This is a genomic window from Vibrio chemaguriensis (assembly GCF_012275705.1).
GTDB classification, from domain to species: domain Bacteria; phylum Pseudomonadota; class Gammaproteobacteria; order Enterobacterales; family Vibrionaceae; genus Vibrio; species Vibrio diabolicus.
Genome location: NZ_SHOE01000001.1, coordinates 1 through 461,373 on the forward strand (window position 1 = coordinate 1; position 461,373 = coordinate 461,373).

417 protein-coding genes, 4 tRNA genes, 3 pseudogenes and 1 riboswitch (1 of these 425 only partly in view) are annotated in these 461,373 nt (G+C 45.1%); of the genes and pseudogenes, 273 read left to right on the plus strand and 151 right to left on the minus strand.

Translation table 11 applies throughout. From position 1 onward, the window contains the following. Positions 1-507: 507 nt before the first annotated feature. The 4 genes from EX191_RS00010 to hemL form a co-directional block, all read right to left on the minus strand. The gene (locus tag EX191_RS00010; protein WP_048625952.1) at positions 508-3,894 is read right to left on the minus strand and encodes a hybrid sensor histidine kinase/response regulator; all 3,387 of its coding nucleotides are present in this window, start codon (positions 3,892-3,894) and stop codon (positions 508-510) included. 225 nt (positions 3,895-4,119) lie between these two features. Further along, the gene (gene rsmC, locus EX191_RS00015; protein ID WP_193446940.1) at positions 4,120-5,145 is read right to left on the minus strand and encodes a 16S rRNA (guanine(1207)-N(2))-methyltransferase RsmC; all 1,026 of its coding nucleotides are present in this window, start codon (positions 5,143-5,145) and stop codon (positions 4,120-4,122) included. A 75-nt stretch (positions 5,146-5,220) separates the two neighbouring features. Continuing rightward, positions 5,221-6,306 carry an AI-2E family transporter gene (locus EX191_RS00020; RefSeq protein WP_048625951.1) on the minus strand — a complete coding sequence of 362 codons (1,086 nt, stop codon included), beginning with the start codon at positions 6,304-6,306 and terminating at the stop codon, positions 5,221-5,223. A gap of 346 nt (positions 6,307-6,652) precedes the next feature. Further along, positions 6,653-7,948, minus strand: coding sequence for a glutamate-1-semialdehyde 2,1-aminomutase (gene hemL, locus EX191_RS00025; RefSeq protein WP_012841437.1), 1,296 nt, complete (start codon positions 7,946-7,948; stop codon positions 6,653-6,655). 371 nt (positions 7,949-8,319) lie between these two features. On the opposite strand from hemL, the gene erpA reads away from it, so the two are divergent. From erpA to vmeK, 3 genes are all read left to right on the plus strand, one after another. After that, positions 8,320-8,661: an iron-sulfur cluster insertion protein ErpA gene (gene erpA / locus EX191_RS00030; RefSeq protein WP_005380031.1), complete on the plus strand. Its 342-nt coding sequence runs from the start codon at positions 8,320-8,322 to the stop codon at positions 8,659-8,661. 105 nt (positions 8,662-8,766) lie between these two features. Further along, a complete protein-coding gene (locus EX191_RS00035; RefSeq protein WP_193446941.1) occupies positions 8,767-9,885 on the plus strand; it encodes an efflux RND transporter periplasmic adaptor subunit in 1,119 nt (372 codons plus the stop codon). 9 nt (positions 9,886-9,894) lie between these two features. Beyond that, positions 9,895-12,999 carry a multidrug efflux RND transporter permease subunit VmeK gene (vmeK, locus tag EX191_RS00040; RefSeq protein ID WP_193446942.1) on the plus strand — a complete coding sequence of 1,035 codons (3,105 nt, stop codon included), beginning with the start codon at positions 9,895-9,897 and terminating at the stop codon, positions 12,997-12,999. Between the two features lie 65 nt (positions 13,000-13,064). On the opposite strand, the gene EX191_RS00045 is transcribed toward vmeK, so the two are convergent. Next, complete coding sequence (locus EX191_RS00045) at positions 13,065-14,357, minus strand: peptidoglycan DD-endopeptidase ShyC (RefSeq protein ID WP_065645536.1); 1,293 nt, start codon at positions 14,355-14,357, stop codon at positions 13,065-13,067. A 130-nt stretch (positions 14,358-14,487) separates the two neighbouring features. Here EX191_RS00045 and tyrS point away from each other — a divergent pair, with 130 nt between their 5' ends. Both tyrS and EX191_RS00055 read left to right on the plus strand, forming a co-directional pair. Continuing rightward, positions 14,488-15,675, plus strand: coding sequence for a tyrosine--tRNA ligase (gene tyrS / locus EX191_RS00050; RefSeq protein ID WP_193446943.1), 1,188 nt, complete (start codon positions 14,488-14,490; stop codon positions 15,673-15,675). 418 nt (positions 15,676-16,093) lie between these two features. Continuing rightward, on the plus strand, positions 16,094-16,939 hold the full coding sequence (locus tag EX191_RS00055) for a magnesium transporter (protein ID WP_012841442.1): 846 nt from the start codon (positions 16,094-16,096) through the stop codon (positions 16,937-16,939). Here the strand turns inward: EX191_RS00055 and dacB are convergent. Continuing rightward, positions 16,918-18,339, minus strand: a complete 1,422-nt coding sequence (gene dacB, locus EX191_RS00060; RefSeq protein ID WP_005394673.1) for a serine-type D-Ala-D-Ala carboxypeptidase — start codon at positions 18,337-18,339, stop codon at positions 16,918-16,920. The two genes, EX191_RS00055 and dacB, sit on opposite strands and share 22 nt — an antisense overlap. Before the next feature lie 186 nt (positions 18,340-18,525). After that, entirely contained in the window at positions 18,526-19,548 is a 1,023-nt protein-coding gene (locus EX191_RS00065) for a porin (protein WP_046875051.1), read from the minus strand. A gap of 545 nt (positions 19,549-20,093) precedes the next feature. Here EX191_RS00065 and greA point away from each other — a divergent pair. Continuing rightward, a complete protein-coding gene (gene greA, locus EX191_RS00070; protein WP_005380065.1) occupies positions 20,094-20,567 on the plus strand; it encodes a transcription elongation factor GreA in 474 nt (157 codons plus the stop codon). An 83-nt stretch (positions 20,568-20,650) separates the two neighbouring features. Here the strand turns inward: greA and yhbY are convergent, their stop codons facing one another. Then, positions 20,651-20,947, minus strand: coding sequence for a ribosome assembly RNA-binding protein YhbY (yhbY, locus tag EX191_RS00075; RefSeq protein ID WP_005380066.1), 297 nt, complete (start codon positions 20,945-20,947; stop codon positions 20,651-20,653). A gap of 138 nt (positions 20,948-21,085) precedes the next feature. On the opposite strand from yhbY, the gene rlmE reads away from it, so the two are divergent. The 17 genes from rlmE to EX191_RS00160 all read left to right on the plus strand — a co-directional run bounded on the left by rlmE (position 21,086) and on the right by EX191_RS00160 (position 39,163). After that, positions 21,086-21,715, plus strand: coding sequence for a 23S rRNA (uridine(2552)-2'-O)-methyltransferase RlmE (gene rlmE, locus EX191_RS00080; RefSeq protein WP_005388985.1), 630 nt, complete (start codon positions 21,086-21,088; stop codon positions 21,713-21,715). A gap of 108 nt (positions 21,716-21,823) precedes the next feature. Further along, positions 21,824-23,797, plus strand: coding sequence for an ATP-dependent zinc metalloprotease FtsH (gene ftsH, locus EX191_RS00085; RefSeq protein WP_164666318.1), 1,974 nt, complete (start codon positions 21,824-21,826; stop codon positions 23,795-23,797). Positions 23,798-23,849: 52 nt separating this feature from the next. Beyond that, positions 23,850-24,680: a dihydropteroate synthase gene (folP, locus tag EX191_RS00090; protein ID WP_031780413.1), complete on the plus strand. Its 831-nt coding sequence runs from the start codon at positions 23,850-23,852 to the stop codon at positions 24,678-24,680. A gap of 19 nt (positions 24,681-24,699) precedes the next feature. Then, on the plus strand, positions 24,700-26,040 hold the full coding sequence (gene glmM, locus EX191_RS00095) for a phosphoglucosamine mutase (RefSeq protein WP_005394663.1): 1,341 nt from the start codon (positions 24,700-24,702) through the stop codon (positions 26,038-26,040). A gap of 221 nt (positions 26,041-26,261) precedes the next feature. Next, on the plus strand, positions 26,262-26,600 hold the full coding sequence (gene secG / locus EX191_RS00100) for a preprotein translocase subunit SecG (protein ID WP_005380080.1): 339 nt from the start codon (positions 26,262-26,264) through the stop codon (positions 26,598-26,600). Positions 26,601-26,616: 16 nt separating this feature from the next. Further along, positions 26,617-26,700: transfer RNA gene (locus tag EX191_RS00105), tRNA-Leu, on the plus strand. Positions 26,701-26,756: 56 nt separating this feature from the next. Further along, positions 26,757-26,833 (plus strand) — tRNA-Met (locus tag EX191_RS00110). 225 nt (positions 26,834-27,058) lie between these two features. Beyond that, entirely contained in the window at positions 27,059-27,514 is a 456-nt protein-coding gene (gene rimP / locus EX191_RS00115) for a ribosome maturation factor RimP (protein WP_005394659.1), read from the plus strand. Positions 27,515-27,550: 36 nt separating this feature from the next. Continuing rightward, positions 27,551-29,038 (plus strand): transcription termination factor NusA, encoded by a 1,488-nt coding sequence (nusA, locus tag EX191_RS00120; RefSeq protein ID WP_005380084.1) that lies wholly within the window; start codon positions 27,551-27,553, stop codon positions 29,036-29,038. Positions 29,039-29,060: 22 nt separating this feature from the next. After that, the gene (gene infB, locus EX191_RS00125; protein ID WP_012841448.1) at positions 29,061-31,769 is read left to right on the plus strand and encodes a translation initiation factor IF-2; all 2,709 of its coding nucleotides are present in this window, start codon (positions 29,061-29,063) and stop codon (positions 31,767-31,769) included. A 114-nt stretch (positions 31,770-31,883) separates the two neighbouring features. Further along, on the plus strand, positions 31,884-32,279 hold the full coding sequence (gene rbfA, locus EX191_RS00130; RefSeq protein ID WP_005394657.1) for a 30S ribosome-binding factor RbfA: 396 nt from the start codon (positions 31,884-31,886) through the stop codon (positions 32,277-32,279). Then, positions 32,279-33,232 carry a tRNA pseudouridine(55) synthase TruB gene (gene truB, locus EX191_RS00135; RefSeq protein WP_053809233.1) on the plus strand — a complete coding sequence of 318 codons (954 nt, stop codon included), beginning with the start codon at positions 32,279-32,281 and terminating at the stop codon, positions 33,230-33,232. Before rbfA ends, truB begins: the two co-directional genes overlap by 1 nt. 141 nt (positions 33,233-33,373) lie before the next feature. Continuing rightward, a complete protein-coding gene (rpsO, locus tag EX191_RS00140; protein WP_005380094.1) occupies positions 33,374-33,643 on the plus strand; it encodes a 30S ribosomal protein S15 in 270 nt (89 codons plus the stop codon). Positions 33,644-33,935: 292 nt separating this feature from the next. After that, the gene (gene pnp / locus EX191_RS00145; RefSeq protein WP_005394655.1) at positions 33,936-36,071 is read left to right on the plus strand and encodes a polyribonucleotide nucleotidyltransferase; all 2,136 of its coding nucleotides are present in this window, start codon (positions 33,936-33,938) and stop codon (positions 36,069-36,071) included. A gap of 179 nt (positions 36,072-36,250) precedes the next feature. Then, the gene (nlpI, locus tag EX191_RS00150) at positions 36,251-37,171 is read left to right on the plus strand and encodes a lipoprotein NlpI (protein WP_012841449.1); all 921 of its coding nucleotides are present in this window, start codon (positions 36,251-36,253) and stop codon (positions 37,169-37,171) included. 98 nt (positions 37,172-37,269) lie between these two features. Then, positions 37,270-37,692 carry a MarR family winged helix-turn-helix transcriptional regulator gene (locus tag EX191_RS00155; RefSeq protein WP_005394653.1) on the plus strand — a complete coding sequence of 141 codons (423 nt, stop codon included), beginning with the start codon at positions 37,270-37,272 and terminating at the stop codon, positions 37,690-37,692. A 124-nt stretch (positions 37,693-37,816) separates the two neighbouring features. Further along, positions 37,817-39,163: an MATE family efflux transporter gene (locus tag EX191_RS00160; protein WP_193446944.1), complete on the plus strand. Its 1,347-nt coding sequence runs from the start codon at positions 37,817-37,819 to the stop codon at positions 39,161-39,163. A gap of 53 nt (positions 39,164-39,216) precedes the next feature. On the opposite strand, the gene EX191_RS00165 is transcribed toward EX191_RS00160, so the two are convergent. From EX191_RS00165 to EX191_RS00175, 3 genes are all read right to left on the minus strand, one after another. Beyond that, the gene (locus EX191_RS00165) at positions 39,217-40,095 is read right to left on the minus strand and encodes a U32 family peptidase (protein WP_193446945.1); all 879 of its coding nucleotides are present in this window, start codon (positions 40,093-40,095) and stop codon (positions 39,217-39,219) included. Positions 40,096-40,115: 20 nt separating this feature from the next. Further along, positions 40,116-41,129, minus strand: coding sequence for a ubiquinone anaerobic biosynthesis protein UbiU (gene ubiU, locus EX191_RS00170; RefSeq protein ID WP_047008948.1), 1,014 nt, complete (start codon positions 41,127-41,129; stop codon positions 40,116-40,118). 133 nt (positions 41,130-41,262) lie between these two features. Next, positions 41,263-43,302 carry a sensor domain-containing protein gene (locus EX191_RS00175; protein ID WP_152811654.1) on the minus strand — a complete coding sequence of 680 codons (2,040 nt, stop codon included), beginning with the start codon at positions 43,300-43,302 and terminating at the stop codon, positions 41,263-41,265. A gap of 363 nt (positions 43,303-43,665) precedes the next feature. Between EX191_RS00175 and ubiT the strand changes: the two genes are divergently transcribed. Further along, positions 43,666-44,193, plus strand: coding sequence for a ubiquinone anaerobic biosynthesis accessory factor UbiT (ubiT, locus tag EX191_RS00180; RefSeq protein ID WP_170891674.1), 528 nt, complete (start codon positions 43,666-43,668; stop codon positions 44,191-44,193). After that, positions 44,177-44,680, plus strand: coding sequence for a GNAT family N-acetyltransferase (locus tag EX191_RS00185; RefSeq protein WP_104970909.1), 504 nt, complete (start codon positions 44,177-44,179; stop codon positions 44,678-44,680). Before ubiT ends, EX191_RS00185 begins: the two co-directional genes overlap by 17 nt. A gap of 64 nt (positions 44,681-44,744) precedes the next feature. Here the strand turns inward: EX191_RS00185 and EX191_RS00190 are convergent, their stop codons facing one another. After that, on the minus strand, positions 44,745-45,191 hold the full coding sequence (locus tag EX191_RS00190) for a hypothetical protein (protein ID WP_012841451.1): 447 nt from the start codon (positions 45,189-45,191) through the stop codon (positions 44,745-44,747). A gap of 150 nt (positions 45,192-45,341) precedes the next feature. On the opposite strand from EX191_RS00190, the gene EX191_RS00195 reads away from it, so the two are divergent. The 10 genes from EX191_RS00195 to deoD all read left to right on the plus strand — a co-directional run bounded on the left by EX191_RS00195 (position 45,342) and on the right by deoD (position 55,471). After that, positions 45,342-45,752 (plus strand): DNA polymerase III subunit psi, encoded by a 411-nt coding sequence (locus EX191_RS00195; protein ID WP_182032748.1) that lies wholly within the window; start codon positions 45,342-45,344, stop codon positions 45,750-45,752. Between the two features lie 55 nt (positions 45,753-45,807). Beyond that, positions 45,808-46,263, plus strand: a complete 456-nt coding sequence (gene rimI / locus EX191_RS00200) for a ribosomal protein S18-alanine N-acetyltransferase (protein WP_005394641.1) — start codon at positions 45,808-45,810, stop codon at positions 46,261-46,263. A gap of 146 nt (positions 46,264-46,409) precedes the next feature. Next, positions 46,410-47,999, plus strand: coding sequence for a peptide chain release factor 3 (prfC, locus tag EX191_RS00205; RefSeq protein WP_012841453.1), 1,590 nt, complete (start codon positions 46,410-46,412; stop codon positions 47,997-47,999). 95 nt (positions 48,000-48,094) lie between these two features. Then, positions 48,095-48,292: a DUF5363 family protein gene (locus tag EX191_RS00210; RefSeq protein WP_182032747.1), complete on the plus strand. Its 198-nt coding sequence runs from the start codon at positions 48,095-48,097 to the stop codon at positions 48,290-48,292. Continuing rightward, the gene (locus tag EX191_RS00215) at positions 48,279-49,052 is read left to right on the plus strand and encodes a TatD family hydrolase (RefSeq protein ID WP_182032746.1); all 774 of its coding nucleotides are present in this window, start codon (positions 48,279-48,281) and stop codon (positions 49,050-49,052) included. Before EX191_RS00210 ends, EX191_RS00215 begins: the two co-directional genes overlap by 14 nt. A 204-nt stretch (positions 49,053-49,256) precedes the next feature. Continuing rightward, the gene (locus EX191_RS00220; RefSeq protein ID WP_006742377.1) at positions 49,257-50,540 is read left to right on the plus strand and encodes a NupC/NupG family nucleoside CNT transporter; all 1,284 of its coding nucleotides are present in this window, start codon (positions 49,257-49,259) and stop codon (positions 50,538-50,540) included. A gap of 581 nt (positions 50,541-51,121) precedes the next feature. Next, positions 51,122-51,898 (plus strand): deoxyribose-phosphate aldolase, encoded by a 777-nt coding sequence (deoC, locus tag EX191_RS00225; protein WP_006742378.1) that lies wholly within the window; start codon positions 51,122-51,124, stop codon positions 51,896-51,898. Between the two features lie 97 nt (positions 51,899-51,995). Next, on the plus strand, positions 51,996-53,324 hold the full coding sequence (gene deoA, locus EX191_RS00230) for a thymidine phosphorylase (RefSeq protein WP_193446946.1): 1,329 nt from the start codon (positions 51,996-51,998) through the stop codon (positions 53,322-53,324). Between the two features lie 68 nt (positions 53,325-53,392). Continuing rightward, a complete protein-coding gene (locus EX191_RS00235; protein ID WP_193446947.1) occupies positions 53,393-54,613 on the plus strand; it encodes a phosphopentomutase in 1,221 nt (406 codons plus the stop codon). A 138-nt stretch (positions 54,614-54,751) separates the two neighbouring features. Further along, the gene (gene deoD, locus EX191_RS00240) at positions 54,752-55,471 is read left to right on the plus strand and encodes a purine-nucleoside phosphorylase (RefSeq protein WP_006742381.1); all 720 of its coding nucleotides are present in this window, start codon (positions 54,752-54,754) and stop codon (positions 55,469-55,471) included. 97 nt (positions 55,472-55,568) lie between these two features. Here deoD and EX191_RS00245 read toward each other — a convergent pair whose 3' ends face one another. Continuing rightward, entirely contained in the window at positions 55,569-56,174 is a 606-nt protein-coding gene (locus EX191_RS00245) for a YtjB family periplasmic protein (RefSeq protein WP_041852892.1), read from the minus strand. A gap of 91 nt (positions 56,175-56,265) precedes the next feature. Here EX191_RS00245 and serB point away from each other — a divergent pair, with 91 nt between their 5' ends. Next, positions 56,266-57,246, plus strand: a complete 981-nt coding sequence (gene serB / locus EX191_RS00250; RefSeq protein ID WP_006742382.1) for a phosphoserine phosphatase — start codon at positions 56,266-56,268, stop codon at positions 57,244-57,246. 66 nt (positions 57,247-57,312) lie between these two features. Here serB and EX191_RS00255 read toward each other — a convergent pair whose 3' ends face one another. Continuing rightward, positions 57,313-59,661: a PilZ domain-containing protein gene (locus EX191_RS00255; protein WP_182032744.1), complete on the minus strand. Its 2,349-nt coding sequence runs from the start codon at positions 59,659-59,661 to the stop codon at positions 57,313-57,315. Between the two features lie 136 nt (positions 59,662-59,797). Here EX191_RS00255 and radA point away from each other — a divergent pair, with 136 nt between their 5' ends. Beyond that, a complete protein-coding gene (gene radA / locus EX191_RS00260) occupies positions 59,798-61,177 on the plus strand; it encodes a DNA repair protein RadA (protein WP_046875036.1) in 1,380 nt (459 codons plus the stop codon). Positions 61,178-61,392: 215 nt separating this feature from the next. Beyond that, on the plus strand, positions 61,393-63,483 hold the full coding sequence (gene fusA / locus EX191_RS00265) for an elongation factor G (protein ID WP_012841459.1): 2,091 nt from the start codon (positions 61,393-61,395) through the stop codon (positions 63,481-63,483). Between the two features lie 118 nt (positions 63,484-63,601). Here the strand turns inward: fusA and EX191_RS00270 are convergent, their stop codons facing one another. Next, a complete protein-coding gene (locus EX191_RS00270) occupies positions 63,602-64,552 on the minus strand; it encodes a LysR substrate-binding domain-containing protein (protein ID WP_065645470.1) in 951 nt (316 codons plus the stop codon). A gap of 98 nt (positions 64,553-64,650) precedes the next feature. Between EX191_RS00270 and EX191_RS00275 the strand changes: the two genes are divergently transcribed. Further along, the gene (locus EX191_RS00275; protein ID WP_041852893.1) at positions 64,651-64,860 is read left to right on the plus strand and encodes a DUF1127 domain-containing protein; all 210 of its coding nucleotides are present in this window, start codon (positions 64,651-64,653) and stop codon (positions 64,858-64,860) included. A gap of 68 nt (positions 64,861-64,928) precedes the next feature. Here EX191_RS00275 and EX191_RS00280 read toward each other — a convergent pair whose 3' ends face one another. Together EX191_RS00280 and EX191_RS00285 are read right to left on the minus strand one after the other, a co-directional pair. Next, positions 64,929-66,620, minus strand: coding sequence for an AMP-binding protein (locus tag EX191_RS00280; RefSeq protein ID WP_193446948.1), 1,692 nt, complete (start codon positions 66,618-66,620; stop codon positions 64,929-64,931). Between the two features lie 148 nt (positions 66,621-66,768). Beyond that, on the minus strand, positions 66,769-67,494 hold the full coding sequence (locus EX191_RS00285; RefSeq protein ID WP_006742387.1) for a helix-turn-helix domain-containing protein: 726 nt from the start codon (positions 67,492-67,494) through the stop codon (positions 66,769-66,771). Between the two features lie 330 nt (positions 67,495-67,824). Between EX191_RS00285 and EX191_RS00290 the strand changes: the two genes are divergently transcribed. From EX191_RS00290 to EX191_RS00355, 14 genes are all read left to right on the plus strand, one after another. Then, on the plus strand, positions 67,825-67,998 hold the full coding sequence (locus EX191_RS00290) for a Flp family type IVb pilin (protein WP_031781043.1): 174 nt from the start codon (positions 67,825-67,827) through the stop codon (positions 67,996-67,998). Further along, a complete protein-coding gene (locus EX191_RS00295; RefSeq protein WP_041852894.1) occupies positions 67,998-68,486 on the plus strand; it encodes an A24 family peptidase in 489 nt (162 codons plus the stop codon). The genes EX191_RS00290 and EX191_RS00295 overlap by 1 nt, the downstream gene beginning before the upstream one ends. 61 nt (positions 68,487-68,547) lie before the next feature. Then, positions 68,548-69,861 carry an AAA family ATPase gene (locus EX191_RS00300; protein ID WP_193446949.1) on the plus strand — a complete coding sequence of 438 codons (1,314 nt, stop codon included), beginning with the start codon at positions 68,548-68,550 and terminating at the stop codon, positions 69,859-69,861. A gap of 13 nt (positions 69,862-69,874) precedes the next feature. Then, positions 69,875-70,630 carry a Flp pilus assembly protein CpaB gene (cpaB, locus tag EX191_RS00305; protein ID WP_193446950.1) on the plus strand — a complete coding sequence of 252 codons (756 nt, stop codon included), beginning with the start codon at positions 69,875-69,877 and terminating at the stop codon, positions 70,628-70,630. A gap of 7 nt (positions 70,631-70,637) precedes the next feature. Continuing rightward, a complete protein-coding gene (locus tag EX191_RS00310) occupies positions 70,638-72,101 on the plus strand; it encodes a type II and III secretion system protein family protein (RefSeq protein WP_006742390.1) in 1,464 nt (487 codons plus the stop codon). 13 nt (positions 72,102-72,114) lie between these two features. After that, a complete protein-coding gene (locus tag EX191_RS00315; RefSeq protein WP_012841463.1) occupies positions 72,115-72,339 on the plus strand; it encodes a hypothetical protein in 225 nt (74 codons plus the stop codon). A gap of 25 nt (positions 72,340-72,364) precedes the next feature. Beyond that, positions 72,365-73,633: a pilus assembly protein TadG-related protein gene (locus EX191_RS00320; protein WP_048625933.1), complete on the plus strand. Its 1,269-nt coding sequence runs from the start codon at positions 72,365-72,367 to the stop codon at positions 73,631-73,633. Position 73,634: 1 nt separating this feature from the next. Next, positions 73,635-74,099 (plus strand): TadE/TadG family type IV pilus assembly protein, encoded by a 465-nt coding sequence (locus EX191_RS00325; protein WP_012841464.1) that lies wholly within the window; start codon positions 73,635-73,637, stop codon positions 74,097-74,099. Then, entirely contained in the window at positions 74,096-74,614 is a 519-nt protein-coding gene (locus tag EX191_RS00330; protein ID WP_041852895.1) for a TadE/TadG family type IV pilus assembly protein, read from the plus strand. The genes EX191_RS00325 and EX191_RS00330 overlap by 4 nt, the downstream gene beginning before the upstream one ends. 12 nt (positions 74,615-74,626) lie before the next feature. Continuing rightward, on the plus strand, positions 74,627-75,835 hold the full coding sequence (locus tag EX191_RS00335) for an AAA family ATPase (protein ID WP_006742392.1): 1,209 nt from the start codon (positions 74,627-74,629) through the stop codon (positions 75,833-75,835). 12 nt (positions 75,836-75,847) lie between these two features. After that, on the plus strand, positions 75,848-77,293 hold the full coding sequence (locus EX191_RS00340) for a TadA family conjugal transfer-associated ATPase (RefSeq protein WP_193446951.1): 1,446 nt from the start codon (positions 75,848-75,850) through the stop codon (positions 77,291-77,293). Positions 77,294-77,302: 9 nt separating this feature from the next. Further along, positions 77,303-78,271 (plus strand): type II secretion system F family protein, encoded by a 969-nt coding sequence (locus tag EX191_RS00345; protein WP_006742394.1) that lies wholly within the window; start codon positions 77,303-77,305, stop codon positions 78,269-78,271. A 2-nt stretch (positions 78,272-78,273) separates the two neighbouring features. After that, positions 78,274-79,215, plus strand: a complete 942-nt coding sequence (locus EX191_RS00350; protein ID WP_164666308.1) for a type II secretion system F family protein — start codon at positions 78,274-78,276, stop codon at positions 79,213-79,215. A 20-nt stretch (positions 79,216-79,235) separates the two neighbouring features. Then, complete coding sequence (locus tag EX191_RS00355) at positions 79,236-80,249, plus strand: tetratricopeptide repeat protein (protein WP_006742396.1); 1,014 nt, start codon at positions 79,236-79,238, stop codon at positions 80,247-80,249. 118 nt (positions 80,250-80,367) lie between these two features. On the opposite strand, the gene EX191_RS00360 is transcribed toward EX191_RS00355, so the two are convergent. Next, on the minus strand, positions 80,368-81,483 hold the full coding sequence (locus EX191_RS00360; protein WP_114323583.1) for a phosphatase PAP2 family protein: 1,116 nt from the start codon (positions 81,481-81,483) through the stop codon (positions 80,368-80,370). A 100-nt stretch (positions 81,484-81,583) separates the two neighbouring features. Further along, positions 81,584-82,723, minus strand: a complete 1,140-nt coding sequence (chrA, locus tag EX191_RS00365; RefSeq protein WP_193446952.1) for a chromate efflux transporter — start codon at positions 82,721-82,723, stop codon at positions 81,584-81,586. Positions 82,724-82,835: 112 nt separating this feature from the next. On the opposite strand from chrA, the gene EX191_RS00370 reads away from it, so the two are divergent. Then, on the plus strand, positions 82,836-83,756 hold the full coding sequence (locus EX191_RS00370) for a LysR family transcriptional regulator (RefSeq protein ID WP_414718276.1): 921 nt from the start codon (positions 82,836-82,838) through the stop codon (positions 83,754-83,756). A gap of 47 nt (positions 83,757-83,803) precedes the next feature. On the opposite strand, the gene EX191_RS00375 is transcribed toward EX191_RS00370, so the two are convergent. The 4 genes from EX191_RS00375 to ebgR all read right to left on the minus strand — a co-directional run bounded on the left by EX191_RS00375 (position 83,804) and on the right by ebgR (position 90,193). Then, on the minus strand, positions 83,804-85,228 hold the full coding sequence (locus tag EX191_RS00375; RefSeq protein WP_193446954.1) for an amino acid permease: 1,425 nt from the start codon (positions 85,226-85,228) through the stop codon (positions 83,804-83,806). A 78-nt stretch (positions 85,229-85,306) separates the two neighbouring features. Continuing rightward, a complete protein-coding gene (locus tag EX191_RS00380; RefSeq protein ID WP_080534883.1) occupies positions 85,307-85,759 on the minus strand; it encodes a beta-galactosidase subunit beta in 453 nt (150 codons plus the stop codon). A 3-nt stretch (positions 85,760-85,762) separates the two neighbouring features. Continuing rightward, a complete protein-coding gene (ebgA, locus tag EX191_RS00385; protein WP_193446955.1) occupies positions 85,763-88,861 on the minus strand; it encodes a beta-galactosidase subunit alpha in 3,099 nt (1,032 codons plus the stop codon). A 345-nt stretch (positions 88,862-89,206) separates the two neighbouring features. Continuing rightward, complete coding sequence (ebgR, locus tag EX191_RS00390) at positions 89,207-90,193, minus strand: transcriptional regulator EbgR (protein ID WP_140070140.1); 987 nt, start codon at positions 90,191-90,193, stop codon at positions 89,207-89,209. Positions 90,194-90,572: 379 nt separating this feature from the next. On the opposite strand from ebgR, the gene galE reads away from it, so the two are divergent. The 7 genes and pseudogenes from galE to EX191_RS00425 all read left to right on the plus strand — a co-directional run bounded on the left by galE (position 90,573) and on the right by EX191_RS00425 (position 99,631). Next, a complete protein-coding gene (galE, locus tag EX191_RS00395; protein WP_053809250.1) occupies positions 90,573-91,592 on the plus strand; it encodes a UDP-glucose 4-epimerase GalE in 1,020 nt (339 codons plus the stop codon). An 84-nt stretch (positions 91,593-91,676) separates the two neighbouring features. Then, a pseudogene (locus EX191_RS00400) lies at positions 91,677-92,701 on the plus strand (UDP-glucose--hexose-1-phosphate uridylyltransferase). Between the two features lie 109 nt (positions 92,702-92,810). Next, positions 92,811-93,915, plus strand: a pseudogene (gene galK / locus EX191_RS00405) (galactokinase). Positions 93,916-93,924: 9 nt separating this feature from the next. Continuing rightward, positions 93,925-94,989 carry a galactose-1-epimerase gene (gene galM, locus EX191_RS00410; protein ID WP_193446956.1) on the plus strand — a complete coding sequence of 355 codons (1,065 nt, stop codon included), beginning with the start codon at positions 93,925-93,927 and terminating at the stop codon, positions 94,987-94,989. 399 nt (positions 94,990-95,388) lie between these two features. Beyond that, complete coding sequence (locus EX191_RS00415; protein ID WP_193446957.1) at positions 95,389-97,020, plus strand: sodium/sugar symporter; 1,632 nt, start codon at positions 95,389-95,391, stop codon at positions 97,018-97,020. Between the two features lie 63 nt (positions 97,021-97,083). Further along, complete coding sequence (locus EX191_RS00420) at positions 97,084-98,925, plus strand: DUF294 nucleotidyltransferase-like domain-containing protein (RefSeq protein WP_152811687.1); 1,842 nt, start codon at positions 97,084-97,086, stop codon at positions 98,923-98,925. 1 nt (position 98,926) lies between these two features. Continuing rightward, entirely contained in the window at positions 98,927-99,631 is a 705-nt protein-coding gene (locus EX191_RS00425; protein WP_152811689.1) for a 3'-5' exonuclease, read from the plus strand. A gap of 15 nt (positions 99,632-99,646) precedes the next feature. On the opposite strand, the gene EX191_RS00430 is transcribed toward EX191_RS00425, so the two are convergent. Beyond that, positions 99,647-100,645 carry a substrate-binding domain-containing protein gene (locus tag EX191_RS00430; RefSeq protein ID WP_031853668.1) on the minus strand — a complete coding sequence of 333 codons (999 nt, stop codon included), beginning with the start codon at positions 100,643-100,645 and terminating at the stop codon, positions 99,647-99,649. A gap of 176 nt (positions 100,646-100,821) precedes the next feature. Here EX191_RS00430 and EX191_RS00435 point away from each other — a divergent pair, with 176 nt between their 5' ends. Next, positions 100,822-101,154, plus strand: coding sequence for a tRNA-binding protein (locus tag EX191_RS00435; RefSeq protein WP_005494151.1), 333 nt, complete (start codon positions 100,822-100,824; stop codon positions 101,152-101,154). 146 nt (positions 101,155-101,300) lie between these two features. Continuing rightward, the gene (locus EX191_RS00440; protein ID WP_012841470.1) at positions 101,301-101,897 is read left to right on the plus strand and encodes an outer membrane beta-barrel protein; all 597 of its coding nucleotides are present in this window, start codon (positions 101,301-101,303) and stop codon (positions 101,895-101,897) included. A gap of 38 nt (positions 101,898-101,935) precedes the next feature. Here the strand turns inward: EX191_RS00440 and EX191_RS00445 are convergent, their stop codons facing one another. Continuing rightward, the gene (locus EX191_RS00445) at positions 101,936-102,487 is read right to left on the minus strand and encodes a gamma-glutamylcyclotransferase family protein (RefSeq protein ID WP_176320107.1); all 552 of its coding nucleotides are present in this window, start codon (positions 102,485-102,487) and stop codon (positions 101,936-101,938) included. A 184-nt stretch (positions 102,488-102,671) separates the two neighbouring features. Here EX191_RS00445 and EX191_RS00450 point away from each other — a divergent pair, with 184 nt between their 5' ends. After that, positions 102,672-103,856: an NnrS family protein gene (locus EX191_RS00450; protein WP_193446958.1), complete on the plus strand. Its 1,185-nt coding sequence runs from the start codon at positions 102,672-102,674 to the stop codon at positions 103,854-103,856. A gap of 72 nt (positions 103,857-103,928) precedes the next feature. Here EX191_RS00450 and EX191_RS00455 read toward each other — a convergent pair whose 3' ends face one another. From EX191_RS00455 to EX191_RS00475, 5 genes are all read right to left on the minus strand, one after another. After that, positions 103,929-104,882: a CorA family divalent cation transporter gene (locus tag EX191_RS00455; RefSeq protein WP_193446959.1), complete on the minus strand. Its 954-nt coding sequence runs from the start codon at positions 104,880-104,882 to the stop codon at positions 103,929-103,931. A 284-nt stretch (positions 104,883-105,166) separates the two neighbouring features. After that, positions 105,167-106,726: a glycerol-3-phosphate dehydrogenase gene (gene glpD / locus EX191_RS00460; RefSeq protein WP_047008912.1), complete on the minus strand. Its 1,560-nt coding sequence runs from the start codon at positions 106,724-106,726 to the stop codon at positions 105,167-105,169. A gap of 176 nt (positions 106,727-106,902) precedes the next feature. Continuing rightward, entirely contained in the window at positions 106,903-107,694 is a 792-nt protein-coding gene (locus EX191_RS00465; protein ID WP_006742414.1) for a DeoR/GlpR family transcriptional regulator, read from the minus strand. Positions 107,695-107,853: 159 nt separating this feature from the next. Then, positions 107,854-109,371 carry a glycerol kinase GlpK gene (gene glpK / locus EX191_RS00470; RefSeq protein ID WP_006742415.1) on the minus strand — a complete coding sequence of 506 codons (1,518 nt, stop codon included), beginning with the start codon at positions 109,369-109,371 and terminating at the stop codon, positions 107,854-107,856. Between the two features lie 59 nt (positions 109,372-109,430). Next, complete coding sequence (locus tag EX191_RS00475; protein WP_046875005.1) at positions 109,431-110,285, minus strand: MIP/aquaporin family protein; 855 nt, start codon at positions 110,283-110,285, stop codon at positions 109,431-109,433. Positions 110,286-111,181: 896 nt separating this feature from the next. On the opposite strand from EX191_RS00475, the gene glpT reads away from it, so the two are divergent. Together glpT and glpQ are read left to right on the plus strand one after the other, a co-directional pair. Continuing rightward, positions 111,182-112,546 carry a glycerol-3-phosphate transporter gene (glpT, locus tag EX191_RS00480; protein WP_006742417.1) on the plus strand — a complete coding sequence of 455 codons (1,365 nt, stop codon included), beginning with the start codon at positions 111,182-111,184 and terminating at the stop codon, positions 112,544-112,546. Positions 112,547-112,602: 56 nt separating this feature from the next. After that, positions 112,603-113,658, plus strand: a complete 1,056-nt coding sequence (gene glpQ, locus EX191_RS00485) for a glycerophosphodiester phosphodiesterase (RefSeq protein WP_182032728.1) — start codon at positions 112,603-112,605, stop codon at positions 113,656-113,658. Between the two features lie 138 nt (positions 113,659-113,796). Here glpQ and dapD read toward each other — a convergent pair whose 3' ends face one another. The 3 genes from dapD to EX191_RS00500 all read right to left on the minus strand — a co-directional run bounded on the left by dapD (position 113,797) and on the right by EX191_RS00500 (position 116,509). Then, positions 113,797-114,828, minus strand: coding sequence for a 2,3,4,5-tetrahydropyridine-2,6-dicarboxylate N-succinyltransferase (gene dapD / locus EX191_RS00490; protein WP_068864586.1), 1,032 nt, complete (start codon positions 114,826-114,828; stop codon positions 113,797-113,799). A gap of 329 nt (positions 114,829-115,157) precedes the next feature. Then, positions 115,158-115,454 (minus strand): YebG family protein, encoded by a 297-nt coding sequence (locus EX191_RS00495; RefSeq protein ID WP_041852896.1) that lies wholly within the window; start codon positions 115,452-115,454, stop codon positions 115,158-115,160. A gap of 128 nt (positions 115,455-115,582) precedes the next feature. Continuing rightward, positions 115,583-116,509 (minus strand): LysR substrate-binding domain-containing protein, encoded by a 927-nt coding sequence (locus EX191_RS00500; RefSeq protein WP_053809262.1) that lies wholly within the window; start codon positions 116,507-116,509, stop codon positions 115,583-115,585. 109 nt (positions 116,510-116,618) lie between these two features. On the opposite strand from EX191_RS00500, the gene EX191_RS00505 reads away from it, so the two are divergent. Continuing rightward, complete coding sequence (locus EX191_RS00505; RefSeq protein ID WP_140263801.1) at positions 116,619-117,593, plus strand: TDT family transporter; 975 nt, start codon at positions 116,619-116,621, stop codon at positions 117,591-117,593. A gap of 75 nt (positions 117,594-117,668) precedes the next feature. Here EX191_RS00505 and EX191_RS00510 read toward each other — a convergent pair whose 3' ends face one another. After that, positions 117,669-119,492 (minus strand): DUF3413 domain-containing protein, encoded by a 1,824-nt coding sequence (locus tag EX191_RS00510; RefSeq protein WP_140263800.1) that lies wholly within the window; start codon positions 119,490-119,492, stop codon positions 117,669-117,671. A gap of 253 nt (positions 119,493-119,745) precedes the next feature. Here EX191_RS00510 and recC point away from each other — a divergent pair, with 253 nt between their 5' ends. The 3 genes from recC (at position 119,746) to recD (ending at position 129,386) form a co-directional block, all read left to right on the plus strand. Continuing rightward, positions 119,746-123,237 carry an exodeoxyribonuclease V subunit gamma gene (gene recC / locus EX191_RS00515; protein WP_193446960.1) on the plus strand — a complete coding sequence of 1,164 codons (3,492 nt, stop codon included), beginning with the start codon at positions 119,746-119,748 and terminating at the stop codon, positions 123,235-123,237. A gap of 327 nt (positions 123,238-123,564) precedes the next feature. Beyond that, on the plus strand, positions 123,565-127,239 hold the full coding sequence (gene recB, locus EX191_RS00520; RefSeq protein ID WP_193447061.1) for an exodeoxyribonuclease V subunit beta: 3,675 nt from the start codon (positions 123,565-123,567) through the stop codon (positions 127,237-127,239). Further along, a complete protein-coding gene (gene recD, locus EX191_RS00525) occupies positions 127,239-129,386 on the plus strand; it encodes an exodeoxyribonuclease V subunit alpha (protein ID WP_193446961.1) in 2,148 nt (715 codons plus the stop codon). The genes recB and recD overlap by 1 nt, the downstream gene beginning before the upstream one ends. Positions 129,387-129,420: 34 nt before the next feature. Here the strand turns inward: recD and EX191_RS00530 are convergent, their stop codons facing one another. Beyond that, a complete protein-coding gene (locus tag EX191_RS00530) occupies positions 129,421-129,609 on the minus strand; it encodes a hypothetical protein (RefSeq protein WP_005380230.1) in 189 nt (62 codons plus the stop codon). A gap of 400 nt (positions 129,610-130,009) precedes the next feature. Continuing rightward, on the minus strand, positions 130,010-131,347 hold the full coding sequence (gene argA / locus EX191_RS00535) for an amino-acid N-acetyltransferase (protein WP_012841478.1): 1,338 nt from the start codon (positions 131,345-131,347) through the stop codon (positions 130,010-130,012). A gap of 162 nt (positions 131,348-131,509) precedes the next feature. Here argA and EX191_RS00540 point away from each other — a divergent pair, with 162 nt between their 5' ends. From EX191_RS00540 to EX191_RS00560, 5 genes are all read left to right on the plus strand, one after another. Next, the gene (locus EX191_RS00540) at positions 131,510-131,965 is read left to right on the plus strand and encodes a DUF2850 domain-containing protein (RefSeq protein WP_193446962.1); all 456 of its coding nucleotides are present in this window, start codon (positions 131,510-131,512) and stop codon (positions 131,963-131,965) included. Positions 131,966-132,238: 273 nt separating this feature from the next. After that, entirely contained in the window at positions 132,239-133,342 is a 1,104-nt protein-coding gene (gene mltA, locus EX191_RS00545) for a murein transglycosylase A (protein ID WP_012841480.1), read from the plus strand. 99 nt (positions 133,343-133,441) lie between these two features. Then, positions 133,442-134,251 (plus strand): tRNA cyclic N6-threonylcarbamoyladenosine(37) synthase TcdA, encoded by an 810-nt coding sequence (gene tcdA / locus EX191_RS00550; RefSeq protein ID WP_005380241.1) that lies wholly within the window; start codon positions 133,442-133,444, stop codon positions 134,249-134,251. 19 nt (positions 134,252-134,270) lie between these two features. After that, positions 134,271-134,699, plus strand: coding sequence for a cysteine desulfurase sulfur acceptor subunit CsdE (csdE, locus tag EX191_RS00555; protein ID WP_193446963.1), 429 nt, complete (start codon positions 134,271-134,273; stop codon positions 134,697-134,699). Positions 134,700-135,008: 309 nt separating this feature from the next. Beyond that, positions 135,009-135,929: a GGDEF domain-containing protein gene (locus EX191_RS00560; RefSeq protein WP_046874992.1), complete on the plus strand. Its 921-nt coding sequence runs from the start codon at positions 135,009-135,011 to the stop codon at positions 135,927-135,929. A 33-nt stretch (positions 135,930-135,962) separates the two neighbouring features. On the opposite strand, the gene csdA is transcribed toward EX191_RS00560, so the two are convergent. From csdA to EX191_RS00580, 4 genes are all read right to left on the minus strand, one after another. Continuing rightward, on the minus strand, positions 135,963-137,174 hold the full coding sequence (gene csdA / locus EX191_RS00565) for a cysteine desulfurase CsdA (protein ID WP_193446964.1): 1,212 nt from the start codon (positions 137,172-137,174) through the stop codon (positions 135,963-135,965). Beyond that, on the minus strand, positions 137,174-137,773 hold the full coding sequence (locus tag EX191_RS00570) for a DJ-1 family glyoxalase III (RefSeq protein WP_006742560.1): 600 nt from the start codon (positions 137,771-137,773) through the stop codon (positions 137,174-137,176). Before EX191_RS00570 ends, csdA begins: the two co-directional genes overlap by 1 nt. Continuing rightward, positions 137,770-138,660, minus strand: coding sequence for a 2-dehydropantoate 2-reductase (gene panE, locus EX191_RS00575; RefSeq protein ID WP_193446965.1), 891 nt, complete (start codon positions 138,658-138,660; stop codon positions 137,770-137,772). The genes EX191_RS00570 and panE overlap by 4 nt, the downstream gene beginning before the upstream one ends. Positions 138,661-138,768: 108 nt before the next feature. Continuing rightward, positions 138,769-139,584, minus strand: coding sequence for a nucleoside-specific channel-forming Tsx family protein (locus tag EX191_RS00580; RefSeq protein WP_109169582.1), 816 nt, complete (start codon positions 139,582-139,584; stop codon positions 138,769-138,771). A gap of 323 nt (positions 139,585-139,907) precedes the next feature. Between EX191_RS00580 and EX191_RS00585 the strand changes: the two genes are divergently transcribed. From EX191_RS00585 to EX191_RS00600, 4 genes are read left to right on the plus strand one after another with little or no spacing between them, the layout of a single operon-like run. Beyond that, positions 139,908-140,504 (plus strand): LON peptidase substrate-binding domain-containing protein, encoded by a 597-nt coding sequence (locus EX191_RS00585; RefSeq protein ID WP_053809813.1) that lies wholly within the window; start codon positions 139,908-139,910, stop codon positions 140,502-140,504. Continuing rightward, on the plus strand, positions 140,501-141,859 hold the full coding sequence (locus EX191_RS00590; protein WP_046874987.1) for a DUF4397 domain-containing protein: 1,359 nt from the start codon (positions 140,501-140,503) through the stop codon (positions 141,857-141,859). Before EX191_RS00585 ends, EX191_RS00590 begins: the two co-directional genes overlap by 4 nt. 44 nt (positions 141,860-141,903) lie before the next feature. Then, positions 141,904-142,488, plus strand: a complete 585-nt coding sequence (locus EX191_RS00595; protein WP_005380255.1) for an RNA polymerase sigma factor — start codon at positions 141,904-141,906, stop codon at positions 142,486-142,488. Then, a complete protein-coding gene (locus tag EX191_RS00600; protein ID WP_048625904.1) occupies positions 142,485-143,144 on the plus strand; it encodes a ChrR family anti-sigma-E factor in 660 nt (219 codons plus the stop codon). The genes EX191_RS00595 and EX191_RS00600 overlap by 4 nt, the downstream gene beginning before the upstream one ends. A gap of 64 nt (positions 143,145-143,208) precedes the next feature. Here the strand turns inward: EX191_RS00600 and EX191_RS00605 are convergent, their stop codons facing one another. From EX191_RS00605 to EX191_RS00620, 4 genes are all read right to left on the minus strand, one after another. Beyond that, on the minus strand, positions 143,209-144,561 hold the full coding sequence (locus EX191_RS00605) for an AmpG family muropeptide MFS transporter (RefSeq protein WP_006742554.1): 1,353 nt from the start codon (positions 144,559-144,561) through the stop codon (positions 143,209-143,211). Between the two features lie 71 nt (positions 144,562-144,632). Beyond that, entirely contained in the window at positions 144,633-145,178 is a 546-nt protein-coding gene (locus EX191_RS00610; RefSeq protein ID WP_193446966.1) for a peptidylprolyl isomerase, read from the minus strand. Next, positions 145,178-145,747 carry a YajG family lipoprotein gene (locus tag EX191_RS00615; RefSeq protein ID WP_193446967.1) on the minus strand — a complete coding sequence of 190 codons (570 nt, stop codon included), beginning with the start codon at positions 145,745-145,747 and terminating at the stop codon, positions 145,178-145,180. Before EX191_RS00615 ends, EX191_RS00610 begins: the two co-directional genes overlap by 1 nt. A 32-nt stretch (positions 145,748-145,779) precedes the next feature. Further along, a complete protein-coding gene (locus tag EX191_RS00620) occupies positions 145,780-146,934 on the minus strand; it encodes a methyltransferase (RefSeq protein WP_193446968.1) in 1,155 nt (384 codons plus the stop codon). Positions 146,935-147,177: 243 nt separating this feature from the next. On the opposite strand from EX191_RS00620, the gene bolA reads away from it, so the two are divergent. From bolA to dinB, 11 genes are all read left to right on the plus strand, one after another. After that, positions 147,178-147,486, plus strand: a complete 309-nt coding sequence (bolA, locus tag EX191_RS00625) for a transcriptional regulator BolA (protein ID WP_005380262.1) — start codon at positions 147,178-147,180, stop codon at positions 147,484-147,486. Positions 147,487-147,959: 473 nt separating this feature from the next. Further along, complete coding sequence (locus EX191_RS00630; protein ID WP_041853022.1) at positions 147,960-149,300, plus strand: Na(+)-translocating NADH-quinone reductase subunit A; 1,341 nt, start codon at positions 147,960-147,962, stop codon at positions 149,298-149,300. A gap of 5 nt (positions 149,301-149,305) precedes the next feature. Continuing rightward, the gene (locus EX191_RS00635; protein WP_006742551.1) at positions 149,306-150,550 is read left to right on the plus strand and encodes an NADH:ubiquinone reductase (Na(+)-transporting) subunit B; all 1,245 of its coding nucleotides are present in this window, start codon (positions 149,306-149,308) and stop codon (positions 150,548-150,550) included. Then, complete coding sequence (locus EX191_RS00640; RefSeq protein ID WP_006742550.1) at positions 150,540-151,310, plus strand: Na(+)-translocating NADH-quinone reductase subunit C; 771 nt, start codon at positions 150,540-150,542, stop codon at positions 151,308-151,310. The genes EX191_RS00635 and EX191_RS00640 overlap by 11 nt, the downstream gene beginning before the upstream one ends. Further along, positions 151,310-151,942, plus strand: coding sequence for an NADH:ubiquinone reductase (Na(+)-transporting) subunit D (locus EX191_RS00645; RefSeq protein ID WP_005380269.1), 633 nt, complete (start codon positions 151,310-151,312; stop codon positions 151,940-151,942). Before EX191_RS00640 ends, EX191_RS00645 begins: the two co-directional genes overlap by 1 nt. 7 nt (positions 151,943-151,949) lie before the next feature. Continuing rightward, a complete protein-coding gene (gene nqrE / locus EX191_RS00650; protein ID WP_005380270.1) occupies positions 151,950-152,546 on the plus strand; it encodes an NADH:ubiquinone reductase (Na(+)-transporting) subunit E in 597 nt (198 codons plus the stop codon). 33 nt (positions 152,547-152,579) lie between these two features. After that, positions 152,580-153,803, plus strand: a complete 1,224-nt coding sequence (gene nqrF / locus EX191_RS00655) for an NADH:ubiquinone reductase (Na(+)-transporting) subunit F (RefSeq protein ID WP_005380271.1) — start codon at positions 152,580-152,582, stop codon at positions 153,801-153,803. Between the two features lie 155 nt (positions 153,804-153,958). Then, positions 153,959-154,963 carry an FAD:protein FMN transferase gene (locus EX191_RS00660; RefSeq protein WP_193446969.1) on the plus strand — a complete coding sequence of 335 codons (1,005 nt, stop codon included), beginning with the start codon at positions 153,959-153,961 and terminating at the stop codon, positions 154,961-154,963. A gap of 22 nt (positions 154,964-154,985) precedes the next feature. After that, the gene (gene nqrM / locus EX191_RS00665; RefSeq protein ID WP_005436655.1) at positions 154,986-155,219 is read left to right on the plus strand and encodes a (Na+)-NQR maturation NqrM; all 234 of its coding nucleotides are present in this window, start codon (positions 154,986-154,988) and stop codon (positions 155,217-155,219) included. A 231-nt stretch (positions 155,220-155,450) separates the two neighbouring features. Further along, complete coding sequence (locus tag EX191_RS00670) at positions 155,451-155,684, plus strand: DUF2789 domain-containing protein (protein WP_012841486.1); 234 nt, start codon at positions 155,451-155,453, stop codon at positions 155,682-155,684. A 75-nt stretch (positions 155,685-155,759) separates the two neighbouring features. Next, positions 155,760-156,824: a DNA polymerase IV gene (gene dinB, locus EX191_RS00675; protein WP_193446970.1), complete on the plus strand. Its 1,065-nt coding sequence runs from the start codon at positions 155,760-155,762 to the stop codon at positions 156,822-156,824. Here dinB and EX191_RS00680 read toward each other — a convergent pair. Further along, positions 156,821-158,746, minus strand: a complete 1,926-nt coding sequence (locus tag EX191_RS00680; protein ID WP_193447062.1) for a RecQ family ATP-dependent DNA helicase — start codon at positions 158,744-158,746, stop codon at positions 156,821-156,823. The genes dinB and EX191_RS00680 overlap by 4 nt on opposite strands. Positions 158,747-158,822: 76 nt before the next feature. Here EX191_RS00680 and EX191_RS00685 point away from each other — a divergent pair, with 76 nt between their 5' ends. Beyond that, entirely contained in the window at positions 158,823-159,302 is a 480-nt protein-coding gene (locus tag EX191_RS00685; protein WP_193446971.1) for a GreA/GreB family elongation factor, read from the plus strand. Positions 159,303-159,363: 61 nt separating this feature from the next. After that, positions 159,364-160,107: a YggN family protein gene (locus EX191_RS00690; protein ID WP_005385316.1), complete on the plus strand. Its 744-nt coding sequence runs from the start codon at positions 159,364-159,366 to the stop codon at positions 160,105-160,107. A 134-nt stretch (positions 160,108-160,241) separates the two neighbouring features. Here EX191_RS00690 and EX191_RS00695 read toward each other — a convergent pair whose 3' ends face one another. Continuing rightward, positions 160,242-162,788 carry an Ig-like domain-containing protein gene (locus EX191_RS00695; protein WP_193446972.1) on the minus strand — a complete coding sequence of 849 codons (2,547 nt, stop codon included), beginning with the start codon at positions 162,786-162,788 and terminating at the stop codon, positions 160,242-160,244. Between the two features lie 376 nt (positions 162,789-163,164). On the opposite strand from EX191_RS00695, the gene EX191_RS00700 reads away from it, so the two are divergent. Next, positions 163,165-164,529: a sodium-dependent transporter gene (locus EX191_RS00700; protein WP_012841489.1), complete on the plus strand. Its 1,365-nt coding sequence runs from the start codon at positions 163,165-163,167 to the stop codon at positions 164,527-164,529. A 105-nt stretch (positions 164,530-164,634) separates the two neighbouring features. Here the strand turns inward: EX191_RS00700 and EX191_RS00705 are convergent, their stop codons facing one another. The 5 genes from EX191_RS00705 to tsaA form a co-directional block, all read right to left on the minus strand. Next, a complete protein-coding gene (locus tag EX191_RS00705) occupies positions 164,635-164,826 on the minus strand; it encodes a DUF4250 domain-containing protein (RefSeq protein ID WP_109169594.1) in 192 nt (63 codons plus the stop codon). Further along, positions 164,826-165,032, minus strand: coding sequence for a YaeP family protein (locus tag EX191_RS00710; protein ID WP_005391765.1), 207 nt, complete (start codon positions 165,030-165,032; stop codon positions 164,826-164,828). Before EX191_RS00710 ends, EX191_RS00705 begins: the two co-directional genes overlap by 1 nt. Positions 165,033-165,143: 111 nt before the next feature. Further along, positions 165,144-165,812 carry a tellurite resistance TerB family protein gene (locus EX191_RS00715; protein WP_193446973.1) on the minus strand — a complete coding sequence of 223 codons (669 nt, stop codon included), beginning with the start codon at positions 165,810-165,812 and terminating at the stop codon, positions 165,144-165,146. Between the two features lie 176 nt (positions 165,813-165,988). Further along, positions 165,989-167,704, minus strand: a complete 1,716-nt coding sequence (locus EX191_RS00720) for a proline--tRNA ligase (RefSeq protein WP_046874977.1) — start codon at positions 167,702-167,704, stop codon at positions 165,989-165,991. 111 nt (positions 167,705-167,815) lie between these two features. After that, positions 167,816-168,511 carry a tRNA (N6-threonylcarbamoyladenosine(37)-N6)-methyltransferase TrmO gene (gene tsaA / locus EX191_RS00725; RefSeq protein WP_053809825.1) on the minus strand — a complete coding sequence of 232 codons (696 nt, stop codon included), beginning with the start codon at positions 168,509-168,511 and terminating at the stop codon, positions 167,816-167,818. Positions 168,512-168,634: 123 nt separating this feature from the next. On the opposite strand from tsaA, the gene EX191_RS00730 reads away from it, so the two are divergent. The 3 genes from EX191_RS00730 (at position 168,635) to EX191_RS00740 (ending at position 170,841) form a co-directional block, all read left to right on the plus strand. Then, positions 168,635-168,895: a type B 50S ribosomal protein L31 gene (locus EX191_RS00730; RefSeq protein WP_193446974.1), complete on the plus strand. Its 261-nt coding sequence runs from the start codon at positions 168,635-168,637 to the stop codon at positions 168,893-168,895. 3 nt (positions 168,896-168,898) lie between these two features. Continuing rightward, complete coding sequence (gene ykgO, locus EX191_RS00735) at positions 168,899-169,024, plus strand: type B 50S ribosomal protein L36 (RefSeq protein WP_009844388.1); 126 nt, start codon at positions 168,899-168,901, stop codon at positions 169,022-169,024. Between the two features lie 230 nt (positions 169,025-169,254). Continuing rightward, positions 169,255-170,841: an AbgT family transporter gene (locus EX191_RS00740; RefSeq protein WP_006742541.1), complete on the plus strand. Its 1,587-nt coding sequence runs from the start codon at positions 169,255-169,257 to the stop codon at positions 170,839-170,841. Between the two features lie 108 nt (positions 170,842-170,949). Here the strand turns inward: EX191_RS00740 and EX191_RS00745 are convergent, their stop codons facing one another. The 8 genes from EX191_RS00745 to EX191_RS00780 form a co-directional block, all read right to left on the minus strand. Beyond that, entirely contained in the window at positions 170,950-172,023 is a 1,074-nt protein-coding gene (locus tag EX191_RS00745) for a hypothetical protein (RefSeq protein WP_193446975.1), read from the minus strand. After that, on the minus strand, positions 172,020-173,132 hold the full coding sequence (locus EX191_RS00750) for an ATP-grasp domain-containing protein (RefSeq protein WP_006742539.1): 1,113 nt from the start codon (positions 173,130-173,132) through the stop codon (positions 172,020-172,022). The genes EX191_RS00745 and EX191_RS00750 overlap by 4 nt, the downstream gene beginning before the upstream one ends. Then, positions 173,120-174,388 carry a F390 synthetase-related protein gene (locus EX191_RS00755; protein ID WP_193446976.1) on the minus strand — a complete coding sequence of 423 codons (1,269 nt, stop codon included), beginning with the start codon at positions 174,386-174,388 and terminating at the stop codon, positions 173,120-173,122. The genes EX191_RS00750 and EX191_RS00755 overlap by 13 nt, the downstream gene beginning before the upstream one ends. Next, the gene (locus tag EX191_RS00760) at positions 174,376-175,239 is read right to left on the minus strand and encodes an MBL fold metallo-hydrolase (RefSeq protein ID WP_109169604.1); all 864 of its coding nucleotides are present in this window, start codon (positions 175,237-175,239) and stop codon (positions 174,376-174,378) included. The genes EX191_RS00755 and EX191_RS00760 overlap by 13 nt, the downstream gene beginning before the upstream one ends. Further along, on the minus strand, positions 175,208-176,194 hold the full coding sequence (locus EX191_RS00765) for an NAD-dependent epimerase/dehydratase family protein (protein WP_193446977.1): 987 nt from the start codon (positions 176,192-176,194) through the stop codon (positions 175,208-175,210). The genes EX191_RS00760 and EX191_RS00765 overlap by 32 nt, the downstream gene beginning before the upstream one ends. Continuing rightward, entirely contained in the window at positions 176,191-177,180 is a 990-nt protein-coding gene (locus EX191_RS00770) for a ketoacyl-ACP synthase III (RefSeq protein WP_193446978.1), read from the minus strand. Before EX191_RS00770 ends, EX191_RS00765 begins: the two co-directional genes overlap by 4 nt. A 194-nt stretch (positions 177,181-177,374) precedes the next feature. Next, positions 177,375-177,824: a YaiI/YqxD family protein gene (locus EX191_RS00775; protein ID WP_012841495.1), complete on the minus strand. Its 450-nt coding sequence runs from the start codon at positions 177,822-177,824 to the stop codon at positions 177,375-177,377. Continuing rightward, entirely contained in the window at positions 177,821-178,114 is a 294-nt protein-coding gene (locus EX191_RS00780; RefSeq protein ID WP_012841496.1) for a hypothetical protein, read from the minus strand. Before EX191_RS00780 ends, EX191_RS00775 begins: the two co-directional genes overlap by 4 nt. 934 nt (positions 178,115-179,048) lie before the next feature. Between EX191_RS00780 and EX191_RS00785 the strand changes: the two genes are divergently transcribed. Then, positions 179,049-179,534 carry a GNAT family N-acetyltransferase gene (locus EX191_RS00785; RefSeq protein ID WP_080936742.1) on the plus strand — a complete coding sequence of 162 codons (486 nt, stop codon included), beginning with the start codon at positions 179,049-179,051 and terminating at the stop codon, positions 179,532-179,534. Here the strand turns inward: EX191_RS00785 and EX191_RS00790 are convergent. Both EX191_RS00790 and EX191_RS00795 read right to left on the minus strand, forming a co-directional pair. Beyond that, on the minus strand, positions 179,494-179,793 hold the full coding sequence (locus EX191_RS00790; protein WP_012841498.1) for a DUF3301 domain-containing protein: 300 nt from the start codon (positions 179,791-179,793) through the stop codon (positions 179,494-179,496). The two genes, EX191_RS00785 and EX191_RS00790, sit on opposite strands and share 41 nt — an antisense overlap. Positions 179,794-179,806: 13 nt before the next feature. After that, entirely contained in the window at positions 179,807-180,844 is a 1,038-nt protein-coding gene (locus EX191_RS00795) for a DUF3549 family protein (RefSeq protein ID WP_193446979.1), read from the minus strand. Positions 180,845-180,920: 76 nt separating this feature from the next. On the opposite strand from EX191_RS00795, the gene EX191_RS00800 reads away from it, so the two are divergent. Together EX191_RS00800 and truC are read left to right on the plus strand one after the other, a co-directional pair. Next, positions 180,921-181,235 (plus strand): YqcC family protein, encoded by a 315-nt coding sequence (locus tag EX191_RS00800; protein WP_104974890.1) that lies wholly within the window; start codon positions 180,921-180,923, stop codon positions 181,233-181,235. A 4-nt stretch (positions 181,236-181,239) separates the two neighbouring features. Beyond that, positions 181,240-182,010 carry a tRNA pseudouridine(65) synthase TruC gene (truC, locus tag EX191_RS00805; RefSeq protein WP_193446980.1) on the plus strand — a complete coding sequence of 257 codons (771 nt, stop codon included), beginning with the start codon at positions 181,240-181,242 and terminating at the stop codon, positions 182,008-182,010. 91 nt (positions 182,011-182,101) lie between these two features. Here truC and EX191_RS00810 read toward each other — a convergent pair whose 3' ends face one another. From EX191_RS00810 to map, 3 genes are all read right to left on the minus strand, one after another. Further along, the gene (locus EX191_RS00810; protein WP_005380322.1) at positions 182,102-182,485 is read right to left on the minus strand and encodes a DUF3461 family protein; all 384 of its coding nucleotides are present in this window, start codon (positions 182,483-182,485) and stop codon (positions 182,102-182,104) included. 142 nt (positions 182,486-182,627) lie between these two features. Then, the gene (glnD, locus tag EX191_RS00815) at positions 182,628-185,252 is read right to left on the minus strand and encodes a bifunctional uridylyltransferase/uridylyl-removing protein GlnD (protein ID WP_193446981.1); all 2,625 of its coding nucleotides are present in this window, start codon (positions 185,250-185,252) and stop codon (positions 182,628-182,630) included. Between the two features lie 108 nt (positions 185,253-185,360). Continuing rightward, positions 185,361-186,239: a type I methionyl aminopeptidase gene (gene map, locus EX191_RS00820; protein WP_005380326.1), complete on the minus strand. Its 879-nt coding sequence runs from the start codon at positions 186,237-186,239 to the stop codon at positions 185,361-185,363. A 384-nt stretch (positions 186,240-186,623) separates the two neighbouring features. On the opposite strand from map, the gene rpsB reads away from it, so the two are divergent. The 21 genes from rpsB to EX191_RS00925 all read left to right on the plus strand — a co-directional run bounded on the left by rpsB (position 186,624) and on the right by EX191_RS00925 (position 209,460). Continuing rightward, complete coding sequence (gene rpsB, locus EX191_RS00825; protein WP_012841501.1) at positions 186,624-187,352, plus strand: 30S ribosomal protein S2; 729 nt, start codon at positions 186,624-186,626, stop codon at positions 187,350-187,352. Between the two features lie 132 nt (positions 187,353-187,484). Next, positions 187,485-188,330 carry a translation elongation factor Ts gene (gene tsf, locus EX191_RS00830; RefSeq protein WP_012841502.1) on the plus strand — a complete coding sequence of 282 codons (846 nt, stop codon included), beginning with the start codon at positions 187,485-187,487 and terminating at the stop codon, positions 188,328-188,330. Between the two features lie 147 nt (positions 188,331-188,477). Then, complete coding sequence (gene pyrH / locus EX191_RS00835; protein WP_005380329.1) at positions 188,478-189,203, plus strand: UMP kinase; 726 nt, start codon at positions 188,478-188,480, stop codon at positions 189,201-189,203. A 99-nt stretch (positions 189,204-189,302) separates the two neighbouring features. Continuing rightward, the gene (gene frr, locus EX191_RS00840) at positions 189,303-189,860 is read left to right on the plus strand and encodes a ribosome recycling factor (RefSeq protein ID WP_005380330.1); all 558 of its coding nucleotides are present in this window, start codon (positions 189,303-189,305) and stop codon (positions 189,858-189,860) included. Between the two features lie 96 nt (positions 189,861-189,956). Next, positions 189,957-190,712 (plus strand): isoprenyl transferase, encoded by a 756-nt coding sequence (locus EX191_RS00845; protein ID WP_193446982.1) that lies wholly within the window; start codon positions 189,957-189,959, stop codon positions 190,710-190,712. A 12-nt stretch (positions 190,713-190,724) separates the two neighbouring features. Next, positions 190,725-191,567 carry a phosphatidate cytidylyltransferase gene (locus tag EX191_RS00850; protein ID WP_041852901.1) on the plus strand — a complete coding sequence of 281 codons (843 nt, stop codon included), beginning with the start codon at positions 190,725-190,727 and terminating at the stop codon, positions 191,565-191,567. A 50-nt stretch (positions 191,568-191,617) separates the two neighbouring features. Then, on the plus strand, positions 191,618-192,823 hold the full coding sequence (gene ispC, locus EX191_RS00855) for a 1-deoxy-D-xylulose-5-phosphate reductoisomerase (protein ID WP_006743377.1): 1,206 nt from the start codon (positions 191,618-191,620) through the stop codon (positions 192,821-192,823). Beyond that, the gene (gene rseP / locus EX191_RS00860) at positions 192,823-194,181 is read left to right on the plus strand and encodes a sigma E protease regulator RseP (protein WP_193446983.1); all 1,359 of its coding nucleotides are present in this window, start codon (positions 192,823-192,825) and stop codon (positions 194,179-194,181) included. Before ispC ends, rseP begins: the two co-directional genes overlap by 1 nt. Before the next feature lie 44 nt (positions 194,182-194,225). Further along, positions 194,226-196,640: an outer membrane protein assembly factor BamA gene (gene bamA, locus EX191_RS00865; RefSeq protein WP_193446984.1), complete on the plus strand. Its 2,415-nt coding sequence runs from the start codon at positions 194,226-194,228 to the stop codon at positions 196,638-196,640. Between the two features lie 13 nt (positions 196,641-196,653). Next, positions 196,654-197,163, plus strand: a complete 510-nt coding sequence (locus EX191_RS00870) for an OmpH family outer membrane protein (RefSeq protein ID WP_005391804.1) — start codon at positions 196,654-196,656, stop codon at positions 197,161-197,163. 6 nt (positions 197,164-197,169) lie between these two features. Then, positions 197,170-198,201 carry a UDP-3-O-(3-hydroxymyristoyl)glucosamine N-acyltransferase gene (gene lpxD, locus EX191_RS00875; protein WP_193446985.1) on the plus strand — a complete coding sequence of 344 codons (1,032 nt, stop codon included), beginning with the start codon at positions 197,170-197,172 and terminating at the stop codon, positions 198,199-198,201. Positions 198,202-198,433: 232 nt separating this feature from the next. Beyond that, positions 198,434-198,886, plus strand: a complete 453-nt coding sequence (gene fabZ, locus EX191_RS00880) for a 3-hydroxyacyl-ACP dehydratase FabZ (protein WP_005380349.1) — start codon at positions 198,434-198,436, stop codon at positions 198,884-198,886. Position 198,887: 1 nt separating this feature from the next. After that, positions 198,888-199,676, plus strand: coding sequence for an acyl-ACP--UDP-N-acetylglucosamine O-acyltransferase (gene lpxA, locus EX191_RS00885; protein WP_167426314.1), 789 nt, complete (start codon positions 198,888-198,890; stop codon positions 199,674-199,676). A gap of 119 nt (positions 199,677-199,795) precedes the next feature. Then, a complete protein-coding gene (gene lpxB, locus EX191_RS00890) occupies positions 199,796-200,935 on the plus strand; it encodes a lipid-A-disaccharide synthase (RefSeq protein ID WP_104970852.1) in 1,140 nt (379 codons plus the stop codon). A 9-nt stretch (positions 200,936-200,944) separates the two neighbouring features. Then, positions 200,945-201,580: a ribonuclease HII gene (rnhB, locus tag EX191_RS00895; RefSeq protein WP_005380361.1), complete on the plus strand. Its 636-nt coding sequence runs from the start codon at positions 200,945-200,947 to the stop codon at positions 201,578-201,580. Between the two features lie 81 nt (positions 201,581-201,661). Then, positions 201,662-205,141, plus strand: a complete 3,480-nt coding sequence (dnaE, locus tag EX191_RS00900) for a DNA polymerase III subunit alpha (protein ID WP_006741668.1) — start codon at positions 201,662-201,664, stop codon at positions 205,139-205,141. 46 nt (positions 205,142-205,187) lie between these two features. Further along, positions 205,188-206,147: an acetyl-CoA carboxylase carboxyl transferase subunit alpha gene (gene accA, locus EX191_RS00905; RefSeq protein ID WP_193446986.1), complete on the plus strand. Its 960-nt coding sequence runs from the start codon at positions 205,188-205,190 to the stop codon at positions 206,145-206,147. Between the two features lie 106 nt (positions 206,148-206,253). After that, positions 206,254-207,564, plus strand: a complete 1,311-nt coding sequence (tilS, locus tag EX191_RS00910; protein ID WP_193446987.1) for a tRNA lysidine(34) synthetase TilS — start codon at positions 206,254-206,256, stop codon at positions 207,562-207,564. A gap of 70 nt (positions 207,565-207,634) precedes the next feature. After that, positions 207,635-207,949, plus strand: coding sequence for a c-type cytochrome (locus EX191_RS00915; RefSeq protein WP_193446988.1), 315 nt, complete (start codon positions 207,635-207,637; stop codon positions 207,947-207,949). Positions 207,950-208,136: 187 nt separating this feature from the next. Next, a complete protein-coding gene (glnB, locus tag EX191_RS00920; RefSeq protein WP_005436810.1) occupies positions 208,137-208,475 on the plus strand; it encodes a nitrogen regulatory protein P-II in 339 nt (112 codons plus the stop codon). A 139-nt stretch (positions 208,476-208,614) separates the two neighbouring features. Further along, on the plus strand, positions 208,615-209,460 hold the full coding sequence (locus EX191_RS00925; protein WP_182019956.1) for an endonuclease/exonuclease/phosphatase family protein: 846 nt from the start codon (positions 208,615-208,617) through the stop codon (positions 209,458-209,460). A 1-nt stretch (position 209,461) separates the two neighbouring features. Here EX191_RS00925 and EX191_RS00930 read toward each other — a convergent pair whose 3' ends face one another. From EX191_RS00930 to gloB, 3 genes are all read right to left on the minus strand, one after another. Next, on the minus strand, positions 209,462-210,148 hold the full coding sequence (locus EX191_RS00930) for a YIP1 family protein (RefSeq protein WP_046875508.1): 687 nt from the start codon (positions 210,146-210,148) through the stop codon (positions 209,462-209,464). After that, a complete protein-coding gene (locus tag EX191_RS00935; protein ID WP_193446989.1) occupies positions 210,145-211,728 on the minus strand; it encodes a lytic transglycosylase in 1,584 nt (527 codons plus the stop codon). The genes EX191_RS00930 and EX191_RS00935 overlap by 4 nt, the downstream gene beginning before the upstream one ends. A 255-nt stretch (positions 211,729-211,983) precedes the next feature. Next, positions 211,984-212,742 (minus strand): hydroxyacylglutathione hydrolase, encoded by a 759-nt coding sequence (gene gloB, locus EX191_RS00940; protein WP_006741673.1) that lies wholly within the window; start codon positions 212,740-212,742, stop codon positions 211,984-211,986. A gap of 37 nt (positions 212,743-212,779) precedes the next feature. Between gloB and EX191_RS00945 the strand changes: the two genes are divergently transcribed. Then, positions 212,780-213,526, plus strand: coding sequence for a class I SAM-dependent methyltransferase (locus tag EX191_RS00945; protein ID WP_012841508.1), 747 nt, complete (start codon positions 212,780-212,782; stop codon positions 213,524-213,526). Here the strand turns inward: EX191_RS00945 and rnhA are convergent. Beyond that, positions 213,523-213,987, minus strand: a complete 465-nt coding sequence (rnhA, locus tag EX191_RS00950; protein ID WP_012841509.1) for a ribonuclease HI — start codon at positions 213,985-213,987, stop codon at positions 213,523-213,525. The genes EX191_RS00945 and rnhA overlap by 4 nt on opposite strands. 59 nt (positions 213,988-214,046) lie before the next feature. Here rnhA and dnaQ point away from each other — a divergent pair, with 59 nt between their 5' ends. The 5 genes from dnaQ (at position 214,047) to EX191_RS00975 (ending at position 217,728) form a co-directional block, all read left to right on the plus strand. Next, on the plus strand, positions 214,047-214,769 hold the full coding sequence (gene dnaQ, locus EX191_RS00955) for a DNA polymerase III subunit epsilon (protein ID WP_005380385.1): 723 nt from the start codon (positions 214,047-214,049) through the stop codon (positions 214,767-214,769). An 8-nt stretch (positions 214,770-214,777) separates the two neighbouring features. After that, positions 214,778-216,028: a TIGR03503 family protein gene (locus EX191_RS00960; RefSeq protein ID WP_139060405.1), complete on the plus strand. Its 1,251-nt coding sequence runs from the start codon at positions 214,778-214,780 to the stop codon at positions 216,026-216,028. 204 nt (positions 216,029-216,232) lie between these two features. Continuing rightward, positions 216,233-216,790 carry a hypothetical protein gene (locus tag EX191_RS00965; protein ID WP_193446990.1) on the plus strand — a complete coding sequence of 186 codons (558 nt, stop codon included), beginning with the start codon at positions 216,233-216,235 and terminating at the stop codon, positions 216,788-216,790. Between the two features lie 51 nt (positions 216,791-216,841). After that, positions 216,842-217,234, plus strand: coding sequence for a DUF1353 domain-containing protein (locus tag EX191_RS00970; RefSeq protein ID WP_114323538.1), 393 nt, complete (start codon positions 216,842-216,844; stop codon positions 217,232-217,234). Between the two features lie 83 nt (positions 217,235-217,317). Then, positions 217,318-217,728 carry a GNAT family N-acetyltransferase gene (locus EX191_RS00975; protein WP_161444958.1) on the plus strand — a complete coding sequence of 137 codons (411 nt, stop codon included), beginning with the start codon at positions 217,318-217,320 and terminating at the stop codon, positions 217,726-217,728. A gap of 73 nt (positions 217,729-217,801) precedes the next feature. Here the strand turns inward: EX191_RS00975 and EX191_RS00980 are convergent, their stop codons facing one another. Both EX191_RS00980 and fadE read right to left on the minus strand, forming a co-directional pair. After that, entirely contained in the window at positions 217,802-219,577 is a 1,776-nt protein-coding gene (locus EX191_RS00980) for a SulP family inorganic anion transporter (protein WP_046875514.1), read from the minus strand. 211 nt (positions 219,578-219,788) lie between these two features. Beyond that, positions 219,789-222,233, minus strand: a complete 2,445-nt coding sequence (gene fadE / locus EX191_RS00985) for an acyl-CoA dehydrogenase FadE (RefSeq protein ID WP_193446991.1) — start codon at positions 222,231-222,233, stop codon at positions 219,789-219,791. Positions 222,234-222,609: 376 nt separating this feature from the next. Here fadE and lpcA point away from each other — a divergent pair, with 376 nt between their 5' ends. Beyond that, the gene (gene lpcA, locus EX191_RS00990) at positions 222,610-223,185 is read left to right on the plus strand and encodes a D-sedoheptulose 7-phosphate isomerase (RefSeq protein WP_005380392.1); all 576 of its coding nucleotides are present in this window, start codon (positions 222,610-222,612) and stop codon (positions 223,183-223,185) included. A 51-nt stretch (positions 223,186-223,236) separates the two neighbouring features. Continuing rightward, positions 223,237-224,082 (plus strand): class II glutamine amidotransferase, encoded by an 846-nt coding sequence (locus tag EX191_RS00995; protein WP_006741678.1) that lies wholly within the window; start codon positions 223,237-223,239, stop codon positions 224,080-224,082. A gap of 206 nt (positions 224,083-224,288) precedes the next feature. On the opposite strand, the gene purN is transcribed toward EX191_RS00995, so the two are convergent. Beyond that, positions 224,289-224,945 (minus strand): phosphoribosylglycinamide formyltransferase, encoded by a 657-nt coding sequence (gene purN, locus EX191_RS01000; RefSeq protein ID WP_193446992.1) that lies wholly within the window; start codon positions 224,943-224,945, stop codon positions 224,289-224,291. Positions 224,946-225,096: 151 nt separating this feature from the next. Continuing rightward, positions 225,097-226,137 (minus strand): phosphoribosylformylglycinamidine cyclo-ligase, encoded by a 1,041-nt coding sequence (gene purM / locus EX191_RS01005; protein ID WP_048625871.1) that lies wholly within the window; start codon positions 226,135-226,137, stop codon positions 225,097-225,099. Between the two features lie 179 nt (positions 226,138-226,316). On the opposite strand from purM, the gene upp reads away from it, so the two are divergent. Beyond that, on the plus strand, positions 226,317-226,943 hold the full coding sequence (gene upp / locus EX191_RS01010) for a uracil phosphoribosyltransferase (RefSeq protein WP_041852906.1): 627 nt from the start codon (positions 226,317-226,319) through the stop codon (positions 226,941-226,943). Between the two features lie 121 nt (positions 226,944-227,064). Here the strand turns inward: upp and EX191_RS01015 are convergent, their stop codons facing one another. Continuing rightward, the gene (locus EX191_RS01015; RefSeq protein ID WP_047008859.1) at positions 227,065-228,318 is read right to left on the minus strand and encodes a uracil-xanthine permease family protein; all 1,254 of its coding nucleotides are present in this window, start codon (positions 228,316-228,318) and stop codon (positions 227,065-227,067) included. 365 nt (positions 228,319-228,683) lie between these two features. Here EX191_RS01015 and EX191_RS01020 point away from each other — a divergent pair, with 365 nt between their 5' ends. After that, positions 228,684-229,892, plus strand: coding sequence for a DUF2066 domain-containing protein (locus EX191_RS01020; protein ID WP_104969695.1), 1,209 nt, complete (start codon positions 228,684-228,686; stop codon positions 229,890-229,892). A gap of 140 nt (positions 229,893-230,032) precedes the next feature. Here the strand turns inward: EX191_RS01020 and EX191_RS01025 are convergent, their stop codons facing one another. From EX191_RS01025 to bepA, 4 genes are read right to left on the minus strand one after another with little or no spacing between them, the layout of a single operon-like run. After that, entirely contained in the window at positions 230,033-230,473 is a 441-nt protein-coding gene (locus EX191_RS01025) for a DUF2069 domain-containing protein (protein ID WP_012841511.1), read from the minus strand. 22 nt (positions 230,474-230,495) lie between these two features. Continuing rightward, positions 230,496-231,065 carry an NAD(P)H:quinone oxidoreductase gene (wrbA, locus tag EX191_RS01030; protein WP_012841512.1) on the minus strand — a complete coding sequence of 190 codons (570 nt, stop codon included), beginning with the start codon at positions 231,063-231,065 and terminating at the stop codon, positions 230,496-230,498. After that, a complete protein-coding gene (gene arsC / locus EX191_RS01035; protein WP_005380410.1) occupies positions 231,066-231,416 on the minus strand; it encodes an arsenate reductase (glutaredoxin) in 351 nt (116 codons plus the stop codon). Between the two features lie 16 nt (positions 231,417-231,432). Further along, positions 231,433-232,884: a beta-barrel assembly-enhancing protease gene (gene bepA / locus EX191_RS01040; RefSeq protein ID WP_012841513.1), complete on the minus strand. Its 1,452-nt coding sequence runs from the start codon at positions 232,882-232,884 to the stop codon at positions 231,433-231,435. A gap of 257 nt (positions 232,885-233,141) precedes the next feature. Between bepA and EX191_RS01045 the strand changes: the two genes are divergently transcribed. Beyond that, entirely contained in the window at positions 233,142-233,378 is a 237-nt protein-coding gene (locus tag EX191_RS01045; protein ID WP_046875522.1) for a sulfurtransferase TusA family protein, read from the plus strand. A gap of 1 nt (position 233,379) precedes the next feature. Continuing rightward, positions 233,380-234,453 carry an AI-2E family transporter gene (locus EX191_RS01050; RefSeq protein WP_193446993.1) on the plus strand — a complete coding sequence of 358 codons (1,074 nt, stop codon included), beginning with the start codon at positions 233,380-233,382 and terminating at the stop codon, positions 234,451-234,453. A 76-nt stretch (positions 234,454-234,529) separates the two neighbouring features. Here EX191_RS01050 and bcp read toward each other — a convergent pair whose 3' ends face one another. Then, positions 234,530-235,000 carry a thioredoxin-dependent thiol peroxidase gene (bcp, locus tag EX191_RS01055; protein WP_005380418.1) on the minus strand — a complete coding sequence of 157 codons (471 nt, stop codon included), beginning with the start codon at positions 234,998-235,000 and terminating at the stop codon, positions 234,530-234,532. A 16-nt stretch (positions 235,001-235,016) separates the two neighbouring features. Next, positions 235,017-235,559, minus strand: a complete 543-nt coding sequence (locus EX191_RS01060) for a glycine cleavage system transcriptional repressor (protein WP_012841515.1) — start codon at positions 235,557-235,559, stop codon at positions 235,017-235,019. Between the two features lie 477 nt (positions 235,560-236,036). Here EX191_RS01060 and dapA point away from each other — a divergent pair, with 477 nt between their 5' ends. Beyond that, on the plus strand, positions 236,037-236,915 hold the full coding sequence (gene dapA, locus EX191_RS01065) for a 4-hydroxy-tetrahydrodipicolinate synthase (protein ID WP_176320057.1): 879 nt from the start codon (positions 236,037-236,039) through the stop codon (positions 236,913-236,915). An 80-nt stretch (positions 236,916-236,995) separates the two neighbouring features. Further along, positions 236,996-238,015: an outer membrane protein assembly factor BamC gene (gene bamC / locus EX191_RS01070; protein WP_006741687.1), complete on the plus strand. Its 1,020-nt coding sequence runs from the start codon at positions 236,996-236,998 to the stop codon at positions 238,013-238,015. A gap of 106 nt (positions 238,016-238,121) precedes the next feature. Here the strand turns inward: bamC and EX191_RS01075 are convergent, their stop codons facing one another. From EX191_RS01075 to EX191_RS01090, 4 genes are read right to left on the minus strand one after another with little or no spacing between them, the layout of a single operon-like run. Next, positions 238,122-238,325 (minus strand): DUF2897 family protein, encoded by a 204-nt coding sequence (locus tag EX191_RS01075; protein WP_012841517.1) that lies wholly within the window; start codon positions 238,323-238,325, stop codon positions 238,122-238,124. After that, positions 238,322-239,020, minus strand: coding sequence for a M15 family metallopeptidase (locus EX191_RS01080; protein ID WP_193446994.1), 699 nt, complete (start codon positions 239,018-239,020; stop codon positions 238,322-238,324). Before EX191_RS01080 ends, EX191_RS01075 begins: the two co-directional genes overlap by 4 nt. Positions 239,021-239,034: 14 nt before the next feature. Then, a complete protein-coding gene (gene dapE, locus EX191_RS01085) occupies positions 239,035-240,171 on the minus strand; it encodes a succinyl-diaminopimelate desuccinylase (RefSeq protein WP_193446995.1) in 1,137 nt (378 codons plus the stop codon). Between the two features lie 18 nt (positions 240,172-240,189). Further along, positions 240,190-240,540 carry an ArsC family reductase gene (locus EX191_RS01090; protein WP_048625863.1) on the minus strand — a complete coding sequence of 117 codons (351 nt, stop codon included), beginning with the start codon at positions 240,538-240,540 and terminating at the stop codon, positions 240,190-240,192. Between the two features lie 292 nt (positions 240,541-240,832). Here EX191_RS01090 and EX191_RS01095 point away from each other — a divergent pair, with 292 nt between their 5' ends. Beyond that, the gene (locus EX191_RS01095; RefSeq protein ID WP_005380433.1) at positions 240,833-241,120 is read left to right on the plus strand and encodes a winged helix-turn-helix domain-containing protein; all 288 of its coding nucleotides are present in this window, start codon (positions 240,833-240,835) and stop codon (positions 241,118-241,120) included. Positions 241,121-241,154: 34 nt separating this feature from the next. Here the strand turns inward: EX191_RS01095 and EX191_RS01100 are convergent, their stop codons facing one another. Next, positions 241,155-241,487 (minus strand): DUF4156 domain-containing protein, encoded by a 333-nt coding sequence (locus EX191_RS01100; protein WP_193446996.1) that lies wholly within the window; start codon positions 241,485-241,487, stop codon positions 241,155-241,157. Positions 241,488-241,490: 3 nt separating this feature from the next. After that, positions 241,491-241,844 carry a DUF2956 domain-containing protein gene (locus EX191_RS01105; RefSeq protein WP_193446997.1) on the minus strand — a complete coding sequence of 118 codons (354 nt, stop codon included), beginning with the start codon at positions 241,842-241,844 and terminating at the stop codon, positions 241,491-241,493. A 144-nt stretch (positions 241,845-241,988) separates the two neighbouring features. Between EX191_RS01105 and EX191_RS01110 the strand changes: the two genes are divergently transcribed. From EX191_RS01110 to EX191_RS01350, 49 genes are all read left to right on the plus strand, one after another. After that, complete coding sequence (locus EX191_RS01110) at positions 241,989-242,474, plus strand: DUF2919 domain-containing protein (RefSeq protein WP_012841521.1); 486 nt, start codon at positions 241,989-241,991, stop codon at positions 242,472-242,474. A 45-nt stretch (positions 242,475-242,519) separates the two neighbouring features. Then, positions 242,520-243,422 carry a Dyp-type peroxidase gene (locus EX191_RS01115; RefSeq protein WP_104970834.1) on the plus strand — a complete coding sequence of 301 codons (903 nt, stop codon included), beginning with the start codon at positions 242,520-242,522 and terminating at the stop codon, positions 243,420-243,422. A 149-nt stretch (positions 243,423-243,571) separates the two neighbouring features. Next, positions 243,572-244,705 (plus strand): flagellin, encoded by a 1,134-nt coding sequence (locus EX191_RS01120; protein ID WP_046875529.1) that lies wholly within the window; start codon positions 243,572-243,574, stop codon positions 244,703-244,705. A gap of 263 nt (positions 244,706-244,968) precedes the next feature. Further along, the gene (locus EX191_RS01125) at positions 244,969-246,102 is read left to right on the plus strand and encodes a flagellin (protein WP_005393103.1); all 1,134 of its coding nucleotides are present in this window, start codon (positions 244,969-244,971) and stop codon (positions 246,100-246,102) included. A 288-nt stretch (positions 246,103-246,390) separates the two neighbouring features. Next, a complete protein-coding gene (locus tag EX191_RS01130; protein ID WP_006741693.1) occupies positions 246,391-247,521 on the plus strand; it encodes a flagellin in 1,131 nt (376 codons plus the stop codon). Between the two features lie 92 nt (positions 247,522-247,613). Then, entirely contained in the window at positions 247,614-248,048 is a 435-nt protein-coding gene (gene flaG, locus EX191_RS01135) for a flagellar protein FlaG (protein ID WP_047008849.1), read from the plus strand. 21 nt (positions 248,049-248,069) lie between these two features. Continuing rightward, positions 248,070-250,061 (plus strand): flagellar filament capping protein FliD, encoded by a 1,992-nt coding sequence (fliD, locus tag EX191_RS01140; RefSeq protein ID WP_006741694.1) that lies wholly within the window; start codon positions 248,070-248,072, stop codon positions 250,059-250,061. A 3-nt stretch (positions 250,062-250,064) separates the two neighbouring features. Beyond that, complete coding sequence (locus EX191_RS01145; protein ID WP_152811792.1) at positions 250,065-250,370, plus strand: flagellar protein FliT; 306 nt, start codon at positions 250,065-250,067, stop codon at positions 250,368-250,370. Positions 250,371-250,382: 12 nt separating this feature from the next. After that, on the plus strand, positions 250,383-250,793 hold the full coding sequence (fliS, locus tag EX191_RS01150) for a flagellar export chaperone FliS (protein WP_012841524.1): 411 nt from the start codon (positions 250,383-250,385) through the stop codon (positions 250,791-250,793). Positions 250,794-251,082: 289 nt separating this feature from the next. Then, entirely contained in the window at positions 251,083-252,549 is a 1,467-nt protein-coding gene (locus tag EX191_RS01155; RefSeq protein WP_006741695.1) for a sigma-54 dependent transcriptional regulator, read from the plus strand. A gap of 196 nt (positions 252,550-252,745) precedes the next feature. Next, entirely contained in the window at positions 252,746-253,777 is a 1,032-nt protein-coding gene (locus tag EX191_RS01160; protein ID WP_046875535.1) for a sensor histidine kinase, read from the plus strand. Between the two features lie 36 nt (positions 253,778-253,813). Further along, on the plus strand, positions 253,814-255,223 hold the full coding sequence (locus EX191_RS01165; protein ID WP_193446998.1) for a sigma-54-dependent transcriptional regulator: 1,410 nt from the start codon (positions 253,814-253,816) through the stop codon (positions 255,221-255,223). Positions 255,224-255,345: 122 nt separating this feature from the next. Continuing rightward, complete coding sequence (gene fliE, locus EX191_RS01170; protein WP_012841525.1) at positions 255,346-255,657, plus strand: flagellar hook-basal body complex protein FliE; 312 nt, start codon at positions 255,346-255,348, stop codon at positions 255,655-255,657. A gap of 14 nt (positions 255,658-255,671) precedes the next feature. Continuing rightward, positions 255,672-257,414 (plus strand): flagellar basal-body MS-ring/collar protein FliF, encoded by a 1,743-nt coding sequence (gene fliF, locus EX191_RS01175; RefSeq protein ID WP_006741698.1) that lies wholly within the window; start codon positions 255,672-255,674, stop codon positions 257,412-257,414. Next, positions 257,407-258,462, plus strand: a complete 1,056-nt coding sequence (gene fliG / locus EX191_RS01180) for a flagellar motor switch protein FliG (protein WP_012841526.1) — start codon at positions 257,407-257,409, stop codon at positions 258,460-258,462. Before fliF ends, fliG begins: the two co-directional genes overlap by 8 nt. 71 nt (positions 258,463-258,533) lie before the next feature. Beyond that, positions 258,534-259,334, plus strand: a complete 801-nt coding sequence (gene fliH / locus EX191_RS01185; protein WP_006741700.1) for a flagellar assembly protein FliH — start codon at positions 258,534-258,536, stop codon at positions 259,332-259,334. A gap of 3 nt (positions 259,335-259,337) precedes the next feature. Next, complete coding sequence (gene fliI, locus EX191_RS01190) at positions 259,338-260,657, plus strand: flagellar protein export ATPase FliI (protein WP_006741701.1); 1,320 nt, start codon at positions 259,338-259,340, stop codon at positions 260,655-260,657. A gap of 6 nt (positions 260,658-260,663) precedes the next feature. Then, positions 260,664-261,107, plus strand: a complete 444-nt coding sequence (gene fliJ, locus EX191_RS01195) for a flagellar export protein FliJ (protein WP_182034840.1) — start codon at positions 260,664-260,666, stop codon at positions 261,105-261,107. A 183-nt stretch (positions 261,108-261,290) separates the two neighbouring features. Then, on the plus strand, positions 261,291-263,174 hold the full coding sequence (locus tag EX191_RS01200) for a flagellar hook-length control protein FliK (RefSeq protein WP_193446999.1): 1,884 nt from the start codon (positions 261,291-261,293) through the stop codon (positions 263,172-263,174). A gap of 85 nt (positions 263,175-263,259) precedes the next feature. Further along, positions 263,260-263,763 (plus strand): flagellar basal body-associated protein FliL, encoded by a 504-nt coding sequence (gene fliL, locus EX191_RS01205; protein ID WP_012841529.1) that lies wholly within the window; start codon positions 263,260-263,262, stop codon positions 263,761-263,763. A gap of 7 nt (positions 263,764-263,770) precedes the next feature. Continuing rightward, positions 263,771-264,817 carry a flagellar motor switch protein FliM gene (gene fliM / locus EX191_RS01210; RefSeq protein WP_006741703.1) on the plus strand — a complete coding sequence of 349 codons (1,047 nt, stop codon included), beginning with the start codon at positions 263,771-263,773 and terminating at the stop codon, positions 264,815-264,817. A gap of 59 nt (positions 264,818-264,876) precedes the next feature. Continuing rightward, a complete protein-coding gene (fliN, locus tag EX191_RS01215; protein ID WP_012841530.1) occupies positions 264,877-265,287 on the plus strand; it encodes a flagellar motor switch protein FliN in 411 nt (136 codons plus the stop codon). 1 nt (position 265,288) lies between these two features. Next, positions 265,289-265,702: a flagellar biosynthetic protein FliO gene (gene fliO / locus EX191_RS01220; protein WP_193447000.1), complete on the plus strand. Its 414-nt coding sequence runs from the start codon at positions 265,289-265,291 to the stop codon at positions 265,700-265,702. Beyond that, positions 265,689-266,558 (plus strand): flagellar type III secretion system pore protein FliP, encoded by an 870-nt coding sequence (gene fliP / locus EX191_RS01225; RefSeq protein WP_054868353.1) that lies wholly within the window; start codon positions 265,689-265,691, stop codon positions 266,556-266,558. Before fliO ends, fliP begins: the two co-directional genes overlap by 14 nt. 24 nt (positions 266,559-266,582) lie before the next feature. Then, positions 266,583-266,852: a flagellar biosynthesis protein FliQ gene (gene fliQ / locus EX191_RS01230; RefSeq protein WP_012841532.1), complete on the plus strand. Its 270-nt coding sequence runs from the start codon at positions 266,583-266,585 to the stop codon at positions 266,850-266,852. An 8-nt stretch (positions 266,853-266,860) separates the two neighbouring features. After that, positions 266,861-267,643 (plus strand): flagellar biosynthetic protein FliR, encoded by a 783-nt coding sequence (gene fliR / locus EX191_RS01235; protein WP_005384463.1) that lies wholly within the window; start codon positions 266,861-266,863, stop codon positions 267,641-267,643. 3 nt (positions 267,644-267,646) lie between these two features. After that, positions 267,647-268,777: a flagellar biosynthesis protein FlhB gene (flhB, locus tag EX191_RS01240; RefSeq protein ID WP_006741705.1), complete on the plus strand. Its 1,131-nt coding sequence runs from the start codon at positions 267,647-267,649 to the stop codon at positions 268,775-268,777. 210 nt (positions 268,778-268,987) lie between these two features. Beyond that, on the plus strand, positions 268,988-271,087 hold the full coding sequence (flhA, locus tag EX191_RS01245; RefSeq protein ID WP_041853026.1) for a flagellar biosynthesis protein FlhA: 2,100 nt from the start codon (positions 268,988-268,990) through the stop codon (positions 271,085-271,087). Positions 271,088-271,115: 28 nt separating this feature from the next. Continuing rightward, positions 271,116-272,633, plus strand: a complete 1,518-nt coding sequence (gene flhF, locus EX191_RS01250) for a flagellar biosynthesis GTPase FlhF (protein ID WP_012841533.1) — start codon at positions 271,116-271,118, stop codon at positions 272,631-272,633. 14 nt (positions 272,634-272,647) lie between these two features. After that, positions 272,648-273,535: a MinD/ParA family protein gene (locus EX191_RS01255; protein WP_005380498.1), complete on the plus strand. Its 888-nt coding sequence runs from the start codon at positions 272,648-272,650 to the stop codon at positions 273,533-273,535. Next, entirely contained in the window at positions 273,528-274,262 is a 735-nt protein-coding gene (locus EX191_RS01260; protein ID WP_170903154.1) for an RNA polymerase sigma factor FliA, read from the plus strand. Before EX191_RS01255 ends, EX191_RS01260 begins: the two co-directional genes overlap by 8 nt. Before the next feature lie 45 nt (positions 274,263-274,307). Continuing rightward, positions 274,308-274,676: a chemotaxis response regulator CheY gene (gene cheY, locus EX191_RS01265; protein ID WP_017635949.1), complete on the plus strand. Its 369-nt coding sequence runs from the start codon at positions 274,308-274,310 to the stop codon at positions 274,674-274,676. 120 nt (positions 274,677-274,796) lie between these two features. Beyond that, positions 274,797-275,537 carry a protein phosphatase CheZ gene (locus EX191_RS01270; RefSeq protein ID WP_006741709.1) on the plus strand — a complete coding sequence of 247 codons (741 nt, stop codon included), beginning with the start codon at positions 274,797-274,799 and terminating at the stop codon, positions 275,535-275,537. A 9-nt stretch (positions 275,538-275,546) separates the two neighbouring features. After that, positions 275,547-277,787, plus strand: a complete 2,241-nt coding sequence (locus EX191_RS01275) for a chemotaxis protein CheA (protein ID WP_193447001.1) — start codon at positions 275,547-275,549, stop codon at positions 277,785-277,787. Between the two features lie 29 nt (positions 277,788-277,816). After that, entirely contained in the window at positions 277,817-278,929 is a 1,113-nt protein-coding gene (locus EX191_RS01280; protein WP_047008842.1) for a protein-glutamate methylesterase/protein-glutamine glutaminase, read from the plus strand. Between the two features lie 8 nt (positions 278,930-278,937). Then, the gene (locus EX191_RS01285; RefSeq protein WP_006741712.1) at positions 278,938-279,717 is read left to right on the plus strand and encodes a ParA family protein; all 780 of its coding nucleotides are present in this window, start codon (positions 278,938-278,940) and stop codon (positions 279,715-279,717) included. After that, positions 279,707-280,813 carry a chemotaxis protein CheW gene (locus EX191_RS01290; RefSeq protein WP_193447002.1) on the plus strand — a complete coding sequence of 369 codons (1,107 nt, stop codon included), beginning with the start codon at positions 279,707-279,709 and terminating at the stop codon, positions 280,811-280,813. The genes EX191_RS01285 and EX191_RS01290 overlap by 11 nt, the downstream gene beginning before the upstream one ends. A 35-nt stretch (positions 280,814-280,848) precedes the next feature. Beyond that, a complete protein-coding gene (locus tag EX191_RS01295; protein ID WP_005380507.1) occupies positions 280,849-281,343 on the plus strand; it encodes a chemotaxis protein CheW in 495 nt (164 codons plus the stop codon). 14 nt (positions 281,344-281,357) lie between these two features. Then, complete coding sequence (locus EX191_RS01300; protein ID WP_046875563.1) at positions 281,358-281,852, plus strand: DUF2802 domain-containing protein; 495 nt, start codon at positions 281,358-281,360, stop codon at positions 281,850-281,852. Positions 281,853-282,138: 286 nt separating this feature from the next. Continuing rightward, on the plus strand, positions 282,139-282,756 hold the full coding sequence (ccmA, locus tag EX191_RS01305) for a cytochrome c biogenesis heme-transporting ATPase CcmA (RefSeq protein ID WP_193447003.1): 618 nt from the start codon (positions 282,139-282,141) through the stop codon (positions 282,754-282,756). A gap of 1 nt (position 282,757) precedes the next feature. Next, on the plus strand, positions 282,758-283,426 hold the full coding sequence (gene ccmB, locus EX191_RS01310) for a heme exporter protein CcmB (RefSeq protein WP_006741714.1): 669 nt from the start codon (positions 282,758-282,760) through the stop codon (positions 283,424-283,426). 109 nt (positions 283,427-283,535) lie between these two features. After that, complete coding sequence (locus EX191_RS01315) at positions 283,536-284,279, plus strand: heme ABC transporter permease (protein WP_005394301.1); 744 nt, start codon at positions 283,536-283,538, stop codon at positions 284,277-284,279. 11 nt (positions 284,280-284,290) lie between these two features. Beyond that, positions 284,291-284,497 carry a heme exporter protein CcmD gene (gene ccmD / locus EX191_RS01320; protein ID WP_005380515.1) on the plus strand — a complete coding sequence of 69 codons (207 nt, stop codon included), beginning with the start codon at positions 284,291-284,293 and terminating at the stop codon, positions 284,495-284,497. Further along, complete coding sequence (gene ccmE / locus EX191_RS01325) at positions 284,494-284,979, plus strand: cytochrome c maturation protein CcmE (RefSeq protein ID WP_005380516.1); 486 nt, start codon at positions 284,494-284,496, stop codon at positions 284,977-284,979. The genes ccmD and ccmE overlap by 4 nt, the downstream gene beginning before the upstream one ends. After that, the gene (locus tag EX191_RS01330) at positions 284,976-286,952 is read left to right on the plus strand and encodes a heme lyase CcmF/NrfE family subunit (RefSeq protein ID WP_005394299.1); all 1,977 of its coding nucleotides are present in this window, start codon (positions 284,976-284,978) and stop codon (positions 286,950-286,952) included. Before ccmE ends, EX191_RS01330 begins: the two co-directional genes overlap by 4 nt. Before the next feature lies 1 nt (position 286,953). Continuing rightward, positions 286,954-287,508, plus strand: a complete 555-nt coding sequence (locus tag EX191_RS01335) for a DsbE family thiol:disulfide interchange protein (RefSeq protein ID WP_012841537.1) — start codon at positions 286,954-286,956, stop codon at positions 287,506-287,508. Then, a complete protein-coding gene (locus EX191_RS01340) occupies positions 287,505-287,990 on the plus strand; it encodes a cytochrome c-type biogenesis protein (protein WP_114323329.1) in 486 nt (161 codons plus the stop codon). Before EX191_RS01335 ends, EX191_RS01340 begins: the two co-directional genes overlap by 4 nt. Beyond that, positions 287,990-289,204: a c-type cytochrome biogenesis protein CcmI gene (gene ccmI, locus EX191_RS01345; RefSeq protein ID WP_161443123.1), complete on the plus strand. Its 1,215-nt coding sequence runs from the start codon at positions 287,990-287,992 to the stop codon at positions 289,202-289,204. The genes EX191_RS01340 and ccmI overlap by 1 nt, the downstream gene beginning before the upstream one ends. Before the next feature lie 215 nt (positions 289,205-289,419). Beyond that, the gene (locus EX191_RS01350; protein ID WP_193447004.1) at positions 289,420-290,193 is read left to right on the plus strand and encodes an MlaA family lipoprotein; all 774 of its coding nucleotides are present in this window, start codon (positions 289,420-289,422) and stop codon (positions 290,191-290,193) included. A 74-nt stretch (positions 290,194-290,267) separates the two neighbouring features. On the opposite strand, the gene EX191_RS01355 is transcribed toward EX191_RS01350, so the two are convergent. The 4 genes from EX191_RS01355 to EX191_RS01370 all read right to left on the minus strand — a co-directional run bounded on the left by EX191_RS01355 (position 290,268) and on the right by EX191_RS01370 (position 294,759). Next, entirely contained in the window at positions 290,268-291,593 is a 1,326-nt protein-coding gene (locus EX191_RS01355) for an outer membrane protein transport protein (RefSeq protein WP_193447005.1), read from the minus strand. Positions 291,594-291,902: 309 nt separating this feature from the next. Then, on the minus strand, positions 291,903-293,162 hold the full coding sequence (locus EX191_RS01360; RefSeq protein ID WP_047010320.1) for an outer membrane protein transport protein: 1,260 nt from the start codon (positions 293,160-293,162) through the stop codon (positions 291,903-291,905). Positions 293,163-293,459: 297 nt separating this feature from the next. Further along, positions 293,460-294,191, minus strand: a complete 732-nt coding sequence (locus tag EX191_RS01365) for a DUF3379 domain-containing protein (RefSeq protein ID WP_005380527.1) — start codon at positions 294,189-294,191, stop codon at positions 293,460-293,462. Continuing rightward, positions 294,184-294,759 (minus strand): sigma-70 family RNA polymerase sigma factor, encoded by a 576-nt coding sequence (locus EX191_RS01370; RefSeq protein ID WP_029836529.1) that lies wholly within the window; start codon positions 294,757-294,759, stop codon positions 294,184-294,186. The genes EX191_RS01365 and EX191_RS01370 overlap by 8 nt, the downstream gene beginning before the upstream one ends. Positions 294,760-295,477: 718 nt before the next feature. On the opposite strand from EX191_RS01370, the gene fadI reads away from it, so the two are divergent. After that, a complete protein-coding gene (fadI, locus tag EX191_RS01375; RefSeq protein ID WP_193447006.1) occupies positions 295,478-296,785 on the plus strand; it encodes an acetyl-CoA C-acyltransferase FadI in 1,308 nt (435 codons plus the stop codon). Continuing rightward, complete coding sequence (gene fadJ / locus EX191_RS01380; protein ID WP_193447007.1) at positions 296,785-298,896, plus strand: fatty acid oxidation complex subunit alpha FadJ; 2,112 nt, start codon at positions 296,785-296,787, stop codon at positions 298,894-298,896. The genes fadI and fadJ overlap by 1 nt, the downstream gene beginning before the upstream one ends. Positions 298,897-298,958: 62 nt before the next feature. Here fadJ and EX191_RS01385 read toward each other — a convergent pair whose 3' ends face one another. Continuing rightward, positions 298,959-299,213 (minus strand): CG2 omega domain protein, encoded by a 255-nt coding sequence (locus EX191_RS01385; RefSeq protein ID WP_193447008.1) that lies wholly within the window; start codon positions 299,211-299,213, stop codon positions 298,959-298,961. A 168-nt stretch (positions 299,214-299,381) separates the two neighbouring features. Continuing rightward, positions 299,382-302,159, minus strand: a complete 2,778-nt coding sequence (locus EX191_RS01390; protein ID WP_193447009.1) for an insulinase family protein — start codon at positions 302,157-302,159, stop codon at positions 299,382-299,384. 375 nt (positions 302,160-302,534) lie between these two features. On the opposite strand from EX191_RS01390, the gene sixA reads away from it, so the two are divergent. Beyond that, positions 302,535-302,999 (plus strand): phosphohistidine phosphatase SixA, encoded by a 465-nt coding sequence (sixA, locus tag EX191_RS01395; RefSeq protein WP_005397904.1) that lies wholly within the window; start codon positions 302,535-302,537, stop codon positions 302,997-302,999. Positions 303,000-303,096: 97 nt separating this feature from the next. On the opposite strand, the gene smrB is transcribed toward sixA, so the two are convergent. After that, positions 303,097-303,627, minus strand: coding sequence for an endonuclease SmrB (smrB, locus tag EX191_RS01400; RefSeq protein ID WP_012841540.1), 531 nt, complete (start codon positions 303,625-303,627; stop codon positions 303,097-303,099). Positions 303,628-303,690: 63 nt separating this feature from the next. On the opposite strand from smrB, the gene prmB reads away from it, so the two are divergent. Together prmB and aroC are read left to right on the plus strand one after the other, a co-directional pair. Beyond that, on the plus strand, positions 303,691-304,623 hold the full coding sequence (gene prmB / locus EX191_RS01405; protein WP_054868017.1) for a 50S ribosomal protein L3 N(5)-glutamine methyltransferase: 933 nt from the start codon (positions 303,691-303,693) through the stop codon (positions 304,621-304,623). A gap of 179 nt (positions 304,624-304,802) precedes the next feature. Next, on the plus strand, positions 304,803-305,888 hold the full coding sequence (gene aroC, locus EX191_RS01410) for a chorismate synthase (RefSeq protein WP_053808779.1): 1,086 nt from the start codon (positions 304,803-304,805) through the stop codon (positions 305,886-305,888). 223 nt (positions 305,889-306,111) lie between these two features. On the opposite strand, the gene EX191_RS01415 is transcribed toward aroC, so the two are convergent. Next, positions 306,112-306,735, minus strand: coding sequence for a trimeric intracellular cation channel family protein (locus EX191_RS01415; protein ID WP_012841541.1), 624 nt, complete (start codon positions 306,733-306,735; stop codon positions 306,112-306,114). 333 nt (positions 306,736-307,068) lie between these two features. On the opposite strand from EX191_RS01415, the gene EX191_RS01420 reads away from it, so the two are divergent. The 3 genes from EX191_RS01420 (at position 307,069) to EX191_RS01430 (ending at position 308,558) form a co-directional block, all read left to right on the plus strand. Further along, complete coding sequence (locus EX191_RS01420) at positions 307,069-307,599, plus strand: elongation factor P hydroxylase (protein WP_012841543.1); 531 nt, start codon at positions 307,069-307,071, stop codon at positions 307,597-307,599. Positions 307,600-307,624: 25 nt separating this feature from the next. After that, the gene (locus EX191_RS01425) at positions 307,625-307,888 is read left to right on the plus strand and encodes a YfcL family protein (RefSeq protein WP_005397926.1); all 264 of its coding nucleotides are present in this window, start codon (positions 307,625-307,627) and stop codon (positions 307,886-307,888) included. 145 nt (positions 307,889-308,033) lie between these two features. Beyond that, positions 308,034-308,558, plus strand: coding sequence for an NADPH-dependent FMN reductase (locus EX191_RS01430; protein ID WP_193447010.1), 525 nt, complete (start codon positions 308,034-308,036; stop codon positions 308,556-308,558). 76 nt (positions 308,559-308,634) lie between these two features. On the opposite strand, the gene mnmC is transcribed toward EX191_RS01430, so the two are convergent. Further along, positions 308,635-310,653, minus strand: coding sequence for a bifunctional tRNA (5-methylaminomethyl-2-thiouridine)(34)-methyltransferase MnmC2/FAD-dependent 5-carboxymethylaminomethyl-2-thiouridine(34) oxidoreductase MnmC1 (gene mnmC, locus EX191_RS01435; RefSeq protein WP_193447011.1), 2,019 nt, complete (start codon positions 310,651-310,653; stop codon positions 308,635-308,637). 128 nt (positions 310,654-310,781) lie between these two features. Here mnmC and fabB point away from each other — a divergent pair, with 128 nt between their 5' ends. The 10 genes from fabB to purF all read left to right on the plus strand — a co-directional run bounded on the left by fabB (position 310,782) and on the right by purF (position 324,984). Then, complete coding sequence (gene fabB / locus EX191_RS01440) at positions 310,782-311,993, plus strand: beta-ketoacyl-ACP synthase I (RefSeq protein WP_006741726.1); 1,212 nt, start codon at positions 310,782-310,784, stop codon at positions 311,991-311,993. 341 nt (positions 311,994-312,334) lie between these two features. Further along, complete coding sequence (locus tag EX191_RS01445; protein WP_085342870.1) at positions 312,335-313,468, plus strand: 4-phosphoerythronate dehydrogenase; 1,134 nt, start codon at positions 312,335-312,337, stop codon at positions 313,466-313,468. Further along, a complete protein-coding gene (locus EX191_RS01450) occupies positions 313,465-314,478 on the plus strand; it encodes an aspartate-semialdehyde dehydrogenase (RefSeq protein ID WP_006741728.1) in 1,014 nt (337 codons plus the stop codon). The genes EX191_RS01445 and EX191_RS01450 overlap by 4 nt, the downstream gene beginning before the upstream one ends. A gap of 198 nt (positions 314,479-314,676) precedes the next feature. Then, positions 314,677-318,912 (plus strand): FimV/HubP family polar landmark protein, encoded by a 4,236-nt coding sequence (locus tag EX191_RS01455; RefSeq protein ID WP_193447012.1) that lies wholly within the window; start codon positions 314,677-314,679, stop codon positions 318,910-318,912. 138 nt (positions 318,913-319,050) lie between these two features. Next, positions 319,051-319,845, plus strand: coding sequence for a tRNA pseudouridine(38-40) synthase TruA (truA, locus tag EX191_RS01460; protein ID WP_005397196.1), 795 nt, complete (start codon positions 319,051-319,053; stop codon positions 319,843-319,845). Positions 319,846-320,042: 197 nt separating this feature from the next. After that, positions 320,043-320,969: an acetyl-CoA carboxylase, carboxyltransferase subunit beta gene (gene accD, locus EX191_RS01465; RefSeq protein ID WP_005397203.1), complete on the plus strand. Its 927-nt coding sequence runs from the start codon at positions 320,043-320,045 to the stop codon at positions 320,967-320,969. 46 nt (positions 320,970-321,015) lie between these two features. Further along, positions 321,016-322,278, plus strand: a complete 1,263-nt coding sequence (folC, locus tag EX191_RS01470; protein WP_193447013.1) for a bifunctional tetrahydrofolate synthase/dihydrofolate synthase — start codon at positions 321,016-321,018, stop codon at positions 322,276-322,278. Positions 322,279-322,292: 14 nt separating this feature from the next. Further along, positions 322,293-322,880, plus strand: a complete 588-nt coding sequence (locus tag EX191_RS01475) for an SPOR domain-containing protein (RefSeq protein WP_176319619.1) — start codon at positions 322,293-322,295, stop codon at positions 322,878-322,880. Between the two features lie 61 nt (positions 322,881-322,941). After that, positions 322,942-323,433: a CvpA family protein gene (locus EX191_RS01480; RefSeq protein WP_005380590.1), complete on the plus strand. Its 492-nt coding sequence runs from the start codon at positions 322,942-322,944 to the stop codon at positions 323,431-323,433. 36 nt (positions 323,434-323,469) lie between these two features. Next, the gene (purF, locus tag EX191_RS01485; RefSeq protein ID WP_005397209.1) at positions 323,470-324,984 is read left to right on the plus strand and encodes an amidophosphoribosyltransferase; all 1,515 of its coding nucleotides are present in this window, start codon (positions 323,470-323,472) and stop codon (positions 324,982-324,984) included. Positions 324,985-325,051: 67 nt separating this feature from the next. Here purF and EX191_RS01490 read toward each other — a convergent pair whose 3' ends face one another. Beyond that, positions 325,052-325,927: a LysR family transcriptional regulator gene (locus tag EX191_RS01490; protein ID WP_005397211.1), complete on the minus strand. Its 876-nt coding sequence runs from the start codon at positions 325,925-325,927 to the stop codon at positions 325,052-325,054. A gap of 288 nt (positions 325,928-326,215) precedes the next feature. On the opposite strand from EX191_RS01490, the gene EX191_RS01495 reads away from it, so the two are divergent. The 7 genes from EX191_RS01495 to recR all read left to right on the plus strand — a co-directional run bounded on the left by EX191_RS01495 (position 326,216) and on the right by recR (position 331,962). After that, positions 326,216-327,322 carry a response regulator gene (locus tag EX191_RS01495; protein WP_005397213.1) on the plus strand — a complete coding sequence of 369 codons (1,107 nt, stop codon included), beginning with the start codon at positions 326,216-326,218 and terminating at the stop codon, positions 327,320-327,322. Between the two features lie 224 nt (positions 327,323-327,546). Next, a complete protein-coding gene (locus EX191_RS23060; RefSeq protein ID WP_005380608.1) occupies positions 327,547-327,678 on the plus strand; it encodes a hypothetical protein in 132 nt (43 codons plus the stop codon). Between the two features lie 33 nt (positions 327,679-327,711). Then, on the plus strand, positions 327,712-328,098 hold the full coding sequence (locus EX191_RS01500; protein WP_371131105.1) for a YbaN family protein: 387 nt from the start codon (positions 327,712-327,714) through the stop codon (positions 328,096-328,098). Positions 328,099-328,260: 162 nt separating this feature from the next. Next, on the plus strand, positions 328,261-328,806 hold the full coding sequence (apt, locus tag EX191_RS01505; RefSeq protein WP_005380615.1) for an adenine phosphoribosyltransferase: 546 nt from the start codon (positions 328,261-328,263) through the stop codon (positions 328,804-328,806). Between the two features lie 8 nt (positions 328,807-328,814). After that, complete coding sequence (dnaX, locus tag EX191_RS01510) at positions 328,815-330,920, plus strand: DNA polymerase III subunit gamma/tau (RefSeq protein ID WP_193447014.1); 2,106 nt, start codon at positions 328,815-328,817, stop codon at positions 330,918-330,920. A gap of 82 nt (positions 330,921-331,002) precedes the next feature. Next, a complete protein-coding gene (locus EX191_RS01515; protein WP_005380618.1) occupies positions 331,003-331,332 on the plus strand; it encodes a YbaB/EbfC family nucleoid-associated protein in 330 nt (109 codons plus the stop codon). A 30-nt stretch (positions 331,333-331,362) separates the two neighbouring features. Then, positions 331,363-331,962, plus strand: coding sequence for a recombination mediator RecR (recR, locus tag EX191_RS01520; protein WP_031780610.1), 600 nt, complete (start codon positions 331,363-331,365; stop codon positions 331,960-331,962). A 51-nt stretch (positions 331,963-332,013) separates the two neighbouring features. Here recR and aqpZ read toward each other — a convergent pair whose 3' ends face one another. Then, complete coding sequence (gene aqpZ / locus EX191_RS01525) at positions 332,014-332,712, minus strand: aquaporin Z (RefSeq protein WP_053808790.1); 699 nt, start codon at positions 332,710-332,712, stop codon at positions 332,014-332,016. 206 nt (positions 332,713-332,918) lie between these two features. Next, entirely contained in the window at positions 332,919-334,178 is a 1,260-nt protein-coding gene (locus tag EX191_RS01530) for an SLC5/6 family protein (RefSeq protein WP_193447063.1), read from the minus strand. A gap of 317 nt (positions 334,179-334,495) precedes the next feature. Between EX191_RS01530 and EX191_RS01535 the strand changes: the two genes are divergently transcribed. The 3 genes from EX191_RS01535 to EX191_RS01545 are packed head-to-tail and all read left to right on the plus strand — an operon-like array spanning position 334,496 to position 336,857. Continuing rightward, complete coding sequence (locus tag EX191_RS01535) at positions 334,496-334,876, plus strand: RidA family protein (RefSeq protein ID WP_046874501.1); 381 nt, start codon at positions 334,496-334,498, stop codon at positions 334,874-334,876. A gap of 15 nt (positions 334,877-334,891) precedes the next feature. Further along, complete coding sequence (locus EX191_RS01540; RefSeq protein ID WP_053319828.1) at positions 334,892-336,169, plus strand: L-cysteine desulfidase family protein; 1,278 nt, start codon at positions 334,892-334,894, stop codon at positions 336,167-336,169. Between the two features lie 28 nt (positions 336,170-336,197). Continuing rightward, the gene (locus EX191_RS01545; RefSeq protein ID WP_171058476.1) at positions 336,198-336,857 is read left to right on the plus strand and encodes a helix-turn-helix transcriptional regulator; all 660 of its coding nucleotides are present in this window, start codon (positions 336,198-336,200) and stop codon (positions 336,855-336,857) included. 18 nt (positions 336,858-336,875) lie between these two features. On the opposite strand, the gene EX191_RS01550 is transcribed toward EX191_RS01545, so the two are convergent. Beyond that, complete coding sequence (locus EX191_RS01550; protein WP_025574470.1) at positions 336,876-337,124, minus strand: YkgJ family cysteine cluster protein; 249 nt, start codon at positions 337,122-337,124, stop codon at positions 336,876-336,878. 137 nt (positions 337,125-337,261) lie between these two features. Then, entirely contained in the window at positions 337,262-337,510 is a 249-nt protein-coding gene (locus EX191_RS01555) for a GlsB/YeaQ/YmgE family stress response membrane protein (RefSeq protein WP_005397239.1), read from the minus strand. Positions 337,511-337,698: 188 nt separating this feature from the next. Here EX191_RS01555 and EX191_RS01560 point away from each other — a divergent pair, with 188 nt between their 5' ends. Next, positions 337,699-338,139 carry a YcgN family cysteine cluster protein gene (locus EX191_RS01560; protein ID WP_005384948.1) on the plus strand — a complete coding sequence of 147 codons (441 nt, stop codon included), beginning with the start codon at positions 337,699-337,701 and terminating at the stop codon, positions 338,137-338,139. Between the two features lie 271 nt (positions 338,140-338,410). Then, complete coding sequence (locus tag EX191_RS01565; protein WP_395194861.1) at positions 338,411-340,009, plus strand: mechanosensitive ion channel domain-containing protein; 1,599 nt, start codon at positions 338,411-338,413, stop codon at positions 340,007-340,009. A gap of 68 nt (positions 340,010-340,077) precedes the next feature. On the opposite strand, the gene EX191_RS01570 is transcribed toward EX191_RS01565, so the two are convergent. The 10 genes from EX191_RS01570 to gap all read right to left on the minus strand — a co-directional run bounded on the left by EX191_RS01570 (position 340,078) and on the right by gap (position 350,191). Beyond that, the gene (locus EX191_RS01570; RefSeq protein ID WP_193447016.1) at positions 340,078-340,362 is read right to left on the minus strand and encodes a putative quinol monooxygenase; all 285 of its coding nucleotides are present in this window, start codon (positions 340,360-340,362) and stop codon (positions 340,078-340,080) included. Between the two features lie 17 nt (positions 340,363-340,379). Beyond that, positions 340,380-340,775: a VOC family protein gene (locus EX191_RS01575; protein WP_005397245.1), complete on the minus strand. Its 396-nt coding sequence runs from the start codon at positions 340,773-340,775 to the stop codon at positions 340,380-340,382. 151 nt (positions 340,776-340,926) lie between these two features. Next, positions 340,927-341,226, minus strand: a complete 300-nt coding sequence (locus EX191_RS01580) for a ribbon-helix-helix domain-containing protein (protein ID WP_031780613.1) — start codon at positions 341,224-341,226, stop codon at positions 340,927-340,929. Between the two features lie 136 nt (positions 341,227-341,362). Then, positions 341,363-342,940: an alkaline phosphatase gene (locus tag EX191_RS01585; RefSeq protein WP_193447017.1), complete on the minus strand. Its 1,578-nt coding sequence runs from the start codon at positions 342,938-342,940 to the stop codon at positions 341,363-341,365. Positions 342,941-343,337: 397 nt separating this feature from the next. Beyond that, positions 343,338-343,697 carry a hypothetical protein gene (locus EX191_RS01590; protein WP_193447018.1) on the minus strand — a complete coding sequence of 120 codons (360 nt, stop codon included), beginning with the start codon at positions 343,695-343,697 and terminating at the stop codon, positions 343,338-343,340. Positions 343,698-343,947: 250 nt separating this feature from the next. After that, complete coding sequence (locus tag EX191_RS01595; protein ID WP_193447019.1) at positions 343,948-344,895, minus strand: ChaN family lipoprotein; 948 nt, start codon at positions 344,893-344,895, stop codon at positions 343,948-343,950. Positions 344,896-344,992: 97 nt separating this feature from the next. Further along, positions 344,993-345,820: a 23S rRNA (guanine(745)-N(1))-methyltransferase gene (gene rlmA / locus EX191_RS01600; protein ID WP_006741742.1), complete on the minus strand. Its 828-nt coding sequence runs from the start codon at positions 345,818-345,820 to the stop codon at positions 344,993-344,995. 96 nt (positions 345,821-345,916) lie between these two features. Beyond that, positions 345,917-347,953, minus strand: a complete 2,037-nt coding sequence (locus EX191_RS01605) for a methyl-accepting chemotaxis protein (RefSeq protein ID WP_182019786.1) — start codon at positions 347,951-347,953, stop codon at positions 345,917-345,919. 199 nt (positions 347,954-348,152) lie between these two features. Further along, positions 348,153-349,037 (minus strand): D-hexose-6-phosphate mutarotase, encoded by an 885-nt coding sequence (locus tag EX191_RS01610; RefSeq protein WP_012841555.1) that lies wholly within the window; start codon positions 349,035-349,037, stop codon positions 348,153-348,155. 158 nt (positions 349,038-349,195) lie between these two features. Then, complete coding sequence (gene gap / locus EX191_RS01615; protein ID WP_012841556.1) at positions 349,196-350,191, minus strand: type I glyceraldehyde-3-phosphate dehydrogenase; 996 nt, start codon at positions 350,189-350,191, stop codon at positions 349,196-349,198. A gap of 337 nt (positions 350,192-350,528) precedes the next feature. Here gap and msrB point away from each other — a divergent pair, with 337 nt between their 5' ends. Continuing rightward, positions 350,529-350,939: a peptide-methionine (R)-S-oxide reductase MsrB gene (msrB, locus tag EX191_RS01620; protein ID WP_047010128.1), complete on the plus strand. Its 411-nt coding sequence runs from the start codon at positions 350,529-350,531 to the stop codon at positions 350,937-350,939. A gap of 115 nt (positions 350,940-351,054) precedes the next feature. On the opposite strand, the gene EX191_RS01625 is transcribed toward msrB, so the two are convergent. Next, the gene (locus tag EX191_RS01625) at positions 351,055-351,876 is read right to left on the minus strand and encodes a DUF2989 domain-containing protein (RefSeq protein WP_193447020.1); all 822 of its coding nucleotides are present in this window, start codon (positions 351,874-351,876) and stop codon (positions 351,055-351,057) included. Between the two features lie 101 nt (positions 351,877-351,977). Between EX191_RS01625 and EX191_RS01630 the strand changes: the two genes are divergently transcribed. Beyond that, entirely contained in the window at positions 351,978-352,262 is a 285-nt protein-coding gene (locus EX191_RS01630) for a YeaC family protein (RefSeq protein ID WP_005380700.1), read from the plus strand. A 100-nt stretch (positions 352,263-352,362) separates the two neighbouring features. Here EX191_RS01630 and ansA read toward each other — a convergent pair whose 3' ends face one another. Further along, positions 352,363-353,376: an asparaginase gene (ansA, locus tag EX191_RS01635; RefSeq protein WP_046874512.1), complete on the minus strand. Its 1,014-nt coding sequence runs from the start codon at positions 353,374-353,376 to the stop codon at positions 352,363-352,365. A gap of 164 nt (positions 353,377-353,540) precedes the next feature. Next, positions 353,541-355,391 (minus strand): signal peptide peptidase SppA, encoded by a 1,851-nt coding sequence (sppA, locus tag EX191_RS01640; protein WP_193447021.1) that lies wholly within the window; start codon positions 355,389-355,391, stop codon positions 353,541-353,543. Between the two features lie 224 nt (positions 355,392-355,615). On the opposite strand from sppA, the gene EX191_RS01645 reads away from it, so the two are divergent. Then, entirely contained in the window at positions 355,616-357,628 is a 2,013-nt protein-coding gene (locus tag EX191_RS01645; RefSeq protein ID WP_193447022.1) for an NADPH-dependent 2,4-dienoyl-CoA reductase, read from the plus strand. Positions 357,629-357,687: 59 nt separating this feature from the next. On the opposite strand, the gene EX191_RS01650 is transcribed toward EX191_RS01645, so the two are convergent. After that, positions 357,688-359,004: an MFS transporter gene (locus EX191_RS01650; protein ID WP_193447023.1), complete on the minus strand. Its 1,317-nt coding sequence runs from the start codon at positions 359,002-359,004 to the stop codon at positions 357,688-357,690. Positions 359,005-359,177: 173 nt separating this feature from the next. Here EX191_RS01650 and EX191_RS01655 point away from each other — a divergent pair, with 173 nt between their 5' ends. Both EX191_RS01655 and EX191_RS01660 read left to right on the plus strand, forming a co-directional pair. Further along, entirely contained in the window at positions 359,178-359,726 is a 549-nt protein-coding gene (locus tag EX191_RS01655; protein WP_005396515.1) for an NAD(P)H nitroreductase, read from the plus strand. 103 nt (positions 359,727-359,829) lie between these two features. After that, positions 359,830-361,797 (plus strand): DNA topoisomerase III, encoded by a 1,968-nt coding sequence (locus EX191_RS01660; protein ID WP_193447024.1) that lies wholly within the window; start codon positions 359,830-359,832, stop codon positions 361,795-361,797. A gap of 44 nt (positions 361,798-361,841) precedes the next feature. On the opposite strand, the gene EX191_RS01665 is transcribed toward EX191_RS01660, so the two are convergent. Next, positions 361,842-362,048, minus strand: a complete 207-nt coding sequence (locus tag EX191_RS01665; RefSeq protein ID WP_005380717.1) for a hypothetical protein — start codon at positions 362,046-362,048, stop codon at positions 361,842-361,844. A gap of 183 nt (positions 362,049-362,231) precedes the next feature. Further along, positions 362,232-362,921: an SDR family oxidoreductase gene (locus EX191_RS01670; RefSeq protein ID WP_005396517.1), complete on the minus strand. Its 690-nt coding sequence runs from the start codon at positions 362,919-362,921 to the stop codon at positions 362,232-362,234. Positions 362,922-363,192: 271 nt separating this feature from the next. On the opposite strand from EX191_RS01670, the gene EX191_RS01675 reads away from it, so the two are divergent. Continuing rightward, positions 363,193-364,116: a histone deacetylase family protein gene (locus EX191_RS01675; RefSeq protein ID WP_074191643.1), complete on the plus strand. Its 924-nt coding sequence runs from the start codon at positions 363,193-363,195 to the stop codon at positions 364,114-364,116. 191 nt (positions 364,117-364,307) lie between these two features. Here the strand turns inward: EX191_RS01675 and EX191_RS01680 are convergent. The 3 genes from EX191_RS01680 to EX191_RS01690 all read right to left on the minus strand — a co-directional run bounded on the left by EX191_RS01680 (position 364,308) and on the right by EX191_RS01690 (position 366,611). Next, a tRNA-Ser gene (locus tag EX191_RS01680) sits at positions 364,308-364,398 on the minus strand. 154 nt (positions 364,399-364,552) lie between these two features. Next, on the minus strand, positions 364,553-366,361 hold the full coding sequence (locus tag EX191_RS01685) for a DUF3413 domain-containing protein (protein ID WP_046874519.1): 1,809 nt from the start codon (positions 366,359-366,361) through the stop codon (positions 364,553-364,555). Positions 366,362-366,383: 22 nt separating this feature from the next. Further along, entirely contained in the window at positions 366,384-366,611 is a 228-nt protein-coding gene (locus tag EX191_RS01690) for a YejL family protein (protein WP_005380722.1), read from the minus strand. An 85-nt stretch (positions 366,612-366,696) separates the two neighbouring features. On the opposite strand from EX191_RS01690, the gene yejK reads away from it, so the two are divergent. The 3 genes from yejK to EX191_RS01705 all read left to right on the plus strand — a co-directional run bounded on the left by yejK (position 366,697) and on the right by EX191_RS01705 (position 370,362). Then, entirely contained in the window at positions 366,697-367,695 is a 999-nt protein-coding gene (yejK, locus tag EX191_RS01695) for a nucleoid-associated protein YejK (RefSeq protein ID WP_005396521.1), read from the plus strand. 82 nt (positions 367,696-367,777) lie between these two features. Continuing rightward, positions 367,778-369,094 (plus strand): Hpt domain-containing protein, encoded by a 1,317-nt coding sequence (locus tag EX191_RS01700; RefSeq protein ID WP_114323301.1) that lies wholly within the window; start codon positions 367,778-367,780, stop codon positions 369,092-369,094. Positions 369,095-369,198: 104 nt separating this feature from the next. After that, positions 369,199-370,362 carry a chemotaxis protein gene (locus EX191_RS01705; RefSeq protein ID WP_161446133.1) on the plus strand — a complete coding sequence of 388 codons (1,164 nt, stop codon included), beginning with the start codon at positions 369,199-369,201 and terminating at the stop codon, positions 370,360-370,362. Positions 370,363-370,450: 88 nt separating this feature from the next. Here EX191_RS01705 and nhaC read toward each other — a convergent pair whose 3' ends face one another. Next, positions 370,451-371,884 (minus strand): Na+/H+ antiporter NhaC, encoded by a 1,434-nt coding sequence (nhaC, locus tag EX191_RS01710; RefSeq protein ID WP_005396525.1) that lies wholly within the window; start codon positions 371,882-371,884, stop codon positions 370,451-370,453. A gap of 430 nt (positions 371,885-372,314) precedes the next feature. Here nhaC and asd point away from each other — a divergent pair, with 430 nt between their 5' ends. Beyond that, the gene (gene asd / locus EX191_RS01715) at positions 372,315-373,430 is read left to right on the plus strand and encodes an aspartate-semialdehyde dehydrogenase (protein ID WP_005396526.1); all 1,116 of its coding nucleotides are present in this window, start codon (positions 372,315-372,317) and stop codon (positions 373,428-373,430) included. A gap of 55 nt (positions 373,431-373,485) precedes the next feature. Here asd and EX191_RS01720 read toward each other — a convergent pair whose 3' ends face one another. Both EX191_RS01720 and EX191_RS01725 read right to left on the minus strand, forming a co-directional pair. After that, positions 373,486-374,349 carry an ion transporter gene (locus EX191_RS01720; protein WP_005396527.1) on the minus strand — a complete coding sequence of 288 codons (864 nt, stop codon included), beginning with the start codon at positions 374,347-374,349 and terminating at the stop codon, positions 373,486-373,488. A gap of 35 nt (positions 374,350-374,384) precedes the next feature. Beyond that, positions 374,385-375,023 (minus strand): YchE family NAAT transporter, encoded by a 639-nt coding sequence (locus tag EX191_RS01725; RefSeq protein ID WP_005396528.1) that lies wholly within the window; start codon positions 375,021-375,023, stop codon positions 374,385-374,387. Between the two features lie 650 nt (positions 375,024-375,673). On the opposite strand from EX191_RS01725, the gene adhE reads away from it, so the two are divergent. Continuing rightward, positions 375,674-378,376, plus strand: a complete 2,703-nt coding sequence (adhE, locus tag EX191_RS01730; protein ID WP_012841564.1) for a bifunctional acetaldehyde-CoA/alcohol dehydrogenase — start codon at positions 375,674-375,676, stop codon at positions 378,374-378,376. Positions 378,377-378,517: 141 nt separating this feature from the next. Here the strand turns inward: adhE and EX191_RS01735 are convergent, their stop codons facing one another. The 3 genes from EX191_RS01735 to sodB form a co-directional block, all read right to left on the minus strand. Then, positions 378,518-379,201: an SDR family oxidoreductase gene (locus tag EX191_RS01735; protein WP_012841565.1), complete on the minus strand. Its 684-nt coding sequence runs from the start codon at positions 379,199-379,201 to the stop codon at positions 378,518-378,520. Positions 379,202-379,391: 190 nt separating this feature from the next. Further along, positions 379,392-379,895, minus strand: a complete 504-nt coding sequence (locus EX191_RS01740; RefSeq protein ID WP_193447025.1) for a VC2046/SO_2500 family protein — start codon at positions 379,893-379,895, stop codon at positions 379,392-379,394. 155 nt (positions 379,896-380,050) lie between these two features. Continuing rightward, positions 380,051-380,635 (minus strand): superoxide dismutase [Fe], encoded by a 585-nt coding sequence (sodB, locus tag EX191_RS01745; protein ID WP_005396533.1) that lies wholly within the window; start codon positions 380,633-380,635, stop codon positions 380,051-380,053. Positions 380,636-380,919: 284 nt separating this feature from the next. On the opposite strand from sodB, the gene EX191_RS01750 reads away from it, so the two are divergent. Together EX191_RS01750 and EX191_RS01755 are read left to right on the plus strand one after the other, a co-directional pair. After that, the gene (locus EX191_RS01750) at positions 380,920-381,255 is read left to right on the plus strand and encodes a Grx4 family monothiol glutaredoxin (protein WP_017635833.1); all 336 of its coding nucleotides are present in this window, start codon (positions 380,920-380,922) and stop codon (positions 381,253-381,255) included. Between the two features lie 74 nt (positions 381,256-381,329). Further along, positions 381,330-381,959 (plus strand): DsbA family protein, encoded by a 630-nt coding sequence (locus tag EX191_RS01755; protein ID WP_005396534.1) that lies wholly within the window; start codon positions 381,330-381,332, stop codon positions 381,957-381,959. 75 nt (positions 381,960-382,034) lie between these two features. Here the strand turns inward: EX191_RS01755 and EX191_RS01760 are convergent, their stop codons facing one another. Next, positions 382,035-383,360 (minus strand): Na+/H+ antiporter family protein, encoded by a 1,326-nt coding sequence (locus EX191_RS01760; protein WP_005396535.1) that lies wholly within the window; start codon positions 383,358-383,360, stop codon positions 382,035-382,037. Between the two features lie 28 nt (positions 383,361-383,388). Beyond that, a complete protein-coding gene (rnt, locus tag EX191_RS01765; RefSeq protein WP_005396536.1) occupies positions 383,389-384,033 on the minus strand; it encodes a ribonuclease T in 645 nt (214 codons plus the stop codon). Between the two features lie 263 nt (positions 384,034-384,296). On the opposite strand from rnt, the gene motY reads away from it, so the two are divergent. Continuing rightward, complete coding sequence (motY, locus tag EX191_RS01770; RefSeq protein ID WP_012841571.1) at positions 384,297-385,178, plus strand: flagellar protein MotY; 882 nt, start codon at positions 384,297-384,299, stop codon at positions 385,176-385,178. A gap of 120 nt (positions 385,179-385,298) precedes the next feature. Here motY and EX191_RS01775 read toward each other — a convergent pair whose 3' ends face one another. The 10 genes from EX191_RS01775 to EX191_RS01820 all read right to left on the minus strand — a co-directional run bounded on the left by EX191_RS01775 (position 385,299) and on the right by EX191_RS01820 (position 393,758). Then, complete coding sequence (locus EX191_RS01775; RefSeq protein ID WP_005384886.1) at positions 385,299-385,733, minus strand: DUF2753 domain-containing protein; 435 nt, start codon at positions 385,731-385,733, stop codon at positions 385,299-385,301. Between the two features lie 150 nt (positions 385,734-385,883). After that, a complete protein-coding gene (gene gloA / locus EX191_RS01780) occupies positions 385,884-386,300 on the minus strand; it encodes a lactoylglutathione lyase (protein ID WP_005380739.1) in 417 nt (138 codons plus the stop codon). A gap of 32 nt (positions 386,301-386,332) precedes the next feature. Then, the gene (nth, locus tag EX191_RS01785) at positions 386,333-386,974 is read right to left on the minus strand and encodes an endonuclease III (protein WP_042522463.1); all 642 of its coding nucleotides are present in this window, start codon (positions 386,972-386,974) and stop codon (positions 386,333-386,335) included. A 64-nt stretch (positions 386,975-387,038) separates the two neighbouring features. Then, a complete protein-coding gene (locus tag EX191_RS01790) occupies positions 387,039-387,731 on the minus strand; it encodes an electron transport complex subunit E (protein WP_005396543.1) in 693 nt (230 codons plus the stop codon). Further along, complete coding sequence (rsxG, locus tag EX191_RS01795) at positions 387,731-388,363, minus strand: electron transport complex subunit RsxG (protein WP_006743364.1); 633 nt, start codon at positions 388,361-388,363, stop codon at positions 387,731-387,733. The genes EX191_RS01790 and rsxG overlap by 1 nt, the downstream gene beginning before the upstream one ends. Positions 388,364-388,370: 7 nt before the next feature. Further along, a complete protein-coding gene (gene rsxD / locus EX191_RS01800; RefSeq protein WP_012841573.1) occupies positions 388,371-389,417 on the minus strand; it encodes an electron transport complex subunit RsxD in 1,047 nt (348 codons plus the stop codon). Further along, positions 389,417-392,167 (minus strand): electron transport complex subunit RsxC, encoded by a 2,751-nt coding sequence (gene rsxC, locus EX191_RS01805; protein ID WP_193447026.1) that lies wholly within the window; start codon positions 392,165-392,167, stop codon positions 389,417-389,419. The genes rsxD and rsxC overlap by 1 nt, the downstream gene beginning before the upstream one ends. A gap of 8 nt (positions 392,168-392,175) precedes the next feature. Continuing rightward, positions 392,176-392,772, minus strand: a complete 597-nt coding sequence (gene rsxB / locus EX191_RS01810; RefSeq protein WP_005396655.1) for an electron transport complex subunit RsxB — start codon at positions 392,770-392,772, stop codon at positions 392,176-392,178. Positions 392,773-392,775: 3 nt separating this feature from the next. Continuing rightward, positions 392,776-393,354 (minus strand): electron transport complex subunit RsxA, encoded by a 579-nt coding sequence (gene rsxA, locus EX191_RS01815; protein WP_005380762.1) that lies wholly within the window; start codon positions 393,352-393,354, stop codon positions 392,776-392,778. Between the two features lie 328 nt (positions 393,355-393,682). After that, positions 393,683-393,758, minus strand: a tRNA-Asn gene (locus EX191_RS01820). A gap of 559 nt (positions 393,759-394,317) precedes the next feature. Here EX191_RS01820 and uvrB point away from each other — a divergent pair. The 3 genes from uvrB (at position 394,318) to luxU (ending at position 398,390) form a co-directional block, all read left to right on the plus strand. Continuing rightward, entirely contained in the window at positions 394,318-396,348 is a 2,031-nt protein-coding gene (gene uvrB / locus EX191_RS01825) for an excinuclease ABC subunit UvrB (RefSeq protein ID WP_193447027.1), read from the plus strand. Positions 396,349-396,642: 294 nt separating this feature from the next. Continuing rightward, positions 396,643-398,049, plus strand: coding sequence for a quorum-sensing sigma-54 dependent transcriptional regulator LuxO (gene luxO / locus EX191_RS01830; RefSeq protein WP_193447028.1), 1,407 nt, complete (start codon positions 396,643-396,645; stop codon positions 398,047-398,049). After that, positions 398,046-398,390, plus strand: a complete 345-nt coding sequence (gene luxU / locus EX191_RS01835; protein ID WP_012841577.1) for a quorum-sensing phosphorelay protein LuxU — start codon at positions 398,046-398,048, stop codon at positions 398,388-398,390. The genes luxO and luxU overlap by 4 nt, the downstream gene beginning before the upstream one ends. Positions 398,391-398,501: 111 nt before the next feature. On the opposite strand, the gene EX191_RS01840 is transcribed toward luxU, so the two are convergent. Beyond that, the gene (locus EX191_RS01840) at positions 398,502-399,398 is read right to left on the minus strand and encodes a YvcK family protein (protein WP_150919158.1); all 897 of its coding nucleotides are present in this window, start codon (positions 399,396-399,398) and stop codon (positions 398,502-398,504) included. Positions 399,399-399,573: 175 nt separating this feature from the next. Next, positions 399,574-399,708: riboswitch (molybdenum cofactor riboswitch) on the plus strand. Here EX191_RS01840 and moaA point away from each other — a divergent pair. From moaA to EX191_RS01895, 11 genes are all read left to right on the plus strand, one after another. Then, positions 399,697-400,686 (plus strand): GTP 3',8-cyclase MoaA, encoded by a 990-nt coding sequence (moaA, locus tag EX191_RS01845; protein ID WP_085342816.1) that lies wholly within the window; start codon positions 399,697-399,699, stop codon positions 400,684-400,686. It overlaps the preceding riboswitch by 12 nt. Before the next feature lie 105 nt (positions 400,687-400,791). After that, positions 400,792-401,304 carry a molybdenum cofactor biosynthesis protein B gene (gene moaB, locus EX191_RS01850; protein ID WP_005396648.1) on the plus strand — a complete coding sequence of 171 codons (513 nt, stop codon included), beginning with the start codon at positions 400,792-400,794 and terminating at the stop codon, positions 401,302-401,304. 28 nt (positions 401,305-401,332) lie between these two features. After that, on the plus strand, positions 401,333-401,812 hold the full coding sequence (moaC, locus tag EX191_RS01855) for a cyclic pyranopterin monophosphate synthase MoaC (RefSeq protein ID WP_005396647.1): 480 nt from the start codon (positions 401,333-401,335) through the stop codon (positions 401,810-401,812). Further along, positions 401,809-402,066, plus strand: a complete 258-nt coding sequence (gene moaD / locus EX191_RS01860) for a molybdopterin synthase sulfur carrier subunit (RefSeq protein WP_005396646.1) — start codon at positions 401,809-401,811, stop codon at positions 402,064-402,066. The genes moaC and moaD overlap by 4 nt, the downstream gene beginning before the upstream one ends. A 1-nt stretch (position 402,067) precedes the next feature. Beyond that, positions 402,068-402,523 (plus strand): molybdopterin synthase catalytic subunit MoaE, encoded by a 456-nt coding sequence (gene moaE / locus EX191_RS01865; RefSeq protein WP_047010064.1) that lies wholly within the window; start codon positions 402,068-402,070, stop codon positions 402,521-402,523. Positions 402,524-403,055: 532 nt separating this feature from the next. Further along, entirely contained in the window at positions 403,056-404,732 is a 1,677-nt protein-coding gene (locus tag EX191_RS01870) for an ABC transporter substrate-binding protein (protein WP_193447029.1), read from the plus strand. Between the two features lie 128 nt (positions 404,733-404,860). Beyond that, positions 404,861-405,781: an oligopeptide ABC transporter permease OppB gene (gene oppB, locus EX191_RS01875; RefSeq protein WP_006742810.1), complete on the plus strand. Its 921-nt coding sequence runs from the start codon at positions 404,861-404,863 to the stop codon at positions 405,779-405,781. A gap of 15 nt (positions 405,782-405,796) precedes the next feature. After that, positions 405,797-406,699 (plus strand): oligopeptide ABC transporter permease OppC, encoded by a 903-nt coding sequence (gene oppC / locus EX191_RS01880; RefSeq protein ID WP_005396642.1) that lies wholly within the window; start codon positions 405,797-405,799, stop codon positions 406,697-406,699. 27 nt (positions 406,700-406,726) lie between these two features. Continuing rightward, positions 406,727-407,698 (plus strand): ABC transporter ATP-binding protein, encoded by a 972-nt coding sequence (oppD, locus tag EX191_RS01885; RefSeq protein ID WP_005396641.1) that lies wholly within the window; start codon positions 406,727-406,729, stop codon positions 407,696-407,698. Continuing rightward, positions 407,677-408,690, plus strand: coding sequence for a murein tripeptide/oligopeptide ABC transporter ATP binding protein OppF (gene oppF / locus EX191_RS01890; protein WP_006742812.1), 1,014 nt, complete (start codon positions 407,677-407,679; stop codon positions 408,688-408,690). The genes oppD and oppF overlap by 22 nt, the downstream gene beginning before the upstream one ends. A gap of 167 nt (positions 408,691-408,857) precedes the next feature. Next, a complete protein-coding gene (locus EX191_RS01895; RefSeq protein ID WP_170902930.1) occupies positions 408,858-409,805 on the plus strand; it encodes a glutathione S-transferase family protein in 948 nt (315 codons plus the stop codon). Between the two features lie 113 nt (positions 409,806-409,918). Here the strand turns inward: EX191_RS01895 and EX191_RS01900 are convergent, their stop codons facing one another. Beyond that, positions 409,919-410,341, minus strand: a complete 423-nt coding sequence (locus EX191_RS01900) for a DUF7282 domain-containing protein (protein ID WP_193447030.1) — start codon at positions 410,339-410,341, stop codon at positions 409,919-409,921. Between the two features lie 286 nt (positions 410,342-410,627). Here EX191_RS01900 and EX191_RS01905 point away from each other — a divergent pair, with 286 nt between their 5' ends. Beyond that, positions 410,628-411,905: an MgtC/SapB family protein gene (locus EX191_RS01905; RefSeq protein ID WP_065646642.1), complete on the plus strand. Its 1,278-nt coding sequence runs from the start codon at positions 410,628-410,630 to the stop codon at positions 411,903-411,905. 111 nt (positions 411,906-412,016) lie between these two features. Here EX191_RS01905 and pta read toward each other — a convergent pair whose 3' ends face one another. Both pta and EX191_RS01915 read right to left on the minus strand, forming a co-directional pair. Next, positions 412,017-414,161 carry a phosphate acetyltransferase gene (gene pta / locus EX191_RS01910; protein WP_193447031.1) on the minus strand — a complete coding sequence of 715 codons (2,145 nt, stop codon included), beginning with the start codon at positions 414,159-414,161 and terminating at the stop codon, positions 412,017-412,019. Positions 414,162-414,297: 136 nt separating this feature from the next. Next, on the minus strand, positions 414,298-415,494 hold the full coding sequence (locus EX191_RS01915) for an acetate kinase (RefSeq protein ID WP_005396635.1): 1,197 nt from the start codon (positions 415,492-415,494) through the stop codon (positions 414,298-414,300). A gap of 346 nt (positions 415,495-415,840) precedes the next feature. Here EX191_RS01915 and yfbV point away from each other — a divergent pair, with 346 nt between their 5' ends. The 6 genes from yfbV (at position 415,841) to EX191_RS01945 (ending at position 423,107) form a co-directional block, all read left to right on the plus strand. Further along, positions 415,841-416,293 carry a terminus macrodomain insulation protein YfbV gene (yfbV, locus tag EX191_RS01920; protein ID WP_193447032.1) on the plus strand — a complete coding sequence of 151 codons (453 nt, stop codon included), beginning with the start codon at positions 415,841-415,843 and terminating at the stop codon, positions 416,291-416,293. Between the two features lie 329 nt (positions 416,294-416,622). Beyond that, on the plus strand, positions 416,623-417,588 hold the full coding sequence (locus tag EX191_RS01925; protein ID WP_012841583.1) for an ABC transporter substrate-binding protein: 966 nt from the start codon (positions 416,623-416,625) through the stop codon (positions 417,586-417,588). A 174-nt stretch (positions 417,589-417,762) separates the two neighbouring features. Further along, positions 417,763-418,698: an ABC transporter permease gene (locus tag EX191_RS01930; protein WP_054574798.1), complete on the plus strand. Its 936-nt coding sequence runs from the start codon at positions 417,763-417,765 to the stop codon at positions 418,696-418,698. Then, on the plus strand, positions 418,695-419,489 hold the full coding sequence (locus EX191_RS01935) for an ABC transporter ATP-binding protein (RefSeq protein ID WP_005396631.1): 795 nt from the start codon (positions 418,695-418,697) through the stop codon (positions 419,487-419,489). Before EX191_RS01930 ends, EX191_RS01935 begins: the two co-directional genes overlap by 4 nt. 141 nt (positions 419,490-419,630) lie before the next feature. Continuing rightward, complete coding sequence (gene malZ, locus EX191_RS01940; protein WP_193447033.1) at positions 419,631-421,457, plus strand: maltodextrin glucosidase; 1,827 nt, start codon at positions 419,631-419,633, stop codon at positions 421,455-421,457. Between the two features lie 174 nt (positions 421,458-421,631). Continuing rightward, positions 421,632-423,107, plus strand: a complete 1,476-nt coding sequence (locus EX191_RS01945; protein WP_193447034.1) for a sensor domain-containing diguanylate cyclase — start codon at positions 421,632-421,634, stop codon at positions 423,105-423,107. A 35-nt stretch (positions 423,108-423,142) separates the two neighbouring features. On the opposite strand, the gene dusC is transcribed toward EX191_RS01945, so the two are convergent. Beyond that, positions 423,143-424,102, minus strand: coding sequence for a tRNA dihydrouridine(16) synthase DusC (dusC, locus tag EX191_RS01950; RefSeq protein ID WP_193447035.1), 960 nt, complete (start codon positions 424,100-424,102; stop codon positions 423,143-423,145). A gap of 170 nt (positions 424,103-424,272) precedes the next feature. Between dusC and EX191_RS01955 the strand changes: the two genes are divergently transcribed. Beyond that, entirely contained in the window at positions 424,273-424,890 is a 618-nt protein-coding gene (locus EX191_RS01955; RefSeq protein ID WP_193447036.1) for a YecA family protein, read from the plus strand. Positions 424,891-424,981: 91 nt separating this feature from the next. On the opposite strand, the gene dsbB is transcribed toward EX191_RS01955, so the two are convergent. Together dsbB and nhaB are read right to left on the minus strand one after the other, a co-directional pair. Next, positions 424,982-425,518, minus strand: a complete 537-nt coding sequence (dsbB, locus tag EX191_RS01960) for a disulfide bond formation protein DsbB (RefSeq protein ID WP_193447037.1) — start codon at positions 425,516-425,518, stop codon at positions 424,982-424,984. Between the two features lie 83 nt (positions 425,519-425,601). Then, positions 425,602-427,188, minus strand: coding sequence for a Na(+)/H(+) antiporter NhaB (gene nhaB, locus EX191_RS01965; protein ID WP_005396952.1), 1,587 nt, complete (start codon positions 427,186-427,188; stop codon positions 425,602-425,604). Positions 427,189-427,827: 639 nt separating this feature from the next. Between nhaB and fadR the strand changes: the two genes are divergently transcribed. Then, a complete protein-coding gene (gene fadR, locus EX191_RS01970) occupies positions 427,828-428,667 on the plus strand; it encodes a fatty acid metabolism transcriptional regulator FadR (RefSeq protein ID WP_005396954.1) in 840 nt (279 codons plus the stop codon). Between the two features lie 119 nt (positions 428,668-428,786). Here the strand turns inward: fadR and EX191_RS01975 are convergent, their stop codons facing one another. Beyond that, complete coding sequence (locus tag EX191_RS01975) at positions 428,787-429,596, minus strand: hypothetical protein (protein ID WP_193447038.1); 810 nt, start codon at positions 429,594-429,596, stop codon at positions 428,787-428,789. 313 nt (positions 429,597-429,909) lie between these two features. Between EX191_RS01975 and EX191_RS01980 the strand changes: the two genes are divergently transcribed. Both EX191_RS01980 and EX191_RS01985 read left to right on the plus strand, forming a co-directional pair. After that, the gene (locus EX191_RS01980; protein ID WP_109169751.1) at positions 429,910-430,983 is read left to right on the plus strand and encodes a hypothetical protein; all 1,074 of its coding nucleotides are present in this window, start codon (positions 429,910-429,912) and stop codon (positions 430,981-430,983) included. Between the two features lie 10 nt (positions 430,984-430,993). Then, positions 430,994-431,341, plus strand: a complete 348-nt coding sequence (locus EX191_RS01985; protein ID WP_242446589.1) for a hypothetical protein — start codon at positions 430,994-430,996, stop codon at positions 431,339-431,341. A 500-nt stretch (positions 431,342-431,841) separates the two neighbouring features. Here EX191_RS01985 and metG read toward each other — a convergent pair whose 3' ends face one another. Further along, complete coding sequence (gene metG, locus EX191_RS01990) at positions 431,842-433,917, minus strand: methionine--tRNA ligase (RefSeq protein WP_046874415.1); 2,076 nt, start codon at positions 433,915-433,917, stop codon at positions 431,842-431,844. A gap of 162 nt (positions 433,918-434,079) precedes the next feature. Here metG and apbC point away from each other — a divergent pair, with 162 nt between their 5' ends. The 3 genes from apbC (at position 434,080) to EX191_RS02005 (ending at position 438,254) form a co-directional block, all read left to right on the plus strand. Beyond that, positions 434,080-435,156, plus strand: a complete 1,077-nt coding sequence (gene apbC / locus EX191_RS01995; RefSeq protein WP_046874416.1) for an iron-sulfur cluster carrier protein ApbC — start codon at positions 434,080-434,082, stop codon at positions 435,154-435,156. 180 nt (positions 435,157-435,336) lie between these two features. After that, positions 435,337-435,978 (plus strand): uridine kinase, encoded by a 642-nt coding sequence (gene udk / locus EX191_RS02000; protein WP_005396962.1) that lies wholly within the window; start codon positions 435,337-435,339, stop codon positions 435,976-435,978. A gap of 188 nt (positions 435,979-436,166) precedes the next feature. Further along, positions 436,167-438,254 (plus strand): AsmA family protein, encoded by a 2,088-nt coding sequence (locus EX191_RS02005; protein WP_193447039.1) that lies wholly within the window; start codon positions 436,167-436,169, stop codon positions 438,252-438,254. 62 nt (positions 438,255-438,316) lie between these two features. On the opposite strand, the gene cobO is transcribed toward EX191_RS02005, so the two are convergent. Continuing rightward, the gene (gene cobO / locus EX191_RS02010) at positions 438,317-438,922 is read right to left on the minus strand and encodes a cob(I)yrinic acid a,c-diamide adenosyltransferase (RefSeq protein ID WP_005396966.1); all 606 of its coding nucleotides are present in this window, start codon (positions 438,920-438,922) and stop codon (positions 438,317-438,319) included. A 117-nt stretch (positions 438,923-439,039) separates the two neighbouring features. Between cobO and EX191_RS02015 the strand changes: the two genes are divergently transcribed. Next, entirely contained in the window at positions 439,040-439,489 is a 450-nt protein-coding gene (locus EX191_RS02015; RefSeq protein ID WP_193447040.1) for a low molecular weight protein-tyrosine-phosphatase, read from the plus strand. Positions 439,490-439,550: 61 nt separating this feature from the next. Here the strand turns inward: EX191_RS02015 and EX191_RS02020 are convergent, their stop codons facing one another. Both EX191_RS02020 and rne read right to left on the minus strand, forming a co-directional pair. Then, a complete protein-coding gene (locus EX191_RS02020) occupies positions 439,551-441,110 on the minus strand; it encodes a SulP family inorganic anion transporter (protein WP_005396973.1) in 1,560 nt (519 codons plus the stop codon). Between the two features lie 333 nt (positions 441,111-441,443). Continuing rightward, positions 441,444-444,518 carry a ribonuclease E gene (gene rne, locus EX191_RS02025; protein ID WP_193447041.1) on the minus strand — a complete coding sequence of 1,025 codons (3,075 nt, stop codon included), beginning with the start codon at positions 444,516-444,518 and terminating at the stop codon, positions 441,444-441,446. Positions 444,519-445,157: 639 nt separating this feature from the next. Here rne and rluC point away from each other — a divergent pair. After that, a complete protein-coding gene (gene rluC / locus EX191_RS02030; RefSeq protein WP_005396975.1) occupies positions 445,158-446,102 on the plus strand; it encodes a 23S rRNA pseudouridine(955/2504/2580) synthase RluC in 945 nt (314 codons plus the stop codon). Between the two features lie 59 nt (positions 446,103-446,161). On the opposite strand, the gene EX191_RS02035 is transcribed toward rluC, so the two are convergent. Further along, the gene (locus EX191_RS02035) at positions 446,162-446,743 is read right to left on the minus strand and encodes a Maf family protein (protein WP_005396976.1); all 582 of its coding nucleotides are present in this window, start codon (positions 446,741-446,743) and stop codon (positions 446,162-446,164) included. A 149-nt stretch (positions 446,744-446,892) separates the two neighbouring features. On the opposite strand from EX191_RS02035, the gene yceD reads away from it, so the two are divergent. The 15 genes from yceD to EX191_RS02110 all read left to right on the plus strand — a co-directional run bounded on the left by yceD (position 446,893) and on the right by EX191_RS02110 (position 460,043). Continuing rightward, positions 446,893-447,417: a 23S rRNA accumulation protein YceD gene (yceD, locus tag EX191_RS02040; protein ID WP_005396977.1), complete on the plus strand. Its 525-nt coding sequence runs from the start codon at positions 446,893-446,895 to the stop codon at positions 447,415-447,417. A 59-nt stretch (positions 447,418-447,476) separates the two neighbouring features. Continuing rightward, complete coding sequence (gene rpmF / locus EX191_RS02045; protein ID WP_005396978.1) at positions 447,477-447,647, plus strand: 50S ribosomal protein L32; 171 nt, start codon at positions 447,477-447,479, stop codon at positions 447,645-447,647. 10 nt (positions 447,648-447,657) lie between these two features. Then, on the plus strand, positions 447,658-448,683 hold the full coding sequence (plsX, locus tag EX191_RS02050) for a phosphate acyltransferase PlsX (RefSeq protein ID WP_104974988.1): 1,026 nt from the start codon (positions 447,658-447,660) through the stop codon (positions 448,681-448,683). A 5-nt stretch (positions 448,684-448,688) separates the two neighbouring features. Next, positions 448,689-449,639 (plus strand): beta-ketoacyl-ACP synthase III, encoded by a 951-nt coding sequence (locus EX191_RS02055; RefSeq protein ID WP_005396980.1) that lies wholly within the window; start codon positions 448,689-448,691, stop codon positions 449,637-449,639. A 75-nt stretch (positions 449,640-449,714) separates the two neighbouring features. Continuing rightward, the gene (gene fabD / locus EX191_RS02060) at positions 449,715-450,638 is read left to right on the plus strand and encodes an ACP S-malonyltransferase (RefSeq protein ID WP_012841591.1); all 924 of its coding nucleotides are present in this window, start codon (positions 449,715-449,717) and stop codon (positions 450,636-450,638) included. 46 nt (positions 450,639-450,684) lie between these two features. Next, positions 450,685-451,419: a 3-oxoacyl-ACP reductase FabG gene (fabG, locus tag EX191_RS02065; RefSeq protein WP_031780596.1), complete on the plus strand. Its 735-nt coding sequence runs from the start codon at positions 450,685-450,687 to the stop codon at positions 451,417-451,419. Positions 451,420-451,665: 246 nt separating this feature from the next. Continuing rightward, the gene (gene acpP, locus EX191_RS02070; RefSeq protein WP_004406112.1) at positions 451,666-451,899 is read left to right on the plus strand and encodes an acyl carrier protein; all 234 of its coding nucleotides are present in this window, start codon (positions 451,666-451,668) and stop codon (positions 451,897-451,899) included. 93 nt (positions 451,900-451,992) lie between these two features. After that, positions 451,993-453,243, plus strand: coding sequence for a beta-ketoacyl-ACP synthase II (gene fabF, locus EX191_RS02075; RefSeq protein ID WP_005396984.1), 1,251 nt, complete (start codon positions 451,993-451,995; stop codon positions 453,241-453,243). Between the two features lie 107 nt (positions 453,244-453,350). After that, positions 453,351-454,166, plus strand: coding sequence for an aminodeoxychorismate lyase (pabC, locus tag EX191_RS02080; protein ID WP_193447042.1), 816 nt, complete (start codon positions 453,351-453,353; stop codon positions 454,164-454,166). Further along, the gene (mltG, locus tag EX191_RS02085) at positions 454,163-455,179 is read left to right on the plus strand and encodes an endolytic transglycosylase MltG (RefSeq protein ID WP_193447043.1); all 1,017 of its coding nucleotides are present in this window, start codon (positions 454,163-454,165) and stop codon (positions 455,177-455,179) included. The genes pabC and mltG overlap by 4 nt, the downstream gene beginning before the upstream one ends. Beyond that, the gene (gene tmk / locus EX191_RS02090; RefSeq protein ID WP_031780597.1) at positions 455,176-455,808 is read left to right on the plus strand and encodes a dTMP kinase; all 633 of its coding nucleotides are present in this window, start codon (positions 455,176-455,178) and stop codon (positions 455,806-455,808) included. The genes mltG and tmk overlap by 4 nt, the downstream gene beginning before the upstream one ends. A 27-nt stretch (positions 455,809-455,835) precedes the next feature. Continuing rightward, positions 455,836-456,798: a DNA polymerase III subunit delta' gene (locus tag EX191_RS02095; RefSeq protein ID WP_046874426.1), complete on the plus strand. Its 963-nt coding sequence runs from the start codon at positions 455,836-455,838 to the stop codon at positions 456,796-456,798. Beyond that, positions 456,789-457,556, plus strand: a complete 768-nt coding sequence (locus EX191_RS02100) for a TatD family hydrolase (protein ID WP_005396993.1) — start codon at positions 456,789-456,791, stop codon at positions 457,554-457,556. Before EX191_RS02095 ends, EX191_RS02100 begins: the two co-directional genes overlap by 10 nt. A 444-nt stretch (positions 457,557-458,000) precedes the next feature. Beyond that, entirely contained in the window at positions 458,001-459,431 is a 1,431-nt protein-coding gene (gene ptsG, locus EX191_RS02105; RefSeq protein ID WP_006743155.1) for a PTS glucose transporter subunit IIBC, read from the plus strand. Positions 459,432-459,641: 210 nt separating this feature from the next. Then, a complete protein-coding gene (locus EX191_RS02110) occupies positions 459,642-460,043 on the plus strand; it encodes a hypothetical protein (protein WP_005396996.1) in 402 nt (133 codons plus the stop codon). Positions 460,044-460,106: 63 nt separating this feature from the next. On the opposite strand, the gene EX191_RS02115 is transcribed toward EX191_RS02110, so the two are convergent. Together EX191_RS02115 and EX191_RS02120 are read right to left on the minus strand one after the other, a co-directional pair. Continuing rightward, positions 460,107-460,202: a MetS family NSS transporter small subunit gene (locus tag EX191_RS02115; protein ID WP_005372963.1), complete on the minus strand. Its 96-nt coding sequence runs from the start codon at positions 460,200-460,202 to the stop codon at positions 460,107-460,109. Then, a pseudogene (locus tag EX191_RS02120) lies at positions 460,199-461,373 on the minus strand (sodium-dependent transporter); it runs 292 nt beyond the window's last position. The gene EX191_RS02115 and the pseudogene EX191_RS02120 overlap by 4 nt, the downstream one beginning before the upstream one ends.

A 461,373-nucleotide genomic window follows, 5' to 3' on the forward strand; every position in this document is an offset into this window, starting at 1 on the left:
GACTTACATTGCCGTTTACTCATCCTTTTATCTCAGTAATTTCGGATAACGCTCGCATCATACATATTACTGCGGTTGCTTGTATGTTGTTTTTTTTTTTGAGATGTGTATAAGAGACAGCATGCAGAAAATGTGTTAATTAATTAGCTAAAAATTAATCTGCCGTTCTGTTGTGATTGAGTTCGCAATCTCTGTCAATTGTTGGTTAAAAACCGTTTGTTATCTGAAAAATAGTCTCTTTTATCGACAGTTTTCTCTCATTTATTGCTCTTTTTTTATTGTGAAAATGAAGTGTTTTATTCGCTCGACTCAACCTAATTTGGGCAGGTTAGAGCGATAGAAGCGTATGTTTGGAATGCCTGCCATGGACAACTTTGTCCAGAGGCTTATTCGGCATTTTAATGTGGTAACGGTAGAGAGTCGCTGTATTGTTCGTCGTTAGAGAAAGAGAAGGCTTGGATAGTAAAAAGCCCAGCGTATGCGCTGGGCTAGTTTTTTTGATAGGTATTAGCTGGTCAACAGTCGCTGTAGTTTATCTCGTTGAGCTTCGATGTACGCACGCTCAGGACTCTGTTCTTTACAGTGTTCAAGGATGAATTCTATCGAGCTCAATACCGTTCTCCAACGTGGCGTTTTCGGCAGCGTTTCTATACGCATGTATTTATCCAAAGTGCGTGTTTGCAGAGTGCTACGGTCAAGATAAACGCGCCATAAGCCACTTTGTTCGGCAAATGCGAATTTACTTTCACCAGTGACTGACTCCCAATACTCTAAGGCATGTGTCATTGCGTCGACCAGAATTTCTCGCATTAGCTCTTGTTTGTCTTTTTTGTTACCAAGCGCTTTGTCTGCAAGGCGTGTAAACTCTCCACCGAGTTCTTTCAGCTTCTGCAGCTGGTCTTTATCGCCATCAAAAGCATAACTTGAAAGCACCTCTACTGCGGTTTCTAGGTTGTGTATGCGAGCGGCATTGGCTCCTCCGCCAACATTAAAGATATACATGACATCTAAGCCTGAGCCTTCAGGTAGTTTAAGAATGTCTGCTTCGATGTTTTGACGAATATCTTCAATATAGATATCAATCTTGCCACAGTAATGAGGTTGTTTGACGGTCAGATACTTAGGTGCAATCAACTCATCGGCAGATGAACGTTTTAATTGTTCTAAGTTACGCTTGAATAGCTTGCAAGCAGCTTCATTAGCAAACCGAATACGCTTATCTTCACGCAAACAGATAATCGCTTCAGGAGCCGATTCCAGTTGTTCCAACAATCGCCCTTGAGTTTCTAATAAGCTTGCCTCTACAGCCGCTCGTTGGCGAAGTTCAGATTCAAGTATCTTATTCTCCATGTGGCGCATTTCAGCTTGGCTTGCCGTTAAGTGCGCTTGGATGCGCGCAGCTAGCTCTTGTTTATTGAATGGCTTAGATAAATAGTCGTTGGCTCCTGCTTCAAAGCCTCGTACACGATCTTCTGTTTGACTAAGCGCGGTGAGCATAATGATAGGTAGCTCGGCATGGTCATAAGTTTCACGTAATTCACTGCAGACTTGATAGCCGCTCATGCCTGGCATCATGATATCCAATAACAGGAGTTCCGGTTTTTCCTGCTCAACGAGTGCTAATGTTTCTGGTCCATCAGAGACGGTACGTACGCGATAGCCCTCTAAACGTAAGAAGCTCTCAAGCACACGCAGGTTTACTGGTTCATCGTCAGCGACATACAGTAACGGGCCGTCTGGATTCTCTGGCAGTGATAAGTCTTCATTGTTCTCTACATCGATTTCAGGAATCTGGAAGTGTCCGTGCGCTGCAAGGGTTTGAGTTGTTTGGATCTCTTCTTCACTGGCAAGTGGTAACGTGAAACTGAAGGTGGTGCCGACCATAGGCTGGCTGCTGACGTATAACGAGCCACCCATCAACTCAATCAATTGACGGCTAATCGAAAGCCCGAGCCCCGCACCTTGACGATAGCGACTTGCGTCTTGTCCCGCTTGGATAAGTGGTTCGAAAATATGTTCAAGATGTTCTGCGGGAATACCTTGCCCAGTATCCACAACTTGCACACGAACATGATCATCAACCACATTGGCGGAGATAACGATTTTACCTTCTGAGGTGTACTTAATCGCATTACCGATCAGGTTATATAACACTTGTTCAAGGCGTTGAGGATCGGCAGACACCGCTTTCAAATCCGCTGGTACTTGGTTGATGATACGGATGGTTTTATTTCCGAGTAAATGGCTGGAAAGCTCTAGTACCAGTCGCGTTGCACTGGCTAAACTCACCGCTGACTTCTGGATATCCATGCTTCCGTAACGCATTTTATGATAATCCAATAAGTCATCAACAAGGTTTGCGAGACGTTGCCCACTTTTAATGATGATATCAAGCTGATATTTTTGGCTAGCAGGAATAGCACCGTTAGCGCCGGACGCTAAAGTCTCAGCGATTCCGACCATGCCGTGCAATGGTGTGCGAAGTTCATGAGAAGTGGTGGCTAAGAACTCATCTTTAAGTTTGTCGGCCAATTGCAGTTCATCATTTTGTTTTTGAATGATCTGGATGTTGCTCTCGAGCTCTTCATTTTGCTTCTTAATGGTTTGAATTTTCTCTCGAATAGAGCGTTGCATTCGTTCAAAACTCAGCGCAAGACGGCCAATTTCATCTTTGCGAACCGTATTAAAGGTGGTGTCATCAAGATCTCCGGCAGACACTTTTTCGGCAGCCCAAGTTAACTTCAGCAACGGAGAAGTAATAAAGTTTGATAAATAATGGGAAGCGATTACCACTAGAATGATGGCGATCAGCATGGCGATAACAAACAGTTTTTCGAGTTGATGAATACGAGCGAAAGCTTCGTTTTCAGGTAATTGCACGACGAGTGCCCAAATAACACCACGCGTTTCAATCGGTGCATAAGCAGCGATGATCTCTTCACCTAAACCGTTCGTGTAAGTGCCGACGCCAAATGCACCAGAGAGTGCTTTATCGATCACTTCTAAGCTGTTCTTAATGTCATCTTGCTTGGTGTTAATTGTGCGAGGTTGGTGATCATTTCCAACCAGTAAGGTATTAATGGATGACTCTCGGTTGGCGTCTGCGGCTAACTTCGTGATGCCATTATTTGGTAAGCGGAACATGGCATAGCTGTGTAGGTAGCCTTGCTGAACAATTGGAGCACCTAACCAAGCGACTTGTTTACCACCTTCCAGTTCGAAATCAGACACAATCACAGGGGTGTAGTCTTCATTCACCTTACGGCGTTCAGTGACGTCATCAGCTAGACGCTTGAAGGTTTTGCCAAGTGCTGAGTCTTTGTAGGGGCCTGATAATAAGTTTGTTCCGTAGTTATCGTCTTTGTTGATCGAGTAGGTGACATTACCGTTGATATCGACCAGCAAAATATCATTAAAATCAGAGCGCTTGAGGAGCTCCAAGTAGGCCCAGTGGTAACGTTTATGTAAGAGTCGGTAACGTTCACTTCCGACATAGTTGGAAGACTCGGGTAACGTTGACGTTTTGATTTGATCTCCGCTGCCTTCAATGTAGCGCTGTTGGGCATTTTTACGAGATTCTTCAATGTCATTACCTAAACGACTAAAAGCATTGACGAGACCGTAGAATCGACCACCACTGGCGTAAGCCAGTTCAGAGCGCACAAAGCCCATGACTTCGGTTTCCCGCGCCTCAAAGTAGTCGATAATTTGCTGTTGTTTTGTATCTCGAACAGACAACAAGTGTGAGGTGCTTTGTTCTTGCAGATCTTTACTGTGGGACTGTAGGAAAAAGATCGCAGTAATAGTAAGAGGTGTGATACTGAGCACCAGAAATGCGGTCATCAGTGTACTCTGAAGGCGCTTAAATTTCTGTTTTTTGTAGAATTTAAACATGGATAAGATTACAACTCATAAAGGGCAGTTCTAAAATGTACTTCGCTGCCGAGGTTCTCGTTAAAAACGGATAAGAAGTTCAACTAGATAGAATTAACAAAATTAACGAGTTTTTTTCTTTGACAAGAAAGTTAGTTGTAAAGCGTGCAGGGTGACGCAGTTTTTCTTATGAGTGTTGAGTTTTTGAGAAAAAATCGCGCAGGATTGTACCTGCGCGAGGGAAGATTATGACTTTTTCGCGTAGTAGATAGAAAACTTATTGGTCTTATTTAGCGTCTCGCAATTATTAAACGCTCGCTCAATAATTGGTGGATATTTTAAGAAGCTATTCGCGACAATGATCATTTCACCATGGTTATCGAGATACTTTGGAGCCTGACCCAAGAGTGTTTCTGCTGCGTTGTAGTTCGTATCCAAACCACTGTGGAAAGGTGGGTTACTGATGATAAAACGATAATCGTCGGCAGTGTCTGAGTAAATATCAGAGGCGAATACATGGCCGGTTAATCCATTGGCTTTTAGTGTGGCTTGACTCGATGTGATGGCATACGCGTTAATGTCACACATCTCAATCGCAATTTCCGGATTGGCTTTTGCCATGAAAGCACCTAACACCCCAGCACCACATCCAAAGTCGAGGACTTTACCTGATAGAGTAGGTAGGGTTTCGAGTAATAGGCGGCTACCTAAATCGAATTCGCCATGACTGAATACTCCAGGCAAGCTCTTAACAGTCAGTGATTGCTCACCAAGTGTGACCGTAAAGGTTTTAAACCAGTCTGCTTGATTGAACGGCTTTGGTTCATTGAGGCAAGTGCCCCAGTAAAATGAACAGCGACGAGCGGAATCGTATTTATTGACCGGGCCATACTCTTTGAACATCTTCTCGATGCTTTTAACACCTGAGCGGTTTTCGCCAACCACTACAATTTCAGTGTTCACGCCTAGTTTCGCCATCAACATCGCCAGAAGGTATTCGGCTTCGGCTTTGGCTTTAGGCCAGTACAAAAGCACCATGTCTGCTTGTGTCTCAGTATTAAACTCAGAACCAAAATGGCTTTTAACCTTGTTATGAGTGCGAATTTGACGGTAGAAGCTGTAGTTTGAAGTGAAGACTTCCACAGATTCACAGTGTTTGGTCAGTTCAAGTGGAAAGAGATCTTCGACTTCACCTGCAACTAAAACATGTTTTCCGTTGAAGTACTCGAGCTGACGCTGAGCTATTTGGCTAGGAGCGATATAAGCAGACATAAATTGGGTTCATCAGAAATAATTGGGGCAGATTTTCGCACAATCTGCCCCAAGCTTGAAGTGATTAAGCTGTGACTAGCTGTTGTCTTGCTGGTTGAGGAAGTCTTTGAATTCTTCTTCGTAGATATTAAACAGTACCATTGTCACGGCAAAAATCAGTGGACCGTAAATCAGGCCGATCAATCCAAACAGGTGCAGACCACCCAGTAACGAGAAGAAAATCATTAGGGTGTTCATACCTGCGCTGCCTTGCATTAGCAGCGGACGCAATAGGTTATCAATAGAACCAACGACGACCACACTCCACACCGTCAAGAAGATAGCCCAAGTCATATCGCCTGTTAAGAACAAGTACGCCGCTGCAGGAATCCAGATTAGTGCGGTTCCGACCACTGGGATGAATGATGCAAAGCCCATCATCGTTCCCCAGAATAACCCCGGGAAGCCAGCAAGCCACATACCGATACCGCCAGCCAGACCTTGAGCAATCGCTGTCATGAATGAGCCCATCACGGCTGATTTAGAAACTTGCTCTATCTCTGTCAATATGCGGTCTTCTTGGCTACGTGAGAGTGGCAGAATATGACGAATCGCAGAGATAATTTTGTCGTGGTCACGAAGCAGAAAAAACAGCACAAACAGCATCAGGAAGAAGTTCATTAGGAAGTTGGTGGCGTCTCCTAAAATCTTGGCGCTGATAGCAACTAGGTTAGAGCCAAACGATGTAGCAAATTGACCAATTTTTTCCGCAATGGCTTTTGGCTCGATTTTATCGAAAGGTAAGTACTCATTAACTATAGCTAAACCTTTGATAACGAAAGGATGTTGGAATATATCTTGGATGCCGCCATTCGTGACCCAGTTGTACGTATTTTGTGAAAAAACAGAGCCTTGTTGAACAATGGCTGCAAACACAAATAGCAGTGGTATAACGATAATAAACGTCAAGACGACACATGACAGCAGTGCGGCCATATTGGGGTGCTTGGGAATTTTTCGCTCAAACCATTCGTGTACCGGAAACATGAGCAAAGAAATGATAAAAGCCATCACAATGGAATTGATGTATGGCTCAACCAATAAGTAGCAAGCAAAAGCAGCGGCGAGTAAAGCGACCATTAGCACTCGGTGACTCGACGTTATTTTTACATTATTTGGCATGAGATTAGTCCAACTTACAGGTGACGTTTACGGTTTGCGCCTTCAAAGATGGCGTTGAACCTTTATTACTTTGCACTCTTAACTCTTTCAAGCTTATGACAATGCCGAATTAGAGCAGAGCAATATACCTTGTTATAATGACCACAAATCAGTCGGTTATCAATCAAGAGATGAACTATGGGTTGTTGCAACGGTGATAAAAAGTGTCAAACCGAGAAAAAAGCCAAACGAATACCGTGGTTTGGCATTGTTATTGGTGTTTTAGCAGTATTGGTTATATTGAATTGGCAATAAAAAAGGACCGTGATGGTCCTTTTTTAAATTAGTTATCGCAGCTTTTAAGCGATTATTTTGCTTCTTCTGCAAGAGTTGCAAAACAGCGGTCAGCCGCTTCTAGCGTGGCATCGATTTCTTTTGAACCGTGAGCAAGGGAAGTAAAGCTCGCTTCGAACGCTGAAGGCGCTAGGTAGACACCGTGTTTGAGCATTAAGTGGAAGAAGCGCTTGAAGCGTTCCACATCGCACTTCGTTACGTCTTCGTAGCAAGTCACTTTTTCTTGGTCAGTGAAGAAGAAGCCAAACATGCCGCCCACTTGGTTCACAACCAGAGGAATACCGTGTTTCTCTGCTAGAGACTTAAAGCCATCTGCTAGTTGTTTGGTTTTTGAAGCTAGGCGTTTTTCGTTGCCTTCTTCTTTTAGAAGGTTCAAACATGCATAGCCTGCAGCCATTGCGACAGGGTTGCCAGAAAGCGTACCTGCTTGGTAAACCGGACCCGTTGGCGCAACGTATTGCATTACTTCTTTACGACCACCAAAAGCACCCACTGGCATACCACCACCGATCACTTTACCCAGTGTCGTTAGGTCTGGCTTGATGTTGTAGTGCGCTTGTGCGCCACCAAGTGCCACGCGGAAGCCTGTCATTACTTCATCAAAAATCAGTAGGGCGCCTTCTTGATCACAGATTTCACGTAGACCTTCGTGGAAGCCTTCCACTGGTGGGATACAGTTCATGTTGCCTGCAACTGGCTCAACGATGATACAAGCGATTTCGCCTTTGTTAGCAGCGAATAGCTCGCGTACAGAATCTAGGTCGTTGAATGTTGCTGTTAGCGTGTGCTTAGCAAAATCTGCAGGAACGCCAGGAGAGCTTGGTTGACCAAGGGTCAGTGCACCAGAGCCCGCTTTGACTAGTAAGCTGTCTGCGTGACCATGGTAACAACCTTCAAACTTCATGATCTTGTCGCGACCAGTGAAGCCACGTGCAAGGCGAATCGCGCTCATAGTCGCTTCGGTACCAGAACTTACCATGCGAATTTGCTCCATTGATGGAACAAGTTCAGAAACTAACTCTGCCATCGCGATTTCAAGTTCAGTTGGTGCGCCGAAGCTAAGGCCGCGTTGCGCTGCGTCAATGACGGCTTCGCGGATAACCGCGTGGTTGTGGCCAAGAATCATTGGACCCCAAGAGCCAACGTAATCAATGTACGCTTTACCATCGGCATCAAAAATCAGTGGACCGTCTGCTCGTTCGATAAATAGCGGAGAGCCGCCAACGCCGTTGAATGCACGAACTGGTGAATTGACACCGCCAGGGATGGTTTGCTGAGCTTTTTGATACAGCTCTGATGATTTGGTCATGGGGTTATCCTCTTTTGATTGCTCGGACCAAGTGGAACGCATTGTACCTAGCTATAATCAAGTTAGAAACTTTTTGCTAAATTTATGTGTTGTTTAGCCGTGTATTAGCATCAACTGATGGCTTTTCTACTGCGTTAACGGCTTATCAAGTAGAGCCACTACATTTCAAAGCCTCTACTTTGTATAAAAAACACAAAGTGCTACAAACATCATATATAAAGGCCAACAAACCCTAGATATACGCACTAATATAAAGAATCGGCGGCGAATACTTGAACGAGTTTGTCAGGTATTGGATAATCGTGTCCAATTAGTACAAATTTGACGTCTCGCTTAAGGCTTGACGCATTACACGAGTGAGAGAGGTCTTCGTGAGCGAAGTAAACGTACCATTATCTTTTTCTGACGCAGCAGCATCTCGCGTTAAAGCATTGATTGCTGAAGAAGAAAACCCAGCATTGAAACTGCGCGTATACATTACTGGCGGCGGCTGCAGCGGCTTCCAATACGGCTTTACTTTTGATGAAAATGTAAACGAAGGCGATACGACAATCGTAAACAGTGGTGTAACACTGGTTGTAGACCCTATGAGTCTGCAATATCTCGTTGGCGGCATTGTTGACTACACAGAAGGGTTAGAAGGAGCGCGCTTCTTTGTAAACAACCCAAATGCAACGACAACATGTGGTTGTGGTGCATCGTTCAGTGTGTAATTAACACTAATCAGGCAGCCAGTGGCTGCCTGAACTTTACGTAGAAGGATGTCACGTAAAGTCGCTCTCGCAGAATATGCAGAGAAATAATAAAAAGGACTTTATATGTCTGGATCGTCTTTCGGACGTCGCATTGTCGAGCGCCCGTGGCTAGTATCTCTTATCCTCATATTGCTTCTTGTTGCATGGCTGGCAATCGGTCAACTGAAAGCACAAGATGATAATCTCAATTCTTCATCCTCTTCAACGAACACCACGCCACTTGCAAAGGTGATGTTCGACACTTTTATTGCTGAACCCACAAGTAAAACCATCGAACTGTATGGACGGACTGCCCCCAATCGTCAAGCGCGCCTTGGAGCTGAAGTCGCGGGTAAAATAGTCAGCCTCAATATAGAAAAAGGTCAAACAGTCAAGCAGGGGCAAGTGATCGCAAGCATCGACAAGCGCGATCTTGGTATTCAGCTCAAGCGGGCTCAGGCGATGCTGTTGGTTAAAGAGAAAGAGTTTAATGCAGCTAAATCGCTAAAAAGTCGCGGACTACAGGGCGAAGTTGCGTTTGCGACAGCACAAGCGGCATTGGTGGATGCTCGAGCGAATTTGAGCAACGTGCAAACGGCATTAAGAAATACCGAGGTGAAAGCACCATTCGATGGCATTGTTGATCACCACTTTGTTGAGTTAGGCGACTTTGTAGGGATTGGCGATCCTATTGCGACGGTCATTGATTTGGACACTTTGGTGATTGAAGCTAATGTCAGTGAGCGGCATATACAATACCTTAAGGAAGGTCTACAAGCCGATGTAAGAACCATTAACCAACAGCATTATCAAGGTCGGGTACGTTACATTGGGCGTGTTTCTTCTGCTTCTACTAACACCTTTCCAATTGAAATCGAAATTGATAACCAAGACGCAAGAATTCCGGCCGGTATGAGCGCTGAAGTACAGTTGCCGTTGAGTGAAGTGTTAGCGGTAAAGATTACGGCTGCAATGCTAGCACTCGATGAAGAAGGTAATTTAGGCGTTAAAACACTGCGTAATGAGCATGTTGAATTTGTTCCGATTCAGCTCGTTAAGGCCGAGGATGATGGTGTTTGGCTCTCTGGGTTAGGAGAGCGAGCCGATATTATCGTACTGGGGCAAGGGTTTGTACGCGATGGCGATCAAGTACTGGCCAACAAAGTTGATGACGTAGTTGTTGAAGCGGCTAGTGAGCAGTAAGGAGCACTTATGTACACTCTGATTGATGCTGCGTTATCCCGCGCTCGCACCATGCTGACATTATTAGTGATGATTTTAATTGCCGGTGTCATTACTTACGTCACGATCCCCAAGGAATCGAGCCCTGATATTACCATTCCTATTATCTACGTTTCCGTTGGACATCAAGGCATTTCTCCCGTCGATGCCGAGCGTTTATTAGTTCGCCCAATAGAGCAAGAGTTGCGCTCTATTGAAGGCGTAAAAGAGATGACCTCTGTAGCATCAGAAGGTCATGCTTCGGTGACGCTGGAATTTAGTGTTGGAGTGGATCTTGATAAAGCGATGGCAGATGTCCGAGACGCCGTTGACCTTGCGAAGCCAAAATTACCAGAGGACAGTGATGAGCCAACGGTAAATGAAGTCACGTTTGCATCTGAAGAGCCTGTTTTGACTGTTGTTCTATATGGCACCGTACCAGAGCGGACCATTGTACAGATTGCCAGAACGCTACGTGATCGTTTGGAGAGTTTCCGTCAGGTTCTTGAGGTTGAAATCGCAGGGGATCGCGAAGACATCGTGGAAATAGTTGTCGATCCGCTATTGATGGAAAGCTACGGTCTCGATCAAGCGGATATTTATAATTTAATCGCCTTGAATAACCGAGTGGTTGCAGCGGGATTTGTCGATACTGGGTATGGACGCTTTTCGGTAAAAGTCCCATCGGTGTTTGATTCACTGAAAGATGTGCTTGAGCTGCCAATCAAAGTGAATGGCAAAGAGGTGATCACCTTTGGCGATGTGGCGACAGTACGACGTGCATTTCGCGACCCTGAAAGTTTTGCTCGTTTAGATGGTGAATCTGCCATCGTTTTGGACGTAAAAAAACGGGCAGGGGAAAACATCATTGAAACGGTTGAGCTGGTAAAAGAAGTACTGGCTCAGGGTCAGAAGCGCGCCGAGTGGCCCGACAATTTGCAAGTCAAATATACTTGGGATCAATCCGACGATGTCAAATTGATGCTCAGTGATCTACAAAACAATATCTTATCCGCAATTATCCTCGTCGTGATCGTCATTATTGCTATATTGGGGGTTAGGACCGCGCTTCTCGTGGGTATTTCTATTCCGGGATCGTTCTTGACTGGGTTGTTGGTGTTATCGGTATTTGGGCTTACGGTCAATATCGTCGTACTGTTTGCCTTAATTATGGCGGTGGGCATGTTGGTGGATGGTGCCATTGTGGTGACAGAGTTTGCTGACAGGCGCATGCAAGAAGGTACGCCACGTAAAGAAGCCTATCGAGATGCAGCAAAGCGGATGGCATGGCCAATTACCGCATCCACTGCAACCACATTGGCAGCGTTTGCTCCGCTGCTTTTCTGGCCTGACATCACCGGTGAGTTCATGAAGTACTTACCATTAACTTTAATTGCTACTTTGGCCGCTTCGCTGATGATGGCGTTGCTGTTCGTTCCTGTCATTGGTGGGATCATTGGCAAGCCTCAAGTAGTCAATCAGAAAGCTCAGCGAGAAATGGTTGAGCTGCATAACGGCAACTTTGAAAAAGCGACAGGCATTACCAAGCTTTATTACCAGACTCTGTCGGTAGCGATTCGTCATCCATGGAAAGTCTTACTCAGCGCGATACTGCTAGCGGCAGGTGTCGGCTTCACTTACAACAAAGCTGGCTTGGGTGCAGAGTTTTTCCCTGAAGTGGACCCTGCCTTTTTTACCGTTAAAGTTCGTTCTTATGGTGACCTGTCTATTCACGAAAAAGATGTGGTTATGCGCGAAATCGAGAAGGTGATGCTCGGTCATGACGAGTTTGAAAGTGTCTACACGCGCACAGGATCGAGCGATAATGGGGACGAGATTGGCCAGATTCAAATAACTCCTGTGGATTGGCAGTATCGACGCAAAGTGAAAACCATTATTGAGGAACTAAAAGAGACGACAGATCGCTTTTATGGTGTTGAACTTGAGTATAAATTCCCGGACGCAGGGCCGCCCGTCGAGCATGATCTCGTGATTGAAGTGTCATCACGAAATTTGAGTGTTAGTGCGTTAGATGAAGCAGCCAAAAAAGTACGACACTGGGCTGATGGTAATCCTGCACTGACCAACTTGAGTGATACCACTAATAAGGAAGGGATTGATTGGCAAATTGATATCCAGCGAGATGACGCTTCTCGCTTTGCAGCGGATGCTACCTTAGTTGGGAATACCGTCCAGTTTGTTACGAACGGTTTGAAAATAGGCGATTATTTGCCCGATGATGCGGATGAAGAAGTCGATATTTTGGTGCGCTATCCACAAGATAAGCGCGATATTGGTCGATTTGACCAACTGAGAGTGAAAACGGCAGCTGGTTTGGTGCCAATCACGAACTTCGCTCAAATTAAGCCAAATCATAAGCAAGATACCATTCGTCGTGTAGACGGCCATCGAGTTATCAATATCAAAGCAGACATGGTGGAAGGTTACAATTTGGCGCTTGAGCTACCGAAGATTGCCGCTGGAATGGAACAGCTCGACTTACCGGAAGGCATTGAATATAAGATTAGGGGTCAAAATGAAGAGCAGGAAAACTCATCAGCATTCTTACAAAATGCTTTTATTGTCGCGCTTGGTGTGATGGCTCTGATTTTAATTACGCAGTTTAATAGCTTTTATCAAGCTTTCTTAATCCTCAGTGCTGTGTTGTTTTCTACCGTTGGGGTCTTTGCTGGATTGCTTATTTTCCAAAAGCCATTTGGCATCATCATGTCGGGAATAGGGGTGATTGCGCTTGCAGGTATTGTTGTGAATAACAACATCGTATTAATCGATACTTATAATCAGATGCGTAAACGTGGCTTAGAGAAATCTGAGGCTATTTTGCGCACAGGTGTGCAGCGTTTAAGACCCGTTTTACTCACGACGGTGACCACCATATTAGGCTTATTGCCAATGGTGTTAGAAATGAACATCGACTTAGTTAACCAGAAAGTGGAATTTGGCGCGCCAAGCACTCAATGGTGGTCTCAACTTGCGACGGCTGTCGCGGGTGGATTGGCGTTTGCGACTTTGCTAACACTGGTTCTGACACCATGCTTGCTCATGCTCGGGAGAGAGCATCACTCCGAAAAGTAAGCTTCATCGTGATGATATTAAAGAAACAAAAAGGGCAGCTGAGCTGCCCTTTTCAATGCATCAATTTACTTCATTGCTAACAGTTTGCTGTAGCGCTCAAGCTTGTCCATGCTAATTTTTGCGTTTGCCATGAAAGTTTGTCTCGCTTTGCCTGTTAGGGATTTAGACTGTGGCAAATTCACCGTACGCGGGTTTTTGTGGACACCATTCACAAGGAACTCATAGTGCAAGTGAGGGCCTGTTACACGACCTGTTCCGCCAAGCGTACCAATGGTTTGACCTTGTTTAACGCGTTGACCCGCTCGTACCGTACGTTTGGTTAAGTGCAGGTACTTGGTAATGTAAGTATTGCTATGTTTAATGAAAACGTAGTTACCATTAAATTTGTTGTAAGACGATTTTTGAACGACACCATCGCCTGCCGCCCAAATCGGGGTGCCGACTGGTGCCGCATAGTCCGTGCCTCTATGAGGGCGAACGCGTCCCGTCACTGGATGTAAGCGGCGTGGGTTGAAGTTAGACGAAACTCGACGGAAATCCAACGGCGCGCGTAAGAATGCTTTTTTCATTGCACGCCCATTTTCGTCGTAATACTTGCCACTTTTCTGATCCAGTATTGCGGTAAAGGTATCGCCTTGGTTTTTAAAGATCGCAGCAATGATTTTTCCGCGTCCAATCACTTCACCTTCTACCACTTCCTCTTGGTAAAGCACTCGGAAGCTGTCGTTTTTACGAATATCTAAAGCAAAGTCGATATCCCAGCCAAATATGCCGGCCAGTTCCATGATTTGGTTGCCATTTAATCCTGAAGAGATTCCCGCATTCCAAAAGTTTGATTTGATGGTGGCTTCAGCGTAGTTGTACTGGAAGTCGACTTCTTTTTTATCGACTTCTGAGACGTATTTGCCGTCTTTTAACGTGATACGAAAAGTTTCGAATGCGCTTAATGTTCTTCTTAACTGTACTAAGTCGTTGTTTTCATCAAAACCGAATTGCAATCGATCGCCAGGTCGAAGCCGGGTTAATTGCTTTTCCACTTCTTTGTCTGATGAGACAAGCTCATGCAATAGGCGGGCAGAAAGCCCCACGCGACTAAACAAGATGGCGGCACTCTCACCATTTTTCACTTTGTACGTTTCCCAACGCAGTACAGCGGAGGACGCTGGAGACGAACTGTTTAGTGCACTGAGTTCTAGGGAAACTGGCACAGGATAATGTTGACCAACTTTTAATCGGCTCTGCTGCGGGTCTAGGTCTTGCGGATCAGGTAAAAAGAAGAGCGCGAAGATAATCAGCGCACTAAAAAAACCGATCAATACTTTGTGCAAGAGTGGTAGTCGGACAAAAATCGAATGCATGAGGTACTTGATTGCTAAATTAAACGGAAAAATTGACAACTACCTAGTCTAACGTGTTTCAAAATGCATCGCTATTCAAGTAATATGTTCAGCTATTATATTTTTGCCAAATCTGTGGGAGTGAACAAGAATGGCGAGCATTGAAGCTGCACTAGCCGAGATTAAGCGCGGTGTTGAAGAGCTGATTCCAGAAGAAGAGCTTATCGCAAAACTAAAAGAAGACCGTCCTCTACGTATTAAATTGGGTGCGGATCCTACGGCTCCAGATATTCACCTAGGTCATACGGTTATTTTCAATAAGCTTCGCTTGTTCCAAGAGCTAGGTCATGAGGTGACGTTCCTAATTGGTGACTTCACTGCAATGGTTGGTGACCCAACAGGTAAAAACACAACACGTCCACCGCTAAGCCGCGAAGACGTATTGCGTAATGCAGAAACTTACAAAGAGCAGGTATTCAAAATTCTAGACCCTGCAAAAACTAAGATTCAGTTCAACTCTGAGTGGTTATCTGAGCTTGGTGCAGAAGGTATGATTCGTCTTGCTGCAAACCAAACCGTTGCTCGTATGCTAGAGCGTGATGACTTTAAAAAGCGTTACGCGGGTGGTCAGCCAATTGCTATTCATGAGTTCATGTACCCACTTCTACAAGGTTGGGACTCAGTAGCAATGGAAACTGACGTTGAGCTTGGTGGTACTGACCAGAAGTTCAACCTGCTAATGGGTCGTGAACTGCAAAAGTCTCACGGTCAAAAACCACAGGTTGTACTTATGATGCCTCTTCTAGTGGGCCTTGATGGCGAGAAGAAGATGTCTAAGTCAGCAAACAACTACATCGGTATCAGCGAAGCGCCAAGCGAAATGTTTGGTAAAATCATGTCTATTTCTGATGACCTAATGTGGAGCTACTACGAGCTGCTATCTTTCCGTCCTCTGGAAGAGATTGCTCAATTCAAAGCTGATGTAGAAGCGGGCAAAAACCCTCGTGACATCAAAGTATTGCTAGCAAAAGAAATTATTGCTCGTTTCCACAGTGAAGCTGATGCGGATGCGGCAGAGCAAGAATTCGTAAACCGTTTTGCGAAGAACCAAATTCCAGATGAAATGCCAGAATTTGATTTTGATGCAGGTCGCCCAGTGAGCAATCTGTTGAAAGAAGCTGGCTTATGCTCATCATCGTCAGATGCGATGCGTATGGTTAAGCAGGGCGCTGTGAAGATGGATGGTGAAAAAATTGCGGACAGCAAATTTGCTCCAGAAGCGGGTACTTACGTGTTCCAAGTAGGCAAACGTAAATTTGCACGTATTACTATTCAGTAATCAATAATCGCTGCAAATGAAAGCGCCTGATGGGCGCTTTTTTTGTATAAAAATTTAGCGAAAAAGACAAAGTAAAACTTCCAAACATGTTGAACTTTGCTACTATACTCACGCTGCCAATAATGGCAGCGTTATCGGAGATTTACATGAACAATACCGACCATCCTCCCAGTCGTTGGGTGAGTAAGAGCAAGGGAGCGAAATAACCCGCTTCGGTATTGGCGATCTCCGCCTTACCTAAGTGGTGAGGCATCTTTTCTAATTTTCTTCTCGTTATTTCCTTCATACATTCTGAATAGACAGTGCATCCGCATTGGTCTTCTCTGTGCATCTTAATTGTTGTATGACTTTAAGTATGCAAGATTGACTTTGCGTGCCTTGTCGATGGTCGTTACCAATGCCAATCGGGAGATTCGCCATGACGGTAATGAACAACACTTTTATTGAAACAACACCAAACTTTTCTGAGGTAGAAATTGGTGCAGCTCGCAATGCATTTTTGCAGTATGAGCAAGAGCAACAAGTCCATTTGCTTACGATCATGCCGATTGATGAGGCGGTAGGTATTTTACAGCATTGCTCTGTCGGTTATGTGAATAGTCTTATTGCTCAACTTGAGCAAGCAGGCCATGACAAACGCGCACGTCATTATGCTCACCAATTGGGTTTGCATATGTCTGAAGTTGATACACCTGATGGTTATTTATCGACTAGTGTTTTGGGGCACGTGAAGCAGCGTATTGGGTGGATCATTGCACTGGCACTTTTGGGGATTGTGTCGGGTTTGATCATTGCTCAGTATGAGGACACCCTTAGCCAGCTCGTTTTGCTTGCGGTGTACATGCCTGTGATCGCTGCGGCTGGTGGTAATACAGGAACACAAGCTGCAACTTTGGTGATTCGTGCTCTTGCAACTGGGGAGCTAAAGAAACGCCAATGGCTAGAAGTTTTGTGGAAAGAGAGCCGCGTTGCTCTATTTATTGCGTTAGCTATCGCTATCGTGATGATTGGACGCATTATGTTATTTAGTGCCGGTCAATCAACAGGGGGCTTTGAACTTACCGATATCGCATTGGCAATAGCGGTTGCGTTATTCATCCAAGTAACAATTTCTACAACATTAGGTGGACTGCTACCAATTATTGCACGAGCTTGCAAGATGGACCCAGCGGTATTGGTGAGTCCAGTGCTTGCATCTATCGTCGATATTTCAGGGATGTGGATATACTTTAATGTGGTGAACTATTTCTTGGGTATCGCCTGACTAAAGTTCACAATATCACTATAAAAAAGCTGCTCAAAATGTGTAATAGGGGCGATGACAGGTTTGTTATCGTCCCTTTTTTCTGGGAAGTAGTCTGAAACAAACTGAACAAAAACGGTATTAGGTTGACCATTTTTATCCAAGCCATATCCGGCCATGTTGTAAGTTCCGTAGAGGGAGCCGCTTTTGGCGATCAATTGTCCTTTAATTGGCAACTTTCGCATACTTTGTCGGTACTTTAGTGTGCCTGACTCACCTGACTTCGGCATGATGGCGATCAGTTTAAGCTCGTCTTCGTGCTTCCAAATATAACGAAGAATTTCCGCCATTTTGGTGGCGGAGATACGATTGTTTCGCGAAAGTCCTGAGCCGTCTTCTAGGCGCGCATTACGAATATCAATACCAGTATTGGCGAAAATGATCTGCTTGATCGCCTCTGTACCGTTGGCAAAGCTACCTGACTGAACAAAAAACTTAGCGCCAAGTGTTTTGGTTAATGTATCTGCAATCAAGTTATCAGAGTTTTTAAGCATCTCTTCCAGAATGTCTGGTAATGCCTCTGATTGATGCATGGCGATTAGCTTGCGCTGTTTTTCCGGAGCCGAACCGATCCTAATCTTTCCTGATAACTCAATATTGAGCTGCTTAAGCAAAGCTGCCAATCTATGGCTGGTATAAAGTTCGGGATCTTGAACGGCAAATTTAAGTGGCAATGGTTTCTCCCTCTCAACTAAGCATCCAGTTAGCTTGTAGTTGTTATCAGGGTTTGCGACTAAGCCTAAATCGCAATGACGACTTTTCTTAATCGTTTTAGAAACGGTCTCGACAGTACTTGTTACACGAATAGGTTGATGCTCAGGTACGTAGACTCGAGTCCCACCGTCTTTTTGCGTATAGATAGAAGCCTGCACGCAGTTGTTATTGAGTGTGATGGTCGATGCCGGAGCGCTGTAGCAAACTCCCAAGATATCCCACGGCCAGCCCACTGCACGGTTGTAACCAGTGAATGCGCTGTTATCGAGCCATAAGTCACCGTCAATACGTTTTAAGCCATTTTTCTTGGCTAGGGTAAGAAGTGATTTTAAATCGTTGGTTTGGAGCGTTGGATCGCCGACAAAGTAAATCACTGCGTCTGAGCTCGACGCTTCTAGCTTGGTTCGAAAGCGGAAGTTATCACCCAGCTCTAACTTTGCCGCTAATGCTGTGACGATTTTTAATGTACTGGCTGGTGGGAACAGTTGTTCGGTAGGATGAACACCGTCAAGTTCAGCATTCTCACTGAGTTTTTCCGCGACTAAACTGATGCGAGAGCCTTCCGGCAACACTTCTTGATGAGGGTACGCTTGTGAAAAAGCAGAAAGTAATGAAGAGAATATGAGCAAGGGCCAACGTAAACGCATAATGATACTTTCTAAGGTGAGTTATGTGATTGAGTATACGCAAGTCCTTTCAATATGCTAGGTAACTAAAGAAATGCTTTATATGTCATCAGGAATGAGACATGAGAGAAAGGCGCGCGGCTTAAAATGGAGTATAAAAAATGCCCGCTTGTAGCGGGCATTCGATATTCTAGTCAAAGACCGGAATTAGAAGTCGTAACGTAGACCTAGAGCTAGCTCGTCTTCAGCATCGATCTTAGTTGCAACTGTTTTGTTCGTGTCAGTTGAACCAAACTTGTCACCTGCGTCAATCAGGTTGAAGTTGTAAGAAATGTAACCACGGAAGTTAGGCTTGAAGTAGTAAGAAGCATCAACAGCGAAGTTGTTTGCAGAAGTTTCGTTGTTAGTTTCTGCATTGTTGTACGTTGTTGTAAATACCGTTTGGCCTAGAGTGTAAGCACCCGCTAGCTCGTAACCAGTGTAATCAACTGTGTTACGGTTGTTTGAGTCTTCCATTTTCTCGCCGTCAGTGAATACACCAGCGAAGTAAAGATCAGACATTGTGTAAGATGCAGCTAGCATGTACTCGTTAGCTTCGTCTTGATCTGCGTAACCAGCACCTAGCTCAAGACCAGTGTCAGCTAGAGCGTAGATTGCAGATAGAGAGTAACCGTCTTGTTTGTTGTCGTAGTACTCACCAGTGTTTTTGTTTTCCATACGATCAGCGAAGCGGTAGCTTGCTTTAACACTTAGGTTTTCGAATTGACCTTTGTAAGCCATCATGTTGTCTGTACGGTCTGCTACAGCTAGTTTGTCTGCTGCAGAGTTACCGTGGTAAGCCATGATATCTGTGAAGTCAGTGATAACGCCTAGTGCACCTTCAGTTTTACCGTATGCGAACTCACCGTAAGCACCGCCAAGACCAGCGTAAGCAAGACGAGTTTCTAGATCGCTCTTGTCGTCGCCGTCTACAGTACCGTTTTGAGCAGTCTCAAATTCACCTTCCCAGAAACCAACACCGTATAGGTTGTCATTGATCTCTTGTTTACCAAGGAAGTTTAGACGGATGCGAGATTTGTCTTGAGCGTCGCCATCTTTCATAGATAGACGTGCTTCAGCACGGCCGCCCATTTCTAGAGAAGTGCCGTCTTGGTTGTAAAGTTCAGCTGCGTTTACGCCAGTTGCCATAGCTGCTGCAGATACAGAAAGAGCAATTAGAGTCTTTTTCATCTTATTTGTCCTAGTTAGCTGTCCATAATCATTGTTGTATGGGGGAGAGGTAATCTCTCACAAGTTGTTGGTCTATAATCGGCCAATGAGCGGTATAATTCGCCCTTGTAAGCCTTTGATCTAACAACTCGCTGGACATGTTTTACTGCTAAAGTTTCCGTATGAGTTAGTAAAATGATATAAATCGTATCGATGAACACTGTTCGATTGGTCTGGTTTTTGATTTAACTTTTTGTTTTAAATGGGATTTTGTGGCTATAACATTCGTCTGACATTGATTAGTTTTTATCTTTTTTGATGTTTTTGGTGTAATGAACAGTGTTGTTTTTCAACAAATTGCGACAGTGATGCACTCTACAATCGTTCTAAAAGTGACTTATATCATTATGCCGAAAGGGCATAGTCTTACAGCGTTTCGAATTAAGATGATTTCGTCCGGGAGTTTGTTTACACTAAATGAAATACATCTTTAAGCGCACTACCCAGCCCTATGGCAGGGTGGGCTTTTTTTTGTCCAAAGACCCATTTGGGCTTGAGGTTATAAAATGGAAAAAGTTCCAATGACACTACGTGGCGAGCAAAAGCTACGTGCAGAACTCGATCGTCTACTTAAACTACGTCCTCAAATTTCAGAGGCAATCGCTGAAGCTCGTGAGTTAGGTGATTTAAAAGAGAACGCAGAATATCACGCCGCTCGAGAAGAGCAGGGTATCTGTGAAGCACAAATCCGTGACATTGAATACAAACTGTCAGTTGCTCAAGTAATTGATGTAACGAAGATGGAGAACACGGGTAAAGTTATTTTTGGTTCAACCGTAACCTTGATTGACATCGACACCGAAGAAGAAAAAACATACCAAATTGTTGGTGATGACGAAGCAGACATTAAAGCTGGCCGTATTTCAGTAAGCTCACCAATTGCTCGTGGCTTGATCGGTAAGATGGAAGGCGATGAGGTTGCTATTCAAACTCCGGGTGGCGCGAAAGACTTCGAAATCGATCGAGTAGAGTACATCTAAGTCGTTGAGAGTAGTCTGTTACTCCAATAAAACGCAAAAAGGTCGCCAATGGCGACCTTTTTTCTTCAGCAACGTAAGTAGAATTACTTACGAGGGATTTCGATTTTACGCTCTTCAGACTGGCGGTACAGCACAAGCACTTTACCAATAGTCTGAACTTTTTCTGCGCCCGTCTCACGTACGATAGCGTCGATGATTAGCTGTTTTGTTTCACGATCTTCTGAAGCAACTTTTACTTTGATCAGTTCGTGATGGTTAAGAGCGATTTCAATTTCTGCTAGCACGGCTTCTGTAAGTCCATTTGCGCCCATTAGCACGACAGGTTTTAAACTGTGAGCTAGGCCTTTAAGGTGCTGCTTTTGTTTGGTGCTTAGGTTCATTACGCGGCCAATTTTCTTTAAAATAAGGGTTGAAAAAAGCTATTTTAACGCCATCTATTGCTGAAGACTATAATTTATTGAGTAATAGGTAGCGCCTATTAAAACAATAGCTCCAATTTGCGCCTTGTTGGGATTAAAATGAGTAAACAAAAACATTCGGCTAGTTCTGGTCGTTGGTTGAAAGAACACTTTGATGATAAATACGCGAATGAGGCTCGTAAAAAAGGCTATCGCTCACGTGCTTATTTCAAGATCGATGAGATTCAAACGAAAGATAAATTGTTAAAGCCTGGGATGACAGTCGTCGATTTGGGTGCGGCACCGGGCGGGTGGTCTCAATATGCTGCTAAGATAGTAGGAGACAGTGGTCAGATCATTGCGTGTGATTTGCTTCCTATGGACCCGATTGCGGGTGTCAGCTTTTTACAAGGCGACTTTCGCGATGATGCAGTATTGGAAGCTTTGCTAGAAAGAATCCAACCTTCAATGGTAGACGTAGTAATGTCTGACATGGCACCTAATATTGCGGGAAATAACTCTGTTGACCAACCTCGTGCTATGTATTTAGTTGAATTGGCTTTAGATATGTGTCGACAAGTTCTAGCGCCTAATGGTAGCTTTGTCGTAAAGGTTTTCCAGGGGGAAGGCTTCGATCAGTATGTGAAAGAAGTCCGAGACATGTTTAAAGCCGTAAAAATTAGAAAACCAGACTCATCGCGAGCTCGCTCTCGAGAAGTCTTTGTTGTAGCCACTGGTTACAAAGGTTAACCATTTTGCTCTCTTGAGAGCGTGTTAACACTATAGCTACAGTGAATGAACTGTAGTACCCTACCTTTAATTACAATTAGTTATCGAGAGGCTTACACCTTGAGTGACATGGCAAAAAATTTAATTCTGTGGCTTGTTATCGCCGTCGTATTGATGTCGGTATTCCAGAGCTTTGGCCCTGGAGAAAGCAATGGCAGAACCGTGGATTACACCACGTTTGTACAGGAAGTTGGCCAAGGCCAGATTCAAGAAGCAACTTTTAAAGACGGTGAAATTAGCTTTGTTCGTCGTGGCGGCGGTGCCAAAATGGTCACTTACATGCCAGTGTATGACCAAAAGCTTCTAGATGACCTAATTAACCAAAACGTGAAAGTACAGGGCACGCCTCCAGAAGAGCAAAGCTTGCTTGGTACTATTTTCATTTCTTGGTTCCCAATGATCTTACTGATTGGTGTATGGATTTTCTTCATGCGTCAAATGCAAGGCGGCGGCGGTAAAGGCGCCATGTCTTTTGGTAAGAGCAAAGCTCGAATGATGAGCGAAGAACAAATCAAGACAACTTTTGCTGACGTCGCTGGTTGTGACGAAGCAAAAGAAGATGTGAAAGAGCTGGTGGACTACTTGCGCGATCCAAGCCGCTTCCAAAAACTGGGCGGTAAGATTCCTACTGGTGTGTTAATGGTTGGTCCTCCTGGTACTGGTAAAACGCTTCTAGCGAAAGCCATTGCTGGTGAAGCAAAAGTACCGTTTTTTACCATCTCGGGTTCAGATTTCGTAGAAATGTTTGTGGGTGTCGGTGCATCTCGTGTACGTGACATGTTCGAACAAGCTAAGAAAGCAGCGCCTTGTATTATCTTCATCGATGAAATCGATGCGGTAGGTCGTCAGCGTGGTGCTGGTGTCGGTGGTGGTCACGATGAACGTGAGCAAACACTAAACCAAATGCTAGTAGAGATGGATGGTTTCGAAGGTAACGAAGGTATCATCGTAATCGCTGCAACTAACCGTCCAGACGTTCTTGACCCAGCGTTGCTACGTCCTGGTCGTTTTGACCGCCAAGTAGTGGTTGGATTGCCAGATGTACGTGGTCGTGAGCAGATTCTAAAAGTACACATGCGTAAAGTCCCTCTAGCAGGTGACGTAGAGCCTTCTCTAATCGCTCGTGGTACACCAGGCTTCTCTGGTGCTGATTTAGCAAACCTAGTCAACGAAGCGGCGCTATTTGCTGCGCGTGGTAACAAGCGTAACGTTTCTATGGTTGAATTCGAATTAGCGAAAGACAAAATCATGATGGGTGCCGAGCGCCGTTCAATGGTGATGTCTGAAGAGACAAAAGAGTCAACGGCTTATCACGAAGCAGGTCACGCAATTGTTGGTCGTTTAGTACCTGAGCACGATCCAGTGTACAAAGTGTCGATCATTCCACGCGGTCGCGCGTTGGGTGTGACTATGTACCTACCAGAGCAAGACCGTGTCAGCATGTCTCGCCAGCATCTAGAGTCTATGATCTCTAGCTTGTACGGTGGTCGTCTAGCGGAAGAGCTTATCTACGGTGCTGATAAAGTCTCAACAGGCGCGTCAAACGATATTGAACGTGCAACTGATATTGCTCGTAAGATGGTTACTCAATGGGGTTTCTCTGAAAAGCTTGGTCCTCTACTGTATGCAGAAGATGAAGGTGAGGTGTTCCTTGGTCGTAGCGTGACTCAGACTAAGCATGTATCTGATGATACGGCGAAGCTGATTGATGATGAAGTTCGTCAGATCATTGACCGCAACTATGACCGTGCGAAGAAGATTCTTCAAGAAAACATGGATATCATGCATGCGATGAAAGATGCGCTGATGAAGTATGAAACCATTGATGCTCGTCAAATTGATGATTTAATGGAGCGCAAAGCTGAAATTCGTGAGCCTGCGGGTTGGAGTGATAACTCAACTAGCAAACCTGAAGACAGCGAGAAGTCTCAAGCAAAGCCAGAAGTTAAAGAAGAAGCAACGGACGCTGCGAAAGATGCAGAAAAGTCTAGCTCTCCAGAAGCGACTTCTAGCGAAGCGCCTGAAAAGAAAGACTCTGAATAAAGAGTGTTGATAATAATAAACCCCGAGTTATCTCGGGGTTTTTGTGTTTATGATGATGATTACAGCAAATAACAAATCTTTAGATCTTTCCCGTCCACATGTTATGGCCATTCTAAATGTGACTCCGGATTCCTTTTCGGATGGTGGTAAATACAACTCGATTGAACTCGCCCTTGCTCAAGTTGATAAAATGATAAAGGCTGGTGTAAGCATTGTTGATGTTGGTGGGGAGTCGACAAGGCCTGGCGCGCCAGATGTGTCTTTAGAAGAAGAACTTCGACGTGTTGTCCCAGTAATCAAGGCCATTCGTGAAAAGTACGATGTGTGGATTTCGGTCGATACCAGTAAAGCGGAAGTTATGCGTCAAGCTATTGATGCTGGTGCAGATTTGATCAATGACATTCGATCTTTGCAAGAACCTGGTGCTCTCGAAGTCGCAGCAGAAGCAAAGCTTCCAATTTGTCTGATGCATATGAAAGGTCAACCTAGAACCATGCAAGTTGCACCTCATTATGATGATGTGATGAGCGACGTATCTGCCTTTCTAGAAGAACGTATCGCGGCATGTGAAGCAGCAGGGATTGATAAATCTCAACTGATTCTCGATCCTGGATTTGGCTTTGGCAAAACGATAGAACACAATTATCATATGCTCGCTCATCTTGAAAAGTTTCATGAATTCGGCCTGCCAATTTTGGCTGGCATGTCTCGTAAATCAATGATTTTTAAATTGTTGGATAAGCCTGCGGCTGAATGTACAAATGCGAGTGTCGTTTGCGCTACGATTGCAGCAATGAAAGGCGCGCAGATCATTCGTGTGCATGACTTTGAAGAGACAATCGAAGCAATGAAAGTTGTTGAGATGACGAAAAACAATATTTAAAAATAATAAAGGAAAGTTTATGTCGAATAAAAGACGTTACTTTGGTACCGACGGTGTGCGCGGTAAAGTAGGGCAATACCCAATCACTCCGGACTTCGTACTTAAGCTTGGCTGGGCTGCTGGTCGTGTACTAGCAAAACAAGGCACAAAGAAAGTTATTATAGGTAAAGATACGCGTATCTCCGGTTATATGCTTGAATCTGCATTAGAAGCAGGCCTTGCTGCAGCGGGACTTAAAGCAACATTTACTGGTCCAATGCCAACCCCAGCAGTGGCATATTTAACTCAAACTTTCCGCGCAGAGGCGGGGATTGTGATTTCTGCATCGCATAACCCATATTACGACAACGGCATTAAATTCTTTTCTTCTGAAGGTACTAAGCTACCTGACGATATCGAGTTGGCGATTGAAGCTGAGCTGGATAAAGACATTGAATGTGTTGAGTCTGCAGAACTTGGTAAAGCCACTCGTCTAAATGACGCTGCAGGCCGTTACATCGAATTCTGTAAGAGTACTTTCCCATCTGAATTGAGTCTTGCAAACTTTAAAATCGTGGTAGATTGTGCGCACGGTGCAACGTACCACATTGCTCCAAATGTCTTCAAAGAGCTTGGCGCAGAAGTTATTGCAATGGGCGTAGAGCCTAACGGCATCAACATTAATGAAGAAGTGGGCGCAACAGATGTTCGTGCGCTTCAAAAGCGTGTCGTTGAAGAGCAAGCACACCTTGGTTTAGCATTTGATGGTGATGGTGACCGTATCATTATGGTCGACCACCTTGGCAACAAAGTCGATGGCGACCAAATTGCTTACATTATTGCTCGTGATGCTCTTCGTCGTGGCGAGCTAAAGGGTGGTGTCGTTGGTACGTTGATGACTAACTTGGGCATGGAAAATGGCTTAAAGCAGCTAGGCATTCCATTCGTACGTGCCGCTGTTGGTGACCGTTATGTCATGGAACAACTGCTAGAAAAAGGCTGGAAAATTGGTGCTGAAAACTCAGGCCATGTGATCTTATTAGATAAAGTCACCACGGGCGATGCGATTGTTGCAGCACTGCAAGTACTTGCTTCTGTAGTTGGCAGTGATATGTCTTTGCATGAGCTATCGCAAGGCATGACGTTGTATCCTCAGGTTCTAGAAAATGTCCGCTTTGCAGGGGAAAGTAATCCTCTTGAAGCTCAAGCAGTACTAAACGCCGTTGCCGAAGTAGAAGCGACGCTGGGTGATAAAGGACGTGTATTGCTGCGTAAATCTGGCACAGAGCCTTTGATTCGCGTTATGGTGGAAGGTGAGGATGGCGAGCTAGTTCAAAGCTCTGCACTGAAAATTGCCGAAGCTGTAAAAGCAAGTTGTTAATCATTGCGTTAAAGTGTGCGGTGAATGAAAAGGGCATCTTTTGCCCTTTTTTTGAGCGCTTAGCGCATTGGCATTGATTTTTTACTAATTTTCCCTTGTCAGCGTTACCGGCTTTCGCTAGTATTGCTCCGCCTCCCGTTAGGAGGTCGCTAGCCTTGTTCAATTATGATTTATTCTCTTGAACGGCGCTGGCTCAACAATTTGGAACATAGGTGGAAAAAATGTTTTCAGTTCTACTTGTGATTTACCTGTTGGCAGCGCTTGGTGTGATTGGCCTTGTGTTGATTCAACAAGGTAAAGGCGCAGATATGGGAGCCTCGTTCGGTGCTGGTGCTTCAAACACAGTGTTTGGTGCTGGCGGCTCAGGTAATTTCTTAACCCGAACAACTGCTATTTTAGCAACCGTATTCTTTATCGTTAGCTTGTTGCTTGGTCGTATGTCTACGCACCAGACTGAATCACAATGGGTAGACCCAACATTAGGTCAACCAGTTGTCGAACAAGTTAAGGATGCAGCGAGTGAAGTTCCAGCCCCTGCGGGTGATGAAATTCCTCAATAAGCTGTAAGGTTTTGATGCCGAGATGGTGAAATTGGTAGACACGCTAGCATGAGGTGCTAGTGCCTTAGGTGTGAGGGTTCGAGTCCCTCTCTCGGCACCATGTATTTACAAACTTGTAAATCACTTGTTTGCGAGTATAATGCTCAGCAAGTCGGACGCGGGGTGGAGCAGCTTGGTAGCTCGTCGGGCTCATAACCCGAAGGTCGTCGGTTCAAATCCGGCCCCCGCAACCAATCTCTTTCTTTAAGAAGAAATCGTAGATTGGCAAGTTTGCGTAGTGCTAACCACACTACGAGTTAAGAGAAGCATTTGTTGGCTATTCTTAACGTATCAGGGTCCAGCAGCATAAAACCCCGACTATCGGGGTTTTTTGTTATCTGAGCTTTTTGAAATAGCTCAGAGACTGCTTGGTTTTTTGATTGGGCTCTGAGCCCTTTTTTTGTTTCTGGAGTGGTTAAATGACTGGTTTAGAAAGACAACTTACTGAAATGCTTGAAGCACCAGTAGAGGCATCAGGCTATGAGTTGGTTGGATTAGAATTCATTCGTGCAGGCGCGCACTCAACGTTACGCATCTACATTGACCATGAAAATGGTATTAACGTGGACGACTGTGCAGAAGTTAGCCACCAAGTTAGTGCGGTTTTAGACGTTGAAGATCCAATTTCTGTTGCTTACAGCCTAGAAGTGTCTTCTCCAGGTTTAGAAAGACCACTTTTTAAAGCAGCACATTACGAGCAATTTATTGGTCACGAGGTCAGCATCGTATTGAAAATGGCTGTAGCAAACCGTCGTAAGTGGAAAGGTATTATCCACGGCGTTGATGGCGAAACAGTGACAATTACTGTAGACGGTCAGCAAGAAGAGTTTGCTCTAAGTAACATTTCCAAAGCTAACCTGATCCCTAAATTTTAGTTCCCTAAAAAAGTTTAAGCTTAGAGGCTAAATACAATGAGTAAAGAAATTTTAGCGGTAGCAGAAGCGGTATCGAACGAAAAAGCGGTACCTCGTGAGCGTATCTTTGAGGCTCTTGAGATTGCTCTAGCAACTTCTACAAAGAAAAAATACGAAATCGAAATCGACGTACGTGTTGCCATTGACCGTAAAACTGGTGAGTTTGTGACTTACCGTCGTTGGTTAGTTGTTGATGATGTTGAGAACCCTACAAAAGAGATCTCACTAGAAGCAGCACAGTACGAAGATGACTCAATCGAGCTTGGCGACTACGTAGAAGACGAAATCGAATCAGTAACGTTTGACCGTATTACGACTCAAACGGCTAAGCAAGTTATCGTACAAAAAGTTCGTGAAGCTGAACGTGCACAAATCGTTGAGCAGTTCATCGACAATGAAGGTGATCTAATCACTGGCGTTGTGAAAAAAGTAAACCGCGACACAATCGTACTTGACCTTGGTAACAACGCTGAAGCGGTAATCCTACGTGATGACCAACTTCCTCGTGAAAACTTCCGTCCAGGCGACCGCGTTCGTGGTCTTCTTTACAAAGTCGCGCCAGAAGCACGTGGTTTCCAACTGTTCATCACTCGTTCTAAGCCTGAAATGCTGGCAGAACTATTCCGTGTTGAAGTGCCTGAAATCGCTGAAGATATTATCGAGTTGAAAGGCGCGGCACGTGATCCTGGTTCTCGCGCTAAGATCGCTGTCAAAACAAATGACAAACGTATCGACCCTGTAGGTGCGTGTGTTGGTATGCGTGGTGCACGTGTACAAGCTGTTTCTGGCGAACTTGGTGGTGAGCGTATCGATATTGTGCTTTGGGATGATAACCCAGCTCAATTCGTTATCAACGCAATGGCGCCAGCTGATGTTGCTTCTATCATCGTTGATGAGGATGCACACTCAATGGACATCGCAGTTGAAGCTGACAACCTAGCGCAAGCTATCGGTCGTAACGGTCAAAACGTGCGTCTAGCATCTCAACTAACAGGTTGGGAACTGAATGTTATGACAGTTGCTGATCTTCAGAAGAAACACGCTGAAGAATCACAAGCATCTATTGAAAACTTCATGAAGTACCTAGATATTGAAGAAGACTTCGCTCAACTTCTTGTTGAAGAGGGTTTCTCAACGCTAGAAGAAATCGCATACGTGCCAGTTAACGAGCTACTAGAAATCGATGGTTTGAATGAAGAACTAATCGAAGAGCTTCGTGGACGTGCAAAAGATGCACTAACGACGATCGCACTAGCACAAGAAGAGTCTTTTGAAGGTCTAGAACCAGCTGAAGATCTGCTTGCACTTGAAGGTCTTGAGCGTGAGATGGCATTTAAATTGGCAGCGAAAGGTGTAGCGACACTGGAAGATCTTGCTGACCAAGGTATTGACGATTTAGAAGGTATCGAAGGCCTGACCGAAGAACGTGCAGGTGAGCTAATTATGGCCGCACGTAACATCTGTTGGTTCGGCGAAGAAGCATAATTTTCGGCAAGGAGGAAGCGGCATGACACAATTAACAGTTAAAGCACTGAGTGATGAGATTGGTACGCCAGTCGACCGCTTGATTGAACAACTTGCTGACGCTGGCATTAAAAAGGCGAGCTCTGACAATGTTACTGATGAAGAGAAGCAGAAGCTTCTCTCTCATCTAAAGAAAGAACACGGTGATAAATCAGGTGATTCAGAGCCGACTCGCCTTACGCTTCAGCGTAAAACTCGTAGTACACTTAGTGTGAACGCGGGTGGTGGTAAGAGTAAGAATGTTCAGGTTGAGGTGCGCAAAAAACGTACATACGTGAAGCGCAGCACAATTGAAGATGAAGCGAAACGTGAAGCTGAAGAAGCAGCACAACGTGAAGCAGAAGAAGCAGCAAAACGTGCAGCAGAAGAAGCTGCAAAACGTGAAGCTGAAGAAGCTGCAAAACGTGAAGCTGAAGAAGCTGCAAAACGTGAAGCGGAAGAAAAAGCGAAACGTGAAGCTGAAGAAAAAGCGAAGCGAGACGTAGATACGAATGCACAACGTAATGCTGAAGAAAAAGCAAAGCGTGATGCTGAAGAGAAAATTAAGCAAGAAGCAGCGCGAAAAGAGGCCGACGAGCTTAAACGTCGTCAGGAAGAAGAAGCTAAGCGTAAGGCTGAAGAGGAAAGTCAGCGCAAGCTTGAAGAAGCTCGCGAATTGGCTGAAAAGAATAAAGAGCGTTGGTCTGCTGCAGAAGAGAAAAAGGGTGATATGGAAGATACAGATTACCATGTAACGACTTCACAATACGCACGTGAAGCCGAAGATGAAGCAGATCGCAAAGTAGAGAGCGGTCGTCGTAAGAAGAAAAAAGCTTCAGGTAAAGACGACCAAGCTCGCGGTGGCCGTAACAACCAACGTGGCGGTAGAGGTCGTAAAGGCAAACTTGCTAAACCGACTTCAATGCAGCATGGCTTTGATAAGTCAGCAACGGTTGCTAAGCAAGACGTTGTAATTGGCGAAACGATCGTTCTATCAGAACTTGCTAACAAGATGTCGGTTAAAGCGACAGAAGTTATCAAAGTAATGATGAAGATGGGCGCTATGGCGACTATCAACCAAGTGATCGACCAAGAAACAGCACAACTTGTTGCTGAAGAAATGGGCCATAAAGTAGTTCTTCGTAAAGAGAACGAACTGGAAGAAGCGGTACTATCTGACCGTGACACTAACGCGGAAGCAGTTCCACGTGCTCCAGTTGTTACTATCATGGGTCACGTTGACCACGGTAAAACGTCAACACTTGACTACATCCGTCGCACACACGTTGCTTCTGGCGAAGCGGGTGGTATTACTCAGCACATTGGTGCGTACCACGTTGAAACAGACAACGGCATGATCACGTTCCTTGATACTCCTGGACACGCAGCGTTTACTGCAATGCGTGCTCGTGGTGCTCAAGCGACAGATATCGTTGTTCTTGTAGTTGCAGCAGACGATGGCGTAATGCCACAAACAGTAGAAGCGATTCAGCACGCGAAAGCGGCAGGCGTTCCTCTAATTGTTGCTGTGAACAAGATCGATAAAGAAGACGCGAACCCAGATAACGTTAAGAACGAGCTTGCTCAATACGACGTTATTCCTGAAGAGTGGGGCGGTGAGAACATGTTCGTTCACATCTCTGCTAAACAGGGTACAAACATCGATGGTCTTCTAGAAGCAATCCTTCTTCAGTCTGAAGTTCTTGAACTTACAGCTGTAGCTGAAGGCATGGCATCTGGTGTTGTTGTTGAATCTCGCCTAGATAAAGGTCGTGGTCCAGTTGCAACAGTACTTGTTCAATCAGGTACACTAAACAAAGGCGACATCGTTCTTTGTGGTCAAGAATACGGCCGTGTTCGTGCAATGCGTGATGAGCTAGGTAAAGAAATTACTTCGGCTGGCCCATCTATCCCTGTAGAGATCCTAGGTCTTTCAGGTGTACCATCTTCAGGTGATGAAGCAACAGTAGTTCGTGACGAGCGTAAAGCGCGTGAAGTAGCTAACTACCGTGCTGGTAAGTTCCGTGAAGTGAAACTTGCTCGTCAGCAGAAATCTAAACTAGAGAACATGTTCTCTAACATGACTGCTGGTGAAGTTGCTGAACTTAACGTTGTACTTAAAGCAGACGTTCAAGGTTCTGTAGAAGCAATCGCAGACTCACTAGTTAAGCTATCTACTGACGAAGTTAAAGTGAACATCGTTGGTTCTGGTGTTGGTGGTATTACGGAAACTGACGTAGTACTAGCGGAAGCTTCAAACGCAATCATCCTTGGCTTTAACGTTCGTGCAGATGCTTCTGCTCGCCGTGCTGTAGAAGCCGCAGCTGTTGACTTACGTTACTACTCAATCATTTACCAATTGATTGACGAAGTTAAACAAGCAATGGGCGGTATGCTTGCTCCAGAATTCAAGCAAGAGATCATTGGTCTTGCTGAAGTTCGTGACGTGTTTAAGTCACCGAAACTGGGCGCTATCGCTGGTTGTATGGTTACAGAAGGTGTGATCAAGCGTAACAACCCAATCCGTGTACTACGTGATAACGTTGTTATTTACGAAGGTGAACTAGAGTCACTACGTCGTTTCAAAGATGACGTTCAAGAAGTTAAGAATGGCTACGAATGTGGTATCGGCGTTAAGAACTACAATGATGTTCGCGTTGGTGACCAAATCGAAGTCTTCGAAATCGTTGAAATTAAACGTACTCTAGACTAATTGACTAAAATTACTAATATTGTCTTTGAAAGATAAGTAGTAATTGGTTGTTGAATACACCATGGGGGGCTGGCTTTGACCAACCCCCCATTCTTTCTATATAAGAGTAAAGATATGTCAAAAGAATTTAGCCGCACGCAGCGCGTTGCACAGCAGCTGCAAAAAGAACTAGCGATGATCCTTCAACGTGAAGTTCGTGACTCTCGCCTTGGCATGGTGACGATCTCAGACGTAGAAGTTTCTCGTGACCTTGCTTACGCAAAAGTATTTGTAACCTTCCTATGTGTGGGTGAGCAAACACCAGAATCATGTCTAGCTGCACTACGCGAGCACGAAGTGCACATTCGCATGATGTTAGGTAAGCGCATTCGCCTACGTCTAACGCCAGAAATCCGCTTCCATTATGACAATACGCTTGTTGAAGGTATGCGTATGTCTAACCTAGTGTCTGAAGTGGTAAGCTCAGACAAGAAAAAGCAAAAAGACTCTGGTCGTGAGGACGAAGAATAATGGCTCGTCGTCGTAAAGGTCGTCCAATTAATGGCGTTATACTGTTGGACAAACCAACAGGCATCTCTTCCAATGATGCACTGCAAAAAGTAAAGCGAATCTACTTTGCTGAGAAAGCAGGCCACACTGGTGCCTTGGACCCATTAGCGACAGGCATGCTGCCAATTTGCTTGGGTGAAGCGACGAAGTTTTCTCAGTTTCTTCTAGATTCTGATAAACGCTACCGTGTGATCGCAAAGCTTGGTGAACGTACCAACACGTCTGACTCGGATGGTGAAGTCGTAGAGACACGTCCAATCGATGTTACGTTAGACAAGCTAGAAGCGTGCATTGAGAAGTTCCGTGGCGAATCTGAACAAGTACCTTCCATGTTTTCAGCGTTGAAATATCAAGGGAAACCCTTGTATGAATACGCTCGCAAAGGCATCGAAGTTCCGCGTGAATCTCGTAAGATCACGGTATACGAGATTGTTCTTCACCGTTTTGAAGGCGATGAAGTCGAGATGGAAGTGCACTGCTCAAAAGGCACATACATTCGTACCATCGTGGATGACCTAGGCGAAATGTTAGGTTGTGGTGCGCACGTAACTATGCTTCGACGCACTGGTGTTGCGAAATACCCTTACGAGAAGATGGTGACACTTGAGCAACTGAATGAGTTACTAGAGCAAGCACACCGTGAAGAACGCGCTCCTCGAGAACTACTGGACCCATTGCTGTTACCAATGGATACAGCGGTAGAAGACTTACCAGAAGTCAACTTAGTGCCTGAACTGGCGGATATGGTTCAGCATGGGCAACCTGTTCAAGTATTTGGTGCGCCTACCGAAGGCTCACTTCGCCTTACCATGGGTGAAGAGCGTTTGTTTATTGGCGTTGGCGAAATGAACGAAGATGGCAAAATCGCTCCTAAGCGATTGGTCGTGTTCCGAGATGACGTCGCATCCAAGTAAATGATTGAAAATACCGACCTGAGTGTCGGTATTTTTATATTGCACGAGATAGGAAATTTCCCTATAATCCGCGCTTCGCGTAGCGGCTGAATCAGAGATTGGCTGCTACAACTTTAAACCTACTCTTATTAGGAGAGAATTATGTCTCTGAATGCAGAAACTAAAGCAGCAATCGTTGCAGAATACGCACAAGGCGAAGGCGACACTGGTTCACCAGAAGTTCAAGTAGCTCTACTTACAGCTTCTATCAACCACCTACAAGGTCACTTCAAAGCGCACAAAGGCGATCACCACAGCCGTCGTGGTCTTCTACGCATGGTTTCTCGTCGTCGTAAGCTTCTAGATTACCTAAAAGGTAAAAACCTAGCTCGCTACCAAGACCTAATCAAACGTCTAGGCCTACGTCGCTAATCAGCGACTGCATAGCAGTTTGTCTAAAAAGGGGCTTTATGCCCCTTTTTTGTTGCCTAAATTTAGCCAAATTAGACTTATGCCGTTATAATACTGGCGGCTAAACCTCGTAAGAGGTTTTCTCAAAAGCTCATAGCATTACAGTCAACCACGTCGACCAAAAGGTCGCGACTATTCAAAAGGAATTTCCGAGTTTCTTTTTACTAGTCGCGATTCGTAATGTCTTGAGTGTCAATTAACACATCTAAGATTTCTTTTAGCACTAAAGGAAGATTAGAAACAAGGAATAACAATGTTCGAAAAACCAGTTGTTAAAACGTTCCAGTACGGTAACCACACAGTTACTTTAGAAACTGGCGTTATTGCACGTCAAGCTACAGCAGCAGTTATGGTCACAATGGATGATACGTCTGTATTCGTATCTGTTGTAGGTAAAAAAGAAGCCGTTGCAGGTCAAGACTTCTTCCCACTAACGGTTAACTACCAAGAGCGTACTTACGCTGCAGGTAAAATCCCAGGCGGCTTCTTCAAGCGTGAAGGTCGTCCTTCTGAAGGCGAAACGCTAACAGCTCGTCTAATCGACCGTCCAATCCGTCCGCTATTCCCAGACGCGTTTAAAAACGAAGTTCAGGTTATCGCGACAGTAATGTCTGTAAACCCAGATGTTCAGCCAGATATCGTTACAATGATCGGTACTTCTGCTGCTCTTGCTATCTCTGGCATTCCATTCAACGGCCCTATCGGTGCGGCGCGTGTTGGTCATATCGATGGTCAGCTTGTACTTAACCCTAGCCAAACTGAACTAGAAACTTCTAAGCTTGATCTTGTTGTTGCTGGTACAGAATCAGCCGTACTGATGGTTGAATCTGAAGCGGACAACCTAACTGAAGAAGAAATGCTAGCAGCGGTTGTTTACGGTCATGATCAACAACAAGTTGCTATCAAAGCTATCAACGAATTCAAAGCAGAAGTAGCAACTCCTGCTTGGGATTGGGTTGCTCCTGAAGAAAACACAGCACTTAAAGATAAGATTGCAGAGCTAGCAGAAGCGAAGCTTGTTGAGGCTTACAAAATCACTGAGAAGATGGCTCGTTACGACCGTATCAATGAGATCGCTGCGGAAGTAAATGAAGTTCTTCTTGCTGAAGATCCAGAAGCGGATACAAAAGAAATCCACACTATCTTCCATGATCTAGAGAAAACAGTTGTACGTCGTAGCATTATCGCGGGTAACCCTCGTATTGATGGCCGTGAAAAAGACATGGTTCGTGCACTAGATGTACGCACTGGTGTTCTTCCTCGCACACACGGTAGCGCACTATTCACTCGTGGTGAAACTCAGGCTATCGTGACGGCAACTCTAGGTACTCAGCGTGATGCTCAAATCATTGATGAGCTAACAGGCGAGCGTAAAGATCACTTCCTACTACACTACAACTTCCCTCCATACTGTGTAGGTGAGACTGGTTTTGTAGGTTCTCCTAAGCGTCGTGAAATCGGCCACGGTAAACTGGCTAAACGTGGTATCGCAGCAGTAATGCCATCAGTAGATGAGTTCCCATACACAGTACGTGTTGTATCGGAAATCACTGAATCTAACGGTTCATCTTCAATGGCTTCTGTATGTGGTACGTCTCTTGCGCTTATGGACGCAGGTGTGCCAATCAAGTCTTCTGTTGCGGGTATCGCAATGGGCCTTGTTAAAGAAGGCGACGACTTCGTTGTTCTTTCTGACATCCTTGGTGACGAAGACCATCTAGGTGATATGGACTTTAAAGTAGCAGGTACTAACACTGGTATCACTGCTCTTCAAATGGACATCAAGATCGAAGGCATCACTAAAGAAATCATGCAAATTGCGCTTAACCAAGCTCAAGGCGCACGTAAGCACATCCTATCTGTAATGGATGAAGCAATCTCTGGTGCCCGTGAAGACATCTCTGAATTTGCTCCTCGTATTCACACGATGAAGATCAGTGCAGAGAAGATCAAAGACGTTATCGGTAAAGGTGGTGCAGTTATCCGTGCTCTAACTGAAGAGACTGGTACAACTATCGAAATCGAAGACGATGGTACTATCAAGATTGCTGCAACTGAAGGCACTGCTGCGAAAGAAGCTATCCGCCGTATCGAAGAGATCACTGCTGAAGTTGAAGTTGGTCGTATCTACACGGGTAAAGTTGCACGTCTAGCTGACTTCGGTGCATTCGTAACGGTTCTTCCAGGCAAAGATGGTCTTGTACACATTTCTCAAATCGCAGAAAAACGTGTTGAGAAAGTGTCTGACTACCTAGCTGAAGGCCAAGAAGTTCAAGTTAAAGTTCTTGAAATCGACCGCCAAGGCCGTGTACGTCTAAGCATGAAAGAAGCGGTAGAAAAGCCAGCTGAAGAAGCTGCTGCTGAAGCACCAGCTGCGAAAGACGAGTAAGACAAAATGAGACTTTCAGCCTTTTATTAGATTAAGGGCCTGAAAGCATGTTATAAAAGGGGAGCATTTTCGCTCCCCTTTTTTTGGTTTATTTCGACGCATTAACCTCAAACGAGGTTATCGCCTATATTGCATTAAGAGAAATAAATTTTGAGCGGTCCAAACAGGAGTATCAATTAGTGAAATGGTTTCAAACCGCAAGTTTATGTGTTGCTATCGCGCTGACCGGTTGTGCAAATACTTCTCAGCAATCAGCACAAAAGTGGCTATATCCACCGATGGCGGTGCCACTTCAGCCTAGCGTTCAACAAGAAGTACAAATCGCGCGTTTATCGCAGTTGCTACAACGTCCTGATCTCAGTGATGAAGTACGCGCTAAAATGCATTATGAGCGCGGTAGCTACTACGATAGCGTTGGTTTGCGTGATCTTGCCCGTTTGGACTTTAACCAGTCTTTGCAGTTGAATCCTGCTCAACCGGATATCTTCAATCTTTTGGGGGTGTATTTCACCCAAGTGGGTGAGTTTGACGCGGCTTATGAAGCGTTTGACTCGACCATAGAGTTGGCTCCGGATAATACCTATGCTGAGCGCAACCGTGCGATTGCACTGTATTATGGTGGCCGAATCGATCTCGCTTTAGAAGATATGACCAAGCACTATCAAGAAATGCCAACGGATCCTTTTCGTTCATTATGGCTGTACATCATCGAAGCTGAGCAAAATCCAGAGCAAGCAAAAGCCAATCTTCAACAGCGTTATTTACGAGATCGTAGTGAAGAGTGGGGATGGGTTCTTGTTGCCATCATGCTGCGAGACGTCTCGGACGAAGACGCGCTTAAAGCAATTATGGATGGAACGAGAGAGAACTATCGCCTAGCTGAACGATTGACGGAAACGTATTTCTACCTTGGAAAGCGTAATCAGCTTGAAGGTGACATCGCAAGTGCCATCTCACTTTATAAGCTCGCGATTTCGTTCAATGTTTATGATTATGTTGAGCACCGGTATTCCTTCTTGGAACTGGCACAAATCTACGATCAATTACAGCAAGACAGATTAGCCAAGCTAAAGGCCGCTAAGAAGCAGGAAATTGAATGATTTAGAGCCGCTCGATGAGAGCGGCTTTTTTATGATTGAACTTGATGAGTGACTCATTTAAAATAGTTAGCCTTGCTAACTAAGTGGTGGTGGATTTTATGGCACTAGAAGAAAGCTTGATTGATTTAGAGCGTTTTTGCGCCAAAGCTTGGCGTGTTTATGCCAAAGAAGATCCGTTATCACATCTAAGCTTTAATGAGTTCGATTATTTACGTGTGATTCAGGTTTACCCTGAGGGTGTACGAATAACCGATCTTGCAGAAGAGTTGCAAGTGACTAAGCCTTCCGCATCGACAATGGTTGTTCGTTTGGAAAAAAAGGGTTTGGTGAAACGCATCGCATGTAATGAGGATGCCCGTGCTAAGCGTGTATTGCTGACAGAAGAAGTCGCAGAAAAAATGTCTTTGGAGCAGGTGGTTTACAAAGATATCTCTGAACAAATGATGCAACAATTAAATCAGCAAGAAGCTGAGCAGTTACAAGCTTTACTGAATAAAGCATTGAGCAATAAGTCATTTTAAATTAAACCAAAGGCCTCCGCTGTACGCATTAGCCTTTGGTGTTTCATTTTTCTTTTATTTAATTTAACTATTTAGTTAGTCTTGCTAATTAAATAGTTAGCTTTGCTAACTACTGGTGGCAGTCATGCAAAACTCAATTTATAGACAGTTTTGGAAATATACGATTCCAACCGTCGCAGCAATGCTCGTGAACGGTTTATATCAAATAGTTGATGGCATTTTTATTGGCCGTTATGTTGGTGCTGACGGATTAGCAGGGATCAATGTTGCGTGGCCGATCATCGGTTCCATCCTTGGTATAGGGATGATGATTGGCGTGGGGACTGGTGCGCTAACGTCGATTAAGCAAGGAGAAAACGATCATGAAGGCGCGAAGCGTATTTTAACAACCGGATTGGGGTTGTTAGCGATATTGATGCCGGTCGTTGCTACCATATTGTTCTATTTTGCCGATGAATTTATTCGCTGGCAGGGGGCGGAAGGGCGAGTGTTTGAACTCGCGCTGCAATATCTGCATATTCTGATTGTCGCGTGCGTATTTACGCTAGGCTCTATCGCTGTTCCATTTCTTTTACGCAATGACGACAGCTCGAACTTAGCAACGATGCTGATGGTCATCGGTGCTGTCATTAATATTGTATTAGACTACGTATTTATTGCTTGGTTGGGGTGGGAGTTAACCGGAGCGGCCATTGCTACAGCGCTGGCACAATTGGTGGTAACCGTGCTTGGTATTGGTTACTTCTTTACTTCAAAAGCGACCTTACGCCTTCGAATCAGTGACTTTAAGGTTCAAGTTGATGTTGCACCAAAGATTATAATGATCGGTACATCTAGCTTCTTTATGTACGCTTACGGTTCTGTGATGGTGGCAATGCACAACGCATTATTTGCTCAGTACGGAAGTGCAATGTTGATCGGGGCGTATGCTATTTTGGGATATATCGTGACGGTTTACTATCTGATTGCAGAGGGAATCGCGAATGGTATGCAACCTCTAGTGAGTTTCAATCACGGGGCGCGCAACCAGGCGAACGTCAGAAAATTACTGCAAGTCGCAATGGGGACATCTGTGCTTGGTGGTGTAGCGTTTGTGGGTTTGATGAACCTTTTCCCGTACGAGTTGGTCTCGGTGTTTAACAATGCTGATCAGCAGTTGATTGATAGCACGGTGATCGGGATTCGTTTACACATGTTTGCGTTGTTCCTAGATGGCTTTTTAGTCGTGGCGGCTGCGTACTACCAATCGGTAAACAAAGGCAGCAAAGCCATGTTTGTGACACTAGGCAACATGTTGGTTCAACTGCCGTTTTTATTCGTTATGCCGAAACTGTTTGGCGTGACAGGCATTTGGCTGGCTTTCCCATTGTCCAATATTGCGCTGAGTTTAGTCGTGGTCAGTATGTTGTGGCGGGACGTGAAAAAGCTGCTAAACGAAACTTCGGCTGAGCCAACAGTGCAAGCCAGTTAACAATGGCTGATAGAGAAAAGCGAGGTTGGGCCTCGCTTTTCTTTTTTGGAGAGCTAAATGTTTTTTACTTCTAAGCCAGCTAGCTGATGCCAATAGCCATTGCATTGGCGGCTTTCAAGTTTTTCAGGGTTGTCGCCGTGCTCGTTTGAGCGAAAATGCTCTAACTCAGAAAGTGTACTCACACCGAGAGGGCTTAAGCGGACCACATCAACCAGCCCTTGCATGCTTGGTAAGTCATTGATCAGGTTATAACAATAGCCTGATTGCGTTTGAATGCCGTTAAGGTTAAAGACTTTTTGCCCTTCTTGGCTACTGACCTGGATTCCCGTAGGGTATTTGATACAGCAGGTTTCGCAATCGTCTTTCGCTCGGTTTTCAGCTCGGGCTGTGAAACAGCGAGCGGAATACGCTAAAGGCAAATAACCGTGGCTAAATACCTCAACTTCAAACTTGTTACGAATACCTAGCTCGTCACACTGAACTAAAGTATCGTTTAACCATTCGCGAGAGAGCTCGACAGGCATGCACCAACGCATCATACCTTGCTTCAAAAATAAGTTGAGCGTGTGTGCGTTATAAGTATTGATTGCAGGACCAACGACGAAAGGCACTTTATGCTCTGATGCTAATTGAACCGCCGATACGTCATTAGCCTCAATGGCGAAGTCACCGTTATTGATGTACTTCTTCATGATGTTTACTTCACTCGGTGCTTCCAGTAGCGCCATCGTAGAGATAACGACTTGCTTGCCAGAGGCAGATAAGTCTTTGGCGATTTCCAACCAGTGGGCTGGTTTCATTTCTCTGCGTTTAGAGCAAACCGATTCACCCAGGTAAATAATGTCTGCAGAGCTTTGTTTTGCTTGTTGGTAGAAGGCTTCTACATCTTGTTTTGGCCAAAAATAGAGTAGTGGGCCAAGTGCGTATTTCATTGAGTTATCCATCTTAACCTCTACTGCCATTTACGGTGGTAAGCACCTAGGGTGGTTTGCGTTCCTTCCGACACATTTGCGAGCGTCGCATCCCATGCGGCTTCAACTTGGTAAGCTTCCGGGTTTGCTTGGTAGCGATCAATCGCGGCTCGCCATGTTCGAGTGACTTGCTCTACGTATGCTGGGCTGCGTTGGCGCCCTTCAATTTTTACAGACGCGACATTAGCGGCAAACAGTTCTGGCAGCATCGAAAGGGTGTTCAAACTGGTTGGCTCTTCCAGAGCATGATAGCGTTTTTTCTCACCATCAATTTCTGTTTCAAAACGACCTTTACAGAGCGTAGGATAGCCCGCGTTTTCTCCTGCGCAGTAGCGGTCAATTAGGATGTTGTTCAGACGAGACTCAAGACCTTGATCAGTTTCTTGCCAACGAACGTATTTGGCAGGAGAACAGGCACCCACAGTGTTTGGGGACTCACCCGTCATGTATGATGACAAATAACAACGGCCTTCGGACATAATACAAAGGCTACCAAAAGCAAAGACTTCTAATTCGACATCGCTAGTGATGTTGCGCGAAAGCTGTTTCACCTGATGAATCGATAAGACGCGAGGCAGCACCACACGTTTTACGTTGAAGTTTTGTTTATAAAAATCAATGGCTGCGACGTTGGTCGCTGATGCTTGCACTGAAAGGTGTAGTTCCAGATCGGGATATTTGCGAGCCGCGTACTCCAGAACTGCAATGTCTGCAACAATCAGCGCGTCCACACCCAATGCCGCTGCATTGTCTACCGCGTTCGTCCAGCGCTCAAAGCCATTGGGATGAGCGAAGGTATTCAACGCGACATGAATTTTTTTGTCGCGGTCGTGAACGTATTGCACCGCTTTTTCTAACTTTTTGCCGTTAAAGTTGAGGCCAGCAAAGTGACGGGCGTTGGTATCATCTTTGAAGCCAATGTAGACGGCATCGGCACCGCAATCAATCGCAGTTTTTAACGCAGGCAGGTTACCCGCGGGACACAAGAGTTCCATATGCTCACAATCATTGAGAATAAAAAGGTGTCCGCATTTTATGAAGAATTATGAATAGCGAAATTGACCTAAGTTAGGTTTAGCTCAATAAAGTCGATATTTACCCCTTGAGAGTAAGGGTATCGAGTCGGGGTTAGTTCTTGTGACGACGATTCTGTACAAACAGCTCTTCAATTTCATGTTTTGGCTGTGGGCGATAAAAATGGAATCCTTGAATCGCATTACATTGAAGGTTAGAGAGCAAAGTAGCTTGCTGGTGGGTTTCCACCCCCTCGGCAACGACCGTCAAGTCGAGTGACTTACCCAGATTAATGATGTTTTCAATCACAGTGACCTGTTTAGGTAGCGTGTCGATATCGTTAATAAACGCGCGGTCGATTTTCAGCTCGTCGATAGGGAAGCGCGCTAAGTAGGAAAGGGAAGAGTAACCAGTACCAAAGTCATCGATAGAGAGGGCGAAGCCCAGTTTCTTAATCGCATTCAGCATTTGCAGTGTATGCTCGCTATCACTCATCACGGCACTTTCGGTTAGCTCGAAGGTAATGCAGCTTGGGTCAAGCTCGGTAGTGCGAAGTAACTTTTCCATAAAGTCGATCAGCTGTGGGTTACCAAATTGCTCGGGAGAGAGGTTGATAGCGACACGACCTGGCAGTATGCCTTGTTGTTTCCAACGTTTTACCGTATTGAAAACATCACGCATCACGACGCGTCCAAGGTGTTCGATTAACCCTGCACGCTCGGCGACAGGAATGAATGAACCTGGGCTAATGTAACCTTCGACAGGGTGTTTCCAACGAACGAGCGCTTCGGCACCGTTAATGCTGAAGTCACGCGCGTTAACCTTTGGTTGATACCACACTTCTAACCCGTTCTGCTGCAATGCTTTTTGCAGTTCGATTTCAAGCCACAAACGCATGCGCGCTTCTTTGTTCATCTGGTCGTTAAATTTGATCAGGCGATTTCGGCCACGATCTTTGGCTTCATACATCGCTGTATCAGCATTTTGTAGCAGGATTCTCGCATCTTGCCCGTCTTCAGGGTAACGAACGCTACCAATTGAGCACGCAAGGCGTTTACTGAAGTGGTGCAAGTCGAAAGGCTGGTTGATCAACGAGATAATGCGATCTGACAAAATTTCAGCCATGCGGGTATTTTCTGGTTCTGGCAGAATGACGCCAAACTCATCGCCACCCAAATGACCAATAATCGCTTGATTTGGCAGTAATCGTTTAAGACGGGCCGATACCTCTTGAATCACTTTATCGCCAATGTGGTGACCAAGTGAATCATTAATGTTTTTGAAGTTATCGATATCCAAATAGAACACCAGAAGCGGTGTTTGCTTTTTGATCAGCTGTTCCAAACGTTTGGTAAAACCAAAGCGGTTGTACAGTTTGGTGAGCGAATCAATATGTATGTCTTCATTCGATGCAGAAGACAAATTCTTAGGTGTATCGTCAGCGTCTTGGATCAAGATGATTTGAGACTCGCTGCCTAATATCGCCGTAGAATCTGCGTGTAACTGAACTTTTCGTTCAAAGCCACATCTCGCGCTGGTTAAGCAAACAAAAGGCTTTTCAGAAATTAATGTACTCAAACGATGACTAAACACTTTCTTGCTGTTTTCATCGATGAATAAACGGCTGAGCTCTTCGCCTAGCAACTCATGGGGAGAGTTCAGTCCCAGAAGGCGTGCTGATGCAGGGTTGGCAGAGATGATAATGTCATCTTCGATAAGCAGCAGACCGTCAGGGAGTAGTTGTGTTAATTTCGCAAACTTACTTTCGGACTCCTCTAAGGAGCGTACGAGGATCTGCTTTTCTGAAGTATCCACGGCGTGAAAAACGACAAAGCGAATTTCGTTACCTTCAAAAACCGGTGACAGACTAAAGTGCAGGCTGGTTTCAAGGTCGGTTTCATCGAGGGTGATTTCGGCTTCGACATGAGTTCCTTTGAATGCACGCTGATAGTAAGGGGCCAGCTTTTTATAAAACTGCTCACCCAGTACCTGGCAATCGTTTAAGCCGATGATTTCCTCATGACTTAAACCTGCGATATCGCAGTAACGGTCACTTACCATTCGATAATTGTGTTTTTTATCAAGAATGGCAAAGAAGAAAGGGCTATTTGAGGTTAGCGTGGCAAACCAATGTTTTAATTGCTGGGAAGGCATTAGGGTATTACCGATCTCCAATGAGCCAGATTATTCGTCCGTGTATAAAAAGCGACACCCTGATAAGCCTGCGGCGGTCTACTATCAAGTCACAGTATCGCTTGCCATTAAAGGGCTCGCGGTTTTAACTTTACAGTCGACAATCACATGGATACGCTCAGATAACTATAACTTTGAAAATACGGTTGTAAAAGTGTTTATCCACCTGTTCGCATCAATAATACACGTAACTTCAAAAAAAGAAGCGTTAGTGAACAATAATCCACCAATCTAAAATAAGCACTTTATTGATACATAACAGTAATCTCATTGCCACGATTGCTTAATATAGGCAACCTAATGACAAAGTAACGGATAATGAACGTGTTAAACAAGATTCGCAGTCAACTAGTAAAGAACGCAGCTAACATTTTGCGTTCTCCAGTCCAGTTATTACCACAGCCAATTCAGCAAAAAGCATTGCTGGAAGGGCTAAAAATGGTGTTTAAAGAAGCCTTGGAAGATGGTGACTTTGAGTTCCTTGAAGACAAGTGGTTAAAAGTTGCGATTAAAGACTTGAACTTAGCATGGTACATCAGCTATCAAGGCGAAAAATTAGTGGTAGCTGAAAAACCAGTTCAGGAAGATGTGAGTTTTAGTGGTAATCTAAACGACCTAGTACTGATTGCTGGTCGTAAAGAAGACCCTGACACACTGTTCTTCCAACGTCGCCTTTCAATTGAAGGCGATACTGAGCTTGGCTTAGAAGTGAAAAACTTAATGGACAGTGTCGACTTAGAGCAGTTACCGAAAGCAATGCAAGTCGCTTTGAATCAATTGGCTGATTTTGTTCAGAAAGGAGTTCAAGCGCCTGCACAACCAACCGGAGTAGCGAATGCTTATTCGAACTGAAGCCCCTGCGGACATTCTTACCATTGACCGCTTATTGAAACACGCCTTCCCGACGGAAGCTGAAGCTAAGCTTGTGATGCGTTTGCGCGAAAACAGCAAATTCACACTTTCCTTAGTCGCGTGTACAGATGAGGGAGAGGTAATAGGCCATGCTTTATTTAGCCCAGTGACCTTAAATGGTGAAGATTTGTCGTGGCAAGGGCTGGCGCCATTGGCTGTTCATGAAGATTACCGTCGCCAAGGCATCGCTGCAGAGTTGATCAAAGAAGGTTTTGATTCACTTCGTGATTTTGGCTATCCAGTGTGTGTGGTGTTGGGCGATCCTGATTATTACGCGCGCCAGGGCTTTCAATCATGCGACGAGATGGGATTCGAATGCGCTTGGGATGTTCCTAAAGGTGCATTTCGTATCGCAGAGTTGGTCGAAGGTCAATGTGCCGGACTCTCCGGACGCATAGATTACGCGCCAGAGTTCTCTGAACTGTAAATGAAAGAAGCCCACTAACTCAGTGGGCTTCTTTCTTAGTTCATTGAAAACTGAGATAGGGAGATTAGGATGACTGGTCACTTTTCTTCTTACCCCAAACCTCTATTTTTGCTTTCTTACTTAGCCCTAAAACATTGAGTTTTCTGCTGCCCCAACTGCTGTAAGTCATTTCAATCTGTTTTAGCTTCGCTTCTTTTGAGCCAGGAAGGCTCCATGCACGAGTCGATAATCCACTTGTTAGCACACCCATAGAGGTTAGCTTTTTCTCACTACCGTCCGTCATCACGACTTTTAAGTCGTTAATGTCTACCGTGCCCTGCACACATTTCAGTTTAATTTTACTGAAGCTGCGATTTCGGAATAGGCTATTTGGTGTCACGGTATCCGTTTCTGTTTGGAATTTGACGGTTTTCGTTGCAATCAGCTCCCACTCATCGCTGCTATTAGCAAAAACACTCATGCTGGTGGTGGCTACCAGTGCGCAAAGCAGCAGTGTAGGTAAGAATTTCATAATGTACCTCATATGTTATACCTACGGTGTGGCCATTGTCATAGGCAGAACAGTTCAATCATTCCAATGTATTGAGGTGTTCCTTGAAGTCCTTTAGGTATAATCACGATTATTTGTTAGGATTGCCCTCGTTCAAATAGGTGACGGAAAATGTCAATTAACGAGAAACAGTATTTACACGAAATGGGCATCAGCACATGGGAGCTGGTACACCCAGATAGATTGGCAGGTTACCAATCGCCAAAAATCGATTTGCAAAGTTCTTGCAAACTCCTGTTGATCTCTCCGGTATGTCCAGAGAATGAGACGGCGGTTTTGTTTGAAAACATCCTAAAGAGTATGAAGTTAACGCTTGACCAAGCGTTACATATTGAGCAAGAGCGATTTCCATTACTTGGCCAGCACGAGCTTGAGTGGGTTTGGTTTGCAGGGTGTGAAGCCGAAGTATTGCCTGACACTAAACAACTGACATCGCCATTGTTGCAAGATGTGGATGGGAATACCCAACAAAAACGTGCACTTTGGCAACAGATTTGTTCTTACAACAATTCGAGCAAATAAGCATTAATCCCCGTTTTACTGCAATTGGTATTGCACATGAACCCCTAGGTAAATAATGACAACTAAAATCTTACCAATGTGCGCTGAGCACTTAGATCAAGTTTGGCAAATTGAGCAGCAAGCACACTCGCATCCGTGGGCAGAGTCTTTGGTACGTGATTTATCCAGCCGTGGAGCATGTCATCATGTGATGCTCGATGGCGAGATGGTGATTGGCTACTTCTATGCGCAGAATATTGTCGGTGAAGTTACGTTGCTGAATATTGCTATCGCGCCGCATCTTCAGGGTAAAGGCTATGGTCAAAAACTGTTGGATGCGTTCTTAGAACATTGTGAGCAATCAAAAGCGGAGAGTGCTTGGCTTGAGGTGCGAGAGAGTAATAAGCCTGCTATTTATATTTATGAACAAGCTGGATTCAATGAAGTTGATCGACGTCATAACTATTACCCTGCGAAAACTGGCACGGGAAAAGAAGATGCGATCATCATGAGTTATCTCTTCTTTCACTAACGTTAACGCATCCCATAAGGGAGGTCGCCCCTAAAGCGATCAGTTGCCCCTGAGGCAATAATAAGCGAGAATACCGCGCAATATTGAATCTAAAAAGCGTGTTTGCTTTTCGAGCAAGCATTCAGACATCAAAGAAGACCAGTTTCATGTCAAATACACCTTTTCTAAGCGAAGTGTCTAAACGTAGAACGTTCGCTATTATTTCTCACCCGGATGCGGGTAAAACCACCATTACTGAAAAAGTCCTTTTATTCGGAAACGCGATTCAAAAAGCAGGTACGGTTAAAGGTCGTGGTAATGCACAGCACGCAAAATCAGACTGGATGGAAATGGAAAAGGAACGTGGTATCTCGGTAACCACGTCTGTGATGCAGTTCCCTTACAATGATTGCCTGGTAAACCTACTTGATACTCCTGGACACGAAGACTTCTCGGAAGATACATACCGTACTCTAACGGCAGTCGACTCGTGTTTGATGGTTATCGATGCAGCGAAAGGTGTCGAGGATCGTACTCGTAAGCTGATGGAAGTAACCCGTCTACGCGATACGCCAATCGTGACCTTCATGAACAAACTTGACCGTGACGTTCGTGATCCAATGGAAGTATTGGACGAAGTAGAAAACGAATTGGGCATGATGTGTGCGCCTATCACGTGGCCAATCGGCTGTGGTAAAGAGTTTAAAGGTGTGTACCACATTCACCGTGATGAAACGATTTTATACGAATCTGGTCACGGTCATGAGATTCAAGAAGTTCGAATCATCAAAGGTCTAGATAACCCAGAGCTTGATGAAAAAGTCGGTGCAGGCCTTGCGGAAAGCGTTCGAGAAGAGCTTGAGCTTGTTATGGGTGCTTGCCCTGAGTTTGATTTGGAAATGTTCTTAACGGGTGACCTGACGCCAGTTTACTTCGGTACCGCATTAGGTAACTTCGGTGTAGACCACATGCTAGACGGTCTAACAGAGTGGGCACCAGCACCGAAAACGCGTCAAGCGGTTGAGCGTGAAGTTGAAGCGACAGAAGAGAAGTTCTCTGGTTTCGTATTTAAGATCCAAGCAAACATGGACCCGAAACACCGTGACCGTATCGCATTCATGCGTATTGTATCGGGTACTTACACGCAGGGTATGAAGATGAACCACGTTCGTCTTGGCAAGCAGGTGAGTATCTCTGATGCAGTAACCTTTATGGCGGGTGACCGTTCACGTGCAGAACACGCTTACGCGGGTGATATCATTGGTCTGCACAACCACGGAACTATCCAGATTGGTGATACCTTTACTCAAGGTGAGTCACTGAAGTTCTCTGGTATTCCGAACTTTGCCCCGGAACTGTTCCGTCGTATTCGCCTGAAAGATCCACTAAAGCAGAAACAGCTACTAAAAGGCTTGGTGCAACTATCAGAAGAAGGTGCGGTACAGGTATTCCGTCCACTACAAAACAACGATCTGATCGTTGGTGCCGTTGGTGTACTTCAGTTCGATGTTGTTGTGGCTCGTTTGAAGTCTGAATATAACGTTGAAGCGATTTATGAAGGCATCAACGTTGCAACTGCGCGTTGGGTTGAGTGTGATGATGCGAAGAAACTGGATGAGTTCCAACGTAAGAACCAAGCAAACTTAGCATTGGATGGTGGTGATAACCTAACGTATATTGCACCAACAATGGTTAACTTAAACTTGGCGAAAGAGCGTTTCCCTGATATTGATTTCCGTGCGACGCGTGAGCACTAATCAAAAAGCGGTTTGGGTAAGCTTTAACGCAAACTAGATTTTAAAACGCCCTTGGCTATAAACTTAGCCAAGGGCGTTTTTTATAAGGATGAGATATGAACTGGTTTAAACGAGGATTGAAGCGTTACGACGACTGGTGCAAGGAGATGGGGCTAACCCCCGATCAAAAACGCAGCTGCGTTCCGTATAGAAAAGATCCTGCCCATCAAAATGAAGAGAACAGTGAAGCTCTGCTATTTTCTGATTCTCAGCTTGTTGGTACAGATAAAAAGTCTCAAGATGAAGCTCTTTGATACCCATTGTCACTTTGACTTTGATGTATTCCAAGGTGACTTTGCACATCAACTTCAGCTAGCTCAAACGCAAGGCGTGACAAGAATTCTGATTCCGTCAGTGGGACCTCAAAACTGGGCTCGTATTCAAACCTTGGCAGATCAACATGCCAATTTGTATTATGCCCTTGGGTTTCATCCGTATTTTCTTGAAGATAACGTCGAGCAGCACTTTGCTGAATTGGAACATTATCTAAAACAAAATGCTCCCCAGTGCGTGGCAATAGGAGAGTGTGGGCTAGATTTTGCCATTGATGTTGACCCACAGTTGCAAGAAGAGACACTTGAAGTTCAATTTGAACTGGCTAGACGCTTCGAACTCCCAGTTATTTTACATAGTCGAAAAGCGCACAATCGCCTTATTCAAATAGTTAAAGCGGCGAAGCTCCCTCGGGGCGGTGTGCTACATGCTTTCTCTGGGAGTTATCAGCAAGCAATGGAGTGGGTCAAATTAGGTTTTTTTATCGGTGTAGGAGGAACCATCACCTACCCAAGAGCGAAGAAAACGCGCGACGCAATTCAAAAATTACCACTCAAACATCTCGTGATCGAAACAGATGCACCGGATATGCCTATACTTGGGTATCAAGGGGAGTCGAATCACCCAGCCAAACTCATTCACGTCTTTAATGAGCTCGTAGAGTTGCATAACGGCTCAAAGCAATCGATTGCCTCTCAGTTATGGAAAAATAGCAATTTTGCTTTCTCGATATGTGAATAAAATCTAAAGATGTGGTTTGAAATAGAAAACGTTTTCCTGCTTATTGTGAATTAACTCACAAAGCTGGCTGAATCAATCATGAATCTTATAGGAAAGTGTGAGGCTGGCATTACTTTAATTGATTCTGCATGAGTATAATTGCTCCCGCTTTATAGCTCCATTTTGTAACACGCCAATAAATAACTTATAAGGAAGTCATAAACTATGAGCCTGTTTATGAGCCTAATCGGTATGGTAGTGCTTCTTGCGATTGCAGTGGCATTTTCTAATAACCGAAAAGCTATCAATCTAAGAACTGTGGGTGGCGCATTCGCTATCCAATTCGCATTAGGTGCATTTGTTCTGTATGTACCTTGGGGCCGTGATCTACTAAACGGTTTCTCTTCAGGTGTTTCTAACGTTATCAACTACGGTAACGATGGTTCATCATTCCTGTTCGGTGGTCTTGTTTCTGACAAGATGTTCGAAGTATTCGGCGGCGGCGGTTTCATCTTCGCATTCCGTGTTCTTCCTACACTGATCTTCTTCTCTGCACTGATTTCAGTTCTTTACTACATTGGCGTTATGCAATGGGTTATCAAGATTCTTGGTGGCGCACTACAAAAAGCGCTGGGCACTTCACGTGCGGAATCAATGTCAGCAGCAGCAAACATTTTCGTAGGTCAAACAGAAGCACCTCTAGTTGTTCGTCCATTCGTTCCAAAAATGACTCAATCAGAGCTATTCGCGGTAATGTGTGGTGGTCTAGCTTCTGTTGCTGGTGGTGTACTAGCGGGCTACGCTTCAATGGGTGTTCCACTAGAGTACCTAGTAGCAGCATCATTTATGGCGGCACCAGGTGGTCTACTATTCGCTAAAATCCTTCACCCAGAGACTGACCAGCCTCACGAAAGTATCGAAGAAGCGATGGACGGCGGCGACGACAAACCAGTAAACGTAATCGACGCAGCAGCGGGCGGTGCGGCTTCTGGTCTACAACTTGCGCTTAACGTAGGTGCAATGCTAATCGCATTCGTTGGTCTAATCGCGCTGATCAACGGTATGCTAGGTGGCATCGGTGGTTGGTTCGGCATGCCAGAACTAACGCTAGAGCTAATCCTAGGTTACGCATTCTCTCCACTAGCATTCCTAATCGGTGTTCCATGGGCTGAAGCAGTAACTGCTGGTTCATTCATCGGTCAGAAAATCGTAGTGAACGAATTCGTTGCTTACTTGAACTTCACACCATACCTAGGTGAAAACGCTCAAGTAATCGCGGCAACTGGTGAAGTAATGTCTGAGAAGACAACAGCTATCATCTCATTCGCACTATGTGGTTTCGCGAACCTTTCTTCTATCGCGATTCTACTTGGTGGTCTAGGTAGCCTTGCACCAAACCGTCGTAGTGACATCGCTCGCATGGGTGTTAAAGCTGTTCTTGCTGGTACGTTGTCTAACCTTATGGCAGCGACAATTGCAGGCTTCTGCTTAAGCCTTGCAGCACTATAATTAGAATCGGTTCTTAATATATAGACGCCGTTTTACATCATGCCCTGTAGCAAGAGATTGCTGCGGGGCATTTTTCGTTTTTCGGGCTCCAAAATCTCACCGGGTGCCGGACTCAGTCTAGGAGTTACGCAGCCGATGGAATAGGGGCTAGGAAATTTTGAGATACAAACCGTTTGCGCTCTATTTGGTGCTACAGTTTTGCGGTGAAACTCTATAATGTATTAATCACAGGATAGTGGTTAAGGTTGATACTTAATCACGTAATGAATATTACATAATCGATGGGCAAATGACTTGCCCAGCAATATCAGATCTAATAGGCGTTTTGCTGTGTGATGTGATATTAAAGACACCGCAATCATAGATTGTTGTGCCATAGGCCAAACTGGTACTGTGCGGTGACAAGGATAGCAATTGGCATATGAAATTTTCGCTGTATATGCCGAGTCTTCAGGGAACCAAGTCCGTTCATTAATAGACTGTTTAGCCATTTACTCACATTGTCTCGACTTGTTGATTATAGTTAGAGACGTGATGTAAGGCTGAGTAGTGAATTTTTTGAATATTGATCGGAGATAGAAATGAGCGATTTAAAAGCAGCAGCGCTACGTGCACTTAAACTTATGGACCTAACTACGTTGAATGACGATGACACTGATGCAAAAGTGATCTCATTATGTCATGACGCGAAAACAGCAGTAGGCAACACAGCTGCAATTTGTATTTACCCTCGCTTTATTCCTATTGCTAAGAAGACACTTCGTGAGCAAGGTACGCCAGAGGTTCGCATTGCAACAGTAACGAACTTCCCACACGGTAACGACGACATCGAAATCGCTGTTGCTGAAACAAAAGCGGCGGTTGCTTACGGTGCAGACGAAGTTGACGTTGTCTTCCCATACCGCGCGCTAATGGCGGGTGATGAGAAAGTAGGCTTCGAACTAGTTAAGCAATGTAAAGAGGCTTGTGGTGATATTCTTCTTAAAGTGATCATCGAAACGGGTGAACTAAAAGAAGAAGCACTAATCAAGAAAGCATCTCAAATCTGTATTGAAGCAGGTGCTGACTTCATTAAAACTTCAACTGGTAAAGTGCCAGTAAACGCAACACCAGAATACGCACGCATGATGCTTGAAGTTATTCGCGACATGGGTGTTGCAGAAACTGTTGGTTTCAAACCAGCAGGTGGTGTGCGCACTGCTGAAGACGCAGCTGCATACCTAGCAATGGCTGACGAAATCCTAGGTGACAACTGGGTTGATGCCCGTCACTACCGTTTCGGTGCGTCTAGCCTGCTAACTAACCTACTAAATACATTAGAAGTGACAGACGAAACTGCTGATCCAGCAGCGTACTAATCCCAATAATATGTCTGAACGGTAGCACCTAAACGGGTGCTACCAAACCTCTTCTATCCTACTTAACCATGGCTCACTGAGAGCATGGGAGGCACTAATGTATTTACCACAAGAAATCATTCGTAAAAAACGTGACGGTGAAGTACTTACCGCAGACGAAATCAACTTCTTTATTCAAGGCGTAGCAAATAACACCGTATCTGAAGGTCAGATCGCGGCGTTTGCTATGACGATTTTCTTCAATGAAATGACCATGGATGAGCGCATCGCCCTAACGTGTGCAATGCGTGATTCGGGCATGGTTATCGACTGGAGCCACATGAACTTTGGTGGCCCAATTGTCGACAAACACTCTACTGGCGGTGTGGGTGACGTAACGTCTTTGATGCTTGGCCCTATGGTGGCAGCATGTGGCGGTTTCGTACCAATGATCTCTGGCCGTGGTCTTGGCCACACAGGCGGTACGCTAGATAAGCTTGAGTCTATTCCTGGCTACAACATCACACCAAGCAACGATGTTTTTGGTCAAGTGACCAAAGACGCTGGTGTGGCGATCATCGGTCAAACCGGTGACCTTGCTCCAGCGGATAAGCGTGTTTACGCGACTCGTGATATTACCGCAACCGTAGACAACATTTCTCTGATCACGGCTTCCATTCTTTCTAAGAAATTGGCGGCGGGTCTGGAGTCGCTAGTGATGGACGTTAAAGTCGGCTCTGGTGCATTCATGCCAACTTACGAAGCGTCTGAAGAGCTAGCGAAATCAATCGTTGCAGTAGCAAACGGTGCGGGTACTAAGACCACTGCAATCCTGACAGACATGAACCAAGTATTGGCCTCTTCGGCAGGTAATGCGGTGGAAGTTCGTGAAGCGGTTCGTTTCCTAACTGGTGAATACCGTAACCCACGCCTACTTGAAGTCACCATGGCTTCTTGTGCAGAAATGCTGGTACTTGGCAAACTGGCTGAGAACACAGAAGACGCACGTGTGAAGTTGATGGAAGCGCTAGACAACGGTAAAGCAGCAGCATGCTTCGGCAAGATGGTTGCGGGTCTTGGCGGCCCAGCAGACTTCGTAGAAAACTACGATAACTACCTAGAAAAAGTGGAAATCATCAAGCCTGTTTACGCGACGGAAACGGGCATTGTTTCAGCAATGGACACGCGTGCGATTGGCATGGCTGTCGTTGCTATGGGTGGTGGTCGCCGTGTTGCTACTGATGAAATCGACTATGCCGTAGGTTTCGACGAGTTCATCCGCTTGGGTGAAGTTGCAGATAGCGATAAACCTCTTGCCGTTATCCACGCTCGCAGCGAAGAGCAGTGGGAAGAAGCGGCAAAAGCACTGCGCAGTGCAATCAAAGTAGGTGGTGAGTACACACCAACTCCAGAGGTTTACCGCCAAATTCGTGCAGAAGATATTTAACAGAACAAGTAATTACACAAGGCCTACTCAACCATAATAAAAAGCCGAGTGGGCCTAAGGAACGAGCAATGAAAAGAGCATTTATTTTAGTACTAGACTCATTCGGTATTGGTGCAACCGCTGACGCTGAGAAATTTGGTGATGTAGGTTCAGACACACTAGGCCACATCGCAGAACAATGCGAAAAAGGCTTAGCAGATAACGACCAACGTCAAGGCGCACTTCGCCTTCCAAACCTATCTAAGTTAGGTTTGGCAATGGCACACAAAGAATCAACAGGTCGCTTTGCTCCTGGCCTAGACGCAGAAGCAGAAATTATCGGTGCGTACGGCCACGCCGCAGAGCTTTCTTCTGGTAAAGACACGCCGTCTGGTCACTGGGAAATCGCAGGTGTTCCTGTTCTGTTTGACTGGGGTTACTTCACAGACAAAGCAAACAGCTTCCCTAAAGAGTTGACGGATCGCATCCTTGAGCGCGCGGGTCTTGACGGTTTCCTAGGTAACTGCCACGCATCTGGTACTCAAGTTCTTGATGACTTGGGTGAAGAGCACATGAAAACTGGGCAGCCAATCTTCTACACCTCTGCGGACTCTGTATTCCAAATCGCCTGTCACGAAGAGACATTCGGTCTAGACCGTCTACTAGAGCTTTGCCAAATTGCGCGTGAAGAACTAGAAGATTACAACATCGGTCGTGTAATCGCGCGCCCATTCATTGGCCCGGGTAAAGGTCAATTTGAGCGTACGGGTAACCGTCGTGACCTATCTGTAGAGCCACCATCAGCGACTATCTTACAAAAGTTAGTTGATGAGAAGGGCGGCCAGGTTCATTCCATCGGTAAGATTTCAGATATTTATGCTGGTTGTGGGATCACTAAAAAAACCAAAGCAACAGGCATTCCAGCACTATTTGAAGCAACGAAAGAAGCGATCAAAGAAGCGAGTGATAACACCATCGTATTCACTAACTTCGTCGACTTCGATTCAGCTTACGGTCACCGTCGTGATGTGGCGGGTTACGCTGCAGCGCTTGAGTACTTTGATGGTCGCATCAACGAAGTGCTAGAACTGATGGGTGAAGATGACGTGCTTATCCTAACAGCAGACCACGGCTGTGACCCAACATGGCCAGGTACTGACCATACTCGTGAGCACATCCCAGTATTGGTTTACGGTCAAAAAGTGCCAGCAGGCTCTCTTGGCCGCCGCGAAACATTCGCAGACATCGGCCAAACATTGGCGAGCTACTTCGGTACTTCTCCAATGGATTACGGTAAGAATTTCCTATAATTAGGATATTGAAAACTAGGAGCTGAATGCTCCTAGTTTTATGTTTGCAGTATGCAAGTACTGCTTGTCGGAAATGAGAATACTCTGGCTTATATCGCCTTAAGCGCGGAGCGCTAGAGAAAGGTTAAGGAAAAGAAAATGGCAACTCCACATATCAATGCTGAAATGGGTGCATTCGCAGACGTCGTACTGATGCCGGGTGACCCGCTACGTGCAAAATACATCGCAGAAACCTTCCTTGAAGACGTTGTGCAAGTGTGTGATGTGCGTAATATGTTCGGTTACACAGGCACATACAAAGGCCGTAAGATCTCGGTTATGGGCCACGGTATGGGTATCCCATCATGCTCGATTTACGCAACGGAGCTAATTAAAGACTTCGGCGTGAAGAAAATCATCCGTGTTGGTAGCTGTGGCGCAGTAAACGAAGACATCAAAGTGCGTGATGTTGTGATCGGCATGGGCGCGTGTACGGATTCTAAAGTGAACCGTATCCGTTTTAAAGGTCATGACTTTGCAGCAATCGCAGACTACAAAATGGTTCGCGCGGCAGAAGACGCAGCAAAAGCACGTGGCATTGATGTGAAAGTCGGTAACCTATTTTCAGCGGAGCTTTTCTACACGCCTGATCCAGAAATGTTCGACGTAATGGACAAGTACGGCATTGTTGGTGTTGAAATGGAAGCGGCGGGTATTTACGGCGTAGCGGCAGAATACGGTGCAAAAGCTCTGACAATCTGTACGGTTTCAGATCACATCAAAACGGGTGAGCAAACAACTTCTGATGAGCGTCAAACAACATTCAACGACATGATGCTAATCGCACTAGATTCAGTATTGCTAGGCGACGAAGAATAAGCGACAAAGAGTCATCTTAGTTTCTTGACATTAAGAACTAAAAGAACAGCCCGCACAATGCGGGCTGTTTTTGTATTAGATGTTGATTACCGACTGACTATTTGGTTAGCAGTAGGTTTTGCGCTTTTTTACGGCGGATAGGCTGTCTACGTAAAATCATAATGAATAACATGCCGCACACAAAACTCATTAGCACCATCATGTACATGTAGCGATCACTCTTACGATAGTGGTGGTCAGAAATCGCGGTTACACGACCTGTCTCAAAGGTAACGCGAACAAAACCGATGAGTGCTTCATCGGCAAATACTGGTTCAACCAACTGCTGGCGGCCAATGGAAGCTGTTGCCAAGGGCGTGTCTAAGCCTAAAACTTCGCGTACCGATAGCGCATCTTCACTAGACGCTAAACGTACGCCTTGTGCATCATATATTGTCGCATCAAACACCAAACGGTCTTGTGCTAGCTGGTTTGTCAGCTTAAGTAAGCGTTCTTGATCTTTGGTCAAAATCATTTCACTGGCAGAAAGAGACGCCTGTGAAATCAAAACTTTGGTGAGTGTCTCAAGCTGCTGTGCTTGAATTTTCTCGTTGCCCTTACTGATCACAACACTGTTTTTGATCGTGATAAACAACATCACACACAGTAGGATTAGTGCCAGAATTCTTAGGGCATTCCTTACTGAGAACAAGGATTCACTCATGCTCTTTACTCATCCATTTAAAATAAAACAAAGACTTGCCTTTTTAGTTTGTTGAGGTAACGTTTTAGCAAAGTCATAAGGGATTATATACATGGACGCGTCAAAAAGCTTGCCTATCAGAAAACATACGACACTTTTAAAACGATTACCCGAGACTCGATTTGCCTCCCAACTAGATAAAGCAAAAGCAAACTGGATAGTGTTTGCAGAATACCTTTCGCCACGTCATTTTGAAGACATTGATTTCTTCACAGGTGTCTACAACCCCGTGTTAGAAACGTGGAAAGTTGGCCAATATGAAGTCGCCTTGATGGCAGGAGAGTTGACCCCTCAACACGAAACGATCTTACAAAGCCTCAACTTGGATTACGCCTCGCTTAATGAAGTTCCAGACCTATCAACCCAAGGTTTGATTGTATTTGACATGGACTCAACGGCAATCCAGATAGAGTGTATTGATGAAATTGCAAAATTGGCCGGAGTCGGGGATGAGGTGGCAGAAGTTACTGAACGTGCGATGCAAGGAGAACTGGATTTTGAGCAAAGTTTGCGTCAACGCGTAGGCAAGCTCAAAGGTGCTGATGAATCAATTCTTGAACAAGTTCGTTCCCAATTGCCATTTATGCCGGACTTTGAAGCGTTAATCGCAACGTTAAAAGCACTAGGCTGGAAAACAGCGATTGCTTCCGGTGGTTTTACTTACTTCTCGGACTATATCAAAGATAAAGTCGATTTAGATTTTGCTCGCTCTAATCAGTTGGAAATCATTAATGGTAAGCTCACGGGGAACGTACTTGGCGATGTGGTTACCGCGCAGATGAAATCAGATATCCTGGTGGAGTTGGCGGATGAATACGAAATTGAGCAGCACAACACGGTTGCTGTCGGTGATGGCGCTAACGATCTTGTGATGATGTCGGTGGCGGGCTTAGGTATCGCGTACCACGCAAAACCTAAAGTGGAAGCTCAAGCGCAATCTGCGATTCGCTTTGCAGGCTTAGGCGGTGTGCTCTGTATTTTATCTGGTGCACTGGTGAAGCAGCAAAAGGTCAGCTGGAAAGCAAAACCTTAATTTATCCATTCAAAAAACACCGCCTTTCTGGCGGTGTTTTTTCGTTGACTTGGTATGGCTCTAAATTTACTCGGTTAACTCCAATCTAATTACAACTTCTTCCGTAATGTCTTCAAACTCACTGTAACCGACCAAAGCGGTCAGCTCCTTTTCTAATTTGCTCGCTTGATGTACACCAAATTGGGTTAAGTCACTTAAATCTTGTTGCAGCAACGATGTCATCGGATCGAAAATTGGGGCTGTAGATAAGCGAATCACGTAGAAGTCACCCATCATTCGCGCTTTCTTTATAAATTGAATCCGTTCTTTTACGCTGTTGAACTCTTGATGAAGCTTAGACTCAATGCCTGTAATTTTATTGCCGACTTTGGCTGCGCTAATGTAGATATCCTGATGCCTTGCTTGAGCTCCCTCTACACGCTTTATCGGCTCTGCGATTAATGTGCTTGTTCGACCTTTAAAGATAGGTTCAAGTGACAACAATTGATCGTGCCCAAGGCGTGCAAAAAGCTCAATGTGCTTAGGTAGCGGCAAATTCACCCCAATAACGGGGGTTTTGATTGAAGACGACGCTGTTTTACTGATAAAAATGGGTGTGCTCAGAGTTCTAGAGAGCAACATGCTGTGCAGTCTTTCAAGTAACGCATTACTCGGTAGCATCTCTTTTTGCGGGATCAACTTATCTTGATTGTGCTCGATAATGCTGTTGAAAAAGGCGATCACTTTAATGGTGTGGCTGCTTTCATCAATAACTAACTGTACGCTACAGCCATCTGGGCTAACACGAATTACCCGGTATGGCACCGACGTTAAAGGCAGCTTTTTGTCGTAGAGTTGTAACTCTCGGAAGTTGATCTGAACCTCTTGCCCAGAGCGCAACATGGTAGGTTCGTCCAGTTTAATGCCGAGCCCTCGCTTTGAAATATCGACGGTGCTGCCGAACGCTGTGACGGGCCCAGAACGTAGTTCTATTGGGGTCTTAAATCGGTAACGTGGCTCTTTACGACGAGACTTAGCATCAAAATAAATGCCTTTCGGGTTGCCTATAATTCTTCTCGGATGGCGAAATGCATTTAACGTATTTGCGGGTAAGCGCGGCTTTTCAGTGAGCAGATAATCCTGCCCTGATTTTTCGTCAGCAATTTCTTGCAAGATGCCAATGTGAGTCAATGATTGGGACGTTTCAGCTAACTCCGGAGAGAAAGTGGCTAAGTCTTCCTGTTCTTGCTCTGACAGTTCAAATATCGAAATTCTAAACGCGCGCCAACTTTCACGTTTAGCACCTAAATGCCAAAATAGCTGGCGTTGTTCACGAGTGGCCTCAGGACGAAGCATCGAATAGAAATAGGTTCGGTTTTCGTGCTCGTGAGTAAATGAATAAAGGACATTGGTGGTGCCTTTAACGCCAGGTTTAATGAGTGACGCGACTCGCTTCTCATTAAATAAGGACCCAAACATTTGCTGGTTCCTTTCATCATGCCAGTACTGCCAAAGCTTTTGATTGTTTGGCGTCAACATAGCGAGTTTCAGCTCACTGCCATCAAAGAATAGGGGTAAGCTGCTGGTGTGCTTGAGCGCGATGTGCTCATAACCACGAGTTCGAGCTCGAATGATCTTATCTTGATTATCGTGACGAGCTCTTTTAGCTGCGCTGTTGAGCGCTTCATCGATCACTCGAGTAACGACATTGGTTTCAGTTAAACGTATGGTTCTGAGGTATCGAACTGAGTCATTCTCGTAGCAGTCATCAACCGCAAGTATGCGGTACGCCAGCGGTTTCTCTATACCGGCAACCTGAGATTTGCTGGCAAACTCAGTAAACGTGACCTGAATAATCTCCCCAAGGTTATATTTAAACGCACTTGGGACTTTGAACTTTGCGCCAGAGCAGGATAAGTCAATGCTTAACCCATGCAGAAGTTGCCCTTTAGATCGGCAAATCTCGACTTGAGATTGGACTTTCAAGCGCTTTTCTTGGCGCTTTAAGTCATAGCCGAGGTGAACGGGCTCTGCTAAGAAAGGGCTTTTAGGATCCGTTAACGATTGCGTTTTTTGTTGAGTAAGACGTTTGCTCATTACGCGAAAGTTATTCCGTGTGTTGACCAAAGCTTCCCACATTCCCTCAGTGTAGCCGCCAAACTTTTTGATGTTTTTATGGTAAGCGTTGAAAGCAACGTCATCTAACCAATGTGGAATACCATCCAAAATATACTCGCGACATTCACCTTGGACGCGACCGCGCAGATCGATGCTTTTTTTGCACGGAGCCATCAAGCGGTTAAGTTCCATTTTCACTAAGATTTTGGCCGAAGGCGGCTCTTCCTCGGTCAATTGGCCAAGGACAAAGTCAAAGTCATCCGAACCGTAAACGGGAATGAGTCGTTCTGCGATCGAGAGAATTTCAGATTGCTGCATTATTTCTGTTAGAGTATGTCGTTACTTTAAATTGTATCGGCTAAGCGAAGTAAAACTTAAGTATATCAATAGTTCATTTCAGTTAAGGTCTGACTTGGCTGTGCTTAGTCACATTTGTAGAAAAAATCGAGGCATCATGGCGAAAGCAAAACGAGCGTATGTTTGTAATGATTGTGGCGCGGATTTTCCCCGTTGGCAGGGGCAGTGTAACGCATGTGGTTCGTGGAATACGATAACAGAAGTCCGTATCGCTGCATCGCCAACGGTTGCTCGTAATGAACGTTTATCCGGCTACGCGGGCTCCGCAACAGAAGCTACAGTTCAAACGTTATCCGAAATTGATCTGCAGGAAGTGCCACGCTTCACCAGTGGGTTTAAAGAACTTGACCGCGTATTAGGTGGGGGCGTTGTACCCGGCGCCGCTATTTTGATTGGTGGTAACCCTGGCGCTGGTAAATCCACCTTGTTGCTGCAAACCATGTGTAGTTTGTCTGCGCAAATGCCAACGCTCTACGTAACAGGTGAAGAATCGTTGCAGCAGGTAGCAATGCGTGCTTCTCGACTAGGGTTGCCGAAAGAGCACTTAAAAATGCTATCGGAAACGAACGTCGACAAAATTTGCCAAATCGCCGAAAAAGAGCAACCTCGCATTATGGTGATTGACTCGATTCAGGTAATGCACGTTTCAGATGTTCAATCGTCACCGGGCAGTGTTGCTCAAGTACGTGAATCTGCGACTGCTCTGACACGATACGCAAAACAGAATAACGTTGCGGTATTTATTGTTGGTCACGTAACAAAAGATGGTACCCTTGCGGGCCCTAAAGTTCTTGAGCACATTATAGACTGTTCGGTGCTGCTTGATGGTGGTACTGATAGCCGCTTTCGCACATTGCGTAGTCATAAAAACCGCTTTGGCGCTGTGAATGAGCTCGGTGTTTTTGCAATGACAGGCCAAGGGTTGAAAGAAGTGAGTAACCCATCCGCGATTTTCCTTTCTCGTGGTGAAGAAGAAACATCAGGTTCTTCTGTTATGGTGGTTTGGGAAGGTACGCGTCCTCTATTAGTAGAGATTCAAGCGTTGGTGGATTACTCCCAATTGGCAAACCCTCGCCGTGTTGCGGTCGGTTTGGAGCAGAACCGTTTATCACTTTTGCTCGCTGTGTTGCATAAGCATGGTGGCTTACAAATGGCAGACCAAGATGTCTTTGTTAATGTGGTTGGCGGTGTTAAGGTGACGGAGACGAGTGCCGATCTTGCGTTAGTTATGGCGCTTTTATCGAGTTTTCGTGACCGTCCACTTCCCAAAGATGTGGTTATTTTTGGTGAGGTCGGGCTTGCAGGCGAAATCCGTCCTGTGCCAAGTGGGCAAGAACGTTTGAATGAAGCGTTCAAACATGGTTTCAAGAAAGCCATTGTGCCTGCAGCCAACATGCCGAAAGGCGGCATTCCTGGCATGCAAATTCACGGCGTTAAGAAATTGTCGGAAGCTATAGAGGCTTTTGACGAGCTGTAATGCTCATAAGAATGGTATTTGTGTAATCACAAACTGTTCTATCCGTCCTCAATAAAATGCGAATAAAGTACATAAATTGCTGTGTTTGACTATGCTTTGGGGACGGAAATTTCACGTTAAAATTTTTTTTCTTCCATCCGCACGCAAGGGTATCAGTATTGACAGAATGTGATATACTCTGCGCGCACTTTATACCTTATTAACAGAGTAAGACAATGACTGATTTATCAAAATACAGAAACATTGGTATTTTTGCTCACGTAGACGCGGGTAAAACTACCTCTACAGAGCGTATCCTAAAGCTAACTGGTAAGATCCATAAGATCGGTGATACACACGACGGTTCAACTACAACTGACTTCATGGAGCAGGAAGCTGAACGTGGTATCACAATCCAGTCTGCAGCAACAACTTGTTTCTGGAACGATCACCGTCTAAACATCATCGATACTCCTGGACACGTTGACTTCACTATCGAAGTTTACCGTTCTCTAAAAGTACTTGACGGTGGTATCGGTGTATTCTGTGGTTCTGGTGGTGTTGAGCCTCAGTCAGAAACTAACTGGCGTTACGCTGACGAATCACACGTATCACGTCTGATCTTCGTTAACAAACTAGACCGTATGGGCGCAGATTTCTACAAAGTTGTAGATCAAGTACAAAACGTACTAGGTGCTACACCTCTAGTTATGACTCTACCTATCGGTATCGAAGAAGATTTCGTAGGTGTTGTAGACGTACTAAGCCAACAAGCTTACGTATGGGATGAGTCTGGCCAGCCAGAGAACTACGAAGTTCAAGATATTCCAGCAGACATGGTAGAAAAAGCTGCTGAATACCGTGAAATGCTAATCGAAACTGCTCTAGAGCAAGACGAAGATCTAATGATGGCTTACCTAGAAGAAGGCGAAGAGCCATCTCTAGAAGACATCAAACGTTGTATCCGTAAAGGTACTCGTGATCTAGCATTCTTCCCAACTTACTGTGGTTCAGCGTACAAGAACAAAGGTATCCAACTTATTCTTGACGCGGTAATTGATTACCTACCATCTCCAACAGAAGTTGATCCACAGCCTCTAACTGACTCAGAGACTGGTGAGCCAACTGGTGAAGTTGCGACTGTATCTGCAGACGAGCCACTACGTGCGCTTGCATTTAAGATCATGGACGACCGTTTTGGTGCTCTAACCTTTATCCGCATCTACTCTGGTAAGATGAAGAAAGGTGACACAGTACTTAACTCTGCAACTGGTAAAACAGAGCGTATCGGCCGTATGGTTGAGATGCACGCAGACGAGCGTAACGAGATCGATTCAGCACAAGCTGGTGACATCATCGCTGTAGTTGGTATGAAGAACGTTCAAACTGGTCACACTCTATGTGATCCTAAGCACGAATGTACTCTTGAGCCAATGATCTTCCCAGATCCAGTAATCTCTATCGCAGTTAAGCCTAAAGATAAAGGCGGTTCTGAGAAGATGGGTATCGCGATCGGTAAAATGGTTGCAGAAGATCCATCATTCCAAGTTGAGACTGATGAAGATTCAGGCGAAACTATCCTGAAAGGTATGGGTGAACTTCACCTAGACATCAAGGTAGATATCCTTAAGCGTACTTACGGCGTTGAGCTAGAAGTTGGTGCTCCACAGGTTGCTTACCGTGAAACTATCACTCAAGCAATCGAAGACAGCTACACGCACAAGAAACAGTCTGGTGGTTCTGGTCAGTTCGGTAAGATCGATTACCGTATCAAACCAGGTGAGCCAAACTCTGGCTTCACGTTCAAGTCAACAGTTGTTGGTGGTAACGTACCTAAAGAATTCTGGCCTGCAGTTGAGAAAGGCTTTGCGTCAATGATGGAGCACGGTGTTCTAGCTGGCTTCCCTACTCTAGACGTTGAAGTTGAACTATTCGACGGTGGTTTCCACGCAGTTGACTCTTCAGCAATCGCTTACGAAATCGCTGCTAAAGGCGCATTCCGTCAGTCTATGCCTAAAGCTGGCGCGCAACTTCTTGAACCAATCATGAAAGTTGACGTGTTCACTCCAGAAGATCACGTTGGTGACGTAATCGGTGACCTTAACCGTCGTCGTGGTATGATCAAAGACCAACAAGCTGCGTCTACTGGCGTACGTATCAAGGGTGATGTACCTCTATCAGAAATGTTTGGTTACATCGGTACTCTACGTACAATGACTTCTGGTCGTGGTCAGTTCTCTATGGAGTTCTCACACTACGCACCATGTCCAGCAAACGTTGCTGAGCAAGTAATTGCTGACGTTAAAGAGCGTAACGCTAAGAAGTAATTCTTAAGTTAACTCTATAACTTGAAAGCCCCGCCTAGTGCGGGGCTTTTTGTATCTAACCGCTTACACACAGCGCGTTTTTGTTTCGCTGATATACGCCTTTGGTGTTGTTTACCGATTATTCTGAAGCTGAGCCAGTATTACTAACATTGAGGTCGATGGTTTTAAAATCTGGTATCACTGACTTTTCAAATGTTTCTATTTCTTCTCTCAACCATTGTGCAAACAATTGGGCTTTAGGTCGCTTTAAGTAGCCTTTTGGAGCGCACAGGTAATACGCAAATTTGGGTTTAATGGCTATATCACCAATTCGGACCAGTTTGCCTGAACGGAAATATTGATGAGCTAAACTGTGTTTGACGAGCGCTACGCCTTGTAGTGATAACGCAGCTTCTAACACTAAGTGTGAGCCACTGTATTTTAAAGCAGGCTTTGCCGCTGAATGACCAAGTCTCGCTAACCACATGTTCCAGTCCAGATCTGGCCAAACGTCTTCGATGAGCTCTGCTTTGCTTAAATCTTCAATGCGATAGATGCCGTGCTCTTTCTGATATACCGGATGACAGGCAGGATAAAAAGCTTCATCCATCAGCCATTGTGATTCTAAATTAGGGTATTTTCCTAAACCGTAACGGACACACAAATCGATCTGACTATCTTGAAAAGACACCAAATCATTGGTTGGTTCTAATAGTAAGGCGATATCAGGGTGACGCTGACGAAAAGCCGTAATTTTCGGGACTAACCAATGGTGAGCGAAAGAGGGGAGTGTTGATATCGAAAGGTGGTTAGGATTAGGATCTTGATTAACCAATCTCACCCCTTGCTGCAAATGAGCAAACCCTCTTTCTGCCTGAGTAAACAGCAGCTCTCCCTCAGGTGTGAGCACTATTTTTCTGTGCTGGCGAACAAATAAGTCCGTTCCTAAAAACTCTTCAAGATGACGAATTTGCTGACTGATGGCAGCTGGCGTAACAAACAATTCTTTTGCCGCTGTTTTAAAGCTACCTTCCTTTGCTGCAACGAAGAAGTAATACAAGCCCTGTAAAGGAGGCATTCGATCTTTCACATTAGTTTTCCTTAACTCAATGGCAGATTCTATCGTTTGAGGATATCAGCGTAGTCGCTGATTATTAAGTGGTCAACATTGTTATAGGAGTTGGTTACATGGAAAACATGACACACACTTGTGAGCGCACTTTACCAGCTGACCATCAGACCGGATTACAGTTAATTTATTCTAAACTTGCTAGTTGGAGAAGAAACTACAAGACACGTCGTCATTTGAGAGAGTTACCAGAACATCTTTGGGACGATATTGGATTAGATGAAAAGGAAATTAATAGTGAAGTGAGGAAGCCTTTTTGGAGAGAGTAGTTTATGAGTTTGATTCAAGCTCAGAATTAAACTGCACTCCCCAATGATATTGAGGAGTGCAGACAAGGCTATAAGTCTTCTTCCCACACAACCAATTCACCTTTCGGCCAGTTGTGACCAATTTCATGATACTTTTGCTCAAGCACATGACGTTTAATTTTGAGTGTTGGCGTCAATACGCCATTTTCAATGCTCCAAGGCTCTTTAATCATTAATACGCCTTTGATTTGCTCATGAGAGGCGAGTTCTTGATTCATTTTTGCAATGACTTTGCGGGTGGTTCGTGCGTACCGTTCCCGATCAAAGTTAGGAAAATCATGTGGCACAACCAAAAGAATCGGGGCTGGTAGCCCTAAACCGATGAGGCACATCATCTCTACGCGACTGTATTCGAAAAGTTTTTTCTCGATAGGAACTGGAGAGACAAACTTACCTTTGGCGGTTTTAAAGTTATCTTTTTTACGGCCTTGAATGGTTAGGTAACCATCTGAGTCGATAGAGCCGATATCGCCAGTGTGTAGCCAGCCCTCTGAATCAAAAGACTCTTGGGTGGCAATGTCATTTTTGTAGTAGCCAGAAAATAGCCCTTTGCCACGCACCATGATTTCATCATCGTCAGCGATTTTTAACTCAATACCTGGTCCAGCATTACCGACACTACCAATTTTGTCAGCTCTAAACGGGTAGTTGAGCGTGCTATAGGCAAATGATTCTGTCATGCCCCAAGCTTCAGTAATATTGAGTCCTACAGAGTGGTACCACTCCAGCAGTGCTGGTGATACCGGGGCAGAGCCACAGCCTAATACTCGAGCCTGATCCAACCCCAATCCTTCTGCGAGCTTTTTCTTGATCAGAGAATTGACGAATGGGATTTTCAATAGAATGTTGAGCTTCTTCTGTGGAAGTTTGTCTTGAATACGTTGTTGGAATAGCGTCCATAATCGCGGGACTGAGATAAACAGAGTCGGGCGGTGCATTTTTACATCTTCGATAAAGGTATCCAATGATTCTGGAAATGCTGTTGGTACACCACCCATGATGGATGAGCCAAAAATGTAGACGCGCTCTGTAATATGAGCCAAAGGTAAGTAAGAAAATAGACGATCATTTTCTTGAATACCGATATGGTTTATCAGTTGTTGTACTGACCAGTTAAACGCTCCGTAGGTCAGCATAGCACCTTTCGGTAATCCTGACGTACCAGAGGTATACACCAAAGACATTAGCTTATCGTCGTAGTGCTGTGGACGCTCTTCACTTGGCATTGCATCGGCAATGAGTGCTTGGTATTCATACTGACATTTTGGCGCGGTATCGTAGGGGAGCGAGATACTAATGAGCTCCGGCATTGCATCAATGACTTGCTGGGTTGCTTTAGGATCATCGAGTTTTCCGCCAATGAGCGCTTTACTTTCACTATGAGTCACACAGTATTCGATGGTGTCCGCGCCGGCGGTAGGAAAGATTGGCACACTGACATAATCGCCAGGCATCATCGCAAGATCGCAAATAAACCACTCTGCACAGTTTTTAGATACTAATGCTACTTTGTCACCAGGCTGTACTCCGAGGTTGCGTAATGCACTGACGAGTTTTAAGGCTTGATCGGCAACATCAGCGAACGTGTATTCAACAAATTGTCGGTTAATAATTTGTTTTAGATAGACCTCATTTGGACGCTCTTGAGCCCATTTGAGAATCATTTCATTTGGTGGTGGGAGAGCGCAACCAGCAGCGCTGTTTAGATTCGGCTGATTCATTTTTAGTGACTCCATGTCTTCTCGTTGTATTTATAATTGTTAACGCATTGTTAACTTTAGCATGTTAAATAACGACACGGGAATGCATTTTGATGAAATATGTGGGGAGGATAGCGTTAGTTACCCCTAAAGTCGGTACTAATAGCGCCTAAAACTGTTGCCGATAATTCGCTGGGGACAGGCCTGTTTTTTTCTTAAAAATTCGAGAAAAGTAAGAGACATCTCGGTATCCACACTGATAAGCGATGTAGGCAATTTTCATGGATTCATTTTCAACGAGCATTTTCTTTGCTAATGAAATACGTTTCGCAGTGACATAATCACGAAAGCACATACCAACTTTGCGATGAAATACTTTGGAAAAGTAGTTCGGTGAGTAGTGACAAAGCGCAGCTGCTTCCTCTTCCCGTAGGTCTTTATGTACGTTATTGGCGATGTAATGAACCACGTCAGAAAAATTCGATTTTCCGCTTCGAGAAAAGAGTTTATCGACCGAAATTTGTTCTTCGTCGACCTTGCTGTGCAAAAAGTATTTCAATTTTATCTGTGATAGCCAAATCGGGAGGGTGATTTCATTCAACGTATAATATTCCGCACAAATATGCTTTGGCGGTAAGTGAGGCTCGATATCGGTTGGATGTATAACGATCAGTTTTTTGTCGAGATTTTCACAGAGCGTGATGACGCCTTTCAGGTGCTCTCGATGATCGCAAGTCATGTAGTAGAAGAAATAGCTGTGTTCTTTATCGCTAAGCACAGAAATATCTTTGCTACAGTCCATAATCTCAAAGCTCTTATCAAACTCACAGCGAAGTGATTCCGGCAGCGAGCAAAGAGTCTCTCCAATCCAATAAGCTTTGGTCAGTCTATCCATATGAATCCCGCTCAGTACGTACTACACCAACGTTAGTATGTATTGAGGTCAGTCGAGCCTCATTCCTTGAGCTTCAGACCTCACCCTTTCGTTTATTAAGCTTAGGCTTATATAGTCATACTGCAAGTGTGAAAGGTGTCACATAGTTGGTGGTGATGTGTCTCGTTATTGATACATTTTGATTCTGAAGCGCAGGTAGGCAAGAAAGTACCAACCTTTGGCAAAAAAGTCCTAACCCCCCTAATTCTCGGTGACTAATGTTTAAGCATGATTCAGGTGCACATGAGACCTGTATCATTAATCGCGAGATACGTTAAAGGGGATAATCATATGGATAACTTTCGCAATCTAATCAAGGACTTCATGGAAGATGAAGAGGGGCTAACACTTTTAGAGTACATTCTAGGTGCGGCGTTAATTGTTACAGCGTTCTTGACTTCAGGCTTCTGGACGACTTTGTCTAACAAGTTTACTTCAGTAGCTGGTCGTATCAGCAGCTCGTAATGGTTAGCGAGTTAGTTATTTGGTCATTGCTTATTGCGATTGGAGTATCAGACGCTCAGAAACACAGAATACCAAACAAAGCGGTGCTTATGCTTTTGGTTGCTGTTACTGCAAACGTAATTTACAACCCAGCAACAAGTGGCTTGGATCATTTATATGGTGGGTTGGTTGCGTTTGCAGTGTGTTTCGCGCTGTATCTGTTCAAAGTAATGGCTGGAGGAGACGTTAAGTTACTCGCCGTCATAGGGGCATGGCTGGGTCTGAGTAACCTTGGGGAAGCGTCTACTGGAATAATACTTGCTGGAGGCATCGTGGGCATTTTTTATCTAATGTTACACGTGTCATCGACTAGTGTTGCTCTATCACACCAGATAAAAGGGTATTGCTTAGAAAAAGTAACACCAGGCTTTAGGTCTAATAAGCCGTTAGTCATTCCTTTCGCGCCGATAATCGTAATTGGATTAGCTTATTTCTCCTACACCCATTAAATAATAATAAAAAATGGCATGCAGCATCAGTTGACTAGGCAACTTCAAGAGGGGAAGTGTGATGGGCTCTGTGTATTGGGAAAAACTCGTGCCACAAATAAATCCACCAAAGGTGCCTTCGTCTGTCGACGGTCTTGGCGTGCCGTCTTCAGTTGTTGAAAACCTAGTGTTGAAACATCTGTCTGCCTATCCCAAATGTGACTTAATCGAATTAACGCAACGGCTTTGTATTGTTTCGAATATTGTCGAGCTTGCTTTGGCGCAGTTAAGAAAGCGAAGTTGGGTAGAAGTTTATCAGCCAGCATCAGACAAGTTGAGTACATCGTATTCCAACGTACGCTACAGTTTAACTGAGCTTGGGCTTGCAGAAGCAGACATTGCGTATAGAAAAGATCCGTATATCGGTCCTGTTCCCGTCTCTTTGGAAGAATATTGGACGGTTGTTGAGGGACAAGATCTTCGCAAGCATCCTATTAATCGCAATGATGTTGAGCGAGCGCTGTCTGACGTGTTTGGTTCGGATCATTTGATACCCGTTTTAGGGCCGGCCATTAACTCGGGTCGTGCTTTGTTGCTGTATGGTCATGCGGGTACCGGTAAAAGTTACGTCGCATCAAGAGTGCTCAATGCAATGAACACTTCGGTATTCATTCCTTATGCCGTATATGCCGATGGCAACATCATCAAAGTGTTCTCAGAGCATCATCACCGTCGTTTAGACAACTCCCATTCTCAGGTTTTCGTTAAGTTGGAAACGCATTACGACAAACGCTGGGTTCTTTGTGAAAGACCAAACATTCAAGTGGGCGGTGAGCTGACATTGGATATGCTTGAGGTAAACCACAGCGAGCATAATCGTGTATGGATTGCGCCACTGCAAATGATGGCTAACAACGGAATCTTGGTGATTGATGACCTTGGTCGTCAGTCAATGCCTGTTGATGCCCTGCTAAACAGATGGATCGTTCCAATGGAGTACTTATTTGACCATCTAGCTTTGCCAAATGGTCAACAAGTCACGGTGCCGTTTATGCTCACTCTGGCATTCTCCTCCAACTTTGCACCAAGCAAAATTGCAGACCCCGCTTTTTTACGTCGTTTGGGTTACAAGATCGAGTTTACACCGCTTGGTTTGACAGATTATCAAGCGCTTTGGGTTTCGCTTGCTAAAGATTACCAAATGACGCTTGTGCCTGAGTTTTTCGATACGTTAAGTCAGTTACATCGCGACAATGATGTCGCCAACTACCCTTGTTTACCAAAAGACTTACTCGGTATTAGCCGCGATATTTTGGTGTTCGAAGGGAAAGAGAAGGTCGTCTCATCAGACATTTTAACCCGTGCCTGGGGACTGTACTTCACAGTGGATGAATAGGGAGATCTAAATTATGAGTCGGACTCAAGTCATCATGTTGCTGTTGCTCTCCATTGTTTTCGGCCTTGCCGCCGTGCTGATCGCTAAACAATGGATGGATGGCAGAAACCAACCAACTGTCGAGTTAGAAGAGGTCGAAAGACACCCAGTTTTAGTTGCCGCCATGGAACTAGAGCCAGGGACCATTCTATCTCAGAAACATTTGTCTACTAAGCTCATGGAAGTGGATTGGATAGACGATGAAACGCTAAAAGTACAAGAACAGGCATTGGGAAGAATTGTTGCCAATACCATTTATGCGGGCGAGCTGGTTAACTCGAATCGTCTTGCATTGCCCGGTGAGGGCGCGACACTTGCTGCTTTAATTCCTGAAAACAAACGAGCAATCACCATTCGTGTTAATGACGTTATCGGTGTGGCCGGGTTCTTGTTGCCGGGCAATAAGGTCGATGTATTGAATACCGTGAGTTATGGACAAGGTAAAAACGCCACAACAAAAACGGTGCTTAAAAACATCAACGTTCTTGCGGTCGACCAAACAGCCAAAACCAATGATAACAAACCCGTTATTGTGCGTGCGGTGACTTTAGAAGTAACACCGAAAGAGGCAGAAAAGCTCCTATCGGCGAACAGCAAAGGCGACATTCAACTTGCTCTACGCAACCCTCATGAAGTGGATAAACCTGTTGTAGCAAGAAAATACACGCCACGACCTAGTGTGACCATTATTAAGGGATCTCAGGCATCCAGTGTCCGAGTCAGCAATTAGGTGAATTATGAAAACAATAATATTACTCGTTAGCCAGTTACTTTTTGTCAGCTTGTCTGTTAACGCAGCCACGGTGCAGTCAGGAAAAGTCGTGACCGTTGCGCATCACCAATCAACCCAATTGATGATATCCGGCCAAGCGAAGAAAGTGACGTTAGGGGATCCAGAAGTCTTGGATATTTTAGTGCTCAGATCGAACGAGCTGTTTCTTATTGGTAAGAAGTTAGGTACCACGAATGTGTCGGTGTGGGATCGCCGAGGCCGATTAATTGAGCAGTTTAACGTGGAAGTCACGCATGATCTAAACACGCTTAAGTCGAAGCTTTATCAGTTCTTGCCGGATGAAAATATCGAAGTGCACAGTGCGCAAGAAAAAGTGGTACTTAGAGGCTTGGTCAGCAGTCAGCAAAACATGGACACTGCGGTCAAAATTGCTGAAACCTTCGCTTTAGGTGAAGCGGCAGATGAAGAAGATGACAGCTCTAAAGATGATGACAGCATGGTGATCAATCTACTTTCTATTGGCGGGGCTCAACAGGTGACGCTAGAAGTGACCGTTGCCGAAGTGCAGCGCACACTAGTAAGACGCTTTGACTCAAACTTCCACTTTTTCCAAAGAAGTGGAGACTTTACCTGGGGTGGTACGACTGCTGGTGGCGGTATTGATGGAATTGGACCGATTTTGAACGTCCCAACAGTCGAAGATTTCGGTTTTCTAGGGTCGTTTATCGATAGCAATACCTTGTTTACCTTCGCGCTTGATGTGGCGAAACAAAATGGCGTGGCGAAAGTGTTGGCAGAGCCTAGCCTTACCGCATTAAGTGGTACGCAAGCCGAGTTTGTCGCTGGTGGTGAATTCCCAATTCCAGTACCAAATGAAGATGGTATTACCATCGATTATAAAGAGTACGGTGTTCAACTCGACTTCGTTCCGTTTATTTTGAGTGATAAGAGAATCAACCTCAAATTGAACGTCAATGTGAGTGAAATCTCCAACTCAGGTGTGCTGACGTTTAATCCAAACGAAGTGAATGCCACGTTCTTTATTCCGCCAATCACCAAACGAAGTGCTGGCACCACGATTGAGCTGGCTGATGGCCAAACCATTGGTATTGCAGGCTTATTGAGTGAAAACGCACGTAATGTCGCGGATGGCATACCTGGAGCGAGTGATTTACCTGTTTTGGGGCGCTTGTTCAAGAGTGAAGAGTTTACCTCAGGGGAAACAGAACTTGTCATTCTGGTCACCCCTCGATTAGCAACCCCAATCGATCGACGTCGAATCACACTGCCAACGGATGGCTTTGTGGCTCCGAACGATGTGGAGTTCTATTTGCTTGGTAAAGGTGCTGAGTTGGATTTTGATAGATACCAGCTAAACGACATCAGCGAAGAAGATACTAACAACAACTTTATTCAATACGGTTCGTCAGAAGGTGGCTCTGAGGGCAAGTTTGGGCACAGTCTATAAGTGGGAGAGCAAGATGAAAAGCATAATGATAATGACCATTTGTTTCACATCATTCGGCTTGTTTGGCTGTGCGAATGACCCCGAGCTTGGTATCTCGGTTAGCCAGTTGCGCGCTGAACAAACTCTTAATCCAGAAGCGTGGTATGAGAATTTGGGTTATTTACCGGAAGGTAGTGGTGAGCGTACACAAGTTAGCTTAGAGGTATATAACAACAACGGGGTAGCCAAAGATGAGTAAGTGATATGTTCACTTAGGAGGGGCTATGCGAAGGAATATGCATATAGCACCAAGGCGAACCCAGAAAGGGATTACCTTAGTGTTGATAAGCTTGGTTTTGTTGATTCTATTGGGCGTTGCGGCGTTTGGTATTGATTTAAACCACCAAGTTCTTAATAAAACACGTTTACAGAATGCGGTCGATACTGCGGCCCTTGCAGGTGCTGTCGTTGCTGATAAGACAGAGGATGTGAATCAGGCTGAAACCGCAGTGAGAACAACGCTTAGTGGAATATCAACCGAGCCTGGAAATTCTGAGCTGACGTTTAGTGACAGTAATACAGCGGTGACATTCTCGCATGATATGCAGACGTTTGTAAGTGCAGCAAGTTTTACACCGCCATTGGGGGAGTACGATATTTATGTCCGCGTAGCGGTCACCGATATTAGCCTAACGCAGTATCTGAGTGGTTTGTTTGGGATTGATAAAGAGGTCTCTGCGAGTGCGGTTGCAGGGCGGAGTGCGGCTATTGCATATACGTGTAATTTAACGCCAATCGCCATGTGTGGTGATCCTGCTGGTGATGTGAGTGATGCATGGGGGTATCGTCCGCCGGGTTACGACCCTAATGTAGATATGGATCCTTCTCTAGTGCATGAGCTGAAAGTCGGGGATCAGAATAACACCGATATGGGGCCCGGGAACTTTCAGTTACTCGATTTTGGGCAAGAAACGGGTAATAGTGGTGCAGCCTTAGTTCGTGATGCATTGTCTGGTGCTTACAACGGTTGCGCCTCAATTGGCGATACCGTTACGACTAAACCAGGTAATAGTGCAGGTCCAGTTGCACAGGGACTGAATGTGAGGCTCAACGACTTTTCGGGACCGATTAAAAATGACGGAACGGTTTTACCAGACAAATACGTGAGAGAGCCCGATGTTTTGGCTGAGACCGATGCGGAGTACGCAGGTGACCTGTATTACGCCAACTATCGTCAGGAGCTAAGCTCTTGTGAAAGCGGTGGTGCTTGTGATGGCAGTAGTTATACCGGTGATGGTGGTCTGAACGGACGCCGTATTTTGCGTATCCCTATCGTAGATTGTACGGCCTCGACAGGTAAGTCTGATTTTGATGTTTTGGGCTTTGGTTGCTTCTTTTTACTACAAAAAGTCAGTAACTCAGGTCAATCATCAGTATTTGGGCAATTTCTTTATGATTGTTTAATTAATAACGGTTCGACTGGCACGGATCCGACAGATAAAGGCTTCTACCGTATCCATCTATACAAAGATCCGTTTAGCGGGGCCTCTTGATATGTTGTATTCAAATAGAAAGCATCAAAGGCCAAATATTTGCAGTCAACAAGGGCTGGCAATCATAGAGTTTATTCTCGCCTTGCCAGTGCTATTGATGCTAACCGTTTTAGTGATCGATGTGAGCCGAGCTTTTATTCAGTATACCGAGGTCAATAAAGCGCTGCAGAATGGGGCAAGGTATGCCGTCGTTGATACGTACGGCACGTTGAACTTTGAGTCAATTGCTGACGAAACCAGTATCAAGAATGTCGTTGTGTATGGAAGCCCAATAGCCTCTACTACACCTGTGATAGACCATATCAGTGTGGATGATATTGTCATTACCCAACCAACGAGTACCAATAAGGTGGTCACTCTATCGGCGACTTACAATTACGTGCCGATATTCTCGACCTTACCTTTTTCGAGCACTTCTTTGCAATTTAGCATTGGGGCGACCACGTCTATGAGGACAGGCCCATGAAACGATTGATAACGAAACAAAAAGGAGTGACGCAGCTTGAGTTCTCGGTAATCGCTTTGGCCGTTATATTAGTCCTGTTTTTGATCATCGAGTTTGCGATCTATTTCTTTTCGGTGCAAATGGTCAATGAGGTAACACGAAGAGCTGCGAGGCTTGCTACCGTGTGCTATATCGCTGATAGGGATGACATTCCTAACTTACCAGCTGTATCAGATCTCTATCCATCAGGCTTTTCTGCGAGTAATTTACAGATAGATTATCTTGATGAAGCTGGTGCAAGTGTTGATGTATCAGGCTTTCTTTCTACCCCTCCAGCGTCTAATGACGTATTAAATGCGCAGTTTTCTCAAATTAAATATGTTCGAGCAAGAGCGGTAAATTATACTTTTCAGTTTTTTGTTTTAGCTGCTTTAATTAATGCAGTAGGGAGTACTCCAGCTTTTGAAACTATATTGCCTGCAGAGAGTTTAGGAATACTTAGACCCGAAGGGACCAATGTCATTACGGATTGCTAATGGAGTAGCTTTATGTTGAAACCAGTTAAAATAAATGAAGAAACATATAAAAGTTTAAAAACTAACTTGATTGTTTGGATAGTTTATTCTACGTCAAACTTTAAAATTCATATTGCTGATGAATTATCCGAATGTGTCAATCTAAATATTGATTGGATAGAGCTAGAGTCTTTTAATTTAGACTTTGTTAAAAATAAGCAAATTCCCGATCTTATTTATATTGAAACCGGTGAAAGTTGGGCGCAGAAAGTGGCTCATGTGTACTCTAGTGACAGTAGCTTACAGCACAATCACACCGCTTTGATTGTCTTTGGTGATGAAAACGATACGGCATCTCTCAAAATGGCATTGAGGCTTGGCGCAACAGACTATTTGTCGCGTTCTGTTGATCTCGGTGAGCTTTATCCGCTATTAAAATCGACCGCGGATGAAAAGATTGCCAATAAACAAATGGGCGATTTAACTTTATTTATCAATACAAAAGGTGGTTCGGGTGCAACAACACTGGCGATCAACACCGCGATAGAACTGTCAAGTTACGCGAAGAGTAAAGTATTGCTCATTGACTTAGATATGCAGTTTAGTGATGCGGCCGATTATTTAAACTGTAAGCCAAAATACAATATTAATGATGTGATTGATTCTGTTAATGATTTGGATGAGTTATCACTAGAAGGTCTCGTATATCAACATCCTTCAGGTTTGAATTATTTATGTTTTAACCAAAATGATACCAAGGATAATCATAAGCACGCAGTTCAAGTCAGTAAGTTATTACCTATTCTGAGACAGTTTTACTCACATATTATTGTAGATTTGTCTCATGGTGTTGAGCATGTTTATCAACAAATTGTTTCTCCGGCTACGCATATCTTTTTAATTATGCAGCAGAATGTTACTTCGGTTAAGCATGCTGTCAGCTATATACGTTCTTTAGAATTAGACTATGGTTTAAGTAGTCATCAGGTTGAACTGATTGTTAATCGTTTTGAAAAGAAATCAACAATATCTTTGAAAGACATTGAAAATGCAGTTAGTGGACATGCGATACATTTAGTACCTAATAATTTTGCTATTGCTATCGAGAGCGCTAATTTGGGTAACCCAATTGTTCAATCTAAGAAAAATAGTGCGCTGAAAGCTTCTTTGGCTGAAATATCGCACTTATTAGAAAGTCCGACCAAAGAGAATCAAAGTTGGATCAAAAAACTATTTTCTTAGTAAGGGGGAGTTATGTTTTTCAAACGGAAAGGCGTCGGGAGTTCTTTCAATTCCGTAGATGAAACAAAAGAATCCAAAGTTGTGAATGTCGAGTTGGCAAAATCTGACGAAGATACGTCAGATGAGCAAAGGGCTTTATCGCCTGTTGAAGCCAAGATGAAAGCGATCGAGGAGCAGAAAAAACAGCTAGAACAAGATCTCTCGATCAAACACTACTATCACAAAAAGCTACTGGATACCTTAGATCTCGGGCTTCTATCGCACTTGCAAGAAGATCGTGCGAAAGAGGAGTTACGCGAAGCGGTCGTTCAGCTCATTGCTGAAGATCAAACACACCCGTTGAGCTCTGAAGCTCGCAATCGCGTGATACATCAAATTGAAGATGAAGTGTTTGGTCTAGGGCCGCTGGAACCGCTGCTTGAAGACCCAACGATTTCAGATATCTTGGTCAATGGTCCGAAAAATATCTTTGTCGAACGTTTTGGTAAGCTCGAGAAAACGCCACATACCTTCTTAGATGAGCGCCATCTGCGCAACATTATTGATCGCATTGTTAGCCAGGTTGGACGAAGAATCGATGAAGCATCACCAATGGTGGATGCTCGACTCAAAGACGGTTCGCGTTTCAATGCGATTATTCCTCCTCTTGCCATTGATGGCCCTTCCGTTTCTATTCGACGTTTTGCAGTTGAACGTTTGAATATGGATAACCTATTAGAGCTTGGTTCGTTATCTCCAGAGATGGCGAAGTTTCTCAATGCTGCGGTTGTGGGGGAAATGAATATCCTGATATCTGGTGGTACAGACTCTGGTAAAACAACCACGCTGAATATTTTGTCGGGCTTCATTCCAAGTGATCAACGTATTGTGACCATTGAGGACTCGGCAGAGTTACAACTCCAACAGCCACATATTATCCGCTTAGAAACACGTCCTTCTAACATCGAAGGTAAAGGCGAAATATCTCAGCGCGATTTAGTGAAAAACTCGCTACGTATGCGTCCTGACCGGATAGTTGTTGGTGAGGTTCGTGGCTCAGAAGCGGTGGATATGTTATCGGCAATGAACACGGGTCATGATGGGTCGCTGGCCACCATTCACGCGAACACACCAAGGGATGCGTTGAGCCGTATTGAGAATATGTTCTCGATGGCGGGTTGGAATGTGTCGACCAAAAACTTGAGAGCGCAGATTGCCTCCGCCATCAATATTGTCGTGCAAATGGATCGCCAAGAAGACGGTAAACGCCGCATGGTCAGCGTACAAGAAATCAATGGCATGGAAGGCGACGTTATCACCATGTCGGAGATCTTCACCTTCCAAAGGAGAGGGGTCGATCAAGAAGGTAATGTGTTAGGTGATTACATGGCAACAGGGATTGTACCAAGCTGTCATGACCAATTAGTAAAACGAGGCTTAGACGTACCATTTGAAATATTCAATGAAAAAGCCCGTTAGGAGATTGCTATGGATAGTCAATTCCCCCTTTTTCTTGTGCTGCTTTTTTTGTCCGTATTCTTTATTAGCCAGGCATTAATTCTGCCTTCTGCGGGTAAAAAGGTTAAGCATAAGCAGTTAATTAAGCGGATACACGAAAGTCATAAACACATCGATCAAGAGAGTATTTCCCTACTAAGGGAAAACTCGCTCAAAAACCTTTCTCCATTAGAGCGATGGCTTGTGAGGTTCAGCCTATTCGATAACTTTAAGAAGAAGTTGGAATTGGCTGGGATACACATGGGGTTCAGTCGGTTTATTTTTCTCACCTTCCTCGGTGGGGTTGCGGTTGGGCTATTTCTGTTCTTATTCGGGCAAGTTTGGTACCTCTGTGCCGGTGTTGCTGTCGCTTGTTGGGTGTCGGTTTACTTCTACCTACAGAAAAGAATTGCCGATCGTTTAATGAAGTTCGAAGAGCAACTGCCAGAGGCGCTCGATATCATTAAACGAGTCCTACAGGCCGGTCAGCCAATTACACAAGCGTTTGGGGAAGTAGGCAGAGAGGTCAGTGCGCCGCTTGGCCCTGAGTTCATGAATACCTTTAACTTACTCAACTATGGTTATGACCTCCGCTTGGCGATTATGCAAATGTCGGAAAGAACCCCTACGGTATCCATGCTTGCTTTCTCGAGTGCGGTGTTACTGCAAAAAGAAACGGGTGGTAATTTAGTCGAAAACATTGAAAAGCTCTCTCATATCCTACGTGCTCGTTTCAAGCTCGCTCGAAAAATCAAAACCATTTCTGCGGAATCTCGAATGTCGGCATGGGTATTAGTATTAGCGCCTTTTGGGTTGTACGTCATCATTTCACTCGTTCGGCCTGAGTATATTGAGCTGCTTCATACGCACCCAATGGGGATCAAAATGGTGATTGGTGGGATGGTGGCCTTATTTATCGGCACGCTGTGGATTCGTAAAATCGTCAATATTGAGGTGTAGCTATGGAAAGCATTCAAGGATGGTTAAACGGTTTTGCTGTCGGCCAAGAGACGTTACTCATGGGGTTGATCCTCATCACCACCGTGTTGGTGGTGATGACGCTGGGCTCGATAATTATCGGGGTCAACTCGCCAATTAAAAGAAAGTTAGCCGAACTGTCTGGTGATAAAAAAGAAGTCTCTCACCACAACAAAAAAATGGCTGACACATTGGAGTCGTTAGCGCCTTTAACTTCGCCAACCAGTGAAAAAGAGCGCCAAACGACACGCAATAAACTGATGCATGCTGGGTTTCATGAAAGCAATGCATTGTCGATGTTTTATGCCATTAAATCGGTCACAACAATACTAGGTGTGATGGTGGCGGCACTGGTGTATTTCTCTATTCCGGAATCTAAATATCTGTACACCTACATGGCGTTATCCGTATTTATTGGGCTTCTGATTCCTGATTTTATGTTGCGCCGAATGGTCAACAAGCGTCAGCAAGCGATTCGTGCAGGTGTGCCCGACATGCTCGATTTGCTGGTGGTTTGTACTGAATCAGGGCTTGGCTTTAATGCGGCTTTGCGTCGCGTTGCAGACGAGCTGGTTATATCTCACCCAGAGCTTGCCGATGAAATCGACACGGTGTGCAACAAAATTAAAGCGGGTAAACCAATGCCTGAAGCCTTAAGAGAGCTAGTATTAAGGACAGGGTTAGAAGAATTGATGGGGCTGGTGAGCATGCTTAGCCACGCCTCTCGAATAGGTGGGAGCTTAGTCAACTCCTTGCGTGAGTATACCGAAGACTATAGGGATAAGCGTCAACAAGCTGCAGAAGAAATTGCTGCAAAAATCCCAGTCAAAATGATGTTTCCAATGGTGCTGTTTATTTGGCCATGTTTTTTCATCGTGGCTATTGGACCTGCGTTAATTTCATTGGCTGAGGCATTTTCTAATTAAAAAGCAAAATAGGGATCGTTATGTGGATTAAGAAATACGTCATCATCTCGTTGTTGGTGCTTACCGCATGTTCAACAACTGAACAGTCATCAGACTTCGATTCAACGCTGTACTCAGGTAAGCCCGTTGAGTCACTCACCAATGATGAACCTCCAAAAACAGAGGAGGAGGCAATCTCTCGAGGGGATATTGCATTAAGCAATAAAAATGTCGACTTAGCGTTGTATGAATACATTCGCTCGCTCTCTTTCCCGAATGCGGTTCATAAAGACAAAACGTTATACACCGTGGGGCGTATCCATTTGGCAAGAGAGAATTCAGAACTTGCGGATAAATCATTTCGAGCATCTTTGGCAGAGAACCCTGATCACATTGGTTCCCTCACAGAACTTGGCACTCTGTATACGAAACGTGGCGAAAAGGACGTCGGGAAGAGTTACTACATCCGCGCTTTGAATGCTGACCAAATTCGTATGGATGGCGATCCTATTATCACCAAAGACAATATTACAGCTGAGAGCGTTGCAACGTATCGCTATGATGATAAATCACCGGTTTCTGCTTACTCTGGTCTAGGTGTACTTTACGACATTCGTGGCGACCACGATATTGCGCAGGCATTAATTAGAAAAGCGTTGGATATTGATTCAAGAAACGTCAACGCTTTAGTCAGCCTAGGCTATTCCTACTACATGGAAAAAGCTTATTCAAAAGCGGCGCACTTTACTCAAGCTGCGCTGAGCATTAAGCCGGGGGATGAAAAGGGAATCAATAACTTGGGTCTCATTGCACTGGCAAAAGATCAACCACGACAAGCTCTGAGTATTTTTAGTCGACACATGACAGAGCCGGAAGCACTCAATAATGTTGGTTACTTCTTGATCCTTCAAGGCAAACCAGGCGAGGCGATTCCTTATCTACAACAGGCTATTGATAAGAATCCTGCCTACTATGAACTGGCAAATAAAAACTTAGAGCGAGCATTAGCAATGGTAAGAGAGCGAGGGGATACCTCTACCGCGCTTCTCCAATAACTTCACAGTCTTTTAAAAAAGAAAGCCACTCAGCAAGATAGAGTGGCTTTTCATTTTTGGGGACTTTTTCATTTCTGGGGAGTAGTGCCGTTGTAAAATTGTTTGTTCAATTAGCCGTTCATTCGCTTCTTTCAGGGTAAGAAGCATAGCGCCGCAAAGCCCAACCAACTATCTTCCATAACATCACCGTCAAGAGTGTTGCGAGGTAGCCATCAATCGCATAATGCCAGGCTAAATGTACCGAACCGATTTGAATGATGACTGCGAAAGCGTAAGCAAAGTAGCCGATGGTTTTGTTGAGTCTATAAATTGATAGCGCCATCAAAACAGCAATGGAGACGTGCAAACTCGGCATTGCCGAAATACCAGAACCAATACCATTGGCATTGGCGATGTACTCATCCCAAAGATATTGCTGTGTAGGCAATGCCCACAATTGTCCAGCGTCCACATTGGTAAGATATTGGCTTTGGGCTTCGAGCGTTTTCATCAGAGGAACAAACTGTTCATCTCCAGTGATAAGCTCCACGTAGCAAGGACCTGCTGAAGAGAGTAACGTAGCGAAGAAAACGCCAAGAATCATCCAAGACAGCGCAAAGGTAAGTAAAAATTGTTGCCTTACCAAAGGGTATTTTTTGTAGATAAGGAAAAAGATGAGTATACCCCACATACAAAAAAACCATGCGTTGTAGGCAACGTTTAGCACCAGTGAGGCCCAAGCATTGGAGAATAATGCATGGGTCAATTCCCAAGGTGCAACGCCGAAGTGCAACAGCGTATCAATATTCGCAAAGGTTAGATCCCATTTAAAAGGATTGATGATTGGAATAAGCGATTTCAAAAACGTGTGGTTAGAGAAAATCAGGTTAAGTGCCATCATCGAAACAAACACTGATACAGGGCGGTGCAGTGGAAAAATAAGATGCTTCAGTTTTTGTATGAAGCGCTTTGCTGGCTGTTTTTCTTTGCGCAGTATGAGATAGAAATAATAATAGATACACCAGCTTAAACCTGTGACATACAAAGCTTGCATGAGCGTTTCAAGGTAAGTGGTAAAAGAGTAATCAATAGGGAAATCGAGATATAAAGAACAAAGATAAATGACAGCAGTCGAGATAAAGCAATAGGTGTAGAAAATCTTATCGATCAATAACTCGTTCTTCATAGACTGGAGCCAAGTCGCTGCTTTTTGCTGCCAACTTACGTTGATCTGGTAATTGTTGTCTTGTTCCATCGACGATCCGTCATCTCTATCCTTCCAATGTCATTAAGCTTAGTTGAGAAAACGGGCACTTGTATTTAAGTGCCCGCTAAGAGTTTGTCGTTTAAGATTTTTACATCATGTCCGTGACAAGGCCTGCTGCCACAAAAAACACGATCATCCATAGCACCGATAGGTTGACCTTTTTGTGTAGATAGAAACCCGCAATCACTAACGCCATGTCGATGGGAGCAACAACTGCGCTGCTAAATACTGGCTGGTAAAGTGCCGCGAGTAGCAACCCTACTACCGAGGCATTTACACCGTTGATGGCGCCGGAGACCAGCGGTTTGCCTGCCAGTGCTTGCCAGTTTTTAAGAACGCCAAGCAGTAAAAGAAAACCTGGGAGGAATACGCCAAGCGTTGCGATCAGCGCGCCTAAAATTGGCGTATCCGAAAGCTCATAGCCGATAAAAGTCGCAAAGGTGAACATTGGCCCCGGTACAGCTTGTGCAGCGGCGTAGCCTGTTAAAAATGCATCTTGGCTGAGCTGGTCGCCAACAATGTTTTGCAGAAGCGGCAGCACCACATGGCCGCCACCAAACACTAAGCTACCAGCTTGGAAAAAATCACTAAACAGCCCAAGCAAAGGCAACGTATGAGCCACTAACGGTAAGCCGAGTAAAAGCACCGCAAATAGAGTCAATGGCGCGATAGACGGTTTAAACGGCTCGGCTGATGGCGCGGAGTCTTTCTTCAGATATCGCATGCCGACAAAACCTGCTACGAGCAACACGAACATTTGCGTCATGATGCTTGGCGCCACCAGCAACGCAATCGCAGTCGCGACGCACAAACCCGCGGTCAGTTTGCTTTGGCAGAAGTTTTTGTACATGCCCCAAGCCGCATCCGCCACGACCACGACTGAGAGCAGTTTTAGGCCGTGAACGATGTTTTGGAACACTGCGGTGTCGGTGATTTGGCTGCTCACCATCGCCAGCGCCAACATGATGATCACCGAAGGAAGCGTGAATCCGACAAATGCTGCGCATGCGCCACCTAAACCGCCACGTTTATAGCCTAAAGCAAAGCCAACTTGGCTTGAGCCCGGTCCCGGCAAAAACTGACTGAGTGCGACGATTTGTGCGTACTCGCTGTCATCAAGCCATTTCAGTTTCTCAACAAAGGTTTGGCGAAAATAACCAATATGAGCCGCAGGGCCGCCGAAGCTGAACCAACCCAGCCAGAAAAAAGTTTTGAAGATGGTGAACATGTCGAGCCTGTTTATCTAAAAAGCATTGCTGCTAATTTATCGGATGCTCTAAAATGACTCAAATTGATAGATTTAATTTCATTTATGAATGAAATGGGATGAGGATGTTGAGGTGAAAGAGGACATTCAGTGGCGCAACATTGACTTGAACTTATTGGTGACGTTTTCCTACTTGTATCGCCATCGAAGCGTTAGCGTCGCGGCAGAGAACAGTTACGTTAGCCAGTCGGCGATGAGTCATAGTTTGTCTCGTTTAAGGTTGTTGTTTGACGACCCGCTTTTTGAGCGAAAAGGACACAAGATGGAGCCCACTGAGCACGCTCACCACATCGCGCCAACTGTGCATCACTTGTTGGATTCTATCGCCAAAGACTTGCTCACTAAGTCTGCCTTCCAACCTGAAAATTACGCGGGTGTATGTCGCATTGGGTTAACGGATTATGCCGAGTTTATTTTTGCTCCTCGGCTTTATGACGAAATACGACAGCGCGCACCAGAGGCGCAGATCAGTTTTATTAACGTCAATCGTAGCAACTACGTGGCATTAACTGAGCACGAAAAGCTCGATGTCATTATTGGCAGCATGCCGGTGTTGGATGACAACTTTGAGAGCTTGTACTTGTACACGGAAAAACATGTGTGTATGTGTGATAAACAGGTGTTGAAAGGGGAAACACAGCTGTCTCTGGAAGCGTTCGCGAACATAGAGCAAGCTCTGGTAAGTCCCGATGGGAGCTTAAAGACACAAGTAGACCAAAAGCTCGCAGAACATGGCTTGAGCCGTAAAGTCACCGTGGCGTCGCGCAACTTTCTCACCATTCGGCATTTATTGAAAAAGCGCGATCTCATTGCCATCGTGCCAGAAAAAATGGCGTTGGCGGAGGGCTTTTCGGACGATCTCATTACTGTTAAGCCGCCGATCGCCGTTGCGGATTTTGATATTTCCATGCTGTGGCATTCCAGCCGAAACAATGAAGACAAAGGCATTTGGCTACGCGAGTTGGTTTCTTCGACCATCACCTCTCACATATAAAAAGGGCACCAAAGGGTGCCCAGAATGTTTGTCATTGAAAGTCTGTGTTATACCGCTGGCGCGGCTTCTTTTATACGCTCTTCCTGATTCAATGATTTTTCGTATTGGCTGTACTTCCACCAAGCAAAGCCAAGGAAAATCACGATACCGCCAACGTTGTAGAAAATGATGGTCATGATGTCGGCCCCTGTAGGGAAGGTCGATGCTAAGAAACCAACCGTAAAGATAGCGATCAGTACCGATACGGTAGCGATGCCCATTTTGCGTGAGCCCATTTTGAAATCACGCTCGACGTGATCCAGTTTCAAGCGCAGATTCAGGTACGCCAGCATGATGAACAGTGGTGGGAGCATCGAGGCGGCAGCGGTCATGTTGATCACGGTATTCATCAAATCTTGAGCGGTGTTAGAACCTAATGTTGGGATGATCATCAGTGGGATAACGATAAGGAACTGATACCAAGCTGCGCGAGCTGGTACGCCGTTTTCGTTTAGCTCTACGGTTTTCTTACCAAAAATGCCTTCTGGAATCTCAGAGAAGAAGATTTTCACTGGCGTTGCTGTCCACATCAGTAGAGAGCCAAACATAGCGGTGAAGGATACCAAGCCTACAAAGCGGTTCATCAATACTTCTGGCAAACTAAAGTACGCAGCCAAACCTTCAAATACTTGTACCGAGCCACCCGTGTATTTTAGGGTTTCGCTAGGAACAAACACGTTAATCAAAACAGACGCGACTGAGTAAAGTACACCGATAAAGATACCTGCGATGATGATGACTTTAACGAACGATTTCGAGCCGCCTTTCACATCGTTTACGTAAACCGCGACCGATTCCGCACCGCCTGCCGCCATAAAGATCCATGTAGTAATGCCTAAAAATGCCCAGCTGAAATCAGGGATCATCGCTTCTACAGTAATTGGGTCAGCTGGTTCTACGCCGCCGATCAACGCAGCGCCAGCCAGTAAAATATACGACATTGTCAGTAGCAGCATGAGGGAGGAGGTCACCGACGTAATTGGCCCCAACATTTTCGCGCCGTTTGTCGATACGTAGGTCGCAAACGCAAACAAAATCATACTGAGCACGGTAGTGGTGAATGGCGTCAGAATGTATTCATAGCCCAAGAACGCGTAAGACGCATAAGCGATAACACGCGGCAGCAAGGACGTGAAGAAGAATAGGTTAACGAACCAGTAAGTGTAGGCAGAGATAAACGCCCAGCGACCGCCGAGTGAGCTTTTTACCCATGCGTAGACCCCCGCTTCAGAATCTTTATTCAGAGATACGAATTCTGCGATGATCAAACAGAAAGGGATGAAATAAAAAATGGTCGCCAGAAAGAACATTGGCGCAGAAGCTAGACCGATCTCGATGTTGTTATTGATTACGTTGTTAAAGCTAAATACTGCGGCAAAGGTGAGGGACAACAACCCGAATTTGCCTATCGTATTACGTTTGGATTCAGACATGTTCTATCTCCGGTGAATCACGTTGGAATTGTAGGGAGGAAGGGCTTGTAATGCTGTGACCACAGCCCTTCTCTTGTTTTATTTATTTAGGAAGTAGCCATCTTCGATGGTCACTTTGAGCACCACTTTTCTTACGCGGTTGTCTCCGTGGAAGCGGTACGCTTCACTGTTTTCAAAAATCGCCACTTGGCCTTCGCAAAGCTCACGAGTTTCACCCTGACCAGAAAAAAATTCGCGGTCGGTTTCATCACGATAAGCTTGTTCTAGTGTCAACGCGGCTTTATCCGCGAACTCAACGGTTTCTCGGCCTTCGAGGTAGTAATGCACATCGAAGTAACGACGGTTACCGATGAACATTTCGGTTTGTTTCGCGATGCCATCCTCAACCATGTAAACCAGTGAATCGCCAATCGAGTGCATCACGCCATCTTTGATGTTGCCGATGTTGCCAATGGCTTCCACACATCGGTTCCATTTACGACCGTTGCGATATACCTGTTTGAATTGCTCTAAGCTGTCTAACACGATCATGGGTTACGCCTCGTTGACTGATTGAGTATTGGTTTGAGTGAAAAACGCGTTGTCGAAATCATGGTTTGCCATCACTTGTGCGTTGCAATCGCCTGCTTGCAGTGGCATCAGCGTCAAACCGTAACGGAACTCGTCCATGTATACGCGGTAAGAGTCGAGCACTTCGCTGCCCCATGAGTTCGAGCCTAACCCCATCACTTGATGGTCAAGGTTAAGGGTGATGTAGCCACTCTTTTCTAGCTCGATCGTATGTTGCGCTTCATGCAGATTTTGGTTGGTGTAGAACCACGCGCTGAAGTTGATTTCTTGCTGAGGTTTCACCAATAATCCTGTGCCATGACGGTTGGTGAGCGATGCCCAGCGCACGTGTTGGCGGTTGCCGTTGTTTTGCGGGAACGGGTAGTTCTCGAACATGTCCGCCACATTGGCGTGGTAAACATCAATGAGGTTAGCTTGGCGACTGTCTTGGTAGTTTTCTTCTGGGCCGCGACCGTAGTAGCTAACTTGGTCAAAGCTGCCGTTGATGCCCAAATCCAAGCCGATGACCGGAACTACGTGAGGGTAGTCGCCGTAACGTTCGCCGCTCAGTTCTACGTTCAAATGGCCTTGCGCATTGATTTGATAGCGGTAGGTACAACGCATGCCAAAATCAAAGACCGGCGGCGCAATGATGCTGGTGGTTGTAATCAAGACGGAATCATCGATTGCTTCCACCGCAAGTGTGCGGAAGTGCTCCTGCATGATTTGCAGATGCGCTGGGTGCCACAAACCTTCATACTCTTGTTTGTGGTTATCAATCATCGGTTTGAAGAAGTTCAGTCTTGGCTCAGATTGAATGATCTCTTCGCCATTTACGCGCCATGAGGTCAGTTTGCCGTTTACTTTCGAGAAAGTAAGCGCAAAGTTATGACCTGTGATCACGTGCTCTAGGCGGCTTTCTTCAAGCACCAAGGGTTGAATATTGTGGTTGACCAGCGCAGGCAACGTCGCGGTGTTGTCTTTCAGTTGGAACTGATACACCGCAATTTCATGGTTGGCTTCGCTGTAAAGTGTGCGACTGTCTTTGCGTACGGTGAAGTTAACAAAGGCTTCGCGCTCATCCAATTCTGGCAAGTCGATGGTCACTTCACGTTCGCTGTTGGCGACCAAAGCTTCGACTTTGAATTGCACGCTACGCAGGGTTTCACCTTCGGCACGCACGTCGGCAGTGATGGTGTAATCATCGAGGTTGGTGAACCACAATTTGTTCTCAACGATAAAGCGGTCATGGCAACCTTCAACGGCGCGGATTTTCACCGGTGCAATGACTTGTTTGTATTCTTTCAGGCCAGGGCCCGGGGTTTGATCTGGGTAAATCAGACCATCCATGCAGAAGTTGTAGTTGTTTGGGTAATCGCCGTAATCGCCGCCGTATTTGTAGAACTCTTGGCCGTGTTCATCACGCGCTAGAATGCCGTGATCACACCATTCCCAAACGTAGTGACCTTGAATGTGGTCGTGCGCATAGAACACGTTTTGGTATTCCGTCAGACCACCCGGCCCGTTCCCCATCGCGTGTGCGTATTCGCAGATAATGCGTGGCTTCTCGTGTGGGTGTTCGCCAAAGTAATTCATCAGTTGAGCGCGTGAGTACATCGTCGAAATCACATCGACGACTTCAGCATCGCGGTCTTCTTCATAGTGAACCAAACGGGTGTCATCAATTGCTTTGGTCGCGGTATACATCGCACGGATGTTACAGCCATAACCCGATTCGTTACCGAGTGACCACATGATGATAGAAGGGTGGTTCTTTTGCGCATGAACATGACGCACTGCGCGATCGACAAACACCGCTTCCCAAGCAGGATCATTGGTGATACGGCTCAGGTCGCCAACGTTGGCAAAACCGTGGGTTTCCACATCGGTTTCTGCCATCACAAACAGGCCGTAAATATCACACAACTCGTAGAAGCGTGGGTCGTTCGGGTAGTGTGCGGTGCGAACTGAGTTGATGTTGTGTTGCTTCATCAAAATCAGATCTTTTTCCACGCGGTCCATGCCCACTGCGCGACCTTTTAGGTGGTCGTTGTCATGACGGTTGACACCATGCAGCATCACGTATTGATTGTTGATGTAAAACAGGCCATCGCGCACTTTGATGTCACGGAAACCCACGCGTTGTGGGATCACTTCCACTACGTTGCCTTGGTGATCTTTTAAGGTGATGAACAAGTGGTAAAGGTAAGGATTTTCTGCTGTCCAATGCGTTGGGCTCACCATATCAATCGCAAAGCTTGTTGAGTGGTGGTTTTGGATAGTCAGTGAATCGCATTGACCACTGGCTACGACAGTGCCTTTGTCATGCAGCGCGTATTCCAGCGTATAGCCAGACGCGATAGCGGTGGAAAGGTTTTCCAATTCGACTTGAGCACTGAGCGTCGCACTTTGGTAATCGTCGGCGAAATCGGTGCGAATTGTTAGGTCTTGGACGTGAACCTGCTCTTTGCCCACAAGGTAAACATCGCGGAAGATCCCCGCCGTCCACCACATGTCTTGGTCTTCAATGTAAGTGGAATCGGCCCACTGCATCACGCGTACAGAGAGCAAGTTTTCGCCTTGGTGTGCGTAGGCAGAAATGTCGAACTCCGCAGTAAGACGGCTGCCTTTGCTAAAGCCGACGTACTCGCCGTTTACGTACACTTCAAAGTAGGTTTCCACGCCATCGAACTTGATGATGGTTTGTTGGTTATCCCACTGTGGACCAAGTGTAAATGTGCGTTGATAAGCGCCCGTTGGGTTGTCGGTTGGTACAAACGGGACGTCGATCGGGAATGGGAAGCCTTCATCAGTGTATTGCAGATCGCCGTGGCCTTCCATTTGCCACATGTTTGGGACGGTAATGTGTCCCCAGTCGTTCATTGTTTGTGAGTAAAACTCATCAGGTACCAACATTGGGTTGGTGAAATAACGGAATGTCCATTGGCCGCTGAGTAACATAAAGCGGCGACTCAGTTCACGTTGAAAGGTTTGTGCGCTCTGAATAGAGTCGTAGGAGAAAAAGTACGCACGTGGTGCCATACGATTCTCGTGTAAGTGTTGGAAGTTTTCCCAATTGTTCACGTTTTGATCTCCCCTCGGCTTGGTGCGCTTATGTTGGAGTGCGGGACGGTTTCATCGCGGCTCAACATCAGTGCAAAAATAACGGCCGATGTATTGTGAAAAATGCTTATTAATAATCTGAGAAAGATATTAGTAAAAGTTTTACTAAAATAAATTAGTGAAAACGTTTTACTTTAACTTGGTCACGTTTTAAATGACCAATGTTGAGCAAGATGTGATCAGCGTAAAGGAATGCGTTCTAGATTGTTTTGGAAAGTAAAAACAGTAAAAATTCGGTAGAAAATAAAAGAAGAAATAAAAAAGCACTGAAAATTCAGTGCCTTATTTGAGCAGTTTTGAGGGTTTTTATCGAGTTGTGCCGCGTAGTTTGAGCTTGCTTGGAACGTACACTTGAAGGGGCAGTGCGCGTCCGTCACGGTATTTTTCTACTAACAAGTTCACGCCTTGAATCCCCATCATTTCAGAATGAATACGAACGGTAGATAGAGGAGGGAAGGTAAAGCGCGCGGTAGGAATGTCGTTCACGCTGATCAGCGCAATATCATCAGGAATGTTTAAACCAAACTCATGCACTGCACGTAACACACCAATCGCAATGGAGTCCGAAGCAATGAACATCGCTTTTGGGAAATTGCCTTTGGCCAGCATCTCTTTCGCTAAGTCATAACCGGACAAGCTAGAGAAATCGCCACGATAAATGTCGTCTTCAGAAACCACACCTTTTAGACTGCCGTAGTCCACAAACGCATTTTCACGAATGTCTGCGGTGTTGGGCTCGTCTTGTCCACCAATAAATCCGATGCGCTCGTAGCCTTGTTGTACAAAGAAATCAACCACTTGCTTGCTGATTCTTACAAGGTCGATATCAACGCAATCGTAAGGGCTAGTTGGATCTGAAAAGTCGATGTAACAGATGCTATCGGCTAAGCGTTTAGGTAACTTATTGACCACCTTTTGGTCGACTTTCCCGACTAAAAGGACACCCGTGATCTTTTGCGTTTCAACATCAATTTCGCTGTTGTAGCAATTGGTTAGCGTAATGCCGAGTTTATCGCACTGAGTTTCAATCCCATGACGAATCGACAAGTAGTACGGGTCATTCACTTCTGCTTCTTGTTTGTAATTGTACAAGGCCAAAAAGTGATGTTTTTGCTTGGCTTCTTTGGTGGCTTTCTTCGAGCTGCTGGTGCGGTACTCCAGCTTTTCTGCGATTTCTAAAATGCGGCGTTTGGTCTCTTCTTTAACGCTCAACGTCGGATCGTCATTCAAAACTCGCGATACAGTTGCAAGTGAGACGCCCGCTTCAGTGGCGATATCTTTTAGTGTTGCCATGTACATTTCCCGTTGGCATTGCTCACAGTCCAAGTGAGAACTCAATAATCTGGCTATTGTAAACAGCTACTTAGGGATGCACAAACTTTTAGTAAAATCGTGCGATCCACGAAAGAGAGTGGTATCTGCTCGACTCATCTTCACTGCTCATCATCTTCCTGGTTTAATTTAACTAAAGTCAGCATCTAAAATAAGGCTTTTGTGTAATTTTGTGGAAACGTTTACACAATTTGAATTCGATCACGGATCTGGATCGAGATTGGTTGCTAGACTTTTAGCCAGTTAAGAAATGGGCGTACTGATTCGATGCAATAGCGATTGGCTTTTAGCGCATCAGAGTGAGGTATGAACAGAAAGCAGCAAACGTGGAGAAGCAAAAGTGAAAGTTCTTGTCACAGGCGGTATGGGATATATCGGTAGTCACACTTGCGTTCAGATGATTGAAGCGGGAATAGAACCTATCATCGTCGACAACTTGTGTAACGCCAAACTGGAAGTGTTAAACCGTATTGAAGCGCTGACAGGCAAGCAGCCTGCGTTCCACCAAGGTGACATCCGTGACGAAGCATTTTTGGATACGGTGTTCGCGCAGCACGACATCCAAGCCGTGATCCACTTTGCTGGCCTCAAAGCGGTTGGCGAATCGATGGCAAAACCACTTGAGTACTACGACAACAACGTCAATGGCTCATTGGTGTTAGCGCGCAGTATGCGTAAAGCGGGCGTGAAAAGCATCGTATTCAGTTCATCGGCAACGGTTTACGGTGACCCTGAAATAGTGCCGATTACGGAAGACTCACCAACAGGCGCAACCACCAATCCATATGGACGCAGCAAATATATGGTGGAGCAGTGCTTAAGCGATCTGTTCCATGCTGAAAACGACTGGAGCATCACATTACTGCGTTACTTCAACCCAGTTGGCGCGCACCCATCTGGCAGTATGGGGGAAGACCCACAAGGTATGCCCAATAACCTGATGCCATTTATCGCTCAAGTCGCAGTTGGTCGCCGAGAAAAACTCGCGGTATTTGGTAACGACTATCCAACCCCTGACGGCACTGGCGTACGTGATTACATCCATGTGATGGATCTGGCCGACGGCCACATCGCCGCATTGAAATCGGTGGGTGAGAAATCGGGTTTGCACATTTACAACTTAGGTACAGGTAAAGGCTCGAGCGTACTTGAGATGGTGGATGCGTTCGCGGCGGCTTGCGGTAAACCTGTGCCTTACGAGTTATGCCCGCGTCGTCCTGGGGATATTGCTGAATGTTGGGCAAGCACGGAAAAAGCTGAGCGTGAACTAGGCTGGAAGGCAACACGCACGGTGGCTGAAATGACCGCCGATACGTGGAACTGGCAGTCAAAAAATCCCAATGGCTATTCCCCTGCGTAGTTTACGTCGCCGCATTGTTGTCTGCACTTTCCAATTTCATTGAGAAATGCAGATGAAAGAATTCTTAAAAGTTGAGTAAGTAACATGTCGAATGTCGAATTTAACCCAGTGGATCATCCACACCGCCGTTACAACCCTCTGACTGGGCAATGGATTTTGGTTTCACCTCACCGTGCAAAACGCCCTTGGAGTGGCGCAGATGAAAAGCCCGCGTTGGATGAGCTACCAAGCTATGACGGTAAATGTTTCCTTTGTCCAACCAATGAACGTATCTCTGGCGATGTTAATCCAGACTACCAAGGCACTTATGTGTTCAATAACGATTTTGCTGCGCTGATGGTGGATTCACCAGATGCACCAGAGTCAAACAACCCGCTATTCAAAACGCAAGGCGTGCGTGGTTTGAGCCGAGTGATTTGCTTCTCGCCAGATCACAGCAAAACCTTACCGGAGCTGCCTGTGGATAATATTCGTGGCGTGATTGATACATGGAATGAGCAAATTGAAGAGCTCGGCAAAGAGTACGTTTGGGTTCAGGCGTTCGAAAACAAAGGCGAAACCATGGGCTGTTCTCAGCCGCATCCACACGGTCAAATCTGGGCGAACAGCTTCTTACCCAATGAAATCGAGCGCAAAGAGCACAACCTAAAAGCGTACTACCAAGAGCACGGCAGCAACTTGCTGGTGGATTACTTGCAAGCGGAACTCAAAGACGGCTCACGCATCGTGGTGGAAACTGAACACTGGCTGGCGGTGGTACCATGTTGTTGCCGAAAACGCACATTCGTCGCATGAGCGAACTCAGCGATGAGCAACGAGACGATTTAGCGCGAGCGATTAAGAAGCTGATCAGCCGTTACGACAATTTATTCCAATGCTCTTTCCCTTACTCGATGGGCTGGCACTACGCACCGTTTTTTGACCAAGGCACAGACATCGACCATTGGCAGCTTCATGCACTTTTTTATCCGCCACTACTGCGCAGTGCCACGGTTCGTAAGTTCATGGTGGGCTACGAAATGCTGGCAGAAAGCCAACGTGACCTCACCGCAGAGCAAGCGGCGCAGCGTCTGCGTGATGTGAGTGATGTCCACTACAAAGAATGCTAAGTCTTTAAATTGGACTGATTACGAATAACGGGATAGCGCGACTTTACAGATAGAAAGTTAGGCTCAACGCGCTATCCCACACAAATTACTATTTTAAGAGAACGTCCCTATGTCTGAACTTATCCAAAATGTGAAAGCGTCATTTGAGCAAGTGTTGGGCTACGCACCTAGCCATATTATCCAAGCGCCTGGTCGTGTGAACTTGATTGGTGAGCACACCGATTACAACGATGGTTTTGTCCTACCGTGTGCCATTAACTACCAAACGGTTGTGGCGGCGGCAAAGCGTGAAGACAATATCGTGCGTTTGGTCTCGGTCGATTATGGCAACGCAGTGGATGAATTCGATATCACGCAAGCCATTACCTTCCAGCAAGACAAAATGTGGGCGAACTACATTCGCGGCGTGGTGAAGTGTCTTCTGGCGCGTGGCTACCAGTTTACTGGGGCGGATATTTCAGTCAGCGGCAACGTACCTCAAGGCGCGGGTTTGAGCTCATCGGCGGCATTGGAAGTGGTGATCGGTCAAACGTTTAAAGTGTTGTTCAACCTTGAGATCAGCCAAGCCGAAATTGCGTTAAACGGTCAGCAAGCTGAGAACGAATTCGTCGGTTGCAACTGCGGCATCATGGATCAAATGATTTCAGCGGAAGGGCGTGAAAATCACGCGATGCTATTGGATTGCCGTAGCCTTAAAACTGAAGCAGTCTCTATGCCAGAAGACATGGCAGTCGTGATCATCAACTCGAATAAAAAACGTGGTTTGGTCGACAGCGAATACAACACTCGTCGTCAGCAATGTGAAGAAGCGGCGCGTATTTTCGGTGTGAAAGCTTTGCGTGATGTGACGATTGAGCAGTTCAACGAGAAAGTCGCTGAGCTGGATGAAATGGTGGCAAAACGTGCCCGTCATGTCATCACAGAAAACGATCGTACTGTGGAAGCGGCGCAAGCGCTACGAGCACACGACATGAAGTACGGTAAAAGAAATCGATACGCTGGTGGAGATAGTCAAAGAGGTGATCGGCGATCAAGGCGGCGTGCGCATGACCGGCGGTGGCTTTGGTGGTTGCATCGTGGCACTTGTACCGCCAGCACTGGTTGATGACGTGAAAGCGGCAGTTGAAGCGAAGTACCAAGCGGCTACGGGGTTAAAAGAGTCGATTTATGTTTGCCAAGCCAAAAATGGTGCGGGTTTGGTTGAAGTGCTGTAAGGAATGATGATGAAAGCCTATTTTCAACAACTAGAACAAGCGATGGCGCAAACGCCGTCGTTTGATGGCCAAACTGCGAATCTGATTCATTTGACCAACGCGAGTGGTATGACGGCGTCGTTTATGGATATTGGTGCGACGTGGTTGAGTTGCACATTACCGGTAAATGGTGAAACCCGTGAAGTGTTGTTGCGCTCACCAAATATGGCTGAACACATGAAGCAAGACGCTTACTTCGGTTCCATTGTTGGCCGCTTTGCTAACCGAATTGCGAAAGGGCAGTTTGAGATAGACGGAGAGAAGTATCAACTTGGTATCAATAACGGTGAAAACTCACTGCACGGTGGCCTAGAAGGGTTTGATAAACGCCGCTGGAAGGTTGAAGAGCAAAATGATCAACAGGTCACTTTTTCACTTCGCTCCCCGGACGGTGACCAAGGCTATCCGGGAAACCTCGATGTGAAGGTGACGTACACGCTCACTGACGAGAATGAACTAGCTATCGCCTATGATGCTAAGACCGACAAAACATCGCCAGTGAATTTAACCAATCACGCCTACTTTAACTTGGCTGGTGAGGCGAGCCGCGCGAAAAGTTTGGATCATACTTTACAGCTCAATGCTGGGCATTACTTACCAACGGATGCGGGGTTAATTCCTACCGGTGAACAAAAGCCAGTTTCGGGCACCAGTTTCGACTTCACCGAGCCAAAATTGATTAGCCAAGAATTTCTTGCCGAGCGAGATCAGAAAACCGCTGGTGGCTACGATCACGCCTTTGTATTCATGCCTGAAGTGACCGATGGCGTGTCTGTCGCTGCGGTTTTAATTGCACCAAAAGAAGATGTGGTGATGAAGGTGAAAACCACCAAACCTGCCATCCAGTTCTATTCAGGTAATTTCTTAGCCGGTACGCCAGGTGCAAGTAAAACTTACGAACGCTATGACGGCCTAGCATTGGAAACGCAATACTTTCCAGACGGGCCAAACAAACCAGAATGGGGACTCAACAATGGGGTGTTGATCTCTGGGGATTGCTATCAGCATCAAACTACTTATCAGTTTGAATTTTAGATAGCACTTCTGCCCTTTGAACTTGCAGCGGCAGCGATGCTGCAACTCCAACGACTTTGGGTGTTATGGTGGGCTACATGCCCACCTTATTTGTTTTTGATATGTATTTTTACTAGGAAGTTTAAATCACTTACCTAACTTTCGACACAATACTGTACGGTGGATGATCCCCGTAATTTCCTACTTATTACTCTTCGTTTTACCTTTATTGTTATCGTTTACATTTTTGTTGATTTTAGAGAGTTTTAATTAAATGATACTTCTCTTAATATTTGTGATCTTTAGCTCGTTATAAGGTTTTTAGCGTAATATGTATCAATATGTGTGATTTGAGTTACATTTCATTTGAGTGGTAACGTTTACACTTTGCGGCGTAAACAAAACTACAGGATGAAACTGATGTCGAATATAGAACATGGTCTAAGCTTTATCGACATAATGGTCTTCGCCATTTATGTCGCAATTATCATTGGGGTCGGACTTTGGGTATCTCGTGATAAAAAAGGCACTCAGAAAAGTACGGAAGATTATTTCTTGGCGGGAAAATCTTTGCCTTGGTGGGCTGTCGGTGCTTCGCTAATTGCTGCAAATATTTCTGCGGAACAATTTATAGGAATGTCTGGTTCAGGCTATTCAATCGGCTTGGCTATCGCATCTTATGAATGGATGTCGGCAATAACATTGATTATTGTTGGTAAGTACTTTCTACCTATTTTCATTGAAAAAGGAATCTATACCATTCCTGAATTTGTTGAAAAACGCTTCAATAAAAAACTAAAAACAATTTTGGCCGTTTTTTGGATTTCCTTGTACATTTTTGTAAACCTAACTTCAGTACTGTATTTAGGTGGTTTGGCTCTCGAAACCATTTTGGGTATTCCGTTGATGTACTCAATTCTAGGTCTTGCGCTGTTTGCGTTGGTGTACTCAATTTACGGTGGTTTATCGGCAGTAGTATGGACCGATGTCATCCAAGTGTTCTTCTTAGTTTTGGGTGGTTTTATGACTACCTACATGGCAGTGAATTTTATTGGTGGTACGGACGGTTGGTTCGCTGGGTTGTCTAAAATGGTCGATGCCGCTCCAGGCCACTTTGAGATGATCTTGGATCAAAGTAATCCACAATACATGAACCTTCCTGGTATTGCCGTATTAATTGGTGGTCTTTGGGTAGCAAACTTATATTACTGGGGCTTTAACCAGTACATTATTCAAAGAACACTTGCTGCAAAATCAGTATCGGAAGCTCAGAAAGGTATTGTTTTTGCAGCGTTTTTGAAACTTATCGTTCCGTTTCTCGTGGTATTGCCAGGTATTGCCGCTTACGTTATTACTTCGGACCCAAAACTAATGGCAAGTCTTGGTGATATTGCAGCAACAAACCTTCCAAGTGCTGCTCATGCGGATAAAGCATATCCTTGGTTGACTCAATTCTTGCCTGTTGGTGTTAAAGGGGTTGTTTTTGCGGCTCTTGCTGCTGCAATTGTTTCTTCACTAGCATCAATGCTTAACTCAACAGCCACTATCTTCACTATGGATATTTACAAAGAGTATATCTCTCCTGACTCAGGTGACCACAAGTTGGTGAATGTTGGGCGTACTGCAGCTGTGGTGGCACTAATTATTGCCTGCCTAATTGCTCCAATGTTAGGTGGTATTGGCCAAGCATTCCAATACATCCAAGAATATACAGGTTTAGTTAGCCCTGGAATTTTGGCTGTATTCTTACTTGGCTTATTTTGGAAGAAAACAACCAGTAAAGGGGCTATTATTGGTGTAGTAGCATCAATACCATTTGCCTTGTTCTTGAAATTTATGCCACTTTCCATGCCATTTATGGATCAAATGCTATACACATTATTGTTTACAATGGTTGTTATCGCATTTACAAGTTTGAGCACATCAATTAATGATGATGATCCTAAAGGTATTAGTGTTACATCATCGATGTTTGTAACAGATCGAAGCTTTAATATCGCTTCTTACGGCATAATGATTGTTTTGGCAGTGTTATATACATTGTTCTGGTAAAACCATTCTTTATTATACTCCGCTCTTTTTTGAGCGGAGTTTTTCTAATTAAAAGAGTGTCATATGGATTCAACCTTGCTGCCAAATGTCGTTTCTTTTTTTAAAACGATAGAGCCATTTCATTTACTTCCTGACCATGTTCTTGATGCTATCGCTACGAACACAGATATTGTTTATTGGGGAAAGGGAGAGAGTGTCTCCTTAGTTATGCCTGAAGGAAAAAATTTATATATTATTCGAGCTGGAGTTATCGAACAGAGATTTCCTAATGGTGAATTAAGAGCTAGATTAGGCGAAAATGATGTATTTGGATTTAATTTAGAACAGGATAAATATAAAGTAAAAACCATTGAAAATTGTTTAATATATAAAATTAATTATGCGTTCTTACTAAAAGAAGTTTCGAATTTTGAAAATGTTGTTAACCAGATTGCAATCCGTGCAAGTCAACGTCTCACTTCAAGTATTAATGCACAGTATTCACAAGCAGAAAAAAGCCTGTTTTTTAAAAGGGCTAAAGATTTAGCCAATCATAATGTTGTGGTGGTGCATAAAAACCAAAGTATCCAGCAAGTGGCACAAATCATGAGTAAAAAAGGCTGCACTTGTGCCTTGGTTACCAATGACAATGCATTGGTTGGAGTGGTTACCGAGACTGACATGACAAGTAGAGTGGTTGCTGAGGCGTTTAATATCTATAGACCTGTTGAGGATATTATGAACGCTCATCCTCAGAGTGTTGACCAAAATGAGCCCGTGATTTCTGTGTTCAATCTGATGATGAAACACAATATTCGTAACATCCCTGTTCTTGACAAAAATAAACAAGTTTTAGGTTTGATTAGCCCTCAAGAGTTAGTTCAGAGGCATGGCATCCAGGCTGTTTTTTTGATTGAAAAAATCAGTAAGTGTAATAGCTTAGAGTCGCTTTCATTGTTAGTAAAAGAACGTCAGGCAGTGTTTGAGGCGATGATAGAATCGCATTTGCCAGCCAATGTAGTTGGGCAAGTTTTAATGATGATTTATGATGCCTTTACCTGTCGATTGATTAAATTAGCAGAAAGAAACGTGGGTTTACCTCCTTGTAATTATGCTTGGTTAGCGGCGGGTTCGCATGCGAGAGGAGAGGTTCACTTAGGTTCTGATCAAGATAACGCTTTAGTACTTGATGACTCAGCAACAGAAAGTGACCGAATTTATTTTCGACATTTTGCTATGTATATATGTAAAGGATTAGCGGAATGCGGGTACCCTTTGTGTAATGGGCGTTTTATGGCGGCTACACCAACGTGGAATCAGCCATTATTCATCTGGAAGCAGCTCTACAGAAAATGGGCAAACAATCCAGAATACAATATGTTACTAAATCTTAATGTCTTTCTTGAAGTGCGCTTTATTTCCGGGGATAGGTCACTATTTGATGAACTAAATAGTGAACGCGAGCGGTGTACCAAAAATAACCCTCATTTAATCGCAGCCTTAGTTAGAAATTTAATATCACACCGTCCACCACTAGGGATATTCAATAACTTAGTGTTAGAAAACAATGGTCACAACGAGAAATCGCTGAATATTAAAAAGTCTGCGGTTGGTCTGTTGGTCGATATCGCTAGAATTTATGCTCTTCATAAAGGCGGAGGAATGTTGTCAACGGAAGAAAGATTCGATTTTGCGTATGATACAGGATTGATTAATAGCACTTCACATCAAGACTTGATAGGGACTTATCGTTATGTAACGCAATTACGTTACTCACATCAGCTGCAATGCTTACAAGGTGGAAAGCCAGTAACGAATGCTATATTTCCTGAGCATTTTGGCAGCTTTGAAAGACAACACCTCAAAGATGCTTTTCGCATAATACGCGGTTATCAAGACACGTTAAAAATGAAATTTGGCTCTTAGTATGTTTGGCTACTCATTCCAGTCAATTGAACATCTAGAACAGGTGCGCAGAGAACTAGAAAAATCTAGCTTGCCAGATGTATTTAACTCTATAGGAAATACGCCTCTACCTGGCGCTTTATCGGATGCTAGAGAGTTAGACACGTTAGTCTTGGACTTTGAAACGACAGGATTTAATCCTGAAGTAGATAGAGTAATCAGTATTGGATGGGTAGAAATTCGAAACAGCAATATTCGTCTAAACAGTGCACGTCATGTCTTCATTAATCATGCAATTGATATTTGTCATGAGTCAGTCAAAGTTCACCATATTAGGCCTGAAACGTTGCATGTATCGGGGATTTCAGAACAAGCTGCTTTCACTCAGTTGCTGGATGTAATTGCTGGTAAAATTCTTGTTGCACATGGCTGCATTATGGAGCAGAGGTTTTTAGAGCAATACATCAAGATAAAGTACCAGAATTTGAAGTTGCCATTAATATGGTTAGATACATTAAAAATCGAGCAATATCGCACCCAACTGAGACCTACTCGGTCTGACTGGCGGTTAAGTTCAATTCGAAAGGAACTCAACCTACCAACATATCAAGCCCATAACGCACTAAATGATGCGATAGCGACTGCCGAACTATATCTAGCACAGATTAATTGCTTGTTTGGCCTTTCATCTGCGCCATTACATGTTTTAGTTAATGCTTCGCGCTAACATTTAACGCGTACATCAACAACGCTCAACAGAATTTCTTCGTACTAAAGTTGGGCTAAAAATAATGGTTTCGTCTTCAATTTTTTCGTCACGAGATAGCGCCAAAGCCAAACGGGCGGCGCGTTCTGCCATCATCTCGATTGGGTAGCGAATAGTGGTCAGGCTAGGGTGAACAAAGCGGGCGATCAAACCATCATCGAACCCGACCATAGAAACCTTACTTGGTACGTCAATGCCATTTTGATCCAACGCTGCCAGTGCGCCAGCGGCCATGTAGTCGTTGTAGGCCACCACTCCAGTAATCTCCAAAGATTTGGTTAACAGGTTGGTCATCGCAACTTCGCCACCATCACTGTTGGGCTCACCGTATTCGATGTAGCTTTTGGAGAGTTCAATACCATGTTCTTTCAATGCGGCTTGGTAACCTTGCAATCGCTCATCTGTATCTTCGATATCGTGGGATGAGGCAATGCAAGCAATTTTGCGATGCCCGTGACGAATCAAATATTCTGTCGCGAGGAATGCCCCCTTGCGGTTATCAAGGGAAATACAGCGTTCGGCTAGCTCTGGGATATGACGATTGATAAGCACCATACCTTTTACTTCTTGGGCGTAGCCAATTAGCTCATCATCAGATAAGCCTTTCGAGTGGATGACTATTGCATCGCAACGGCTGTTGATCAGCAATTCTAGGGCTTGACGCTCATCATCTGGATTGTGATACCCGTTGCCAATCAAGATATGTTTGCCATTTTCGCGCGCGATATTATCGACGGATTTGACCAGCGTGCCGAAGAAAGGATCGGACACATCACTCACCAACACACCCATGGTATTTGTGCTTTGGCTCACCAGTGCACGAGCTGCGGCATTAGGTCTGTAACCCAATTTGCTCATTGCTTTGGTGACCGACTCTACCGATGATTGACTGGCTTTTGGGGACTTGTTGATCACGCGAGAAACCGTTGCGACCGAAACACCGGCTTCTTTCGCGACATCCTTGATCGTTGCCATATAGAACCTTTAGTGGCTAAAAATTTTGACTGGAAGTATTAAACACCCATTGTGTAATAAGTGCAATTTGATAGGGGATTTGCTTTCGGAAATGAGATCTTTACCACTTGTATTTATTAAGCTTACTGATAGTGTAAACGTTATCTTTTTAGTAAAACTTTACTGAGGTTTTAATTATGGAAACTATCGCTTACTCAGATTTTGCCAAACTGGAAATTCGTACCGGAAAAATCATTGAAGTGGCTCGCCATCAAAATGCAGACAAGCTGTACATTGTGCAAATTGATATTGGTGAAAAAACACTGCAAACCGTAACCAGCTTAGTACCTTATTACACCGAGGAAGAGTTGATGGGCAAACAAGTGGTCGTGTTGTGTAATCTTGCCAAAGCCAAAATGCGCGGCGAAACCTCAGAATGTATGTTGTTGTGCGCAGAAACGGATGATGAATCCGAAAGTGTGTTGCTAACGCCAGAAAGAGCGATGCCGACTGGGGTGAGAATTGTTTAGAGTTTAATCAAGCAAACGTTTTATTGTTCGTGTTTATGTTTTGTGTCTCATTTTATAAATAAATCAATAGGAATATATTCAACTCTATTTATAATCTCCGCGCTTTTAAAAACTGTTTAACAGTATGAAAAACATAGGAAATTATAATGAAAAAAGTATTGCCATTATTGGCTTTAGGTGCGGTGGTTGCTTCAGCGTCAGTTCAAGCAAAAGGTAACTGGTATGTTGGCGCAGATATTCTTAACTCTGATCTTGAAGTTGAAGGTCACTCTTACAGCTCTTCAGCTACAGGTTTGGGTATTGCGGTAGGTAAAGAGCTGCAATATTCAGAAAACTTCAAATTGGCTTTAGAAGGTGAGTACATTTACTACGGTAGCTTCGAAGAAAAAGCATCGGGCGCGGGTAATTGGTTAGAAGCTACTGTTGAAGGTTATTCATTCAACCTTAATGCTAAACCTAAGTACCAATTCTCTGGCACTGGTTTTTATGTTGGTGCTGTTGTTGGTCTAGGTGTAACTGGGGTTGATTTAGAGGCAAAATCAAACCTTTCTGGTTTCACTGGTAAGACTGATGGTAGCGATGCTGGCTTTAACTATGGTGCTGAAGTGGGTTATGAATTTGCTTCAGGTCTGGTTGTTTCTGGTGGCTACCGTGCTTCTACAGTAACCATCGATGTTGAAGGTGGTGGCGATCTTGAATTTGATTTTGACAGCCTGTACGTTGGCGTTGATTACAAGTTTTAAGCTCGCATAAGCAAAACATAGATACTAAAAAGGAGCCGTTAGGCTCCTTTTTTTATTAGATTATCAATCAACTCGTAATGATGCTCTTGCACGCCTGCAAGGTTGCCATATTTAGGTTGGTGGCGGTCATTTTCTTTTGCGTGTTGCCAGCCAATGGTGTGACGCACGAAATGCTCTGCAAACGCATGAGATACTTCTAAGCAACCTGCTAGCACGGTATCGACATAGCTTTGCATGATTGGGCTTTTTACGCACGGTGGTAATGGCTCGTCTTTTACGTAAACCCAGATGCTATGTTCTTGGTTAAAGTTCGCTTCCGTTTCGATTTGATCTGGCTGAATTTGAATACGATGATAACCACGCTCACGGCGATCGAATTCTGCGAGAGCCTCTTCATTCACTTCGAGTAAAACGCCGTTGACCTGCCCATCGCCTTGGTTTACAACCAGAGGAGACAGAGTGTAGCTGTCATCAATCTTTCCCCAGTAGCGCACCAGTCCATGAGCAATGACCGGAATGGCTTCTCCCGTTTGTCCGGTTAACTTACGTGACGCAGAATTAATCAAACTGCCATAGCCAAATATGTACATCTTCGTTGCATCCCTTAACTGATGGTTGTGTCTCTCACCGTTTATACCTAACCCGCCTCTGAAGCACAACTTTACCTCTTAAGTATAATCTTAACTCTTAACATGTATTTTTTATGCATGTTTGTGGTAGCATCAATATTGTAGTTGAGTTAACCAGCATCGAGAGACGCTTGAGGGCAAGATAATGCTGAATATCACCGATAAAAAAGTGGAAGAAAAAATCCCTGCATGGCTGCGACTAGGCTTTCGGCCGTTTTTTCTGTTTGGGTCGATTTACGCCATTGTTGCGATCGCGTTGTGGGTGTGGATGTTCCAGAGCGGACAGCCAAACGCATTAACTGTACCGGTATTATGGTGGCACGTTCATGAAATGTTGTTCGGCTTTTCGATGGCGATTGTGGTTGGCTTTGTACTGACCGCGGTACAAAACTGGACTGGCATTAATGGCACCAAGCATTACACGCTTTTGATCTTATTTGGCTTATGGCTCGCGCCCCGAATATTGCTTTGGACATCAGCGCCGTTATGGTTAACCAGCAGCATTGAAGCGGTATTTTTGTTGTTTGTTGCCTATGAGGTAGGCATTCGTGTTTATCGAGCCAAAGGTTGGCGTAATCTGTTTTTTGTGCCGCTGTTTCTTTTGGCAATTTTTGCGAACTTTGCAAGCTACGCAACAATAAAAGGCATGCCGCCGTTTAGCTCTTCTGCTGTATGGCAGGCGATGTTGTGGTGGTTTACGTTGTTGCTGTCGGTCATGGGCGGGCGTGTGATTCCATTCTTTACTGCGCGTCGATTTAATTTCGAAAAAGCGCAACCATTGGCTTGGTTAGAGTGGTTCGCGAACTTGCCGTTGGTAATGCTATTTGTGCTGAGCTTTTTCCCTGTGACGTTTGCAGAACTAGGTAATCCGTTGATGCTGTTTGCAGGAGTTGCTCAGTTGGTGCGTTTTGTTCGCTGGAAACCTTGGTTAACCCTGAGCGAGCCTTTAGTGTGGTCGCTGCATGCTGCGTATTTGTGTTTGCCACTAAGCTTAATTTTGCGAGGCACTTGGGGAGATGCATTTGCCAGCCATAACCTGATTCACCTGTTTGCGATAGGTGCATTAGGCGGCTTGATTTTAGCGATGATCGCACGCGTGACGATGGGACATACTGGTCGCATGATCTACAAAGGTCCGAACATGAGCCTTGCGTTTGCGGCGATTACCGCGGCAGCTTTGGTTCGCAGTTTTGCCGTGATATTTGATCCTGCCAATATGATGCTGTGGATTAATATCAGTGGCGGATTGTGGATTGTCGCATTTGGCCTGTTTGTTTGGCGCTTTGGCGTGATGCTTATTACCCCTCGCGTTGATGGTCATCCCGGATAGGGCGCTAATGTGAGTAGAGAAAGAGGAGCCGCGCGCTCCTCTTTTGATTTTTGTTCTTTATAGGATTAGCGCTTATTCGTCTTCGTCGTCCGTTTTATTCGTGAACCCCAAGCGTTTGAATAGCCACCACTCTAGAGCAAAGATGACAATTAAAGCGATACAGAACCAGGTGAACGCCATGGCGGATTCCACGCCTGGCATACCGCCAATGTTGATGCCAAGCAAACCTGTTAGGAAGCTGGTTGGCAAGAAAATAGTCGCCACCAAGGTAAATAGATAACTGTTTTTATTAGTTTTCTCGTCACGATGATGTTTGATTTCTTCTTGAAAGAGTGCGACTTCTCCAAGATAAAACTCAAGTGTTTCATTTATGCGCGTAATATTATTGTGGGCGAAGCGATATTGATGGGGCCTTAAAGCCACCAACTCGGACTCTGATTCAACGAGATCACGAATAGCATATTGCTGAGGGCGAATAAAACGTTTGATGGAAATAAGCGCTTTTTGAGTCGCCATATGCTTGTACGTCGATTCATCATTCACATCAAACTGGTTTAACGTCTCTTCAATCGTATCAAGGTAAACGTCTATTTTGCTATTTAATCCTTCAATAATCTGATGAAGTAAACCAGCAAGGCTTTTCGGACCTTTGCGTTCCGCCAAGGCTTGACGAATTTCCATGATGGCACGCGATGGGATCTTACGTGTTGAAATCAGTGCGCCTTGAAAATAGAGAATTCGAATACTGAGCATGTCTTCTGGTGAAGCATCGCCATTCATATTGACGCCTCGTAAAATCAACATGAAGTTCTCGTCATCCAAAGGGTGGAAAGACGGTCGGCTTTCGTCGGCTAACAGGTGATCAACAGTGGCACGTGGTACTTGGTTTTGCTCTAGCCAGCCACGAATATCGGGATGCAGCCGTTCACAATGGTACCAATGTTTGGCTTGAATCTGCTCCGCCGTTGTGGATTGCTGAGTTGCTTCTGGGGTTGAAAAATCCCAATGTTCAATCATAAAACCCATTTTCTTTTCCTTGTCTGAGCCTTTCCCCAAATAACTCGGAAAGAGCCTGTTCTTCCACTGCATTTTTTTCCGGGAAGTGCATCAGTGATAACGTTCTGAACCCAGCGCCATGAAGTTATTCAGGGATAATTATTCAAATGAGTATGATTGCATTTAACGCTAAATGTCTATGAATAGTTGCTCTTATTTGTAATCAAGTGAAGCAAGCCAAAGTGTGGTGTAAAAACAGCAAAATAAAAAAGCCTGCAGCGAGGCAGGCTTTCTAGTGGGGTGGAGAGGAGCAGTTAGCCAACTTGAGAAAGATTAACCACTTTCTGTTGTAGCTTTTCTTTTAAATAGTCCGATAAAGCCTGCTTTTCTTCATCGTTCATGTACAGACCAAGTTTGGTACGACGCCACAAAATGTCTTCATCGGTCATTGCCATTTCATGGTTCATTAAGTAGTCGATCTCACGTTGGTAAACACCGCCGGCTTGCGATGAGAACGCGTGTCCAAGGTCAGCTTCGCTTGCTGTGCCTTCCATTAAGTTCCACGTTTGGGTACCAAATTGTGTTACGTAACGAAGAATCAATGCTTCTGGCGCCCAAGCGTATTTAGCATGAATTTGTTTAGCTAATTGTTCACGACTACAGCTGAAGTTACCACCAGGTAGGGTTTGATTTGCCGTCCAGTCGCTTCCCATCTCTGGTAGGAAAGGAGCCAGCTTTTTCATTGCCGCTTCACCCAGCTTACGGTAGGTCGTCAGCTTACCACCAAAGACAGAAAGCAGAGGTGCATGGTCGTATTCCGCATCGAGTTCTAGCGTGTAGTCTCGTGTGATCGCTTGCGGAGAGTCAGATTCATCGTCACATAAAGGACGAACACCGCTGTATGTCCAAACCACATCTTCGCGAGTCAACTGGTGGACAAAGTGTTGGTTTACGATGTCGATGAGGTAATCGACTTCGTCATCTGAGATCGCCACTTCACGTGGATCACCTTTGTATTCCACATCTGTTGTACCAATGATTGAGAACTTATCTAAGTAAGGAATCATAAATACGATGCGGTTGTCTTTGTTTTGAAGAATGTAGGCTTGCGGTTCGTTGTGGATACGAGGAACAACGATGTGCGAGCCTTTGATTAAGCGAATGTTACGAGGAGAGGCTTGCTCTAATCCATCATCAAAGAACTGTTTTACCCAAGGGCCAGCTGCGTTTACTAGTGCTTTTGCTTTGCGTTCGAAACGTTGGTCTGTCATCACGTCATGAATCGTGACATGCCAGATACCACCTTCACGGTGTGCTTTTTCTACGCGGCAGTAGTTACGTACTTCTGCATGGTTTTCACGAGCAGCCAGAACGTTAAGTAATACTAAACGCGCGTCATCAACCCAACAGTCAGAGTATTCGAAACCGGTTTTCATTTCTGGTTTTAGCAAGCCCGATTTCGCTAAGTTGACGGTTTTGCTGCCTGGCAGAGTCGTACGTTTACCCAAGTTATCGTAAAGGAACAGACCACAGCGAATCATCCAAGCTGGGCGTAGGAATGGGCGATGAGGCAAACGGAAACGCATTGGTAGTGCAACGTGAGGCGCTTTGCGAAGAATAACTTCACGTTCTGCGAGCGCTTCCGAAACCAAACGAAACTCATAGTGTTCAAGGTAGCGTAAACCGCCGTGGATCAGTTTAGAACTTGCCGAAGAAGTAGCGGACGCGAAGTCATTTGCTTCGTATAAGCCAACACTCAAACCGCGGCCAGCTGCGTCTGCCGCAATACCAGCCCCGTTGATGCCGCCACCAATTACGATCAAGTCTAAGGTAGTGGATGAGCTAGTAGTGGAAGCATTTTTTTGTATACTCATAAATTTGACCTCTTGGTGAGCGAACGAGCATTTTAGAACATGATCTAATCCTAGCTTAGGTTTCGTTTGTGATCATCTATTATTTTCGTTTGTGAGCGTTTTGTGTGATTTAGGCACAAAAAAACCTCTGCCTAATTAAGACAGAGGTCATTTGAGAGGCAAATTAATGACTGGAACTACTCGTTTTCGAAGTTTGTCTCGTTCGCTTCAACGACTTCAAGTGGAATTGAAGCTTCTTTTAAAATCGACAAGATTTCTTCTGGTGGCTGCTTGTTGGTAAAGATCATGTTGAGCTGAGCGATATTGCCTAGCTTCACCATGGCATTGCGCCCGAACTTGGTATGGTCGACGGCAAGAAATACACTGCGGCTGTTGTCGATGATCGCTTGTTTGACTCTTACTTCGTGATAATCAAAATCCAGCAGTGAACCATCAAAGTCGATACCACTGATGCCAAGAATGCCAAAGTCGAGACGGAACTGTTTAACGAAGTCGAGAGTGGCTTCTCCAACAATGCCGCCATCGCGACTTCGAACTTCACCGCCAGCTAAGATGACTTTGATCTCTGGGTTGGGGAAGAGAATGGTTGCCACGTTGATATTGTTGGTAACCACGCGTAGCTGTTTATGGTTTTTATTGAGCGCTCGCGCAACCGCTTCTGGTGTGGTGCCGATATCAATAAATAGAGTCGCGCCATCAGGAATGTGCTTGACCACCTCGTCTGCAATGACATCTTTTTCATTGAAGTTGAGCGCTTTACGCGTGTTGTAAGATGTGTTTTCAGAACTGAGAGGGATGGTTGCACCACCGTGATAACGACGAATTTTGTTGTCGTCGGCGAGTTCATTAAGATCGCGTCGGATGGTTTGTGGGCTGACATTGAATCTTTCTACCAACTCATCCGTGCTGACATAGCCTTGTTTTTTCACCAACTCAACAATCTGTTGGTGTCGAGGTATTTGCTTCACTTACCACTCCCTTGTGCATTGGTAACGGCCAATGCTTCAAATTCGAAGCTCTATTGTGCTCGAATTTGCGCGTTGTGAGAAGTAAGCGAGTTCAGGAATCAGGGGCAAAGCGCAAAAAAGAGCGCACAAATGGCGCTCTTTTTTCGTATGGAGGTGAGATTAATCTTCTTCGTCGTGAAGCTCAGACCAGGTTTGCGCACATTTCACTGCGCGTTTCCAACCCTTGTAACGACGATTGCGTTTTTCTTCATCATCGTGCGGCTCAAAGGTGCGATCAAGCACCGCTTTATTCTGCAACTCGTCAATGCTGTCCCAGTAACCCACGGCAAGGCCTGCAAGGTAGGCTGCACCAAGAGCGGTAACCTCTGTTACTTGAGGGCGGTGTACTTCTGTATTCAATACATCGGATTGGAACTGCATTAGGAAGTTGTTCGCTACCGCACCGCCATCGACGCGAAGATTCGCAAGTTTAATTCCTGAGTCGGCTTGCATCGCATCCAGTACGTCACGAGTTTGGTAAGCGATGCCTTCCAAAGTCGCACGGATAATGTGGTTTGAGTTCACGCCGCGAGTAAGGCCGACAATCGTGCCACGTGCGTAGGCATCCCAGTATGGTGCGCCTAAACCAGTAAAGGCAGGCACGACATAAACGCCGTTTGAGGTATCCACTTTGGTTGCGAAGTATTCAGAGTCTTCTGCACCGTTTAGGATTTTTAATTCATCACGTAGCCATTGGATAGAAGCACCACCCATGAATACGGCACCTTCAAGTGCATAAGCAGGCTCACCTTTAGGACCACAAGCCAAAGTTGTCAGTAGGCCGTGCGTCGAAGTGACTTTTTCTTGGCCCGTATTCATTAGCAAGAAACAACCCGTGCCGTAAGTGTTTTTCGCCTGACCCGCTTCAACACACATTTGGCCGTAAAGCGCAGCTTGTTGGTCACCAGCAATACCAGAAATAGGAATACGAGTACCGCCTTTACCACCAATGTTGGTCTTACCGTAAACTTCCGATGAACGTTTTACTTCTGGCATCATAGATGCTGGGATACCAAGCTCATCTAACATTTTCTGATCCCAACATAGATCGTTGATGTTAAATAGCATTGTACGCGATGCGTTGGTGTAGTCGGTCACGTGAACGCGGCCTTGAGTCATCTTCCAAACTAACCAAGTATCGACGGTACCGAACAACAGCTTGCCTGCTTCTGCGTCTTCGCGCGCGCCTTCAACATTGTCCAGAATCCATTTCACTTTGGTACCTGAGAAGTAAGGGTCAAGCACCAAACCTGTGTTGTCACGTACGTAGTTTTCTAGACCACGCGCTTTTAAATCTTCACAGATGTCAGCAGTACGGCGACATTGCCATACGATCGCATTGTAAACGGGTTTGCCTGTTTCTTTATTCCAGACGATGGTAGTTTCACGCTGGTTAGTAATACCGATAGCCGCCAATTGGTCGCTACGGATGCCAGACTTAGCTAGAGCTTCTACCAACGTAGAGCTTTGTGTTGCCCAGATTTCCATTGGGTCATGTTCTACCCAACCTGCCTCTGGATAAATCTGAGTAAATTCGCGCTGTGCGACGCTTACGATGTTCGCGTCATGATCAAGAATTACTGCGCGAGAGCTTGTCGTACCTTGGTCTAGGGCAACAATGTATTTTTGCTCAGTCATGGTAAGAATCCTTTTGTTTCGTTATTTATATTTTAGTAAATGTTCGAGTTGCGTCAGTTTTAAGCTCTAGCTTCTTCTGTTTCTTCTTCCGTCTCACATTGGTTTGGAATTGTACAGCCGTGGCCTTGTTGTGGAAGGTAAGCTGCAATCGCTTTTGGGTACAACCAACCACCAAAGCACGCACCTGCAATCGGAGCAAGTAAAGGCACGATAAAGTAAGGAATGTCTTTAGCACCTGTCAGAGCGTAATCCCAGCCTGCGAAGTAAGCGAACAGTTTCGGTCCAAAGTCGCGCGCAGGGTTCATCGCGAAGCCAGTTAGTGGACCAAGAGAACCACCGATCACGGCAATCAAAATACCGATTAACAGTGGGTTCATTGCACCTCGTGCAGCGCCGTTATTTTCATCGCCCAAAGCCAAAATCGCAAACATCAGCACGGCAGTGATAACGAACTCCACAGCAAAAGCGCCAAAGAAAGAGAGGGAAGCATGTGGATAGGTTGAGAAGATACCAGCGGTTGCTAGTGCATCTTGGCTACTGCGGACGAAGTTATGTGCGATTTCGTAGTCGGTGAAAAGGTTGCTGTATAAGCTGTAAACCAACGCAGCAGAGCAGAATGCGCCAAGCATTTGGGCGATGATGTATGGCACCACTTTCGCCTTATCAAAACCATGGAACATAGCGAGTGCGATGGTTACCGCTGGGTTGATGTGCGCGCCTGAAACGCCGGCAGTACAGTAAATAGCGATGGCGACACCTAGGCCCCATACAATACTGATTTCCCATTGTCCAAATGATGCGCCTGTTAGAACTAAGGCTGCGACACAGCCTACGCCGAAGAAGATAAGTAGTCCTGTACCGATAAACTCGGCCAAACATTCTCCGAGCAGAGAGGGGTGTTTGTTCGTTGTCATGTTAAAAGTCCTTTGATCATTTTTGCCTGTCTAGCACGATACTATTGTGCACATATAAACGTTTGCGAAAACAAACGCGCGTTAAAAATGAGCGTTTGAGCATAAAATTGTTAATCAAAGTCTTCGTTTTTGTTAAATGGCGCATCTTTTAATCGAAAAAGAAAACAACGAAAAGAATTTCTTTACTACGAAGTGTGTTTTGGAAGCGCTCAAATTACCGATGTGAAAAAGAATGCACAACTGGTAAGAGGAGTTTTGTGAAGCTGCTACGTGCTTGGGGATTTATTACTCAGATTTTGCGTAGTAATTAACCCTAAAGAGGTAAGGCGAGGTCAAGTACATCAAGGACTAGCGGTGATATAAGAAAATGCGTTGCTATGTTTATATCTCGAGAGGAACTTGTTATCCAAATTAGTGTTAATTATTAAAATGGAGAGGAAAATAAACGCGGTTTATGTCTTGTGTTCGTGAATCACTGTCTAGGTTTGAGTTCAGATAACATTAGTTTTGTTATTTCGTTTGATACTAAGCGCGAACATTTTTCATCTTTTTAGTTATTTAGTGGTTTCGCGTAACAAGGATGGATGTGAAACACCCTTTTTACGGTTAATTTGTGTTCTTATTCGAGCCCTTGTTTCATTGGTTTCGAATTGGAATGCTCAAATGAGAGGTTGAAATATCAGTTTCATATTAACTAATTATGAGTAAAGTTGAACGATGGTCTAATTAATGCGCTCTAATTTACTGTATTTACTTATATTTAATTCATGTGCAACATTTGTCACAGAAATAAAATCCTAACTCAATACAATTCATGAACTTTCGAACGAAGATTTTTTTGTTTCGTTCGCTCCTTTTGTGTTTTTTACCATCGCATACAAAATAATGAGGTTCCTATGTTTGGAATATTCAAACCTAAGGCGCACATTGATCGTCTGTCTCCAGGCAGTATCGATAGCACCTACTCTCGCCTCCGTTGGCAACTCTTTATCGGTATATTTGTTGGCTACGCCGGTTACTATTTGGTTCGTAAAAACTTCAGTTTGGCGATGCCTTATCTTATCGAGCAAGGCTTTAGCCGCGGTGACTTAGGTGTCGCGCTGGCAGCTGTTTCCATTGCATATGGTCTCTCTAAATTTCTAATGGGCAGCGTATCTGACCGTTCCAACCCTCGCTACTTCCTAAGTGGCGGCCTGTTGATGTCTGCATTGGTTATGTTTTGCTTTGGCTTTATGCCATGGGCGACTGGCAGCGTCACTGCGATGTTCATTTTGCTTTTCTTGAACGGTTGGTTCCAAGGCATGGGGTGGCCCGCATGTGGACGAACCATGGTGCACTGGTGGTCACGTAAAGAGCGTGGTGAGATCGTTTCGGTTTGGAACGTGGCACACAACGTGGGTGGCGGTTTGATTGGTCCACTATTTATTCTTGGCCTGTGGGCATTTAACGATGATTGGCGCACTGCATTTTATGTTCCTGCATTTTTCGCCACGTTGGTTGCTGTGTTTGTTTGGATGACAGTTCGCGATACGCCTCAATCTTGTGGTTTACCACCGATCGAAGAGTATAAAGACGATTATCCTGATGACTATGACAAGTCGCACGAACAAGAAATGACAGCCAAGGAAATCTTCTTTAAGTATGTATTCAACAACAAGCTTCTTTGGTCGATTGCAATTGCAAACGCATTTGTTTACCTAATTCGCTATGGCGTACTGGACTGGGCACCTGTTTACCTAAAAGAAGCGAAGGATTTCTCGGTAGATAAATCGTCATGGGCTTACTTCTTATACGAATGGGCCGGCATTCCAGGCACATTATTGTGTGGTTGGATTTCAGACAAATTGTTCAAAGGTCGTCGTGCACCTGCTGGCATCTTATTTATGGTGTTAGTGACCGTTGCAGTGATGGTTTACTGGTTTAATCCTGCTGGTAACCCAATGGTGGACATGATGGCACTGATTGCAATTGGCTTCCTAATCTATGGTCCGGTTATGCTGATTGGCTTGTACGCACTTGAACTCGCTCCGAAGAAAGCCGCTGGTACTGCTGCTGGTCTTACTGGTTTATTTGGATACTTAGGTGGGGCAGTTGCCGCAAACGCGATTCTGGGCTACACGGTAGACCACTTTGGCTGGGATGGTGGCTTTATCATCTTAGTGGGTTCTTGTATTACTTCTATTGTGTGTTTGATGTACGCCTTCTTAGGTGAGCGTGCGCACCACGAGCAAAAAGAGCGCGAAAAGGAAGCGCTAGCGTAATATTTATTTAAAGAGGCAGTGGAATACTGCCTCTTCGCTTTATCAAGGAAATAACAATGAAAACAAAGTCAGTATGTCTTACTTTTTTAGCACTTAGCCTCTCAGCTGGTGCGATTGCAAAACCACTTGTAATTGCACACCGTGGCGCATCGGGTTACTTGCCTGAACACACGCTAGAAGCCAAAGCGCTTGCTTACGCAATGAAACCTGACTACATAGAGCAAGATGTGGTAATGACGAAAGACGACCAGTTGGTCGTGTTGCATGACCATTATCTCGATCGTGTAACGGATGTTGCGGAGCGTTTTCCTGATCGCGCACGCAAAGACGGCCGTTATTACGCGATTGATTTCACACTGGCGGAAATCAAATCGCTGCGAGTAACTGAAGGCTTTAATATCGATGACAAAGGTAATAAGGTCGCTGGTTATCCGACACGATTCCCAATGTGGAAATCGGATTTTACCGTGCCGACGTTTGCTGAAGAGATTGAGCTGATCCAAGGACTTAACAAGACGTTGGGTTACGACATCGGTATTTACCCAGAAATTAAAGCGCCTTGGTTCCATCGTCATGAAGGTAAGGACATTTCTAAAGCGGTGCTTAAAGTCTTGAAGCAGTACGGTTACGACTCGCAAGACGACAAAGTTTACCTGCAGTGTTTTGATGCGAACGAACTGCAACGCATTAACAGTGAGTTGATGCCCGCAATGGACATGGATTTAAAGCTCGTTCAGCTCATGGCTTACACCGATTGGAACGAAACTATGGTGTACAAAGGCGATACAGCAACGCCATACAGCTATGATTGGATGTTCGAAGCCGACAGCATGAAGAAAGTGGCGAGTTACGCCGAAGGTATTGGACCTTGGAAGCCGATGCTGGTGGATGATAAGTCAACCAAAGACAATATCATCATCAAGCCGTTGATGAAGGCTGCAAAAGACGCTGGCTTGCAAGTGCATCCATACACGTTCCGTGCCGATCCAGGACGCATTCCAGCGTACACGGACAGTTTTGAAGGCATGATGGATGTGTACTACAACCAAGTGAAGGTGGATGGTTTGTTTACTGACTTCCCAGATAAAGCGGTCAGCTTTTTAAATCAGTAACCAGCACTCACGAATTTTGCTTTAAGCTAAAAAATCCCCCAACAGTTTTCTGTTGGGGGATTTTTCGTAGGGCTAATTCACTGCAAGCCAAGTCAGCCTCGCTGAATCAAGCATCTCGAGGTTATTTAGGTATTCTTATTAGTTGTTTTTATGCAGTTCGCTGTTCAGTTCAACTGCGCTCTTGTTTGCAAGACACTCGATTTGACCTGTTACAGAGTTACGACGGAACAGTAGGTCAGAAACACCAGCAAGATCGCGAGCCTTAACCACTTCGACTTCTTGACCTTCAGAATCTAGCATGAGTACTTTAGAGCCAGCGGTTACGTACAGACCTGATTCGATAGTACAACGGTCACCCATTGGGAACCCAAGACCTGCGTTTGCGCCTAGTAGAGAGTTTTCACCGATGGAAACCACCACTTTACCGCCGCCAGATAGTGTACCCATGATAGATGCACCGCCACCGATGTCTGAACCGTTACCAACAACCACACCCGCAGAGATACGGCCTTCAACCATGCTCACGCCAGTTGTACCCGCGTTGAAGTTGATGAAGCCTTCGTGCATAACAGTTGTGCCTTCGCCAACGTGTGCGCCAAGACGTACGCGAGAAGTGTCTGCGATACGAACACCAGTTGGTACCACGTAGTCCACCATTTTAGGGAACTTGTCTACGCAATCTACGCTTAGCGTACGGCCAGCTAGGCGAGCTTCGATTTGACGCTCAGCCAGCTCAGGTAGGTCGATTGGGCCTTCGTTAGTCCATGCGATGTTGTGTAGTAGACCGAAGATGCCATCCAGTACTGTGCCGTGTGGCTTAACTAGACGGTTAGAGATAAGTTGAAGTTTTAGGAAGCCTTCAGCAACAGATTGTGGCTGTTCATCCGTAGCTAGAATAACCAGTACAAGCGGCTGTGCTGATTCTGCTGCTTTGGTTGCGAAAGATGCGTTTGCTGCATCGCCGTTTGCTTCGAAAGCCGCCGCAAGTTCTGCGCTTTGTGCAGCAGAGATCTCGATAGCTTGGTTGCCTTGTTCGTAACCTGCTACTGCTGCTAGTGCGTTAACAAGTGTGTCGCTTGGGTTAAGAACTGGGTTTGGAAAAAACGCTTCAATGATTTTGCCATCGCGGTTTTTAGTCGCTGTACCAAAGGCTAGAGAAAAGAAAGCCATAGTTGATCTCCATGTGTTGAGTCTTGTGTCTCGTCTGTTCACTGACAAGAAATAATTAAGTTGTCAGCCATCATAATGAGAGTGCTAGGGAGTTTAAAGAGGGGAAATAGATAAAGTCTGTAGATGGATACCTTTTGTCTTTTGGGAGATATGTCTGTCTGATGAGAAATGTGGTTGTGAGGTGGTCAATTAGCAGGTGTTTGTTGAAATGAAAGAAGGCGATTTGTCGTATCTGTGCTCGAAAGAAAGGGCGATCTTTCCATGATGATGTGTGCCTTCAGATATAAAAAACGCCACATGATGCGGCGTTTCTTTAACAAATGAGAGGCTTATGCAGCGTCTTCTTGCTTGTCTTCTTCTACAGATTCAAGCTTTTTTGCTTTCTTTGGTGCCGGTTTGCGTTTTGCACCCAGTGCGTAAAGCACTTCTTCTTTGTTTTGAGCGAGGTACATCGCAAGATCTTCTTGCTTACCTTCGTCTTCTAGAAGTTCACTTTTACCTAGCAGCGTGAATAGTTCGTCTGCCATGTCTAGCATTTTATCGTATGCGTCAGCTTCCGCTTTAGAGGTAAAAGTCATTTTCTCTTCTCCATTGCGTTCTACCACGTACTTGACGATTACAGCCATGGTTGGTCCCCTAACTTGGTGTATTGATACTGGCTTTTTATACAGTTTTTGACCAGTTAAGTCTAGCGACAAGCCTAAGAATGAGAGACACGTACAACTAACTGACCAGCATTTAAACTATCTCCGTTTCACTTGGAGGGTGTATTCTCTAGATAAAGGTTATTTGGTCGTTCCCAGTCTTGGCAAAATTCGATAAACGTTCTGAGTAGTGGGCTTTGGTATTTCTCTTTGTGAACCAGTAGCCAGAAGCGACGTTTCATATCTAAAGGCATGTCGAGCAGTTGCACGCGACCGTCACGAATAGCAGGTTCTGCAGACAAACGTGACAAGCAACCTAAGCCCAGCCCAGCAGATACTGAGTTGATCAATGCTTCGGTGGTATTGAGCTGAAAAGCTTCATGCCAATGTTCCAAGCGCGGCGCGACAACGCGCATAAAGAATTCGCGTGAACCAGACCCCGCCTCTCGCAATATCCATTCGCTGTTTTCTAGCTCGGTTAAGTTTACTGGCCCTTCGTGCGCGGCTGGGGAATCTGGCGCGCAAATCACGCACATTTCATCTTCGCTAAACTGGGTGGACTGCAATTCAGGATGAAGAGTTTTACCCTCAATGAGGGCAATGTCTAACTCGTAATCGGTCAGCATGTCGCAGATTTGTGCAGAGTTAGAAATGAACAGGCTTTGAGAACGATGGTTCGTTTGCTGACGAAATTCGCTAAGCAAATAGGGCGCGACTTGGTTGCCAATGGTGTCGCTGGCACCAATGCGAAGTTGGCCCGATAGCGCTTGGTCACCATCGAAAATGCTCTCGATGTCCTTGGCTCGGTTGAGTAACTCATCCGCCAGTGGCAGCAGTTTTTGACCTTCTTGGTTCAAAATCAGTCGGTTATTAACACGATCAAACAAGTGATGGCCGATCTGCTTTTCTAATTCTGAGAGTGCCATGCTCACAGCGGCTTTTGATAAAAAGAGACTATCAGAAGCTGCTGTGAGCGTTTTGTGTTGCGTGATCGTCGTAAACACTTTCAGTTGTTTAAGAGAAATGTGACTTGCCATACCCCACCGTTAAGTAATTTTGAACGTTTGTTTTAAATAATTAGATATATCGGAACGAAGTGCAAGCGTATTATACGCTCCATCAAGAGTGAGTCTGGTTGAGGTCATCATGATTCAAAGAACAAAAGCAAAAGTAATGGGAGCACCAACTCCGATGGCGGGTTTGGCTCTTGGTATTGCAAGCTTAGGCTGGAGTTGGGAAAACTTCGCCGAATTACATGGCTACGGACAGTGGATTAGTGCGGGTATCGCGAGCGTATTGTTGGCTATATTGGCAACCAAGTTTTTGCTACATAACCATCTATTGAGACAAGATCTTGCTCATCCGGTTGTGGGCAGCGTGGTTCCGACATTTGCGATGGGCACTATGGTGGTATCGAACTCTCTCGTCCATTTTTACCCATTGGCTGGTGATGTACTTTGGCTGATTGCGGTGGTTCTGCACATCGTTTTCTTGGTGAGCTTTGTTTACCATCGCGCCAAAGATTTTGAATTGCACCACATGGTTCCTAGTTGGTTTGTACCGCCAGTGGGTATCATCGTTGCGGATGTGTCTTTCTCTGGCAACCCGATGTTAGCACCAGTGGCACAAGGCGCATTGATGTTTGGTATGGTGGCGTACGCGATCATGTTGCCGATGATGATTTACCGTTTCATGTTTACCCATGAAATTCCGGATGCAGCGAAACCAACAATGGCAATCATGGCAGCGCCAGCAAGTCTATCATTGGCAGGGTACTTAACGGTCACTGCGACACCATCACCAGTGATCATCGCTATGCTATTTGGTATCGCGGTATTGATGACAGCCATCATTTACCTCGCATTCTTTAAATTGCTTAGACTGCCATTTAGCCCAGGCTATGCGGCGTTCACTTTTCCGATGGTGATCGGTGCGACGGCGCTGTTTAAAATGGCGAATTGGATGGAGTTGCAAGGATTGGCTGCGCACTATGTTCAACAAGTGCGAGGCTTAGCTGGTCTTGAGTTGATTGTGGCAACATTTGTTGTCTCTTATGTGGCTTTACAGTACATCAACAACTTATTGATTCAGCCACGCTTGATGCACGCTCATCACGCTTAAATAGCAGATAGGGAAAAGCCTCTTGGTCTTACAGCCAAGAGGCTTTTTTATTTCAATCGGCGTCGATGTTGGACGCTAGCCTTTTTTGTAAAATCGCGACATCTCATCCAGAGAATGACGAATGATATCGACAGGAACTTTCTGTTCTTTCTCGACTTTTAACTGGCGATTCAGTTGCTGAGAGTGCCCGCCAGGATTGACCACAAGCATCAGTTCTTTGCCGACCAATGCATAGTTGTAGTAGCTGCCAGCAATATACCAATCGCGAGGGGCAGAGTTATCAAACAAGTTATGACCAACGCTGTATGAACTCGTTGTGCCTTGAACGTCAAACAGCGTATTCATCATGGTTGGCACGACGTCAAAATGGGTCGTGCGGTAATTAATTTGCTCTGGTTGACGATTTGGCATGTACACGTAAAGAGGAACATGTACTTGAACGTCACTGTAGTTACCCGTGTGGCCCCAATAGTTCATCTTATGGTCGTTAAACTCTTCACCATGATCAGATGAAATCACCACAATGGTGTTGTCTAAGTCGACGTTTTTCAGCACATCACCAATCAAGCTATCGATGTAGTACAACGAGTTCTTGTATCGATTGTGGTAAAGCGAAGCGTCAAAATCGTTGTTGAGCAAAATGTGGTCAACGCGTTCCCAGTATGGTTTGAATTTCGCAAATTCAGGTTCGGGAAATACTGTACCGTGGGCGGCATCGTAGAACAGAAACCCAAAGTACGGCTTGTCGCTGTCTTGCTTTTGGAACTCGATGAACTTGTCTGTGATCTGCTGATCGCGCTCGACAGCTGTTTCCCCAGTTTGTTTCAGGGTCAAGTCCGACACTTTTTTGAATACCGTGCGAGAAAGTGGCGGGCTGGTGAGCGGTGCCGAGCCAAAAATGCCCATGCGGTAGCCTTCTGCTTGCAGCGTATCCATAAAAACAGGAGAGCGTTGGCTTGCGTAAAAGCTTTCCCAGTAGGTTGCTGGCAAGCTGTAAAACAGGCTGAAAATACCTGCTTGAGTTGAGTTGCCGCCGCTCATATGTTGTGTGAAATTCACTGTTTTTTCGGCGAATTTGCTGACATTTGGCATGACTTCCGGCGTCGCATCACTGTAGCGCCACGCGTCAACCAAGATAAACAAAACATTGGGCTGCTTCTCTTTGCTTTGCACTTGAATGGGTGCAAGCGGGTAGTTGAGTGAGCTACGTTCAATGTTGGTTAACTCTACGCGGTTCTTCGATGCAATGTTCTCATCCACTAGATCGTGTTTGTAAATAAATTTACGAGCCGTCAGCGGGTAGTAAAGTGGCCAGTTATTCGAAAACTGACTGACTTCATCGTCGTAAAGCGCGTTTTTGTACGCATGAATCATCTGTGTGCTGAGCAATACAGCAAACCAGGCGCTGATCAAAACGAACTTAGCTCGGCTTTGTGCCAGTTTATTACTTACCCAAACGGTACAGGCGAGCCCGATCACCAGAACGGCAACTTCACTGACGAAGATAAGCCAACTCATCCACGAAATATCGAAGACATCACCGCCACCTTCGAAAAACATACGGATTAATAGAGCGTTGATGTGAAGTTTGTATTGCTGAAAAACGAGGATATCGACTTTAAACATGATCAATAGACAGATCGCGATAGCGATCACGATGCCTTTGAATGCTCGAGTCGGTAGAAAAGAGAGCAATAAACTCAACAACATAAATGGAAGAGCGATCAAGCCCAGCCAGCCATATTGAGTTGAAACCAAATAGTAACCTTGCAACAAGGTTAGTGGTTCATTCTGATTGTTAGACAACACAAAAGGATAACAAGCGATCGACAGATACACTGCAAAGCAAGCAAAAAAAGCAATCAGCCAAGCGCTGTTGGAAGACAGTTTGCGAAACATACTTTTTATATATTTATAAATTATAGGTAGCAAGAGTATAAAACAGTGTTTTTTATTATGGAATAGTTGCGAGTAATGTCACATTTTGTATAGCTGTGTAAGATTTTGCTTACGCCTTGAAAAGGTGATGTTTTCTGTCCATTTTGAGCGATATGTAACCTTTTACTTTTTTCAGAACACGAGATCACTGCGGGTTTAAATAGGGCTGTGCTAAGCTAGCTAACAGTTTTAATCGGCGCTCGGTATTCCCAATTTGTTTACTGTTTATCACTCCAACCAAGTTGATGTTCTTAAATCACTCCTTGTCGAACTGATTCGAATCAGTCCGCTGGAAAACCCGTTCGAAAAAGAACAAATTCTGGTTCAAAGTCCGGGCATGTCCCAGTGGCTAAAAATGGAATTGGCCAAAGAGTTTGGTGTTGCCGCGAACATTGATTTTCCGCTTCCTGCTACCTTCATTTGGGAAATGTTTACGCAGGTGTTGCCAGACGTGCCAAAACGCAGTGCGTTTAACAAAGAAGCGATGACGTGGAAGTTGATGCATCTACTGCCGGGGCTTCTCAACCAAGAGGTGTTTTCGCCGTTAGCGCAGTACCTCAAAGATGACAGTGACCACTCTAAGCTGTATCAGCTGGCTGAGAAAATTGCCGATATTTTCGATGGTTACTTGGTGTATCGTCCGGAATGGATCGCAAGTTGGGAAGCTGGGCAGAGTGTGCCAGAGCTGGAAGATGAGCATCCGTGGCAGCCGATCTTATGGCAAGCGTTGTACGATCACACAGTGTCATTAGGGCAGTCTCCATATCACCGTGCCAACCTTTATGAGCACTTTATCGACACGTTAGCGAGTTTTAACGGCAATTTTGACCATTTACCCAAGCGTTTGTTTGTTTTTGGCATTTCTTCGTTGCCGCCTCGCTACATGGATGCGCTAAAAGAAATTGGTGAACATATCGACGTGCATCTGATGTTCACCAACCCTTGTCGTTATTATTGGGGTGAAGTTCGAGATCGTAAATATCTGGCTCGTTTGGCGGCGAAACATCGTCAGCACGTTGTGTGGCAGGACGATCACTCGGAAGTGCAAGGTGAAACTGAGCAACTGAAAGGTTCATTGGAAGATAACGTGATCGATGAGCTGCACACCGATGTGGTCGGAAACAGTCTGTTGGCGTCCATGGGTAAACTCGGGCGTGACAATATGTATCTGTTGTCTCAGCTGGAGTCTCATGAAATTGAAGCGTTTGTTGATGTTGAGCGCGACAGTCTGCTCCATCAATTGCAAGCGGATATTCTCAATCTTGAAGAACATCAAGATGACCAACAGATTGAAAACAGTCATCACAAACAAGTGGTTAGCTTGGGTGATAAATCACTGAGCCTACACGCTTGTCACAGCCCGATGCGTGAAGTGGAAGTGCTGCATGATCAACTATTGGCGATGTTCGATGCTGACCCAACGTTAAAACCGCGCGATATTATCGTGATGGTCGCGGACATCAACGCTTACAGCCCTGCGATTCAGGCGGTCTTTGGTAACGCACCGGGTGAGCGTTTTATTCCATATTCGATTTCTGACCGAACCGCCGATCAAGAGAGCCCAATTCTGGCCGCATTTATGCAGTTGGTGAACTTACCCAATACGCGCTGTTTGGCATCAGAACTACTCGAACTTCTGGAAACGCCGGCGATATTAAAGCGTTTTGAACTCAGCGAAGATGATTTCTTACAAGCCAAACAATGGGTTGAAGAATCGGGAATTCGCTGGGGGTTGGATGCCAATACCGGACGCGAATTTGAACTGCCGGAAACCCGTCAAAACACATGGCAATTTGGTATTCAACGCATGTTGCTTGGCTACGCGATGCCAGAATCCGCAGGTTTGTTTGAAACCGAGCAAGGCAGTTTATCTCCGTACAACGAAGTGCAAGGCATGGGCGCAGAGCTTGCGGGCAAGTTGGCACACTTTATCCAACAAATTAGCACTTATCGCAGCAAACTTTCTCATGTTCAGACTATTGATGGTTGGCGAGAGACTTTGGTTTCACTGCTGGATGACTTCTTCTCAGTTGAGTTAGAAGGCGAAATGGCGCTCAAATCCATTCGCGATACGCTCAGCCAACTCAAAGAGCAATTAGCTGATGCCGCATTTGATGATGCGTTATCGCCGTCGATCATCAGCCAATACCTTCAAAATAAATTATCTGGAACACGAGTTAGCCAGCGCTTCCTGGCTGGTCAAGTGAACTTTTGTACCCTGATGCCGATGCGATCTATTCCGTTTAGAACCGTTTGTCTACTGGGGATGAATGACGGCGTGTACCCACGCTCCATGCCGCCAGAAGGCTTTGACTTGATGACAGGAAGAACCAAGCCGGGCGACCGTTCGCGCCGAGATGATGACCGTTACCTATTCCTCGAAGCAATGCTATCGGCACAGCAAACGCTCTACATCAGTTATGTTGGCCGTTCAATCCAAGACAACACCGAGCGAGTGCCTTCGGTTCTGGTTTCTGAGCTGATGGAATACTGCCACCAAAACTATTGTTTAAGTGGTGATGAAGCGTTGCCCGTTGATGAGTCTGGCGACAACTTATTAAATGCGTTGGTGAATACCCACGCCATGGTGCCGTTTAGCCCAAGTGCGTTCCAAGGCATGCACGCTAGCTACGCGAAAGAGTGGATTCCAGCGGCATTGACTCAAAGTAGTCAATCGCAAGGCTATGTTCGTCGTGATTTTAATCGGGCATTAGACGACTATCTGTTAGGCGCGACGTTCCCACTTGAGCTCGACTTAGTCGAGTTGCAACGTTTCTGGCGCTTACCTGTGCAGTATTTTTTCAATCGTCGTTTAAAAGTAATCTTTGAACCGCCACTGCCGGTGATGGAAGACGACGAACCCTTTGTTTTAGGTGGTTTGGAAAGTTATCAAATGCGTGATGAGCTGTTAGAAACCTTGCTTGAAACGACATTGATGCAGCCAGAGAAAAAAACAGAGGTGCTTAAACACTTTATGAGTCAACAGCGCGCGCAAGGCAAACTGCCGGTGGGGGCGTTTGGTGATATCGAGTTTGAAACCAACCGAGTTCAGGCGGAAGAGCTGGTGGACAAACTGGCGTTTTTATCTGGTGCGCCTCAAGACGATTTGGAAATCGACCTGACGTTTGATTCCTTGTTTGAGCGAAATGAAGGCGAAGAGAAAAACGTTCGCCTGACTGGTTGGCTAACTCAATGCTACCAATCCGGTTTGATTCGCTATCGAAGCGGTAAGATTCGCTCGCAGGATTACCTTGCAGCGTGGATCGATCACCTTGCCATGTCGGCGTCGGGTCATGCTAAGAAAACCCACATCATTGGTTACGATCGTAAAGAAGGCGCGCTGCATTTGATCTACCCAGAAATTGCCGATGTGCAGTATGCCAAACAGTTACTTACTGAATTAGTTCGCTTATTCTTCGAAGGCATGACTAAGCCTTTGCCTTATTTCCCGAAAACGGCGTTGGCTTGTGTTGAAGCGGGCTTTAGCCGTGGTCAGTGGGTCGATGACGAAGAGAAATCTTTGAAGAAAATGGCTGACGCATTCAATGATGGCTTCATGAGCCCGGGCGAAGGCAATAATGCGTACATCTCTCGAATTTGGCCTGCTTGGAATGATGAGTTGGCCTCAGAAGTTCGTTTGCTGACAGCATTAGTACTGCAAGGTGCGCGCTTAGCGGTTCAAGACGCTGATGATGTAAAAGCGTGATAAAGACAGTTGGATAAAGAGAAGGAAGAGTAGGGTGGCCGCCAGAAAATCATTATTTTTTGTAGGGCGTTCGCTGTACGGCCACAAGGTCAGAGGGACCATGATACTTTTGTTTAATTCACTTGAGTTGTGCCGCCAAAAAGGTTTGGCTTATCTCGTGGGGCGCATACTAACGGTACGTCTTATGGATAACCGTGAGAAAGATCTCACAAAGCTCTAAATTATCCAACTTGTTAAACATATTAATAGAATTTTTAACTATAGATCACATTTATTAGGTGATACGTCCTAGTAAATAATCCGGAGAGATTCAGCGTTATGGATCAAATGTCAGGTGCAGAGTGCCCTCTACATACGTTAGACCGCACAGAGCAGCCTCAACCAACGCCACTAGAACCGATGACGTTTCCTCTGCACGGTGCGAGGTTAATAGAGGCATCAGCAGGTACAGGTAAAACCTTCACTATTGCAGGTTTATATCTGCGTCTTTTGCTTGGTCATGGCAGCGCGGAAACTCGACATCGCGTACCGCTTACGGTCGACCAAATTCTGGTTGTAACCTTTACCGAAGCGGCAACTGCGGAATTGCGCGATCGTATCAGGGCAAGGATCCATGACGCACGAATCGCGTTTGCGCGTGGACAGAGTTCCGATCCGGTTATCCAACCTTTGCTTAATGAGTTTGACGATCACAAGCAAGCCGCAGAAATTTTATTGCAGGCAGAGCGTCAGATGGACGAGGCGGCGGTCTACACCATTCACGGTTTTTGCCAACGTATGCTAACGCAAAATGCGTTTGAATCTGGCAGCCGATTTAATAACGAGTTTGTGACCGATGAAAGTCACCTAAAATCGCAAGTTGTAGCCGATTACTGGCGCCGCAACTTTTACCCGTTGCCATTTACCTTGGCTGGAGAAATTCGCCAGCTATGGAGCTCTCCATCTGCGTTGTTGTCTGACATCAGCAATTACTTAACCGGTGCGCCGTTAAGCCTTTCTGTTCCTGCAATGAAAGGCAGTTTGGCTGATCTTCATACTGAAAATTTGAAAAAAATTGATGAATTAAAAGCACAGTGGCGAGAAAGCCAAGATGACTTCTTCACGCTGATTTCAGATTCAGATATTAACAAACGCAGCTACACCAAAAAGTCTCTGCCGACGTGGTTGGAGGCGGTGAATGCTTGGGCGGCAACGGAAACCACAGGTTACGATTATCCAGACAAGCTGGAGAAATTCGCGCAAAACGTCTTGTTGGAAAAAACACCGAAAGGCAGTGCGCCGCAGCATGCGGTATTTGAAGCCATTGAAACATTTCTTGCCAATCCAATCAGCTTAAAAGCGCCACTGCTTGCTCATGCGATTGAGCATTGTCGTGTGATGCTGGCCAACGCGAAAAATCAAAAACAGTGGCTCTCTTTCGATGATTTGCTGACGCAACTTTCTGCTTCTATCGATACGGACGAAAGCGAGCTTTTAGCGGCGCGTATTCGTACTTTGTACCCTGTCGCAATGATTGACGAGTTCCAAGATACCGACCCGCTTCAATACAGTATTTTCAGCCGTATTTATCTGAGCAACCCGGAATGTGGTTTGTTTATGATCGGTGACCCCAAGCAGGCGATTTATGGCTTTCGTGGCGCAGACATTTTCACCTATATCAAAGCGCGTAACCAAGTAAGTGCCCACTACACGTTAGGAACCAACTGGCGTTCTAGCGCAGATATGGTGCAGGCGGTAAACCAAGTATTTGCTTTGCCAGACAGTCCATTTATCTACGATTCGGACATCCCGTTCTTACCCGTTAAGTACAGTCCCAATGCCGAAAAACGCATTTGGACTATGGGTGGCCAAAAGCAACCAGCGCTGACTTATTGGTTGCAAGAAGCGGACGATAAACCGCTACCAAAAGGCGAGTATTTGACTCGAATGGCAGAGGCGACCGCAAGCAAAATCCAAACCATTTTGACGCAGGCTCAACAGGGGCAAGCGTGTCTGGTGAATGGCGAAAAACAGAAAGCGGTTCAAGCGGGCGATATCGCGGTGTTGGTTCGAACAGGTAGTGAAGGTCGAATGGTCAAACAAGCGTTGGCAGCCCAAGGCATTGCCAGCGTGTACCTGTCTAACCGAGACAGTGTGTTTACCAGTTCGGTGGCGCAGGATTTACAGCGTTTGCTGCAAGCGGTGCTGACTCCAGAAAATGACCGTGCGCTGCGTGCAAGTCTTGCCTCTGAGCTATTTGCCCTTGATGCAGCAAGTTTGGATGCGCTTAATAACGATGAAGTGGTGTGGGAAAATGCCGTAAACGAATTCAAAGAATATCGCAAACTTTGGGTTCAGCGTGGTGTGCTGCCGATGTTACGCGCGGTGATCAGCAAACGCCATATTGCCGAGCGATTACTAGAAGAAGGTGCGAGTTCACAGGGTGAGAATGGTGAGCGAGTACTTACCGATTTAATGCACATCGGTGAACTGCTTCAACAAGCCAGTAATGAACTGGATAGCGACCACGGTCTGCTGCGTTGGCTCGCTCAGTCTATCAGTGATGCGGAAAACGGTTTGGGCGGCAGTGACGACCAAATCCAACGTTTAGAATCGGAACGTAACTTAGTGCAGATCGTAACTATTCACAAATCAAAAGGCTTGGAGTATGACCTCGTATTTCTGCCGTTTGTGTTCAGCTATCGAGAAGCCAGTGAAGCCAAATATTACGATGCAGCCAATGACCGCACGGTACTGGATATCACTGGCAACGATGCGTCCATGAAGCAAGCGGATAAAGAGCGTTTGGCGGAAGACTTACGCTTGATATACGTGGCACTAACGCGTGCTGTGTATGCGTGTTTTATTGGAGCCTCGCCTTTGCGTAATGGTCGTTCGACCAAAGAGCCAACTGGCGTACACCGCAGTGCGATTGGCTATTTGATTCAGAATGGTCAAGAAGGTGGCATTAACGATTTGCACCAAGGTTTAACAAAGCAACAAGACGAGCTTGATTGTGTCGTTGTGGCCGATCCGCCGCAGCAACTCGAAGACAAGTACGTAGCGCCACAAGAAGAAATACAAGATCTTAGCGCGAAAGAGCTGCAAAACCCTATCGACAGAAACTGGCGCATCACCAGTTATTCTGGCTTGGTCAAGCAAGGCTCTCATCACGCCGAGCATGATGCCACGATTGAGATTACGGGTTTTGATATCGACTCATCTGAAGAACAAGACGAAGCGGATTTGGTGGAGCCAGAGCGTTCGATTTTTACCTTTCCACGTGGTGCGCGTCCGGGTACGTTCCTGCACAGCCTGTTTGAGGAAATTGAGTTTACTCAGCCAGCCACGACGGAAGAGAATACACAAATCATCCTTGGTTTGATGGAAAGCGAACAGCTCGATGAAGAGTGGTTGCCCATTTTACAGCAATTGATTGATACCGTACTTGCAACGCCGTTGGATGGTAAGTCTTTGCTGCTGAATCAAAAAGCACCGTCGCAACGTTTGGTGGAGATGGAATTTTTGTTGCCGATTGAAGTGTTGTCTGCACCGGCGTTAAACCGAGTTATTCAGCGTCACGATCCGTTGTCGGCGAAAGCGGGGGATTTAGGTTTCCAAACCGTGCAAGGCATGCTCAAAGGTTTTATCGACTTGGTGTTTGAACATCAAGGTAAATACTATGTGCTTGACTGGAAATCGAATCATCTTGGCGACGATGTGGCGCACTACCATGGTGAGGCTCTGAAATCGGCGATGGCGGATCATCGCTACGATTTGCAGTATCAGATTTATGCGTTAGCACTGCATCGTTTCCTACGCAGCCGATTGGCGAATTATCAATACGAGCAGCACTTCGGTGGTGTGTATTACTTGTTCTTACGCGGCATGGATGGGCAGAGTGACCACGGCATTTTTGCCGCGAAACCAACCTTAGAGTTCTTACAAGAGATGGATCGTTTGATTGATGGTCAAGCACTGGAAACAAGAGCAACTCAAGCCGGGCAGATGGAGCTACTTTAATGACGACAAATCACAATCTTCATGCTGACCAAGATAGCCTATTGGCAGTGCTGGAACGTTTGGCGCACAAAGGCGCGATTCGTCAGCTCGACTACCAATTCGCCTGCTTTATTGATTCTCAAACGAATGATGAACAGTCTGACAGCCAAGCATTGGCGTTTATCGCGGGTGTTGTCAGTAGTGAGCTTGGTAAAGGACATATCTGCCTGTCTCTGTTCGATGCGCAAGGGCAATCTACGGATTTAGCCAGTAAGCTAGGGCTGTTTGGTGAGTCGGCATTGGCGCTCAACACACAGTTGCAAGGCATAGACTGGATTGAAGTATTACAAAATTCCAGCGTGGTTGGCGCGCAAGGAGAAGCCTTGCCGCTGATGTTCGATGGTGAGCGTCTGTATCTGCACCGCTATTGGCATTATGAAGTGACACTGGCGGAAAAGCTCAATCAGTTGGGCGCTGTAGTGAACTTGCAGTCGCAAGAGTTAGCGCGATTATCGGACTTGCTCAACCATCTGTTTGCACGCCAATACCATTTTCTGTTTAACGCGTTAGGCAAAGCAGTAGAAGCGGGAAGCAGCAACCAAGTGTTGCGTCAGCAATTGGTGTGTGACCACCTTGATGTGGTCGCAAGCGAATCGTTGGATTGGCACGCCATTGATTCCGTGCTTAGCAATGCGCGCAAGGTTCAAGATTTGCAAATACTGGATGAACTCGTACCACTCTCGGCTTGCGTGAACTGGCAAAAAGTCGCGGCGGCAGTTGCGTTAACCCGTCGATTTGCTGTGATTTCTGGTGGTCCAGGCACGGGTAAAACGACGACAGTAACCAAATTGCTTGCCGCTTTGATTGAACAGGCGACGCACGAGAAAAACCTAACCATCAAGCTGGTGGCCCCGACGGGGAAAGCGGCGGCGCGATTAACCGAGTCCATTGGTAAAGCGGTGCAAGAGCTGCCAGTTTCTCCGGAGCTAAAAGCCAAAATTCCGACTGAATCAAGCACCTTACATCGGTTGCTGGGCGCGATTCCTAATAGCGCAGAATTCCGTCACAACAAGCAAAATCCACTTCATTTGGATATTTTAGTTATCGACGAAGCGTCGATGGTCGATTTGCCAATGATGTACAAAGTGGTCGATGCCTTACCGAAACATGCGCGGCTGATTTTGCTAGGTGATAAAGACCAACTTGCTTCAGTTGAAGCTGGGGCTGTGTTGGGTGATATCTGTTCGTTCCATGCATTGGGCTATGGCAAAGAGCAGGCATCAGCCATCGCAAAACTGACGGGTTTCGATACTTTAGCGCATACGGGTAACAGTGCATCTAGCATTGCCGATAGTTTATGTATGCTGCAAAAGAGCTACCGATTTGATGCTCGCTCAGGCATTGGTCAGTTGGCAAAAGCGGTTAACTCAGGTTCTGCTGCGAGCGTAGATAACGTCTGGGCGCGTGACTTTTCCGATATCGAACATTTCGCGCTAAGTAGTCAACATTACAACCAAATGATGCAGACGTTGGTGCAGGAATACGGTCGTTACCTCAAACGTATTGGGCAACAAGAAATCGATCCTAAAGCCGGAGAGCCAGAGTTGCTTACGCACAAAGCCAAAGCGGTGTTAGATACTTTCAACCAATGCCGATTGCTGTGCGCGATCCGTGAAGGTGACTTTGGTGTTGCTGGGCTAAACCAGCGCATCGAGAAAGCGCTCGCGGCGCGCAAGTTAATTCAGGTTCAGGATGAAATTTGGTATCACGGCAGACCTGTCATGGTTACGCGTAATGATCATGGTCTAGGTTTGTATAACGGTGATATCGGTATTTGCATGCTCGATGACAGTGAAGAAGAACCGCGTTTGAAAGTCTTTTTCGAGTTACCTGACGGCAGTGTGAAATCGGTCTTGCCAAGCCGAGTGCCTGAACATGAAACGGCTTACGCCATGACCATCCACAAATCGCAAGGCAGTGAATTTGATTACACCCTGATGATTTTGCCACCAGACTTTAGCCCGATATTAACCCGTGAGTTGATTTACACAGGCATTACCCGCGCGAAAAAGCGTTTAGCTCTTTACGCCGAACTCAACGTTCTGAAGCGAGGCATTAAGGTAAAAACTACTCGCGCGAGTGGATTAGTACAGCGGCTTACCAACTAAAACAAGAAGACCGAGCTTATGGCTCGGTCTTCTTTTATGCATGTTTTGCGAACGCGTTGGTAAAAGACACACTGCGTATTTTGTATTGCTGTTGATAAGCAAGAATAAAATCTCGGATAGCGTCATTTACGGGGAAAACACAGTGGACGTCTAGGCCTTCTAAAAACTGATTGTCAGCCATATCCCAGAAGCTTTGAAGCGAATTACAAATGATTGTTCTCATAACAGTGCTCGTCTCGGCTTATTTAAAGTCAGATTAACAACTGTCCTTGGTACGCAATACGGAGCTAACTAGTTTTTCAATTGCCCAGTATTTTAGGGTGAAGGCTACATTACATCACCTAGATCCATTCGTATTGGTTAAAAACCAATCACTAGCGAGCAGAGTATAGCCAACCAAATGTATATTTAAAAGATAAAATTGGAACGAAAATTAAGCAATGGTTTGCGCATTTCTAAGTTGGTGTTTACATGATGACTCGCTAGCTCGAAGCAGTATTTATGTGAGGCCTTACTCCAAAACAAACTTGATGTGCAGGATTGAGCGTCAATGAGCAGAATCCCGCACCTTGAGGTGTTGGTATAGCGGAACGTTAAATTTTGCTTCGTGATTTAAGGTTAAGCTACAAATCTAGCGCTAAGATTTTTGACTTACGCTGGAAGTTATATAGCCCTTGTTTGGCTCCGGGCAAATAGTCGACACTGACTTCGTAAAAACCTTGCTCTCTGAACCAATGCAGACTGTGTGTCGTGAGGACAAAGATTTGATCAATGGTTTCGGATTTAGAACGATGTTTCATGTAGTTGAGCAGTAACAAACCTCGGTTCCCATCACGATAGTCAGGGTGAATCGCTACGCAAGCCATCTCTGCTTTGCGCTCTTCTGGGTATGGATAAAGGGCAGCACAGCCAATAATCAAGCCGTCTTTTTCGATGATGGTAAATTTTCCAATCTCTTGTTCTAGCTGCTCTCGAGAGCGCCTAACGAGTACGCCTTGTTCTTCTAAAGGGCGAATGAGGTCTAAGATGCCACCAATATCGTCAATATTAGCTTGTCTCACTTGCTCAGCGCTCGCCATAACAACTTGGGTTCCGATACCGTCGAAAGAGAACAACTCCTGAATTAAGGCGCCATCTACTTTATAACTGATCAAGTGGCTACGAGGTACTCCGGCACGGCAAGCGGCAATAGACCCTTTAAGAAAGCGCAGTGTCCCAGTGTTGTAATCTAGGTCAGGAGACGTATTTTCAGAAAGCGTTTTGATGACATGCTCCGCCTCAATTGGCAGCAACTCGGCGACAGCATTACCGTTGTCATCAATGACACCTTGTTCTGAACAGAAACCAATCAGTTTGTCTGCGCCTAATTTGATCGCCAGTTGTGTCGCAACTTCTTCAGAAAGTAAGTTAAAACACTCGCCAGTCACAGAGCTCGCAATGGGGCCAAGTAGCACAATAGAGCCTTGGTCGAGCGTGCGATTAATCGCGTCGGTGTCAATGCGGCGAATGCGTCCACTATGGCAATAGTCCACACCATCATCAACGCCGAGTGGCTGAGCAATGATGTAGTTTCCGCTAACGACATTGAGCTGGGTGCCTGCCATCGGAGTGTTGTTGAGGCTCATTGATAGGCGCGCAGTAATCGCAAGTTGAAGTTGTCCGGCAGCTTGCATAACAACAGATAAAGCCGATTCATCCGTAATGCGGATATTTTTGTGGTAAGGCGTAGTGAGGTCTTGTTTTTCTAGCAGCTGATTAATTTGAGGACGTGCACCATACACCACCACGACTTTAATTCCGAGGCTGTGCATGAGTGCGATATCATTAATAATATTGCCAAAATTTTTGTGTGCGACGGCTTCTCCGCCCAGCATGATCACCATGGTTTTTCCGCGGTGAGCATTGACATAAGGTGTTGATTGACGGAATCCTTTTACGAGAGCAGTACTACGAATTTTCACTACAGCCATTCCTTTGTTTAATTATGTCAAAATAATGCCTTTTTATTCAATTGGTGGCAAGGTGAAATTTTGGAATAAAGCACAAACATATTGAGGTAGGTTCTTGGTCCCGTTGAAGGGGAGAGTTACAATGAGCGCGTCTTTTCTCAATACGTGAACCTCATGTCTTCTGCTGTTAATAAGAATGCTGCGATCACTGCTTCAAATCTGTCAAAAACGTCATCTAAATCAATGCTTCGTAAGTGGCTAGAGCGTTCTCTTATGCTTATAGCGATAGTTGGAACCGTTGTCGTGTGCATGCTGTATAGTGATTTGATTACTCGAACCATTAATCCGCCTATTCCTAAATCGACTATTTATGGCCGCTGGGTTGAGCAAGATGTTGCGCCTTATGCTCGTGAAGAATTTGTGTTGAGTGAGCGCGGTGTTACCGTAAATGGTTCTACAGTGGCTACCAGTTTTGAATTCGATGGGGATTCGTTTTCGTATCGAGTGGGTTCAAATGAGCGGCACTTCAATTTTGTGGGTAAGCAGCATGCAGAAATGAAGCTGGATGCCAATGCACATTATCTACCTGTATTCCGTTTAGAGGGGCGTGCAAGGGTTGCGGTAAGATAGTCGTTTTTATCATTGTCTTTTAAGCAGAGATCTCTTGCGTCTGTGAGTCACATGGATGATCACAATTTCATCTCTCAATAGGTAAATCTTACTTTCAAACATAATCCGGACAATTCCGTAATTCTTACGCTGTTATCATGTTGCATTAACTGAATGAATTCACAACGAGTAAACGGATTGGCTTAGCGTTGAAACATTTTGTCGTTGCTTTTCAATTGCACCGTATGCATTTGTTTGCCATCCTTTTGCTATTCTCTTTTACGGAAAAGACACGTGTTAAAAAAACTCCTTCCTATTATCTCTTTGAGCCTACTCTTTGGCTGTGCTCAACAAAATGATCGTGCTCAGCAATATCTTGATGGTGAGTTTCCTCAGATCCTCAATCAAGTGGATGTGGTTGAGTCTAACAAACCACGCGATTTTACTGAATTTAACAAGCAAGCTGAGCAAGTGGTGATAAAGTCACCATCCATGGCGAAGATGTACCAACCGCTATATCAACGATTAAGTGAGTGGGCGCAACAAAGCGGAGATACCAGTGCGTTGAGTGCGTTTGGCATTCAAGCCGCGCAACTGGGTGGTGGTGATAAAAAAGGTAATGTGCTGTTTACCGGATACTTTTCTCCCGTGATGGAACTGCGTCATACACCAAACGACATTTTTAAGTACCCAGTTTATGGCAAGCCAAACTGCTCATCAGATTGTCCGACTCGCGCGGAGATCTACAATGGAGCACTAGATGGACAAGGTTTGGTGCTAGGTTACGCGCCTAATCGTATCGACCCATTTATGATGGAAGTACAGGGCAGTGGCTATGTGCATTTTGAAGATGATGATACGTTGGAGTACTTTGCGTACGCGGGTAAAAACAACAAAGCTTACGTCAGCATTGGCCGCATTTTGATTGAACGTGGTGAAGTGCCGCGTGAAAAAATGTCCCTCAAAGCAATCAAAGAGTGGGTGATGGACAACGACGATGCGACAGTGCGCGAGTTGTTGGAGCAAAACCCTTCTTACGTTTTCTTTGCGCCAAAAGCAGAAGCGCCAGTAACAGGCTCGGCTGGTATTCCGTTGTTGCCAATGGCCGCCGTCGCGGGTGACCGTTCTATCTTACCAATGGGGACTCCAATCTTGGCGGAAGTGCCACTGCTGAATGCCGATGGTACGTGGAGTGGTGCGCATCAACTGCGAATGCTGATCGTTTTAGACACTGGTGGTGCGGTAAAACAGAACCATTTGGATCTGTATCATGGCATTGGTGCGAGAGCAGGAACGGAAGCAGGGCACTACAAGCATTTTGGTCGAGTGTGGAAACTTGGGCTGGAAAACTCACCAACTCAAGCGCCTTGGGCTTTACCGCCAGAAAAGCTACAATAGCGACCCAAGAAAGAGGAACCGCCTCTTATCTAGACATTTCATCAAAGAGTGCGTATAAATCGCACTCTTTGTTTTTCTATCGATCATCTGGACTTCAATATGCGTGAACTCGATACCCCAGCATCTGACAGCTACAATCAACGCTTTGGCGGCACTCGTCGTCTTTATGGCAACAGCGAAGTGGACATTCTTCGCGCTGCACACGTTTGTGTGATTGGTATTGGTGGCGTGGGATCATGGGCGGTGGAAGCGCTGGCTCGTACAGGGATCGGTGAGCTAACTCTGATTGATATGGACGATGTTTGTGTCACGAACATTAACCGCCAAATTCATGCGATGACGGGCACCGTTGGCCAAAGCAAAATTGAAGTGATGGCCGAGCGTGTCAAATTGATCAACCCAGAGTGTAAAGTCAACCTGATTGATGATTTCATCACGCCAGACAATCAACATGAGTACTTAAGCAAAGAGTTTGATTACGTGCTAGATGCGATTGACAGCGTAAAAGCGAAGGCGTCTTTGTTGGCGTATTGCCGCAGCAACAAGATCAAAGTGATCACTACGGGGGGCGCTGGTGGTCAGGTTGACCCAACGCAGATCATGGTCGCTGATTTAACGAAAACGATCCAAGATCCTCTAGCGAAGAAAATCAAAGACACCTTGCGTCGTCATCATAACTTCCCTAAGAATCCGGCTCGTAAGTTTGGTATTGATTGCGTGTTTTCAACCGAGCAGCTGAAGTACCCTCAAGCAGACGGTTCAGTGTGTGGTGTGAAGTCGACAGCGGAAGGCCCAAAACGTATGGATTGCGCTAGCGGTTTTGGTGCGGCGACTGTCGTAACTGCAACGTTTGGCTTTGTCGCGGTATCGCGAATCGTTGAGAAGTTGATTTCAAAATATAAGAAGTAAACTAGAAGAAGAGCGCATCATGACAGATTTTCCCGTTTCTCCATTTGGTACAGATATCACCAGCGAAGACATTGTAGCGACTATGCAGCAATTTAAAGGCTGGGAAGATCGTTACCGTCAGGTTATTCAGTGGGGTAAAAAGCTGCCACAAATGCCAGAAGAGCTGAAATCAGAACAAGTTACCGTTTCGGGTTGTGAAAGCTTGGTGTGGTTAGTGAGCCAAGAGCAAGATGGCGTTTGGCATTTTTGTGCGGACTCCGATGCGCGTATCGTCCGTGGATTGATTGCCTTGGTGATGGCGGCTTATGACGGAAAAACGGCCGATCAAATTCAAGCATTTGACATCGATGCTTATTTTGATCAACTGGGGCTTGTCTCCCATTTAAGCCCGTCACGTGGTAATGGTTTGAAAGCTATTGTAGAGCAGATTAAGCAAACCACCGTGTAACGAGTCATTTTCCCAATTCTTAAAAAACGCCGAATAGCCTAGCTGTTTGGCGTTTTTTGTATCTGAGTTGAGACATCTTTTGCATATGGGTAAAAAATATGCAAATGGTCGACTATTTTAGCGCTAATTAACCATTCTATTGATCCTGGTTCATTATATTGCCCACTTGGTTTTTATAAACTCAATTGTATTTAAAATTTGTCTATATTAGATAATAGACATATGCCCCATTCGCTCCTATTCCCCAATGTGGAAACACACTTGGAAGCGATTGGGTTACTTAGATACAAATGCTAGGAACCTCCCTATATGCAATTCACCTTGGAACATGCGCAAGACGTGTTATCCGGAATGCCAGACCCCACTTTTATTCTGAGTGAAGATGGTATCTATATTGATGTTTTTGGAGGAACAGATAAAAAAGCCTATCACGATGGAAGTAATTTGATAGGTGAGACGCTGCACAGCGTACTTGAGAAAGATAAAGCTGACTGGTTTATCGAACAGATAAATCGGTCACTGAAACAAGACAGTATTGTGACGATCGAGTACAAGATGTGCGCCGACAGCATTCAGGGAATAGATGCTAACAGTGGGCCAAGAGGCGACCTATACTACGAAGGCAAGATCTGCCCACTCGCTATAAAATACAGAGGTCGTCGCGTTGTCCTTATTCTTACACGCAACATCTCCAATCGCCACCGAGTTGAAACCCTTCTTCGCCATCAAAGCCAAATTGATGCTCTTACCAACATCTACAATCGACGTGTCTTTTTCGAAAAGCTCACAGAAGAAGTTATTAAATCCCAAGCTCCGGATTATCACTCCGCGTTGTTATTATTTGATTTGGATTTTTTTAAAGTCATCAATGATAAACGTGGTCATGATGCGGGGGATTATGTCTTAGAGACGTTAGCTGATTTGGTTTCTCACTTACTCGTCAAAGACGAAATTTTTGCAAGAGTCGGAGGGGAGGAGTTTGCGATTATTTTGCCAGAAACCTCTCTATCGGCGGCGAAAGAGGTAGGAGAGGAAGTTCGTTCCCACATTCAAAATTGTCAGTTCGAATTTGAAAAGATTGAAATTCCGGTCACGGTGAGTGTAGGCGTGGTGGAAATAGGCAGAAATGAAACCACCAAACGTTTGTATGCGCATGCAGATAAAGCGCTTTATGCTGCGAAAAGAAATGGCAGAAATTGCGTGGCGACTCTGGATAGGCAGATGGAGTAACCTTGTTGGTTACTCCAAATCAAACCGTTGGGGTTATAGCATGTCGACGGCTTTTTCTACGGCGGCGATGAGTCTATCCACATCTTCAGTCGTGTTATAAATACCAAAAGAAACGCGTACCGTGCCTTTAACGTTTAGCGCATCCATCAATGGGTGAGCGCAGTGGTGTCCTGCTCGTACCGCAATGCCTTGTTGATCGAGCAGCGTCGCCATGTCTTGGTGATGAACGCCGTCCATGACGAATGTCAGTACAGAGGCATTCGGTTGATAGCCTAGAATATGGATGTCATCCAACGCGCTTAGTGCTTGGTAGGCCTTGTCCTGAAGCGCATGGAGATGATCCTCGACTTCGTGATGGTCAAAACCTTGGTACCACTCAATGGCTTTCGCTAGAGCAATCGCGCCCGCAACGTTTGGTGTGCCCGCTTCAAATTTACCAGGAAGTGCAGAAAACGTCGTTTTCTCGAAAGAAACGCGTTCAACCATTTTACCACCGCCGTGCCATGGTGGCATGGCTTCCAAAAGTTCAAGCTTGCCGTATAAAACGCCAATACCTGCTGGCGCATAAAGTTTGTGACCTGAGAAAACGTAAAAATCGATATCTGATACCGATAAATCAAGCTGCTCATGGACGATGCCTTGAGCGCCATCAATCACAACAACCGCGCCAACGCTGTGCGCTAGCTCGGTGATCTTTTCGATAGGTTGGCGTGTGCCTGTTACGTTGGTTATTTGTGCGCACGCGACGATTTTGCATCGCTCAGAAATCAGCTGCTCAAACGCCTGCAAGTCAAACTGGCATTCAGCCGTCATTGGCACTTTCACTATTTTCGCGCCAGTTTGTTCGGCCACAATTTGCCACGGCACGATGTTGGCGTGGTGTTCCATCTCGCTAATCAAGATCTCATCGCCCGGTTGTAAGGTGCTGCGAGCGTAAGTTTGTGCAATTAAGTTCAGTGCTTCGGTTGCGCCCCGTGTCCAAATGATCTCTTTAGAGCTGTTTGCGCCAATAAAGTTTGCCACTCGTTCTCGTGCCGCTTCAAATTGGCTGGTGGCATTAGCCGTTAAACTATGACTGCCACGGTGAACATTGGCATTTTGCGCACTGTAGTAATGACTGATGACATCAATCACACATTGCGGTTTTTGCGTTGTCGCTGCGCTATCTAGATACACTAAGGGCGTATCGTTGACGGATTGATTTAGAGCGGGAAATTGCTCACGTACAGCATTTACGTCAAACATTATTCTTCACCAAGCTTATGGTAATGCAGAGTAGGCAGAGGGATCATTGGTTCAGCAACTGACCATGCGTGTTTTTTACCTGAGAGTTGAATGATTACTTCCATTGCGAACTCTAAAGCAGTGCCCGGACCTTGACTGGTGATAAGGTTGTGGTTGATATCAAAGGTCACGCGTTTGCTGCGCCACTTCTCTTCCGGGATATGTGACTGAAAGCTCGGGTGACAGGTCATCAGTGATTGTGGGAAAAGATCATGGTGTTGCAATACCAATGCCGGTGCTGCGCAGATAGCAGCGACCAACTTTCCCTCGTAGATGTGCTGCTTAAGGATTTCTATCATCACCGTGCTATCACGAAAAATTTCTGCACCACCAACACCACCAGAAAGCGCTATGGCGTCAAACTCATCATCAGCGATATCGACCAGCTTACAATCGGCTGTTAGTGTGACTCCGCGAGAAGCTTTCATCGTCAATGAGCCATCAAAAGCAGCACTCGCTACCGTAACGTCATAACCCGCGCGAACCATCATGTCGATAACGGTGACGGCTTCCATTTCTTCGGTGCCCGGAGCGATTGGCACTAAGATTTTCTTACTCATTGTTCTGTCCAGCTTTGTTCTATTTGTTTGATGCGTTGGTAAAGTTTTAAATTCTCAGGCGTATTGATGCGATGTTTCTCAGCAGCCTTTAACAAGTATCCGGTTATAAAATCAATTTCCGTTCGACGCTGATGGAATACGTCTTGTCTCATTGAAGAATAGTTCTCAGCTGTGGCGTTCACCACTTGCATTACCGTATCGAAAAGAGAGCGAAACTCGATAGCAATACCTTCTTTACTCATTACTTCAACCAGTTCTTGAGTGATGCTTTCGAGTTGTATCTTAAACTCGGGCTGCGCAAGCTCACCATTCTTACACTGGTGAATCGCAGTCAGTGGGTTAATCGCGCAGTTGATCGCTAACTTAGTCCATAACGCAGATTGGATGTGTGGATTCCAAATGGCCTCTGGAAGGGCATGATGCATAACATCTTGCAGAAAAGCGCACTGCATTCCTTTGTCATTATAACCACCCACTTGCGTTGTTCCGTGACCGGTATGCAGTACGTGTTGGTTATCTGGTTTGTATGCGCCGTGCGTCGTTGTGGCGAGCACGATCGGATTGTTTGGCAGAGCCTTCTCCACGCCAGAGGCGGTACCCATACCATTGTGCATCAGCATGATAATCGTGTCTGCGTTGATATGAGGCAGTAAAGGCTGAATGGCGTCTTCCATTTGCCAAGCTTTTACCGTGATCAAAACGAGATCTGCTTTATTTACGGAGGAAATATCTTGATTACTGAATACGATTGCGGGTGTGTCATCCAACTGAAGTGATTGTTGTCTCTCTGAACTTCTTCCCCACAATGAAACATTGTGTCCGGCAAGCTGAAATTTTGTTGCCCAGAGTGAGCCCACCGCACCTGGACCGAGGATAAGGATATTCACCAAACGCTCTCATTAAAAAGGTTTGCTGCAAGGATAATGAGGGAAAAAAGGAAAGCAAATAAAAATGGCGCCGAAAGGCGCCATTTTTGAGCAAACTTAGTGGTTCAATTAGAACTTGTAAGTTACAGCTAGGTAGTGGCCAAAGCCAGTTGACTTAAACCCATCAGTATCTTTGATACCGTACACGTCTTTGTAGCCTTTTAGACCGTAACCCACTGCGAAGCGGTCTGAGTGCCAGTAGATACCGTTGAACATTGCACCACCGTTTGACGCGGTTGAACCAAATTTGTTACCTGCATCATCATCCATACCGAATTGGTAATCGATGTAGCCTTGGTAAGAAATGAATGAACCGTTCTCGAAGAAGTAGAATGGTTTGAACCAGTTAGTCGAGATTTGGAAACCGTTCCAATCCTTTTTGTTGCCGTTGTAAGTACCGTATAGGTTAACACCAACTTTACCAAACCAAGGAACCATTACGTCAGAACCAATACCAATTTTTTGGTTGTTTACTGAGAATGCATTAGTTTTGTAATCTGTGCCATCCCACTCAATAAGCGTTGCTACATATAGCTCTTGTACTGGACCGAAAGATAGATCTTTACCAGTTACTGCATCTAGAGACATACGTGGTGCAAATTTCATGAAGATCTTAGGATCTCCTGCTTTATCGCTGCCTTTATCTGAAGTTAGGTTGAAGATATCAACGTAGCCGTATAGATCGAAGATACCAGAGCGGCCGCCGAATTCCATTTCTAGGTAGTCGTGCGAAGACTCACCTGGAAGTTCGTCAAATGCACCCATTAGGTTAAATTGCATCCACTTGTAATCGTTTTTGTGGATATCGCCGTCAGAGTAATCTGCCGCCATAACTGGAGCTGAAGTAGCCGCTAGAAGGCTAAGAGCTAAAAGTGATTTACGCATAAGGGGACTCTCTATGTTTGTAATGATTCAGAACACGCAATCTGTGCTGCGCTTTCCAATTGGCGGGAATAATAGCGATAAAAATCCCAAATGAAAGTGATAAAGGGTGCAAAATTGAACGTTTTTGGTGAGTTGCGTCACGAAATTATCTTTATTTACGGAACTTTTTGTTTGTTGCATTTGATTGCAATAAATATGTGATTTGGATCGTTTGCGTAAGCGATTTTATGACTTTTTAAGCCAGTCGATTAACCAACATAAATCGTTAGTGATCGGAGTGATAAGGGATTCGTATGTATCGGTGAATCAAAGAGGACGTTTGAATGAAAGAAGTCATGTTATTCCCACTCACTTCAGTTGTACTCCCTGAAGGTAAAATGAATCTGCGCATTTTTGAGCCACGATATAAGCGAATGGTAAAGGAATGCAGCCTACAAAATGTGGGTTTTGGAGTTTGCCTAGTAGGTAATGAAGGTGACCCTAAAGACGTGGGAAATGTTTCATCTATCGGAACTTTGGTCAGGATCGTTGATTTTGAAACACTCAGTGATGGTCTTCTTGGTATTACAGTCGCTGGTGAGAAACGCTTTGTTGTCAAACGAGTTCGTGCAGATGCGGACGGCTTACGCCATGCAGAGGTCGAATGGTTAGAAAATTGGCAACATCCAGACAACTCACCAGATTTCTTCTATTTAAGCAAGCAGTTATCCCATGTTTATGAAGAGTTTCCTCAACTTGGAAATCTCTACCAGCATCGTTTTTACGATGACTCAGCTTGGGTGACCCAGCGCTGGCTTGAATTACTTCCTTTAGACTGCAATCTGTTCGAACAGCTCGTTGGCGCAGAGAACTGCATTCCTGCGTTGCAATTTCTGACAGAAGCCATAGAAGCCCCGACTAACAAAGAGGCAAGGATATGAAAGGATTTAGCAGAGCTGCGCTAACTATGGTGGCGGCATTAGGACTGGCGGCGTGTGGCTCCGACAGCGACACCATCGAGTATTCCAATTTGCAAGCAGTACATGCGTCTTCTGATGCGCCGCTTGCAAATGTGTGGATAAACGATAAATCATCATTGACAGGTGTTGATTATGGTATGGGTTCTGGTTACATGAAGTTACGTGAGGGCATGAACTCCATTCAAGTTGATGTTCAACTTCCAGGCGATGAAACCGCGACCGTAATACCTAAAACAGAACTAGACCTTGATTCAGACCTCAATTACAACGTGTTCGTTGTTGGTGATGCCAATGGTTCACCAAACCCAGTAGAACCTTTAGTTGTGACTCGCAGCGCCGATTCAATGGCTGATGCCAATAGTTTAGATGTTCAAGTCGTTCATGCAGCGTCTGGCGTTCCTGCCGTTGATCTCTACGTCACTGAGCCAGGGGCTGATCTTGCTAGCGCGACACCGCTTATGAATCTTGCATATAAAGCATCTACAGACGTATTGAACATCCCCGCTGGTGAGTACCAAGTTCGACTTGCTGTTGGGGATAGCGTTGCTTTTGACTCGGGAACAATATCTCTTGCTGCTAATTCAAACTTGACGATTGCCGCTATCAGTACCGGAGATTCAAATAGCACGTCACCGGTTAAGCTGTTGGTATTGGATGGTTCAGGATCTTCTATAATCGAGGATATGGGCAGCCAAGCTGAAGTAAGAGTTGGACATCTTGTCGATGGAGCGCCAATCGTCGATGTCAACGTTAACGGGGCGGCCTTCGGTCCTCTTGCCGACTTAGCGTTCAAAGAGATTCGTGGTTATTTGGATCTCGATGCTGGCGCTTACGATATTGACGTTTACGTGGATGGCACAACAACCAACCCTATTATCGATGTTGACGGATTAATGGTTGCGGGCGGAATGGATTACAGTGTTTACGCAGTCGGTGTTGTTAGCCCAACGATTGATATCGAACCTCTAGTTGTTGAAGACATGAGACGTGCAGTGGCAACTAGCGCGACGCTGAATGTGACACATGCGGCGGCGAATCCCGTAGCGGAAATGGTAGATATTTATCTCACTACAAGCGCTGGAATAGATGGAAGTGATCCAACTATTGCTAATTTTGCGTACAAAGATAGCGTTCAGGGATTATATGTCGCTGAAGGTACCTATTATGTAACCGTGACAGTGGCAGGCGATCCAAGTACGGTTGCTGTTGATTCAGCACCAGTCAATGTGATGAATGGTGTTGTGTATCAGGTGGTTGCCATTGATGATGGGAACAACGGTGGCTTCAACTTGTTGGTTGATGACGTGACCGATTAGGACGAATGGGAGGAGATGACTCCTCCCTAAAATTAAGGCCGATTATGATGAGTGATAGCCCAAAAAAACTGGGGCGCAGTGATTGGAACGATTACATGGACAAAGTGAAGGCTCGAGATAAAGACGCGTTCGCTTTTGTATTCCGTTTTTACGCACCCAAGCTGAAGCAATTCGCTTACAAACATGTTGGTAATGAGCAAGTTGCTATGGAGATGGTGCAAGAGACCATGGCGACAGTTTGGCAGAAAGCGCACCTCTATGATGGGGAAAAGAGCGCGTTATCGACTTGGATATACACCATAATCCGAAACCTATGCTTTGATCTGTTAAGAAAGCAGAAAGGTAAGGAGTTGCACATTCATTCTGATGACATTTGGCCGTCAGAATATTATCCACCAGATCTTGTTGATCACTATTCACCAGAGCAAGACATGTTGAAAGAACAGGTGGTTAAATTTTTAGATATTTTACCGAAAAATCAGAGAGACGTTTTACAAGCGGTGTATCTTGAAGAGCTACCTCATCAGCAGGTCGCTGAATTATTTGATATACCCCTCGGTACCGTAAAATCCAGGCTGAGGCTTGCAGTAGAAAAGCTAAGGCATTCAATGCATACGGAGCAACTATGAACAAACACCCAGATAACAGCTTGTTAGAAGCATACGCTTCGGGAAGCATTGATGCAGTTTCTGGTCTTGTGGTCGCAACCCATTTAGAAACATGCACCAAGTGCCGAGCTTATGTGAACCAAGTCGAAGCCAGCCAAGCGAATATCGTGAGCGACATCCCCTCTGAATATGTCCCTGAATTCGACGATATGTTCAATGATATTATCAATGCGGAGCCAGCGACAGATAACATCGTTATCCGAGATCCTGCCGCAGTGAATGTTGCAGGAAAGAGCTTTGAACTTCCCAAAACCTTAGCGCGTTTCTCTGACCTTGTAGGGTCATGGAGAAGTTACGGAGGCAAGGTTTTCAGTGCTCAGATTGATCTAGGGGAAGATGCTCGTGTTAGCTTAATGTACATCGGGGAAGATGTGCAAATCCCTCAACATACGCACAAAGGCTTAGAATCTACATTGATCCTACATGGTGGGTTTAGTGATGAGGATGGCCAATATGAAGAGGGCGATTTGATGATTAGAGACGCGTCAGTGAAGCACAGCCCTTACACTAAGGCCGGAGAAGATTGCTTGTGTTTAACCGTATTGACCGAGCCGATGATCTTTACTCAAGGTGTGGCACGTATATTTAATATGTTTGGCAAAGGGCTATACCCATAGACCTCTTATCTCATATCTCGGCAAAACAAAAACCACCGAATTCGGTGGTTTTTTGATGCGCTTCTTAGTGCTTGTGACGTGCTTTTTCCAATAGAGCATCAAAGTAATGTCGTAGCGAGTACAACATAATCAAGCTTGGCACGACCATAACAGCGGTAAGCACAAAGAACGTGCTCCAGTCATTGAGGTAGTCCACCAGTTCTCCACTGAAAGAAGCAAGAGTCGTTCGTCCGAAGTTGCCCAAAGAGGCAAGCAACGCATACTGAGTTGCCGAGAATGCTTGTCCGGTTAGAATCGTCAAAAATGAAACAAAAGCGACAGTTGAGAAAGCAGTCGTAAAGTTATCGACAATAATGGTTGCTAAATACAGGTGCTCATTTGGGCCTACCGATGCAATCCAAGCAAACATCAAGTTGCTGGCAGACATAGCAATACCACCGATCATTAATCCACGTACAATACCAAACCTGACGTTGAACATGCTTCCGACAAAGGTAAAGAAGATAGTGGCTCCCCATCCGATCAGTTTGGAGTAATAACCAATTTGTTCGTTACTAAAACCAATATCTTTATAGAACGCGATCGACATCCTGCCTAAAAACGCTTCGCCAATTTTGAATAGGAAAACGAACAGCAAAAGAGTAATCGCGACACGGACGCCATTGCGATTAAAGAAGTCAAGGAAAGGTTCTACAACAGTCACAGTAAACCAAGCCACGACTTTTGAACCAACCACTTCTTTGTGGCGTTGTTCTGCGGCAGACTGAAGTTGTTCGCGTTGAGTCTTAGGCTCTCCGACTAAAATCGTAAAGACCATTAGAATACCGACTATCACCGCCATCCCGTAATACACGCCATTCCAACCGACACTATCAGCATTAACAAACGCTAAATAACCTGGTAATGAATAACCTGTCCACCAGCCAATAACTGCCATTGCAGAAGCTTGTGGCAGCTTAGATTCTTCTGATTTTGGGAAAGTATCAATACGAAAAGCATCTATCGCGATGTCTTGTGTGGCTGATGCGGTTGCAATACACAAGGCGAGTAGAGACGCAAACACCAAGTTCTCTGCTGGATTCACGCCCGCAATAAATACCGTCGCGACGAGTACGATGCTTTGACAGAAGAAAATCCAGCTACGCCTTTGTCCAAGTAGTCGATAGAGCACTGGTAGCTTCACCCGGTCTACGAGTGGCGCCCAGAGAAAGTTAATTGCATAAACCGCAAAGACACTACCAAAGTAGCCTATTGCGGATAGGGTCAAACCAGCGTCTTTTAGCCAGCCAGACATATTTGAACCGATAAGTACCCACGGAAAGCCGCTAGAGCAGCCCAACATGAAAACCCACATGAGTCGTTTATCGAGGTAACTTTTTACCGTTTCCAACCAAGTGATGGAAGGTAATGAAGACATAAATCAATCCAATAAAATGAAGCCGTTGAAAGAGAAAGCCCTTCGATTATTCAAAGGGCTTATCGTTTTGGCTATTTAAGTAGTGTTGCTTTAGTGATGACGATTTGAGTCTCGGGAACATCACGCATACCGCGAGTCGTCGTAGTTGGCTGTTTTGCCATTTTTTGGATAATGTCGAATCCTTCCGTGACCTCGCCAAATACCGCATAACCCGGTGGACGAGCGCCGTAGTTTAGAAAATCATTGTCGACTAAATTGATAAAAAACTGACGAGTAGCAGAGTCAGGCGCGTTGGTGCGTGCCATTGCAATCGTCGCACGGTCGTTATTTAAACCGTTATTACCCTCGTTTTTGATTGGAGCGTAAGTCTTCACCATTTGCATATCTTGGTTAAAGCCACCACCTTGCGCCATAAAGCCTGGAATAACGCGGTGAAAAATAGTGCCTTCATAGCTACCGTCCTCTACATATTTCAGGAAGTTCGCTACCGCAATCGGCGCTTTATCTTCATTCAGTTCGACAGTAAATGAACCTAACGTTGTTTCAAACGCCACTTTTGGTCCAGCCCAAACGCTGCAGCTGAGTAGCGCGAGAGAAAGAATTGCCTTGCGTAACATTAGAAACGCTCCTGCATGTACTGACGAAGCTCTGGGTCATTGGCAATTTCTTTAAGTGTTAATGTCACTACATCATTCAGTGTTTGCTCAATGTCGGCATCAGACGCACTCAATGTGCCAGAACGCTTCGCAGTGCCTGTGTAAGTTTTGACCAGTTTACCTTCTGGTGTTTCTGCGGTGATTTCAAGCACGACTTTCGCATCCATCTCATTTTCCATCACCGAATGTTTTACGTTAACTAATGCTTCTTGAACGTTTAATTCAATTGCATTGTTGCTGTTTAGATCGGCATGGAAGCCTTGAGATGAAAACTGCTTCTCTAATGCTTCTTCTAACGCAATACGTAAATTCTGTTTAGCATGAAGAGGAAGAATGTTCGAACGGCCGTTATCCACCAACGCCACGTACTGCGCTGCACGTACATCTTTGCTGGTCAAGCTGTAAGCCTTGCCTTGAACAATTGGATTGGTGCTCAGTGTGCTTTCTGGCATCAAATTCAGCTGAGGCTGTTGAGGAGCTGAACACGCAGCAAGCAACGCAACCGAAGCCGCAAGTACCAATTTTCTCATTTTATTATTCCTTTTAACTATTTTGCTAAAGCTTATTTTGCGCTTAATTTAGCAGGATTTTTTGTGGCCTGTAAAATCACAAACTTATTGTTGGAAGCGATAAGTTTCACATTCTTATCGCCAAACAGCCGTTTTAGTTTTGCGTCGTAACCAAGATGACGATTTCCAATCACCAGTAACTTACCACCTTCACTTAATACTTGCTTTGCATCACAGAACATTTGCCAAGCAATATGATCGGTGATTGCCTGCTGTTGGTGAAAGGGTGGGTTACACATAATCATAGAGCTGCTGTTGTGTTTAAAACCGTCCAAACAATTGTTTGCAACACACTGTATGTCTCTATCTTTACCAAGGGTATCTAGCAGGTTCTGCTTCGCGGACTCAAGCGCCATAAAGCTTTCATCAACACATGTTAATCGAGCATTCGGATTCAGCTGACCAAATTTCACAGACAGAACACCATTACCGCAACCGAGATCGATAACATTATCTACCAATGGATCTTGAGGTAGGTGCTGCAGCATAAAACGCGCACCTAAATCTAAGCTTTCTCCTGAATAGACATTTGGCATGTTCTTGAGTTCGATATCTTCGCCATCAACGCGCCAAGTCGTGAAAGGGCTTACTTCAATTGTTGGGTCAACCGTTGCTTGAGCAAATACCAATCGGTGCTTTTTCCAGGCCAGAGAGGTTTTTGTCTCACCCAAATATTTTTCAAACAGTTTTAGCGTTGAAGTATGAATGTCTTTCGCTTTATTAACTGCAATGACGGGGCAGGATGCAGGCAGTGCTTTTCTTAACTGACTGAGTATCCAAACGAGGTGACGGTTACTTTTTGGCAGTTGCAGCAATACGAGATCAGTATTGGAAGGTACGGGATCCATCGTGGTTGCAAACGCTACCTTATTGCACTGGTTTTGCTCAAGGTTCTGCTGCACACCTTTATGAGAAATGAAAGAATCACTCATTAGCGTCACATGGTGCTTTTCTGAAAACCAGCAGGAGAGGGCACCAAAGCTGTCATTAATCACGAGGATGTTTTGATTGTTTGGCAAAGCAAGTTCTTCAACATGATTAATAAGATACTCATCACCGGCATCCCACGCTTGTAGAGTTTCATTGCTGCGTTTTGGGAAACGATAAAGTGTTAGGCTTCGCTCGTGAAGATTCAGTTCGGTTTTCATAGCTAAATGTAAGTTGATTTAGAAATTAAGTGTTATTGTCGCAAATGATGACGTGTCGAGATACAAAAAGCTGTCAAATTTTACGTGTTCAGTGGTGCTCGCTCTCTAGGCATGTTCATAGCGTCAAGCGCTTTGAAATCAGTTGAACGTAAAATGCATCAATAATGAGAGTGATGTTTGAGTGATACACGTCTGCTTTACTTAGGTATATACTTATGGAATTCGCATCAATGAGGAACGAATATGATCCAAGAAATCATAGAGAAGAAACTACACAGTGAGCTGCAACCAAGCTATCTCAAAGTGATTAATGAGAGCTACATGCATAATGTGCCACCAGGCTCGGAGAGTCACTTCAAAGTGATTGTTGTGAGTGATTCGTTCGCGGGACAGCGTTTGATTGGACGCCATCGCCAAGTTCATCAAATTTTGGCAGATGAGCTAGATAACCACATTCATGCACTAGCTATTCATACATACACTGATGAAGAGTGGAAGCGAGAACAAGATGGCGCTCCTGATAGCCCTATGTGTATGGGTGGCGGTCACTAAAGACGCAAAATATAAAGGTGCAGAGAAAAGGTGGCTAAGGCCATCTTTTTTCGTTTTACATTCTTTAGGGGCATTGATGTGGCACAAATTCTGGTTAAAAAATGTGTTAACAGTGTTTCAACAAATGAATGGAAATTGCAGGATATTTCAGGCGATGAATATGACTTTTCCATAAGATATGTATGGAATATGGCATTTGTGCGATCGGTCAAAGTTATGACTATTCTTTGACCTTTTAGACCTGATTCTACCGAAATAACCCCTCTATTCTAATGATTGGTCATGGCATCAAGTTCCTAAAAAATGCTAGACTACGGCACCTGATAAATCTCGCGTATTCCTTGTGACGAGATTTTTAATAGGATGTTGCGATTTTGATGTTTAAAACAACATCAAAACCGGACACTGATGTCGTGTCTAAAAGTTACGCAATCAAAAGAATCTTTTTCCCGATAAAAGTAGTGCAAGTGCGTATGATTACAATAAAGAAGGGCTTGGATCTTCCTATCGCAGGAACTCCATCCCAGGTGATTAATGATGGTAAGACCATCAAAAAAGTCGCCTTGCTTGGCGAAGAGTACGTTGGCATGCGTCCTACCATGCATGTCCGCGTTGGTGATGAAGTGAAAAAAGCGCAAGTTCTTTTTGAAGATAAAAAGAACCCTGGCGTGAAATTTACTGCACCAGCAGCCGGTAAAGTGATCGAAGTTAACCGTGGCGCTAAACGTGTCCTTCAATCTGTAGTGATTGAAGTGGCAGGTGAAGAGCAGGTGACATTTGATAAGTTCGAAGCCGCTCAACTTTCAGGTCTAGATCGTGAAGTGATCAAGACTCAGTTGGTTGACTCTGGCCTATGGACCGCTTTACGTACTCGTCCGTTTAGCAAGGTTCCTGCAATCGAGTCTTCTACTAAGGCTATTTTCGTAACTGCAATGGATACTAATCCACTAGCAGCTAAGCCTGAGTTGATCATTAATGAGCAACAAGAAGCATTCATTGCTGGTCTAGACATTCTTTCAGCCCTGACAGAAGGCAAGGTTTACGTATGTAAATCTGGCACTAGTTTGCCACGCTCTTCACAGTCTAACGTAGAAGAACACGTCTTCGATGGCCCTCACCCAGCAGGTCTTGCTGGCACCCACATGCATTTCCTATACCCAGTGAATGCAGAAAATGTGGCATGGAGCATCAACTACCAAGACGTTATCGCGTTCGGTAAGCTGTTCCTAACTGGTGAGCTATACACAGATCGTGTTGTGTCTCTAGCTGGTCCAGTTGTGAATAACCCTCGTCTAGTTCGTACCGTAATCGGTGCAAGCTTGGATGACCTAACAGATAACGAGCTGATGCCTGGCGAAGTTCGTGTGATTTCTGGTTCTGTACTGACAGGTACACATGCAACTGGTCCACACGCATACCTTGGCCGTTACCATCAACAGGTTTCTGTATTACGTGAAGGCCGTGAGAAAGAACTATTTGGCTGGGCAATGCCTGGTAAGAATAAGTTCTCGGTAACTCGCTCTTTCCTTGGTCACGTATTCAAAGGTCAGTTGTTCAATATGACAACGACGACCAATGGTAGTGATCGTTCAATGGTTCCAATTGGCAACTACGAACGCGTAATGCCTCTAGATATGGAGCCTACTCTGCTGCTTCGTGATCTATGTGCAGGTGATACAGACAGTGCTCAAGCACTGGGTGCGCTTGAACTGGATGAAGAAGATCTAGCATTGTGTACCTTTGTATGTCCAGGTAAGTACGAGTACGGTACGTTACTTCGTGAATGCCTAGATACTATCGAGAAGGAAGGGTAATTTTCATGGCTCTTAAAAAGTTTCTTGAAGACATCGAGCATCATTTTGAGCCTGGTGGTAAACACGAAAAATGGTTTGCCCTGTACGAAGCTGTAGCAACAGTTTTTTACACTCCAGGTATCGTAACAAATAAAAGCTCGCACGTTCGTGATAGCGTTGACCTAAAACGTATCATGATCATGGTTTGGTTTGCGGTATTCCCAGCAATGTTCTGGGGTATGTACAACGCAGGTGGCCAAGCTATTGCAGCGCTTAACCACATGTACGCTGGTGATCAACTAGCGACAGTTATCTCTGGTAACTGGCACTACTGGCTAACTGAAATGCTGGGCGGAACGATTGCCGCTGATGCAGGGGTTGGCAGCAAGATGCTACTAGGTGCGACCTACTTCCTGCCTATCTACGCAACAGTATTCCTTGTTGGTGGTTTCTGGGAAGTGCTTTTCTGTATGGTGCGTAAGCACGAAGTAAACGAAGGCTTCTTTGTTACTTCTATCTTGTTCGCACTTATCGTTCCACCAACGCTACCTCTATGGCAAGCGGCACTAGGTATCACATTTGGTGTTGTTGTTGCGAAGGAGATCTTCGGTGGTACAGGTCGTAACTTCCTTAACCCTGCACTTGCAGGTCGTGCATTCCTATTCTTCGCTTACCCAGCGCAAATCTCGGGTGACGTAGTATGGACTGCAGCTGACGGCTTCTCTGGTGCAACTGCTCTTAGCCAATGGGCTCAAGGTGGTAACGGTGCTCTAGTTAACACAGTAACTGGTTCTCCTATCACTTGGATGGACGCTTTCATCGGTAACATCCCTGGCTCTATTGGTGAAGTATCGACTCTAGCTCTAATGATCGGTGCAGCGATGATCGTTTACATGCGAATCGCTTCATGGCGCATCATTGCGGGCGTAATGATCGGTATGATTGCAGTATCGACTCTGTTTAACGTGATCGGTTCTGACACTAACCCAATGTTCAACATGCCATGGCACTGGCACCTAGTTCTAGGTGGTTTTGCATTCGGTATGTTCTTCATGGCAACGGACCCAGTATCAGCGTCATTTACTAACAAAGGTAAATGGTGGTACGGCATCCTGATTGGTGCAATGTGTGTGATGATCCGTGTAGTTAACCCGGCGTACCCAGAAGGTATGATGCTGGCGATTCTATTCGCGAACCTATTCGCACCTCTGTTCGACCATGTAGTGATTGAGAAGAACATCAAGCGGAGACTAGCACGCTATGGCAAGTAATAACGACAGCATTAAAAAGACGCTGGGTGTTGTTATCGGGTTGAGCCTTGTTTGTTCAATCATCGTATCAACAGCAGCAGTAGGTCTGCGTGATAAGCAAAAAGCTAACGCTGTCCTAGATAAGCAATCAAAGATCGTTGAAGTTGCAGGCATTGACGCGAACGGTAAGAAAGTACCAGAGCTATTTGCTGAGTACATCGAACCTCGTCTGGTAGACCTTGAAACAGGTAACTTTACTGAGGGTAATGCATCTACGTACGATCAGCGTGAAGCATCAAAAGATGCAGAACGTTCAATCGCATTGACACCAGAAGAAGACGTCGCTGATATCCGTCGTCGTGCGAATACAGCAGTGGTGTACTTAGTAAAAGACCAAGATGAAGTCCAAAAAGTTATCTTGCCTATGCACGGTAAAGGACTATGGTCGATGATGTATGCCTTTGTAGCCGTTGAAACTGATGGTAACACTGTGTCTGCTATTACTTACTACGAGCAAGGTGAAACTCCTGGACTTGGTGGTGAAGTAGAGAACCCTTCATGGCGCGATCAATTCATTGGCAAGAAATTGTACAATGAAGATCATCAGCCAGCGATTAAGGTCGTGAAAGGCGGCGCACCGCAAGGTTCTGAGCACGGTGTTGATGGCCTATCAGGAGCAACGCTCACTAGTAATGGTGTTCAACACACATTTGACTTCTGGTTAGGTGACAAGGGCTTTGGTCCTTTCCTAGCAAAAGTTCGTGACGGAGAACTTAACTAATGTCTAGTGCACAAAACGTTAAAAAGAGCATTCTAGCGCCAGTATTGGATAACAACCCAATCGCGCTACAAGTTCTTGGTGTATGTTCTGCTCTTGCAGTGACAACTAAACTAGAAACAGCTTTTGTAATGACGCTAGCGGTAACATTTGTAACTGCGTTGTCTAACTTCTCTGTTTCATTGATCCGTAACCACATTCCTAACAGTGTGCGTATCATCGTTCAGATGGCAATTATCGCATCGCTAGTAATCGTGGTAGACCAGGTGCTAAAAGCTTACCTATACGATATCTCTAAACAGCTATCTGTATTCGTTGGTCTGATTATCACTAACTGTATCGTAATGGGTCGTGCTGAAGCATTCGCAATGAAGTCTGCGCCAGTACCATCTCTTATTGACGGTATTGGTAACGGTCTAGGTTACGGTTTCGTTCTTATCACTGTAGGTTTCTTCCGTGAGCTATTTGGCTCAGGCAAACTATTTGGCCTAGAAGTTCTACCTCTAGTGAGCAACGGTGGTTGGTACCAGCCTAACGGCCTAATGCTACTAGCACCATCAGCATTCTTCCTAATCGGCTTCCTTATCTGGGTAATCCGTATTCTGAAACCAGAACAAGTAGAAGCGAAGGAGTAAGGACGTCATGGAACATTACATTAGTCTGTTAGTTAAATCGATTTTCATCGAAAACATGGCTCTGTCTTTCTTCCTAGGTATGTGTACTTTCCTTGCCGTATCTAAGAAGGTTAAGACCTCTTTCGGCCTAGGTGTTGCAGTTGTGGTAGTACTGACTATCGCTGTTCCTGTGAACAACCTAGTATACAACCTAGTTCTGAGAGAGAACGCGTTAGTTGAGGGCGTGGACCTTAGCTTCCTAAACTTCATCACCTTTATCGGTGTAATTGCAGCACTTGTACAGATTCTAGAGATGGTTCTAGACCGTTTCTTCCCACCTTTGTACAACGCGCTAGGCATCTTCCTTCCGCTGATCACAGTAAACTGTGCAATCTTCGGTGGTGTATCTTTCATGGTACAACGTGACTACAACTTTGCTGAATCTATCGTTTACGGTTTCGGCTCTGGTGTGGGCTGGATGCTGGCAATCGTTGCTCTTGCAGGTATCCGTGAGAAGATGAAGTACTCTGACGTACCTCCAGGTCTACGTGGTCTTGGTATCACATTTATCACTGTAGGTCTTATGGCGTTAGGCTTTATGTCTTTCTCTGGTGTTCAACTGTAAGTCGGGTAAACCGCAACAATTAAGGAATAGTCAATGGACATTATTCTTGGTGTAGTGATGTTTACTCTGATCGTACTTGCACTAGTACTAGTGATTCTTTTCGCTAAGTCTAAGCTTGTACCAACAGGTGACATTACAATTTCTGTGAACGATGACCCTTCTCTGGCGATCGTTACACAACCAGGTGGTAAGCTACTGAGTGCTCTAGCCGGTGCTGGCGTATTCGTATCTTCTGCTTGTGGTGGCGGTGGCTCATGTGGTCAGTGTCGCGTAAAAGTTAAATCAGGTGGTGGCGACATCCTACCAACCGAGCTTGACCATATTACTAAAGGTGAAGCTCGTGAAGGTGAGCGTCTAGCGTGTCAGGTTGCAATGAAAACTGACATGGACATCGAGCTTCCTGAAGAGATCTTTGGCGTTAAGAAGTGGGAATGTACCGTTATCTCTAACGATAACAAAGCGACATTCATCAAAGAGCTTAAGCTACAAATTCCAGATGGCGAATCAGTACCTTTCCGTGCTGGTGGTTACATCCAGATTGAAGCACCTGCTCACCACGTGAAATACGCAGACTACGATATTCCTGAGGAATACCGTGAAGACTGGGAGAAGTTCAACCTTTTCCGTTACGAGTCTAAAGTTAATGAAGAGACAATCCGTGCATACTCAATGGCTAACTACCCAGAAGAGCACGGTATCATCATGCTTAACGTTCGTATCGCAACTCCGCCGCCGAACAACCCAGACGTACCACCAGGCATCATGTCTTCGTACATCTGGTCTCTAAAAGAAGGCGACAAGTGTACTATTTCTGGTCCATTTGGTGAGTTCTTTGCGAAAGATACAGATGCAGAAATGGTATTCGTTGGTGGTGGTGCTGGTATGGCTCCGATGCGCTCACACATCTTCGACCAACTTAAGCGTCTACACTCTAAGCGTAAGATGTCTTTCTGGTACGGCGCACGTTCTAAGCGTGAAATGTTCTACGTAGAAGACTTCGATATGCTACAAGCTGAGAATGACAACTTCGTATGGCACTGTGCACTGTCTGATCCACTTCCAGAAGATAACTGGGATGGTTACACTGGCTTTATTCACAACGTTCTTTACGAGAACTATCTACGTGATCACGAAGCGCCAGAAGACTGTGAATACTACATGTGTGGTCCACCTATGATGAACGCTGCTGTTATCGGCATGCTAAAAGATCTAGGTGTAGAGGATGAAAACATCCTACTAGATGACTTCGGTGGTTAATCCCTCCAAGTGATTGAATCTATGGCTAGCTCTCTAAGAGCTAGCCATTATTTTTTGTAGAAGTAAAAATAATATTCAACAGTTGATATAGGTAATTGGATTTAAGTAATCGGTCCCATTCCCCATATCAATTCAACAACATTGGGAGTTAACAAGTGAAAACGTGGCTTGTTGCATTCGCTTCTCTATTGATTTTGGCTGGCTGTGAGCAGCCAGCAGATCAAATTCATCTAAGTGGCCCTACCATGGGGACTTCTTATAACATCAAATATATCGAGCAAGATGGTATTCCAACGCCAAAAGCGATGCAGACGGAAATTGATCGCTTATTGGAAGAGGTTAATGACCAAATGTCGACCTACCGTGATGATTCAGAGTTAAGTCGTTTTAACCAGCATCAAACGAGCGAGCCATTTACAGTTTCGACACAAACTGCAACGGTAGTGAAAGAAGCAATTCGCCTTAACGGTCTTACTTTAGGTGCGTTGGATGTGACAGTCGGCCCTTTAGTTAACCTGTGGGGCTTTGGCCCAGAAGCTCGCCCTGATGTCGTTCCTACAGATGAAGAGCTAGCGGAACGCAAAGCCAATACTGGCATTCATCATCTATCTGTTGATGGCAATAAATTGTCTAAAGATATTCCTAACTTGTATGTCGATTTATCAACTATTGCTAAAGGTTGGGGGGTTGACGTGGTTGCTGACTACCTTCAATCTGAAGGGGTTCATAACTTCATGGTAGAAGTGGGCGGCGAAATGCGCCTCAAAGGCGTGAATCGTGAAGGCGTGCCTTGGCGCATTGCGATTGAAAAGCCGACTATTGATGAGCGCTCAATTCAAGAAATTATTGAGCCAGGGGACATGGCAATTGCAACAAGTGGTGACTATCGTAATTACTTTGAGAGTAATGGTGTGAGATACTCTCATATTATTAATCCAAGAACAGGCAAACCTATTCATCATAAAGTGGTGTCTGTAACGGTATTAGATAAATCGTCGATGACTGCTGATGGTCTTGCAACTGGTCTTATGGTGCTAGGTGAAGACAAAGGCATGGCAATTGCGAACGAAAATAATATTCCTGTTTTCATGATTGTGAAGACGGAAAATGGTTTTAAAGAGCTGGCTTCGGAAGCATACAAGCCGTTCATGAAGAAATAACAACAGAAGTGAGCATGTTCTTATGAGTACATTTCTAATTACGTTTGCAGTTTTTGTTGCGGTAATCGCAGCGATGGCTGTTGGCTACATCTTCCAGAAGAAAGTAGTGAAGGGTAGCTGTGGCGGTCTTGGTGCAGTAGGTATTGAGAAAGTATGTAACTGTCCAGAACCATGTGACGCGCGTAAGAAACGTGAAGCACGTGAAGCGGCGCGAGCTGAGAAATTGGCTGCATGGGAAAAAGATCGAATTGCTTAAGTATCGGTCATCCAAAGAGTAATACAAAATAACCCAGCTAAAGCTGGGTTTTTTTATATTTCTCGCTCTACTTCTCTGAGAGTTTATACTTTGCTTGCTACGTTTAATCTAGGATGACCGGAAGCTTAAGTCGGTGCAGAATTCACAGCCACGTCATTTCCCTTTAATCACCGTACTTAACTGTTATTTGGTTATATACTCAAACTAAAGCGCGTTAACTTAGGAGGAAATATGGAAATGCATCAACACGGTATGGCTGAATTGTTTCAACAATTAGGCCTCGGCAGCTCTCCTCAAGAGATAAAGGACTTTATTAACGAACATCGACACAAAAGAGCTTCAGCCCCTTTGCATGAAGCCAGCTTTTGGACAAGTTCGCAGGCCACATTTCTCAAACAAGCCATTGAAGAAGACGCAGACTGGGCAGAGTTGGTCGATCAGCTTGATGTGATGTTACGAGATTAAAGCACGTTTACAAACTCTCATTTCTATCAAGGCAGATTTAATTTATACTGTTCTTTTGAACAGTATTTGATGGCTATGTCAGACCGAATCAGAAAAATCATTCACGTCGATATGGATTGTTTTTATGCTGCCGTTGAGATGAGAGATAATCCTAGTTACCGTGGCATTGCACTCGCTGTTGGCGGTCATGAAAAACAGCGTGGCGTGATTAGCACCTGTAATTATGAGGCGCGCAAATATGGCGTTCGTAGTGCAATGTCAACGGCGCGAGCATTGCAACTCTGCCCCCATTTACTAGTCGTTCCCGGTCGAATGCACGTGTACAAACAAGTCTCTCTGCAGATTCGTGCTATTTTTGAGCGTTATACGCCTATCATTGAACCTCTATCATTAGATGAAGCATACCTCGATGTCACGGACTCTACAGCTTGTCGTGGCTCCGCAACGTTGATCGCAGAGTCTATTCGACGCGACATTTGGAATGAGCTTGGGCTGACGGCATCGGCGGGCATTGCACCGATTAAGTTTCTTGCCAAAGTCGCCTCTGATATGAATAAACCCAACGGTCAGTTTGTTATCCCGCCAGATAAGGTCCAGGAAGTTATCGATACACTTCCGCTGGAAAACATTCCTGGTGTTGGGAAGGTGAGTCTTGAGAAGCTACATCAAGCGGGCTTTTATCGATGTGAGGATATTAAAAACAGCGACTATCGTGAATTGCTGAGACAGTTTGGTCGTCAGGGAGCATCTTTATGGCAGCGTAGCCATGGAATTGATAATCGAGAGGTCGTCGTTGAGCGAGAGAGAAAATCCGTCGGTGTGGAACGAACATTCAGCCAGAATATCTCGAGCTATGATGAATGTTGGCAAGTGATCGAGGATAAACTTTATCCTGAACTCGAGAAACGCTTAGAGCGTGCAAGCCCAGATAAATCGATTATTAAACAAGGTATTAAAGTTAAATTTGCCGACTTTCAACTGACAACAATTGAGCATATCCATCCGCAATTAGAGCTTGAGGACTTCAAGATCTTGTTAAGAGATATTCTTAAGCGCCAAAACGGACGAGAAATACGCCTTTTAGGCTTGAACGTGATGCTCAAGCCCGAGAACCAAGCGCGTCAATTGAGCTTTTTCTAGGCTCTTACTGCTTCTACCTGATCTAATACTTGCTCAAAGCTTGTGTTGGCCATCGCACCATAACCTGACAGTTTTGAAGCTTTTAGCTGGCTAATTAAAGGGGTACTAATGCCACACAAGAAGCGGGCGACAGCATCATTGCTGATAGTTGAAGGGGAGAGCTGAATAAATTCCTGCACCCACATTGCTACTTGAGGTGGCTCAATATCCTCATTTTGTGGTGTTGGGAACGAAGCGACTTGACCACGACACACGGAGCAGTGACCACATTGCTCTGGTGCATTGTGATCAGCAAAGTAGTTCGCCAATTGTGAGCTCAAACAGTGCTCTGACTGGAACAAGCGCAGCATGGTGTGAATTCTTTCGATATCTTTGCTTTCTTTGGATTGGAACAGTTCATACAGTTGTTGGATTAAAACATCAGAACCCTGTGTGGTTGGCAAAACAGAGTACACGTCGGTCAGTTGTTTGCTCTCTAGCTCTATCCAACCATTCTGGTGAAAATAGTCGAGGGCTGCGACAACTCGGCTGCGTTCCGATTGATAGTTCATCCATAACGCTTCTAGGTCAACTTGGCACCACACTTTGGCTTTTTGCGAGCAGGAGAAAATAGCCTCCACGAATTGACGTCGCTCGCCTTGAAATTGATTCACAATAAATTGCTGATCGTGCAAAAACTTAAAGCGATATTCCGCAAAGTAACTGTATTTTGCTTCAATGAGTTTATGTAGCTCCAAATAAACCAACAAGGTTTTGAGTGGCAATTGGCGGATATTACTTTCACGCGATAAACGCAGTGGCACTACCTCCCATTGTGGAGCATGTTCTTTCGCTTGCTCGACTACATAGTTAATCGAGGTTAGTTCAGGTGTGTCACCATAGACAAAGTTTTCCAACACCGTTAAGCCGGACGTATTGCCCAGCAGAATGCACTCAGAACGTTGCCCGTCCCTGCCTGCACGTCCAATCTCTTGTGCGTAGTTCTCGATCGATTTGGGTAAGTCGAAGTGAATGACGCGGCGGATATCAGATTTATCGACCCCCATACCAAATGCAATCGTGGCAACAATACAGTCAATTTGGCTATCCATAAACTGCTGTTGGATTTGTTCACGGATGTCGCTTTTCATACCTGCATGGTACGCGTGAGCATTAATGCCAATATGGATTAGTGATTTTGCTACTTGCTCTGCTGTCTGCTGTTGTGTCACGTATATGATAGTCGGAAGCTTAGGAGAAGAGGCGATGAGCTCACTTAGCACTTCTTGTTTCGTTGCTTCCTCGCATGGGATCACCGAGATATCCAGATTGGGGCGGTAGAAGCCTGTAACGGTAATATGTTCACTGGCAATATCGAACTTTTGTTTCATGTCTTCAATAACTGCGGGCGTTGCTGTTGCAGTGAGAAGCAAAGATTGTGGAATGTTCAGTTCACGTTGATATTGCGGTAGCTTGAGATAATCAGGGCGGAAGTTATGTCCCCATTCGGAAATACAGTGCGCTTCATCAACCACCATCAAAGAGATCGGTACTTGGCGAATGAACTCACGAAAACGCTCGTTTTTTAGGCGCTCAACAGAAATCATCAATATTTTGATCTGTCCATTTTTTACCCCTGCCATGACGCGTTGTGACTCTTCTCTGCTTTGACTGCTATCGATAGAAGCGGCCGGGATCCCTTTACTTTGCAAAAAGTTCAACTGATCTTTCATTAGCGCCAACAACGGCGAGATCACCAACGTAAGATTGGGCAATACGGTTGCTGGCAATTGGTAACAGAGAGACTTACCCGAACCTGTAGGAAAGATGGCCGCAGCAGAGTAACCATTCATAACCGCTTCAATAACGGGTTGTTGACCTTGGCGTAATGAGTCAAAACCAAATACGGATTGAAGTGTTTGATGCAGCGAGTCACTTTGCATAATAGGGAAACCTTTCTTTGATGGTAAACTTAGGTACATTAACACACCCTGAGTGCCAAACGCGCGTCCTAAAAGTATGAACAAAGCTGACTTAGTCCAAATTATCATCCAACATCTGGAAGAAAAACTTCAAGTGGCCCATGCATCGGCTCAGCGAGCTATTGATGCCGCGACAGATGAAGAAACTGTTCCCGAGCATAAGTACGATACGTTAGCACTTGAAGCCGCGTATCTTGCTCATGGACAAGCTATGCGAATCCAAGAGAGTGAAGACGAGCTGCGTCAATATCGCGCTCTAGTGACTCGCGACTTTAAAGGCGCACCTGTTGGTGTAGGTGCTCACGTCGTTCTCGCAGATGAGAATTTGCTTGAAAAGCACTTCTTTGTAGGCCCTTGCTCTGGTGGTCTGACTGTTAAATATCAGGCTCAGGAAGTCTTTGTCTTAACAGCAAAATCTCCTCTTGGTCGAGCGTTATTCGGGAAAGAAGAAGGCGATGAGATTGATGTAAAAATAGGAGAAAAAACAACTTGTTACGAAGTCGTGACGGTTTGCTGACATCTCATGTATCACTCAGTGTTATGTTTAACACGAGTAATGTTAAATAAAAGAGAATGACATGAAAAAGCTTTTTACACTCTCATTGCTGATGGTCAGTGCTACTGGTTATGCAGCGCAGTGTCGTGTGGACATCAATAATGAAGTCCGTATGGATGGGCAAAGCTTGGAAATTCGCCAAACGACAGGTGATAAAGCTGTCGTGGATGAGGATAACAACCTATTCATCAAAGGTGAGCTAATTGAACTCAATGCCGACCAAAAAGCGGCAATTGAAGACTATCGCGAAAAAATGAACGCGTATATTCCACAAGCAAAGCAGTTGGCGAGTGATGGTTTAGCGCTTGCAAATGACATCATCGATGATGTCGCGGAAAGCCTAGACGCACCTGGCGCGTTTGATAACGTCAAAGTCGCAGTGCAGGACTTTTTCGCTGATGTTGAATCACGTTACTACAAAGATGGCGATTTCATTCTACCAGCGGAAAGTTTTGAGTCCATGACACAAGGGTGGACTGAAGACTTTGCAAAAGCACAAGAGATCTTCAATAAAGAGTTTTTAGCGAGTTCGTTGGATGCTTTATCGAAAAAAATGAAGGAAGAGGGGGGAATAAACCTCACTGCATTATCGGAGAGTATGGCTGAACTCAGCGCGAAAGTAGAAGAGCGTTTAGCTGAGCATTCGAAAGAGGTAGAGCAACAAGCAGAAGACTTGTGTGACTCGTTGGATGACATGGCAGGGCAAGAAGACGATTTGTTGAAGAAAATCCCTGAGCTAAAAGATTACCGAGTATTTACGATTTAATTACCCTTCAAAAAGTAGAACTCAATGGTATAAAGAAAGAGAGCACAATTGTGCTCTCTTTTCGTTTTTACATACTTGAACAAGTAATGAAAGCAAGACGATATTTCCGTTTTACCCGCTTGTTCTTTGATAGCTTATTGCGCGTTCATCTCGGTGAGCTTATCGCCGACAGGTTTTGAGAAGTTAAAACCATCGTGCTTATCCCAGTTGATAGACCACGTCATTACCCCTGCATAATTCGGGTAATTGAACGCTGGCTTAACGGTGCCACATGAAGTGCCTTTGGTTAAACAATCTAGTGCGCTGATAATATTCTGTGTCGGAGCCTGGCCTGAATTTGCCGAGCTAGGACCTGAAGGTAAGCCGATTGCAACTTGATCATCACGTAGTGGTGCAAACTGAGTGCCGTCGGCCAATTCAAAGCCTTCGATAAGCATTTTAGATTGCGCTACCATCATATCCACAGAGCCTTCTGGCGCACTGCCTGGCAGATATGGGTTTGGCAAACCACCGTTGTTATATAGTTGGACGTGAAGCAGGTCGAGCGTGCTGCGTGTCTCATTAATCACAGGAATGTAAGCTCCCCAAATACCGCTGTAAGCCACATAGCCGCCTTGAACATAAGGATGCTCAGGTGCCATGGTTAGGTACATATCGCCACCCATATTTTGCTCTATTTGAAGCAAAGCACGACCAAGGCGAGCTTGAATTTGCGAGCCATGAACCAAGTTAGATCCACTCTCTAAATCCACATCAAGACCATCAAAGCCCCACTCAGCGATAAGACCTGTTAGGCTAGAGACAAAGTTGGCTTCATCTTGGTCGGTATTCAGCGTAATCGTGCCTTCTGCGCCGCCAAGAGAGAGAACAAACTTTTTACCTTTAGCTTGAAGCGCAGCCATGTCTTGTTTGAACTGTGCTGGGTCGAGCGCTGGACAATCGCTGTAAATATCGCCTGAATATAGATTAAAGTGCACGGTACCATCACTGTTGCGGTCATTTTCGGCAAAGGCAATATCAATCACATCCCACGCATCAGCCATATCCGCTAGACGAATTGGACAGCCAGCCCCATTTACAAAATTGTGCCAGTAACCGATGAGTTTATGACGTTTCTCTGCTTGCTCAACCACCGTTATTGCTGCCGCGTCAGATAACGTCGCGCTTCCAGCAAGATCAATGGCTTGAGCGCTTACGGTAAACTGTCCGATTGCGGCTGGTGTCCAATTCGCAGAATAAGGCGCAGTCGTATCTGTGGCGACAACTGAACCATTGACCATGAAATCAACTTGTTTAATGCCTGAGGTTAAAGACGTTGCATCGGCACTTAATGCGAGGTTTTTGCCTAATCCGACGGTTTGACCGCTACTTGGTGAAGTCAGTGAGACGACCAAATCTTTATCGCTGACTTCCACACCAACCAAGGACTCTGACGTGTTGTTATCATTATCGGTTGCGACGGCTTTAAGCTGGTTAGCGCCAATAAGTGTGGCGTTCCAAGTAACGGAATATGGTGCTTGAGTGATGACCCCTAAGCTGGTGTTGTTCGCAAAAAACTCAACTTGCGTGACTGTGCCATCAGCATCGCTTGCGTTAGCCGTGATTTCGTTATTGCTGCCAGCGAGCACGACTTGTCCATCCGTTGGTGCCGTAATGGTAACTTGCGGTGGCGTCGAACAAGCACCTAGGCCACTCCAAGCATCTTGCCAATATAGCCCTTCACCAGGTTCGTAAGCCCATGTCGCATCCGAGGAACACCAACCAGCAACATCACAACGATATTTTTGGTTGAAGTGAGAAACCAGGTCGCCAACTTGATAACTCGTTCCCGCCGCGTAAGGCACTGCATCTGAACATCCGCCCGTCCCTGTTTCTGAATTACTAACAACAAGCGTTACTTCTTGGCTCATGGTTGCGAGGTATGTGTCATCAGTCGCTTGTGCTTTAAACGAATGTGTACCAGCATTCGCGGTCCATTGATATTCGTAAGGTACGCTGGTATCAATCGCAACGGATTGATTGTTCACGAAGAACTCAACTTGTGTGACCACACCATCAATATCATCAGCTTGAGCGGCTACGGTTAGGTTATCGCCTACATTAAGCACTTCTGTGCCTACTGGGCTTGTCAATGAAATGCTTGGTGGCGGTAATTCGACTTGTGGTTGAACTTGGATAGAAATCGTCGTGGTGGTAACGGCTCCCTCATTATCGGTCGCAATTGCGGTCAATTGCGAGACACCTTCAATAGCGGTCCAAGATGCTTCGAATGGTGCTTGAGTTACCACAGCAACCGTTTGGTTGCTTGCAACAAACTCAACTTGTGCGATTTGGCCATCTTCGTCGGCTGCGTTGGCTAGCAAGGTGATCGCACTGCCTTCGGGAATTTGTGCGTTGTTTGTTGGAGAGGAGAATGACACTGTTGGCTCTAGGTTGTTGCTTCCACCATCACATTGCCCTAACGCTTTCCATGCCTCCCAAGCCCCTGAATTGGTAACAGGGTCATTGCCTTGCGTCCAATACGCGGCCTCGTAAGCGGCTCCTTGCGTTTTTACTAAAGTGCCCAATGTATAAGTCGCAGTGCTGTCCCAGTCGGGTAAGCTTTGGCAGTTATAGGCTTGAGCTTGGTAGCTGACGCTGAGTGCTGCAACCATCGCTCCGTGAAGTAGAGTGACCTTCATTTTCCTCTCCTTGAGTCATGGATATAAATGAGAACAGAGTAATAACTAGCTGATAAATAGACATAAGGGGGAAAAAGCGAAGCACAATATTCTGCTTTTCGACACAGTATCACGAGGAACTATTCGTTCCTTACACCAAAGCTCATTATTTTTCGGCTCACTTCACGATGGGAGAATCATAAATTCTAAGCGTGTGAAAAAGACAAAAGTCGCCAGGTCTTAGAATGATGAATGTGAGATGTACGTTAAAATTTACAAGCTGAATGACTGTGAATTGTTTCAACTGTCGAGTATTTAACCGGAGTGCTCTTGTTGAATAGTGAATATTGCTATAGTGTACTAGTTAGCTAGTTCAATGATATTTTGTGTGAGTAGTATGACACAGCAAACCTCTTCTCAGCCTCGTGAGCATTTTGGCTCTCGTCTCGGATTCATCTTAGCAGCCGCAGGTGCCGCAGTTGGCCTTGGCAATATTTGGGGCTTTCCAACCCAAGCTGCCAGTAATGGCGGCGGTGCTTTCCTGTTGGTTTATTTGGTGATGATTCTTATCGTCGCATTTCCTATGCTGGTGGTTGAAATGGCGATTGGTCGTCATGGTCAAGCCAACCCGGTGGATAGTATGCGTTCGCTTACCAATCATCCGGTAGGTAAAAAGCTCGGCGGTATTGTGGGCTGGATTGGTTTAAGCGTACCAAGCGCTGTTTTAGCGTTTTACTCTATTGTCGGTGGTTGGTTGATCTGCTTTTTACTGGGTGCAATCACAGATCTAATGGGGTTAGAAGCTGCAACTCAATGGCTAAAGGGCTTTAGCGTTGAACGTAACTTGTTCGGAACCATTACTTTTTATGTGCTAACGATTCTCATCGTACAAGGTGGAGTAAAACAAGGTATTGAGAAGTGGTCAACACGCTTGATGCCAGCATTGTTTGTTCTGTTTGCCCTGCTGTTTGCTTACATCATGACGCAAAATGGTGCGATGGAAGGGCTAAAGCATTACTTGGTACCGGATTTCGAAAAGGTATGGGACCGCAAGTTGATTCTTGCTGCAATGGGGCAGGGCTTCTTCTCGCTTACGATCGGTGGCTGTTCAATGCTGATTTATGGCTCTTACTTGAGTAAGAAAGAGAACCTACCAAAGATGGCGATGAACGTGACCATGGTAGATACTGCCGTTGCTTTCATTGCAGGGTTAGTGGTGATGCCAGCGATGTTTGTTGCGATGCAAAAAGGCGTTCAAATCTATGCTGAAGATGGCTCTCTATTAAGCTCTGATACGTTGGTATTTACCGTATTGCCATTGATGTTTGATAGCTTAGGTTTGCTTGGTCAATTGTTCTCTATTGTGTTCTTCTTATTGCTGACGATTGCGGCGCTAACGTCTTCCATTTCAATGTTAGAGTGTCCAGTGGCGTTAGTGAGTGAGCGTTTCAACACCAAGCGTAGCGCAACGAGCTGGGTTTTAGGCGGTCTCATCGCCTTGTTCAGTGTGGTGATTGTTTATAACTTTGGCGCTCTGTTTGGTATGGTCGCGACGGTTGCTACTCAGTATCTACAACCAACCGCTGCGCTCTTATTCTGCTTATTTGGTGGTTGGGTATGGAATCGCAACTCAAAAATCAAAGAGCTTGAGCAAGGTTGCCCGGAGTTTACGCAAGGTTGGTTTGGTAAGTTATGGCCAGCGTATGTGAAGTTTGTATGTCCAATTCTTGTGGCTACGGTCATCTGGGCTTCATTCGGCTAATCGAAACGTCTATTGGACAAAAGAGAAGGGCTTGATGAGTGATCATCAAGCCCTTTTTAATGTTGGTTATTCCCCGTTTTAGTTACCCGCGGGGATTGCTGCGGGTTAACGGAATTGTCCTGCTTCTGGAAGAAAGTCAAAACCAGCAGAAGCCAGTTTTGCTTCTAGTGCCGCGCGATCGATATCGAAGAAAGCCGCCAGTTTATCTAAGTCACCACCGAAGTCGTCGCGTAGCTTCATATTTACAATGCTCATGAGCATGACAGGATCCATGGATTCAAAGTTCGCTAGATTCATTACTTATCCTCAAAATCTGAAATCAGTAGGTTTGCCGCAGCAAATGCCGCTTTTTCACGCACTTCTTTAGGCAGAGACTCATCCGCCGCAACATCGTTCAGCGCTTTAACAGCACATGAAATTGCCTGAGGAATGTAAGCTTGATCGCCACTACCAATTTGAGCATAAAGCTCACGAACCAGTTCACAACAGCCGTATACTTGCATGTTTTCTTTCCACTAAATGATAACTTATCTCAATATACACACAGCAGATTTGAAACTCAAAGTGCAGAGTTGTTTTGGCTCAAGTTGAGGAGTTGCTTGAGCGAGATTTAATCACTGCATTTGTACTTCTAACTGCTGAGTAACTTCTGGAGAAAGCTGAAGCTGTTTTGCCAGTTCTTGCAAATACGCTTTTTCCATGAAATTTTGCTCATCAGCAACAATCAAAGACGCGAGATAAATTTCTGACGCTTGCTGGGGAGAGGTCGCCTGATTAGCAATTTCAGCAGGATCGAGCGATTTGTTTAGTTCTTGCTGAACGAGCTGACGTACGTGCTCATCTGCGCCCATATCCACGAGGGCTTGCTCGATGCGGGCCATTTCCTCTTCATCTACATGGCCATCGGCTTTTGCGGCTCCAATCATTGCTTTTAAAATTAGTACACTGTGTTTGCTGTCATCGGGGTCAAAGGTCTCATGAACACCTTGACCGGACTGTTTGGCTTGCCAGTCGTTATAAACTTTGTAGGCTAATGCTCCAAGCGCAGCAGCGCCACCGACTTTTAATGCGCCCGAGCCTATTTTCTTGGTCATTTTTTTACTTTTCTTCGAGCCCATCAGCATACCGATAAGGCCTCCGCCAACGGCACCTGCTCCTAGCATTTTCAGGCTACTTGAGTTTGATGAGGATTTGATGTTGTTAGTTTGTTTACCTAACGCATCAGCCCCTTGCTTGAGTAAGTCTGATTTGAGTGCTTGGTTTAGAAGACTTTTTAAATCCATAACTGACCTCCTTTAGATGATGAAATCAGTTTAATAGCAAGAAGCTGAACCAAAGATTAACAAAGTGAATAGATCTAAAGGGGAGTAGTAAGGTTGCCCAGTAATAAAAAAGGGCTGACTGAAGTCAACCCTTTCTAATTATTTTGAAATTACTTCAAATGAGGACCGTCGAGCGCTTACTTTAGTTGAGCCTTCACGTGCTCGATAATATCAGTCATTGCGACTGGCGTTTTCTCCCCAGTAGCACGGTTCTTGTATTCGAAGTTGCCTTCTTTCATTGAGCGGTCACCGATAATAATGGTATGCGGTACACCAATAAGCTCCATGTCAGAGAACATTACGCCTGGGCGTTCTTTACGATCATCAAACAGTACTTCGATGCCCATTGCCGTTAGCTCAGCGTACAACTTCTCAGCGGCTTCTTTTACTTCTTCTGACTTGTGCATGTTCATTGGAACGATCGCAACCTGGAATGGTGCGATTGCATCTGGCCAGATGATGCCGTATTTGTCATGGTTTTGCTCAATAGCAGCCGCTACGACGCGAGTGATACCGATGCCGTAACAGCCCATTTCTAGGATGACGTTCTTACCATCAGGACCAAGTACACCACAGTTCATCGCTGCGGAGTAAGCGTTGCCAAGTTGGAAGATATGGCCAACTTCGATACCACGCTTAAGCTGGATAGTGCCTTTACCACATGGGCTTGGATCGCCTTCAACCACGTTGCGTAGGTCTTCAACTTGACCAAGCTCTGCGTCACGACCCCAGTTAATGCCGAAGTAGTGTTTGCCATCGATGTTCGCACCCGCACCGAAATCACTCATTACCGCTACGCTGCGGTCAACGATGAACGGCAGTTTAAGGCCAACAGGGCCTAGAGAACCAGGACCAGCACCGATAAGCTCACGAATTTCTTCTTCAGATGCCATTTCCAGTGGAGCTGCAACCTGAGGAAGGTTCTCTGCTTTCACTTCGTTCAGCTCATGATCGCCACGAATGATAAGCGCGATGATTGGTGCATCAACTTCGTCAGACGCTTTCACAAACAAAGTTTTCACTGTTTTTTCAATTGGCAGCTCGAACTGTTCAACCAATTCAGCGATTGTTTTTGCGTTTGGCGTATCTACCAACGTCATTTCTTGCGTTGGTGCCGCTGCTTCAGAGGCTGGAGCTAGTGCTTCTGCTTTTTCGATGTTTGCTGCGTAATCTGACTCGGTAGAGAATGCGATGATGTCTTCGCCACTTTCAGCCAGTACGTGGAACTCTTGAGAGCCGCTACCACCGATAGCACCGCTATCTGCTAGTACAGGACGGTAATCCAGACCCATGCGATCGAATGCTTTGCAGTAAGCATCGTGCATTGCGTCGTATGACTTTTGTAGGCCGTCTTTATCAATGTCAAAGCTGTACGCATCCATCATTGAGAATTCACGTGAACGCATTACACCGAAGCGTGGACGACGTTCGTCACGGAATTTGGTTTGGATTTGGTACAGGTTTAGCGGAAGCTGTTTGTAAGAGCTCACTTCATTGCGAACAAGGCTAGTGATCACTTCTTCAGCGGTTGGGCTAAGTACAAACGGACGAACATGACGGTCAGTAAAGCGAAGTAGCTCAGGACCCATCTTTTCGCTGCGGCCTGTCTCTTCCCATAGTTCAAACGGCTGAACAACGGGCATCAAAGTTTCGACTGCGCCTGCATTGTCGATTTCTTGACGAACGATGTTTTCGACTTTACGCAGTACACGTAGACCAGTAGGTAGCCAGGTGTATAGACCTGAAGCCAGCTTACGGATCATACCTGCACGTAGCATGAGCTGGTGGCTCACTACTTCTGCGTCGTTTGGAGTCTCCTTCAGAGTAGAAAGAAGATAATTACTGGTACGCATTAAATTTATCCGTTTATTTAAGTTAGATACTCAAGCTTGAATAAGCTGGAGTATAGGAGTTCCCGAAAGGGAAATTTATTAGCCGTCTATAATATCAGCCAATTGCGTTTGTCAAAAGCTTTCAATAGCGGTAACCGTTATTAAGTTGCTTGTTGCTGTGAACTTTACGTTCAAGTCGAACAAATTTACCGCATATTCTTTGTCGTCCGGCTTGTTTTTCTTGTATGCAGGACGAGGATCTTGGGCCAGAACTTGTTCAATGACTGATCTTACATAGTCAGTATCGGATCGATTTTCTATCGTTGCTAATGCTTGAGCAGAAAAGTTGACTTGTGACTTTTCTGGTTCTTGGTCTGCGTATCCGCCTTGTGCTTCTGGAATAGAGTCCGAATAGGGGATATAGGGCTTAATGTCCACAATCGGTGTGCCATCTACGAGATCAACACTGCCTAGATCAAGATAGATTTGATCGCCTTGCTTAGTGACTCCTTTTACTTCAACGGCTGACATTCCGATTCCGTTTGGGCGGAAAGTAGAGCGTGAGGCAAAGACACCTATTCGTTCATTGCCGCCTAATCGTGGCGGACGGACGGTTGGCTTCCAACCTGCTCCCAAATTCTGATCAAATAAAAATAACAGCCAAACGTGAGAGAACTGTTCTAGCCCACGCACTGCTTCAGGGCTATTCGCTGCGCCTAACAGTTTTACGCGTGCTTTCGCAGTTGGAACTAAGCGAGGCTGGCGCGGTACTGCAAACTTTTCTTTGTACGGTGTCTCAATGACACCGATGGGTTCAATGGAATACATGGTGGACGTCTTTAAGAATTCATTGAGATGAAAAGTATCACAAATTTCTCTTGCTTTTCTTGTTGATAATGATTATTAATTATAACGTTATAACATAACATTTTAATTGAGAGGAAAAGTATTATGAAACCAGGAATCCACCCTGAATATCATCCAGTGGTGTTCCACGACACCAGCGTAGATGAATACTTCGTTGTTGGTTCTACGTTGAAAACAGAGAGAACCATCGAATGGAAAGATGGCAAAACCTACCCTTACTTTACGTTAGATGTGTCGTCAGCCTCCCATCCGTACTACACCGGTAAACAGCGAGTGGTTCAAACAGAAGGTCGTATTGCGAACTTCAACCGTCGTTTTGGTCAATTTAAGAGCGAAAAGGAATAAATCATGAAGGTAGTAAAATCATTAAAAAGTGCAAAAAGTCGTCATCCGGATTGCCAGATCGTAAAACGAAGAGGGCGTCTATATGTCATTTGTAAGGCGAATCCGAGGTTTAAAGCAGTGCAGAAGTAATCGTTCTGCATATTTCTGGCTTATGGTTTTGTTTAATTGATAATTTTGACTTAACTGTTTTACATGGATGAAATATCTACATTTTTGTTTATTATTGGTTATAAAACTCTCTAATGGTCACAGTTTGTAACATTTAGGGCTTTTCTTTAACCTTCTACTCAAGTACCCTTCGCTCGCTTTTTTGACATTTTTGTCACATTTGCACAGGAATAAAAACAAGGAGGGAACAGATGAGTTCATCTGATTCAATTAAACAAAACTCGCCTAAGAAGCCGCTGTTTACGCGCTTTTTGGATACTGTCGAATATTTGGGGAACTTATTACCTCACCCGATCACACTATTTGCCATTTTCTGTTTAGCCATTCTGGTGATGTCGGGCATTGCAGGATACTTCGAAGTTTCCGTTGTAGACCCTCGTCCTGAGGGCGCAAAAGGTCGTGCCGCAGATGGCATGATTCATGTCGTCAGCTTACTTAACGCTGATGGACTCGAACTTATCGTTACCAACTTAGTGAAAAACTTTGTTGGCTTTGCACCTTTAGGCACGGTTTTGGTTGCGATGTTGGGTGTTGCTATTGCTGAGTACTCTGGTTTGCTATCTGCAGCTATGCGTGGCTTGGTCATGGGCGCATCTCAACGCATGGTAACAGTGACTGTTGTTTTCGCTGGTATCATTTCAAACACGGCATCAGAGCTGGGGTATGTGGTACTTATTCCACTGGCAGCAATGCTGTTCCATTCTCTAGGTCGTCACCCACTTGCAGGCCTCGCTGCGGCATTCGCTGGTGTATCCGGTGGTTATTCAGCAAACCTACTTATCGGTACGGTTGACCCGCTACTATCAGGTATTACTGAAACAGCAGCGCAAATGATTGACCCAACTTACACTGTTGGTCCAGAAGTTAACTGGTACTTCATGTTTGTTTCGACGTTCTTCATTGCAATCACTGGTGCGTTTGTTACTGAAAAAATTGTTGAGCCAAAGCTTGGCAAATACAGTGAAGAAGAAGCCTCAGAAGATTTGTCGAACGACAAAATGGGCGGCTTGACAGACATTGAGAAGAAAGGCCTAAAACTAGCAGGTGTTGCTGTACTGGTTGTTTCTGCGTTGCTTGCTTGGACGGTTGTTCCAGCAGACGGCATCTTACGTTCTGATGCAGGTACAATTGCAGGCTCTCCATTCCTGAAAAGTATCGTGGCATTCATCTTTGTGTTCTTTGCTATCCCAGGCTTTGTGTTTGGTAAAGTTGTTGGCACGATGAAGACGGATCGCGATGTGATTGATGCAATGGCGAAATCTATGTCTTCTATGGGCATGTACATTGTATTGGTTTTCTTTGCTGCTCAGTTCGTTGCTTTCTTTAAATGGACTAACTTCGGTCAGGTATTTGCGGTTGCTGGTGCAAGCTTCCTGCAAGAAATTGGCTTAACTGGCCCAATGTTGTTCTTTGCCTTCATCCTCATGTGTGGCTTTATCAACCTAATGATTGGTTCGGCATCGGCACAGTGGGCAGTGACGGCACCGATTTTTGTTCCTATGTTGATGCTTGTTGGTTATGCACCGGAAACGATTCAGGCTGCTTACCGAATTGGTGACTCGACGACAAACATCATTACTCCAATGATGAGCTACTTTGGTTTGATTCTTGCCGTAGCAACTCGTTACATGAAGAACTTAGGTATCGGTACGCTGATCGCGACCATGCTACCTTACTCAATCTGCTTCATTGTCGGTTGGAGTGTGTTGTTCTATCTATGGGTATTCGTATTTGGTTTACCAGTAGGCCCTGGCGCAGCAACATACTACACACCGTAAAAAACGGTTACCTCACACAGCTCCATTATAAAAAGCCTGCGAACGTCGCAGGCTTTTTTATCGATTCAAATTGTGTGTACGCAGGCTTACCTGATTATAGATGTCGGTTTATAGCTGAAAACGCATCAACAAAGGGCGATAAAAGTGCTGAGTGAGCCAGCATAAGCTTTTCCAAATTATGCGTTTGTACCAAGGTAAGTGCGCAGTATAAACATAGCTAAATTCAATTTCTGGTTGGGCTTTTCGGTTGCGTTTAAAAGCTGGAGCCCCTGAGCTCATATTAAAGCGACGCTGGCATATCATTGCGTGGCGGATGGTATAAGCAGATATTCTTCTATACAGCGCAAAACTCTGCGGCTTATTGGTATCGTAGCCAAAAATTGGGCAAGTCATGTCGTTATCAATTTCTACTATGCCTAACGTAGCCAGCATCTCTCCTTGATAAAATAGTCCCACTAAATGCACTAAGTTATTCTGGCTAGCCTGCTTTAAATATTGGGTTGAAAACTGGATGTTATTCCGGCTGTATTTATCAAGGTAAAGCATGTCATATAACGCTTTGGCACGCTGAAACTCTTCATCAGTGGTTAGTTGCCTAAACTGCCAATCTTTATCATTAAGCAGTTTGAAGTCTTTCGTTAAATCTCGGTTGAAGCTGAATGCTTGCCAATCCTCAAGTAAATACACTTGTCGCGTTACTAAGCTTTGCCATTGTTGCTGCTTCAATCGCTGAATTAAGTGTGAATGCTGACGCTGGTTGAGGGAGCGAAGCACCAAGGGAAAGGTGGGGTATTGATCGAGTGCCACGCGGCGCAGCTCATCAAGGTTTAAGGATTCCCATTGTTCGCTATACATATTGGTGGACAAGCACTGATTGTTGAGCGTTTGGACTTGATCCAATCCAGCCAATGATAAGATTGGTTTAGTCATATTAATAAGTAGCTTACATACCCATCGAACAGCCACATTTTTGACTTTGTGAAGCTCTTCTTCGGCGTAGCCACTAAGCAGTGTCATAGGGGACACGGCATAACAGTTGTTTGGTATTTTTGGTGTTACGGAGTAGGGAATGGCAACATCATTGATATAGTAGCAACCAAAGCTTGCTGTGCATTCATTAATAGGATTCGATTGCATAAGAGTGATAAAGGTTTTATGCCATTCTTGAGAGGAAAGTGTCATGATGGCAACGCTTCTCCATTCCACTCAATATCAACGGTAGAAGCGGCGCTCCATTTTGCCTTGTTCTGCCTAGCTAACCGGAGTAATTCAAACACACTCCGGATTTGGCTCCCTACCGGCAAGTTATGCTGTTGCATTACATTCACTCCAGACCACCAATCTTGCCAAGTTCGAGCCTTAAATAGGGATAATCCACCTTCAGCGATGAGTGTTATTGGACCTAAATGATGCAATCGCTGCTTGGAAGGACTGGTAAACTCCATATTAGGAAGCAGTTGATTGCATCGAGATGAGAGTAGGTGCAAACCACTTGTGGCTCTTGGGTTGCATTCAATCACGTAGAGATCATTTTGTGATTGGATGAAGTCAAACGACACCTGCCCATGATAAGTATGACGCTCACCAAAAGCTGCGATAAAAGTATCTAGTCGTTCGCATGAGATCGGCTGAAAAGCACTGGCGGCCGATCCGTTTACACAGTATTTCGGCACATAAGCTTGGTGTGCTTTAAGGTCACCATGTTCAAAAATCGCATAGTTACACATTGGCGTTCCGTGGATTTTTTGTTGCTGCACCCAAGGATAAAGGGTCGATATCGTGGCGGCTGAAATAGACTGAGTAGTCACATCTCGTATGACTTGCCCGCCAAACCGAGAGTAAACTGGCTTTAGAACGGTTCTCTTATTAATTTCAATCTCACTTTTATCTGCGACCAAACGAGTTTTTGGAAGTGTAATCTCTGGCAAGCCTTGAAGCTGTTCAAAAACGGTCAACTTGTTGTGCAGGGCATTGAGTAGTCCCACATTGGGCAGAAAAAAATCTACTTCTGGGCATTGCTTGGCAACATGGGCCAAGTAATACACTTCTTCACAAGTGGGTATCACCATATCAATACGCATCTGAGTAATGATTTTTAGGATCTGCTGTTGGTAGGTGGGAAACGCAAATCGAGGTGAAGCGGTGGGGATATAAGACTCGATGCCTCGCAAAAATGATCCCAGAGGCTTTTTTAGCGAATCGGTGAGAATTACTTCATGCCCATGATGCATACACATGGTTGCCCACTCTAGTGCAACTGGTGCTCGGGCTCCGGTGATTAAGACCCGCATATGTTCACCACACGTCGTTGTTTATTCATTGGCGTCCAAATAGGCGCAGGGCGGTAACTAAATCTGACAGGATCAAGCCGTAATTGGTCAAACAACTTTATCAAGGCTTGATGTATAACCCTATGGTGGTGAACATCCGCTTCAATTTGAATGGTTTGTGACCCTGTTTGGGTGATTCGGTAATCCACGCGACCTTGGGCTGATAGTGTTATAGCGCGGTAGATGAGATCTGGTAACACCGTCACTGGGACGTGGTTTGCGTTTAGCGTGAGGCGATCACCACATCGTCCGGCAATCGCGCCAAGAGGTTCAAATACGCCATTATCCTGTTTATTCTCAATAATATCGTCGAGCTGATAACGAATAATTGGCTGAGTTTTACGACGAAAATCGGTGATGATTGGGCTGTAATGAGTACGTTCGGTATTCAGCCAATGTTTTTCGATGTAAACAACATCTTGATTCCAGCGCATTTGTCCATGCTGATCAGTACATGCAAGAAAACCTTCAGTACATTGATAGACTTCATGGAGTTCGCTGTCGAACCGTTGAGAAATATAGTGACGGTCACTCTCGGTTAGAACCTCTGCCCCAGAAATGATCCGCTGTGGTTGAATTGCGGGTTGACCAAATTGACCGCTGAACTGGGCGCAGAGCTGAAGAGCTTGCGCACTACCAACCAAAAGCGTGGGTTGGAACTCATCTAGCTCTTTTATCCATTCTTGGTAAGGTTTGGTTAAATCGGCATAAAAGAATGTGACAGGCCCTTTCGCGACGGATTTATACAGTGGGCTGTTGGCTCGCAAGGCTAGTGCAATTCGGTGCTTTTGCCATAGGTTGGGCAAAAGGCGAGCCAATATATTGCCGGCCCACAGTTGTGTTTCCTGCTTGTCAGCAAGAAACAGCCCGCGCATGCCTGATGTGCCCGAAGAAAGCCCAACCGTAACATCACCAACTTTTGAAGCGGCAAAGTTGCGTGACTGCTCTGCTTTGAGTGCCTGCTGCATTAACTGTTCAGCATCTAAGCCCTTCGTATTTAACTCTGAGAGGTTCTCCATCATAGTTTGCTTATTCATGATAGGGAAATCACTGAGTGGTGCACCTTTAAAAGAGCGGTAATACGGTGAATGACGGCATACCCAATCCAGATGTTGCGTTAAATGATGTTGCTGCCACGTTTCGACTTGTTCCCTTGAGCCGAAAGGGCGGTAGCGGGTTCGCCAGAATTCTGAGATAAGCGTTCTCACTTCATCCATCCTTCTTTGATTAGCTGCTGGATAGTTTCCTGACAATGTGAAGGTACGAAGCGAACAACGTGGTGGGTTTGTTGGTAGCAACTTCTCAACTCGGAGAGGGTGTTTTTATAGGCTTTTGTATCATCGCAAAGCATGTTCGCCAGCCAATGCTGATCGATATTTTCACTCAAGCTCTCGATTAACCAGCATGCATCGGCGAGTAAGAACAGCCAACTTTGGTCTCTTTTAACCAGCAAGCCCACTTGGCCAGCTGCATGGCCTGGCAAGCTAACCATATAAATAAGTCCATCGTCGAACATGTCTTTACAGAGCAAGTTAACCCCTTGGCACTGAGGAAGAATTTGGCTGATTGGCACAGAAAAATCACCATGAATGATGAAGTTAGATTCAAGCTGTGGAGGGAGTAGAGCTTTTAGGTAGCCTTTTCTTACGCCTCCAATTCGACCACTTTTAGTAATTGCATCCACCCCTTTTTGTTGGCAATGCAATTGAGAGTGGGAAAACTCAGACACGGCAGCAATGTGATCGGCATGGAAGTGGGAGAGCACTAAATGCTCAATATCATGAGGTTTGAGATTTTCTTTTGCTAACTGCGCAACAATCCCATGTTCTTGTTGATAGCGGCAAGGTGTTGTCCAAGCATAAAAGCGTTCAGGGAAGGGACGAGTCGCGCTAAAAAAGTGCTCGTGATATCCCGTATCAAACAGGATGTTGCCTTGTGTCGGGTGCTGAATTAACGCAACGGCTGCAGGAAATGCTCTAGGCTTAATACCAGAACCTGGTTTGACAACAAAGCCTGGGTGTACGCAGTGTCCAGCCTCAAAGATTTTTATTTTTAGACCAGTTTGCATACTGCTGTATTCCTTCTTGAATTGAAAAAAGCGGTTGGTAATTCAGGTTTTTTATCGCCTTGCTGATATCCAGAGTTTGATGATAGTTAAACAATCCTGCGCTGTATGAAGTGAGCCTTGGCTCTGGCTGATGTGGTAAGCGCCTTCGTATTTGCTCACTGAGCTTTAATAATGGTGATACCACACCGTATGGTAATGATTGTAACGTTACTTTTAGGTTCAACCCCACACATAAAGCTTGTAGAACAGTCTCAATTGGCATTGGTTCGTTGTTGGAAATATTGAAGACATCACCATGCTGAAGTTGGTCTGCCTGAGTGCAAGCGAGCATCGCCGCATGGGCAACGTTGTCGACATAGGTCAGATCAACCACTGGGTTTCTACCCGATGGCAGAAGCAGAGTGTTGTTTTTGATCGCCTTAAGCACTCTTGGGATGATCGCGCGATCGTTGGGGCCAAAAATGCCACGCGGTCTTAAAATGATCGCTTTGCTTTGGCCTTTTACGGCTTCAAGTTCAGATAGGTATTTGGTGTGTGCGTAATCATTACACCAGTGTGAAGCAATGGCGTCGGTTTCTCTAATATTCCAACGGTCTTGGTGGTCAAAATAGACGCTGGTGGAGGAAATATGAATAAAACGCGATATTTGATGCGTATTAGCCGCATTGACGAGGTTTTTGGTGGCATCTACATTGGCTTGATAAAACGCTTCCCACTTGCCCCATGGGCTTGAGAGAGCGGCACAATGGATGATTGCATCCATGTCTTGGCATATCGCATGAACAGCAGAGTGGTCTCTCAAATCGACTAAATGTGGGATAACATCGAATTGCTCAGCGAGTTGTTTAGCGATGACTGTATTTCGCGCTGTAAAATGCAGTTCATGTTGCTGGTGAAACATTCTTAGAATTGCGCTACCTAACATCCCACTGCCACCAGTGACTAATATTTTCATAGTTTTAGCACTCCCATCCCTAGTGACAACCCTGCGGCGGTGCCAGCTAATAACACATGTTTTCCTGCTGTTTCTGGCTGATTACGCAGCCAGTGTAAGTTAATTGGGAGTGAGGCTGCGACTTGGTTTCCCAAAGTCGAAAAGTGATTAACGGTTTTCTCGGTTGGTAACCCGGTGAGTGATGGAAGTTTTTTTAACCCGTGCGCACTGGCTTGATGCGGAAGAAAATAATCAATATCGCTGAGTGTTACCGGAGAAGCGTCAAAGCCTTTTTTTAGAAACGCCGGTAAGGTTTTACGTACATGTTTAAAGAGTGCTTTGCCCTCCATCTCAAACTGGCAGCTTTTTAAATAAGCTTGATGCTCTGAGGTGTGAGGGTTGACATGACTACCTCCGCCCTTAATTTGACAAAATGAATACCCGGTATGATGCGTTTCAAAGTGACTGGTGAGTAATCCATCACCGTTTTGTTCTTCGAGCAAAAACGCGGCGGCACCGTCGGCGAATAAGGTTGCAACTTCTGGTTTGAGCGTAAAATTTCGATTCAGTGTGATGCCAGTGGCGAGCTCACTGGTAACAATGAGAATCCGACGGTATCGTTTTGCGAAGAATAGACTCTGAGCAAGATCAAGCGCAGAAAGAAATGATAAACAGGTGCTGTTTAAATCAAAACTTTCTAGCCATGTTGGAGCGTCTAACGCGGCGAGAACCGCTGAGGCGTCGTAGGGCAGAGACTGATGGTGAGTGCCGCTGGCGTAGATAAGGAGATCAATGGAGCCCAAGGTATGTATGTTTCCTAAACACTGCTCTATCGCCTGCACCGCCATGTAAATAGCGGTCTCTTTTGTATTGGCTACATGACGATATTCAACGTCGAATTTATTTCGGCAGGTCCCTGGCGCCAATTTTAGGAAGCGATCCATCTCTCGATCTGACCATTGATTCGTAGGCAGGTAGTTTCCACTAGAAACGATGTTAAAGCCCATTATTCTCTATACATTTATTAAAAACGTCGTTCAAAATAAACCACGTTGCATATTGAAGCTATGGTGAGCGAGATGAAAAATAAACAGAACAAAACAAATGGGAGTAAGAGCACGCTTTGGGTGCAATGCTGAAAATGAATTTTCAGGAATGAGCCAGGCTTTGATTCGCTGGCTCAATATGAATAGAGTGAGGATTACTTCCTAAATTTAGCCAAAATACGATCTAAATGGTTCGCAAATTCGCGGCGATCGGTTTGGGAAAGCGCTGCGGGACCACCAGTCTGAATTCCGCTTGAACGCATGGTTTCCATGAAGTCGCGGATATTTAGACGCGCTTTGATGGTGTCTTTCGTATAAAGCTCGCCACGTGAACTGAGGGCTTGAGCGCCTTTAGAGATGACCTCATCTGCAAGCGGAATGTCTGATGTGATCACCAAATCGTTGGCCTCCACACGCTTAACGATTTCGTTGTCAGCGATGTCAAACCCAGCTGGAACTTGCAGCGAGTGGATGTTGTCTCTTTTGGGCACCGGGACAACGTGGTTGGCGACAAACGTACATTCAATCCCCGTGCGTTCGGCGGCACGCACAATGGTTTCGCGGATGACTTTCGGACATGCGTCTGCATCTACCCATAACTTCATGATGACTTCTCACTTAGCTTGGCTTCTAGCTCTTCAATGCGAGCGACTAGTTTTTTCACCGTGCTTTCTAGCGCTGCAAGACGATCATTATCGGTATGCGCTTGCGCTGCGACTTCAACCTTGGGAACACGCTGAGCACTTTTCCAACTTTTTATTGCGGTGATTAATGCAGGCATTGGGACGGGCGTTTTTAAGCGTGCTTTCACTAACGCTACGGTTGGTTCTTTTCCTTGTTGTTGCAGTTGTTCCATTACCGCTTCTAATTCTTTAGTAACGTCTTGAGTTAACATTTTTAATCCTTAACAACGATATATCTATCATCATACGTTGAGTCCCCTAATTTGGCGAATAGCAATTTGGAATGTGTGGTGTGAGAGATCTCTTACATGGGTTGTGAGAGAAAACGATTTCGTGAGCGGAAAAATAGAAGTTACAATAATCAAGTTATTGATAAATAATGATTTAACAACTATTTAACCAATGTGGCGTATAAATATTTATCTAGGATAGATTGTCAATTTTTAGGAAAGGCGTAAATTGAGAGTTGTCAGCAGGAAGCAGACATGGAACAGGAAAGCACCAAGGATTTGGTTATCGTCAGGAAGACGATTTGGTTGGTCAGGATGATTAATCAAGCATGGAGCGTAGGACATTGTAAGGACACTATCATCAATAGGATGTTGATGACTAAGGATAGACAATGGACCCCTCTAGGATAGAGGTTATGGACAGCGTCAGGAAGATGCAAGGGACACCGCTCAAGGAACAAGTGATGTGTGCTAACGGGGAATGTTAGCTATCAGGATGATAAGGACACCGCTAGGACGGCGACGTAAGGAATAAGCTGACGGAATCAGCCACTATTATGGATGATGCATGGAGCACTTTTAGTAGCCGGACTGCTGCGAGTAAGACCATGACCCCGATACTTATGTGTCGGGGTCTTTCTTATATAAAAAGATACCTAGTCGTTCTCATTGAATTAAGCACCTTGAGGTGACTTGGGTATATCAATATCACAAAATTTATAAATTCCTAATAACACTTAATAAAAAACAATCCAGATCAATATCCTTTCCAATCAGTTGGTTTAACTTTCGGCTTCTCTACAAGGTGTTATGCCCCGCAGTTATTGAGCATATTCAAGCTCATCGAGTTTGCGATCTGCGGATAAATAAAGTTTGTTGTAATCAAGGAACAGATGTGGCCATAGTAACCAGAAGAATGCTTCTTCTACCCTACAATGAGTCGTTGCAACTAGAGTTCGTCATGCTGAATTGCTGTGCGAAAAACCGTGCTGAAATGAACGGTCCGTATACTGTCGCGTCTGCCAAACAGATGTTTGAGAAAATACTGGATGATGAAAATATTTATAGTATGGCGGTGCTAGAAAGCACCAGTCGTGACTATATGGGGCACGTGTTCATTTCCCATCTCGATTCCGAGCCTGAGTTAGGGTTTATTTTTGATAAATCTTATTGGGGTAAAGGGCTAGCGACAGAAGCTCTAAAAGCATTTTTCCCCAAGGCGTGCCGTGAGCTGGGGCTACATAAGGTTAAAGCTAACGTGAATAGCAACCATCAAGCTTCTATGGCGGTGCTGAAAAAACTGGGATTTGTTGAAACAAAAGAAAGTAAGGATCTATATGGCCCTTACTTTGAAATGGAATTTACAAGCGATGCGGTGGTAGGTGAAAGTTCTGCGGCCTGAAACCGACCATAGTTAGCTCCCCTTGGTAGCAATCGTCACCAAGCGATGAAAACTCAAATTGATACACCGTATGCCAACGCCAGACTCCGTCTGGCGTTTTTAGTTTATGGGCACCAAAGGCGATGCTGATTAATTGGAGATCCAATTGCTCACATTTACGCGTGATTGCCACTTTTGCGAGTTCGGCTTGACGACGTTGTTGCCAAAACAGATAACAGAAAAAGCATAGCCCTAAAATTGCTAAAAGATCACCAATCATCCCTGAACCTTTATTATCCCTTTGTTGCTTGTTGTAAGCTTACTAGCGCGTTTGCTAGTTCTTCAGATGGATTTGAATGTAGCAAGGGCAATAGCACCATTCTTAACTCTGGTAGCATCACTAAATCGGCAAATAACTGATTAAATAGGGCTTGATTACCGGTTTGAGCTAAACGCAGCAAAAACTGTTCTGCTACCTTTTCATTGGCTAGTAAGTGCCAAGCTCGGCCAGCCACGCCAATCAGTACTTCCTGATGGCTTAAACGAGAGCTTTGTAATATCGCTTCTAACACTGGAGAGGCAATGGTTGTTGGTGCGCCAGCCAAAGCTCGGATAAGCGCTGAAAGTAGGAAGAGATCAGGCTCGCTACTTGCGATTTCTTGTTGTGCTTTTTCCGCGATACGTTCTGCTAAACGCTCTTGTAACTCTACATGCTCAAGCGCACCCAACAGAGCATAAAGTGGTTCATTCGGTAGGTGGTTCAACGCCTTGCGTATCATTACCCCGTTTTGCTCTTTGTCCAAACGAGCGGCCATGTCGGTGATCCCTTGCAGACCTACGGTTTGCCAATTATCCCAGCCTAAACCACCTGAAAAGTAATGCTGAGTGTGCTCATAATATTGGCTGGTAGGAAGATCGAGGTTCGCGCGGACCTGGCTATGAAACACGGCCATTTTGTCTTCGGAAGGTTTGAACGTATATGGGTTATTAGACAGCTTTTGCTGTTGCTCTTCAGTGATATCATCATTGAGGCGTGTTCCCATGGCTTCCACTACGTATTTAATGAAATTGCCGATATCCGCTTGCTTTAACAAACCGCGCTCGTCCAATTCAAACTTTAGAAACCAAATCCAAGGTTGCTTTTGTTCATTCCAATAAGCGATGGCAACGTGTGCTTTACGCTGCATTGGGAATGGGTACGGTGCTTGACCTTTTTCTACATCGGCAAACTCTTTCTTAGCGATGGTTTTGATACGACGACCAAGATCGAAGATTTGATAATCACAGCGGCTGTTGTTCAACAGTTGAGTGAGGGTTTGAATGTTTTCCATTAAATACGACGTCCTAACGTTCTTTTCACAAGAAATGGTATCATTCTCGGCTAATTCAAGGCTCGAGATAGAATTAATGGTAACAAATACTCAATTGGTCGACTTACTTCACCAACTTGAAACGCAGCTTAAAGAACATAAGTTGTGGCAACACACTATGCCTTCAGAGCAAGCCTTACAAAGCGTGGAGCCATTTGCGATTGATACACTGCATCCTCATGAGTGGTTGCAGTGGATCTTTATAGACAGAATGCACGTGCTAGTGGAAAACAACCAACCATTGCCAAGAGGGTTTTCTCTCGAGCCCTATTTTTCAGAAGCGTGGAAGCAGGAACCGCAGTTCGCAGAGCTGCTTGTTACAATCCGAACCATTGATGAACTATGTAAGTAACCAAATGTTAGAACAAGAAATAGCGCGATCTTCAGAACCAGTTGAGCTGGAGATCGTTTATCAGGATGAATATTTTGTAGCGGTCAACAAGCCTGCAGGCATGTTAGTACATCGCAGTTGGTTAGATAAACACGAAACTCAGTTTGTCATGCAAACTTTGCGCGACCAAATTGGCCAGCATGTGTTCCCATTGCATCGTCTGGATCGTCCAACATCTGGTGTGCTCGTGTTTGCGTTGTCGAGTGAAGTCGCATCACAAGTCATGCCGATGTTTGCTGAACATAAAATGGAAAAGACATACCACGCAATAGTACGCGGTTGGATTGAGGAAGAGGGCATCTTGGATTACGCACTCAAAGTCGAGTTAGACAAGATTGCTGATAAGTTCGCTTCACAAGAAAAAGAAGCGCAAGAAGCGGTGACGGAATATAAACCGTTGGCTAAAGTGGAAGTTCCCTATTCGACGGGTAAATTTCCTACAACGCGTTATTGCTTAGTTGAGATGAAACCTAAAACGGGGCGTAAGCACCAACTTCGTCGTCATATGGCGCATCTACGTCATCCTATTGTGGGTGATACAACGCACGGAGATGGCAAGCACAACAAGCTATATCGCACAGAGTTTGATTCTCATCGTTTGCTACTGCACGCTTCAGAGTTACGGTTTGTCCATCCATTTACCGATCAAGAGATTGTCATGATGGCCAATCTTGATGAGACTTGGCAGCAATTGTTTACTCGATTTGAGTGGGATGAATCAATGATCAATCGATAATGGGATTAGTTAGATCTAGATAATGATTGAGTACAAATAAAAAGGGTTAGCATCAATGCTAACCCTTTTTTAATATTTAAGACTTAACGTTTTACTTTAGTTTTTCGAGATCTGCTTCGATCTCTGCGATCTTGCTCGAAACAACTTTTTCTAAATGACGAAGGTCTGAGAGAATTTTCTCTTTGACATCCACCTCAGGTTGTTTCGTTGGTTTAGTGATTTTATTCAGTTCATCAATGACTAATGTGAGGTTACGGTTGATTTCCGTTACTTCTTTATATTTGTGACTGCCACTGTCCACAAGAACATTTTTGATTTGACGCGGGTATTTGAATTTAACGCTTTTGGCGAACAGCTCGCCTTTTTGCTTGTGGAAATAGATCTTGAGTACGTCTTTGTGTGCTTCTTGGCGTAGGGAATAACGTTCAATCTGCTTGGGGTCGTGAATACCCAAACCAGTGAGGTGGGGATACATAGGCTACCTCTATTACATCGAATTGATATTGATATAACTGTAGCAGCCTATGTATGAGCTAGATAGCTGATATTTAGCCAAAATGCTTAACTTGTGGGCAAGATCGCTCTCGCCCTGAACCGAAAAGATTGGCAGGTTTGATCTAAGCTGCGACCTCATCAGATAACTTTTCGATCAATCTCTCTCTTAGCTCATCTTGCTGTTCTTCACTTAATCTTCCCCCTGCATCACTGGTTAAAATAAACAAGTCCTCTGCTCGCTCACCAATGGTGGTGATTTTTGCACCATGAAGGTTGATATTTAAATCAGCAAACGTACGGCCTACTTTGGCCAACAGCCCTGGTGTGTCTAGCGCGACAAACTCCATTAAAGTGTGCTTTTTACCTTTGGTTGGTAAGAAGTCGACTTTGGTTTTCACATTAAAGTGCTGAAGTTTGTTCGGAGTACGGCGTGTTTTAATCTTGGTTGGTCGGCCCGCCTCTAGTACATGGGTGAGGTGCTTAATCACCGCGGCGTGACGAGACTCATCAATCGCTTCGCCATGTTGATCTAGAACCATAAAGGTATCAATCACGTGCCCATCTTTGCTGGTCATGATTTGCGCGTCGTGTACATTAAAATTACGCCTATCTAACTCCGCCACGACCGTCGCAAATAAAGCTGGCTGGTCTTTCGTATATACAAACACCTCAGTGCCGCCACGAGTGGCTTTTTTACTGATCAACACCAAAGGCTTAGTCGGATCTTCCATGCGAAGTAAGTGTTCGCAGTGCCACGCGATTTGCGTATGAGTATGACGAAGGAAATAGTCAGCTTTAAAGCGCTGCCACAATACTTCAATTTCGCGCGCGGCAAAGCCCTCTTTACGTAGCATTGCGGAGGCCATTTGTTGATTGTGGCGAATTCGCTCACGCACATCGACAGGATTCTCTAACCCTCTACGTAAAGCACGTTGTGTGGAGTAATACAGCTCTGCCAGTAAGGTTCGTTTCCAAGCATTCCAAAGTTCTGGGTTGGTTGCACAAATATCTGCAACTGTCAGGCACACAAGATAATCGAGAGATTCTTCGTCTCTGACTTTTTTGGCAAATTCGGTAATCACATCGGGATCATAAATGTCTCGGCGCTGTGCGGTGACGGACATTAATAGATGATGCCTTACCAACCAAGCGACAAGTTTGGCCTCGGGCTTTGATAAGCCATGCTCAATACAGAAGTCGTAAGCCTCACCTTCGCCTATAACAGAGTGATCGCCGCCACGTCCTTTACCGATATCGTGGAAAATAGCGGCAATAATCAGCAGTTCTTTCTTTTGCATCCGTGGGTAGACGTCACAACAAATAGGGTGCTTCGCATGATTGTCTGGGTCACTAAAGGTATTAATGTGTTTCAGTAAGCGAATACTGTGCTCATCAACCGTGTAGGCGTGGAATAAGTCAAACTGCATTTGACCAACAATTTGGCTCCATTGCGGTAAATAGGCCGCCATAACCCCTAATCGGTGCATCAGGCTGAATGCTTTATGCAGAGCATTAGGGTGACGACATAACGCCATGAATTTTTCACGCGCAGCAGGAATGGTGTGCAAAAATTTGTTGAGTCGACGGCGAGCGGTGCGCAGTTGACGCAGCGTTGGTGGGCTCACCCCTTCAATGGTTGAGTCGTTCGCGATATGTAAGAACATATCCAGAATAGTTTCTGGGCGAGCTTGAAACAATGCGGGTTTCCGCGCTTCAATCAAAGAGCCACGACGTTGGAAGTCGGCATCGAGAATCTCGGCACTTTCTGTCGCCCCACCATTAATGATCGCTTGATCAAAAAGTTTGAGTAGCATTTTATTGAGCTCTGCCACACGACGAAGTGTGCGGTAGAACTCTTTCATCATCATTTCTACGCCTCGGTTGCCTTCACCGACGTAGCCTAGATTTTCCGCAACTTGTGCTTGATGGGCAAAGGTCAAGCGGTTGTCATAGCGGCGAAGCTCCATGTGCAGAGCGAAACGCACTCGCCAAAGGAAGTCCTGACATTCAACCAATTCTCGGTATTCTGCGTCAGTTAAAAATCCGTATCGGCTCATTTCCAGCAATGACGTGGCTCCAAAGTGACGTCGTGCGACCCAGCTTAATGTATGAATATCGCGCAGCCCGCCAGGGGTCGACTTAATGTCTGGTTCTAAGTTGTAGGTCGTATCGTGGTAACGGGCATGGCGTTCGCGCTGCTCTTGAATTTTCGCGCGGTAAAACGTTTCACTTGGCCAAAAGGAGTCTGATAATACGACTTTCTTCAGTGCCTGAAAGGTATCCTCGCTGCCACACAGTAGACGCGCTTCTTGGAGGTTTGTCGCGACCGTTAGATCGGCTTTACCAATTTCAGCACATTCAGTAACGGTGCGAACAGCGTGTCCGACCTCGAGTTTTAAATCCCACAACAGCGTAATGAATTCGCTGATTTTTGCTTCTAACGCGGTCGGCAGTTTATTGTTCGACAGAATCAAAATATCGATATCGGAGAGCGGATGTAGCTCGCCACGCCCATAGCCACCCACGGCAACTAGGGAAATGTTGTAAATATCTTTGAAGCCAAAATGTTGCCACAAACGATTCAGAAGCAGATCCATGTATTCTGCCCTGGCTAAAACCAAGCTTGTTACCGGATGATGATTGAGAAACTCTTGGCTTTGATCGGAGCTAAATTTCTCTAACTCTTGTTTTAGTTCTCCGATATTGATTTGTTCATCGGAAAAGGTAAGAGGGGACTGAAGTGTCATATTTGCCATCCGTGCAAGCTAATCTAGTTACAATCTAACAAATTTGTGGCAGATAAAAAATATCCCCGCCGAAGCAGGGATATAGTAAACAACGAGTGGTCGTCAGCTTTACGCGTTTTTCATTAGGCGAGGAATTGTATCGTCGCTACGAAGCGTCAGTACTTCACAACCTTCTTTTGTTACAACAATGGTATGTTCCCATTGCGCAGAGTTCTTGCCGTCGCCTGTGTAAACGGTCCAATCGTCTTGAGCGTCAACAGAGCAACCAAATTTACCTGCGTTAATCATCGGCTCAATAGTAAAGCACATGCCTTCTTTTAGTACGCGGCGGTCTTTGTTCTTGTAATGAACCACTTGTGGTTCTTCATGGAACTCATCGCCGATACCGTGGCCACAGAAGTCTTTCACAATAGAAAACTTGTTGCGAGGGTTGTTTTTGTTGTTCTCTTTGATGTACTTCTCGATAGCTGTACCGATGTCACCAACTGTTGAACCTGGCTTAACGGTACGCATACCAACATACAGTGCTTCTTGAGCAACCATGCATAGACGTTTGTTTGCAGGTGAAACATCACCGACTAGGAACATCTTAGAAGTGTCACCATGGTAACCTTGAGGACGCACGCTCAGATCCGCATTTTCGTCATTTGGAACGATTACGGTAATATCAACGTTTAAGATGTCGCCATCTTTTAGTACCGCTGGCTTCATTTGACCGTTGCTACCGATTTCGTCTTTTTCTGCTGGAATACCGTGGCATACGATATGGTTGATTGAAGTACAAATCGACTTAGGGAAACCATGGTAATCAAGCGGAGCAGAGTATGCGCCTTTTTCTAGAGCGTACTCATGACAGATTTTGTTCAACTCTTCTGTCGTCACACCAACTTTGATGTGTGGTTCGATCATTTCTAGAATCTCTGCGGCCAGCTTGCCCGCAATGCGCATGCGTTCTATTTCTTCAGCAGTTTTAATCTTGATTGACATTGGCTTTCTCTACTTATTCCTAAGCACGTAAACGTGCGAATGGCCGCATTCTATCAGACATCGGGGGGTTAACCCAAGTTAGATAGGAATATGCATCATTCTTAATTCGATCGTATGTTTAAAGTTTTGCTTATAAATAGGAGAAAGTGGCACGGTGAAGAAATAATTTTTACTAGCCACAGTGAGCTAAAATATGGTATAAAGCGCGCCGGAATAGAGGACTGTTCTCTTCGCTCAGCAAAGCTAAGCGGCGAAGCAAGCTTCATCCGAATAACCTTTTATCTTTAAATCACACACATTCCGTCACATATTCCGGGGTGCTGAGCAGAAGCTTGGTCGGAGTTATGGGGAATGTGGAGGCCTAACCCCATAGAGGAATTTAAAATGGCAACTGTATCAATGCGCGATATGCTAAAAGCTGGTGTTCACTTCGGTCACCAGACTCGTTACTGGAACCCAAAAATGAAGCCATTCATCTTTGGCGCTCGTAACAAAGTTCATATCATCAACCTAGAAAAAACTGTACCAATGTTCAACGACGCTCTAGCTGAACTAGCTAAAGTTGGCGAGAAGAAAGGTAAAGTTCTATTCGTAGGTACTAAGCGCGCTGCATCTGAAGCTGTTAAAGAAGCTGCAATCGCAAGCAACCAGTTTTACGTAAACAACCGCTGGTTAGGCGGTATGCTTACAAACTACAAAACAGTTCGTCAGTCTATCAAGCGTCTAAAAGATCTAGAGACTCAATCTCAAGACGGTACTTTTGACAAACTAACTAAGAAAGAAGCTCTAATGCGTACTCGCGAAATGGAGAAGCTAGAGAAATCTCTTGGTGGTATCAAAGACATGGGCGGCCTACCAGACGCTCTATTCGTAATCGACGCTGATCACGAACACATTGCAATTAAAGAAGCTAACAACCTAGGTATTCCAGTATACGCTGTGGTAGATACTAACTCTAACCCAGACGGCGTTGACTACGTAATCCCAGGTAACGACGACGCGATCCGCGCTGTACAGCTATACCTGAACGCTGCTGCTTCAGCAGTATCTGAAGGTCGTAACAAAGACGTAGCTGCAGTTGCTGAAAAAGACGGTTTCGTAGAAGCTGAATAATAGCGGCTCTGTGTCACACTTGGTCTATGTGAAACCTTTGTGTAGCATAAACTAAGTTATAGTTAGCAATGGGGGCCGACAATGTTAGGCCCCTGTTTTTTACCTTATTTCGAATCAAACGAGGAATACAGAATGGCAACTGTAACTGCTGCTCTAGTTAAAGAACTTCGCGAGCGTACTGGCGCTGGCATGATGGAATGTAAGAAAGCGCTTGTAGAAGCAAACGCTGACATCGAACTAGCAATTGAAAACATGCGTAAATCTGGCGCAGCGAAAGCAGCTAAGAAAGCTGGTAACGTTGCAGCTGAAGGCGCAATCATCATCAAAGAAGAAAACGGCGTTGCTGTTCTTCTTGAAGTTAACTGCCAAACTGACTTCGTTGCTAAAGACGGTAACTTCACTGCATTCGCAGAAGAAGTTGCAGCTGCAGCTCTAGCTTCAAAAGCGACTGTTGAAGAGCTACAAGCACAATTCGAAGACGCACGTGTAGCTCTTGTAGCTAAAATCGGTGAAAACATCACTATCCGTCGCGTAGAATACGTTCAAGGCACTGCAATTGCTTCTTACCGTCACGGTGAGAAAATCGGTGTTGTTGTTGCTGGTGAAGGCGACGCAGAAACTCTTAAGCACGTTGCAATGCACGTTGCTGCTTCTAAGCCTGAGTTCGTTAACCCAGAAGACGTACCAGCTGACGTAGTAGAAAAAGAGAAAGCGGTTCAAGTTGAAATCGCAATGAACGAAGGCAAGCCTGCTGAAATCGCTGAGAAGATGGTTGTTGGCCGCATGAAGAAATTCACTGGCGAGATCTCTCTAACAGGTCAAGCTTTCATCATGGAACCTAAGAAAACTGTAGGTGAAATGCTGAAAGAAAAAGGCGCTTCAGTTTCTACATTCGTTCGCCTAGAAGTAGGTGAAGGTATCGAGAAGAAAGAAGAAATGAGCTTCGCTGAAGAAGTTGCTGCAGCTCAAAAAGGTTAATCCTTAGAGACTGTATAAAGATTAGACCGTAGCCTTGGCTGCGGTCTTTTTATGAGCAGTGAACGATTAGCCGTGATGAATAGCCATAACTGAATTTGTGTCTATTCATGACTGTTAATCAACAACTCTCTTTGGAAGGTAAACTCCATGACTACGAACCCTAAACCAGCGTATCAACGTATTCTATTAAAACTGAGTGGTGAAGCTCTTCAAGGTGAAGACGGTTTTGGTATTGATCCTGCGGTCCTTGATCGCATGGCACAAGAAGTTAAAGAACTGGTTGAACTGGGTGTTCAGGTTGGTGTAGTTATCGGTGGCGGTAACTTGTTCCGTGGTGCAGGCCTTGCTGAAGCTGGTATGAACCGCGTAGTTGGTGACCACATGGGTATGCTTGCTACAGTAATGAATGGCCTAGCGATGCGCGATGCTCTTCACCGCGCATACGTGAATGCGCGCGTTATGTCTGCCATTCCTCTAAAAGGCGTATGTGACGACTATAATTGGGCTGATGCGATCCGTGAGCTTCGCCAAGGCCGTGTTGTCATCTTCTCTGCTGGTACGGGTAACCCGTTCTTTACAACGGATTCTGCTGCTTGCCTACGTGGTATTGAAATCGAAGCGGATGTTGTACTAAAAGCGACGAAAGTTGATGGTGTATTTACTGCTGACCCTGTAGCAAACCCAGACGCAGAGCTGTATGATAAGCTATCTTACGCAGAAGTTCTGGATAAAGAGCTGAAAGTGATGGACTTGGCGGCGTTTACGCTAGCTCGTGACCACAAAATGCCAATCCGCGTATTTAACATGAACAAGCCAGGCGCACTACGTCGCGTGGTTATGGGCGAAGCAGAAGGCACGCTAATCAACGAATAAGCTTGTCCCAAGGTGCCACCCAAAGCGTTAGGGTGGCGTTTGCTTTGCTCAACCGTTTTAGGCTTTCTTCAGGAAAGATGACATTTTTAAGGTGAAACTGTGATTAACGAAATCAAAAAAGACGCGCAAGAGCGCATGGATAAAAGCGTTGAAGCGCTTAAGAACAACCTTTCTAAAATTCGTACAGGTCGTGCACACCCAAGCCTACTATCTGGTATTTCTGTAGAATACTACGGTGCAGCAACACCTCTAAACCAAGTAGCAAACGTTATTGCTGAAGATGCACGTACACTTGCAATCACGGTTTTCGATAAAGAGCTGACTCCGAAAGTAGAAAAAGCGATCATGACGTCTGACCTTGGTCTAAATCCTATGTCTGCTGGTACTATCATCCGTGTTCCACTTCCACCACTAACGGAAGAGCGTCGTAAAGACCTAGTTAAGATTGTTCGTGGTGAAGCTGAAGGTGGTCGTGTTGCTGTTCGTAACATCCGTCGTGACGCAAACAACGATCTAAAAGCGCTTCTAAAAGATAAAGAAATCTCTGAAGATGAAGATCGTAAAGCACAAGACGAAATTCAAAAACTAACTGACGTTGCAGTTAAGAAGATCGATGAAGTTCTTGCTGCAAAAGAAAAAGAGTTGATGGAAGTTTAATACTCCCACACACATCACTGTTGGAAAACGCTGTGCTCACAGCTCAGCGTTTTTTTATGTTAGTCTATCCAACTGATGGAACTCAATTAACTCCCTATGCAAAATTCTCAAGCCTTCTCTGATTCCCTTCCTAAGCATATTGCCATCATTATGGACGGTAATGGCCGTTGGGCTAAGTCCAAAGGAAAACCTCGCGTATTTGGTCACAAAAAAGGCGTTAATGCCGTTCGTAAGACCGTGGCTGCTGCTTCAAAGCTTGGCATTAAAGCCATGACGCTATTTGCTTTTAGTAGTGAAAACTGGCGTCGTCCGGAGGAAGAAGTGGGTCTTTTGATGGAACTGTTTATCACGGTCCTGTCTAGTGAAGTAAAAAAACTACACAAAAATAATTTACGGTTGCGCGTGATCGGTGATACCAGTCGATTTGGTGAGCGTCTACAAAAGAAGATTGTAGAAGCTGAAAATCTAACGGCAGGTAACACGGGGATGGTGATCAACATTGCAGCCAATTATGGCGGTAAGTGGGACATCACAGAAGCGGCCAAAACGTTAGCGTTAAAAGCACGTAACGGTGAGATTCGTGTAGAGGATATCAATGAGCAGCTAATCACTGAGCATTTGACCATGGCAGACTTACCTGAAGTGGATCTTTTGATTCGTACCAGTGGAGAGTGTCGCATCAGCAACTTTATGTTGTGGCAAATGGCTTATGCAGAAATGTACTTTACTCCCGAGTATTGGCCGGAATTCGACGAAGACAGCTTAGTTGAAGCTGTAACTTGGTTTATCAATCGAGAGCGTCGTTTTGGCTGTACAGGGGAACAAATAAAGGCATTGATGGCAGCTCAATAAGGACTAGTTAGTTTGAAACAGAGAATAATAACAGCACTAATTTTAGCTCCCCTGGTTATTTTAGGCATTTTTAAATTACCCCTAATGGGCTTTATTGCCGCTTTAACTGCAATTACCCTATTAGGTTTTTGGGAGTGGACTCAATTTACAGGAAGCAACTCTCGCTTTGCTGCCCTCGTTCCGGCAGTCATTGTTACCGGACTTAGTTTTCTATATATTTCGCCTGACGCACATAGCCTCAACCATTTGGCAACGCCTCATTATGTTGTGCTGGGCCTTGGTTTTGTTTGGTGGATTGTTGCTAGCTTAATGGCGATTACTTATCCCAAAACGACGAAATCTTGGCAAAATAATTTTGTTTTACGCCATGTGTTTGGTTTTCTGACATTAATTCCATTCCTTTGGAGTGTAGTTATTCTTAGAGCTCATGACATTACGGTAGATCCATACCACGGAGCAAAGCTCGTGTTATACGTTTGTTTCTTGGTATGGGCTGCAGATAGCGGTGCTTACTTTGCAGGCAAAAGCTTAGGCAAACGTAAAATGGCGCCACATGTCAGTCCGAATAAAACCATTGAAGGGCTTATTGGCGGCATTATCACGGCATTGATCGTGGCGTGGGCATTTGCTGATTGGTTTGATATTCAGTTCTCCAGTCCTGTCCATATGGTGTTGATTACGTTGGTTACTGTTGTTATATCAGTGCTCGGCGATCTGGTGGAAAGTATGTTCAAGCGTGTCTCAGGCATTAAAGACAGCAGCAACATTATCCCAGGACATGGCGGTGTGCTCGATCGTATTGACAGCCTAACCGCAGCATTCCCAGTTTTTGCTCTTCTTTACTACGTATTCTAATTTATCAGGAGCGGCATTGTCGCTCCTGAGCTTTCTAACGGTCTTACAACATGCAAAAGTTAACGATTCTTGGTGCTACTGGATCCATTGGTGCAAGCACGCTTAAAGTGGTCGAACAAAACCCAGAGCTGTTTTCTGTCGTTGCCTTAGCGGCAAGCACCAACGTTGAAAAGATGATCGGGCTATGTCGTCAGTGGCAACCTAAATACGCGGTAATGGCGGACAAAGCCGCAGCGATTCAACTCCAATCTGAGTTACATTTGGTTTCGCCAAACACCGAAGTATTAGGTGGTGTGGATGCTCTATGCCATATTTCTTCATTGGACGAAGTTGACAGTGTGATGGCTGCTATTGTCGGAGCGGCTGGTCTACTGCCTACCATGGCTGCTGTGAAAGCTGGTAAGCGAGTATTGTTGGCAAATAAAGAAGCGCTGGTAATGTCAGGACAGTTATTTATTGATGCCGTAGAAGAGTTTGGTGCGGAGCTACTTCCCGTCGATAGTGAACACAATGCTATTTTCCAGTGCTTACCACAGCAAGTACAAACCAATTTAGGTCGTTGTAATTTACAAGAACATGGCATTTCTCATATTTTGCTGACTGGTTCTGGTGGTCCTTTCCGTTACACTGACATCGCAGAACTGGAAAAGGTGACTCCTGAACAGGCGATCGCCCATCCAAACTGGTCGATGGGACCAAAGATTTCCGTTGACTCAGCCACGATGATGAACAAAGGCTTAGAGTATATCGAAGCTAAATGGTTGTTTAATGCGGCTCGCGAGCAGCTAAAGGTTATTATTCATCCGCAGTCTGTTATTCATTCAATGGTTCAATACCGCGATGGTTCGGTTTTGGCACAAATGGGTGAGCCGGATATGGCGACTCCTATTGCACTGACTATGTCATACCCATCAAGGGTTGAAGCTGGGGTTAAGCCACTAGACTTCACGCAAATTGGCGAATTGACGTTTTTGCAACCTGATTTTGCTCGTTACCCATGTTTAAAACTAGCAATTGACGCTTGTTATGAAGGTCAACATGCAACAACGGCACTGAATGCAGCGAATGAAGTTGCTGTTGATGCATTTTTAAATAACAGCTTAGGTTTTACGGATATCGCTCGCATCAATGAATCTGTGTTGAACAAAATCAATGCAAGCTGCAAAGCTGAGAATGCGAATAGCTTGGAAAGCTTATTAGAGCTAGATAGAATGGCACGAACTATTGCCCTAGAAACCATACGCGAGCGTAGCTGATGACAGGTATATTGTGGAATCTCATTTCTTTTATCGTCGCACTGGGCATTCTTGTTGCTGTGCACGAGTTTGGGCACTTTTGGGTTGCTCGCCGTTGCGGCGTGAAAGTTGAAAAGTTTTCAATCGGTTTCGGTAAGTCTATCTGGAGTAAGGTAGGCAAAGACGGAACGGAGTACAGCATCTCAATGATCCCTCTCGGCGGCTATGTAAAAATGGTTGATAGTCGTGTTGATGAGGTGCCAGAACATGAGAAACACTTAGCGTTTGATAAGAAGCCGCTATGGAAGCGAACCTCTATTGTTGCGGCAGGCCCTATCTTTAATTTCCTTTTCGCAATTTTCGCCTATTGGCTCGTATTTCTTATTGGTATCCCAGCAGTTAAGCCAGTAATTGGTGAAGTTACGCCCAATTCGATCGTCGCAGAAGCCGGAATTGAATCAGGAATGGAACTTAAATCGATATCTGGTATCAAAACTCCGGATTGGGAATCGGTCAATATGGGATTGATTTCTCATATTGGCGATGATTTGATGACAGTAACACTGACGTCAGCGAATGAAGTTGGTTCAGAAGTAACGAAAACTCTCGATCTGCGCGAATGGGAGTTCGACCCTGAAACTCAGTCTGCGATGCAGTCGTTAGGTTTTGCGCCGTATACACCGGAGGTATATCGCGTTATCGAACAGGTTTCGCAAGGTGGAGCGGCGGAAAAAGCAGGTGTGCTTCCAGGTGATGAGATTGTCGCTATTGGTGAACAACGCGTCACGGAGTGGAAGCAGGTTGTTGAAGTGGTTCGCTCTAATCCTGATACACCGATTGAATTAACGGTATTGCGTCAGGGCTATGAGCAAACATTAACGCTGACGCCTGGTAGCCGTGAGCTAGCTAACAAAGAAGTCGTTGGTTTTGCAGGTATTGCACCTAAAGTCGCAGAATGGCCAGAAAGTTATCGCTTCGACCTTCAGTTTGGTGTATTCGAGTCAGTAGGTAAGGCGGTAGACAAAACCGGCCAAGTCATTGGCTTGACAATCAGCATGCTTAAGAAACTGATTGTTGGTGACGTTGGTCTGAATAATCTGAGTGGTCCAATATCAATAGCCAAAGGCGCAGGTGCGACGGCTGATTATGGCTTGGTCTACTTTTTAGGTTTTCTCGCTCTAATTAGTGTTAACCTAGGTATTATTAATCTCGTTCCTTTACCAATGTTGGATGGCGGTCATTTGTTGTTTTTTGCAATTGAAGCAGTCATTCGACGTCCCGTTCCTGAGAGAGTGCAGGAAATGGGCTTTAGAATTGGTGGTGCGATCATCTTCTCGCTCATGGCGTTAGCGCTATTTAATGATTTTACTCGTCTGTGATAGTTCAGAGACAAAAGCAGTAGCAAGGAATAATTAGAACAAGTATGGCGATTAAGCGAATTCTATTTGCAAGTTTACTGGCGACCAGTGTATCTGCAAATGGAGCAGAGAACTTCGTAGTTCAAGATATTGAAATCGATGGATTGCAGCGTGTAGCACTGGGTGCTGCGTTGTTGAAAATGCCTGTACGTGTCGGTGATACCATTGGCCAAGGCGATGTTGCAGAGATTATCCGTGCACTGTATGCATCTGGTAACTTTGAAGATGTGAAAGTGTTACGTGACGGCGGCGTTCTGATGGTTCAAGTCAAAGAGCGTCCTACTATTGCCAGCATCTCATTTTCTGGTAACAAAGCAATCAAGGACGAGCAGCTACAGGAAAACCTGAACGCATCTGGCGTTCGTGAAGGTGAAGCGCTTGACCGCACCACGCTAAGCAACATTGAAAAAGGCTTAGAAGACTTTTATTACAGCGTAGGTAAATACAACGCCACAGTAAAAGCTGTGGTGACTCCACTGCCACGTAACCGTTCTGACCTAAAGTTTGTCTTTACTGAAGGCGTGTCGGCAAAAATTCAGCAAATCAATTTTATCGGCAATGAAGTTTTCAGCGATGAGGACCTTCTTTCTCGTTTTAACTTGAATGTTGATGTGCCGTGGTGGAATTTCCTGTCTGACGAAAAGTACCAAAAACAAGTGCTTGCTGGTGATATTGAAGCGCTCAAATCATTCTATCTGGATCGCGGTTACTTAAAATTTAACGTTGATTCGACACAAGTTGCAATCTCTCCTGACAAGAAAGGGGTATACATTACTCTTGGCTTAGAAGAGGGAGAGGTTTATACCGTCAAGGACGTAAAGTTCCGTGGTGACTTGATCGGTGAGGAAGCGACGTTCGAACGACTTGTACCATTTGAAGACAATGAGACGTACAACGGCTCGTTGGTTACTTCAATGGAAGAAGGGATTAAGCGTGTGCTTGGTGAGTCCGGTTATGCTTATCCTCAAGTGAATACCATTCCTGAGTTTGACGACGAGAATCAAGAAGTTTCTTTGGTCGTTAACGTAGACCCGGGTAACCGAATTTATGTTCGTGATATTCGCTTCACGGGTAATAACTCAACCAAAGATGAAGTCCTTCGTCGTGAAATGCGTCAGATGGAAGGCAGTTGGTTGAACTCGAAATCGATTGAAACGGGTAAAACTCGTCTAAATCGTTTGGGCTACTTTGAAAATGTTGAAGTACAGACAGTTCGAGTTCCTGGTAGTGATGATCAAGTTGACCTAGTTTACTCTGTCAAAGAAGCGAACTCTGGTAGCGTTAACTTCGGTGTTGGCTACGGTACAGAATCGGGTGTGAGCTTCCAGGTTGGCCTGCAACAAGATAACTTTATTGGTAGCGGTAACCGTGTTGGTATTAACGCGATGATGAATGACTACCAGAAAAACATCAGTCTAGATTACCGAGACCCGTACTGGAACTTAGGCGGTGTTAGCTTAGGTGGTAAGGTCTTCTACAACGAATTTGAAGCGAAAGAAGCTAATATCGTTGACTATACCAACGAAAGCTATGGTGCGAGCTTAACGTGGGGCTTCCCATTCGATGAGCTGAACCGTTTTGAATTCGGTGTCGGTTATACGCACAACAAGATCGGTAACTTATCGCCTTACTTGCAGGTAGAGCAGTTCTTACGAGCACAAGCAGACAACATTGATTCTAGTGGAGCGTTGAACACGAACGACTTCGATTTCAATATCTCTTGGACACGTAATAACTTAAACCGTGGCTACTTCCCTACGGCAGGTAATCATCAGCGTGCATTCTATAAAATGACCGTACCTGGCTCTGACGTTCAATACTTCAAAATGCAGTACGATGTTCGTCAGTATGTGCCATTGACTAAAAAGCACGAGTTTACCCTCTTGTTCCGTGGCCGCTTAGGTTACGGTAATGGTTACGGTCAAACAGATGGTAACGATAACTTGTTCCCATTCTACGAAAACTACTACGCAGGTGGCTTTACATCGCTTCGTGGCTTTGGCTCAAACTCTGTTGGTCCTAAAGCGGTTTACCGTGATACATCTGGTTCAAACAATGGCGCAGATACAGCAACAGATGACTCTGTTGGTGGTAACGCCGTAGCGCTAGCAAGTGTTGAGTTGATTGTCCCAACACCATTTGCATCAGAAGAAGTACAAAACCAAATTCGTACCAGTATCTTCTTTGATATGGCAAGTGTTTGGGATACGGAGTTTGACTACCGCGATTCAGGTGCGGAATATGGTGACCGTTACTACTACGATTACTCAGATCCAACCAACTACCGCTCTTCTTACGGTGCGGCGTTGCAGTGGATGTCTCCAATGGGGCCACTAGTATTCTCACTAGCGAAACCAATTAAGAAATTTGATGGCGATGATGAAGAGTTCTTCACATTCACTATCGGTAGAACTTTCTAAAGAGGAAAATATTTTGAATAAAATGATCAAAGCGGCTGGGATTGGCCTTCTTGTACTGAGCTCTTCAATGTTTGCAAATGCGGCAGAAGCTGCACAGAAAATTGCTTATGTAAATACAGCTCAAGTTTTCCAAGCTCTTCCTCAACGTGAAGTTGTACTACAAAAAATGCAGAAAGACTTCAAAAGCAAAGCTGATGAACTGAAGTCAATCCAAGCACAAGCTAAAACAAAGATTGAGAAGCTACAACGTGACGGCGAGCTTTTGGGTCAAGACGAAGTTGAAAAGCTACGTATCGATATCGCGAAGCTAGACAGCGAGTACAAAGTGAAAGCACAAGCACTTGAAAAAGCAAGTGCGCGTCGTGAAGCTGAAGAAAAAGCGAAGCTTTTCAAAACGATTCAAGATGCAGTTAAGAAAGTCGCAGACAAAAATGGTTACGATCTTGTGATTGATATCTCTGCTTTGCAGTACGGCAAGCCAGAATACAATATCTCTGAAGACGTAATTAAAGCTCTAAAATAAGAAGTTATGAAGACATTAACATTAGCCGAATTGGCGATAATTACCGGGGGTGAGCTGTTTGGTGACGAGTCTCTCGTTGTAAGCCGTGTTGCCCCAATGGATAAAGCACAAGAAGGTGATGTAACCTTCTTGTCTAACCCAAAATATGCAAAACACCTTTCTGAGTGCCAAGCTACCGTTGTTATGGTAAAGGCTGAGCATAAAGATCAATGCGTTGGAAATGCGCTAGTGGTTTCGGACCCTTATGTCGCATTTGCTCGTGTGGTCCAAGCGATGGATACCACACCAAAACCGGCAGACGATATTGCACCAAGTGCTGTGATTGCCGCTGACGTTAAGATGGGTGAGAACGTTACAATCGGCGCTAACGCCGTGATTGAAACGGGCGTGGAACTCGGCGACAACGTAAGCGTTGGCGCTGGTTGTTTTATCGGTAAGAACGCCAAGCTAGGGAATAACACCAAGCTTTGGGCTAATGTCACTATCTATCATGAAGTGTCATTGGGTGATGACTGTCTTGTTCAATCGGGCACCGTCATTGGCTCTGATGGCTTCGGTTATGCGAATGACAAAGGCGAGTGGATTAAAATTCCTCAGCTTGGTTCAGTGCGTATCGGTAACCGCGTTGAGATTGGTGCTTGTACTACGATTGACCGCGGTGCACTCGAAGATACTATCATTGAAGACAATGTCATTCTGGATAACCAACTTCAAATCGCGCACAACGTGCAGATCGGATATGGTACCGTGATGCCTGGTGGTACTATTGTCGCGGGCAGTACAAAAATTGGTAAGTACTGCCAGATTGGCGGCGCGTCTGTTCTGAATGGCCATATCACTATCGCAGATGGTGTGGCGATTACAGGTATGGGCATGGTAATGCGCAGTATCGAAGAAAAAGGCCTTTACTCATCCGGTATCCCACTACAAACGAACAGAGAGTGGCGTAAAACCGCAACTCGAGTTCACCGTATTGATGAGATGAATAAGCGCCTAAAAGCGGTTGAAAAACAGCTGGAACAGAAAGAAGAAAGTTAGAACAAGTTATCTTTCGCTCTGTATTTAACGTGAAGGCTAACAAGCTCTAGTTCCATATTCTGTACGAAGACTCGCGAAATGCGGGTCTTTTTCTTCTATAATGACGCGCTCTAAATAGATTTAACTCCAAGATGGTGCGTATTTTGCTAGTATATTGCAAAGCGATTCGGCTTTACGACCTGTTGCCACGTTTGCCATCTTGGCGGCAAAAAATTGATATAGGAAGACGACTTTGACTACTGAAAAGAAAACGATGAACATCTCTGAAATTCAAGAGCTACTACCTCATCGCTACCCATTCTTATTGATCGACCGAGTGATAGACTTCCAAGAAGAGAAGTACCTTCACGCGATTAAAAACGTGTCGGTTAACGAACCTCAGTTCACAGGTCACTTTCCTCAACTACCAGTATTCCCAGGTGTTTTGATTTTAGAAGCAATGGCTCAGGCAACAGGCTTACTTGCATTTAAATCATTTGGTGCACCAACAGAAAATGAACTGTACTACTTTGCAAGCGTAGACGGCGCGAAATTCCGTAAACCAGTGGTTCCGGGCGACCAATTGGTTATTGAAGTAGAATTTCTGAAAGAACGTCGCGGCATTGCTGCATTTAGCGGTGTAGCAAAAGTTGACGGCGAAGTGGTATGTTCTGCAGAACTGAAGTGTGCTCGTCGAGAGTTTTAATATGATTCATGAAACCGCTAAAATCCACCCGGCAGCGGTGGTAGAAGAGGGCGCCAAAATTGGTGCTAACGTAACAGTAGGCCCTTTTACGTACATCACCTCTACGGTTGAAATTGGTGAAGGCACAGAAGTGATGTCTCACGTTGTGATCAAAGGTCACACGACTATTGGCAAAGATAACCGTATTTTCCCGCATGCTGTCATTGGCGAAGAAAACCAAGACAAAAAATATGGTGGTGAAGACACAACTGTGGTTATCGGTGATCGTAACGTCATTCGTGAAGCGGTCCAAGTTCACCGCGGCACAGTGCAGGACAAAGCAACCACGATCATTGGTGATGACAACTTATTGTGTGTGAATGCACACGTTGCGCATGATGTTGTTATTGGTAACCACACTCATATCGGTAATAACTCGATTCTTGGTGGTCACGTTACTGTTGATGATTATGCTGGTGTGATGGCACTGTCTGCGATTCACCCGTTTTGTACAGTGGGCGCTTACGCGTACATTGGCGGCTGCTCAGCAGTGGTGCAAGATGTCCCAGCTTACGTACTCGCGCAAGGTAACCACGCAACACCTTTCGGCTTGAACCTTGTTGGCTTGAAGCGTAATGGTTTTGAGAAACCAGAGATTCGTGCGCTGCAAAAAGCGTATAAAGAAATCTACCGTTCAGGTAAGACGCTAGAAGAAGTGAAGCCTATTCTGGCTGAAATGGCTCAAGATTGGCCGGCTGTGAAGCGTTTCTCAGATATTCTGGAAACGACGGAACGTGGCATTATTCGTTAATTGGCGAATGAACCAATAAATAAAAAGATCGTGACCGAATTTGAGGTTACGATCTTTTTGTGTTTTATGGATAAGGCAAACCGTTATCCATAGCGCACAGGAAAAATAGCGAAGTAGATATGGAAAGACCATTACGTATTGGCATCATTGCCGGAGAATTGTCTGGCGATACGCTAGGTGAAGGCTTTATCAAAGCAGTAAAGCAACAATATCCAGACGCAGAGTTTGTAGGCATTGGCGGTCCGAAAATGATAGCCCAAGGTTGCGAGTCTCTGTTTGATATGGAAGAGCTTGCGGTGATGGGGTTAGTCGAGGTTTTAGGCCGCTTACCGAGACTTCTTAAAGTGAAAGCTGAGCTCGTTCAGTATTTTACTCAGAATCCGCCTGATGTTTTCATCGGGATCGATGCTCCTGACTTCAACTTACGTCTAGAACTTGACCTCAAGCAAGCGGGCATTAAAACCGTTCATTACGTGAGTCCGTCTGTTTGGGCTTGGCGTCAGAAGCGCATCTTTAAAATAGAAGCGGCAACGAACTTGGTGTTAGCATTTCTTCCTTTTGAAAAAGCGTTCTACGACAAATTTAATGTGCCTTGCGAGTTCATTGGTCATACCTTGGCTGATTCCATCCCACTTGAATCAGAACAAGTGCCTGCACGTGAGTTGCTTGGTTTAGAACAAGATAAAAAGTGGCTTGCTGTCCTGCCAGGCAGTCGTGGTAGCGAGTTAAAAATGCTCTCTGAGCCATTTATTGAAACCTGCAAGTTACTTCATAAAAAATTTCCAGAACTGGGGTTTGTTGTCGCACTTGTTAATCAAAAACGCCGTGAGCAGTTTGAACAAGCATGGAAAGAGCTCGCACCAGAGTTGGACTTCAAGTTAGTTGATGACACCGCACGTAACGTCATCACCGCATCCGATGCAGTGATGCTGGCCTCTGGTACCGTAGCGTTGGAGTGTATGCTTCTCAAGCGTCCAATGGTGGTGGGTTATCGTGTGAATGCATTTACCGCTTTCTTAGCTAAACGTCTATTGAAAACGAAGTATGTGTCATTGCCGAATATCTTGGCGGATGATGAGCTCGTCAAAGAATATCTACAAGATGAGTGCACACCAGACAATTTGTTTACTGAGGTTTCTCGCTTATTGGAAAGCGACAATAAACCGATGTTAGATAAGTTTACGGAAATGCATCATTGGATCCGTAAAGATGCGGATCAACAAGCCGCAAACGCGGTTCTAAAACTGATTGAAAAATAGAGATTTATCATGGCTGTTAAACCAAAAGCGACCAAAACCAAAGTTGAACTCCCTCCGTTTGAATATCCACAAGGTTATCAGCTTGTGGCCGGAGTCGACGAGGTAGGACGTGGCCCTTTGGTGGGAGACGTCGTCACCGCTGCGGTTATCCTTGATCCTAACAATCCTATTGAAGGTTTGAACGATTCGAAAAAATTGACCGAAAAGAAACGCATGGCGCTGCTTCCTGAAATCAAAGAAAAAGCATTGGCGTGGGCGGTCGGGCGTTGTTCTCCTGAAGAAATCGATCAACTGAATATTTTACAGGCGACTATGGTTGCGATGCAGCGTGCAGTGGCGGGGTTACAGGTTCAACCTGATTTGGTGTTGATTGATGGTAACCGTTGTCCGGAGCTGCCAATGGATGCTCAAGCTGTAGTAAAAGGCGATCTACGTGTTGCCGAAATCAGTGCGGCTTCAATTATTGCCAAAGTCGTGCGTGACCAAGAGATGGAAGAGTTGGATAAACTTCATCCACAATTTGGCTTCGCGAAGCACAAAGGTTACCCAACTAAAGCGCACTTTGAAGCGATTGAGCAACACGGAGTGATCAGTGAACACCGAAAGAGTTTCAAGCCAGTAAAAAAAGCGTTAGGCATAGAATAATCAAACGATCTAATTGGTGTTATAAACCCAACCTCTTTAGGTTAGAATCCCCAACAAAATAGAGTTACACGGTACCTGTTAATGTCAGATCCCAAATTCATCCACCTGCGTGTTCATAGTGACTTCTCGATGGTGGATGGCCTCAACAAAGTTCCGCCAATCGTAAAGAAAGTTGCTGAGCTCGGTATGCCCGCAATGGCGTTGACCGACTTTACCAACCTATGTGGTTTGGTGAAGTTTTACGGTACAGCACATGGCAGTGGTGTTAAACCGATCATTGGTGCTGACTTTAAAATGCAGTCGGACGAGTTTGGTGAAGAGCTGACACAAGTGACTTTGCTTGCGGCGGATAATGTGGGTTATAAGAACCTGACGTTATTGATATCAAAAGCCTACTTACGCGGACATGTTCAACACCATCCAGTGATTGATAAAGCCTGGTTGGCTGAAATGTCTGAAGGCCTGATTGTATTATCCGGCGGTAAAAGCGGGGAAATTGGTCGCGGCCTTTTGAAAGGCAACCGTCAAATAGTGCAAGGGTGTGTTGATTTTTACAAACAGCATTTTCCAGATCGCTTTTATCTTGAGTTACTTCGTACCGGTCGTCCAGATGAAGAAACTTATCTTCACTTTGCAGTTGAATTGGCAGAGCAGCAAGACTTGCCAGTAGTGGCGACCAATGAAGTTGTATTCCTGAGTCCAGACCTATTTGATGCTCATGAAATACGCGTAGCGATTCACGATGGTTACACATTAGAAGATCCGCGCAGGCCAAAAAACTACAGTCCGCAGCAATATCTTCGTACAGAAGAAGAAATGTGCGAGCTGTTTGCTGATATTCCTGAAGCGTTAGAAAACAGTGTCGAGATAGCGAAGCGTTGTAACGTGACTGTGCGCTTAGGGGAGTACTTCCTACCAGCCTTCCCAACTGAAGGGATGAAAGAGACTGAGTTCTTAGTCATGAAATCCCGAGAGGGCTTGGAAGAGCGTTTAGAGTTCCTATTTCCAGATGAGGAAGAGAGGAAACGTCGTCGCCCTGAATATGATGAACGTCTTCAGATAGAGCTAGATGTTATCAACCAAATGGGATTCCCTGGTTACTTCTTGATCGTAATGGAGTTCATCCAGTGGTCAAAAGATAATGGAATTCCTGTAGGTCCTGGACGTGGTTCCGGTGCCGGCTCTTTGGTGGCTTACGCATTAAAAATCACCGACCTGGATCCACTAGAATACGACTTGCTGTTCGAACGTTTCTTGAACCCAGAACGTGTCTCGATGCCCGATTTCGACGTCGATTTCTGTATGGATAAACGTGACCAGGTTATTGACCACGTTGCGGAAATGTACGGTCGTGACGCGGTGTCTCAGATCATCACGTTTGGTACCATGGCGGCAAAAGCGGTAATCCGTGACGTTGGCCGCGTATTGGGTCATCCATTTGGTTTTGTTGATCGTATTTCAAAGCTGATCCCGCCCGATCCAGGCATGACGCTAGATAAGGCGTTTAAAGCTGAACCTGCACTACCTGAATTGTATGAGGCCGATGAGGAAGTTAAAGAGCTCATCGACATGTGTCATATTTTGGAAGGTTGTACGCGAAACGCCGGTAAACACGCTGGTGGTGTTGTAATTTCACCTACAACAATTACCGATTTTGCGCCAATTTATGCAGACGCTGAAGGTCACTTCCCAGTTACTCAATTTGATAAAAATGATGTTGAGACCGCTGGCCTAGTTAAGTTTGACTTCTTGGGTCTACGTACCTTAACCATTATTGACTGGGCGTTAGGGCTGATTAACCCACGTCTAGAGCGAGAAGGTAAAGAACCGGTTCAAATTGAATCCATACCGTTAGAAGACCCTGCCTCTTTCCGTTTGTTGCAAAACTCTGAAACGACAGCAGTATTCCAGCTTGAATCTCGGGGCATGAAAGAGCTGATCAAACGACTTCAGCCAGACTGTTTCGAAGACATTATCGCGTTGGTAGCACTCTTCCGTCCGGGTCCTTTGCAATCGGGCATGGTAGATAACTTTATCGACCGTAAACATGGCCGAGAGGCGATCTCTTATCCAGATGAAAAGTGGCAACACGAGTCGCTAAAAGAGACGCTTGATCCAACCTACGGCATCATCCTGTACCAAGAGCAGGTAATGCAGATTGCGCAGATCTTAGCGGGTTACACGCTAGGTGGTGCGGACATGCTCCGTCGTGCAATGGGTAAGAAAAAGCCAGAAGAGATGGCAAAACAACGTGCTATCTTTGAAGAAGGTGCGATAAAGAACGGTATCGATGGCGAGTTGGCGATGAAAATCTTCGACTTGGTAGAGAAGTTCGCTGGTTATGGTTTTAACAAATCGCACTCTGCTGCTTATGCATTGGTTTCTTATCAGACTCTTTGGCTGAAAACCCATTATCCTGCCGAATTTATGGCCGCGGTAATGACAGCTGATATGGATAACACGGAAAAAGTCGTTGGCTTGGTCGATGAGTGTTTCCGTATGAAGCTCACCGTGCTGCCACCAGACATCAACTCTGGCCTATATCGCTTTAATGTTGATGAAAATGGCGCAATTGTTTACGGTATTGGTGCGATAAAAGGGGTAGGTGAAGGCCCTATCGATGCGATTCTTGAGGCGAGAAATAAAGGTGGTCACTTTAAAGACCTATTTGATTTCTGTGCTCGAGTTGATCTAAAACGCGTCAATAAACGAGTGATAGAGAAGCTGATCTACGCGGGCGCGTTAGATCGACTAGGTCCACACCGCGCGGCGATGATGGCATCACTCAATGATGCGGTAAAAGCAGCAAGTCAACATCACCAAGCTGAGGCGTTTGGTCAAACGGATATGTTTGGTGTGCTAACGGATGCGCCTGAAGAAGTAGAGCACAAGTATACGCAAGTTCCGCCTTGGCCAGAAAAAGTGTGGTTAGAGGGCGAGCGTGATACCCTAGGTCTATATTTGACAGGGCACCCAATTAACGCCTACGTAAAGGAACTAAACAAATACACCAGTTGTCGACTAAAAGACGCAACGCCTACGCGTCGCGACCAATCTGTCACGGTGGCTGGTTTGGTTATTGCCGCTCGCGTAATGACGACTAAGCGTGGTACACGAATTGGCATTATGACACTGGATGACCGAAGTGGTCGCATGGAAGTGATGTTGTTCTCAGATGCACTGGATCGATACGCTGAACTTCTCGAAAAAGATAGAATTTTGGTCGTTTCTGGACAGGTCAGCTTTGATGACTTCAACGGTGGCCTTAAAATGTCGGCGCGTGAAGTTATGGATCTCGGCAGTGCGCGCGAGAAATACGCTCGTGGTTTGTCGGTATCGATAGATGCAACTCAGATCAACGATCAGTTTTTTGAGCAGTTCAGCCGTATTTTAGAACCGCACAAAGCTGGAACCGTACCCGTCAATGTATACTACCAGCGTGCCGACGCCAGAGCGCGGTTAACATTGGGCACCGAGTGGCGAGTAACGCCAAGTGATACATTACTCGACGATTTAAAACAGTTACTTGGCAAAAGCCAGGTAGAACTCGAATTTAACTAAAAATTCAGCGCAATATGTTAGACGCTGAGTAAACAAGGATTCATAGATGAGCCTAAACTTTCTTGAATTTGAAAAGCCAATTGCAGAACTAGAAGCGAAAATTGAAGCACTACGTGATGTCTCTCGTCACGGTGGTGATTCTGCGATTGACCTGGATAAAGAAATCGAACAGCTTGAGAAGAAAAGCTTAGAGCTGAAGAAAAAAACCTTCAGCGACCTAGGCGCATGGGAAACAGCTCAACTGGCTCGTCACCCACTACGTCCTTACACGCTGGATTACATCCAACACGCTTTTGAGGAGTTTGATGAATTAGCGGGTGACCGCGCGTTTGCAGACGACAAAGCGATTGTGGGTGGCATGGCTCGCCTTGAAGGCCGTCCTGTGATGATCATCGGTCATCAAAAAGGTCGGGAAACCAAAGAGAAAGTGAAACGTAACTTTGGTATGCCAAAACCAGAAGGTTACCGTAAAGCGCTACGCTTGATGGAAATGGCTGAGCGTTTCAACATGCCGATCATCACATTTATCGATACGGCTGGCGCGTACCCAGGTGTGGGCGCAGAAGAGCGTGGTCAATCTGAAGCTATCGCGAAAAACCTAAAAGTGATGTCTGGTCTTAAAGTGCCAGTAATCTGTAACGTTGTTGGTGAAGGTGGTTCAGGCGGCGCACTAGCAATTGGTGTAGGCGACTACGTGAACATGCTTCAGTACTCTACGTACTCAGTAATCTCTCCTGAAGGTTGTGCTTCAATCCTATGGCGTGATTCTGACAAAGCGCCGCAAGCGGCAGAAGCGATGGGTCTAACTGCTCCTCGTCTTAAAGAGCTTGAACTGATCGACGAAATCATTGAAGAGCCACTAGGCGGCGCTCATCGCGATCATGTTCAAATGGCAGCGAATATGAAAGCGACACTACTTCGTCAACTAGAAGATCTAGAGCAATTGGATGAAGATACGTTACGTGAACGTCGTTACCAGCGCCTAATGAGCTACGGTTACTGTTAATTTCGGTGATTGCTATTAAGCGTTAGCTGATATCTCAAGTGATAACAGTTAAAATAGAAAGGGTTGGATGAGAGTCCAGCCCTTTTTTGCACCTATCGGATCGCTTATGGAATCGCTTTACCCGCATTTTGCTCAAGTTCTCGGCCGCTACTATCAATCAGGCACTAAGGTTGTCTTGGCGTTTAGCGGAGGAGTGGATTCACGTCTTTTACTCGAATTACTCAGTCGCTACCAACAAGCGCACTCTGTAGAGTGTCACGCTGTGTATGTGCACCATGGTTTAAGCTCGAATGCCGATAATTGGGCCGATAAATGCTTACTTTGGGCACAACAAGTGGGGATATCGTGCTCGATCGAGCGAGTGAGCTTAGACATCAGCAATGGTGAAAGTATTGAACTTCTTGCTCGTGAAGCTCGCTACCAAGCCTTAACTAAGTACATTCAAGAAGGCGATATACTGTTGACTGGTCAACATGCCGACGATCAAATAGAGACTTTTCTCCTTGCGCTTAAGCGCGGCAGCGGGCCTAAAGGGTTATCTTCGATGGCGGAGAGTATGCCGTTTTCTTGCGGATCTCTAGTTCGACCATTGCTTACTATCAAGCGGAAGACCATCGAAGAAGCCGCTACTAAATTAGGTTTGGAGTGGGTGGAAGACGAAAGCAATCAAGATACCCGTTATGATCGTAACTTTCTTCGTCATTGTGTTATTCCTGAATTGTCTGGTCGCTGGCCGAGTATCCATCAAGCGGTTCAGCGCAGTGCAAGTTTATGTGCTCAACAAGAAGCGCTATTGGATGAACTATTGAGCGCGGTGTTTGAACGCGCTTTACAAACGGATCTAAGTTTGAGTATTGAAGAACTGGCTAAGCACAGTGGATTAGCGCGTGCGCGCTTGATTCGTATGTGGCTGGCTAAGCTTAATACTAGTATGCCGACTCAGGTACAACTCAATCTTATCTGGAATGAAGTCGCATTAGCTCAGCAAGATGCCAACCCCAAACTACAACTTAAACAAGGTGAAGTGCGCCGTTTTCGAAATCGTCTCTATTGGGTAACGGAAATCGCTGACGTCACTGAGTGGCAAAGTACGATTCAAGTCGATACCGTTTTATCGCTTCCAGAGCGGCTAGGGGAGCTGACCTTAACGACGAGTTCTAGCAACGCAACGATTGCGCTTCCGAGTCAGCCAGAATTGCTTCGCGTGACCTTCAATCCGGAAGGCTTATCAGCGCATCCAACCACGCGTAATCACAGTCGAAAACTGAAGAAGTTGTTCCAAGAATACAACGTGCCAAGCTGGCTGCGTCGTCAAATTCCGGTTTTGATGTATCAAGACCGAGTCGTTGCTGTGGCAGATCTGTTCGTTGATCAGGCGTTTAATGGTCAAGATTGTGAACTTATTTGGCGCAGGTAATGAAAATTCATGCCACAATGTCGATTATAAAATATAAAAATCCTTAAATAATAATTGATTAGGTGAAGCAATGAAGAAAACAATCATGGGCGCAATGGTGGCGCTAACCATGCTCAGTGGGCAGGCTCTAGCTGCGGGAGATGCCACAGTAGGTCAAGCAAAGGCAGGAGTATGCGCTGCGTGTCATGGCGCCGACGGCATTGCTGTCATTCCGGGTTACCCAAACCTGAAAGGGCAAAACGAGCAATACATTATCAGTTCAATTAAAGCCTATAAAAACAAAGAGCGAACAGGTGGTCTTGCTGCTGTTATGCAAGCTCAAGCTTCACTGTTGTCTGATGAAGATATCGCAAATCTAGCGGCTTACTACGCAAGTTTGAAGTAAACGCGAGTCTGAAAAAGCTTGGACGATAGGGCATTGAGCTGTCCTCATTGGGGTTTTATCAACTCACGATATTCGCCATGTTAATTTGCTCAATCTGGATTTTCTCTGGTGGATCAGAGACAAACATTGAATGTTGCGAAACGCTAAACGATAATAAGCGCAATCGATTGAAGCTTAAGGGATGAACATGAAAAAAATTGAAGCGATTATCAAGCCATTTAAATTGGATGATGTTCGAGAAGCGCTAGCTGAAGTGGGCATTACAGGGATGACCGTCTCTGAAGTGAAAGGCTTTGGTCGCCAAAAAGGTCACACCGAGCTTTACCGTGGTGCAGAGTACATGGTGGACTTTCTGCCTAAAGTGAAGCTCGAAATCGTTGTAACGGAAGATGTGGCTGATAAATGCGTAGAGACGATCATTGAAACCGCGCAAACCGGCAAAATTGGTGATGGTAAAATCTTTGTGACTGATGTTGAGCGTGTGGTTCGTATTCGTACTGGTGAAGAAGACGAAGACGCGATCTAAGGTTTCTTGTTACCTGTCTCGTATTTATTATGCTAAAAGGGAGCCAAGTGGCTCCTTTTTTGTTTTTTACTTTCAGTGAAATCCAATAACCCGAGGTTGGTTGTTCCAGTTTTAGGGTGTGTATATTCAGGTTTGTCGTATGTTTAAGCGTTTTTTTCTGGCGTTAGCTTTTCTTATTATGGCGGTATTGGTCGGCTTCCAGGTTATTTTCACCGTACCAGATCAGCCGCAAATCATTACTCAAACAGGTTCAGAGTTGACGCAGGATATTAGGTGTATCGAATTTAGCGGCTCAAAAGCTCTGGATCAGGGCGGTGAAATCAATGTACTTGTCTGGAACATCTACAAACAGAACCGGACTAATTGGCAAAGCGCACTCAATGAATTCTCTGCTGATAAGCAGCTGCTATTATTGCAAGAAGCCAGCATGACACCATCTTTTAAGCAATGGTTGGTGGATGGCAACTGGGTCAGCAACCAAGTGAGTGCCTTTAAGGCGCTGGGCAGCGGTGCGGGTGTGATTAGTATCGCTCAAGGGCAACCAGAAAAAGCTTGTGCTTATACGTCTAAAGAGCCTTGGCTGCGTTTACCCAAGTCTGCACTATACAGCCAATATCAATTAAGCAATGGCGAGAGACTCGCTGTGGTGAATGTACATGCGATTAACTTCACGGTTGGCACGCAAGAGTATGTCTCTCAGTTAACGGCTCTTGAAACGCTTTTAAAGCATCATACAGGGCCGATCCTATTCGCTGGAGACTTCAATAGTTGGAGTGAATCGCGCGTTAATGCGATGCGACAGGCCTTAAAAGCCGCGGACTTGCAAGAAGTGACGTTCTCGCCTGATCATCGAGTCCAATTTATAACGGGATTACCGTTGGATCACGTATTTTACCGAGGACTGACCCTCAAATACGCGAAAGCGCCGCAGAGCGACGCTTCCGATCATAACCCATTGTTACTGTCATTTACGTTAGATGACTAGCTTAGGTCACTACAATATAAAGCGCCCAAATAACGTAGAAGAATACCCATGGCAGGCTTGCAATCACCAAGGCTTGCCCACGTTCAAACTCAGTCCAAGTAAGCACAACACCGTAGCCCAATACAATATACCAAGGCAGCAGTAGTGGTAGTGAGCTGGCAAAATGCGACCACTCGCTGGTAAGCGGCAGTTTTAATAGACCATTGAGGCTGTTTAAATCTGCTGCGTAAGTCATCACCTGACCATGCTTGAGTAACAGACTCGCGTAGCTTGCGATATCGCCCAATACTGCTGGGAATAAGATTGCACACGACGCGGCAAACCACTTCCAGTAACCATATTGTTGCTTGCTTGCCTTCGTTGCAAGAAAGAACCAAAGCGCAAGCAACAGTAAGGTGGCAAAGCGGTTGAATACATCATTGATGATCGCACTTGCCATTAGCGTGTTTGGCTCTAATAGCTCAATCTGCTTTGGGTCGATTTGCTGAAACTGCGCGGCAAGTTGGTCACTGAGCCACGTGAAATCGACATTCGAAAAGTAAGCGCCCCAGAATAAAAACGGACTAAGCATCAAGAAGATGAACGGTTGCCATCCCCATCCGCCGCGTTGGTAAAGTGCTAGAAAGCAAGATGTTGGAGAACGAAAAATGTCCAACAGCATCACAAGTGGGTTGCTTGATGGGTTCATACACTTACCTTCGTTACGTCAACGTACAACTTAAGTTTTTGACCTGGTTGTAAGTATTTTTTCTTGTGTAGCGAGTTCCATTTCACGATGTCGTTCGTTTTTACTTTGAACTTGCTTGCAATGCCGCTAATGGTGTCACCGGAGCGAACGTTGTAGAAAACGGTACGAATCACAGCACCTTTGTCTGAGTCCTTCCAAATCACGAGCTTTTGACCAACGCGCAATGGATCTTTAGGGCCCATGCCATTCCATTTTGCTAACGATTTATACGATACTTTATTTTCACGTGCGATTGACCACAAACTCTCTCCAGACTGAACGACATGAGTGAGCTTGAGTTGTCCACGAGCACGTGATTGAGTCTTGCTTAATCGATTTTGTGCCGTTAGTGCGTATTTCGCATCGTCTTTTGTTGACGTCGGAATCAGTAGGTACTGGCCAATACGAATATTGTTATTCGACAGGCCGTTTGCACGTCGAATCACTTTTGTGGTTGTGCCGTATTTATTAGCTAGTACACTTAAAGAGTCACCAGACTTCACCTTGTAGCGAGCGACCTTCATCCCTTTACCACGGTTTTTCTCCACCTTAGTGAGAAAAGTCTCTTTTTTCTCTACCGGAATCAAAAGTTGGTGCGGACCTTCAGGCGCAGTCGACCATTGGTTGTATGCAGGGTTGTAACTTTGTAACTCTTTCACACCAATGCCGGCATAATCTGCTGCAATGGCCAGGTCAAGCTGTTCTTTCGGATCGACAAGCGTTAGAACAGGCTTGTTTGGAATCGCAGGAATATTAAGTCCGTACTTGTCTTGGTTTGCGATGACATCAGCCAAAGCTAGCAGCTTAGGTACGTAACTGCTGGTCTCTTTTGGTAAGTCCAATGAGAAGAAATCGGTAGGTTTACCGGGCTTTTTATTCTTACGAATTGCGCTAGAAACACGGCCACCACCACTGTTGTAAGCAGCAATTGCATGCTCCCAGCTACCATCAAAACGCTCGTTTAGTTGTACAAGGTAGTCCAGTGCGGCATCCGTTGCTGCTGCCACATCTCGGCGACCGTCATACCAGTAGTTTTGCTCTAGTCCCATCATCTTTCCGGTGCCAGGGACAAATTGCCACAATCCAGCCGCGCTACCGTGTGAGTAGGCAAAGGCATCGAATGAGCTTTCCACCACAGGAAGCAAAGCAAGCTCCATTGGAAGTCCACGCTCTTCGATACGTTTTGTGATCATGTATAGAAAAGGAGTTGCACGCTTAGACACCGTGTAAAGGTGATTCGGGTGCTTTAGATACCACGTACGGTAGTAGTCCACTTTCTTATGGTTTGGGATATCCATTTCAAGTTGCATGGCGATACGTTGCCATACATCTTCTTGTTCCTGAGGGGAAAGAACTTTAGGCGCGTCGTTAGCGGATTTTTTTGCTAAAGACGATGTGTTGCCCGATTGAGCCTTCGCTGCATTTTGTTTTGCAGTTTGCTCAGATTTATTGGTTTCTGGTGTAGAAGACGTTGAGTCTGACTGAGTCAATTGACAGCCAGATAATAACAACGCCAACGCCCAGGTATACTTCAAACGCATGGATTCAGCCTATTTAGGGCCTTTTTATCTTCACCTGCCTGTCGCGCAACACAATGTGCGTGGCAGTCGCAAGATAATAGACATCTTTTAAACACTAACTAATTAATAGAGGCAAAGAGCTTCTAAATTATGCAATGGGGAGAAATTCAAATAGATTTATATCAACCCCAAACGTAAGAGAAGCGCCAGTGGCGCTTCTCGAAAAATCAGCCCCTGATAATACTGGGGTCTTGCAAACTTACAAGCAGAAAATGGTTAAAATTCGTTCTTCCACTCACGCAAAGCAGTAAAAACCGAGCATGGATCGCTATTTTTAATACGACTAGCAACAGATTGAACCACGTCAGGATTGGTGGTTCGCAAGAACGGATTAATCCACTTTTCTTTGCGTATTGTTGTTGGAAGTGTCGGAATGTTTAGGGCTCGCAGTCGGTTTACATCATCGCGATATTGACGGAGCTGCTCATTATCAGGCTCAACCGCTAAAGCAAACGCCACGTTACTCGCGGTGTATTCATGCGCGCAGAAGACTTGAGTTTCTTCTGGTAGAGACGTTAGCTTGTTTAGTGACTCAAACATTTGCTCTGGCGTACCTTCAAAAATACGACCACAGCCTGCGGAAAACAACACGTCACCGCAAAACAGTTTTCCGTCTCCAACGTAACCGATATGACCTAAGGTATGGCCTGGTAAACCTAGCACTAAAAAGATTTCGCCAAATAACTCCAGTTTATCACCTTCTTCCATGGGGGTGGTTAGGGTTGGAATTGGCTCAGATTTCGGGCCCACAACGGCGACTTCAGGAAAGGCACGCACTAAGTCTGGAACGCCACCAATGTGATCGTTGTGGTGGTGCGTAATTAAAATCGCTTCTAAAGTTAATTCGTTAGCCTGCAAGTATTCTAACACTGGTTTCGCATCGCCCGGATCAACGACTGCGCAGCGCTTATCGCTATTTTGTATCAGCCAGATGTAATTATCATTAAATGCGGGTATGCTTTTGATCTCTAACACGATTCGTTCTCCGTCACCCATTTTAGTCAGGTGGTTAATGAAACCAGCACTCAGCAACAAAACTATACCACACCCGTCGACTTGGTCAGCAATGAACAACGGTCCGTGGGTGCTTGAGTCAATCCAGACCCGACTTGATGAATGGTGTCCGAAACTCTTCGGTTACCATATGCTCAAACTGGGCGGGTTGAGCTGTGAGCTAACCAGCTGTAATTGTAACATTCAACACCAAGTCAACGTAGATATCCAGAACCCGTTGCATAATGTGATTGCAGATGGTTACGAATTGCCCTTTTTGGAAAAAAGCTTTGATGTTGTGATTCTCGCTCATCAGCTCGACTATGCAAGCGATCCACACCGTTTGCTACGGGAAGTCGATAGAGTGATGATGGATGATGGTTATTTGATAATCACTGGATTTAACCCACTAAGTTTGACTGGATTAGCGAGTTTGCTTCCTTGGCGTAAACATAATTTGCCTTGGAGTGGACGAATGTTTACGTCGAACCGCATCAACGACTGGTTAGGGTTACTTAATTATCAAGTGATTCATTGCGATCGTTACGCGCTGTTTCCGATGAAGCGCTACCGCACGATGTGGACATGGTTGGAAAACAGTCTCGGTGATTGGGCGTCACCTGCAGGGAGTTTGTATTACATTGTGGCACGGAAACGAACATACCCTCTCAAGCCTATCAAACCGCATTGGCGTTTGAAGAAAAAGCTCACACCACTAGGGGTGATGAATCGAGAGGGCAATACTATGAGGAAAGAATCTCGTTAAGAGGGTTGGTAACCAGTATCTTCCTCGGTTGGGTTTTCTGCGGCGGTACGGGCTAGCTCATCACAAATTTCATTCTCACGATGACCAGCGTGGCCTTTTACCCAGTGCCATTCAACTTGATGGCGTGCAGTTTCTTTGTCTAGAGCTTGCCATAGATCGGCATTCTTCACGGGTTTTTTATCCGCTGTTTTCCAGCCACGCTTCTTCCAGTTATGGATCCACTGAGTAATACCTTGGCGCACATATTGGCTGTCAGTCGTTAAAGTGACTTTGCAAGGTTGTTTTAACGTCTGCAGCGCGACGACAGCCGCCAACATTTCCATACGGTTGTTGGTGGTTAACGTGTAGCCTTTGGAAAGCGTCTTTTCTACGTCTTTGTAACGCAATACAATGCCGTAACCACCTGGTCCTGGGTTACCTAAACAAGAACCGTCAGTGAAAATCTCAACGTGTTTGGTCATATTTTTTGGTACTATTAGCCGAAACATTTAATAAAGCATAGTCTGACATACATAACCTTATGAATACCAGCAGCAATTCTGAATATAACCGCATTGTCGTTCTCGATACCGAAACCACAGGTATGAACCGCGAGGGTGGTCCTCACTACATGGGACACCGCATTATTGAAATCGGTGCCGTGGAGATCATCAACCGTAAGCTGACTGGTCGTCACTTCCACGTTTATTTAAAACCCGATCGTGAAATCCAACCAGAAGCGGTTGAAGTTCACGGTATTACGGATGAATTCTTGGTTGATAAGCCGGAATACGCGAGCGTGCACCAAGAGTTTCTTGAATTTATTAAAGGTGCAGAACTTGTTGCCCATAACGCGCCCTTCGATACCGGCTTTATGGATTACGAGTTTGGCATGCTCGATCCTAACATCGGCAAAACGGACGACTACTGCAAGGTGACCGACACCCTTGCTATGGCGAAGAAAATCTTCCCAGGTAAGCGAAACAACCTTGATATCTTATGTGAACGTTACGGTATTGATAACTCGCACCGTACACTCCACGGAGCTTTGCTCGATGCAGAGATTCTAGCCGACGTTTACCTCTTTATGACGGGTGGTCAAACGAGTCTAGAATTTAACGCGAATAAACAAGAGGGTGGGGTAGAAACCATTCGCCGTATTGAAGGAAGAAAAGCGCTAAAGGTTTTGCGCGCAAGTGCCGATGAACTAGAAGCTCACCAAAAAAGATTAGAGTTGGTGAACGACTGTATTTGGCATCAATAGGAGAAGCTATGCTGAGGGCTTTATTGGTCGCGTTTTTAGCGATATGGAGTTGTCTCTCGAGTGCTGCGAGTGAATCTGCTATGTCTTTGTTAGACAATCGCTTTCGAGTGGATCCAACCATCGAGCAGATCACTTTTTTAGTTTATCGTGAGCAAAGTTCTCAGCCAGTTGTTTTAGTCCGCCCTGACGGTAAAAAGTACTATGCTTGGGACGCCTACGACAATGTACGTTGGTACCAAGAAGCCTCACTCGATATTATCTCCGTTGACAACCCTATGCCAGGCCCATGGCAGGCTGTGGGGAAAGTCACTCCTAAAAATAACATCCGCTTAATTTCTCACTTAAAGCTCAGCACGGATGTGTTCCCAAACCGATTATATAATGGGGAAGCGCTTAAGTTTACAGCTCGCCTAACCTCCGACGACAAACCTCTTGTACTGCGCGACTTCCTTGACCGCGTGAATTTGCGCGTGACATTTACCAAGTTTGTCGAAAATGAAGATGAGTTGATCAAAGAAGCACGTCCAGTGCCGATGGTTGTGGGTGAGTTTGCTGATGATGGCCGCGGCTTGGATGAAAAAGCAGGGGATGGTGTGTTCACTGTCCAACTACCAATAGATGTTGAGCCCGGTAAGTACCGTGCGCGAATCACCTCTGGTAATGGCGTATTCTTACGAGCGCAAGAGCAAGTCATCTTGGTTTATCCGAACCCAATTTCTCGTACTTTTATTCAGGCGCGCAATCCCGACAAACCACACCAATTGGTGGTGAGTGGTGAGCAAGGTATGATCGCGCCAGGCTCAATCGCAGTCACGGTGGAACAAGATGCACCCGATGGCTTTGTTAGCTACAGCCAAGGCCAGGTTTCTAAAGATGGAATGAGAACCACGCTGAACCTCAATAATGACGCTGAGCTTGGTAAATACGCATGGCGCGGCGAGATCTTTGCCACTGATTTTGCGACGCAACGTCCACTGGTGTTTCCTATTCCAGAGCAAACTTTCAGTGTAGTTGATGACGTTGATCTAGAAGCCGCTCGAATTGCAAAAGAAGCTGAATTAGCCGAGCAGCGCCGTATTGAAATGGAAAAGCAAATTATTGCTGAGCGGGAGGCTGAGCGTAAGCGCAGCATGATTATTATCGCGGTGGGTAACGTGATAATGCTGCTGATTGTGATCATTGCATGGATAGTCTGGCGCAAAATTAAAGCGAAGCGCGATGCCATGCCAGAGATGCAGTTAGAAGTGCCAAAGAAATAGTAGTAACACATAAACCTAGAAACGGAGCCAATCGGCTCCGTTTTTTTTCAGTTTAAGTTTGAGACAGAATTTGATGTTTCTCATGGTCATTAATCATTTTATTTTAAAGTAACACCATGATTTAACGTTGATTAATCATAATAAAGCTCGCATGATACTCTTTACGTTTCGACTTGATTTTAGTGCGTATCGACGGAGTGAGTTATGACAATTGGAGCGTTAGAACTAGAACATCTACCACGACAAAAGGCCTTGGTTGAGTCTGCTTATGATGCCTTTTATTCTGAAAAAGACGTTGTTGCTGCGGTATTGCTTGGTTCATTGTCATCAGGAAAAGGTGACCGTATTTCGGACGCTGATGTTGTTGTCTTTACTCAAAACAACTTCCATAAAGCCTCAGAGCCTTGCTTTACCCACTTTGAAGCAAATAAAGACATTTTTTATCGTCTTGAGGGAGAGCACAACGAAAATGCGTGCTTCAAAAAATATATTTTTAATGACCTAACCAGTGCGGAGATTCATTGTTTAGATATCTGTGAGCCTTTCAAACTTTCTAAGCCATTTAAGGTTTTATTTGATAAAGCTGATGTGACTGCTGGCATGGTTACTGATGAACCTGCGCCAAAACATGAAGATTTCCCAGTTTATACCAGTGGTGATCAAGGCCTGATTTGGGAACTCTTTGATTGCATTAAGTGGTTGAGTAGAGATAACCATGAGCTTGCTAAGTCCTACTTGAAAAAACTCTCTGAGAAACTCTAATTTGAGAGTCATCTCCGTTCCTCCCACTGAAGTTAGCTAGGCTGTTAGGTTATGAAATACAAAAAGCGTCAGAAGTACAAATACACTCTCCACTCTGAAGAAAAGATTGAGACTCGCATTTCAGTGAGTCAGGTGTATGACAGCCCTTTTCTTAGTTTGTCCAAACAAGGCGTGTTAACGATTAAAAAGGGCTATGCATGGGATGGAGCGAGTGGGCCAGCATTAGACACAAAAAACATTATGAAAGCTTCTTTAGTTCATGATGCTCTTTACCAACTCATGAGGGAAGAGGTGTTGCCACAAAGTGCTCGAAAGCATGCGGATATGTTGCTGAGAGAAACATGTTTAGAAAAAGGAATGTCTAGCTTCAGAGCGACTTATATCTATTATGGCGTCAGAGTTGTCGGTGGCTTCTTTTCCAGACCCGACACTTTGTGTGCTTAATGGGAACATCTTTCCAATTTTAACTGTTTATTTATACAGTTTGGTTATGTAAGCTCCAAGGTGATACAAAGGAGTCGTACATAATGACAATAAGATATGAAGAGCATGTGCCAAGCCCGAAAGAATACTGTGATATGCGTGTCAAAGCCGGGCTATCACCCAAATCGTTGAAAGCTGCTGAAATTGGTCTACCCAATTCGTTATATGGTGTATCTGTTCGGGATGAGGGAAAGCTCATTGCAATGGGCCGGATTGTTGGTGACGGGGCGTGTAACTTCGAAATTGTCGACGTTGCCGTTGACCCTGATTATCAAGGTAACGGGTTAGGTAGAAAAGTCATGGAATACATCGACGGTTATCTTTCTTCTGTTGCACTTGAAGGCTCTTACGTTTCTATGATTGCTGATGAGCCGGTCTTTTACGAAAAGCTTGGTTATAGGCTGGTGGCTCCTAAAAGCCAAGGGATGACAAAAAAGTTTAAGCCGAAGGTGTAACACGTATTCAGCTGTGTAAATAAGCAATAGAAAACAGGAGTTTAATTTCCTGTTTTCTATATTAAATTTCTACTTAAGCCACTTCTGGAATTGGTTTGGGTGGCTGCTCTAAATCAGGCTCTTTTTGAACAGTAGGAATTTGTCCCTCACCCACAGCACTGATGTAACAGCCACTAAGTTTAATGGCAAGGTACATATCGGCTCGCAGTAAGATACCTCCTTCACTGGTGCTGATACCAGTAAGCTCACACCATTGACGTAAGCGTCGTTTCCTTCCTGCGAGGATTAAGCGTACGCCTCTCTTTTTTAAAGTATTGTGAATATCTGCCAGTGTTGCCATCACACTGAGATCTAAGTGAGTAAAGCTCGATACGGCGTCGATGACAACGCAACTTGCGTCTTTGTGATGTTCTACTTGCTCTAACACTCGGCGTTTAAAGTAAGGTGCGTTGAAGTAAGTCAGCGGCGAGTTAAAGCGGTAAATCACCATTCCAGGAATAGGCGAAGCTTTTCCTGAGTCGTCGATGGTCCGAATGGTGCCTTTTTCATCCAAGCCAAGTAGCTGATCACTCGGTCGCATGACAATACGTAAAAATTGAAACAGCCCTAGCAGTACCGCCAAAGTGATCCCCGGTATTACACCCACGATCAACACAGAAATAAAAGTAATGATGGCCAGATAAAATGCATCTTTGTCACGAGATTTTAATTTCCAAATTGCTTTAAGATCGAGCAGCGATAGGGACGCAATGATCAATACAACACCAAGTGAAGCGATAGGGATGAACTGTAAAGGCTCGTAAATAAATACCGCAATAATGGCAATGGTGATTGCAGCGACAATCGAAACTAATTGAGATTTACCGCCATTTGCATCATTGACGGCTGTGCGTGAGTCAGCGCCGCTTATCGCGAAACCTTGCGAAAACGCTGAGGCAATGTTGGCAAAACCCAACGCCTGAAACTCTTTATTTGCATCAATATCATAACCGTTTTTAGCCGCGAAACTGCGGGCGGTGAGCATCATGCTAACAAAACTGACAATCGCAAGGTTGAGCGCCGGGACCACTAGTTCACGAACTTCACCTAGCTCAAACTCCGGTGTTTGAAACTGAGGGAAGCCACCTTGAGTGAGTCCGACAACCGATACGCCCATCTCTTGTAAATGGAAAAACCAAACTGACGCAGTAGTTACGAGGATCGCCAGCATGGCAGCAGGCCAAGTTGGTCGGTAGCGTTTGGTGAGCAAATAAACGACAACTGTCACGATACTCAGAGTTACAGTAGGCCAATGAAGCTCGGTTAATCGTTGTGGAGCTTCCCATAAACGTTCCAGTAAATAACGTTGCTCGTATTTCAAACCGACTACTTTCGCAAACTGACCAACGATAATTGTGAGAGCAACACCGTTGAGTAGACCCAAAAGAATCGGACGAGAAAGGAAATCTGCAAACACCCCTAGCTTGAAACGACTGGCCAGTACACACCAAATACCAGTCATCGCTGTCATGGTCATGACTAACTGCCAATGTTTTGTAGGATCACCCGCGGCAAGCGGCGTAACAACGGCGGCAATCACTGCACAGGTTGCTGCATCAGGTCCGACAATGAGTTGTCGAGATGTGCCCATCATGGCGTATACCAACATTGGCAGTACACACGAGTACAGACCGACAATTGCAGATACACCGGTTAGCTGTGCATAAGCTATGGCAACTGGCAGGGCAACCGCGACAACAGAAAAGGCGGCTCTAAAGTCGTTAACAAACCATTCTTTTTGATAATGCTTAAGCTGAACAAGCCCAGGGAACCACTGTGCGAATAATATTTTAGCCAACGGATTTACCATATATGTGAGTGAGTTACTTAAAAGTATACACCGCTTGCTTGGAACGTCTGTGAGTTAGTTATCACTGGAAATCGGGGGGAAGGGTCGGAGTGCGTGGATTTTATTGCGCTTGCGCAGAGGTTCTTCGTGGTGTGAGGTGTTATGAACGCTATTCTGGTAGCAATAAAAAACGGGAGTTGTCACTCCCGTTGTATGGTTTCAGATTAGAGAGTTAAGCAACGCTATCCATCTGAGGGTATAGCGGCTTTGCGGCTAGCAATTCCGGCTCAAAGTCATCAACGTTGATTGTATCCAGACGATGCTGTTCCGCTTCTCTTAGTAGGTCGGCTTCTTCTTGCGTGATAAAGCCTTGCTCTAGCCCTTCCTGAGCAATCATATCCAAACGTAGGAATGGACGACGTTTGCCTTGCGCTTTACATACTTTGTCGAACACTGGCTCAGCTTGAAGAATGACTGACAGGGCAAGCTCAATCTTACCTGCTGCGTTGTGCTCGGTTGGTTCAAGGTACTGACCGCGACCAATGCGTGAGCGCGTTGCACTAGGCGTTTGTAGAATGCGCGCCACTTTGCTGTCTAGTTTATCGCTTGGCGCTTTGCGTACACGACCGAATGGCATGATTAACACGCGCAGTGCACGACCAATCACTTTGTTCGGGAAGTTTGCTAAGAATTCGTCTACCGCCACTTCCGCTTGTTTCAAACTGTCTTGTAGACCCCAGTGTACTAATGGTAAATCTTCGACTGGGCGGCCATCTTGCTCAAAACGTTTCAACGCCGCAGAGCTTAAATATAGCTGGCTTAGAATGTCACCAAGACGCGCTGATAGACGCTCTTTACGCTTCAAAGAGCCACCTAGCACTGCCATTGAGATATCCGATAGCAGAGCAAGGTTTGCACTGTAACGGTTCAATTGTTGGTAGTAACGCTTGGTTGCATCTTTGGTTGGTGATGAAGAACCTAAACCGTCGCTCAAACCAAACCAGATACTGCGTACGAGGTTACTCATGGTAAAGCTCACGTGACCCGCAAGCGCTTTATCGAACTTCTCAACTGCATCGCCAGCGTCAGAATATGCTGCGTTCATTTCTTCAAGAACGTAAGGGTGACAACGAATCGCACCTTGACCAAAGATGATCATTGAGCGTGTTAAAATGTTTGCACCCTCAACCGTTACCGCGATTGGCGCACCTTGGTAACCACGCGCTAGGAAGTTAGAAGGTCCCATACAGATACCTTTACCGCCTACGATGTCCATTGCGTCGATGATGCTTTGCTGACCGCGATGAGTACAGTGGTACTTCACGATAGCTGAGATTACTGATGGCTTTTCACCTAAGTCGATACCTGCCACGGTTAAGTTGCTTGCTGCATCCATCACGTAAGCATTACCACCAAGACGTGCCAATGGCTCTTCTACGCCTTCCATGTGACCGATAGGTTGTTTGAACTGGCGACGAATGCGTGAGTAAGCGCCCGTTGCCATTGCCGCAGTTTTGATGCCACCTGTTGAGTTTGAAGGTAGCGTGATACCACGACCAACCGATAGACACTCAACCAGCATACGCCAACCTTGGCCCGCCATTTTTTCACCACCGATAATGAAATCGATAGGAACAAAGATGTCTTTACCGCGCGTTGGACCATTTTGGAATGGCACATTGAGCGGGAAGTGTCGGTTACCAATCTCAACACCTTTGACATCAGTTGGGATAAGCGCACAAGTGATGCCAAGATCTTCTTTGTCGCCTAGCAAACCTTCAGGATCGCGAAGTTTAAATGCTAAGCCTAGTACCGTTGCGACTGGCGCTAGAGTGATGTAGCGCTTGTTCCAAGTCAGGCGCATACCCAGTACTTCTTTTCCTTCCCATTCCCCTTTACAGACCACACCGTAATCTGGAATAGATCCAGCGTCAGAGCCCGCTTCTGGACTTGTTAGGGCGAAACAAGGGATTTCCTTACCTTCAGCTAGGCGCGGTAAGTAATGGTTTTTCTGATCTTCAGTACCGTAGTGTTGCAGTAGCTCACCAGGACCCAAAGAGTTAGGAACACCAACGGTAGACGATAGAACGCCAGAAACACCCGTTAGTTTTTGTAGTACTAGTGATTGAGCGTATGCTGAGAACTCAAGACCACCGTACTTTTTCTTAATGATCATGGCGAAGAATTTGTGATCTTTCAGGTATTGCCATACTTCTGGCGGTAAGTCCGCGAGTTCGTGAGTCACTTGGAAATCGCTCACCATGGCACACACTTCATTCACTGGACCGTCTAAAAAGGCTTGTTCTTCTGCACTTAATTTAGGTGCGTGAATTGCGTGAAGCTTTTGCCACTCTGGTTTGCCTTTAAATAGCTCGGCTTCCCACCAGACGGTACCTGCGTCTAACGCTTCTTTTTCGGTTTGAGACATAGCTGGCAGCACTTTCTTGAAAAGCGCTAATGCTTTGCGGCTTATCAAAGACTGACGTACGCCAGGAACCGCGAATACAGCGGCAGCAAGAACGTAAATAGCCCAACCAGTAACGCCAACCGCGCCTATTACTGTGAGCGCTAACATAGCTGCTGTGAGTAAACTAATAGATTTCACGAGAGACATGCGGTGGTAGAGCGTAATGCCTAGCACGACCGTCATCGTGATGATTGAGAGCAAGATGTCCATATGTATTTTCCTTTTCAGACTTTATAAGTGTTGTACGTCTGTATGTTAGGTAAGAGGTCTAACCAGTTGGTTTAAGTGTAATCAAAATATTAAGGAAATGTAAAACATAAGATTGGATAAAAAGTGATCTAAGTAGAGTTAAAGTTCTAAAGTTGCGATTTGAGTGATGGTTTCATGAGCAAGTTGACAAGTTTATTACCATCACCAATCTAAATCTGTTGGTTCACTATCGACACTAATTCTCGTTTGTGGGTAAACTCAGAGTAATCAAACCCGAGTTCAGGTTTATGAAATGTCCGATACCAAATTGGTATCAGAACAATTTGCTCAGTGAATCTAGGACTGACTGAAGCCGAAATAATAAAGAGAACGTCTTATGTACCATGATCTGATTAGAAGTGAATTAAACGAAGCTGCTGAAGTGCTCAACAAATTTTTAAGCGATGACCATAACATTGCGCAAATCGAAGCAGCGGCGAAAATGATTGCTGACTCATTCAAGCAAGATGGTAAAGTACTGTCATGTGGTAACGGTGGTTCTCACTGTGATTCGATGCACTTTGCCGAAGAGTTAACAGGCCGTTACCGAGAAAACCGTCCTGGCTATGCTGGTATTGCTATTTCAGATCCAAGCCACCTTTCTTGCGTGAGTAATGACTTTGGTTATGACTTCGTGTTTTCCCGTTATGTAGAAGCGGTTGGCCGAAAAGGTGACGTCCTGTTTGGTCTGTCGACTTCAGGTAACTCAGGTAACATCCTGAAAGCGATTGAAGCGGCGCAAGCGAAAGGCATGAAGACGATTGCGCTAACAGGCAAAGATGGCGGCAAAATGGCAGGGCTTGCCGATATTGAAATCCGCGTGCCACACTTTGGTTATGCGGACCGCATTCAGGAAATTCATATTAAGATTATTCATATCATCATTCAGTTGATTGAAAAAGAGATGGAATAGTCGTTTCACGGCCACCTTTTCGAGCTGTGTTGTTAGGGAGTTTTTTAAATCATGTGTGAATTGCTCGGTATGAGCGCTAATGTTCCGACGGATATTTGTTTCAGTTTTACCGGGCTCATGCAGCGTGGAGGTCGAACTGGCCCACACCGTGACGGATGGGGAATTACCTTCTACGAAGGGAAAGGTTTTCGAACTTTCAAAGATCCCAAGCCAAGTTGTGAGTCGCAAATTGCAGAGTTAGTGCAAAATTATCCCATCAAAAGTCGCGCTGTCGTTAGCCATATCCGACAGGCGAATCGTGGCGGCGTTAATTTAGAAAATACTCACCCTTTTACACGTGAGCTGTGGGGGAGGTATTGGACGTTTGCGCACAACGGTCAGCTCTCAGGCTATCAAGACTTACATACGGGTCGACACCGACCTGTCGGTGAGACAGATAGTGAACTGGCCTTTTGTTGGTTACTGAAGCAAATGGAAGATCGATATCCTGAGCCGCCAAAGGATATGGAATCGGTATTCTTATATGTTGCTAAATGTTGTGATGAGCTAAGAGAGAAGGGTGTATTTAACATGCTTCTGAGTGATGGTGAGTATGTAATGACGTATTGCACCAATCACTTGTATTGGATCACGAGACGCGCACCGTTTGGTAAAGCCGCTTTGCTTGATGAAGATGTGGAAATTAACTTCCAAGAAGAAACAACGCCACATGACATTGTTTCTGTGATCGCGACTCAACCTTTAACGGGTAACGAAGCTTGGCAGCGGATGAAACCTGGCGAGTACGGCTTGTTTCACCTAGGTGAACTAGTGAAAAACAATGCCTCTGAACTGGTGAATGTGCCGTTTGCAGCGGCGAAACCGGGCAATCAGGCGCCAACTGAGCCGTTAGAATAGCGGTTAATTCGGAACAACTCGTAAAGCTCGCTTAATCGCGAGCTTTATTTTTATACGTTTTCAACCGAATGCGGATACTGGTGAACTCTCATACTTTCTAGCTTCCTAGTCTCGCTACGGCTTTCTTGAATCAAGTTTATATGTTTCAAAATAACAAAAGGCAGCTCTCAGGCTGCTCTTTTGTGTTTGGAGTTTAGTATTCAGGACTACTCATCGGAGGCGTAGCCGTGTGCGCCAAGTTCTGCGCCATCTAAATAGGCTTTACCATCCTTCATGATCAACCGCTCGTCTACCAACCACTTAGCCACCATAGGGTAGATTCGGTGCTCCTGAGCCTGCACACGTGCTGCAAGTACACTAGCATTATCGTCTTCGAACACCGGAACTTTTGCTTGCAGTATGACAGGGCCACCATCAAGCTCTTCCGTTACAAAGTGCACACTCGTACCATGTTCTTTGTCGCCAGCATCTATTGCTCTCTGGTGTGTGTGTAGCCCAGGATATTTTGGTAGAAGAGAAGGGTGGATATTGATCATCTTACCCATGTAATGAGAAACAAACTCGCTGCTCAGAATACGCATGTAGCCCGCCAGAATAATCACGTCTGGTTGGTACTCATCGATTTGACTCATTAGCTCTGCATCAAAGCTTTCACGCGAGTCGAATGCTTTAGGGTCGACAAAGTGACCGTCTACATCAAAGTTTTTTGCACGTTCTAAACCAAAAGCATCTGCTTTGTTAGAGAACACGGCTGCCACTCGTGCGTTTGGCATGCTGTCTTCGCAAGCTTTCAAGATAGCTTGCAGGTTACTTCCGTTACCCGAGATGAGGACCACAATGTTTTTTAGGGTATGGTTTTTCATGATGTCGAGAGTGCCTTGGTATGGTAGGTTGGAGTTATGTAGCTTCTAAACTACCTACTAATAGAATGGTTTTTAGTGTTCTAGATAGCAAAATGAGGACCTAGTCATCTAGTGTCCTCATTCTTTTTATCTTGTGAGCTCGATTTGCAAATTATTGGATTTCAACTTGCTCTTCGTTCGCTTCAGCTTGCGCGATTTGACCAATAACCCATGCGTTTTCACCTTCTTCTTGAAGAAGAGCAACCGCGGCTTCCGCTTGGTCTTTAGGTAGTGCAACGATTAGACCCACACCACAGTTGAACGTACGGTACATTTCGTGTGTGTCGACGTTGCCTTTCTCTTGTAGCCACTTGAAGATCACTGGCCATTCCCAGCTGTTACCATCGATAACTGCTTTTGTGCCTTCAGGCAGCACACGTGGGATGTTTTCCCAGAAACCACCACCAGTGATATGAGAAATCGCATGGATGTCGTGTTTCTCAATCATCTTAAGTGCTGATTTGATGTAAATCTTCGTTGGTTCTAGTAGGTGCTCACCGATAGTGCGACCTGCTAGTTCTTCGTTCTTATCTGCACCAGATACTTCTAGGATTTTACGGATAAGGGAGTAACCGTTTGAGTGTGGACCGCTTGAGCCAACAGCGATAAGTGCATCACCAGCAGCGACTTTCGTGCCGTCGATCACGTCTTCTTTTTCGACTACGCCAACACAGAAACCAGCTACGTCGTAGTCTTCGCCTTCATACATGCCAGGCATCTCGGCAGTTTCGCCACCAATTAGGGCGCAACCTGCTTGAATACAGCCTTCCGCGATACCTGAAACAACATCCGCTGCGGTATCAACGTCTAGCTTGCCTGTTGCGTAATAATCTAGGAAGAACAGTGGCTCTGCGCCTTGCACGATAAGATCATTTACACACATCGCAACAAGGTCGATGCCGATAGTGTCGTGCTTGTTCATATCCAGTGCTAGGCGAAGCTTAGTACCTACGCCATCAGTACCAGAAACCAGTACAGGTTGTTTGTATTTGGTTGGCAATTCGCATAGCGCGCCAAAACCACCGATACCACCCATAACTTCAGGGCGACGAGTACGTTTTACCGCACCCTTAATACGATCCACAAGCGCGTTGCCTGCATCAATATCTACACCAGCGTCTTTATAGCTAAGAGAAGAGTTGTTACCACTCACAGGGAAGTCCTCGGTATTAAGTTGGATATGAAAACGGCGCTATTCTAACAGTGCTTAAACATAGATAGCAAACGTTTGCGTCTGTTTTTTTCTTTAGTGATTTATCCTGATATCCCTGTAAAAATCATGTATAATCTGAAGGTTTGTTTAAATATTGCCAACTATAGCCGGAGATGGACATGAAAGTTGTTGAAGTAAAGCACCCTCTAGTAAAACATAAAATTGGTCTAATGAGAGAAGGTGACATCAGCACAAAACGTTTTCGTGAGTTAGCGACTGAGGTCGGTAGCCTACTTACTTACGAAGCAACGTCAGACTTTGAAACAGAAAAAGTGACCATTGATGGTTGGAACGGTCCGGTAGAAGTAGACCAAATTAAAGGTAAAAAAGTAACCGTAGTACCAATCCTACGTGCAGGTCTAGGCATGATGGACGGTGTTCTTGAGCACATGCCAAGCGCACGTATCAGTGTTGTTGGTATTTACCGTGATGAAGAAACACTTGAGCCAGTTCCTTACTTCAACAAGCTTGCTTCTAACATCGATGAGCGTATTGCGCTTGTTGTTGACCCAATGCTTGCAACGGGTGGTTCTATGATTGCTACGATTGATCTTCTAAAAGAGAAAGGTTGTAACCAAATCAAAGTGTTGGTACTTGTTGCTGCACCAGAAGGTATTGAAGCGCTAGAAAAAGCACACCCAGATGTGGAGCTATACACTGCGGCAATCGATGAGAAGCTAAATGACAAAGGCTACATCGTACCGGGTCTAGGTGATGCAGGTGATAAGATCTTCGGTACTAAGTAATTCTTTAATGTATTACTACGACTGAACAGAAAAAACAAAGGCTTGGTGAAAACCAAGCCTTTTTTATATCTATAATACGAGAAGAATAAAATGTGCCACTCAGTAAAGCAGCGCAGACGCACTATTTCGCGTTCTCTTCTTCCATTTGTGCGTTATCTACAACGTGGTTTTCACCTAAATCGTTTGGTAGCACAAGGTTAAGAATAATTGCCACGATACCGCATAGGCTCACACCTTGTAGGCTGAACTCGCCAATACCGAAAGCCATACCGCCAATACCAAATACAAGTGTTACGGCAACGATCACTAGGTTGCGAGACTTATGTAAATCAACGTTATTCTTGATCAGTGTGTTGAGGCCTACTGTGGCGATAGAGCCGAACAGCAGAATCATGATACCGCCCATGACAGGTACTGGAATCGTTTGAAGAACCGCGCCTAGCTTACCTACCAATGCAAGTACGATTGCAGTGATCGCAGCCCAAGTCATGATCACAGGGTTAAATGCTTTGGTTAGCATTACCGCTCCTGTAACTTCACTGTAAGTGGTGTTTGGTGGAGCACCCACCATCGAGGCTGCGATAGTTGCCACCCCGTCACCTGCGATTGTGCGATGAAGGCCAGGTTTTTTCAGGTAGTTTTTACCTGTAACGTTTGAGATAGCAAGCATGTCACCTACGTGCTCTACCGCAGGTGCGATAGCGACAGGAATCATGAACAAGATTGCGTTTATGTTGAACTCTGGCGCGGTGAAGTTTGGCATAGCTAGCCAAGCCGCTTGTGTTACAGGAGTGAAATCAACCACCCCGTAGAATAGAGAAACAGAGTAACCAGCAAGAATACCACCAACAATAGGAACGAGCTTCAAGAAGCCTTTTGCAAACACGCTTAGTACAATGGTTGTGAGCAGTGAGACCGCCGAGATGATGATCGCAGCATCACCATTAACAAGCTGTGCAGCACCATCACCGGTTTTACCTACCGCCATGTTCACTGCTGTTGGAGCAAGGCCAAGACCAATCACCATGATCACAGGGCCAACGACAACAGGGGGGAGAATTTTATGGATAAATCCAACACCACGCACTTTGATCATCGCCCCTAGAGCCACATAAACCAGGCCCGCTGCCATTAAGCCGCCCATCGTTGCGCCGATACCCCAAGTTTGGATACCGAACATAATAGGAGCAATAAACGCAAAAGAAGAGGCAAGGAAGATGGGAACAGAACGTTTAGTCATTAATTGGAAGAGGAGAGTACCGACACCGGCACCAAAGAGGGCGACATTTGGATCAAGGCCAGTTAGCAGCGGCACAAGCACCAAAGCACCAAAAGCGACAAAGAGCATTTGAGCGCCTTGTAACGCGTTTTTCATAATAATTCCCTATTTTCAAGATACGCAGACAAATCTGGCGAATACTATCATCCTGCAATCGTTTGCAACGTTGCATGGATCAAACTTTCGATTGAATCTTTCCCATAAATAGCGTTTTTGAGAGTTAGTTGCTTGCAAATTGGCCTCTTTTACGAGTCTTGCGTGACGATGAAAAATGAACTGTCTAACTTGTTGAGATAGCTGGATAAGCAATGAGTTTATTATGAAAAACAACGCTAGAGTGCTCGTTGAGACCCGAGTTAACAAAGCTGGTCATAATACAGACAATTTACTCAGTACTTACCTTGCTCAAGATTTGATAGTTGCTTATTATTCGGGTTCTTGTTCAGAGGATTATAAAAACTATGCGCTATTTAGCTCTCTTACTGATAGGTTGGTTGTCCCTACCAGTATATGCATTAACTCAGGTGGATATCTATCGTGCCGAAGTGGTTATCGACAGTGAGCAGAACGACGGTGAGTCTCTGGCTCGTCAACAAGGTATGCAGGATGTGATTGTTCGAGCGACCGGTTCTCAATCCTCTTTAAGCAATCCAGTGATAAAAAAGGCACTTGGTTCAAGTGCGCGTTACATTTCCCAACTGAGCTATGGGCAGGTTGATGGAAAAGCGAGCTTAAAAATGTTGTTTAACAGTGACCAAATCAGCTCGCTTTTAACACAAGCACAATTGCCATCTTGGTCGCCAAATCGCGCCAATATTTTGGTTTGGATGGTGGAAGAGCAGGACTACGATCGTAATATTGCTTGGGAGCATTCCGACTCTTCAAACGTTGTAGCACTTCGCAGTGCTGCGAAATCGAGAGGCTTGCCGATCACGATCCCGGTTGGTGATTTTGATGATGTAACTGGTGTTAATGTTTCTGATCTTTGGGGCGGCTTTATTGAGCCCATTGGCCAAGCCAGTCAGCGATACCCAGCGGATGCCGTTTTAGTTGTGCGCGCTCAGGGTGAACAAATTCGCTGGACGTTATACGATCAATCACCAATGAGAATTGTTGAAGCACAACGCTCTCCGCGTAACGGTTCCGCATCAGGCGCTAATGCCATTGCTGAGATGGTTGATGGCATCGCTGACTACTACGCGAGTAAGAGCGCAGTAGTAGTATCTGGAAAATCTTCAAAAGCGTTGGCGGTGAAAGTCCTTAATGTAACGTCTGCCACGGACTTCTTCCGTTTAGAGAATGCGTTAAAACAACTTAATTCAGTTGCGGGTACGGAAATTAAGCGTGTCCAAGGTGATGAGCTGACGCTCAACATCCATCTTTTGGCATCTCAACAAGCTTTTGAGAAAGAAGCTTCTTCTATTTCTCAATTAATGGTTTTTGAAGATCCTTTGGGTGAAGTTGATGCCCCAGCTTTAACTCAAGAAGCAGAGCCAATCGCTCCGATGAATGAAGCTAAAGATACAGCTATGGTCGAAAAAGTGCAGTCTGAAGTGCCTGCGGATATCGCGGCGGAAGCAAAGGACGAAACGCAACCAACTCAGCCGATGATTGTGGAGCCTGTCCGAGAACAGTATGACTTGATCTACGAGTGGCGCTCGGCATCGTAATCGCATTGATAGCTTTCCAAGCGTGAAGCGCAAGGATCAAACACCAATGTGGTAAGCGTAAAAAAGAGTCGCAATAGCGACTCTTTTTGTTTTCTAAATTCGTATTCGAACCAATGCTCAGTGATTGACTGCGATTGTCGTTATTTATTGAATTTCGCTTTTTCTTCTTTTTCTACTTGAGAGAGGCGCTTCAACTTAAGACCTAGCTCTTTGCCTCTCGCTCTAGCAAACAAAATATTGCCAGCGAAACCGAGTGAAGTCAGGAGCAACTCTACTGCCGCAAGCCAACGTTCTCCACCATCCACATAAAGGATGGTCAGCGCATGCAAGAAATACAGCATAAGAACAAAGTTAGCCCAAGCATGAGTGTAAGGCTTGCCGGCCAAAATACCAGGCAACGGAAGTAATAGCGGAATACACCAAGCAATAGCAAGTGTTGTGCTGCTGAGGTGAGGGTGAGGGGACAACGCAAGCTGCCAAATAGCGACCCAGGCCAATAAGGCTAAGTTGCCAAATAAAGCCAGGTAACGATAGGTTTTAGCCTGTGTACCGAGTGGTGTTTGGTCTAAAGAGTCAGACATCGATTAACTATCCTTGATTTTACTAACAGACTTTTAGTTTTAACGCTGCAGTTGCCAGCCTTTTGCCTAATTGTTGTGCCAGACGAATCTCTTCACTGCTGAGGGTTGCCTCATGGCCTACACTGCTGGCGCCATACGGAGTGCCTCCGGACTGCGTAGTGTGTAACTCTGGTTCGGCATAAGGAATGCCCAAAACCATCATCCCGTGATGCAATAAAGGGGTCATCATGCTTTGTAACGTTGTTTCTTGACCACCATGCATCGAAGAGGAAGAGGTAAAGACACAAGCTGGCTTATCGATTAAGTCACCACTGACCCATAAAGATGTAGTCTGATCCCAGAAGTGCTTTAAAGGCGCAGCCATGTTGCCAAACCAGACGGGACTGCCAAACGCTAGACCGTCGCACGTTTTCAGTTCCTCTAGAGTAACAATTGGATCAGAAGGGGAGTGTGAGTGAGGTGACAATTCTTCAACTGTACGCAAAATTGCTTGGCATTGAGGAGTCGATTCGACTCCTCTTGCTATCTGTCTTGCCAGTTGTTTTGTCGAGCCGTGACGGCTGAAATACAAAATAAGGATCTGGCAATCCATTTATAGAATATCCAACACTTGCTCTGGTGGTCGACCAATTTTCGCTTTGCCGTTGGCAACTACCACCGGACGCTCAAATAATTTTGGATTTTTCGCCATTGCTTCGAACAATTGCTCATCGCTAACAGAGTCTTCGCCTAGGCCAAGTTCTTTGTATTCGCTTTCTTTGGTGCGCATCATTTCACGTACAGATGAAAAGCCAAGTTGTGCGTACAGCGCTTTTAGCTCATCTACGTTAAGTGGTGTGTCTAGGTATTTGACGACTTCCGGTGTAACACCATTTTGCTCAAGCAGTTCAAGTGTTTGACGGCTCTTTGAGCAACGAGGGTTGTGATAAATCACGACTGACATGGTTTTCTCCATTTCGTTATTGTAATGCCATGAATCGATCTCTTTGGATCATGAGTTGGTCAATACGGGCATCGTATCGAGCTTGCTCTAAGCTGCCCAACTTGGCCATTTTACTTGCTTCACTATAATATTGAATCGCTTTATTCCAGTTTGCTCGCAACGCCAAAATTTCCGCTCGCGCAGCCAACTCTTCATCACTACGTCCTAGCGCGTGGTAGCTCTTCGATATTAGGTGCCAGCCATTTGTATCTTCAGGATAATCATGAGTGTATCGCTGAAGAACTCGCGTGGCTTGATCGTTTTTATTGTCCTCAAGTAGTGCATTGGCATAGTTAATGGTCAATACTTTATTTTGAGGGTTCCGAGATAACGCTTTACGGAGCATCTCGGTTGCTTTTTCTGGCTGCTTCTTCTCGATATATAAATCCGTCATAGCATCCAAGTAGAACGGGTTACTTGGGTCCTGCTCCAGCAACTTTTTCAAAATAGGTTCCGCTTGAGACAAGCGTTTGCTGTCTAAATGTACGAGTGCTCGCCCATAGTCAAAAGCAGGTGTAATGTCCGCAGAGGCTTTCTTTTGAGTTCGCTCAAACCAGCCTAAAGCAGCTTGTCCGTCAATGCCGGCGTACCGCGCAACAATGCGCGCACGCGCTAGGTGATAGTCTATTGAAGGCACAACTCGCATTGGTGGATAGGTCCTTGCTCGCGCACGGCTATCGGTAATTCGATCTTCAGGTAGTGGGTGAGTCAGTAGCATTGGCGGCGGTTTACTCGCATAACGATATTCATCTGCAAGACGGCCAAAAAAACGTGGCATTGCTTGAACATCAAAACCAGCTTTTGCCAATGTCGAAATACCAAAGCGGTCCGCTTCTTTCTCATTTGCGCGAGTGTAGTTGATTTGGCTTTGCATGTTACCTGCGGTTGCCGCCGTAATTGCAGCCATCCCCGCTTCTGGTGAGGCTATCGAAAGCAGTAATGCGCCAGCGAGTGCAGCTAATGTGGCCGGAGAGCGACGTGCTTGCTCTTCCATGCTGCGCGCAAGGTGGCGTTGTGTGACGTGCGCAATCTCGTGAGCAACAACAGAGGCTAACTCGCTTTCTGAACGTGCATGAAGAAACAACCCAGAGTGCAACGCTACGTAACCACCAAAAAACGCGAACGCGTTAATATTGCGGTCGCGAATCATAAAGAAGTGAAACGGCGTTTTTACATCGTTCGCATTGGCTACTAATCTGTGCCCGAGAGCGTCAATATACTCATTGATAACAGGATCATTAACGATAGGTTTACTGGCTCTGAGCATTCGCATATAGGCGTCGCCGTAAATCAACTCTTGGTCTATTGAGAGCGTACCACCAGCAGCCGTACCAATGTCTGGCAAGTCAATGCTATTGGCATAGGTTGTCGGCGAACTGATTGCAGCTGCAAGACATAAGCAAACTAGCGAGCGAGTGCGTTTTAACATACGTTTAAAAGGTTCTCCAAAATACATAAGCATGTGGTTAGAGGCTGAGAACCTCTCAACAGCGCCACATGCGTTTTGGTTATCCGCGAGGATATAAGCTAGCAATAAGACCGGAAATAAATGAATTGGTTTCGTAAATTATTTTATATCCGAGTCATTTCAGCATGTGGTTAAATCATGTCAGAAGTGCTAGCACCAGCTCAAAAAGCCGTTACAATACAACCCTATCATAAGTGCAGAGCAATACAATGGAATCCATGTTACTTGATTTGCGTGAACAACGTTGCCCTATGGCACTGTTACTTGCAAAGCGTCACGCTGCTGAAGTCTTTCAAGGAGAAACGCAGCAGTATCATCAACTTGTTATTCAAGTGGTGGATAACAGCTCTAAACGAGACATTGTGAACTATCTCAGTGCCCAAGGGTACTCAGTTGATTGCCAATCTACATCAGAGCACTACACATTGACTGTATTCAATAAGGAATCCGCATAAGATGTTTGAAATGGTTAGTCGTTGGTATAAACGACGTTTCTCAGACCCTCATGCAGTAAGTCTCGTCGCGATCTTGCTGTTTGGTTTTATCACCATTTACTTCTTTGGGCATTTGATTGCGCCATTGCTTGTCGCGATCGTTTTGGCTTATTTACTTGAATGGCCAGTCGTAAAAATGTGTCGCATGGGCGTGCCGCGCACTTTGTCGGTCATCATCGTGATCTTAATGTTCGTTGGATTGATGTTGATCGCTTTGTTTGGTTTGGTTCCGACGATTTGGACTCAGGTCGGTAATCTAATTAACGATATTCCAAACATGTACAACGGGTTACAAAAGTTTATTGTCACGCTACCAGAACGTCATCCTGAGTTAGCAAACTTAGAAATTGTAGAAACCGTGGTGACAAATGCCAAAAACCAAGCGTTGGGACTTGGTGAGAGTGTAGTAAAAGGCTCACTTGCGTCATTAGTCAGTATTGCGACGCTAGCGGTATACCTGATTTTAGTGCCACTACTTATCTTCTTCTTACTGAAAGACAAAGAAGAGATGCTAAGAATCGCGAGTGGTGTTTTGCCGAAAAACCGTAAACTCGCGAATAAAGTTTGGCATGAAATGAACGAGCAGATCTCCAATTACATTCGCGGTAAAGTGCTCGAGATTTTAATCGTGGGTGGCGTGAGTTACGTGACTTTTGCCATTTTAGATCTTCGCTATTCGGCGCTGCTTGCCGTAGCTGTCGGTCTATCTGTGTTAATTCCTTATATCGGCGCGGCTGCTGTAACCGTGCCTGTCGCCATCGTTGGTCTGTTCCAATGGGGTCTTGCACCTCCGTTTTATTGGTTGCTGCTTGCTTACGGTATTATCCAAGCGCTGGATGGTAATGTGTTGGTTCCTGTTCTGTTTTCCGAGGCAGTAAATTTACACCCAGTTGCCATCATTGTGGCAGTGTTAGTCTTCGGTGGCTTGTGGGGTTTTTGGGGCGTATTCTTCGCCATTCCGTTGGCGACACTAGTTAAAGCCGTATGGCATGCCTTACCAAGTACGGAAGAAAACGAATCAGTCGAACAAGAGTAGGCGTTACCAAAGTACGATGCTCAAAAGAAAGCCCAGCAGTTTGCTGGGCTTTTTGTTATTTGAGAACGGATCGCGCTTATGCGTTTTCGTTCAGGTAATTTAATACGACTTCGTGGTGATCTTTGGTTTTGAACTTGTTGAACACGTGTTCAATTACGCCTTCTTCATTGATCAGGAAGCTAATGCGGTGAAGACCATCATATACTTTACCCATGAATTTCTTTTCGCCCCAAACGCCAAATTGGTCTGCAACGGCATGATCTTCGTCAGAAAGCAGGGTGAAGTTTAAATCATCACGCTCGATGAATTTGCCTAGGCGCTTTACAGGGTCGATGCTTACGCCGAGTACTACTACGTTATGTGCATCGAGTTCAGCTTTGATGTCACGAAGGCCTTTTGCTTGTGTAGTGCAACCCGGCGTCATCGCCTTAGGGTAAAAGTAGAAAAGTACTTTCTTGCCTTTAAAGTCTTCAAGAGAAACGGTATTTCCGTCTTGGTCGAGCAAAGAGAAGGCTGGCGCTGGCGAGCCTGCTGTCAGCGTATTCATTTTGATTTCCTTTACTTTATAGTGTGTTTTTAATGAAATTCAGAGAACCTTGTACGTTGAGCGACTGACAAAGTTCATCGAAATCTTCTTGTAATTGCATTAAGTTACAATCCGCACTTACTGATGCGGTAATCGCAATGTGGAATTGGTCGGCATCAAGTTGAATTTTCGACTTACTGATAGTTTGGGCACTAAGAGAGTCCAAACCAATCTGTTGATCCGCGAAGAACTTAGTAAACTTTTCAGTCAGACCTGGGCGGTCTTCAGACTCAATAAACACTTCCATTGTGTAGCTGTTGTCGAGCAATTCGTGCGCCGACGTACGCTTCATAATCGTAATCAGGTCATGCTCTTGGCCAAGTAGGGGCAATTGCGTTTCTACTCGAGTCACACTGCTGGCGTTCCCAGTTAGGAGCATGATCAGGGTAAATTCACTTCCAAAGATAGCGATACGGCTATCGACTATGTTACAACCGGCTTGAGTAACGAGGTGTACGACTTGGTTACAAATGCCTGGACGGTCCGTTCCAACTGCTGTAAGTACCAGATGTTGCTTCATAAATGAGCTTCTTGTCCTTTCTTCAATAGAGAGATGTTAGCACAGATATTGCAGAGAAATATCGAGTCAGTTCTTTTTTTAGTTTACAAAAAAGCAGGTTGGCTCTTGAGGTGAACGATCGGAGGCAAGCAGTAAACGATGGAGTTGAGGGAACAAAACGTTTGCATGATGTGCTTGCGTGTTGTTTGGTCTTTTTATTCACTCAGGTCTGACTTGGTGAGCACGACCAAAGAGTATATTTTCCTGGCTTGTGCACTTCAGTATTTTCCAAATCACTGATAGATTCTAAAGTCACTCGAAAGCCCAACACGATTATCAATATTGCCGCTAATCAAACCAAATAGAGCAATTAAGTTGCTAGACCTCTAACAACTGATAATTATTCATTCATTTGTACTTTGTAAGCGAGTTTACGCTCTTGTGTTTTTCAATCGCATTACAGTACCATGCAGAAAGAGTTAAATGAGGGAGATAAACATGTTTTCAGGAAGTATCGTAGCGCTGATTACGCCATTCAAAGCAGATGGCGAAGTAGACTTTGACAGTCTGCAAAAGCTAGTAGAGTACCACGTTGAAGCGGGTACAGACGGTATTGTGGCAGTAGGCACAACAGGTGAGTCAGCGACACTGACCATTGAAGAGCATGTAAAGGTCGTTAATAAAACTGTTGAGTTTGCCGACGGTCGCATCCCTGTGATTGCTGGCACGGGTGCAAATGCAACCCATGAGGCAGTAACATTTAGCAAATTACTGGCTGATTCTGGTATTGCTGGCTTCCTGAGTGTGACACCGTATTACAACAAACCAACTCAAGAAGGTTTGTTCTTGCACTACAAGGCAATTGCTGAAGCGAGTGATGTGCCTCTAATTTTATACAACGTACCAGGCCGTACTGCTGTTGATATGCAGCCAGAAACAGTGGCACGCTTGTCAAAGCTTGATAATATCGTGGCTTTAAAAGATGCAACGGGCGATTTGGACCGAATTGCAATTCATCGTGAACTTTGTGGCGAAGATTTTATCTTACTAAGTGGCGATGATGCGACGGGTCTCGATTTTGTGAAACTTGGCGGCAATGGTGTTATCTCGGTAACGAACAATATTGCAGCTAAAGACATGGCAGACATGTTCCATTTGGCAAGTGAAGGTAAGTACGAAGAAGCAGAAGCGATTAACCAACGCTTGATGACTCTACACAAAAACCTTTTCATTGAAGCAAGCCCTATCCCAGTAAAATGGGCAGCGCAAAAGCTTGGTTTGATTGAAGAAGGTGGTTTGCGTCTTCCTTTAACCACACTTTCTGAACAATCGCAGCCGATCGTCGAACAGGCGTTAACCGACGCCGGTATTTATTAAAATTGAGCTATTAAGATTGAGTTACTAGGATTGAAGTTCATACTGGGGGCCAAAGCGCCCTCGGTGTTTTAGGAGTATAGATGAAGCTTTCAAGCCAGTTAGTGTTAAGTTCATTAGCTGTATTCGTATTGACTGCCTGTTCAGGTGGTGCCAATCAACGTCGTCAAGCAAAAGATGACTTCGAGTATTTGAACTCCCCCAATTTGGGTGAGTGGAATGTCCCACAGGGTGCACAGCCTCAGTTTTACCCTAACTATGAGATCCCTCAGGGTAACTATGCTGGTGGTGTAGGTAAAGATGTCGACATTCGTCCACCTCAACAAGTCCTAGAGCTTATTCCTGGTGCACGTCTGGACCGCAGTAGTGATGGTGAAGTGACACTTTGGCTACTTCGTAAAGATGAACTAGATAAAGTTTGGCAAACGGTACAAAACATGGTCGCGGCCAACGAGATTCCAGTTGAAAGCCAAACAGATTCTCGCATCGAGACGGGTTGGGTGACGTGGGATTCGCCAGACGAAGAGCTGGAAATTGGTAGCCGATATGAGATCGTACGTGCTGAAGCAAATGGTCGACACGGCTTTAAAGTGAGTCTTATTGACTGGCGTGAAGGCAATCAAGTGAAAGAAGTAACGGCGACCAACCGTGAGCGCTACAATGTGTTCATGACGAACTTGGTAACCGCTCGCTACGATCAAGAAGTACGTGAAGAAGCACAACGTAAAGCGCAAGAGTTGGTTAAACAGATCCCAATTACAATGGGTAAAGACCGCAGTGGGCTTCCTGTGATTGTCGCGCGTGCGCAATACAACATGCTTTGGCAACGTCTGCCTAATATTCTACCTAAGATGGGCTTTAAGATTGAAGAGCGTAGCCAGTCTCAGGGCACAATCACTGCGAAATATGCGTCTCCGGATGATGAATTCTGGAACGATATCGGCGTTAAACCAGTGGAGTTAGACGCTGGTAAGTACACATTCTTACTTGGCGATTTAGGCAACCGTACGTCTATCAATATTACGGATTCCTCTGGTAAGCCAGTAGAAGAAGAGTTTTTGAAATCACTAGCGCCTGTATTGGCTGCGACGGTGAAGCAGTAACCAAAGCGAACTTAACGCGATACGTTTACACAATAATTGAAAAGGGACCCAGTGGTCCCTTTTTTGATGCTTATATTCGGCGTGTCGGGATAAAGTAGGTGTTTAACTAACGAGGCTCGTCTTTGTTGCTCTCCTCGTCAGCGGAGCGCTGTTTATCCAACGTGTTCAGCTTATCTAAATCGTTCTTACGGCTTTTATCCATCTGACCAAACTTCATTTTTGCGGTGTATTTGAGTGCGGCAATGTTACCAATGACCACGCTCAACACTACAATGATAATGACCCAAGGGTTGGTGAGTATTTCTATCATAGAGCCTCCGGCGGCGTGATATTGTGAATAAATTTGGCAACGACGTTATCCAAATTATTCAGTATGACGTCAATCCCTGCAATGTTGTCGGTCTGATTTTGCTGAATCAACTGGCTTCTGAGTACATCAGGCGTTAATCGCGCGAGGCACTGTTGCCCGACAGTGCGGTGGCTAATGTGCCAAGGCTCAATCGAAACGCCACCTAAATCTTGCTGATAAGGGAAGAAGAAGCCGAATCGACCAAGGTTGGCTTTTAACCATTGGTAGAACGCCTGCTGGTGGCCTTCAATGTACTCCCAAGGTTCCAGCTTGAGTTTGGTGTCAGCAGGCAATAAATTGCGCGCATAGACATCAAAATCACAACCCCAATGATGACGACTTCCTCCAGGCAGTGCCGACCAGCGCAAAATGGCCATCAACTTCTCTTCGTCATTTAACTCTGCTTTGTTTAAAGGGCGGGAGTTGACGTCGAGAATTGGCAACTCACCAGAAAACTTCCCGTTCCAGATCGCTTTTTGGCGGTTGAAGTCACGAAAACCACTGGCGATTTCCATTTTAAAACCTGCTTCTGTTGCCGCTTCAATCATCTTTAGCAGATCGTCAGCCACTTCAGGGTGGAGTAGAAACGCTTTTTGACCCACTAAAGTGGATTCCAGATGAGAATCTGTGGTGCCGGTGAGTTGCTCTGGTGTCATGGTGCTCTCGCTGATTACTTCGCTAACAGGTGTTTCAACGTGTTCTCGTACATGTCAGTCAACTTTTCTAGATCGTCCACTTTCACGCATTCGTTCACTTTATGAATCGTAGCATTAACAGGGCCTAACTCTACGACTTGACCACCCATTCGAGCGATAAAGCGACCATCAGACGTACCGCCAGTTGTAAGTAGGGCTGGCTTCGTATCATTCACGTCGGCAACAGCAGCAACAACTGCATCTAGCAACGCGCCTGTATCGGTCAGGAATGGGTCACCGTTGAATGTCCATTTTAGGTCGTAGTCCAGCTCATGCTTGTCCAATGTTTCGGTAACACGCTGAACAATTGCGTCATTGTTAAGCTCAGTACTAAAACGTAGGTTGAACTGAACATGGAACTCGCCAGGAATGACGTTAGACGCACCAGTGCCAGCCGATACGTTCGGGATCTGGAAGCTGGTTGGTGGGAAATAATCATTTCCTTTGTCCCACTCTGTCGTCGCGAGTTCATGAATCGCGAGTAGAGACTCGTGCACTGGGTTATTGGCTAGGTGAGGATAGGCCACGTGGCCTTGTGTTCCTTTTACCGTTAAATCGCCCGTGATAGAACCGCGACGTCCATTTTTCACCACATCGCCAACTACTTCGGTACTGGATGGTTCACCGACGATACACATGTCGATATTTTCGCCACGTGCCATCAACGTTTCTACAACACGAACGGTACCATTGATAAATGGTCCTTCTTCATCCGACGTAATTAGAAAGCCGATTGAGCCTTTGTGGTCTGGGTTTTCTTCAATGAAGCGTTCGACAGCAACGACCATAGCAGCTAGCGACCCTTTCATGTCCGCTGCACCGCGACCGTGTAGGTAACCATCAATAATAGTTGGTTCAAACGGATGTGTATCCCAGTGCTCCAGTTTGCCAGCAGGTACCACATCGGTGTGGCCAGCGAACGCAAATAGTGGCGCTTCTGAACCACGGCGAGCCCAGAAGTTCGTGGTGTCTTCAAATACCATCACTTCAATTTCAAACCCGAGTGCTTTTAAGCGCTCGATCATCAAATCCTGACAACCTGCGTCTTCCGGCGTTACAGATTGTCTACTGATCAGATCTTTAGCAAGTGCCAATACTGGACTGTCTGTCATCCTTGAGTATTCCTTTATTTAAGAGTTGAAAATGGTAGCGTATTGATCAGCTTTAAAACCGATATGAAGTTGATCATTCACTTTTAAAATTGGGCGCTTGATCATCGCCGGATTTTCTACCAAAAGAGCGATCGCGTTTTCTTCGTTAAGCGTGTCTTTCTGTTCTTGTGTCAGTTGGCGGTAGGTCGTGCCACGTTTGTTGAGCACCTGTTCCCAACCTAAAGCGCGACAAAATTCGCTTACCATAGCTACATCAACGCCTTGCTTACGGTAGTCATGGAAGTCGTAAGTAATATCCTCAGCTTCTAACCATTTTTTGGCTTTTTTGATCGTATCGCAGTTGGGAATACCAAACATGGTAATCGACATAGTGTTTCCTTTTTTCTTTGTTCTATTTTTCACTGGTGCGGTTAAGACGCACTTAAGTGATTTGGGCTGCTATAGCATCCTATCAAGAAGCAATCAAACTGACAAAATGCGGTGGAAAATATTTTCAGATAGATTGAGATAACTGATGTTACGTAACTTATTTACGATGAATGCACTATAAATCGAATAAAAAATCGTCTAAATCAAATGGAAAAGTCGAGTTATTGATCAAACGCAACATCTCGCTGAGCAAAAACGAAATAATGAATCAGCACAATTTTAGGAGGTGTCAATGGAATTGAGTCCTGTTTTTGCAAGGCGGCTATATTTGGCCTTGTTGGTGGAAAACCTAGAAAGGCCGAATGTGCCAAAGTTGATCGAAAAAACGGGGTGGCCTCGTCGTACAATTCAAGATGTACTCAAGGCGTTACCTGGGATCGGCATTGAACTCATATTCGTTCAAGATGGCCGACGTCATAATGACGGCTATTATCAACTTTCAGATTGGGGGCCTTTTGATAGCCAATGGGTTCTAGAGCGGGAGAGAGATATCGCTAGCAGTCTTGGATTTCGTGCATAAGCCAGCAATTGCTGGCTTTTTTCATATTCAGGCGTCATCCATTGCAGCGGTAAGCGGAGCCCAGCACGCTAAATGAGGTGATAAAATCTTGCGGGGAGACCATAAAAACGGTGTCCGCATCGATAGCCGCTGCATTGTTTTTTAAATCATTCATCGCACCTTGCATCATCGCGTCATTGGTCATGAAAATGTAGTTATACCAATGACCCTCGCTTCCGGTGACTTCGCCTTTGTATTTGCATCGATCAGGGTTGAACTGAGCGTCAATGCGAATATGAACATCTTGGCTTTGAGCATGAGTAAGGTGAGAAGGCATCGTGCAACCAGAGAGAAGTACGACAAAAAGTCCAAGTAACAGGCGTCTCATCAGCTATTTCCCCAATACTATGTAAGCAGCAAAGCCAATCCAGCTCAGAGCGAGCAGTATCCAAGGCAGTTTGCTTGATGCATAGTTTGGCGCATCGTCGGTGATGTTGTCTTGTTCGATAGTCTCTTCATGCTGACGTTGCTTTTCACGTTGCTGTTTTTTCTTTGCTTTATCGGCTTGACGATTGCGCTCTTTCTGCTGCTTCTTATATTGAGCGATGCCTTTTTCGATACCTTGAGCGATAAGCTTGGTTTGCTCTTTGGTTTGGCCGGGCTTTTGCGTGGATTTAGCAATTCTCATCGCTTCGGCTTGTGTTTCTTGAGAAGGCACAGGGGTGGCAGGAGTTCTTTTTTTCATGTTTCTCATCAACGTCGCTGTAAATCTTTGTTTAGTTTACCTGTGTAAGGTGCTGAAATGAACTTCAGTTCTCATCTTTGTTGGCTTGCAACTCTGAAACGATAGGTTAAAGTGACGTTTTTATCACATAAAGAAGAAGATGTTGTGCGCTATTCGTTTGACCAATATGACGCCCATGGATTTTTAAAAGCGCCGATTATTTTATGGTTTGGATGGATGTTTCTTGTGCGTTCATGGGTTGTGTTTGCGATGGCAGGCGTAAGTCGTGATAGTGGCAGTAAGCTACTCGCTATTGTTTACCCAGACTCAAGTACGCTGTATTTGGGTTTGGCGATGGGCATTCCAAGCCTGCTTCTCATGTGGTTGATGGGGCTCCGCCACCCCGATAGAGGATGGGTAAACAGAATTACTCGCTATGGTCGAGAGATCACTTTGATCTTGTGCGGTATCCAACTGGCTCAGACCATGTATCATGTGTATCTGGAACATGGTGTATTCAACTGGGCAAACGCCCTTACCATTACCTTATTAGCTTGGTTTATGATCTATCTTCTAAATGGAAGATGGGTAAAAGACTGTTTTCATGTGCCACAATTGGAGCGCAATGAAGAACAGCCTTCGAAGAATTAAAAACAATAACTTCCCACACCGGGGCAAAGTATAGAGGAAACCTCAATGTCACAAGCTCAAACGGCGATCGTGCCAGAAGCAGGGCCATTTGCACTGTACACTCAACTTAAAGTGAACCAAAACCGTGAAAACGTATTGGATAAGCTGAAAGCACTACCAAAGTTAGTGGAAGAGTTAAATATTACTCAGCCAGGCGCGGCGCTGACCCTTTCTATCGCATTCACAAAATCGTTTTGGCAACACCTCAATGTAGACGCGCCAGAAGAGCTTATTGATTTTACTCAACTTGGCGAAGGAGACATCGTAGCGCCTGCAACGGATGTTGATGTGCTGATTCACTGTCACTCTACTCGTCACGACTTGCACTTTTATGTTCTGCGTAAGTTTCTAGAAGAGACGGCACAAGATGTCACCATTGTGGACGAAACGTATGGGTACCGTTACCTTGATGCTCGTGATATGACAGACTTTATTGATGGGACAGAAAACCCGAAAGGGGAGGCTCGCGCTGATGTGGCTCTAGTAAAAGAGGGCCCATTTGCTGGAGGTAGTTATGTCATGGCTCAACGCTTTGAACATAACCTTGCCGCTTGGAATCGCTTGAATGTCAAAGCGCAAGAAAAAGTGATTGGTCGTACCAAACCAGATTCTATCGAGCTAGAAGACGTTCCTGCTGCATCACACGTTGGTCGCGTTGATATTAAAGAAGAAGGAAAAGGTCTCAAGATTGTTCGTCATAGCTTGCCATACGGGACGGTGACAGGGCCTCATGGCCTGCTGTTTATTTCTTACTGCAATACACTTCATAACATTAAAGTGATGCTAGAAAGTATGTACGGCGTGACAGATGGTAAAACAGACCAAATGCTTCGTTTCACAACAGCGGTAACTGGTGCGTACTTCTTCGCGCCTTCGCAAGAAATGCTCGCAGAGCTAGCCATCAAGTAAGTTCTCAGACTTCATTTCTTAAGCCCTCTAATTGGAGGGCTTTTATTTTCTTCTTTTCTATTCCACAGACTTTTTCAAAAAAGACTAAACCTTTCGATTATTTGGTCGATAAGTATCCAAAGCCTTAATTTATTTGGAGTCTGTGTCTCTTGGCTATCACCGTTAATACCAATGTTGCAGCACTTGTCGCACAACGTCATTTGACCAGTGCAACGGATATGCTGAATCAATCCATGGAGCGTTTGTCTTCAGGGAAGCGTATTAACAGCGCAAAGGATGACGCTGCGGGTCTGCAAATCTCCAACCGCTTGCAATCACAAATGCGTGGTTTAGATGTTGCGGTTCGCAACGCGAATGACGGCATTTCCATTATGCAAACTGCGGAAGGCGCGATGAATGAGGTGACTAATATCATGCAACGTATGCGTGATTTGTCGCTACAGTCAGCCAATGGTTCAAACAGCAAAGCGGAACGCACTGCACTGCAAGAAGAAGTGACGGCACTTAACGATGAGCTAAACCGCATTGCCGAAACGACCTCCTTTGGTGGGCGTAAACTGCTCAATGGCAGCTTTGGTAAGTCGGCATTTCAAATCGGTGCAGCGTCAGGTGAAGCTGTGCAAGTTGAATTAAAGTCGATGCGCAGTGATGGCATTGATATGGGCGGCTTTAGTTACATTGCAAACGGACGTGCAAGCTCTGATTGGAAAGTAAAAGACGGTGCGAATGATCTTAGTATGTCATTTACGAATCGTTTTGGTGAGACGGAAACCATTCAAATTAATGCCAAAGCTGGCGATGATATCGAAGAGCTTGCGACTTATATCAATGGTCAAACTGACAAAGTCACGGCATCGGTGAATGAAGAAGGTCAGTTACAGCTATTTATGGCAGGAGAAGAAACTTCAGGCACTTTATCGTTTTCAGGTGACTTAGCGAGTGAACTGGGGTTACAGCTAAAAGGTTACGATGCGGTTGATAACATCGACATTACGTCTGTCGGTGGTGCGCAACAAGCCGTGGCCGTCCTAGATACTGCGATGAAGTACGTTGATAGCCATCGTGCTGAGTTAGGCGCGTATCAAAACCGCTTTAATCACGCGATCAATAATCTGGATAACATCCACGAAAACTTAGCCGCTTCCAACAGTCGTATCCAAGACACTGACTACGCGAAAGAAACCACGCAAATGGTGAAGCAGCAGATCTTGCAGCAGGTCAGTACTTCTATTCTTGCACAAGCAAAACAAGCGCCAAACCTAGCATTAACCTTACTTGGCTAATGATCGACCTCGCTCGAATTTAACGCAAAACCTGCCTGTATCGACAGCTCGAAAAGAAGCTTTAGCGAAAGTTTGACGTTTTTTTGCTTTTTTATCTGCTTCATCACGATTCCTTCTCCAAATGAATTTTTTTCAAAAAAATCCAAAGAATTCCCTAAAGAAATCAGTTTGAGCGCCGTTAATAAAAGTAACTTTGAGAGAACTACTTGGTTTTCCGAGACGTCGGAAACCGCTATACCGGAAAATCAATTGGAGAAATCACCATGGCAGTGAATGTAAACACTAACGTATCAGCGATGACCGCTCAGCGTTACCTAAACAACGCAAACTCAGCTCAACAAACTTCTATGGAGCGTTTGTCTTCGGGTTTCAAAATCAACAGCGCAAAAGATGACGCTGCGGGTCTACAAATCTCGAACCGTTTGAACGTACAAAGCCGTGGCCTGGATGTGGCGGTTCGCAACGCGAACGACGGTATCTCAATTGCACAAACCGCTGAAGGTGCAATGAACGAGACCACTAACATTCTTCAACGTATGCGTGATTTGTCTCTACAATCAGCAAACGGCTCAAACTCGAAATCAGAGCGTGTGGCGATTCAAGAAGAAGTGACCGCGCTAAACGACGAACTAAACCGTATCGCAGAAACCACGTCTTTCGGTGGTAACAAGCTACTAAACGGCACACATGGTGCGAAATCGTTCCAAATCGGTGCGGATAACGGTGAAGCCGTGATGCTTGAGCTAAAAGACATGCGTTCAGACAACAAAATGATGGGCGGTGTGAGCTACCAAGCTGAAAGTGGTAAAGGTAAAGACTGGAACGTTGCTGAAGGTAAGAACGACCTAAAAATCAACTTAACGGACAGCTATGGTCAAGAGCAAGAAATCAACATCAGCGCAAAAGCAGGTGACGATATCGAAGAGCTTGCGACTTACATTAACGGTCAAACTGACCTAGTGAAAGCATCAGTAGACCAAGACGGTAAACTGCAAATCTTTGCTGGCAACAACAAAGTCGAAGGCGAAGTCGAGTTTTCAGGCGGCCTATCTGGCGAGCTAGGTTTGGGCGAAGGTAAAAAAGTAACGGTAGATACTATCGACGTAACCTCAGTTGGTGGCGCACAGGAATCTGTGGCTATCATCGATGCGGCACTGAAATACGTAGACAGCCACCGCGCAGAACTGGGTGCATTCCAGAACCGTTTCAACCATGCAATCAGCAACTTGGACAACATTAACGAGAATGTGAACGCGTCGAAGAGCCGTATCAAAGATACTGACTTCGCGAAAGAAACGACTCAAATGACCAAGTCACAAATTCTATCGCAAGCGTCAAGCTCAATCCTTGCGCAAGCGAAACAAGCGCCAAACTCAGCGCTAAGTCTGCTAGGTTAATTTCAAACCTAAGACGAGAACCTCATTGGCTCGTGGTGAGAGATGAGCGAGTAAACCCAGCTTCGGCTGGGTTTTTTTCTGTCTTTTGGGGACTCAGGATTTCTGCGAATCACGACATTAGAGCTTCATCACATTTCAGTAAGCCAAAGAAAATAATCGCAAAAAATTGAAAATTTCTTCTAAAGGATATTCATCGGTCGCCGTTAAAGGGACTGAGAGAAATGAGATGTACCTAAGTGAGGTGAGAGACACGACGGTACATTCACTAAAGCCTTAAGGAGATCAATTATGGCGATTAACGTTAATACTAACGTTTCTGCGATGACTGCACAGCGTTACCTAAACCAGGCAGCTGACGGTCAACAAAAATCAATGGAGCGTTTGTCTTCGGGTTATAAAATCAATAGCGCGAAAGACGATGCTGCAGGTCTACAGATTTCAAACCGCTTGAATGCACAAAGCCGTGGCCTAGACATGGCGGTGAAAAACGCAAACGACGGTATTTCTATTGCACAGGTTGCTGAAGGTGCAATGAATGAATCTACCAACATCCTACAACGTATGCGTGACCTATCGCTTCAATCTGCGAACGGTTCTAACTCAAAAGCAGAACGTGTTGCGATCCAAGAAGAAGTAACAGCGCTAAATGACGAGCTAAACCGTATTGCTGAAACTACCTCTTTCGGTGGTAACAAGTTGCTGAACGGTACATACGGTACGCAATCTTTCCAAATCGGTGCAGATTCAGGTGAAGCAGTGATGCTTTCTATGGGTAGCTTGCGCTCAGACACTTCTGCAATGGGTGGCAAGAGCTACGCAGCAGAAGAGGGTAAAGATGCATCTTGGACTGTTGGTGAGAAAACTGAGTTCAAAATGAGCTACACCAACAAACAAGGTGAAGAGAAAGAGCTATCGATCAGCGCAAAACAAGGCGACGACATTGAGCAGCTAGCAACGTACATTAACGGTCAAAACGATGATGTAAAAGCGTCTGTTGGTGAAGATGGCAAGCTACAAGTATTTGCTTCTTCTCAAAAAGTTCAAGGTGATGTTGAGTTCTCTGGCAACCTAGCGGACGAGATCGGCTTTGGCGGCCCGAAAGACGTAACAGTGAAAGACATCGACGTAACAACAGTAGCAGGCTCTCAAGAAGCCGTGGCTGTTATCGACGGTGCGCTTAAGTCAGTAGACAGCCAACGCGCGTCACTTGGTGCTTTCCAAAACCGCTTCAACCACGCAATCAGCAACCTAGACAACATTAACGAGAACGTTAATGCGTCTAACAGCCGTATTAAAGATACTGATTACGCGAAAGAAACCACTGCGATGACTAAGTCGCAAATTCTTCAGCAAGCAAGTACTTCAATCCTGGCTCAAGCGAAGCAGTCTCCATCTGCAGCGCTAAGCTTGTTGGGCTAAGTGGTTGACCCAGCCTGAGGTAAACACCTTAGTGCTGGGGCACCAAAGCGATAGATTCTATCGTTAGCCCATAAGGTGGAAGGGAGATTGTAATGGATATATCCTCCTACGCATCGAACATCCAGCCTTACGGCACGCCAAGTGGCACAAAGTTTGCAAATAAAAATGGCAATGATATAGGCACGTCTAGCCCAGCAAATTCAAATGGTGAGGTTTCGCCGCAAAAAGCGAAAGACACCGAATACGACTTCTCTGTTCAAGCAGCGATCGAGATGGCAGAAAGCCGTCAAGAGCTGAACAAAGAAGAACGTGAAAAATTGGTCGCGCAAATGAATGAGTTTGTGACATCCATAAACAAAGGAGTCGCGTTTCGAGTGGATGAGGAATCCGGGAGAGATGTGGTGACGATTTACGAAGCCAAAACGGGCGACGTGATTCGTCAAATTCCTGATGAAGAAATGCTAGTGGTATTGCGTCGCCTAGCTGAGCACACAGCCAACAGCGGGTTGTTGACTGAAAAAGTGTAAGTCGTTTTTAGAGGTGATTTGATGAGTTTAGGCCCTTTGGGGATGTCTGGCGGCATGGATATCAATTCCATGGTCAGCAAAATTGTGGATGCCGAACGCGTACCAAAGCAGCAACGCATTGACAACGAGCGCACGACAATTAATGCCAGTATCAGTGCCTACGGGCGACTCAGAGAATCACTGGATACGATGAAAAATCTCATGGCGAACTTTCGTCAAGAGAAAGCGTTTGCCGTTCGTACTGTTGAAACGACAGACGACAATATCGTATCTGCTACTGCAACTACAGATGCTATCGCTGGCAAATATGCTATCGATGTGTTGCAGCTTGCCCAGAGCCACAAAGTCGCTTCTGACGTACTGCCAGAAGACGCAAAGTTTGGCCCTGGTAAGCTGCAGATTTCGCTTGGTGATGACACCTTCAACGTGAACGTTCGTTCGAGCTCCAAGCTCGCAGATGTCGTACGCGGCATCAATGGCTCAAAAGACAACCCCGGTGTTCGAGCATCTCTCATTAACGACGTTGAAGGACCACGCCTTATCCTTGCCTCAAATCTCTCTGGTAAGGATCATCAAATCAGAGTCAGTGTGGAGGCCGACAAAGGCAACCCTCTAAAGTATTTCGAATATCAAACACTTGAAGACCGTGTTAACGCGCTTGAAGAAGCTCGTTCAGCGGCGGAAGAAGTGTTAGGTCCTCTTCAATTCCCAGAGCAACCAGTAGAACTGGATGCAAACGGCAATCCTCTACCTCCAGAAGAGCAAAAAGCGGCAGAAAATGGACAAGATGATGGCTCCCAAGAGCCAATCTCTGCTGCGGGTGCAGAAGCCGCTAAAGCTGGGCAGGAAGCGATTGATGAAGCCAACCGACGCGCGAGTTTGCGCCCTGAAGACCGAATTCCAGGGTGGACAGAAACTGCGTCAGGCACTTTGCTGGATTCTTATGAAGAGCCAGAGCTAGAACTCGACGAGAAAGCAATAGAGAAGGCACCAGATGTTCCGGGTTGGAGCAATGCGGCATCAGGCACATTAACCGACTCTTACGTTACGACGAAAGAGGCCAAGCAGCTTCTTGAGCAAGAAAAAGCTGAAATTGAGCAAAAAATTGCGAGTGAAAAACAAGCGCTAGACGCAAAAGTTGAACGTGGTGAATTGACCGAAGAGCAAGCGAAACAAATTCATCGCGCTAAGCTGGATCCTCAAGAGCGTGAACGTTTAGAAAAAATTGATGAAGCAGAAGCGAAAATCGCAAAAGCGCAATCTGCTTTTGAAGAATACCTTGGTATGACAGAGGTACAAGCAGGGCAAGATTCAGAAGTTCTGCTTGATGGAGTAGCAAAGCTATCTAGTCACAACAATGTGATTGAAGATGCCATAGAAGGTGTTGATTTAACACTTAAAGGCAAATCAGAACCGAACAAGCCGCCTGCTGAAATTGGCGTGGAATACGACCGTCAGAGTGTGCGTAACGACATCGAAAACTTTGTTGCGGCGTACAACTCGTTTTATCAAACGTCTCAAGCGTTGGCGAGTGTGGATCCGGTCACTGGTCAAAAAGGACCGTTGTCGGGTGACAGTACCGTACGCAGCGCAGACTCACGATTAAAATCGGTATTTTCCACTCAAATTGATAAAGCGCCTGAAAACCTAAAGTCATTAACTGAATTTGGCATTACTACCACGCGTCAAGGTACCTTAGAAATCAACTATGACATGTTGGATCGTCAGTTGAACAACAACTTCAACGAGCTAGAAAAGTTCTTCGGTGGCAACACAGGTTTTGCTAAACGAGTCGAAGACGCGATTCATGGTATTACAGGCATTACAGGCAGCATTCGTACTCGAGAAAAAAGTCTCACAGAACAAAATTATCGTTTGAGTGATGATCAAGCGGCATTAGATCGCCGCATGGAAAGCCTAGAAAAGCGCACTCACGCGAAGTTTACCGCCATGCAAGATGCGACTGGCAAAATGCAAGGTCAGTTAGGTGCCTTAATGAGTGCGCTGGGTTAATAAATGCAAAAAGAACTCATAGATATTAGTGATATAGATCAACTAATTACGCAAGAATTGGAAAAAGTCGACTTTAATACTGAAGAAATTCTTCGCTTGGTCGATATCAGGGAACGGTTATTGCAGAACCTGTTACCAATTATTCATCAAAATCCTTTGGTTAAGCAGGATGCAGAGTGGCAAGCGTTGCTTACTCGTACCAAAAGAATTGTCGAGCTGATGCAATCGGAAACGTCAAAGGTCGGAAAAGAACTTCATAAGTTTCGTTATGGCCAGCGTTCGCTTCAGCAGTACAAAAAATTTATTTAAAAGAGGATTACTATGCGCGGTTCTTTGCAAGCATACAAAAAGGTATCAGTCGACAGCCAGCTAAGCGCGGCTTCTCCGCACAAAGTCATTCAAATGCTTATGGCTGGTGCGATTGAGCGCCTTATTCAAGGTAAAGCGGCCATGCAAGCAGGCAATATTCCAGCAAAAGGTGAGCGTTTAGGTAAAGCGCTAGACATCATCATTGCGCTACGTAGCTGTCTATCTATGGATGACGGTGGTGATATTGCTTCAAACTTAGATTCACTCTATGAGTTTATGATCACGCAAATTTCAGCTGCTAACCATCAAAATGATCCTCAACTGATCGACGACGTTATCGACATTATCCGTGAGATCAAATCCGCTTGGGACCAAATCCCTACAGAGTTTCATAATCTTACAGCAGCTGAAGTCGGTATTTAATAACCAAAACAACGCGTTAAGATATTAGAGGAATATATTTGTCAATTGCGCAACGAGTTGTGTAGCAAAGTTTCTATCAAGCTCACACCTCTTTATTGCTTGGTTGCCTTATTTTTATATTCAAATAAAATAGAAGCCATTAGTAGCCCTAATGGCTTTTTTTGTTGCTGATTTTCCTATTTTGTCTATCGTAAATTGAGTGTGGTGGTTCTGCCTTCTTTTAGCACCCAATTGCGCAAATCAAGGTTTGGCCGCAACGCACCTAAAATAAAGGCAATCATTCTTACTTATGCAAGGTTTGGCAAAGCTGCTTGTAATTGATGATGACGCATCAAGTCGTTTAAATTTAAGCAATATATTGGAATTTGTTGGAGAAAATTGCGAAGCGGTCAGTTCTGATCAGCTCAGCGATGTTGATTGGTCTAGCGTATGGTCGTGCTGTATTGTTGGTAACATTCCAGCAGGTCAAGCGGCGAATACGGTTATCTCTCATTTAAACAGCGCCTACCACATCCCACTTTTAGTCATGGGCCGATTTCCGTTGCCCGTGGATGATCTTCCAAATTTTGTAGGTGAGCTAGAACTACCTCTTAATTACCCACAGCTTAGTGAGGCGTTACGCCACTGCAAAGATTTTCTGGGTCGAAAAGGGGTCAATGTCGTTGCCAGTGCACGAAAAAACACGCTTTTTCGCAGCTTAGTTGGTCAAAGCAGAGGTATTCAAGAAGTTCGTCACCTGATCGAGCAAGTCTCAGACACTGAGGCAAACGTGTTGATCTTGGGTGAATCTGGTACCGGTAAAGAAGTCGTTGCGCGTAACATTCACTATCATTCGTCGTACAGCAGTGGTGCCTTTGTGCCCATTAACTGTGGTGCCATTCCACCGGAGCTTCTAGAAAGTGAATTGTTTGGCCACGAAAAAGGCGCGTTTACTGGTGCGTTAACGGCACGTAAAGGTCGATTTGAGCTCGCAGACGGTGGCACGATCTTTCTTGATGAGATTGGCGATATGCCGATGTCGATGCAAGTGAAGCTACTTCGCGTATTACAAGAGCGCTGTTTCGAACGTGTGGGTGGCAATAGCACCATCAAGGTCAATGTTCGAGTTGTCGCGGCAACACACCGTAATCTAGAAAGTATGATTGAAGAAGGCACGTTCCGAGAAGACTTGTTCTATCGTTTGAACGTGTTTCCAATCGAGATGCCTGCGCTGAAAGAGCGCAAACAAGATATTCCATTGCTGCTGCAAGAGTTGATGACGCGTCTGGAAGCGGAGGGTGGCCAGCCTATCTGTTTTACCCCTCGTGCGATCAATTCATTGATGGAGCACAACTGGCCGGGTAACGTGCGTGAGTTAGCCAACCTTGTTGAGCGAATGATCATTCTGTACCCAAATAGCTTGGTCGATGTAAATCACTTACCAACCAAATATCGCTACAGTGATATTCCGGAGTTCCAACCAGAAAGTAATCCGTTTATTTCGGTTGAAGAACAAGAGCGTGATGTGTTCCAAGACATCTTCTCAGAAGACTTTAGCTTTGATGATCAAGACGATCTTGACCACAGCATGAACGCTCCGCAAGCGCTGCCGCCTGAAGGTGTAAATCTGAAAGAGCTGTTGGCTGATTTAGAAGTTAATATGATCAGCCAAGCGTTAGAAGCACAAGGTGGGGTCGTGGCACGAGCCGCTGATATGCTGGGTATGCGACGCACAACGTTGGTGGAAAAAATGCGTAAGTACAACTTACAACGCTAGGTAACGTTGAGATTTAAGACGATATCTAAATCATTTGGGCTATTTAGCATCGTTTTTCTGACACCAAAAACCGTTATCTGAGGGTGTCAACTTATTGTCGATGACTTAACGTCATGATAAATATAAAAAATAGCTTGGTACGCTAATTGCTTACCAAGCTATTTTAGTTTTAGCGGCGATATTTCGACAGGCAGTAATGGATAACAACACCAACCAATCCCATTTAGATTCCGTAGAAAATCAGGTTGAGCGCTATAAGCAGGTGCTTGATGTGATGCCTGCCGGAGTGATTCTGCTCGACACGTACGGCATAGTGCGTGAAGCAAACCCAGAGGCGCACCGAATTCTTGAGATTCCACTGGTTAATGAAAAATGGTTCAACATTATTCAGGCGGTGTTTGATCCTCGTGAGGATGATGGTCACGAAGTTTCCCTGCGGAATGGTCGTAAAGTTCGATTAGCCATTTCGGCTTCTACGACAGGTCAATTGATCCTGATTACCGATTTAACCGAAACTCGCTTACTTCAAGCTCGTGTGAGTGATTTACAACGCTTGTCTTCGTTAGGGCGTATGGTAGCGTCGCTTGCTCATCAGGTAAGAACGCCGCTATCGAGCGCTATGCTATATGCATCCAATTTGGGAGCGCCAAACCTTCCACCAGCGACAAGGGATCGCTTTCAAACCAAATTAATGGATCGACTGCACGATTTGGAAAAGCAGGTTAATGATATGCTGCTTTTTGCTAAAGGTGGTGATAATAAAGTCATTAAGCCATTTACGATTGCTCAGTTGGTGGCGGAATATCAGCCGATGGTCGAAACCGCGCTAAAAAATAACGGTATTGATTACTGCCTAGAAGTGGAAGAAGAACAAACTGAGTTGCTAGGCAATGCGAATGCGATTGCATCCGCGTTGAGCAACCTTGTCATGAATGCGATTCAGATGTCTGGTAAAGAGTCGCAAGTCGATATTTTTTTCCGCCCGGTAAATGGCGAGTTGCGCATTTCAGTGCAAGACAGCGGACCGGGTGTACCTGAAGAACTACAAGCCAAAATTATGGAGCCATTTTTTACCACGCGTTCTCAAGGAACCGGGTTAGGGCTGGCTGTTGTTCAAATGGTTTGCCGTGCCCATGACGGTCGATTGGAACTTATTTCAGAGCAGGGTGATGGAGCCTGCTTTACCATGTGCATTCCGCTAGAGCGAGTGCAACCAGAAGCGCAGTAAGCAGCTTCTGGTAATAACAATTACTGGAGAATCAGAATGGCGCAAAGCAAAGTGCTGATCGTAGAAGACGATGAAGGTCTTCGTGAAGCCCTAGTGGATACTCTGGCTCTGGCAGGGTATGAGTGGTTAGAAGCTGACTGTGCGGAAGACGCACTACTAAAACTCAAATCGAATACTGTCGATATCGTCGTTTCTGACGTGCAAATGGCAGGTATGGGCGGATTGGCTCTGCTCAAAAACATCAAGCAGAATTGGCCTAACTTACCAGTACTGTTAATGACGGCGTACGCCAACATTGAAGATGCCGTGTCGGCAATGAAAGACGGCGCGATTGACTACATGGCGAAACCATTTGCACCAGAAGTATTGCTGAACATGGTCAGTCGATACGCACCGATCAAAAGCGATGACAATGGTGACGCGATCGTGGCAGATGAAAAAAGTCTGCGTCTACTTGCTTTGGCCGATAAAGTGGCACGTACAGATGCGAATGTTATGGTGCTAGGTCCGAGTGGCTCAGGTAAAGAAGTGATGTCGCGTTATATTCACAACGCATCAAACCGTAAAGATGGTCCATTCGTTGCGATCAACTGTGCGGCGATTCCAGACAACATGCTGGAAGCGACACTATTTGGTTATGAGAAAGGCGCGTTCACTGGCGCGGTTCAAGCGTGTCCGGGTAAGTTTGAACAAGCGCAAGGCGGCACAATCTTGCTGGATGAAATCAGCGAAATGGACTTAAACCTGCAAGCGAAACTATTACGTGTTTTGCAAGAGCGTGAAGTGGAGCGCCTTGGCAGTCGTAAGAGCATCAAGCTGGATGTACGCGTGCTTGCGACCAGTAACCGTGATCTCAAGCAGTACGTCTCAGAAGGCAACTTCCGTGAAGATTTATACTACCGCCTGAATGTGTTCCCAATTGCGTGGCCAGCACTGAACGAACGCAAAGGCGATATTGCGCCACTTGCCAAGCATCTTGCTGAGCGTCATTGCAGCAAGATGGGGATGCCAGTGCCTCAATTTTCAGCCGTTGCGGTAGAAAAACTGCTGCAATACCCTTGGCCAGGTAACGTTCGTGAGCTGGATAACGTGGTGCAACGAGCTCTTATCTTAAGTGAGAATGGTGATATCGACGCTGAGCACATCTTACTAGAAGGGGTGGATTGGCAAGATGCCAACAGCTTGCAGCATGTGGTTCAAAATGCAGAGATGGTTGTACCTAATGTTAAGCCAGTCGCTCAACCTGAGAGTGTGAACCGTCCGGTATCTGGCGGGGAGGGCTTGGGCAGCGAGCTGCGTGACCAAGAATACGCCATTATTTTGGAAACCTTGGTGGAGTGTAACGGCCGACGCAAAGAAATGGCGGAGAAACTGGGCATAAGCCCACGAACCTTGCGCTACAAACTTGCCAAAATGCGTGATGCTGGTATAGATATCCCAAATTAACATGTGCAATCGCCATAAGACAAAAAGTGTAAGCAAACCGCTAACTAATGTCTTATGGCACGTTAATTGCTGTGTTAATAATCAGTTTTGTTAATAGTCAATCTTTTGGCTTAGAGGTGCTAATGAAAGTTGATGGTATTCAGGCAGAAATGCGCGCCATGATGGTAGAAGCAACCAATACTGCTCCTACTGCAAGTGGGGCGAAAGTTGGAGCAGATTTTAATGATCTCCTAACTAAAGCCATCAATAACGTGAACACACTTCAAAAAGCATCCGGTGATTTACAAACCCGTTTTGATCGTGGTGATGCCGATGTTTCCCTTTCTGACGTTATGATTGCTCGTAACAAGTCTAGTGTCGCTTTTGATGCGACGGTTCAAATTCGCAATAAACTCGTTGAGGCGTATAAAGACCTCATGAACATGCCAGTGTAATTTAGGTAATAAGTGTGGCAGACAAGTCTACAGATTTAACCGTCACTGAAGGCGGCTCAGATGGTGCACTGGTAGCAAGTTCCGACGTAGATGTGGAGAGTCAAAATCCAGATCTAGAGGAGCGCAGTGCGTCAAAATTTGATATGGCAGTGGGTGACCTTGATTTACTTCGTCAAGTTGTACTTGTGCTGTCAATCTCCATCTGTGTTGCATTGATCGTGATGCTGTTCTTTTGGGTCAAAGAGCCGGAGATGCGCCCGCTTGGAGCGTATGAGACCGAAGAGTTGATCCCCGTTTTGGATTATCTGGACCAGCAAAAAATCAATTACAAGCTTGATGGTAATACCATTTCTGTTGAATCGAGCGAATACAACTCGATCAAACTTGGCATGGTTCGCTCGGGCGTAAACCAAGCCACAGAGGCGGGCGATGATATTTTGCTGCAAGATATGGGCTTTGGCGTATCACAACGTTTAGAGCAAGAGCGCCTTAAACTCAGTCGAGAACGTCAATTGGCTCAAGCGATTGAGGAAATGAAGCAAGTTCGTAAAGCGCGAGTCTTATTGGCGCTACCAAAGCACAGTGTTTTTGTGCGTCATAACCAAGAAGCATCAGCGTCCGTATTTTTGACACTGTCGACTGGTACGAACCTCAAACAGCAAGAAGTTGATTCTATCGTAGACATGGTGGCGAGTGCCGTTCCGGGAATGAAAACCTCCCGAATTACCGTCACAGATCAGCATGGCCGTTTGCTCAGTTCAGGCTCTCAAGACCCTGCTTCTGCAGCGCGACGCAAAGAGCAAGAATTAGAGCGTAGTCAGGAACAGGCGCTGCGTGAAAAAATTGATTCAGTGCTATTACCTATTTTAGGTTATGGCAACTACACGGCGCAGGTCGATATCCAAATGGATTTCAGCGCGGTTGAACAAACTCGCAAACGCTTTGATCCCAATACCCCTGCAACCCGCAGTGAGTACGCATTAGAGGATTACAATAACGGCAATATGGTAGCGGGTATTCCGGGGGCGTTAAGTAATCAGCCTCCAGCGGATGCCTCTATTCCGCAAGATGTGGCTCAGATGAAAGACGGTTCTGTCATGGGACAGGGTTCGGTGCGTAAAGAATCCACGCGTAACTTTGAGCTTGATACCACCATCAGCCATGAGCGTAAGCAGACGGGGACGGTTGCTCGTCAGACAGTTTCTGTTGCGATTAAGGACCGTCGTCAGGTCAACCCAGATACGGGAGAAGTGACCTATACCCCTATGTCCGAATCGGAAATTAATGCTATTCGCCAAGTCTTAATTGGTACGGTTGGTTTTGACCAAGGCCGTGGTGATTTGTTGAATGTACTGAGTGTGAAGTTTGCAGAGCCTGAGGCTGAACAGCTGGAAGAACCACCAATTTGGGAGCACCCTAACTTTAGTGACTGGGTTCGTTGGTTCGCAAGTGCATTGGTGATCATCGTTGTCGTATTGGTATTGGTTCGCCCAGCAATGAAGAAGTTGCTTAACCCTACAAGTGATGACGAAGACGAAATGTACGGACCAGACGGCTTGCCGATTGGCGCGGATGGTGAAACTAGCCTGATTGGCAGCGACATTGAAAGCAGCGAACTGTTTGAGTTTGGTTCAAGTATTGATTTGCCAAACCTTCATAAAGATGAAGATGTATTGAAAGCGGTTCGCGCTCTGGTCGCGAATGAACCTGAACTGGCTGCTCAAGTAGTGAAAAACTGGATGAATGACAATGGCTAACGATATCGTACCTCAAGATGACAACGCCGCGGGAATGCCAGTTGAGCTGGATGTCTCAACCATTACTGGCGAAGAAAAAGCAGCAATTTTGCTACTGAGCCTCAATGAACAAGATGCCGCTGGCATTATTCGTCACCTAGAGCCAAAACAGGTCCAGCGTGTGGGTAGTGCGATGGCTAAGGCGAAAGATCTCAGCCAAGACAAGGTGTCAGCCGTTCACCGTGCGTTTTTGGAGGACATCCAGAAATACACCAACATCGGCATGGGCAGCGAAGACTTCATGCGTAATGCGCTGGTGGCGGCTCTTGGTGAAGACAAAGCCAACAACTTGGTTGATCAGATCCTACTTGGTACGGGGTCAAAAGGCTTGGATTCGCTGAAATGGATGGACCCACGACAAGTGGCGAGCATCATTGTCAACGAACACCCGCAGATCCAAACCATCGTATTGTCTTATTTAGAAGCAGACCAATCCGCGGAGATTTTGTCTCAGTTCCCTGAGCGCGTGCGTTTGGATCTGATGATGCGTATTGCCAACCTTGAAGAAGTTCAGCCATCGGCACTGGCAGAGCTGAACGAAATCATGGAGAAACAGTTCGCGGGTCAAGCTGGCGCTCAAGCAGCCAAGATTGGCGGCCTGAAAGCGGCAGCGGAGATCATGAACTATCTAGACAACAACGTTGAAGGTTTGTTGATGGAACAGATTCGCGATCAAGACGAAGACATGGCGACGCAAATTCAAGACTTGATGTTTGTCTTCGAAAACTTAGTCGAAGTAGACGACCAAGGTATTCAGAAACTGCTGCGTGATGTACCACAAGACGTGTTGCAAAAAGCACTTAAAGGTGCCGACGATTCTCTGCGTGAGAAGGTATTTAAGAACATGTCGAAACGAGCGGCTGAGATGATGCGTGATGACATCGAAGCGATGCCGCCAGTTCGCGTGGCGGATGTCGAAGCGGCACAGAAAGAAATCCTGGCGATCGCTCGTCGCATGGCCGATGCAGGCGAACTCATGTTGTCTGGCGGTGCGGACGAGTTCTTATAATCTCTATTGCTCCGCGATTATCCTATTGCGGAGCACCCTCACTTCTTAATCGAATACATAATAGGTAACCCATGGCTGGCGAAAGAAAACGTGGATTTATCCGTCCTGATGAAGATGATTCGATGATCGAACCACAACGTTGGGGGTTGCCTGATTACGGTGAGCCCAAAGCCAAGCAAGCAAAACAAACCGCGTTTAACTATGACCCGGGTTGGGTACCGAATCTTGAAGAACCAGAAGAAGAGCAAGCACTTGAGCTAACCGAAGAGCAGATAGAGCTGATCAAGCAAGGCGCTTATCAGGAAGGTTTGTATCAAGGTCAAGAAGCAGGCTTTAAGCAAGGTTACGACAAAGGCAAAGAAGAAGGCCTGCAAGCGGGCCATGCTGAAGGGCTGGAGCTTGGAAAAGCCGAAGGCGTGACCGCAGGTCAAGAATATATTCAGCAGCAAGTTGAAACCTTTATGAACTTAGCGAACCAGTTTGCTCAGCCGTTAGAGCTAATGAATGCTCAGGTTGAAAAGCAGCTGGTAGACATGGTGCTCTGTTTAGTAAAAGAAGTCGTGCATGTCGAAGTACAAACCAACCCTCAAATTATTTTGGACACGGTTAAGCAGTCGGTTGAAGCGCTGCCAATATCAGGTCATCCCATTACCTTGCACCTGAATCCAGAAGACGTTGCGATTATTCGCTCAGCTTACGGCGAAGAAGACCTTGATTGCCGCAACTGGACGTTGGTTGCTGAGCCATCACTCAATCGAGGCGACGTCCAGATTGAGGCAGGTGAATCAAGCATTAACTACCGTATGGAAGAGCGCGTCAAAAGCGTGTTGCACAGTTTTTGTGGTGCAAACCGTCATCAAGAGGGTGAATAATCCATGCAAGCATTGGCTGACCGTTTAAGAAACTACAAAGTTGAAGGCTTAACGACGCGCCCAGTTGCCTCTGGCAAACTGGTTCGAGTGGTTGGGTTAACGTTGGAAGCGACAGGCTGTCGCGCGCCAATTGGCAGTTTATGCTTAGTGGAAACCATGTCCGGTCAGATGGAAGCCGAGGTCGTCGGTTTTTCAGGTGATAACCTATTTTTGATGCCAAGCGAGCAAATTACGGGCATTTTGCCTGGCGCTAGAGTGACGCCATTAACCAGTGACGCTGGCTTGCCTGTTGGCATGGAGTTGCTTGGTCGCGTGATTGACGGGGTTGGTAATCCGCTTGATGGACTTGGCCCGTTGTATACCGATCATCGCGCCTCTTTTAATGCTGAGCCAATCAACCCGCTGGCTCGAAAGCCAATTTCAGAGCCACTTGATGTGGGCTTGAAAGCGATTAACGGATTATTGACGGTAGGTAAAGGTCAGCGTATCGGTCTGTTTGCCGGCTCTGGTGTGGGTAAATCGGTCACGCTTGGCATGATGACGCGAGGTACAACCGCACAAGTTGTTGTGGTTGGTCTGATAGGTGAGCGTGGACGCGAAGTTAAAGAGTTTATCGAAGAGATTTTAGGTGAGGATGGACGACGTCGCTCGGTCGTGGTGGCTGCGCCTGCCGATGCTTCACCATTGATGCGTTTGAAAGGCTGTCAAACCGCCTTAACCATTGCCGAGTACTTTCGCGATCAAGGTTTGGACGTTCTGTTATTGATGGATTCCTTGACGCGTTTTGCGCAAGCACAGCGTGAAATCGCCCTTTCTGTTGGTGAGCCGCCAGCGACAAAAGGCTATCCGCCATCTGTGTTCGCCAAGCTACCTGCTTTGGTTGAGCGTGCGGGTAACGGAAGCGCCGAACAAGGCTCAATTACGGCGTTCTTTACCGTGTTGACCGAGGGCGATGATTTACAAGACCCGATTGCGGATGCATCGCGGGCAATTCTTGATGGTCACATTGTGCTGTCCCGTGAAATGGCGGATGCAGGCCATTATCCTGCGATTGACGTCGAAAAGTCGGTTAGCCGTGTTATGCCGCAAATCACCACTGAAGAACATGTTCTGATGTCGAAAGCGGTACGTCAGGTCTTGTCGATTTGCCGCAAGAACCAAGATTTGGTCTCGATTGGGGCGTACAAGCCGGGCACCGATCCTGCTATCGATGGCGCGTTTACATTGAAGCCAAAGTTAGACGAATACTTACAGCAGAGCATGAAAGAATCGGTGCCATACGATATGTGCGTCAACATGCTTAGAAACATTTTAGGCGGGTGATAGCGCATGAACAATGCGATGGAGTTCCTACTTGAGCAGACTAAAGAGCGTGAAGATCAAGCCGTACTTGCGCTGAACAAAGCGCGCTCTGAACTTGAAGATTATTACCGTCAGGTTGAGCAAATCGAAAAGTATCGCCTTGATTATTGCCAACAGCTTATCGACCGTGGCCAGGTTGGCTTAACGGCAAGCGAATATGGGCATTTAAATCGCTTTCTCACTCAGCTAGACGAAACGTTATCTAAGCAGAAACAAGCAGAAAGTCATTTCAAAGAACAGGTAGAAAACTGTCAAGAGTACTGGTTAACAGTACGCAAAGAACGCAAATCCTATGAGTGGATGATCGAAAAGCGTGAGAAAGAGAAACAGCTTGCTGAAGCCAAACGGGAACAAAAGCAAATGGACGAGTTTTCAACGTTGCTTTACAGCCGTCGAGCGAAGCCTTTTTAATGTTTAAAAGTTGATGTTGCTTCCACTTATGACACTCGTTTTGTCACTGCAGCAATGAGCTTGTTATTGGCGTAATTTTTGCAGATATCTTTGTAGATGATCACCCCAATAACCTAAATTTGCCACCGTGTGCAATTTAGCAGCGGCCTAGCGCTCGAAGCTGCTGATAATGAGAATTTCTATATGAATGTGAATTTGTCCAATGTTTCTGCGACGAGCAAGACGTCAGTGTCTGACTCTGCCGCACAAGCACCTACAGAAAACGCGGAGAACAAGGGATTTTTAGAAACCTTGACGGATGCGTTTTCAGGTTCACAAAAGTCAGAAAAAGTAGCAACGAAATCACTAAATGGTGAAGAACAAAACAGTGCCGAGATTAACAAGCTTTCGTCTGGCGAAGCTGATAGCCAAGAAGCGGTCACAGATGTGGCTCAAGCGAGCAGTAACGATACCGAAGAGTTGCTGGCGCAAGAAAGCCAAGACACTGCTATTCAAGAGCAAAGCCGCTCTGGCGACATGCTGACAGAGCATGCGAACACCATTCAAAGTGATGAAGCAAGCCTACTGGAAGCCAAACAAGGCGCGCACTCGCAAAATGATGCTGATGTCACTGAGAAAGTCGGTTCACTCTCGAACGCCCCTTCAGCTGCTAATGGCGCAAAAAGCGCGATGGGTGAAGGACAACAGCTGCTTGGTCGTATTGAACAAGCGAATCAAACCTTGAAAGCGAATAATGCATCCATCGATAGTGGCAAAGTTTTGCCTCAACGAGCGGGTTTAGAACACTCGTTCAACGGGCAAACAACAGACATTGATGAACTTGCTTTGAATGACATGCCATTAGCTCAATCGCTTGAACAAGTGCAGGCAATGGCTGGGCAAGGCTTAGAGCCAATTTTAGATAAGAATGGTCAACCTATAGATGTCGATAAGCTCTCGTCTGAGTTTGCTACTTGGCAAGGTATGGCTAAACAAGTCAGTCACCCAACCGAGAAGGGCATGGTCAGTGGTGACGTTGCCAATGAACTATCGCCACTGGAGGTGGGTTTGGATGGCTCTAAAATTGATGCGCTTCAGCGTGTTTCCTTGGATGAACTCGAACTCATAGATACCAAACTGGCGCAGGGAAAACCACTGACTCAGCAAGAAACAGAGATCATAGAAGGGTTGAAAAAAGGGACGGTCATTGCCGATATTCCTGAGCAAGATCTTGCCCAGTTTGTTGCGCTTCCTACTGACGTTAAACAGGTTCTCGCCGAGCAGCAAGTACAACATCATTTGGCTCGCCAGGCTACACCTATGGGGATGTCTCAGCAAGCCCTTAGTTTTGCGCCTCAATCAGCTCAGCCACAAGCTGTTCAGAGTACAGATAAAGTCGCATTATCTCCGATGCCAGATGCGTTGGCCGCCGCTCATTTGCCGACGGCGCTTCAAGGCGTAAAGGACGGAGAGGTTAACCAGAAAGTTGTGAATGCCGCATTGACTGCTGGTGCACTTAAAGCGACAGCGGATAAGCAAGATAAACCAGAACTTCAACATGGTTTAGCAGGGCAGCTTCAGGCGATGGCGGGTCAACAAGGAACAAACGTGCAGCAACAAGCGCGTATTGATGCTGCGCAGCAAGCTCAGCTTCCGTTGCAACTGACCAAAGAGTTGGCCAATGAGCAAGTGGCGGAAAAAGTGCAAATGATGATGTCGAAGAACCTAAAAAACCTCGATATTCGTCTTGATCCACCAGAATTAGGTCGTATGCAAATTCGTATGACGATGAACAACGATGTAGCTAATGTGCATTTTACGGTGAACAACCCGCAAGCGCGTGACATCATTGAACAGACGCTTCCTCGCTTGAGAGAGATGTTGGCGCAGCAGGGCATGCAATTGGCTGATTCTTCTGTTCAGCAACAAAACAGTGGGCAGCAGCAAGGTAGGTATACTGCTGAGCAACATGGTCAAAGCGCTCAAGGCAGCGGTTTTTCTGGACAACCAGAAGAGAGCTTTGATGCTGACGTCAATCTGGATTTGAATGTGGCTTCAAAGCGTGATGGAATTAGCTTTTACGCATAACAGGCCGTTTAAAGGCAATAATACAAGGTTACCAAACGACTTTCTCAAGCATCTCGGTAACCTAAAAGAATAATAAGAGACAACAATGGCAGAAGAACAGCTACAAGGGGCCGATGCGCCGAAAGGAAAAGGTAAGTTACTTATCATCATAATCGCTGTTGTGGTATTGCTACTTGGCGGTGGTGCAGCAGCATTCTTTCTCATGGGCTCTGATGAACCAGCTCAGGCTGAAGCGTCTCAACAGGTTCAAGCGAAGGCATCAGATGCCTCGCCCATTGCCTACGTGAATCTTCCTCAGGCATTTGTATTTAACGTTACTGGGGACCGTCGCGACAGACTGGTACAAATTAAAGCGCAGTTAATGGTTCGCGGCGCAGAGAATGAAGAGTTGGCGCGGTACCATTCGCCACTAATTGAGAGCTCTTTGTTATCAACGTTTGCTTCGGCGACGGTTGATCAGTTGCGTTCTCCAACGGGACGAGTGGAATTGCGCGATCGTGCTTCCGAAGATATCAAAGCAGCGCTAAACGCTGCGGTCGGTAAGCCAGTGATTGAAAAAGTACTGTTTACAGATTTTGTTATTCAATAGGTAAAACGTGACCGATCTATTAAGCCAAGACGAAATTGATGCGCTATTGCACGGGGTTGACGATGTTGATGACGTCGATGAACCGATAGAAAACGACAACGAAGGTGCCGTCAATTTTGATTTCTCGTCGCAAGACAGGATTGTACGTGGTCGAATGCCGACGCTCGAACTTATCAACGAGCGCTTTGCACGACACATGCGTATTAGTCTGTTTAATATGCTGCGTAAAACGGCAGAAGTGTCGATCAATGGCGTGCAGATGATGAAGTTTGGCGAATACCAAAACACATTGTACGTGCCAACCAGTTTGAACATGGTGCGTTTTCGTCCGTTAAAAGGTACAGCGTTGATCACCATGGAGGCTCGCTTAGTCTTTATTCTGGTAGAAAACTTCTTTGGTGGGGATGGTCGATTCCATGCCAAAATCGAAGGGCGCGAATTTACCCCAACGGAACGCCGCATCATTCAGCTGCTGCTGAAGATTGTATTTGAAGACTACAAAGAAGCGTGGTCGCCAGTGATGGGGGTGGAGTTCGAATATCTCGACTCTGAAGTAAACCCAAGTATGGCTAACATTGTCAGCCCGACAGAAGTGATTGTCGTGAGTTCTTTCCACATTGAGGTCGATGGCGGCGGCGGCGATTTTCATGTTGTTATGCCTTACTCCATGGTAGAGCCGATCCGTGAGCTGTTGGATGCAGGTGTTCAGTCCGACAAGATGGAGACAGACGTCCGTTGGAGCTCAGCATTACGTGAAGAGATTATGGATTGTCCGGTTAACTTCCGCGTTAACTTGCTTGAAAAAGACATCTCTTTGCGTGACCTCATGGAATTGCAACCGGGTGACATCATCCCGATTGAAATGCCAGAACATGCGACAATGTTTGTGGAAGACCTGCCGACCTATCGCGTAAAAATGGGCCGTTCGGAAGACAAATTAGCGGTGCAAATTTCTGAGGAAATTGAGCGCCCACATGTAGTCAAAACAGATTTAGCTTTCTTGGGCAAAGACATCATGTCTGAGCTTGAGAATGAAGACGATATAGACGATTAAGATACCTTATTGAACAGACATGCTTTGGCATTAAATAAGGCTTAACACAGGATAGAAAAATGGAACCAAGTGACGATCAAAAGCTAGCAGATGAATGGGCAGCCGCTCTTGGCGAAGACCCGTCTGCACCTTCTGTTGATGTAGATGAAGTATTGGCCGCGCCACTGGAAGAGCTAAAAGACACTTCAAGCCCAATTACCGAAGATGAGCGTCGTAAACTCGACACCATCATGGATATTCCGGTGACGATTTCGATGGAAGTCGGTCGTTCACAAATCAGCATTCGGAACTTATTGCAGTTGAACCAAGGTTCGGTTGTTGAGTTGGATCGTCTAGCGGGCGAGTCATTGGACGTATTAGTCAACGGTACACTGATTGCGCATGGCGAAGTCGTGGTCGTGAACGATAAGTTTGGTATCCGTTTGACGGATGTGATCAGCCAAACTGAACGAATTAAGAAGCTACGTTAAGATGAGCCGCTCAATCAAAACGCGATTGAAGCAAATCACTGGAGCACTGAGCTTAATGCTGAGTGCTCCTTATGCATTTGCTGCCGCACCAAATAATCTGGATCTTGCGACGACCCTGGGCTCGCTTGTGCTTGTGATCGGTGTGATTCTTTTGTTGGCTTGGCTACTTAAACGTATGCAAGTGCCTGCGATGGGACAACAAAAAGGCTTGCGTATTGTGAGTCAGTTGCCAGTGGGCACCAAAGAAAGAATCGCCGTAGTTCAAGTGGGTGAAGAGCAGTTTTTGGTTGGAATTACCAGCCAATCAATCCAAATGTTAGCCAAGTTAGATAAGCCACTGAAAGAGGAAGAGTTGGCGACCAATGCTTTTGCGACTCAATTTAGCCAACTGATCAAAAAACATGACAAAGGGTAACCCGATTCGTTTGCTCCTGAGCACGTTGTTGCTTTTCGTCGGCGTGCTGTTTTCTTCATTTTCGTTTGCTGAGGCAGAGGAGTCAGCCCTGCCAGGTAACTTAGCCGATGGAAGTAGCGTCACTGTTCAGGCGATGCAAAGTGATACTGGCGCCAGTCGTGCTATGTCCGTTTCTAGTGGTGGTGGCATCCCTGCGTTTACCATGACCACGAACCCAGATGGCAGTGAAGATTACTCGGTTACACTGCAAATTTTAGCGTTAATGACCATGCTTGGCTTCTTGCCAGCCATGGTGATTTTAATGACGTCGTTTACTCGAATTGTGGTGGTGATGTCGATATTGCGTCAGGCAATGGGTTTGCAACAAACGCCGTCTAATCAGGTCATCATTGGTATAGCGCTGTTTTTGACCTTCTTTGTTATGTCTCCCGTCCTGAACGAAATCAACGATAAAGCCGTTCAGCCTTATTTGAATGAGCAAGTCACTGCGAGAGAAGCGTTTGATGCTGCACAAGCACCAATGAAAGCGTTCATGCTTAAACAGACCCGAATCAAAGACTTGGAGACGTTTGTAACCATGTCAGGAGAGCAAGTCGAGAATCCAGAAGATGTGTCGATGGCGGTGTTGATTCCGGCGTTCATCACCTCGGAGTTAAAAACTGCATTCCAAATTGGTTTTATGCTCTTCTTGCCGTTTTTGATTATTGACCTCGTGGTAGCGTCGGTACTGATGGCAATGGGTATGATGATGTTGTCACCAATGATTGTTTCGTTGCCGTTCAAGTTGATGCTGTTCGTATTGGTCGATGGTTGGAACTTGATACTTTCGACACTCGCGGGCAGTTTTGCCCTTTAGATAAGCGCAGATAGAGGATAAGACATGACACCAGAAATGTTTGTCGAGCTTTTCCGTGAAGCACTTTGGATGGTGCTTATCATGGTCTGCGCCATTATCATCCCAAGTTTGCTTATCGGCCTTATTGTTGCGATTTTCCAAGCTGCGACTTCCATCAACGAACAAACATTGAGCTTCTTGCCGCGTTTGATTGTCACGCTTTTGGCTCTAATGCTATTTGGTCACTGGATGACGCAAATGTTGATGGAATATTTCTATGGCTTGATTGAGCGCTTACCTCAGGTGCTTTATTAGAGGCGCCTATGGAGTACCCCACTAGCGTTGTCTTAGATTGGATCGCAAACTATTTCTGGCCCTACGTTCGTATCTCTTCCATGCTGATGGTGATGACGGTAACTGGGGCTCGATTTGTCTCACCACGAATCCGCCTTTACCTCGGGTTAGCCATCACTTTTGCCGTCATGCCGGCGATCCCTGCAGTGCCTCAAGACATTGAGTTGCTCTCGTTTCGGGGTTTTATGACCATTGCCGAGCAAATGATCATCGGTATTGCGATGGGTATGGTCACTCAATTTATGATTCAAACCTTTGTCTTGTTGGGACAAATATTGGGTATGCAATCAAGTTTGGGTTTCGCTTCTATGGTTGATCCCGCAAATGGTCAGAACACGCCATTGCTTGGTCAGTTATTCATGTTTTTGACGACAATGTTTTTCCTTGCCACCGATGGGCACTTGAAAATGCTGCAATTGGTGGTGTTCAGTTTCAAAACTTTGCCGATTGGCTCCGGCTCGCTCAACGCGGTTGATTTCCGTGAAATGGCAGGCTGGCTTGGTATTATGTTCCAAACGGCACTGAGTATGTCTCTATCTGGCATTATTGCACTACTTACCATTAACTTGTCGTTTGGTGTAATGACCCGTGCCGCACCACAGCTGAATATCTTCTCGCTTGGTTTTGCTTTTGCTTTGATGGTGGGCCTATTACTTTGTTGGTACATACTGGCTGGCCTTTATAGTCATTATGAAATGTTCTGGACAGTGGGTGAGGCGCAGATTTGTCGACTCATTCGCTTGGAGTGCTAAGAATTGGCAGAATCAGACGGTCAGGAACGCACCGAAGAAGCCACGCCCCGACGGTTACAACAAGCCAGAGAAAAGGGGCAGGTTGCTCGGTCTAAAGAACTTGCATCAGCATCTGTACTGATCGTTGGCGCCATTTCACTGATGTGGTTTGGCGAGGCGTTAGCACGTTCATTGTTTTCCATCATGAGCCGTTTATTTGATCTTCAACGAGAAGAGATTTTTGATACGGCAAAGCTATTTGACATTGCTTTAGGGGCGATGACCGATTTGTTGTTCCCTCTATTTTTGGTGCTAGCGACATTGTTTACTGCCGCCATGATTGGTGCTGCGGGTGTGGGAGGAATCAGTTTTTCTGCTCAAGCCGCTATGCCAAAGCTGTCAAAAATGAATCCGCTTAGCGGTTTAAAGCGGATGGTCGGAATGCAAAGCTGGGTAGAGTTGATCAAATCAATTCTTAAAGTGGTTTTGGTTACTGGTGTCGCGATCTATTTGATCCAAGCATCGCAGGCGGATCTGATTCAATTAAGTATGGATGTGTATCCGCAAAACATCTTCCATGCTTTAGATATTTTGCTGAACTTTATTTTGCTGATCAGTTGCTCGCTATTAATTGTGGTTGCCATCGATATTCCATTTCAAATCTGGCAGCACGCCGATCAGTTAAAAATGACCAAGCAAGAAGTCAAAGACGAATATAAAGAAACCGAGGGTAAGCCAGAGGTCAAAGGACGCATTCGTATGTTGCAAAGGGAAGCGGCTCAACGTCGAATGATGGCGGATGTTCCTCAAGCTGATGTTATTGTTACTAACCCAGAGCACTTCTCGGTAGCGCTTCGTTATAAACAGAAGACAGACCGTGCGCCGGTAGTGATCGCTAAAGGTACTGATCACATGGCAATGAAGATTCGAGAAGTCGCCCGAGAGCATGACATCACAATTGTACCAGCTCCGCCACTTGCTCGTGCGCTGTACCATACTACTGAGCTAGAACAAGAGATCCCCGATGGATTATTTACTGCGGTGGCTCAGGTTTTGGCATTTGTATTCCAGTTGAAGCAATACCGAAAACGAGGTGGACAGCGCCCCAAAATTCAGGATTACGATTTGCCAATCCCGCCAGAACACCGGCACTAATGCTAAAAGAAGCCTAATTCTAAAAAGGTTAATTGAATCAGATATTAAACTCTACTTGAGTGTTTAGTCATTATTTTGGCGTTAATTATGGTACATAGCTTGCTTAAAACGCCTTAATTATCAACCATACCTAAACTTTTAGGCCAAAGCGGTCGCGTATTAATAGTAAGAGCTAACGTGACGCTTCAATCGATTGAGATCTCTCGTAGTATGAAGTTAAGCCTGCCATTTGCAGATAAATTGCCACGAATCCCTCAGCGTGAAATGCCAGCTATTGGCGCACCGGTGATGGTTTTGGCCACCTTAGCGATGGTGGTGCTGCCTATTCCAGCCTTTTTGCTGGATATGTTCTTCACCTTTAACATCGCGTTGTCGATGGTGGTGTTGTTAGTGACCGTTTACACACGTCGTCCGTTGGACTTCGCCGCTTTTCCGACGGTACTGCTGATCGCAACCTTGTTGCGCTTGGCGCTGAACGTTGCCTCGACACGTGTCGTCTTACTGCATGGTCACGAAGGCGGCAACGCGGCAGGTAACGTAATTGAAGCGTTTGGTAATGTCGTTATTGGTGGTAACTACGCGGTCGGCTTAGTGGTTTTCCTTATCTTAATGATCATCAACTTTATGGTGGTGACCAAAGGTGCGGGTCGTATCTCTGAGGTAAGTGCTCGCTTCACCCTTGATGCGTTGCCAGGTAAGCAGATGGCGATTGATGCGGACTTAAATGCCGGATTGATAGACCAAGAACAAGCAAGAGTTCGTCGTTTTGAAGTGACAAAAGAAGCGGATTTCTACGGTTCAATGGATGGTGCCTCGAAGTTCGTAAAAGGTGACGCGATTGCCGGTATTTTGATTCTGTTTATCAATATCATCGGCGGTCTGTCGATCGGTATGGCGCAGTATGGATTGGGTTTCGGTGAGGCAATTGAAATCTATACTTTGCTGACGATTGGTGACGGCCTAGTTGCACAGATTCCATCGCTATTGCTGTCGATTGCAGCGGCGATGATGGTGACGCGTCAAAACACCGATGAAGACATGGGTGAACAGCTGGTCTTCCAGATGTTCGACAACCCAAAAGCACTGATGATTACCGCAGCTATTCTCGGTGTGATGGGCATCGTACCGGGCATGCCACACTTTGCGTTTTTGAGTCTGGCGGTCGCGGCTGGCGCGGCGGCGTATTTCATCGATAAACGCCAAAAGCAGAAAGCGAAAGAACCGGCTTTACCAGCGAAAGCCGACGAAGGTGCAGAGCCTTCATCACAACGCGAACTATCTTGGGACGACGTCCAGCCAGTCGATATTATTGGCCTAGAAGTGGGTTACCGCTTGATTCCGCTAGTGGACCGAGACCAAGGTGGAGAACTGTTAGAGCGCGTAAAAGGTGTGCGTAAAAAGCTATCGCAAGATTTTGGGTTCTTAATCCCTGCGGTTCACATACGTGACAACCTTGAACTGACGCCAAACAGCTATCGAATCACATTAATGGGGGTTGCGGTCGGCGAAGCTGAGATTCGTCCGGATCAAGAGCTAGCGATTAACCCAGGTCAGGTGTATGGCATGATTGATGGCGAGCCAACCATTGACCCTGCATTTGGACTGGAAGCCGTATGGATTCGCGAAGATCAGCGTGAGCATGCTCAGGCGCTAGGGTATACGGTTGTTGACTCATCGACAGTATTAGCGACGCACCTGAGCCAGTTATTGACTAATAACGCATCGCAGTTGATTGGTCATGAAGAAGTAGAGAATTTATTAGAAATGTTAGGACGCAGCGCGCCTAAGTTGGTTGAGAACTTTGTTCCTGACCAATTACCATTAGGTGTGGTGGTGAAAGTCCTACAAAACTTGTTAAACGAGGCCATCCCAATCCGCGATATTCGCACGATTGTTCAAACTTTGGCTGAGTACTCAAGTAAGAGTCAAGAAGCTGACATATTGACGGCAGCAGTTCGAATTAGTCTAAAACGTCTAATTGTTCAAGAAATCAATGGTATAGAGCCTGAGCTGCCAGTGATTACTTTGATACCTGAACTGGAACAAATATTGCATCAAACTATGCAAGCATCAGGAGGCGAATCCGCGGGGATTGAACCGGGGCTCGCTGAACGATTGCAGTCTTCACTAAGCCAAGCGACACAGGAACAAGAATTGAAAGGCGAACCTGCCGTTCTGCTTACTTCCGGTGTATTACGCTCGACGTTGGCGAAATTTGTGAAGAACACAATACCTAATCTCCGGGTACTGTCTTACCAAGAAATCCCGGATGAAAAACAGATCAGAATTGTGCAAGCCGTGGGTAACTGATCTCACGCATCATTAATGGATTCATAGTTTGAAAATAAAGCGATTTTTTGCCAAAGACATGAGAACGGCGCTGCTCCAAGTGAAAGAGGAGTTAGGCGCGGAAGCGGTGATCATGTCAAACAAGAAAGTGGCTGGTGGGGTGGCGATTGTTGCGGCGATAGATAGTGAATCTAACCCGTCTCAAGCAAGCGCAGCGTCACAACAAAATCGCGGTGCTTCTCAATCGAATCGCTATAACGAACATCGTCAAATGTCATCGTCTTCTGCTGATCGTTATCAAGATCGTCATTTAGATGAAGATAAAATTAGCCTGAACAGTAATAACAGTAACAACGAAAAAACAGGCTCGATGACGCAGCGATTCGCTAACATGCTTAAGCAATATAGTGGTGGTGCAGCAGATGCTGACGATCATGTAGCGGAAAATGAAGATTCGCTCTCTGCTTTATTGCAACGCCAGAATAAGCATCGCGACGGCTACAACCAAGAAAAGCCAGCGCCATATCAACCAGATTCACCTTTGGCGAAGTTAATCGCACAAGATAATCGATTTGAGCGTCCAACGCCGAAGTTGGATCCGACACGCTATGATCGCCGCCGTCCAAGTGATGAGCGAGAAGAGTCTGCCGATGAGCTGGAGAGTATGCGCGAAGAGATGACGTCAATTCGTCGTCTTCTAGAGCATCAAGTCTCTGGCTTGATGTGGCAGGAAGTGGAACGTCGAGAGCCGCTCAGAGCAATGCTGATTAAGCGCTTAGAGCGTATGGGCGTTTCTCCGGAGTTAGCAGACCAAATGGCTTGCTATATCCCGGAAGATACAAAACCAGCGCGAGCGTGGAAAGCGTTGTTGTCGCTGGTGGCGGATCAAATCAATATTCCTAAACAGGACATTTTAAAACGTGGTGGTGTGGTTGCACTGTTAGGTCCGACGGGGGTGGGAAAAACAACCACCGTTGCGAAGCTCGCAGCACGTGCCGCCATGGAATACGGTGCCGACAATGTGGCCCTTGTGACAACAGATACATATCGCATAGGTGCACATGAGCAGCTCTCAATTTACGGAAGAATCATGGGTTGTCCCGTAAGAGTTGCTAAAGATTCTAACGAGTTAGCCGATGTTATATATCAGCTAAGAAACAGAAGACTGATTTTGGTCGATACGGCAGGGATGGGGCAACGAGATGTCAGGCTTTCTGAGCAGCTCGATACTCTAATGCAAGAGAGCGGAGAAGTGATTCACAGCTACCTTGTTTTGCCAGCTACCGCACAACGTCGCGTTCTACAAGAAACGCTGGATCACTTCCGACGCATACCACTTTCGGGTTGTATTATGACGAAGCTTGATGAGTCATTAAGTCTAGGCGAATTCATCAGTGTAGTGATTCAAAACGCAATGCCAGTGGCTTACATCGCTAATGGTCAGCGCGTGCCAGAAGACATTGTGATAGCGCAACCAAAATATATGCTTGCGAAAGCAAATGAACTGTTAGAGAAGTCGACAGAGAACGAACCTCACTTTTGGAACAGTGACAGTGAAGGACTCTAAGGCGGCGGACTACTATGACTGAGAATATGATACACGATCAAGCAAGCGGCCTCCGTCGCTTAACACAACCATCGTTGACCAAAGTGATTGCTGTTACTGGCGGCAAAGGTGGTGTGGGGAAATCAAACGTAACACTGGGTCTGGCGATTTGTATGGCTCGCCAAGGCAAGAAGGTGATGGTTCTCGACGCTGATTTAGGTCTGGCCAATGTGGACGTGATGCTCGGAATTCGTGCAAAACGTAATCTAGGACATGTCTTAGCGGGTGAATGTGAGCTAAAAGATGCGATTGTCGAAGGGCCTTATGGTATAAAGATAATCCCTGCAACTTCTGGCACACAGAGCATGACTGAGCTTTCTCACGCTCAACATGCTGGACTCATTCGAGCATTTGGTAGTCTTGAAGACGAAATGGACGTCCTGCTGATAGATACCGCCGCAGGCATTTCTGACATGGTAATCAGTTTTTCGCGAGCAGCTCAAGACGTCGTTGTGGTTGTGTGTGATGAACCAACTTCAATCACAGATGCATATGCGTTAATTAAGCTGTTAAGTAAAGAACACCAGGTCCAACGCTTTAAAGTTGTAGCAAATATGGTCAGAAGCTACCGTGAAGGGCGAGAATTGTTTGCAAAGTTGACGCTAGTCACAGAGCGATTCTTGAATGTCAGCCTTGAACTCGTAGCATGTATTCCATTAGATGATAAAGTACGACAGGCTGTAAAAAGACAAAAAATTGTCGTTGATGCGTTCCCTCGCTCTCCTGCTGCTTTAGCTATTAGCTCACTAGCAAACAAAGCGTTAACGTGGCCACTACCGAAAACACCAAGTGGACACTTGGAATTTTTTGTGGAAAGGTTGCTAAATCGTACCGAATTCGCAGAGGACCCTTTTGGTGAATAAAGCGATAACCTATGACCAACATGGCAAGTTTAATAGCCAGCAAGCGTTTATAGAGCGCTACTCAGTGTTGGTTAAGCGCATTGCTCACCACCTATTAGGCCGTTTACCGCCGAGTGTTCAGGTAGAGGATTTAATTCAGGCCGGCATGATCGGTCTTATCGAAGCTCAGCAGAATTATGATGGTTCTAAAGGTGCGAGCTTTGAAACTTATGCAGGTATCCGTATTCGTGGCGCAATGTTAGATGACATGCGCAAAGGCGATTGGGTACCGCGTTCTGTTCATAAAAATAATCGAGAGATTAACCAAGCGATTGCGGAGCTGGAAGGCGAATTAAATCGAGATCCTACTGATTCTGAAGTAGCCATGCATCTCGGTATGACACTGGATCAATATCATAGTGCTCTGACCGATATCAACTGCTCAAAATTAGTCGGTATTGAAGATTTAGGCGTTTCTGATGATGTGATTTCACCTGCAGATGAAACTGATGACAGTAACCCGTTCAAAGGGGTTGCCGATGAATCATTTCGAAAAGCACTGGTTGAATCAATAAAACAGCTTCCAGAGCGTGAAGCTTTGGTACTTTCGCTTTATTATGATGAAGAACTCAATTTGAAAGAAATTGGCGATGTGTTAGGCGTAAGCGAATCTCGCGTAAGTCAAATACTGAGTCAAGCGATGCAACGTTTGCGCACCAAGCTCAGTGCGTGGACACAAAATGACTAAAAACACTGATTTTACGATTCAGTGGAGGCAATTTTGAATAAAAACATGAAGATCCTTATTGTTGATGATTTCTCAACAATGCGCCGTATTGTTAAAAACCTGCTTCGTGACTTGGGTTTCAATAACACTCAAGAAGCGGACGATGGTTTAACCGCATTACCAATGCTGAAAAAAGGTGACTTCGATTTTGTTGTAACTGACTGGAACATGCCAGGTATGCAAGGCATCGATTTGCTTAAACACATCCGCGCGGATGCAGAACTTAAGCATTTGCCAGTTCTAATGATCACGGCTGAAGCGAAGCGTGAGCAGATCATTGAAGCTGCTCAAGCAGGCGTAAACGGCTACATTGTTAAGCCATTTACTGCTGCAACATTAAAAGAAAAATTAGATAAAATTTTCGAGCGTTTATAACTCTCTCTTTTTCTCTTTGTTATTCGAGTCATTCATACCAATTATTAAATACCTATTAAATGACTCGTTTAGCGTTTTTAAAGTGATAAGAAGAACTAAACGTAAAAGGGTCTATTCAGAATGATCTCACTAGAGCAGGCGAAGTCACTCGTTCAAATGCTAGAAAACGGGGAACAAGACCAAGCCAATATGCTTGTTGCCTCGATCTACGAAGGTGCCGAGAATCCAATGCTGCAAGAAATTGGAGCCTTAACTCGAGACCTTCACGAATCACTCAAGCAGTTCAGTCTCGATCAGCGCATGACCGAAATTGCGAAAGACGAAATCCCTAACGCAAGGGATCGTCTTAATTATGTGATCGAGAAGACAGAGCTAGCAGCCAACAAAACGATGGATGCAGTCGACTGCTGCCTTCCTATCGCTGACAACCTGCATGATTGCCTTCAGAAAGTTCGTCCTCAATGGAATGAACTCATGCACGGGCGCATCGAATTAAGCGAATTCAAAGCACTTTGTCACCGAATCGACGAGCTATTAGTTCAAGTCGAAGGTGACAGTACTGAGTTGCGTGGTCAATTGACCGAAATTCTCATGGCGCAAGACTTCCAAGACCTAACTGGCCAAATTATTCGCCGCGTAATTACGTTGGTAAATGAAGTAGAAGGCCGCTTAGTGGAAATCCTAACCGTATTCTCTGGAAATAAACCTGAAGAACACATTCAAGTTTTGTCAGAACCGGCAGATAAAAAGAATACACAAACAAGCGAAGCCGAAGGCCCGATTCTTCATCCAGAACTGAGAGAAGATGCGGTTTCATCGCAGGACGAAGTCGATGACTTGTTGTCCAGTCTTGGATTTTAAAGGTAACGTATGAGCTACGATTTAGACGAAGATATTCTTCAGGACTTTCTCATTGAGGCTGGGGAAATTCTCGAACTGCTTTCTGAGCAGTTGGTTGAATTGGAAAATAACCCAGAAGACAAAGACTTACTTAATGCAATTTTCCGCGGGTTTCACACCGTAAAAGGCGGTGCTGGCTTCCTGTCTTTGGCAGAGCTAGTCGATACTTGTCATGGTGCGGAGAACGTGTTCGACGTTTTACGAAACGGCCAACGCACGGTCACGCAAAACTTAATGGATACGATGCTAAAAGCGTTGGATACGGTCAATACCCAGTTCCAAGCTGTTCAAGATCGTGAGCCATTGGAAGCTGCGGATCCTGCCCTTCTTGAAGAACTTCATCGTCTATGTAAACCTGAATCAGAAGATGAAGTCGCTGCAACCGTGGTTGAAGAACCAGTGGTTACTCCTGAACCTGTCATTCCTGAGCCTGTTATTGAAGAACCTGCCGCGCCAGCGTCAAGTGTCGGCTCTGTTGATGAAATTACCCAAGACGAATTCGAAAAGCTGCTGGATGAGCTTCATGGTAAAGGCTCAGCTCCAGGCGCTTCAGAACCTGCGACACCAACAACGCCATCAGAGCCTCCTCAATCAAGTGCGCCATCAGTTGAGAGTGGCGATATCACTGACGATGAATTTGAACGTCTACTTGACGAACTTCACGGCGTTGGCAAAAGTCCATCAGCGGCAGAGGCTGCAGCATCTGCACCAGCAGAACCTCCTAAAGCGGCAGAACCAGCTGCGCCAGTTGCATCGTCAGCAAATCAAGATAGTGACTTAATGACGGACGAAGAGTTCGAAAAGTTACTCGACGAGCTACATGGTGCGGGCAAAGGTCCCACGCTGGAAGAACTGGATATGGCAACGAAGCCGGCATCAGCAAACGTAGAGGAAAGCCCTGCGAAACCTGAGCCTACGGTTAAGCCAGCACCAGCAGCGCCAACTCCGGCTCCAGCACCAAAACCAAAACCAGAATCTAAACCTGTCGCGGTGAAAGAAGAGGCGAAAGCGCCAGCGGTTAAAAAGCCTCAGGCCGAGGCAACTGTTCGTGTCGATACCTCGACGCTTGATACCATCATGAACATGGTAGGTGAGCTTGTATTGGTCCGAAACCGTCTATTAAGCCTTGGTTTGAACAGCGACAATGAAGAAATGTCCAAAGCGGTCGCCAACCTTGATGTCGTAACGGCGGATCTGCAAGGCGCGGTAATGAAAACGCGTATGCAGCCAATCAAGAAAGTATTTGGCCGTTTCCCACGCGTTGTCCGTGACTTGGCGCGTAACCTAAATAAAGACATCGTGCTGGAAATGCGCGGTGAAGAGACCGATCTCGATAAAAACCTTGTAGAAGCATTGGCCGATCCATTGATTCACTTGGTTCGTAACTCGGTTGACCACGGTATTGAAATGCCAGACGACCGCGCGAAAGCAGGTAAATCTCGCACAGGTAAAGTGATTTTGTCTGCATCACAAGAAGGGGATCACATTGAGCTATCCATCGTAGATGATGGCGGCGGTATGGACCCGAACAAACTGCGTGGTATCGCGGTTAAGCGCGGCATGATGGACGAAGATGCGGCGGCCCGTTTAACAGACAAAGAGTGCTTCAACCTTATCTTTGCGCCAGGTTTCTCAAGTAAAGATAAAATTTCTGACATCTCTGGCCGTGGCGTTGGCATGGATGTGGTTAAGACGGCGATCAACACCTTAAATGGTTCAATCGATATCGATTCTGAGCTAGGTAAAGGCACTAAGATCACCATCAAAGTACCACTGACGCTTGCGATCCTACCAACACTGATGGTTGGTGTTGGCGGTCATCCGTTTGCGCTGCCACTGGCATCGGTGAGCGAAATTTTCCACTTGGATCTGAGTCGAACAAACGTGGTAGATGGTCAGTTGACGATCATTGTGCGTGAAAAATCTATCCCGCTATTTTACTTACAGAACTGGTTAGCATCCAAATCACAAAACGTCGAAGAGCGTACTGGTCACGGTCATGTGGTGATTGTACAGATCGGTAACCAGCGCGTTGGTTTTGTTGTGGATACGCTTATTGGTCAAGAAGAAGTGGTTATTAAGCCACTCGATAATCTATTGCAAGGCACTCCGGGCATGGCTGGTGCAACAATCACTAGCGATGGCCATATTGCATTAATTCTAGATGTGCCTGATTTACTTAAGCGATATGCTGCGGCTTCACGCCTTTAAGCAAAGCTGACGTTATTAAAAGGAATAAGATGGCGATTAAAGTACTAGTCGTTGATGATTCGAGTTTTTTTCGACGTCGCGTGAGCGAAATCATCAACTCAGAATCGCGCCTAGAAGTGATTGACGTTGCGGTAAATGGCAGAGAGGCGGTTGAGAAAGCCAAATCTCTTAAACCGGACGTCATCACGATGGATATTGAAATGCCAGTGATGGATGGCATTACCGCTGTGCGTGAAATCATGGCAGCGGCTCCAACGCCAATCCTAATGTTTTCGTCCCTGACTCATGACGGGGCGAAAGCCACGCTTGATGCGCTAGATGCGGGCGCATTGGATTTCTTACCGAAAAAGTTTGAAGACATCGCACGTAACCGCGAAGAAGCGGTATCACTGCTTCAGCAACGAGTTATTCAGATTGCTTCGAAGCGCGCTTTTATGCGTCGACCAATCACTCGCGCTGCTGCGAGTACCAGTGCGGCAGCTCGTCCACTAGGCTCAAGAACGGCTTCGCCAGCGACTCCAGCTCCTGCTCGACCGGCTGCGGCAAAGTTCCGAGCCTCTGGTAAGAAGTATCAACTGACCGCAATTGGCACGTCGACTGGTGGTCCGGTTGCTTTGCAAAAAATTCTGACGCGTTTACCGATGAACTACCCGCATCCGATCGTATTGATCCAACATATGCCAGCAACCTTTACTGCTGCATTTGCCAGCCGTTTGAATACCTTGTGTAAGATTCAAGTGAAAGAAGCTCAAGATGGCGACGTCTTGCAGCCAGGTGTGGCATACCTGGCTCCAGGTGGTAAGCAAATGATGGTGGATGGTCGAGCAGGGGCTGCTCGTCTTCGTATCATTGATGGCGGCGACCGCATGAACTACAAACCATGTGTGGATGTGACTTTTGGTTCTGCAGCCAAAGTGTACGGTGACAAAGTGCTCTCTTTAGTACTGACTGGCATGGGTGCAGACGGTCGTGAAGGTGCTCGTATGTTGAAGTCTGCAGGCTCAACTATTTGGGCTCAAGATGAAGAAAGTTGTGTTGTTTATGGTATGCCCCAAGCTGTTGCTAAAGCAGGCATTTCTTCAGAAGATTTACCGCTTGACCGCATTGCAGAACGCATGTTGGTGGAAGTTGGCCTAGCGTAGGATTCATCATGATTGTTTGGAGTGTAGCTAACCAGAAAGGTGGCGTGGGTAAAACCACCTCAACAGTGACATTAGCGGGTTTGCTGAGTCAAAAAGGTCATCGCGTACTGATGGTCGATACTGACCCTCACGCATCACTGACTACCTATCTTGGTTATGATCCTGACGCAGTAACTTCGAGCCTATTTGATTTATTCCAGTTGAAGACATTCTCTCGTGAAACGGTGAGGCCGTTAATCCTAGAGACAAAACTGGAAGGGATGGATATCATTCCCGCGCATATGTCCCTTGCGACGCTTGATCGTGTCATGGGGAATCGCAGTGGGATGGGGCTGATCTTAAAACGAGCTCTACAAGCGGTCTCACAAGACTATGATTATGTGTTGATTGACTGCCCGCCAATTCTTGGTGTGATGATGGTCAACGCACTGGCCGCCAGTGACCGAATTTTGATTCCCGTTCAAACCGAGTTTTTGGCGATGAAAGGCTTGGAACGCATGATGCGCACGTTAACCATTATGCAAAAGTCTCGTCCGGGTGGTTTCAAAGTGACTATCGTTCCAACGATGTATGACAAGCGCACCAAAGCGTCTTTGCAGACATTGATGCAACTGAAGAAAGATTACCCAAATCAAGTATGGACCTCTGCGGTGCCGATTGATACCAAGTTCCGTGATGCTAGTTTAAAGCATTTGCCAGCTTCGCATTTTGCATCTGGTAGTCGTGGTGTGTTTGCGTATAAACAGTTACTGATTTACCTGGAGAGGTTAGCGTTCGATGAGCAGTAACGACGTGCTTTCCAGTGAACAAGCGCTTGATGACTACTTTAATGCGCTATTGGGTGATGAGGCTGAAGCAACGACTCTTGAGGAAGAGCTTGACTTGCTGGCTCAAGAAATATCATCTGCAGAGCCAGAGCCAGAGCCAGAGCCAGAGCCAGAGCCAGAGCCAGAGCCAGAGCCAGAGCCAGAGCCAGAGCCAGAGCCAGAGCCAGAGCCAGAGCCAGAGCCAGAGCCAGAATTGCAGTTTCAATACTCGGAGCCGGAAACTTACCAGTTTCAAGAAGCGTACCCGCCAGAATTGGAAGCCCCAAATCTGGAAGATGTGCAAAGGTTATTAAGTCAGCTTGAAGCAAGCAACCCTGTAGCCGAGTTAGATATTGATAGTATTCTTGAACAAAATACGATTGATATTGCAGCAGAAATAAAAGCGGCTGAGCCAGACGTACAAACCGTTAGTGAGGCGCCCGAGTTACAAACAGTTGAAGAGATACAAGACTGGGTGATTGATGCGCCAGTTTTTGAGGAAACTCAGCCAGAACTGGTTGAACCTCAATCGGTGATTGAGCATGATGTCAATATAGAATCGAACGTTGATACCGAGCTCGATACACAAACAGGTTCCGAAATACCAACTGACTGGGAAAGCACGAAGCGAAGTGAAGATTTTCAAGTGCTTTACTTTGATGTGAATGATGTCACGTTTGCCGTACCGCTTGATGAGTTAGGTGGTATTCATCGCATCAGCGAGCTTAACCATTTGATAGGAAAGCCCGCCTGGTATTTGGGGCTACAAACAAATCGTGAGCAACAGTTTGATGTCGTCGATACCGCGAAATGGGTGATGGCAGATAAGCTTCGCGATGACAGTTACAAAGATAATTACCAATACGTTGTCATGCTTGGAGAGAGCATGTGGGGGCTGGCCAGTAACCAACTAATGGGGACGGAAACGCTCAATATCGACAAGGTTCGCTGGCGTGAACAGGCGGGTAAGCGCCCTTGGCTAGCGGGCATGGTAAAAGAAAAAATGTGCGCCTTAATTCATGTCCAGGCGCTCATTGACATGCTAAACGCCGGTTTAGATGTCAAATCACTGAATTAGATTTAAGTCGGGAACGACATTAACGAGGATTAACTATGTCTCAAGCTTTTGAAGTAGAAGTGAAGAAAGATGCATCGAATGACGAAGTTCTTCAGTGGGTGACGTTCCAGCTAGAAGAAGAAACGTACGGCATCAACGTAATGCAAGTTCGTGAAGTACTTCGTTATACTGAAATTGCACCCGTTCCAGGTGCGCCAGATTATGTTCTGGGTATCATCAACCTGCGTGGTAACGTGGTTACTGTTATCGACACGCGTTCGCGTTTCGGCCTGATGGAAGGCGAAGTTACAGATAATACTCGTATTATTGTGATCGAGTCAGAGCGTCAAGTGATTGGTATTTTGGTAGATAGTGTGGCAGAAGTGGTTTACCTACGTTCTTCTGAAATTGACACGACGCCTTCTGTTGGTACTGATGAAAGCGCGAAGTTCATCCAAGGTGTGAGCAACCGTGACGGCAAACTTCTTATCCTTGTGGATTTGAACAAGCTCCTAACGGATGACGAATGGGACGAGATGGCTCACCTATAATGGGCTGAATAATGATGGCTGAAGAGACTCTTTTATCTGTTCCATTCCTTGCGGGTGGCGTCGCTTTTATCGTGTTGGTGTTGGTTGTTTTGCAACTGCGCATTCGCTCGGGGTTGCAAAAGCAAGTAGACCAGCAACGAGCACAGTCTCGACATGTAGATAAAGAAGTACAAAAGTTGAGTAAGCAGTTACTCGAAGTGCGTTCGGTTGTCGTTGGTCTTGGACAAAAAGTAACGGAACAACAAGACATTATTCAGCACCTAAACGAGAGAATTCGTGAACTCGAGCACGCTGATACTGATGGTCGCTTGTACAGTCGAGCTTCTAAAATGGTACAGCTTGGTGCAGATATCAATGAGCTCATTGAAGAGTGTGAACTGCCAAAAGCTGAAGCGGAATTGATGCTTTCACTACAGAAAAAACTGGCGGGAAAAGAGAAAATTCCACCACTAAGCGGTCAGCCATCAGATGATGCAGAATACCCGACGCGTGGACGTCGTCGACGCTAAAGGTTTTAAAGCGATAAAAAGAGGCGATAAGCCTCTTTTTTTGTGTTCGGTTACTAATTATCTTTTTGCAATACAGCCCTAGATTACCTTAAGCTCTTTTCATTCTTAGCACTCGCTCCCCAAGTTAAAATGAGAGCTTATAACTACTTATAGTTAATTTTATTAAAGTGTGACGATTAATTAACAAAAATACATGAACTTACATACATCCCAGCCCTCTTATCCTGTTTTGTCATAACTAAGCTGTGCTAATATAGCGCTTCGTTCATTTTTTAGTTGAAGCTCTATGTTAGAAGTATCTAACCTGACAGCGATCCGTGATGAGAGGGTCCTGTTTGAAAACCTGCAGTTTGAAATTAGGCCTGGTGAATTGGTCCAGATAGAAGGACGCAATGGTACTGGCAAAACTACGTTACTACGTATTGTGACAGGTTTAGGTGATAGAGAAGAAGGCATCATTAAGTGGAAAGGAGAAGAGGTTGAAAAATCTCGTGATGTTTTCCATCAAGATCTGCTGTTCTTAGGGCATCAAACTGGAGTGAAACGAGAGCTTACCGCACTAGAAAACTTACGTTTTTACCAATCTATTCAAAATAACCGCTCTTCTGACGAAGAAATCTTAACTGCTTTAACTCAAGTTGGTTTGGCCGGTCGAGAAGATGTGCCTGTAGCACAGCTTTCCGCAGGTCAGCAACGACGAGTGGCACTAGCAAGGTTATGGCTCAGTAAGCAAATTTTATGGATTTTAGATGAACCGTTGACCGCCATCGATAAGCAAGGCGTCAAAGTGCTTGAATCTTTGTTCGCAAGTCACGCTGATAATGGTGGTATTGTCGTGTTGACGACGCATCAAGATATGTTTTCGGACAGCCCGAAACTTAGAAAAATAAAGTTGGGTGATTGATATGATTCCATCTATGACCACCATCATTCGCCGCGAGCTATTGATAGCATTTCGCCGTCAGGCAGACATTCTGAACCCGCTTTGGTTCTTTATTATTGTTATTACTCTGTTTCCTCTTAGTATTGGGCCTGAACCAAATTTGTTAGCACGTATTGCAGCGGGCATTGTTTGGGTTGCCGCATTGCTATCCGCCTTATTATCATTAGAGCGTCTATTTCGTGATGATTTTCAAGACGGTGCATTGGAACAAATGATGCTAATGCCGATTCCATTGCAACTTGTAGTGGTTTCAAAGGTCATAGCACATTGGTTGTTAACAGGGTTACCTCTGATCCTAATTAGCCCATTATTGGCGGTTTTACTTTCGCTCGATTTCAATACTTGGCTATCTGTTGTACTAACCTTGATGATCGGTACACCGACACTAAGTTTTATTGGAGCTATTGGCGTGGCTTTGACGGTTGGGTTGCAAAAGGGTGGCGTTCTTTTGAGTTTGCTTATTCTTCCGCTCTACATCCCAATTTTGATTTTCGCAACATCAGCAATTGATGCCGCCGCGCTTGGTATGGCGTATAACGGTCAACTAGCAATTTTAGGTGCGATGCTAATGGGAGCAATGACGTTAACGCCTTTTGCCATTAGTGCCGCATTGAGAGTTAGTGTTAACTAACTCAATAAAGTGCCAATGAAGCGGCGCTTGATCAAAGAATTATTATTAAAGCACTGCTACGGTCTCAACCCTTTAGACAGTGTCCCTGAAGTAAGAGTGAGAACAAAACATGTGGAAATGGCTACATCCTTATGCCAAGCCAGAAACCGCTTACCGTTTGAGTGGTAAGTTTCTGCCTTGGTTTTCTGTATTGGCCCTCGTATGCTTATCGGTTGGTACGGTTTGGGGGCTTGCATTTGCGCCTTCAGATTACCAACAAGGTGACAGTTTCCGAATCATCTACATTCACGTCCCATCAGCTATTTGGTCTATGGGCGTTTATATGTCGATGGCGATTGCGGCATTTATTGGCTTAGTATGGCAAGTACGTCTATCTGATATGGCGGCGCTTGCGATGGCGCCGATTGGTGCGGTATTTACCTTCATTGCTCTACTTACTGGTGCCGTTTGGGGTAAGCCAATGTGGGGTACTTGGTGGGTATGGGACGCCCGTCTTACTTCAGAATTGATTCTTCTATTTCTCTACCTTGGTGTTATTGCGCTTTATCACGCGTTTGACGATCAGAAAACAGCCGCAAAAGCGGCGGGTATTTTAGCGATCGTAGGCGTCGTGAACCTACCTATCATTCACTTTTCCGTAGAATGGTGGAACACGCTTCACCAAGGCGCGACGATCACGAAATTTGAACAACCTTCTATTTCATCCGACATGCTTTGGCCGTTATTGCTAAACATCTTTGGCTTTGCGTTCTTCTTTGGTGCAGTGACGATGGTACGTTTTCGTAACGAAATCATCAGTAAAGAAAGTCACCGCCCTTGGGTGCGCAAACTCGCAACAGAACAAACTCAGTGAGGTAATTGATTATGCATTTTGAATCTCTGAGCGACTTTTTTGCCATGGGTGGCTACGCATCATACGTATGGAGTGCGTTTGGTATTACTTTCTTATCCATGCTGATTCTTCTGATCACTAGCCTTCGCCGCGGTGATGCATTATTGAAAGAAGTGAAAGCAAAAATTGACCGTCAAGCTCGTATCGACGCAGCGAAGAACATGGAGAACACCTTATGAACCCGAGACGTAAAAAGAGGCTAGGTATCGTACTAGCGATCTTTATCGGTATTAGTGCCACCATTGGTTTGATACTTTATGCGCTTAACCAAAATATGGACCTTTTCTACACTCCAACGGAATTGGTTAATGGTAAGCCAGATGGCACCAAGCCAGAAGTAGGCCAGCGTCTGCGTATTGGTGGTATGGTGGTTGTGGGCTCGGTTCGTCGAGATCCTAATTCTTTGAAAGTGAGTTTTGACCTGCACGATGTCGGTCCTAAAGTGACGATTACTTATGACGGTATTCTTCCTGACTTGTTCCGTGAAGGGCAGGGTATTGTGGCTCAAGGTGTACTGAAAGATGCCACGACAGTTGAGGCATTTGAGGTCCTAGCGAAGCACGATGAAGAATACATGCCACCAGAAATTGCAGAAGCGATGAAGAAAACGCATGAACCGCTTCAATACAGCACCGAACAGAAACAAGGAAGCGGCCAATGATTGCTGAAATCGGTCACTTTGCTCTCATTCTTTCGCTTGCAATGGCTGTGCTGCTGAGCGTATTGCCATTGTGGGGAGCATCGAATAATAACACCATGCTCATGAACACAGCGCGACCGCTATCTTGGTCTATGTTCCTGATGCTGTTGTTCTCTTTCGCCATTTTATGTTGGGGATTTTATACCAACGACTTCACGTTACAGTATGTAGCGAGCAACTCGAATAGTCAGCTTCCTTGGTACTACCGTTTAACCGCAGTATGGGGTGCACACGAAGGTTCACTGTTGCTATGGGTTTTAATCCAAGCTGCTTGGACTGTCGCTGTAGCGACATTCAGTCGTGGCATGCCGCAAGAGTCGGTTGCACGTGTACTTGCCGTAATGGGCATGATCTCAGTGGGTTTCCTACTGTTTATCATCTTAACGTCAAACCCATTCTTACGTACGTTGCCTTTCTTCCCGGTTGACGGGCGTGACTTGAACCCTCTGCTTCAAGACCCTGGTTTGATTGTTCACCCGCCAATGCTTTACATGGGCTACGTTGGTTTCTCGGTTGCCTTCTCTTTTGCGATCGCATCCCTAATGACCGGACGCCTTGATACGGCTTGGGCCCGTTGGTCTCGTCCTTGGACAACCGCTGCATGGGTATTTTTAACACTCGGTATCGCACTAGGCTCTTGGTGGGCTTACTACGAACTTGGCTGGGGTGGCTGGTGGTTCTGGGATCCAGTAGAAAACGCATCATTCATGCCTTGGTTAGCGGGTACCGCATTAATGCACTCTCTTGCCGTGACAGAAAAACGCGGCACATTTAAAGCGTGGACGGTACTATTGGCAATCTCTGCATTTTCGTTGAGTTTGTTGGGCACATTCTTAGTCCGTTCCGGTATTTTAGTATCGGTGCACGCGTTCGCGTCTGACCCGTCGCGCGGTATGTTTATTCTAGGCTTCCTCGTTTTCGTTATCGGCGGCTCTTTATTGCTGTTTGCCGTGAAAGGGGCGGCAGTGCGTGTACGAGGTAACTTCGACTTAGTCTCTCGTGAAAACGCGCTCTTAGCCAACAACGTATTACTTATCGCAGCACTTGTTGTGGTGTTAGTGGGGACACTGTTGCCGCTCGTACATAAGCAGCTTGGTTTGGGGTCGGTTTCTATCGGTGCGCCATTCTTCGACATGCTGTTTGCGTGGTTGATGATGCCATTTGCTTTCCTACTTGGTATTGGTCCACTTATCCGTTGGAAGCGAGACAATTTATCTAAACTTGTGAAACCAATGCTCGTTTCAGGTGTGCTTGCTTTTGCTTTGGCCGCGGTATGCGTATACCTGTTTGCCGACTTCTTCTCAACCATGGCTTACATAGGCTGGGTAATGGCGATTTGGATTATTGCAATGCATGGCTTTGAACTATATGAGCGTGCAACGCACCGTCATAGCTTTAGTGAAGGTGTTCGCAAGCTGCAACGTAGCCACTGGGCAATGATGTTGGGTCATGTTGGTCTGGCGGTATCTGTTATCGGTATTGCGATGGTACAGAACTACAGCATCGAGCGTGATGTACGTTTAGCACCTGGCGAACACTTCCAAATTCAAGGTTATGATTTCTACTTCTCAGGCCTGCGTGATAAAGATGGTCCAAACTACGATGGCTACATCGCGGATTTTGAGATCACACATGATGGCAAATACGTGAATACGCTTCACGCTGAGAAGCGCTTCTACCGTACGGCTAAGTCTATGATGACCGAAGCTGCCATTGACCGTGGAATTAGTCGTGACTTATACATTGCAATGGGTGAACGTTTAGACGACAACCGATCTTGGGCTGTTCGTATTTACTATAAACCGTTCGTTCGTTGGATTTGGGCTGGCTCTTTGATTATGGCATTAGGCGGCGCACTAGCGATTTCTGATAAACGCTACCGCTTCCGCAAATCTTCAAAGAAAAACGCGAAGTCAAAAGAGCAGGAGGCATAACATGAATAAGAAAATCTTATTTATTCCGCTCGTCGCTTTCATGATTTTGGCGGGCATTTTCGCAACCCAGTTAATGCGCAACCAAGAGGGCGATGATCCAACGAAATTGGAGTCGGTTTTGGTTGGTAAGCCAGTTCCTGAGTTTCACTTAGAAGACTTAGCTGAACCTGGAAAACAATACGACCAGTCAATTTTTAAAGGTGAGCCGTTGCTCTTGAACGTTTGGGCTACGTGGTGTCCAACGTGTTATGCAGAGCATAAATACTTAAACGAATTGGCGGGTAAGGGCGTTAAGATCATCGGTATGAATTACAAAGATGATCGTAACAAAGCGGTAGGCTGGTTGAATGATCTCGGCAACCCGTACTTGATTAGCCTATTTGATGGTAGCGGTATGCTTGGTCTTGACCTTGGCGTTTATGGTGCACCAGAAACATTCATTATTGATGCAAATGGTGTGATTCGTTATCGCCATGTGGGGGATGTAAACCCACGTAATTGGTCGGAAACACTGGAGCCGCTTTACAACAAATTGGTTGAGGAGGCGAAGCAATGAGAAAGCTGATCCTTGCAGTTTTTGCTGCCATGACATTATCTCTTGCTGCTCACGCTGCCATTGAAGTATACGAGTTCGATAACTTGGAACAAGAACAGCAGTTCAAAGAGTTAAGCCATACGCTCCGTTGCCCTAAATGTCAGAACAACACGATCTCGGATTCTAACGCTGAACTTGCTCAAGACTTACGCCATAAGGTGTACGAAATGACCAAAGAAGGTAAGTCCAAAGATGAGATTGTTGATTACATGATCGCCCGTTACGGTAACTTCGTGACTTACAACCCACCATTTACGGTCGCGACTGCGATCTTGTGGCTAGGGCCACTCGCTGTAGTATTGGGTGGTTTTGGTTTGATTGTACTGCGTAGCCGTAAATCTAGAGTTAAGGCAAAAGCAAGCAGTGACGAGCAATGGGATGAGCAAAAAGAAGCTCGTTTAAAAGCATTGCTTGAAGAAGAGAACAACGGAGATAAGAAGTAATGACACTATTTTGGATTTCCACCGTTGCTCTTACGCTGATTGCTTGTGCGCTGGTGGCTTTGCCGCTGCTTAAACAAAAAGCGAACAATGATGATGTGTTACGCGATGAGCTCAACAAGGCATTTTATAAAGACCGTCTATCTGAGCTTGCAGAAGAAACCGACGAAGGACTGGTTGAAAGCGAAGACGAACTGATTTCTGATCTAAAGCAGTCTCTCCTTGACGATATTCCGGGTGATAAAGCGCAAAAAGAAACCAAGGTTTCACCAATCGCGGTTTTAGTTCCATCGGTAATTCTGACGGTGGCGTTGAGCTATGGCTTGTATTACAAATTTGGCGCGTCAGAAGATATTGTTCAGTGGCAAGAAGTGTCTGCAAATCTACCTGAGTTATCGAAAAAGCTGATGTCGGCTTCTTCTGAGCCGTTGAGTGACGATGAAATGGCGGATTTGACCCTTGCCCTTCGAACTCGCTTACATTACCAGCCGGAAGACTCGACAGGTTGGTTATTGCTAGGTCGTATTGCGTTAGCAAATCGTGATGTCACGACTGCTATCGATGCGATGGAAAAGTCATATCGCCTAGAGCCCAAAGATCCTGATGTGATGTTGGGTTATGCACAAGCTCTGATGCTGTCTCAAGAGGAAATGGATCAAGCGACGGCTCGCTCATTACTCGGCAAGCTGATGCAGCAAGACTATGTCGATCTGCGTGTGTTTTCTTTGTTAGCGTTCGATGCGTTTGAGCGTCAAGACTTTCCGGCAGCGATCAAGTACTGGGGAATCATGCAGCAAATGATTGGTCCAGAAGATAGCCGCTACGAGATGTTGTCACGCAGTATTGAGAGCGCTCGTAAGCAAATGGGCGAAGCGGTTTCACCGGATAAGAGTGTCGCTGTGACAATTAATGTGGCCCCAAATGCTCAGTTAGATCCAAACGCAGTTCTCATTGTATCGGTACATCGTGCAGATGGCTCACCAATGCCTGTTGCGGCAGCTCGCTATCCGCTGGGTACTTTCCCTCGTACAGTCGTATTAGATGATGGTAATGCCATGATGCAGGGGCAAAAACTATCTTCACTCGACAAGCTCATTGTGCGTGTGCGTGTAGACTCTGACGGTAACGTAGCAACGCGTGACCAAGATTGGCACGGAGAGAGTGACGTCGTTGAATTTGGCACGCCGGTTGAAGTGACCATTGACCAGCAATATTAATCGTTAACGTCTGTCTCTGAAATATGACAACGGGGTAGAGTCTGTTGCCTTTAGTGGTATGACTCTAAACGATCGAGTAGAATACCGAAGGCCAGCGACTGCTGGCCTTTATTTATTCCCATATCTGAGTCATCTTTACTACGTATACTGCTCAACATACGTACAACTGTTCATTGGGTGACTTAGGTACATTAATAGTCGTTATGGAAAATAAAATGTATAACAAGGGTAAATCTACCTTCTTGTTACTGCTTGCAGTTGGACTGGTTGGCTGTTCAACTGCGCCTGATGAAGCAGTAACAGGACAAGAAACAAATCAAACGACTTCTGATGTGTATGACCCGTTGGAAGGCTTTAACCGAACCATGTGGGAAATCAACTACGAATATTTAGATCCGTATTTGGTTCGTCCTGTATCACTTGCGTATGTGGAATACACGCCAGTTCCTATTCGTTCCGGTATTGCTAACTTCTTGTCGAACTTAGATGAGCCAGCCAGCATGGTTAATAACTTAGTCATGGGTAACGGTACGAAAGCCGTGGACCACTTTAACCGTTTTTGGATTAACTCGACGTTTGGTATTTTCGGTTTATTCGATATTGCAAGTGCCGCGGGTATTACGAAATACGACGAGAAAGCGTTCAGTGATGCAGTAGGTCATTATGGTGTTGGAAATGGCCCTTACTTCATGATTCCAGGTTATGGCCCGTATACCTTACGTGAAGTGACAGATACCGTAGATAGTACGTATTTACCCCTCTCTTACCTCAACTTCTGGGCGAGTTTGGGCAAGTGGGCGTTTGAAGGCATGGAGAAGCGTGCTTTATTAGTACCGCAAGAAGCACAGTTAGACTCGTCGCCGGATCCATATATTCTTACTCGCGATGTTTATATTCAGCGTCAAAACTTTAAAGCAGAAGTTGAAACCGTTGAAGAAGTTAACATCGAAGAAGAAGAGTATTTAGACGAATACCTAGAAGACTTTTAAGCGCTGTTCTTTACAATATACAAATAAAAAAGGCTTAGCTGATGCTAAGCCTTTTTTGTATTTTTGCTGTTTGGTTAGAAACGGTAGTTTGCTTGAACACCGATTAGCCAAACATTACCCGTAGTTTCGCCTACGAATTGGCCGCCGACTTGTTCCGCAGCGTCGTCTGACTTATAACCACGAGACTCAACGATTGGCGCGTCTTTCGCGAAAATATAGGTGAAGCCAGCGTCTAGGCTGAAGTCTTTCGTCCAATCGTACGTTGCGCCAATACTTAGCCAAGTACGGTCAGTTTCTGGGATAGTGATCGTACGGTTTTTGTCGCTTACCGCTGAAGTATCGTACGCAATACCAGTACGTAGCGCTAGCTTAGGATCAAGCTGGTAAGTGGCACCAACAGCAAAGCGGTAGTTATCTTCCCAGTTTTCTACTTTAACCATATGCGTGCCAGCGGTATCTAGACGTGCTTCCAATTTCTCGAAAGAGCTCCAATCCGTCCAGTTAAAGCTTGCGTGTAACGCAAGTTGGTCTGTTACTTGGTGGAAGCTTGCCAACTCAGCCGTTGCAGGCAGGTTTAGGTACATGTAGCCGTTGTCACGTAGTTGTGAAAGCTTAGTACCGAAGCCAAAACCTAGACCTTCAGCATGGCCTTCAAGCTTCAGTTCAACTTCAGATTTGTACGCGAAGCCGATACGGTTATTTTCATTGATCTGCCATGCAGTACCAACTTGCCAGCCCCAAGCGGTATCGTCACCTTCCATGTATTTTAGAGCGGTACCTTGAGGAACACTGATAGGATCGCCAGTGACAGGGTGCTTTCCTACAACGTTATTCTTAGGAGCTGCTGCGCCAAAGCTGCCTTCGCCGATGATGTAACGGATACCACCACCAACGCTGATTGATTCATTGACTTTGTAAGCTGCGTTTAAGTTCGCTTCCATTGTCGTTACGCTTGCTTCGTTACCGAAGTGCGATGCACCAAAGCCTTTACCTAAATCGGTTTCCATGCCGTAGTTGGTGCCAAATGCCAAACCAATCGCGAATTTCTCATTGTATTGGTGTGATAGGTAGAAGTTTGGAATGATTGCATCATGGGCGAAATCATCTGAAGATGCAGAAGAAGTGCTACCGTGGAAGTTTACATCACCTTCAATATCAATATTTGGGTTCACATAGATTGCACCAACGGACACTTGAGTGCCTTCCAAATAAGTTAGCATTGCTGGGTTACGCCATTGTGCACTTGCGTTGTCAGCCATTGCTGCTTCACCAGCATATGCTCGACCTAGGCCTGTTGCAGAATATTCAGCAAGTTGGAAACCTGCTGCGTTAGCCATGCCCGTTGTGCCAAGTAGGCTTAATGCCACTGCTGTTGATAGAAGAGTCTTGTTGGTTTTCATTCGAATGTTCGCTGATTTGTTTATAACGTGGGACGAAAGTTTAAAGGTAGAGTTTTTACTTTAGAAATGAAAATCCAGCACAAGCAGTAATTTGGAATATTATGCTTTCAAGTGTTGTTTGGGTGGTTTAATAATCTAACTGTGAAGGGCTTGTAAATGGAATTCAGCGAACAGCTGTGCGTCCTAATTGTGAGATTTAGATACACGTGTTCACTCAAATTGAGTGGGCAATAAATCGCAGATATGAAAAAAGGCTGGAAATCCAGCCTTTTATATAAAGTATTTTTCTACTAACTAACAGCGAAGCGCTTAGAAGCTACGGCTGTATTGTAAGCCGAATAGAATTGCGTCAGCATGAGTTGTTGCTGTTACACCGGTAGAAAGACCAGGAGCTAATTGAGTATTCTCATTAACTTTTACATCTTCACCTAACAAGTATGTGAAGCCAAAATCGATGTTTGAGCTATTATCAATATGGTAAGAGAAACCTGTTGAGAACCACTGGCGATCTGAATCTGGTACCGAGATAGACGTTACTTTATCTTGAGCGCTTGTGTCGTACATGTAACCAGCACGAAGTGTCCAGTTGTTGTTTAGGTAGTAAGTACCACCAATTGCGTAGTGCCAGCCATCTTGCCATTGATAGTCTTTCGAGTAACCACCTTTAAGTAAACCCTGATTTAGGTTCTCAAAATCAATTTGGTCGAAATCTTTCCAACCGATGTATTGGATGCTGTAGTGTACAGCAAACTTAGTGTCTTGGATTTTGTGGAAACCAGAAAACTCGGCCATATCTGGTAGAGGTAGCGTGATTTCCTGACCTTTGTCGTCTTTCGCCGTAAATTCAGGGCTGTAACGATACGCTAGACCAAAACGGTTGTTTTCATCTAGTTCGTACACAGTACCAACGTTGAAACCAACAGCCCAACCATCAGCTTTATCTACGTCCAGAATTTTTTGACCGCCAACCCCTGGGACTGAAGAGCTAGTCGTACGCTTCATTGTGCCTTGGCCGTAGATTAAATCTAAACCAGCACCAAAGCTCCATTGTTCGTTTAAACGGTAAGAACCCGCAAAGCCAAAGTTGAAGCTTTTTACATCCGTAAGACCACCGTACTCGGTTGCGGTGTAGTTATCTGAAAATTCAGTTTTAGTGCCGAAATTAGAGTATGCGTTTACGCCCCATGCAAACTTGTCATTTACTGGAACGATTAAGTGAATGTTTGGAGCTATTGACGTATCACCCACATCATCAGTGTCAGCAACATTTACAGTACTGGAACCCAAAGGAGTATTAACGTTATATTTCGCATCTTTCACTTCAATCATTGAAGTAATGCTTTCGAAACCTAGCGAAAGCTCCATTTTGTCAAATAGAGCCATTGCTGCTGGGTTACGAGCCATTACCGCGGCGTTATCTGCGATTACTGCATCACCAGCAAATGCACGGCCGATGCCAGTTGCTGATTGAGCGTTGATTTGGAAACCCGCTGCCATCGATTGACCTGAGGCAAAAGCTACCGTTACTGCTAGGAGAGTCTTTTTAAACAGACGCGTGTTCTGAGTCATTTGTTTTTCCTTATTAGATTCGTCTCTTTGGACGATAAATTGAGCTTTTGCTCAGTGGCGCAGATAGTAGTATCAATAGTTGCTTGGACAAATCCGACCATTGGATAAAATTGAATAAAAATTGCAGAAATGATGTCTAAAAGACGGGAAATTGCACTTAAAATGCATAATTTAGAGTTTAAGCTCTAAATGCTATAGCGATGGTGAATGTTTTGTGTTCTATTTATACAAAAATGCCGCTAAATAAGATCATTTAGCGGCATTTAACCTTTTGAAGGCTGGAAATCGTCGAAGTTATTACATCGGTTTAATCATTGATGCAAGAGTCGTAGCGATAGCATCAATATTTTCACCTTCTTCTCCGACTAAAATCAGGCTTGAACTCCCGACGGGCTGAACGATTCCGGTCATGCCATCCTTATTAAAGTCGGTACTTTGTTCGCTAGGAATACCAGTAATAAATAACGTTACTTTACCTTTTGGACCTTGGAATACCATATGCACCGCATTGGATTCGCCAAAACCGCAGTGGTTTAGGTAGTAAACGTGATATGGAAAGTTTTCACTAAACTGGTAATGAAATGGCGACATTTTCGCATTAATTTGCGAGCTCGGTACATCCTCATCAAGATGACGAACAAAAGGTTCTTCATGAATAACGTGTTTCATCGCGGTATCAGCTAAACTGGCTTGTGCTGGAGACACCAAAACATTTCCCCAGTTTACTTGACCAACTAATAATCCTGCGGTGAACGCAATAGAAGCGGCAAGTGCCATTGCTTTGCGCACAAAGTTTGGTCTGACGACCTTCTCTTCATCAAGTGCACTCGACGTCTGACTAAATAAAATCTTATCAGCGAGATCTTCAGGTACATCCACATTCATGGCTTGTTTAATTTTTACGTCGAGATCCAAAACGTCATCAACAAACTTATTGTTGGCGTCGCTACCAGCTAAAGCTTGCAGAATCTCTTCATCCTTTTGTTTTGGATCCGACAAAATACGACGACGAAATTCTAAATCATCCATTCTTTTGTCCTCTCTTAGTATCTTGAGAATCCAACATCTCTTTGAGTTGATTACGAGCGCGAAATAATCGAGTCATCACTGTATTTTTATTTAAATCAAGAATGTCGCCAATCTCTTCTCCGCTGAAACCACCGACAACTTGGAGAAATAAAGGCTCGCGGTATTCAACATCGAGTTTCATGATCTGTGCTTGCAGCCATTCTTGCTGATGATGTGGGTCATCGCTGACTTTAGCATCATTGCCGTAATCATCGATATCAACTAAATCAAATTGTTTACGTTCGAAGCGGCGCGCATTTTCTCGTCTCAATATTGTGATGAGCCAAGACTTGGCAGCTTTTTCGTCCTGAAGGCTATCGAGTGACTTCCAAGCTCTAAGACAGGTTTCCTGAACTAGATCTTCCGCTATCGCTTTATCTTTGCACAACCAGTATGCGTAGCGATATAAGTCACGATGGTACCCTCGGACGAGCGCTTCGTATTTTCTTTGCTTGTCCATATCAGAGTTGACCGGACTGTTGGAATTTTTCTTTCCAAACATTTTTAATATGGCCACAGGAGCCTCCATCCTCGCTCTGTGAGTTTTTTATTTGTTCTGAGCATGACTTTACTTTTCAATAGCCTCGCGGTTTCGGTTGAGCGTGTGTCGTAGATAACCTCTGACACAATAAGCTATGTGGTTACTTAAAAGTGTATACGCAAATGCCAAATATCATCGAACATGAATTGGTAAAGATTGTTAACAATATCATCATTAGTAATCAATGGTTTGGATAAGTTCATTCGATGGGACATAAAAAGAGACTGCTAGCGGTGAATTTTTGAATAGGTTTGCATCGCTGAGCCTTTTAGATGTGCTTAAAGCTCGTAAAATCACTATAAAATTGATCTATTTCAAAATATCAAGCAGTGAAGGGGTTATAGTACATCTTGTCATCTCGTTAGTCATTGCGACTAACATGTTGAGCAAGATGACACTTCCTTTTGAAGGCTGACTTTACTTTCTCCTAATCAGGAAACTGATTAATTTTCAATTGGCGTAAGTTAATTGTTTTATAGATATTCCGACCACACAGTTATGTGTGGTTTTTTTTTGCTTCGATTTTACCTTCCGTATACCTCTTACCGTTTTAACTCTCTATAGTTAATCATTATTAATCGCATAAGAATCAAAGAAGTAGAGTAATTGATCTACTTGCTTCACGTTTATTTAAACGCACGTTTGATAAATTTAACAAATTCATTACAATGCATCAGGTCAGACCTCTTGTATTTAAGGAGAAACAATGGGCAAGCAGGAAGTAAAAACACGCAATGGTGAGCGTGTCGCTATTGTCGCGGGGCTTCGAACTCCCTTTGCTCGTCAAAGCACGGAATTTAGCCAAGTGCCAGCGGTCGATTTAGGGAAAATGGTAGTAAGCGAAATGCTTGCTCGAACAGATATTGATCCGAAGTTAATCGAACAAGTGGTATTTGGACAAGTAGTACAAATGCCTGAAGCGCCAAACATCGCACGAGAAATCGTGTTAGGCACCGGTATGAACATTCATACTGATGCTTACAGTGTGACTCGTGCGTGTGCAACGAGTTTTCAAGCGGCGGTCAATGTCGCAGAAAGCATCATGGCGGGAACCATCGATATCGGTATTGCTGGTGGTGCAGACTCTTCTTCCGTCCTGCCTATTGGCGTATCTAAGAAACTGGCCGCTAATCTGCTTGCTCTAAGTAAGACAAAAACAATGGGTCAGAAGCTTAGCATCCTCAAAAACTTGAGCTTTAAAGACCTTATGCCAGTGCCTCCTGCAGTAGCCGAGTACTCGACGGGCTTGTCGATGGGACAAACTGCGGAGCAAATGGCAAAGACGCATGGTATTTCTCGTGCAGAGCAGGATGCGCTAGCACATCGCTCTCATATGCTGGCTTCCCAAGCTTGGAAAGAAGGTAAGATCCAAGGTGAAGTGATGACGGCTTTTCCCGAACCATACAAAAAATGGATTTCGGAAGACAACAATGTCCGTCACGACTCAACCGTAGAAGGGTACGCGAAACTTCGACCTGCCTTTGATCGCCAGTATGGCAGTGTTACGGCAGCGAACAGTACGCCACTGACTGATGGTGGTGCGGCAGTGATGTTGATGCGCGAAGGTAAAGCGAAAGAGCTTGGCATGGAGATTCTTGGCTACATCCGCGGCTATGCATTTTCAGCGATCGGTGTGGAAAAGGACATGCTGATGGGACCGACTTATGCCACAGCGAAAGTGCTAGAAAATACAGGATTGGAACTGTCTGATCTGACGTTGATCGACATGCACGAAGCGTTTGCTGCGCAAGCATTGGCGAATGTGAAGATGTTTGCTTCAGATAAGTTTGCTCAAAAAAATCTAGGTCGTTCGAAAGCGATTGGTGAAATCGACATGGATAAGTTTAACGTTCTTGGTGGCTCAATCGCTTACGGTCACCCATTCGCGGCGACAGGTGCACGAATGATGACGCAAACTCTACGTGAACTGAAACGCCGTGGCGGCGGTATTGCGTTGAATACCGCATGTGCAGCAGGCGGTCTTGGCGCAGCAATGATTCTGGAGGTTGAGTAATGAGCGAGCAAAAAGCATTTAGTCTAAAAGTTGATGAGCAGAATATTGCTTGGTTAGCGATTGACGTACCTAATGAAAAAATGAACACGCTACAGGCGGCTTTTGCTGATGAAATGAAAGAAATCTTTGCTCAGCTAAAAGACGCCAGTGGCATCAAAGGGATGATCATTCATTCCCTCAAACCGGACAACTTCGTCGCGGGGGCCGATGTTCGCATGCTAGAAGCGTGCACGACCGCAAGTGAAGCAGAAGCATTAGCGAGGCAAGGTCAAGAGCTATTCCAGCAGCTATCGGACTTACCATATCCTGTGGTTGCCGCTATTCACGGTCCATGTTTAGGCGGTGGCTTAGAGCTTGCTCTTGCATGTGATTATCGTGTTTGTACGGATTCAGATAAAACGCGTTTAGGCCTGCCAGAAGTACAGCTTGGATTGCTGCCAGGTTCCGGCGGTACTCAGCGTCTGCCACGTTTGATTGGCCTGTTACCGTCATTGGACTTGATCCTGACGGGTAAACAACTTCGCGCAAAGAAAGCTAAAAAGCTGGGTGTTGTGGACGCCTGTGTCCCTGACACCATTTTGCTCGACGTAGCAAAACAGTTTATCGACAAAGGTAAAAACAAGGGTACGAAAAAGCTATCGACGAAAGAAAAAGTGATGTCGGGTAGCGGGTTAGGGCGCAAGTTTGTGTTTGAACAAGCAGCGAAGAAAACCAATCAGAAAACTCGTGGTAACTATCCTGCAACGGTCGCGATTTTAGACGTTATTCAGCATGGTTTAGAGAAAGGTTTCGCCCAAGGACAAGAGCTTGAAGCGAAACGCTTCGGTGAGCTTGTGATGAGCTCAGAGTCAAAAGCGCTTCGTTCTATCTTCTTTGCGACAACGGAAATGAAGAAAGAAAATGGTACGGATGCGAAACCCGCGCCAGTTCATAAAGTTGGCGTGCTTGGCGGTGGCTTGATGGGCGCAGGAATCAGCCATGTGTCTGTTGCAAAAGCGAAGGTGCCTGTCCGCATCAAAGACGTCAGCAACGATGGCGTTCTAAACGCACTCAACTACAACTACAAGTTATTTGAGAAACAGCGTAAACGTCGCATTCTATCAAAAGCCGATCTGCAAGCGAAAATGTTGCAACTGTCTGGCGGTGTCGACTTTACCAGCTTTAATCATATTGATGTCGTAATTGAAGCTGTTTTTGAAGACTTAGATCTTAAACAAAAAATGGTGGCGGATATTGAAGCGAATGCCAAGCCGGAAACCATCTTTGCGACCAATACCTCTTCGTTACCAATCCACAGAATTGCAGAAAAAGCGGAGCGTCCAGAAAACGTAGTGGGTTTGCATTACTTCAGCCCGGTAGAAAAAATGCCGTTGGTGGAAGTGATTCCGCATGAAACGACATCAGATGAAACCATTTCAACAGTCGTTGCACTTGCTAAAAAGCAAGGAAAAACCCCGATCGTAGTGAAAGACAAAGCGGGCTTTTACGTGAACCGCATTCTTGCGCCATACATGAACGAAGCGGCGCATATTCTGCTGGCTAACGAACCGATCGAAAAGATTGATACGGCGTTGCTTGATTTTGGTTTCCCTGTTGGCCCGATTACCTTACTGGATGAAGTCGGTGTCGACATTGGCGCGAAGATCATGCCGATTCTAGTCAATGAGTTAGGTGAGCGATTCAAAGGCCCGGACGTGTTCGATATCTTATTGAATGACGGTCGCAAAGGACGTAAGAGCGGGAAAGGTTTCTACACTTACAAAGGTAAGAAGAAAGAAGTCGATAAATCTATCTACAAGCTGCTTAAGCTCGATCCTGAATCTAAGCTGAGCGATAACGATATTGCGTTGCGCTGTGTACTACCAATGCTGAATGAAGCGGTACGTTGTTTGGATGACGGCATCATTCGCTCGCCACGTGATGGTGATATTGGTGCAATATTTGGCATTGGTTTCCCTCCATTCTTGGGCGGTCCATTCCGTTATATGGAGCAGTTTGGCATTAAAGAACTGGTTGAGAAAATGAATGAGTTTGCATCGAAGTATGGCGATCGTTACGCACCGTGTGATGGTTTGCTTACTCGAGCTGGAGAAGGAACCACATTCTATTAAACGTTGCTTCGGTAAAGAAAAAGGCTTGCCAGTGGCAAGCCTTTTTCATAAATAAGAAATAGTTACTTCTTCTTGTCTTTCTTATCTTTATTGTGGCCTTTACCTGGGTTGTCGTCCCCGTGAACGCTGCTGTTGCCTTTGTTGTCTTTATCTTTCCACTGTTTTGAAGAGCAATCATCTGATTTGATAGAAACATTGTCTCCGCTTAGGCGGACACAGTCGTTACTTAGCTCAAAGCCATCACCTTTCACCGAGATTTCAGCGTGTACAGATGCCAGTGGCAGTAAAATAGCCGCAAGTAGTAGTGCTTTTTTCATGATTACCTCATTAATTTATTTTTAGTGTGGTAATTAGAGCATAAGCCGCAATGGCGTAATTTCAATTTTCTGCCAATTATGGTGTCGATTCTATTTATGAGACCCACAACCTCATTGGTTTGTAGGTATATACTTACTAATCGATAATTTTATTACTGCGCAATTAGATCATCCTAAGCCGCAATCTTTTGGCCTAAGTTGGAACTCTTCTATCGATCCAATTTCTTGCCCTAAGTGGATGCGCGGAGCGTCTGAATGTGATTGCCCTTGAGAGTGCATGACCAATCGGTTTGCCGTGCGAGGTTTCAACTCATTAACGACAAAGCGAATCATGTCTGCTCGGGTCAATTTCTTCAGTTCAGCAAGTACCTTGTCACGTTGGTTAAACTCGGTGTCTTTGTTTCCTATTGCAACCCAAAGACGCTGAGCACGACCTCGCAGTGTGGTGTCCGGCGTCGCTATTTGATTCCACAAGCCGCGCTTACTGCTATGCCACTGGTAATCGTTCAGTTCTAACAGCACCATATAAAAGGCATTTAAGAACTCATCGATTGAGGTAACCAGCTCGGCAGGTGCTGCATTGGGTGACTGCACATAAAGCACAATACCCGGATGACGATTAAGTGGCATATTGCCAGTGCCCACCATGTAACCTAATTGCTGTTTTGTGCGGATCTCGTGGAAAAATGTTGCCGACATGAGATGGTTCGCCAATGAGTATAGAGCAATGCTACGAGGCTCAATATCCTCACACTGGTGGTAAATAACGACCGCCGAATCTTGCTGGTTGCAATGTACTTCACGTTGAAAACTGCCGTTTTTTCCTAGCATGATGAGTGGGCGGAGCGCCTCTTCATAACGCTGCTCTTTTACTCTTAGGGCATCCTTTAAGGTCGTCGCCATGTCATGCGCTTGTTGACGCTGCCAATCTCCGTAAACAAACATTTCAACGTGCAGCTCTGCAAGAATTGATTCTACGAATACCGAGAGTTCATCGACTTCGATTTCTTCTAGCGCTTCGACTAAGGTTGCGAAAGGCGGGTTATTGGGTTGAAGCAACCCAGTAAGTGCGTTAAACAGCTGCGAAATAGGACGATCTTGTGAAGCATTTCTCCAGTTACGTAACAGTTGCTGCTTGATGGTTTCAAAGCGTGCAGGGCTGAAATCTCGAGAAGCAAAACGGTGCAGGATCATTTCCAACAATTGAGGCAGTTTTTGGCTGAACCCTGAGAGGGTTAAGGTAACCCCGCCTTGGTGAGCGTACATGTTGTAACCCATCCCTGCGATTTCAGCTTGATAGGTTTCTTTTGCTAGCGAGTCGAGGAACATCTCGACACATAGGCGAGTTTTGACAATGTTCTTCGGTGATGCAACAGCATGAGAGCTGTCGATAGCGACATATACAACGCCTTTTGGCACGCGAAATTCATCATCTTGTAAATGCCAAAGTCGGAAGCCTTCGAGATCTTCAATTAACTCTGGTAGTGAACCACCATTTTCGAACGGCATGGGATCGAGATCGTAGCAAATATAAGGGTTCTTTTCTGGTAAGACGAACTGCCAGCTTGGATCGATTTGTTGATAGAAGCGGCGTTGCTCATCACTAAAAGGCGTGACGGAATACGGAGTAAAGTACCATTCGGCAGTACGGTTGTATTCCAGTCCTTTTGCAATCAGGGTTACGCGGACATTATCGATGGTTAAGTATTGCAGCAACGAACGCTGCAGTTGTTCATCATAGCCCGCCATTTTGTAGTCGCCATAAATGGTATCGTCTGGCTGATAATGCTGCATATTGATAACAAGATGGCTAACCAAATCCATTGGTCGAGATGGTTCCTGGAAACGAAACGCCGACTCAAGCACCGCTTGTTTTTCGAGATAGCGCCATTCATCTAGGCCGTCTTGTTTGATCATCGAGAGGTATTGAAAAACCGCTTGGATGATGTCGTCAACGTGGTTGAGACCCTGTGGGGTCAGTGTGCAGCTAACCGTAAAATCTCGATAGTTGCTACCACTTGCGCCGCCTCCCGCAGAAAGCGACGTAATCCAGCCCTCATTTTTTAGCTGGAGCATTAAGCTGCCTTCGCCTTCATAGCCGAGTAAATGCGCGAAGTAAGAGAGTGGTTTAACGCCGTAGTGCTTATCCATTCCCGGCATTGGGAAGGTGAGAATGAGTTTTCGAAATTCTTTGATTGGTTCAACTTGAACTAAAATCCCGGTACTTTCTTTGGTGCTAATGGGGACATCAATCGATTTTCCACGAAGGTGGTGGTTTGGGATATTGGCAAACATGGCTTCTACCCACGCTTGCTGATCATCGAGCGACTGTGGCCCAAAGAGCGTCAACGTCATGAGATCGGCAGAGTATTGAGAGTGGTGAAACTCGACAATTTCGTCGCGGATGGACTTACCCTCTCGGTCACCTAATGTATCTAGGTTGCCGACTGAGAACTTAGAGAAAGGGTGCTCTGGATTGATGACTTCTTTATTGACTTGATACAGGCGGCGAGAATCGTCATTAAGTTTGAGTTTATATTCGGAGTCGACAGCCTGGCGTTCTTTGTCTAAAGCTTCTTCGTTAAACAATGGTGCGGTAAAGAATTGGCTAAATCGATCTAAGGCATTTTCAAAGGCATTCGGAGTAACATCAAAAAAGAAACAAGTGTGCTCAGTACCCGTCCAAGCGTTATTTGTTCCTCCATGCTGGCTAATATAACTTTGAAACTCGCCCACTTTAGGGTATTTTTCCGTACCCAAAAAAAGCATATGTTCTAAATAGTGTGCCAGACCTTGGCGATCGTTTGGGTCGTCGAAGTGTCCAACGTTCACTGCTAGAGCAGCTGCTGACTGTTGAGCTGTCTCGGAATGAATCAGCAGTACACGCAGATCATTGCTCAAGGTAATGTAGCGGTATTGATTTGAATCGTTAGGACTTAGATGCACGATGCGTCTCCAGATTTCGCATTACAGTAATTATGAACCCCTAGCTAGGGGGCGCAAAGTTTGCGTTTCGACAAATACTGCTTGCCGTATTTTTGTTATTCGTAGACTTCTGCACAGGCCCATCGCGTTTGCGTATGGGGAAGAACTGTTTGAATGAATGCTCTGAACTCATAGCACAGTTAAATACTGTGATGAACTGAGTACATTCTTTTTAATAGATTGTTAAGAAAGTCGCTATCTTTAGCAAGCGAATTGGTATAATGAACAGATAATTATATCAGTATTTTTGTTTCATCATTATTAAAGTTAGCCCCGTCTATCTAATAAAGATAGCAGTCAACCTTTTGGTAGCGTTAGCTATCCCTAGGAAATAACATGAAAATATTCATCATGCGTCACGGCGAAGCCGAGCATTTTGCAGATTCAGACGCAGCACGACAATTGACCCCAAGAGGCAGAGTCGAATCAGAAGCGGTTGCGAGAGCCTGTAAAGAACAAGGTTTTGCGCAATTCGATAAAGTGTTGGTGAGTCCGTACATTAGAGCTCAACAAACTTGGCAAGAGATCAGCGAGTATTTTGCTGCAAAAAGCATCGAAACTTGTGAAGATATTACACCTTACGGTCAATCTGAGCATGTATTTGATTTTGCAAGTGCATTGATTGAAGTGGAAAAACTAGACTCGCTTCTGCTTGTCTCTCACTTGCCTTTGGTTGGTTATCTCACTTCAGAGTTTGTAAAAGACATGGCACCACCGATGTTTCCTACATCAGGTCTAGTGTGTATTGAATACGATCTACAAACGCAAAACGGTGAAGTGCTGTGGCATATTACGCCATAAGCGTCGAAACCAAATAAGCATTTAAACATTAGATATAGAATGAAGAAAGGCAGGAAATTTCCTGCCTTTTTGTTTAATTGCTTCTACAGTGAGCTAGTTACTTTTCTGGAATCGAGAGCAAAACTAACAACGCACCATCACCGCCGAATTCTAGTGGCGCTTGGTGGAAAGCCATTACGTCTGGGTGTTGTGCTAACCAAAGTGGCGCTTTCTGTTTCAGGATGTGTTTACCAATGCCATGTTGCACACACGCACAGTGAATCTCGTTTTTGACGCAGTAGGCGATCATCGCACCAAGTTCACGCTTAGCTTCTTGTTGTGTCATGCCGTGCATATCGAGGAATACGTCCGGTACATACACGCCGCGACGTAGACGTTTAACTTCATAAGTGGAGACGTCGTCACGTGCATAACGAGTTGGGCCTTCTTCATTTAAGAGAGGGACAAACTCGTCGGAGAAGTAAAACTCAGAATCACTCGCTTCACGGTTGGAGCGCTTGATTTCTTTTTGCTTAGTATTTTTTTTTGGTTGCTGGATTATGGTATCCTGTCGCAACTTTTTTACGCCCTGTACTGCTTCCTGAAACAAGGCGAAATCGTCATCGTGTTCGGTGTCTTTTTTGCTCATTAGGTAAACAATTTCATTAATAAACTTTTATTGGCAGTATTGTAGCGCTTTTCGGAGGCAATTTTGGATAAGATTTTTGTAGAAGAAGCGGTATCGGAGCTGCATACCCTTCAAGATATGATTCGTTGGACGGTAAGCCGCTTTAACGCAGCGAACCTGTTTTACGGTCATGGTACTGATAATGCGTGGGATGAAGCGGTTCAGCTTATCCTGCCAACCTTATACTTGCCGATTGATGTGCCTCCGCACGTATTAAACTCTCGCCTAACGACCAGCGAGCGTCTGCGTATTGTTGAGCGTGTAGTAAAACGTATCAATGAACGTACACCAACTGCATACCTAACCAACAAAGCTTGGTTCTGCGGTCTTGAGTTCTTCGTTGACGAGCGTGTACTCGTGCCACGTTCTCCAATTGGTGAGTTGATTCAAGCTGAATTCCAACCTTGGTTGGTGGAAGAGCCAGCGCGCATCATGGACTTATGCACAGGCAGCGGCTGTATCGCAATTGCATGTGCTCACGCGTTCCCTGAAGCTGAAGTGGATGCGATTGATATCTCAACGGACGCACTACAAGTCGCGGAGCAAAACGTACAAGATCACGGCATGGAGCAGCAAGTATTCCCAATTCGCTCTGACTTGTTCCGCGACCTACCAAAAGAGAAGTACAACCTGATCGTGTCTAACCCACCATATGTGGATGAAGAAGACATGAACAGCCTGCCAGACGAGTTCACACACGAACCTGAGCTTGGTTTAGCAGCGGGTACGGATGGCCTAAAACTTGTGCGTCGTATTCTTGCAAATGCACCAGACTACCTAACAGATAACGGCATTCTTATCTGTGAAGTCGGCAACTCAATGATTCATATGATGGAACAGTACCCAGAGATTCCTTTCACTTGGATTGAGTTCGAGAACGGCGGTCACGGCGTATTCATGCTAACGCGTGACCAGCTGGTTGAGTGTGCAGAAGAGTTTAAACTGTACAAAGACTAATAGGGTCTTGCACTAAACGTCAAAACACCGAGCTTTATGCTCGGTGTTTTTTTATACATAACTCGCCGATATTAACTCTTTACATCAAAACGTAATAAAGCCACTATGAATCCACGAAGAATTGGAAAGCAGTTGCGCTCTGGTTTGAGAGGGCGTAGCGATAAAAACTTGAGGAAGTAATGGCAGGAAACAGTATCGGACAACATTTCCGAGTGACGACATTCGGGGAAAGTCACGGTATCGCACTGGGATGTATCGTAGACGGATGTCCTCCGGGGTTAGAAATTACAGAAGCAGATCTGCAAATCGATCTCGACCGCCGTCGTCCAGGCACATCACGTTACACCACACAACGTCGTGAACCGGATGAAGTTAAAATTCTTTCTGGTGTTTTTGAAGGCCAAACCACAGGCACATCGATCGGTTTGCTAATTGAAAACACCGATCAGCGCTCAAAAGATTACTCGGACATCAAAGATAAATTCCGTCCGGGTCATGCTGATTATACTTACCACCAAAAGTATGGCATCCGTGACTATCGAGGTGGCGGCCGTTCGTCTGCTCGTGAAACCGCAATGCGTGTGGCGGCGGGTGCAATCGCGAAGAAATACTTGAAAGATGAGTTTGGTGTTGAGATTCGCGCGTACTTGTCACAAATGGGTGATGTTTCTATCGACAAGGTAGATTGGAACGAAATCGAAAACAATGCGTTTTTTTGCCCAGATGTGGACAAAGTAGAAGCGTTTGACCAACTTATCCGTGACCTGAAAAAAGAAGGCGACTCAATTGGCGCGAAAATTCAGGTTGTGGCAACTAACGTGCCTGTTGGTCTTGGTGAACCTGTATTTGATCGTCTTGATGCCGACATTGCACACGCGCTAATGAGCATTAATGCGGTGAAAGGCGTTGAGATTGGTGATGGCTTTGATGTGGTAAACCAAAAAGGCAGTCAACACCGTGATACGCTTGCTCCTGAAGGTTTTGGCAGTAATCACGCGGGCGGTATTCTTGGCGGTATCTCAACTGGTCAAGACATTGTGGCTAACATTGCGCTTAAGCCAACATCAAGCATCACAGTTCCGGGTGAGACCATCACAAAAGAAGGTGAGCCAACTCAGTTGATCACCAAAGGCCGTCATGATCCTTGTGTGGGTATTCGTGCCGTACCAATAGCTGAAGCGATGCTAGCGATTGTGGTGATGGATCATTTGCTGCGTCATCGTGGTCAAAACCATGGCGTAACAACTGAAACACCGAAGATTTAAGAGCTTTGTGTCATTCCAGCGAGCTATAGCGAGACTAGGAATCTAATTTCAGCGCGATGAAAAGAGAAAGAAACATCTCTGACAACAGAGTGCTCGGATAATAGATCCTGAATCATGCTCCTTCGTCGCTGTTCAGGATGACTGAATATAAAATTATGCCACTCACTTAATCGCGGGTGGCACAATTTTATCAGGCAACCTTTTTTGTTTAAGTAGTTTTTGCTTAATGGAGTGAGCCTTCCGTTTCCAAATTGAAAGAAGGGAGACGCCACTTAAAACGTACCGCGGCCATACGCAGCATATAACCGGTGATCAGTGTAATGATAGTGGCTGTTACATCGGGAACATTAAATTCTAATAGCGCTAAGTACATTCCTGATGCGATAAGAGCGACAGAAGCGTAAAGTTCTTCATGCAGTACCAACGGTGTTTGGCGACAGATTAAGTCGCGGAGTAGCCCACCGAATACACCCGTTACTAGCGCTGAAACCATACAGATCCCAGGGTGTAAGCCCATGCCCATCGCAATCTTAGTTCCGATGATGCTGAATACGATTAGACCTAACGCATCAAGGCGGATGAATAGACCTTTTAGCTTAATCACCCATTTCGCTAAGCCTGTGGTAAGTACACCCGCAATACACGTGATTGCTAGGAACTCTGGGTTTTTTACCCAACCAAGAGGGTAGTGTCCCAGTAAAATGTCACGTACGGTGCCACCACCAATGGCCGTTGCACTGGCCACCAACATAACACCAAACCAGTCCATTTTTCTTCTACCAGCACTCAACGCACCTGTCATGGCTTCAGCCGTGATACCAATGATATACAACACACTTAGCAACATAGGGAGACACTCAACGTAAAAAGTCACTACGTTCTACGTGAATCATCGTAGGCGCAGCAACAACACTTACAAAAGGTTTCATCATTCTTAAAAAGTGATTAAAACCAGCAACATGCCTGTAATCAAACCGCTTAAAAAACAGCAGTTTGAGCAGCATCAAAATAAGGCGAGAGTGTAGTAGCAAATGAGTACGCTGACGAATGAGAAATTATATGGAGAAAGCGATGTTCAGATAAATTCAACTAATAACCAAAACTGTGGGAGTATCTTTACCTTATAGATAAAAACAGCGACAATACCCAGCGCATGTCAAACTGAAGTACAAACTCGACGATGACCCACGAATACCAAGACCTTATCACTATTTTTAATGACACCTTTTTAGACCAATTTAATACGAAATTGGAGTTAGGTGGTGATGAGCCTATTTATCTTCCTGCTGATGATGAACATCCTCATCATCGGATTATTTTTGCTCGGGGTTTTTATGCCTCCGCATTACACGAAATCTCGCATTGGTGTGTGGCAGGGCCAGAGCGTCGTTTGCTGGAAGATTTTGGCTATTGGTATGAACCCGATGGGCGCACGGCAGAAGTTCAAGCGGAGTTTGAGAAAGTTGAAGTGCGTCCGCAAGCTTATGAATGGATTCTGGCACAAAGTGCTGGCTTCCCTTTTACGGTGAGTTGTGACAATCTACACGGCGATTTTGAACCAGATAGGCTCGGCTTTATGCAGAAAGTGCATAAAGAAGTGTTAGGTATTTTGGAAGCTGGCTTGCCTTTGCGAGTGAAAATGCTTTCGGATGCTCTGCGTGCGTTTTACCAAACCAAGCCGCTGGAAGCGTCAGACTTTTGCGTTAAATAACCTCAAATAACCTCAGAGATACACCATGATTATTGAATTTGAAGAAAAACTACTGGAACTGATTGATGCTCGAATTGAAACAGCATCTGACGATGAATTGTTTGCTGGTGGTTATCTACGTGGTCACATCTCTTTGTCTGCGGCATCTTGTGAAGAAGAAGGCATTAGCGATATTACTGAGCTGAAGTCACGCATTGAGAGCAGTTTGGAAGACGCTCGTACCGAGTTAAGCCCAGCTGATCGCGCGATCGTCAGTGACTTGTGGCAAGAACTGCAGGCTCAGGCTTAATCTCCGAACGTCGTTCTCCATTTATTAGTCCAAATCATTTACTACTTCGAAAAATTCGAACCTCTCCATAAAATTTTTGTGGTTGTAGCGAAACTGTTCAACTTTTATTCTGGTTAGCATAAAACGTGAACAAAGGATTACAACCATGAAAATTGTCGCATTTGGTGCTTCTACCAGCTCTACCTCAATCAACAAATTACTTGCTACATACGCAGCAAACCAAGTCGAAGACGCTCAAGTGAACGTTTTAGACTTAAACAATTATCAAGTACCGATGTTTAGCGAAGACAAAGAGAAAGAAATTGGTCAAGCTGAAGGTGCAGTCGCATTTTTACGTGATTTGGCTGAGGCTGACGCTATTGTTGTTTCCTTCGCAGAGCATAACGGTTCATACCCAGCAGCGTATAAAAACCTATTTGATTGGGCGACGCGCATTGAGCGCAACGTATTCCAAAACAAGCCAGTCGTTTACTTAGCAACTTCTCCTGGTCCGGGTGGCGCACAGAGCGTTCTTGCAGCGGCAACAGGTTCCGCGCAATTTTTCGGAGCAGATGTGAAAGCATCGCTATCTGTACCGAGCTTCTACGAGAACTTTGATGTGGAGTCTGGTGAGGCGGTAAATCCGGAAGTAGCAGAGCAAGTGAAACAGGCAGTTGCACAGCTACAGTAATCTCAGCACGAGCGATTTAATGAGCCAGCGATTCCCGACACGTATCGGTGTCGGGAATGTAAACGAGAGAATACTCTTACAGCTCGGTAATGGCTTTGCCTTTTCTTAGTTTACGAACCCACATTCGACTTGGGTGAAGTTCGGTCAATACATCAACAGGTAATGGCAGCGGGTCTCCACAGATTTGCGAGGCCAACACTTCAGCTAACAATGGTGCAGAGCTCAGCCCACGAGATCCTAAACCTAAGAAGCAGAATAAGTTAGTGAACTGATGAACGATTTCTACCTCTTCTGCTTTTTGATTTTGTAAGTTGGCGTATTGCGTTTTTATCGTCTCAAAGTCACCCACATTTCCGACAAATGGTAAGTGATCTCGGCTCACGCAGCGAATACCTTGGCGAGATCGATTGCCACTGATATCTACCTCTTTTGGCCATTCTTGGTTCGATACGCACTTAACTAGTTTTTCTGCGTTATCCTTCTGAGCGTTTTCATCAAATTCGTAGTCTAGGTGACTGCGATCGTAGCTTGCGCCTATGCACAGGTGCTGATTGTTTGGGTTAACAGGCGTCATGTAGCCGTCGTAACACAATACCGTTTTCAATTGACTCAGCGTTTCGGTTGCCGGAGCATGACTGACTTGCCCTTTCACCTGTCCCATCGGCAGGGAAGCGGTTTGGCTCAATGTCTGGAACTCATGGCCATTCGCAATCACAACGGTTGAGTGCTCAAATGTTTGACCATTGACCGTTAGTGTCCAAAGCTGATGCTCTTCATCCCAATTTAATGCTTCAACGTGATGTTCAAACTTCGTTGAGAGTAACGATGTCTGTTCTAACTGTTTGATTAACCCACGAGTTAGCTCGGCAGGGCACAACCAACCTCCCATTGGGTAGTGCACAGACGACATATCGATAGGTAATCCGATAGTATTCGCAGTTTCCTCGGCGGACAGTTTTTGAATCAATTCAGAAGGAAAATTACCCGCAAGCATCTTTTCCAGCTTATCAGCAGATTTTTCATCCCACATTAGCTGAGTTACACCACACCAATCGTGATCGAATGTAACCGACTCCGCAGCTTGTTCAATAAATTGTCTTGCAAACAAAAATGCAGGTGCAAAAACACGCGAAACACCAGTATGAGGACCGTTCAACAATGGATACACGGCCCCTTGACGATTCCCCGACGCTCCTTCGGCTGGTTGAGTGTCTTTGCAGTAAAGCGTGACGTTTTGGCCACGACGAACCAACGTTTTCGCTAACGTCGCGCTGGCAATACCGCCTCCGATTATGGCAATCGAATCAAGATTGCTGGACGCCGTGCGATTGAACCACGGAAGATGATTCGACTGCTTTTCGCGTTGTTCCATCGAACCTGCGATCATTTCACGCTTGGTGCCAAAGCCTTTGACTTTTTTCATTGCAAAGCCTGCTTCGTTCAATCCTCGACGCACAAAGCCCGCTGCGGTAAAAGTGGCAACTGTACAGTCTTGCTTGGCTAACTTAGCCATGTTGTTGAACAGATTTTGGTTCCACATCTCTGGGTTTTTGCTTGGCGCGAATCCATCTAAGAACCAAGCGTCAATCAAACCTTGTTCGTTGTATGGGACTTGCGGCATGCAGTCTTTGATGTCGCCAAACCAAAGGTCGAGCGTGATTGCGCCGTCTTCTAAAATAATGCGATGACATTCTGGCACGGCGGCAGGGTAGTGCTTTTGTAACTTTTCCGCGTACTCAGCTAGCTCAGGCCAAGCTTCATGCGCCTTCTTTAAATCCGCTTGGCTTAGCGGGTATTTTTCAAAGCTAATAAAATGCAGCTCTTTCAATGCTGCGTCTGGATGCTGACGACGAAACTCACTAAACCACTGGCATACTGCTAAGAAGTTTAATCCCGTGCCAAATCCTGTTTCACCAATGACAAAACGTCTTTGGTCAAATTCCTGCCATCTTTCTGGGAGATGATTTTGTTTTAAGAAAACGTAGCGTGTCTCTTCAAGACCGTTTACGTTAGAGAAGTAAACATCATCAAATTGGTCTGAAACCGGAGTACCAGCTTCGTTCCAACCAAGTTCTGCGTTTTTTATTGAAGTCATAATGGTGCAAATTTGTGATTTGGCGCGGTAAGAATGGGGCGATTGTACGAATTTATGGGAAAGCTGACCACTTTTGTTGACTATCTTAGTTATCATCTAGCGGATTTTTGAATTATAGGAATGTCATAATGAAACGAGTCGTAATCACCGGTATGGGTATTGTTTCAAGTATCGGTAACAACGTCGAAGAAGTTCTAGCGTCTCTTAAAGCGGGCAAATCTGGCATCACTGCATCTGAGCAGTTCAAAGAACACGGTCTTCGTTCGCAAGTATGGGGTGACCTAAAAATCAACCCGGCGGAACACATCGACCGTAAGCAGATGCGCTTTATGGGTGATGCGGCTGCTTATGCATACCTATCAATGGAGCAGGCAATCGCAGACGCTGGTCTTACAGAGGATCAGGTTTCAAACGATCGTACCGGTATCGTTGCGGGTTCTGGCGGTGCTTCTGCATATAACCAAACGGTAGCGACAGACACGATGCGCGCAAAAGGCGTAAAACGAGTTGGCCCTTACATGGTTCCTCGTACTATGTCTTCTACGGTTTCCGCTTGTCTTGCTACGCCATTTAAGATTCGTGGTGTGAACTACTCAATGAGCTCTGCATGTGCTACTTCTGCACACTGTATCGGTCACGCGATGGAGCTTATTCAACTTGGTAAACAAGACATTGTTTTTGCTGGTGGCGGTGAAGAGCTTGATTGGTCTCAAACCATGATGTTTGACGCTATGGGTGCGCTGTCAACGAAATACAACGACACTCCAGACAAAGCATCTCGTACGTATGATGCGGACCGTGATGGTTTCGTTATCTCTGGCGGTGGCGGCATGCTGGTTATCGAAGAACTTGAGCACGCTCTAGCACGTGGCGCGAAAATCTACGGTGAGATCGTAGGTTACGGTGCGACATCAGATGGCTACGACATGGTAGCACCATCAGGTGAAGGCGCGATCCGTTGTATGAAGATGGCGATGCAAGACGTTGACGGTGTGGATTACATCAACACGCACGGCACGTCGACACCAGTTGGTGACGTGAAAGAGCTTGGTGCGATCCAACAATTGTTTGGTGAGAACAGCCCAGCAATCTCTGCAACAAAAGCAATGACTGGTCACGCACTAGGCGCCGCTGGTGTGCACGAAGCGATTTACTCAACACTTATGCTAGACAAAAACTTCATTGCTCCAAGCATCAATATTGAAAACTTGGACGAAGCAGCTCAAGGTCTGGACATCGTGACAGAAGCACGTGATGCAGAGTTAACAACCGTAATGTCAAACAGCTTTGGCTTTGGCGGCACAAACGCAACTTTGGTTATTAAAAAGTACCAAGGTTAACTGAATTTGTTGGCGCGCCACGTGAGTGAGTACAGCGTCAACAATCCAGTTTCCAGAGCTTGATCAGTCACACTGATCGAACAGACGCAGACTCTATCCCATGGAGAGCGGGATAGGATCCTTTTGTTCTGGAACTTTGCCCGGCTATTTAGCCGGGCTTTTTCTTTTCTCAATTTCTGCTTTTTACATTGCTTCCCGTTAAACGATTTCTTTGGAACTAATCTCCTTGAGGTTTATTAGGGTTATTTCTTGAGATTTTTCGGGAAAAGGGCACAATCGCTTTAGTTTCGCATCTTGCGAATAAACGAACTCATACAAATGGATGTTAAAACGCTGGCGCTATGAAAATTATTGTTGATGAAAATATGCCGTACGCTGAAGAGCTATTCAGCCAACTCGGTAACGTAATTCTAAAACCAGGTCGTACACTGACGGCTGATGATTTAGTGGATGTTGATGCCCTAATGATTCGCTCAGTCACCAAAGTGAATGCTGACCTGATCAGCAAAGCAAACAAGCTGAAGTTTGTTGGTACGGCAACAGCAGGTATGGATCATGTTGACCAAGCACTTTTAAAAGAGAAAGGCATTTTCTTCACTGCGGCGCCAGGGTGTAACAAAGTGGGGGTGGCGGAATACGCGTTCAGCGTGATGATGGTGCTCGCTCAGCAACAAGGCTTCTCGGTATTTGACAAGACGGTAGGTATTATTGGTGCAGGCCAAGTAGGTAGCTACCTAGAGAAATGTTTGAAAGGCATGGGGATTAAAGTTCTCATCAATGACCCATTCAAACAAGAGGCTGGTGATCCTCGTAGCTTTACTCCGTTGACAGAACTGATTGAAAGCTCAGACATCATTACACTACATACGCCAATCACCAAAGATGGCCCATATCCAACTCATCATTTAATTGATGAAACGGTTTTAAACTCGCTTCGTGGTGATCAGATTTTGATTAACGCCGCGCGAGGTCCAATCGTTGATAACGAGGCATTGAAGCAACGTCTTTTGAAAAACGACGGTTTTACCGCAGCGCTTGACGTATTTGAATTTGAACCAGAGGTTGATATGGAGCTTCTGCCTCTGCTAGCATTCGCAACCCCTCACGTTGCAGGCTATGGCTTGGAAGGGAAAGCTCGCGGTACGACGATGATTTTCAACAGCTACTGTGAGTTCTTAAATAACGAATTACGTGCGCATGCCAGCGATTTACTGCCAACCGCGCCTGTTCCTACTATGGTATTGGACAGAGCTTGGGATGAAGCAACACTGCATAACATCACGCAGTTAATCTATGATGTGCGTAGAGATGACGCTCTTTTCCGTCGTGAGATCAGTAAGCCAGGTGCTTTTGACCTGATGCGTAAAAACTACTGGGATCGCCGTGAATACAGCGCTGTCACGCTAGTGGGTAACAAAACATGTAACCTTGCTCCATTAGCAGAACTAGGTTTTCAGATTGAGGTAAGTCAATGAGCCAGCAATATAATGTTGCCATTTTAGGTGCGACCGGTGCGGTCGGTGAAACAATTTTAGAAGTGCTTCAAGAACGTAAATTCCCAGTGGGTGACATTCACTTATTGGCAAGTGAGCGTAGCGAAGGCAAGACTTATCGCTTTAATGGCAAAACGGTTCGTGTACAGAACGTTGAAGAGTTTGATTGGTCTCAAGCTCATATTGCGTTGTTCTCTGCTGGTGGTGAGCTATCTGAAAAATGGGCGCCAATCGCGGCAGATGAAGGTGTTATCGTTATCGACAACACTTCACACTTCCGTTATGAGTACGACATTCCTCTTGTTGTGCCAGAAGTAAACCCAGAAGCGATTGCAGAGTTTCGTAACCGTAACATCATCGCGAACCCAAACTGTTCGACCATTCAAATGCTGGTGGCACTAAAACCAATTCACGATGCAGTGGGTATTGAGCGTATTAACGTATCTACATACCAATCCGTATCTGGTGCGGGTAAAGCGGGCATTGACGAACTAGCAGGTCAAACGGCTAAGCTTCTAAACGGTCTGCCAGCGGATAAGAAGCAATTCTCTCAACAGATTGCGTTTAACTGTATTCCGCAAATCGATCAGATGATGGAAAATGGCTACACCAAAGAAGAAATGAAAATGGTGTGGGAAACACAGAAGATCTTTAACGATCCATCAATCACAGTAAACCCAACGTGTGTGCGTGTGCCGGTATTCTATGGTCATGCTGAAGCGCTTCACATTGAGACTCGCTCTCCAATCGATGCACAAGAAGTTGTTAACTTGCTTGAGCAAACAGAAGGCATTGAAGTCTTCCACGGTGATGACTTCCCGACACAAGTGCGTGATGCGGGCGGTAAAGATCATGTTATGGTTGGTCGAATCCGCAACGATATCAGCCACCACAGTGGTGTAAACTTGTGGGTTGTGGCGGATAACGTGCGTAAAGGCGCAGCAACTAACGCGGTACAAATCGCTGAAGTTCTGATCCGCGATTACTACTAAGTCACTTACCAGTTCATTTCAAAGCCTCGCACTGTGCGAGGCTTTTTTGTACGAACGGAACAAAATAGTGTGAGATTAGTACGAATATGGCGAGAGCCACACATTTTTTATTCTCAACGCTATAGTTTTGCATGTGATATCCGATATATTTAACCGATCACCATTTCAAATTGTATTTAGCACAAAACTGAGCCTTCTATGCGTCAAAATTATAAGCGTTTGTTAGCAGCCCTTGTGTTGATGAGCGCGACTCAGACATCATCAGTGGTTCAAGCCGAAGGAATTCGTCTTGTTGGACCGTCTGGTGAAGTGCAATCATCTCCGAGCTATGCTGAAGATATTGAGCGAGCATTACCTGCTCCTCCTGCAAATACTCAGCCGTCACGTTTCTTTGGTCCGACTGGTGAAAATCAAACACTATGGTCGATCGCTTCAGAATTACGACCTTCACGCGGTGTTACCGTTCAACAAACGCTTCTTGCCATTTATCGAATTAACCCTCAAGCGTTTGAGAACCAAAACATTCATGAGTTGATCCCAGGGAGTCGACTACGAGTACCGTCTCTAGAGCAAGTGCAAAGCGCGACTACAGAGCAAGCTGTTGCGATTATGAAGGCGCACGAGGCTAAGTTAAAACAGCCGAAGCCGACAAATAGAGCCACGCCAGCGCAACGCGTCACCGAGCAACCAAAGCCACAAATAAAAGTAGAACCCAAGCCTGTTGCTCCTAAGCCAGAAACTACTGTAGCTGCGGAACCAAAACCGGTTCAAAAAACAATACCAGTTATTCCTGCGCCACCTGTGAACACCTCTCCGCAGGGTGAAAAGCAGGTCAGTGCGTTAAAAGACAAACTTCAAGGCTCACAAAGTGAATTAGAGTCATTGGAAGAGAAGAACCATCGTCTTCGCTTAATGTTGTCAGAAGTGCAAAGCGAAGTTGAAACCTTGAAAAATGAGCTGAATGACGAAGAACGCATTCGCTCGGAAGTCGAGAAACTGCTTGCTGAAGAGCGCCAACGCCTTGCTGAGCAACAACGCATGCAGCCAAGTACGATTGACAAGATTTTGTCTAATGGTTGGCTTGTCGGCTTAGCGGCGCTTATTCCAGGTGCATTGCTAGCACTGTTGGTTGTGATGTTGCTTGGTCGCCGTTCTAAAAACAAAGAGGAAGAGCCTGCTGCGCAATCGCCGCAGGAAACCGATCCATTAGCTGCGCCAATTGGTTTAGCGGCGACGGACGAGCTGGATGAAGAACTCACACTTGATGATGAGTTGTTCGCAGATGAAGATATAAATACTCAGGCTACACAAGAAGAGAAGCCAGACTTAGAAGAAGACGTCTTTGCCAACCTTGACGATGAAGAACTTGATTTCAATCTAGAAGGGGATGATGACCCATTTGCGGGTATCGGTGATGACGGCGACCTGGATGTTGGTCTGGATGAGTTTGAGTCATCGAACAATGGTATCCAAGTTAACGGCGAAGAAAAAGCGCTTGGTTTAGAAGAGATGGAGCGAGCCTTAGATGAGGTTGCTCCAGAACTAGAAGTGCTCGATGACGATGAGGCTGGCTTCGATCTTTCAGATGATACGAACGAGAAAGCAGACTCGCTTTCAGACGACGCGTTTGCGGAACTACTTGCAGCAGATGAGCCGTCAGAAGAGTTACCAAGTGACACTGTCGATCAGGATATGCTTGATGACTTGTTTGCGGAACTTGGCAATGACGACTTCGACCTAGATACCGATGAACCTGAACTAAAACAGCCCGTATCGGATGATGATTTCAGCGCAGGAGAGGCATCTGATGACGATATCGATAAGCTATTAGCTCAATACGAGCAGCCTGTTACTGAGTCGACAGAAGTTGAAGGTGACGTCAGCGAAGACGCCGTTCTAGATGAAAACAGTACGGACTTACTCGATGAACTGATCGATTTTGACGAAGATGAAACAGACGACGAGTTTGACCCACTGAATGAGCTAGAAGCACTCTCTGGTTTTGAAGGTGATGACTCGATTGAAGAGTTAGATGCAGATAGCACAGATTTACTGGATGAACTCATTGATGACGTCACATCCGAACTGGATGAAGAGACAGGAACTGAGACAGAGTTAGACCCGTTTGATGATCTGATTCGAGAGGACGAAAGCCCTGCACAGAATAAATCGGAAGAGGAAGAGTTACTCGCTTCACTTGGTTTTGGCGAACCAGACGGCGAAGAAAAGCCATCTTCAATAGCTGAGTCAGAGCCAACCCATGAAGAGCCGGAAATTGAGTCTGGTTTGGACATCGACGCTTTATTAAGTGACAGTCAACCAGACCCGCAACAAACAGCGCCAGAGCAACCATTAACCGAGCCAAAAACTGCTTCAGAGCCATTTAGCAGCGATGAGTTTCTGGGTGATTTAGAGGACCTCTCACCAGAGAACGATCCTTTAATGAGCGAGCTAGACGACTTGTTTGAGTCAGACAGTGAAGAGCTTCAGCCTACAGAGCAAGAAAAAGCGGACTTTTCTGCTGAACTGGATGCGCTATTTGATACTGAAGATGATTTAGCGCAACAACAAGTTGAAGAGCCGCAAGCTGAGATAGAGGAATCTTCGCCACAACAAGAAGAGGATGCCAGTTCTAAGTCAACGCAAGATGCATCAGTAGAGCCTGATGCTAAAGTGCCGCCTCAAGTTGAGACAGAAGAAGACGCTCCGGCGTTCACTCCGACACCAAATACAGTAGAAAATGAATTTGGTGTTCCACAAGAAGAGGATTGGCTACTGGATGAGCCTGAACTAGAAAGTGAAACTCAACCAGAACAAGAACAAAACTCGGGTAACAAAAGTGAGCCAGAAAGTTCAGAACTAGCATCAGAAACTGAGTCGGCAACCAATGCAGAAGAAGAGTTCGATTTTGATGAACTCGATCTACCAGAGTTCAGTGAAGAAGACGCACTGGCGTCCATGGCGGACGAACCTGCGTTTGATGACCCAGAGTCTATCGAGCCTGAGCGCTCTGAAGTTGAGTTGGCGACTGAAGCAGAAGAAGAACTCAATTTTGATGAACTCGATCTACCAGAGTTCAGCGAAGAGGACGCATTGGCGTCTATGGCGGGCGAACCTGCGTTAGATGACCCAGAATCTATCGAGCCTGAGCGCTCTGAAGCTGAGTCGGCGACTGAAGCAGAAGAAGAGTTCGATTTCGATGAACTCGAACTGCCAGAGTTTAGTGAAGAGGATGCATTGGCGTCCATGGCAGGCGAACCTACGTTAGATGAACCAGAATCTATCGAGCCTGAGCGCTCTGAAGCTGAGTCGGCGACTGAAGCAGAAGAAGAGTTCGATTTCGACGAACTCGAACTGCCAGAGTTCAGCGAAGAGGACGCATTGGCGTCCATGGCAGGCGAACCTACGTTAGATGAACCAGAATCTATCGAGCCTGAGCGCTCTGAAGCTGAGTCGGCGACTGAAGCAGAAGAAGAGTTCGATTTCGATGAACTCGAACTGCCAGAATTCAGTGAAGAAGACGCCTTGGCATCTATGGAAGAAGAACCAGAATTACCGAGCTCTGAGACTGCAGATATAGAACCAATCTCCGGTGAGGATGAAGAGCTAAGTTTTGACGACCAAGATCTTCCTGAGTTCAATGAGGAAGATGTTCTCGCATCAATGAATGAGAGTGCGCCAGAGACTCCTAATGTTGAAACTGAGACATCGAGACCAACTCTTCAAGCCGATAACGATCATGATGCTTTGTTTGAAGTCTTTGCGCAGCAAAACGGTTTTGATACTGAACCAGAAGTGCAGCCAACGGCGACAGAGGGTGAGCCGCTAAGTGACTTAGATGATGAATCTTCAATGGCTAACCTTCTTGCTGAAGACGCAAGTTCAGAGGTGTTTGAAGGTCAGTTAGACAGTGATACCATCGCAAGCGCAGGTATGGATTTTGAAACCATGCTTGATGTTGGAGATGATTGGGATGGCTTTAAACCCGCTGCCGATAGCGTAAGTTCTACGGAAGATGTGCCTGAGGACCAGCGTGATGTTTGGAATTCGAGTGACGCACTAAGTCAGCCAGAGATCGCGCAAGAAAACTGGGCAGAGCAAAGCGACTTGGATGACTTTGACCCGAAGAAAAATCAATTTATGACGATTGATGAATTGATGGCTCAGGTCGATAAAGAAGGTGGTGAGTTCGAAGAGGAAGATCTGAAGCTTGATGTCGGATTGAACGAGTTTCCAGATGTTATCGGTGAGATTGGCGATGTTGACGTAGATAGCAACGCTGAAGCTGCTGGAAAACTGGACCTTGCTAAAATCTATCTCGAGATGAACGATTCTCAAGGGGCGATAAAGCTACTAGAAGAGGCGATTGTTTACGGTGAAGATGATATTCGCCGCGAAGCAAAGAGCCTGATTGATGCCATTAATGGCCGATAAATCGAAAAGGGTAGCGTTGGCTACCCTTTTTGTGTCTCGCTAGTATGATGCTACCTCTACGTCATCCTTGTTGAAACTGGCAACTTGAGGTGACTTGAGTATATACTTCCCGCCCCATTTTAGAGTTCGAAGGTTAAGATGAGAATCGCATTAGGTATCGAGTACAACGGTACAAACTACTTTGGTTGGCAGCGCCAAAGAGAAGTGAAAAGTGTCCAAGAAGAGCTAGAGAAAGCATTGTCCGTTATTGCTAATCACCCAGTTGAAGTGCAGTGTGCTGGTCGGACAGACGCTGGCGTGCATGGCACAGGACAAGTTGTGCACTTTGATACCAACGTTACTCGAAAAATGGTAGCTTGGACCATGGGCGCAAACGCGAACATGCCGAGTGATATAGCGGTTCGTTGGGCTAAGGAAGTCCCAGATGATTTCCATGCACGATTCTCAGCGACAGCGCGCCGTTATCGTTACATTATTTTCAATCATGCTTTACGACCTGGCATCTTAAACTCTGGTGTGAGCCACTATCATGGTGAGCTCGACGAGAAAAAAATGCATGAGGCAGGGCAGTATCTGCTTGGTGAAAATGATTTTACGTCGTTTCGTGCGGCGCATTGTCAGTCTCGTAGCCCATTTCGAAACTTGATGCATCTGAACGTTACGCGCCATGGGAACTATGTGGTTATTGATATTAAAGCCAATGCGTTCGTGCATCATATGGTTCGTAACATCACGGGTAGCTTGATAAAGGTTGGACGTGGTGAAGAGAGCCCTGAATGGATCAAATGGTTGCTAGAGGCTAAAGATCGCAAACTAGCGGGTGCGACAGCGAAAGCGGAAGGTCTGTACCTGGTAGATGTAGACTATCCAGAAGAATTTGGGTTACCTGAAGTGCCGATCGGTCCACTGTTTTTGCCAGATAATTTGAACTAATTTTACAAACTTATTTCAAAATATCGGTAGTGTTTACATTGAATGTGAGCAGAAAACATACGCTATTTATGATATCAAAAATAGGTACAACCAGTTTTTTATCTACAGTAGCTGCAAGATATGGTTTAATCCGTCGGTATTATGTCGAATTTATATCTTTCGCAATGAAGCGGAAGAGTTGAGAGAAAAGGTCTTCCATGAGTTGGCTTGAAAAGATTTTAGAGAAAAGCAACCTAGTAAGTTCACGCAAAGCTTCTATCCCAGAAGGTGTGTGGACTAAATGTACCTCTTGTGAACAGGTTTTATACCATGCTGAACTAGAGCGTAACCTAGAAGTTTGTCCAAAGTGTAACCATCACATGCGCATGAAAGCGCGTCGTCGTTTGGAAACGTTTTTAGATGAAGGCAATCGAGTTGAATTAGGTACCGAACTTGAGCCACAGGATAAACTGAAATTTAAAGATTCTAAGCGATACAAAGAGCGTATCTCTGCAGCACAAAAAAACAGCGGAGAGAAAGATGCGCTAGTTGTGATGCAAGGTGAACTGCTTGGTCTACCCCTTGTGGCGTGTGCGTTTGAATTCTCCTTTATGGGCGGTTCAATGGGTTCAGTTGTTGGTGCTCGCTTCGTAAAAGCGGTGGATGCAGCAATTGAAAACAATTGTGCACTTGTTTGTTTCTCAGCAAGTGGTGGCGCTCGTATGCAAGAGGCATTGATGTCTCTTATGCAAATGGCAAAAACCAGTGCTGCGCTTGAGCGTCTATCAGAAAAAGGTCTGCCGTTTATTTCGGTTCTAACTGACCCTACAATGGGTGGTGTATCAGCAAGTTTGGCTATGTTGGGTGATATCAACATCGGTGAACCTAAGGCGCTGATTGGCTTTGCTGGTCGTCGTGTTATCGAGCAAACAGTGCGTGAAGATCTTCCTGAAGGTTTCCAGCGTAGTGAGTTCCTGCTTGATCACGGTGCGATTGATATGATCGTTGACCGTCGTGAAATGCGTCAGCGTGTGGGTGGTCTAATCGCTAAGATGACTAACCACAAGTCTCCTTTGGTGGTTTCGGTTAACGAATCTCCAAATGAAGAGCCATATTCTGTACCAGAAGCGGACGAAAAAGGGTAAAGTATCAACTAACATAAAAACCAAAGAATTTAATGGTTAAAGTTAGATGACCCAAAACCCAATTCCTCAAGCCACATCTTCATTAGAGATGTGGCTTGATTATTTAGCAAATATTCATTCCTCAGCAATTGATCTAGGCTTAGACCGTGTCCAAGCGGTAGCAAACAAAGCCAATCTTACCAAACCAGCTCCAACCGTAATCACCGTTGCCGGCACCAATGGCAAAGGTTCAACGTGTGCGTTAATGGAAGCCATTTTACTCGATGCTGGCTATTCAGTCGGTGTTTACAGCTCTCCGCACCTGATTCGTTACAACGAGCGTGTACGCATTAATGGCGTCGACGTTGTAGATGCAAAGCACTGTGAAGCATTCGACTATGTAGAAAAGCAGCGTGGTGATATCAGCCTTAGCCTCTTTGAATTCGGTACGCTTGCAGCGCTACGTATTTTCCAAGTAGAGAAAGTTGACGTTGTGCTGCTTGAAGTAGGACTTGGCGGCCGTCTAGATGCCACCAACGTTGTTGACCATGATGTTTCTGTTATTACGAGCTTAGCGATCGACCATGTGGATTGGCTTGGTGATGACATCAATGTCATTGGTTTTGAAAAGGCAGGCATTTACCGTCCAGGGAAGCCAGCAATTTGTGGTCAACCAACGCCACCGGCGACCGTGGCAGCTCATGCTGACGATATTGGCTCTGAGTTCTTCCAAGTGGGTATTCAGTATGATTACCAACTAACTAATAATGGTTGGAAGTGGAGCAGTGGCGCATTTGCGTTAGAGGATTTACCTGTCCCATCGTTACCGCTACAAAACGCGGCAACAGCATTGATGGCGTTGGGAGCATCGGAATTGCAAATCACTGACATAAACATTGTCAATGGCTTGAATAATGCTCGCCTGGCAGGGCGTATGCAGGTACTGCATCACGAACCTGAAATAGTCCTTGATGTCGCTCATAACCCGCACTCTGCTGAGTATTTGGTAGAGAGAGTGAAGCAACAATATCTGGGTAAGAATATCCATATTGTGGTTGCAATGCTGCATGACAAAGACATTAAAGCAACCATTGAAGCGCTAACTCCAGTTGCAACACAATGGTATCCAGCGTCGCTTACTGGACCGAGAGCGGCGACAGCTGATGAATTGTGCCAATACTTACCTGATGGGCAAGTTCATTTTGAAAACCCTGTTGACGCCTTCGAGAGTGCGAGAAGCCACGCAAAGACAGGAGACGTTATTCTGGTGGTTGGCTCATTCCATACCGTCGGAGAGGTATTTGAACATTGGCAATCAAATAATAAATAAGTAAAGGTATTTTGATGGCAAGTAAATTCCAAAGTCGTTTAGTCGGCACCATCATTCTAGTCGCAGTCGGAGTGATTGTTCTTCCCGATGTGCTAGATGGTAAGAAACTGCACTACAAAGAAGAATTTGCCAGTATTCCTATCAAACCTGAACTTGATAGTGATGTGGAAAACTTCGAAATATTAGAGCCAGTGGAAGACGACATAGCGTTACCGGACTCTCCAGTTGAAGCGGTGGTGCAGGAGCAAGAGGGCGCCCAAGTGCCTGCTTCTGAGCCTGACCCAACGCCTAAACCAGAGGTCATCAAACAGCCAGAGCAAGTTGAGGTGGCCGCTCGTCCTGTGCAAGAAAAAAATCAATATGAAGATTCTGCTTGGATCATTCAGTTGATGGCGCTTAAGAATCACGAAAATGCGGTCGCGCTTGTCGCTGATTTGCAAAAGCGTGGCTATCAAGCTCATACAAAGAAAGAAAACGAGTTTACGAGAGTGATTGTTGGTCCTGATGTGTCAAAAAGTAAACTTGAACGACAAGTCAAGGAATTACAAAAAATTACAGGCTCAAAAGGTCAATTGCTTAAATTTAAGCCATTAAATCCATAAGAAAACGTTTGCGTCAGCATTTTTTCTGTTAAAATGCGCGCCAACTTAAGATGAAGAAAACATGAATTGGATAGATTTTATCATTTTAGGTGTGATCGGATTTTCAGCTCTGATCAGTTTAGTTCGCGGTTTTGCTAAAGAAGCTTTGTCTTTGGTGATTTGGTTTGGAGCGTTTTTTATCTCCAGCAACTACTACGCCAAATTGGCGGTGTACTTCACCAACATCGAAGATGACATGTTTCGTAACGGAGCGGCGATTGCGGCTTTATTTGTCGCGACCTTGGTAGTTGGTGCAGTGGTGAATTACGTCATTGGTCAACTGGTACAAAAAACAGGGCTATCAGGTACGGATCGAATTCTTGGGATTGTATTTGGTGGTCTACGCGGAGTCTTAATTGTTTCTGCGGTGCTGTTTTTTATGGATGCGTTTACTGCATTCCCAAGCTCGGATTGGTGGAAAGATTCACAGTTGATCCCTGAGTTCAGCCGTATCATCGCCCCATTCTTCGAGCATTTACAAGCAACATCAAGTTTTCTGTCTGGCACTATCTAGTAGTGCCAGCTACTGTCGCAAATCGAGGATTAGGACATGTGTGGTATTGTTGGAATCGTGGGCACAACGCCTGTAAACCAGTCTATTTATGACGCGTTAACGGTGTTACAGCATCGTGGCCAAGATGCCGCTGGTATTTGTACCATAGAAAGCAATCGTTTTCGTCTGCGCAAGGCGAACGGTTTAGTCAAGGATGTATTTGAAGCAAGACATATGCAGCGCCTGCAAGGCGAGGTCGGAATTGGTCATGTTCGTTACCCAACAGCAGGCAGTTCAAGCGCTTCAGAAGCTCAACCTTTCTACGTAAACTCTCCTTTCGGTATTACACTTGCCCACAATGGCAACTTGACCAACGCTAACGAAGTTCGTCAAAAGCTGTTTGAAAAAGATCGCCGTCATATCAATACCACTTCAGACTCCGAAGTATTACTAAATGTACTGGCGCACGAAATTGACTCAGTAAAAGGAAATGTCACGACAGAAGACGTATTCCGTGCAGTCACCAATGTGCATCGCACAATTCGTGGTGCTTACGCTGTGACTGCCATGATTATCGGTCATGGTATGATTGCCTTTCGTGACCCACACGGTATTCGCCCTCTATGTTTAGGTAAGCGTGAAGTTAATGGCAGAGCGGAGTACATGGTTGCGTCTGAATCGGTAGCATTGGATGCCGTCGGTTTTGATTTTGTCCGTGATGTTGCACCTGGTGAGGCAATCTACGCAACGTTTGACGGTGAACTGTACACGAAGCAGTGTGCAGACAATCCTAAGCTGAACCCTTGTATTTTCGAGTTCGTGTACTTTGCTCGTCCAGACTCGTTCATCGATAAAATTTCGGTATACAGCGCTCGCGTTGAAATGGGTAAAAAGTTAGGCGAACGTATTCGTGAAGACTACGCAAATCTTGATATTGATGTCGTTATTCCTATCCCTGAAACGTCGTGCGACATCGCACTTCAAATCGCTCAAGCGATCGATATCCCTTACCGCCAAGGCTTCGTGAAAAACCGTTACGTGGGGCGTACGTTTATCATGCCTGGTCAGCAACAACGTAAGAAATCTGTACGTCGCAAGTTGAATGCAATTCGTTCGGAGTTCAAAGATAAGAATGTGTTGCTGGTGGATGACTCTATCGTTCGTGGTACTACGTCAGAACAAATCATCGAAATGGCACGTGATTCTGGTGCGAAGAAAGTGTACATGGTATCAGCAGCACCAGAAGTTCGATTCCCGAACGTGTACGGCATTGATATGCCAAGTGCTACCGAGCTTATTGCTCATGGCCGTGACAACGATACAATTTGTAAGCAGATTGGTGCTGATGCATTGATTTATCAACGTCTAGAAGATTTGGTTGAGGCAGTCGGTCTTGGAAACCAAGATATTACTCAGTTCGATACATCCGTGTTTAACGGCGAATACGTAACGGGTGATATCGACCAACAATATTTAGACTTCTTAGATGGTCTTCGTAACGATGATGCGAAAACACAACTTGAAATCCAACAAGATTTAGCAAACCTAGAGCTGCATAACGAAGGCGCATAATAGGCGTTTTCTTGAGGCGTAAAAAAAACCAGAGCTCCGGCTCTGGTTTTTTGTATTCGCTATCGAATTAGTGAATGTTGTAAGCGATCACAAAGTCGATAAAGAGACGAACTTTCTCTGGCAGGTGATCTTTGTGGTTGTAAAGCATATAAATGTCGCGCGGGTTTGCACTCCAATCTGGCAGTATGCGTACCAAATCGCCGCTTTCGATGTATTCTTTGATCATGACATCTGGCATTAGCGTGATGCCTAAACCTTCGGAACAAGCACTGCGTACTACATTTAGTGCATTCGCCTGAAAGCGACCACGATCAACGTTTACGACAGACTCGCCTTTGCTATTAATTAAGGTCCACTTGATAAGAGGGTAGCCTTTTAGCAATGAATGGTTAGAGAGCTCTTCTGCGTGGTTTGGTGCCGGATTCGAGGCAAGGTAGTCAGGACTTGCGACAAGAATATCCTTCACTTCGCCAATCTTGCGTGCGATCAGGCTAGAATCACGTTGGGGCCCCACTCGAAAAATGACATCCCATTCAGTAGGGTCAAGCTTGTCTGCATTATTTTCTGTCGTTAGTTCGATATTGATGTCCGGATACTGCTTCATAAAGCTGTTGAACATCGGCATCATCATGCGCTTAGTTAAGTTATAAGGCGCCGATATCTTAATCTTGCCTGATGCTCCTCGGCAGTCGTCAGTGATTTCCTCTGCTGCCGTGGTTAGCCTTTGTAGCAAAGGGGAGCACTCATGGTAAAAACGTTCCCCGGCTTCTGTAAGCGAGAGTTTGCGAGCGTGACGGTTCAATAGTCGAAGATTGACAGAGTCTTCTAGCGCTTGAATGCGTCGGGTGATGGTCGCAACCGGGATCATGGTTTTTCGCGAAGTTGCGGTGTAGCTCCCATTTTCGACAACCAGTCGAAACAGGTTTAAGTCATCTAATTTCATATTTCCAGACACATTAAATTACCGATTACGGCTAATTTATAATTAACTTTGTGATCAAAGCTTGCTTTAAGTCAACATGTTGCATCATTTGAACACAGCAACCCTGTTTGAGTAAATACTGTTATACCCCGTAATATTTGTATAAACGCCGTTTTCAAGCTACGTTTTATAACAAGGCGGAACGGCCTCAAGTCTTGCTGCGCAACGTTTCGCCGGATGTAAACACAACAAAAATAATGACTTAATAATAAATCTGTTTTTTGACTTAGCTTTGTGAGGTGTAAAGGTATGTTTAAGACTCACAGTCAAACGGCAATGGTCTCGGCACAGGAAGTGGTTAATCAAAAACTAATTATGTTGGTGGATGATGATCCAATATTTCGTAAAGTAACCAATGCTTATTTAGAAAGTCAGGGTTTTAAAGTAGTAGAAGCTGAAAACGGCCTAGAGGCGCTTCAACAACTCAGGGAATGCCAACCCGATCTTATCTTGTGTGATTTATCGATGCCGGTATTAGATGGCATTGAATTCGTCGAAGAAGTCAGTCTTGAATATCCATACTTGCCGCTTATCGTGGTATCCGGCACGGATGAAATGTCCGATGTCGCGAAAGCGTTGCGATTTGGTATTAAAGATTTTCTTCCTAAACCGATAGGTAATTATGAGCACCTATCTCAGGCGATAGACAATACGCTCGAAGATACCGATAGCCATTTCTCAGAACAGCGAGACTTTTCAAGTCAGTGGTTCCGAGTCGATGACGGTGGCGAAATCCCAGATGAGCAAGAGCTTCACTGGCATCTAGAGTATTTGCAGCAGAACCCGAGTGCTGCAAGAGATTTACTGCATGCTCTATTGCCAGAGAAAGATGCTTCTCAAGGTGATTGGCGCTGCTCATACCGTTTATTGCAATCGACGGACGTTATGCCACTGGTGTTCGATTATCGTTGGTTAATGAACGGGCAATTTGCGTTCTATCTCGTTGACTCTGCTTCCCAGAGTAATGATGGTGTCGCGACGACATTGCTTGTTAGGGCTTTGTTTGACGATTACCTGCGTAATTTGAAGAGTTTCAGTGCTGATCTGAAGGATATGGTAGGGATCATTGAAAAAGGAATCGAGTGTTCAGAGTGTGCTGGTGCGGTTAATGCTGTATTTGGTGTCGCTGATCTGGCTTCGTCCTCCGTTTCTATCCTGCCTGCGGGTTTAGATAGCCATTGGTCTGACGGAAATACTAATCAACATATCGCGGCAGGTAACTGTTTAGGGGCAGGAAGTATGAAAAACTTCATAACCCGAGATTTACCGCTAGGTGTTGCTGGTCAGTTATCCATCGGTTGTTTAGGCTCTTCAAGTTTTAGCTTAAATATTGCCCGGAAATCAAGACTGGTATAATTCTGACTTCATAACACAATAAGCAGCGTCTCGGCGCTGCTTATTGTCTTTTTAGAACCACAAAAAACAACAAATGCCCGAACAATAACCTTACTTTTTGCTGGTGTTTAGATTTGGCTGTTTAAGGTATAGTCAACGCCTAAAACAATAATGACCCATTTGTGCAACGATAATTTAACGCTGTGCCTTGGGAGAAGCAAAGTCAACTAGTGAGAAGATACATCATGGCAGACAAAGATTTTAAAGAGCCTTATAATATTTTTTACTTTTTAGGTTTCATTGCAGTACTTTTAATTCCAACACTACCTGCAACGCTAACCTGGCTTCGTGTAATGAATGGTTACGCAGGCTTTTAATCTAGCTATTTTGTACCGGAGTTCACCATTCGTATTAAGCGTTACTTTTTCAATACCGTTGGTGGACTCTGTATTGTGCTCGGCATTGCCGGCATAGCCCTTCCGCTTTTACCCACCACTCCTTTCATTCTACTTGCTAGTGCATGTTTTATGCGTGGTAGCCCCGCATTTCATCATTGGCTACATAACCACAAAACGTTTGGACCGATTCTCGATAATTGGCATAAGCACCGGGCTGTTACTTCAAAAGTAAAACAGCGTGGCGCCATTTTTATTGCACTTAGTTTCATGGTTTCAATCGTCGTTGTTCCCCTTGTTTGGGTGAAAATTGGTCTTTTAGTGATGCTAATCGTTTTACTCGGCTGGTTTATGCGTCTGCCTGTGATTGAGTTGGTTGCTGACAGAGAAGAAAATCACTAAGATTGTAGAGAATAGTGTGCCCGCTCTTCGAGTGGGCGTTTGTATTTTCAGCGCCTGTGACTGTTACGAAAATAAGCACATAGTGGTGAAAACCTATTGTTCGTTGCCCTCGTGATACTGCGATTAGAGAGGGCGATGAGCCAATCTAAGTAAATCGGTATTATGACTACAGAAACAATTTCACTGATCAAATCTAGCATCAAAAGCATCCAAGACTACCCAAAGCCAGGCATTCTATTTCGTGATGTAACGAGCCTTCTTGAAGACGCAAAAGCATACCAAGCGACGATCAACCTTCTTGTTGAACGTTACAAAGATATGGGCTTTACCAAGGTTGTGGGTACGGAAGCTCGTGGCTTTTTATTTGGTGCGCCTTTAGCGCTTGAGCTAGGTGTTGGTTTTGTACCAGTGCGTAAACCAGGCAAGCTACCACGTCCTACTGTTGCTCAATCTTATGAGCTTGAATACGGCGTTGACACACTAGAAATCCATACAGATGCCATCGTTGAAGGCGACAAAGTACTGGTTGTCGACGATTTATTGGCAACGGGCGGTACTATTGAAGCGACGACTAAGCTGATTCGCCAACTGGGCGGTGAAGTTGAGCACGCTGCGTTCGTTATCAACCTACCAGAAATCGGTGGTGATAAACGTTTAGAAGCACTAGGTCTAAACGTATACAGCATTTGCGATTTTGAAGGACATTAATACATTCAATGAGTTATTTAGCTTTAGCGCGAAAATGGCGTCCTAATCAGTTTGACCAAGTTGTCGGACAAAAACATGTCCTGACGGCGTTGGAAAACGCACTGGCGCAAAACCGTTTACACCATGCTTATCTGTTCAGCGGGACTCGTGGTGTGGGTAAAACGAGTATCGGTAGGTTGTTTGCCAAAGGCTTGAACTGCGAAACCGGTATTACCGCGACACCTTGTGGTAAGTGCGATACTTGTCGTGAAATTGATGAAGGTCGCTTTGTCGATCTTCTTGAAATCGACGCGGCATCACGTACTAAAGTTGAAGACACTCGCGAACTGTTAGACAACGTTCAATACAAACCTGCTCGTGGACGGTTTAAAGTGTACCTCATCGATGAGGTGCACATGCTATCGCGTCACTCTTTCAATGCGTTGTTGAAAACCCTGGAAGAGCCGCCAGAGTATGTGAAGTTCTTACTCGCGACAACCGATCCACAAAAGCTGCCTGTTACTATATTGTCGCGTTGTCTACAGTTCCATCTCAAACCGATCAGCGTTGATGATATTCATCAGCAACTTGACTACATTTTGGGTCAAGAGCAAGTATCGGCAGAACCAAAAGCACTGGGTATGATTTCACATGCTGCAGATGGCAGTATGCGTGATGCTCTCAGCTTGACCGATCAAGCAATTGCTTTAGGTAACGGTACGGTGCAAACCGATATTGTCAGCCACATGTTGGGGACGATTGATACCGACCAAGCGATTCACTTACTGGAGTCAATCAGCAGCAAGCAACCTCAACAAGCCATGGATAAAATCCAGCAATTAGCAGCAAATGGTGTTGAGTGGGATGGTTTGTTGCAGCAAGTCGCAACACAGCTTCATCGAATTGCGATGTATCAAGCGCTGCCAGCGTCGCTAGACCGAGCGCAGCCAGATGCAGAAAAAATCGAGTTGTTGAGTAAAGCACTAAGTCCGCAAGACGTTCAGCTTTACTACCAAATTGCATTGAAAGGTCGTGAAGATTTGACTCTCTCGCCAAATGGGCGAGTCGGTCTGGAAATGATTGTGCTGCGTATGATGGCGTTCCGCCCATCAAATAACAGTGGGGCAAATATTGTTTCTAGTAACTGCGAACAAGCTTCAGCCCCAGTTCAAAGTGCCAGTCAACCAAAGACTGCACCAGCTCATACAGTAGCTGCTCCTCGAACTCAGCAGCCGAGTCCAGCGCAAAGCACACCACAAGTGGCGCCTCAACCTTCATCTAATTCACAACCTGAGTATCACGCGAGTGGATATGAAACGGTTCCGCCACAGTATGATATGGCGCCGCCGATGAGCGAAAACCCAGCGCCGCAGCATGAAACGCCACCTCAGCAAGTGAAAGAGAGCGTTTCAACACCGGCGCGCGGTGGTCTAAGCGGTTTACGTCACCAATTACGTTCTCAGCGTCAAGGCCTACAACAGAACACTCCTCAAAATGGTGGCTCAAAAAAGCCTAAAGCGGCATCTGCACAACCAGAATCGGTTATCGACCGAGTAGCGCAATTGCATGGCAATTCCGCGCAGGTGTCGCCAAACTCAGCTCCGAAGTCGACGGAGCCACAAGTTGAGGAAGCGTATCGCTGGCGTCCAAGCAAGCCTGTTGAGACAAAAGTGAATACAAAACTGACACCTACGCAGCTCAAGCAGGCACTTGAGCATGAGAAAACGCCTGAAATGGCACAAAAGCTCATCGATGAATCGTTAGAACATAATGAATGGGCGAAGCTAATCAGCTTAATGGAGATCCCTAAGCTGGTAGAGCAACTTGCGCTAAACTCTCATTATAGTAAGGAAGGAACAACCGTTTCGTTACTATTGAGAAGCAGCCAAGCTCATTTGAATACTGATAGAGCTCAAGCGGAATTGCTTAAAGCACTTAATACCGTGTTAGGAGAAGAGTGCCACATGAGCATCGAAATAGGGGAGAGTGGAGAAACACCACTTGAACTTAGAGATAGGCTCTATCAAGAGAAGTTACAGCAAGCTCTGAATAGTTTAGAAAACGATCCAAATGTTCAATTTATTGAACGTCGTTTTGCTGCAGAGCTTGATAAAGATAGTGTGCGCCCTATCTAATAATCGAATGGAATGGGGTTGAAAACCTAAGGTTATAACCCCATTAATTGATGCAACACCTCATTAAACCAGAGAGATAAACATGTTTGGTAAAGGCGGTATGGGCAACCTAATGAAGCAAGCCCAGCAAATGCAAGATCGCATGCAAAAGCTTCAAGAAGAAATCGCGAATATGGAAGTAACTGGCGAGTCTGGTGCTGGCCTAGTAAAAGTTACTATCACTGGTAGTCACAGCGTACGTCGTGTTGACATCGATGAAAGTTTGATGGAAGACGACAAAGAAATGCTTGAAGATTTGATCGCTGCGGCGTTCAACGATGCGGCCCGTCGTGTTGAAGAAACTCAAAAAGAGAAAATGGCTTCTGTAACTGGCGGTATGCAACTACCACCAGGTATGAAAATGCCATTCTAATCTGCTGATATTTAATTAAGCGGACTTTTAATGCGTACCAGTCATATGCTGGAGCAATTGATGGAGGCCTTACGTTGTCTACCTGGGGTTGGCCCCAAGTCGGCGCAGCGTATGGCCTTTCATTTGTTACAGCGCGATAGAAAAGGCGGTTTGCAACTTGCAGATGCGCTTAGCCAGGCAATGACAGAAATCGGTCATTGTACTGAGTGTCGAACCTTCACCGAAGAAGAAGTCTGTCATATTTGTACTAACCCAAAACGCCAAGAAAATGGTCAAATTTGTGTGGTAGAAAGCCCGGCAGACATTGCTGCAGTCGAAGCAACGGGCCAGTATTCTGGTCGATACTTTGTTCTTATGGGACATTTGTCACCACTAGACGGTATTGGTCCAAGTGATATTGGACTGGATGTGCTTGATTACCGCTTACGTCGCGGTGATATAGCCGAAGTGATTTTAGCAACAAACCCGACGGTTGAAGGCGAAGCCACTGCACATTACATCGCAGAGCTATGTAAAGAACACCAAGTTGATGCCAGCCGCATCGCGCATGGTGTGCCTGTCGGTGGAGAACTTGAGCTTGTCGATGGCACGACGTTGTCACACTCGCTGTTAGGTCGACACAGAATTTAATAAATAGCCGCTGAATTCAGCGGCTTTTTTGATTTTGGGAGTTGGGAACGATTAATCGTTCGATTCTTTACCAAGAAGGTTTTTGTAGATGACTGCACCAAGTACACCACCCAAAATAGGCGCAACCCAGAACAGCCATAATTGAGAAACTGCCCAGTCACCCACATACATTGCGACTGCTGTACTACGAGCCGGGTTTACTGAGGTATTTGTGACAGGAATGCTTATCAGGTGAATAAGAGTCAGACACAAACCAATCGCAATAGGTGCAAAACCTTGAGGTGCACGTTTATCTGTCGCCCCCATGATTACGATAAGGAACATCATCGTCATTACAACTTCAGAAACTAGCGCAGCGAGCATGGAGTACTGACCCGGCGAGTGTTCACCATAACCATTGGCGGCAAAACCAGAACCCACAACATCGAATCCAGCTTGTCCTGTCGCGATGACATAAAGAATGCCACCAGCGATCAGCCCGCCGAGCACTTGTGCGATGATGTAAGGCGCAACGTCTTTTGTCTCAAAACGACCACCAGCCCAAAGACCAACCGTCACTGCCGGGTTCAAGTGACAACCTGAAATATGACCGATTGCAAATGCCATGGTTAAAACGGTTAAACCAAAGGCCAGAGCAACGCCCAGCAGACCAATACCCACGTCTGGGAAACCTGCAGCCAACACTGCGCTACCGCAACCGCCTAATACTAGCCAGAACGTACCAAAAGCCTCTGCTAAATACTTGTTCATGTTATTTCCTAATTTCTACTTAAATGACCCGCTGAACATAGTTGAGAATTGTCAATTAAGTGTGAGGGAGATCGCGTAAAGACTGCAAATGGGACGGTATGTGGCAAGAGTTCTCAAGGATGAGAGAAAAGCAGGGAGAGGAGAGGTTGAATCTTAAGGTTGCCTTGGCCATCACTACCTGAGTAACAGCCAAGGCAAAGTAGGTTTTAGCTAAATGCGACGAAAGGTGATACGCACAACAAAATACCAGTCGCAATAATCAAGTAAAGCGACGTGCCTTTGTATTTGTGTAAAGAAGGCACTTGGTAGACAAGGTAAGCTGGAATCAAACAGCCAATCAAACCAAAGATAGGGCTACATACTGATGTGAAGCTCAGAACTGGTAGATTCAATACAATTGCACCCCACGCCATGAGAATCGCAAAGAGAATGATTCCCTTGGTGACTAAGTCTTTATTGATCTTATCTTCAGGCATGACCTTTTTTAGAGCCAGCATCGCTAGACCTTGGCAAGAATCGCGGAAACCTAAGTACACGCCAAAAAACGCAGTCATTACTGAGAAAATATTCAGCATCAAACTCATTAGTTTTAGCGTCGTGCCGTCCATACCTTGCGCAACCATCGCAAGAGCAGAGATGTTCTCTTCTGCTGCTTTAACCGCTTGTTCATGTGACATCGCAAGCGTAAAGGAAATCGCGTAGAAGAAGACGGTCACAAACAAGATACCGAAAGCAATTTTCATTGCGCGCATGGCTTTAAAGCGAGCAACCTCAATCGATTTTTCTTTTGATCGGTACGAGATCACCATTGGGCTCAAGCTTTGAATGAAGAGAATAGACGTTAGAGTAAACGGCAGTAGCTCAATTGCATCTTTCAAACCAGCGCCTGTTTCTGGAATCGCACCGACATTCGCTACATCCCATTTCTCGATCATCATGACGCCAAGTAATGCAACGGTACAAAGTTTAATCAGTACAAGACCAGTACTGACCTTAAACAAAATCTTTTCACCACGAGATGCAATAGCGACCAGCGCGCACACTAAAGCCAGACCATATAGCGGGTTTTCAGACAATAAATCTTCCGTGATGCCAAAACTATGTAGGAAAGATGCCGAGTCATTGTTGATAGCTGTTGAGTAAACAAAGACCCAAATCACCAACATGATGAAGTAGAGCACACCTAATAACGCCCCCCATTTGTTACCAAGGTAGCCGGAAATGACGCCAGCGTAATCTTGGCACTTTGGTGAACTTGAGAGAGTGTTGATGAAAAGGCGTTGGAATAAGTACATTGCTGGGTAGCCGATCACGGCAGAGGCCAAGAATACCCAAAGGCCCAATACGCCTACTTTTACTGGTAAAAAGACAATACCGGCACCGATTGCCATGCCGATACTCATGATCACCCATCCCCAGTCTGTGCTATCAAACTTGATCGCGGCTTTCCACTCGTCTAGGGCCATGCCTGCTTTTACGTGCGGTGGCTCTTTACCGATAGGTAAGGTTTGTGTAGGTGCTGTCACGCTCATTTTATTGTTTCTCTTGTTAGTATGAATTTTTCTCAAATTTAATTGAGAAAATGTATATCACCAATTTTTTTGTGGAAAATTCAGATAAATTTGAGATCTTGGCGAAGAAGTTTAAATAAATTGGAGTTTTTAACGAATTTTGTGATCTGATCTAGTTGTTTAATTCATATTTAATTGAAAAAATAACGCTAATACGGAAGTTGAATTAGAAACTTCTTAATAAAAAATAAAATTTATGTGAGGATTTGAAAATGAAAAAATTGATTTCATCTGAACACGCGCCTGCTGCTATCGGACCTTATTCACATGGCACTAGCTATGGCGATTTGATTTTTACTTCTGGCCAATTACCCGTTGATAAGGCAACAGGAAAAGTCGTTGAAGGCGGCATCAGTGCACAAAGTCATCAATCTCTTACTAACTTGAAGCACGTTTTAGAGGCTGGTGGTGGCAGTGTCGATACTGTTTTAAAAACAACGTGTTACCTATCGAATATTAATGACTTTGCCGAGTTTAACAAGGTCTACGCAGAGTTTTTCCAACAAGATTGTCCGGCACGCAGTTGCTTCGCAGTGAAAGATTTGCCTCTTGGCGTGTTAATTGAAGTCGAAGCGATTGCTCATAAAAAGTAATACGGAGAACAGAGCATGAACCAGCAATGGACACAATATATCCAAATCATTAAGCAAGTTGTGAAACCTGCATTAGGATGTACAGAACCCATTGCTGCTGCGTACGCGGCAGCAGTTGCTAGAAAAGAGTTAGGCACATCCGATATTGATGCGATAGAGGTGCGTGTTTCAGACAACCTATTTAAAAACTCGATGGGTGTTTTCGTACCTGGAACGGGCAAGATAGGCCTCAAAATTGCCGCCTCAGTTGGTGCATTAGCCGGTGACCCAACAGCAGAACTGGAAGTGTTGGCTCGGATTAATAAGCAGGATGTTGCTGCTGCGCAACAATTGATAGATGAAGAGCGGGTAACTGTAGCGCGCATGGATACGCAAGAATTCATTTATTGCAGCGTAACGCTCACCTCTGGTGACGATGTTGTTTCGGTCACGATCAGTGGCGGTCACACCAACATTATCCAGATCATGCGCAATGGCGACGTGATTTTTGATGCTCCACCGCAGCAACGCGTTGCAACCGCTTCTGTTTGTGAAGGTGTGGATATTTCGATCAAACAAATCTATGAGTTTGCCACTCAGGCGCCTTTTGAAGAGATCAAATTCATTCTCCAAGCTGCAGAGCTTAATACCTTGCTGGCTCAAGAGGGTATCGACCGAGGTTACGGCCTAGAAATTGGACGCACGCTAAAAGGCAACATCGAGCAAGGCTTATTGGGCAATGACTTAATGAGTCGTATACAGATGATGACATCAGCGGCGTCTGATGCTCGCATGGGAGGGGCGACGTTGCCAGCCATGAGCAATTTCGGCAGTGGGAACCAAGGTATTGCCGCTACAATGCCAGTTGTAGTTGCCGCAGAAGCATTTCAAAACGACGAAGAACAGCTGGCTCGCGCGTTGATCATGAGTCATTTAGGGGCTATTTACATCAAATCTTATTACCCACCGTTATCCGCATTTTGTGGCAACACTGTTACCAGTGCGGCGGCATCTATGGCGCTGGTGTATTTAGCTGGTGGTACATTCGAGCAATCATGCTACGCCATTCAAAACGTCATCAGCGACAGTTCAGGTATGGTGTGCGATGGTGCGAAGTCCTCTTGTGCGATGAAAGTGTGTACTTCATCGACAACGGCGGTGCGCTCATATTTGATGGCGATGGGTAACCACAGTGTTAAGAATCAAGGTATAGTAGGCGAAGAAGTTGAGCAAACGATAAGAAATGTTGGCTCAATGGTTCGTTTCGGTATGCCGTATACTGACAAATCTATTATCGATATTATGTCGGCCTAACCTCCAGTTTTTGCTAAGGGAAGTAACATTGCTACTAAAGAAACTCACCAAGAGTGATCTCGATATTTTGAACTCTATGAAAAACGTCGTGGATGGCATTGCACGTATGTATGGTGAACACACTGAAGTGGTTCTCCACAGCTTAGATGCCGAAGCGCCGGAAATCATCAAAATCGCAAACGGGCACGTGACGGAACGCAGTGAAGGTGCCCCAATTACCAACTTAGCGAGAATGAAGTTAAGAGAGGGCAAGGACGTTTCTGATTCGTACCTGACGAAAACGTCGAACGGAAAGACCTTGCACTCCATTACGACAATTGTCAGAAATCCAAAAAACAAACCGATTGGTTTGCTGTGTATCAACGTGGATATGGATGCACCGATGCAGGCGTTTTTAAAGGCAATGCTGCCTAAGCAACACACCGAGTGTTGTGTTGGTGGTGCTCGCTCACCAGAAACGTTTGCGCGTAATATCGATGAAACCATCATCAGCACGATAGAAACCGTGCAAACAGAAGTGTGGGAAAATGAAGCCATTGCGCCTTCTAAACGTAACCGTGAACTGGTGACGCGACTGCACGGCTTAGGCATTTTTAAATACAAAGATGCTGTTTTAATGGTTGCAAACCATCTTGGCATCTCGCGCGATACCATCTACTTGTACTTACGAGAGCTTGGTAACGACTAATCGGGGGCTCTGAATAGATTAAGTAAGTTGCTCTAGCTCAGTGATGTTGTCGAGCGCTTCTTGGTTGGTTTTGCCACACACAACCGGACACGGTTTAAAATCGTGACAAACGTTAGGGCGCTCAGGCTTACCAAACAGCTTACACAAATTATCATCGTTGAGTTGCACGCAACGAACACCTGCTGGTTTGCCCTTGGGCATTCCAGGTATCGGTGAAGAGATACTTGGCGCAATACAGCAAGCTCCGCATCCTAATCGACAATCCATAATGTAAACCTCTTAAAAATTGAGGAGGCAATTATGGTCATTTTGACGTGGATTGGAAGAGCAGGAAAAAGAAAAAATAAAAGGGAGTGTTCAATGCCACGCTCCCTTTTAACTTTTTTGTTTTTAAATCATCGTGATTATCTTAAGAAACGGTTATATACAAACAGCAGAATAAATGCGCCCAGCGTTGCGGTAATGATGCTGCCGATGTTTACGCCAGTTGCCCCGCCGAAACCCAGAATACCGCCAAGAAAGCCGCCGACAAATGCACCGGCAATACCGAGTAGCATTGTCGCAATCCAGCCACCCCCATCTTTTCCTGGCATGAGCCATTTTGCGAGTGCACCGGCGATTAAGCCCAAAATAATCCAAGAAATAATACCCATGAAAACTCCTTAATGCCTTCTTGATCAATTGAGTAATGGAAACTTGTTTAAGGATAGAACAGTAAAGCGAAAGTAGTTGAATATCTCTACTGTTATGTGTGAATGATTCGAGATCTTCTCAAAACTTGAACTTTTGCGTCGAGAGGGGTATAAATCGCCCCCTAAATTCCCTTGGTGAGACCTGAAGTATGAGCACTCCATTTTGGCAAAGTAAATCGTTAGAGCAGATGACAGAAGAGGAATGGGAATCTCTCTGTGATGGTTGTGGTAAATGTTGCCTGCATAAGCTAATGGACGAAGATACCGACGAAATCTATTACACCAATGTGGCCTGTAGCTGGCTAAATAGCAAAACGTGTTCTTGTAAGGATTACCCAAATCGTTTTACTTCGGGTGAAGAGTGCACCAAGCTGACGCGCGAAGACATCGACGATTTTACTTGGCTGCCGCATACGTGCGCTTATCGCCTGTTGGCTGAAAAGCAGCCTTTACCAGAATGGCATCCGTTGATTACGGGCTCGAAATCTGCGATGCACGCGGCGGGCGAAAGTGTCCGCAATAAAGTGGTATACGAGATTGATGTGGTGGATTGGGAAGACCACATTCTGAATCACCCCAATCGCCCGTAGTTAAATGTACACAAGCCTTTCATCTAATAATGAAAGGCTTGTTTGTTATTGGGTTTCTCAACTTTGACGCCCAACTAACGAAATGCTGCTCAGTTTATTATTTAGTGTTGTAAACTTAGGTATATAATTTCAAGGCTTTACACTTCTATTCTTGGTCGTTTTGATCAGAACTGTTCCCTAAGAGGTAAACATGACGTTTCATTTCCCCCAGAAAATACGCCTGACATCTTGGGTGGCATTATTCACGCTTATCCTCGGTATGATGGCCCCGATGGTCATCAATGCGAAAGATATTCAGGATACGCCAGAGCCCTCTGCTGCCGAAACTTCTATTGATAACTTGAATCGAGAAATTGTGGATTTATCCCAAGGTCTCTCGCAAGCGAGTGGTGATGAGCGCGACGCGCTTCAACTGCAGCTGTTCCAAAAAAATGAAGAGTTAAGAAGTCAGTTAGCATCAGCGATTGAACGTGAAACTATCCCTCGCGACAAATTGATCTCCTTGGTTAAAAAGCAGGAAAAATACTCTGAGGACGCCACAAACTATCTGTCGGAAAAAATAAAGAAAGTCGTTGAAGATTTAAATAAAGCCAAGGATGAAGAGAAACTTGCTCTTGTTAATGATTACCGAGAGTTACAGCATTACCTCGATGTCAGCTTCGATTCAAGTTGGCAAAACCTTGCTTGGCTGAAAGAGTTAGGGGCTCAAAATGAGCGCGCAGAAGCGGAACTAAAGGATAAAGTTGATAAACGCATGCGTTTGCTGTCTGCCTCAATTGAGTACTTGAGTCAGCAAAGTGAGATCATCGGCTCTCAACTTTCGTCAAGCCCTGAATCGGAAAAAGCGTCACTGCAGCTAAGTCAGCTTATTACTAAGCAAAGACTGAATATTGCGACGGAAAGCCTACGCAATTTAATTTCGATTGGCGATAAAGTCGGTTTAGAAACGTCCGAATATAAACGCCAAATTTTCGAAGTGACAGGAAATATCACCCACGATTTACTGAATACTAAAGTAGTGTGGTCAATACTGAGCCATTGGTCCAACTCGGCACTAGACTGGTTTGCCGAAAATGCGCCACAGCACATTTTCCAGTTGTTTGTATTTGCGCTGATTTTATTGATAGCTCGTGGGCTTGCGAAGTTAACGCGCAAAGTGGTCAGCAAGGCGGTTTCATCGAAAAACTTAAAACTCTCACACTTGATGCAGGACTTCTTTATCTCAATGTCCGGCAAATTCGTGTGGGTGATTGGTATCATGGTGGGCCTATCTCAGCTCGGATTGAACCTAGCACCGATCCTAACCGGTTTTGGTATTGCTGGTGTGATTATCGGCTTCGCCTTACAAGACACCTTGTCCAACTTCGCGGCGGGTATGATGTTGCTTATTTACCGCCCATTTGATGTTGGTGACTTTGTGTATGCTGGTGGCGTGGATGGTAAGGTAAGCCATATGAGTTTGGTGAACACCACAATCCGTACGTTTGATAACCAAATTATTATTGTACCTAACAGTAAAATTTGGGGAGATGTCATTAAGAACGTCACACACGAGCGCATTCGCCGTGTGGATATGGTGTTTGGCATTGGCTATGCGGATGACTTGCTGAAAGCCGAGTCAGTGCTGTCTGATATCATTACTTCTCACCCTGCAGTACTTCGTACACCAGAGCCGATGATCAAAGTGCATACGTTAAACACATCATCTGTAGACTTTATTGTTCGTCCTTGGGTAAAAACTGATGATTATTGGGACGTGTATTGGGATGTGACAAAAGAAGTGAAACTGCGCTTTGACCGAGAAGGCATTTCGATTCCTTTCCCACAACAAGATGTGCATTTGCACATGGTAGAGAAACAAGACGTGTAATCACAGCCACAACAGTACGAAAAGGCACTCTAGAAAGAGTGCCTTTTTATTTGCATTAAGCGGTGTTTTTACAGTTCGTTAAAGAACACCAATTTCGGTTCGCATTCTAACAAGTTGCCGATTTGGCTAATCAAAAGAGCAAAGTGTTCTGTTTCACCATGAAGATCGAACGCTTGTTGGTCTTTAAATTGCTCTTGAAAAACGAAGTGGCACGCATTGTCTTTATCTTGGAATAACTGATAACGAACACAACCTTCCTCATTGCGAGTGGGTTCAAGTGCTCGGGTGAGCACTACTTTCAGTTCCTGTTCTTTTCCCGGTTGTGCGTGAAAGGTAGCAGTCAAGTGAATCATGATGTTTACTCTTTTTGTTATAGGTAACGCCCTTGGCGTTGTAAGAACTCAATTTTGTAACCATCAGGATCAGTCACAAAAAAGAACGTTGCCAAATGCTTTTGTTGGTGATCAAAAGCTTTGATGTCACCCGCTTCAATACCGAGAGATTTAATGCGCTTGTGAGTTTGTTCGATGTCCTCTACGCTGACAGCAAGGTGACCGTAGCCTGAGCCGTGAGTGTAAGGCTCAGTTTGATCGTGATTGTGTGTTAGCTCTAATTCAAAGCCAGTTTCTTCGTTGGCTAGATAGGTCAGAGAAAAACCATCAAAGATGTATTGGTCTTTGATTTCTAGCTCAAGTACGTCGCGGTAAAATTGTAGAGAACGGTCCAGATCGCTGACTCGGATCATGGTGTGAATCATTTTTGTCATGGGTACTCCTTGATAGTCCGCATAGGTTAGCGAGTTCAAAAGGAGTCTGGGTAGTACTCTAGTACGACAAATTAGAACATGCTCAATGGCTTACAACTCTGTTGCATAGCCTATGAGGGTTATTGGTAGGTTGGTCGGTGGTTGGTTGTTATTAAGTGTTTAGTTGTGTCAGTGCTTGACGAATCGTCTCTTTAGGCTGGCGAGCGTAAGTGAGACAGGCGCAGCGGAGTAGGGAGGCAAAGTTGTTTACTTCACCATTGTATTCGAGCGCTTCTTGATAGACCGTACTAATAAACTTAGGAACAGTCATGTTTTGAGCGTTAGCAATTTCCTCAAGAATCGTCCAAAAGCTCGCTTCAAGTTTTACACTTGTGGCGTGACCATCAATACGGATAGAGCGGGTGATGAACTGATAGTTGTCTTGGGGCTGCTTAGCAAATATTTCGCACATTTTCTTCATTCATATAATCAAAGACCTATAATTATTGAGGTTTATTGTTTAAAACGTCAACTATTTTCATGCATAAAAAAACGCTCCCTTAAGAGAGCGTTTGAACATCACGAGTCGTGAAGTAAGTGCAAGCCGATTATTTGATTTGTTGCTTTAAGTACTCGCCTAACTGAGAGTGGTGCATGATTTTTGATACCGGAAGGATAGTTTCTGCCGGTCCCCAAGCAAATACGTTGACTGGGGTATGCGTATGAGTACCCGTTCCCCATACTGTGTTTTGCTTTGTTGCATGCTCACGAGCTAGCAAGTTGCCACGGTCGTTGTAAGGAAAGAACGCATCAAAGTCATTGATTGTAGGAACGTTCTCTTCGCTTAAGTATTTGTGTCCAGCGAGTCGGTATGGATTTGGTTTACTTGCTAATACGCGTTCTGCTTGCTCAGGCGTAATCGAAAAAGCGCTATTTGCATTCACAATTTCTACAAACTTCTCTGGTGTTTGAGCTTTCTTATCAAGCGCTTGGAATTCGCTGATCATACCGTAGTAGCTTTTCTTCTGGTTGTATAAACCATCGAGGATTTCGAACTGACCAAAGTTGAAGTTTGGCGCGTAATCTTGATTTTTGAATGCTTCGCCGTCGCGTTTTTGCGGTTTAGGCAAGTTTGCTGATGAGTAACTAAAGCCGAAAGAACCGGTCTCGTGGTCAGCGGTAACAATGATCAGTGTGTCATCACGGCCTTTTGCCCACTCATAAACCGAGTCTACCGCTTCGTCGAACTTGATCATTTCATGCAGCATCGTACCCGCATCGTTACTGTGGCCAGCCCAGTCAATTTGACCGCCTTCAACCATTAAGAAAAAGCCGTCTTTGTCTTTTGAAAGGATGTCGATTGCTTTGGTGGTCATTTCTTTCAGTGATGGCTGCGTACGTTTTGGATCGTTTTTGCTTTGGCTGTAGGCAATACCATCGTTCATGCCCGAGTAAGCAAAAAGTCCAAGTAATTTGTCACCTTTAGCTTGTGTGAGCATATCGCGGCTGAAAGCCAGGTTGTAACCTTGGTCTTGCGCCTCAGTAAGCAAGTTGCGCTCATCTTTACGTTTCGACTTTAGGTAGACATTACCTTCAGTGAGCTTTTCAAGTTGCTCGTATGTCTCTCCCTTGTCGTTTGTCGACTTTGGAATCCAATGACGAAGTCCGCCAGACATCATCACGTCAACGCCAGTTTCTAGCATGTCCGCCGCAATACTGTTTTCTAGAGAACGGTGTGGTTGATGAGCGGCAAATGCGGCTGGCGTTGCATGAGTCATACGTGTATCAGAGACGAGACCCGTAGCCTTACCTTTGCTTTTGGCTTTTTCCAAAATGGTTTCAACGTGGTTGCCTTGGCTATCAATGCCAATGACTTCAGAAGCGGTAGGTATTCCTGTTGCTAGCATCGTTGCGGAGCACGCAGAGTCGACGACAATCGCGTCTTCTGGATTGGTCAGTGATGATCCAATCACACCTTCTTGAGCGAGTTTATACAAAGCGGTAGTTTCGCCTTGGTAAATCGAGTTAGGTGCGTGTTTGGCGTAAGTCTCTAGTAGACCAACTTGTTGAGGCCCCATGCCATCGCCGATCATCAAAATAACGTTTTTGATTTCGGCCGAGAGTGCATTAAAAGAGAGGGTTGATGCTGCCACTGCGGTAACGATTGGAGATACTAAGCGCTTCATTATATTTTCCTTGTTCATTGAAAGCGCTGGCATTAAAACAATGATTTATGAAGATTTTGTGTCGGTAATAAAAGTTTAACTAAATTGTCGTCTTTGCTTGGGTTTGTAGAAAAAGTGAATCAACCTCTAACGTTTGTGAATTTAGAAAGAAGAAAGCCCACAAACGTGGGCTTGGATTACGCTTAGGAGTTGAAAGCATGGACTAAAGTTATCCATTCAGTGCCTTCACAAGAAACCTAGTTTAGGGAGCAATAAACGAGTATGCGTTCTAAGGTCATAAGAGCGGTCGAATTGAGGAGTATATAACCTACGTTTACGACATATCGTTCTTTGACGTATCAAATTATGGGCTGCAGTTAGTGATTTATTCAAATAGGATTTATTGTCGTAACGATTATTAGACCAACGCTAATATGATGCCACCGACAGTGAGGGCCGCAGAAAGGTATTGACCCGCAGAGTATGAGCCGTCTTCTTCTTCCTCGATTTTGTCAGGGTGATCCATGCCAAGTGCACCATGTGTGAAGGACTCCACTTTTTCACCAACAGATTTATCTTCTGCTTCTACTCTCTTACTGTCGTGTTCGATTTGCTGTAGAGCGGCGAGGAGCGCTTTGCCCTCCGTAGACAGTGTCACCTTATTGTGTTCGACTTTTAGCGGCGAAGCGTTGCCTTCCTCTTGTGCAATAGTTGTTTGCTTAGAGGCGACAGATTGTTTGGCATAGTTATTAACAGAAGTGCTTCCTACTGGATTCATCGAATACTCCTTGGAACATCGACACTCGGTCACTGAGTGCGGTAAAAAGCAGTTATATTACTATCGGCGGCAAAGTCTATTTCTGAAGCTATTTGGATAAAAACAGGTCTGCTTTTGCCGCTTCTGGTTTCTATTCGTGATCATTAGCAAAAAATAGACCAGCAGTAAGCAGACCGTTGTCACTCTATGAACTCGGAGCAGTGTGATGATGCAACGCAACGACAAGGTAGTAACTTAAATTGAAGACCAGCTACTTACATTGAAGGTCGCTATTGCGCTTAGTGAGGTGTTGATATGCCGCCATGCGGTGAGCATCTTGTACATACCGTACTGGTGGTGCAAGAACCTCTAACTGATAATCAGTATTATCAGCAAGCACATTATCTGTTGGGCTAATTACAACAACTTTTAAGCTCGGGTTGCGGCTTAAGATGGATGCAGCTGTACCTAACCCTTGCTCGGTATGAAACTTACCCGCGACATGAACAACCTGAGCACCTGGTTTGGCGTTTAGGTAGTTAACAATAGACTCTGCCATGGTTTCATCCCAAGTTACTTGAGCTGCAAACTGTTTCTCGGTTTGTTCTGGCTTCCCATGATGCATGGATGCCATAAACTTCTCTTTGTATGGACTACTGGCCGTGTTGATGGATTCTGCAATAAACGTTCGCTGCTCATCATCGAGCTTGTTAACGTAGTCTATCCCCTGACGACCAATACATCGGACAATGCCCTTTGGTGCATTCGCTGCAATCACCGGGAGATTTTTCTGCTTAGCAAACTCAACGAGAGGGCGATAGTCGCTCTCATAATTGGGCCAAGCATTGGCTTGTTTCATCAAGTACCGTTCACCGGTTTCCCCACGCAGGTAAGCGTCAACAACAGGTTGTTTGTCGCGGGTAAATTGTTCCATTGATAACGCGAGTGGGCGGTCATAAGATGAAAGTTGTTTGAGCATATCGGTTTGAAAGCGATGAACGCCGGCATGTGTGTGCCATTCACCAATAAGAATAACATCTGCTTGTCGCAGCTCTTTTGGTAGTTTGCTTAGAGCGATGTGCTCGCCAGAAGGGGTGTAAAGTTGGTAGTCGTAAAAAGTAGTGACTTCCGCAGAGGTAGGGTGAGAGTTGGTTGATGGAACAGAAGAACAACCAGTAAGTAAGCCAGCAAAGAGCAAGCTTAAAATAGAAAAGCGCATTGAAAAGCCTCCAAAAATGTCCGGATGATATTAATGGAGGCTGAGCAATGAATCAATATAAATGATAACTATTTGCGTTTGTTGGTTACCACTATTATTACTGAGTGGACTTTTTGCGATATACGCGCAGCATAAAATCAGCCTCACACTGATAGAGTGTAGCGGACTTCAACTCTTCACGAAGTGCATCGGTTGCTTTCCATGCGAATGGCGTCATTTGCAATAAATCGAATGCGGCCCCGTCCTTCAAATTCATAACATAGTTAAGATGTTGTTGATGCTCTAATTCATATCCTTCAATGTGTTCTGGCTCTTCACTGTGAAGACGAACATCTTGATAAATGCGTTCACGTAGTTGGTATAAGTGACGGCTTGCAGGTGTCACCGTGATGACCACACCGTTCTCTTTTACAACGCGCTGAAGCTCTTCTGCTTTGCAAGGGGCATAAATGCGCAAAATAGCATCTAAGGATTCATTCGCGAAAGGAAGCCGATGGCTAGAAGCGACGCTAAAGTGACACTGTGTGTAGCGCTTCGCCGCATAACGAATCGCAACTTTTGAAATGTCCAATCCATATATCGTCGCATCGTCCGTTTGCGTTTGTATCGTTTTCTGCACTTGATCCGTGTAGTAACCCTCGCCGCAACCAATATCTAATAATTGATGATCGGTTCCCTCTGTGTATTTCGCACACAGCTGCGCAACCTCTTGGCGCATTGGGTTGTAGTAATTCCCCTCAAGGAATCGACGACGAGCTTGCATCATCTCTTTATTGTCACCAGGATCTTTAGAACGTTTGTGGTGCGCTGGCATCAAGTTAACGTAGCCTTCTTTTGCTAAGTCAAACTGATGATTGTTTTCGCACTTAAACGTTTTTTCATTTAACGCTAGAGCTTGGTGGCATAAAGGGCATTGATAGTTCATGACGATCTCGAACAGAAAGTAGGGCGGCAAATTCTATCAAAAAGCGTGGTCTCAAGTGAAACAAAAAGAGCCGATGGAATCGGCTCATATTCAGTATTAGTGGAAGAAGTCGACTTGCTCTTTCAAGTTCCGAGCTTGTTGTTGCAGTTCAATGGCACTTTGCGAGGTTTTCGCGCTGGTGTCGCGGCTTTCTCGGTTTAGCTCACTGATAGAATGGGCATTTGCAGCAATTTCTTGGGATACTTGCGCTTGCTCTTCTGAGGTCGCAGCAATGGCGTCGGCTTGAGACGCTATCGACTGGACTTGTACTGCGATAGCTTCTAATGCTGTACCTGCGTCTTGTGCTTTGTCTAAGACCTGATTGGCACTGCGTTGGCTGTCGGTCATCATATTAACTGCATTGTGAGTAGAGCCTTTTAGCTTCTCAATAATTTCAACTACATCCTGAACTGAGCTTTGTGTACGGTGCGCAAGTGTACGCACTTCATCTGCTACAACTGCGAAGCCACGACCTTGCTCACCTGCTCGTGCGGCTTCAATGGCTGCATTCAACGCAAGTAGGTTGGTTTGCTCTGCAATCTCATCAATCATCTTCGTGACGGTTTGAATACTCTCACTATCGCGATTGACTTGCTCGATAGCCGCTGCTGATTGATCCAATTGATCGTTAAGTTGAGCAACATCGATACATACGCCTTCTACAATCGCGAGACCAGATTGACTATCGGTATTCGCTGAGCGTACGTTTTCCGCAATGCTTTCGACTTGTTGGGCAACCGATTGAGCAGAAGAGGCCATCTCTTCGATTGCTGTTACCACTTGTTCTACTTCTTCTTGTTGGCGGTCAGCTTGGGTTAAATTGCTATGGGCATCATTGGCAACGCTGGTGGAGTTGCTCTCTACTAAGTCGCTTGTGGAACGGATCTTACCAACAAGTTCATTGAGTTGACTTGCCATACTTGCGACACCCGTATTCAGGTTCGTAATTTCATTTTTTGATGCCTTACGAGACGATGGGACGTTCAAGCTGACCTCGCCGCCCGCCAAGCGAGTCATATAGGAGTTTAGAACGGTCAGAGGTTGTAAGCTGCGATTCAAGAAAAGTGTCAGTACAACAAAAGTAATGATTGCCGCTACCGAAGAAATGATGGCGATAAGTTTGAGTAGTGTATCACTGCCTTTGGTCACTTCTTTGATGAACGTACCACCCAGTAGTTTCCAGTTCCAGCCTGGTACTTCGGTAAACACTAAGTACTTTTCGCCGACTGTTGAGCCGAATTGGTAAGGGTAGAGAATTAATCCGCTCTTTTGTTCAAAAATTTTATGGAAAGGCTTATTACCCTCGTAGTCACGAACTTCTGTGATTGAAGGGTCGGTTGCACTTTTGGTCGGATGGAGTAGGTACTTACCAAGATTGTTGTCGTCGTTGTCGACAATGATGGTATAGCCAGTATCGCCCCATTTAATCTCTTCTAGCGCATCGAATAGCGTTTGTGTTGCTTGATCTACGGGTAAACCAATAAACGATAACCCTGCAACTTTTCCTGTTGCATCTTTAATTGGAGAGTAATAGGTAATGTAGCGTTCGCCGTACAACTTTATTTGAGCGTAATATGGCTGACCAGCTTTTAGTTGCTGATAACCTGGGTGGTCGAGACCTAGTGTGGTTCCCACTGCTCGTTGACCTTGAGGATCTTTTAGTGAGGTAGATACACGGATAAAGTCATCTCCCAAAGGCGCGAATAAAGTCGCGATAGCACCGGTATCACGTGTGAAGCTATCGACCAGCTTTGTGTCGTTAATTAAGCTTTCACTGTATTGAGTGATGTTTGGTATTTCATGACCCATGAAATCAACGGTATAGTTTTCGACATAAACACCGGCAAGGTAGCCATTACGAAAAGTGGACTCGAGCACTTTAGCGGTATGCAGATAAGCATCGAATTGGCCAGCAATGGTTTTAGCCATCGACTCTACTTTAGATTGGTGCTCTTTAAGGGTGCTTTCCAATAGAACATCGGAAGCGTTACGGTAAACAAGCGCAGCAATACTGCTGAAAGCAATGAATAGACACAAAGTGATAACCAGCTTTAACTGGAATCCGACACTTTGATTTCGGTATCTCTCTAACATAGATCAGTTCCTGATATTTTTATTATTTATGAGTTTTGTATCGGCATGCTATCGGTTTATATGATCGAATTTTTTGATATTTATTAATGAAATAGTCAAAAGTGACTGATAACCAATAAGTTAGTTGAGAGAGGACCATCTAGTCGGGGCTTTTATTACAAAAAAGGTCGGGTATTCCCGACCTTTGATCTGGTTATAACTACTGCACTGAAATTACAGTGACAAGTTCATGAGTCTCACCTGGCTGGAGCGTTTTACCTTGCTCGATACTTGGAGCGTGAACAGTAGATTCAACACACAGCATGGTTTGGTAACCATCGTCAGCCATATCAGCCATACCTTGTGCACCTTCTGCCCAAGGGTTCCAAAGTACCGCGGAGTTATGACCATGGTTTTCCACGCTTAATGTACGATTCAGTTCCGGATCTTTTACCAAAATTTTCGCTTCTGGTTGCGTGTAAACGCGATCAATGGTGTCTGTGAGTTGCAGAACATCACCACCTTGGCATACCGCATCAGCTTTCAAGCTATCAATGTACTCGGCACCCATGCCTGTTGTTTGTGCTTGCTTAATGTCTCCAACGTTTAGGTAAGTATGTAACGCGCCAGAGAAGGTCCAAGCTTCGTCATCGATGTTCATGACTTTGAGTGTCACTTTTAGCTCATCGCCAACTTCAACCACTAAACGAGCGTCAAACATATGTGGCCAAATATCGTGGATTTCTTCTGTCGGGAACAGAGCAAGTTCAACAATCACGCCGTTATCGTTCTCGCGATGTTCAACCAGCTCCCATTCAGCAGTACGTGCGAAACCATGAGCCGGTGCTGCAATACGCCCAAACCATGGCCAGCAAACGGGAATGCCGCCTCGCAGAGCTTTTTTCCCGTCGAAAATTGCCTTCTCGCTCATCCAAATCAAATCTTCATGACCAGCAGGAGTGAACGAAACAACGTGACCACCATGTAAGGAGATGCCTGCTGTCGCTTTCTCATGAATAACACGTACTACTTTGACCTGATCAATTTCAACGACAGTAACGTTATCAGATAACACGGTTAGAGCTGGGAGAGTTTTTAAATCCATGTGCTGTTTCCTATCATTGGGGAAAGTAGGGTTTCGACATCCGTCGCAAATACAATGCAACAGCGCCGAGGTATTCTCTCAAATTCCAGATACAAAAAAGGCGACTCTAGAGCCGCCTTTTCTTTAACGAAGTTATTCGCTAATTGCTAACTATCTAATTACTTAGAGATGTGAGCGATTAGGTCTAGAACTTTGTTTGAGTAACCGATTTCGTTGTCGTACCAAGATACAACTTTAACGAAGTTATCAGTTAGAGCGATACCAGCTTTAGCATCGAATACAGAAGTTTGAACTTCACCGATGAAGTCTTGAGATACTACTGCATCTTCAGTGTAACCTAGAACACCTTTTAGCTCGCCTTCAGAAGCTTCTTTCATTGCTGCACAGATAGCTTCGTAAGATGCGCCTTCTTTTAGGTTAACTGTTAGGTCAACTACAGAAACGTTAGCTGTTGGTACGCGGAAAGCCATACCAGTTAGTTTGCCGTTTAGTTCTGGAAGAACAACGCCTACAGCTTTAGCAGCACCAGTTGAAGATGGGATGATGTTTTGAGAAGCACCACGACCACCGCGCCAGTCTTTAGCAGAAGGACCGTCTACAGTTTTTTGAGTTGCTGTAGTAGCGTGAACTGTAGTCATAAGACCAGATTCGATACCGAACTTGTCGTTAAGAACTTTAGCGATAGGCGCTAGACAGTTAGTAGTACAAGAAGCGTTAGAAACGATGTCTTGACCAGCGTAAGTAGCGTGGTTAACGCCCATTACGAACATTGGAGTAGCGTCTTTTGAAGGACCAGTTAGAACAACTTTCTTCGCGCCAGCTTCGATGTGCTTACGTGCAGTCTCGTCAGTTAGGAAAAGACCAGTTGCTTCTGCAACAACGTCAACACCGATTTCGTCCCACTTAAGGTCCGCTGGGTTGCGCTCTGCAGTAACACGTACAGTTTTACCGTTAACGATTAGGTTACCGCCTTCAACTTCAACAGTACCGTTGAAACGGCCGTGAGTTGAGTCGTACTTAAGCATGTATGCCATGTAATCTACGTCGATAAGGTCGTTGATACCTACAACTTCGATGTCAGCACGCTCTTGCGCTGCACGGAATACGAAACGACCGATACGGCCAAAACCGTTAATACCTACTTTGATAGTCATTATAGTTGCTCCACAACTTAATTTCTGATTAAAGATAACTGGTAGTAAAATTACAGAATCCAGTAAACATCTGCAAGTGATAATCGGACTTAACTTGTTTAAAGTCAAAAAAAAGCGACGCTTTTTTTAACAATTCTTCGCAAATGTTCGTTTTTTAAACTTTTAACTGATTCTTCTGTAGTCCAGTTGGCGTAATATAACTGGTGAGATAAGTGCTCTTATCAAATTAATTACGCATGGTGTCCTGGTGAGAAAGTATGTGCTACAACTGTTAAGAGAAGCAAGTTTTTTGCTAAAAAAGTCAATACCAAAAACAGTAAAGAAGGAGCAGAAAGTCGTGGAACAAAACGGGAAAAAAGTGGCGAAGTCAGATGAGCAGTGGCGTGAGCAACTTTCTGAAGAAGAGTTTCGTGTCTGCCGAGAGCAAGGTACAGAACCGCCTTTCAGCGGTAAACTACTGCATAATAAAGAGACGGGTGTTTATGCTTGTACCTGTTGCAATGCCCCTCTCTTTGTCTCTGATAACAAGTATGACTCTGGCTGTGGTTGGCCAAGTTTTGATGCGCCCATCAATGATCAAGCGGTGCGCTATTTAGAAGATCTGAGTCACGGAATGGTACGTACAGAGATTCGTTGTGCCGCATGTGATAGCCATCTAGGGCACGTTTTTGAAGATGGCCCACAGACCACGGGTGAGCGTTTTTGTGTTAATTCAGTGTCGTTAATTTTCAACAAATCAGAACAATAACGACAAAATTGTGCTCGATAGTGTTTTATCCTTTCAATACGATTTGTTGTAAGTAGAAAACAGAGTGTAGTTTGACCCAACGAAAAACTCCCGCCAATTGCGGGAGTTTTTTCGTTTATATCTCTTTGGGTATCATTGCTGGAGAGTAGTTCCCGCTCTCTATGGCTTTTGCCACCGATTCAGCTAATTCATCTAGCTGCTGATATTGCTCTGCATGACTAAAATTAAACATACGCTTGAGCTGCTTTTCATCAGCAAGCGGGACGTCGAATCTTTTTGCAACCATTGCCCACAGATACGCGCGCTCTTTTTCTCCAAGCCCTTGATGAATGCTTGCCATTGATTTGAGAATGATCGGATTAAGGTTGTCTTCATCCGATAAAGACAACGCTTTATTCAGCAGTATTAACGTTTTCTTGGCATCTCGATTAGTATAGAAAGTAGCTAATGCATATTGCATCTCAGCAGTATTTAACTTGGGTGAGCCTTCCATTTGTAAAAATGCGCGACGAGCTTGGATGTCACCCGTTTGAGACCACAAAAAATACAAAGTAGCGGGGTCTTCTGAGCCTTTTAACTCGTTTACGATGCGTTCTAGCTCATCAATACTGTGTACCAAAGCGTTAAAACGCTGTCTCTTGAGAGAACTTTGATCAATAGGTGTGATCTGAGAGGCGAGTTCTAAGCATTTCCTATATTCAGCGACCAGAGCGTATTCGATAATTTGACTGGCTTCTGATGGATGTTTCAGTTGCTCAAACCGATGCCATACTAAGTTTGTTCTGGGAACTCGACATTGCCCGTCATCCATATTGAGCTGTTCGCAGCGCAGCTCTGGTGTTTTTTGGCACAACTCTTCGGTTGTCACGTTACCTTCGAAACAGCCCGTTAGTGCGAGACTTGTGAGGCTGAGAAGTAACCAGTGTGTTCTTTTCATGGTTTTGCTTGTGATCCGTTACACCAATTCATTTTCGTATTCTTGACTCAGTTTCTTAACCCGTTATGTTCTGTAAATAGAATGTAATAAGAAGGTACATTATGGACGCAGAACAACTATTACAAGCGATGACTCCAGAAGTTTATGATCGCTTAGTCTATGCAGTAGAAACGGGAAGATGGCCTGAGGGTACAACACTTTCTAAAGAGCAGCGAGATTCGTGTATGCAAGCTGTGATGTTGTATCAATCAAAACATAATACTGATGCGCAGCATATGACGGTTGCGGCAGGTGGTGAAATCAGCTTTAAATCGAAGCAAGAACTTAAAAAACAATTTAGCGGAGAAGAGAGCGACATTGTTCGTGTCAATCCGAACATTGATTAAGTGTAATGTTTGAGTTTTACAGAGTGTCGTTTACCACTTTGACTTTAAAAGAAAAAAGCCCAATAGAGATTGGGCTTTTTAGATCGTAGTAAGCTTGAATTTACAGGCTCATCTCACCACGCAGTACTTGCTGCATTCTCTCTTTCACTTCTTCGTAAGAAAGGTTTTGGCTTAGAAGGTAATGCAGTTTTGCTAGTGCCGCTTCTGGCGTCATGTCAAAGCCGCTGATAACTCCAGAGTCTGCCAGTGCACAACCCGTGGCGTAGCCGCCCATATTCACCTTACCTGCCAAACATTGAGTTAGGTTCACGACAATAACGCCGCGCTCAGAGGCTTCTTTCAGGTGACCAAGCAGCTCAGGGTTTTGAGGCGCGTTGCCCACACCAAAAGTCAGAAGAATCATCGCATTCACGGGCTGACGAAGCGTGTTTCGGATAACTTCGTGTGAAATGCCTGGGTACATGGTGATCACACCGATTGGTTGTGGTGTGATGTTGTGAACCTTAAATTCACCTTCTGGTTGTGCACCAACGGTTACGCTGTTGCTTACTTGAATATTGATCCCGGCTTCCAGTAGTGGAGGAAGGTTTGGTGAAGTAAAGGCATTAAAACCGTCCGCATGAGATTTTGTGCTGCGGTTACCACGCATCAACTGATTATTGAAGAACAAAGTCACTTCGTTGATCGGGTAGTTTGCCGCAATATGTAGCGCGTTTAATAGGTTTGCTTGGCCGTCAGAACGCAGCTCCGCAAGAGGGATTTGTGAACCCGTTACAATCACTGGCTTACCAAGGTTTTCAAGCATGAAAGACAATGCAGATGCTGTGTATGCCATGGTGTCAGTACCATGTAGGATGACGAAACCATCGTATTTGTCATAGTTGTCACGAATATCATCCGCAATCTGCTGCCAGTCGGCAGGCGTCATATCTGATGAGTCAATCAGAGGATCGTATTCGTGGATAGTGTAATCCGGCATTTCAGGACGGTGAAACTCTGGCATGCTTGCTAGTTGCTTTTCCATAAAGCCAGCAACAGGAACATAGCCGTGATCCGATTTTTGCATTCCGATGGTGCCACCGGTGTAAGCGATGTAGATGTGTTTTCTAGTCATCGTTTTTTCTTTCATGTAGGGGAACAGAGGCGGGGATTATATACCTAAATAACCTTGAGATGCGAGGCTATGCGCACAGCATCAGAAAGTCATCTGAGGAGATGTTGAGCGTAATAAAAAGGGCACCTCAAGTAGAGATACCCTTTGTAATATTAATGAAAAAGCTACTGCACTTGGCAGTTCAAACAAAATGCGTATTGACCTTTAGGATCGTTAAAGCTTTGTAGCAAGCTTGCGTCTTGTTCGAACTGTTGAGCTACGGGTTGAAGACTTTTTGGTAGCAAGCTGGTTGCATCAATACCTAGAGAGACTTTCACCTGTTTCATGAACTCTTGTAAAAATAGTTCAGTGGGAGAAAGCGGTTCTTCTACCCAGTAAATGCCGTAATCAGTCACATTCGCCAGTTTCGCCGCTAGTTCTACGGCATCATCAAAGTCACCCATTTGGTCAACAAGACCAAAGGATAGGGCGTCTTGTCCAGTCCAAACTCGACCTTGAGCGACGTTGTCGACTTCCTCTAGAGACATATCGCGATTCTCGCCAACCAATGAAATAAAGCGCTTATAACCGTGCTCGATACCTAATTGGAATACTTGAGACGCGCCGTCAGAGAGGCCAGTGGTAATGCCGTCACCAGAGAACGGCGATGTGCCAACGCCATCAGTATTAATGCCTAACTTACTAAAGCCTTTTTCAAACGTGGTGATGACGCTAAAGATACCAATGGAACCCGTCAGTGTTGTTGGCTGAGCAACGATCTTGTCTGCGCTCATTGAAATCCAATAACCACCAGAAGCGGCTAAACTCGACATGGATACAACAACTGGCTTGCCTGCTTGTTTCAGTGCTTCTACTTCGTTGCGAATCACTTCAGAGGCAAAGGCACTACCCCCAGGGCTATCTACTCGCAACACGACCGCTTTCACCTTTTCATCATTGCGTGCTTGACGCAACAAGCTTGCGACGGTGTCACCTCCGACAGTACCACGAGGTTGTTGACCATCCATAATCGCGCCACTTGCTAGAACAACGGCGATATCGTGCTGAGGTAGTGTGTAATCAGGACGAATCGTTGCAAGGTAGTCGTAGTAACCAATCGCGTTGTAGCTGTCTTTGCCGTCACTACCAAACTGTTTGGCAAATAGAGTGCGAATGTCTTGGCGTGTCGCGAGTTCATCGACCAAGCCCATTTTAACCACGAGCTGAGCAAGATCACCATCCACTGACTTCATTTCGTCAATCAGCTCATCCATGGTTGGGTTAAGCACTTTCGCATCAATATTTCTGTTTGTGGTTACGTCATCAACAAAAGCACTCCACAACTGAGTAACCCAGCGTGTTGCAGACTCTTTCGCGGCATCGGACATGTCATCACGAATAAACGGTTCGATAGCGGATTTATAAGTACCTACGCGAAAAACATGAGTAGAAACATCAAGCTTTTCCAATAACGTTTTGTAGTACATTGAATATGCACTGTAACCTTTAATCAATACGCCGCCATCAGGTGCAAGGTAAACTTTATCAGCGTAACTTGCCAAGTAATATTGGCTTTGGTTGTAGAAATCACCTACGGCGTAAACGGGTTTACCTGACGCTTTAAATTCGTTCAACGCTTTCGCGATGTAACGTAATTTCGTGAGATTTGTTTCTGGCATGTCTCGCAGTGCTAGCACTAATCCAGACACTTTAGGATCGTCTTTCGCATAGCGAATAGTATCAACGATATCGAAAAGGACGTTTTCTTTCGGTAACTCATTGCCCAAAAGGGAACCAGCAAAAGAGTCCATTGGATTTACATAGCGTCTTTGTTCGACAATCGGACCTGAAAGATTCATCACCAATGCCGACTCTTTTTCGACGACGGGTTGACCGTCTCCGGTATAAGTAAAAGCAAAGTAGAAAACGGCAATCATCAGCAAGAAGATCAGGTTTGCCAGTGCAAGTCTGATAAAGGTGATGCTCTTCCATATCCCTTTAAATATCAAACCAATAAATTTGAAGAGTTTTTTCATCTTGTCTCCATAACGAGATAGTTACGCCGAGTCTAACAAAGTATGGGTTCTTATCTCTAAGATCTCAAAAGATAACATTTTTTTAGCTTATCACGACCACTCAATAATTGGCATATTTTCACGCGAGATTGATCGGTGTTACAAAAATGTAAACGCTTGTTTGATTTTTTGGTTGAGCGGGCTTAATCTGGTCAGACCATGATAATAACAATGGATGTTAAGTGATGTCTGCCATGTACCCAAACCTATTAAAGCCACTGGATCTCGGTTTTACACAATTACGAAACCGAGTCCTGATGGGATCAATGCACACGGGCTTAGAAGAGCACAAAGAAGGATTACAGAAGCTCGCCGCTTTCTATGAAGAACGCGTGAAAGGCGGTGTTGGACTGATTGTAACCGGAGGTTTTTCTCCTAACTTACGCGGTCGTTTGCACCCGTTGAGTGCTGAGTTCAGCAAGCCAAAGCATGCCAAGGCCCACAAAGTTGTGACAGAAGCGGTGCACAAGCACGGTGGCAAAATTGCCCTACAAATTCTCCATGCTGGGCGTTATGCCATGCATCCATTCTCGCAAAGTGCGTCTGGCATTAAAGCGCCAATTGCAAAGTTTGCTCCGAGTGAAATGAGCGACCGCCAGATTAAGAAAACCATTGATGCCTTTGCGAACAGCGCTGAGTTAGCCCAGCTTGCTGGTTATGATGGCGTCGAGTTAATGGGCTCGGAAGGTTACCTGATAAACCAATTCTTATGTAAGCGCACGAACATGCGTTACGACGAATGGGGTGGCAGTTACAAAAAACGTATGCGTTTTCCGCTAGAAATTGTCAAAGCGGTTCGTAAGGCGGTGGGTGACAAGTTCATCATCATTTTCCGTCTCTCTATGCTGGATCTTGTCGAGCAGGGCAGCACATTTGAAGACGTTATCGAATTGGCGAAAGCGCTTGAAGAGGCTGGCGTCACGATTATCAATACGGGTATCGGTTGGCACGAGGCTCGAGTTCCTACCATTGCGACTCAAGTACCACGCGGTGCGTTTACGTGGGTTACGGAAAAAGTTAAGCCTCACGTTTCGGTTCCTATCATCACTTGTAACCGAATAAATACGCCAGACGAAGCAGAACGTATTCTATCTTCTGGGCATGCCGATATGGTTTCGATGGCGCGCCCATTCTTGGCTGATCCTTACTTTGTTGCTAAAGCCGAACAGGAAAAAGCGCAGCTTATCAATACGTGTATTGGCTGTAATCAGGCGTGTCTAGATAACGTGTTTAAAGGTAAGCGCGCCAGTTGCTTAGTGAACCCTCTAGCGTGCTATGAAACCGAAATTGTTGTTGAACCAGCCTTTAAGAAGAAAAACATTGCCGTTGTCGGTGCAGGCCCTGCGGGCTTGGCTTGTGCGACTACACTGGCTGAACGTGGCCATAAGGTTGATTTGTTCGAAAAGAACGACCGCATCGGTGGTCAGTTCCGTCTTGCGATGCAGATCCCTGGTAAGGAAGAGTTTCGAGAGACGATACGATATTTCGCTAACCGTATTGATGAAACAGGCGTGAATCTGCACTTATCGACGGAAGCGAACTATGACTTACTCACAGAATACGATGAGATAGTGATGGCATCGGGTGTTGAGCCACGTAAAGTCAATATTGATGGAATTGATAACCCAGAGAAAGTCGTCGACTATCAAACACTCATTCGAGACAAAACGCCAGTCGGTGAGAAAGTGGCTATCGTTGGTGCTGGTGGTATTGGCGTAGATGTCGCGACCATGCTCACAGAGCCAATTGGACAAACGTTGGATGACTGGTTGCATGAATGGGGAATCGACAAAGAGATGTCTCAACCTGGTGGTTTATACCCTTACCCTGATGCGGTCAGCGATAAAGAAGTCTGGATACTTCAGCGTCGTAAAGGTCGTGTAGGTAAAGGTCCGGGTAAAACGACAGGTTGGATCCATAAACGTACCCTTGAAAAACGGGGCGTACATTTAGTCGGTGGCGTGTCTTACGATAAAATTGATGATCAAGGTTTGCACATTCATGTAGATGGAAAAGAACAATTATTGAACGCGGACAAAGTCGTTATTTGTGCGGGGCAAGAGTCTGTTCGTCCATTTGAAGATAAATGGTCTGAACTTGGAGAGAAGATTCATATCATTGGCGGAGCTGACCATGCGGGTGAACTTGATGCTGTGCGTGCGATTCGTCAAGGTGTTAAATTGGCGGTAAAACTCTAGTCTTTCAAGGTGTGTTTACTATGAAAGCTGCGCTTTGAGCGCAGCTTTTTTGTATAGAACTAGTCACTGATTTCTGGCAGTTGTTTGGCCATTACCACGCCAGCAAAAGTAATAAAAGAGAACACTAACACCACTGCTGAAAGGCTCAAAAAGTTCGACATAACACCAAGAGAACTCATTAGAAGCAGCATTATTCCAACCACCGTGTTACTCACGGCTACATAGCTTGTCCGCTTGTCACCTTCTGCGATATCAACTAAGTAGGTTTTTCGTCCGACTCGTATTCCGTCGTGGGCAATACACACACAAAAGTAGAGCAGAGGAATCACGAATAGGAAGCTTTGGCTAGCGGTGACCCACGTATCGTAAACAAATAAAACAACGCCAAGTAGCGCGCTCATCGTTGCGCCGATGACCATAACACTGCGGCTAGATCGATCGGACATTCTTCCCCAGAAAGGACCTGACACAAAGGAGGCCAAGCCACTCGCAAACATAAAGAGAGCTAGAACCCAGAGCTGTCCACCGAGAGGTTGCTGTGCCAGCACAACGTAGTACGGTGCACTCAGCGCAGAACATAAAAATAGTGTCCGCGTGATAACGAATCGACGAAAGGTCACGTCTGTTTTAAGTAACGCGAGTTGTTTAAATGCCTCAAGGACGCCATTTCGACCACCGTCTACCTCACCGGCATACTCATTAATTCGTGCATAAACTAATGCCGCAATAAGCCATATGGCACCCGCTAACCCTAAACTCAGACTGTAAAAGCGCTCTGTCGGCTCTACATCCCATAACCAGGCTAGTGCCAGAAGGCTAGCGAAAAGTAGTGTAACAAGGCCAGCAGCGCTTGAAGACCAGCCGTTGACTTGACCTCGTTGGTTTTTAGGGATGGTTTTGCCCAACACATCTTTTGATGCGACGGAATTTAAACCGCGTGAGAGGCTGAAGATCACAAGACATGCAATTACACCATAACCCGCAGCAGCTCCTGTCAGAGTTAATGCGACCACTCCGATTGCAAATATGGAAAGAGCCTGCAAGATGCTGCCAATTACCCAGACCCATTTTCTTACTGGAATGCGTCGGATGTAGTGCGCGATGCTAAGTTGTGGGATAAGGGAACCTGATTCACGAATAGGAACGAGCCAACCAATTAAGTAAACCGGTGCCCCGAGACTTTGTAGTATCCACGGCAACGTGACTTTGGGGTTGATTAACGCATCGCCGACCTTCGTTAAAAACTGAGCAAGAATGATTTTAAGAAAGTTGCCGGGAACTTGATGACAAGCTGATTCAGGAATCGCCTTACAGGCGCGGGCATCTTCGTCATTAACGATCTTTTCGTAAATGCTGTTTTGTTTATCCTTGTTCATCAACCTGCCTATGTTCAACTTATTCATTTCGCGAATAAATTAACATTAAATCCAGTTTGATGTTAAGTGAAGCACGTTATCAAGCCCACAGAAAACCGGTTGTTATTCGCAGGAGCAGATTGTGCTAAAGTGGCGTAAACAAAATAACAACGATATTCGATAAGGATTCTTTCATGGACGCTCTCGATCTTTTGCTCAATCGCCGATCTATCGCGAAGTTATCTGCGCCTGCACCAGAAGGTAAAGCGCTTGAGAACATCATTCGTGCAGGCCTTCGTGCGCCTGACCATGCGGGATTAACCCCTTGGCGTTTCGTTATCGCACAGGGCGATGGTTTGAAAAAACTGTCAGATATCTTGGTAAAAGCGGCAGAAGCTGAAAATAGTGATGAAGCGGTGGTCGAAAAGGTGAAAAATGCGCCATTTCGTGCGCCAATGGTGATCACGGTGATTGCTAAAGTAACGGAACATGAGAAAGTGCCTGCACTAGAGCAACACTTATCTGCGGGATGTGCCGTACAATCCATGCAGATGGCAGCGGTAGCGCAAGGCTTTCAAGGATTTTGGCGCTCAGGTAAGTGGATGTTCCATCCCGAAGTTCATCAAGCGTTTGGTTTAGAAGGCGACGATGAGATTGTTGGTTTCTTGTACCTAGGTACGCCTGGTTGCACACCGATGAAAGTTCCTGAGCGTGACCTTTCTCAGTTTGTTGAGTTTCTATAACTGAGCATCTAGGTAAATTGACTGTTTATTTATACAGTTTTTCTTGATTTACTAGGGCTACATTCGTTAATGTGGCCCTAATTATATTTATTTCCAAAACGTTATGTCTCGTCTGTTTATTGCTGAAAAACCAAGCTTAGGCCGTGCGATTGCCGCTGCACTGCCAAACCCTCAAAAGAAAGATCAAGGATTCATCCGCTGTGGGAACGGGGATATCGTTACTTGGTGTATCGGCCATTTGCTCGAACAAGTCGAACCTGACGCTTACGATGAGCGTTATAAAAAGTGGAATATGGCAGATTTACCAATTGTTCCGCAGCAATGGCAGCTCAGACCGAGGAAAAGCGCAAGTAAGCAATTAACAGTTATTCGTAAATTGCTCAAAGAAGCTAACGAAGTCATTCATGCAGGAGACCCAGACCGAGAGGGGCAGCTGTTAGTTGATGAAGTTCTCGACTATTGCAAGTTATCTAAAACCAAGAAGGAATCCACACAGCGTTTGCTGATTTCCGACTTGAACTTACCTGCGGTTAAACGCGCACTCAGTTCTATGCGCAGTAATCGCGAGTTTATCCCACTTTCAGTTTCTGCATTGGCCCGCTCTCGGGCTGATTGGCTGTATGGTATGAACATGTCTCGTGCTTATACCTTACTTGGTCAAAAAGCAGGGTATCAAGGTGTTCTCTCGGTAGGGCGAGTGCAAACGCCAGTTCTTGGCTTAGTGGTGCGTCGTGATGAGGAAATCGAAAACTTTGTCCCGAAGGACTATTTTACCCTACATGCTCTGATTCCGTATCAAGATGCCAATGGTACTTTTGATATTCGTGCTCGTTGGAAGCCAAGTGAGGCATGCAAGCCTTGGCAGGATGAAGAAGGGCGAGTGTTAAACCGTAAGTTAGTGGAAAACGTTGCAAACCGTATTGCAAATCAACCCGCTAAAGTGACGGAGTCGGAACAAAAGCAAACCAAGCAATCAGCACCATTACCTTATTCATTATCTGCTTTACAGATCGATGCAGCGAAGCGCTATGGTATGAGTGCGCAACAAGTACTAGATACTTGTCAGGCATTGTATGAAAAGCACAAGCTGATCACTTATCCACGTTCAGATTGTCGCTATTTACCGATGGAACACTACTCACAAGCAGAGATGGTGACAACAGCTATTGCGAATAACGCAAAAGAGCTGCAAGGTGCCGTTCAGGGAGCAGACTTAACATTAAAGTCCAAAGCTTGGAATGATAAAAAAGTGGATGCGCACCATGCGATTATCCCTACACCAAAACAAGCTAATGTGAATGCGCTTTCGGGCAATGAGATGAGGGTGTATCAATTGATTGCGCGCCAGTATCTCATGCAGTTTTATCCGGCGGCGGTTTACGCTGAAGCGAAATTGGTTTTCGATATCGCTGGTGGTATGTTTATCGCGAAAGGTCGCCAGTTAGTTTCGCCGGGTTGGAAAGCGCTAATGGGCAAAACTGACAAGGAAGATGAAGGTATTGATGCCGTACCACCGTTACCAGAAGGCACCGTGTTAACTTGTCGTGAAGGGGAAATAAAAGACCGAAAAACCGAGCCACCAAAGCACTTTACCGAAGCATCGCTGTTGCAAGCGATGACCGGGATCGCCCGTTACGTTGCGGATAAAGAACTGAAAAAAATCCTTCGTGATACTGATGGGCTAGGTACGGAAGCGACTCGTGCTGGTATTTTGGACACGCTGTTCAAACGCCAACTGCTCAAGCGTCAAGGTAAATCAATTCTCAGCTCTCCTGCGGGAAGAGGTCTCATTCATGCCTTGCCACAGGATTCAACGTACCCAGATATGACGGCTCATTGGGAGCACCAGTTACAAGGTATGGCAGAGAGAAATCAGGCATATCAGCCGTTTATGCAAGCACTAGAGCAACGCATTGATGGCTTGATGGCACAAGTAAAAGCAGGGCCGATCCCTGATTCATTGCGTCATCTACCCAAAGTGGAACGTCCTGCGTTTAAACGTAAAAAGCGTAGTTATTCAAAGAGTGGTGGCGCAACTAAATCTGGTGCAGCCAAAGGTAAGCGGGCATAGGACAAGCGCGGCGTAATTAAACTCCGCGCATGCTTGAAAATAGATTACTCGAACAGATCACCGTGGTTTTGGATCGCGCCTCTTACTTCACCTTGAGTTAACACGCGTTTGTCCAGTACCTCTTTCACCTGGTTGCCCAAGTCAACTAATGTATCTCGATTCGCTTGAGTTTGGCGTTTACCAGCACTTCTCAAGCAGTAATTTAGTTCGTGCTCTTCGCTAAAATTAACCAAATCCCTATCTGCTGCCATCGTGCTTTCTCCTTATTTGTTCTACTTTTTCCTAAGTCTGGATTGGATGTAGATAAATTCAAGTTAGATTGCGCGAATTATGCTGGTGGATCACCGGTGAACATTATGTTTGCCAACCAAGTCACGATTATGAAGCCTAGCTTAGGTGTTATTTGGTTTATTGATGGTTGTTTCTTAACGCCTCTACCAAGGCAGCTCAGTACCATCGTAGTTAATAAATCGACCTGAAAGTTGCGGTGTACTCAGCTCTATCACGTTCGCTAGGCCCTGCGCGGAGGTTTGCGTATCGATCAATGCATTTGGCCCGCCCATTGCCGTTTTTACCCAACCAGGATGAAGCGCTAAAACGGTAAATCCTTCAGGTGTTAAATCATTGCTCAAGCTTTTAACAACCGAGTTTAGCGCCGCTTTCGATGAACGATAAATATAACCGCCACCGGACGTATTTTCCGTCATGCTCCCCACTTTTGATGAGATACAAGCAATCTTTTTCATCTTGCCTTGTTGTAAGCGAGGGTAACAGTGCTCAACCAGTTTTAACGGTGCAATGGTGTTTACTTCGAAGACTTTACGCCATTCTTCTACGTCAGTGTTTCCAAAGCCATATCCCTTGGGGCCGTAATATCCCGCATTGTTAATGAGTAAGTCGATGGCGGGGAGCTTATCTGCAAGCAGAGCGACTTGTTCGTAGTGAGTAACATCCAGTTCGTGCAAAACTAGATTGCTGTAATGTGAGGCTAGAGTTTGTAGTTCAGAACTGTTCTCTAAGGAACGGCTAGTAGCGTGTACTTGATGGCCTTGCTTCAGGTACAGCTCAGTTAAGCTAAGGCCAATGCCGCGATTTGCTCCGGTAATAAAGACGGTTTGACTCATACAAACACCTATATTTTTTTGATTTCAGTTGAAAGTCATTGTGTTAGCTAAGCGCAATGAAATCAACCAGCCACCACGCACCAACAACGAAAGATGAAAATAGGGACAGAGCACAAAGAGAGCCAAACAGTGCGCCGAGAATAGCAAAGAAAGTAGAATTCATATGTATATTAAATTTAATTGATATTGAAAATCATTATCAATTAAATTGCATTTTATTCAACCCTTGAAGTTGATACTATTTCGTTACCATTGTTATTAAGAATTTCTCATGCTGCCATTTATCTACCACCCGATTTATTCTCAACTTGAGTTGCCAGAGGGGCATCGTTACCCAATTATGAAGTACCAGTACCTCTATGAATCGGTATTGGTACATATGGAGAAAGATAACTGGAAAGAACACGTGCAGTTTTTCCAGCCAGAAGCATTAACTGTTGAGGAAGTAAAACGTGTTCATGACCAGGAATACGTCGACTTGCTAGTGAATGGAAACATGCCAGCTGCGAAAATGCGCCGAATAGGTTTTCCTTGGAGTGAGTCTCTCATTACCAGAACGCTAACTTCAGCGGCGGGCACGGCTTTGACCGCAAATAAAGCACTTGAGTATGGTGTGGCCATTCATTTGAGTGGCGGGTATCACCACGCACACAAAGAGTTTGGCAGTGGTTTTTGTTTATTTAATGACTTAGTGATCGCGGCCAGGCAAGCGCTCGAAGTCGAGCATGTCGATAAAGTATTGATCATTGATAGTGATGTTCACCATGGGGATGGAACAGCAACTTTGTGTCACGATGAGCCAGATATCATCACGCTTTCTTTCCACTGTGACAAAAACTTCCCGGCTAGAAAGCCTCAGTCTGATCTAGATGTGCCTTTGGTGCGAGGAACAGGTGATGAGGGTTTTTTAATAGCGTTTAAGGAAGTGGTCGATATGGCGCTTAATCTTCATCGTCCTGATTTGGTTATCTACGATGCTGGTGTTGATATACATCAAGACGATGAGCTTGGATATTTTGATGTGTCGACGCAAGGGATTTTAGAGCGTGATAGATTTTTAATGCAAACAATGAAATCGCGAGGTATCCCTGTCGCAGCTGTCGTCGGAGGTGGATATCGAACGAATCATTCAGACCTCGTCCCAATCCATTTACAGCTCATTAATGCCGCTAAAGAAGTTTTTGTTGGTAAGTAAATACAACTAGACGTGAGTATCAACCTGATTCATAACGGGACACTGGAACGAAAAGGGCGCTAATTTTCTAATGGGTTCTTTCTGAATGTGGCGATTGCTTGGCTTGTATTCAAGGAGGGATTTGTACAAATCTTTTCAAATCTGGATATACGAAAAAGCCCGCTAATTTCTTAGCGGGCTTTTTCTAAATGTGGCGGAGAGATAGGGATTTGAACCCTAGATACGCTATTAACGTATGCCGGTTTTCAAGACCGGTGCTTTCAACCACTCAGCCATCTCTCCGTTGTTGAGGCGCATAATATAAGGCTTTGAAAATGTTGTAAACCCCTAGTTGAACTGATTGGATGTTTACTGCGCAAATTTGTGGTTTGTGTTGTTTAAATAAACAAAAACTCCCCAAAAAGGGGAGTTTGAATAGTATATGGATTGCTAGGTATTAATCGTTTTTAGAATAAAAACGCTGTAACTCAGTTAAACCTTGCATCAAAACTGGCAACTTCGGTGCATCATCTCGAAGTCGTTTGTAATTTTTGTCATACAACTTGTAGTTGCCAAACTTATCGATCACTGTGGTTTGTGAGCTAGTAATTAAGGCAAGCTCACGAGTGTCACCCGCTAGGATCCAACGGCGACGACTTTCGTCAAATAGGTTACGACCACTACTGTAATCATATGGGTTGGAAGATACACCGAGCATATCCTGCAACAACGTGACCGAAAGGTCCAAGTGGCTTGTGCTGTGATTAAATTCACCAGCCAACATTCCTGGCCATTGGATGACCATAGGAACTTGTAACTGATAACGGCTGTAGTTGCTGTTTGCGCCCCAGCTGTTCGTATTGGTTTCGTTAAACTCACTACCGTGATTAGAAGTGATAATCACGATGGTGTTTGTTAATAGTCCATTTTTTTCAAGCTCATCAATAATACTAGCGACGGTTTTATCCGCTGATTTCACCGCATATTCATAAGCTTTTTTGAAGCGATCACTTGCGGACATTTCTTCGTCATTATTTGAAGGGATCGATTCAAAATTATCAACGGTGGTGACTTCGATGTAACTAAACCATGGTTGACTCGCTTTCTCTGTTAACCATGTATTCCAGTTCGCGATAGATTGCTTATCGGTATGAGCTTGTGTGCCATCGAGGTCTTCCGCTAGTTTTAAGTCGCGGAAAATAATCTCTGAGTAGAGATCATCTTCAAACCCGCTGCCACTGAATAGGCCGAAGTTGTAACCCTGATCTTTCAGTACATCGAGTAACACTGGCGAAGCACCTTGCGCCTTGATGCTTGAGGCGTAACTGGTTGGTAAGCCGTAGAACAAACCAAAAGCCCCGTAAGTATCATTACTTGAACTGTAATGATTACGGAAGTTCTGATTGTTTTCGGCAAACTCATAGAGGTTAGGCATCTCTTCTGGATTCAGCGCGTCTGCACGCAGGTTATTTACGCTGATCATCAACACGTTGAGCTTATTGACTCGACGGTTAAACTCTAGCTTTTCTAGAGGGTAATTGACTAACTCTACGTTGCCTTCATTTTCCGCTAAGCGTTTTAGGTATTCCTCACGGTCAAGTAGACCATGTTTTTCCATAAAGCTCTTCGCCGTCATCGGATAAGACAATGGGAAGTTTGAACGCTGACTGGTAATTGGATTGTAGAAGTATGCATCTGCCCAAATATAAACCAAATGGCTGGTCATAAAGCTGAGGAAAAATACAGCTGCTAGAGGACGTCCTACGTGCTTATGAGATAGTTTGCGCTGTTTTCGCCATACCCATTCGGATAGAGCGAGCTGAATAAGGAAGATCAGCGGCATTACAACAAACAGATGTTGTAGATCAGTGCTGAGCGCACTTTTATCTTCGCTGAATAGTAACTCCCAAACGACAGGAGTTAAGTGCAAATTGATCGACTGATACGCTTGGGTATCAATCAATAATATGGTTTGCCCAACGGTCGCGAAAATCACTGCCACCAAACGGAACAATTTCCGCGATGGCAGGATAAACGTTAACGGGAATAGAACGAGCAAGTAAAGCGCGAAAACTAGAAAGCCAAAGTGACCAACCCAAGAAACCGCCAGATAAAACTGACCAAGTAACGTCTCGGGCCAAGGAGACTGAACAATGTAGCGTGTGCCTATCAACATCGATGCAACGATATTGAAGAATGCAAACCAGTGACCCCAACCAACCAGTCGAGATACACGTTCGCCGTATGAGTTTCCGCTGTCTACCATGTATGTGTTCTATTGTCCGTTATTAGTGTGTTTTTGGTGTTTCTAAAGAAGACATCAGCGCCTGAGCAAATTTTTCAGCAATCGCTTTGCGTTGTGAAGCAGCAACACGTTGATTTAAGACATTGGTTGCGATATTTCCGGCAATCATTAGCGTCAACTCAGGAGAAGCAGCGTGTTTTTCAAGAACTGTTGCTACTTCAGCAAGAATTTTCTCTACTTGCTCGTCAGTATATTTAGATGTAATCGGCATAAAGACTCTAATAATGATAGTAAAAGCGGCTTATGATAACCTACAATGCCCATCAACTAAAACCTTGTAGCAAGATAAAATCACTATGAGCCTTCATCTTTCAAACGTTATTCTGCATCAACTGTGCAAAAACGATCAGGACGAGCTAGTTGTAAACTTTCGTCCAGCATCATTAGAGAACGATGCATCTACTGAAAACTTAGTCGCTGAGCTTCACCGAGTATTCCATTCTAAAGCTGGTAAAGGTTTTGGCTCTTTCCAGTCAGACAGCGAATTTCAATTTTGGCTTCAAGAAATGCGCAAAGGAGAGCGAGATTTTTACGACTTCTCACAAATTAGTGCAAATCGCTTGAAAGAAGAGTTGATTAAGTACCCATTTGCGGATGAAGGTATTTTGGTTTTCGCTGAGTATCAGAGTTTAGCAACGGACTACTTGTTCATCGGTATCTTACCAATGAACCAAAGTTTAAAAGTGACCGAAGGTTTGGACATCAGTGCGACGGATTACCTAGATATCACCAAAATGGATATTGCGGCCCGCATTGACTTGTCGAGCTACGACACTGACAAGGAATCTAATCGTTACTTGCAATACATCAAGGGACGCGTCGGCCGTAAAGTGGCGGATTTCTTCCTAGATTTCCTGCAAGCGGACATCGGCTTAGATACTAAACAACAAAACTTAGTGTTGATGCAGGCAGTGGATGATTTTTGTGCTGACTCGAAGCTAGAAAAGCAAGAAGTGAACGAGTACAAGAAACAAGTTTACGATTACTGCAATGAGCAAATTAAATCCGGTGATGAGGTTCAAATCTCAGAGCTTTCTGGAGAGCTTCCTCCAAGCCAAGATGGCACAAGCTTTATGGATTTCACCAAAGAGCAAGGGTACGAACTTGAAGAATCTTTCCCAGGTGACCGTGCGACGGTTCGCAAACTGACTAAATTTGTTGGCGCTGGCGGTGGCTTGAATATTAGCTTTGATAGCCTATTGCTTGGCGAGCGTATTTTTTATGACCCAGAGACGGATACCTTAACGATTAAAGGTACGCCACCAAATCTAAAAGATCAGTTGAGTCGCAACTAAAACCATATCGTCAAATTAAGAGAGCCAATGGCTCTCTTTTTTTATGTGAATAAGAAACATCCATAGTATATGCTTGTAATTAATGGAGATATGCGAGGGGCGAGTGTTGCTGAAGCTAAAAGAAGGAATGAGGCGGTTTGTTTGGTTCTGGTTCGTTTTATGGTGTGTTTTAGCGCTAGGGATTTGGTTGCAAGCCAAACAAACGATTCAAACCATTTCAACAGTGAATGAGCTAGGAAGCAAAGTCGAAGAAGTCAGACATTTTTTTAACTTCGATCTGCCTTATCGTGTTAAGCACGTCGACCAAGTTTCACTAAAACTTCAGTTAGCCTATGCAGTTCGCTTACAGCTTGAAAGTGAGTTTTCCGAAGGAAAAATCACACCAGATATTACTCAATTGCTTTATGCGACCGATCGATTTTTAGAAAGTGCTCGAGCCTTTGTAGGAAGTGACAGTGAGCTAGTCTCATTAGCCGAGCAGTTGCGAAGGAGCCGTGCCCGAGCTGAAAACTCTGAGCAAATTCAATCAATGTACTATCGCTTAGGCGCACTTGTTTTGGAGTCTATTTTTAGTGACTCAGCAACGAATAGCGATACTTATCGTGATTTAGACCGACTTTTTATCGAGTCGGACACGCTTTCTCCTCAAGAGCGAAGTGCTTTTCAGCGTCAACTTGCCCAGACTTCAAGCGCGCTATCTGCCAAGGCGCAAGGCAGCTATCTAGTTAATCAACTGCTTAATCCTGATTTCCCGAACCAGTTAACTTCGATAAATGACCAGTTGGAACAAAAGTTGATGACCTTTGTTACTTGGTTGTCAGTAATCAGTGGTTTATTTCTTTCTCTTATTTCATGGGGGCTTTTCTCCCAAAGAACCGTTCAGCCGCTAATACCATCAAGAGCAGAGGATAAAGAGTCTGAGCAAGTTGGTGGGTCTTACGTTGTTTTCTCTGCTCAGTCCGAAATCTCTCAAAGCAGCCAAGTTAACGAACAGAGCCCTAATGAGCCGAACACATCGCAAGTGGAAGTCGTGGAACGTGAGCCGTATATAGATATCAATAAGATGCTGGACTCGCTATCGGGAGATGAAAGCGCGGTGCGAATGTTACTTGAAGTCTTTATTCAGGATCACTCTGGCGATGGTTCAAAAATGTATCGGCTATTAGAAGAGGATAAAGAGCAAGCGCAAAGAGCGGCTCATAGTCTTAAAGGGGTCTCGGGAAGTTTAGGGGCAATGCCATTGCACTGCATTTCGGGTGATATTGAACTGTTGATTAAACAAGGGCAAAAAGTGCCGGAAGAGAAACTGACACGTTTAGATGATGTCCTAAAGCAAACCATACTTTTCGCTAACCACGTTCTCAATAGTGAAAAGATACAAGAAGCGCTAACAGATTGATATTGCTCTGACTTACAATCATCAGAGTTGGGGTATTAAAGGCCCGAACTATATGACTTAGTTCGCTTTATTCCTGTTCCATACAATTTGTTAAAGGTACTTTCATGTCCGTTCGTCGATTGTCTTCAATGATGTTGATAGGGTTGGTTGTGATGCTTTCAGGGTGCTCCCTGTTAGAAGTGAAAATCGAGAGTCAAACCGTCCCTCTTACCAAACAAGAGCTTAATATGCGTCTCCTGACTCGTGAGTATGCGCAACAGTTTTTTGCTCAGGTAGAGCAAGCTGCTGATGCATTGCACGATCAATATGAGCCGCATGATAAAGTCCATCAATCTTATATTTTGCTTTGGAAGATAAATGCTGAAGAAGGTCTTCAAGCAGCAGCATACCAAGTCTCGCCAATGGCAGCACTGATTGATACTTGGACTTTTACGCTACAGATGGATCAATTCTTTACGACTGGCCCTGGTAATGAACTATTTGCGACAGAGGAGGCAAAGTTAGTTTCTGCTCACTTAGCGAAAGAGGTGGATAAACTGGCTCAATCTCTGTTGAAACAAGAGGCGTACATCAAGACACAAGCGTTTGTTGCAGAGTTCGTTAAGCAACATCCATTCGCGGACTTAAGTATGATCAGGACGCCAGCTTACCGTGGGTGGTTAGATGCGAATCAAATTAGCGAGGAAGAGGCAGTGACTACGCTAGGTACAATGCCAGAAGCATTAGGTGATGTCTCGGATCGTCTAAGCCTTGTATCAGAACAGACCCCAAAAATTATGACTTGGAAGGCGCAGTTATTAGCATTAAATAGCTCTGCTAGCATCGAAAAAGTTAATGCTGCGCTAAATAGCTTACAAGTTACGGCAGATTCGATGAAGGACTTTATTGATAACAATCCAGAGTACATGCGCTATTTGGCAGAGCAAATGGCGGTAGAGTTACAACCTTTGGTTGACGATATTGACCAAAAAACGCAAGCGCGTTTATCTCAATTGGGTGAGGAGCGCCAAGCTTTAGAGCTGATGGTAGCCAGAGAGCGCCAAGAAATCGCGCAGATCATTACCCATGAGCGTGAGAAGTTTGCTCAAGATATGGACCGAGTCTCGCAGGAAGTGGTCAGTTTAGCGATGACCAAGCTGATTGAGCTCGTTAAAAGTACCATTATCTACTTCATCTTGTTCATTGCCGTTATATTCTTTGCACCACTTGGCTTGGGCTATTGGTTTGGTAAGCGTGCAGCAGTGAAAACGCAAGTCAAACAAAGTTAACGTTTGGTTGAGATATAAAAAAGAGCGCTAATGCGCTCTTTTTCTTTGTCTTTCACTCGGAAGAGAGATTCTTCCTATCTATGCGAACTCAAGCGGTTTGCTGCTTCAGTTCACCTTCTGCTTGTTCAACTGCTTCCGCTGTTGGTTCGCATTTATCAACAAACCAACCCATGTAGGAGCTGATGATAGTCACGATGATACATACAAAGCTTAGCCACATGAACGGTGCGTAAGATAGTGTCGCAACACCCAGAATACTTGCCATGTAGATACCATTGTCACTCCATGGAACCATACCAGATGTTAATGTGCCGCCGAACTCTGCGTTACGAGACAAGTTCTTACGTTTGTAGCCTAGGCGATCGTAGTTCTTCGCACAGATTTTTGGTGTCAGGATAAGTGAAACGTACATCGCTGAACCAAATACGTTCCCCATAAAGGCTGTACCGATTGTACTTGTTGCCAGTGAACCTGCACTTTGAACGCGTTTTTCAAACAGCTTAGCGATAGTTTCTAACACACCCACTTTATCTAGTAGACCACCAAAACCAAGGCCGAATACGATAACTGCTACCGAGCCAAGCATTGAAGACATGCCGCCACGGTTAAGAATGGAGTCAATGAAATCTACGCCTGAAGAAATCGCAAACGGAGCCCAAGCGGTGTTGAACGCGGTTAGGAAGTCCACATCTTGAATCATTACTGCCCAAATAATACCGAGCAGAGAACCAAAACTGATCACTGGGAATGAAGGCATACGCATTGCTAGAAGTGACAATACGATGATCACAGGAACAAATGAGTAAGGCGTGATGTAGAATTGCTGCTCCATCGCTTTAATTACAGAGTCTACCTGGCTCATGTCAACTTGACCTGCGTAGTGGAAACCAAATGCAGTAAACATAATGCCTGTAATAATGTAGCTAATGAGTGCGATCGGCAGCATGCCTTTAATATGTTCCATTACTTCAACGTTAGACATAGATGAAGCAAGGATGACGGAATCCGATAGAGGCGACATTTTGTCACCAAAGTAACAACCTGAAAGCACCGCACCAGCTGTAATTGGTGCAGGAACGCCAAGGCCTTGGCCAATACCCATCATCGCAATACCAGCAGTACCAGCAGCGCCCCAAGAGGTGCCAGTCGCTAGCGCAGTCAATGAACAGATGATCATGGTTGCGAGCAAAAAGATAGAAGGGTGAATTGCTTTAAGGCCGTAGTAAATGATGGTTGGAACAATACCACCAGAGATCCACGTACCAACAAGCGCGCCAACGGCAAGAAGAATTAAGACGGCTCCAAGTCCATTGGAAATGCCATTTAGTGCAGCTTTTTCCAGATCTTTGTACTGATGACCAAGCTTAATGCCTAATATCATGATAATGAACCAACCGATGTACAGCGCTAGCTGGATCGGTAGGTCTAGCTTGGCAGTGAACGAAAATGCCAGCAGTAGAAATAAACCGAGCGAGATAAATACCTGTATCAAGCTTGGTAGGCGTGGTGTAACTTGCTTCATATGTGCCTCTGTCAATCTTGGAGCAATAGAGGAAGGCGCTCCTTGTTGTAATCGCGCATAACATACATTAACAAAAATTATATTTCGAATATTTGGTGTTTTATCTTGATGTTCGTCGGCAAAAACGTTTGCTTGTGAAATTAACTGTTAGTTTGTTTTAACTTTTTTGGTTTTAAATGTTGTGTAATGTGAAATTATTGTGCTTCATGTGTTATTTTATCACTGAGTGGTAAGACCAATTTGGAGTAACAGGGCTTTCCCTACTTGAAAAATGGCCGAAATCGCAAACCAAACACTAAAAAATCTCGTTTAACACGAATTTTCATAGGAAAAGGTTAAAAAATAGGCTTATTTACAAAATAGGGGTTGAGATTTTGATGCGAAAAATTAACTATGGGGTAGGTTTTTTAATACATGGAGAGTTAATACGATGAGAGTTGGTTTAGTTGGTTGGCGCGGTATGGTTGGTTCAGTCCTTATGCAGCGTATGGTTGAAGAGAAAGACTTCGACCTAATCGAACCAGTATTCTACAGTACTTCTCAAGTTGGTATTCCTGCTCCTAACTTAGGAAAAGACGCAGGCTTACTGCAAGACGCGTATGATATTGAAAGCTTAAAACAGCTTGATGCGGTAATTACATGTCAAGGTGGTAGCTACACAGAAAAAGTTTACCCAGCACTTCGACAAGCCGGTTGGAAAGGCTACTGGATTGACGCAGCATCTACGTTACGTATGGCGGAAGATTCCATCATCACGCTTGATCCTGTGAACTTAAAGCAAATCCAACAAGGCATCCACGGTGGCACGAACACATTTGTTGGTGGTAACTGTACGGTTAGTTTAATGCTAATGGGTCTAGGTGGCTTATTCGAAAAAGGCCTTGTTGAGTGGACAAGCGCGATGACATACCAAGCCGCTTCTGGTGCTGGCGCGCAAAACATGCGTGAACTGATCTCGCAAATGGGCGTTATCAATGACTCTGTAAGTTCCGAACTTGCAAACCCATCAAGCTCTATCCTAGATATTGATAAAAAAGTTGCAGACACAATGCGCAGCGGTTCTTTCCCTACCGATAAATTCGGTGTACCACTAGCTGGCTCGCTTATTCCGTGGATCGATGTGAAACGTGATAACGGTCAGAGTAAAGAAGAGTGGAAAGCGGGCGCAGAGGCAAACAAAATTTTGGGCTCACAAAGCTCGCCTGTACCAATTGATGGTACTTGTGTCCGTATTGGTGCGATGCGCTGTCACTCTCAAGCACTCACTATCAAGCTTAAGCAAAATGTCCCAATGGACGAAATCGAAGAAATCATCGCCACTCATAACGACTGGGTTAAAGTGATTCCTAACGATCGTGACATTACTGCGCAAGAACTTACACCTGCAAAAGTAACGGGCACTATGTCCGTACCAGTGGGTCGTCTACGTAAGATGGCAATGGGTGATGACTTCCTAAATGCTTTCACTGTTGGTGACCAACTACTTTGGGGCGCAGCAGAACCATTGCGTCGTACGTTACGCATTATTCTTTCTGAGAAAGCATAATCACATCAATCTTTGTTTGATGACAAAATAAAAGAGCTCCCTAGGGAGCTCTTTTTTATGCTTCGTCTTCTCCACGAACAACGCGTTTGTCAGGATCGGCCAGTTCACTACCACAGTGTTTACAGTAAGTCGCATCAGAGTCGTGCCCGGCGTGAGAACAGTTCGGACACTTCACTAATACTTTGTGCGATTGCATTTCTTGGTGAAGCTCTGCTGTGAAAATACCAGTAGGGACCGCCAAAATTGAATAACCCAACAACATGGTGAGTGAGGCAAGCCCTTTTCCGAGATCTGTTTGAGGTACCAAGTCACCATATCCAACCGTTGTGATGGTCACAATAGCCCAATAAATACTTTTCGGAATGCTAGTAAATCCGTTTTCAGGCCCCTCAATGACAAAAATCAGTGACCCAAAGATCGTGACCATAATGGCGACAGAGCTAAAGAAGATAAAAATCTTTCTGCGCGCCATCAGTAGAGAGCGTAAGAGGATGTTGGACTCTTGAAGATAGCGGACCAACTTGAGTATGCGGAATATTCGCATGACTCGCAGTGCTCTTATTACACCCATAAAGGAGGCAGAAGGGAAAAACAGTGCTAAGTAAGTAGGTAAAATCGCGAGTAAATCAACGACGCCATAAAAGCTCTTCGCATAGGCCGCTGGTTTTGGAGAGCAGTAAAGTCGGAGAAAATACTCAATAGTGAATAAACCGGTAAAAGTGTACTCCAAGTATTTCAGCTCTTTTGCCCACTCGGCGCGCACGGATGGTATTGAGTCTAAGACCAGTACGATTAGAGAACTGATAATCGCGATAATGAGTGCAATATCGAAGGTTCGACCAGCTTTGGTATGAGTACCAAAAATGGTGACATAAAGAGTATGTTTGAGAGAGTCAGTCGTCATGACAAAGCGATCCATTGTTGAATCGCTCTATCATACAATTTTATAGAAACTCAGGCTAATCCTGGAAATAAGTTGCGTAAACCATTGGCGATAAACTCAATACCCAATGCGCCTAATATCAAACCCATGATACGGGTAATGACGTTGATACCAGTTTGGCCCAAAAATCGCACGATCAGTGGGGCAGAGCGGAACAACAGCCACGAGCATAGACAGAACAAGCCAATTGTAATGCTGATGCCTACCGTATCAAACATGCTTGGGTAGCGTGCACCGTAAACAATAGTCGAACTGATTGCGCCTGGTCCTGCCATTAGCGGCATCGCAAGAGGAACAACACCGATCTGCTCGCGACTCACGTATTCTGATTTTTCCTGTTTGTTTTGTTTATCTTCCCCCAGTTTACCGCTCATCATCGAGAACGCGATGCTAAGCAGCAGTAGCCCACCTGCAACACGAAACGAATCCAGAGAAATGCTGAACATATCTAATAGTAACTGGCCAGCAAAGAGCGAAATGATCAGGATGATCGCAACAGCCACGTTCGCTGTGGTTGCCGTATTGCGCTTTTCGTCTGGTGTCATATGTCCGGTTAGTGACACAAACACAGGCATGATACCAACAGGGTTTACTGCGGCGACCAAACCAAGAAAAAACTGCAAGAAGATAGCAAGTTCAAAAGTTTGCATGTTGCGTACTCATTAAAGTTCACATTAGTGAAAAGGAGAAGGGGTAATTTGGGCGTAATGTAAGGCAAAAGTTGGGTTGGAAGAAATGAAAAAAACTAACGCATTTCCTACTGTTTTAGTGAGAAAAACTAATTCTTTAATAAACTGTATCTAATCTGGAAAAGAATTGTTGCGTATAAAGTTGCTGTCAAAGCGTGCTGTTTTACATAAACGTTAACATTCGCACACTTTTGATAAAAACTAAGGTGGTTTGTAGAGAGATGTATTCGGTTCGATATACTCTCAGTAGCACAAGGAATTGGGCCTACATGTAATTTTGTTGGCTAAAAATGAAACTTTTTTACAGGTTGTTGTAGTTTCTTTTATTTATTTGTCTATTTGCTTCTTTTTTGTTCAATAAAAAGTGAAGATTAATTTATTTGTTTATCAGTGAGTTATGTCGTTTTAGTGTGATGGGGCACCACTTTGGTGGTATTTAGGTCGTGAGAACTGATCCAAGTCAATTTTTTTCACACTCTGAAATATTATACTCAGTCCTGAAAGCAATTTACTAAGACGTTTGTTTTCTAAGTGACTGATAAACAGTAAAAACGATAAGTAATAGCCTTAGTAAAAAGTTTTTAATATTTGTTAATTTTAGGAGATTCCCTATGCCTGTAACTAATATGGCTGAACTAGATGCAATGATTGCTCGCGTTAAGAAAGCGCAAGAAGAGTTCGCTACTTACTCTCAAGAGCAAGTAGACAAAATCTTCCGTGCAGCATCGCTTGCAGCTAACCAAGCCCGTATCCCGCTAGCTCAACAAGCGGTTGAAGAATCTGGTATGGGTATTGTTGAAGATAAAGTAATCAAGAACCACTTCGCTTCTGAGTTTATCTACAACAAATACAAAGACGAACAAACGTGTGGCATCCTAGAAGAGGATGACAACCTAGGTACTATGACTATCGCTGAACCTGTAGGTATCATCTGCGGTATCGTACCAACGACTAACCCTACATCTACAGCGATCTTCAAATCTCTAATCTCTCTGAAGACTCGTAACGGTATCATCTTCTCACCACACCCACGTGCGAAAAACTCGACTAACGACGCAGCGAAACTGGTTCTAGACGCAGCAGTAGCAGCGGGTGCACCAAAAGACATCATCGGTTGGATCGACCAACCTTCTGTTGAGCTTTCTAACGCTCTTATGAAACACGATGACATTGCTCTTATCCTTGCAACTGGTGGCCCAGGCATGGTTAAAGCAGCTTACTCTTCTGGTAAACCAGCAATCGGTGTAGGTGCAGGTAACGTTCCTGTTGTTATCGACGAAACTGCTGACATCAAACGTGCAGTGGCTTCTATCCTGATGTCTAAGACTTTCGACAACGGCGTAGTATGTGCTTCTGAGCAGGCTGCAATCGTCGTTGATGAAGTGTACGACGAAGTAAAAGAGCGTTTTGCTTCTCACAAAGCTTACGTACTAAGCAAAGCAGAAGCAGAAAAAGTTCGTAAAGTTCTTCTTATCGATGGCGCGCTAAACGCGAAAATCGTAGGTCAGCCAGCAGCGGCAATCGCTGAAATGGCAGGCGTTAAAGTTCCAGCAGACACGAAAGTCCTTGTTGGTGAAGGTCTAGGTAAAGTGTCTCACGATGACGCATTCGCTCACGAGAAACTATCTCCAACTCTAGGTCTATTCCGTGCTGACAACTTCGAAGACGCGGTTGCTCAAGCGGTAACTATGGTTGAAATTGGTGGTATCGGCCACACATCTGGTCTTTACACTAACCAAGATACTAACGCTGACCGTATCCGTTACTTCGGTGACAAGATGAAGACAGCTCGTATCCTAATCAACATCCCGACTACTCACGGTGGTATCGGTGACTTGTACAACTTCAACGTTGCGCCTTCTCTAACTCTAGGTTGTGGTTCATGGGGTGGTAACTCTATCTCTGAGAACGTAGGTCCTAAACACCTAATCAACAAGAAAACTGTAGCGAAGCGAGCTGAAAACATGTTGTGGCATAAACTACCTAAGTCAATCTACTTCCGTCGTGGTAGCCTTCCAATTGCTCTAGGCGACCTAGAAGGTAAGAAACGCGCATTCTTAGTAACTGACCGTTTCCTATTCAACAACGGTTACGCAGATGACGTAGTAAGTCTACTTAAAGCTCAAGGTATGGAAGTTCAAACATTCTTCGATGTTGAAGCTGACCCAACGCTTTCTGTTGTAGAGAAAGGTGCGGCTCAAATGGCTAGCTACCAACCAGATGTTATCCTAGCGCTAGGCGGTGGTTCACCAATGGATGCTGCGAAGATCATGTGGGTAATGTACGAGCACCCAGAAACTCACTTCGAAGAACTAGCAATGCGCTTTATGGACATCCGTAAACGTATTTACAAGTTCCCTAAAATGGGTCAAAAAGCTGAGCTTGTATGTATCACTACAACTTCAGGTACTGGTTCAGAAGTTACACCATTTGCGGTTGTTACTGACGACAAGACTGGCGCTAAATACCCACTAGCTGACTACGAAATCACGCCAAACATGGCTATCGTTGATGCTAACCTAGTGATGAACATGCCTAAGTCTCTAACAGCATTTGGTGGTTACGATGCAGTAACTCACGCTCTAGAAGCTTACGTATCTGTTCTTGCGAACGAATACTCTGATGGTCAGGCTCTACAAGCACTTAAGATGCTAAAAGAATACCTACCTTCAAGCTACGCGAACGGCGCTAACGACCCAATCGCTCGTGAGAAAGTACACAACGCAGCAACTATCGCTGGTGTGGCATTTGCTAACGCATTCCTAGGTGTTTGTCACTCAATGGCGCACAAACTAGGTGCTGAGTTCCACATTCCACATGGCCTAGCAAACGCACTACTTATCTCTAACGTTGTACGTTACAACGCGAACGATAACCCAACTAAACAAACAGCGTTCTCTCAATACGACCGCCCACAAGCACGTCGCCGTTACGCTGAAGTTGCTGACCACTTAGGTCTAAGCCAAGCTGGTGACCGTACTGCTCAGAAAATTGAACGTCTACTAGCATGGTTGGATGAGCTAAAAGTGAACCTAGACATCCCAATGTCTATCCAAGCGGCAGGCGTAGCCGAAGCAGACTTTATCGCGAAACTTGATGAGCTAGCAGTTGAAGCGTTCGATGACCAATGTACTGGTGCGAACCCTCGCTACCCACTAATTAGCGAACTTAAAGATGTGTTAATGGCTTCTTACTACGGTAAAGCATTCGTTGAAGGTGAAACTTTCGAAGGTACAACAGTTATCAAGAAGAAAGCAGACCAAGAAGCAGCGAAAGCGGCGCCTAAAGCAAAGAAAGAAAAAGCTGACGCGTAATTAAGAGTCGTGTGAGTAAGGTTTTCGCTAGCACGAAACCTTAACCGGGAAAAAGTAAAAGCCCCAGTCATTTGACTGGGGCTTTTTTGTTGAAAGAGTTGAGTAAGAGCGATCCGTTGACGCAACAAACATGTTGTCCATTCATACCTCAGTAGCAACCACTCTGCCACTAAAATACTCATTTGATACGATATATGCGGTATTGCGAACCAATTCATCTTGGATCTCGGCCCAGTGTCTTTCGTTAAGTTCTTCTCTTGTATGGTTTACCGAAGGAATGACGCCACCCACCCGAATATTAAATGGAGTGAGCTCTTTTGCCCAACTGTGAGTAAAACCTGACACCAAAGCAGCCATGCTTTCGACTCCCGTTAAATCTTCATGGCTGTCATGGGAAATGACGTTAACAATTACCCCTTTCTTATTTCTAGCGCGAAATCGTTCGGCTCCCACTTGGCCATAGGTGTAGAGGAAACGCGCTGCAGAAGACAAGTGATCAATGTAAGTACTCATAGGTTCGGGAGCCATCAAGCCTGGCATGGGAGAGCTCGTCCAGCAATTGACTATCACGTCTGGTGTCGCACGCAGCTGCGATTCTATCTGATCAAACAGTAAGTTAATGGACGTTGTGTTATCACTGCACACATTCATCGCATAGACTTTATCTGTGAAGGCACTAATCTGCTCATAGCTCGATTTTAGAGCGCTAGAGTTTTGGTCACAAAGAATCAACGTCGCTCCAAGGTGAGCAAAGTGACTAGCACAAGTCCTTCCTATAACAGAACCTGCAGACGTGACGAGAATAATTGATTCTTTAATATCCATAACACCTTCACTGTATCCCTGTGTGAAAAAATACACCAGTGGTTTGTGCTATTAGCATGGTTGAAATTAGAAAGGCTCAGTGTGAAAGACTTCAAACTAACGCTTTTGGATGAGGACTATTGTGCGGTAATTTGTAAGGCGTCACATTTCTGACTGTGGATACTGCAAGTTGTTGGTTGAACGATGATCTCTATACTTGCAGTTGAATTTGATACTGACGTTGAGCCGTCACTAGTTGATTGTATAGCCCTGCATCTGGGATGAGGTTTTTGTTGCTCTCGCCCAATTTGCGTCGCTCATGACCGGATAGGTTGTGATAAACGTCTTCAGGAAGATTAAACGTATCTTCCGGCAAGTAGGTCAGGGCGTCTGGTTTCAAGTAGTGACTCAGTTTCGCTGAGGGTAGACCTGCACCGTGGAATTGTTTTGCTTGCTGTGCTGCTAGCTCATAGCTGCTGCTATCAGAACGAAGAGCTTGAGGCGTTGACAATTCAAGTTGTTGACGGAGTATATCTTCGCTAGTGGCTACTTCTTTGATTTCCTCCACAGGTACAACGTCGCGTACATCGTTAGAAAACATCGACAAAATCAGTGCAAAATCGGCACGACGTCCTTCGTGGACAGCATGGTTGATACCATTGCCGAACTGAAGCTCGTTAATAATTGCCGCTTTGTCTAAAGTATGAATTTGCATGATGTTCCTCGCTCGATGCCATTTTAACGGCGTGTCTGAGAAGAACTTTAGGAAAAAGAAGAGATTAAATTGGAGTTTTAAGCGAAAAATAAAAAGCTCGCTGGTTCAGCGAGCTTTTAAAATAAGACTAAATTGAACTTAGGGGGGAAGTAAAATTACTTCGCTAGGTTCTCAGCTACGAAGTCCCAGTTTACAAGTGCCCAGAAGCCGTTCATGTAATCAGGACGTACGTTGCGGTAATCGATGTAGTATGCGTGTTCCCATAGGTCAACAGTTAGAAGTGGTGTTGTGCCTTCTTCTGTTAGAGGAGTAGCAGCGTTAGAAGTGTTAACGATCTCTAGAGAGCCGTCAGCTTTCTTAACAAGCCAAGTCCATGAAGAACCGAAGTTGTTGATTGCTGAATCAGTAAACTTCGCTTTGAATTCTTCGAAAGAACCGAATGCTGCGTTGATTGCGTCAGCAACTGCGCCTGTTGGTTCGCCGCCCGCGTTTGGAGCAAGACAGTGCCAGTAGAACGTGTGGTTCCAGATTTGCGCTGCGTTGTTGAATACGCCACCAGTAGAAGTCTTGATGATCTCTTCTAGAGTTTTGCCTTCGAACTCAGTGCCAGGGATAAGACCATTTAGCTTAACAACGTATGTGTTGTGGTGCTTACCGTGGTGGTAGTCTAGAGTCTCTGCTGAGATGTGTGGTTCTAGTGCGTCTTTCGCGTAAGGAAGAGCTGGTAGTTCAAATGCCATTACTCGATTCTCCATTGATTTGAAAGGATGACCTTTCGATTGCTTCCAGTGTTTTTTATAGCTATGTAGCCTTTAAGGCTGACTTGCTAAGTATTTTAGCAAGTTTTTACTTTATTAAAACCCCGATATGAAAATATTTTAAGGGGTTAGCGGCTGTGAAGTGCTGAATTGTTCGCCATCAAGCAACCTGAATTTAAGCCTTATTAATTATATGGTTTTTATTCTGTCGTTATTGAGTAGAATGTGGCAGATAAACAAAGTTCAAACCCATGAATGAGGAAGCGATGGAAACTATCGACAAAATCAAACAGCAGATCTCTGAAAACTCAATCCTGCTGTACATGAAAGGATCACCGAAACTGCCAAGCTGTGGTTTCTCTTCTCAAGCGTCACAGGCTCTAATGGCATGTGGTGAGAAGTTCGCTTACGTAGACATTCTGCAAAACCCAGATATTCGTGCTGAGCTACCAAAGTACGCACAATGGCCAACATTCCCTCAACTATGGGTTGAAGGCGAGCTTATCGGCGGTTGCGACATCATTCTAGAAATGTTCCAAAAAGGTGAACTTCAGCCTCTAATCAAAGAAGCTGCAGCGCGCGCTGAAGATCAAGCTGAGTAATTCGTAAATACTCACATTTAGCGATAGAATACGAAGGAGCCGTACTGGCTCCTTTTTCTTTTTAGGTTAGTGGAATGAACATAAAGCTTTACTACGTGCATGACCCAATGTGCAGTTGGTGTTGGGGTTACAAACCGACGCTTGATAAATTGAAACAGCAACTGCCAGGCGTTATTCAGTTTGAGTATGTGGTGGGTGGTCTTGCGCCAGATACTAGTTTGCCGATGCCACCAGAGATGCAACAAAAACTCGAAGGTATTTGGAAGCAGATTGAGCGTCAGTTGGGCACCAAGTTTAACTACGATTTCTGGAAGCTTTGTACGCCAGTAAGAAGCACTTACCAATCTTGTCGCGCAGTTATCGCTGCGGGCTTTCAAGATTCTTATGAGCAGATGCTAGAAGCGATTCAACATGCGTATTATTTACGTGCGATGCCTCCTCATGAAGAAGCGACTCACTTGCAGCTAGCTAAAGAAATTGGTTTGAATGTTCAGCAGTTCAAGAACGATATGGACGGCTCTTTCTTAGAAGGTGTGTTCCAAGATCAACTGAGTCTTGCAAAGAGCCTAGGCGTGGATTCTTACCCTAGCTTGGTTCTTCAAATTAACGACGCTTATTTCCCGATTGCCGTGGATTATCTGTCAACAGAGCCTACCTTGAAACTGATACGTGAGCGTATTATTGACAATATGCCAGCGCAATAATCGCGATTTCAAATAACAAAAAGCCGCTCAATGAGCGGCTTTTTCGTAACTAAGAATATCCATCAAACAACGGTACTAAAGCACCATTGCAGCAATCCAACCAAAGATGATCAGTGGAATGTTGTAGTGGATAAAGGTTGGAACAACCGTTTCCCAAATGTGCTCATGCTGACCGTCGGCATTTAGACCAGATGTAGGGCCTAATGTAGAGTCAGAAGCAGGAGAGCCTGCATCACCCAAAGCGGCAGCAGTTCCAACTAGCGCGATTGTTGCCATTGGCGAAAAACCAAATGCCAACGCGAGTGGAACGTAGATTGTCGCCAAGATTGGAATGGTTGAAAACGATGAACCGATACCCATTGTTACCAACAGACCAACAATTAGCATTAATAGCGCAGCAAGCGGCTTATTATCACCAATGCTGGTAGAGAGAGACTGTACTAATGTCTCAACGCCACCTGTTTGCTTCATTACCGCAGCAAAACCTGCGGCAGCGATCATGATGAAACCAATCATAGCCATCATATGCACGCCTTTTGTGAAGACATCGTGCGTTTCTTTCCAGGCAATCACACCGCCAAAAGTAAACACCATAAAGCCAGCTAGAGCACCAATAATCATTGAGCCGGTGTAAAGCTGAACACCCAATGCGGCGACAATACCAAGAGCGGCCACCAAGATGTGCTTTTTATTGATAGCATGATCTGTCTCGTGAACGACAGTCAACTCCGTTTCTTCGTAGATGCGCGGTTTACGGTAGCTAACAAAGATCGCCAGCAATAGACCAAACAACATACCAGCACCTGGCAGTAACATTGCAGTTGGAACTTGGCTTGCAACCACGTTTTCCAAACCGTTGTCATGTAGGTTCTTTAATAGAATATTGTTTAAGAAAATACCGCCGAAACCAACAGGTAAGATCATGTAAGGTGTGATCAAACCGAAGGTAAGAACACACGCAACCAAACGTCGATCGAGCTTAAGTTTCGCAAATACGCCCAAAAGAGGTGGAATCAAAATTGGAATAAAGGCGATATGGACCGGAATTACGTTCTGAGATGACATAGTGACAAGAACGAGCGCGACTAACACCGCGTACTTTAACCCGGTAGTCGACGCCGAGTTTTCTTTACCGTTTAAGCGCTTGATAACACTTTTTGCCAGTAGGTCCGTGATGCCAGATTTAGAGATGGCAACGGCGAAAGTACCTAACATTGCGTAGCTCAGAGCGATAGTCGCACCGCCACCTAAACCACTTTCGAACGCGGCAACTGTGTCTCCAAGGCTCATGCCTGCGACAAGGCCACCAACGATGGCACTAAACGTGAGGGCAACCACCACGTTTACGCGCATCAATGCTAACACGAGCATGACGCACACTGATATAACGACAGGATTCATACTTTTCCTAATATGTTGTGTTTACTTATTATTCTTCGTCAGCAAGCGGCCAACCGCCGAGGGCCTTCCATTTGTTGACAATACCGCAGAATAATTCTGCTGTTTTTTGTGTATCGTAAAGCGCTGAGTGTGCTTCACGATTATCGAATTCCATCCCGGCCGTTTTGCATGCTTTCGCGAGAACCGTTTGACCATAAGCAAGGCCACTCAATGTTGCCGTGTCAAAAGTAGCAAAGGGATGAAAAGGGACTCTTTTTAGTTTACAGCGCTCATTGGCTGCATTTACAAAACCTAAGTCGAATGCTGCGTTATGGGCAACCATAATTGCGCGCGAGCAATCTGCGGCTTTTTGTTCTTTGCGAATAAGTTTATAAATCTCTTTTAACGCTTCTTGCTCAGAAACTGCACCACGAAGAGGGCTATATGGGTCACGAATACCATTGAATTCTAGCGCTTCTTTTTCTAAGTTAGCGCCCTCAAATGGCTCAACATGAAAATGAATGGTGGAGGCCGGATGCAACACGCCATCTTCGTCCATTTTTAACGTAACGGCGCAAATTTCTAAAAGTGCATCAGTTTGAGCATTGAAACCTGCGGTCTCAACGTCTACTACCACAGGGAAATAACCACGAAAGCGTTTTTTCAAGGTCAGAGCTTCATTTTCTATTGTCATGTCGGCTTATTTTTGTGTGACGAAGACTGCATTATTGCAGATTATACCGACGAGAAAAACCGCAATTTAGGAGAAAAACGGAATTCTATTTTGCATCGCATCAATACGCTCGATCGCATTTCGGGTGATTGAGTTACCATGATTAACGTTAATCGTAATATCACGATATTTCGCACGTTGGCGAGGTTTTTGCATGCCAGGTGAAGTGGTTTTATTGATTCAAATTGACGGCAACAGACTGCCGTTTAAGAGACAGTACTTAGATGAAGAAATGGCTGATTACTAGTGGCGTTGTATTTTCGTTGTTTAGCACAAGCAGTTTTGCTGTGATGGGCAAACGTTATGTTGCCACTCCACAGCAATCTCAATGGGAAATGGTGGTCAACACACCGTTAGAATGCCAACTTGTTCACCCTATTCCAAGTTTTGGAGATGCGGTATTTTCATCTCGTGCGAATAAAAAAATCAATTTAGACTTTGAGTTAAAAATGCGTCGTCCGATGGGAGAAACACGTAACGTCAGTCTCATCTCTATGCCGCCACCTTGGCGACCAGGTGAACACGCCGATCGAATTACAAACCTAAAGTTTTTTAAACAGTTTGATGGTTATGTCGGAGGGCAGACAGCATGGGGCATTTTGTCTGAGCTGGAAAAAGGGCGTTATCCGACCTTTAGTTATCAGGATTGGCAGAGCCGAGATCAGAGAATTGAAGTCGCATTGTCATCCGTGCTGTTTCAAAATAAGTACAACGCGTTTAGCGACTGTATTTCCAATTTATTGAAATACAGTTTTGAAGACATTGCCTTTACGATTTTGCACTACGAAAGACAAGGCGATCAGTTAACCAAGGCTTCCAAAAAGCGTTTATCACAAATTGCAGATTATATCCGACATAATCAAGATATCGATCTCGTGCTGGTGGCGACGTACACCGATTCAACCGATGGCAAAAGTGCGAGTCAAAGTTTATCTGAGCGACGTGCAGAGTCACTTCGTGATTATTTTCAGTCTCTAGGGCTACCGGAAGATCGAATTCAAGTGCAAGGGTACGGCAAGCGTCGTCCTATTGCAGATAATGGCTCGCCAATAGGAAAAGACAAAAACCGCCGAGTCGTAATATCACTCGGGCGAACCCAAGTGTAACGAATATAAAAACGCCGAAGCTGAAAGCTTCGGCGTTTTTAATTTACTGACGTTGTTAATAATATTTTAATGGGATTTTGCTAAGTACCTTTCGGTGATTCCGGCTGTATAATTTGGATGTTAGTTTAATCGGAATTTGGCAATGACTTCGCAATTTGTTGCGGTATCGATTTTTTCAACCTGTTTGGCAATAGCCGGATTAGGGTGACGTTTCATGAAGTCTATTAATGCTTTAGTGCAACATCCTATTGAGTCGATAAAGCTTGCACATTCTTTATTTGGGCATTGTGGGATGAGTGTTAAGACTTTCTCTGAAGCCAGCTGAAGGTATTTGAGTTCATAGTCAGTGTCTCCGGCCCAACGCCAGAATTGAGCTAAGTTATGACAAGAAATCACAGAAATTAATAATCGCTCGTCTGCTTCAATTTCCACACATTCGCTAATATCTTCACTCAGGCTTAGGGCTTGCTGGTAATGAAGAATGCTGCGAACAGGGTCATCTAGTTGAAGTGCCGTATCGGCTAGAAGTGTGTGTTTTTCCCATTCACTGATCATTATCGTAATCCCGCATATCGAAGTTGCGAACAAATCTAAACGATAATTATTATCAAGTAAAGTGTTTTGTTTATAAAAGGACAGGCAGATCGCAGACCTGCCTGTAATCGATTTTCAACTTGCAGTACAAGTGATTATTAGAAGTACCGCTTAGCCTTCCAGACCTGCTGAAGCTTGCTTGTTTTGGATAAGCTCAATCATATAGCCATCTGGGTCTTTTACGAATGCAATGTGCGTGCTTCCGCCTTTTACTGGACCTGGTTCACGCGTCACATTACCGCCCGCCGCTTTGATAGCGTCGCAAGTTGTGTAGATATCATCAACACCAATGGCGATATGACCAAAAGCAGTACCTAGGTCATATTCAGTTTTACCCCAGTTGTAAGTTAGCTCGATCACAGCACCTTGGGATTCGTCACCGTAGCCAAGAAACGCCAGTGTGTATTCGTACTCTTTATTCTCGTTCGTACGAAGCAACTGCATGCCCATAACTTCAGTGTAAAACTTGATGGATTTGTCTAGATCACCTACGCGAAGCATAGTGTGGAGAATTCGACCATTTGACATTTTTTGCTCCTAGCTTTGATTTTCAAATAGCGTTAGCTATCTGGATATACTTTCTCTTTATATTCGCACAAATCTTCAATAATGCAGCTACCGCAGCGAGGCTTTCTCGCCAAGCACGTGTAGCGGCCATGAAGAATGAGCCAGTGGTGCACATCGAGTTTGAACTCTTTTGGCACAACTTTTAATAGCTTTTGCTCGACATCATCAACCGTTTTGCCCATTGCAAACTTAGTACGATTCGACACGCGATAAATGTGCGTATCGACGGCAATGGTTGGCCAACCAAAAGCGGTGTTGAGCACGACGTTTGCGGTCTTGCGACCTACGCCTGGTAGCGCTTCTAACGCTGCACGATCTTCAGGAACTTCACCATTGTGTTTTTCCAACAAGATCTTACAAGTCTTGATAGTGTTTTCTGCCTTTGAGTTAAACAAACCGATGGTCTTTATGTATTCTTTTAAGCCATCAACTCCCAAATCGAGAATACTTTGCGGTGTATTAGCGACAGGGAAAAGTTTGTCGGTGGCTTTATTGACACTTACATCGGTTGCTTGCGCTGATAATAATACCGCGATTAGCAGCTCAAAAGGGGAGCTCCAGTTAAGCTCAGTTTGAGGATTCGGATTGTTTTCTCGTAATCGCTCAAGAATTTCGATTCTTTTTATTTTGTTCATTGCTGACTTCCAATACCGTCTCTGCGGTTTATGAAAAAGGCTCCTATGACAGAGCCTTATCTTGTTATGCGTTAGTGACGCGAGCACGTTCTATGGTTGGTTTTTCTTCTTTTGGTTGACGTGCCTGGACTGAATTATCGATGACATTTTTAAGCGCTATCAACAGACCAACGCCGATAAATGCACCGGGTGGAAGAAGCGCTAGCAGAAAGCTGTTGTCAAATTGGAAAACTTGAATGCGGAGAGCGGATGCCCAGTCTCCTAATAGCAGATCTGCCCCGTCGAATAGTGTGCCATTACCAATTAACTCACGCATGGCACCTAGCACGACCAAAACGCTTGTCATACCAAGCCCCATCCATAAACCGTCTAATGCTGCAGGCGCAACATCATTTTTTGAAGCATATGCTTCAGCTCGACCAATAATGATGCAGTTGGTTACAATCAGAGGAATAAAGATACCAAGAGACAGGTATAAACCATACGCATAGGCATTCATCAATAACTGAACACAGGTAACGAGAGAGGCAATGATCATCACGAACACAGGAATGCGGATCTCTTTTGGTACGTAATTACGAATAAGAGAAACCGTGACGTTGGAGCCGACCAGCACTAATAAGGTTGCAATACCAAGACCTAAGGCATTGGTTATCGTGGAAGAAACCGCTAGTAGTGGACACAGACCCAGCAGCTGTACGAGAGCAGGGTTATTGCTCCACATACCGTTTTTCATCAGCAATTTATTTTCACTCATTACTGCTCTCCTTCACAGCCCAAAGGCTGGCTAAGAATGTCTTCACGAGATTGGTTTACGTAGTTAACGGTATTTCGCACCACTTTTACGACGGCTCTAGGCGTGATCGTTGCACCAGTAAATTGATCGAAATCACCACCATCTTTACGAACTTTCCATGAGTTCCAGTTACTTTCCGTGACTTGTTTGCCCGTAAAGCTCAGGATCCAGTCGGTGACACGAAGATCAATTTTATCGCCCAGGCCAGGGGTTTCTTGATGGCTTAAGACGCGTGTCCCCAAAATATTGCCCTGATTGTCAATCCCAGTAATAACTTTTATCTCACCATTGTAGCCATCGGGCGCGATGGATTCTATTGCGATTGCTGTCGGTTCACCATTCTTCGTGGCGAGGTAGGCTGGCATCGCACGTAATGTCCCCAGTTCTGGTGACGTGACCATAGTGCAGGCTTGCGTGAGTGCGTTGTCATGCATGTTTTCTGGAATGACTTGATTCAAAACAGAAAGCAATTGTTGTTGTTCTTGTATCTTGATTTGGTCTTTTGTTAGGTACTGAGTAAAGGCGACTAATCCGGTTGTTGCACAGGCAAAGATCGCAAGTGTCAGACCATTTTTTCTAATAGCGGTTAACATGTTTACCTCAGTGACCGTAAGTTCTAGGTTTGGTGTAGTAATCGATCAGTGGCACACACATATTTGCAAGTAACACTGCGAATGCAACACCATCAGGGAAGCCGCCCCAACTGCGAATGATAAAGACCAAAGCACCAATAAGCGCGCCAAAGATCAAACGTCCTTTAACGGTGGTAGACGCCGACACGGGATCGGTTGCAATAAAGAATGCGCCAAGCATGGTTGCACCTGATAACAAGTGGAAGATTGGCGACGCAGTTTCCCCTGGGGTCAGCAAGCTGAACACGAGGCTAAATAGCGTCAGGCTCGCTAGGAAGCCTACGGGGATATACCATTGGATGATGCGTTTTTTGATCATCACTAAACCACCAAGTAAGTAGGCAAGATTTACCCATTGCCAACCAATGCCAGCTAATCCATCGAATATTGGCTGCGACAGTACTTCGCTTGGGGTTGCACCTGTATGAATACCAGTTTTAAATGCATCAAGTGGCGTCGCCATTGTCACGCCGTCAACCCCCGTTCGAACTTGCTGAAGCGATAAGCCGTCGTAATCATAGCCCGTAAAAATTAAAGAGAGTGTATCTGCAAAATTTACGTGATCAGGTATGAGTGACGTCGGGGCACTCCAACTCGTCATTTGCACTGGGAATGAGATCAACAAGACCACATAAGCGACCATGGCAGGATTGAATAAGTTTTGACCAAGGCCACCATATAGGTGTTTAGCGATTACGATCGCGAAAATAAGTCCGATCACCATAATCCACCACGGAGACCATGGTGGGATCGCCACGGCTAATAACCAAGCGGTAACGATCGCACTGTTATCACGTAGTGCTCGCATCGGCGAACGTTTACGGAAGACCATAACTAAGGCTTCAAGTGATACAGCGACTGCGATGGCAAAAATCAGCTGAATAAGCGTTCCCCACCCAAAGAAGTAGGTCTGAGCCGCTAAACCTGGGAGAGCACAAAGTGCCACCCATTTCATTAAGTCAGGTGTACTACGACGGCTGTGGGTATGCGGTGAACTGGCAATAAAAAACGACACTACTCGTTCTCCTCAGTATTATTTTTATTAGCTTCTTGCTGCGCTTTGCGAGCCTTCGCGCGCGCAATAGCAGCAGCGACAGCCGCTTTTTTCGGATCTTCAGTTTGTTCATCAGGCGTTTCAGCTTCTACCTTTTCGGCTGGTTCTTCTTGCTTAGCTTTACGCGCTTTGGCACGCGCAATAGCCGCAGCGACAGCCGCTTTTTTCGGATCTTCAGCTTGTTCAGCAGGCGTTTCAGCTTCTACCGTTTCGGCTGGTTCTTGTTGCTTAGCTTTACGCGCTTTGGCACGCGCAATGGCAGCAGCAACCGCGGCTTTCTTCGGATCCACTTCTGGTTCTTCGGAAGTTGCTTCTTCAACAGGCTCTGTTTGCGTTTCTTGCTTAGCTTTACGCGCTTTGGCACGTGCAATGGCAGCAGCCACGGCGGCTTTTTTCGGATCTTCGGTTTGCTCGGCAGGTGCTTCAGCTTTTTCCGCTTCAGTTGAGTCTGCTTGTTTCGCTTTGCGCGCTTTGGCTCGAGCAATTGCAGCGGCAACTGCGGCTTTTTTCGGATCGTCGGTTTGCTCAGCAGGTGCTTCAGCTTCTTCCGCTTCAGTTGAGTCTGCTTGCTTCGCTTTACGCGCTTTGGCACGTGCAATCGCAGCAGCCACGGCGGCTTTTTTCGGATCGTCGGTTTGTTCGGCAGGTGCTTCAGCTTCTTCCGCTTCAGTTGAGTCTGCTTGTTTCGCTTTACGTGCTTTGGCACGTGCAATGGCAGCAGCAACCGCGGCTTTCTTGGGATCGTCGGTTTGCTCAGCAGGTGCTTCAGCTTCTTCCGCTTCAGTTGAGTCTGCTTGCTTCGCTTTACGCGCTTTGGCACGTGCAATCGCAGCAGCAACCGCGGCTTTTTTCGGATCGCCGTCTTGCTGTGCAGACGTTTCTGATTCTGCAGATTCAGTTGAATCTTCTTGTTGTGCTTTTTTCGCTTTAGCTCGGGCGATGGCTGCTGTAACTGCCGATTTCTTATCATCAGCGTTGTTATCTGGCGTTTCGCCTTGTTCTTTTTGTGCTTTACGTTCGCGGGCTAGACGTTTGCGTTCTTCGCGCAGTTTTGCCATTTCTGAGTTATCAGGTTCACTAGAGCCTGCTTTAGCGGCTGCGGCCTGTTTTGCCTTCGCTTTGGCAATGGCTGCAGCGACGGCAGGTTTCACGGCTGGCTCTGCTTTTTCTGTTGTTTCTGTCTTCTGAGCTTTCACTCGTGCGATCGCTGCTGCAATCGCATCATCACCACCAGAAGATTTCATGTCTTTACGGCGCTGATCGGCTGCTTTCTTAAAGCGATTTTCACGTTCTGCTTTTTCGCGCTCCATACGCGCTTTCTTCTCTTCAAAACGCAGCTTCGCTCGCTCCGCAGCTTCCGCTTCTTGTGCTCTGGTGCGAATTTCCGCTTTTGCTTGGCGGTAGTACTGTACGAGAGGAATTTCACTTGGACACACAAACGCGCAAGCACCGCACTCGATACAATCCTTTAGGTTTAGTTCTTCGAGTTTGTCATACTCTTCAGCTTTTGCATGCCATTGCAGTTGCTGAGGTAGCAGTGAAGCAGGGCAAGCTTCAGCACATTGGCTACAGCGAATACATTCCATCTCATGTTGGTGCGGAGAGATCTCACGACGAGTCGGGGCAAGGATACAGTTTGCTGTCTTGGTAATCGGCACTTGAGAGTGGGGAAGGGTGAAGCCCATCATTGGTCCACCCATGATTAAACGTTGTAACTTCTTATCGGCTTTATAGCCAAACTCATCCAATAACGCCTGTACTGGTGTACCTAATAATGCCCAAACATTGCGTGGTTGTTTGAATGTTTTACCGGTGAGAGTCACCACGCGTTTTATCATCGGTTCACCATCGATGATTGCGCGTTTGATTGAGTAAAGAGAACCGACATTTTGAACCAAAATACCAATATCGGCTGGAATTGCGCCGCTTGGTACTTCTTTATTGGTCAAAATTTTGATCAGCTGTTTTTCACCACCAGAAGGGTATTTAGTCGGGATAACGCGAATGACGATATCTTTGTTTAGAGCCGCAGCTTCTAAAGCTTTAATTGCCTCTGGTTTGTTATCTTCAATACCAATAATCGTGAGCTTTGGTGTCAGGATATGTTCGACAATCTCGATACCTTGGATGAGCTCTTCGGCATGCTCTTGCATGAGCTTGTCATCAGATGTGATGTACGGCTCACACTCAGCCGCGTTGACGATAAGAATCTCTGTGCGAGCAAAGCCAGATTGGATTTTTTTTGCGGTAGGGAAACCTGCGCCACCCATACCAGAAATGCCTGCGAGACGAATAATATCTATCAGTGCGTCAGGTGTTTCTTGTTTGTAATCCGCGACGGGTTTTCTGTCACACCATGTATCGTTACCATCAGGTGTAATGACCGCACAGAGTTCACTCAGACCTGAAGGGTGAGCAACGGTTCTAGGCTCAATTGCGGTGATCGTACCCGATGTAGGAGCATGCACTGGAACGGTAAAACCAGTTTCGGATTGCGTTAATGGCTGACCTTTTAATACGTGGTCACCTTCGGCAACCAATAAGTTACCAGCCTTACCAATGTGCTGTTTTAGCGGTAATACAATTTCTGATGGGATAGCCGCGTGAACGAGCTCAGTTTTGTTGGACTGCTTTTTGTTTTCTGCCGGATGCACACCACCAGGGAAATCCCAAAGCGAGCCTGTACGAATTTGTTCAATCAAAGACAACATGCGAAACCTTACTTAATTGAATCTTTCACGTTCGCTGCATCGTCGGCAGCATCCGTAATGTTGAGTACTGGAATGGAGTTAAGTTGCCACTTCCAGCTTTCCGTGGTGGTTGCCACAGGAATCATTTCAATACAATCAGTTGGACATGGTGCAACACATAAGTCACACCCCGTACATTCGTCTTTAATTACGGTATGGACCGCTTTTGTACCGCCTACAATTGCATCCACTGGACACGCTTGAATACACTTAGTACAGCCAATGCACATATCTTCGTGGATAAATGCAACGGTTGGAATTTTGCTGTCGAGATCGTGCGCAGATTCTTCTGGCTCAACACCCATTAAGTCGGCGAGCTTTTCGATGGTTGCCTGACCGCCTGGCGGACATTTGTTGATGTGGTCGCCATTTGCAATCGCTTCAGCATAAGGGCGGCAACCAGGGTAGCCACATTGACCGCATTGAGTTTGAGGTAAGATTGCGTCGATTTGATCCACAATTGGGTCTGCCTCGACTTTGAAGCGAATAGAAGCAAAACCAAGTATCGCGCCGAAAATCGCAGCAAGAACCGCTAACGCGATGATCGCAATTAAAATCGTACTCATTGTTTACTTCACCAAACCTGTAAAGCCCATAAAGGCTAGTGACATTAAACCCGCTGTAATCATTGCAATCGATGCACCTTTAAAAGGCACTGGTACGTCGGCGGCAGCTATGCGCTCACGCATGGATGCAAAAAGTATCAACACCAATGAGAAACCAACAGCGGCGCCGAAGCCGTAGATAATCGATTCGATAAAGTTATGGTTCTCATTAATATTAAGAAGCGCGACGCCTAATACCGCGCAGTTTGTAGTGATCAGCGGTAAGAAAATACCAAGCAAGCGATAAAGTGTTGGACTTGTTTTGTGCACAACCATTTCGGTGAACTGCACCACAACGGCTATCACCAAAATAAAACTCATGGTTCGAAGGTACTCAATACCCAGTGGACGAAGAATGTAGCTTTCCACTAAATACGCACACACTGACGCGAGCGTTAGCACAAAAGTTGTCGCTAAGCCCATACCTATTGCTGTTTCCAGTTTTTTGGACACACCCATAAAAGGACATAGGCCCAAAAACTTCACCAGTACAAAGTTGTTCACCAGCACAGTGCCGACCAACAACAAAACATATTCGGTCATAGTTATTACGTTCTTAAAATCCGATCTTGATATTATCGTGTTTTGTGACACCAATAACAACCAGTGAACGATGTGGTTTTACATACACGATGGAAAAATAGTCGTCTATGTGAGGTATTTTGATGAATTAATAAGAAATTGAACAGTTTGCTGAATGGATTTTACAAAGACGCTGGTGCTGCCTTTCCTCAAAGAATCTTTTGCTCAGAAGGCGGGAATTACATTTAGCGAGTAATTTTAAGTCGTCACTTGAGATATTGATGGTGAAAGAAGTTTTTGATTTCAAAACGAAAAAAGCCGTGTCTTGCGACACGACTTTTCTGGAATTTGGCTCCTCCTGCTGGGCTCGAACCAGCGACCTGCGGATTAACAGTCCGTCGCTCTACCAACTGAGCTAAGGAGGAATTGCTTTGCTTGAAAGCGGAACGAATCTTACCGAGCAGCCAAACTACTGTCAACAATAAAAAAATACATTTTTAGCAAAAAATATTGGGGGAAGGGCTTTACTTTTCTGTACTGCTTGTCAGTAAAGGGGTGAGGTTACTTATCCACTAATTTTGTGGATAACTATGTTGATGAGATCTGAGTAAAGATCTTTTATATGCAACCTGGTTTTTATTCAGTGAATTTTTAATCAGGGTTATACAGAAAATATGCAATTAAAACATAGATTTATTGATATTAAGCAAAATGTATTCAAGGTGGATAAAAATCTAGCTTTTGGGGATAAAGAGTGTTTAGGCCAATTTTTGGGGAAAAGTTGTGGAAACTGCAATGTGAAGAATGGGTGTGGCTCTTCAGCTAGGGCGAAGTACTATATCAGAGTAGGTTTTGTATGGCTATAGCATTCTAGACAAACAAGAAAATTTATTAACAATGGTGGGTAAATTTTCAATAGACGTAGATTTCATTGGCTAAGGTGTATATATATACAGCCAAAGCGCAGTAAAGTTGAGGAAGGGTATGAGTAAAGTCTATGAATTGGTCTCCGATTATCAGCCATCGGGTGACCAGCCGGGAGCGATCAAGCAGCTGCTTGAGGGGCTCGATGCTGGACTGGCACATCAAACACTATTGGGGGTAACGGGATCGGGTAAAACGTTCACACTAGCGAATGTTATCGCTCAAGCCCAGCGACCTGCAATATTACTTGCTCCAAACAAAACGCTCGCAGCGCAATTATATGGCGAGATGAAATCATTCTTTCCCAATAATGCGGTGGAATACTTTGTTTCCTACTACGATTACTACCAGCCTGAAGCTTATGTCCCGACGACGGATACTTTCATTGAAAAAGACGCATCAGTTAACGCTCACATAGAGCAAATGCGCCTTTCCGCAACGAAAGCACTATTGGAACGTAAAGACGCGATTATCGTTGCGTCTGTTTCTGCTATCTATGGTTTGGGTGACCCAGAATCTTACTTGCAAATGATGTTGCATTTACGTCGTGGTGACGTGATTGATCAACGGGACGTGCTACGACGTTTGGCAGAGCTACAATATTCAAGAAATGACGTGACATTTGAGCGAGGACAGTTTCGGGTTCGTGGCGAAGTGATTGATATCTTTCCAGCGGAATCTGACCAAGACGCAGTTCGTGTCGAAATGTTTGATGATGAAATTGACTGCATCAGTGTTTTTGATCCATTGACTGGTGTGGTGAAACAGCGAGATTTACCACGCTACACTATTTATCCTAAGACGCACTACGTGACACCAAGAGATCGTATTCTTGAAGCGATTGAAAATATTAAGGTTGAATTAGAAGTACGCAAAAAACAGCTTCTAGACAACAACAAGCTACTGGAAGAACAGCGTATTAGCCAGCGGACTCAATTCGATATCGAGATGATGAATGAGTTAGGTTTTTGCTCAGGTATCGAAAACTATTCTCGCTATCTCAGCGGACGATCGGAAGGCGAGCCGCCACCGACATTGTTTGATTATTTGCCTCATGACGGTTTGTTGATCATCGATGAATCCCACGTGACGGTGCCGCAGATTGGTGCCATGTATAAAGGTGACCGCTCTCGTAAAGAAACGCTGGTAGAGTTTGGTTTTCGCTTACCTTCTGCGTTAGATAATCGTCCCCTCAAGTTTGAAGAGTTTGAAGCGTTAGCACCGCAGACGATTTTTGTCTCTGCGACGCCAGGAAATTATGAACTAGAAAAATCGGCTGGTGATGTAGCGGATCAAGTTGTTCGTCCAACAGGCTTGCTTGACCCAGAATTGGAAGTTCGCCCAGTGGCGACCCAAGTAGACGACTTGTTGTCTGAAATTCGCCTCCGTTCTGCTAAAGATGAGCGAGTTCTAGTGACAACATTGACCAAACGAATGGCCGAAGATCTCACCGAGTACTTGCACGAACATGATGTTAGGGTACGTTACTTACACTCAGATATTGATACCGTAGAACGTGTGGAGATCATCCGTGATCTTCGTCTTGGCGAGTTTGACGTGCTGGTGGGAATTAACTTGCTACGAGAAGGCTTGGACATGCCTGAAGTTTCGCTGGTTGCAATATTGGATGCAGATAAAGAGGGCTTCTTGCGCTCCGAGCGTTCACTGATTCAGACCATTGGTCGTGCTGCGCGAAATCTTGAAGGTAAGGCGATCTTGTATGCTGACCGAATCACCAACTCCATGAAAAAGGCGATGGATGAAACCAACCGCCGCCGCGAGAAGCAGAAAGCGTACAACGAAGAAATGGGCATTTCGCCGCAAGCACTCAAACGAAATATCAAAGATATTATGGAATTGGGCGATATTACCAAGTCTAAACGTCAGCGTAATACTAAACAGGTACCGTTGTCGAAAGTGGCGGAGCCTTCGCAAATATACGAGGTCATGTCTCCTCAACAGTTGGAAAAAGAAATCAGTCGACTTGAGGCGGCAATGTATCAGCACGCGCAAGATTTAGAGTTTGAATTGGCGGCGCAAAAGCGTGACGAGATTGAAAAACTAAGAGCGCAGTTCATCGCAAATAGTTAAAAATAAGCTTAATGATCTAGCTTAGCCAAGAGTTTTAGATTGCTTGCAAAAAAAAGAAGCCAATAGGCAGTCGGGTCTATTGGCTTGTTTTGTGAACATCTCGTTCACTAACAACGTCAGTTGGCTAGGTGACCCGAGGGGTCACTAAACTATCAGCATGGTTTATGCCATTTTTTAAATAATTGATATTATTTTTGAATCCTTTCTCTTACCCATAATTTAGCTAATGTTATTTGCAAAATGCAAAGCGTAATGCGATTATTGTTTAAAACACAACAAAATATTAGCTAGGTTATGCAACAAAAATCTGAAGGTCCTAAATCTCGTTACCTTTTAATGGTTGAGGATACCGCATCTGTTGCGGCACTGTACCGCTCATACCTGACACCGCTTGGTATAGATATCAATATTGTCGGTACAGGTAGGGATGCCATTGAAAGTCTCAACCATAGAATTCCAGATCTTATTCTGCTCGATCTTCGTCTGCCATATATGACGGGGATGGACGTTTTACACGCTGTAAAAAAGAGTCATCCAGACGTACCTATTATTTTTATGACCGCTCACGGTTCTATCGATACCGCGGTAGAAGCAATGCGTCATGGCTCTCAAGACTTTTTGATCAAACCGTGTGAAGCAGACCGTTTACGTGTCACGGTTAACAATGCGATTCGTAAAGCGACTAAGTTAAAAAACGAGGCTGATAACCCGGGCAATCAAAGTTATCAAGGCTTTATTGGCAGCAGCCAAAATATGCAACAGGTTTACCGCACGATTGATTCAGCAGCGAGCAGTAAAGCGAGTATCTTCATCACTGGTGAAAGTGGTACGGGTAAAGAGGTATGTGCCGAGGCAATCCATGCGGCAAGCAAGCGTGGTGACAAGCCTTTTATTGCGATTAACTGTGCTGCAATTCCAAAAGATTTGATTGAGAGTGAACTGTTTGGTCACGTGAAAGGTGCTTTTACCGGTGCAGCAAATGATCGTCAGGGTGCAGCGGAATTAGCGGATGGTGGCACACTTTTCCTTGATGAATTGTGTGAGATGGATTTAGATTTGCAAACCAAATTGCTACGATTTATTCAAACCGGCACGTTCCAAAAAGTGGGCTCATCAAAAATGAAGAGCGTGGATGTTCGCTTTGTTTGTGCAACTAACCGTGACCCATGGAAAGAGGTACAAGAAGGTCGATTCCGTGAAGATTTGTACTATCGTTTGTATGTCATTCCTTTGCATTTGCCACCTTTACGTGAACGAGGTGAAGATGTCATTGAAATTGCATACTCACTGTTAGGCTATATGTCGCACGAAGAAGGAAAAAGCTTCGTGCGTTTTGCGCCTGATGTAATCGACCGATTTAATAGCTATGAGTGGCCAGGCAACGTTCGTCAGTTACAAAACGTGCTGCGCAATATCGTTGTTCTAAACAACGGTAAAGAAATCACGTTGGATATGTTACCGCCACCGCTGAATCAACCGCTTGACCGTCCGTCTTCTGTGGCGAAATTCATTGAGCCGAAAGTGATGACTGCGTCTGAGATTATGCCGTTGTGGATGACAGAAAAAATGGCGATAGAGCAAGCGATTGAAGCGTGTGATGGCAATATCCCCCGAGCGGCGGGATACCTTGATGTCAGTCCGTCGACGATTTACCGCAAGTTACAGGCTTGGAATGGCAAGGAAGAGCGGCAAAAAGTATGAGTGTGAATGTATTAAATCAGCAAAAAATCGATGAACTGTCGATGGAGATTGGCAGTGATAATGTTCCTGTTTTACTCGATATTTTCTTAGGGGAGATGGATACCTACATCGAGAATTTATCTCAGTTTCAAGGGACAGAGCGATTGCGTTACCTAAAAGAAATCAGTCACGCGTTAAAAAGCAGTGCAGCGAGCTTTGGAGCAGACCGTCTTTGTCAATTGGCGATGTCGATAGATAAAAAAGCCAAAGCAGGTGAGTTAGCTGAAGAGTCAGACGAGTTAAAAACGATGTTCGATCTTTTGCACGAAACACGCGACGCTTATCGTGATTGGCAGCAGTAATGCGCGGTTCTAATGAGGCTCTTACACAAAACCCTTCACTTGAGTGAAGGGTTTTTTCATTGCTGACAGCGAGTAAACTTGAAGCTATCCCCTAGCTTTAGAGGGCTTTTTTTAAATTGAAAGCCTTAGCTGGTTTTCAATAGCGAGCTTGAGTTTATCTCGGTCGTGACGCCAATCTCGGTTCGACGAAGCTAACGATTCCGTCACTACATTCCACTGGCTCAATACTTCTTGCTCGGTTTCCTCTGCTAGAACCACGTCTATCTTCCTACCTTGGCAGGCACGCTCACACCATTCTAATTTTTGTGCCATGGTCATTCGTCCGGCTGGGCCGTACTCCGGGCTCAAGTTGGCAACGAAAATGACTTTTGCTTTCTCATTGGCGGCAATGGCTTTGCCGAGCTCAGGCAACAGCAAAGGAGGCATGATGCTGGTTAAAAAGCTGCCAGGACCAAGAATAATAGCGTCTGCTTCTGCAAGTGCAGTCACCGCTTCTTTAGTTGCAGGAACTTCTGGTGATAGATCGAGACGGCGTAAATCGGTGTCCATCTCGTCTACATTCGTTTCTCCCGTGACCCACTTTCCATCCACGGATAACGCGGAAAGATCGGAAGGGTGTTCAGACATAGGAAGAATGTTAACGTCGACTTTTAACATGTTTCGAATCAGATTGATGGCATCTAACGGTCTGACCGATAAGTTATCGAGCGCCGTAAGCATCAAGTTGCCGAGGTTATGACCATCAAGCTCGCCAGTACCTTTGAAGCGATATTCAAACATCATTGAACTGATCGACGGCTCTGTGATCAGCTGATTAATGCAGTTCCGTGTGTCGCCCCAGGCGATTCCACCTTGGCAGTGACGAATTCTTCCTGTTGAGCCACCATTGTCTGTTGTGGCGACAATGCCAGTTGCATTGCCGCCAAAATCCCGTAGTGCGGCCAACATTCGACCTAAGCCATGACCACCGCCAACAGCGACCACTTTTTTATCCGTGTAGATATTCATTACGTTCTTCTAATAATCTTGTAAAAAACGGCTACAATTTATCTTAAGGAGTGCTTGAAAGGTACTCACTTAGCGGTAAATTGTGTCTCTAGAGAGTTTTTTATCACTCAAGTCTGGATTCCAGTACAAATATTAAGTATTTTACACCGCAAAGCTATCAGAGGTTTCATATCTCTGGTTGCCATAACTCCGAGCTCACTATTGCTAAGTCCAAGGATAAGCGTTTTGAGCCAGTGGCGTACTGTCACAAGGGCATGATTGGAAATGGCCATGCCTCCCGTGTTTGGAAAGGTGTTCCGTGGCGCAACAATTCGAAGACAAATTTCATCGTAAGTTCTATTACTTGCGTCTGTCTGTGACCGACGTATGTAATTTCAAATGTACCTATTGCCTTCCTGATGGCTATAAGCCTTCGGGCAATAAAAACTCGTCTTTTTTATCTCTTCCTGAAATCAAACGGGTCGTAAAAGCGTTTGCTGATTGTGGCACGTCAAAAGTGCGCATTACTGGCGGTGAACCAAGTTTACGCAAAGATTTTACCGACATTATCCACTCAGTGGCGACGACGCCTGGTATCCAAAAAGTTGCAACGACGACCAATGGTTACCGCATGGCGAAGCAAGTCGCAGACTGGCGTGAAGCGGGCTTAACTCACATCAACGTTAGCGTGGACAGCCTTGATCCGCGCATGTTCCATCAAATCACGGGTGAAAATAAGTTCACTGAGGTGATGAATGGTATCGAGCGTGCGTTTGAAGTTGGTTATGAGCAAGTCAAAGTTAATGTGGTTTTGATGAAAGATCTTAACCATCAAGAACTGCCAGCATTTCTCAACTGGATAAAAGATCGTCCAATCCAACTGCGCTTCATCGAGTTGATGCAAACGGGTGAGATGGATGATTTATTCAATAAGCATCATGTGTCCGGCGTAGCAATTCGTAATCAGTTGATTGCGAACGGTTGGCTGCTTAAAGTGCGCTCTCATAATGACGGCCCCGCGCAAGTGTTTGTTCATCCAGATTACAAGGGTGAAATTGGCCTGATCATGCCTTATGAAAAAGACTTTTGTGAGAGCTGCAACCGACTACGCGTCTCTGCGATGGGTAAGCTGCATCTGTGTTTGTTTGGAGATCACGGTGTAGAACTGCGTGATCTACTGGAATGTGATGAGCAAGAAAGTGAGCTTATTGAACGCATCCAAGCGCAGTTACAAACTAAGTCGGTGAGCCACTTCTTGCACGATGGTAATACGGGTATGACGCCACATCTGGCGTCTATCGGCGGCTAAATCAACTCAAATTTTGTAGGGAAAGCTTATTTATAGGCTAGCTTTCCCTCGCTTTTCTAGAATCGATACCAAACGTATCAAAGTTAAAAGAGAATAGGTGAACACATGGGTCACGCTGAAAGCAAATTTCAACCTGCAAATATTGCCGTTCTAACGGTATCTGACACTCGTACCGAAGAAAACGATACCTCTGGTCGCTACCTTGTTGAACACGCTCAAGAAGCGGGTCACAATGTTGTCGATAAGCAAATTGTTATTGATGACATGTACAAAATTCGCGCAATTGTTTCTCAGTGGATTGCGGACGACAATGTTCAAGCGATCATGATTACTGGTGGTACAGGGTTCACGTCACGTGACAGCACGCCAGAAGCGCTGAAGCCTCTGTTTGATAAAGAAGTAGAAGGTTTTGGTGAGTTATTCCGCATGGTGTCTTACGAAGAAATTGGTACGTCAACGATCCAATCGCGTGCAATTGCAGGTTTTGCTAACCATACAGTTATCTTCGCAATGCCTGGTTCAACAGGCGCGTGCCGCACTGGCTGGACGAAGATCATCAAGCAGCAGTTAGATGCAAGCCATCGCCCTTGTAACTTCATGCCGCACCTATCTGTATAACCCCTTTCCTAAAAGCGAAGGAAAAACAATGACTCAATTTACCCATATCAACGCATCTGGCGAAGCTAACATGGTCGACGTGTCTGCAAAAGCTGAAACGGTTCGTGAAGCACGTGCAGAAGCATTTGTTCACATGGCCCCAGAAACCTTGCAACTGATTGTTTCCGGGCAGCATCATAAAGGTGATGTGTTCGCGACGGCTCGAATTGCTGGTATCCAAGCTGCAAAGAAAACGTGGGATTTGATTCCACTTTGTCATCCTCTGTTGCTTTCTAAAGTCGAAGTTCAGTTGGAGGCTATTGAGTCAGAAAACAAAGTTCGTATTGAATCTGTTTGTAAGCTTGCAGGTAAAACGGGCGTAGAAATGGAAGCGCTCACGGCGGCTTCTGTTGCTGCACTGACGATTTACGATATGTGTAAAGCGGTGCAAAAAGATATGGTTATCGGTCAAGTTCGTCTCCTAGAAAAGACGGGTGGAAAATCTGGACACTTCAAGGCGGAATCATGATTAAAGTACTTTTTTTTGCTCAGACTCGTGAGCTGATTGGTATCGACAGTGTCGAATTAGATGATCAATTTGAAACGGTTGAAGCGATTCGCGCACATCTCGTGGAAGAGGGCGCTGATAAAAATGGTAAGTGGGATTTGGCTTTAGAGCCAGGAAAGCTACTTGCTGCTGTTAATCAATCTATTGTCCCACTTGACACCGAAGTAAAAGCGGGGGATGAAGTTGCATTTTTCCCACCGGTAACTGGAGGTTAAGATGGATCCACGCGTCTCTGTACAAGTTGAAGACTTTTCCGTTGATCACGAATATCAACGTTTATCCGAAAGTACGGCTGCTGGTGCTGTCGTAACATTCATTGGTAAAGTTCGAGATATGAACCTTGGCGATAATGTTGTTGGTTTGCACTTGGAACACTACCCAGGCATGACTGAGAAGAGCTTGAGCGACATTTGCGATCAAGCTGAATCACGTTGGCCATTATTGGGCGTACGCGTGATTCATCGCGTTGGTGACATGGATAGCGGTGATCAAATCGTCTTTGTTGGTGTTTCAAGTGCACACCGTGGAGCAGCATTTGATGCTTGCGAGTTCATTATGGACTACTTGAAAACCAAAGCACCATTTTGGAAGAAAGAACGCACGACGAGTGAAGATCGTTGGATTGAGTCGCGCGATACTGATCACCAAGCTGCGCAGCGTTGGGAAAAATAGAACCCACTCCTCATTCTAGTGAAAAAAGCTAAGTGTCAATGGCACTTAGCTTTTTTTGTACTTATCTTCATAATTCTGCTCATTTGACTTCAACACAACCCGTACTCGCTCTGGTGATATTCTTCACAATAAAAGTTTTTAGCCCAATATATAAACAATTATTTGTTAGACTTCATTTGTCATAAATGTTAAATAATATGTAAATATCTAGCATAAGATGCTATCAAATGGTTTAAATGTAGATTAATCGAAAGTTCTGTCTGTGGAATGTCGCTTCTGGTCTCCATTTGGCTGGTGAATACTTTTTGATTAGAGTTTACTGCTAGATATGTGTGGTTTAGTCAGGATTATTGGTTTTTTTGCTACATTTTTATGGCAAATTACTTCAATGATTGCTAATGTGTGCCGCAGTCTTTGTAAGGTTTTAGGCTTTTGTGCTCAGAAAACGCACTAAAAAAATCTAAAACTCTGACCGTTCCAGGCCCTTACAAAGAAGTCATGGATGCTAACGAAAAAATTTGGAGTTTTACGCATGTATAAGAATAAAATCACGCGCGCTTTATTTATTGGTGCTGGTCTTTCTCTCGCTTTAGCTGGTTGTGGCGAAAAGCCTGCAGAGAAACAAGCTGCTGAGCCTGCTCCGGCTCCAGCCCCTGAAGCTAAATCTGATTCTAAAGAGCCAAAACTTGCTGCTGTTCAAGAATTGGTGCGTGGTAACGGTACAGAAGTTGCGACAATAGACCCTCATAAATCTCAAGGTGTTCCAGAATCCCACGTGATTCGCGATCTTCTTGAAGGCCTAGTAAACCAAGATGCGGACGGTAACACTATCCCTGGTGTTGCAGAATCTTGGGAAACTGAAGACAACAAAACATACACTTTCCACCTACGTGAAGACGCAAAATGGTCTAACGGTGATCCTGTTACTGCAGGTGATTTTGTATACAGCTTCCAACGCGCAGTCGACCCAGCAACCGCTTCTCCATACGCTTGGTACATGGAATACACCAAGATGAAGAACGCAAAAGACATTGTTGCGGGTAAAAAAGACAAGAGTGAGTTGGGTGTTAAAGCGGTTGACGACCACACGTTAGTGGTTGAGCTAGACACTGCTGTACCATACTTTGTGATGATGATGGGCCACACAACAGTGAAGCCTGTTCACCAAGCAACCGTTGAAAAGTTCGGCGATCAATGGACGAAGCCTGAGAACTTTGTAGGTAACGGTGCTTATGTTGTTGACAACTGGGTTGTAAACGAGCGTTTAGTTCTAAAACGTAACGAACAATACTGGGACAACGAAAACACGACGCTTGATCAAGTTACTTTCCTACCAATCGAAAACCAAGTAGCGGAAATGAACCGCTTCCTAGCAGGTGAAATCGACTTCACGAATGAACTGCCTACAGAGCACTTCAAGCGTTTGAAGCAAGAGCATCCAGAAGACGTGTCTGTATCGGGTAACTTGTGTACTTACTACTACATCTTCAACACGAAGAAAAAGCCGTTTGATGATGTTCGCGTACGTAAAGCGATTTCTTATGCGATTGACCGTAATATCGTGACTGATGCGATCCTAGCACAGGGTCAAAAGCCAGCTTATTTCCTAACGCCTGAAATCACGGCGGGTTTCAACCCAGAAATCCCTGCATACGGCAAAATGACGCAAGAAGAGCGTAACGCTGAAGCGGCGCGTCTATTGGAAGAAGCGGGTTACGGCGCAGACAACCCTCTTGAATTTAACCTTCTATACAACACGTCAGAGAACCACAAGAAACTTGCGGTTGCACTGGGTTCAATGTGGAAGAAGACGCTTGGTCTAGACGTTACGCTAGAAAACCAAGAGTGGAAAACTTACCTATCTACCAAAGATTCTGGCAACTTTGAGGTTGCTCGTGCAGGTTGGTGTGGCGACTACAACGAAGCTTCATCTTTCCTAACGCTGATGATGAGTAATAACACTACTGGTGGTATTCACTACGACAGCAAAGAGTACGATGCAATCATGAACAAAGCATTTGCTTCAACTTCTGACGAAGAGCGTCAAGCGCTTTACCTAGAAGCAGAGAAGTTGATGGCAAAAGATATGCCAATCGCACCTATCTACCAGTACGTGAAATCACGTCTAATATCACCGAAAGTTGGTGGCTTCCCAGTCAATAACGCGGAAGACAAGATTTACTCTAAAGATCTCTACATCACAGAGTAATTCGTAACTCGATAGAACTATAAAAATGAGGCTCTACATGTGAGAAATTGCATGTAGCGCCTATCTTTAGTCCAAAAGAATTGGACGATTTCTTTAATTTAACTGTCACAGACTGAAAGAGTGAGTTTATGCTTAAATTCATCGCAAAAAGGATATTTGAGGCGATCCCAACAATGTTGGTTTTGATCACCGTATCTTTCTTTCTTATGCGCTTTGCACCGGGAAACCCTTTCTCGACAGAGCGTCCATTGCCACCCGAAGTAATGGCAAATATCGAAGCTAAATATGGCTTAGATAAACCTGTATTTGAACAATACACCACGTATTTGACCAATGTTATCCAAGGGGATTTCGGACCGTCATTTAAATACCTTGATTACTCGGTTAACGAGCTGATCGCGGTTGCCTTACCGGTTTCGGCTAAAGTGGGCTTCATCGCCTTTATCTTTACCCTGATTATGGGGGTTACCGTCGGTACCATTGCTGCGCTCAAGCAGAATACTTGGATTGATTACACCATCATGTCGACAGCGATGCTCGGCGTGGTAATGCCTTCTTTTGTATTGGCACCTGCGCTTATCTATCTATTCTCGCTTCACTGGAATATCTTCCCTGCGGGCGGTTGGCAAGATGGTAGCTGGCAGTATTTAGTGCTTCCTGTCATTGGTATGTCACTACTGTATGTTGCAACCTTCGCTCGTATTACACGTGGTTCGATGATCGAAACCCTAAACAGTAACTTTATTCGTACGGCTCGTGCTAAAGGTCTAAGCTACCGTTACATCATCATCAAGCACGCTCTTAAGCCGGCACTTCTCCCTGTTGTTTCTTACATGGGGCCTGCTTTCGTAGGTATCATCACCGGTTCTGTTGTTATCGAAACCATTTTTGGTCTACCAGGTATTGGTAAGCTATTCGTTAATGCTGCGTTTAACCGTGACTACTCGCTAGTAATGGGTGTAACCATCCTGATTGGTTTCCTATTCATTTTATTCAACGCGATTGTAGATATTCTACTTGCAATGATTGACCCGAAAATTCGCTACTAACAGGGACGTTTGGTTATGTTAACGAAAAAAGAAAACCTAGAAGCGATTGAGAAGTTCTCCGAAAACTTGGAGATTGAAGGTCGCAGTCTTTGGCAAGATGCTCGTATCCGTTTTATGCGCAACAAAGCGGCAATGGTGAGCTTATTCCTTCTTGTTCTAATGACGTTGGCGGTGATTATTCTGCCAATGATCGCACCGCACACCTTTGATGATACTGACTGGTACGCGATGCACGTTGCACCGAATGCTGACCATTGGTTTGGTACCGACAGCTTAGGTCGTGACTTATACGTACGCACGCTAATCGGCGGTCGTATTTCGTTGATGGTGGGGGTCATGGGTGCCTTTGTAGCCGTACTGATTGGTACGCTCTATGGCGCAGCATCTGGTTTTATCGGTGGTAAAGTTGACCGTGTGATGATGCGTATTCTAGAGATTTTGTACGCGGTACCGTTTATGTTCCTAGTTATCGTACTTGTGACATTCTTCGGTCGTAACATCATGCTGATCTTTGTCGCGATTGGTGCTATCGCATGGCTAGATATGGCGCGTATCGTACGTGGTCAGACACTCAGCTTACGTAGCAAAGAGTTCATCGAAGCTGCACATGTATGTGGTGTTAGCAACTGGAAAATTATCACTCGTCATATCGTGCCGAACGTACTGGGTATTGTAGCGGTTTACTCTACGCTGCTTATCCCGAGCATGATCCTGACGGAGTCATTCCTATCATTCCTTGGTCTTGGTGTTCAGGAACCGATGACAAGTTGGGGCGCGCTTCTACAAGAAGGTGCACAGACAATGGAAGTGGCAATCTGGCAGCTGGCATTCCCAGCAGTGTTCATGGTTGTGACGCTATTCTGCTTCAACTACGTTGGTGACGGCCTGCGCGATGCGCTGGATCCAAAAGACAGATAATTAAAAGATAAGATTAAGGAAGCAATGATGAGCTTATTAGATGTCAAAGATCTGCGCGTCGAATTCACCACGCAAGATGGTATCGTAACCGCAGTAAACGATTTGAACTTCTCTCTCAACCAAGGCGAAACCTTAGGCATCGTTGGAGAGTCGGGATCAGGTAAATCTCAAACCGTATTCGCAATCATGGGCCTTTTGGCTAAAAACGGTATTATCTCTGGTAGCGCAAAGTTTGAAGGCAAAGAAATCTTAAACTTACCAGAAAAAGAACTGAACAAAGTTCGCGCTGAACAGATTGCAATGATCTTCCAAGACCCAATGACATCGCTGAACCCTTACATGAAGGTAAGTGACCAGTTGATGGAAGTGCTTATGCTGCATAAAGGTATGGGCAAAGCGGAAGCATTTGAAGAATCAGTACGCATGCTGGAAGCGGTGAAAATCCCTGAAGCGCGTAAGCGTATCACGATGTACCCGCATGAGTTTTCAGGCGGTATGCGTCAGCGTGTAATGATCGCGATGGCGTTGTTATGTCGCCCTAAACTGCTTATTGCCGATGAGCCAACAACTGCACTTGATGTGACGGTTCAAGCACAGATCATGGACCTGCTTAATGAGCTTAAAGACGAGTTCAACACGGCGATCATCATGATCACGCACGACCTTGGTGTTGTTGCAGGTTCGTGTGACAAAGTGCTGGTGATGTATGCAGGTCGTACGATGGAGTACGGCAACGTAAACGAAATCTTCTATAATCCAAGCCACCCTTATGCAGAGGGGCTGCTGAAGGCGATTCCTCGCCTTGATACGGAAGGTGAAATTCTACCAACCATTCCTGGTAATCCACCAAACTTGCTTCGTCTACCACCGGGCTGCCCTTATCAAGAGCGTTGTCACCGAGTGATGGATCGTTGTAAGCGTGAAGCGCCAATTCTGACTCCATTTGGTGATGGCCGTCAGCGCGCATGTTTTTCTGAATGGGAGGCTTGGAACAAATGAACGCAGTAGATAAAAAGCTAATTCTGGACATTTCAGAGCTGAAAGTTCACTTCAGCATTGCGTCAAAATCGGCATGGCCGTGGTCAAAGCCTTCAAGCCTAAAAGCGGTTGATGGGGTGAACGTTCGACTATACGAAGGGGAAACACTTGGTGTAGTAGGCGAGTCAGGTTGTGGTAAATCGACGTTTGCGCGCGCCATCATCGGTCTTGTTGAAGCGACGGATGGCGAAGTAGTTTGGTTGGGTCAAGATCTAACTAAGATGAAAGACGTCCAACGTCGTGAAACGCGTAAAGAAATCCAAATGATTTTCCAAGATCCTTTGGCTTCTCTTAACCCACGTATGACGGTTGGCGACATTATTGCTGAGCCTCTTGAAACGTTCTACCCAGAACTGTCTAAGCAGGAAGTGAAAGACCGCGTTAAAGAGATGATGGCGAAAGTGGGTCTACTACCAAATGTGATCAACCGTTATCCGCACGAGTTCTCGGGTGGTCAGTGCCAGCGTATCGGTATTGCGCGTGCGCTTATCCTTAAGCCTAAGATGATCATCTGTGATGAACCCGTATCGGCGCTTGATGTATCTATTCAAGCTCAGGTTGTTAACCTGCTTAAAGAGATTCAAAAAGAACTAGGCCTTTCTCTGGTATTCATTGCGCATGACTTGTCAGTGGTTAAACATATCTCAGATCGTGTTTTGGTCATGTACTTGGGTAATGCTGTCGAACTCGGTGAGGCGGAGGCGCTGTTTGCTGATCCTAAGCACCCATATACACGCGCATTGATGTCAGCGGTTCCGATTCCGGACCCGAACATTGAGCGCAGTAAGAAAATCCAAATGCTGGAAGGCGACCTTCCTTCGCCGATCAGTCCACCATCGGGTTGTGTGTTCCGCACTCGTTGCCCACAAGCAACCGAAGAGTGTGCGAAGACGAAGCCAACGATTCAAGGTAACGACGTTCACGCGGTATCTTGTTTACACGTTAGTGTATAAATTCAGCCTGTGACGGGCTTAAGCGCGACACCTTTATCGGGTCGCGCTTTTTTTATGCATCTGATTTATACATTCGAATTTCTTGAACATGATGTCCTAAGTTCAGTGATTTTCTGTTTGATAGGAAACGCTAATATAGACATAAACAGAATGAGAGGAGCGCAATCATGGGTAAGTTGGTCGAAGGTGTTTGGCATGACGTCTGGTATGACACAAAATCAAATGGTGGCAAATTTGTGCGTGAAGATGCCGGATTCCGTAACTGGGTTAAAAACGAACCTGATGCGGAGTTTAAACCAGAGTCTGGTCGATACCATTTGTATGTCTCTCTTGCTTGTCCTTGGGCACACCGAACGCTCATCTTCCGCAAGCTGAAAGGCTTAGAACCACATATTGATGTCACGGTTGTTTGCCCTGATATGTTAAGCCAAGGCTGGCAAATGGGGCTTCCTGAGCCACTATTTGGTCACACTCGTATGCACCAAATCTACACGCAGGCCAAACCAGATTACACAGGCCGTGTAACTGTGCCTGTGCTTTGGGATAAAAAGACCAATACGATCGTGTCGAATGAGTCGTCAGAAATTATTCGTATGTTTAACTCGGAGTTCAATGAGTTAACAGGAAACCACGATGACTATTATCCAGAACAGCTAAAGCATGTTATTGACGAATGGAACGATTTTGTTTATCCAAACGTCAACAATGGAGTGTATCGCTGTGGTTTTGCGACCACGCAAGAGGCATATGAAGAAGCATTCGATTCTTTATTCGCTGCGCTAGATAAAATCGATTCGCACCTAGCGACGCATCGTTATTTAGCGGGGAATACTATTACCGAGGCTGATTGGCGTTTGTTTACGACTCTGATCCGTTTCGATGCCGTGTATGTGGGCCACTTCAAATGTAACAAGCAGCGCATCGCAGACTACGAAAATATTCAAGGATACTTAAAAGAGCTGTATCAAGTCGAAGGCGTCGAAGAAACCACGGATTTCTACCATATTAAACGTCACTACTATTTCAGCCACACTGGGATTAACCCGACGCAAGTCGTACCCAAAGGGCCTGATTTAGACTTAAACTCTCCTCATGGAAGAGAAATAATTAGCTAGTTTGCTACCTCCATCAGAAATGAAAAAGTACTTAACGGTTAGCAATATCGTTAAGTACTTTGATGCCAACTAAATACTAGGAGCAGGAGAGTGACTCTTAAGTGTGCGCTCGTCTACTTAGCGCGTACGACGTCCATCACTAATTTTCCGTCGACTTTTACAGGGCCATCTTCTTTGGCTCCGAGTGTATATTCAAATACGCCAGTCTTCATTCCCCCTTTTTCTCCGTGGACCATTAGCATCAGCATGTCGCCAGACTCAACCGGTTCCATCAAAATTGCATTCACGTTCTCATTCTGTCCCATCTTTAGTGGGGCATAGCCGATAACAGGGCCAGGCTTCATTGATTCGTCTGTTCGGTGGACTACCATCCATCCGTTGTCGTCAGCATGAGCCATTTTTGCGGTTACCGTTCCTCCGGACATATCTTGATCAACGCCTTTAATGCTTGGGGCAGAAAAGCTGAATGAAGAAAAACTGAACAGAAATGCAGCTAAACCAAGCTTTATCAGTGAGTTGTTGATGGAGTTGTTCATATGTATTCCTTACTTATGTGTGAGTTTGCTTAATAGCGGTCCATCTTCGTTACGTAGTTCTAGTAAGAAAGTTCAGTTGAAATGTAAATAATGCTGATAAATTGAACAGGGAGGGCCGCTTCGTTCTATTACGTTTTGGTGGTAGATAAAAGAATAATGAAATTATAAGACGCAATGGTAAGCAGGGAACCGGGGCCATTTTCTGATTATCCTCTCATCGTCACAGCTTCTTACCCATATTCAAATAAACTAATGATATAACAACCGCTTTTTAACGGGGTGATGCATGGATATCAATGAGTTTGTCAGTGGCGAGCATCTAATTTGGAATCTGCTTATTGCTCTATTACTAGGGGCAATTGTTGGCACCCAACGTGGCTGGGTGATGCGCAATAGCGTAGAAGGCAGTCGTGTAGCAGGCATTCGTACTTTTTCTTTAGTCGGTTTACTCGGTGGTTTAGTTGGCATTCTCGCCAACATCTATACACCTTTACTCATTGGTTTTGCGCTTATCGCTTTAGTCATCCTCACTTGCATCGCTTTTGTTATACAGCAGAAAAAGAGCGGAGATGTGAGCATCACTGGCGTGGTTAGTATCATGGTGGTGTTTGTTCTGGGTAACCTTACCGTGTCGGGTGAGGCTGTTTTGGCTGCAGCAGCGGCCGTTATTACCGCGGTGGTGCTTGATAACAAAAGAGAGCTACATCAAGCGCTACAAAAACTGCAAGAGTATGAGTTAGACGCAGCACTGCGTTTATTACTTATCTCGATAGTCATGTTACCACTGTTACCAAATCAATCTTACGGCCCTTGGAATGCACTTAACCCGTATGAGATTTGGTGGATGGTTGTGCTGATCGCTAGTATCTCTTTTGTCGGTTATTTTGCGATAAAGATCGGCGGGGCGAAGCGAGGTATTTTGTTTACGTCTGTATTTGCGGGGCTTAGCTCTTCGACAGCATTAACATTGCAGTTTTCCCATCTTTCTCGTGAGCAAGCGAGCATCAGCCCGTTACTCGCTAGTGGTATTCTTTTGAGCTGCGGAACCATGTTCCCTCGTTTACTTATCGTACTGTCTGTTATCAATCCACAATTAGTGAAACTGCTTTGGCCAATTGTGATGGCGATGATGGTTGCGCTGTACATTCCGGCATGGTGGATTTGGCGCAGAAGTGAAGTTGAGCAGATTGAGCAATCAAATAAGCAAACGAACCCTCTTGCTTTGCAGTCGGCACTGTTCTTTGGCCTCGTGTTGGCGGTGATTATGCTGCTTGCTCATGCTTTGTCTGACTGGTTCGGCAACGCGGGTGTGTTGATCCTTTCTGCTTTATCAGGGATTACTGACGTTGATGCGATCTCGTTAACCCTCGGACGTCAAAGTACGCAAACATTAAGCGTGACCACTGCTGCGTTAGGCATTTTGATTGCCGCTTCGGTTAATACCATTGTGAAAATGGGGATGGTCATCGCGATAGGGGATAAGAAGCTTTGGCGCCGAATCGCACCCGTGATGACAGGTTGTGTTGTGGTTGGGGCTGGGGTATTTATGGCGCTGTATTCGTAAGAGCGTATTAGTGCTATTGCTCATAGCCTCTTTGCTGTGTGGCCAACAATAGAAAAAGCCCTCGACGAATCGAGGGCTTTGGATAGTTGTCCAACTAGATGTCAGAAGCGATTATTTAGCTTCTTGGTCTGCTTGGATTGCTGTTAGAGCGATTGTGTACACGATATCGTCTACTAGCGCGCCACGAGACAAGTCGTTTACAGGCTTGCGCATACCTTGCAGCATTGGACCGATAGAAACTAGGTCAGCTGAACGTTGTACCGCTTTGTAAGTCGTGTTACCCGTGTTTAGGTCTGGGAATACGAATACTGTCGCTTTACCTGCTACTGGAGAGTTAGGCGCTTTAGACGCTGCCACGTTTTCCATGATAGCTGCGTCGTACTGTAGAGGACCGTCGATCACTAGATCAGGACGCTTCTCTTTCGCGATGCGAGTTGCTTCACGTACTTTATCAACGTCTGCACCCTTACCAGATTCACCAGTAGAGTAAGAGATCATAGCAACGCGAGGGTCGATACCGAATGCTGCTGCAGAGTCAGCAGATTGGATAGCGATTTCAGCAAGCTGTTCAGCGGTTGGATCTGGGTTGATCGCACAGTCACCGTAAACCAGTACTTGATCAGGCAGAAGCATGAAGAATACTGAAGATACGATAGACGCATTTGGTGCAGTCTTGATGATTTGGAACGGAGGAACGATAGTGTTCGCCGTAGTATGAACAGCACCAGAAACTAGGCCGTCAACTTCGTCGTTCTCAAGCATCATTGTGCCTAGGAATACTGAATCTTGTAGCTTCTCACGAGCCACAACTTCAGTCATGCCTTTCGCACCGCGCAGCTCAACTAGACGAGCAACGTAGTTTTCACGAACAGCATCGGCATCGATGATGGTTACGCCAGTACCTAGCTCAACGCCTTGTTGAGCTGCTACGCGACGGATTTCATCTGGGTTACCTAGAAGCACACAGTCTGCAATGCCGCGTTCAGCACAGATTGCTGCCGCTTTAACAGTACGTGGTTCGTCACCTTCTGGAAGAACGATACGCTTGCCTGCTTTACGAGCAAGTTCAGTTAGCTGGTAACGGAACGCTGGTGGGCTTAGACGACGAGACTTCTGAGTACCTTCAGTCATTGACTCGATCCAGTTACCGTCGATGTGACCAGCAACGTGCTCGTTGATGAACTCGATACGCTCTTTATCGTCTGCAGGTACTTCGATGCTGAAGCTCTGTAGGTTTAGAGATGTCTGCCAAGTGTTACCTTGTGCTTTGAAGATAGGTAGACCAGTGTCGAACGCTGGTTTACATAGACCTTCGATTTCGCGAGGGATGTCGTAACCGCCAGTTAGCAGTACAGCACCAATATCCACACCGTTCATTGCAGCAAGAGAAGCAGCAACGATAACATCAGGACGGTCTGCAGAAGTAACAAGTAGAGAGCCAGGTTTGAAATGCTCAATCATGTTTGGCAGAGAACGTGCACAGAAAGTGATGCTCTTGATGCGACGAGTGTTGATGTCACCTTCGTTGATGATATCTGCTTTCAGGTGCTTAGCCATGTCGATTGCACGAGTCGCAATCAGATCAATGCTCCATGGCACGCAACCTAGTACACGAATTGGAGAAGTGTTGAAGATTTCCATCACTTTCAATTCGTTTTGTTTCGCGCTATCTGCATCGTCAAAGATTTCAGATAGGTCAGGGCGAGTACGGCCAGCTTCGTCAACAGGAGCGTTTAGCTTGTTGATGATAACGCCAGAGATGTTTTTGTTCTTAGTGCCGCCGAAGTTAGAACATGCTACTTCGATACGCTCTTTCAGTTGCGCTGGGTTATCAGTACCTGGAGTCGCAACTAGCACGATTTCTGCACCAAGTGTTGCCGCGATTTCCGCGTTTACTTGGTTTGCAAATGGGTGCTTACGAGTAGGTACAAGACCTTCGATTAGCGTAACGTCTGCGTCTTTGTTGATTTGGTTGTAACGTTCAACAACGGTTTCTAGCAGCTCGTCCATGTTGTCGTTACCGATTAGGCTTTCAGCAACAGACATCGCCATTGGTTCACCGATCTTCATATCGCTGTTGTGGCCAACGATAGTTGAAGTCAGATCTGGCTGCTCACCACCTGAACGTGGCTGACAGATTGGCTTGTAGAAAGAAACTTTAACGCCTTTACGCTCCATAGCGCGAAGAACACCCATGCTAACGCTTGTTAGGCCAACGCCTGCGCTAGTAGGGATAAGCATAATAGTACGAGACATTCGTAGAGTACCTTTAGCTATTTGGGGGATAAAAGCTCAACTCTTATTCCATGAAGCTCGAAGAATAGGAGTTGAGCCCCTAAGAAATTCGTTTGAATGAAAATCTGGCTAGCCGAGTGGCTAGCCAGTAATTCAATTAAAGACCTGTCAGGCGTGCAGTGTCTTCAGCGATGACTAGCTCTTCGTTAGTAGAGATAACCATTGCAGGGATACGGCTGTTTTCAGTCGTGATAACGCCTTCGCCGCCAAAGCGAGCTTTAAGGTTAGCTTCGCTATCTACTTCGATACCGAAGATGCCAAGACGGTTTAGAACCATTTCACGGATAGGGCCAGAGTTCTCGCCGATACCGCCAGTGAAAGTGATTGCGTCTAGACGACCGTCCATTGAAGCAGTGTAGCCAGCTACGTACTTAGCTAGACGGTGGCAGAACACGTCCATTGCGCGTGTTGCTTCTTCTTTCTCACCGTAGTTGTCTTCAACGAAACGACAGTCAGAAGTCACTTCAGTTAGACCTTGAAGACCAGACTCTTTAGTTAGCATCGTGTTGATTTGATCAACAGAGTAACCTAGAGCGTCGTGTAGGTGGAAGATGATCGCAGGGTCGATGTCGCCACAGCGAGTACCCATTACTAGACCTTCAAGTGGAGTAAGACCCATAGAAGTGTCTACAGATTGACCGTTCTTGATCGCACATACAGATGCGCCGTTACCTAGGTGACAGTTGATGATGTTTACTTCTTCAACTGGTTTGTTTAGTAGGCCTGCAACTTCACGAGTGATGAACAAGTGAGAAGTACCGTGCATGCCGTAACGACGGATACCGTGTTCTTTGTATAGGTTGTATGGAAGAGCGTATAGGTAAGACTCTTCAGGCATAGTTTGGTGGAACGCAGTGTCAAATACAGCAACGTTTTTCAGCTCTGGGAAGTTTTTCTTAGCCGCTTCGATACCGATGATGTGAGCAGGGTTATGAAGAGGTGCAAATGTTGCAGCGTCTTGAATACCTTTTAGAACTTCATCAGTGATTAGTGCAGATTGAGTGAACTGCTCGCCGCCGTGAACGATACGGTGACCGATTGCGCCTAGGTTAGCTTTAAGCTCTGGCTTAGAAGCAAGAATAGTTTCTACCATAAACGCTAGTGCTTCTTCGTGAGCTGCACCATTGCCTAGTTGAGCTTCGTGCTTGCCATCAAGTTTCCACTTGATGCGAGCTTCAGGAAGGTGAAGACACTCAGCAAGACCTGATAAGTGCTCGTCGCCGTTCTCGGCATCAACAACGGCAAATTTAAGAGAAGAACTACCGCAGTTTAAAACTAAAACTAGCTTAGACATGTATGACTACCTGTTATTCGTCTGATAAAAAATCAGTTAAAGAATGAAAAATTAATCACAAGAATAGCCGATACCCAGAAGGCTGCGTACTAATCCTGGTCAAAAATTGTTCTAATTCCATATAAAGAAATAGTGATGAACCCATCCATCACTATGATGCGATCCGTGCAGATAGATATCTCGGAGTTGCTTAAATTGTAAATAACAGCAACAATGAGATTGAGGGTCTGCAAAGGATAGCGATAATAAGCAATGATAACAAAAAAAATTTGAAAGAATATTAACTTTCATCAATTTTCTGTACCTTCAGTTGAAATGTTCAACTATTTTTTAGTGAGAGAGCGGTATGAGTAATAAAGTCGGATTGATCCATAGCCTGAAAGATGGCCAGAATTACATGGAGATCTGGCCGGTTCGTAAAGAGCTAAGCGCCATATTTCCGGAACAGCGTATCATTAAGGCGACTCGCTTTGGCATTAAAGTCATGCCAGCCGTTGCTGCGATCAGCGTACTCACTCAAATGGCATTCAACAATTACCACGCGTTACCTCAGTCTATTGTTGTCGCCTTGTTTGCGATTAGCTTGCCACTCCAAGGGATTTGGTGGCTTGGTACTCGATCCAACACGAAATTGCCGCCTTCTCTGGCGTCTTGGTATCGGGAACTGCATCAAAAAATTGTGGAAACAGGTTTTGCACTAGAGCCTGTTAAAGCTCGCCCTCGTTATAAAGAGCTTGCGATAATACTGAACCGAGCGTTTCGCCAGCTCGATAAGTCGTCACTAGAGCGTTGGTTCTAATTTAAATTGTTTGAAATGGAGTGTGCACTAGCCGCTCCATTTTTGATCCTGCCTCTATTACCTACTTTGACGGTCGTTGATGAAGCGAGCGAAGCTTTGTTTACCAAAGATTCTTTCCGGATGAAGAAGTCCCCCGATCACAAATGTTGCTTTAGTGTTAAATCTTTCTTTTCTTTACTAAGACTTAGTAGTAATAATAAAAACAAGATGCGCAAGAAGTGCACAGTTATACGAACACAACATTACCCCCTTCAAACATTTGAATTCACGAGTCGATATTCATGTTGAATGCTCGCGAAACAAGGACGAAGTCACATCAAGGAGTTATGATGAAAACGAAACGTTTATTAGCCACTGCCGTTCTATCTGCTACTGCTATTTTCTCTTCTGCCAATGTACTGGCCGCCACTGCAACCGTTGCAGTTTCACAAATTGTCGAACACCCGGCGTTAGACGCGACGCGCCAAGGATTGCTTGATGGTTTGAAAGCGAAAGGCTACGAAGAAGGCAAAAATCTAGAATTTGATTATAAGACCGCACAGGGTAATCCAGCGATTGCGGTGCAAATTGCCCGTCAGTACGTCGGTGAAAATCCTGATGTGTTAGTGGGCATCGCGACACCTTCGGCACAAGCTTTGGTGTCGGCTACTCGCTCTATTCCTGTTGTCTTTACTGCGGTAACAGATCCGGTTGGTGCGAAATTGGTTAAGTCGATGGAACAACCAGGCAAAAACGTAACTGGCCTGTCTGATCTTTCACCCGTTGCTCAGCATGTCGATCTCATCCAAGAAATTCTTCCTCAGGTGAAAAGCATCGGGGTTGTATTTAATCCCGGTGAAGCTAATGCCGTGACTTTAGTTGAATTACTAAAAGAAAGCGCAAAAGCAAAAGGCATACAAGTGGTTGAAGCGACCGCACTAAAAAGTGCTGATGTTCAGTCTGCGACTCAAGCGATTGCAGCGAAATCAGACATTCTTTACGCCCCAACAGACAATACAGTTGCAAGTGCGATTGAAGGGATGATTGTGGCAGCGAATCAAGCGAAGAAACCTGTATTTGGTGGCGCGACGTCGTATGTCGAAAAGGGTGCAATTGCAGGCTTAGGTTTTGACTACTACCAGGTTGGTGTACAAACCGCGGATTACGTGGCGGCGATTCTTGATGGTCAAGAACCAGGCAAGCTGGATGTAAAAGTCGCGACGGGCTCTGACCTTGTAATTAATGAAAGCGCAGCATCTAAGCTCGGTATCAAGCTGCCAAGTTCTGTGGTTGAACGTGCGACAAGCATGCAATAAGTAACGCTTTTTGGGGTTAAGCCTGTCACGTTGGTTGGTAGAGGCTTGCCCCAAAATTGATACTCGCCGGACTTCTCGTGTAGAGCATTCTGCTAGAGAAGAAGGGGAGTATACGTTAGAAGTCTTAAGTTCAGGTTGGTATTAGCCAGCCTGAGCATGCAGAAAGGAGCAGTTATGTCTGCATTTGCTTTTTTTGGCGCACTCGAAATTGGCTTGATTTATGGCCTAGTCGCTCTGGGTGTGTATCTTACGTTCCGTGTTCTCGATTTTCCCGATTTGAGTGTGGATGGCAGCTTTCCAATGGGAGCTGCGGTGGCTGCAACGGCGATTGTAGCAGGTATTAATCCTTGGCTTGCGACAATAATGGCGATGATAGCTGGTAGTATGACGGGGTGGGTAACCGCTTTTCTGGCTGTTCGGTGTGGTATTTTGCACCTGTTAGCTTCCATTCTTACCATGATCGCGGCATTTTCAATCAATATTCGTATTATGGGCAAACCTAATATGGCGTTGCTTGGAGAGGATACGATTCTCACTCCGTTTGAAGCCTTGGGCGATCCGATGTTCATTCGTCCTCTGGTTGTTGGGGTCTTAGTTCTTTTGTCCGCTTTCTTTGTCATTCGCCTGCTGAACAGCGACTTTGGTCTTGGTTTACGAGCCACGGGCGTTAATGCGCGTATGGTTTCTGCGCAAGGGGCGAGCACTGGTTTTTATACCTACTTTGGGTTGGCTTTATCTAACGGTTTTGTCGGATTCGCAGGCGCGTTGTTTGCACAAACGAACAGCTTTGCAGATGTGACCTCTGGCGTGGGCACCATTGTGGTTGGTTTGGCTGCTGTGATTTTGGGCCAGACCCTTATTCCCGGGCGAAAAATTTGGGTTGCGGTATTTGCTGTCATCATCGGTTCGGTGCTTTATCGTCTTGCTGTAGCTTTCGCTTTGAGCTCTGGCATGTTTGGTTTGCAAGCATCAGACCTCAACCTTGTCACCGCAGTATTGGTGGCTGTCGCGCTTATTGCTCCAAAATTAAAACAGAGCATGAGAGCGAAACAACGCGTTACCGATGCTAAACAAGCGGCATCAAAAAATGGTTCGGGGGAGGCGTTATGATTGAACTTAATAACATTCAGGTCACGTTCAACCCAGGGACGATTTTAGAAAATCGTGCATTGAAAGGCGTCTCGTTAGAGGTTCCAGAGCATCAATTTCTTACCGTGATTGGTTCTAATGGCGCAGGAAAATCGACGTTGCTTGGCGCGGTAACAGGTGAGACGCCGATGATAGGTGGCCAGGTGATCATTGATGGCAAAGACGTTACCAAGCAGACGGTTGCCCAGCGTGCGACGCAATGCGCACGAGTGTTTCAAGATCCATTGGCCGGAACCTGTGGAGAGCTAACGATAGAAGAGAACATGGCTTTAGCGTACATGCGTGGTAAAAAACGCAGTTGGGGTTTGGCGCTTTCAGCTAAACGTCGCAAGCTGTTCCAAGAGCGAATTAGCATCCTAGGGCTTGGTTTAGAAGATCGTTTGGGCGATAGCATTGGCTTACTGTCCGGTGGACAACGACAAGCCGTTAGCCTTGTGATGGCGACGTTATCGGAGAGTAAGTTGTTATTGCTTGATGAACACACGGCTGCGCTTGATCCTCGTATGGCGGCGTTTGTTATCGACTTAACTAAACGTATTGTCGATGAGTTCGATTTAACCGTGATGATGGTGACGCATTCGATGAAAGACGCATTAGCATGTGGCGATAGGACCGTAATGCTTCACCAAGGTGAAATTGTGCTTGATGTGGCTGGAGAGCAGCGCGCTAACATGCAAGTACCAGACTTGTTGGATATGTTCTCCAAAGTGCGTGGTGAAGAGCTTGCAGATGACAGTCTCTTGTTGAACTAAGCAGTATCCTACCTGTCACTACGCCTACTAAGTGTGATCCTCCTTGGGAAAATTGGCTGATATGTCAACTCTCAAGGAGGATTTCTTGTCTCTCATTCTTCAATAACATAGTGGCATATCCGATGACGAGGAGTGCCCATAATGAACCTGCCATTTATCTTTCATAGTCAAACTATTGATGGTTTAGCTTTTAATCAAGAGCAAGTCACAGTCAGACTGAAAACCGAGACATTGGATTTTGATTCCGTATATGTGCGTCTTGAGCCGGACAATGAAGAATATCTGGTCGACATGACTCAAGTAGGAACTGCTGGGGAATTGTTACTATGGGAAGCATCGTTCCGACCAAATCGAGATCGAGATGTCACACATTATGTGTTTAAGCTCCTTAAAGACGGGCAACAATACTGGCTTGATGCACGAGGCGTACAAAAGCGTATTCCACCCAAAGAGTTCCACTTTAAGTTGAATGTAAACCATCAACCACCAAGCTGGGTCCAAGAGCAAGTGTTCTATCAAATATTTCCTGACCGTTTTTCTGCTAGTAAAAGTGAATCTGACATTCGTAAAGCTTATGTTCAGCATGATTCAGAAGCGATCATTAAATCGTGGGGAGAAGCGGTAGGCTCTCACCAAAATACCGGGGCACGTGAATTCTTTGGCGGCGACCTCAAAGGTGTAGAACAAAAGTTGGACTATCTTGAACAGCTCGGCGTTACTGCGCTTTATTTTAATCCGATCTTTTCTTCACCAAGTAATCATAAATACGACACCACCGATTATTTCACTGTTGACCTTATGTTCGGCACCAATGATCAGTTTGCTGAACTGTGTGAGAAAATCCGTGGTAAGAATATGAAGATTGTCTTAGACGCGGTGTTTAACCACACGTCAGTGCATCATCCTTGGTTTGATATCCAACAAAAAGGAGAAGGGGCGTATGGCAATCCGCAGTCAAAGTTCCGCGATTACTACTTTTTTGAAGGCGAAACCAATCACTATATTGGTTGGAAGGGCATTGGTAACTTACCGGTTCTGAACTTCGAAAATGAACAAGTGCGTGACTATATCTATCAAAGCGAAGCATCTGTCATTAAGCACTGGCTTAAGCCACCATACTCAGTCGATGGTTGGCGATTTGATGTTATTCATATGCTTGGCGAAGGAGAGGGAGCGAAAAACAATGCTCATTATGTTGAAGCGTTTCGCCATGCGACGAAGTCAGTCAATCCGAATGCCTATGTGCTAGGTGAGCACTTTTTTGAAGCAACACAGTGGCTGCAAGGTGACCAAGAAGATGGGGCGATGAACTACTACGGTTTTGCTCATCCAGTTCGAGCTTTTATCGCGCAGCAAGATATTATGTATGAACCAATCAACATTGATGGTTTGGAGTTTAAAGCATGGTTGGACGAAGCCAGAGCAAAAATTCCATTTTCGAATCAGCTATCGCAGCTAAATCAACTCGATAGTCATGATACTGCTCGTTTTATCACACTGGTTGATGGTGATAAGCGTAAAATGAACATCGCACTTGCTCTGCTCATGACATACGTCGGTACACCTTGTATTTACTATGGGAGTGAAGTCGGACTAGAGGGAGGGCTGGACCCGGATAATCGTCGCTGTTTCCCTTGGAATGAAATCGAAAACTCAGCATGGCTGTCGATTTACAAGCAATGGATTTCGATACGTAAACAGTACAAGTCTTTACAGTCTGGTAGCATTCAATGGCTGCATTGCGATACCAACGAGCTGGCTTATGCGCGCGTACTTGGAAGTGAAGCGATCGTTGTTGTGATGAATCTAAGTGGCGATGAGTGTTCAATTGACTTGCCTCTGTGGCAACTTGGTTTGGAGGCTGCCCACCTTTCGTCATTGCTGGATGGACGCGAACTTATTGATTATAAGAGTCATATCTCTGTCAATATGTCGGCACAGAGCTGCAAATTATGGCGACTAAAGTGACACCACACTCTATATTGATTAAACTCCTTTAATATATAAACGGTCTCAAACAGCGCGCACTCATTTGTTTGGTCTCTTGTTATCTGGTGCTGTATTGCATGCGTCACCAGATAACGAGTATCAATTTAACAGCTGTCGTAAGAGACTATTGACCTTTCATATGCATGGTACTCAATGGTAAACCAAAGGCGATTTAGCCTCTCATTTGTCATCTTTTTTCCTCTGGCACTATTTGTAGTGATTTTACTCGTTACAACGAAAAATTACTATGATGCGGTTAACCGCTATATTGATTCAGAGTATGCACGTATTGATCGTGCCATGTCCCGTGGTATTAAAGTTCTCACCGCCTTAGATTACAGCTTTACTAATTATACGAATTACGCTAACCCATTGTCTGAAGAGCACAATTCTTTAGTCAAAAAGGGGATTTGTTATATTTGGCCGATAGACGTTTTGTTGCTAGAGAGTGTCTATAGTGAGGGGTTACCTGCGGTTGATCTTGATTACATGATAGTGGGCGATGAAAGCTTATGTCAGCAAGGTTCAACGATTAACCAATCAGCTGAACAAAAGGCGGGTTTTGCACCGTCATTGTCTTTTCTGCACGATATTGAATCCCACATCGTTGGTATTCATTACATCGATAAGCGTGGTTACGTTATTTCGTCTCCTGACACGTACGCGAAAAACTTCACTAGAGAGCTTTGGTCAACGCTAAAAGCGCGCCCATTTTGGCAAAAAACCGCACAAGATAAAGTGAACATCACCTTGGCCGGACCTGGGCCGACGTTGGATTCGATGGAAGGTCAAACCATTAGTTTGACAGTGCCTGTTTACGAAAAAGGGAGGCATCAAGGAGTGCTGTCCATTGATTTTGATGTCAATGCGTTGATGGCTTCGTCGCTAGGTCTTGTTGGTAAGTTACATTTGGTTTCCAATTTACAATCCATTCCTTCAAACAGTACACGGATCAAACCAGTCGAGTTAGAGCGATTGAGTGCGAATCACAGCATGTACTACGAGTATAACCTTTGGGATGAAGCTAAGAACCTAGCGGTTTTCGAAAAATACAGCCTTATTGTTGCGATCTCTATTTACATTTTGAGCACAGTCGTATTGTTCTATGTGAATATGCATAGTGAGCGACGTTATTTCAAAGATCTCGCCGCCAGAGATCCGATGACGAGCTTGTTGAACCGTCGAGGAATGCAAACCGTGTGGCGCAATAAGATGACGAAAAAACAGGTTGCATTAGCAGTGTTCGATATTGATAACTTCAAGAAGATCAATGATACCTATGGTCATGATGTCGGCGATTCTGCGATTCAGCTAGTTGCAAAATGTATACGTGAAAATATTCGCCACACCGATGTCGCCTCAAGATTTGGTGGTGAAGAGTTCGTGTTGGCCATTTACGACGAAGACTCGGAAGGCATTAAGCTAATTCTAGAGCGGGTAAAAAAAGCCATAGACGAACGCTCGACACGCGTGACTAAAGAAGGTTTTACGATCTCTGGCGGTGTGGTGTTCAGTAAAGAGAACCGAGTGGAAAGCTTTGATGAGTTATTTAAAGCGGCGGATGAAAAGTTATATCAAGCCAAGAGTACAGGCAAAAATAAGATTTGCTACGAAGACCTAAGCGCTTAAAGGGCGAGCAGTTCGCCCTTTGCAATACTCGGGTTTTATGCAACCTGAGAATTTAACTCATCACGATAACGTTGAATATGCTCAACAATCGGCGCGGCTTTGTTAAACGTTCGGATTTCTCTGAATAGATCTTTTGCTTCAGGATAGGCCTGACGTAAGTAAGAGAACCATTGTTTTACGCGATTTGGATAGTACAAACCTTTGTCGCCTTTCATCTCAAACTTGGAGTAGTAGATCAGTAGCTCAACCACTTCGGGCCATGACATTGGCTGGTGGTTGTGTTTTACCATATTGCCCAAGTTAGGGATATTGAAAGCGCCGCGGCACACCATCAAAGAGTCAACGCCAGTCGTTTCAATGCAACGTTGACCGTCCTGGTAATTCCAAATTTCGCCATTCGCAATAAGCGGAATATCAAAACGTTCGCGAATTTGGTTGATGTAATCCCATTTTATCTCAGAAGCTTTGTAACCACCTTGTTTAGTACGTGCGTGTACTGTTAATTCATTTGCGCCAGCAGACTGAATGGCATCGACAATTTCAAAACAATCTTCAGGGTTCTCCCAGCCAAGACGAATTTTTGCGGTCACAGGAATGGTCTCAGGAACAGCTTCTCGACAAGCTTTAACCACACGGTGAATTAGCTCAGGATGCTGAAGTAGAGCAGCACCACCCTTACTTTTATTGACCATTTTGGCTGGGCAACCAAAATTTATATCGATGCCTCTAGCGCCAAGGCTTGCCGCTTTAATTGCGTTCTCAGCCATCCAGTTTGGTTCTTGTCCTAACAATTGCACATGTAACGGCACACCTGATGCGGTTTGAGAACCTTGCAACAGCTCCGGGCATAAACGGTGAAATACATGATCGGGCAATAACTGGTCGATGACTCGAACAAATTCCGTAACACATAGGTCATAGTCGTTTATCTCGGTCAGGATTTGGCGCATCAAATGGTCTAAAACGCCTTCCATTGGGCCTAGTACAACTCGCATAGTTTGCCTAATACAGTTTGGTGATAAAAAGGAGGGCGATTGTAGCGATGTCAGCTAAGTTTGTCATTAAAAGACTCAAAGCACTCAATACAGTCAAACTCGCAACTCCCGGTTACGTGCTTTTATGCTCTGAGGTATAATGCCGCCAAATTTATGGGAAACCAGATGTCATGCAATACACATTGATTGAGAAAGGCGAAATTCACATCGATGAATCTTGCCTATTTATCGAAGGCGCAGTGCTCGCTGCTAATCTGACGACAAAACCACTCGCTCCTGAAAGGTGGTTAGAGCCGCTATTAGGTGAGGGATTCAAAGCGATTCAACCGGCAGTAGAAGAGCAAATTCACAAGCAGCACAACCGAATTCAACGAAACGAATATTCCGTGCTAGAGCTAACAGGCAAAGAACCTGAACAACTTGCTGATTTTGCCGAAGGCTTTATGTCTGTTTGGCCAATGATTGAAGAACAATGGCAAGACGTTGAGCTCAATGATGGATTGCAGCGTATGCTACAAGCATTACTGACCACTTTGATGCTGGCTATCGATGAGTCGGCAACGCAGCAACAGATGCGCGACGCCGGTATTGAAACGCCTCCAGCTCTTGCAGACTTGATCGACCAGCTTGATTTGATGGTCGGTGAAGTGGCGTTAGGTGCGGATGAGTTGATGGTAGGCAATAAGGCTCAAAGCCTAAACCCATTCAAAGGTATCGGGCGCAATGATCCTTGTCCTTGTGAGAGCGGCAAAAAGTTCAAGCAGTGTTGTGGTCAATCACGTGGTTGAGTTAACGTGGTTAAGTTAAATAGCCGCCATGTTTACTCAGTAAAAAGCCGACCATCTGGTCGGCTTTTTTCGTTATCATTTCTCTGAAGGATTAACGAATCGGATTAGTGCGTCTTACTGGGAAGAATTGTGCGATCACAATTAATGCTAAAGCGATTAAATTGCCCGCGAAAATAACTACTAACCATTGTGGCATTGATAAATCGAGGAATTGCCAAACAATCTTCGAGCAATCGCCGTATGCTTCGAACATCCAAGGAACCCACTGATTAAGCGGAGCCCAGCTAGGGAATGTTACGAATAAATCACAAGTCGCGAATGGTGATGGGTTAAACTGATAATCAACGTGCTGCTGAGCAAGCAACAGTCCTTTGTAAGAGCTTAATCCCCAGCCAATCAAACCTAGCCAACGGAAAATTGGGTTATTTGGTGCCATAAGACCAACGATTGCAGCGACACCCACTCCCATCATCGCGACTCGTTCGTAGATACACATGACACATGGTGCAAGCACCATGACGTGCTGAAAATAGAGGGCACATGCTTCAAAGAAAACGACGAATAGCAGAAGCAGCAGCCACGATAAGCGTCCCTTCGAAAACTGGTTAAGTGAATTTAAAATAGTCACGTTTTTGTTCCTGTCTGAAATAGAAAAAGCTCTGAATACTCAGAGCTTTTTAACGTGGATAAGTTTCCTAATCAACTCAAATTTTAGTGACCGCCGGAGACTACGGGAGTCAGATCACCACTATGAGGTAAAATCCAGCCTGCATCGTAGAAAGAAGCCGTTGCAGGCTCTAGGAAGAACATAATGCCCATTAGCCCGACAATCGCAAGAACGATGGTGTAAGGCAGCGCCATGATAACCATTCGACCGTAAGACAGACGAATTAATGGAGCGAGAGCCGAGGTGAGTAGGAATAGGAATGCCGCTTGACCGTTTGGCGTAGCAACAGATGGTAGGTTAGTACCAGTGTTGATAGCAACTGCCAGTAAGTCGAACTGCTCGCGAGTAATGAGACCTTCAATGAGTGCTGTTTTTACTTCATTGATGTAAACCGTACCGACGAATACGTTATCCGACACCATTGATAGTAAGCCATTCGCGACATAGAACAGAGCTAACTGAGTGCCTTTATCTTCAACGGCAAGCACCGCATCGATAACTGGTTTAAACAACTCTTGGTCGATGATTACCGCAACGATCGAGAAAAATACCGCAAGTAGTGCAGTGAAAGGCAGAGCCTCTTCAAACGCTTTACCCATGGAATGCTCTTCAATGACGCCAGTGAAAGCTGTCGCTAAGATGATCACTGAAAGACCAATTAAGCCTACCGCCGCCAGGTGCAAGGCTAATGCCACGATCAACCAAACAGCAATAAGCCCTTGAACCCATAGTTTTGCAACGTCTTGATTGGTACGCGTTTTGCGCTCTTCATTGTCAAAGTCAACGAGGATTTGACGAACGTTGTTAGGAAGTTTTGCACCGTAGCCAAACACTTTAAGCTTTTCGACTAGAGCACAAGTGATGAGACCGCAGAAAAATACGGGTAGCGTCACTGGAGACATACGGATTAGGAATTCACCAAATAACCAACCCGCTTGGTCTGCAATAATTAAGTTCTGAGGTTCACCCACCATAGTGGTTACGCCACCTAACGCAGTACCTACACCAGCGTGCATCAACAATGAGCGTAAAAAGGCGCGGTAGTTTTCTAAGTCATCACGCGTTAGCTCAGTGATCGTGTCATCTTGTGTGTGGTCATGGTCACCAATCGGATTACCTGACGCCACTTTGTGGTAGATAGAGTAGAAACCGATCGCCACACTGATAACAACGGCGATAACCGTCAAAGCATCCAAAAACGCAGATAAAAATGCAGCGGCAAAGCAAAACGCAAGTGATAGAAGGGTTTTGGAGCGAATACCAAGTAAAATTTTGGTAAAAATGAACAGCAATAAATGCTTCATGAAGTAGATGCCCGCAACCATAAATACCAGAAGCAGTAATACTTCAATATTTGCCACCAACTCGTGCTTAACTTGCGCAGGGCTAGTCATGCCGATAGCGATGGCTTCAATAGCAAGTAAACCACCAGGTTGTAATGGGTAGCATTTTAATGCCATTGCAAGCGTGAAAATAAATTCAGCAACCAGCAACCACCCAGCAACAAATGGGTTTATTAGGAAGAATACAATCGGGTTAATTATTAAGAAGGCTATAATGGCAACTTTGTACCAATCAGGCGCTTTACCAAGAAAGTTCTTGATAAAAGCGTTTCCGAGCGATATCGGCATGATAATTCTCTTTATAACAAAATTATGAATAGACACTACAATAGTGCTTAAGTATCTGTTTGTTAGACTTATTAACTAGTCTTTTAAAACAATAACTTAGTAAAACAACAATCCTTTGTTTATTGCAGTCTTGCCAAGTTACTTCCCCTGAACTCAAGCACCGCTCACTTTCGACCGCAAACTCTACACTCAGGCATTTATTAGTCAATAACAAAACGTGATGCTACCGACTAAAATGACTTTTTAAATGTAATAACGCGATCAAAACGGCGTTACTATATCATGAAAGGCTCAAAAAAATCCTCTTGGATTTTAAATGACGGTCAGTGACGAGAAAAGGCAAATTAAGAAAGAATATTAACTGTGATATACAAAGTAATTTTTCATATTTTGAATATAAAATTGTGACGCAGTAGTCTTTATTTCTCCGCAATTTGTGAGCTGTTTAATTAAACGAAAATTCAGATTTTACCGCTTTCACTCGCACGTCAGACCGTCCTAGATTGACATAACATATAGAGTATTAACTCTATATTGTAGAATCGTTTCAATTATTGATCGTAAATTTTCTCAAACCGTTAAGTAGTGGTATGATGAGTAGTATCGACCCTCAGAAATCAATATTGGATAAAAAGTAGAATGGTCATAAAGGCGAAAAGCCCTGCGGGATTCGCAGAAAAATATATTATCGAGAGCATTTGGAACGGCCGTTTTCCTCCTGGCTCTATTTTACCTGCTGAACGCGAGCTGTCTGAGCTAATTGGTGTTACTCGAACGACTTTACGAGAGGTTCTTCAACGACTAGCCCGTGATGGTTGGTTAACAATCCAACACGGTAAACCAACGAAGGTAAACCAATTTATGGAGACCTCTGGTCTGCATATTTTGGATACGTTGATGACGTTGGACGTAGATAACGCAACAAACATTGTAGAAGATTTGCTTGCAGCACGTACCAACATCAGCCCTATCTTTATGCGTTATGCATTTAAAGCAAATAAAGAGAACTCTGAGCGCACAATTAAGAATGTAATTGAATCTTGTGAAGCTTTAATGAATGCTGCTTCTTGGGACGATTTCATCGCTTCTTCACCTTATGCTGAGAAAGTCTTACAGAACGTGAAAGAAGACAACGAGAAAGATGAAGCGAAGCGTCAAGAAATCTTGATTGCTAAAACGTTCAACTTTTACGACTACATGTTGTTCCAACGCCTAGCATTCCATTCAGGGAATCAGATTTACGGTTTGATTTTTAATGGCTTGAAGAAGCTCTATGATCGCGTTGGTAGCTATTATTTCTCAAACCCAGCTTCTCGTGAGCTAGCGCTGAAGTTTTACCATCAGTTGCTAGAAACTTGTGAAAGTGGTCAGCGTGAACAACTGCCAGTTGTGATTCGTCACTATGGTATGGAAAGCGCGCTAATCTGGAACGAGATGAAAAAGCAATTACCAACGAACTTCACAGAAGATGACAGCTAAGCGCAGAGAAGTTAGATGAATGAAAAACCGCAGAACCTAAGGTCTGCGGTTTTTTTGTTTTTACCTATAGATACCAGTTACGTTCCTGTTGTGACAATTGGCACGGCATTGTATAGAGCTTATCTTGCTACAGAGAGTTTGGGCAACGGTAGATACAATGCTTCAACGATGTCTGAAAGGACGTGGTCGTAAGTATTGAAGATGGTCAACGATAAGTCTGATGTGACTCCATAAAGCTCTGCTTCTGTTAAATCGACATGACTTCCTGTCACATAGTTATTTAATGTCTGTATTGAGCGTGTGGAAGCTGGAGAAACGATACTAAGCGGAGCGATAACCGCCAATTGATTTAGCTTACGTATCATAACCGATGCGTAATTTTTGAAACGCTCATTTCCGCCTTGCTCTCCTAAATCTTGAATGCTGATTCGTAACTGAGTCAGGGTCTCCAAGCTATCCATAATGTTTTGCCAGTTCATGTGGTACTCATTATGTAGATCATCTCGTTGTTCTACCGCTAACCAAGCAATCGTGACTTCATCCATCAAGAACAAGCAATGACGAATTAACTTACCATGCTCCATCTGGTTCCTTGCAACACTGTGATCGTTCCATTGTTCAAGCAGTTTTCCTACTTTGATCTGCAGCACGCGATACATGGGTTTATTTTCAAAGCGTGAGGTTTCGACCAAAAGATGCAGTTTGTTGGTGAGATCGTTATGAAGGACTTCTAATTCTTGTTCGTTATTTTGTTGAAATTGAAGTGAGTAGTGCGTCGTAGCTCGATGGCGTCTCAGCAGATGAACAACATCTCGCAATAATGTTAATAGCTGATATTTGCGCGCGTGTTGCTGCTCTCGTTTAGAAGATAAGTGATATATTCCGGCTAAAATAGCGATGGACAATAGTGTGGAAATCAAAACAAACATAACCCACTCCTTGTTAGTGTTTGGACCTAACAAGGAAGGTTTGCAGTTTTGATGCCAAACAAAAATTAAATTAAAACAATTGGTTATATTAAATGTTCTTTTGGGACGGTCGTTATTGGTGCATGGATTCACCAAATTTGTGAATATGGTTGATTATTCGGTGTCGATGCTTGGTGTACGCGTTATTCTTTGTGAGTTACATATTGATTACTTTTTGTAGTCTGATTCAAGTCACAATGTTTAGAAATTAAAATACTTGAACACTTCATATGATATAAGTTGTCTATTTTGTTGATTGTTCGAGGTAATTAATTTGTCTAATAAATTCGACCTATGCTTCAGTACTCACTCAAAGATAACGCTCCCTATCGATACAAATGATGAGGATAGGTACCTTCAGTTTCGTAAGGACAACCCACATATATTTGGTAGTTTTATTCCCGCAGGTACTCCTTTCATACTGAACGAAGGCTCTGTGATCAACATAGCTAAGTTGCGTAGCGAGAGACCTGATATAGCTTGTGCTCTTGATACTGTAAAAAGTTGGTCACAAGAAACCAAAAGAAATGTAGCCAATCTAACAAGTGAGTTTGGCGATGAAAACTTACAAGCGGTAGCCCTCCTCTATGAAAAAGAGATTAAGCCTTTTTTAGATGCTACTAATCATACTATGGGGGGGAAAATCGATGAGTATACTGCAGTAGGTGCTGCCGCTACGGCGGTTAATGAAAAGCAAGTCAGATTGAGTAATTTCGGGAAAGCTTTGCTCAAATATCAAAACGCCTTACTAGATGTACGGACAGCCTCACGAAGTGGTGCGCAGAAAAAGGAGCTTGTGAAGCTTGGATATAGAGTTAAAGAAGCTCATAGTTCTTTGAATGCAAAATTTACAAAAGAGCTTGCCCATTATGCAGGGAGAATTAAAAGTAGCCGCGGTAACATTTGGAGCAACCCGAATAGGGCTGTCAATATCGCGCGAAGCGGTAGGGATATAACTAAGTTACATTTAACATCTATAGCTAACATCCGCTCAATTCGAGTTCTTGAACAAAGCTCTAGTATTGTAGGTAAAAAGATCATCATGATTGATGCTGGTGTTCGCTTTAACAATGTTCGAAATGCCAAGAATAACGGAGAAAATTGGCAAAAAAGAGCGGCAATGGAAGTTGCTGGGTTTGGTGCGAGCAACGCTGCTGGCGTTTGGACTACATCCAAAGTGATTGCATCTGGAATGGGAATCGCTTTAGCTGCTGGCCCATTTGGAGTAGTAGTATTAATAGGTGTTGGTTTAGGTGTCGGTTATGCGGCAGCTAAGATGGCTGACAGTGCAGGGCAAAATTTAGCCAAAGGCGCCTATGAAGTTAGTTCTAACATTCATTGGAATTAAAGGGAGCAACGTGTCTTATTTTGATATTGCAAATATGATTATCGGATGTACTTGGTTAGTTAGTACTTTGCTTTTCATTCGTGTATCGGTAAAGCGGATTGAGAAAAAGATGTTGAAGGGTGGTCATGACCCTGTTGGTTGGGATAGAAATGGCTGGGGGTTTAGATTCCCAATGTATACTACAGTTTTAATGCGAGGAAAGCCTGCGAAAGTCTCACTTGTAGATGATCAGTTAATATTAAAATACGCAACGACATTTGATCGAGCTCTCGCTTTTGTGGTCACGATCAGCTTTGCACTTTTCCTTGCATGTGGCGCGATCATTACTTGGGGGCCTGAAGAATATCGGCTGCATTAGTCGGTTTTTACGTAAAAATATGTAACTTTACTTGTCCTTTCGGCTTCTCTTACACACGAAATGAAAAGTTTGTTTTAGAGGTGGCATAGTTTTCTATTTGGAAGTTGCTATGGTGATTATTGGAATAGTGTGCACTTTAAGTACTTTACTATTTATTCGTTTCTCTGCGAGGCGTATAGAGAAAAATGTTAACGGATGGTCCATGTTCCTATCGGCTGACACAGAAATGGATGAGGGGTAGGTTTCCTAGCATGCGTCGGTACTAGTTCGCGGTAAACTAGCCAAGATATCACTAGTTGATGACCTACTTATATTAGAATTCGTTAGAATGTTTGATGGGATTATCGCTTACTTACGCGAAATTAGCTTTCTACTTATGCTTTTACTAGGGACCAGAAGATTTCTCTCAATACAATCAAGCTTAATTGATAAGTTTAACGGTGAGAGTCCGAAAGCAAAAAGGCTTAACTGATTCAGTTAAGCCTTTTCAATAAAGAGACTTACATTACGCGCATGCCAGGTTGAGCGCCTTCGTGTGGCTCAAGAATCCATAAGTCGCTGCCACCAGGGCCCGCTGCTAGGATCATGCCTTCTGACATACCAAACTTCATCTTACGAGGTTTTAGGTTTGCTACCATTACCGTTAGTTTGCCTTCTAGCTCTTCAGGTTTGTACGCTGACTTGATGCCAGAGAACACTTGACGAGTTTCACCACCGATGTCCAGTTGGAACTTAAGCAGTTTGTTTGCTTTTGGCACTTCTTCACAAGAGATGATACGAGCGATACGCATATCTACTGCTGCAAAAGCGTCGAACTCAATCTCTTCAGCGATTGGCTCTTTGTCTAGCTCAGTTTGGCTAGCCTTGTTCTTTTCCGCTTCTGCTTTCTCTTTCGCCGCCATTTCTGCCGCCGCATCTTCTTTAGATGCTTCGATCATCGCTTCAACATTCTTCGGATCGATACGGTTGAACAGTGCTTTGAACTTAGTGATCTCGTGGCCTGTTAGTGGCGCAGCGATGTTTTCCCAAGTCAGCTCTTGGTTTAGGAATGCTTCAGTACGTGCAGCAAGTGCAGGCATCACTGGTTTCAGGTAAGTCATCAGTACACGGAACAGGTTGATACCGACAGAACAGATGTCTTGTAGCTCCTGATCTTTGCCTTCTTCTTTTGCTACAACCCACGGTGCTTTTTCATCAACGTATTGGTTAGCTTTGTCTGCCAGTGCAGTGATTTCACGGATTGCACGACCAAATTCACGTGTTTCGTAAAGCTCAGCGATACGGTCAGCCGCAGCAACAAATTCGTTGTAAAGTTCAGGCTCTGCAAAGTTGTCAGACAGTTTGCCTTCAAAACGTTTTGCGATGAAACCTGCGTTACGAGATGCCAGGTTAACGATCTTGTTAACAACGTCAGCGTTTACGCGCTGAGTGAAGTCTTCAAGGTTAAGATCTAGATCGTCGATACGGCTGTTTAGCTTCGCAGCGTAGTAGTAACGTAGACACTCAGGGTCTAGGTGCTCTAGGTAAGTGCTTGCTTTTACGAAAGTACCTTTAGACTTAGACATTTTCGCGCCGTTTACGGTTACGTAACCGTGTACGAATACGTTGTTAGGCTTGCGGAAGCCAGAACCTTCTAGCATTGCTGGCCAAAATAGGCTGTGGAAGTAAACGATGTCTTTACCGATGAAGTGGTACAGCTCTGCTGAGCTGTCTTTTTTCCAGTACTCGTCGAAATCTAGGTCGTCGCGCTTGTCACATAGGTTTTTGAAAGAGCCCATGTAGCCGATAGGTGCGTCTAGCCATACGTAGAAGAATTTGTTCTTCTCTCCTGGGATTTCGAAGCCAAAGTATGGCGCATCACGTGAGATATCCCATTGCTGCAAACCAGATTCGAACCATTCTTGCATCTTGTTCGCGGTTTCAGCTTGTAGCGAGCCAGAGCGAGTCCACTCTTTTAGCATGCTTTCAAACTGAGGCAGGTCGAAGAAGAAGTGCTCAGAATCTTTCATTACTGGCGTCGCACCAGAAACCGCAGATTTAGGATTGATCAGTTCTGTTGGGCTGTAAGTCTCGCCACAGTTGTCACAGTTGTCACCGTACTGGTCTTCTGACTTACATTTTGGACACGTACCTTTTACGAAACGGTCCGGTAAGAACATCTCTTTTTCTGGGTCGAACAGCTGAGAGATAGTGCGGCTAGAGATAAAGCCGTTTTTCTTCAGCTCAAGATAAATGTGTGACGCTAGCTCACGGTTCTCATCTGAGTGTGTGCTGTGGTAGTTATCAAAGCTGATATCAAAGCCAGCAAAGTCTTTCTGGTGCTCTTCGCTAACTGCGGCAATCATTTCTTCAGGAGTAATACCCATCTGTTGCGCTTTAAGCATGATTGGCGTGCCGTGAGCATCGTCAGCACAGATGAAGTTTACAGTGTTGCCGCGTAGGCGTTGGTAACGAACCCAAATGTCCGCTTGGATATGCTCAAGCATATGACCAAGGTGGATCGAACCGTTAGCGTACGGAAGGGCACAAGTTACCAGCATTTTCCTTGACGGAAAGTTTCTTGGATCGTTTGCCATACTTAATATTCGCTTTTCTTGATAGGTATAAATAAATTTTGATGGATAATACTACCCCATGAACTCACTAACTCCAAGGTGTCAAACTGCGGAATGCCTTAGTTTTTTTGGGGTTCTGGTTGAGGCAGGACGGTGTTAGCATGACATCTAAAAGGAGGACTTATGCATCAGTTCACTTCAAAACAAGATTTTTGTCACTGGTTTAACCAATTCCAGCATCCACAGTTGGTGGAAAATTGGGCAGATATTCATGGCGCAATTTCGATTACGGCACAAGGTTCTGTTGAGATAACGTTACCATTCGCAAGTAATGAGCTTCAAACCATATTGCATGACTGGATTAAACAGCAACAAACCGCAGATAAAGTGCCTGAATTCCCATTCAATATTCGCCTTGGAGTTAAAGCATTAGAAACTCAAGTGGCCAATCCGGTTAAAGGTGTTAAGAACATCATTGCCGTTAGTTCTGCGAAAGGTGGGGTCGGTAAATCAACGACTGCGGTTAACTTAGCGTTGGCGATTGCTCAATCTGGGGCGAAAGTGGGATTGTTGGATGCGGATATCTATGGCCCGTCTGTACCTATGATGTTGGGGCAAGAAGATGCAAAACCAGAAGTTCGTGATGGCAAGTGGATGGAGCCCATTTTCGCTCACGGCATCTATACTCACTCTATCGGCTATTTAGTGGACAAATCAGAAGCGGCAATATGGCGCGGTCCAATGGCTTCAAAAGCGTTGTCGCAGTTATTAACGGAAACAGACTGGCCCGATTTAGATTATTTGGTGATTGATATGCCGCCAGGTACGGGTGATATACAGTTGACGTTGTCACAACAGATTCCGGTGACAGGTAGTGTGTTAGTCACGACACCGCAAGACTTGGCGCTTGCCGATGCAAGAAAAGGAGCGGCAATGTTTAACAAAGTCCATGTCCCGGTTATCGGTGTTGTGGAAAACATGAGTTATCACATTTGTAGTCAATGTGGCGCGAAAGAGCATATTTTTGGCATGGGTGGTGCAGAAAAAATGTCGCAAGAGTTTGGCTTAGCACTGCTAGGACAAATTCCGCTTCATATCTCTATGCGAGAAGATATTGACGCTGGCGTGCCAACAGTAGCAAGGCGCCCAGAAAGTGAGCATGCAGGGTATTACAAGCAGCTTGCCGATCGCGTATGTAGCACGATGTTTTGGCAAGGCAAAGCAAAACCAGATGCGATTAGCTTTACAATGGTGAACTAAGTTTACTATGCCTATTGGTTGATAATTGCACATTTTAACGTTTGCTCGGAGGTTAATCCTCTGAGCAGGCAGAAACTTATGACTAAACCCTAATTCCAGCTAGTAACTATGGGGTGAACTCCCTATAATCAGGCAGTTTATCTTTTTATGTGACTAGAAATCATCATCGGGTGCAAACTAATGTCTGATAATAATCAATGCGTCATCGTAGGTATTGCTGGCGCTTCTGCTTCTGGAAAAAGTCTGATCGCGAGCACTATTTATAATGAGCTTCGCGCGAAAGTAGGCGATCATCAAATCGGTGTCATCACGGAAGATTGCTACTACAACGACCAAAGCCACCTAAGCATGGAAGAGCGAGTAAAGACGAACTACGATCACCCGAGTGCGTTGGACCACGACCTACTGTGTGAGCACCTTGAAAAATTGGTACGTGGTGAAGCAGTAGAAGTACCTGAGTACAGCTACACTGAACACACAAGAACAAGTAACACGACTACAATGACGCCTAAAAAGGTGATCATTCTAGAAGGCATCCTTCTTCTTACTGACCCTCGTCTTCGTGATTTGATGCACGCGACAGTATTTATGGATACACCGTTAGATATTTGCTTACTTCGTCGTGTTAAGCGTGACGTGGAAGAACGAGGCCGAACTATGGAATCTGTTCTTAAGCAGTATCAACAAACAGTACGTCCGATGTTCATGCAGTTTATCGAACCTTCTAAGCAATATGCGGACATTATTGTTCCTCGCGGTGGTAAAAACCGTATCGCAATCGATGTATTAAAAGCTCACATTGCAAGACTTTTGAAAGCTTAAGCCTTTAGACGGCTATATCGCTTTATTTTTAAGAGAAGAAGTGGCACCTTAAGTGCCACTTCTTTTTTTGTTTTTAAATTAGTCAGTTGCAGGTTAAAACCAGACATTTTTCACGCTTTTGTGGAACTGTCAGCGGTAAATGGAGTCTGCGCTTATAATTGTAAAAACACTCGAGCAAGGAAAAACAAATGAAGAAACTGCTCTTAATTCTAGCAATACCTATTGTGGTCATTTTGGTCGCAATTTTAGCGTTAACCATCTTCGTCAATCCTAACCAGTTTAAGCCCCTTATTGTTGAGCAAGCGCAAAAGCAAACCGGTTTAGAGCTAGTGATTGAAGGAGATATCAGTTGGCAATTTTTCCCATCGATCGGCTTTGAGTTGGGACATACAGAATTGCGAAACCCACAAGGCTTTAGTAAACCCAATTTATTCAAAGTTGATACCGTTGGTGTAGACATCTCTGTCATGCCACTTTTTAGTCAACAGCTTGAAATTGGAAACGTCACGCTTGATGGGGCTGAGTTCTATATCGAAACCAAGAAAGATGGCAGCAAGAATATTGATTCATTGACGAAAGCCCAAACACAACAAGCAGAGCAAGCGAGCGATACTGCGCCTACGCAAAATGGTGAAACGCAGCCTTCTGGCTCTGATTGGAGCATTAATCTTGCTGGTGTTACGGTTTCTAATGGCTCATTAGAAATGCAGGATAAGCAAGCCGGTAGTTACACCAAACTTTATGATATCTCATTAAACCTTTCCGAATTCGCTTTTGACAACTGGACAACGGCTGATTTTGGCGTGAAGGGCGAAATGAATGACCAAAAGTTCACAGCGAAAGGTCAGGCCGACTTTAAGCTAGAAAAAGGTTTGGCAAACTACGCGCTAAAGAACATCAACTTTGATGCGACATACTCTGACCCTGCCAATAAGATTGAATCGGCAACGATCGGTTTAGATACGTTTGAATTCGATAAAGTAAATAACCTGACTTATGCCATGAAAGGCGACGCTGGTGGTATGAAGTTAGATATGCAGGGTGCTGGTCAACTTAGCGTGGACAAGGCTATCAGCAAAGTGCAGTTGGATAAGTTAACTCTTAAATCGACTTTTGAGGGGGATGCTTTACCTCAGTCACCGATGAAAGTCGACATGGTGTCTGATCTGTCTTTCGACCTAACGAAAAACCACCTGAGTTTTGTCCTAGAGAAGTTAACAGCGAATGCTATCGCCTTAGATGGTAAGGCAGATGTGACACTTGGCGATATTCCTAAAGTACGATTTGCTCTCCACAGCCCAAATATCGATCTTGATGAATTCTTAGGATTAGATCAGCAAGATTCCGAAGGTAATAAGCCTGCTTCTGGTGGCGAGAGTGCTCCAGCTGGGTCTGAGGTTGAGCCTGATTTGTCTGCGTTGAAAACGTTAGATGTAAAGGGTGACATTACCATCGACAAATTCAAAGCGGCAAATGCGAAGATGGAAGCGGTAAAAACGAGCTTCACTGTAAATCGTGGCGTATTTGAGCTTACTTCATTTAGTTCGAAGCTGTACCAAGGCACAATCTCAGCGACAGCGAAGTTAGATGCACGCCAATCACCAGCGACTTACAGTGTGAAAAAGTCAATCAAAGGCGTGAAAGTTCAACCGCTACTTATTGATGTCGCTGATAACGACAAGCTTGAAGGGACGGGTAACATTGATGTGAATGTTACCGGTAAGAGTCTCACGCCTACCGGTATCAAGAAGAATCTTTCTGGTACGGTTGTTATCAATTTTGCTGACGGTGCGGTAAATGGCATCAACGTTGCTCAATTGATTCGTGAAAACTACGCGAAATTTAAAGGGCAAAAAGTCGAAGGCACCAATGAAGTTAAGAAAACAGATTTTAGTGCGATGACGGCGACATTGAAGCTCAATAAAGGTGTCGTATCAACGGATAATATGCAAGCTCAGTCTCCATTGCTCCGTGTTCGTGGTAAAGGCACCGCAAACTACATCAATGAAACTGTTAACTTTACTATCAGCACATCAGTCGTAGGTAGCCTAGAAGGCCAAGGCGGCAAAGATATAGATGAGCTGAAAGATATCACGATTCCAATCAATGTGTCTGGTAAGTGGGCGGATCCTAAATTCAAGCTCGTATTCGATGATGTTCTGAAGCAGAAAGCTCAGAAAGAAATCGATCGTGGCGTAGAGAAGCTAACGGACAAGATCAAAGACGAAAAAACCAAAGAAGCAGTCGATGGTTTGATAAAGAATCTATTCAATTAGATTCGAGCCAAAGCAAAAAGGGTTGGCATTAGCCAACCCTTTTTTAATTCTGCTGGTGAGCTTTACCAGTCGACTCCTTTCAGCGCTTTGACGCCTGACTCAAATGCATGCTTTACATTCTTCACTTCAGAAACGGTATCAGCCATTTCAATCAGAGTGCGATGAGCGCCACGACCAGTAATGACAACCGACTGCATTTTAGGGCGGTTGTTCAGCGCTTCAACGACCTCGTCTAAATCAATGTAGCCGTAGCTCACCATGTACGTCAGCTCGTCAAAAAGAACCACATCGATAGATTCATCTTTGAGCATGCGCTTACATTCTTGCCATACGCCTTGCGCTGCTTCGGTATCAGCGGCTTTGTTTTGAGTTTCCCATGTAAAGCCGGTTGCCATTACTTGGAATTCAACGCCGAGTTTCTCAAGTAGGTTGCGCTCACCGTTGTCCCAAGTACCTTTAATAAACTGCGCGACAGCACAATTCAAACCATGACCCACTGCGCGTGCGATCGTACCGAATCCTGATGTCGATTTACCTTTACCATTTCCGGTAATGATCAGTAGCAGACCTTTTTCCTCTTGAGCAGCAGCAATTTTTGCGTCTACCTGTTCTTTGACTTTTTGTTGGCGAGCCTTATGGCGTGCTTCTTTATTTTCTTCGATAGACATAATACTTCCTCAATTCCTTTTCGTGCTGTGCCCAAGCTAATTTGGGTTCATTGATTTATCTCGCTATGATAGACCAACATATCGTGAAGAAAAACCACCGATAATTCAGGGAATAAAATGAAGAAAATACTTGTTGTTTGTATGGGAAACATTTGTCGGTCACCAACTGGAGAGGCAGTGTTAAGAGCGAAAGCTCAAGAGTTGGGTATTGCCGTGGAGGTTGATTCGGCAGGTACAATTGGCTATCACGCAGGAAACCGGCCGGATTCAAGAGCGATGGCAGCAGGAAAGCTGCGAGGTTATTCTTTTAAAGGAATGCAAGCGCGCCAAGTCACCATTGATGACTTTGACAAGTTTGACCTGATATTAGCCTCGGATAAAGCAAATTTGGCCGATTTATTGGATATTTGTCCGTTGAAGTATCGACACAAAGTATCGTTATTTTTAAGTCATTCTGGGTCAGATTACGATGAAGTCCCAGACCCATATTACGGTGGAAAAGATGGCTTTGAACTGGTGCTTGATTTAATCGAAGAGGCATCAGAAGTGATTTTGAAGAAGCTATAATCGCGTGGGCTTGAAGACAATAGAAAAAGGGATGAGCTGAGCTCATCCCTTTTTATTCGTGTTAACCCGCTAGTATGTCGGTTGCGACTTTGTAGCTTGGGTCTTCCTTCACGTTAATTTCAACCAAGCTGCCCGCTTTATCTAAAAGCTTACGGCAATCTGGACTTAGGTGACGAAGGTGTAGTGTTTTACCTTGAGAGTTGTAACGCTCTGCTAGTGTTTCAATCGCTTCAATTGCGGAGTGATCCGTCACGCGAGAGTCTGCAAAATCGACAATCACATCTTTTGGATCTTCAGGCGCGTTAAACAACTCCAAGAAGTTAGCGGCAGAACCAAAGAAAATAGGACCGTGAATCTTGTACTCTTTTGAACCTTCCTCGTTTAAGCACGTGTCGGCATAGATATGCTTAGCGTGTTGCCATGCAAACATTAATGCAGAAACAATAACACCAACCGCTACGGCAACGGCTAGGTCAGTAAGAACAGTAACAACGGTCACAAGAACAATAACGAAGAAGTCTTGCTTCGGTACGCGACGCGCTAGTTTAAATGTTGCCCATTCGAATGTACCAATTACAACCATGAACATCACACCAACCAGAGCAGCGAGTGGGATCATTTCAATTAACGAAGAAGCGAATAAGATAAACATCAATAGAGCGATAGCAGCAACGATACCAGATAGACGACCGCGACCACCTGAGTTTACGTTGATCATCGACTGACCAATCATTGCACAACCACCCATAGCACCAAACACAGAACAAGTCATGTTTGCCATACCTTGACCGATACATTCGCGGTTAGATTGACCACGAGTGTTCGTCATCTCATCTAAAACTGTCAGCGTTAGCAGAGATTCAATTAGACCAATGGCCGCTAGAATGATCGCGTATGGAAGAATGATTTGTAGAGTTTCTAGCGTAAATGGCACCGCCGGAATAGAGAAGGTCGGCAGTGAACCTGCGAGTGTTGCCGCTTCATCACCAGACATTGTACGCAAGAAGTCAACAACAGTGCGAGTTTCCAGATCCAAACCAACCACTAAAGCAGTCACCGTTACGATTGCAACAAGTGAAGAGGGTACAGCCGTTGTGATTTTTGGTAGAAAGTGAATGATTGCCATAGTTAGCGCAACCAAACCAAGCATTAGTAGCATTTGGTCTTGTGGTAGCCAAGTAAGCATGCCGTTGATATCTGGCGCTTTAAACTGACCCAACTGAGCTAGGAAGATAACAATAGCCAGACCGTTCACAAAACCAATCATCACAGGGTGAGGCACGATACGGATGAACTTACCCAATTTAAACATACCAGCGGCAATTTGAAGTATACCAGCGAGCATGATGGCTGCGAATAGGTACTGGACACCGTGAGTCGCGACAAGCGAAACCATTACGACTGCCATGGCACCTGTTGCACCAGAGATCATGCCGGGACGACCACCGAAAATGGAAGTAATAAGACCAACGATGAATGCAGCGTAAAGACCGACCATCGGATCTACGCCTGCGACGAACGCAAATGCGACAGCTTCAGGAACCAATGCTAGCGCAACGGTTAAGCCTGATAGCACATCATTTTTTACGGAGTGCTTAGAAAATTGGGGAAATTCGAACATGTTTGTTTTTAAGTTCTCTTTGCAATGAGTTAAACCCGACACATATTCGTATTTGCACAAGCCACTGAGTGGTTGATTTCTAATCAAACATTGCAGTGTAAACCGTAGTATTAAAAGAGCAGCATCAGAATGGTGTCGAAAACTTGAGTCGGCGCATGCTACCGAAAAGTGTGATTAAGTTCAAGAATGATACGAATAATGGCGTACAAATGTGATCACGAATTGGTATTTATATGAACAATTTATTGGGCAAATATGAAGATAAAAAAAGGCTACCATCTGGTAGCCTTTAATTTATTTATGCCGTTAAGCAGTTGAACGTAATGATTTAGCCTAGTTAAAGTTAGGCTTTGTCATCTCTGCCGATGCGCGGTTTTTAGCCACTTGGCTACCCGCACCTTTAGCTTGGTAACGTTCGGTTTTGAACGGTGCTGCTGCAACCGTGATTTCGCGTAGCTCTTGAGGGCCAGGTGCTTTCGTCATCGGTGCGCTAGCGTTTAGCTTAGCCGCAACTTTAATGGCTTCGACTTTAGGCTCTGGTTTAGCTACTGGCGCTTCGGCTGCAATCTCTTTTGCTGCTTCAACCACAGGCTCTTCAGCAGGTGCCGTTTCTACAATGGCATCAACCGGTTCAGTCGCAGGAGTTTCAACGATAGGCTCTACCGAAGCTGTTTCTACTACTGCCGATTCAGTTTTTTCTGCGATTACTGCTTCCACAACAGGTGCTTCTACTACTGGAGCTTCCACTTTCGCTTCAACTGTTTCTTGAATCTTTGATTCAACAACTGGCGCTTCTGTTACAACAGGTTGCTCGCGGCGAATAATCACTTTACCCATAGCCATCTCTGGACAAGCAAAACCACCTTGCATTGTAGGTACTGCTGCTACTGTTTCTTCCTTAACTTGCTCTTCTTTCTTAGGTGCTGGTTTCGGAATGTAGCGTGGCATTACTTTACCCATAGCCATCTCAGGAGAAGCTACACCACCTTTACGCAGGCGGAACGGGTTAGGACGGCGATCGCGACCACGGCGACGGCGCTGGCCGCTTGCACGCAGGTGACGTGGCGAACGACGGTTACGACGTTGCTTAGACTCTGCTTGCTTGTTGTCTTGTTGTGCTTCTACCGCTGCTTCTGTTGGCTTCTCAACTTTGGTTTCAACCGTTTCTTGAGTCTTAACCGCCGTTTCTTCTGCTTTCTTCTCAACCGCTTCTTGGTCTTTAACGCGTACAGACTTGTTCAGTTTGCGACGTTGGCGACGCTCCTTCACTTTTTCTGCTTTCGCGTTTTGTTGCTTTGGTTTGCTCTCTTCTGGTTTTGTTTCAGTTCGAGCTTCCGCCGCTAGCTGCAGGCCTTTTTCCGCTACTTTTGCATTTGCTTTTTGCTCTTGGGCTTTGTCTGCTTGTTGAGCTTTAGGCTTACGCTTTTGGTTGCGGTTTTGCTGTTTATTGGTTTGTTGTTGAGCTTCGTTTTGTTCATTCGCTTGCTCATCACGAGGCTTACGACGACGTCGGTTATCACGGTTATCACGATTGTCGCGGTTCTCACGATTATCGCGTTGGTTGTTATTGCGACGACGATCATTGCGATCACGTTTGTTGCGTCGATTATCGCGATTTGGCTTTTTCTCTTCCTGAGGTTTCGGTTCTTCTTTTACTTCTTCAGAACCGCCGAATAGGAAACTACCAAGTGCTTTAAACAAACGGCTGAACAGTCCAGGTTTTTCTTCTTGTTCAACTTTCTGTTCTTTCTTCTTCGCCTCAGGGGCAGGTTTAGCTGCTGGTGCAGGTGCCGTTTGAGAAGGAGCCGCAAAGCCTTTAAGAACAGGTTCTTCGATTCGTTTAGGTTTTACGTCAACTTCCGCTGGCTCTTTACCTTCCGCTTCTTTCATTGCTTCCAGTTTTTTAGGAAGTAGGTAAGAAATCAGATCGAACTCTTCACCTTCACGAACACGGATAACTTCGAAGTGCGGCGTTTCCATGTCAGAGTTTGGAACAACCGTAATCTTCACTTCTTGAATGCGTTCGATATGGTTAACTGAACGACGTTTTTCGTTCAACAAGTAAGAAGCGATTGGCACAGGTACAACTGCGAGAACTTGCGCTGTATTGTCTTTCAGTGCTTCCTCTTCGATTAAACGAAGTACAGAAAGTGCTAGAGATTCGTTGTCGCGAACGACTCCAGTACCGCTACAGCGAGGACAGATGTGGTGGCTTGCTTCTGCTAGAGAAGGGCTTAAACGTTGACGTGACATCTCCAACAAACCAAAGCGAGAAATACGACCGATTTGTACACGAGCGCGATCAAGACGAACGGCTTCACGTAGACGGTTTTCTACTTCTCGTTGGTGGCGAACAGGTGTCATATCGATAAAGTCGATAACCACTAAGCCACCCAAGTCACGTAGACGTAACTGGCGAGCAATTTCGTCGGCTGCTTCTAGGTTCGTGTTTAGGGCTGTTTCTTCAATATCGCCGCCCTTGGTTGCACGAGCAGAGTTGATATCGATAGACGTTAGTGCTTCGGTTGGGTCAATAACAATAGAACCACCAGATGGCAGACGCACTTCACGTTGGAAAGCTGATTCAATTTGGCTTTCGATTTGGTAGTGGCTGAATAGTGGAACTTCGCCTTCATATTTCTTAACGCGGTTAAGGAAATCAGGGCGCACCAATTGAATGTGCTCTTTTGCACGTTCGTAGATGGTGTTGCTGTCAATTAAGATTTCGCCAATATCACGACGCAAATAGTCACGGATTGCACGAACGATAACGTTACTTTCTTGGTGGATTAAGAATGGAGCAGGGTTCGAGTCCGCTGCACCTTTGATTGCACCCCAGTGGTTAAGTAGTACATTCAAATCCCACTCAAGTTCTTCAGCACTCTTGCCAACGCCAGCAGTACGTACGATTAGGCCCATGCCCTGAGGCAGTTCCAAAGTACTTAATGCGGCTTTTAGTTGAGTACGCTCGTCACCTTCGATTCGACGAGAAATACCGCCAGCACGAGGGTTGTTAGGCATCAGAACAAGGTAACTACCAGCAAGAGAAATGAAAGTAGTAAGAGCTGCGCCCTTGCTTCCACGTTCTTCTTTTTCCACTTGAACGATAACTTCTTGGCCTTCCGTTAGCACTTCTTTAATGCTTGGACGACCTTGGTAGGTGTAACCTTCAGGGAAATATTCGCGGGCAATTTCTTTGAGAGGGAGGAAACCGTGACGCTCGGCGCCGTAATCAACAAATGCGGCTTCTAAGCTTGGTTCGATACGTGTGATACGTCCTTTGTAGATATTCGCTTTTTTAGATTCATGACCTGGACTCTCGATATCAAGATCGAAAAGTCGCTGGCCATCAACCAGAGCGACACGCAACTCTTCTTTTTGAGTTGCGTTAATTAACATTCTTTTCATTGAAAATTCTCGTTGTCTTTTCTTTTATATCTTTCTTGTCGACTTGCCACTGTTTTTTCGCTCTTTCACGGTGCCTGATCCCATGGCTTGTATTTTGCAGCCTCCCGGCTGGAAGGGGATGCTCTCGGGCACTTCAGTCATCACAAGCCTCTTGTGGTTTCTGTTGGAAACGTAGACTTGTGACCCGCTATTTGGGCGGTAGGTACTCAACGTGAATATGCGAGGAGTAGGGTGGCAAGAGTGTTGAATTCGATGTGTCTCACGCCAATGCTGCACTCGACCTTCAACGATCTACTCACATTGCTTGAGGATAAATGATTGGTAATGAATAAAATGTAACCAAACCTTCCTTAGCAGCTGTGAACTATAGCAGTGCGCGTGGCTATCAGCAATCTGCTTTCACGCAAACGATAGAAAATTTGCCGCTAAACTCAAAATTTCTAATTTATAACTGGCTGTTTCATAAGCAATTGAGATGTGTAAACTGATCAAGACAGAAAACAAATTGAGAACTCGATTGAGAGTTTTAATAATTTAAACAAAAGCTTGGCGAAATTTAGACCAGTTTGTACTATCAAGTGTTTCTTTTACGACAAGAATAATGTGAAGTCGCGCGAAATTGAGTTTACAATACCGCCCATGAGCGAAATAAGAACAAAAGTCCAGTTCGTCGACATTGACGAAGATATGGCGGGTCAGCGCATTGATAATTTTTTGCGCAACCAATTAAAAGACATCCCTAAAAGCATGATTTACCGAATCGTGCGTAAGGGCGAAGTACGTGTAAATAAAAAGCGTATAAAAGCAGAGTACAAGTTAAAAGCAGGCGATCTCGTTCGTATTCCACCGGTGACAGTCGAGAAAAAAGATGACGATGTCGCGCCAAGTACGAAACTAAACAAAGTCGCAGAGTTGGAAGATATGATCATCTTCGAAGATGATCATATGTTGATTCTAAACAAACCATCTGGTACCGCTGTGCATGGTGGCAGTGGCTTAAAGTTTGGCGCGATTGAAGCGCTTAGAGCTCTGCGTCCTCAAGCTCGCTTTCTTGAACTTGTGCATCGTATTGACCGTGATACTTCAGGTATCTTGCTGGTTGCTAAGAAGCGTTCTGCACTTCGTCACTTGCAAGCCCAGTTTCGTGAAAAGACAGTGAAGAAGTTTTACTTAGCTCTTGTCATGGGACAATGGAAAAGCAGTTGTAAGGTTGTGAACGCGCCACTGCTTAAAAACGAAGTGAACAGTATTGTTCGTGTTAACCCTAACGGTAAGCCGTCTGAAACGCGTTTTAAGATTTTGGAAAAGTTTGAACAAGCAACATTGATTCAAGCGAGTCCGATTACTGGTCGAACTCACCAAATCCGAGTTCATACACAATATACGGGCCACCCAATCGCTTGGGATGATCGCTACGGTGACCGCCGCTTTGATGCTTACACAGGTCAAGTTGGTTTAGATCGTTTGTTCCTACACGCGGCAAACATCAAGTTCCAACACCCATCAAATGATGAGTGGATGGAAATCAACGCACCGATGGAACCGAAGCTAGAAAAAGTGTTGGCGGGTTTAAGAAACGCGTAACCATGTTTTCCTCGCGGATGCAAGAAGGGAGCCTGTGGCTCCCTTTTATCATATTTTGATCAAAGGACATCGAGTCCTTGAACATGCAACATATCAATCAAATCAATCAATGGTAGTCCGACAAGTGTGTTCGGGTCTTTCCCCACTAATTTGTTAAACAAACAAATTCCCATTCCTTCGCTTTTAAAGCTGCCTGCGCAGTAAAAAGGTTCTTCCCTGTCGACGTAGCGCTCGATTTGTTCAAGCGTCAAATCTCTAAAGTGTACTTCGAAAGAATCAAAGCCGACTTCTGTATGGTTTGTGACGGTGTTATGTACCGCAAGACCAGTATAGAAAGTGATGACTTTTCCACTTTGAGACAAAAGTTGATTTATTGCGTTGTCTCTATTTAAAGGTTTGCCAACGATTTCACCATTAATGACACAAACCTGGTCACTGCCGATAACTAAACTTGCTTTATCCGTCTGGCAAGATGTTGCTTTCTCTTGGGCCAATCTTTGCACCAGTTCAAGAGGCGTTTCCTGGTCAAACGGTGTTTCATCGCAATCAGGTGATAAACAAATGAACGGTAGTGAAAGCTTTTCAAGCAGTTGTTTACGAAAAGGGGAGGTTGAGGCTAAAACCAGTTGGTAATTTTTCATTTTGAATTACAATTCGTGGGAGCATTTCCGATAGGATAATCGATCAAAAATGATTCTGGCTAATGCTCTGTATGTTAAGCGTAAAAAAGTACAACTTTTTTGCCTTTTTCTTTGACTAATTTTGATTTGGAAGATAATATTCGCGCCCTATGCAAAAGGTAAAAATACCGCGAACGGTTGACCCAGCAAAAGCTGCACAGAAACGATTAGATTACGATGGCATCATCCAAGCTAGTCTTTTCAAGCGCTTAGCGGAAACAACTGAAGGCGTAAAACGCGACGCAGAAGTCTCATTGTCATTTGGGATGGATGAACAGCGACTCGTTGTTATCTCTGGTAAAGCTAACATCGAAGTCGATTTAGAGTGTCAGCGTTGTAATGAGGTATTCGCACATGAGTGCGAAGTTGAATTCCTTTCTACTCCTTACTACGGTGAGAAAACGGAACAGGAAGCACCAGAAATTTATGATTTGGTAGATCTAAATGAATATGGTGAATTAGACCTTATACAACTGGTTGAAGACGAGTTCATCTTAGCATTACCTCAAATTGCGATGCACGATGAAGCGGATTGTAGCGTTGATTCAAATAACATGGTTTTTGGTGAGATTCCTGAAGAAATTGAGGAAGAAAAACCGAATCCATTCGACGTTTTGAAAAGTCTGAAAAAGTAATAGGTGTGGTAACCGATTCTTCTTCAGGTTTTTAACCCAATAGTATAGGAGTAGGGTCAATGGCCGTACAGAAAAACCGTAAAACTCGTTCTAAGCGCGGTATGCGTCGTTCACACGATGCGCTAACTACAGCTGCTCTATCTGTAGACGCGACTTCTGGTGAAACTCACCTACGCCACAACGTAACTGCTGAAGGTTACTACCGTGGTCAAAAGGTTATCAACAAGTAAGGTTGAACCTTTGCAAAGTATTACCGTTGCACTTGATGCAATGGGCGGGGATTTCGGTCCACGCGTAACAGTGCCTGCCGCCGTGCAGGCACTGTCTCATTTCCCAGAGCTAAAAGTGATTCTTATAGGTGATCAATCTCTGATCACGTCTCAATTATTTCAACTCGGTACCTCGACCAGTTCCCGCTTGACTATTCTTCATAGTGAGAAAGTTATCTCGAACTCAGAAAAACCTTCATTGGCACTACGTAATAGCCAAAATAGTTCCATGCGTATGGCTATCGATTTGGTTTCTGAGCAGAAGGCGGATGCTTGTGTTAGTGGTGGCAACACCGGTGCATTAATGGCACTATCGCGTTTCATTCTTAAGTTACTTCCTGGTATTGAACGTCCTGCTTTAGTTTCAGCTCTACCGACGATTACTGGAAAGCGTACTTGGATGCTAGATCTAGGTGCGAATGTATCGTGCGATGCTGATAGTTTGTTCCAATTTGCTGTAATGGGCAGTGCATTAGCAGAAGAACACTTAGGTTGTCCTCCTCGCGTTGCTGTACTCAATATTGGCGCAGAAGAGATTAAAGGTAACGATTTAGTCAAACGTTGCGCAGAAATGCTTTCTCAGACCGACGCGATTAACTTTGTTGGTTATATTGAAGGTAATCAAATTTTGCATGATGTTGCAGACGTCATTGTATGTGATGGGTTTGTCGGCAACGTATGCTTAAAAGCCAGTGAGGGAACAGCTCAACTTTTTATCGAAAAAATTAAAACCAGTATGATGGCGTCAACGATAAAGGGTTGGATTGCTAGAAAGTTGTTTTCTCGGCTATTTAATGAACTAAAAACACTGAACCCCGACCAGTATAACGGCGCAAGTTTGCTAGGATTGCGCGGCATTGTCATAAAAAGCCATGGAAGTGCGGATGTATCTGCGATTGTCAATGCACTTGGCGAGGCAGTACACGAGGTCAAACGACAAGTACCAAGCCGTATTAGCGATCGTTTGGAAGCGGTTTTACTCGAGAGGCATTATTAGTCTTCATGTATAGCAAAATTTTAGGTACTGGCAGCTACCTGCCATCTCAGGTGCGTACAAACGCAGATCTAGAGAAAATGGTAGATACAAGTGATGAGTGGATCGTTGCTCGCACGGGTATTAAAGAGCGTCGAATTGCTGCAGAAAATGAGACTGTAGCGGACATGGCATTCTACGCAGCTGAAAACGCTATCGATATGGCGGGTATTGATAAAAACGATATCGACCTGATTATCGTAGCCACAACGAGCAGTAGCCATACTTTCCCTTCATCTGCGTGTCAGGTGCAGGCAAAGCTTGGCATTAAAGGTTGTCCAGCTTTTGACTTAGCCGCTGCTTGTTCTGGTTTTGTGTACGCATTATCTGTTGCAGACCAACATATTAAATCGGGTATGTGTAAAAACGTACTTGTTATTGGTTCAGATGCTTTGTCTAAAACGTGTGATCCGACAGACCGTTCAACCATTATCCTATTTGGTGATGGTGCTGGAGCCGTTGTCGTAGGCGCTAGCCAAGAGCCAGGTATTATTTCTACCCACATATACTCGGATGGTCAATTCGGTGAGCTACTAAGCCTACCTGTACCTGAGCGTGGTCAAGATGCTGACAAATGGCTTCATATGGCAGGTAACGAAGTATTCAAAGTCGCTGTCACTCAGTTATCGAAACTAGTAAAAGATACGCTTGAAGCCAACAACATGCATAAGTCTGAACTAGACTGGCTAGTACCGCATCAAGCGAACTATCGAATTATTTCGGCAACAGCGAAAAAGCTTTCAATGTCTTTGGACCAAGTCGTAGTGACATTAGACCGACACGGGAACACTTCTGCGGCGACAGTACCGTCTGCGCTGGATGAAGCTGTGCGCGATGGTCGCATTAAACGCGGGCAGACTTTATTGCTAGAGGCGTTTGGTGGCGGTTTCACTTGGGGCTCTGCTCTGGTGAAGTTCTAAGTTTCACGAGAATTCAAAATTTAAGGTGCACTTGGTGCATCTTATTTCTTTTTACTTTGCTTAAAGGAAAACAACATGAGCAAGTTTGCTATCGTATTTCCAGGTCAAGGTTCTCAAGCTGTAGGTATGCTTGCAGAACTAGGCGAACAATATGACGTAGTAAAACAAACATTTGCAGAAGCATCTGACGCACTAGGTTACGATCTATGGGCGCTTGTTCAAAATGGACCTGCAGAAGATTTAAACGAGACTTTCCGCACTCAACCAGCTTTGCTAGCTTCATCTGTTGCAATCTGGCGTGTATGGCAGGAGCTCGGTTTAGAGCAACCAGCAAACCTAGCCGGTCACAGCCTAGGTGAGTACTCAGCACTTGTATGTGCGGGTGTCATTGACTTTAAAGAAGCAATCAAGCTGGTTGAATTACGCGGTAAGCTAATGCAAGAGGCGGTACCAGCAGGTACTGGCGCTATGTACGCGATTATCGGTTTGGCTGATGATGCGATTGCAAAAGCGTGTGAAGACGCAGCGCAAGGTGAAGTGGTCTCTCCAGTAAACTTTAACTCGCCTGGTCAGGTAGTTATCGCGGGTAGCAAAGACGCAGTAGAGCGTGCGGGAGCGCTATGTAAAGAAGCTGGTGCGAAACGTGCGCTTCCTCTTCCTGTTTCAGTGCCATCACACTGTGCGCTTATGAAGCCAGCAGCGGAAAAACTTGCAGTAGCTCTTGAGTCTATCGAATTTAACTCACCACAGCTTCCAGTTATCAACAACGTTGATGTGGTCGCTGAGACAGATCCTGCAAAAATCAAAGATGCGCTTGTTCGTCAGCTACATAGCCCAGTTCGCTGGACTGAAACAGTCGAGCTTATGCACGAGCAAGGGGTAGAACAGCTTCTTGAGCTTGGTCCTGGTAAGGTTTTAACAGGTCTAACAAAACGTATCGTGAAAACGCTAACTGCAGCAGCAGTGAATGATGTTGCGTCGCTAGACGCGGCGAAGTAATCCATCAAGCGATAAAACTTGCGATAAGAAAAGGAAACACAACATGATGAATCTAGAAGGTAAGATCGCGCTAGTTACCGGCGCAAGCCGTGGTATTGGCCGCGCGATCGCGGAACTTCTTGTAGAGCGCGGTGCGACGGTTATCGGTACGGCTACTTCTGAAAGTGGCGCTGCAGCTATCAGCGAGTATCTTGGTGATAACGGTAAAGGCCTAGCTCTTAACGTGACTGATGTCGAGTCTATCGAAGCGACACTAAAAACGATCAACGAAGAATTTGGTGTGATCGATATTCTGGTGAATAACGCTGGTATTACTCGTGATAACCTATTGATGCGTATGAAAGATGATGAGTGGAACGACATCATCGATACCAACCTAACGCCTATCTACCGCATGTCTAAAGCGGTTTTACGCGGCATGATGAAAAAACGTGCGGGTCGTATCATCAACGTAGGCTCTGTTGTTGGTACCATGGGTAACGCAGGTCAAACTAACTACGCAGCAGCGAAAGCGGGCGTGATTGGTTTTACTAAATCAATGGCTCGTGAAGTTGCGTCTCGTGGTGTAACAGTGAACACTGTTGCCCCTGGTTTCATCGAAACTGACATGACGAAGGCACTAAATGATGAGCAACGTGCGGCAACGTTGTCGAACGTGCCAGCTGGTCGTTTAGGTGACCCACGTGAAATTGCATCAGCAGTAGTTTTCCTTGCTTCTCCTGAAGCAGCGTACATTACTGGTGAAACTTTGCATGTAAATGGTGGCATGTACATGGTTTAATGAGACAGTTTGTGCAAAATAAGCTATTTTACATTGTGAAAAATAGCCTATAGTTGCAGTTAACTGTCATGAACTTGTCATGCTTATGCGCAAGATTTGTGCATGATTTAAGTCAAAAATGTATTGAAATTCGGTTAAATTCGCTAATTTTGTGGTTTGACCAGCAAGGACCCCCTTGCAACTTTCAATAGTTCGAATAAACTACGGAATCATCGCATTAGGCGAAATCTGTAAAGGAAAAGAAAAATGAGCAACATCGAAGAACGCGTAAAGAAAATCATTGTTGAACAGCTAGGTGTAGACGAAGCAGAAGTTAAAAACGAAGCTTCTTTCGTTGACGATCTAGGTGCTGATTCTCTAGACACTGTAGAACTAGTTATGGCTCTAGAAGAGGAATTCGACACTGAGATTCCTGACGAAGAAGCTGAGAAGATCACTACTGTTCAAGCTGCAATCGACTACGTAAACAGCGCTCAGTAATTAGCTCTCCCAGGCGGTCTCCTAGACCGCCTGTGTTCTTTCTAACTTCTTCTATCCTCTCATAGAAATATTCAATTCCCGGAGAATTATATCGTGTCCAAGCGTCGTGTAGTTGTCACTGGCATGGGTATGTTGTCACCGGTAGGCAACACAGTAGAATCATCTTGGAAAGCCCTGCTAGAAGGTCAAAGTGGTATCGTGAATATCGAGCACTTTGATGCTACGAACTTCTCAACTCGTTTTGCAGGTCTTGTTAAAGATTTCGATTGCACAGAGTACATGTCTAAAAAAGATGCTCGTAAGATGGATCTTTTCATCCAGTACGGCATTGCAGCGGGTATTCAAGCTCTTGATAACTCTGGCTTACAAATTACCGAAGAAAATGCGGCTCGAGTTGGTGTTGCTATCGGCTCAGGCATTGGCGGTCTAGATCTGATTGAAACAGGTCACACTGCATTAGTAGAAAAAGGCCCTCGCAAAGTTAGCCCATTTTTTGTCCCTTCGACCATCGTAAATATGGTTGCAGGTAACCTATCTATCATGCGTGGTCTTCGTGGTCCAAATATCGCGATTTCTACAGCATGTACTACTGGCCTACATAACATCGGTCATGCTGCACGAATGATTGCGTACGGCGATGCAGATGCGATGGTTGCTGGTGGCGCAGAAAAAGCGTCTACGCCTCTTGGCATGGCTGGCTTCGGTGCAGCTAAAGCACTATCTACTCGTAACGACGAACCTCAAAAAGCGTCTCGTCCATGGGATAAAGGCCGTGATGGCTTTGTTCTAGGCGATGGTGCTGGCATGATGGTGCTTGAAGAGTACGAACACGCGAAAGCACGTGGCGCGAAGATTTACGCAGAACTGGTTGGTTTTGGTATGTCTGGTGATGCTTACCACATGACTTCTCCAAGCGAAGATGGCTCTGGTGGTGCACTTGCGATGGAAGCGGCAATGCGTGACGCGAACATCACAGGCACCCAAGTAGGTTATGTGAATGCTCACGGTACATCTACTCCTGCTGGCGACGTTGCAGAAATCAAGGGCGTGAAACGTGCTCTTGGTGAAGAAGGTGCGAAGCAAGTACTTGTATCATCAACTAAGTCTATGACTGGTCACCTATTAGGTGCAGCAGGCTCTGTTGAAGCAATTATCACGGTTATGTCTTTGGTTGACCAAATCGTTCCACCAACGATTAACCTTGATGATCCAGAAGAAGGTCTAGACATCGACCTTGTGCCGCACACTGCGCGCAAAGTTGAAGGTATGGAATACGCTATCTGTAACTCGTTTGGCTTTGGTGGTACAAACGGTTCTTTGATCTTCAAAAAGTTCGCTGAGTAACACTATCTAACCTTATTTAGATAAGCGAAACTTGTATTCTAACGGCTCGATGCTTAGCATTGAGCCGTTTTGTTTTATTTGTTGTCTGCTAATTTGAAGGTACGCGAATGTTTTGGGTAAATGGAGTTCCACAAACGCATGTAGAACTGGGTGATCGCTCATTCCAATACGGCGATGGAGGCTTTACCACCATCCTGACCCAAAACGGAGAGTTGGTTTACTGGCAAGAACACATTGAGCGTATGAAGTCCTGCCTTGACGTATTGAAGATCTCTTCCCCTGACTGGCAAGTTGTGCGTGATTGGGCAAGCAAAGCGGCTTTATCTGATGCACAAGCTGGGGTGAAAATTCACGTTAGCCGTGGTATTGGTGGGCGAGGGTATAGTCCTAATGGGATTGAAGGCCCTATCGTGACTATCTCCAATTTTGCGTTTCCTTCTCATTACTCTTCTTGGCAAGAAAAAGGCGTGGATTTGGGCGTTTGTGAGACTCGTCTCGGGATTCAACCTTTACTTGCTGGACACAAGCACAACAACCGTTTAGAGCAGATTCTCGCCAAGGCTGAAATCGACGATACCGAGTTTGCAGATGCAATAACGTTAAATGTGCAAAACCATGTCATTGAAACTACAATGGCCAACCTTTTTTGGGTTAAAGGTAATAAAGTATTTACACCGGAGCTGACCTTATCTGGCGTTGCGGGCGTAATGCGTCGTAAGGTGCTTGAGTTACTAAAAGTAAGTCATATTGAAGTCATCGAAGGGCGTTTTATACTTCCAGATTTGCTGAGCGCAGACGAGGCTTTCATGTGTAACTCAATATTAGGTGTCGCACCAATTCGCAGCATAGTGGCATCTAACTCTAAGACTATATTTCCGATAGGAAAATTGACTCAACGACTGCAAGGGAATTTAACTACGTGATTAAAAAACTGTTGGCTTTTGTTGTGCTGATCGCAGTGATAGGCGCAGCAGCTGTTTTTTATATAATTTCACAGGCTAAACAATACGTTGAAAAGCCTATTCTATTGGAACAACCTCAGCTGTTTACTGTAGAGAGTGGTACAAGCTTTCATCATGTCATGCGCGCCTTAGTTGAAGATGAGGTAATTGAAACATCGGAGTACATCCGTTTAATACCTCACTTATATCCAGAACTGTTGCAAGTGCGAGCGGGTACTTATCAACTAGAGCATGGTATGTCGCTTTCGCAAGCATTGGAGCACCTGAATACCGGAAAAGAATACCAGTTTGCGATCACTTTTGTTGAAGGCAGCCGCTTTTCTGAGTGGGTAGAGCAATTGAAAAGTGCTCCTTATTTAGAGCATGACTTAACCGAACTATCAGAAAAAGACATGGCAGCAAAGTTGGGTATTGAGCGAGAAAAGCTTGAAGGACTGTTTTTAGCAGAAACCTACCATTACACGGCGGGTGCAAGTGAAAGCCAATTATTAAAACGAGCGCATCGAAAACTTAATAAGATTCTGGATGCTAACTGGGAAGCTCGTCAAGAAAAGCTGCCATTGCAAGACAAATATGAAGCCTTGATTCTGGCGTCTATCATCGAGAAAGAGACGGCCATTGACTCTGAGCGTGAGCGCGTCGCTTCTGTGTTTATCAACCGATTGAACAAACGCATGCGTTTACAAACGGATCCGACGGTTATTTATGGTATGGGTGATGCTTACGACGGAAATATTCGTAAGAAAGATTTGCGCACGCCGACACCATATAACACCTATACCATCAATGGCTTACCTCCAACCCCAATCGCGATGGCAGGTGAAGCCTCTATTGAAGCGGCTTTGAATCCAGAAAGCAGTAACTATTTATATTTCGTAGCAAGTGGAAAGGGCGGACACGTATTTTCGAAATCCCTTGCAGAGCACAATCGTGCTGTTCGAGCCTATTTAAGAGAACTAAGAAAGAACAAATGATGAAAGCAAACTTTATTGTCGTTGAAGGCCTAGAAGGCGCGGGTAAAAGCACTGCGATTAAAACCGTTTTAGATACGCTAAAAGCGGCAGGTATTGAAAATATCGTAAATACTCGTGAGCCAGGAGGCACGCCGCTAGCAGAAAAGATGCGCGCTCTGGTGAAAGAAGAGCATGAAGGCGAAGAACTTAAAGACATGACGGAGTTGCTTCTTTTATATGCTGCACGTGTCCAGTTGGTTGAGAACGTGATCAAACCAGCTTTGGCGAACGGTCAGTGGGTGGTGGGTGACCGCCACGATATGTCGTCGCAGGCTTATCAAGGTGGTGGCCGTCAGATTGACGCGTCGCTAATGAAAAACCTTCGAGACACAACGCTTGGTGATTTTAAACCTGCTTTCACTCTCTATATGGATATCGACCCTCGCGTTGGGCTTGAGCGTGCGCGTGGGCGTGGTGAGCTCGATCGTATCGAGAAGATGGATATCAGCTTCTTTGAACGTACACGAGAGCGTTATTTGGAGATTGCTCATGCTGATCCTTCTATCATTATCATTAACGCTGAGCAGGCGATCGAAGACGTGTCGCGTGATATTCGGGACGCTCTTAACGAGTGGTTAGCTCGTCAATAATAAGTGAAACTTAAATTTAGGTGACTCATGTTAAATGATTATCCATGGTTGCAACCAGTATGGGATAACCTCAAAGTAGGGCTAGAGTCGGACAGAATACCAGGTGCGCTTTTATTGCAAAGCGAGCAAGGCTTAGGCATCGAAAAACTTATCGAGTTTTTTAGCCAAGCACTTCTTTGCCAAAATTACGCCAGTGAAGCGTGCGGTTTTTGTCATAGCTGTCAATTAAATCAATCACACAACCACCCAGATTTACACTGGATCAAACCAGAAAAAGAAGGAAAAGCGATAACGGTGGACCAAGTTCGAGCTTGCAACCGTCTTGCTCAGGAATCATCACAGCTTAATGGTTATCGCCTATTTGTTATAGAGCCAGCGGACTCTATGAATGAATCGGCATCGAATGCATTGTTAAAAACGCTAGAAGAGCCTGGGGCAAAGTGCTTGTTTTTGCTCGTTACCCACAATCAGGAGCGCCTGCTTCCAACGATTCGTAGCCGTTGCCAACACTGGGTTGTTGCGCCGCCGTCAACGGAACAAGCGATGCAATGGATGCGCGAACAAGGGGCGCAGCAAGTTCCTGCTTACGCCTTAAAACTGAATATGGGCTCTCCGATAAAAACATTGGATGCGTTAAATAATGGCGATCTCGATGCTTACTTGGCTTTTGAGCGCACTTTTATTAAGGCGATGTCTTCTCCTGCCTCAGACATTTCTGAGTGTGCTTCTTTAATGGCTAAACACTCGGAGCAATCACTAGACTGGGCGTGGTATTTACTGACAGACGCTCAGAAAGCGCAGTTTGGTGTATCAGAAGCACAAATGCTTCCTGGCGCTATAAAGTTTCAGCCGAACAACTACAACGGTTTGTACTCATCAGCGAAGGCGCTGATGGACCTCAAAGCTCAGGTGCAAGCCTTTCCTGGTCTAAACCTTGAGCTACTATCAATGAACTGGTTAATTGAATCACGAGAGGTATTATGTTCGTAGATTCTCATTGTCATTTAGACAAATTGAATTACGACGATCTCCACATCAATGTGGAAGACGTTATTAACAAAGCTAAACAAGCAAAGGTAACCGAGCTGCTTTCTGTGGGAGTTACGCTGGATTCTTTCCCTAAAATGATGGAAATGATTGAGCCTTATGAGAATGTTTATGCTTCGTGCGGTGTACACCCACTTGATGTTGAAAGCGACTTTTCGATGGACGTGCTACGTCACCACGCATCGAATGAAAAAGTCGTTGCCATTGGTGAAACAGGCTTGGATTATCATTATAAGCCAGAAACGGCAGCGTTACAGAAAGAGCGTTTTGAGCAACACGTTGATCTTGCGGTGGAGCTTAACAAACCTTTAATTATCCATACTAGAAACGCACGTGCGGATACTCTAGATATTTTGCGTAAGGGTGGGGCGGAGAAATGTGGTGGTGTTATCCACTGTTTTACAGAAGATCTTCCATTTGCTGAAGCTGCACTTGAGCTGGGGTTTTATATTTCTATCTCGGGGATTGTCACTTTCCGTCAAGCTACAGAGTTGAAAGAAGTGGTGAAGACTCTACCTCTAGAGAAGCTTCTCATTGAGACAGATTCTCCTTACTTGGCTCCAGTCCCTCACCGAGGCAAAGAGAATCAACCTGCTTATGTTGTCGAGGTGGCTTCTTATATTGCGCAACTCAAATCGTGCTCTCTTTCTGAAGTGGCACAAAAAACCACCGAAAATTTCCGAAATCTTTTTTTGCGATGAAAAATCAATAAGAGCATAAAAAAGGAGCGTATGCTCCTTTTTTGTTGATAAAAACAACAGATATACTCATGAGTTTAATGTTTACTAAAAATGTTGATTTAATAACATTCAAAAATCACAAATGTAATTTTGTTACTAAAAATAACATTGGGGCGTATTTTATTTACGCCTTAAAATTAATTATATAAATAATAAACTCTTTATAAAACAGTAATATAACTGCAATGCAAACCTTTTCATCAGCTGTTTTTGGGTGTGATCCAAGACTTGTTTTGAAACTAAATTTCGTAACTGTGTGGAAAGTTTGAGGGTCATCAATATATATTTAGAGCCGGAAAATATAATGCAGTTGTGGTTACATTTTCATTGGGTGCTAACCTTTAGGCTACGGGGGTGTGCCGTTAGTGCCCAAATAATACTTATAAATTTATCAGGAGCATAAACATGTTTAAGAACCTTTTTGCTAACCTGCAAAAAGTTGGTAAGGCGCTGATGCTTCCAGTATCAGTTTTACCAGTTGCAGGTATTTTATTAGGTGTGGGTGCTGCCCATCTAAGCTTTATTCCAGAGATCGTTTCTAATCTTATGGAACAAGCTGGTGGTTCAGTATTCGGCCAAATGGCACTTCTATTTGCAGTAGGTGTAGCTCTAGGCTTCACTAATAACGACGGTGTTGCTGGTCTTGCAGCAATCGTTGGTTACGGCATCATGACGGCAACGCTAGGTGTAATGGCGGGTGTTATGGGTGTTGAGAAAATCGATACAGGTGTACTAGGTGGTATCCTTGTCGGTGGTGTGGCTGCTTGGGCATTCAACCGTTTCTTCAAAATTCAACTTCCAGAGTATCTTGGCTTCTTCGCTGGTAAGCGTGCAGTGCCTATCATCACTGGTTTTGCAGCGATCATCCTTGGTGTTATCCTTTCTGTAATTTGGCCACCAATTGGCGGTGCAATCTCTGCATTCTCTGATTGGGCTGCGCACCAAAACCCACAACTAGCATTCGGTATCTACGGTGTTGTAGAGCGTTCTCTAATCCCATTCGGCCTACACCACGTATGGAACGTACCGTTCTTCTTCGAAGCTGGTTCTTGTGTTAACGCTGCTGGTGAAGCTCAAAACGGCGTACTAACTTGTTACCTAGTTGCTGATGAAGCATCTCGTGCTGCTGGTAATGGCTTCGGTCAGCTAGCGGGTGGTTACATGTTCAAGATGTTTGGTCTACCAGCTGCAGCAATCGCAATTGCTCACTGTGCTAAACCAGAAAACCGCGCAAAAGTAATGGGTATCATGGCGTCAGCTGCACTGACTTCATTCCTAACTGGTATTACTGAGCCTATCGAATTCTCATTCCTATTCGTTGCTCCACTACTATACGGTATCCACGCTCTACTAGCTGGTTCTGCATACATTGTTTCTAACACTCTAGGCTTTGTACACGGTACTTCTTTCTCTCACGGTCTGATCGACTTCCTAGTTCTATCTGGTAACGCTCAGAAGATGGGTCTAATGATTGCTGTTGGTCTAGTATACGCAGTGATTTACTACGTAGTGTTCCGTGGCGTAATCACAGCACTTGACCTAAAAACTCCTGGTCGTGAAGATGAAACAGAAAGTGCGGCAGCAACTTCTGGCTCTGACATGGGTGGTGAACTGGTTGCAGCGTTCGGTGGTAAAGCTAACATTACTGGTCTAGACGCATGTATCACTCGCCTACGTGTAGCGGTTGCAGATACAGCAGCTGTTGACCAAGACAAACTGAAACAACTTGGCGCTGCTGGTGTTGTAGTTGTTGCAGGTGGTGTTCAGGCTATCTTCGGTACTAAGTCTGACAACCTAAAAACTGAAATGGATGAGTGGATCCGTAACCACGGCTAATCACCGTCATTCATAACAATGAATAAAAGGAGGCTTCGGCCTCCTTTTTTAGTTCCTCTCTCATTGCTAAAAGTGCTTTCTGAGTGTGATCCTAAACTCATCTTTACTTTTGCCAGTCTTTTCATACATCGCGCTTACTCATCGTTGACATATTGAAGCACCACTATGTTTGAATAGCGCATGATGTTTTTTTAATAATTGATAACGTGTATGAAGAGCAAATTAATTTTATTAGCAGGACTAGTTTCTAGTACCGCAATGGCGGCAAATGAGCCAACGAACTTGTCTGTTGGTATGGCTGTCGATCAACAGTTGAGTGTTGTTGTTGAGTTAGATAATAAGTATCGCGGCATTATCGGTAACGATGGTATGGCGTTTGATTACATCGCTAAACGTGGAACATTCGATCAAAACATGCCTGTGACTTGGTATGTTGGCGTTGGTGGTTGGTATGAATGGGATGATGAGTTTGGCGTGCGTGTACCTCTCGGTGTGAACTGGGATTTATCACGCGGCTGGGATCTTTATGGTCAAATACACCCAGAGCTAGATCTTTACAAAGGTGCTGACTTACAACTTGGTGGTGCCGTTGGCATCAAATACAGTTTCTAGAATAAAAGAAACATAAAAAAACGCCGGTAAATACCGGCGTTTTTTGTTTGGAATGCAATACTGCTATTGTTTATCCATGGCTCGCTTGATACAAACGGCAGCGCCGCCCCAAGTGATACCTAAACCAATAACCATCATAATAATTGCGCTGATTGTCATTTCGCTGTCTCCTTGCGATTCACTGCGTTAATCACTAGACCAAAGATAAATAGTGCGGCGATAAGTGCCCAGCCTACAGTTAGATCATAACCACCGTAGCCTTCAGTAAATAAAGCATAAAGCTTAGTTGCTAAGATAATGGCGAGCATAATCGGTGTTACGAAGCGTAAACAGATCTCAAACCATTGACCAATAGAGAAATCAGAGCGCTCATTTACGTAATTACGCACTTCAGGCACGCGTTTCAATAGCCACGCCATCAATACAATCTCAACCAAGCCGCCTACCATAATGCCAACGTTGTTTGCGAAGTGGTCTACTAGGTCTAGCAGCAATAGACCGCCATTTGTTGCGAATGCCATAGAAACCACAAAACCAGTTCCGATTACAACGTTTGCAGCTTTTTTTCGGCTCCACTTTAGCTTATCGATGATGGCGGATGTTACGGCTTCCATGATAGAAATGTGCGAACTTAGACCAGCAACCACCAGTGCAAAGAAGAACAGAGGACCAAGAATATATGGTGCGGGTAATAAGTTAATTGCCGCAGGTAAAGTAACAAAAGCAAGGCCAACGCCTGCAGATACCACTTCTGTTAGCGGTTTACCTTATTCTTGAGCCATGTAACCCAAGACAGAGAAGATCATAATACCAGCTAGGATGGAGAAGCCACAGTTGATCAACACGGTCATAAACGCGTTATTCGTGATGTCTGACTTTTCTGGCAGATAACTAGAGTAAGCCAGCATGATCGCGAAGCCGATGCTTAGGGTAAAGAAGATCTGACCGTACGCAGCTGCCCATACTTTCACATCCCAAATTTTGCTGAAATCGGGTTCAAACATGTAGTTAACGCCATCCAAAGCTCCTGGCAAGAAAACCATACGTCCGATTAAAAAAATCACCATCAAAAATAGTATTGGCATCATGATTTTAGATGCGCGCTCAATCCCTGATTTCACGCCTTTGGCAATGGCGGTGTAAGTAATAGCCCAAGCAATCACCATAGATAAGGCAATTTTCCATTGAATACTGCCTAAGTCTGTTGGTGAGTTATCACCTAACTTTAGGTACTCACTAAAGAAAAATGCGTTTGTATCGGTTCCCCAACCTTGAGTGAACGACAACCCAAAGTAAGAAATTGACCAACCGATAACTGCAACATAGTAAA

Bases quoted from the DNA above. Each gene is read 5' to 3' on its own strand.
- EX191_RS00010 (WP_048625952.1), bottom strand. From the start codon at position 3,894: ATGTTTAAATTCTACAAAAAACAGAAATTTAAGCGCCTTCAGAGTACA.
- rsmC (WP_193446940.1), bottom strand. From the start codon at position 5,145: ATGTCTGCTTATATCGCTCCTAGCCAAATAGCTCAGCGTCAGCTCGAG.
- EX191_RS00020 (WP_048625951.1), bottom strand. From the start codon at position 6,306: ATGCCAAATAATGTAAAAATAACGTCGAGTCACCGAGTGCTAATGGTC.
- hemL (WP_012841437.1), bottom strand. From the start codon at position 7,948: ATGACCAAATCATCAGAGCTGTATCAAAAAGCTCAGCAAACCATCCCT.
- EX191_RS00035 (WP_193446941.1), top strand. From the start codon at position 8,767: ATGTCTGGATCGTCTTTCGGACGTCGCATTGTCGAGCGCCCGTGGCTA.
- vmeK (WP_193446942.1), top strand. From the start codon at position 9,895: ATGTACACTCTGATTGATGCTGCGTTATCCCGCGCTCGCACCATGCTG.
- EX191_RS00045 (WP_065645536.1), bottom strand. From the start codon at position 14,357: ATGCATTCGATTTTTGTCCGACTACCACTCTTGCACAAAGTATTGATC.
- tyrS (WP_193446943.1), top strand. From the start codon at position 14,488: ATGGCGAGCATTGAAGCTGCACTAGCCGAGATTAAGCGCGGTGTTGAA.
- EX191_RS00055 (WP_012841442.1), top strand. From the start codon at position 16,094: ATGACGGTAATGAACAACACTTTTATTGAAACAACACCAAACTTTTCT.
- dacB (WP_005394673.1), bottom strand. From the start codon at position 18,339: ATGCGTTTACGTTGGCCCTTGCTCATATTCTCTTCATTACTTTCTGCT.
- EX191_RS00065 (WP_046875051.1), bottom strand. From the start codon at position 19,548: ATGAAAAAGACTCTAATTGCTCTTTCTGTATCTGCAGCAGCTATGGCA.
- greA (WP_005380065.1), top strand. From the start codon at position 20,094: ATGGAAAAAGTTCCAATGACACTACGTGGCGAGCAAAAGCTACGTGCA.
- yhbY (WP_005380066.1), bottom strand. From the start codon at position 20,947: ATGAACCTAAGCACCAAACAAAAGCAGCACCTTAAAGGCCTAGCTCAC.
- rlmE (WP_005388985.1), top strand. From the start codon at position 21,086: ATGAGTAAACAAAAACATTCGGCTAGTTCTGGTCGTTGGTTGAAAGAA.
- ftsH (WP_164666318.1), top strand. From the start codon at position 21,824: ATGGCAAAAAATTTAATTCTGTGGCTTGTTATCGCCGTCGTATTGATG.
- folP (WP_031780413.1), top strand. From the start codon at position 23,850: ATGATGATTACAGCAAATAACAAATCTTTAGATCTTTCCCGTCCACAT.
- glmM (WP_005394663.1), top strand. From the start codon at position 24,700: ATGTCGAATAAAAGACGTTACTTTGGTACCGACGGTGTGCGCGGTAAA.
- secG (WP_005380080.1), top strand. From the start codon at position 26,262: ATGTTTTCAGTTCTACTTGTGATTTACCTGTTGGCAGCGCTTGGTGTG.
- rimP (WP_005394659.1), top strand. From the start codon at position 27,059: ATGACTGGTTTAGAAAGACAACTTACTGAAATGCTTGAAGCACCAGTA.
- nusA (WP_005380084.1), top strand. From the start codon at position 27,551: ATGAGTAAAGAAATTTTAGCGGTAGCAGAAGCGGTATCGAACGAAAAA.
- infB (WP_012841448.1), top strand. From the start codon at position 29,061: ATGACACAATTAACAGTTAAAGCACTGAGTGATGAGATTGGTACGCCA.
- rbfA (WP_005394657.1), top strand. From the start codon at position 31,884: ATGTCAAAAGAATTTAGCCGCACGCAGCGCGTTGCACAGCAGCTGCAA.
- truB (WP_053809233.1), top strand. From the start codon at position 32,279: ATGGCTCGTCGTCGTAAAGGTCGTCCAATTAATGGCGTTATACTGTTG.
- rpsO (WP_005380094.1), top strand. From the start codon at position 33,374: ATGTCTCTGAATGCAGAAACTAAAGCAGCAATCGTTGCAGAATACGCA.
- pnp (WP_005394655.1), top strand. From the start codon at position 33,936: ATGTTCGAAAAACCAGTTGTTAAAACGTTCCAGTACGGTAACCACACA.
- EX191_RS00155 (WP_005394653.1), top strand. From the start codon at position 37,270: ATGGCACTAGAAGAAAGCTTGATTGATTTAGAGCGTTTTTGCGCCAAA.
- EX191_RS00160 (WP_193446944.1), top strand. From the start codon at position 37,817: ATGCAAAACTCAATTTATAGACAGTTTTGGAAATATACGATTCCAACC.
- EX191_RS00165 (WP_193446945.1), bottom strand. From the start codon at position 40,095: ATGAAATACGCACTTGGCCCACTACTCTATTTTTGGCCAAAACAAGAT.
- ubiU (WP_047008948.1), bottom strand. From the start codon at position 41,129: ATGGAACTCTTGTGTCCCGCGGGTAACCTGCCTGCGTTAAAAACTGCG.
- EX191_RS00175 (WP_152811654.1), bottom strand. From the start codon at position 43,302: ATGCCTTCCCAGCAATTAAAACATTGGTTTGCCACGCTAACCTCAAAT.
- EX191_RS00185 (WP_104970909.1), top strand. From the start codon at position 44,177: ATGCTTATTCGAACTGAAGCCCCTGCGGACATTCTTACCATTGACCGC.
- EX191_RS00190 (WP_012841451.1), bottom strand. From the start codon at position 45,191: ATGAAATTCTTACCTACACTGCTGCTTTGCGCACTGGTAGCCACCACC.
- EX191_RS00195 (WP_182032748.1), top strand. From the start codon at position 45,342: ATGTCAATTAACGAGAAACAGTATTTACACGAAATGGGCATCAGCACA.
- rimI (WP_005394641.1), top strand. From the start codon at position 45,808: ATGACAACTAAAATCTTACCAATGTGCGCTGAGCACTTAGATCAAGTT.
- prfC (WP_012841453.1), top strand. From the start codon at position 46,410: ATGTCAAATACACCTTTTCTAAGCGAAGTGTCTAAACGTAGAACGTTC.
- EX191_RS00210 (WP_182032747.1), top strand. From the start codon at position 48,095: ATGAACTGGTTTAAACGAGGATTGAAGCGTTACGACGACTGGTGCAAG.
- EX191_RS00215 (WP_182032746.1), top strand. From the start codon at position 48,279: ATGAAGCTCTTTGATACCCATTGTCACTTTGACTTTGATGTATTCCAA.
- EX191_RS00220 (WP_006742377.1), top strand. From the start codon at position 49,257: ATGAGCCTGTTTATGAGCCTAATCGGTATGGTAGTGCTTCTTGCGATT.
- deoC (WP_006742378.1), top strand. From the start codon at position 51,122: ATGAGCGATTTAAAAGCAGCAGCGCTACGTGCACTTAAACTTATGGAC.
- deoA (WP_193446946.1), top strand. From the start codon at position 51,996: ATGTATTTACCACAAGAAATCATTCGTAAAAAACGTGACGGTGAAGTA.
- EX191_RS00235 (WP_193446947.1), top strand. From the start codon at position 53,393: ATGAAAAGAGCATTTATTTTAGTACTAGACTCATTCGGTATTGGTGCA.
- deoD (WP_006742381.1), top strand. From the start codon at position 54,752: ATGGCAACTCCACATATCAATGCTGAAATGGGTGCATTCGCAGACGTC.
- EX191_RS00245 (WP_041852892.1), bottom strand. From the start codon at position 56,174: ATGAGTGAATCCTTGTTCTCAGTAAGGAATGCCCTAAGAATTCTGGCA.
- serB (WP_006742382.1), top strand. From the start codon at position 56,266: ATGGACGCGTCAAAAAGCTTGCCTATCAGAAAACATACGACACTTTTA.
- EX191_RS00255 (WP_182032744.1), bottom strand. From the start codon at position 59,661: ATGCAGCAATCTGAAATTCTCTCGATCGCAGAACGACTCATTCCCGTT.
- radA (WP_046875036.1), top strand. From the start codon at position 59,798: ATGGCGAAAGCAAAACGAGCGTATGTTTGTAATGATTGTGGCGCGGAT.
- fusA (WP_012841459.1), top strand. From the start codon at position 61,393: ATGACTGATTTATCAAAATACAGAAACATTGGTATTTTTGCTCACGTA.
- EX191_RS00275 (WP_041852893.1), top strand. From the start codon at position 64,651: ATGGAAAACATGACACACACTTGTGAGCGCACTTTACCAGCTGACCAT.
- EX191_RS00280 (WP_193446948.1), bottom strand. From the start codon at position 66,620: ATGAATCAGCCGAATCTAAACAGCGCTGCTGGTTGCGCTCTCCCACCA.
- EX191_RS00285 (WP_006742387.1), bottom strand. From the start codon at position 67,494: ATGGATAGACTGACCAAAGCTTATTGGATTGGAGAGACTCTTTGCTCG.
- EX191_RS00290 (WP_031781043.1), top strand. From the start codon at position 67,825: ATGGATAACTTTCGCAATCTAATCAAGGACTTCATGGAAGATGAAGAG.
- EX191_RS00295 (WP_041852894.1), top strand. From the start codon at position 67,998: ATGGTTAGCGAGTTAGTTATTTGGTCATTGCTTATTGCGATTGGAGTA.
- EX191_RS00300 (WP_193446949.1), top strand. From the start codon at position 68,548: ATGGGCTCTGTGTATTGGGAAAAACTCGTGCCACAAATAAATCCACCA.
- cpaB (WP_193446950.1), top strand. From the start codon at position 69,875: ATGAGTCGGACTCAAGTCATCATGTTGCTGTTGCTCTCCATTGTTTTC.
- EX191_RS00310 (WP_006742390.1), top strand. From the start codon at position 70,638: ATGAAAACAATAATATTACTCGTTAGCCAGTTACTTTTTGTCAGCTTG.
- EX191_RS00315 (WP_012841463.1), top strand. From the start codon at position 72,115: ATGAAAAGCATAATGATAATGACCATTTGTTTCACATCATTCGGCTTG.
- EX191_RS00320 (WP_048625933.1), top strand. From the start codon at position 72,365: ATGCGAAGGAATATGCATATAGCACCAAGGCGAACCCAGAAAGGGATT.
- EX191_RS00325 (WP_012841464.1), top strand. From the start codon at position 73,635: ATGTTGTATTCAAATAGAAAGCATCAAAGGCCAAATATTTGCAGTCAA.
- EX191_RS00330 (WP_041852895.1), top strand. From the start codon at position 74,096: ATGAAACGATTGATAACGAAACAAAAAGGAGTGACGCAGCTTGAGTTC.
- EX191_RS00335 (WP_006742392.1), top strand. From the start codon at position 74,627: ATGTTGAAACCAGTTAAAATAAATGAAGAAACATATAAAAGTTTAAAA.
- EX191_RS00340 (WP_193446951.1), top strand. From the start codon at position 75,848: ATGTTTTTCAAACGGAAAGGCGTCGGGAGTTCTTTCAATTCCGTAGAT.
- EX191_RS00345 (WP_006742394.1), top strand. From the start codon at position 77,303: ATGGATAGTCAATTCCCCCTTTTTCTTGTGCTGCTTTTTTTGTCCGTA.
- EX191_RS00350 (WP_164666308.1), top strand. From the start codon at position 78,274: ATGGAAAGCATTCAAGGATGGTTAAACGGTTTTGCTGTCGGCCAAGAG.
- EX191_RS00355 (WP_006742396.1), top strand. From the start codon at position 79,236: ATGTGGATTAAGAAATACGTCATCATCTCGTTGTTGGTGCTTACCGCA.
- EX191_RS00360 (WP_114323583.1), bottom strand. From the start codon at position 81,483: ATGGAACAAGACAACAATTACCAGATCAACGTAAGTTGGCAGCAAAAA.
- chrA (WP_193446952.1), bottom strand. From the start codon at position 82,723: ATGTTCACCATCTTCAAAACTTTTTTCTGGCTGGGTTGGTTCAGCTTC.
- EX191_RS00375 (WP_193446954.1), bottom strand. From the start codon at position 85,228: ATGTCTGAATCCAAACGTAATACGATAGGCAAATTCGGGTTGTTGTCC.
- EX191_RS00380 (WP_080534883.1), bottom strand. From the start codon at position 85,759: ATGATCGTGTTAGACAGCTTAGAGCAATTCAAACAGGTATATCGCAAC.
- ebgR (WP_140070140.1), bottom strand. From the start codon at position 90,193: ATGGCAACACTAAAAGATATCGCCACTGAAGCGGGCGTCTCACTTGCA.
- galM (WP_193446956.1), top strand. From the start codon at position 93,925: ATGAAAGCCTATTTTCAACAACTAGAACAAGCGATGGCGCAAACGCCG.
- EX191_RS00415 (WP_193446957.1), top strand. From the start codon at position 95,389: ATGTCGAATATAGAACATGGTCTAAGCTTTATCGACATAATGGTCTTC.
- EX191_RS00420 (WP_152811687.1), top strand. From the start codon at position 97,084: ATGGATTCAACCTTGCTGCCAAATGTCGTTTCTTTTTTTAAAACGATA.
- EX191_RS00425 (WP_152811689.1), top strand. From the start codon at position 98,927: ATGTTTGGCTACTCATTCCAGTCAATTGAACATCTAGAACAGGTGCGC.
- EX191_RS00430 (WP_031853668.1), bottom strand. From the start codon at position 100,645: ATGGCAACGATCAAGGATGTCGCGAAAGAAGCCGGTGTTTCGGTCGCA.
- EX191_RS00435 (WP_005494151.1), top strand. From the start codon at position 100,822: ATGGAAACTATCGCTTACTCAGATTTTGCCAAACTGGAAATTCGTACC.
- EX191_RS00440 (WP_012841470.1), top strand. From the start codon at position 101,301: ATGAAAAAAGTATTGCCATTATTGGCTTTAGGTGCGGTGGTTGCTTCA.
- EX191_RS00445 (WP_176320107.1), bottom strand. From the start codon at position 102,487: ATGTACATATTTGGCTATGGCAGTTTGATTAATTCTGCGTCACGTAAG.
- EX191_RS00450 (WP_193446958.1), top strand. From the start codon at position 102,672: ATGCTGAATATCACCGATAAAAAAGTGGAAGAAAAAATCCCTGCATGG.
- EX191_RS00455 (WP_193446959.1), bottom strand. From the start codon at position 104,882: ATGGGTTTTATGATTGAACATTGGGATTTTTCAACCCCAGAAGCAACT.
- glpD (WP_047008912.1), bottom strand. From the start codon at position 106,726: ATGAGTATACAAAAAAATGCTTCCACTACTAGCTCATCCACTACCTTA.
- glpK (WP_006742415.1), bottom strand. From the start codon at position 109,371: ATGACTGAGCAAAAATACATTGTTGCCCTAGACCAAGGTACGACAAGC.
- EX191_RS00475 (WP_046875005.1), bottom strand. From the start codon at position 110,285: ATGACAACGAACAAACACCCCTCTCTGCTCGGAGAATGTTTGGCCGAG.
- glpT (WP_006742417.1), top strand. From the start codon at position 111,182: ATGTTTGGAATATTCAAACCTAAGGCGCACATTGATCGTCTGTCTCCA.
- glpQ (WP_182032728.1), top strand. From the start codon at position 112,603: ATGAAAACAAAGTCAGTATGTCTTACTTTTTTAGCACTTAGCCTCTCA.
- dapD (WP_068864586.1), bottom strand. From the start codon at position 114,828: ATGGCTTTCTTTTCTCTAGCCTTTGGTACAGCGACTAAAAACCGCGAT.
- EX191_RS00495 (WP_041852896.1), bottom strand. From the start codon at position 115,454: ATGGCTGTAATCGTCAAGTACGTGGTAGAACGCAATGGAGAAGAGAAA.
- EX191_RS00500 (WP_053809262.1), bottom strand. From the start codon at position 116,509: ATGGCAAGTCACATTTCTCTTAAACAACTGAAAGTGTTTACGACGATC.
- EX191_RS00505 (WP_140263801.1), top strand. From the start codon at position 116,619: ATGATTCAAAGAACAAAAGCAAAAGTAATGGGAGCACCAACTCCGATG.
- EX191_RS00510 (WP_140263800.1), bottom strand. From the start codon at position 119,492: ATGTTTCGCAAACTGTCTTCCAACAGCGCTTGGCTGATTGCTTTTTTT.
- recB (WP_193447061.1), top strand. From the start codon at position 123,565: ATGTCAGGTGCAGAGTGCCCTCTACATACGTTAGACCGCACAGAGCAG.
- recD (WP_193446961.1), top strand. From the start codon at position 127,239: ATGACGACAAATCACAATCTTCATGCTGACCAAGATAGCCTATTGGCA.
- EX191_RS00530 (WP_005380230.1), bottom strand. From the start codon at position 129,609: ATGAGAACAATCATTTGTAATTCGCTTCAAAGCTTCTGGGATATGGCT.
- EX191_RS00540 (WP_193446962.1), top strand. From the start codon at position 131,510: ATGTCTTCTGCTGTTAATAAGAATGCTGCGATCACTGCTTCAAATCTG.
- tcdA (WP_005380241.1), top strand. From the start codon at position 133,442: ATGCGTGAACTCGATACCCCAGCATCTGACAGCTACAATCAACGCTTT.
- csdE (WP_193446963.1), top strand. From the start codon at position 134,271: ATGACAGATTTTCCCGTTTCTCCATTTGGTACAGATATCACCAGCGAA.
- EX191_RS00560 (WP_046874992.1), top strand. From the start codon at position 135,009: ATGCAATTCACCTTGGAACATGCGCAAGACGTGTTATCCGGAATGCCA.
- csdA (WP_193446964.1), bottom strand. From the start codon at position 137,174: ATGTTTGACGTAAATGCTGTACGTGAGCAATTTCCCGCTCTAAATCAA.
- EX191_RS00570 (WP_006742560.1), bottom strand. From the start codon at position 137,773: ATGAGTAAGAAAATCTTAGTGCCAATCGCTCCGGGCACCGAAGAAATG.
- EX191_RS00580 (WP_109169582.1), bottom strand. From the start codon at position 139,584: ATGCGTAAATCACTTTTAGCTCTTAGCCTTCTAGCGGCTACTTCAGCT.
- EX191_RS00585 (WP_053809813.1), top strand. From the start codon at position 139,908: ATGAAAGAAGTCATGTTATTCCCACTCACTTCAGTTGTACTCCCTGAA.
- EX191_RS00590 (WP_046874987.1), top strand. From the start codon at position 140,501: ATGAAAGGATTTAGCAGAGCTGCGCTAACTATGGTGGCGGCATTAGGA.
- EX191_RS00595 (WP_005380255.1), top strand. From the start codon at position 141,904: ATGATGAGTGATAGCCCAAAAAAACTGGGGCGCAGTGATTGGAACGAT.
- EX191_RS00600 (WP_048625904.1), top strand. From the start codon at position 142,485: ATGAACAAACACCCAGATAACAGCTTGTTAGAAGCATACGCTTCGGGA.
- EX191_RS00605 (WP_006742554.1), bottom strand. From the start codon at position 144,561: ATGTCTTCATTACCTTCCATCACTTGGTTGGAAACGGTAAAAAGTTAC.
- EX191_RS00610 (WP_193446966.1), bottom strand. From the start codon at position 145,178: ATGTTACGCAAGGCAATTCTTTCTCTCGCGCTACTCAGCTGCAGCGTT.
- EX191_RS00615 (WP_193446967.1), bottom strand. From the start codon at position 145,747: ATGAGAAAATTGGTACTTGCGGCTTCGGTTGCGTTGCTTGCTGCGTGT.
- EX191_RS00620 (WP_193446968.1), bottom strand. From the start codon at position 146,934: ATGAAAACCGAACTGAATCTTCACGAGCGAAGCCTAACACTTTATCGT.
- bolA (WP_005380262.1), top strand. From the start codon at position 147,178: ATGATCCAAGAAATCATAGAGAAGAAACTACACAGTGAGCTGCAACCA.
- EX191_RS00630 (WP_041853022.1), top strand. From the start codon at position 147,960: ATGATTACAATAAAGAAGGGCTTGGATCTTCCTATCGCAGGAACTCCA.
- EX191_RS00635 (WP_006742551.1), top strand. From the start codon at position 149,306: ATGGCTCTTAAAAAGTTTCTTGAAGACATCGAGCATCATTTTGAGCCT.
- EX191_RS00640 (WP_006742550.1), top strand. From the start codon at position 150,540: ATGGCAAGTAATAACGACAGCATTAAAAAGACGCTGGGTGTTGTTATC.
- EX191_RS00645 (WP_005380269.1), top strand. From the start codon at position 151,310: ATGTCTAGTGCACAAAACGTTAAAAAGAGCATTCTAGCGCCAGTATTG.
- nqrE (WP_005380270.1), top strand. From the start codon at position 151,950: ATGGAACATTACATTAGTCTGTTAGTTAAATCGATTTTCATCGAAAAC.
- nqrF (WP_005380271.1), top strand. From the start codon at position 152,580: ATGGACATTATTCTTGGTGTAGTGATGTTTACTCTGATCGTACTTGCA.
- nqrM (WP_005436655.1), top strand. From the start codon at position 154,986: ATGAGTACATTTCTAATTACGTTTGCAGTTTTTGTTGCGGTAATCGCA.
- EX191_RS00670 (WP_012841486.1), top strand. From the start codon at position 155,451: ATGGAAATGCATCAACACGGTATGGCTGAATTGTTTCAACAATTAGGC.
- dinB (WP_193446970.1), top strand. From the start codon at position 155,760: ATGTCAGACCGAATCAGAAAAATCATTCACGTCGATATGGATTGTTTT.
- EX191_RS00680 (WP_193447062.1), bottom strand. From the start codon at position 158,746: ATGCAAAGTGACTCGCTGCATCAAACACTTCAATCCGTATTTGGTTTT.
- EX191_RS00685 (WP_193446971.1), top strand. From the start codon at position 158,823: ATGAACAAAGCTGACTTAGTCCAAATTATCATCCAACATCTGGAAGAA.
- EX191_RS00690 (WP_005385316.1), top strand. From the start codon at position 159,364: ATGAAAAAGCTTTTTACACTCTCATTGCTGATGGTCAGTGCTACTGGT.
- EX191_RS00695 (WP_193446972.1), bottom strand. From the start codon at position 162,788: ATGAAGGTCACTCTACTTCACGGAGCGATGGTTGCAGCACTCAGCGTC.
- EX191_RS00700 (WP_012841489.1), top strand. From the start codon at position 163,165: ATGACACAGCAAACCTCTTCTCAGCCTCGTGAGCATTTTGGCTCTCGT.
- EX191_RS00705 (WP_109169594.1), bottom strand. From the start codon at position 164,826: ATGAATCTAGCGAACTTTGAATCCATGGATCCTGTCATGCTCATGAGC.
- EX191_RS00710 (WP_005391765.1), bottom strand. From the start codon at position 165,032: ATGCAAGTATACGGCTGTTGTGAACTGGTTCGTGAGCTTTATGCTCAA.
- EX191_RS00715 (WP_193446973.1), bottom strand. From the start codon at position 165,812: ATGGATTTAAAAAGTCTTCTAAACCAAGCACTCAAATCAGACTTACTC.
- EX191_RS00720 (WP_046874977.1), bottom strand. From the start codon at position 167,704: ATGCGTACCAGTAATTATCTTCTTTCTACTCTGAAGGAGACTCCAAAC.
- tsaA (WP_053809825.1), bottom strand. From the start codon at position 168,511: ATGTATTCCATTGAACCCATCGGTGTCATTGAGACACCGTACAAAGAA.
- EX191_RS00730 (WP_193446974.1), top strand. From the start codon at position 168,635: ATGAAACCAGGAATCCACCCTGAATATCATCCAGTGGTGTTCCACGAC.
- ykgO (WP_009844388.1), top strand. From the start codon at position 168,899: ATGAAGGTAGTAAAATCATTAAAAAGTGCAAAAAGTCGTCATCCGGAT.
- EX191_RS00740 (WP_006742541.1), top strand. From the start codon at position 169,255: ATGAGTTCATCTGATTCAATTAAACAAAACTCGCCTAAGAAGCCGCTG.
- EX191_RS00745 (WP_193446975.1), bottom strand. From the start codon at position 172,023: ATGACACTTTCCTCTCAAGAATGGCATAAAACCTTTATCACTCTTATG.
- EX191_RS00750 (WP_006742539.1), bottom strand. From the start codon at position 173,132: ATGCGGGTCTTAATCACCGGAGCCCGAGCACCAGTTGCACTAGAGTGG.
- EX191_RS00755 (WP_193446976.1), bottom strand. From the start codon at position 174,388: ATGGATGAAGTGAGAACGCTTATCTCAGAATTCTGGCGAACCCGCTAC.
- EX191_RS00760 (WP_109169604.1), bottom strand. From the start codon at position 175,239: ATGCAAACTGGTCTAAAAATAAAAATCTTTGAGGCTGGACACTGCGTA.
- EX191_RS00765 (WP_193446977.1), bottom strand. From the start codon at position 176,194: ATGAAAATATTAGTCACTGGTGGCAGTGGGATGTTAGGTAGCGCAATT.
- EX191_RS00770 (WP_193446978.1), bottom strand. From the start codon at position 177,180: ATGGGCTTTAACATCGTTTCTAGTGGAAACTACCTGCCTACGAATCAA.
- EX191_RS00775 (WP_012841495.1), bottom strand. From the start codon at position 177,824: ATGAAGTTATGGGTAGATGCAGACGCATGTCCGAAAGTCATCCGCGAA.
- EX191_RS00780 (WP_012841496.1), bottom strand. From the start codon at position 178,114: ATGTTAACTCAAGACGTTACTAAAGAATTAGAAGCGGTAATGGAACAA.
- EX191_RS00785 (WP_080936742.1), top strand. From the start codon at position 179,049: ATGCTTCTTCTACCCTACAATGAGTCGTTGCAACTAGAGTTCGTCATG.
- EX191_RS00790 (WP_012841498.1), bottom strand. From the start codon at position 179,793: ATGATTGGTGATCTTTTAGCAATTTTAGGGCTATGCTTTTTCTGTTAT.
- EX191_RS00795 (WP_193446979.1), bottom strand. From the start codon at position 180,844: ATGGAAAACATTCAAACCCTCACTCAACTGTTGAACAACAGCCGCTGT.
- EX191_RS00800 (WP_104974890.1), top strand. From the start codon at position 180,921: ATGGTAACAAATACTCAATTGGTCGACTTACTTCACCAACTTGAAACG.
- truC (WP_193446980.1), top strand. From the start codon at position 181,240: ATGTTAGAACAAGAAATAGCGCGATCTTCAGAACCAGTTGAGCTGGAG.
- EX191_RS00810 (WP_005380322.1), bottom strand. From the start codon at position 182,485: ATGTATCCCCACCTCACTGGTTTGGGTATTCACGACCCCAAGCAGATT.
- glnD (WP_193446981.1), bottom strand. From the start codon at position 185,252: ATGACACTTCAGTCCCCTCTTACCTTTTCCGATGAACAAATCAATATC.
- map (WP_005380326.1), bottom strand. From the start codon at position 186,239: ATGTCAATCAAGATTAAAACTGCTGAAGAAATAGAACGCATGCGCATT.
- rpsB (WP_012841501.1), top strand. From the start codon at position 186,624: ATGGCAACTGTATCAATGCGCGATATGCTAAAAGCTGGTGTTCACTTC.
- tsf (WP_012841502.1), top strand. From the start codon at position 187,485: ATGGCAACTGTAACTGCTGCTCTAGTTAAAGAACTTCGCGAGCGTACT.
- pyrH (WP_005380329.1), top strand. From the start codon at position 188,478: ATGACTACGAACCCTAAACCAGCGTATCAACGTATTCTATTAAAACTG.
- EX191_RS00845 (WP_193446982.1), top strand. From the start codon at position 189,957: ATGCAAAATTCTCAAGCCTTCTCTGATTCCCTTCCTAAGCATATTGCC.
- ispC (WP_006743377.1), top strand. From the start codon at position 191,618: ATGCAAAAGTTAACGATTCTTGGTGCTACTGGATCCATTGGTGCAAGC.
- rseP (WP_193446983.1), top strand. From the start codon at position 192,823: ATGACAGGTATATTGTGGAATCTCATTTCTTTTATCGTCGCACTGGGC.
- bamA (WP_193446984.1), top strand. From the start codon at position 194,226: ATGGCGATTAAGCGAATTCTATTTGCAAGTTTACTGGCGACCAGTGTA.
- lpxD (WP_193446985.1), top strand. From the start codon at position 197,170: ATGAAGACATTAACATTAGCCGAATTGGCGATAATTACCGGGGGTGAG.
- lpxA (WP_167426314.1), top strand. From the start codon at position 198,888: ATGATTCATGAAACCGCTAAAATCCACCCGGCAGCGGTGGTAGAAGAG.
- lpxB (WP_104970852.1), top strand. From the start codon at position 199,796: ATGGAAAGACCATTACGTATTGGCATCATTGCCGGAGAATTGTCTGGC.
- rnhB (WP_005380361.1), top strand. From the start codon at position 200,945: ATGGCTGTTAAACCAAAAGCGACCAAAACCAAAGTTGAACTCCCTCCG.
- dnaE (WP_006741668.1), top strand. From the start codon at position 201,662: ATGTCAGATCCCAAATTCATCCACCTGCGTGTTCATAGTGACTTCTCG.
- accA (WP_193446986.1), top strand. From the start codon at position 205,188: ATGAGCCTAAACTTTCTTGAATTTGAAAAGCCAATTGCAGAACTAGAA.
- tilS (WP_193446987.1), top strand. From the start codon at position 206,254: ATGGAATCGCTTTACCCGCATTTTGCTCAAGTTCTCGGCCGCTACTAT.
- EX191_RS00915 (WP_193446988.1), top strand. From the start codon at position 207,635: ATGAAGAAAACAATCATGGGCGCAATGGTGGCGCTAACCATGCTCAGT.
- glnB (WP_005436810.1), top strand. From the start codon at position 208,137: ATGAAAAAAATTGAAGCGATTATCAAGCCATTTAAATTGGATGATGTT.
- EX191_RS00925 (WP_182019956.1), top strand. From the start codon at position 208,615: ATGTTTAAGCGTTTTTTTCTGGCGTTAGCTTTTCTTATTATGGCGGTA.
- EX191_RS00930 (WP_046875508.1), bottom strand. From the start codon at position 210,148: ATGAACCCATCAAGCAACCCACTTGTGATGCTGTTGGACATTTTTCGT.
- EX191_RS00935 (WP_193446989.1), bottom strand. From the start codon at position 211,728: ATGCGTTTGAAGTATACCTGGGCGTTGGCGTTGTTATTATCTGGCTGT.
- EX191_RS00945 (WP_012841508.1), top strand. From the start codon at position 212,780: ATGAAACCAGCACTCAGCAACAAAACTATACCACACCCGTCGACTTGG.
- rnhA (WP_012841509.1), bottom strand. From the start codon at position 213,987: ATGACCAAACACGTTGAGATTTTCACTGACGGTTCTTGTTTAGGTAAC.
- dnaQ (WP_005380385.1), top strand. From the start codon at position 214,047: ATGAATACCAGCAGCAATTCTGAATATAACCGCATTGTCGTTCTCGAT.
- EX191_RS00960 (WP_139060405.1), top strand. From the start codon at position 214,778: ATGCTGAGGGCTTTATTGGTCGCGTTTTTAGCGATATGGAGTTGTCTC.
- EX191_RS00965 (WP_193446990.1), top strand. From the start codon at position 216,233: ATGACAATTGGAGCGTTAGAACTAGAACATCTACCACGACAAAAGGCC.
- EX191_RS00970 (WP_114323538.1), top strand. From the start codon at position 216,842: ATGAAATACAAAAAGCGTCAGAAGTACAAATACACTCTCCACTCTGAA.
- EX191_RS00975 (WP_161444958.1), top strand. From the start codon at position 217,318: ATGACAATAAGATATGAAGAGCATGTGCCAAGCCCGAAAGAATACTGT.
- EX191_RS00980 (WP_046875514.1), bottom strand. From the start codon at position 219,577: ATGGTAAATCCGTTGGCTAAAATATTATTCGCACAGTGGTTCCCTGGG.
- fadE (WP_193446991.1), bottom strand. From the start codon at position 222,233: ATGGACATCTTGCTCTCAATCATCACGATGACGGTCGTGCTAGGCATT.
- lpcA (WP_005380392.1), top strand. From the start codon at position 222,610: ATGTACCATGATCTGATTAGAAGTGAATTAAACGAAGCTGCTGAAGTG.
- EX191_RS00995 (WP_006741678.1), top strand. From the start codon at position 223,237: ATGTGTGAATTGCTCGGTATGAGCGCTAATGTTCCGACGGATATTTGT.
- purN (WP_193446992.1), bottom strand. From the start codon at position 224,945: ATGAAAAACCATACCCTAAAAAACATTGTGGTCCTCATCTCGGGTAAC.
- upp (WP_041852906.1), top strand. From the start codon at position 226,317: ATGAAAGTTGTTGAAGTAAAGCACCCTCTAGTAAAACATAAAATTGGT.
- EX191_RS01015 (WP_047008859.1), bottom strand. From the start codon at position 228,318: ATGAAAAACGCGTTACAAGGCGCTCAAATGCTCTTTGTCGCTTTTGGT.
- EX191_RS01020 (WP_104969695.1), top strand. From the start codon at position 228,684: ATGCGCTATTTAGCTCTCTTACTGATAGGTTGGTTGTCCCTACCAGTA.
- EX191_RS01025 (WP_012841511.1), bottom strand. From the start codon at position 230,473: ATGTCTGACTCTTTAGACCAAACACCACTCGGTACACAGGCTAAAACC.
- wrbA (WP_012841512.1), bottom strand. From the start codon at position 231,065: ATGGATTGCCAGATCCTTATTTTGTATTTCAGCCGTCACGGCTCGACA.
- arsC (WP_005380410.1), bottom strand. From the start codon at position 231,416: ATGTCAGTCGTGATTTATCACAACCCTCGTTGCTCAAAGAGCCGTCAA.
- bepA (WP_012841513.1), bottom strand. From the start codon at position 232,884: ATGTTAAAACGCACTCGCTCGCTAGTTTGCTTATGTCTTGCAGCTGCA.
- EX191_RS01045 (WP_046875522.1), top strand. From the start codon at position 233,142: ATGTTACTTGATTTGCGTGAACAACGTTGCCCTATGGCACTGTTACTT.
- EX191_RS01050 (WP_193446993.1), top strand. From the start codon at position 233,380: ATGTTTGAAATGGTTAGTCGTTGGTATAAACGACGTTTCTCAGACCCT.
- bcp (WP_005380418.1), bottom strand. From the start codon at position 235,000: ATGAATACGCTGACAGCAGGCTCGCCAGCGCCAGCCTTCTCTTTGCTC.
- EX191_RS01060 (WP_012841515.1), bottom strand. From the start codon at position 235,559: ATGAAGCAACATCTGGTACTTACAGCAGTTGGAACGGACCGTCCAGGC.
- dapA (WP_176320057.1), top strand. From the start codon at position 236,037: ATGTTTTCAGGAAGTATCGTAGCGCTGATTACGCCATTCAAAGCAGAT.
- bamC (WP_006741687.1), top strand. From the start codon at position 236,996: ATGAAGCTTTCAAGCCAGTTAGTGTTAAGTTCATTAGCTGTATTCGTA.
- EX191_RS01075 (WP_012841517.1), bottom strand. From the start codon at position 238,325: ATGATAGAAATACTCACCAACCCTTGGGTCATTATCATTGTAGTGTTG.
- EX191_RS01080 (WP_193446994.1), bottom strand. From the start codon at position 239,020: ATGACACCAGAGCAACTCACCGGCACCACAGATTCTCATCTGGAATCC.
- dapE (WP_193446995.1), bottom strand. From the start codon at position 240,171: ATGACAGACAGTCCAGTATTGGCACTTGCTAAAGATCTGATCAGTAGA.
- EX191_RS01090 (WP_048625863.1), bottom strand. From the start codon at position 240,540: ATGTCGATTACCATGTTTGGTATTCCCAACTGCGATACGATCAAAAAA.
- EX191_RS01095 (WP_005380433.1), top strand. From the start codon at position 240,833: ATGGAATTGAGTCCTGTTTTTGCAAGGCGGCTATATTTGGCCTTGTTG.
- EX191_RS01100 (WP_193446996.1), bottom strand. From the start codon at position 241,487: ATGAGACGCCTGTTACTTGGACTTTTTGTCGTACTTCTCTCTGGTTGC.
- EX191_RS01105 (WP_193446997.1), bottom strand. From the start codon at position 241,844: ATGAAAAAAAGAACTCCTGCCACCCCTGTGCCTTCTCAAGAAACACAA.
- EX191_RS01115 (WP_104970834.1), top strand. From the start codon at position 242,520: ATGTCACAAGCTCAAACGGCGATCGTGCCAGAAGCAGGGCCATTTGCA.
- EX191_RS01125 (WP_005393103.1), top strand. From the start codon at position 244,969: ATGGCAGTGAATGTAAACACTAACGTATCAGCGATGACCGCTCAGCGT.
- EX191_RS01130 (WP_006741693.1), top strand. From the start codon at position 246,391: ATGGCGATTAACGTTAATACTAACGTTTCTGCGATGACTGCACAGCGT.
- flaG (WP_047008849.1), top strand. From the start codon at position 247,614: ATGGATATATCCTCCTACGCATCGAACATCCAGCCTTACGGCACGCCA.
- fliD (WP_006741694.1), top strand. From the start codon at position 248,070: ATGAGTTTAGGCCCTTTGGGGATGTCTGGCGGCATGGATATCAATTCC.
- EX191_RS01145 (WP_152811792.1), top strand. From the start codon at position 250,065: ATGCAAAAAGAACTCATAGATATTAGTGATATAGATCAACTAATTACG.
- fliS (WP_012841524.1), top strand. From the start codon at position 250,383: ATGCGCGGTTCTTTGCAAGCATACAAAAAGGTATCAGTCGACAGCCAG.
- EX191_RS01155 (WP_006741695.1), top strand. From the start codon at position 251,083: ATGCAAGGTTTGGCAAAGCTGCTTGTAATTGATGATGACGCATCAAGT.
- EX191_RS01160 (WP_046875535.1), top strand. From the start codon at position 252,746: ATGGATAACAACACCAACCAATCCCATTTAGATTCCGTAGAAAATCAG.
- EX191_RS01165 (WP_193446998.1), top strand. From the start codon at position 253,814: ATGGCGCAAAGCAAAGTGCTGATCGTAGAAGACGATGAAGGTCTTCGT.
- fliE (WP_012841525.1), top strand. From the start codon at position 255,346: ATGAAAGTTGATGGTATTCAGGCAGAAATGCGCGCCATGATGGTAGAA.
- fliG (WP_012841526.1), top strand. From the start codon at position 257,407: ATGGCTAACGATATCGTACCTCAAGATGACAACGCCGCGGGAATGCCA.
- fliH (WP_006741700.1), top strand. From the start codon at position 258,534: ATGGCTGGCGAAAGAAAACGTGGATTTATCCGTCCTGATGAAGATGAT.
- fliI (WP_006741701.1), top strand. From the start codon at position 259,338: ATGCAAGCATTGGCTGACCGTTTAAGAAACTACAAAGTTGAAGGCTTA.
- fliJ (WP_182034840.1), top strand. From the start codon at position 260,664: ATGAACAATGCGATGGAGTTCCTACTTGAGCAGACTAAAGAGCGTGAA.
- EX191_RS01200 (WP_193446999.1), top strand. From the start codon at position 261,291: ATGAATGTGAATTTGTCCAATGTTTCTGCGACGAGCAAGACGTCAGTG.
- fliL (WP_012841529.1), top strand. From the start codon at position 263,260: ATGGCAGAAGAACAGCTACAAGGGGCCGATGCGCCGAAAGGAAAAGGT.
- fliN (WP_012841530.1), top strand. From the start codon at position 264,877: ATGGAACCAAGTGACGATCAAAAGCTAGCAGATGAATGGGCAGCCGCT.
- fliO (WP_193447000.1), top strand. From the start codon at position 265,289: ATGAGCCGCTCAATCAAAACGCGATTGAAGCAAATCACTGGAGCACTG.
- fliP (WP_054868353.1), top strand. From the start codon at position 265,689: ATGACAAAGGGTAACCCGATTCGTTTGCTCCTGAGCACGTTGTTGCTT.
- fliQ (WP_012841532.1), top strand. From the start codon at position 266,583: ATGACACCAGAAATGTTTGTCGAGCTTTTCCGTGAAGCACTTTGGATG.
- fliR (WP_005384463.1), top strand. From the start codon at position 266,861: ATGGAGTACCCCACTAGCGTTGTCTTAGATTGGATCGCAAACTATTTC.
- flhA (WP_041853026.1), top strand. From the start codon at position 268,988: ATGAAGTTAAGCCTGCCATTTGCAGATAAATTGCCACGAATCCCTCAG.
- EX191_RS01255 (WP_005380498.1), top strand. From the start codon at position 272,648: ATGACTGAGAATATGATACACGATCAAGCAAGCGGCCTCCGTCGCTTA.
- cheY (WP_017635949.1), top strand. From the start codon at position 274,308: ATGAAGATCCTTATTGTTGATGATTTCTCAACAATGCGCCGTATTGTT.
- EX191_RS01270 (WP_006741709.1), top strand. From the start codon at position 274,797: ATGATCTCACTAGAGCAGGCGAAGTCACTCGTTCAAATGCTAGAAAAC.
- EX191_RS01275 (WP_193447001.1), top strand. From the start codon at position 275,547: ATGAGCTACGATTTAGACGAAGATATTCTTCAGGACTTTCTCATTGAG.
- EX191_RS01280 (WP_047008842.1), top strand. From the start codon at position 277,817: ATGGCGATTAAAGTACTAGTCGTTGATGATTCGAGTTTTTTTCGACGT.
- EX191_RS01285 (WP_006741712.1), top strand. From the start codon at position 278,938: ATGATTGTTTGGAGTGTAGCTAACCAGAAAGGTGGCGTGGGTAAAACC.
- EX191_RS01290 (WP_193447002.1), top strand. From the start codon at position 279,707: ATGAGCAGTAACGACGTGCTTTCCAGTGAACAAGCGCTTGATGACTAC.
- EX191_RS01295 (WP_005380507.1), top strand. From the start codon at position 280,849: ATGTCTCAAGCTTTTGAAGTAGAAGTGAAGAAAGATGCATCGAATGAC.
- EX191_RS01300 (WP_046875563.1), top strand. From the start codon at position 281,358: ATGGCTGAAGAGACTCTTTTATCTGTTCCATTCCTTGCGGGTGGCGTC.
- ccmA (WP_193447003.1), top strand. From the start codon at position 282,139: ATGTTAGAAGTATCTAACCTGACAGCGATCCGTGATGAGAGGGTCCTG.
- ccmB (WP_006741714.1), top strand. From the start codon at position 282,758: ATGATTCCATCTATGACCACCATCATTCGCCGCGAGCTATTGATAGCA.
- EX191_RS01315 (WP_005394301.1), top strand. From the start codon at position 283,536: ATGTGGAAATGGCTACATCCTTATGCCAAGCCAGAAACCGCTTACCGT.
- ccmD (WP_005380515.1), top strand. From the start codon at position 284,291: ATGCATTTTGAATCTCTGAGCGACTTTTTTGCCATGGGTGGCTACGCA.
- ccmE (WP_005380516.1), top strand. From the start codon at position 284,494: ATGAACCCGAGACGTAAAAAGAGGCTAGGTATCGTACTAGCGATCTTT.
- EX191_RS01330 (WP_005394299.1), top strand. From the start codon at position 284,976: ATGATTGCTGAAATCGGTCACTTTGCTCTCATTCTTTCGCTTGCAATG.
- EX191_RS01335 (WP_012841537.1), top strand. From the start codon at position 286,954: ATGAATAAGAAAATCTTATTTATTCCGCTCGTCGCTTTCATGATTTTG.
- EX191_RS01340 (WP_114323329.1), top strand. From the start codon at position 287,505: ATGAGAAAGCTGATCCTTGCAGTTTTTGCTGCCATGACATTATCTCTT.
- ccmI (WP_161443123.1), top strand. From the start codon at position 287,990: ATGACACTATTTTGGATTTCCACCGTTGCTCTTACGCTGATTGCTTGT.
- EX191_RS01350 (WP_193447004.1), top strand. From the start codon at position 289,420: ATGTATAACAAGGGTAAATCTACCTTCTTGTTACTGCTTGCAGTTGGA.
- EX191_RS01355 (WP_193447005.1), bottom strand. From the start codon at position 291,593: ATGAAAACCAACAAGACTCTTCTATCAACAGCAGTGGCATTAAGCCTA.
- EX191_RS01360 (WP_047010320.1), bottom strand. From the start codon at position 293,162: ATGACTCAGAACACGCGTCTGTTTAAAAAGACTCTCCTAGCAGTAACG.
- EX191_RS01365 (WP_005380527.1), bottom strand. From the start codon at position 294,191: ATGGATGATTTAGAATTTCGTCGTCGTATTTTGTCGGATCCAAAACAA.
- EX191_RS01370 (WP_029836529.1), bottom strand. From the start codon at position 294,759: ATGGAGGCTCCTGTGGCCATATTAAAAATGTTTGGAAAGAAAAATTCC.
- fadI (WP_193447006.1), top strand. From the start codon at position 295,478: ATGGGCAAGCAGGAAGTAAAAACACGCAATGGTGAGCGTGTCGCTATT.
- fadJ (WP_193447007.1), top strand. From the start codon at position 296,785: ATGAGCGAGCAAAAAGCATTTAGTCTAAAAGTTGATGAGCAGAATATT.
- EX191_RS01385 (WP_193447008.1), bottom strand. From the start codon at position 299,213: ATGAAAAAAGCACTACTACTTGCGGCTATTTTACTGCCACTGGCATCT.
- sixA (WP_005397904.1), top strand. From the start codon at position 302,535: ATGAAAATATTCATCATGCGTCACGGCGAAGCCGAGCATTTTGCAGAT.
- smrB (WP_012841540.1), bottom strand. From the start codon at position 303,627: ATGAGCAAAAAAGACACCGAACACGATGACGATTTCGCCTTGTTTCAG.
- aroC (WP_053808779.1), top strand. From the start codon at position 304,803: ATGGCAGGAAACAGTATCGGACAACATTTCCGAGTGACGACATTCGGG.
- EX191_RS01415 (WP_012841541.1), bottom strand. From the start codon at position 306,735: ATGTTGCTAAGTGTGTTGTATATCATTGGTATCACGGCTGAAGCCATG.
- EX191_RS01420 (WP_012841543.1), top strand. From the start codon at position 307,069: ATGACCCACGAATACCAAGACCTTATCACTATTTTTAATGACACCTTT.
- EX191_RS01425 (WP_005397926.1), top strand. From the start codon at position 307,625: ATGATTATTGAATTTGAAGAAAAACTACTGGAACTGATTGATGCTCGA.
- EX191_RS01430 (WP_193447010.1), top strand. From the start codon at position 308,034: ATGAAAATTGTCGCATTTGGTGCTTCTACCAGCTCTACCTCAATCAAC.
- mnmC (WP_193447011.1), bottom strand. From the start codon at position 310,653: ATGACTTCAATAAAAAACGCAGAACTTGGTTGGAACGAAGCTGGTACT.
- fabB (WP_006741726.1), top strand. From the start codon at position 310,782: ATGAAACGAGTCGTAATCACCGGTATGGGTATTGTTTCAAGTATCGGT.
- EX191_RS01445 (WP_085342870.1), top strand. From the start codon at position 312,335: ATGAAAATTATTGTTGATGAAAATATGCCGTACGCTGAAGAGCTATTC.
- EX191_RS01450 (WP_006741728.1), top strand. From the start codon at position 313,465: ATGAGCCAGCAATATAATGTTGCCATTTTAGGTGCGACCGGTGCGGTC.
- EX191_RS01455 (WP_193447012.1), top strand. From the start codon at position 314,677: ATGCGTCAAAATTATAAGCGTTTGTTAGCAGCCCTTGTGTTGATGAGC.
- truA (WP_005397196.1), top strand. From the start codon at position 319,051: ATGAGAATCGCATTAGGTATCGAGTACAACGGTACAAACTACTTTGGT.
- accD (WP_005397203.1), top strand. From the start codon at position 320,043: ATGAGTTGGCTTGAAAAGATTTTAGAGAAAAGCAACCTAGTAAGTTCA.
- folC (WP_193447013.1), top strand. From the start codon at position 321,016: ATGACCCAAAACCCAATTCCTCAAGCCACATCTTCATTAGAGATGTGG.
- EX191_RS01475 (WP_176319619.1), top strand. From the start codon at position 322,293: ATGGCAAGTAAATTCCAAAGTCGTTTAGTCGGCACCATCATTCTAGTC.
- EX191_RS01480 (WP_005380590.1), top strand. From the start codon at position 322,942: ATGAATTGGATAGATTTTATCATTTTAGGTGTGATCGGATTTTCAGCT.
- purF (WP_005397209.1), top strand. From the start codon at position 323,470: ATGTGTGGTATTGTTGGAATCGTGGGCACAACGCCTGTAAACCAGTCT.
- EX191_RS01490 (WP_005397211.1), bottom strand. From the start codon at position 325,927: ATGAAATTAGATGACTTAAACCTGTTTCGACTGGTTGTCGAAAATGGG.
- EX191_RS01495 (WP_005397213.1), top strand. From the start codon at position 326,216: ATGTTTAAGACTCACAGTCAAACGGCAATGGTCTCGGCACAGGAAGTG.
- EX191_RS23060 (WP_005380608.1), top strand. From the start codon at position 327,547: ATGGCAGACAAAGATTTTAAAGAGCCTTATAATATTTTTTACTTTTTA.
- apt (WP_005380615.1), top strand. From the start codon at position 328,261: ATGACTACAGAAACAATTTCACTGATCAAATCTAGCATCAAAAGCATC.
- dnaX (WP_193447014.1), top strand. From the start codon at position 328,815: ATGAGTTATTTAGCTTTAGCGCGAAAATGGCGTCCTAATCAGTTTGAC.
- EX191_RS01515 (WP_005380618.1), top strand. From the start codon at position 331,003: ATGTTTGGTAAAGGCGGTATGGGCAACCTAATGAAGCAAGCCCAGCAA.
- recR (WP_031780610.1), top strand. From the start codon at position 331,363: ATGCGTACCAGTCATATGCTGGAGCAATTGATGGAGGCCTTACGTTGT.
- aqpZ (WP_053808790.1), bottom strand. From the start codon at position 332,712: ATGAACAAGTATTTAGCAGAGGCTTTTGGTACGTTCTGGCTAGTATTA.
- EX191_RS01530 (WP_193447063.1), bottom strand. From the start codon at position 334,178: ATGGCCCTAGACGAGTGGAAAGCCGCGATCAAGTTTGATAGCACAGAC.
- EX191_RS01535 (WP_046874501.1), top strand. From the start codon at position 334,496: ATGAAAAAATTGATTTCATCTGAACACGCGCCTGCTGCTATCGGACCT.
- EX191_RS01540 (WP_053319828.1), top strand. From the start codon at position 334,892: ATGAACCAGCAATGGACACAATATATCCAAATCATTAAGCAAGTTGTG.
- EX191_RS01550 (WP_025574470.1), bottom strand. From the start codon at position 337,124: ATGGATTGTCGATTAGGATGCGGAGCTTGCTGTATTGCGCCAAGTATC.
- EX191_RS01555 (WP_005397239.1), bottom strand. From the start codon at position 337,510: ATGGGTATTATTTCTTGGATTATTTTGGGCTTAATCGCCGGTGCACTC.
- EX191_RS01560 (WP_005384948.1), top strand. From the start codon at position 337,699: ATGAGCACTCCATTTTGGCAAAGTAAATCGTTAGAGCAGATGACAGAA.
- EX191_RS01565 (WP_395194861.1), top strand. From the start codon at position 338,411: ATGGTCATCAATGCGAAAGATATTCAGGATACGCCAGAGCCCTCTGCT.
- EX191_RS01570 (WP_193447016.1), bottom strand. From the start codon at position 340,362: ATGATTCACTTGACTGCTACCTTTCACGCACAACCGGGAAAAGAACAG.
- EX191_RS01575 (WP_005397245.1), bottom strand. From the start codon at position 340,775: ATGACAAAAATGATTCACACCATGATCCGAGTCAGCGATCTGGACCGT.
- EX191_RS01580 (WP_031780613.1), bottom strand. From the start codon at position 341,226: ATGTGCGAAATATTTGCTAAGCAGCCCCAAGACAACTATCAGTTCATC.
- EX191_RS01585 (WP_193447017.1), bottom strand. From the start codon at position 342,940: ATGAAGCGCTTAGTATCTCCAATCGTTACCGCAGTGGCAGCATCAACC.
- EX191_RS01590 (WP_193447018.1), bottom strand. From the start codon at position 343,697: ATGAATCCAGTAGGAAGCACTTCTGTTAATAACTATGCCAAACAATCT.
- EX191_RS01595 (WP_193447019.1), bottom strand. From the start codon at position 344,895: ATGCGCTTTTCTATTTTAAGCTTGCTCTTTGCTGGCTTACTTACTGGT.
- rlmA (WP_006741742.1), bottom strand. From the start codon at position 345,820: ATGAACTATCAATGCCCTTTATGCCACCAAGCTCTAGCGTTAAATGAA.
- EX191_RS01605 (WP_182019786.1), bottom strand. From the start codon at position 347,953: ATGTTAGAGAGATACCGAAATCAAAGTGTCGGATTCCAGTTAAAGCTG.
- EX191_RS01610 (WP_012841555.1), bottom strand. From the start codon at position 349,037: ATGGATTTAAAAACTCTCCCAGCTCTAACCGTGTTATCTGATAACGTT.
- gap (WP_012841556.1), bottom strand. From the start codon at position 350,191: ATGACTATCAAAGTAGGTATTAACGGTTTTGGCCGTATCGGTCGTTTC.
- EX191_RS01625 (WP_193447020.1), bottom strand. From the start codon at position 351,876: ATGAAAAGAACACACTGGTTACTTCTCAGCCTCACAAGTCTCGCACTA.
- EX191_RS01630 (WP_005380700.1), top strand. From the start codon at position 351,978: ATGGACGCAGAACAACTATTACAAGCGATGACTCCAGAAGTTTATGAT.
- ansA (WP_046874512.1), bottom strand. From the start codon at position 353,376: ATGACTAGAAAACACATCTACATCGCTTACACCGGTGGCACCATCGGA.
- sppA (WP_193447021.1), bottom strand. From the start codon at position 355,391: ATGAAAAAACTCTTCAAATTTATTGGTTTGATATTTAAAGGGATATGG.
- EX191_RS01645 (WP_193447022.1), top strand. From the start codon at position 355,616: ATGTCTGCCATGTACCCAAACCTATTAAAGCCACTGGATCTCGGTTTT.
- EX191_RS01650 (WP_193447023.1), bottom strand. From the start codon at position 359,004: ATGAACAAGGATAAACAAAACAGCATTTACGAAAAGATCGTTAATGAC.
- EX191_RS01655 (WP_005396515.1), top strand. From the start codon at position 359,178: ATGGACGCTCTCGATCTTTTGCTCAATCGCCGATCTATCGCGAAGTTA.
- EX191_RS01660 (WP_193447024.1), top strand. From the start codon at position 359,830: ATGTCTCGTCTGTTTATTGCTGAAAAACCAAGCTTAGGCCGTGCGATT.
- EX191_RS01665 (WP_005380717.1), bottom strand. From the start codon at position 362,048: ATGGCAGCAGATAGGGATTTGGTTAATTTTAGCGAAGAGCACGAACTA.
- EX191_RS01670 (WP_005396517.1), bottom strand. From the start codon at position 362,921: ATGAGTCAAACCGTCTTTATTACCGGAGCAAATCGCGGCATTGGCCTT.
- EX191_RS01675 (WP_074191643.1), top strand. From the start codon at position 363,193: ATGCTGCCATTTATCTACCACCCGATTTATTCTCAACTTGAGTTGCCA.
- EX191_RS01685 (WP_046874519.1), bottom strand. From the start codon at position 366,361: ATGGTAGACAGCGGAAACTCATACGGCGAACGTGTATCTCGACTGGTT.
- EX191_RS01690 (WP_005380722.1), bottom strand. From the start codon at position 366,611: ATGCCGATTACATCTAAATATACTGACGAGCAAGTAGAGAAAATTCTT.
- yejK (WP_005396521.1), top strand. From the start codon at position 366,697: ATGAGCCTTCATCTTTCAAACGTTATTCTGCATCAACTGTGCAAAAAC.
- EX191_RS01700 (WP_114323301.1), top strand. From the start codon at position 367,778: ATGGAGATATGCGAGGGGCGAGTGTTGCTGAAGCTAAAAGAAGGAATG.
- EX191_RS01705 (WP_161446133.1), top strand. From the start codon at position 369,199: ATGTCCGTTCGTCGATTGTCTTCAATGATGTTGATAGGGTTGGTTGTG.
- nhaC (WP_005396525.1), bottom strand. From the start codon at position 371,884: ATGAAGCAAGTTACACCACGCCTACCAAGCTTGATACAGGTATTTATC.
- asd (WP_005396526.1), top strand. From the start codon at position 372,315: ATGAGAGTTGGTTTAGTTGGTTGGCGCGGTATGGTTGGTTCAGTCCTT.
- EX191_RS01720 (WP_005396527.1), bottom strand. From the start codon at position 374,349: ATGGATCGCTTTGTCATGACGACTGACTCTCTCAAACATACTCTTTAT.
- EX191_RS01725 (WP_005396528.1), bottom strand. From the start codon at position 375,023: ATGCAAACTTTTGAACTTGCTATCTTCTTGCAGTTTTTTCTTGGTTTG.
- adhE (WP_012841564.1), top strand. From the start codon at position 375,674: ATGCCTGTAACTAATATGGCTGAACTAGATGCAATGATTGCTCGCGTT.
- EX191_RS01735 (WP_012841565.1), bottom strand. From the start codon at position 379,201: ATGGATATTAAAGAATCAATTATTCTCGTCACGTCTGCAGGTTCTGTT.
- EX191_RS01740 (WP_193447025.1), bottom strand. From the start codon at position 379,895: ATGCAAATTCATACTTTAGACAAAGCGGCAATTATTAACGAGCTTCAG.
- sodB (WP_005396533.1), bottom strand. From the start codon at position 380,635: ATGGCATTTGAACTACCAGCTCTTCCTTACGCGAAAGACGCACTAGAA.
- EX191_RS01750 (WP_017635833.1), top strand. From the start codon at position 380,920: ATGGAAACTATCGACAAAATCAAACAGCAGATCTCTGAAAACTCAATC.
- EX191_RS01755 (WP_005396534.1), top strand. From the start codon at position 381,330: ATGAACATAAAGCTTTACTACGTGCATGACCCAATGTGCAGTTGGTGT.
- EX191_RS01760 (WP_005396535.1), bottom strand. From the start codon at position 383,360: ATGAATCCTGTCGTTATATCAGTGTGCGTCATGCTCGTGTTAGCATTG.
- rnt (WP_005396536.1), bottom strand. From the start codon at position 384,033: ATGACAATAGAAAATGAAGCTCTGACCTTGAAAAAACGCTTTCGTGGT.
- motY (WP_012841571.1), top strand. From the start codon at position 384,297: ATGAAGAAATGGCTGATTACTAGTGGCGTTGTATTTTCGTTGTTTAGC.
- EX191_RS01775 (WP_005384886.1), bottom strand. From the start codon at position 385,733: ATGATCAGTGAATGGGAAAAACACACACTTCTAGCCGATACGGCACTT.
- gloA (WP_005380739.1), bottom strand. From the start codon at position 386,300: ATGTCAAATGGTCGAATTCTCCACACTATGCTTCGCGTAGGTGATCTA.
- nth (WP_042522463.1), bottom strand. From the start codon at position 386,974: ATGAACAAAATAAAAAGAATCGAAATTCTTGAGCGATTACGAGAAAAC.
- EX191_RS01790 (WP_005396543.1), bottom strand. From the start codon at position 387,731: ATGAGTGAAAATAAATTGCTGATGAAAAACGGTATGTGGAGCAATAAC.
- rsxG (WP_006743364.1), bottom strand. From the start codon at position 388,363: ATGTTAACCGCTATTAGAAAAAATGGTCTGACACTTGCGATCTTTGCC.
- rsxC (WP_193447026.1), bottom strand. From the start codon at position 392,167: ATGTTGTCTTTGATTGAACAAATTCGTACAGGCTCGCTTTGGGATTTC.
- rsxB (WP_005396655.1), bottom strand. From the start codon at position 392,772: ATGAGTACGATTTTAATTGCGATCATCGCGTTAGCGGTTCTTGCTGCG.
- rsxA (WP_005380762.1), bottom strand. From the start codon at position 393,354: ATGACCGAATATGTTTTGTTGTTGGTCGGCACTGTGCTGGTGAACAAC.
- uvrB (WP_193447027.1), top strand. From the start codon at position 394,318: ATGAGTAAAGTCTATGAATTGGTCTCCGATTATCAGCCATCGGGTGAC.
- luxO (WP_193447028.1), top strand. From the start codon at position 396,643: ATGCAACAAAAATCTGAAGGTCCTAAATCTCGTTACCTTTTAATGGTT.
- luxU (WP_012841577.1), top strand. From the start codon at position 398,046: ATGAGTGTGAATGTATTAAATCAGCAAAAAATCGATGAACTGTCGATG.
- EX191_RS01840 (WP_150919158.1), bottom strand. From the start codon at position 399,398: ATGAATATCTACACGGATAAAAAAGTGGTCGCTGTTGGCGGTGGTCAT.
- moaB (WP_005396648.1), top strand. From the start codon at position 400,792: ATGGGTCACGCTGAAAGCAAATTTCAACCTGCAAATATTGCCGTTCTA.
- moaC (WP_005396647.1), top strand. From the start codon at position 401,333: ATGACTCAATTTACCCATATCAACGCATCTGGCGAAGCTAACATGGTC.
- moaD (WP_005396646.1), top strand. From the start codon at position 401,809: ATGATTAAAGTACTTTTTTTTGCTCAGACTCGTGAGCTGATTGGTATC.
- moaE (WP_047010064.1), top strand. From the start codon at position 402,068: ATGGATCCACGCGTCTCTGTACAAGTTGAAGACTTTTCCGTTGATCAC.
- EX191_RS01870 (WP_193447029.1), top strand. From the start codon at position 403,056: ATGTATAAGAATAAAATCACGCGCGCTTTATTTATTGGTGCTGGTCTT.
- oppB (WP_006742810.1), top strand. From the start codon at position 404,861: ATGCTTAAATTCATCGCAAAAAGGATATTTGAGGCGATCCCAACAATG.
- oppC (WP_005396642.1), top strand. From the start codon at position 405,797: ATGTTAACGAAAAAAGAAAACCTAGAAGCGATTGAGAAGTTCTCCGAA.
- oppD (WP_005396641.1), top strand. From the start codon at position 406,727: ATGAGCTTATTAGATGTCAAAGATCTGCGCGTCGAATTCACCACGCAA.
- oppF (WP_006742812.1), top strand. From the start codon at position 407,677: ATGGGAGGCTTGGAACAAATGAACGCAGTAGATAAAAAGCTAATTCTG.
- EX191_RS01895 (WP_170902930.1), top strand. From the start codon at position 408,858: ATGGGTAAGTTGGTCGAAGGTGTTTGGCATGACGTCTGGTATGACACA.
- EX191_RS01900 (WP_193447030.1), bottom strand. From the start codon at position 410,341: ATGAACAACTCCATCAACAACTCACTGATAAAGCTTGGTTTAGCTGCA.
- EX191_RS01905 (WP_065646642.1), top strand. From the start codon at position 410,628: ATGGATATCAATGAGTTTGTCAGTGGCGAGCATCTAATTTGGAATCTG.
- pta (WP_193447031.1), bottom strand. From the start codon at position 414,161: ATGTCTCGTACTATTATGCTTATCCCTACTAGCGCAGGCGTTGGCCTA.
- EX191_RS01915 (WP_005396635.1), bottom strand. From the start codon at position 415,494: ATGTCTAAGCTAGTTTTAGTTTTAAACTGCGGTAGTTCTTCTCTTAAA.
- yfbV (WP_193447032.1), top strand. From the start codon at position 415,841: ATGAGTAATAAAGTCGGATTGATCCATAGCCTGAAAGATGGCCAGAAT.
- EX191_RS01925 (WP_012841583.1), top strand. From the start codon at position 416,623: ATGAAAACGAAACGTTTATTAGCCACTGCCGTTCTATCTGCTACTGCT.
- EX191_RS01930 (WP_054574798.1), top strand. From the start codon at position 417,763: ATGTCTGCATTTGCTTTTTTTGGCGCACTCGAAATTGGCTTGATTTAT.
- EX191_RS01935 (WP_005396631.1), top strand. From the start codon at position 418,695: ATGATTGAACTTAATAACATTCAGGTCACGTTCAACCCAGGGACGATT.
- malZ (WP_193447033.1), top strand. From the start codon at position 419,631: ATGAACCTGCCATTTATCTTTCATAGTCAAACTATTGATGGTTTAGCT.
- EX191_RS01945 (WP_193447034.1), top strand. From the start codon at position 421,632: ATGGTAAACCAAAGGCGATTTAGCCTCTCATTTGTCATCTTTTTTCCT.
- dusC (WP_193447035.1), bottom strand. From the start codon at position 424,102: ATGCGAGTTGTACTAGGCCCAATGGAAGGCGTTTTAGACCATTTGATG.
- EX191_RS01955 (WP_193447036.1), top strand. From the start codon at position 424,273: ATGCAATACACATTGATTGAGAAAGGCGAAATTCACATCGATGAATCT.
- nhaB (WP_005396952.1), bottom strand. From the start codon at position 427,188: ATGCCGATATCGCTCGGAAACGCTTTTATCAAGAACTTTCTTGGTAAA.
- fadR (WP_005396954.1), top strand. From the start codon at position 427,828: ATGGTCATAAAGGCGAAAAGCCCTGCGGGATTCGCAGAAAAATATATT.
- EX191_RS01975 (WP_193447038.1), bottom strand. From the start codon at position 429,596: ATGTTTGTTTTGATTTCCACACTATTGTCCATCGCTATTTTAGCCGGA.
- metG (WP_046874415.1), bottom strand. From the start codon at position 433,917: ATGGCAAACGATCCAAGAAACTTTCCGTCAAGGAAAATGCTGGTAACT.
- apbC (WP_046874416.1), top strand. From the start codon at position 434,080: ATGCATCAGTTCACTTCAAAACAAGATTTTTGTCACTGGTTTAACCAA.
- udk (WP_005396962.1), top strand. From the start codon at position 435,337: ATGTCTGATAATAATCAATGCGTCATCGTAGGTATTGCTGGCGCTTCT.
- EX191_RS02005 (WP_193447039.1), top strand. From the start codon at position 436,167: ATGAAGAAACTGCTCTTAATTCTAGCAATACCTATTGTGGTCATTTTG.
- cobO (WP_005396966.1), bottom strand. From the start codon at position 438,922: ATGTCTATCGAAGAAAATAAAGAAGCACGCCATAAGGCTCGCCAACAA.
- EX191_RS02015 (WP_193447040.1), top strand. From the start codon at position 439,040: ATGAAGAAAATACTTGTTGTTTGTATGGGAAACATTTGTCGGTCACCA.
- EX191_RS02020 (WP_005396973.1), bottom strand. From the start codon at position 441,110: ATGTTCGAATTTCCCCAATTTTCTAAGCACTCCGTAAAAAATGATGTG.
- rne (WP_193447041.1), bottom strand. From the start codon at position 444,518: ATGAAAAGAATGTTAATTAACGCAACTCAAAAAGAAGAGTTGCGTGTC.
- rluC (WP_005396975.1), top strand. From the start codon at position 445,158: ATGAGCGAAATAAGAACAAAAGTCCAGTTCGTCGACATTGACGAAGAT.
- EX191_RS02035 (WP_005396976.1), bottom strand. From the start codon at position 446,743: ATGAAAAATTACCAACTGGTTTTAGCCTCAACCTCCCCTTTTCGTAAA.
- yceD (WP_005396977.1), top strand. From the start codon at position 446,893: ATGCAAAAGGTAAAAATACCGCGAACGGTTGACCCAGCAAAAGCTGCA.
- rpmF (WP_005396978.1), top strand. From the start codon at position 447,477: ATGGCCGTACAGAAAAACCGTAAAACTCGTTCTAAGCGCGGTATGCGT.
- EX191_RS02055 (WP_005396980.1), top strand. From the start codon at position 448,689: ATGTATAGCAAAATTTTAGGTACTGGCAGCTACCTGCCATCTCAGGTG.
- fabD (WP_012841591.1), top strand. From the start codon at position 449,715: ATGAGCAAGTTTGCTATCGTATTTCCAGGTCAAGGTTCTCAAGCTGTA.
- fabG (WP_031780596.1), top strand. From the start codon at position 450,685: ATGAATCTAGAAGGTAAGATCGCGCTAGTTACCGGCGCAAGCCGTGGT.
- acpP (WP_004406112.1), top strand. From the start codon at position 451,666: ATGAGCAACATCGAAGAACGCGTAAAGAAAATCATTGTTGAACAGCTA.
- pabC (WP_193447042.1), top strand. From the start codon at position 453,351: ATGTTTTGGGTAAATGGAGTTCCACAAACGCATGTAGAACTGGGTGAT.
- tmk (WP_031780597.1), top strand. From the start codon at position 455,176: ATGATGAAAGCAAACTTTATTGTCGTTGAAGGCCTAGAAGGCGCGGGT.
- EX191_RS02095 (WP_046874426.1), top strand. From the start codon at position 455,836: ATGTTAAATGATTATCCATGGTTGCAACCAGTATGGGATAACCTCAAA.
- EX191_RS02100 (WP_005396993.1), top strand. From the start codon at position 456,789: ATGTTCGTAGATTCTCATTGTCATTTAGACAAATTGAATTACGACGAT.
- ptsG (WP_006743155.1), top strand. From the start codon at position 458,001: ATGTTTAAGAACCTTTTTGCTAACCTGCAAAAAGTTGGTAAGGCGCTG.
- EX191_RS02110 (WP_005396996.1), top strand. From the start codon at position 459,642: ATGAAGAGCAAATTAATTTTATTAGCAGGACTAGTTTCTAGTACCGCA.
- EX191_RS02115 (WP_005372963.1), bottom strand. From the start codon at position 460,202: ATGACAATCAGCGCAATTATTATGATGGTTATTGGTTTAGGTATCACT.